The sequence below is a fragment of the Aquibium oceanicum genome, from assembly GCF_001889605.1.
In the GTDB taxonomy this organism is placed as follows: Bacteria; Pseudomonadota; Alphaproteobacteria; order Rhizobiales; family Rhizobiaceae; genus Aquibium; species Aquibium oceanicum.
Window position 1 is genome coordinate 4,165,383 of record NZ_CP018171.1, and the last position, 453,413, is coordinate 4,618,795.

General features: G+C 65.4%; 426 protein-coding genes, 2 tRNA genes and 2 pseudogenes (1 of these 430 only partly in view). 181 read left to right on the forward strand and 249 right to left on the reverse strand.

Features of this window, described 5'->3' with window-relative positions; all coding sequences use genetic code 11:
• Positions 1–287: 287 nt before the first annotated feature.
• From BSQ44_RS20385 to BSQ44_RS20400, 4 genes are all read left to right on the forward strand, one after another.
• Positions 288–4,178 (forward strand): peptidoglycan-binding protein, encoded by a 3,891-nt coding sequence (locus BSQ44_RS20385; protein ID WP_072606928.1) that lies wholly within the window; start codon positions 288–290, stop codon positions 4,176–4,178.
• 176 nt (positions 4,179–4,354) lie between these two features.
• Positions 4,355–5,278 carry a sulfite exporter TauE/SafE family protein gene (locus BSQ44_RS20390; protein ID WP_072606929.1) on the forward strand — a complete coding sequence of 308 codons (924 nt, stop codon included), beginning with the start codon at positions 4,355–4,357 and terminating at the stop codon, positions 5,276–5,278.
• Between the two features lie 5 nt (positions 5,279–5,283).
• A complete protein-coding gene (locus BSQ44_RS20395) occupies positions 5,284–6,120 on the forward strand; it encodes a TIGR02186 family protein (protein ID WP_072606930.1) in 837 nt (278 codons plus the stop codon).
• A 4-nt stretch (positions 6,121–6,124) separates the two neighbouring features.
• On the forward strand, positions 6,125–6,592 hold the full coding sequence (locus tag BSQ44_RS20400; protein ID WP_072606931.1) for a DUF3429 domain-containing protein: 468 nt from the start codon (positions 6,125–6,127) through the stop codon (positions 6,590–6,592).
• Positions 6,593–6,597: 5 nt separating this feature from the next.
• Here the strand turns inward: BSQ44_RS20400 and pdeM are convergent, their stop codons facing one another.
• The 3 genes from pdeM to BSQ44_RS20415 form a co-directional block, all read right to left on the reverse strand.
• Positions 6,598–7,305 carry a ligase-associated DNA damage response endonuclease PdeM gene (gene pdeM / locus BSQ44_RS20405; protein WP_072606932.1) on the reverse strand — a complete coding sequence of 236 codons (708 nt, stop codon included), beginning with the start codon at positions 7,303–7,305 and terminating at the stop codon, positions 6,598–6,600.
• A gap of 13 nt (positions 7,306–7,318) precedes the next feature.
• Positions 7,319–9,841, reverse strand: a complete 2,523-nt coding sequence (locus BSQ44_RS20410) for a ligase-associated DNA damage response DEXH box helicase (RefSeq protein ID WP_072606933.1) — start codon at positions 9,839–9,841, stop codon at positions 7,319–7,321.
• 90 nt (positions 9,842–9,931) lie between these two features.
• A complete protein-coding gene (locus BSQ44_RS20415; protein WP_072606934.1) occupies positions 9,932–10,909 on the reverse strand; it encodes a class I SAM-dependent DNA methyltransferase in 978 nt (325 codons plus the stop codon).
• 368 nt (positions 10,910–11,277) lie between these two features.
• Between BSQ44_RS20415 and BSQ44_RS20420 the strand changes: the two genes are divergently transcribed.
• A complete protein-coding gene (locus BSQ44_RS20420) occupies positions 11,278–11,748 on the forward strand; it encodes a hypothetical protein (RefSeq protein ID WP_072606935.1) in 471 nt (156 codons plus the stop codon).
• A 15-nt stretch (positions 11,749–11,763) separates the two neighbouring features.
• On the opposite strand, the gene BSQ44_RS20425 is transcribed toward BSQ44_RS20420, so the two are convergent.
• From BSQ44_RS20425 to BSQ44_RS20445, 5 genes are read right to left on the reverse strand one after another with little or no spacing between them, the layout of a single operon-like run.
• On the reverse strand, positions 11,764–12,417 hold the full coding sequence (locus BSQ44_RS20425) for a PulJ/GspJ family protein (protein ID WP_072606936.1): 654 nt from the start codon (positions 12,415–12,417) through the stop codon (positions 11,764–11,766).
• A complete protein-coding gene (locus BSQ44_RS20430) occupies positions 12,414–12,791 on the reverse strand; it encodes a hypothetical protein (RefSeq protein WP_072606937.1) in 378 nt (125 codons plus the stop codon). The genes BSQ44_RS20425 and BSQ44_RS20430 overlap by 4 nt, the downstream gene beginning before the upstream one ends.
• A complete protein-coding gene (locus tag BSQ44_RS20435; protein WP_072606938.1) occupies positions 12,788–13,243 on the reverse strand; it encodes a pilus assembly FimT family protein in 456 nt (151 codons plus the stop codon). Before BSQ44_RS20435 ends, BSQ44_RS20430 begins: the two co-directional genes overlap by 4 nt.
• Before the next feature lies 1 nt (position 13,244).
• Positions 13,245–13,688 carry a type II secretion system major pseudopilin GspG gene (gene gspG / locus BSQ44_RS20440; protein WP_235633278.1) on the reverse strand — a complete coding sequence of 148 codons (444 nt, stop codon included), beginning with the start codon at positions 13,686–13,688 and terminating at the stop codon, positions 13,245–13,247.
• A gap of 14 nt (positions 13,689–13,702) precedes the next feature.
• Positions 13,703–14,905 carry a type II secretion system F family protein gene (locus tag BSQ44_RS20445; protein WP_072606939.1) on the reverse strand — a complete coding sequence of 401 codons (1,203 nt, stop codon included), beginning with the start codon at positions 14,903–14,905 and terminating at the stop codon, positions 13,703–13,705.
• A gap of 307 nt (positions 14,906–15,212) precedes the next feature.
• Here BSQ44_RS20445 and BSQ44_RS20450 point away from each other — a divergent pair, with 307 nt between their 5' ends.
• The gene (locus BSQ44_RS20450; RefSeq protein WP_072606940.1) at positions 15,213–15,701 is read left to right on the forward strand and encodes a hypothetical protein; all 489 of its coding nucleotides are present in this window, start codon (positions 15,213–15,215) and stop codon (positions 15,699–15,701) included.
• Between the two features lie 23 nt (positions 15,702–15,724).
• Here the strand turns inward: BSQ44_RS20450 and BSQ44_RS20455 are convergent, their stop codons facing one another.
• Genes BSQ44_RS20455 through gspD form a run of 6 tightly spaced genes read right to left on the reverse strand, consistent with a single transcriptional unit; the run spans position 15,725 to position 21,535 of the window.
• Complete coding sequence (locus BSQ44_RS20455; RefSeq protein WP_072606941.1) at positions 15,725–16,192, reverse strand: hypothetical protein; 468 nt, start codon at positions 16,190–16,192, stop codon at positions 15,725–15,727.
• Positions 16,192–16,797, reverse strand: coding sequence for a type II secretion system protein GspM (gene gspM, locus BSQ44_RS20460; RefSeq protein ID WP_072606942.1), 606 nt, complete (start codon positions 16,795–16,797; stop codon positions 16,192–16,194). Before gspM ends, BSQ44_RS20455 begins: the two co-directional genes overlap by 1 nt.
• Positions 16,794–17,855: a PilN domain-containing protein gene (locus tag BSQ44_RS20465; RefSeq protein WP_072606943.1), complete on the reverse strand. Its 1,062-nt coding sequence runs from the start codon at positions 17,853–17,855 to the stop codon at positions 16,794–16,796. The genes gspM and BSQ44_RS20465 overlap by 4 nt, the downstream gene beginning before the upstream one ends.
• Before the next feature lie 38 nt (positions 17,856–17,893).
• Positions 17,894–18,823 (reverse strand): helix-hairpin-helix domain-containing protein, encoded by a 930-nt coding sequence (locus tag BSQ44_RS20470; RefSeq protein ID WP_114580009.1) that lies wholly within the window; start codon positions 18,821–18,823, stop codon positions 17,894–17,896.
• Complete coding sequence (locus tag BSQ44_RS20475; protein WP_072606945.1) at positions 18,816–19,376, reverse strand: prepilin peptidase; 561 nt, start codon at positions 19,374–19,376, stop codon at positions 18,816–18,818. Before BSQ44_RS20475 ends, BSQ44_RS20470 begins: the two co-directional genes overlap by 8 nt.
• Positions 19,373–21,535, reverse strand: coding sequence for a type II secretion system secretin GspD (gene gspD, locus BSQ44_RS20480; protein WP_072606946.1), 2,163 nt, complete (start codon positions 21,533–21,535; stop codon positions 19,373–19,375). The genes BSQ44_RS20475 and gspD overlap by 4 nt, the downstream gene beginning before the upstream one ends.
• A 255-nt stretch (positions 21,536–21,790) precedes the next feature.
• Between gspD and BSQ44_RS20485 the strand changes: the two genes are divergently transcribed.
• A complete protein-coding gene (locus BSQ44_RS20485) occupies positions 21,791–23,482 on the forward strand; it encodes a GspE/PulE family protein (RefSeq protein ID WP_072606947.1) in 1,692 nt (563 codons plus the stop codon).
• 165 nt (positions 23,483–23,647) lie between these two features.
• Positions 23,648–24,946: a flavin-dependent oxidoreductase gene (locus BSQ44_RS20490; protein WP_072606948.1), complete on the forward strand. Its 1,299-nt coding sequence runs from the start codon at positions 23,648–23,650 to the stop codon at positions 24,944–24,946.
• Between the two features lie 116 nt (positions 24,947–25,062).
• On the opposite strand, the gene BSQ44_RS20495 is transcribed toward BSQ44_RS20490, so the two are convergent.
• From BSQ44_RS20495 to BSQ44_RS20570, 16 genes are all read right to left on the reverse strand, one after another.
• Positions 25,063–25,932, reverse strand: a complete 870-nt coding sequence (locus BSQ44_RS20495; protein WP_157894646.1) for a hypothetical protein — start codon at positions 25,930–25,932, stop codon at positions 25,063–25,065.
• Between the two features lie 19 nt (positions 25,933–25,951).
• A complete protein-coding gene (locus BSQ44_RS20500) occupies positions 25,952–27,277 on the reverse strand; it encodes a TRAP transporter large permease (protein ID WP_072606950.1) in 1,326 nt (441 codons plus the stop codon).
• 11 nt (positions 27,278–27,288) lie between these two features.
• Entirely contained in the window at positions 27,289–27,792 is a 504-nt protein-coding gene (locus BSQ44_RS20505; RefSeq protein ID WP_157894647.1) for a TRAP transporter small permease subunit, read from the reverse strand.
• 78 nt (positions 27,793–27,870) lie between these two features.
• On the reverse strand, positions 27,871–28,950 hold the full coding sequence (dctP, locus tag BSQ44_RS20510) for a TRAP transporter substrate-binding protein DctP (protein ID WP_157894648.1): 1,080 nt from the start codon (positions 28,948–28,950) through the stop codon (positions 27,871–27,873).
• 38 nt (positions 28,951–28,988) lie between these two features.
• A complete protein-coding gene (locus BSQ44_RS20515) occupies positions 28,989–29,768 on the reverse strand; it encodes a citryl-CoA lyase (protein WP_072606953.1) in 780 nt (259 codons plus the stop codon).
• On the reverse strand, positions 29,765–31,579 hold the full coding sequence (locus tag BSQ44_RS20520) for a CoA-transferase (protein WP_083534843.1): 1,815 nt from the start codon (positions 31,577–31,579) through the stop codon (positions 29,765–29,767). The genes BSQ44_RS20515 and BSQ44_RS20520 overlap by 4 nt, the downstream gene beginning before the upstream one ends.
• Entirely contained in the window at positions 31,576–32,448 is an 873-nt protein-coding gene (locus BSQ44_RS20525; protein ID WP_157894649.1) for an amidohydrolase family protein, read from the reverse strand. The genes BSQ44_RS20520 and BSQ44_RS20525 overlap by 4 nt, the downstream gene beginning before the upstream one ends.
• Positions 32,449–32,497: 49 nt before the next feature.
• Positions 32,498–32,827: a carboxymuconolactone decarboxylase family protein gene (locus tag BSQ44_RS20530; RefSeq protein ID WP_072606955.1), complete on the reverse strand. Its 330-nt coding sequence runs from the start codon at positions 32,825–32,827 to the stop codon at positions 32,498–32,500.
• Positions 32,828–32,839: 12 nt separating this feature from the next.
• Positions 32,840–33,688: a hypothetical protein gene (locus tag BSQ44_RS20535; protein ID WP_157894650.1), complete on the reverse strand. Its 849-nt coding sequence runs from the start codon at positions 33,686–33,688 to the stop codon at positions 32,840–32,842.
• Positions 33,685–35,397, reverse strand: a complete 1,713-nt coding sequence (locus BSQ44_RS20540) for an AMP-binding protein (protein WP_072606957.1) — start codon at positions 35,395–35,397, stop codon at positions 33,685–33,687. Before BSQ44_RS20540 ends, BSQ44_RS20535 begins: the two co-directional genes overlap by 4 nt.
• 20 nt (positions 35,398–35,417) lie before the next feature.
• Positions 35,418–36,704, reverse strand: a complete 1,287-nt coding sequence (locus BSQ44_RS20545; protein WP_072606958.1) for a TRAP transporter large permease — start codon at positions 36,702–36,704, stop codon at positions 35,418–35,420.
• On the reverse strand, positions 36,701–37,180 hold the full coding sequence (locus BSQ44_RS20550; protein WP_072606959.1) for a TRAP transporter small permease: 480 nt from the start codon (positions 37,178–37,180) through the stop codon (positions 36,701–36,703). Before BSQ44_RS20550 ends, BSQ44_RS20545 begins: the two co-directional genes overlap by 4 nt.
• A 49-nt stretch (positions 37,181–37,229) precedes the next feature.
• Entirely contained in the window at positions 37,230–38,246 is a 1,017-nt protein-coding gene (locus BSQ44_RS20555) for a DctP family TRAP transporter solute-binding subunit (protein ID WP_157894651.1), read from the reverse strand.
• An 80-nt stretch (positions 38,247–38,326) separates the two neighbouring features.
• The gene (locus tag BSQ44_RS20560) at positions 38,327–38,962 is read right to left on the reverse strand and encodes a TetR/AcrR family transcriptional regulator (protein ID WP_072606961.1); all 636 of its coding nucleotides are present in this window, start codon (positions 38,960–38,962) and stop codon (positions 38,327–38,329) included.
• 149 nt (positions 38,963–39,111) lie between these two features.
• Complete coding sequence (locus tag BSQ44_RS20565) at positions 39,112–39,528, reverse strand: carboxymuconolactone decarboxylase family protein (RefSeq protein WP_072606962.1); 417 nt, start codon at positions 39,526–39,528, stop codon at positions 39,112–39,114.
• A gap of 108 nt (positions 39,529–39,636) precedes the next feature.
• Positions 39,637–40,554: a LysR family transcriptional regulator gene (locus BSQ44_RS20570; protein ID WP_072606963.1), complete on the reverse strand. Its 918-nt coding sequence runs from the start codon at positions 40,552–40,554 to the stop codon at positions 39,637–39,639.
• Positions 40,555–40,742: 188 nt separating this feature from the next.
• On the opposite strand from BSQ44_RS20570, the pseudogene BSQ44_RS27570 reads away from it, so the two are divergent.
• Positions 40,743–40,976 (forward strand): annotated as a pseudogene (locus BSQ44_RS27570) (integrase); the annotation flags it as partial.
• Between the two features lie 259 nt (positions 40,977–41,235).
• Here BSQ44_RS27570 and BSQ44_RS20575 read toward each other — a convergent pair.
• From BSQ44_RS20575 to BSQ44_RS20640, 14 genes are read right to left on the reverse strand one after another with little or no spacing between them, the layout of a single operon-like run.
• Entirely contained in the window at positions 41,236–42,543 is a 1,308-nt protein-coding gene (locus tag BSQ44_RS20575; protein ID WP_072606964.1) for a TRAP transporter large permease, read from the reverse strand.
• A complete protein-coding gene (locus BSQ44_RS20580; RefSeq protein WP_072606965.1) occupies positions 42,540–43,052 on the reverse strand; it encodes a TRAP transporter small permease subunit in 513 nt (170 codons plus the stop codon). Before BSQ44_RS20580 ends, BSQ44_RS20575 begins: the two co-directional genes overlap by 4 nt.
• 6 nt (positions 43,053–43,058) lie before the next feature.
• Positions 43,059–44,078, reverse strand: a complete 1,020-nt coding sequence (gene dctP / locus BSQ44_RS20585) for a TRAP transporter substrate-binding protein DctP (RefSeq protein WP_157894652.1) — start codon at positions 44,076–44,078, stop codon at positions 43,059–43,061.
• Positions 44,079–44,106: 28 nt separating this feature from the next.
• Entirely contained in the window at positions 44,107–45,036 is a 930-nt protein-coding gene (kce, locus tag BSQ44_RS20590) for a 3,5-dioxohexanoate:acetyl-CoA acetone transferase (protein WP_072606967.1), read from the reverse strand.
• A gap of 25 nt (positions 45,037–45,061) precedes the next feature.
• Entirely contained in the window at positions 45,062–45,991 is a 930-nt protein-coding gene (locus BSQ44_RS20595; RefSeq protein WP_083534847.1) for a 3-hydroxyacyl-CoA dehydrogenase, read from the reverse strand.
• 40 nt (positions 45,992–46,031) lie between these two features.
• Complete coding sequence (locus tag BSQ44_RS20600; protein WP_072606968.1) at positions 46,032–47,081, reverse strand: branched-chain amino acid ABC transporter permease; 1,050 nt, start codon at positions 47,079–47,081, stop codon at positions 46,032–46,034.
• A complete protein-coding gene (locus BSQ44_RS20605) occupies positions 47,081–47,965 on the reverse strand; it encodes a branched-chain amino acid ABC transporter permease (RefSeq protein ID WP_072606969.1) in 885 nt (294 codons plus the stop codon). The genes BSQ44_RS20600 and BSQ44_RS20605 overlap by 1 nt, the downstream gene beginning before the upstream one ends.
• On the reverse strand, positions 47,965–48,690 hold the full coding sequence (locus tag BSQ44_RS20610; protein WP_072606970.1) for an ABC transporter ATP-binding protein: 726 nt from the start codon (positions 48,688–48,690) through the stop codon (positions 47,965–47,967). Before BSQ44_RS20610 ends, BSQ44_RS20605 begins: the two co-directional genes overlap by 1 nt.
• Positions 48,677–49,396: an ABC transporter ATP-binding protein gene (locus BSQ44_RS20615; RefSeq protein ID WP_072608191.1), complete on the reverse strand. Its 720-nt coding sequence runs from the start codon at positions 49,394–49,396 to the stop codon at positions 48,677–48,679. The genes BSQ44_RS20610 and BSQ44_RS20615 overlap by 14 nt, the downstream gene beginning before the upstream one ends.
• A 37-nt stretch (positions 49,397–49,433) precedes the next feature.
• Positions 49,434–50,609: an ABC transporter substrate-binding protein gene (locus BSQ44_RS20620; protein WP_157894653.1), complete on the reverse strand. Its 1,176-nt coding sequence runs from the start codon at positions 50,607–50,609 to the stop codon at positions 49,434–49,436.
• Between the two features lie 35 nt (positions 50,610–50,644).
• Positions 50,645–52,390, reverse strand: coding sequence for a hydantoinase B/oxoprolinase family protein (locus BSQ44_RS20625; RefSeq protein WP_210187889.1), 1,746 nt, complete (start codon positions 52,388–52,390; stop codon positions 50,645–50,647).
• A 10-nt stretch (positions 52,391–52,400) separates the two neighbouring features.
• Positions 52,401–54,470 carry a hydantoinase/oxoprolinase family protein gene (locus BSQ44_RS20630; protein ID WP_072606972.1) on the reverse strand — a complete coding sequence of 690 codons (2,070 nt, stop codon included), beginning with the start codon at positions 54,468–54,470 and terminating at the stop codon, positions 52,401–52,403.
• Between the two features lie 24 nt (positions 54,471–54,494).
• Entirely contained in the window at positions 54,495–55,802 is a 1,308-nt protein-coding gene (locus BSQ44_RS20635; protein WP_072608193.1) for an aspartate aminotransferase family protein, read from the reverse strand.
• Between the two features lie 52 nt (positions 55,803–55,854).
• Positions 55,855–56,688 (reverse strand): SDR family oxidoreductase, encoded by an 834-nt coding sequence (locus BSQ44_RS20640; protein ID WP_083534850.1) that lies wholly within the window; start codon positions 56,686–56,688, stop codon positions 55,855–55,857.
• A 154-nt stretch (positions 56,689–56,842) separates the two neighbouring features.
• Between BSQ44_RS20640 and BSQ44_RS20645 the strand changes: the two genes are divergently transcribed.
• Positions 56,843–57,547 carry a GntR family transcriptional regulator gene (locus BSQ44_RS20645; protein ID WP_072606974.1) on the forward strand — a complete coding sequence of 235 codons (705 nt, stop codon included), beginning with the start codon at positions 56,843–56,845 and terminating at the stop codon, positions 57,545–57,547.
• Positions 57,548–57,735: 188 nt separating this feature from the next.
• On the opposite strand, the gene BSQ44_RS20650 is transcribed toward BSQ44_RS20645, so the two are convergent.
• Positions 57,736–57,811: transfer RNA gene (locus BSQ44_RS20650), tRNA-Thr, on the reverse strand.
• A gap of 367 nt (positions 57,812–58,178) precedes the next feature.
• On the opposite strand from BSQ44_RS20650, the gene BSQ44_RS20655 reads away from it, so the two are divergent.
• The 6 genes from BSQ44_RS20655 (at position 58,179) to BSQ44_RS20680 (ending at position 66,113) form a co-directional block, all read left to right on the forward strand.
• Positions 58,179–58,667 carry a (2Fe-2S)-binding protein gene (locus BSQ44_RS20655; protein ID WP_072606975.1) on the forward strand — a complete coding sequence of 163 codons (489 nt, stop codon included), beginning with the start codon at positions 58,179–58,181 and terminating at the stop codon, positions 58,665–58,667.
• A gap of 141 nt (positions 58,668–58,808) precedes the next feature.
• The gene (locus BSQ44_RS20660; RefSeq protein WP_072606976.1) at positions 58,809–61,160 is read left to right on the forward strand and encodes a xanthine dehydrogenase family protein molybdopterin-binding subunit; all 2,352 of its coding nucleotides are present in this window, start codon (positions 58,809–58,811) and stop codon (positions 61,158–61,160) included.
• A gap of 24 nt (positions 61,161–61,184) precedes the next feature.
• Positions 61,185–61,988, forward strand: coding sequence for an FAD binding domain-containing protein (locus BSQ44_RS20665; protein ID WP_072606977.1), 804 nt, complete (start codon positions 61,185–61,187; stop codon positions 61,986–61,988).
• 315 nt (positions 61,989–62,303) lie between these two features.
• Complete coding sequence (locus BSQ44_RS20670) at positions 62,304–62,807, forward strand: putative pterin-binding protein (protein ID WP_072606978.1); 504 nt, start codon at positions 62,304–62,306, stop codon at positions 62,805–62,807.
• A complete protein-coding gene (locus BSQ44_RS20675) occupies positions 62,804–65,029 on the forward strand; it encodes an ATP-binding protein (protein ID WP_083534851.1) in 2,226 nt (741 codons plus the stop codon). Before BSQ44_RS20670 ends, BSQ44_RS20675 begins: the two co-directional genes overlap by 4 nt.
• A 16-nt stretch (positions 65,030–65,045) precedes the next feature.
• On the forward strand, positions 65,046–66,113 hold the full coding sequence (locus BSQ44_RS20680) for an HD domain-containing phosphohydrolase (RefSeq protein ID WP_072606979.1): 1,068 nt from the start codon (positions 65,046–65,048) through the stop codon (positions 66,111–66,113).
• A gap of 19 nt (positions 66,114–66,132) precedes the next feature.
• Here BSQ44_RS20680 and dgcN read toward each other — a convergent pair whose 3' ends face one another.
• From dgcN to BSQ44_RS27005, 4 genes are all read right to left on the reverse strand, one after another.
• Positions 66,133–67,131, reverse strand: coding sequence for an N-acetyltransferase DgcN (dgcN, locus tag BSQ44_RS20685; RefSeq protein ID WP_072606980.1), 999 nt, complete (start codon positions 67,129–67,131; stop codon positions 66,133–66,135).
• Positions 67,132–67,230: 99 nt separating this feature from the next.
• Entirely contained in the window at positions 67,231–68,118 is an 888-nt protein-coding gene (locus tag BSQ44_RS20690; RefSeq protein WP_210187891.1) for a DMT family transporter, read from the reverse strand.
• Positions 68,115–69,068 (reverse strand): NAD(P)H-dependent flavin oxidoreductase, encoded by a 954-nt coding sequence (locus tag BSQ44_RS20695; RefSeq protein WP_072606981.1) that lies wholly within the window; start codon positions 69,066–69,068, stop codon positions 68,115–68,117. The genes BSQ44_RS20690 and BSQ44_RS20695 overlap by 4 nt, the downstream gene beginning before the upstream one ends.
• Entirely contained in the window at positions 69,055–69,783 is a 729-nt protein-coding gene (locus tag BSQ44_RS27005; protein WP_157894654.1) for a hypothetical protein, read from the reverse strand. Before BSQ44_RS27005 ends, BSQ44_RS20695 begins: the two co-directional genes overlap by 14 nt.
• 24 nt (positions 69,784–69,807) lie before the next feature.
• Between BSQ44_RS27005 and BSQ44_RS27010 the strand changes: the two genes are divergently transcribed.
• Positions 69,808–70,590 carry a hypothetical protein gene (locus BSQ44_RS27010; RefSeq protein WP_157894655.1) on the forward strand — a complete coding sequence of 261 codons (783 nt, stop codon included), beginning with the start codon at positions 69,808–69,810 and terminating at the stop codon, positions 70,588–70,590.
• 9 nt (positions 70,591–70,599) lie between these two features.
• On the opposite strand, the gene BSQ44_RS20705 is transcribed toward BSQ44_RS27010, so the two are convergent.
• The 10 genes from BSQ44_RS20705 to BSQ44_RS20750 all read right to left on the reverse strand — a co-directional run bounded on the left by BSQ44_RS20705 (position 70,600) and on the right by BSQ44_RS20750 (position 80,677).
• Positions 70,600–72,201 carry a cisplatin damage response ATP-dependent DNA ligase gene (locus BSQ44_RS20705; protein ID WP_072606983.1) on the reverse strand — a complete coding sequence of 534 codons (1,602 nt, stop codon included), beginning with the start codon at positions 72,199–72,201 and terminating at the stop codon, positions 70,600–70,602.
• A 2-nt stretch (positions 72,202–72,203) separates the two neighbouring features.
• Positions 72,204–72,599 (reverse strand): YkvA family protein, encoded by a 396-nt coding sequence (locus tag BSQ44_RS20710; protein ID WP_072606984.1) that lies wholly within the window; start codon positions 72,597–72,599, stop codon positions 72,204–72,206.
• Positions 72,599–73,609, reverse strand: coding sequence for a ligase-associated DNA damage response exonuclease (locus BSQ44_RS20715; protein WP_072606985.1), 1,011 nt, complete (start codon positions 73,607–73,609; stop codon positions 72,599–72,601). Before BSQ44_RS20715 ends, BSQ44_RS20710 begins: the two co-directional genes overlap by 1 nt.
• A 147-nt stretch (positions 73,610–73,756) precedes the next feature.
• Positions 73,757–74,707, reverse strand: a complete 951-nt coding sequence (bhcB, locus tag BSQ44_RS20720; protein WP_072606986.1) for a beta-hydroxyaspartate dehydratase BhcB — start codon at positions 74,705–74,707, stop codon at positions 73,757–73,759.
• Between the two features lie 7 nt (positions 74,708–74,714).
• A complete protein-coding gene (locus tag BSQ44_RS20725; protein ID WP_072606987.1) occupies positions 74,715–75,542 on the reverse strand; it encodes a dipeptide ABC transporter ATP-binding protein in 828 nt (275 codons plus the stop codon).
• Positions 75,539–76,390 (reverse strand): ABC transporter ATP-binding protein, encoded by an 852-nt coding sequence (locus tag BSQ44_RS20730; RefSeq protein WP_072606988.1) that lies wholly within the window; start codon positions 76,388–76,390, stop codon positions 75,539–75,541. The genes BSQ44_RS20725 and BSQ44_RS20730 overlap by 4 nt, the downstream gene beginning before the upstream one ends.
• Positions 76,391–76,483: 93 nt before the next feature.
• Positions 76,484–77,047 carry a hypothetical protein gene (locus tag BSQ44_RS20735; protein ID WP_157894656.1) on the reverse strand — a complete coding sequence of 188 codons (564 nt, stop codon included), beginning with the start codon at positions 77,045–77,047 and terminating at the stop codon, positions 76,484–76,486.
• Between the two features lie 2 nt (positions 77,048–77,049).
• Complete coding sequence (locus BSQ44_RS20740) at positions 77,050–77,967, reverse strand: ABC transporter permease subunit (RefSeq protein WP_072606990.1); 918 nt, start codon at positions 77,965–77,967, stop codon at positions 77,050–77,052.
• A gap of 8 nt (positions 77,968–77,975) precedes the next feature.
• Positions 77,976–78,980: an ABC transporter permease subunit gene (locus BSQ44_RS20745; protein ID WP_072606991.1), complete on the reverse strand. Its 1,005-nt coding sequence runs from the start codon at positions 78,978–78,980 to the stop codon at positions 77,976–77,978.
• Between the two features lie 104 nt (positions 78,981–79,084).
• Complete coding sequence (locus BSQ44_RS20750; RefSeq protein ID WP_072606992.1) at positions 79,085–80,677, reverse strand: ABC transporter substrate-binding protein; 1,593 nt, start codon at positions 80,675–80,677, stop codon at positions 79,085–79,087.
• A 248-nt stretch (positions 80,678–80,925) separates the two neighbouring features.
• On the opposite strand from BSQ44_RS20750, the gene BSQ44_RS20755 reads away from it, so the two are divergent.
• The 3 genes from BSQ44_RS20755 to BSQ44_RS20765 all read left to right on the forward strand — a co-directional run bounded on the left by BSQ44_RS20755 (position 80,926) and on the right by BSQ44_RS20765 (position 83,934).
• Positions 80,926–81,474: a DUF924 family protein gene (locus tag BSQ44_RS20755; protein WP_072606993.1), complete on the forward strand. Its 549-nt coding sequence runs from the start codon at positions 80,926–80,928 to the stop codon at positions 81,472–81,474.
• A gap of 180 nt (positions 81,475–81,654) precedes the next feature.
• Positions 81,655–83,349 (forward strand): long-chain fatty acid--CoA ligase, encoded by a 1,695-nt coding sequence (locus BSQ44_RS20760; RefSeq protein ID WP_072606994.1) that lies wholly within the window; start codon positions 81,655–81,657, stop codon positions 83,347–83,349.
• 153 nt (positions 83,350–83,502) lie between these two features.
• On the forward strand, positions 83,503–83,934 hold the full coding sequence (locus tag BSQ44_RS20765) for a hypothetical protein (RefSeq protein WP_235633279.1): 432 nt from the start codon (positions 83,503–83,505) through the stop codon (positions 83,932–83,934).
• Positions 83,935–84,068: 134 nt separating this feature from the next.
• Here the strand turns inward: BSQ44_RS20765 and BSQ44_RS20770 are convergent, their stop codons facing one another.
• Both BSQ44_RS20770 and pgi read right to left on the reverse strand, forming a co-directional pair.
• Entirely contained in the window at positions 84,069–84,770 is a 702-nt protein-coding gene (locus BSQ44_RS20770; protein ID WP_072606996.1) for an HAD family hydrolase, read from the reverse strand.
• Complete coding sequence (gene pgi / locus BSQ44_RS20775) at positions 84,767–86,419, reverse strand: glucose-6-phosphate isomerase (RefSeq protein ID WP_072606997.1); 1,653 nt, start codon at positions 86,417–86,419, stop codon at positions 84,767–84,769. The genes BSQ44_RS20770 and pgi overlap by 4 nt, the downstream gene beginning before the upstream one ends.
• 198 nt (positions 86,420–86,617) lie before the next feature.
• Between pgi and BSQ44_RS20780 the strand changes: the two genes are divergently transcribed.
• The 5 genes from BSQ44_RS20780 (at position 86,618) to BSQ44_RS20800 (ending at position 93,073) form a co-directional block, all read left to right on the forward strand.
• The gene (locus BSQ44_RS20780) at positions 86,618–88,111 is read left to right on the forward strand and encodes an aminotransferase-like domain-containing protein (protein ID WP_072606998.1); all 1,494 of its coding nucleotides are present in this window, start codon (positions 86,618–86,620) and stop codon (positions 88,109–88,111) included.
• A 157-nt stretch (positions 88,112–88,268) separates the two neighbouring features.
• A complete protein-coding gene (locus BSQ44_RS20785) occupies positions 88,269–89,852 on the forward strand; it encodes a trimethylamine methyltransferase family protein (protein ID WP_072606999.1) in 1,584 nt (527 codons plus the stop codon).
• 453 nt (positions 89,853–90,305) lie between these two features.
• Positions 90,306–91,745 (forward strand): methyl-accepting chemotaxis protein, encoded by a 1,440-nt coding sequence (locus tag BSQ44_RS20790; protein ID WP_083535031.1) that lies wholly within the window; start codon positions 90,306–90,308, stop codon positions 91,743–91,745.
• A gap of 9 nt (positions 91,746–91,754) precedes the next feature.
• Complete coding sequence (locus BSQ44_RS20795; protein WP_072607001.1) at positions 91,755–92,021, forward strand: hypothetical protein; 267 nt, start codon at positions 91,755–91,757, stop codon at positions 92,019–92,021.
• Between the two features lie 161 nt (positions 92,022–92,182).
• On the forward strand, positions 92,183–93,073 hold the full coding sequence (locus BSQ44_RS20800) for a helix-turn-helix domain-containing protein (protein ID WP_072607002.1): 891 nt from the start codon (positions 92,183–92,185) through the stop codon (positions 93,071–93,073).
• A gap of 70 nt (positions 93,074–93,143) precedes the next feature.
• On the opposite strand, the gene BSQ44_RS20805 is transcribed toward BSQ44_RS20800, so the two are convergent.
• Positions 93,144–94,958 (reverse strand): IlvD/Edd family dehydratase, encoded by a 1,815-nt coding sequence (locus tag BSQ44_RS20805; RefSeq protein WP_072607003.1) that lies wholly within the window; start codon positions 94,956–94,958, stop codon positions 93,144–93,146.
• A 134-nt stretch (positions 94,959–95,092) separates the two neighbouring features.
• Here BSQ44_RS20805 and BSQ44_RS20810 point away from each other — a divergent pair, with 134 nt between their 5' ends.
• Complete coding sequence (locus BSQ44_RS20810) at positions 95,093–95,545, forward strand: CoxG family protein (protein WP_072607004.1); 453 nt, start codon at positions 95,093–95,095, stop codon at positions 95,543–95,545.
• Positions 95,546–95,569: 24 nt separating this feature from the next.
• Here the strand turns inward: BSQ44_RS20810 and paaG are convergent, their stop codons facing one another.
• Complete coding sequence (gene paaG / locus BSQ44_RS20815; RefSeq protein WP_072607005.1) at positions 95,570–96,367, reverse strand: 2-(1,2-epoxy-1,2-dihydrophenyl)acetyl-CoA isomerase PaaG; 798 nt, start codon at positions 96,365–96,367, stop codon at positions 95,570–95,572.
• 114 nt (positions 96,368–96,481) lie between these two features.
• On the opposite strand from paaG, the gene BSQ44_RS20820 reads away from it, so the two are divergent.
• Entirely contained in the window at positions 96,482–97,165 is a 684-nt protein-coding gene (locus tag BSQ44_RS20820; protein WP_072607006.1) for a Crp/Fnr family transcriptional regulator, read from the forward strand.
• A 34-nt stretch (positions 97,166–97,199) separates the two neighbouring features.
• Here the strand turns inward: BSQ44_RS20820 and BSQ44_RS20825 are convergent, their stop codons facing one another.
• From BSQ44_RS20825 to BSQ44_RS20840, 4 genes are all read right to left on the reverse strand, one after another.
• Positions 97,200–101,489, reverse strand: a complete 4,290-nt coding sequence (locus tag BSQ44_RS20825) for a cytochrome P450 (protein WP_072607007.1) — start codon at positions 101,487–101,489, stop codon at positions 97,200–97,202.
• A gap of 109 nt (positions 101,490–101,598) precedes the next feature.
• Positions 101,599–103,380, reverse strand: coding sequence for an adenylate/guanylate cyclase domain-containing protein (locus BSQ44_RS20830; protein WP_072607008.1), 1,782 nt, complete (start codon positions 103,378–103,380; stop codon positions 101,599–101,601).
• Between the two features lie 203 nt (positions 103,381–103,583).
• Positions 103,584–104,735, reverse strand: a complete 1,152-nt coding sequence (locus BSQ44_RS20835; RefSeq protein ID WP_072607009.1) for an Mrp/NBP35 family ATP-binding protein — start codon at positions 104,733–104,735, stop codon at positions 103,584–103,586.
• 70 nt (positions 104,736–104,805) lie between these two features.
• Positions 104,806–106,047: a hypothetical protein gene (locus BSQ44_RS20840; RefSeq protein ID WP_157894657.1), complete on the reverse strand. Its 1,242-nt coding sequence runs from the start codon at positions 106,045–106,047 to the stop codon at positions 104,806–104,808.
• A 26-nt stretch (positions 106,048–106,073) separates the two neighbouring features.
• Here BSQ44_RS20840 and BSQ44_RS20845 point away from each other — a divergent pair, with 26 nt between their 5' ends.
• On the forward strand, positions 106,074–106,292 hold the full coding sequence (locus tag BSQ44_RS20845; protein ID WP_072607011.1) for a hypothetical protein: 219 nt from the start codon (positions 106,074–106,076) through the stop codon (positions 106,290–106,292).
• A 501-nt stretch (positions 106,293–106,793) separates the two neighbouring features.
• Here the strand turns inward: BSQ44_RS20845 and BSQ44_RS20855 are convergent.
• The 25 genes from BSQ44_RS20855 to BSQ44_RS20970 all read right to left on the reverse strand — a co-directional run bounded on the left by BSQ44_RS20855 (position 106,794) and on the right by BSQ44_RS20970 (position 131,288).
• The gene (locus BSQ44_RS20855) at positions 106,794–108,221 is read right to left on the reverse strand and encodes a gamma-aminobutyraldehyde dehydrogenase (RefSeq protein ID WP_072607013.1); all 1,428 of its coding nucleotides are present in this window, start codon (positions 108,219–108,221) and stop codon (positions 106,794–106,796) included.
• A gap of 104 nt (positions 108,222–108,325) precedes the next feature.
• On the reverse strand, positions 108,326–109,141 hold the full coding sequence (locus BSQ44_RS20860; protein WP_072607014.1) for an ABC transporter permease: 816 nt from the start codon (positions 109,139–109,141) through the stop codon (positions 108,326–108,328).
• A complete protein-coding gene (locus BSQ44_RS20865) occupies positions 109,131–110,102 on the reverse strand; it encodes an ABC transporter permease (RefSeq protein ID WP_072607015.1) in 972 nt (323 codons plus the stop codon). Before BSQ44_RS20865 ends, BSQ44_RS20860 begins: the two co-directional genes overlap by 11 nt.
• Positions 110,099–111,097 (reverse strand): ABC transporter ATP-binding protein, encoded by a 999-nt coding sequence (locus BSQ44_RS20870; protein WP_072607016.1) that lies wholly within the window; start codon positions 111,095–111,097, stop codon positions 110,099–110,101. The genes BSQ44_RS20865 and BSQ44_RS20870 overlap by 4 nt, the downstream gene beginning before the upstream one ends.
• A gap of 246 nt (positions 111,098–111,343) precedes the next feature.
• The gene (locus BSQ44_RS20875) at positions 111,344–112,504 is read right to left on the reverse strand and encodes an ABC transporter substrate-binding protein (RefSeq protein ID WP_072607017.1); all 1,161 of its coding nucleotides are present in this window, start codon (positions 112,502–112,504) and stop codon (positions 111,344–111,346) included.
• Positions 112,505–112,647: 143 nt separating this feature from the next.
• Complete coding sequence (locus tag BSQ44_RS20880; protein ID WP_072607018.1) at positions 112,648–113,262, reverse strand: Uma2 family endonuclease; 615 nt, start codon at positions 113,260–113,262, stop codon at positions 112,648–112,650.
• A gap of 178 nt (positions 113,263–113,440) precedes the next feature.
• Complete coding sequence (locus BSQ44_RS27015) at positions 113,441–113,683, reverse strand: hypothetical protein (protein ID WP_157894658.1); 243 nt, start codon at positions 113,681–113,683, stop codon at positions 113,441–113,443.
• Positions 113,684–113,778: 95 nt separating this feature from the next.
• Positions 113,779–114,687 carry a LysR family transcriptional regulator gene (locus BSQ44_RS20885; protein WP_072607019.1) on the reverse strand — a complete coding sequence of 303 codons (909 nt, stop codon included), beginning with the start codon at positions 114,685–114,687 and terminating at the stop codon, positions 113,779–113,781.
• A gap of 540 nt (positions 114,688–115,227) precedes the next feature.
• Positions 115,228–115,590 (reverse strand): DUF1850 domain-containing protein, encoded by a 363-nt coding sequence (locus tag BSQ44_RS20890; protein WP_072607020.1) that lies wholly within the window; start codon positions 115,588–115,590, stop codon positions 115,228–115,230.
• A 3-nt stretch (positions 115,591–115,593) separates the two neighbouring features.
• Positions 115,594–117,699 carry a TRAP transporter permease gene (locus BSQ44_RS20895; protein WP_072608196.1) on the reverse strand — a complete coding sequence of 702 codons (2,106 nt, stop codon included), beginning with the start codon at positions 117,697–117,699 and terminating at the stop codon, positions 115,594–115,596.
• Between the two features lie 183 nt (positions 117,700–117,882).
• A complete protein-coding gene (locus BSQ44_RS20900) occupies positions 117,883–118,839 on the reverse strand; it encodes a TAXI family TRAP transporter solute-binding subunit (RefSeq protein WP_072607021.1) in 957 nt (318 codons plus the stop codon).
• Positions 118,840–118,992: 153 nt separating this feature from the next.
• Positions 118,993–119,382 carry a hypothetical protein gene (locus tag BSQ44_RS20905; RefSeq protein WP_072607022.1) on the reverse strand — a complete coding sequence of 130 codons (390 nt, stop codon included), beginning with the start codon at positions 119,380–119,382 and terminating at the stop codon, positions 118,993–118,995.
• A gap of 12 nt (positions 119,383–119,394) precedes the next feature.
• Entirely contained in the window at positions 119,395–119,937 is a 543-nt protein-coding gene (locus tag BSQ44_RS20910; protein WP_072607023.1) for a chemotaxis protein CheD, read from the reverse strand.
• Complete coding sequence (locus BSQ44_RS20915; protein ID WP_072607024.1) at positions 119,934–120,323, reverse strand: response regulator; 390 nt, start codon at positions 120,321–120,323, stop codon at positions 119,934–119,936. The genes BSQ44_RS20910 and BSQ44_RS20915 overlap by 4 nt, the downstream gene beginning before the upstream one ends.
• Entirely contained in the window at positions 120,311–121,336 is a 1,026-nt protein-coding gene (locus BSQ44_RS20920) for a protein-glutamate methylesterase/protein-glutamine glutaminase (protein WP_235633441.1), read from the reverse strand. Before BSQ44_RS20920 ends, BSQ44_RS20915 begins: the two co-directional genes overlap by 13 nt.
• Before the next feature lie 38 nt (positions 121,337–121,374).
• Positions 121,375–122,256 (reverse strand): CheR family methyltransferase, encoded by an 882-nt coding sequence (locus tag BSQ44_RS20925; protein ID WP_072607026.1) that lies wholly within the window; start codon positions 122,254–122,256, stop codon positions 121,375–121,377.
• The gene (locus BSQ44_RS20930) at positions 122,253–122,729 is read right to left on the reverse strand and encodes a chemotaxis protein CheW (protein ID WP_072607027.1); all 477 of its coding nucleotides are present in this window, start codon (positions 122,727–122,729) and stop codon (positions 122,253–122,255) included. The genes BSQ44_RS20925 and BSQ44_RS20930 overlap by 4 nt, the downstream gene beginning before the upstream one ends.
• Complete coding sequence (locus tag BSQ44_RS20935; protein WP_072607028.1) at positions 122,726–124,942, reverse strand: chemotaxis protein CheA; 2,217 nt, start codon at positions 124,940–124,942, stop codon at positions 122,726–122,728. Before BSQ44_RS20935 ends, BSQ44_RS20930 begins: the two co-directional genes overlap by 4 nt.
• Before the next feature lie 38 nt (positions 124,943–124,980).
• Complete coding sequence (locus tag BSQ44_RS20940) at positions 124,981–125,346, reverse strand: response regulator (RefSeq protein ID WP_072607029.1); 366 nt, start codon at positions 125,344–125,346, stop codon at positions 124,981–124,983.
• Between the two features lies 1 nt (position 125,347).
• Complete coding sequence (locus BSQ44_RS20945) at positions 125,348–125,623, reverse strand: STAS domain-containing protein (RefSeq protein WP_114580010.1); 276 nt, start codon at positions 125,621–125,623, stop codon at positions 125,348–125,350.
• Between the two features lie 21 nt (positions 125,624–125,644).
• Complete coding sequence (locus tag BSQ44_RS20950; protein WP_072607031.1) at positions 125,645–127,252, reverse strand: globin-coupled sensor protein; 1,608 nt, start codon at positions 127,250–127,252, stop codon at positions 125,645–125,647.
• A gap of 274 nt (positions 127,253–127,526) precedes the next feature.
• A complete protein-coding gene (locus BSQ44_RS20955) occupies positions 127,527–128,513 on the reverse strand; it encodes a flagellin N-terminal helical domain-containing protein (protein WP_072607032.1) in 987 nt (328 codons plus the stop codon).
• A gap of 602 nt (positions 128,514–129,115) precedes the next feature.
• On the reverse strand, positions 129,116–129,409 hold the full coding sequence (locus BSQ44_RS20960) for a DUF6074 family protein (protein ID WP_072607033.1): 294 nt from the start codon (positions 129,407–129,409) through the stop codon (positions 129,116–129,118).
• 194 nt (positions 129,410–129,603) lie between these two features.
• Complete coding sequence (locus tag BSQ44_RS20965) at positions 129,604–130,365, reverse strand: ABC transporter permease (protein WP_072607034.1); 762 nt, start codon at positions 130,363–130,365, stop codon at positions 129,604–129,606.
• Positions 130,362–131,288, reverse strand: coding sequence for an ABC transporter ATP-binding protein (locus BSQ44_RS20970; RefSeq protein ID WP_072608197.1), 927 nt, complete (start codon positions 131,286–131,288; stop codon positions 130,362–130,364). The genes BSQ44_RS20965 and BSQ44_RS20970 overlap by 4 nt, the downstream gene beginning before the upstream one ends.
• 388 nt (positions 131,289–131,676) lie before the next feature.
• Between BSQ44_RS20970 and BSQ44_RS20975 the strand changes: the two genes are divergently transcribed.
• On the forward strand, positions 131,677–132,501 hold the full coding sequence (locus BSQ44_RS20975) for a class I SAM-dependent methyltransferase (protein ID WP_072607035.1): 825 nt from the start codon (positions 131,677–131,679) through the stop codon (positions 132,499–132,501).
• A gap of 517 nt (positions 132,502–133,018) precedes the next feature.
• Here the strand turns inward: BSQ44_RS20975 and BSQ44_RS20980 are convergent.
• Complete coding sequence (locus BSQ44_RS20980; RefSeq protein WP_072607036.1) at positions 133,019–133,654, reverse strand: TetR/AcrR family transcriptional regulator; 636 nt, start codon at positions 133,652–133,654, stop codon at positions 133,019–133,021.
• 88 nt (positions 133,655–133,742) lie between these two features.
• Here BSQ44_RS20980 and BSQ44_RS20985 point away from each other — a divergent pair, with 88 nt between their 5' ends.
• Positions 133,743–134,228 carry a cupin domain-containing protein gene (locus BSQ44_RS20985; RefSeq protein WP_072607037.1) on the forward strand — a complete coding sequence of 162 codons (486 nt, stop codon included), beginning with the start codon at positions 133,743–133,745 and terminating at the stop codon, positions 134,226–134,228.
• 173 nt (positions 134,229–134,401) lie between these two features.
• Here BSQ44_RS20985 and BSQ44_RS20990 read toward each other — a convergent pair whose 3' ends face one another.
• The 3 genes from BSQ44_RS20990 to BSQ44_RS21005 all read right to left on the reverse strand — a co-directional run bounded on the left by BSQ44_RS20990 (position 134,402) and on the right by BSQ44_RS21005 (position 138,718).
• A complete protein-coding gene (locus tag BSQ44_RS20990; protein ID WP_072607038.1) occupies positions 134,402–135,856 on the reverse strand; it encodes a glutamine synthetase family protein in 1,455 nt (484 codons plus the stop codon).
• A gap of 266 nt (positions 135,857–136,122) precedes the next feature.
• Positions 136,123–137,442, reverse strand: coding sequence for an aromatic ring-hydroxylating dioxygenase subunit alpha (locus BSQ44_RS21000; RefSeq protein WP_072607040.1), 1,320 nt, complete (start codon positions 137,440–137,442; stop codon positions 136,123–136,125).
• 28 nt (positions 137,443–137,470) lie between these two features.
• Positions 137,471–138,718 carry an NAD(P)/FAD-dependent oxidoreductase gene (locus BSQ44_RS21005; protein WP_072607041.1) on the reverse strand — a complete coding sequence of 416 codons (1,248 nt, stop codon included), beginning with the start codon at positions 138,716–138,718 and terminating at the stop codon, positions 137,471–137,473.
• 283 nt (positions 138,719–139,001) lie between these two features.
• On the opposite strand from BSQ44_RS21005, the gene BSQ44_RS21010 reads away from it, so the two are divergent.
• From BSQ44_RS21010 to BSQ44_RS21080, 15 genes are all read left to right on the forward strand, one after another.
• Entirely contained in the window at positions 139,002–139,772 is a 771-nt protein-coding gene (locus BSQ44_RS21010; RefSeq protein ID WP_072607042.1) for an IclR family transcriptional regulator domain-containing protein, read from the forward strand.
• 110 nt (positions 139,773–139,882) lie between these two features.
• Positions 139,883–140,581, forward strand: a complete 699-nt coding sequence (locus BSQ44_RS21015; RefSeq protein WP_072607043.1) for a hypothetical protein — start codon at positions 139,883–139,885, stop codon at positions 140,579–140,581.
• A 203-nt stretch (positions 140,582–140,784) separates the two neighbouring features.
• Positions 140,785–141,168: a RidA family protein gene (locus BSQ44_RS21020; RefSeq protein ID WP_072607044.1), complete on the forward strand. Its 384-nt coding sequence runs from the start codon at positions 140,785–140,787 to the stop codon at positions 141,166–141,168.
• Between the two features lie 154 nt (positions 141,169–141,322).
• The gene (locus tag BSQ44_RS21025) at positions 141,323–141,643 is read left to right on the forward strand and encodes a hypothetical protein (RefSeq protein ID WP_072607045.1); all 321 of its coding nucleotides are present in this window, start codon (positions 141,323–141,325) and stop codon (positions 141,641–141,643) included.
• Between the two features lie 3 nt (positions 141,644–141,646).
• Entirely contained in the window at positions 141,647–142,471 is an 825-nt protein-coding gene (locus tag BSQ44_RS21030) for a metallophosphoesterase family protein (RefSeq protein ID WP_072607046.1), read from the forward strand.
• Positions 142,472–142,654: 183 nt separating this feature from the next.
• Positions 142,655–143,887, forward strand: coding sequence for a 3-methyl-2-oxobutanoate dehydrogenase (2-methylpropanoyl-transferring) subunit alpha (locus BSQ44_RS21035; protein ID WP_072607047.1), 1,233 nt, complete (start codon positions 142,655–142,657; stop codon positions 143,885–143,887).
• 1 nt (position 143,888) lies between these two features.
• Positions 143,889–144,902: an alpha-ketoacid dehydrogenase subunit beta gene (locus BSQ44_RS21040; protein ID WP_072607048.1), complete on the forward strand. Its 1,014-nt coding sequence runs from the start codon at positions 143,889–143,891 to the stop codon at positions 144,900–144,902.
• A gap of 1 nt (position 144,903) precedes the next feature.
• The gene (locus BSQ44_RS21045) at positions 144,904–146,229 is read left to right on the forward strand and encodes a dihydrolipoamide acetyltransferase family protein (RefSeq protein ID WP_072607049.1); all 1,326 of its coding nucleotides are present in this window, start codon (positions 144,904–144,906) and stop codon (positions 146,227–146,229) included.
• A 4-nt stretch (positions 146,230–146,233) separates the two neighbouring features.
• Positions 146,234–147,631 carry a dihydrolipoyl dehydrogenase gene (gene lpdA, locus BSQ44_RS21050; protein WP_072607050.1) on the forward strand — a complete coding sequence of 466 codons (1,398 nt, stop codon included), beginning with the start codon at positions 146,234–146,236 and terminating at the stop codon, positions 147,629–147,631.
• Positions 147,632–147,768: 137 nt separating this feature from the next.
• Positions 147,769–149,385 carry an ABC transporter substrate-binding protein gene (locus BSQ44_RS21055; RefSeq protein ID WP_072607051.1) on the forward strand — a complete coding sequence of 539 codons (1,617 nt, stop codon included), beginning with the start codon at positions 147,769–147,771 and terminating at the stop codon, positions 149,383–149,385.
• Between the two features lie 74 nt (positions 149,386–149,459).
• Positions 149,460–150,440: an ABC transporter permease gene (locus tag BSQ44_RS21060; RefSeq protein WP_072607052.1), complete on the forward strand. Its 981-nt coding sequence runs from the start codon at positions 149,460–149,462 to the stop codon at positions 150,438–150,440.
• 1 nt (position 150,441) lies between these two features.
• On the forward strand, positions 150,442–151,419 hold the full coding sequence (locus BSQ44_RS21065; protein WP_083534857.1) for an ABC transporter permease: 978 nt from the start codon (positions 150,442–150,444) through the stop codon (positions 151,417–151,419).
• Positions 151,416–152,465, forward strand: coding sequence for an ABC transporter ATP-binding protein (locus BSQ44_RS21070; RefSeq protein WP_072607053.1), 1,050 nt, complete (start codon positions 151,416–151,418; stop codon positions 152,463–152,465). The genes BSQ44_RS21065 and BSQ44_RS21070 overlap by 4 nt, the downstream gene beginning before the upstream one ends.
• The gene (locus BSQ44_RS21075) at positions 152,462–153,511 is read left to right on the forward strand and encodes an ABC transporter ATP-binding protein (protein WP_072607054.1); all 1,050 of its coding nucleotides are present in this window, start codon (positions 152,462–152,464) and stop codon (positions 153,509–153,511) included. Before BSQ44_RS21070 ends, BSQ44_RS21075 begins: the two co-directional genes overlap by 4 nt.
• A 162-nt stretch (positions 153,512–153,673) precedes the next feature.
• Positions 153,674–154,495, forward strand: coding sequence for a DUF2189 domain-containing protein (locus tag BSQ44_RS21080; RefSeq protein WP_072607055.1), 822 nt, complete (start codon positions 153,674–153,676; stop codon positions 154,493–154,495).
• A 17-nt stretch (positions 154,496–154,512) separates the two neighbouring features.
• Here the strand turns inward: BSQ44_RS21080 and BSQ44_RS21085 are convergent, their stop codons facing one another.
• Complete coding sequence (locus tag BSQ44_RS21085) at positions 154,513–155,583, reverse strand: MBL fold metallo-hydrolase (RefSeq protein WP_072607056.1); 1,071 nt, start codon at positions 155,581–155,583, stop codon at positions 154,513–154,515.
• Between the two features lie 264 nt (positions 155,584–155,847).
• On the opposite strand from BSQ44_RS21085, the gene BSQ44_RS21090 reads away from it, so the two are divergent.
• Genes BSQ44_RS21090 through BSQ44_RS21110 form a run of 5 tightly spaced genes read left to right on the forward strand, consistent with a single transcriptional unit; the run spans position 155,848 to position 161,378 of the window.
• A complete protein-coding gene (locus tag BSQ44_RS21090; protein ID WP_210187893.1) occupies positions 155,848–157,053 on the forward strand; it encodes a glycosyltransferase family protein in 1,206 nt (401 codons plus the stop codon).
• Positions 157,050–158,315 (forward strand): glycosyltransferase family 4 protein, encoded by a 1,266-nt coding sequence (locus BSQ44_RS21095; RefSeq protein ID WP_072607058.1) that lies wholly within the window; start codon positions 157,050–157,052, stop codon positions 158,313–158,315. The genes BSQ44_RS21090 and BSQ44_RS21095 overlap by 4 nt, the downstream gene beginning before the upstream one ends.
• A complete protein-coding gene (locus BSQ44_RS21100; RefSeq protein ID WP_083534858.1) occupies positions 158,312–159,463 on the forward strand; it encodes a glycosyltransferase family protein in 1,152 nt (383 codons plus the stop codon). Before BSQ44_RS21095 ends, BSQ44_RS21100 begins: the two co-directional genes overlap by 4 nt.
• A gap of 11 nt (positions 159,464–159,474) precedes the next feature.
• Positions 159,475–160,623 carry a glycosyltransferase family 4 protein gene (locus BSQ44_RS21105; protein WP_072607059.1) on the forward strand — a complete coding sequence of 383 codons (1,149 nt, stop codon included), beginning with the start codon at positions 159,475–159,477 and terminating at the stop codon, positions 160,621–160,623.
• On the forward strand, positions 160,620–161,378 hold the full coding sequence (locus tag BSQ44_RS21110) for a polysaccharide deacetylase family protein (RefSeq protein WP_072607060.1): 759 nt from the start codon (positions 160,620–160,622) through the stop codon (positions 161,376–161,378). The genes BSQ44_RS21105 and BSQ44_RS21110 overlap by 4 nt, the downstream gene beginning before the upstream one ends.
• Here the strand turns inward: BSQ44_RS21110 and BSQ44_RS21115 are convergent.
• The 5 genes from BSQ44_RS21115 to BSQ44_RS21135 form a co-directional block, all read right to left on the reverse strand.
• A complete protein-coding gene (locus tag BSQ44_RS21115; protein WP_072607061.1) occupies positions 161,372–162,547 on the reverse strand; it encodes an ABC transporter permease in 1,176 nt (391 codons plus the stop codon). The genes BSQ44_RS21110 and BSQ44_RS21115 overlap by 7 nt on opposite strands.
• Entirely contained in the window at positions 162,544–163,542 is a 999-nt protein-coding gene (locus BSQ44_RS27290; protein ID WP_072607062.1) for an ABC transporter permease, read from the reverse strand. Before BSQ44_RS27290 ends, BSQ44_RS21115 begins: the two co-directional genes overlap by 4 nt.
• A gap of 6 nt (positions 163,543–163,548) precedes the next feature.
• Complete coding sequence (locus BSQ44_RS21125; protein ID WP_072608200.1) at positions 163,549–165,444, reverse strand: ABC transporter substrate-binding protein; 1,896 nt, start codon at positions 165,442–165,444, stop codon at positions 163,549–163,551.
• Between the two features lie 8 nt (positions 165,445–165,452).
• A complete protein-coding gene (locus tag BSQ44_RS21130; protein ID WP_072607063.1) occupies positions 165,453–167,363 on the reverse strand; it encodes an ABC transporter ATP-binding protein in 1,911 nt (636 codons plus the stop codon).
• 175 nt (positions 167,364–167,538) lie between these two features.
• Positions 167,539–168,141, reverse strand: a complete 603-nt coding sequence (locus BSQ44_RS21135) for a histidine phosphatase family protein (RefSeq protein ID WP_072607064.1) — start codon at positions 168,139–168,141, stop codon at positions 167,539–167,541.
• A 45-nt stretch (positions 168,142–168,186) separates the two neighbouring features.
• Here BSQ44_RS21135 and BSQ44_RS21140 point away from each other — a divergent pair, with 45 nt between their 5' ends.
• Positions 168,187–170,691 carry a mechanosensitive ion channel domain-containing protein gene (locus BSQ44_RS21140; protein WP_083534859.1) on the forward strand — a complete coding sequence of 835 codons (2,505 nt, stop codon included), beginning with the start codon at positions 168,187–168,189 and terminating at the stop codon, positions 170,689–170,691.
• A gap of 25 nt (positions 170,692–170,716) precedes the next feature.
• Positions 170,717–171,574 carry an FkbM family methyltransferase gene (locus BSQ44_RS21145; protein ID WP_072607066.1) on the forward strand — a complete coding sequence of 286 codons (858 nt, stop codon included), beginning with the start codon at positions 170,717–170,719 and terminating at the stop codon, positions 171,572–171,574.
• Between the two features lie 357 nt (positions 171,575–171,931).
• Here BSQ44_RS21145 and BSQ44_RS21150 read toward each other — a convergent pair whose 3' ends face one another.
• The 10 genes from BSQ44_RS21150 to BSQ44_RS21200 all read right to left on the reverse strand — a co-directional run bounded on the left by BSQ44_RS21150 (position 171,932) and on the right by BSQ44_RS21200 (position 185,132).
• Entirely contained in the window at positions 171,932–173,491 is a 1,560-nt protein-coding gene (locus BSQ44_RS21150; RefSeq protein ID WP_072607067.1) for a carbamoyltransferase C-terminal domain-containing protein, read from the reverse strand.
• Positions 173,492–173,856: 365 nt separating this feature from the next.
• Complete coding sequence (gene metH / locus BSQ44_RS21160) at positions 173,857–177,645, reverse strand: methionine synthase (protein WP_072607069.1); 3,789 nt, start codon at positions 177,643–177,645, stop codon at positions 173,857–173,859.
• Positions 177,646–177,790: 145 nt separating this feature from the next.
• The gene (locus BSQ44_RS21165) at positions 177,791–178,336 is read right to left on the reverse strand and encodes a copper chaperone PCu(A)C (RefSeq protein WP_072607070.1); all 546 of its coding nucleotides are present in this window, start codon (positions 178,334–178,336) and stop codon (positions 177,791–177,793) included.
• 87 nt (positions 178,337–178,423) lie between these two features.
• Positions 178,424–178,801 (reverse strand): hypothetical protein, encoded by a 378-nt coding sequence (locus BSQ44_RS21170; RefSeq protein WP_072607071.1) that lies wholly within the window; start codon positions 178,799–178,801, stop codon positions 178,424–178,426.
• Between the two features lie 136 nt (positions 178,802–178,937).
• Positions 178,938–180,101 (reverse strand): Gfo/Idh/MocA family protein, encoded by a 1,164-nt coding sequence (locus tag BSQ44_RS21175; RefSeq protein ID WP_072607072.1) that lies wholly within the window; start codon positions 180,099–180,101, stop codon positions 178,938–178,940.
• 6 nt (positions 180,102–180,107) lie between these two features.
• Positions 180,108–180,860: a sugar phosphate isomerase/epimerase family protein gene (locus BSQ44_RS21180; protein WP_072607073.1), complete on the reverse strand. Its 753-nt coding sequence runs from the start codon at positions 180,858–180,860 to the stop codon at positions 180,108–180,110.
• Positions 180,861–180,894: 34 nt separating this feature from the next.
• On the reverse strand, positions 180,895–181,980 hold the full coding sequence (locus tag BSQ44_RS21185; protein WP_072607074.1) for an ABC transporter ATP-binding protein: 1,086 nt from the start codon (positions 181,978–181,980) through the stop codon (positions 180,895–180,897).
• A gap of 4 nt (positions 181,981–181,984) precedes the next feature.
• Entirely contained in the window at positions 181,985–182,926 is a 942-nt protein-coding gene (locus tag BSQ44_RS21190) for a carbohydrate ABC transporter permease (protein ID WP_072607075.1), read from the reverse strand.
• Positions 182,919–183,812 (reverse strand): carbohydrate ABC transporter permease, encoded by an 894-nt coding sequence (locus BSQ44_RS21195; RefSeq protein ID WP_072607076.1) that lies wholly within the window; start codon positions 183,810–183,812, stop codon positions 182,919–182,921. The genes BSQ44_RS21190 and BSQ44_RS21195 overlap by 8 nt, the downstream gene beginning before the upstream one ends.
• A gap of 84 nt (positions 183,813–183,896) precedes the next feature.
• Positions 183,897–185,132: an ABC transporter substrate-binding protein gene (locus BSQ44_RS21200; RefSeq protein WP_072607077.1), complete on the reverse strand. Its 1,236-nt coding sequence runs from the start codon at positions 185,130–185,132 to the stop codon at positions 183,897–183,899.
• A gap of 505 nt (positions 185,133–185,637) precedes the next feature.
• Between BSQ44_RS21200 and BSQ44_RS21205 the strand changes: the two genes are divergently transcribed.
• The 3 genes from BSQ44_RS21205 (at position 185,638) to BSQ44_RS27815 (ending at position 188,375) form a co-directional block, all read left to right on the forward strand.
• Entirely contained in the window at positions 185,638–186,690 is a 1,053-nt protein-coding gene (locus BSQ44_RS21205; protein WP_072607078.1) for a LacI family transcriptional regulator, read from the forward strand.
• A 207-nt stretch (positions 186,691–186,897) separates the two neighbouring features.
• The gene (locus tag BSQ44_RS21210; RefSeq protein ID WP_072607079.1) at positions 186,898–187,614 is read left to right on the forward strand and encodes a helix-turn-helix transcriptional regulator; all 717 of its coding nucleotides are present in this window, start codon (positions 186,898–186,900) and stop codon (positions 187,612–187,614) included.
• Positions 187,615–187,619: 5 nt separating this feature from the next.
• Entirely contained in the window at positions 187,620–188,375 is a 756-nt protein-coding gene (locus BSQ44_RS27815) for a response regulator transcription factor (protein WP_210187894.1), read from the forward strand.
• A gap of 32 nt (positions 188,376–188,407) precedes the next feature.
• On the opposite strand, the gene BSQ44_RS21220 is transcribed toward BSQ44_RS27815, so the two are convergent.
• Genes BSQ44_RS21220 through motA form a run of 6 tightly spaced genes read right to left on the reverse strand, consistent with a single transcriptional unit; the run spans position 188,408 to position 193,306 of the window.
• A complete protein-coding gene (locus BSQ44_RS21220) occupies positions 188,408–188,842 on the reverse strand; it encodes a hypothetical protein (protein ID WP_072607080.1) in 435 nt (144 codons plus the stop codon).
• On the reverse strand, positions 188,839–189,930 hold the full coding sequence (gene flhB, locus BSQ44_RS21225; protein WP_072607081.1) for a flagellar biosynthesis protein FlhB: 1,092 nt from the start codon (positions 189,928–189,930) through the stop codon (positions 188,839–188,841). Before flhB ends, BSQ44_RS21220 begins: the two co-directional genes overlap by 4 nt.
• A 52-nt stretch (positions 189,931–189,982) precedes the next feature.
• Entirely contained in the window at positions 189,983–191,029 is a 1,047-nt protein-coding gene (locus BSQ44_RS21230; protein WP_072607082.1) for a flagellar motor switch protein FliG, read from the reverse strand.
• A 7-nt stretch (positions 191,030–191,036) separates the two neighbouring features.
• Entirely contained in the window at positions 191,037–191,450 is a 414-nt protein-coding gene (gene fliN / locus BSQ44_RS21235; RefSeq protein ID WP_072607083.1) for a flagellar motor switch protein FliN, read from the reverse strand.
• A gap of 37 nt (positions 191,451–191,487) precedes the next feature.
• Positions 191,488–192,432, reverse strand: coding sequence for a FliM/FliN family flagellar motor switch protein (locus BSQ44_RS21240; RefSeq protein ID WP_072607084.1), 945 nt, complete (start codon positions 192,430–192,432; stop codon positions 191,488–191,490).
• Position 192,433: 1 nt separating this feature from the next.
• Positions 192,434–193,306: a flagellar motor stator protein MotA gene (motA, locus tag BSQ44_RS21245; protein ID WP_072607085.1), complete on the reverse strand. Its 873-nt coding sequence runs from the start codon at positions 193,304–193,306 to the stop codon at positions 192,434–192,436.
• Between the two features lie 157 nt (positions 193,307–193,463).
• On the opposite strand from motA, the gene BSQ44_RS21250 reads away from it, so the two are divergent.
• The 36 genes from BSQ44_RS21250 (at position 193,464) to BSQ44_RS21425 (ending at position 223,557) form a co-directional block, all read left to right on the forward strand.
• Positions 193,464–194,240 (forward strand): DUF1217 domain-containing protein, encoded by a 777-nt coding sequence (locus BSQ44_RS21250; RefSeq protein WP_072607086.1) that lies wholly within the window; start codon positions 193,464–193,466, stop codon positions 194,238–194,240.
• Positions 194,241–194,250: 10 nt separating this feature from the next.
• The gene (gene flgF, locus BSQ44_RS21255) at positions 194,251–194,970 is read left to right on the forward strand and encodes a flagellar basal-body rod protein FlgF (RefSeq protein ID WP_072607087.1); all 720 of its coding nucleotides are present in this window, start codon (positions 194,251–194,253) and stop codon (positions 194,968–194,970) included.
• A 96-nt stretch (positions 194,971–195,066) separates the two neighbouring features.
• Positions 195,067–196,410, forward strand: coding sequence for a flagellar protein export ATPase FliI (fliI, locus tag BSQ44_RS21260; RefSeq protein WP_072607088.1), 1,344 nt, complete (start codon positions 195,067–195,069; stop codon positions 196,408–196,410).
• On the forward strand, positions 196,403–197,017 hold the full coding sequence (locus BSQ44_RS21265; RefSeq protein ID WP_157894659.1) for a hypothetical protein: 615 nt from the start codon (positions 196,403–196,405) through the stop codon (positions 197,015–197,017). Before fliI ends, BSQ44_RS21265 begins: the two co-directional genes overlap by 8 nt.
• Positions 197,018–197,101: 84 nt before the next feature.
• Positions 197,102–197,476, forward strand: a complete 375-nt coding sequence (flgB, locus tag BSQ44_RS21270; RefSeq protein WP_072607090.1) for a flagellar basal body rod protein FlgB — start codon at positions 197,102–197,104, stop codon at positions 197,474–197,476.
• A 5-nt stretch (positions 197,477–197,481) separates the two neighbouring features.
• The gene (gene flgC, locus BSQ44_RS21275) at positions 197,482–197,898 is read left to right on the forward strand and encodes a flagellar basal body rod protein FlgC (protein ID WP_072607091.1); all 417 of its coding nucleotides are present in this window, start codon (positions 197,482–197,484) and stop codon (positions 197,896–197,898) included.
• Complete coding sequence (fliE, locus tag BSQ44_RS21280) at positions 197,895–198,215, forward strand: flagellar hook-basal body complex protein FliE (protein ID WP_072607092.1); 321 nt, start codon at positions 197,895–197,897, stop codon at positions 198,213–198,215. The genes flgC and fliE overlap by 4 nt, the downstream gene beginning before the upstream one ends.
• Positions 198,216–198,225: 10 nt before the next feature.
• Positions 198,226–199,014, forward strand: coding sequence for a flagellar basal-body rod protein FlgG (flgG, locus tag BSQ44_RS21285; protein WP_072607093.1), 789 nt, complete (start codon positions 198,226–198,228; stop codon positions 199,012–199,014).
• Between the two features lie 19 nt (positions 199,015–199,033).
• Entirely contained in the window at positions 199,034–199,489 is a 456-nt protein-coding gene (gene flgA / locus BSQ44_RS21290) for a flagellar basal body P-ring formation chaperone FlgA (protein ID WP_235633280.1), read from the forward strand.
• Entirely contained in the window at positions 199,486–200,688 is a 1,203-nt protein-coding gene (locus BSQ44_RS21295; RefSeq protein ID WP_072607095.1) for a flagellar basal body P-ring protein FlgI, read from the forward strand. The genes flgA and BSQ44_RS21295 overlap by 4 nt, the downstream gene beginning before the upstream one ends.
• 10 nt (positions 200,689–200,698) lie before the next feature.
• Complete coding sequence (locus BSQ44_RS21300; RefSeq protein ID WP_072607096.1) at positions 200,699–201,232, forward strand: MotE family protein; 534 nt, start codon at positions 200,699–200,701, stop codon at positions 201,230–201,232.
• Positions 201,229–201,933 (forward strand): flagellar basal body L-ring protein FlgH, encoded by a 705-nt coding sequence (gene flgH / locus BSQ44_RS21305; RefSeq protein WP_072607097.1) that lies wholly within the window; start codon positions 201,229–201,231, stop codon positions 201,931–201,933. Before BSQ44_RS21300 ends, flgH begins: the two co-directional genes overlap by 4 nt.
• Positions 201,934–201,943: 10 nt before the next feature.
• Positions 201,944–202,498, forward strand: coding sequence for a flagellar basal body-associated FliL family protein (locus BSQ44_RS21310; protein ID WP_072607098.1), 555 nt, complete (start codon positions 201,944–201,946; stop codon positions 202,496–202,498).
• Positions 202,495–203,232 (forward strand): flagellar type III secretion system pore protein FliP, encoded by a 738-nt coding sequence (fliP, locus tag BSQ44_RS21315; protein ID WP_072607099.1) that lies wholly within the window; start codon positions 202,495–202,497, stop codon positions 203,230–203,232. The genes BSQ44_RS21310 and fliP overlap by 4 nt, the downstream gene beginning before the upstream one ends.
• 201 nt (positions 203,233–203,433) lie before the next feature.
• Positions 203,434–204,363: a flagellin N-terminal helical domain-containing protein gene (locus BSQ44_RS21320; protein WP_072607100.1), complete on the forward strand. Its 930-nt coding sequence runs from the start codon at positions 203,434–203,436 to the stop codon at positions 204,361–204,363.
• A 182-nt stretch (positions 204,364–204,545) separates the two neighbouring features.
• Positions 204,546–205,472 (forward strand): flagellin N-terminal helical domain-containing protein, encoded by a 927-nt coding sequence (locus tag BSQ44_RS21325; protein WP_072607101.1) that lies wholly within the window; start codon positions 204,546–204,548, stop codon positions 205,470–205,472.
• A gap of 131 nt (positions 205,473–205,603) precedes the next feature.
• A complete protein-coding gene (gene fliF, locus BSQ44_RS21330) occupies positions 205,604–207,280 on the forward strand; it encodes a flagellar basal-body MS-ring/collar protein FliF (protein WP_072607102.1) in 1,677 nt (558 codons plus the stop codon).
• The gene (locus BSQ44_RS21335) at positions 207,280–207,936 is read left to right on the forward strand and encodes a hypothetical protein (protein ID WP_072607103.1); all 657 of its coding nucleotides are present in this window, start codon (positions 207,280–207,282) and stop codon (positions 207,934–207,936) included. Before fliF ends, BSQ44_RS21335 begins: the two co-directional genes overlap by 1 nt.
• Positions 207,933–209,195, forward strand: a complete 1,263-nt coding sequence (locus BSQ44_RS21340) for a MotB family protein (RefSeq protein ID WP_072607104.1) — start codon at positions 207,933–207,935, stop codon at positions 209,193–209,195. Before BSQ44_RS21335 ends, BSQ44_RS21340 begins: the two co-directional genes overlap by 4 nt.
• Positions 209,192–210,487: a hypothetical protein gene (locus tag BSQ44_RS21345; RefSeq protein WP_072607105.1), complete on the forward strand. Its 1,296-nt coding sequence runs from the start codon at positions 209,192–209,194 to the stop codon at positions 210,485–210,487. Before BSQ44_RS21340 ends, BSQ44_RS21345 begins: the two co-directional genes overlap by 4 nt.
• A 281-nt stretch (positions 210,488–210,768) precedes the next feature.
• A complete protein-coding gene (gene fliK / locus BSQ44_RS21350) occupies positions 210,769–211,812 on the forward strand; it encodes a flagellar hook-length control protein FliK (protein WP_157894660.1) in 1,044 nt (347 codons plus the stop codon).
• Positions 211,763–212,323, forward strand: coding sequence for a lytic transglycosylase domain-containing protein (locus tag BSQ44_RS21355; protein WP_072607107.1), 561 nt, complete (start codon positions 211,763–211,765; stop codon positions 212,321–212,323). Before fliK ends, BSQ44_RS21355 begins: the two co-directional genes overlap by 50 nt.
• Before the next feature lie 189 nt (positions 212,324–212,512).
• Entirely contained in the window at positions 212,513–213,181 is a 669-nt protein-coding gene (locus BSQ44_RS21360) for a response regulator transcription factor (protein WP_072607108.1), read from the forward strand.
• Positions 213,182–213,322: 141 nt separating this feature from the next.
• On the forward strand, positions 213,323–214,585 hold the full coding sequence (locus tag BSQ44_RS21365) for a flagellar hook protein FlgE (protein ID WP_072607109.1): 1,263 nt from the start codon (positions 213,323–213,325) through the stop codon (positions 214,583–214,585).
• Positions 214,586–214,619: 34 nt separating this feature from the next.
• Positions 214,620–216,074 carry a flagellar hook-associated protein FlgK gene (flgK, locus tag BSQ44_RS21370; RefSeq protein ID WP_072607110.1) on the forward strand — a complete coding sequence of 485 codons (1,455 nt, stop codon included), beginning with the start codon at positions 214,620–214,622 and terminating at the stop codon, positions 216,072–216,074.
• 7 nt (positions 216,075–216,081) lie between these two features.
• Positions 216,082–217,131, forward strand: a complete 1,050-nt coding sequence (locus BSQ44_RS21375; protein WP_072607111.1) for a flagellar hook-associated family protein — start codon at positions 216,082–216,084, stop codon at positions 217,129–217,131.
• Positions 217,132–217,171: 40 nt separating this feature from the next.
• A complete protein-coding gene (gene flaF, locus BSQ44_RS21380) occupies positions 217,172–217,519 on the forward strand; it encodes a flagellar biosynthesis regulator FlaF (RefSeq protein ID WP_072607112.1) in 348 nt (115 codons plus the stop codon).
• Entirely contained in the window at positions 217,516–217,962 is a 447-nt protein-coding gene (flbT, locus tag BSQ44_RS21385; protein ID WP_072607113.1) for a flagellar biosynthesis repressor FlbT, read from the forward strand. The genes flaF and flbT overlap by 4 nt, the downstream gene beginning before the upstream one ends.
• The gene (gene flgD, locus BSQ44_RS21390; protein ID WP_072607114.1) at positions 217,959–218,351 is read left to right on the forward strand and encodes a flagellar hook assembly protein FlgD; all 393 of its coding nucleotides are present in this window, start codon (positions 217,959–217,961) and stop codon (positions 218,349–218,351) included. Before flbT ends, flgD begins: the two co-directional genes overlap by 4 nt.
• Positions 218,352–218,367: 16 nt before the next feature.
• Entirely contained in the window at positions 218,368–218,634 is a 267-nt protein-coding gene (gene fliQ, locus BSQ44_RS21395; RefSeq protein WP_072607115.1) for a flagellar biosynthesis protein FliQ, read from the forward strand.
• A 92-nt stretch (positions 218,635–218,726) separates the two neighbouring features.
• Positions 218,727–220,820: a flagellar biosynthesis protein FlhA gene (gene flhA, locus BSQ44_RS21400; protein WP_072608201.1), complete on the forward strand. Its 2,094-nt coding sequence runs from the start codon at positions 218,727–218,729 to the stop codon at positions 220,818–220,820.
• The gene (gene fliR / locus BSQ44_RS21405; RefSeq protein ID WP_072607116.1) at positions 220,817–221,569 is read left to right on the forward strand and encodes a flagellar biosynthetic protein FliR; all 753 of its coding nucleotides are present in this window, start codon (positions 220,817–220,819) and stop codon (positions 221,567–221,569) included. Before flhA ends, fliR begins: the two co-directional genes overlap by 4 nt.
• A gap of 3 nt (positions 221,570–221,572) precedes the next feature.
• On the forward strand, positions 221,573–221,962 hold the full coding sequence (locus BSQ44_RS21410) for a hypothetical protein (protein ID WP_072607117.1): 390 nt from the start codon (positions 221,573–221,575) through the stop codon (positions 221,960–221,962).
• A gap of 77 nt (positions 221,963–222,039) precedes the next feature.
• A complete protein-coding gene (locus BSQ44_RS21415) occupies positions 222,040–222,603 on the forward strand; it encodes a rod-binding protein (RefSeq protein WP_072607118.1) in 564 nt (187 codons plus the stop codon).
• Positions 222,604–222,622: 19 nt separating this feature from the next.
• Positions 222,623–223,048 carry a hypothetical protein gene (locus tag BSQ44_RS21420; RefSeq protein WP_072607119.1) on the forward strand — a complete coding sequence of 142 codons (426 nt, stop codon included), beginning with the start codon at positions 222,623–222,625 and terminating at the stop codon, positions 223,046–223,048.
• The gene (locus BSQ44_RS21425; RefSeq protein WP_072607120.1) at positions 223,045–223,557 is read left to right on the forward strand and encodes a hypothetical protein; all 513 of its coding nucleotides are present in this window, start codon (positions 223,045–223,047) and stop codon (positions 223,555–223,557) included. The genes BSQ44_RS21420 and BSQ44_RS21425 overlap by 4 nt, the downstream gene beginning before the upstream one ends.
• A gap of 42 nt (positions 223,558–223,599) precedes the next feature.
• Here BSQ44_RS21425 and BSQ44_RS21430 read toward each other — a convergent pair whose 3' ends face one another.
• Positions 223,600–224,400, reverse strand: coding sequence for a crotonase/enoyl-CoA hydratase family protein (locus BSQ44_RS21430; protein WP_072607121.1), 801 nt, complete (start codon positions 224,398–224,400; stop codon positions 223,600–223,602).
• Positions 224,401–224,558: 158 nt separating this feature from the next.
• Here BSQ44_RS21430 and BSQ44_RS21435 point away from each other — a divergent pair, with 158 nt between their 5' ends.
• Genes BSQ44_RS21435 through BSQ44_RS21455 form a run of 5 tightly spaced genes read left to right on the forward strand, consistent with a single transcriptional unit; the run spans position 224,559 to position 228,412 of the window.
• Complete coding sequence (locus tag BSQ44_RS21435) at positions 224,559–225,581, forward strand: TRAP transporter substrate-binding protein (RefSeq protein WP_072607122.1); 1,023 nt, start codon at positions 224,559–224,561, stop codon at positions 225,579–225,581.
• 55 nt (positions 225,582–225,636) lie between these two features.
• Positions 225,637–226,182 (forward strand): TRAP transporter small permease, encoded by a 546-nt coding sequence (locus BSQ44_RS21440; RefSeq protein ID WP_072607123.1) that lies wholly within the window; start codon positions 225,637–225,639, stop codon positions 226,180–226,182.
• The gene (locus BSQ44_RS21445; protein ID WP_072607124.1) at positions 226,169–227,464 is read left to right on the forward strand and encodes a TRAP transporter large permease; all 1,296 of its coding nucleotides are present in this window, start codon (positions 226,169–226,171) and stop codon (positions 227,462–227,464) included. The genes BSQ44_RS21440 and BSQ44_RS21445 overlap by 14 nt, the downstream gene beginning before the upstream one ends.
• A 10-nt stretch (positions 227,465–227,474) precedes the next feature.
• Entirely contained in the window at positions 227,475–227,936 is a 462-nt protein-coding gene (locus tag BSQ44_RS21450; protein WP_072607125.1) for a DUF3237 domain-containing protein, read from the forward strand.
• On the forward strand, positions 227,933–228,412 hold the full coding sequence (locus BSQ44_RS21455) for a MarR family winged helix-turn-helix transcriptional regulator (RefSeq protein WP_235633281.1): 480 nt from the start codon (positions 227,933–227,935) through the stop codon (positions 228,410–228,412). The genes BSQ44_RS21450 and BSQ44_RS21455 overlap by 4 nt, the downstream gene beginning before the upstream one ends.
• A 15-nt stretch (positions 228,413–228,427) precedes the next feature.
• Here BSQ44_RS21455 and BSQ44_RS21460 read toward each other — a convergent pair whose 3' ends face one another.
• From BSQ44_RS21460 to BSQ44_RS21485, 5 genes are all read right to left on the reverse strand, one after another.
• The gene (locus tag BSQ44_RS21460) at positions 228,428–228,850 is read right to left on the reverse strand and encodes an acyl-CoA thioesterase (protein WP_072607126.1); all 423 of its coding nucleotides are present in this window, start codon (positions 228,848–228,850) and stop codon (positions 228,428–228,430) included.
• Positions 228,851–228,853: 3 nt separating this feature from the next.
• Positions 228,854–230,713 (reverse strand): feruloyl-CoA synthase, encoded by a 1,860-nt coding sequence (locus BSQ44_RS21465; protein WP_072607127.1) that lies wholly within the window; start codon positions 230,711–230,713, stop codon positions 228,854–228,856.
• 129 nt (positions 230,714–230,842) lie between these two features.
• The gene (locus BSQ44_RS21470) at positions 230,843–231,292 is read right to left on the reverse strand and encodes a hypothetical protein (protein ID WP_072607128.1); all 450 of its coding nucleotides are present in this window, start codon (positions 231,290–231,292) and stop codon (positions 230,843–230,845) included.
• 478 nt (positions 231,293–231,770) lie between these two features.
• A protein-coding gene (locus BSQ44_RS21475; protein WP_114579923.1) for an IS3 family transposase occupies positions 231,771–232,960 on the reverse strand; the annotation gives its coding sequence in 2 pieces (ribosomal slippage) (positions 231,771–232,708 and positions 232,708–232,960; 1,191 coding nt in all).
• A gap of 52 nt (positions 232,961–233,012) precedes the next feature.
• A complete protein-coding gene (locus BSQ44_RS21485) occupies positions 233,013–233,327 on the reverse strand; it encodes a hypothetical protein (RefSeq protein WP_072607129.1) in 315 nt (104 codons plus the stop codon).
• 443 nt (positions 233,328–233,770) lie between these two features.
• Here BSQ44_RS21485 and BSQ44_RS21490 point away from each other — a divergent pair, with 443 nt between their 5' ends.
• Entirely contained in the window at positions 233,771–234,910 is a 1,140-nt protein-coding gene (locus BSQ44_RS21490; RefSeq protein ID WP_210187895.1) for an extracellular catalytic domain type 1 short-chain-length polyhydroxyalkanoate depolymerase, read from the forward strand.
• Between the two features lie 85 nt (positions 234,911–234,995).
• Here BSQ44_RS21490 and katE read toward each other — a convergent pair whose 3' ends face one another.
• Both katE and BSQ44_RS21500 read right to left on the reverse strand, forming a co-directional pair.
• On the reverse strand, positions 234,996–237,110 hold the full coding sequence (gene katE, locus BSQ44_RS21495; RefSeq protein WP_072607130.1) for a catalase: 2,115 nt from the start codon (positions 237,108–237,110) through the stop codon (positions 234,996–234,998).
• Between the two features lie 113 nt (positions 237,111–237,223).
• Positions 237,224–238,396 carry an acyl-CoA dehydrogenase family protein gene (locus BSQ44_RS21500; RefSeq protein WP_072608204.1) on the reverse strand — a complete coding sequence of 391 codons (1,173 nt, stop codon included), beginning with the start codon at positions 238,394–238,396 and terminating at the stop codon, positions 237,224–237,226.
• A 243-nt stretch (positions 238,397–238,639) separates the two neighbouring features.
• Here BSQ44_RS21500 and BSQ44_RS21505 point away from each other — a divergent pair, with 243 nt between their 5' ends.
• Both BSQ44_RS21505 and BSQ44_RS21510 read left to right on the forward strand, forming a co-directional pair.
• Positions 238,640–238,921 (forward strand): SCP2 sterol-binding domain-containing protein, encoded by a 282-nt coding sequence (locus tag BSQ44_RS21505; RefSeq protein ID WP_072607131.1) that lies wholly within the window; start codon positions 238,640–238,642, stop codon positions 238,919–238,921.
• A 115-nt stretch (positions 238,922–239,036) separates the two neighbouring features.
• Positions 239,037–239,588 (forward strand): NADAR family protein, encoded by a 552-nt coding sequence (locus tag BSQ44_RS21510; RefSeq protein WP_072607132.1) that lies wholly within the window; start codon positions 239,037–239,039, stop codon positions 239,586–239,588.
• A 75-nt stretch (positions 239,589–239,663) separates the two neighbouring features.
• On the opposite strand, the gene BSQ44_RS21515 is transcribed toward BSQ44_RS21510, so the two are convergent.
• Both BSQ44_RS21515 and odc2 read right to left on the reverse strand, forming a co-directional pair.
• A complete protein-coding gene (locus tag BSQ44_RS21515; RefSeq protein ID WP_072607133.1) occupies positions 239,664–240,248 on the reverse strand; it encodes a GNAT family N-acetyltransferase in 585 nt (194 codons plus the stop codon).
• Positions 240,249–240,377: 129 nt separating this feature from the next.
• Positions 240,378–241,511 carry an ornithine/lysine decarboxylase gene (gene odc2, locus BSQ44_RS21520; RefSeq protein WP_072607134.1) on the reverse strand — a complete coding sequence of 378 codons (1,134 nt, stop codon included), beginning with the start codon at positions 241,509–241,511 and terminating at the stop codon, positions 240,378–240,380.
• A 602-nt stretch (positions 241,512–242,113) separates the two neighbouring features.
• On the opposite strand from odc2, the gene BSQ44_RS21525 reads away from it, so the two are divergent.
• From BSQ44_RS21525 to BSQ44_RS21545, 5 genes are all read left to right on the forward strand, one after another.
• On the forward strand, positions 242,114–242,569 hold the full coding sequence (locus BSQ44_RS21525) for a DUF2231 domain-containing protein (RefSeq protein WP_072608205.1): 456 nt from the start codon (positions 242,114–242,116) through the stop codon (positions 242,567–242,569).
• Complete coding sequence (locus tag BSQ44_RS21530; RefSeq protein WP_072607135.1) at positions 242,562–244,157, forward strand: PQQ-dependent sugar dehydrogenase; 1,596 nt, start codon at positions 242,562–242,564, stop codon at positions 244,155–244,157. Before BSQ44_RS21525 ends, BSQ44_RS21530 begins: the two co-directional genes overlap by 8 nt.
• 100 nt (positions 244,158–244,257) lie before the next feature.
• Positions 244,258–244,566, forward strand: coding sequence for a type II toxin-antitoxin system TacA family antitoxin (locus tag BSQ44_RS21535; RefSeq protein ID WP_072607136.1), 309 nt, complete (start codon positions 244,258–244,260; stop codon positions 244,564–244,566).
• The gene (locus BSQ44_RS21540; protein WP_072607137.1) at positions 244,566–245,147 is read left to right on the forward strand and encodes an N-acetyltransferase; all 582 of its coding nucleotides are present in this window, start codon (positions 244,566–244,568) and stop codon (positions 245,145–245,147) included. Before BSQ44_RS21535 ends, BSQ44_RS21540 begins: the two co-directional genes overlap by 1 nt.
• Positions 245,148–245,237: 90 nt before the next feature.
• The gene (locus BSQ44_RS21545) at positions 245,238–246,419 is read left to right on the forward strand and encodes an amidase (RefSeq protein WP_072607138.1); all 1,182 of its coding nucleotides are present in this window, start codon (positions 245,238–245,240) and stop codon (positions 246,417–246,419) included.
• A gap of 23 nt (positions 246,420–246,442) precedes the next feature.
• Here the strand turns inward: BSQ44_RS21545 and BSQ44_RS21550 are convergent, their stop codons facing one another.
• Together BSQ44_RS21550 and BSQ44_RS21555 are read right to left on the reverse strand one after the other, a co-directional pair.
• Positions 246,443–246,640, reverse strand: coding sequence for a type II toxin-antitoxin system HicA family toxin (locus BSQ44_RS21550; RefSeq protein ID WP_072607139.1), 198 nt, complete (start codon positions 246,638–246,640; stop codon positions 246,443–246,445).
• Positions 246,641–246,877, reverse strand: coding sequence for a DUF1902 domain-containing protein (locus tag BSQ44_RS21555; protein WP_072608206.1), 237 nt, complete (start codon positions 246,875–246,877; stop codon positions 246,641–246,643).
• A 128-nt stretch (positions 246,878–247,005) separates the two neighbouring features.
• Between BSQ44_RS21555 and BSQ44_RS21560 the strand changes: the two genes are divergently transcribed.
• The 5 genes from BSQ44_RS21560 (at position 247,006) to BSQ44_RS21580 (ending at position 250,690) form a co-directional block, all read left to right on the forward strand.
• Positions 247,006–247,905, forward strand: a complete 900-nt coding sequence (locus BSQ44_RS21560; RefSeq protein ID WP_072607140.1) for a LysR family transcriptional regulator — start codon at positions 247,006–247,008, stop codon at positions 247,903–247,905.
• Between the two features lie 78 nt (positions 247,906–247,983).
• Complete coding sequence (locus BSQ44_RS21565) at positions 247,984–248,649, forward strand: DUF1007 family protein (RefSeq protein WP_072607141.1); 666 nt, start codon at positions 247,984–247,986, stop codon at positions 248,647–248,649.
• 4 nt (positions 248,650–248,653) lie between these two features.
• Entirely contained in the window at positions 248,654–249,745 is a 1,092-nt protein-coding gene (locus tag BSQ44_RS21570) for a nickel/cobalt transporter (RefSeq protein WP_072607142.1), read from the forward strand.
• A gap of 109 nt (positions 249,746–249,854) precedes the next feature.
• Positions 249,855–250,175 carry a type II toxin-antitoxin system PrlF family antitoxin gene (locus tag BSQ44_RS21575; RefSeq protein WP_072607143.1) on the forward strand — a complete coding sequence of 107 codons (321 nt, stop codon included), beginning with the start codon at positions 249,855–249,857 and terminating at the stop codon, positions 250,173–250,175.
• Positions 250,172–250,690, forward strand: a complete 519-nt coding sequence (locus BSQ44_RS21580; protein ID WP_072607144.1) for a type II toxin-antitoxin system YhaV family toxin — start codon at positions 250,172–250,174, stop codon at positions 250,688–250,690. The genes BSQ44_RS21575 and BSQ44_RS21580 overlap by 4 nt, the downstream gene beginning before the upstream one ends.
• Positions 250,691–250,705: 15 nt before the next feature.
• Here BSQ44_RS21580 and denD read toward each other — a convergent pair whose 3' ends face one another.
• From denD to BSQ44_RS21605, 5 genes are all read right to left on the reverse strand, one after another.
• A complete protein-coding gene (denD, locus tag BSQ44_RS21585; protein ID WP_072607145.1) occupies positions 250,706–251,668 on the reverse strand; it encodes a D-erythronate dehydrogenase in 963 nt (320 codons plus the stop codon).
• A gap of 3 nt (positions 251,669–251,671) precedes the next feature.
• On the reverse strand, positions 251,672–251,872 hold the full coding sequence (locus tag BSQ44_RS21590; protein ID WP_072607146.1) for a hypothetical protein: 201 nt from the start codon (positions 251,870–251,872) through the stop codon (positions 251,672–251,674).
• Complete coding sequence (locus tag BSQ44_RS21595; protein WP_072607147.1) at positions 251,872–252,630, reverse strand: SDR family oxidoreductase; 759 nt, start codon at positions 252,628–252,630, stop codon at positions 251,872–251,874. Before BSQ44_RS21595 ends, BSQ44_RS21590 begins: the two co-directional genes overlap by 1 nt.
• Before the next feature lie 90 nt (positions 252,631–252,720).
• Positions 252,721–253,659, reverse strand: a complete 939-nt coding sequence (locus BSQ44_RS21600; RefSeq protein ID WP_072607148.1) for a cation diffusion facilitator family transporter — start codon at positions 253,657–253,659, stop codon at positions 252,721–252,723.
• 50 nt (positions 253,660–253,709) lie between these two features.
• Positions 253,710–254,393, reverse strand: a complete 684-nt coding sequence (locus tag BSQ44_RS21605; RefSeq protein ID WP_072607149.1) for a GNAT family N-acetyltransferase — start codon at positions 254,391–254,393, stop codon at positions 253,710–253,712.
• Between the two features lie 98 nt (positions 254,394–254,491).
• Here BSQ44_RS21605 and BSQ44_RS21610 point away from each other — a divergent pair, with 98 nt between their 5' ends.
• Genes BSQ44_RS21610 through BSQ44_RS21620 form a run of 3 tightly spaced genes read left to right on the forward strand, consistent with a single transcriptional unit; the run spans position 254,492 to position 256,356 of the window.
• Positions 254,492–254,758, forward strand: coding sequence for a type II toxin-antitoxin system VapB family antitoxin (locus tag BSQ44_RS21610; RefSeq protein WP_072607150.1), 267 nt, complete (start codon positions 254,492–254,494; stop codon positions 254,756–254,758).
• Between the two features lie 33 nt (positions 254,759–254,791).
• Positions 254,792–255,166 carry a type II toxin-antitoxin system VapC family toxin gene (locus BSQ44_RS21615; protein ID WP_235633282.1) on the forward strand — a complete coding sequence of 125 codons (375 nt, stop codon included), beginning with the start codon at positions 254,792–254,794 and terminating at the stop codon, positions 255,164–255,166.
• Positions 255,167–255,168: 2 nt separating this feature from the next.
• Entirely contained in the window at positions 255,169–256,356 is a 1,188-nt protein-coding gene (locus BSQ44_RS21620; protein ID WP_072607152.1) for a pyridoxal phosphate-dependent aminotransferase, read from the forward strand.
• Here the strand turns inward: BSQ44_RS21620 and BSQ44_RS21625 are convergent.
• The 4 genes from BSQ44_RS21625 to BSQ44_RS21640 all read right to left on the reverse strand — a co-directional run bounded on the left by BSQ44_RS21625 (position 256,344) and on the right by BSQ44_RS21640 (position 260,565).
• Positions 256,344–258,122 (reverse strand): SLC13 family permease, encoded by a 1,779-nt coding sequence (locus BSQ44_RS21625; protein WP_072607153.1) that lies wholly within the window; start codon positions 258,120–258,122, stop codon positions 256,344–256,346. The genes BSQ44_RS21620 and BSQ44_RS21625 overlap by 13 nt on opposite strands.
• Positions 258,123–258,289: 167 nt before the next feature.
• The gene (locus BSQ44_RS21630; RefSeq protein ID WP_072607154.1) at positions 258,290–259,045 is read right to left on the reverse strand and encodes an SDR family oxidoreductase; all 756 of its coding nucleotides are present in this window, start codon (positions 259,043–259,045) and stop codon (positions 258,290–258,292) included.
• 211 nt (positions 259,046–259,256) lie between these two features.
• Complete coding sequence (locus BSQ44_RS21635) at positions 259,257–260,093, reverse strand: hypothetical protein (protein WP_072607155.1); 837 nt, start codon at positions 260,091–260,093, stop codon at positions 259,257–259,259.
• Between the two features lie 34 nt (positions 260,094–260,127).
• On the reverse strand, positions 260,128–260,565 hold the full coding sequence (locus tag BSQ44_RS21640) for an ABA4-like family protein (protein ID WP_072607156.1): 438 nt from the start codon (positions 260,563–260,565) through the stop codon (positions 260,128–260,130).
• 152 nt (positions 260,566–260,717) lie between these two features.
• Between BSQ44_RS21640 and BSQ44_RS21645 the strand changes: the two genes are divergently transcribed.
• A complete protein-coding gene (locus tag BSQ44_RS21645; RefSeq protein ID WP_210187896.1) occupies positions 260,718–261,350 on the forward strand; it encodes a TetR/AcrR family transcriptional regulator in 633 nt (210 codons plus the stop codon).
• A gap of 27 nt (positions 261,351–261,377) precedes the next feature.
• Here the strand turns inward: BSQ44_RS21645 and BSQ44_RS21650 are convergent, their stop codons facing one another.
• From BSQ44_RS21650 to trhO, 3 genes are read right to left on the reverse strand one after another with little or no spacing between them, the layout of a single operon-like run.
• Positions 261,378–262,121, reverse strand: a complete 744-nt coding sequence (locus BSQ44_RS21650) for a tellurite resistance TerB family protein (protein WP_072607157.1) — start codon at positions 262,119–262,121, stop codon at positions 261,378–261,380.
• Between the two features lie 53 nt (positions 262,122–262,174).
• Positions 262,175–262,378: a hypothetical protein gene (locus BSQ44_RS21655; protein ID WP_072607158.1), complete on the reverse strand. Its 204-nt coding sequence runs from the start codon at positions 262,376–262,378 to the stop codon at positions 262,175–262,177.
• A 40-nt stretch (positions 262,379–262,418) separates the two neighbouring features.
• Complete coding sequence (gene trhO / locus BSQ44_RS21660) at positions 262,419–263,390, reverse strand: oxygen-dependent tRNA uridine(34) hydroxylase TrhO (RefSeq protein WP_072607159.1); 972 nt, start codon at positions 263,388–263,390, stop codon at positions 262,419–262,421.
• 122 nt (positions 263,391–263,512) lie between these two features.
• Between trhO and BSQ44_RS21665 the strand changes: the two genes are divergently transcribed.
• Both BSQ44_RS21665 and BSQ44_RS21670 read left to right on the forward strand, forming a co-directional pair.
• Positions 263,513–264,427 carry an N-acetylmuramidase domain-containing protein gene (locus BSQ44_RS21665; protein WP_072607160.1) on the forward strand — a complete coding sequence of 305 codons (915 nt, stop codon included), beginning with the start codon at positions 263,513–263,515 and terminating at the stop codon, positions 264,425–264,427.
• A gap of 85 nt (positions 264,428–264,512) precedes the next feature.
• Positions 264,513–265,154, forward strand: coding sequence for a 2-dehydro-3-deoxy-phosphogluconate aldolase (locus tag BSQ44_RS21670; protein ID WP_072607161.1), 642 nt, complete (start codon positions 264,513–264,515; stop codon positions 265,152–265,154).
• A 57-nt stretch (positions 265,155–265,211) separates the two neighbouring features.
• On the opposite strand, the gene BSQ44_RS21675 is transcribed toward BSQ44_RS21670, so the two are convergent.
• Together BSQ44_RS21675 and BSQ44_RS21680 are read right to left on the reverse strand one after the other, a co-directional pair.
• Positions 265,212–267,062 carry a peptidoglycan L,D-endopeptidase MepK gene (locus BSQ44_RS21675; RefSeq protein WP_072607162.1) on the reverse strand — a complete coding sequence of 617 codons (1,851 nt, stop codon included), beginning with the start codon at positions 267,060–267,062 and terminating at the stop codon, positions 265,212–265,214.
• 296 nt (positions 267,063–267,358) lie between these two features.
• The gene (locus BSQ44_RS21680; RefSeq protein WP_072607163.1) at positions 267,359–268,882 is read right to left on the reverse strand and encodes a sigma-54-dependent transcriptional regulator; all 1,524 of its coding nucleotides are present in this window, start codon (positions 268,880–268,882) and stop codon (positions 267,359–267,361) included.
• A 149-nt stretch (positions 268,883–269,031) separates the two neighbouring features.
• On the opposite strand from BSQ44_RS21680, the gene BSQ44_RS21685 reads away from it, so the two are divergent.
• The 4 genes from BSQ44_RS21685 to BSQ44_RS21700 are packed head-to-tail and all read left to right on the forward strand — an operon-like array spanning position 269,032 to position 272,428.
• Positions 269,032–270,894 (forward strand): M3 family oligoendopeptidase, encoded by a 1,863-nt coding sequence (locus BSQ44_RS21685; RefSeq protein WP_072607164.1) that lies wholly within the window; start codon positions 269,032–269,034, stop codon positions 270,892–270,894.
• A gap of 51 nt (positions 270,895–270,945) precedes the next feature.
• Entirely contained in the window at positions 270,946–271,206 is a 261-nt protein-coding gene (locus BSQ44_RS21690) for a ribbon-helix-helix domain-containing protein (RefSeq protein WP_072607165.1), read from the forward strand.
• Positions 271,203–271,502, forward strand: a complete 300-nt coding sequence (locus BSQ44_RS21695; RefSeq protein WP_072607166.1) for a type II toxin-antitoxin system RelE/ParE family toxin — start codon at positions 271,203–271,205, stop codon at positions 271,500–271,502. Before BSQ44_RS21690 ends, BSQ44_RS21695 begins: the two co-directional genes overlap by 4 nt.
• On the forward strand, positions 271,499–272,428 hold the full coding sequence (locus BSQ44_RS21700; protein ID WP_072607167.1) for a heme-dependent oxidative N-demethylase family protein: 930 nt from the start codon (positions 271,499–271,501) through the stop codon (positions 272,426–272,428). The genes BSQ44_RS21695 and BSQ44_RS21700 overlap by 4 nt, the downstream gene beginning before the upstream one ends.
• 25 nt (positions 272,429–272,453) lie before the next feature.
• Here BSQ44_RS21700 and BSQ44_RS21705 read toward each other — a convergent pair whose 3' ends face one another.
• The gene (locus BSQ44_RS21705; protein ID WP_072607168.1) at positions 272,454–272,750 is read right to left on the reverse strand and encodes a hypothetical protein; all 297 of its coding nucleotides are present in this window, start codon (positions 272,748–272,750) and stop codon (positions 272,454–272,456) included.
• An 81-nt stretch (positions 272,751–272,831) separates the two neighbouring features.
• Complete coding sequence (ilvD, locus tag BSQ44_RS21710) at positions 272,832–274,667, reverse strand: dihydroxy-acid dehydratase (protein WP_072607169.1); 1,836 nt, start codon at positions 274,665–274,667, stop codon at positions 272,832–272,834.
• Between the two features lie 430 nt (positions 274,668–275,097).
• Here ilvD and BSQ44_RS21715 point away from each other — a divergent pair, with 430 nt between their 5' ends.
• The 7 genes from BSQ44_RS21715 to BSQ44_RS21750 all read left to right on the forward strand — a co-directional run bounded on the left by BSQ44_RS21715 (position 275,098) and on the right by BSQ44_RS21750 (position 284,042).
• A complete protein-coding gene (locus BSQ44_RS21715) occupies positions 275,098–276,543 on the forward strand; it encodes a homospermidine synthase (RefSeq protein ID WP_072607170.1) in 1,446 nt (481 codons plus the stop codon).
• Between the two features lie 89 nt (positions 276,544–276,632).
• Entirely contained in the window at positions 276,633–277,007 is a 375-nt protein-coding gene (omp10, locus tag BSQ44_RS21720) for an outer membrane lipoprotein Omp10 (protein ID WP_072607171.1), read from the forward strand.
• Positions 277,008–277,049: 42 nt separating this feature from the next.
• Entirely contained in the window at positions 277,050–277,727 is a 678-nt protein-coding gene (locus BSQ44_RS21725) for a zinc metallopeptidase (RefSeq protein WP_072607172.1), read from the forward strand.
• A gap of 21 nt (positions 277,728–277,748) precedes the next feature.
• The gene (locus BSQ44_RS21730; RefSeq protein ID WP_072607173.1) at positions 277,749–279,002 is read left to right on the forward strand and encodes a phenylacetate--CoA ligase family protein; all 1,254 of its coding nucleotides are present in this window, start codon (positions 277,749–277,751) and stop codon (positions 279,000–279,002) included.
• Between the two features lie 165 nt (positions 279,003–279,167).
• Positions 279,168–281,567, forward strand: a complete 2,400-nt coding sequence (locus tag BSQ44_RS21735; RefSeq protein ID WP_083534863.1) for a 5'-nucleotidase C-terminal domain-containing protein — start codon at positions 279,168–279,170, stop codon at positions 281,565–281,567.
• 136 nt (positions 281,568–281,703) lie between these two features.
• A complete protein-coding gene (gene hemH / locus BSQ44_RS21745; RefSeq protein ID WP_072607174.1) occupies positions 281,704–282,768 on the forward strand; it encodes a ferrochelatase in 1,065 nt (354 codons plus the stop codon).
• 59 nt (positions 282,769–282,827) lie between these two features.
• Positions 282,828–284,042: an NAD(P)/FAD-dependent oxidoreductase gene (locus BSQ44_RS21750; RefSeq protein ID WP_072607175.1), complete on the forward strand. Its 1,215-nt coding sequence runs from the start codon at positions 282,828–282,830 to the stop codon at positions 284,040–284,042.
• Between the two features lie 14 nt (positions 284,043–284,056).
• On the opposite strand, the gene BSQ44_RS21755 is transcribed toward BSQ44_RS21750, so the two are convergent.
• Positions 284,057–285,754 carry a methyl-accepting chemotaxis protein gene (locus BSQ44_RS21755; protein WP_072607176.1) on the reverse strand — a complete coding sequence of 566 codons (1,698 nt, stop codon included), beginning with the start codon at positions 285,752–285,754 and terminating at the stop codon, positions 284,057–284,059.
• Between the two features lie 196 nt (positions 285,755–285,950).
• Here BSQ44_RS21755 and BSQ44_RS21760 point away from each other — a divergent pair, with 196 nt between their 5' ends.
• The 3 genes from BSQ44_RS21760 (at position 285,951) to BSQ44_RS21770 (ending at position 288,511) form a co-directional block, all read left to right on the forward strand.
• Positions 285,951–286,970, forward strand: coding sequence for an alpha/beta hydrolase (locus BSQ44_RS21760; protein WP_083534865.1), 1,020 nt, complete (start codon positions 285,951–285,953; stop codon positions 286,968–286,970).
• A gap of 109 nt (positions 286,971–287,079) precedes the next feature.
• A complete protein-coding gene (locus tag BSQ44_RS21765) occupies positions 287,080–288,030 on the forward strand; it encodes an SPFH domain-containing protein (RefSeq protein ID WP_072607177.1) in 951 nt (316 codons plus the stop codon).
• A 22-nt stretch (positions 288,031–288,052) separates the two neighbouring features.
• Positions 288,053–288,511 (forward strand): NfeD family protein, encoded by a 459-nt coding sequence (locus BSQ44_RS21770; protein ID WP_072607178.1) that lies wholly within the window; start codon positions 288,053–288,055, stop codon positions 288,509–288,511.
• Between the two features lie 13 nt (positions 288,512–288,524).
• On the opposite strand, the gene BSQ44_RS21775 is transcribed toward BSQ44_RS21770, so the two are convergent.
• Entirely contained in the window at positions 288,525–289,523 is a 999-nt protein-coding gene (locus BSQ44_RS21775) for a KpsF/GutQ family sugar-phosphate isomerase (RefSeq protein ID WP_072607179.1), read from the reverse strand.
• Between the two features lie 147 nt (positions 289,524–289,670).
• Between BSQ44_RS21775 and BSQ44_RS21780 the strand changes: the two genes are divergently transcribed.
• Positions 289,671–291,371: an outer membrane beta-barrel protein gene (locus BSQ44_RS21780; protein WP_072607180.1), complete on the forward strand. Its 1,701-nt coding sequence runs from the start codon at positions 289,671–289,673 to the stop codon at positions 291,369–291,371.
• A 28-nt stretch (positions 291,372–291,399) separates the two neighbouring features.
• On the opposite strand, the gene galU is transcribed toward BSQ44_RS21780, so the two are convergent.
• On the reverse strand, positions 291,400–292,305 hold the full coding sequence (gene galU / locus BSQ44_RS21785; RefSeq protein WP_072608209.1) for a UTP--glucose-1-phosphate uridylyltransferase GalU: 906 nt from the start codon (positions 292,303–292,305) through the stop codon (positions 291,400–291,402).
• A 210-nt stretch (positions 292,306–292,515) separates the two neighbouring features.
• On the opposite strand from galU, the gene BSQ44_RS21790 reads away from it, so the two are divergent.
• The gene (locus tag BSQ44_RS21790) at positions 292,516–293,724 is read left to right on the forward strand and encodes a lytic murein transglycosylase (RefSeq protein ID WP_378215733.1); all 1,209 of its coding nucleotides are present in this window, start codon (positions 292,516–292,518) and stop codon (positions 293,722–293,724) included.
• 17 nt (positions 293,725–293,741) lie between these two features.
• A complete protein-coding gene (locus BSQ44_RS21795) occupies positions 293,742–295,049 on the forward strand; it encodes an SGNH/GDSL hydrolase family protein (protein WP_083534866.1) in 1,308 nt (435 codons plus the stop codon).
• On the opposite strand, the gene BSQ44_RS21800 is transcribed toward BSQ44_RS21795, so the two are convergent.
• The 5 genes from BSQ44_RS21800 to gltB form a co-directional block, all read right to left on the reverse strand.
• A complete protein-coding gene (locus BSQ44_RS21800; RefSeq protein ID WP_072607182.1) occupies positions 295,021–295,212 on the reverse strand; it encodes a hypothetical protein in 192 nt (63 codons plus the stop codon). The genes BSQ44_RS21795 and BSQ44_RS21800 overlap by 29 nt on opposite strands.
• Positions 295,213–295,371: 159 nt before the next feature.
• The gene (locus BSQ44_RS21805; protein WP_072607183.1) at positions 295,372–296,826 is read right to left on the reverse strand and encodes a glutamate synthase subunit beta; all 1,455 of its coding nucleotides are present in this window, start codon (positions 296,824–296,826) and stop codon (positions 295,372–295,374) included.
• Between the two features lie 8 nt (positions 296,827–296,834).
• Positions 296,835–297,251 carry a type II toxin-antitoxin system VapC family toxin gene (locus tag BSQ44_RS21810; protein ID WP_072607184.1) on the reverse strand — a complete coding sequence of 139 codons (417 nt, stop codon included), beginning with the start codon at positions 297,249–297,251 and terminating at the stop codon, positions 296,835–296,837.
• Positions 297,251–297,517, reverse strand: a complete 267-nt coding sequence (locus BSQ44_RS21815) for an antitoxin (protein WP_072608211.1) — start codon at positions 297,515–297,517, stop codon at positions 297,251–297,253. The genes BSQ44_RS21810 and BSQ44_RS21815 overlap by 1 nt, the downstream gene beginning before the upstream one ends.
• 117 nt (positions 297,518–297,634) lie before the next feature.
• Positions 297,635–302,362, reverse strand: a complete 4,728-nt coding sequence (gltB, locus tag BSQ44_RS21820) for a glutamate synthase large subunit (RefSeq protein ID WP_072607185.1) — start codon at positions 302,360–302,362, stop codon at positions 297,635–297,637.
• Between the two features lie 486 nt (positions 302,363–302,848).
• Between gltB and BSQ44_RS21825 the strand changes: the two genes are divergently transcribed.
• From BSQ44_RS21825 to BSQ44_RS21845, 5 genes are all read left to right on the forward strand, one after another.
• Positions 302,849–303,898 (forward strand): threonine aldolase family protein, encoded by a 1,050-nt coding sequence (locus tag BSQ44_RS21825; protein ID WP_072607186.1) that lies wholly within the window; start codon positions 302,849–302,851, stop codon positions 303,896–303,898.
• 149 nt (positions 303,899–304,047) lie between these two features.
• The gene (locus BSQ44_RS21830) at positions 304,048–304,353 is read left to right on the forward strand and encodes a BufA1 family periplasmic bufferin-type metallophore (RefSeq protein ID WP_072608212.1); all 306 of its coding nucleotides are present in this window, start codon (positions 304,048–304,050) and stop codon (positions 304,351–304,353) included.
• 27 nt (positions 304,354–304,380) lie between these two features.
• Positions 304,381–305,295 (forward strand): MNIO family bufferin maturase, encoded by a 915-nt coding sequence (gene bufB / locus BSQ44_RS21835; protein ID WP_072607187.1) that lies wholly within the window; start codon positions 304,381–304,383, stop codon positions 305,293–305,295.
• Positions 305,279–306,130, forward strand: coding sequence for an HvfC/BufC N-terminal domain-containing protein (locus BSQ44_RS21840; protein WP_083534869.1), 852 nt, complete (start codon positions 305,279–305,281; stop codon positions 306,128–306,130). Before bufB ends, BSQ44_RS21840 begins: the two co-directional genes overlap by 17 nt.
• Before the next feature lie 2 nt (positions 306,131–306,132).
• A complete protein-coding gene (locus BSQ44_RS21845) occupies positions 306,133–306,732 on the forward strand; it encodes a DoxX family protein (RefSeq protein ID WP_072607188.1) in 600 nt (199 codons plus the stop codon).
• A 90-nt stretch (positions 306,733–306,822) separates the two neighbouring features.
• Here BSQ44_RS21845 and BSQ44_RS21850 read toward each other — a convergent pair whose 3' ends face one another.
• The 3 genes from BSQ44_RS21850 to BSQ44_RS21860 all read right to left on the reverse strand — a co-directional run bounded on the left by BSQ44_RS21850 (position 306,823) and on the right by BSQ44_RS21860 (position 308,496).
• Positions 306,823–307,290, reverse strand: a complete 468-nt coding sequence (locus tag BSQ44_RS21850; RefSeq protein ID WP_072607189.1) for an Hsp20 family protein — start codon at positions 307,288–307,290, stop codon at positions 306,823–306,825.
• 580 nt (positions 307,291–307,870) lie between these two features.
• Complete coding sequence (locus BSQ44_RS21855; RefSeq protein ID WP_072607190.1) at positions 307,871–308,197, reverse strand: HigA family addiction module antitoxin; 327 nt, start codon at positions 308,195–308,197, stop codon at positions 307,871–307,873.
• Positions 308,198–308,205: 8 nt separating this feature from the next.
• Complete coding sequence (locus tag BSQ44_RS21860; RefSeq protein WP_072607191.1) at positions 308,206–308,496, reverse strand: type II toxin-antitoxin system RelE/ParE family toxin; 291 nt, start codon at positions 308,494–308,496, stop codon at positions 308,206–308,208.
• A gap of 138 nt (positions 308,497–308,634) precedes the next feature.
• On the opposite strand from BSQ44_RS21860, the gene BSQ44_RS21865 reads away from it, so the two are divergent.
• Positions 308,635–309,627: an alpha/beta fold hydrolase gene (locus tag BSQ44_RS21865; RefSeq protein ID WP_083535036.1), complete on the forward strand. Its 993-nt coding sequence runs from the start codon at positions 308,635–308,637 to the stop codon at positions 309,625–309,627.
• A 2-nt stretch (positions 309,628–309,629) separates the two neighbouring features.
• Here BSQ44_RS21865 and hisN read toward each other — a convergent pair whose 3' ends face one another.
• Positions 309,630–310,400, reverse strand: coding sequence for a histidinol-phosphatase (gene hisN, locus BSQ44_RS21870; protein ID WP_072607192.1), 771 nt, complete (start codon positions 310,398–310,400; stop codon positions 309,630–309,632).
• Positions 310,401–310,653: 253 nt separating this feature from the next.
• Positions 310,654–311,541: an N-formylglutamate amidohydrolase gene (locus BSQ44_RS21875; RefSeq protein WP_072608215.1), complete on the reverse strand. Its 888-nt coding sequence runs from the start codon at positions 311,539–311,541 to the stop codon at positions 310,654–310,656.
• Positions 311,542–311,739: 198 nt separating this feature from the next.
• On the opposite strand from BSQ44_RS21875, the gene cpdR reads away from it, so the two are divergent.
• Positions 311,740–312,102 carry a cell cycle two-component system response regulator CpdR gene (gene cpdR / locus BSQ44_RS21880; protein WP_008835384.1) on the forward strand — a complete coding sequence of 121 codons (363 nt, stop codon included), beginning with the start codon at positions 311,740–311,742 and terminating at the stop codon, positions 312,100–312,102.
• A 128-nt stretch (positions 312,103–312,230) separates the two neighbouring features.
• Positions 312,231–312,305 (forward strand) — tRNA-Val (locus BSQ44_RS21885).
• Positions 312,306–312,963: 658 nt separating this feature from the next.
• Here the strand turns inward: BSQ44_RS21885 and BSQ44_RS21890 are convergent.
• The 6 genes from BSQ44_RS21890 to BSQ44_RS21915 form a co-directional block, all read right to left on the reverse strand.
• Positions 312,964–314,658, reverse strand: coding sequence for a thiamine pyrophosphate-requiring protein (locus BSQ44_RS21890; protein WP_157894661.1), 1,695 nt, complete (start codon positions 314,656–314,658; stop codon positions 312,964–312,966).
• 147 nt (positions 314,659–314,805) lie between these two features.
• Complete coding sequence (locus BSQ44_RS21895; protein ID WP_072607194.1) at positions 314,806–315,195, reverse strand: Zn-ribbon domain-containing OB-fold protein; 390 nt, start codon at positions 315,193–315,195, stop codon at positions 314,806–314,808.
• A 1-nt stretch (position 315,196) separates the two neighbouring features.
• Positions 315,197–316,366, reverse strand: a complete 1,170-nt coding sequence (locus BSQ44_RS21900; RefSeq protein ID WP_072607195.1) for a thiolase domain-containing protein — start codon at positions 316,364–316,366, stop codon at positions 315,197–315,199.
• An 86-nt stretch (positions 316,367–316,452) separates the two neighbouring features.
• On the reverse strand, positions 316,453–317,457 hold the full coding sequence (locus tag BSQ44_RS21905; protein WP_072607196.1) for an ABC transporter ATP-binding protein: 1,005 nt from the start codon (positions 317,455–317,457) through the stop codon (positions 316,453–316,455).
• The gene (locus tag BSQ44_RS21910; protein WP_072607197.1) at positions 317,450–318,445 is read right to left on the reverse strand and encodes an ABC transporter ATP-binding protein; all 996 of its coding nucleotides are present in this window, start codon (positions 318,443–318,445) and stop codon (positions 317,450–317,452) included. Before BSQ44_RS21910 ends, BSQ44_RS21905 begins: the two co-directional genes overlap by 8 nt.
• Positions 318,446–318,526: 81 nt before the next feature.
• Positions 318,527–319,153 (reverse strand): GNAT family N-acetyltransferase, encoded by a 627-nt coding sequence (locus tag BSQ44_RS21915; protein ID WP_235633283.1) that lies wholly within the window; start codon positions 319,151–319,153, stop codon positions 318,527–318,529.
• 186 nt (positions 319,154–319,339) lie between these two features.
• Between BSQ44_RS21915 and BSQ44_RS21920 the strand changes: the two genes are divergently transcribed.
• Entirely contained in the window at positions 319,340–320,437 is a 1,098-nt protein-coding gene (locus tag BSQ44_RS21920; RefSeq protein ID WP_083534870.1) for a LacI family DNA-binding transcriptional regulator, read from the forward strand.
• A gap of 18 nt (positions 320,438–320,455) precedes the next feature.
• On the opposite strand, the gene BSQ44_RS21925 is transcribed toward BSQ44_RS21920, so the two are convergent.
• The 20 genes from BSQ44_RS21925 to BSQ44_RS22020 form a co-directional block, all read right to left on the reverse strand.
• On the reverse strand, positions 320,456–321,901 hold the full coding sequence (locus BSQ44_RS21925; RefSeq protein WP_072607199.1) for an NAD-dependent succinate-semialdehyde dehydrogenase: 1,446 nt from the start codon (positions 321,899–321,901) through the stop codon (positions 320,456–320,458).
• Between the two features lie 28 nt (positions 321,902–321,929).
• Positions 321,930–323,324 carry an aspartate aminotransferase family protein gene (locus tag BSQ44_RS21930; protein ID WP_072607200.1) on the reverse strand — a complete coding sequence of 465 codons (1,395 nt, stop codon included), beginning with the start codon at positions 323,322–323,324 and terminating at the stop codon, positions 321,930–321,932.
• Positions 323,325–323,454: 130 nt separating this feature from the next.
• A complete protein-coding gene (locus BSQ44_RS21935) occupies positions 323,455–324,201 on the reverse strand; it encodes a FadR/GntR family transcriptional regulator (protein ID WP_210187897.1) in 747 nt (248 codons plus the stop codon).
• 117 nt (positions 324,202–324,318) lie between these two features.
• Positions 324,319–325,431: a class II histone deacetylase gene (locus tag BSQ44_RS21940; RefSeq protein WP_072607201.1), complete on the reverse strand. Its 1,113-nt coding sequence runs from the start codon at positions 325,429–325,431 to the stop codon at positions 324,319–324,321.
• A 75-nt stretch (positions 325,432–325,506) separates the two neighbouring features.
• Positions 325,507–326,418 carry a hydroxymethylglutaryl-CoA lyase gene (locus BSQ44_RS21945; RefSeq protein WP_072607202.1) on the reverse strand — a complete coding sequence of 304 codons (912 nt, stop codon included), beginning with the start codon at positions 326,416–326,418 and terminating at the stop codon, positions 325,507–325,509.
• Between the two features lie 8 nt (positions 326,419–326,426).
• Entirely contained in the window at positions 326,427–327,221 is a 795-nt protein-coding gene (locus BSQ44_RS21950; protein WP_072607203.1) for an enoyl-CoA hydratase/isomerase family protein, read from the reverse strand.
• Positions 327,221–328,279 (reverse strand): Ldh family oxidoreductase, encoded by a 1,059-nt coding sequence (locus BSQ44_RS21955; RefSeq protein WP_072607204.1) that lies wholly within the window; start codon positions 328,277–328,279, stop codon positions 327,221–327,223. Before BSQ44_RS21955 ends, BSQ44_RS21950 begins: the two co-directional genes overlap by 1 nt.
• A 52-nt stretch (positions 328,280–328,331) precedes the next feature.
• Positions 328,332–329,513 carry an acyl-CoA dehydrogenase family protein gene (locus BSQ44_RS21960; RefSeq protein ID WP_072607205.1) on the reverse strand — a complete coding sequence of 394 codons (1,182 nt, stop codon included), beginning with the start codon at positions 329,511–329,513 and terminating at the stop codon, positions 328,332–328,334.
• 29 nt (positions 329,514–329,542) lie between these two features.
• The gene (locus BSQ44_RS21965) at positions 329,543–330,721 is read right to left on the reverse strand and encodes a CaiB/BaiF CoA transferase family protein (RefSeq protein ID WP_072607206.1); all 1,179 of its coding nucleotides are present in this window, start codon (positions 330,719–330,721) and stop codon (positions 329,543–329,545) included.
• A gap of 137 nt (positions 330,722–330,858) precedes the next feature.
• On the reverse strand, positions 330,859–331,644 hold the full coding sequence (locus BSQ44_RS21970) for an enoyl-CoA hydratase/isomerase family protein (protein ID WP_072607207.1): 786 nt from the start codon (positions 331,642–331,644) through the stop codon (positions 330,859–330,861).
• An 11-nt stretch (positions 331,645–331,655) separates the two neighbouring features.
• Positions 331,656–332,684, reverse strand: coding sequence for an alcohol dehydrogenase catalytic domain-containing protein (locus tag BSQ44_RS21975; protein WP_072607208.1), 1,029 nt, complete (start codon positions 332,682–332,684; stop codon positions 331,656–331,658).
• The gene (locus tag BSQ44_RS21980; protein WP_157894662.1) at positions 332,681–333,151 is read right to left on the reverse strand and encodes a MaoC family dehydratase; all 471 of its coding nucleotides are present in this window, start codon (positions 333,149–333,151) and stop codon (positions 332,681–332,683) included. Before BSQ44_RS21980 ends, BSQ44_RS21975 begins: the two co-directional genes overlap by 4 nt.
• On the reverse strand, positions 333,148–333,633 hold the full coding sequence (locus BSQ44_RS21985; protein ID WP_072607210.1) for an FAS1-like dehydratase domain-containing protein: 486 nt from the start codon (positions 333,631–333,633) through the stop codon (positions 333,148–333,150). Before BSQ44_RS21985 ends, BSQ44_RS21980 begins: the two co-directional genes overlap by 4 nt.
• Entirely contained in the window at positions 333,630–334,586 is a 957-nt protein-coding gene (locus tag BSQ44_RS21990; protein ID WP_072607211.1) for a Rid family hydrolase, read from the reverse strand. The genes BSQ44_RS21985 and BSQ44_RS21990 overlap by 4 nt, the downstream gene beginning before the upstream one ends.
• 2 nt (positions 334,587–334,588) lie before the next feature.
• Positions 334,589–335,404: an enoyl-CoA hydratase/isomerase family protein gene (locus BSQ44_RS21995; RefSeq protein WP_072607212.1), complete on the reverse strand. Its 816-nt coding sequence runs from the start codon at positions 335,402–335,404 to the stop codon at positions 334,589–334,591.
• Entirely contained in the window at positions 335,340–336,692 is a 1,353-nt protein-coding gene (locus BSQ44_RS22000) for a CaiB/BaiF CoA transferase family protein (protein WP_072607213.1), read from the reverse strand. Before BSQ44_RS22000 ends, BSQ44_RS21995 begins: the two co-directional genes overlap by 65 nt.
• Positions 336,689–337,927: a CaiB/BaiF CoA transferase family protein gene (locus tag BSQ44_RS22005; protein WP_083534873.1), complete on the reverse strand. Its 1,239-nt coding sequence runs from the start codon at positions 337,925–337,927 to the stop codon at positions 336,689–336,691. The genes BSQ44_RS22000 and BSQ44_RS22005 overlap by 4 nt, the downstream gene beginning before the upstream one ends.
• A gap of 31 nt (positions 337,928–337,958) precedes the next feature.
• Positions 337,959–338,789, reverse strand: coding sequence for an ABC transporter permease (locus BSQ44_RS22010; RefSeq protein ID WP_162276747.1), 831 nt, complete (start codon positions 338,787–338,789; stop codon positions 337,959–337,961).
• Positions 338,790–338,866: 77 nt separating this feature from the next.
• Positions 338,867–339,832: an ABC transporter permease gene (locus BSQ44_RS22015; RefSeq protein WP_072607216.1), complete on the reverse strand. Its 966-nt coding sequence runs from the start codon at positions 339,830–339,832 to the stop codon at positions 338,867–338,869.
• Between the two features lie 19 nt (positions 339,833–339,851).
• On the reverse strand, positions 339,852–341,261 hold the full coding sequence (locus BSQ44_RS22020) for an ABC transporter substrate-binding protein (protein ID WP_072607217.1): 1,410 nt from the start codon (positions 341,259–341,261) through the stop codon (positions 339,852–339,854).
• An 869-nt stretch (positions 341,262–342,130) separates the two neighbouring features.
• Between BSQ44_RS22020 and BSQ44_RS22030 the strand changes: the two genes are divergently transcribed.
• Together BSQ44_RS22030 and BSQ44_RS22035 are read left to right on the forward strand one after the other, a co-directional pair.
• Positions 342,131–343,165, forward strand: coding sequence for a TAXI family TRAP transporter solute-binding subunit (locus BSQ44_RS22030; protein ID WP_114580014.1), 1,035 nt, complete (start codon positions 342,131–342,133; stop codon positions 343,163–343,165).
• Positions 343,166–343,220: 55 nt separating this feature from the next.
• The gene (locus tag BSQ44_RS22035; protein WP_072607220.1) at positions 343,221–345,299 is read left to right on the forward strand and encodes a TRAP transporter permease; all 2,079 of its coding nucleotides are present in this window, start codon (positions 343,221–343,223) and stop codon (positions 345,297–345,299) included.
• A 32-nt stretch (positions 345,300–345,331) separates the two neighbouring features.
• On the opposite strand, the gene BSQ44_RS22040 is transcribed toward BSQ44_RS22035, so the two are convergent.
• On the reverse strand, positions 345,332–346,102 hold the full coding sequence (locus BSQ44_RS22040) for an SDR family NAD(P)-dependent oxidoreductase (protein ID WP_072607221.1): 771 nt from the start codon (positions 346,100–346,102) through the stop codon (positions 345,332–345,334).
• Positions 346,103–346,310: 208 nt separating this feature from the next.
• Between BSQ44_RS22040 and BSQ44_RS22045 the strand changes: the two genes are divergently transcribed.
• From BSQ44_RS22045 to BSQ44_RS22080, 8 genes are all read left to right on the forward strand, one after another.
• Positions 346,311–347,876, forward strand: coding sequence for an ABC transporter substrate-binding protein (locus BSQ44_RS22045; RefSeq protein ID WP_072607222.1), 1,566 nt, complete (start codon positions 346,311–346,313; stop codon positions 347,874–347,876).
• A 149-nt stretch (positions 347,877–348,025) separates the two neighbouring features.
• Positions 348,026–349,048 (forward strand): ABC transporter permease, encoded by a 1,023-nt coding sequence (locus BSQ44_RS22050; RefSeq protein ID WP_072607223.1) that lies wholly within the window; start codon positions 348,026–348,028, stop codon positions 349,046–349,048.
• Positions 349,048–349,944 carry an ABC transporter permease gene (locus BSQ44_RS22055; protein ID WP_072607224.1) on the forward strand — a complete coding sequence of 299 codons (897 nt, stop codon included), beginning with the start codon at positions 349,048–349,050 and terminating at the stop codon, positions 349,942–349,944. Before BSQ44_RS22050 ends, BSQ44_RS22055 begins: the two co-directional genes overlap by 1 nt.
• The gene (locus tag BSQ44_RS27580) at positions 349,941–350,789 is read left to right on the forward strand and encodes an ABC transporter ATP-binding protein (RefSeq protein ID WP_072607225.1); all 849 of its coding nucleotides are present in this window, start codon (positions 349,941–349,943) and stop codon (positions 350,787–350,789) included. Before BSQ44_RS22055 ends, BSQ44_RS27580 begins: the two co-directional genes overlap by 4 nt.
• On the forward strand, positions 350,786–351,694 hold the full coding sequence (locus tag BSQ44_RS27585) for an ATP-binding cassette domain-containing protein (RefSeq protein WP_072607226.1): 909 nt from the start codon (positions 350,786–350,788) through the stop codon (positions 351,692–351,694). Before BSQ44_RS27580 ends, BSQ44_RS27585 begins: the two co-directional genes overlap by 4 nt.
• 86 nt (positions 351,695–351,780) lie before the next feature.
• On the forward strand, positions 351,781–352,395 hold the full coding sequence (locus tag BSQ44_RS22070; RefSeq protein WP_072607227.1) for a pyridoxamine 5'-phosphate oxidase family protein: 615 nt from the start codon (positions 351,781–351,783) through the stop codon (positions 352,393–352,395).
• A gap of 88 nt (positions 352,396–352,483) precedes the next feature.
• Complete coding sequence (locus BSQ44_RS22075) at positions 352,484–354,031, forward strand: hydantoinase/oxoprolinase N-terminal domain-containing protein (protein WP_072607228.1); 1,548 nt, start codon at positions 352,484–352,486, stop codon at positions 354,029–354,031.
• The gene (locus BSQ44_RS22080) at positions 354,021–355,121 is read left to right on the forward strand and encodes a DUF917 domain-containing protein (RefSeq protein WP_072607229.1); all 1,101 of its coding nucleotides are present in this window, start codon (positions 354,021–354,023) and stop codon (positions 355,119–355,121) included. The genes BSQ44_RS22075 and BSQ44_RS22080 overlap by 11 nt, the downstream gene beginning before the upstream one ends.
• A 75-nt stretch (positions 355,122–355,196) precedes the next feature.
• Here BSQ44_RS22080 and BSQ44_RS22085 read toward each other — a convergent pair whose 3' ends face one another.
• The 3 genes from BSQ44_RS22085 to BSQ44_RS22095 form a co-directional block, all read right to left on the reverse strand.
• Positions 355,197–356,366 carry a CaiB/BaiF CoA transferase family protein gene (locus tag BSQ44_RS22085; RefSeq protein WP_072607230.1) on the reverse strand — a complete coding sequence of 390 codons (1,170 nt, stop codon included), beginning with the start codon at positions 356,364–356,366 and terminating at the stop codon, positions 355,197–355,199.
• Positions 356,367–356,454: 88 nt separating this feature from the next.
• The gene (locus tag BSQ44_RS22090; protein WP_072607231.1) at positions 356,455–357,627 is read right to left on the reverse strand and encodes an amidohydrolase; all 1,173 of its coding nucleotides are present in this window, start codon (positions 357,625–357,627) and stop codon (positions 356,455–356,457) included.
• A 1-nt stretch (position 357,628) separates the two neighbouring features.
• Entirely contained in the window at positions 357,629–358,681 is a 1,053-nt protein-coding gene (locus BSQ44_RS22095; RefSeq protein WP_072608218.1) for an ornithine cyclodeaminase, read from the reverse strand.
• 351 nt (positions 358,682–359,032) lie between these two features.
• Here BSQ44_RS22095 and BSQ44_RS22100 point away from each other — a divergent pair, with 351 nt between their 5' ends.
• The 3 genes from BSQ44_RS22100 to BSQ44_RS27020 all read left to right on the forward strand — a co-directional run bounded on the left by BSQ44_RS22100 (position 359,033) and on the right by BSQ44_RS27020 (position 361,749).
• Positions 359,033–360,574, forward strand: a complete 1,542-nt coding sequence (locus BSQ44_RS22100) for an amidase (protein ID WP_083535037.1) — start codon at positions 359,033–359,035, stop codon at positions 360,572–360,574.
• Positions 360,561–361,535, forward strand: coding sequence for a LysR family transcriptional regulator (locus BSQ44_RS22105; RefSeq protein WP_072607232.1), 975 nt, complete (start codon positions 360,561–360,563; stop codon positions 361,533–361,535). Before BSQ44_RS22100 ends, BSQ44_RS22105 begins: the two co-directional genes overlap by 14 nt.
• 61 nt (positions 361,536–361,596) lie before the next feature.
• Entirely contained in the window at positions 361,597–361,749 is a 153-nt protein-coding gene (locus BSQ44_RS27020) for a hypothetical protein (RefSeq protein WP_157894663.1), read from the forward strand.
• Between the two features lie 231 nt (positions 361,750–361,980).
• Here BSQ44_RS27020 and gph read toward each other — a convergent pair whose 3' ends face one another.
• The 15 genes from gph to BSQ44_RS22180 all read right to left on the reverse strand — a co-directional run bounded on the left by gph (position 361,981) and on the right by BSQ44_RS22180 (position 376,068).
• Entirely contained in the window at positions 361,981–362,691 is a 711-nt protein-coding gene (gene gph, locus BSQ44_RS22110) for a phosphoglycolate phosphatase (protein ID WP_072608220.1), read from the reverse strand.
• On the reverse strand, positions 362,688–363,371 hold the full coding sequence (gene rpe, locus BSQ44_RS22115; protein WP_072607233.1) for a ribulose-phosphate 3-epimerase: 684 nt from the start codon (positions 363,369–363,371) through the stop codon (positions 362,688–362,690). Before rpe ends, gph begins: the two co-directional genes overlap by 4 nt.
• 127 nt (positions 363,372–363,498) lie before the next feature.
• Positions 363,499–364,566: an ABC transporter ATP-binding protein gene (locus tag BSQ44_RS22120; protein WP_072607234.1), complete on the reverse strand. Its 1,068-nt coding sequence runs from the start codon at positions 364,564–364,566 to the stop codon at positions 363,499–363,501.
• 21 nt (positions 364,567–364,587) lie between these two features.
• Positions 364,588–365,379, reverse strand: coding sequence for an ABC transporter permease (locus BSQ44_RS22125; protein WP_072607235.1), 792 nt, complete (start codon positions 365,377–365,379; stop codon positions 364,588–364,590).
• Positions 365,376–366,272 carry an ABC transporter permease gene (locus BSQ44_RS22130; RefSeq protein WP_072607236.1) on the reverse strand — a complete coding sequence of 299 codons (897 nt, stop codon included), beginning with the start codon at positions 366,270–366,272 and terminating at the stop codon, positions 365,376–365,378. The genes BSQ44_RS22125 and BSQ44_RS22130 overlap by 4 nt, the downstream gene beginning before the upstream one ends.
• A gap of 84 nt (positions 366,273–366,356) precedes the next feature.
• Entirely contained in the window at positions 366,357–367,463 is a 1,107-nt protein-coding gene (locus BSQ44_RS22135) for an ABC transporter substrate-binding protein (protein ID WP_072607237.1), read from the reverse strand.
• Between the two features lie 210 nt (positions 367,464–367,673).
• On the reverse strand, positions 367,674–368,840 hold the full coding sequence (locus tag BSQ44_RS22140; protein WP_072607238.1) for an iron-containing alcohol dehydrogenase: 1,167 nt from the start codon (positions 368,838–368,840) through the stop codon (positions 367,674–367,676).
• A gap of 8 nt (positions 368,841–368,848) precedes the next feature.
• The gene (locus BSQ44_RS22145) at positions 368,849–369,346 is read right to left on the reverse strand and encodes a DUF2569 domain-containing protein (protein ID WP_072607239.1); all 498 of its coding nucleotides are present in this window, start codon (positions 369,344–369,346) and stop codon (positions 368,849–368,851) included.
• On the reverse strand, positions 369,346–370,725 hold the full coding sequence (locus BSQ44_RS22150) for an aldehyde dehydrogenase family protein (protein ID WP_072607240.1): 1,380 nt from the start codon (positions 370,723–370,725) through the stop codon (positions 369,346–369,348). The genes BSQ44_RS22145 and BSQ44_RS22150 overlap by 1 nt, the downstream gene beginning before the upstream one ends.
• Before the next feature lie 21 nt (positions 370,726–370,746).
• A complete protein-coding gene (locus BSQ44_RS22155; protein ID WP_072607241.1) occupies positions 370,747–371,163 on the reverse strand; it encodes a type II toxin-antitoxin system VapC family toxin in 417 nt (138 codons plus the stop codon).
• On the reverse strand, positions 371,160–371,609 hold the full coding sequence (locus BSQ44_RS22160; RefSeq protein WP_072607242.1) for a DUF7662 domain-containing protein: 450 nt from the start codon (positions 371,607–371,609) through the stop codon (positions 371,160–371,162). Before BSQ44_RS22160 ends, BSQ44_RS22155 begins: the two co-directional genes overlap by 4 nt.
• A gap of 50 nt (positions 371,610–371,659) precedes the next feature.
• Positions 371,660–373,030, reverse strand: a complete 1,371-nt coding sequence (locus BSQ44_RS22165; RefSeq protein WP_072607243.1) for a glutamine synthetase family protein — start codon at positions 373,028–373,030, stop codon at positions 371,660–371,662.
• Positions 373,031–373,137: 107 nt separating this feature from the next.
• Positions 373,138–374,172, reverse strand: coding sequence for a TRAP transporter substrate-binding protein (locus BSQ44_RS22170; protein WP_072607244.1), 1,035 nt, complete (start codon positions 374,170–374,172; stop codon positions 373,138–373,140).
• A gap of 46 nt (positions 374,173–374,218) precedes the next feature.
• Positions 374,219–375,562, reverse strand: coding sequence for a TRAP transporter large permease (locus tag BSQ44_RS22175; protein ID WP_072607245.1), 1,344 nt, complete (start codon positions 375,560–375,562; stop codon positions 374,219–374,221).
• Positions 375,562–376,068, reverse strand: coding sequence for a TRAP transporter small permease subunit (locus BSQ44_RS22180; RefSeq protein ID WP_072607246.1), 507 nt, complete (start codon positions 376,066–376,068; stop codon positions 375,562–375,564). The genes BSQ44_RS22175 and BSQ44_RS22180 overlap by 1 nt, the downstream gene beginning before the upstream one ends.
• Positions 376,069–376,483: 415 nt before the next feature.
• On the opposite strand from BSQ44_RS22180, the gene BSQ44_RS22185 reads away from it, so the two are divergent.
• Both BSQ44_RS22185 and BSQ44_RS22190 read left to right on the forward strand, forming a co-directional pair.
• Entirely contained in the window at positions 376,484–377,659 is a 1,176-nt protein-coding gene (locus BSQ44_RS22185; protein WP_072607247.1) for an efflux RND transporter periplasmic adaptor subunit, read from the forward strand.
• Positions 377,660–377,679: 20 nt separating this feature from the next.
• Positions 377,680–380,802 carry an efflux RND transporter permease subunit gene (locus BSQ44_RS22190; RefSeq protein WP_072607248.1) on the forward strand — a complete coding sequence of 1,041 codons (3,123 nt, stop codon included), beginning with the start codon at positions 377,680–377,682 and terminating at the stop codon, positions 380,800–380,802.
• Positions 380,803–380,821: 19 nt separating this feature from the next.
• Here the strand turns inward: BSQ44_RS22190 and BSQ44_RS22195 are convergent, their stop codons facing one another.
• From BSQ44_RS22195 to BSQ44_RS22245, 11 genes are all read right to left on the reverse strand, one after another.
• Positions 380,822–382,444 carry an ABC-F family ATP-binding cassette domain-containing protein gene (locus BSQ44_RS22195; RefSeq protein WP_072607249.1) on the reverse strand — a complete coding sequence of 541 codons (1,623 nt, stop codon included), beginning with the start codon at positions 382,442–382,444 and terminating at the stop codon, positions 380,822–380,824.
• 182 nt (positions 382,445–382,626) lie between these two features.
• On the reverse strand, positions 382,627–383,802 hold the full coding sequence (locus tag BSQ44_RS22200; RefSeq protein WP_114580015.1) for an ABC transporter substrate-binding protein: 1,176 nt from the start codon (positions 383,800–383,802) through the stop codon (positions 382,627–382,629).
• A 20-nt stretch (positions 383,803–383,822) separates the two neighbouring features.
• Positions 383,823–385,760: an AMP-dependent synthetase/ligase gene (locus BSQ44_RS22205; RefSeq protein ID WP_083534874.1), complete on the reverse strand. Its 1,938-nt coding sequence runs from the start codon at positions 385,758–385,760 to the stop codon at positions 383,823–383,825.
• The gene (locus tag BSQ44_RS22210) at positions 385,757–386,578 is read right to left on the reverse strand and encodes an ABC transporter ATP-binding protein (RefSeq protein ID WP_072607251.1); all 822 of its coding nucleotides are present in this window, start codon (positions 386,576–386,578) and stop codon (positions 385,757–385,759) included. The genes BSQ44_RS22205 and BSQ44_RS22210 overlap by 4 nt, the downstream gene beginning before the upstream one ends.
• Entirely contained in the window at positions 386,575–387,360 is a 786-nt protein-coding gene (locus BSQ44_RS22215) for an ABC transporter ATP-binding protein (RefSeq protein WP_072607252.1), read from the reverse strand. Before BSQ44_RS22215 ends, BSQ44_RS22210 begins: the two co-directional genes overlap by 4 nt.
• Entirely contained in the window at positions 387,357–388,457 is a 1,101-nt protein-coding gene (locus BSQ44_RS22220) for a branched-chain amino acid ABC transporter permease (RefSeq protein WP_072607253.1), read from the reverse strand. Before BSQ44_RS22220 ends, BSQ44_RS22215 begins: the two co-directional genes overlap by 4 nt.
• Positions 388,458–388,461: 4 nt before the next feature.
• The gene (locus tag BSQ44_RS22225) at positions 388,462–389,337 is read right to left on the reverse strand and encodes a branched-chain amino acid ABC transporter permease (RefSeq protein ID WP_072607254.1); all 876 of its coding nucleotides are present in this window, start codon (positions 389,335–389,337) and stop codon (positions 388,462–388,464) included.
• Positions 389,338–389,438: 101 nt separating this feature from the next.
• Positions 389,439–390,479: an alcohol dehydrogenase catalytic domain-containing protein gene (locus tag BSQ44_RS22230; RefSeq protein ID WP_072607255.1), complete on the reverse strand. Its 1,041-nt coding sequence runs from the start codon at positions 390,477–390,479 to the stop codon at positions 389,439–389,441.
• A gap of 13 nt (positions 390,480–390,492) precedes the next feature.
• Entirely contained in the window at positions 390,493–391,461 is a 969-nt protein-coding gene (locus BSQ44_RS22235) for an NADPH:quinone oxidoreductase family protein (protein WP_072607256.1), read from the reverse strand.
• Positions 391,462–391,468: 7 nt separating this feature from the next.
• Positions 391,469–392,710: an acyl-CoA dehydrogenase family protein gene (locus BSQ44_RS22240; RefSeq protein ID WP_072607257.1), complete on the reverse strand. Its 1,242-nt coding sequence runs from the start codon at positions 392,708–392,710 to the stop codon at positions 391,469–391,471.
• Positions 392,707–393,351 (reverse strand): TetR/AcrR family transcriptional regulator, encoded by a 645-nt coding sequence (locus BSQ44_RS22245; RefSeq protein WP_072607258.1) that lies wholly within the window; start codon positions 393,349–393,351, stop codon positions 392,707–392,709. Before BSQ44_RS22245 ends, BSQ44_RS22240 begins: the two co-directional genes overlap by 4 nt.
• A gap of 141 nt (positions 393,352–393,492) precedes the next feature.
• Between BSQ44_RS22245 and BSQ44_RS22250 the strand changes: the two genes are divergently transcribed.
• Genes BSQ44_RS22250 through BSQ44_RS22265 form a run of 4 tightly spaced genes read left to right on the forward strand, consistent with a single transcriptional unit; the run spans position 393,493 to position 396,628 of the window.
• Entirely contained in the window at positions 393,493–394,314 is an 822-nt protein-coding gene (locus BSQ44_RS22250) for an SDR family oxidoreductase (RefSeq protein ID WP_072607259.1), read from the forward strand.
• A gap of 9 nt (positions 394,315–394,323) precedes the next feature.
• The gene (locus BSQ44_RS22255; protein WP_114580016.1) at positions 394,324–394,818 is read left to right on the forward strand and encodes a MaoC family dehydratase; all 495 of its coding nucleotides are present in this window, start codon (positions 394,324–394,326) and stop codon (positions 394,816–394,818) included.
• Complete coding sequence (locus BSQ44_RS22260; RefSeq protein WP_072607260.1) at positions 394,815–395,849, forward strand: phosphotransferase family protein; 1,035 nt, start codon at positions 394,815–394,817, stop codon at positions 395,847–395,849. Before BSQ44_RS22255 ends, BSQ44_RS22260 begins: the two co-directional genes overlap by 4 nt.
• Before the next feature lie 2 nt (positions 395,850–395,851).
• Positions 395,852–396,628, forward strand: a complete 777-nt coding sequence (locus tag BSQ44_RS22265) for an SDR family NAD(P)-dependent oxidoreductase (protein ID WP_072607261.1) — start codon at positions 395,852–395,854, stop codon at positions 396,626–396,628.
• Positions 396,629–396,663: 35 nt separating this feature from the next.
• On the opposite strand, the gene BSQ44_RS22270 is transcribed toward BSQ44_RS22265, so the two are convergent.
• The 5 genes and pseudogenes from BSQ44_RS22270 to BSQ44_RS22290 all read right to left on the reverse strand — a co-directional run bounded on the left by BSQ44_RS22270 (position 396,664) and on the right by BSQ44_RS22290 (position 402,529).
• Complete coding sequence (locus tag BSQ44_RS22270) at positions 396,664–397,233, reverse strand: sarcosine oxidase subunit gamma (RefSeq protein WP_072607262.1); 570 nt, start codon at positions 397,231–397,233, stop codon at positions 396,664–396,666.
• A complete protein-coding gene (locus tag BSQ44_RS22275) occupies positions 397,226–400,222 on the reverse strand; it encodes a sarcosine oxidase subunit alpha (RefSeq protein ID WP_072607263.1) in 2,997 nt (998 codons plus the stop codon). The genes BSQ44_RS22270 and BSQ44_RS22275 overlap by 8 nt, the downstream gene beginning before the upstream one ends.
• A gap of 368 nt (positions 400,223–400,590) precedes the next feature.
• Positions 400,591–400,911 (reverse strand): annotated as a pseudogene (locus BSQ44_RS27590) (sarcosine oxidase subunit delta); the annotation flags it as partial.
• 2 nt (positions 400,912–400,913) lie between these two features.
• The gene (locus tag BSQ44_RS22285; protein WP_072607264.1) at positions 400,914–401,267 is read right to left on the reverse strand and encodes a cupin domain-containing protein; all 354 of its coding nucleotides are present in this window, start codon (positions 401,265–401,267) and stop codon (positions 400,914–400,916) included.
• 8 nt (positions 401,268–401,275) lie between these two features.
• The gene (locus BSQ44_RS22290; RefSeq protein WP_072607265.1) at positions 401,276–402,529 is read right to left on the reverse strand and encodes a sarcosine oxidase subunit beta; all 1,254 of its coding nucleotides are present in this window, start codon (positions 402,527–402,529) and stop codon (positions 401,276–401,278) included.
• A gap of 221 nt (positions 402,530–402,750) precedes the next feature.
• Between BSQ44_RS22290 and BSQ44_RS22295 the strand changes: the two genes are divergently transcribed.
• The 8 genes from BSQ44_RS22295 to BSQ44_RS27030 all read left to right on the forward strand — a co-directional run bounded on the left by BSQ44_RS22295 (position 402,751) and on the right by BSQ44_RS27030 (position 408,447).
• Positions 402,751–403,146, forward strand: a complete 396-nt coding sequence (locus tag BSQ44_RS22295; RefSeq protein ID WP_072607266.1) for an SET domain-containing protein — start codon at positions 402,751–402,753, stop codon at positions 403,144–403,146.
• Between the two features lie 174 nt (positions 403,147–403,320).
• Positions 403,321–404,832, forward strand: coding sequence for a helicase HerA domain-containing protein (locus tag BSQ44_RS22300; protein ID WP_072607267.1), 1,512 nt, complete (start codon positions 403,321–403,323; stop codon positions 404,830–404,832).
• Positions 404,833–405,046: 214 nt separating this feature from the next.
• Complete coding sequence (rpsU, locus tag BSQ44_RS22305; RefSeq protein ID WP_072607268.1) at positions 405,047–405,268, forward strand: 30S ribosomal protein S21; 222 nt, start codon at positions 405,047–405,049, stop codon at positions 405,266–405,268.
• A gap of 146 nt (positions 405,269–405,414) precedes the next feature.
• Positions 405,415–406,266 (forward strand): tetratricopeptide repeat protein, encoded by an 852-nt coding sequence (locus tag BSQ44_RS22310; RefSeq protein ID WP_072607269.1) that lies wholly within the window; start codon positions 405,415–405,417, stop codon positions 406,264–406,266.
• Between the two features lie 76 nt (positions 406,267–406,342).
• On the forward strand, positions 406,343–406,819 hold the full coding sequence (locus tag BSQ44_RS22315; protein ID WP_072607270.1) for a DUF992 domain-containing protein: 477 nt from the start codon (positions 406,343–406,345) through the stop codon (positions 406,817–406,819).
• 63 nt (positions 406,820–406,882) lie between these two features.
• Positions 406,883–407,089 carry a hypothetical protein gene (locus BSQ44_RS22320; RefSeq protein ID WP_072607271.1) on the forward strand — a complete coding sequence of 69 codons (207 nt, stop codon included), beginning with the start codon at positions 406,883–406,885 and terminating at the stop codon, positions 407,087–407,089.
• A 541-nt stretch (positions 407,090–407,630) separates the two neighbouring features.
• Complete coding sequence (locus BSQ44_RS27025; RefSeq protein WP_157894664.1) at positions 407,631–407,855, forward strand: hypothetical protein; 225 nt, start codon at positions 407,631–407,633, stop codon at positions 407,853–407,855.
• A gap of 130 nt (positions 407,856–407,985) precedes the next feature.
• On the forward strand, positions 407,986–408,447 hold the full coding sequence (locus BSQ44_RS27030; protein WP_157894665.1) for a hypothetical protein: 462 nt from the start codon (positions 407,986–407,988) through the stop codon (positions 408,445–408,447).
• A gap of 36 nt (positions 408,448–408,483) precedes the next feature.
• Here BSQ44_RS27030 and BSQ44_RS22325 read toward each other — a convergent pair whose 3' ends face one another.
• Genes BSQ44_RS22325 through BSQ44_RS22340 form a run of 4 tightly spaced genes read right to left on the reverse strand, consistent with a single transcriptional unit; the run spans position 408,484 to position 412,042 of the window.
• Positions 408,484–409,884 (reverse strand): NAD(P)(+) transhydrogenase (Re/Si-specific) subunit beta, encoded by a 1,401-nt coding sequence (locus BSQ44_RS22325; protein WP_072607272.1) that lies wholly within the window; start codon positions 409,882–409,884, stop codon positions 408,484–408,486.
• A gap of 10 nt (positions 409,885–409,894) precedes the next feature.
• Positions 409,895–410,311, reverse strand: a complete 417-nt coding sequence (locus tag BSQ44_RS22330; RefSeq protein ID WP_072607273.1) for a proton-translocating transhydrogenase family protein — start codon at positions 410,309–410,311, stop codon at positions 409,895–409,897.
• Positions 410,311–411,762, reverse strand: coding sequence for a Re/Si-specific NAD(P)(+) transhydrogenase subunit alpha (locus BSQ44_RS22335; protein ID WP_083534876.1), 1,452 nt, complete (start codon positions 411,760–411,762; stop codon positions 410,311–410,313). The genes BSQ44_RS22330 and BSQ44_RS22335 overlap by 1 nt, the downstream gene beginning before the upstream one ends.
• A 52-nt stretch (positions 411,763–411,814) precedes the next feature.
• Positions 411,815–412,042, reverse strand: a complete 228-nt coding sequence (locus tag BSQ44_RS22340) for an aa3-type cytochrome c oxidase subunit IV (protein ID WP_072607274.1) — start codon at positions 412,040–412,042, stop codon at positions 411,815–411,817.
• 156 nt (positions 412,043–412,198) lie between these two features.
• Between BSQ44_RS22340 and BSQ44_RS22345 the strand changes: the two genes are divergently transcribed.
• Positions 412,199–412,780 carry a Uma2 family endonuclease gene (locus BSQ44_RS22345; protein WP_072607275.1) on the forward strand — a complete coding sequence of 194 codons (582 nt, stop codon included), beginning with the start codon at positions 412,199–412,201 and terminating at the stop codon, positions 412,778–412,780.
• A 22-nt stretch (positions 412,781–412,802) separates the two neighbouring features.
• On the opposite strand, the gene BSQ44_RS22350 is transcribed toward BSQ44_RS22345, so the two are convergent.
• The 11 genes from BSQ44_RS22350 to BSQ44_RS22400 form a co-directional block, all read right to left on the reverse strand.
• Positions 412,803–413,651 (reverse strand): ABC transporter ATP-binding protein, encoded by an 849-nt coding sequence (locus tag BSQ44_RS22350; protein ID WP_072607276.1) that lies wholly within the window; start codon positions 413,649–413,651, stop codon positions 412,803–412,805.
• Between the two features lie 68 nt (positions 413,652–413,719).
• A complete protein-coding gene (locus tag BSQ44_RS22355; protein ID WP_072607277.1) occupies positions 413,720–415,042 on the reverse strand; it encodes an ABC transporter substrate-binding protein in 1,323 nt (440 codons plus the stop codon).
• 130 nt (positions 415,043–415,172) lie between these two features.
• Positions 415,173–416,252, reverse strand: coding sequence for a branched-chain amino acid ABC transporter permease (locus BSQ44_RS22360; RefSeq protein ID WP_072607278.1), 1,080 nt, complete (start codon positions 416,250–416,252; stop codon positions 415,173–415,175).
• Between the two features lie 9 nt (positions 416,253–416,261).
• Positions 416,262–417,215, reverse strand: coding sequence for a branched-chain amino acid ABC transporter permease (locus BSQ44_RS22365; RefSeq protein ID WP_072608223.1), 954 nt, complete (start codon positions 417,213–417,215; stop codon positions 416,262–416,264).
• On the reverse strand, positions 417,215–418,057 hold the full coding sequence (locus BSQ44_RS22370) for an ABC transporter ATP-binding protein (protein WP_072607279.1): 843 nt from the start codon (positions 418,055–418,057) through the stop codon (positions 417,215–417,217). The genes BSQ44_RS22365 and BSQ44_RS22370 overlap by 1 nt, the downstream gene beginning before the upstream one ends.
• Entirely contained in the window at positions 418,054–420,039 is a 1,986-nt protein-coding gene (locus BSQ44_RS22375) for an AMP-dependent synthetase/ligase (RefSeq protein ID WP_072607280.1), read from the reverse strand. Before BSQ44_RS22375 ends, BSQ44_RS22370 begins: the two co-directional genes overlap by 4 nt.
• A 250-nt stretch (positions 420,040–420,289) precedes the next feature.
• The gene (locus BSQ44_RS22380; RefSeq protein ID WP_072607281.1) at positions 420,290–420,964 is read right to left on the reverse strand and encodes a Crp/Fnr family transcriptional regulator; all 675 of its coding nucleotides are present in this window, start codon (positions 420,962–420,964) and stop codon (positions 420,290–420,292) included.
• 78 nt (positions 420,965–421,042) lie between these two features.
• Positions 421,043–421,756, reverse strand: a complete 714-nt coding sequence (locus tag BSQ44_RS22385) for an N-acyl amino acid synthase FeeM domain-containing protein (protein WP_235633284.1) — start codon at positions 421,754–421,756, stop codon at positions 421,043–421,045.
• 270 nt (positions 421,757–422,026) lie between these two features.
• Entirely contained in the window at positions 422,027–424,339 is a 2,313-nt protein-coding gene (locus BSQ44_RS22390; protein WP_072607283.1) for a putative bifunctional diguanylate cyclase/phosphodiesterase, read from the reverse strand.
• Positions 424,340–424,418: 79 nt separating this feature from the next.
• Positions 424,419–427,886, reverse strand: a complete 3,468-nt coding sequence (locus BSQ44_RS22395; RefSeq protein WP_072607284.1) for an indolepyruvate ferredoxin oxidoreductase family protein — start codon at positions 427,884–427,886, stop codon at positions 424,419–424,421.
• A gap of 156 nt (positions 427,887–428,042) precedes the next feature.
• Entirely contained in the window at positions 428,043–428,666 is a 624-nt protein-coding gene (locus tag BSQ44_RS22400; protein WP_072607285.1) for a DUF998 domain-containing protein, read from the reverse strand.
• Between the two features lie 291 nt (positions 428,667–428,957).
• Here BSQ44_RS22400 and BSQ44_RS22405 point away from each other — a divergent pair, with 291 nt between their 5' ends.
• Complete coding sequence (locus tag BSQ44_RS22405; protein WP_072607286.1) at positions 428,958–429,539, forward strand: TRAP transporter small permease subunit; 582 nt, start codon at positions 428,958–428,960, stop codon at positions 429,537–429,539.
• Positions 429,532–431,421, forward strand: a complete 1,890-nt coding sequence (locus BSQ44_RS22410; RefSeq protein WP_072607287.1) for a TRAP transporter large permease — start codon at positions 429,532–429,534, stop codon at positions 431,419–431,421. The genes BSQ44_RS22405 and BSQ44_RS22410 overlap by 8 nt, the downstream gene beginning before the upstream one ends.
• 78 nt (positions 431,422–431,499) lie before the next feature.
• Here the strand turns inward: BSQ44_RS22410 and BSQ44_RS22415 are convergent, their stop codons facing one another.
• Both BSQ44_RS22415 and BSQ44_RS22420 read right to left on the reverse strand, forming a co-directional pair.
• Positions 431,500–432,606, reverse strand: coding sequence for a TRAP transporter substrate-binding protein (locus BSQ44_RS22415; RefSeq protein ID WP_072607288.1), 1,107 nt, complete (start codon positions 432,604–432,606; stop codon positions 431,500–431,502).
• A gap of 275 nt (positions 432,607–432,881) precedes the next feature.
• Positions 432,882–433,988: a TRAP transporter substrate-binding protein gene (locus BSQ44_RS22420; RefSeq protein ID WP_072607289.1), complete on the reverse strand. Its 1,107-nt coding sequence runs from the start codon at positions 433,986–433,988 to the stop codon at positions 432,882–432,884.
• Between the two features lie 302 nt (positions 433,989–434,290).
• On the opposite strand from BSQ44_RS22420, the gene BSQ44_RS22425 reads away from it, so the two are divergent.
• Positions 434,291–435,064, forward strand: a complete 774-nt coding sequence (locus BSQ44_RS22425; protein WP_072607290.1) for a gamma-glutamyl-gamma-aminobutyrate hydrolase family protein — start codon at positions 434,291–434,293, stop codon at positions 435,062–435,064.
• Between the two features lie 8 nt (positions 435,065–435,072).
• Here BSQ44_RS22425 and BSQ44_RS22430 read toward each other — a convergent pair whose 3' ends face one another.
• Together BSQ44_RS22430 and BSQ44_RS22435 are read right to left on the reverse strand one after the other, a co-directional pair.
• Positions 435,073–435,465, reverse strand: a complete 393-nt coding sequence (locus BSQ44_RS22430) for a hypothetical protein (protein WP_157894666.1) — start codon at positions 435,463–435,465, stop codon at positions 435,073–435,075.
• Positions 435,466–435,525: 60 nt separating this feature from the next.
• Positions 435,526–436,503 (reverse strand): 2-hydroxyacid dehydrogenase, encoded by a 978-nt coding sequence (locus BSQ44_RS22435; protein WP_235633285.1) that lies wholly within the window; start codon positions 436,501–436,503, stop codon positions 435,526–435,528.
• A 55-nt stretch (positions 436,504–436,558) separates the two neighbouring features.
• On the opposite strand from BSQ44_RS22435, the gene BSQ44_RS27035 reads away from it, so the two are divergent.
• On the forward strand, positions 436,559–436,750 hold the full coding sequence (locus tag BSQ44_RS27035) for a hypothetical protein (RefSeq protein ID WP_157894667.1): 192 nt from the start codon (positions 436,559–436,561) through the stop codon (positions 436,748–436,750).
• Complete coding sequence (locus BSQ44_RS22440) at positions 436,747–437,100, forward strand: hypothetical protein (RefSeq protein WP_072607292.1); 354 nt, start codon at positions 436,747–436,749, stop codon at positions 437,098–437,100. The genes BSQ44_RS27035 and BSQ44_RS22440 overlap by 4 nt, the downstream gene beginning before the upstream one ends.
• A gap of 61 nt (positions 437,101–437,161) precedes the next feature.
• Here the strand turns inward: BSQ44_RS22440 and BSQ44_RS22445 are convergent, their stop codons facing one another.
• The 3 genes from BSQ44_RS22445 to BSQ44_RS22455 form a co-directional block, all read right to left on the reverse strand.
• Entirely contained in the window at positions 437,162–438,184 is a 1,023-nt protein-coding gene (locus BSQ44_RS22445; RefSeq protein ID WP_072608225.1) for a LacI family DNA-binding transcriptional regulator, read from the reverse strand.
• 93 nt (positions 438,185–438,277) lie between these two features.
• Entirely contained in the window at positions 438,278–439,198 is a 921-nt protein-coding gene (locus BSQ44_RS22450; protein WP_235633286.1) for a DMT family transporter, read from the reverse strand.
• Between the two features lie 104 nt (positions 439,199–439,302).
• Complete coding sequence (locus BSQ44_RS22455) at positions 439,303–439,773, reverse strand: MarR family winged helix-turn-helix transcriptional regulator (RefSeq protein ID WP_072607293.1); 471 nt, start codon at positions 439,771–439,773, stop codon at positions 439,303–439,305.
• A gap of 264 nt (positions 439,774–440,037) precedes the next feature.
• Between BSQ44_RS22455 and BSQ44_RS22460 the strand changes: the two genes are divergently transcribed.
• Both BSQ44_RS22460 and BSQ44_RS22465 read left to right on the forward strand, forming a co-directional pair.
• Positions 440,038–441,072, forward strand: a complete 1,035-nt coding sequence (locus BSQ44_RS22460) for a CobW family GTP-binding protein (RefSeq protein WP_072607294.1) — start codon at positions 440,038–440,040, stop codon at positions 441,070–441,072.
• 8 nt (positions 441,073–441,080) lie between these two features.
• On the forward strand, positions 441,081–442,055 hold the full coding sequence (locus BSQ44_RS22465; RefSeq protein WP_072607295.1) for a WD40 repeat domain-containing protein: 975 nt from the start codon (positions 441,081–441,083) through the stop codon (positions 442,053–442,055).
• A 54-nt stretch (positions 442,056–442,109) separates the two neighbouring features.
• On the opposite strand, the gene BSQ44_RS22470 is transcribed toward BSQ44_RS22465, so the two are convergent.
• Entirely contained in the window at positions 442,110–442,622 is a 513-nt protein-coding gene (locus BSQ44_RS22470) for a GNAT family N-acetyltransferase (RefSeq protein ID WP_072607296.1), read from the reverse strand.
• 113 nt (positions 442,623–442,735) lie between these two features.
• Here BSQ44_RS22470 and BSQ44_RS22475 point away from each other — a divergent pair, with 113 nt between their 5' ends.
• Complete coding sequence (locus BSQ44_RS22475; protein WP_072607297.1) at positions 442,736–443,971, forward strand: putative DNA modification/repair radical SAM protein; 1,236 nt, start codon at positions 442,736–442,738, stop codon at positions 443,969–443,971.
• A gap of 2 nt (positions 443,972–443,973) precedes the next feature.
• Entirely contained in the window at positions 443,974–445,467 is a 1,494-nt protein-coding gene (locus BSQ44_RS22480; RefSeq protein WP_072607298.1) for a UdgX family uracil-DNA binding protein, read from the forward strand.
• 224 nt (positions 445,468–445,691) lie between these two features.
• On the opposite strand, the gene BSQ44_RS22485 is transcribed toward BSQ44_RS22480, so the two are convergent.
• The 6 genes from BSQ44_RS22485 to BSQ44_RS22510 form a co-directional block, all read right to left on the reverse strand.
• Positions 445,692–446,957 (reverse strand): glycerate kinase type-2 family protein, encoded by a 1,266-nt coding sequence (locus tag BSQ44_RS22485; RefSeq protein ID WP_072607299.1) that lies wholly within the window; start codon positions 446,955–446,957, stop codon positions 445,692–445,694.
• On the reverse strand, positions 446,954–447,745 hold the full coding sequence (otnI, locus tag BSQ44_RS22490) for a 2-oxo-tetronate isomerase (RefSeq protein ID WP_072607300.1): 792 nt from the start codon (positions 447,743–447,745) through the stop codon (positions 446,954–446,956). The genes BSQ44_RS22485 and otnI overlap by 4 nt, the downstream gene beginning before the upstream one ends.
• A 51-nt stretch (positions 447,746–447,796) precedes the next feature.
• A complete protein-coding gene (locus tag BSQ44_RS22495) occupies positions 447,797–448,294 on the reverse strand; it encodes a heme-degrading domain-containing protein (protein WP_072607301.1) in 498 nt (165 codons plus the stop codon).
• 91 nt (positions 448,295–448,385) lie between these two features.
• On the reverse strand, positions 448,386–449,087 hold the full coding sequence (locus BSQ44_RS22500) for an MOSC domain-containing protein (protein WP_235633287.1): 702 nt from the start codon (positions 449,085–449,087) through the stop codon (positions 448,386–448,388).
• Positions 449,080–450,387: a guanine deaminase gene (gene guaD, locus BSQ44_RS22505; RefSeq protein WP_072607303.1), complete on the reverse strand. Its 1,308-nt coding sequence runs from the start codon at positions 450,385–450,387 to the stop codon at positions 449,080–449,082. The genes BSQ44_RS22500 and guaD overlap by 8 nt, the downstream gene beginning before the upstream one ends.
• 40 nt (positions 450,388–450,427) lie before the next feature.
• Positions 450,428–451,648, reverse strand: a complete 1,221-nt coding sequence (locus tag BSQ44_RS22510) for a urate hydroxylase PuuD (protein ID WP_072607304.1) — start codon at positions 451,646–451,648, stop codon at positions 450,428–450,430.
• Positions 451,649–451,800: 152 nt separating this feature from the next.
• On the opposite strand from BSQ44_RS22510, the gene BSQ44_RS22515 reads away from it, so the two are divergent.
• The 3 genes from BSQ44_RS22515 to BSQ44_RS22525 all read left to right on the forward strand — a co-directional run.
• The gene (locus tag BSQ44_RS22515; RefSeq protein ID WP_072607305.1) at positions 451,801–452,715 is read left to right on the forward strand and encodes a LysR family transcriptional regulator; all 915 of its coding nucleotides are present in this window, start codon (positions 451,801–451,803) and stop codon (positions 452,713–452,715) included.
• A gap of 1 nt (position 452,716) precedes the next feature.
• Complete coding sequence (locus tag BSQ44_RS22520) at positions 452,717–453,067, forward strand: hypothetical protein (protein ID WP_072607306.1); 351 nt, start codon at positions 452,717–452,719, stop codon at positions 453,065–453,067.
• A 104-nt stretch (positions 453,068–453,171) separates the two neighbouring features.
• On the forward strand, positions 453,172–453,413 hold the 5' end (the start) of the coding sequence (locus BSQ44_RS22525; RefSeq protein ID WP_235633288.1) for an Acg family FMN-binding oxidoreductase. 760 nt of this gene lie beyond the right edge of the window; 242 of the gene's 1,002 nt are visible here — the first part of the coding sequence; the start codon lies at positions 453,172–453,174; its stop codon lies beyond the right edge, outside the window.

A 453,413-nucleotide genomic window follows, 5' to 3' on the forward strand; every position in this document is an offset into this window, starting at 1 on the left:
AATCTTCGACAACGTCGATGCCGTAGGCCGCGCCAGGGGAGATCGCGCCAGATTTGGTAAGCTTGGTTAACGCCTTGTTTACCACGTCTGGAGAATTGTGCGTCTGTCGATTTCCCGTGGTTATCCTGTCTCGTGTTCCTCAGGGCTGTCTGCATGCAGGAGAGGAAGGGCGCAATGGCCGCCACCGCGACAAAGAGCATCACCCCCGGACCGACATCCGTTTCCCACGGGTCATTCCGCGCGACGTTTGACCGCAGCACGCGCAGCTTTTCCAGACAGGCGTTCCCATGAGCAGCAACTGGTCGTATCTCGATAATCTGAACCAGGGCAGGCAACGCCGCCCGCGTACCTCGCTCGAGGACCTGAACCGCACGCTTGACGACCTCGAATCCAGAATTGGAGGCGACCGGCCCGGCCAGGGCGCGTCGCGCGAGCAGGACCGGCGGACGCGCCGCCTGACCGGCGAATACGAGAGCGGTCTCTTCCACGATAAGGCCGCACACGCTCCCAGGGAAAGCGCGCGCTCGTCCGACCTCGAACACTCTCTGGCCGAACTCCGCCAGGAATTGCAGCGCTCGCGCCAGCATTCCGGCGGATCGCCGCTCGCCCTGTCCGACGTCTCGGGGGAACTGAAAGCCTTGCGGGAGGAGATGCGCACCCAGATGGCATCCGGCATGCGCAAGGAATTTGACGTGCTGCGCAAGGATATCGAGCGCGCGTACGGCAATTCCGGTCCCGACGGGCATGAACTCGCCGCAGAGATGGAGCGGCTCTCGAACACCATCCATTCCATGGCAGAGCGCAGCGACGAGCGCGGGCTCGACCTTCTGCGAACCGAGATGGAACAGGTGCGCCAGACGCTGGCCGAACTCGCCCGCGAGGAAACGGTCCGCTCGATGGACAGCCGCTGGGAGCGGCTGGAACAGCGCTCCTTCGGCCGCGAGGGACCCGATCCGGAAGTCGCGGCGCTGAGGGAACGGCTCGAACAGATCGGCGAAGCCGTCGGGAATCTGCCTGATTCGCGTTCGCTGCTGTCGCTGGAAGAAAAGGTCCGCACGCTGGCGACGGCGATCGATCATTTCTCTCGCAACAACGACCGCAACTCGCCCGCTTCGATCAAGAACGTGGAGAGCCGCCTCGACGAGATCTCGCGCGCCATCGCGTCGTCTTCGGCCAGTGCCCAGGCCTATCGGACCGAACCGTTCGAACGCATCGAGGCCCGTATTTCGGCACTCGCCCATCAACTCGACCAGCTTGCCGAAGAGGCCTCCGCCTCCGACGTGTCCGAACGGCTGAACAACCTCACCCACCGTGTCGAGGACATCGCCCATATGGCGGCGCGTCCCGACGAATCCATCGAACTGCTTCACCGCCAAATCGCCACGATCGCGGAACGCCTTGAAACCAACTCCAGCGAGGTCGAGCGCGAGCAGATCGTCGACAGCCTCGAGCGGCGATTTGCCGAGATCGCGACGCTGTTCGAGGAGCGCCACGACCGTGCCACCACGCTCGGTCAGGCGATGTTCCGCGACATGGAACAGCGCATCGACGGACTGGCCGAAAGGCTGGAGAACCGCCGCGAGCCCGAACTCGGCATCGACGTGGCGCTCCTCCAGGCGCTCGACGAGAAGTTCGCCGACCTCTCCGAACGCATCGATTCGCGGCATCGCGAAGGCGTAGATCCGCGCCTCCTCGAAGAGTTCGACCGGCGGCTGGAAAGCATGGCCGACCGTCTCGATTCGACCTTCCGCAACGCCGCCGACCTCGATCCCTCGCTCCTCCAGGCGCTCGACCGCAAGTTCGCCGACCTGTCCGAGCAGATCGAATCCGGCCGCGGTACCGAGCCCGACGCGAAATCCATCGTGACGCTCGAGCGCCGTCTCCAGGAAATCGCCGAGAAGCTCGACAATTCCACCAGCCACACGGCGGACGCGGACCCGCAGCTCATCGCCAATCTGGAGCGGCAGATCGCGGGCCTCGCCGAGCACCTGTCGAAACCCTCCCGCCAGACCGAACAGCAAGCGGAACTAGCGCCGCGGCTGGACAACATCGAGCGTTCGCTCGTCGACCAGCGCGACGCCATTGTCGCCGCCGCGCAGGAAGCAGCCGAGAACGCGGTGCGTTCGATGCGCGACGGCGGACTGGACGACGAAGACATCGCCGCCCTGGCAAGCGAACTGAAGACGCTCGAAATCCTGGCGCGGAAGTCCGACGAGCGGAACTCCCGCACCTTCGAAGCGATCCACGATACGCTGCTGAAGGTCGTCGAACGCCTCGGTTCCCTGGAGGTGCGCAACGGAGATTTCGCCTCTTCCTACCGCAGCCGCATTCCCGACGCGGACGTGCCGCCAATGGCCCCCGTCTCGCCGGAGCCGCAGATGCCGCCCCCGGCAAACGTGACCCCGGCCGCGCTGTCCGCCTCGACGGCCATGCCGCCCCGCGCCCCCCTGCCCGCCAAGAAGTCACCGGCGCAGGCCGCGGCGGAAGCCGCGGTCGCCGCCGGTGCGAGCGACGTCGCGATAGAGGAAGAGGAAGAGCCCGTCCGCAAGTCGATGCTCGGCGGCCTTGCCCGAGCCTTTTCCGGCAAGAAGCAGGCGCGCCCGGTCCGCCAGCAGCCCGATCCGGTCATGCCCGGCATGGAGCAGGTCCAACTCGACGCGCCTCTGGACGGCCCTGTAGCCGACAAGCCCCTGGAGCCCGGCTCGGGTGCGCCGGACCTGAACGCCATCATCAAGCGCGTCCGTGACGAACGCGGTACCCCCGGCCAGGTGGCGGACCCCGCCGCGGGCAAGGCCGACTTCATCGCGGCGGCACGGCGCGCGGCACAGGCCGCCGCCGCCGAGGCCCAGACCTTCAAGCAAGGCGGATCTCCGGCTGGCCCGAAGGGGAAGCTCAGCGCGACGGATTTCCTCCGCGCCAAGCGCAAACCCATCCTCATGGCGGCGGCCGCGATCATGATCGCTCTCGCCAGCCTGCAACTGGGCAAGGCATTCTTCGGCGACGAAGCGCAGATGGCCGAGATCGAGCCGCTCCCGGCGAAGAACGCTCTCGTGGCAAGCGCCACCGATACCGCGTCGATCGACGGACAGGACGATGCCGCTGGAACCGTGCGCATGGTCGACGGAACCGCGGGCACCCCCGCCGCCGCTGACGACGGCATGGAGCCCGCGCAGGAGGTCGACGTCCTTCCCGCCGCGGACGAAGCGGATGTTGGCGATGACGGACTGGCGGCACTGCCCGAGGACGAGATCGGACCGGACGAAGCAACGGAAGTCGCCGCGCTGCCGGAAATCGACGGCGGCGGAACCACGTCCGAAACCACCTTCGAGGCGCCGCCCGTCGAGGCCGGGCCGATCGCCCTGCGCGAAGCGGCCGAAGCCGGCGATCCGAAGGCCATGTTCGAGATCGGCAACCGCTACGACACCGGCCGCGGCGTGGACTCCGACCGCGCGGTCGCCGCGAAGTGGTACGAACGCGCCGCGGAACAGGGCTTTGCGCCCGCGCAGTACCGGATCGGCAGCTTCTACGAGAAGGGCATCGGCGTCGAGCGAGACATCGCCCGCGCCAAGACCTGGTACCAGCTGGCCGCCAACCAGGGGAATGCCAGCGCCATGCACAATCTGGCGGTGCTCTTCGCCATGGGCAGCGACGGCGCGGTCGACAATGACTCCGCCGCGCGCTGGTTCCAGAAGGCGGCCGAACTCGGCGTGAAGGACAGCCAGTACAATCTGGGCATCCTGGCGGCGAAGGGCCTCGGCGTCCCGCAGAGCCTGGAAGAGTCCTACAAGTGGTTCGCGCTGGTGGCCAAGACGGGCGACAAGGATGCCGCCGCCAAGCGCGATGAGGTCGCCAACTCGCTGCGGCCTGAACAGCTCGCCAAGGCCCGCGCGACCACCGAACTGTGGAAGCCGAAGCCGGTCGTGGAAGAAGCCAACGTCGTCGAGATCCCGGAGTCCTGGCAGGAGAGCGAAGGAACGACGGCCAGCATCGACATGAAGAAGGCCGTCCAGAACATCCAGCTGATCCTGAACAAGAACGGCTACAACGCGGGCTCCCCGGACGGAATCATGGGCCAGAACACCCGCAACGCCATCATGGCCTTCCAGAAGGACAACGGATTGCCGGCCGATGGCGAGGTCAGCGACGAACTGGTGAAGGTTCTTCTGAGCCGGAAGTGACCCCGGCTTTCTTCGGCCCCGGACACGGAACACTCATGTCGCAATTGCGACCGGCGGCGGCGTCATAGGACTTTGACTCCGCCGCAATGTCGGCGCAAGAACCCCTTAAGCACCCGTGTGTTACATACATCGCGGGACGGGGTGTTTGTCTCAGGCAAGATGGTCTGGTTGGTCGCGTGGGTATTTATCTCCCCATCGCTGAGATGTCTGTCAATCTGTTCGTTCTGCTCGCAATGGGCGCGGCGGTCGGATTTCTGTCGGGCCTCTTCGGGGTGGGCGGTGGTTTCCTTATCACGCCGCTCCTGATCTTCTACAACATCCCGCCGGCCATTGCCGTCGCGACGGGCGCCAACCAGGTCATAGCGTCCTCCTTTTCCGGCGCTCTGGCCCACTTCAAGCGTGGTACGATCGACTTCAAGCTCGGCAGCGTGCTGCTGGTCGGCGGCGTCTTCGGCTCTTCGATCGGCATTTACGTCTTCAAGCTGCTGCGCCAGATCGGCCAGCTCGATCTCTTCGTCTCGCTGCTCTACGTGGGCCTGCTCGGCACCGTCGGTGCGCTGATGCTCATCGAGAGCGTGAACTCGCTGCGCGCCGCGCGCGGCGGCGGCTCGGCGAGCCTGCGCCGCCCCGGTCAGCACAACTGGATCCACAAGCTTCCCCTCAAGATGCGCTTCCGGGCATCGAAACTCTTCGTCAGCGTCATTCCGGTTCTGGGTCTGGGCGCGGCGATCGGCTTCCTGGCCTCGATCATGGGCGTCGGCGGCGGTTTCATCATGGTCCCCGCCATGATCTACCTGCTGAAGGTCCCGACCAACGTCGTCATCGGCACCTCGCTATTCCAGATCATCTTCGTGTCCGCCTACACCACCATCGTTCATGCCACGACCAACAAGACCGTGGACATCGTCCTGGCGCTGGCGCTGATGGTGGGCGGCGTCGCGGGAGCCCAGTACGGAGCGAAGGCGGGGCAGAAGCTGCGCGGCGAACAGCTGCGCGCGCTGCTTGCCGTCCTGGTACTCGCGGTGGCGATCAGGCTGGCCTTCGACCTCTTCGTGCGGCCGGCCAATCTCTATTCGCTTTCACCGCTCGAGGTGTTCTGACCGCCATGCGGCGCCAGCTCCTCCATCTCGCGACCGCAGCCGCGCTCCTGGCCACGGGTTCGATCGCGACAGCGCAGGATGCGGCGCCTGGCGGCCAGCAGGAGGCGCAGCCCCTGCAGTTGCCCGCGCCAATCACGGAAAGCATCCAGATCGGGCTGTCGACCGATCGTATCTCGATCACGTCGGATTTCTCGGGCGCGGACCTGACGATCTTCGGCGCCCTCGACAATGCCGATCCGCTCATCAACCGCCAAGGCCGCTACGACGTGATCGTCGTCCTCGAGGGGCCTGCACGCCCCGTGGTCGTGCGCAAGAAGGACCGGATACTGGGCGTATGGATCAACATCCATTCGCAGACCTTCGTGAACGTCCCGGCCTCCTACTCGGTCGCCACCACGCGGGCGATGCAGGACATCACCGACCAGGTGAATTTCCGTCAGCTCGCGCTGGGCAGTGAAAACATCTACATGCAGCCGCTCGACCGCACCGAGGATCCCGTGACGATCAAGGACTTCGAGACCGCGCTGCGCGGGCTGAAGAAGCTGAGGGGGCTCTACACCGAGAACATCGGCGGCGTGCAGTTCCTGACGCAGAGCCTTTTCCGCGCAACCGTGCGACTGGCGCCCAATGTCCCGGTCGGCACCCACAAGGCGCGCGCCTTCCTGTTCCGTAACGGCGTCTTCATCAAGGAGAACTCCGCCAACCTGGCGATCCTCAAGGCCGGCTTCGAACAGTCGATCTTCCGGTTCGCCAATGACAACGGCTTTTTCTACGGTCTGCTTGCCGTCCTGCTGGCGATGGTGACGGGTTGGCTGGGCCGTGTCATCTTCCGGCGGGACTGAAACCTTGCACTCTCCGGCGCACGAGACCGGCACGGGCGCGATAAGCCGCACCGCGCGTCTTCTGGCACTACTCGGATTCATCCCCTTCGCCGCTCTGTCGCTCTGGTTGTTCGGCATCGCGCAGGACCATCCCTGGCGCCCGGTGACGATCCTTCTCCTGAAGTCCTACTCGGTCGTGATCCTGTCGTTCCTGGGTGGAATCCGGTGGGGCTTGGGCATGAAGACGGAGCCCCGCGACGGCCGCCGCGATCTCGTGGCGAGCTGCGCGCCTGCGCTCGCAGGCTGGGCCGGGTTCTTCGTCCCTGTTCCCTTTGCCTTCGCCCTGTTCGCGGTCGCCTTCGCCGCGCAGGGAGCCTGGGACGCCTTCGCCGTCCACCACGACGTTGCGCCGCGCTGGTTCGGATCGACACGCATATTGCTGACGGTGCTCGTCGTGTCGGCGATGATCCTGTCCTTCGCCGCGACCGCCTGAAGCTCTCAGCCCGGATGGAGCATCGAGCCGGCGATGGGATAGACCCGCGTGCGCCCGAGCATCAGCGCCCTGAACAGGCCCCAGTCGAAGAGTTTCGAAAAGGCCCGGTCGCGTACGTTGAGCGCTCCGGTATAAGCTCCGAAGGCGGGCATCACGAGGCGCCGCCCGTCGGTGGCGAAACAGGGCCGGCGGACGGACCTGCCGCGCCGCACGATCCTTGCGCCGGGGTGGAGGTGTCCGGCGATCTCGCCGTCGCACGCGGCTCCCGTCGGCTCGTGGCGCATCACGATGCCGCCGACCGCCAGTTCGCGCACCGTCTCGCCCGGCAGCCCGGCAGGAGGTTCGGGATCATGATTGCCAGCCACCCAGAACCAGTCGCGGCCCGTCATCATGGCCAGCAGTTCGTCGCGGAAGATGTCGGGCATGCGCTCCGCGCCCCAGCCATCGTGAAAACTGTCGCCGAGGCTGACCACGATCGAGGGACGGAAGGTGCAGATGGACGCCGCCAGCTTCGACAGCGTCGCGGCGGTGTCGTAGGGCGGCATCATGGCGCCGCGCCGCGCGAACGCCGAACCCTTCTCCAGGTGCAGGTCTGACACGACGAGCAGGCCGAGCGCGGGGAAGAACAACGCCCCGCTGCGGTCGCAGACGGCATGCTCCCCGGCTATCGATATCGTTTCGGCGCCTTCGGTGGCGATGTCTGCTGCCTGCATGTCTTCCCGGTGCTCAGTCGAGGCCCATGGCCTCCTCGATCAGTTCGTCCGCCGCTTCGCCGAGCAACGCGTCGCTGGCGTCGCCATTTACCGATTCCTTCCCGATCTCCAGCATGATCGGGACCGCGAGCGGCGAAATCCGCTCCAGGTTCTTATGCACGATTCGCCCCTTGATCCGCGACAGCATTTCGCCGAGCCGGGCGACGTCCAGCAGACCGGTCGCCGCATCGGCCCGCGTCGCCTGCAGGAGGATGTGGTCGGGCTCGTGCTCGCGCAGAACGTCGTAGATCAGGTCGGACGAGACGGTGACCTGGCGGCCGGTCTTCTCCTGCCCCGGATGGCGCCGCTCGATCAACCCGGCAATGACGGCGCAATTGCGGAAGGTGCGCTTGAGCAGCCAGCTCTCGGCGAGCCATGCCTCGAGATCGTCGCCCAGCATGTCCTCGTCGAACAGCTGCCCGAGCGACAGTCCCGGCGTCTTGAACATCGCGCCCAGGTCTCGTAGTCCCCAGATGGCCAGCGCGTAGTCCGTGGCGACGAAACCGAGCGGCTGCGCCCCGGCGCGTTCCAGCCGGCGCGTCAGGAGCATGCCGAGCGTCTGGTGCGCTAGCCGCCCCTCGAAGGGATAGGCGATCATGTAGAAGCGCCTGCCGCGCGGAAACGTCTCGATGAGCAGGTCCCCGTGCTTCGGCAACACGGACTTGTCGCGCTGGATACGCAGCCAGTCGGCGACCTGGTCCGGCAGGGCCTGCCACCGGTCGGGATCGGCAAGCATGCCGCGCACCTGGTCGGCGAGATAAGTGGAAAGCGGAAACTTGCCGCCGGCGTATGAGGGCACCATCGCATCGTTTCCGGCGGCGTTGGAGACGAAGGCCTCGTTCTCGCGGATGCCTTCGAAGCGGAGCACCTTGCCGGAGAACATGAACGTGTCGCCGGGCGCGAGCGATTCGAGAAAGTACTCCTCGACCTTGCCAAGCAACGGGCCGCCGCGCGAGGCGGTGCCGCGCCCGCCGCGGACGTAGCGCACGTTGAGCATCGGCGCCTCGATGATCGTGCCGACGTTCAATCGATACTGCTGCGCGAGGCGGGGATGGCTGACCCGCCACAGTCCCTCCTTCGTCTGCCTGATCCGCGCATATCGCTCGTAGGTGCGAAGCGCGTATCCGCCGGTCGCCACGAAGTCGACGATCCGGTCGAACGTCCGGCGGTCGAGGTCCGCATAGGGTGCGGCCGACCTCACCTCAGCGAAGAGTTCGTCGGCTGAGAAGGGTTCGGCGCAGGCACAGCCCATCACGTGCTGGGCCAGCACGTCGAGCGCGCCGATCACCAGCGGCGGCGTATCCTGCGCGCCGAGATAGTTCGCCTCGATCGCGGCGCGGCATTCCATCACCTCGAAGCGGTTGGCCGGCACCAGGATCGCCTTTGACGGCTCGTCCATGCGGTGGTTCGAGCGTCCGATGCGCTGGGCGAGCCGGCTCGCGCCCTTTGGCGCCCCGACATGCACCACGAGATCGACGTCGCCCCAGTCGATGCCGAGGTCGAGCGTGGACGTGGCGACGATGGCGCGCAGGGCGTTCGTCTCCATCGCCTTCTCGACCTTGCGCCGCTGCCCCACGTCGAGCGAACCGTGGTGCAGCGCGATCGGCAGAACGTCCTCGTTCACCCGCCACAGTTCCTGGAACAGCATCTCGGCCTGGCTGCGGGTGTTGACGAACAGAAGCGTCGTACGGTGCCGTCGGATCTCCTCGTAGACCTCCGGAATGGCATAGCGGGCCGAGTGCCCCGACCACGGCACGCGCTCGCGCGATTCGAGGATGGTGATCTGAGGCTTGGCGCCCCCACCGACGGTGACCACATCGGCCATGTCACCGCGCGTCTCCTGTGAGACGAGCCATCGGCGCAATTCCTCCGGCTCCGCGACGGTCGCCGAGAGCCCGATCGCCTGAAATCCCGGCACGAGCGCGCGCAGCCGCGCCAGCCCCAGGGCCAGCAGATGTCCGCGCTTGGAGATCACCAGCGAATGCAATTCGTCGAGCACGACGTAGCGCAGCCCGGAGAAGAACCGCGCCGCGTCCTTCGAGGCGATCAGGAGCGCAAGCTGCTCGGGCGTGGTGAGCAGGATGTCGGGCGGCGATACCTTCTGCCGCTGCCGCTTGTGCGAGGGCGTGTCGCCGGTTCGCGTCTCCATCGTTACCGGCAGGCCGATTTCCGCCACAGGCTTGGCGAGGTTGCGCTCGATGTCGACCGCCAAGGCCTTGAGCGGCGAAATGTAGAGCGTATGCACGCCCCGGAACGCTTCGCCAGGCTTGCGCTTCGGCCGTTCCGCCAGATCGACCAGGCTCGGCAGGAAGCCGGCCAGCGTCTTGCCGGCGCCGGTCGGCGCGATCAGCAGCGCCGATCTGCCATTCTGGGCCTTGGCCAGAAGATCGATCTGGTGCGCGCGTGGCGACCATCCCTTTTCCGCGAACCACCGGATGAAGGGCTGCGGCAGACGGGCGGATGAGATCTCTGTTCCGAGGTCGGGCTGATCGGTCACGAAGTTAGAACTAAACCAGAACAACGAACGCGCCAAGCCGGTAGTCGCGTCCCGAGCGACTGCCGCCGATCTGCGGGCCGCCGACCAGACTCAGTTGAGCGCTTCGAGTACGACGGGAAGCGGCACGGTCGTGGTCTCCACCGCGCCTTCCCGGACATCCTGCCCGCGCCGCGCGATCACGATCAGCCCCTCGATCGGCTCGCCGCGATCCATGCGGATCGCCGCTGGTTCTATAGAGACGACCTGGTATCCGCTCGCGGCCAGGAGATCGCGCAGATAGCGTTCCGAATGCGCGTAGCGTCGGGACGCACGCAACACGAGGGGCTCGGGCCCGGCGTGGTGTTCGACGGAGAAAGCGAGAAAGCCCCCTTGGGTGCAGACCACCGCCGTCGCGGCAAGCAGGCGCTCCAGTGCGCCGACATAGAGGAACACGTCCGCAGCCACCACTAGGTCGGCGCGCAGTTCCCCCGGCGCGAACGTCTGGAGATCCTGAAGGGTCAGCCTGTCGTAGACGCCCTTGGCCTGCGCCCTCTTCAGCATCTGCGCGGAGAGGTCGTAGCCCTCGATGAAGCTCGCGACATGACGCAGGCGCTCGCCCATAAGTCCGGTGCCGCAGCCAAGATCGACCACGTGCGCAAAGCTGCCGGCACCGGCCTGCACGAGCGCCTGTGCGATCAATTCGGGCACACGGTATGCCAGCTTCTCGACCAGCGACTGGTCGAAGCGCTCGGCATACTGATCGAACAGCGCTGCCACGAAGGCGCTCGGCGGCGCGTCGATCTGATGCGCGGCGCCGATAAGACCGAGTTTCATGCTGGCGCCGAGCCGGTCGTTCGGGTCCTGGCGCAGGGCCTCGGTCCAGGCATCGGCCGCACCGGCCAAGTCACCAGCCGTCTCCCGCATCTCGCCGAGGCGGTACCAACCCGCGGCCCAGCCGGGTACCAGCTGCAGCGTCTCAGCCAGTAGATCGGCTGCCGCCGCTTGTTCGCCGCTTGCGAAAAGCATCTCGGCGTAGTCCGCACGCCGGTCCGCGACGAGGTCGCCCGAGGAAAGCTGCATCGATGTCATGAAAGATCGGTCCGGGAACCCGGATATTCCGGGCGGCGGCTTATTGCCCAGTCCGGGAGAACTTGCAAGCGGCATTCCACTGCTTCGAGCGGGCTTCTCCGACGAAGGATCGAACGTCAGTCATCTTGAAGTAATTATTGTGGGTGTTCTTATATTATAGTTTATGATATTTGATCACTTCTTACATATTAGAACGTTTTGAAGCTTGCGCGAAGCTTGCGCCGACACTTTGCCCAAGATTGAATTCCGAAGCCCCTCGATATACTCTTTCACGACGAATTCTCGCGAAGGAGGCACTGATGACCTTGACGACGGTGATTTCACAGCCGAGGCCCGTGGGCAGCGCGACGTCTCAAGCCAGGAGAGAAATGGCGGACCCGAACGCTTTCTCCGACGCCATGGGTGCGCAGTCGAATCAGGCGGCGAACGACGACGGCGGGTCCGAAGGTACCTCGCCGACCGTCACCGCGACCTGGTCCGTCCCCACTGCCGGACTTGGTCCCGAGGATGTCGGCGGTCTGCCGGTCGAACCCGAGGATCAGTTGAGCGGTCTGCCCTTCGAGGAAAGCGACGAACTCAGCGGCCTGCCCGTGGAGCCGAAGGATGAGATCAGCGGATTACCCTTCGAACCGGAGGATGGACTCAGCGGATTGCCGGTAGAGGCGGAAGCGCCTGTCGCAGAAGGTCCGGTCGTGAGGGACAGATGGGTCAGCGAGGCGACCGCTGCATCCTCCGGTCAGGGCGTGTTCACGGGCGACATGGCATTCGAGACGATGTCGAGCCTGTTGGGCCGCTACGCGGCATCTCCGGCGGTACCCTATCAGGCAGCCACCAAGTAGCCGCGTCTCAAAGGGTCAGCGCGGTTCTGCGAAGCGTTCCATGCACGCCTGGAACGCTTCAGTCGTTCCGCAATTGGCCGGCATGTCGACCCTGAGGCGTGCGACGGCGAATTCCTTCCACGGTCGCGGCTCCGTACCCGAAATCTCGACATTGATGAGTCCCGGCAGGGTCGAGCGGTTGTGCCATTCCCCATAGGTCTCGCCGTTCGCGGCGGTATAGGTGAAGGCAAGCTTGATCGGGCCGCGGATCAGCGGCAGGTCCTCGCCGCCGGAGCGCTGGTCGCCATGGTCGCGCCGCGACCGCACGATCGCCTGATCTCCGCCGACGTTTGTGCGCAGATAGGTGACGCGGTCGATGCCTGCCCGCGCGTTGAAGCCCAGCGCCGGACGCAGGAAGGTGATCGTGTTCGCTCCGCCTTCGAAGAGCACCGCGGTACTCTTGTCGTCCTTGGCGAAGGGTTGCGCGGCTTCGAGATCCTCGACCAGCCGATCGAGGATGATGGCGGCCATGTCCGTACGGCTTCCCGACGCGATGAGATCCTGCCAGCGCTGCAGCCAGCTTCCCGTGTAGAGGGAAATGCCGCCGAACAGGATGCTTGCCAGCAGCAGCGCCACGATGGCCTCCAGCAGCGAGAACCCGCTGCGCGAGCGGCGCAGGCGCCTCCTCATGGCCGCCCGATCCGCACCGTCTCGAACAGTGGCTCGGAACCCAGGCCCAAGCCGCTGTTCGCGGTGAGAACCGAAACCAGGTACAGTCGCCATCCCGCGACATCAAGATCGTCTTCGCGGCCCCAGTCGTACGGTTCGACGCGAACCAGGAAGTCGCCGACCGTGCGTTCCCCTTCGCGCAGCGGTTCCAGCCCCATAGCCACTGTGGCGGCGTCCTGCTGCTCCTGGCGCCGTTCTGCCGAGCGTTCCAACCCCCCGAACGATCCGGCGACGCCCCCGATGATCGCTGTAACCGGTCCCATCATCAGCAGCGCTATGACGAAGGCGGCCAGCACCTCGATCAGCATGAAGCCGCGCTTCGGACGGAGCGTCATATGGAGGCCATCTCCACGCGTCCGGTCAGCCAGTCGACGCGCAGTTCCATGGATCGTCCGCCACCTGTAAGCGTCAGCACACCGCCACACGAGCGGCCGTCTGAGAGGTAGCGCAACGCCCGCTGCCCCGCGATGAGGGGGCAAAGGTTCGAGGTGACCCATCGCAGGCCGATGCCGTTGCGGATGGTGAGCGGCTCGCCTCCGGCGACGCTGATGCGTCCGCGCTGCGCGTCCACCTCGATGTCCACCGCGCCCTGCTGCCGGACGGCCAGCGAACGGCCTTCCCGGAACGACGCGGCCACCTTTACGGCCTCCGCCTCCAGATCGGCGGCCGATACGCCCGCCCGCGGTCGCGGCATCAGGACCAGCGCGGCAAGCGACATGACGGCGATCGCCAGCACGATGTCGAGCAGCACGATGCCGCGTCTGGACGCTTTGCGGCGGGCGCGCATCCTATCGCGGCGGGAGCGCGCTGGCTCCGTTTCCGTCCGGACCCGCCGTCGCGATGCGGAAGGTATGGCCGTCGCTGGAGTAGATGTAGTCCCGGCCCCAGGGATCAGTCGGAAGGTTGTCGCCGCGTATGTACGGCCCGTTCCACGTCTGCAGGCTGGATGGCTGCTTGACCAGGGCGCTCAGACCTTCCGACTGGCTGGGATACCGGCCGACGTCGATGAAGAAGATGTCGAGCGCGCTGGAGAACGCCTCGATCTGCAGCTTGGCCGCGCGTTCGCGCGAATCGGAGAGCTGCGCCAGAACGCGCGGCCCGACCAGTGCCGAAATGAGCCCGATGATGGCCAAGACGACCAGCATCTCGATGAGCGTGAAACCCGCCTGCCGCCTGCGCCGGCGCGAAGGGCGGGTCCGGAACGGGTGATTCCTCATCAATCGTTCAAACATGGGTTCAAGCTCCGCTAACGAACCAGATCGTTGAAAGACATTAGCGTCGACATGATCGATACTATCATGCCGCCGATCAAGACACTTATCGTGGCCACGGCCGCAGGTCCCACGAACCCGACCGTGCGCGCCAGTGAGCGCTCCAGTCGCGCCTCGTAGAAGTCGGCGACCTTGTAGGCGAGAGACGCCATCTCGCCGCTCTGTTCCCCGATGCGCAGCATACGCATGGCGAGCGGCGGCAGGTCGAGGATCTCGATCGCCTGGCTGAGCCGCTGGCCCTGGCGTACTGCGTCCGAGGCTCTCTGCGCCCTCTCCCGCGCGACCTCCCCGTGATCCACCGTCTCGCTGATCAGCTTGATGGCGGTCGGGGCGGCAACGCCGGTCTCGCTCATCATGCCGAGCATGCGGGTGAAGCGCGCGGTCCGGTAGCTGTGGGCGATGTCGGACAGGATCGGAAGCTTCCCGCCGATGCTCCAAAGAACCGTCCGCAGCGTACCGCGCCGAGCCGCGATGAACAGTCCGAGGAGCACGGCCGCCAGGAGCGCGAGCAGCCACTCGCCCTGCTCGCGCAGGAAGCGGGACACAACGAGCATGGTGTTTAGGAGCGCATCCGGTTCCCGCGTCTGGGCAAGCATCGGCTCGAATTGCGGCAGGACGCCGATCATGAAGAAGACCAGCACCGCGATCGTGCCCAGCATCAGCACCGCCGGATAGCGCAACGCCTCCGAAACGCGCGCGGCGAGCGCTTCGAAGCGCTGGCGTTCGTCGGCCGTCCGCGCGAGCAGGCTCGGCAGCATGCCGGTCGATTCGGCGACCTTGATCATCGCGATCTGGAAGGGCGGAAAGAGTTGCGGCCAGTCTTCCAGCGCCTGTGAGAACGAGCGCCCGCCCGAAAGGGCGGTGTGGAGCCCGGCGACGACCGGTTTCAGACGGCCATTGTCGAATTCCTTGCCCATGATGGCGAGCGCTTCGTCGATCCGGATCCCGGCGTTGAGCATGATCGACAGGTCCGACAGGAAACGCGTCACCTGCTGAGTGGGTATCTTCCCGCCTGACGATGACGACGCGGTCGCGCCGACACGCTGCTCCTGGACGCTGACGGGGATCAGCCCGCGCCGGTCGAGGAGGCGCGCGGCATCGTCTGCGTCGCCGGCCTCGATACGGCCCTGCTCCAGACTGCCCTGCGCATTGAGAGCCTTGTAGGCGAAAGCGGTCATGGCGAACCGGCTGTACTTTACCCTGCTCCGACTCGCGCCGATCGATCGATCCTCGGTCGCGCTATTTCCCACCCTGCTCGCGGCTCGTCTGGCGCGACGAGTTCTCCAAAGCCGGCGGCTGGATTAGTATACCAAGCCGCTATCTTCCGCAACGGAGGCCAAAGACCCACATCGGGACACCCGCCGTGCTAGCCCAGGCCGCCGGTCATGTCTTTGCGTTCATTGTGGGTTCAGCCGCCCCATGAAAGGATGCTCGCAACGTCAGGGCCCTTGATGGCACTGCACGAAACACAGAAGGAGCGAGCAAATGGCGCATCTGCACTTCGGTCACGACCCGCACAAGCCGGCATCGGCATCTGCGAACGGAGCTTCCCGCTCCCTCGGGCGGTCCCCACTCGCCGTGCGGCTCGCGGCGCCCTTCATGGCATTGGGTGTCTTCCTCGCGGTCGTTCCGGCGTCTACGATGGAAGCTGCCGCGTTCGATTTCAGCCGGGGCCACTCCGGCCCTTCGCCGTTCGTGCGCGCACCGGGCAAGCAGGGACCCGGCTTCAAGCTTCGGCATCAGATACAGGCGAGCCCCATGGAGCGCGTGATCGTCCAGTTCGATCCTTCGAAGGATCGTGGATCCGAGATCCGCCGCATCCTCGACGCGCTCGACGGACTGCCCCACAAAGTGGCCTCCACGTTCGAGGTCACGCCGGCCATCGTGCTGGAGGTGAACGCAAAGGGCATGGAACGCCTGCGCGCCCTGCCCGGCGTGATGGTTCAAATGGATTCGCTCGCCAAGCCTAACTGATTTCGGGCGCGGAGCCGGTCGGGCTACTGGAGCGATCGGAAGCGGATCAGCGCCTGGCCGCCCTCGCCGTCGAGAACGACTTCCGATCCCCTGACGTCGGCGAGCGTCCAGCCGTCCCTGCTCTCGCCCTGGCGCAGGCTGAATGCGCCCTCCGCTCCCTCCGCCCGGAACGTCGCGATGACGAGCCGGGTGGATCGCACGACCCCGACCAGTTCCCATTCCGGCGGCGTGAACTCGACTTCGGGTTCGGCGGCGATTTCGATCTCGGCGGGCGGTTCCACCACGACCGGCGCCGGAATCTCCACGGGCTCGAATTTCTTTGGCGCGCGCCGGTCCGGGGCGAACAGCGGAAGCTCGCGAAGAGAGAGATAGTCCGCCGGCGTGCGTTCGCTCACCGCGAGCGGCGTCGGCAACTGCGCTACCGCCGATCCGCCGAGCGCGGCCGCGCCGAGGATACCCCAGAGGAGCAACCGGGACTGGAAACGGTCCATCAGCTTTCCTCCCCGATTCGGAAGGCCGACAGCGTCATGCGCAGGGACAGCGGGCGATCGCCCGTTGACGCCCCGCTGCTGACGTCGCCGATGCTGCGCTGCGGACGCAGCACGATGGAGTCGATGACAATCACCGGAAGCGAAACCTCGATCGCGTGCAGGAATTCCGGCAGCGACTGTTCCATCACCTCCACGTCTGCATTGAGGCGCACCCGCACCAGCGGCTTGCCGGTCTCGTCCGTGACGTCCCCGACCGCCTCGACCTGAGGCGCGTCGACGGCTCGCACTACCGCGCCCGTGCCGGCGGCGAGGTCGGACACCTCGCGCTGGAACTGCGCCGAGGCGAGCCCCTGCGTTCGCCCGCCCATGAGAAGCTGGATGCCGTCCAGGCTGTTCCCGTCCGCCGCATCGCCGGTACCGGCCATCGACGCGGCACGCTCCTCCATCTGGGCGAGCCGCCGTTCTAGAACCGCGAGCGCCTCCTGTTCGGCCTGCCACGACATCCAGGCATCGCCCGCGAGGATGCCCGCCCCCGCCACGAGAGCGATGACGACGAACAGCGAGGACAGTCGCCCGTCGAACCAGGATCTGCGAGCGGCGCTCAATCCAGCCCCCCGCCGGTGCGGATGAGTGGTAGCGTCTCGAGCACGAAATCCGACGTCGTCCCATCCTCCGAGCGGGTCGCGGGGCCGACGAGCCGGCTCTGCACGAACCGCCCGGACGATTCCAAAGCGGTGAGCACGTCGGGCACGTTGCTGGTCTTGCCGGACAGGCGCACGGTCCCGTCGACGAAGGTGATCTCCGTCGCATAGGCATGGATCGGCAGCGCCGCCGCCAGGTCGTCGAGCGCGCCGACGACGCTCACTGCCTGGTTCTTGATGTCGAGAGCGGCCTGTTCCGGCGCAGTGGCGACTTCTTCGGGATTGCTGGCCTTGACGATGGCGTCGCGGGCTTTCTCCATGCGCGCCTCCAGATTTGCCCGGCGCTCGGCGTTCTCACCGGCGGTCAGGTTGCGCCACAGCAAGGAACCACCCGCCACGACCGCCGCCAGGACGAGGATCGCGGCCAGCGACCGCCTGACCACGCGCCGCGCGTTCCCGACGCCGGCGCGCCCAGTGAGCTGGATGGCGCCTCCCGATCCCGCCGCGGGCGCTTCGACGGTGATGCCCCGCGGCTGTGCGCGTTCGATCTGTTCCAGCACCGGTGCCAGACGCGACCGCCCAACGATGGCGATCGAGGCGACCAGCCGCTTCGCCACGCGATCGATTTCGGCGATCCGGTGTCCTGAATAGGCTTCGGCCGGCGGCAGCGGAGACAGCGAACTCATCCGCGAGGCGACGATCCCGTCCATGTGATCCGCGGCTTCGAGCGGCAGTTCGATCCTGCGCCGGATCAGCCATTGTTCCGGAACGCCAAGCACGACGTTGCGGCCCTTGACGGCGTTGGCGAGGGTGTCGGCACCGCCGGCTTCGCCGAGCTGCACGGCAACGGCCGCGCTGCGCGCGGTGGCTCCGTGCACCGTCAGGGTCTTGCCGTCGGGTGCGATCTCGACGCGCGTACGTTTGCCGCGCATCCCCGATCCCATTGAATCGCTGATCAGCGAGGCGGGACCATCCAGCCAGTCGTCGAACGCCCTGACAACGCCACCCAACGTCATCTGCATGTCAGCCTCGGTGCCTCCCGGTCATCAAGATGGCTGCTTCATTTAGCGTCATCCGCCAGCCGGCGCCAGTCGAGGACCCGGTAGGGTAACTCGTCCTCCGTCGCCACCATGATCGTCGCCTCGTATGCTTCGCGATGCCCCGAAGGCAGCTCGACCGAGAGATCCACCCGCCAGCTCGGCGCCAGGTCCGCGGTGTTGTACTCGATGTCGGAGAGGAATTGCCGGAGTTCGGTCCCGTCGATGCGACCTTCGCGATACCGCGCGATCGCCTGCACGACCGATCGCGGCAGGCCGGGTATCTTTTCCAGCAGTGCGGGGTCGGCATTCTCGATGCGCATTCCTTCCAGCCCCGAGGAAACGGTCACGAAGCGGTCCATGCCCACCGCCACATCTTCGGGCATGTCGCGCACGAGAGCGATTTCATGCACCGAGCGGAACGGATGCGCTTCCTTCGGCTGTCGCGGCGCGGTTGGGCTCGGGTTCTCGCCTTCTTTCGGGTCCGTGTCGTCCGGGCGGCGCTCCAGTATCTCGTCCGAGAGCTTGTCCGAAAGTCCGTTGCTCGCGCCCGCCGCCCGCAACACGCCGGTGATGAGCGGCTTCTGCGCGGTGTTCAGGTCCACCCGCATGGCTTCGTTCTTGAGGATCAGGGACACCGACCCCGAACGCGTCTCCAGGGATCCTGTGAGCGTGTCGGGCATGGTCGTGTTTTCGTCCGACGCCCCTGCCCGGACCAGCCCGGCCGCCAGGGCAAGCCCCGCATCAGCCAGCATGCGCGCGGCCGCCTTGTCTTCGGTGACGCGCACGTTGATGACGACGCTGCTCATGTGAAGCCGCAGCACCACCGCGAGGAACGCGACGAAGACCATCACCCACAGCACGCCGACGAGGATCGCGCCCCGCCGCGACGCAGAACGCGAGCGTGGCAACCAAGCCCTGTGCCGTTCCTCCGTGCGCAGCTGCCTATCCATGGACGGGAAACCACGCCCAGACGAGCACGGCGGAGGGTGCCAAGAAAGTGCCGAAGGGAACCCGAGACACCGCGCGCAACGGCCGGCGTTTCCGCCATGACCGGATGATCACGAAGAGCACGGCTGCCGTCGAGGCAAGCAGGAGTTGCAGGCCGGTACCCCACACGCCCACCAGCATCGCCGAGGCCCCGAGAAGCTTGACGTCGCCGAACCCGATGCCGGAGCGGCCGCGAAGCTGGACATATGCGAACGATATCGCCGCCATCGCCATTCCAACCGCCAGGCCTTCCGCAAAGCTGCCGCCGACCGCCCATGGGTCGGCGGTGGCTTCAAGGCGGAGCAGGAGTGCGACGACAGCGATCATGATCGTGTATCGATCCGGAATGATCATCCTTGTCAGATCTTCGACCGCAATCGCGGCGGCGACAAGGCAGAGGACGAGCCCGGCGATCAGGACCCACCAGGATTGCGCGGCCAGCCGCGGCAGGACGGCGATCGCGAGCAACCCGGCACCGATCAGCGCGCCGCGGCGGCGCGCGGCACTCGGGGTCATTCGATTACGGTCTTGACCGGACGGGGGAGCGGAACGTTGCGGCTCGGCTCCTGCATGATCCGCAACTGCGAACGCATCTGCTCCGCTACCATCTGCGCGTCGAGGCTGTCCTTGATGACCTGCGGGCGGATGAGGATGATCAGTTCGGTGCGGGTCGCGTTGTTCTGGTTGGAACGGAACGCCTCGCCGATGACCGGCAGGTCCCCGAGGACCGGAACGCCGTCGCGCCCGCGCTGCTGCTGTTCCGATATGAGTCCGCCAAGAAGCACGGTCTGGCCGCTGGTCACCGAGACGGACGACTGAATCTTGCGCTGCGAAATCGTCGGCGTCAAAGATTGCGACGAACCCCGCGCGACCGACGATATCTCCTGCTCGATCGACAGGTTGATCGTGCCGTTCGCCGTGATGCGCGGCAGGACCTTGAGGATCACGCCCGTTTCGCGGAACTCAACGTTGTTGACGATCGGCGCCTCGGGGTCGGTCACCGACTGCGCGGTGCGCGTCACGATTGGAATCTCGTCGCCGACCTGGAGAACCGCCGGCTTGTTGTCGAGAACGACCACGTTGGGCGACGAAAGGACCTTGACCTCTGTCACTCCCCTTAGGGCGTCGATGACCACACGAGGATCGGACTCCGGCCCAAGCAAAAGGTTGAAGCCCGGAAGAACCCTCGAGATCGCCGCGTCGGCGACGTCCTTGAACAGCCCGACAGACCCGTCGTTGCCCTGCAGGAAGAACTGGACGCCGTATCTCAGGTCGTTGCTCAGGGTGACCTCGGCGATCGTGGCCTCGATCGCCACCTGCGCCGCCGGGCGGTCCAGTGCCAGGATCGCCTCCTCGATGAGGCGCTGCTGGTCCGGCCTCGCCAGGATCAGCAGCGAGTTGTTCTCGGGATTGGCCGTGACGCGTATCCCGCCGGAGTAGCCGCCGCCCTGGTCGCCGCCGCCCGATTCGATGCCCGTCGACGTATCGTTCTCCAGCGGAAGCGCGTCGGCCATCCGGTCGGAAGGTGTCGCCGGAGCGGCCGGATCGCCGGAACCGCTTCTGCCCGAGCGATCGACAGTCTGCGAATCCGGCGGAAACTGCGCCGCAGGATCCTCCGTTACGGCGGAGGCGCCGTTGAAGATCTGGTTGACCATCGAAGCCAGCCGCGTCGCTTCGAGATGCTGGACGCGATAGACCTGGAGGTACGAAGCCGAGGCTTCGAGCTTGTCGAGCCTCTCGATCCACGCTGCCGCGCGCTGCAGCATCTTCCGTGATCGAGCAACGACCAGAAGCGAGTTGTTCCGCTCGATCGGCTGGATACGGATGGTGTTGCTGCCGCGCCCGCCCTCACCGAGGTCGAGCACCTTGGTGAGTTCGGGGAGCATGCTCTTCGCCGTTCCGTTCTGGATCGGAAAGATGCCGACAGATTCGTTCGCCAGCCAGTCCTGGTCGAACGACATGGCGGCGTCGATGCCGGCGCGCCGTTCGGCCGCGGTTCCCTGGAACAGGAGCGCATTGCCGTTGGGGTCGACCCGCACCATGCCCTGGCGGGAAACGAAGTTCTCGAGCAGCGGCAATATCGTGCTCGCCGAGACATGGCGCAGGGGATAGGCGGTGACGCCGTATCCGGGCTGCACAGTCACGCCCGGGTCGAGTTCCGCGATGCCGATGGCGTCGGATGCCGGCAGCAGCCGCAGCCTGTCTCCCTCCCGCACCATCGCCACACCATTGCTGCGCAAGGCGGATTCGAAGGCGGTTAGGATCTCGCGGGCCGGCAGCGGGCGCGACGTCACGATGGATACGTTCCCGGTCACCCGCTCGTCGAGCGAATAGGTGATCCCGAGCATGTCTCCGAGAACCGTGCGCGCGGCCACCGCGATGTCGGCGTTCTCGAGACTGATATTGAACTCTTCATCGCCGAGCCGCTCGACCGACCTGCGTTCGGAGCTGGTCAGCCTCCCGTCGGTGCCGTAGTAGATGGCTCCCTGGCGGTTGTCGTTCCTGGCCCGCCTGAAGCCCGAAAGGAAACCTCCGCCTTTCGGGGCCCTCGCTCCGAGATTTGCGTGCGTGACGGTGCTCAGGGGATCGGGACGGCCAGAGACGTCGTCGGCGGCATCCTGAAGAAACGGACCGGTCGTGCACCCGGATGTGGAGAACGCAAGGAGGACAGCCAACCCCCAGCCCAGGAAACGCGCTGTGGCCGGATTCCGCCGTCCGGACCTGGAAAAACTCACCGACCTACCCCCAACATTCAAGCGACGGCGCTGGGACGAACCGTACCCACCCGGCTCCGCCTTGACAACTGGCAAGGCCTGTTTTCTCTTCGTCACTTGGCCTTAAGCTGAACAGAGTTGCTAAACCGCCACCGCAACCGGAAGTAAAGACATGTTCAAAGTCATCATACGGTCGGCGGCTGGACCAAGCTGCACATGAACATTCACCATCCTGTGACCGGGGGCGAAGGCCTGCTGGAAGCACTGGCCGGAACGGGAATGATCGGCCGCGCAGAGTTGCATAATCTGTTCGGCGAACTCGTCGAGCCGGGCACCGCTGACATCTACAGGCTCGTGGAAGGCCAGCTCGTCGATCCGGACGCGCTCGCGGCTTTTCTTGCGACATATTACGAGCTCCCCCTGGCAGAACGCGAGGAACTCGCACAGATCGAGCCGATTGCCCAGCATCTTTCGCACAGGTTCCTGATCGACAACTGGCTTCTTCCGCACAGAACTTCCGACGGACGCCTGCGGATCGGGGTCTTCTTCCCGGGCGACAGCGAACCGATCGACGCGTTGCTGGCAGCGTTCGGAGAACCCGCCGAACTGTGGGTGATGTCGGCGCCCGACCTCGAATCCGGCCTGCTCCGGCTCACCGGCAGCGAGAGCGGCGCGTCCGCCTCGACCGACGTGACGCCCTCCGACGACGCGATTGCCGGCCTTCGCGACCTGGCGAGCGGCGCGCCCGTGGTCGTGGCGGTAGACGACATGTTCAGGCGCGCCCTCGACCTGCGCGCCACCGACATCCACCTCGAGCCGATGCGCGGCCGACTGATCCTGCGCTTCCGCATCGACGGCGTCCTGCGCATCATGCCCTCGCCTCCCCCGGAGATGGCGGAGGCGATGGTGTCCCGCATAAAAGTGCTCGCCGGGATGGACATTGCCGAGCGGCGCAAGCCGCAGGACGGAGGCATGCGCATCAGGGTGGGCGAACGCGACATCGAGTTCCGCGTGGCGACGCTAGCCTCGATTCACGGCGAGACGGTCGCGCTCCGCATCCTGCAGCGCGAGAGCGCACTGCTCGATCTCGGCAGCGTCGGCCTCGGCACCCGCGACCGCCGCGCGCTCGAACGGCTGCTCGATCACACGCACGGCATGATCGCGGTCGCCGGTCCTACCGGCAGCGGCAAGACGACCACGCTCGCCGCGGCCCTGTCGAAGCTCAACGATCCCGGCCGCAAGATCGTCACCATCGAGGACCCGGTCGAGTACCAGATCCCCGGCGTTGTCCAGGCACAGATCCAGCCCGCCATCGGCGTCACCTTCGAAGCCGCGATCCGCTCCTTCGTGCGCCAGGATCCCGACGTCATCCTTGTCGGCGAAATCCGCGACCGCGACACCGCGCGGGTCGCCGTGCAGGCGGCTTTGACCGGCCACCTCGTGCTGACGACCGTGCACGCCAACACCGCGACCGCCGCCTTCACGCGACTGCGCGATCTCGGCGTCGAAACCTATCTCCTCGTCGGCGCCATGCGTGGCGTGCTTTCCCAGCGACTGGTGCGCAAGCTCTGCGACCACTGCAAGCAGGAAGCAATCATGTCGGAAGAGGAGATCGTCGCCGAACCCCGCTACGCGGCCGTCGGCTTCAAGCCCGGCGACCGCGTCCACAATGCGGTCGGCTGCTCGCGCTGCGCCGGCGCCGGCTACAGGGGGCGCATCGCCGTCTTCGAGGTGCTGACGCTCTCCGATGAGATCAGCCGTCTCGCCTCCAATGGCGCCGACAACCTGGAAATCGAGGCCGCGGCAATCGCCGCCGGCATGACCACCATGTCACAGGACGCCGCCGCCAAGGCGCAGACCGGTCTGACCTCGCCCGCCGAAGTCATCCGCGTGACCGGCTTCCGCTGACGACTTTTTCCCCCGGCGAGTCCTGAGCGTCGCCGGGCGAAACCCCTCCCGTCCTCTCGCAGATCGCCGCGCGCTCCAAGCGCGTGATCTCCACTCCTTCCGCCGGCATTGAGAATTCGGCCCGGTCTGATAAGAACCCCTGCTCCCGGGAGGAAGAAAAGAAGTATGTCCGAACTACCTGTCCTGATCGCCGGCGGCGGCATCGGCGGTCTCGCCATGGCGCTGACGCTGCACCAGATCGGCGTGCCGTGCGTCGTGTTCGAATCCGTCCGCGAACTTCGCCCGCTCGGCGTCGGCATCAACCTCCAGCCGAATGCTGTGCGCGAATTCCAGGATCTCGGCATCGGCGAGGGCGACCTCGACCGGATCGGCCTGCCGGCGCGCGAATGGGCACTCGTCGGCCTGAACGGCAACGACATCTATTCCGAACCGCGCGGGCTGCTCGCAGGCTACGGCTGGCCGCAATACGCCGTGCATCGCGGCCTTCTTCAGATGATGCTCTACGACAAGGTGATCGAGCGCCTCGGGCCCGGCGCGGTGCGGCTCGGGAGCCGCGTGACCGGCTACCGCAACGAGCCCGACGGGACGGTGACGGCCCTGATCGAGACGTCCGGCGGTGGCGTCGAAGAGCAGAAGTGCGCTCTGGTTGTCGGCGCCGACGGCCTGCATTCGGCGGTGCGGGCACAGATGCATCCCGGCCAGCCCCCGATACGCTGGGGCGGCGCGGTGATGTGGCGCGGCACCAGCCCAGGCGTACCCATCCGCTCCGGCGCTTCCTTCGTCGGCCTCGGCACCCACCGCCACCGGCTGGTCTTCTACCCGATCTCCCCGCCCGACGCGCGGACCGGCCTCGCCACCATCAACTGGATCGCCGAGGTGACGGTCGACAATTCCGACGGATGGAAAGAGACCGGCTGGTTCAAGCCCGTCGAGATCGACGATTTCGTCCACCATTTCGAGGGCTGGACCTACGACTGGCTGGACGTGCCGGCGCTGCTGCGCGGCGCCGAGATGGCATACGAGAACCCGATGATCGACCGCGACCCGATCCCCACATGGCAGGACGGCCGCGTCATCCTGATCGGCGACGCCGCCCATCCGATGTATCCAACCGGCTCCAACGGCGCGAGCCAGGCCATCATGGATGCGCGGCTCCTGGGCGCTTCCTTCGTGGAGCACGGTCTCACGCCGCAGGCACTGCGCGCCTATGACGAGCGCCATTGCGGCCCGGTCTCGCAGATCGTGCTGCGCAACCGCGGCGCAGGCCCCTTCGGCCTCCTCAACATGGTGGACGAGCGCTGCGGCGGCAAATTCGAGAGTATCGACGACGTCATCCCGGCCGAGGAACGCGCCGCCTTCATGGCCGGCTACAAATCCGCCGCCGGCTTCGCGATCGAAAAACTCAACGCCGCCCCCCCGACCATTCCTCCCGGCGCGCGCGTCGAGGCAAAGGTCGACGCATAGGGCGGATTTGGGGACGACTCTTGGTCTGCCGGATGTGGCAGCGAGCGCTTGCACCCATGTGCGAACAGGAAATGCTGCTCTCACCAAATGTGGGAGACACGCCCCCCGGTCGCTGATTATCCGGTTACGTCCCCTGTCCGGCCATTGCGGTATCTGAGCATTAGTATCGCCGCATCCTTTGCCATCATCCCGACTTCAATGCCGATTGAGCTCGCCTTTGAATTGACGGCTGAAAGGATGCCGTCCCGGTAGGTGCTCATCCCGTCGCCGATCATGGCGCTGTCGGTGGAGACTGCCGCTCCGGGTATGTCCTTCGCATCGAGAACCGCGAGGCCGGAGATGCCGGAGCCCTCCTTGCAGCCACCGGCATCGCTGCACATCACGCCGGCGAGATCGAAGCGCGAGGAGTACGCCGCCGAGGTCCGGCCGAAATGCGAGCCGGCGCACACCACGTCACCCGCGTTGGCGGTGGTAATGAACGTCACCGATCCCATGGCCATGACGCGGCCGATGTCGCCCTGCCAGGCCACTTCGACGGGCCGATGAACGTCGCCGATGTCGCGCCTGCGCTCCAGCATGCGGCGCGCCGCTTCGCGGATCGTCATGCCTTTCTCGATGCCGAGCTTTGCCGCGCTGTCGTTCAGATAGCCGACGACACCATTGTCGTACATGTCCCGTCCGTCCGCGATGCGGCAGGACATCGTGGCGGCCGCCGCACCGGGTATCTCCAGCGCCTCCAGCGCATAAAGCCCGTTCACGCCGGCCGCGTCCTTGCCGGGTCCCGCCGCGTGGCAGATGACGCCTTTCGGATTCACGCGCAGCGGCCAGCGGATCGAAAGCATCCCGCAGAACGAAGCGCCGATCAGGACGTCGCCAGAATTGTTGCGCGCATCGGCGAAGGTGATGGAATCCATGACGATGATGCGCCCATCCGGCGTCTGTTCCACGATCTCCTGCGTGGAGGGTACTTCGGGTACTTCTGTCATGGAGTGGTCCTTGGAGTTGTCAGCGCACGCTGGCCGGGAGCCAGGTGACCAGCACGGGAAAGGCGAAAAGAATCGCGAAGATGATCAGGTCGAGCACGATGAAGGTGGTGATGCTGCGAAAGACCTTCTCCAGTTCCGCGCCCTTCGCCATGTTCGCAACGATGAAGACGTTCACCCCTACCGGCGGCGTGATCAACCCCAGTTCGATCATCTTGACCGTCAGCACCGCGTACCACAGCCCGTCATAGCCGAGCCCCGTCACCACCACCGGATAGTAGAGCGGCACGGTGATGAGGAGGATCGACACGCCGTCCAGGAACATCCCGAGCGGAATGAGCGACAGGAGCAGCAGCAGCACGAGAAGCCGCGGCGGCAGGTCGATGCCGAGGATCCACTCGGCGAAGGCGTTCGGTACGCCGGCCGAGACGATGAAGTACGAAAAGATGCTGGCCCCGACGATGATGGCGAAGACCATACTCGTGATCGAGGCGCTGTCCCGCAGCGAGGCGAACAATCGCGACACCACGCCGGTGCCGCTCCACATCGCCGAGACGAGCATGATGAGGAACGCCGCGAAGGCGCCGATCGCCGCGGCTTCCGTAGCCGTGATGAGGCCCGAGTAGATGCCTCCCACGATGATCACGAAGAGCAGCAGGAGCTTGAACACGCCGCCGTGCCGACTGCCATGCCCGGTGTCGGTCTCTTCGACGGGAACGGCCGTCTTGCGGTCGAAGCCGATGCCGAGGCGCGCGCAGACGAGGATGCCGACGCCCATCACGATCGCCGAGAGGATGCCCGGCACGATGCCGGCGATCAGCAGCCGGCCGATGGACTCGTTGGTGATCACGCCGAAGAGCACTAGCGCGATGCTCGGCGGAATCAGCACGCCCAGCGTACCGGCGGACGCGACGATGGCGGCGGCGAAGGCGGGGTTGAAGCCGTAACGGATCATCTCGCCGATGGTCAGGCGGCCGACAGTAGCTGCGGTCGCGACGCTCGATCCGCAGACGGCCGCGAAGCCGGCGCAGGTGACCACGGTCGCCACCGCCACACCGCCGCGAACCCCGCGCATCAGGCGGTTGGTGAGACGGAACAGATCGTCGGCGATGTTTCCGTGCATGGCGAAAATGCCCATCAGGATGAACATCGGCACGACGATCAGGGTGAAGGAGGACGAGGATTGGAAGGGAACGCTTCCGAGCGTCGCGCCGGCCACCGAGGTCCCGCGCAGCAGGATGAGACCGAAGGCACCGCTGGCCGCCAGCGAAAACGCCACCGGCACCTCGATGAGGAGGAGCACGATCAGCGCGACGAAGACCAGCAGGACTATGAGGGATACATCCATGGTCTGCCCGCTCAGAAAGCCTGGTTTTCAGCCGGCACGGCGGGACCGTCCTCGCCGGTGCGTACCTGCCGGAACTGGTCGGCGGCACTGGGCAGAGCCTGCAGGATCAGTGCCGCCAGACCGAGCGGGATCGCGAACCGCGCGGGCCAGACCGGGACCTGCAGCAGCCCGAAACGGACCTCGCCGGTGAGGAAGGAACGCCACGCAGTCTGGCCCGTGCGCCAGGTCATCCAGGCGACGATGCCGATCATGATGGCGATACCGATCAGGCGCAGGACCGCCGCCGCGCGGACGGGAAGGGCGGAGGTGAAGATCTTCACCGAGACATGCTCCCCCCGCCGCAGCGCATAGGCCATCCCCAGGAACACGATCGCCACCATCAGCTGCTCGACAATCTCCTGCACGCCCGCGACCGAGCGTCCGGTGAACCAGCGCATCCCCGAATCCAGGCACGTCAGCACCATCATGGACATGACGCAGGCGGACGCCAGCACGGCGAACGCGGCGGAGATCATTTCGATCGGTTTCCTCATCGGCATCCAGTGAGAAACGGGGCCGCGGCGGCCCCGCCTCCCGTTCCTGCTTTGCTACATCTAGTTCGCGTCGGCGCAGCGTTTCACGCCCGAGACGTAGGTCGCCTCGGCTTCGTGCTTGGCCAGCGTGGCCTTGTAGTCTTCGAGGAATTCGGCCGCGGGCGCGCCGCGCGCGGACGCCTCCTCGATCCACTTCTTCTCGATGCTGTCGCCGACCGCCTCACGAATGGTTTCGGTTTCTTCCGGCGAGAGCACGGAGACGGACCCGCCCGACTCCTTGATCGTCCGGCACACCTCGTCCTCGGTCTGCGTCAGGATCTCGATCACCTTGGAGGTGTATTCCGCGTTCACTTCGTTGATGATCGATTTCAGGTCGTCCGGCATCCCGTCCCAGAGCGACTTGGTGATTGGCGTCGCCGCGAAGACGTAGTTGCCGGTCCCGGTGGCGAACGTGTACGGCGCCACCTCGTGCAGTTTCAGGGCCGGAACGACCTCGAAGGCGAAGCCGGAATAGCCGTCCAGCGTGCCGCGCAGCAGCGCCTCGTAGATCTCGGGCGCGGCGATCGCCACCGGGTTGGCGCCGATCGCCTGGAGAACCTGGTTGACGTAGCCGAGGCCGCGGATCGACTTGCCCTTCATGCCTTCCAGCGTGGTATCGTTCTCGCGCATGCCGACGATGTTCTCCGACAGCGGATTGAAGAACATCACGTGGACGCCCTTGCTCTCCCACTCGTCGCGGAATGCCTCGTTGCGCTCGTAGAGTTCGGTGAACGTCAGCATCTGGGCTTCGGCGTTCGACGTCATGAACGGCACGCCGACGACGCTCGAGAGCGGCAGTTCGGCGGGGTGGTAGGCGTTGGCGACGTAGCCGAGGCTGGCGCGGCCGTCGGCGACCCCCTGCAGGATGTCGGTCGCCGGCAGCAGGGAGCCTTGGTAGAAGAACTCGACGTGGACACGGCCGTCTGTGCGCTTTTCGACCTCCTGCGCCCACCATTCCTGTGCACGGCTCTGCGCCGCACCCTTGCCGATGTAGCTCGCGAACTGGAGATCGTATTCCGCCGCCAGAGCTGGAGCGGCAAACGTCATCGTCGCCGCGGTTCCGGCAAGCAGGCCGGCGAACAACATCTTCATTTTGGTCATCATATCCTCCCTTTCTTCGTTGACGGCGCTGCGTAGCATCACGCGCCCTGTGGATCGGAATAGTCCGAATTCTCCTCGACGAGGTTCCAGATCGCCTGTGCGGACGGTCGGTTCAGTTCCTCGAAGACATGGCCGATCAGGCCGATGGTGCGGGCGACCAGCCCGATGCCGCGCACCGCGCGCCAGTCGATGCCGATGTCGGACGCGATGGCCCCCACCGCGGCGACCGCGTTGAAGGTCAGGTGCTTGCCGCGCCGGTCGCAAGCGGCCTTGTGGATGGCGAGCATCAGGTCGGTATGAGCGCGCGGCGCGCCGAGTTCGCGCTGCATGGCGAGCAGCTTCTCCGAACGCGGGTCGACGGGATGGTGCGGATGCCCCAGCCCCGGGATACGCCTGCCCTGTTGCTGGTACTTGTCGACGATCTTTTCGGCCTTTTCGGCGGGGCTGCCTTCGAACTCCGCGGCTTCGACCTGAAGGATACGGGCGACGTTGCTGGTCGGCCCGACGAAGACGTCCCCGGCGCCCAGAAGCCCGCTCGCGACCGCGCCCTGAAAGGATTCCGGCGCGCCGAAGATCGTCAGCCGGGCGGCGATGACGCTGGGCATCATGCCGTGCTCGGCGATGGCGACGATCATGGCGTTGAGCAGCTTGTTCTCGGCCTCTTCCGGGAGACGACCGGTGACTTCGAGGAAGAACAGCGACGCGGCGTCGATATTGCCCATCAGGTCGTCGACCAGGTTTCGACCCCGGACGGTGATCGTGTCGACCGTCAGAGTGCCCATGCTGGTTTCGATGCGGGGCTGCGGCCTGGGGCTCATCGGGTGGCTCCTTCCGCGCGCTCGGCGCTGTAGTCGAGAAAATCGTTGCGGATGTCGAAGAGACGAAGCTTCAGAAGGTCCTCCCTCCGCGGCGGCTCGGCCGCCGTCAGGCGGTCGCTGACCACCAGATCCCAGCCGCATTCCGAACGGATGTGTTCGATCGTCTCGTCCTTCGTCTGGCCAGCGACGGGGATGTAGCGGGTGAGCGCGAAGCGACCCGCTTCCTTCTCGTAAACGCCGAGGTCGGTGACGAGCGTGGAGACGTTCTTTCCGGGACTGGTGACATAAGGGAGCTTGTCGACCAGCCGGTGGCGCGACTGCTGCGTGACCGCGATCGTGTCGGCCGCGCCGGAGGTGATGTCGTTGGCGCCGCCCGAACCGAGGAGGAAGCGCCCGTCGCCCGTCTGGGTCGAGTTGATGTTGCCGGCATTGTCGATCTGCCCGGCGCCGATGATGGCGATGCAGTTGTTGTGGCGGCCGGCGATATAGAGCCCGAGCACGGCCTCCACACCGGTCATGCTCTTGCACGTGGGCAGGTTTCGGTTCGAGAAGATGAAGGGCTCGCCGGCCTTCGGCATATACCCGTAGAGACCGATCTCGGCCACGAGTTCGGCCGGTATGCCGTCTTCGTGCTGGAGCTTGGTGACCGCTAGCCAGGCGGCGAGATTGGCGAGCCCGACGCCCGCCTCCACGATCGTGCGTCCTTCGTCGCGAACCTTCGCCTCGACAGCGCGCGCCGCCTCCACGACCATCAGTTCGCGGCTGTCATGGCCCTCGATTTCGGTCAGGCGCTTCAGGGTCGCGGGCGAGACGTCGTCCATCCAGGCATCTGCTGACGCCCTGCCCCGCAGAGCGTCGAGACGGTCTACGCCGAGCTTGGCGACGTAGTCCTCGTGGCTGTCGACGCCGAGTATCCACTCCCTCACCCACTGGTCGAAGAGCTCGGGTTTCTTTGAGGCCGCGCGGATTTCGGCGAACGCCTGGAAATCCTCGACATAGGCCGGCACGCCCAGCCCAGCGGGCGAGTAGATCGCAAAGGGGTGACAGCCGAACGGCGCCTCGGAGACGCTGAGCACGCGGTAGGCAGGGATCTTCACCAGGTGCGCGTGGCGCCGCACGACATCCGTCGACACGATCCGCTCCACGGTCGCCACCACGCCCTTGCTTGCCGCGAATGCGGAGATGTCGCCCTCGCCGAAAGGCGGCGACAGGATGATGTTGCCATCGGTATCGGCTGCCAGCCCGTGGACGAAGGTGACGTCGGGGATGAGTGGCTTGACGACGCCGATCTTCTGGCCCGTGCCGAAAGGATCGTCGATCTCGGCATAGCAGTCGTTTTCGGCCAGAGAGCTTCCGCCCCACGAGCGGGTGGGGGCGAAGGGAAAGCCATAGGCGCCGGCGGCGAGCCGTTGCGACAGGACCAGCAGTGAGTGGTTCTCGACCTCGACGTCGCCGCTGTCGATCGCCTTCTGGAACAGGCGGTTCGGACCCGGCGTGGGATAGTTCTCGCCGACGAAGGACACGATCAGGCGCTTGGCGATCCGCTCCGTGACCAGCGAGGCCTGGTTGGCGACGAGGCCGGCGCTGACGATCGTAAAGCCGGGATCGCGCCCCGCGAAGACGCGGACCAACGCGTTGCTGGCCGCCATCGGCCGGCCTTCCGAATAGGCGAAATGCAGCATCATGCCGGGCTCGACATGCGCTCGGATGGCGTCGTCGAGCGGCATGACCTTGGAGCGGCCGAAATGGCCGTCCGCCGGCTCGGCGAACATCGCCCTCAGCGCCTCGCGATCCATGGGGCGGGCGCTCATTTCGCGGCCCCCGGCTTGAGGGACTTGAAGACCTTCTCCGCCGCGCCGCGCATCAGCAGCGCGCGGCTTTCCGGCTTCAGGTCGATCGCGGCGACCTGCTCCATGCTGTCCTTGTGACGCACGACGGGGAAATCGGTACCCCACAGGACCTTTCCCTTGCCCCGGCTGTCGAGGAAGCGGACGAGCTTCGGATCCCAGTATTTGGGCGCGTGTGCGCCGCAGCCTATGTAAAGATTGGGGTGCTTCCAGGCCATCGCGATCAGTTCCTCCACCCAGGGCCAGCCGGTGTGCGAGGCGACGATGCGCAGGTCCTCGAAGTAGAGCGCTACATCGTCGAGGTGGATCGGCCGAGTCATCTCCGAGGGCATTTTCTCGGCCGAGTGGCCGCTCTGTACGATGACGGGAATGTCGAGTTCCACGCACTTGGCGTAGATCGGATAAAGCTCGCGATGGTTCAGCGGGATGCCCCACCCGTTGCAGTGGATGTGGGCGCCTTCGAAGCCCCATTCGCGCACGGCGATCTCGAGTTGCCGCACGGCCCCCATCCCGAGCGAAATGTCGATGCCGAAGAGCCCCCCGACTCGACCCGGGCAGGCCGCCATCAACGCGCGGACGTCGTCCGCCTCGACCGACAGGATCGGCGCGCGACGCTTGTAGCTCTGCATCTTGAAGCTCGGAACGTAGACCTTCTCGATCCGGCACTCGTCGAGCAGCCGGACGAATGCGTCGGGTTCGTAACCCTTGATGCGTTCGTCCATGCTCCACCACTTGACGACGGGGGCGAGTTCCTCGTTCTCCGTGTACATCTTGCGCAGCCCGTCGGGCGTGAAGATGTTGGTCCAGTAGTCGATGGCCATTGGCTGGGTCATGCGATGCGGTCTCGGCGTCCTGTCTTCGTTCGGTTCGGCACGACGCCGGTCACTTCTTCTCGTCCACGGTGAGCTGGTCCCCGAGCGCTTCGATGCCGTCGATGAAGGCGGTGAAGCCGGCGGTGAGCGATGCGAGCGCGAGCGCCTCCACGACCTCCTTGTCGGTGGCGCCGTGGTACATCGCCTCGCTGCCATGCGTACGGGTGGAGGAGCCGTAGCGAATGGCCGCCGAGCAGGCCATCAGGATCAACTCCTTGTACTTGCGCGGGATTTCCGACTCCGTCCCGAGCGCATAGCCGGTGTAGCCGCTGATTCGCGTTTCGAGTTCGGGGTCGATCGTCTTGATGACCTCGCGCCAGTTGTGCTTGCGTTCGTACATTCGAAAACCTCCCTAACCGTTCTTGCCCGACGCGTGCCGAAGCATCAGCCGCGCGGCCTCCGTCGCCGGCTGGTCCTTTTCGATGCCGATCGAGGCCGCCGTTTCGTTGAGAGCCGAGATTCGGCCCTGGAAATAGGTGCTGCGGGCGTCGCCGACGCGCGCCGTGGCGCAGCCGACCGCCGCCGCGGGCATGCCGATCCCGTCTAGTCGCGCCAGTCCGGCGATCCCGGACTGGTCCTTCGACGGTCCAGCATCGTTGGTGATGACGCCGGCCAGCCGGTAGTCCATGTCCTCGACATAATCGGCCATGGCGCGGGCGGCGTGGGAGCCCATGCACAGGACCCCGCCGGCTATGCGGGAATCCGCGTACTTCACGGTATCGAGAGCATAGACGCTTCCCAATTCGTCCGCGTGCACCCTGATCTGCCGTCGAGCAGGCGCCCGGAAGGCGGGGTTGCGGTCGAGCAGCATCTGCGCAGCCTCGCGCACCGGCATGCCTTCGGAAATCCCCATCAACATGGCGGCCTGGTTGGCGCGCGAGACCGTGCCGTTCTCGTACATGTCTCTGCCATCGGAAATGCGGGCGGAGTTGCCGTCCACCGTGGCGCCGGGAATAAGGTAGGCATCGAGAAGTTTGAGGCCGCTCATGCCGCCTTCCCCTAGGCCGACGCCGGCGTCGTGCACGAAGACGCCGCGCGGTCGGCACCAGACCATCAGCTGGGTGGCGCATGGGGCGCCGTGCGAGCCACAGATCAGGACGTCGCTGACGTCATTGCGTTCGTCCACGTGGCCGACCGAATCCATCGCGACGATCCTGCCGCGCGGACCCTCGACCATTACGTGCTGGGGCCAGTCCGTCATTGCTGCGTCTCCGGTTGCAGGACGAGCCCGGCGCCGGCGTCGGCCTCCACGAGGGCGGCGGTGCGGGCGGTCAGGTCCTTCTTCTTCAGTTTTCCGGCCGGCGTCATCGGCAGGTCGCCAGGCTTGTAGAAGAACACCCGGCGCGGCGCCTTCTGCGAGGTCATGGTCCGCCGGCAGAACTCCACGATCTCGCCCGGATCGATCCTGGTGCCCTCCGCGCGGGCGATCCAGGCCGCCGGAACGTTGCCGAGGCGCCGGTCGGCCACCGGGACGATGAAGGCCTCCTTCACGCCCGGCAGCTGCTCGAGCTTGTTCTCGATCTCGGCGGGATAGATGTTGAAGCCGCCGACGGTGAACATGTCGTCCACCCGGCCGGTGATGTAGAGGAACCCCTCCTTGTCGAAGAAGCCGACGTCGCCGGTGCGGAACCAGCCGTCCTCGGTGATGGCCGCCGCCGTCTTGTCGGGCATCCCGTAGTAGCCGCGACCGACGCAGGAGCCGGGATAGAGATCGCCCAGGATGATCTCGCCCTGCGCGCCCGCGGGCATGTCCTCGAACGTGTCGGAGTTCACCACCCGCACCACGGCACTCTTCAGCGGCTTCCCCACGGATTTCAGGCGCTTGTCGCGCGGATGGTGGCGGGTGGAGACTGTCGAGAGGCCCCCGCACTCGCTCAGGCCCCAGGCTTGCATGATGTTTTCGGCGCCGAGGACCTCGAGGATCTCGCGCATGGTGGTATCGGTCAGCGGTGCGCCGGCGACGTGGCCGCCACGCACGGAGGAGAGGTCGCGCTGCGTGACGTCCGGGTGGTCGAGCATCATGCGGAACATGCTCGGCGTGCCGGGGATGTAGGTGACCTTCTGCTCCTCGATCAGCCGCAACGACTGCGCCGCGTCGAACTGCTCGGTGATCACCACCTTGGCGCCGTTGCGGATACCGAGTGCTGCGCCATAGAGGCCGCCGAAATTGGTGAACAGCGGCACGTGGCAGAGGATGACGTCGTCGGGGCCGAGTTCAGCCATCTGCGACCACTGGCCGATGGTGGTGAGGTTCGTGACGTGCATCGACATGCCGCCCTTGGGAAAGCCGGTGGTTCCCGAGGTGTACATGATGTTCATCACGTCGAAGGGCGAGACGGAGTTCTGCCGCTTGAGAAGCTCGTAGTCCGAGACCTCGCTGTCGCCACGGGCGGAGACATCGTCGAAGCTGTGGCGGCCCGGCAGGTCCTCGCCCTCACCGGACAGGATCACCCGCTTCAACGCAGGAAATTTGGCGCTGGCGAAGGCGCCGCGGTCGGCGGTTCGCAATTCGGGGATGGTCTCCTCCGCGATTGCCAGCGCGTCGATCTTGCCGAGGAACCTGTCGGCCATGATCAGCGTCGAAACGTGCGCCTGGTCGAGCGCGTATTCCAGTTCCGACTTGCGGTAGTAGCTGTAGAGCGGCAGGAGCGTCGCACCGACCTTGTAGATGGCGAACTGGCAGACGACCCAGTCGATGCTGTTGGTCATCCAGATCGCAGCCACGTCGTCCTTGCGCACGCCCAGCGCCATCAGCCCCTTGGCGAAGCGGTCCACCGCGGCGCCGAACTCGGCATAGGTCATCGTCCGGTCTTCGAAGACGAACAGCGTCTTCTCGCCGTGGCGCTCGACCTGGCGATCGAGCACATCGGCCCAGGTCGTGAGGGCATCGACGTACCATTGATCTCTCATTGGTCGGTCTCCCAGTCTGGTCATTTCGGCATGGTGGACGGCAACCAAAGCGTGATCGCCGGAAAGAGATAGAGGAGCACGAGGGCAAACATCGACACTGCCACGAAGGGCAGGATCTCGCGGAGAATCTCTTCGACCCGGACGTCCAGCACGCGCGCGGCCACGAAGAGGTTCACCCCGACCGGCGGCGTGAACTGCCCGATCGCCACTGCGACCGCGACGAAGACGCCGAACCATGTCAGGTCGATCCCCTGCGCGCGCACCGCCGGGATCAGGAGCGGCACGAGGATCAGGTAGATCGAGGCGCCGTCGATGAAGAGCCCGGCGATGAGGAGCACGATCGCGGCGAGCAGGAAGACCTGCCATTCGGCACTCACCGACGAGGAGAAATCCGCCACCCAGCGCACCACGGTTCCATCGATCGTGATGACCCAGGAGAAGAGCGAGGCGCAGGCGACAATGAAAAGCACCACGGCAGTGTCGATCATCGTCACGCGGGCGATCTCGGGCAGGTGCCGGAAACCGATCTCGCGGTAGATGAAGATGCCGACCAGCAGACCGTAGACGACAGCGACACCCGCCGCCTCGGTCGGCGTGAATATGCCCAGATAGATCCCGCCGATGATGACCAGCGGCGCCAGGAGGCCGAATACGCTCTGCGCGAACGCGCCCTTCACGGCCGAGAACGAGAAGCGGTCGCGCGGCGGATCATAAGAGCGGCGCACGCAGATGACCCAGGCGCAGATCGCGATCAGCACGCCCATAAGCATACCCGGCAGGATGCCGGCCACGAACATGCGGCCGATCGAGACGCCTGGAACGGCGACCCCATAGAGGATGAAGGCGATGCTCGGCGGTACCACCAGGCCAAGCGCTCCGCCGGCCGAGATGACGGACGCAGCAAAACCCCTCGAGTAGCCACGCTCCCGCATGATCGGCCCAAGCGTCGCGCCGAGCGCGGCGGTGTCCGCCGGTCCGCTCCCCGACAGCCCGCCGAGAAGCACCGAGACGCCGCTGGTCACGATCGCGGTCTTGCCGCGTACCCGGCCGACCAGCGAATCGACCAGACCGAAAAGGCGCCGCATGATGCCGGACCGGTCGAAGACGTTGCCGGCGAGGATGAAGAAGGGAATGGCGAGCAGTTCGATCTTCTGCAGCGACGAGAACAGGATCGAGGCGACGAAGCCCAGGTTTCCCTGGATCAGGAAGCCGACCACCAGCGCCGAGGCGCCGAGCGCGATGGCGACGGGAACGTTGATGGCGATGAAGGCAGCCAGCAGGACGATGAGCAAGACCGTGTCGTTCATTGCCGCCCGCCTGCGAAATGGCCGCGCAGGACGCGCCAGAGCATGAGCGCGGCTCCCGCCGGCATGAAGACGGAGAACAGCCACAGCGGCATGTCGAGCAGCCCCGAGGTCAATCCCAACCGCAGCTGGCCCGCAACGAGAAGGCAGCCGCTGTAGACGACACCGAGTAGGAAGCCCGCGATGACGATGAGCCGCAACAGCTCGCAGGCGCTGCGCAGGCTGGACGGCAGCAGCGGTACGAAGACCGACACGCCGAGATGCGCCTTGGCGCGTTCGGCGGTCGCGATGCCGAGCCAGTAGAAGGCGACGCTTCCCAGGATCATGAGTTCGAAGAGTTCGCCGATGGCGTGATTGAAGACATAGCGTGCGGCGATGCTGATCGTGTTGAGGGCGAGCAGGACCAGCAGCGCGGCTTCGAGCACCCTGTGCTCGAAGACCACTGCGATCGGGACGCGCGGCTGTTGTTGCTCTGCCATGACGATCTCGCGGGAGGTATGGCGCGGCCGGAGCCGCGCCGGTTCCGCCCTAGTTTCCCATCGCCGATTTCAGGAGATCCGCGCCGATGACCGGCTCCCACTCCGCATAGATCGGCGCCATCTTCTCGCGGAAGGCGGCGATCTGTTCGGGTGTCAGCGTGACGACCTCCAGCGACGTCCCGATTTCCTCGAGAAGCTTCGTGTCGGCCGCCGACTGCTCAGCGCGATGCCAGGAGGCGGCATCCTTCGCCGCGATCGTGAAGATCTCCTGCTCCTGAGGGCTCAGGTCGTCCCACAGCGCCTGGTTCGTCAGGATGCCGATCGCGTCCGCCGAATAGTTCCAGATCGTCATGTAGTCCTGGACCTCGTGGAAATTGGACACGTAGATCAGGCTGATCGGATTCTCCTGGCCGTCGACGACACCCTGCTGGAGAGCGCCGTAGAGCTCGCCGAAACTCGTCGGCACGGGATTGACCCCCATGGCCTTGAAGACGTCCTGGTAGAGCTTGAGACCGGGGACACGTAGCGTCAGCCCATCGAGGTCCTCAGGCTTGGTGACGGGGCGCTCGTTGTTAGTGAGCTGGCGGAAGCCGCTGGTCGAGAACCCGCCGAGCGGCTTCACACCCTTTTCCGACAATCCGTCCCAAACCTCTTGTCCAGGACCGTCGATGAGCGCGAACAGCTCCTCTCCGGAGGGTGCGATCCACGGCATCGAGAAGAGGCTGAAGCGCGGATCCACGATGCTCAGGATGATGCTGGAGTGGAAGGTGAAGTCGACGGTGCCGTTCTGCAGCAGCTCGAATTCGGCGACCTGGTTGCCGTTCGAAAGCTGGCCGTCGGGATAGACGGTGATCTCGATCTTGCCGCCGCTCGCCTCCTCGACATTGTCCGCGAAGCGCTGGGCGGCCTGGGTCCACGGAGAGTTAACCCCCACGGACATCGCGAAACGCAAGCTGCGTTCCTCGATCCCGTCCTGCGTCATCGCCGAACCCACGCCGAGCGCGAGAACGCCGGCCGCGACAAGGATCTTCATTGCGGCTGCCGCCGCGTGCAATCGTCCAGTCATCTGTGTTTCCTCCGCTTTCGTGTTTGTCGTTTTCGTCGTGAGCAAACGCCGGTCCCGAGCTCCACAGGGACCGGCGCCGCTCATCTCCCGGTCTCTGGACCGGGAATTCCCAGTCCGGCCAGGATGAAGTCGAAAATCGCCTGCTCCGCCTCCTGCCGATCGCTGTGAAGCGACAGGTCCCACCAGCGCAGGGCGACGATGGCCGGGACGAACGAGAGAAGGTTGGCCGATATGCGCGTGTTGGCGAACCTCAACCGGCCGCCATCGGCCACATAGTCGTCGAGCAATTGCTGGAACTGCCGTATGAAGCGGGCCACCGCCTTCAGGACGAGCTTGCGGTCGGGTTTCTGGAGCGCGTGGACCTCGTTGTAGAGGAGCACCAGCTCGTCGCGGTGTTCGAACATCACCGCCATGATGCCTCTCAGCGCATTGATCAGGCGGTCGTATGGGTCCGCGTGGTCGCGCATGACGCGGTCGACGCTCGCCGAATAAAGCCCCACCAGATGCTCGCAGACCAGATAGAGGATGTCGTCCTTGGAGCGCACGTAGTTGTAGATGTTGCTCTGGGTAACGCCCGCTTCCTCGGCCATGCAGCGCGTTGTCGCGCCATGGAAGCCCTTACGCCGGAACACCGCTATCGCTGCGCGGATAATGCGCTCGCGGGTCTCGCTGACCCGCGTCGTATCCTGAACCTGCGCGTTGATCGCCCTCTGCACCTAAGCTTCTCCACCCTGATCCAGTGATCAGTATGTGCTGATCCAATGATCAGAAACGCTATCTGATCAAGTGATCAGAGTCAAAGCGATGGCGCCTTCCCTGCGTTCGTCGTTGCTGAATGGAGGATGCGGCCCGCGCGAACGGGCAGCTAGAGAAGCCCGCGATGCCCCTCGTAATCCGGGCTTTCGTCGAGGCCGCGCGCCTTGATTACTGCGTTGGCCGAAGCCAGCGCCGTCGCCACGGCCGGAAACCCGACATAGGGCAAGGTCTGGACGATGACTTCCTCGATCTCGGCGAGTGTCAGGCCGTTGTTGAGCGCGATGTTCATGTGAATGCCGAACTCGTTCGGCTGCTTCAGTGCGATCATCACCGCCATCGAGACGAGGCTGCGCTGCTTCCGATCGAGGCCCTCGCGCGTCCAGATCTCGCCGAAGGCCTGGTCGATCGCATAGCCCGCGACATCGGCGCCGAACGTCTTCGATTCGGCCGAGGCGATGAGCCGCTCGGCCATCTCGTCTCCCATCATCTGTCTGATGACGGCGGTTCCGTCTTTCCTGCGTTGCATGTCGTCCTCACCTGTCGGGTTGCTGAGAAGGACAGCCTAGCCCATCCCGCGGATGGCGACGTTCGGATTCGCGGAAGCTTGCCTGCGGCGCGCCTGAACGAACCGCGGTCAGGCATTGCCGGGCGAAGACTGCGCGATCAGGTGGTCGACGAGCTCGCGGGCGAAGGACGGCAGGTCGTCGAGCGACTGTACGCAGATTTTCAACTCACGCACCGCCCAGGGATTGGAAAGCGCCACCACGGCGATGTCGTGGCTTTCCTTCAGCCGGTGCGCGACGGAGCCGGGCAGGATCCCGACGCCGACACCGGCCTCGACCATCCGGCACAACGACCCGAACCCGGCCACTTTGATGCGGATGTCCTGCTCCATTCCCATCTCCGCGGCGATGTTCTCCATGAAGCCGTGGATCGCACTTCCCCTTTGCAGCGAAACGAAGCTGAGTGCCGATGCCTCGGCGAAATCGATCTCCCCCTGCGCCGCGAGCGGATGCCCGCTGGGGACGGCGAGGACGAGGCTGTCCTTCTGGTAGGGGAGAACCTGGAGTTCGTCCGTCCGGATGTTTCCGGCCAGGATGCCGATGTCGGCCGACCCGTCCGCGACCGCGCGCGCGATCTCGGGACTGAGCCGCTCCTCCAGTTCCACGTCGACGTAAGGATGGGATATCAGGTAGGAGCCGAGTGCTCTGGGGAGGATCTCCGTGATCGCGGTGGTGTTCGCAAAGACCCGGATCCGCCCTTTGAGACCACGGGAAAAGGACTGCAGATCGCCGTGCAGCCGTTCCAGGTCTCGAAACACCCGTCGAGCATGCGTCAGCAGCGAGTCCCCCGCCGGCGTGAGAGTGACGCCCTTGCTGCGGCGCATGAACAGCGGAGTGCCCAGAGCCTCTTCCAGATTCTTGATCCGCATGGAAGCCGCGCCGACCGACAGATGCGCCCGCTCGGCTCCCCGCGTCAGATTCCCTGCCTCTGCGATGCTGATGAAGAGGCGAAGGTCCACGAGATCGTAGCGAATGCTGGTCGTCGACATGCTCCTGCCGTTGCGGCCTTCATATTCGCTGGATACATGATTTCCAACACCACCTGGATCGGCGACACCGCCAACCGGATGCCGGTGTTCCGACCCGCAGGCAGCGGAGTCGAGCGCCTACTATCACGATGAAGCTGAACAAGCCGCGACACAAGCGAGCGAAAAAATTCTCGCCCTGACTGGACTCGCCCGCGTTCTATCAAAGTCTATATGATGAGACCGTGACTCATCCGGCACTGCGCCTCTTGATCCTTACTGGTGCTCGCTCCGTGCCGCCGCGCTTTTTCCACGAGGATCAGCTCGACGGCGAATTTTGGACCGCCCCGGCGAGTCGATGAAAGGTCGAAGGGACGCCGCGCCCGACTTCCGCGTCCCAATGAGCAGTGAAGCGTTGCAGTCATGCTCTAGCTCGTCGTCATGCCTGGTGATCGCCGCCTGGGAGCTGACCTTTCCGAGTACTCCGGATCGTCGTGTTCGCGCCATCACATCACCATTTGCTTCACAGAGTATCGATCGTCAGTGTCCCGTGTCAGAGCGCGCCTCGTATGGTTGCAGAGGCAACTGGATCCGAGAAATCTCGTACCGGTATCTCACGGAGCGATATGCGTGCCAGCAGGATCGAATTCGTATCACACCCGGATTTCGCCCATCCAGTTCCGCGCATCGCGCACAACCCGCGGGCTAGTCGAACAGCATGCTCGGCAGCCATGTCGCGATCGGCGGGAACAGCATGACGATGAGCAGGAGCAACACCTTCAGCGCCACGAAGGGAGCGACTGATCGATAGATGTCGGCCATGGACACGTCCGGTGGCGCCACCGCCTTCAGGTAGAACAGCGCAAAGCCGTAGGGCGGCGTTTGTACCGCGATGCTCATGTTGATGATCATGAGGATACCGAACCAGATCGGATCGTAGCCGAGCGCAACCGCGATCGGGGTGTAGAGCGGCGCACACACGATGACGATGATCATCTCGTCGATGATCATGCCCAGCAGGATCATCGAAAGCTGCATCATCAGGATGATGGCGATAGGCGGCAGACCGGAATCGGCAGAGAAGCGGTTGAGCAGGCGCCCCGCGCCCATCAGGAGGTGGAAGTTGGAGAAGACGGCGGCACCGAGCACGATCCATGCCACGACCGATGCGAGCTGGCCCGCTTCGATGCTGGCACTGCGCAGGACACCGAGATTGAATCGTCCATAGAGGACCGCGACGAGCGTCGCGCCGACCGCACCCAATGCACCGGCCTCGGTCGGCGTTGCGAGGCCGCCGAGGATGGTGCCGAGCACGGCGAGGATCAGCAGAAAGGCCACGCCGCCGTCGCGCGCCGCAAGGGCCTTGTCGCGTCGCGTCGGCCGGAATTCGATGGCCGGGCCGGCTCCGGGCTTCAGCCAGCACAGCGTAACCACGTAGATGGCGAAGAACAGCACGAGCAGCAGGGCCGGCAGCAGGGCCGCGGCAAACAGCTTGCCGATCGAGGTGCTCGTAGCCGCACCGAAGATGATCATCGGCACGCTCGGGGGTATCAGGATGCCGAGGCTTCCCGCGGCCATGACCACACCGAGCGCCAGCCGCCGGTCGTAGCCGCGCGCCAGCATCGGCGGCAGGGCGACCGAGCCGGCGGTCATGATGCCGGCACCGATGATGCCGACCATGGCTCCGATCAGGCTGCAGACGCCAATGACGCCCAGCGCGAGCCCGCCGCGCAAACGGCCTGCGAGCACGTAGGCGGCCTGGAACATTGCCTCCCCCAAGCCCGAGCGGACCAGCATCTGCCCCATGAAGAGGAACAGCGGAATCGCCAGCAGGATGAAACTCGTTACCGAGTTGAGTGCCGTGGTCGGGATCACCTTGTAGGCCTGGGGGCCCCAGGAAAAGGTGGCGATCGCCATCGAGACCGCTCCGAGGCCGAAGCTTACCGGGATCCCCAGCGCGAAGACCAGGAGAACGGCACCGAAGAGCACGAGGGTGAGGAGTTCGACGCTCATCGGGAAGCGCCACCATGCATCAGAACGTCCAGCGCCTTGATGACTTGGGACACGAGTTGCAGGAGCAGGAAGGCAGCCCCGAGAGGCGCGGCAGCCAGAAACAAAACGAGCGGGGGCGCCCATTCGGTGGGGCGGCGGCTCCCGGTTTGCCAAGCGTCGAGTGCAGCGTTGCCCACCTGCCAGACCACCAGGCAGAGGAAGAACGCGACGAGCGGCGCTCCGATCAGTTCGAGGATTGCCTGGCCGCGCGGGGACAGTCGATCCCTGAACAGGTCCACCCGGATGTGAGCCCCGCGCTTCATGGCGAATGCGCCGCCAAGAAGTCCGAGCCAGGCGTACAGCATGAGAGCGCTGTCATACGCCCAGATCGTGGGCGCGGCGAAGAGGTAGCGTGCCACAACCTCTAATGCGATCACCAGCACCATCGCAGGCATCAGCCAGCTGAGCGCGCGGCCGGTCCGCTCGCTCAGCTGATCGATGACCGCCGCGATGTTGCGCAGGCGCTCCATGGATCGTCAGGCACCGATCTTGGCCAGGAAGCTTCCCTGCGCCTCGACGAGCCGCTTCGACGCGGGATCTGCAGCGGCATATTCCTGCCAAACCTTCTCGGCGGCCTCCCGCCATTTCTGACGGTCCTCCTCCGACGGCGCCGCCGTGAATTCGGCCCCACCCGCCTTCATCTCCTCGACCGCCTCGCCTACCGTCATGATGGAAAGGCCGACATGTTCCCAGCAATGGTCGACCTGCGCCGTCAGCAGAGCTGCCTGGAGGTCGGCCGGCAGCGTATCCCAAGCCGCCTTGTTGACGATGATGGGGCTGGTCTGGGCGCCCGAGAGAGGCAGCGGGTAGAGGTACTTTGCCTGCTCGTACCATTTGCCGTCACGGTAATCGACGAGGTTGGAACTGGCGCAGCCGTCGATCACGCCGGTGGCGAGGCTGGTGTATACCTCCGCGAAGGCCATGGTGACCGGCGCCACGCCCAGCTCACGCATGTGACTGCCATAGGCACCGGGTGCCCGCAGCTTCATCCCGGCGAGATCGGCGAGAGAATTGATCGGCTTCTTGGTCAGCAGGTACACCCCCGGCTGCATGATGTCGCCGATGTGGACCATGCCCTGGCTGCCATAGGTTTCTTTGAGGATTTCGCCCCAACCTCCCTTGGAGATCATCGTGTAGATCTGGTCGAAGCGCTCGGGGCCGCCTGGCAGGCCGAGTTCCACCACGCCGGCCGGCAGTTCGCCGGCATGAAGCGCCATATAGGGCGAGCCCATCTCGACCAGTCCGCTCTTGACCGCCGAAAAGACTTCGGTGGCGCCGACCCCTTCGCCGTCATAGACGTTTTCAATCACCAGGCGGCCGCCGGTCATAGCCTCGACCTTCTTGGTGAAGGCCTCGTACGCGATCCCGAAGGACACGCCGCGCGGATAGAGGTTTGCCATCCGCCAGCGGAACGTTTCCTGCGCGACGGCCGGCGCTGCCAGTGCGACGGTGCCCGCGCCGGCGGCCGCGGCAGCCAGGAATTCACGACGTTTCATGATCATTTCCCATTCTCCTTTGTTGAAGTCAGAATCCGACCTTGTCGCCGCCTTTCAGGCCCAGAACTTCTCGCGCCTCTGCGGGCGTCGCGATTTCCATTCCGAGTTCCTCGATGATCCGCCGTATCTTCGTCACCTGTTCGGCGTTCGACTTGGCGAGCTTGCCGCGGCCGATGTAGAGTGAGTCCTCGAGACCCACCCGCACATTTCCGCCCATCAGCGCGGTCATCGTCAGGAATCCCATCTGGGCCTTTCCGATGCCGAAGGAGGACAGACGGTAGTCCGACCCGAAAAGCCGGTCCGCCGTCTGCTTGAAGAACATCAGGTTGTCGAGTTCCGCACCCATCCCGCCCGCGATGCCGAATACGCCCTGGATGAAGAAGGGAGGCTCGACCAGGCCGCGGTCGACAAACTGCTTCAGGTTGTAGAGGTGGCCCAGATCGTAGCATTCGAACTCGAACCGGGTGCCGTAAGCCTGGCCGACCTCCACCATGATGCGCTCGATCATGTCGAAGCTGTTGGGATAGATCGTACTCCAGGAGTTCTCGACGTAGGACTTCTCCCAGTCGAACTTCCATTCGGTGAACTTGCGCGCCAGCTGTGCGACGGAGAAGTTCATGGAGCCCATGTTGAGGCTGGTGACCTCCGGCTTCGCGCGATGGGCCGGCGCGAGGCGCTCGTCGAGCGTCATGCCGAGCCCGCCGCCGGTCGTCAGGTTCAGCACGGCATCGGTCGATTGCTTGATGCGCGGCAGGAACTGCATGAACAGGTCCGGATCCTGCCGCGGCCGCCCTGTTTCAGGGTCGCGCGCGTGCAGGTGGATGATCGCGGCGCCCGCCTCCGCCGCCTCGATCGCCGAAGTTGCGATCTCCTGCGGCGTGATAGGAAGGTGCGGGGACATGGTCGGTGTGTGAATTCCGCCCGTGATTGCACAGGTGATGATGACTTTTCCCGACATGGGTTGGATACCCCTCCGCTGATGACTAGAGTTTGTCTTTCAATGACATCAGGCGCATGAGCGCCCTGTCGCGCCAGCGCATCCGCTCGCCCACCTCCGCGCGGGGAGTTTCCTGCCGCCGGCTGTCTTCGATGGTCCGCAAGGCGTCGTCCGGCCATGCTTCCCCCACATGCAGGTCGCGTCCCATCGACTGGTAGAGGTGACCGTAGCGGGTGGCGTAGTCGAGGAAGCCGTTCGGAGCGTTCAGGTCCATGGTCTCGAAGGGTCCCATGAGGGCCCAGCGCAATCCGAGGCTGTGTTTCATCACCGCGTCGAGATCCGCTGGATCGATGACGCCTCTGGCGACGAGCGCCACGGCTTCGTTCACCACCGCCGTCTGCAGGCGATTCATGACGAAGCCTTCGATCTCCTTGCGCACGACCACCGGCACCTGGCCGATCGATGCCAGCAGGCCGCACACCTCCGCTACGAACGCCTCGTCGTGCCAGAGTGATGGCGCCACCTCTACGACCGGCATGAGGTGGGGCGGATTTGCCGGATGGGCGACGATGCAACGGTCGCGGCCTGGGATTTCAGAAAGGAACCGGCTCCCGACGATCGAACTGGAGGAGCTCCCGATCGGCACGCCTGCGGGCGCATAGCGATCGAGAAGCTCGAACACGCCACGTTTTATCTCTGCGTCTTCCGGAACGCTTTCCTGAACGTAGTCCGTATCCTGCAAGGCATCGGGAAGCGTATCGGACACTCGGATGCGCGCGGCCGCCGCGGACGGATCGGCGACCAGTCCGACCGACGCCATGTCGTCGAGCGCCATCTTGACCGAGGACAGGGCCAAGGCCGCAGCGCCCGGCGCATGATCCCAGAGGCTGACGCTCCAGCCTGCCCTGGCAAAAGCCGTTGCCCAACCGCGACCGATCAGACCGGTCCCGATGATCCCTGCACGCATGATCCGCATTCCTTCTGATATCGCAGTTAAGCGCGATATCGGCGCGCCGTCAATCTGATATAGCAGTATCTGCCTGTGCTTCTCGCCGCCGTGTCCCGCGCCGCAGAAGGTTCGCAAACGTCAATTCGCGATTTCCTGTGATGCCGCTCGGTCTGAGGATGAGAACGACGAGCATGAGGATCGCCAGACCAACCTCGCGCAGCCCCGGCATGGCGGGAATCGTCAACCCGGCGATCGCGAACCCGCCGGCTAGGTTGCGAAGCACCTCACCCACGAAGGCGATCGCGATCGCGCCGACCACCGCCCCTGAAAGGCTGTGCTGGCCACCGATGACGAGCATCGCCAGGGTGAGGAATGTCAGTTCGAGATAGAACTGGCTGACGGAGAGAATGCCGATCGCGTGGCCTTGCAGGACCCCGCTAGCCCCCACGAGCGCCGCCGACAGGACGAAGGCGGCAAGCCGCAGCCGGCGAACCGCGATTCCCGATGCGAGCGCGGCCACCTCGTCCTCGCGCGAAGCCCGAAGCATCAGGCCGGCCCGCGAACCGGCGAAGACGCTCGCCACCAGCAGAGAGGCGAGGACGACGGCGGTGGCGACCGGCAGATTGACCGAGAGCGGCAGGCCGATCAGCGAGGCGGTTCCCTTGGTCAGGCCGGTCGCGTGGGACATGGTGGTGTTGACGATGGCGAGGAACGCCAGCGTCGCGATGCTGGCGCCGATGCCCGCCAGCCGAACCACCGCGACACCGAAGATGGCGGCGACGATGGCGGCAAGCAGCATCCCTAGGGCCATGCCGCCCCAGAGCCCCAGGTCGGTCGACAGCACGAAGGCCGGCAGGTCGGGCAGGAACACCTTCTTGGTTATCACGGGGATGGTGAACCATGCCGACGTATAGGCCGCGATCCCGGCGAAGGCCGCATGCCCGAACGAAAGGATGCCGGTGTTCGAGACGAAGATGGAGAGGCCGATCACGAACGCCAGTTTGACCATCATGTCGACCGCGAAGCGCGCCGTCGCCGCGGACCCGAGATAGCCGGGAAGCGTCGCCAGCAAAATCAGCCCGGCGAGGAGAACGTATGTCTGGACCCGCGCACCCATCAGACGCGCTCCCGGGCGGAGGCTGGGCGGAACAGCCCCTGCGGCCGCAGGACAAGGACCATGATGACCGCCATGTAGACGAAGGCTTCGCGGAACGGACGCAGGTCGGCCGGCAGCAGCACCTGCAGGAAGACCGTGACCATGCCGACCGCCAGGCCTCCGAGGACCGCGCCCGGCAGGCTGCCCATGCCCCCGACGACGGTCGCAACGAAGCCGATCAGCGCCAGGTGGAGCCCGAGGCGTGGTTCGACGACCCCCGTCTGGGCGACGTAGAGCACCGCCGCCGACGAGGCCAGGATGCCGCTCAGTCCGAACGCCACCGCGATGACCCGGTTGGCGCGGATGCCCAACAGCCGCGCCATCTGGAAGTCCACTGCCGCCGCCCGCATCTCGATGCCGATCCGGGTCTTACGCAGGAAGGCACCCGTGCCCAGTAGCAGCAGGATCGTCACGGCGATCGTGACGACCTGGATCATGGGCACGCGCACGTCGCCGATCAGCAGCGGCTGCGAAAGCGAAGGCAGGATGTTTAGCCCCATCGGGCGGGCTCCGAAGATCAGCACCAGGGTGTTCTGCAGCAGGTAGCTGAGCGCGAAGCTGGTGATCAGAAGGGTCGAGGGATTGGCCCCCCGCACCGGACGGAACGCCAGCCGCTCCGAAAGCAGCGCCAGCACCAGCGCGCCACCCGCCGCGAAGAAAAGCGCGACGGGAAAGCCCAGCCCGATCGCCAGCACGAGGATGTAGACCGTCACGGTGATGAACTCGGCATGGGCGAAGTTGATCAGCCGCATGATGCCGAAAATCAGGCCGATCCCGAGCGCCGTGAGCGCATAGATCGAGCCGATGCTCAGGGCGTCGATCAGGGCCTGGACGATCCAGCTCATCAGGCATGCTCCCCGCCGGAGAGGTAGGCGTTCTCCAGCCGGGCATCCCCGAGCAGGTCGGCTGCCAGACCTTCCAGGCGTACCTCACCGCCAGAGAGCACCATGACGCGATCGGCCACGGCGCCGATCCGCATCGGATTCTGCTCGACCAGGAGGATGCTGAGACCGCTGGCGCGCAATTCCCGAAGGACGTCGTACACGCGGTCGACCAGAAGAGGTGCAAGACCGAGTGACGGCTCGTCGAGGATCAGGAGACGGGGGCGCGAGAGCAACGCCCGCGCGATTGCAAGCTGCTGCTGCTCGCCGCCGGAGAGCCGGGTTGCCATGCCGTTGCGGCGCTCGGCGAGAATCGGGAACATGGCGTGGATTTCGGCCAGCGCCCTGTTTCGTGCAGCACGGTCGCCGAGCCGCCGCGACATTCCCATGAGCAGATTCTCGTGGACGGTCAGTCCGTCGAAGATGCGCCGTCCCTCCGGCACGAGGGCAATGCCCATCAGCGCGACGTCCTCGGTGCGCAGCCCGCCGATCGGCTTCCCGTCGAGCCGCAGTGTACCTGCGGCGGCCGGCAGAGCACCGGCGATGGCGAGCGTGAGCGTGGTCTTGCCGGCGCCGTTCGGCCCCACGACCGCAAGCGTCTCCCCTTCTTCGAGTGAAAGCGACACGTCCCGCAGCGCCGGGACGGGGCCGTAGCTCACCCAAAGGCGGTCCAGTTCAAGCAGTGCCATGTGGCACCCCGCCGAGATAAGCCGCCCTGACCTTCGGATCGGCGCGCACGGTAGCGGACGGCCCGGTGGCGATGACGCGGCCGACGTCGAGGACGACCAGCCGCGGACAGACGGACATGACGAGATCCATGTTGTGCTCGACCAGCAGCAGCCCGATGCCCCTGCGCTCGACGAGTTCCTTGAGCGCGACGCCCAGTTGTTCGGCCTCCTGCGGCGACATTCCCGCGGCGGGCTCGTCGAGCAGCAGAAAGCCAGGCTCCAGGGCAAGCGCGCGGGCGATCGCCAGCTTCCTCTGATCCGAATAGCTCAGCGTCGCGGCTTTCCGGTCGAAGTCGCCCGAAAGCCCGACTGCTGCGAGGAGTTCCTTCGTGGCAAACCCCGGACTCCCCATCACCGCAGCCACCGCGGCCACGTTCTCGGCTATGGTGAGTTCCCCAAACAGCCGCACGCCCTGGAACGTTCGAACCACGCCTGCCCGCGCGACCATGTGAGGGGAGAGTTTCAGCAACGCCCGGTCGCCCAGCCAGACGCCCCCGGTCGTCGGCCGCTGAAAGCCCGACATGACGTTGATGAGCGTGCTTTTGCCCGCACCGTTGGCGCCGATCAGGCCGACGATTTCGCCGGGCCTGATCTCGAGGGAGACGTCGTGGAGTGCCACGACGCCGCCGAACCGGACACCGATGTCTTCGGCACGAAGCGCGTTCACGTTCACCGCCCGGTTGTCTTTTATTACCCCCCAGGCCTCAGAAGGTGATCTCGGGGGTTTTCTCGGCATCGAACACGCCGGTCGCCGAGGCCTTGCCTCCTTCGATCTCGATGATCGTCATGGGTCGGGCGTTGCTGATGTGAAGGTCGCTGGTGAAGGAGGTCTTGCCGACCAGCAGATCCTCTTCCGAGAAGCTATCCAGCTGTGCGCGCACGGCTTCGGTTTCGAATGTGCCGGCACGTTCGACTGCCAACGCCCACGCTTCGATCACACTGTAGCCGGTGAGCGCGTGACCGGTTACCGGCGCTTCGCCGTATGCCTTTGTGAAGGCCTCGACGAACTCGTTGACGCGCGGCTCGGGGTCGTCGCCGTGGATGCTGCCGTAGGTGAGGTTGTAGAAGGTGCTCAGGTCCGGAACCGCTTCCAGCCAGTAGGTGCCGTCCATGGATTCACCGGTGATCATCGGCAGGTCGATGCCGGCGGCGCGGATCTGGCGGATGTAGGAGCCGCCGTTGATCGCTCCGCAGAACATGATCACGTCCGACTTCGCCTCGGCATCCTTCATGCGGCTGACCTGCGCGGCGATGACGGTGTCGTTTCCGGCATTGTACTCGTCATAACCGGCAACGCCTTCGCCTCCGGCGAGTTCGCGCCAGCGCTTCTCGAAGTTGGAGCACAGCGACTTGTTGTACTCGACCTGGAGGTCGTTGAGGATGTAGACGTTCCGCTTGCCCAGGGTCTTCCAGGCGAACTCCGCCAGGATGGCGCCCTGGTGGTTCGTGGCGGTCGCCATCGTGTAGGCGTTCGGGCCAATGCCCTGCACGCCGAACTTGGCGTCGGCGGCGCAGGACGAGAAGGCGATCTTGTCCTGCGACTGGGCGACGAGAGCGGCGGGTGCGCCGAAATCGAAGTCGCAGGTGACCATGACGAGTTCGGCGTTCTTGGACAGAACGTCCGTGGCCGCCGTGGCACCCTGTGCGGGATCGGACGCGGTATCGGCCGAAACCTCTACGATCTTGCGCCCGAGCAGCCCGCCCTTGGCATTGATCTCCTCGATCGCGAGCTTCGCGGCCTTGTAGGGTCCGTCGTCATAGGGCGCGACGAAGCCCGACAGCGCAATGGCGAAGCCGACCGTCACGTCCTCCTGCGCGGTCGCCGCGAATGGCGTTGCCGCGATCAGGGTCGTAAGAAAGATGCGTGTTCCCATTTTCATTTTTTGGTCCTCCTTGACCAGTTCGTTGATCTCTTTCATGCGGCCGCGCGAAGTCGCGCGGTTTCTTCAGGATCGATCGAACCGTCTTTGCCCAGCACCACGCCATAGACGGCCCGGGCCCTTTCGGCGGTGATCCGCCCAAGACCCACATCGCGGGCGACCTTCTCCGCCGGCCGCGATTTCGGGTTTCCGTAGCCCCCACCTCCGGCCGAGATGGACAGGACGAGTTGGCGGTCGGCGACGTCGACCTGGGCGCATGACGGCAAGGGTTCGCGGCTGCCGTTCTCTTCGATCAGATACTGGTTGGCCGGGCCGCCTTCCCCACCGCCACGCGTTCCCAGCGCGGCGTTGACGACGCCGTCGCTGACGTAGCCGACGGAGATGTCGCAACCGACCGGCCCGAACTCGACCGCGATAGACGGTGCCCCGACATGCTCGCCGGCGCCCTCCGTATCCGGCAGCAGCCGGCGCGACGCGACGTAGAGCGGCTGGCGCAACTCGTCGAGTTCGACAGAATCGAGGTTGCACATGCCGGCGTTGCCGACGTGGCCGATCGTGAGCCATGCGTCGGCGCTCGGGCTGCCAGCGCCGCCGGTCATGCCCAGGAACACCTGATTGATGAAGGGTTTGCCGTCGCGCGGGTGGATGCCCGAGATCACCGCGACCGAGGGCGGGATGACGGCGCCGCACTCGGCCATTCCCCTGCCCTCCGCGATCTCCGCGATGGCGCACTGAACCGGGTTCGCGACACGGTCCGCCACGTTGGTGGTGGCCACGGAGCAGGAGGTCGGATGACGGGGCACGCCGACCACGCAGTTGTCCTTGAGGCGCAGATCGATGCGGCGAAAGCTGCCGGCGTTCTTTGGCACGGTGTGATCGATGGAGTTGAAGATGCCGACCATGGCGGCGGTACGCGTGCACGCCTCCGATAGGTTGAGGCCGCAAGGCAGGCAATCCATGTTCTCGGTGAGATCGACGGAGATCCGCGCCGCTTCGGCGTCGATGCCGACATGCACCGTGACCGGTATGCCGTCCTCCGGCGTGCCCGGGAACGGATCGTGCCGGCTGAGACGCGTCGCGCGACCACTCGGCAGGGCGCGCACCGCTTCGATCATACGCTTCTCGGAATAGTCGAGCCATTCGCGGCTGAAAGCCTCGAGCGCGTCCCAGCCGACTTCGGCCGCCATCGTCCTAATTTCCTGCTCGCCGATGCGCGCAGCCCCCAGCGCCGCCAGAAAATCGCCCCACCATTGGTCCGGGACGCGGATCCGCATACGGCACATGCGCACGAAGTCTTGGTTGGTCTGATAGTTCTCCTGTACCCGCACCGACGGGAAGATCAGCGCGCCTTCCTCGTACACGTCGCGCGCCGCGCCGTGATAGGTCGTGGGGATCGAGTTGCCGATGTCGGCCTGATGGGCCTTTGCCAGCACCGTGAACCTATGACGCCCCTCGTCATCGACGATCGGTACCAGGATGGTGTGATCGGCCGCGTGGCTGCAGCCATGATAGGGCGAATTGTTGATGAAGGCGTCCCCGGCTTTGAGGTCGGGACAATATTCCTTCATGTATCTGGCCATGATGTCTGGGCCGGACAGCACGTGGATGGGCAGGCCCTCATTGGCGACCAGAAGCTCCGCGTCGGCGGTTACGATGCAGCAGGAAAAGTCGCGCGCGATGTTGAGCACACCGGAGCGTCCGGTCCTGAGCAGCGTGTTCGCCATCTTGCGGGCCACGCCTTCGAAGCGGTTGTTCAAGAGTGCGAGTGTAACGAGATCCATGGCCATCTCCTCACTGCTGGCCGACGTCGACGACGAGACTGCCGGACGGCCGCCTCTCGGCGCTCGCGCCGGGATCGACGATGACCGTGGTATAGTCGTTCTCCACGATGGCCGGACCGTCGATCCTTTCTCCTGCCTTCAATGTCTCGAAGCGATAGACGTCGGTCTCAGCCCATCCGATGCCCGCGAACCAGGCATTGCGGACCCACTTTTCCTTGATGCCGGCCGGCGAGGCGAGACGCAGGTCCTTCCTTTCAGAAAGCCGGCACGTCACGGATGCCGACCACCCGACAATCTCTATGAAGGAGCCTTCGTCGCGGAACGAGAACAACGTCTCGTGCGTGCGGTGAAAATCCTCGACGAACTCCGACAGCGCGCCAGCATCCGATACCGAACCTTCGCGAAGCGGAACCTCGATCTCCCACACCTCGGTCGCGTAGCGCGCGTCGGCCTTGAAGGTGATCGTGGTCTCCAGCGCGCCGGCCCCCGGCCCGGCGGCGAAGTCCCTCGCCTTCCGCGCCAGCGCGGACAGTGTGGCGTTGACCGCGTCGTGGTCGAAACTGTCGGTATGGGCGACCTGGGCGGCATGGTACTCAGCCTTCAGTTCCGACATCAACGCGCCCGCCGCCGAAAGGGCCGGGCCGGTTTCCGGGATGATCAGCGTCCGGCAACCGAGGCGCCGAGCGATGCGCACAGAATTGAGGCCAGCCGCGCCGCCACCGCCGATGAGCACCGCTTCGCGCGGGTCGATCCCCTGCTTGACGGTGATGTCCAGGATGGCCTGCACCATGTTCTCGGTCGCGATGGTCAGGATCGCGTCCGCCGCCTCGGCGACCGGGAGCTTGCCTGGTCCGGCGACGTCGCGCTCGACCGCCGCGCGCGCCGCTTCCGGGTCGAGCGTCATCGCGCCGCCGAGGAAGTATGCCGGATCGATGTGACCGAGAGCGACGGCCGCGTCGGTCACCGTGGCATGCGTGCCGCCGCGGCCGTACGCGGCGGGCCCGGGGACGGCGCCGGCGCTCGCCGGGCCGACCCGCAGCAGGCCGCCACTGTCGATCGAGGCTATCGATCCGCCGCCGGCACCCACGCTCTTGACGTCCACCCAGGGGAACCCGAGCATGATGCCGCGATATTGCGGTCCGATCCAAGTTTCGCGCGTGGTCGGGATGTTGCCCTTGCGCACGATCGACACGTCGTAGGTTGTGCCGCCGGTATCCGCGATGATCGCGTCCTCGGCCGCACTGTCGATGGCGGCGTAATAGCGGCCCGCGATCGGCGCCATGGATGGGCCGGAGTTCACGATATGGATCGGCGCCTCCGCCGCGTCCGCGGCATCGATGACGCCCGCCTGCGAGGTGACGATCAGGACGCGACCGCGGAAGCCCGCCTCGCGCAGCCGCCGCTCCAGGTCGCTCATGTAGCGTGCGATCATCGGCTTGAGCGACGCGTCGACCGCGGCGGACGACGCACGGCGGAATTCGCGGATGGCCGGGTTGAGCTTGTGTGACAACGTGAAGGGGACGCCCGGAAGATGCTCGGCGAGGAGTTCGCCGATCCGCAATTCATGCGCGGGGTTGACGATCGACCACAGGAGGCAGACGGCGACCGCCTCGACCGCATTTTCCTTCAGCCGTTCGATGTGCTCGAGCACAGCCTCTTCGTCCAACGTCAGGCGGACGGACCCGTCGGCCATCACCCGTTCGGGTACCTCGAAGGTCAGGCTCCGCGGTATATAGGGTTCCGGAAACTCGTGCGTGAAATTGAACGTCTCGGCGCGACCGCCCTCCCGCAGCACCAGGATGTCGCCATGTCCGGAAGTGGTGAGCAGGGCGGTGCGGGCGGTCCGTCCTGTGATTATCGCATTGATGGCATGGGTCGTACCGTGCAGCAGCGTATTGCCGCCCGCAAGAAATTCGGCGAGCGATCGGCCGTCCGCGTCGGCTGCAACGGAAAGAGCGTCGAGCATGCCGGCCACCGGATCGTGCGGGGTCGTCGCGGCCTTGTAGAGCCGGCAGAGGCCGCTGTCGTCCTCGACGACCAGGTCCGTGAACGTCCCCCCCGTATCAACCGCAAAACGCATGTCGCCCCCGTAGCCGTTGCCTCGTCAGTCTTTTCCCAGAAATGCCGCCCAGCGCGGCGCGCGCCGCGCCACCGCGGCGACCAGTGCATCGCATTCCGCGTCCCCGATCGGCAGGCTGAGCGCCAGCAATCCTCGCCGCGCGGTATAGAAACCGTCTTCCAGCAGGTCGAAGAAGATGAGGTCGCGCATCCGCTGGTCGGCTCCGGCGAGGTCCGCCGGCCGCTTCGGTTCGGTTCTCATCGGGTGGATGTTCATCAGCGAGCCGATTCCGGTGACGATTATTCCGGCACCCGCCCCGGCCAGGACCGCGTTGATCCGCCGCCGCAGCGAATCGCCGCGCGCGTTGAGGTCATGCACGGCTGCCGGAGTCAGTCGCTTGGTCAGTCCGGCGAGACCCGCCGCCATTGTTAGAACATTGTTGTTGAAGGTGCCGGCATGCGGAAGCGAGCCGGTCTTCGAGGGATCGAAGTTCGACATCACCTCGGCACGGCCGCCGAAGGCGCCGAAGGACATGCCGCCGCCGATGTACTTGCCGAGCGTGGTGAGGTCGGGCCGTATCCCGAGTTCGGACTGCAACCCGCCAGGGCTGAGCCGGGACGTCATCACCTCGTCGAACACGAGCAGCGCGCCCGCGGCCTCGGTCTCCTCACGCAGCATCTGCAAAAAGGCGGGGTCGCCTGGAATACAGCCACCGCTGCCCATCATCGGCTCGACGATGACGCAGGCGAGGTCGGAACCGGTTTCGCGTATCGCCTGACGCGTCGCCTCGATCTCGTTGAAACGGGAGAAGACATACTCGTGCGGCACGTTCACGGGTACCTCGGAGGCGGGAAACGTCAGGGTACCGCCGTGATACGCGCCCTCGAACACCATCACCTTGCCGCGCCCGGTCGCGTGCTTGGCAAGTGCCAGCGCCAACATGTTCGCCTCGGTGCCCGAATTCGTGAAGCGCAGCAGTTCCATCGACGGAAAGCGGTCCTTGATAGCCTCCGCGAAGGCCGCTTCCTGCGGCCCGTGGCTTCCGAGGTTCACGCCGTTTGCGACTGCCTTGGCGATGGCCTCCGCGATCAATGGATCGGAATGGCCATAGAGACCCGCGGTGAACTCGCCGAGGAAGTCGACATAGGTATGGCCATCCGCGTCCTCGAGGCGGCAGCCGGAGCCCGAGACCATGGTGAGGGGGAACGGGGTGTAGTAGAGCACGGTGCGCGTGTTGCCGCCCGGCATCACCTGGCTCGCCCGTTCGTGCAGGGCCTGGCTCTCGGGATTGGCGGCGCTATAGGCCTCGACCGCATCCGCGAGCACGGCTGGCAATGCGTTGTGCCCCTGCATCGTCATTGCGCCGACCCCGGACCCGCGATCTTCCACCTGGGGTGATCCATCTTCATTCTTCCCACTCGACGTTTCCGTCGACGCCGATCATCTGCCCAGATATGCGGGCGCCCGCCGGCGAGGCGAGAAACGCGATCATAGCGGCGATGTCTTCCGGTTCCACCATGGTGCGCAGCGAGACATATCGCAGAAGCTGCCGCTCGTACTCGTTCCGGTCGACCCCGAGTGCGGACGCCTTGGCATCGATAACGCGATTGATGCGGTCGCCACGAATGGCTCCGGGAAGGATGGCATTGACCCTGATGCCGTGCGGTCCCAGTTCACGCGCGAGGTTCTTCGTCAGGCTGAGCACAGCACCCTTGGTCACCACGTATGGCAGTCGCAGGGGAAGACCGACTTTGGCACTGCCGGAGGAGATGTTGAGGATGAGGCCGCTGCGTTGCGACTTCATGCCCGGTATCACGGCGCGGGCGAACAGGAAGTGACTCGTCAGGTTGACCCGGATGGACTCGTTCCAGTCCTGAAGCGTGATGTCCTCGGCATTCGCGGTCGGCCCGGCGATGCCTACATTGTTGACGAGAAGGTCGATACGCCCGCCGGCGCGGCGAACGATGTCCTCTATCGCGGCTTCATCTCCCACGTCGGCGGGAATGGTGTGGATGGCAGGATTGCGTGATGCCAGAACGTCCAGACCCTGCGCATTCACATCGCAGGCGAAGACCTGCGCCCCTGCCCCGGCCAAGGTAGCCGCGATAACCGCACCGGCACCGCCGCCGGCTGCCGTTACAATCACGATCTGGCCCTGGAGGAGCAATTCAGGCACTTGTTCAGCGCTTTCCCGTCCCGCCTCTATCTGATATAGCAAAAACAGCAGAAAAGCAGCCATGTGTCAATTTGCTATCGCAGAAAAGTCGCTATTGTCCTGTGGTGGGAGGCAGGAACGCGATGCTTCCGATCCCAGGCCGCGCTTGCGGCTGCACGGTATCGAAAACGCATAGTGGCGCTGCATAGCCGTGGTATCGAGGGTCAGTGGAGGTGCGATGTCGGAAGTGAACAGGCGGCCGGGTCCCGGTCGGCAACAGTCGCAGGCGCCCGAACTCGACGCGATCGATGCGACGCTTGCCGAAACGGTCGAGAGGCAAGTCTACCGTAGCATCCGCCAGGCCATGATGAGCGGCCGCGTCGCGCCTGGTACATCCCTTACCAGCCGCTCGCTCGCCCAGGTACTCAGAGTCAGCGCGCAACCGGTGCGCGACGCATTGAAGCGTCTCGAAGCGGACGGCGTGCTGGAGGGGCGTCCGCAGAGCGGCTTCTTACTTCGGCACGTTTCGCAACAGGAATATCGTCATATCATCGAAATCCGGCAGCGCCTGGAAGGGCTTGCCGCGCGGGTCGCGTTGGGCAGCATGGATACCGATACCCTCGGAAAGCTCGAGCGGATCAACGAACGAATGTCACGCCTCGAAACCGCAAAGGAAGCGCTTGCCGAGAACTACCGCTTCCACTTCACCATCTATCGCATGGCCGACAGGCCTGCGCTCCTGACCCTCATCGAAAATCTCTGGGTCCGCATGGGACCCGCTCTCCATCATCATCCCTACAAGATCAGCAGCGAAGAGACGATGGAGCGACACAACCAGATCATCCATGCTCTCAAGAAACGCGATGCGAACGCCGTCGAGATAGCGATAGCGGAGGACCTGGGCGCCGCTGCCAATCTCGTCGTACCGCGATTGCCGCAGTAGGTAGAGCGCGTCCCGCGATCGATGAATCGTATGGGATGTGAGGCCGGCTTTCGTGAGTGGTTCAACATCCACCTCGATCGAGGTGGATCGCGGGGAGAGCACTGAGCGGGACGTAGAGCACGACGACGGTCCTCGGATACTGGGGACCGCCGGTCATCTGCGCAATTTGATGTCGTCAAACTGGGAAGTGGTGCCGCTTGCGTGACTCGAACACGCGACCCCATCATTACGAATGATGTGCTCTACCAACTGAGCTAAAGCGGCCCGGCCCGGGGCGGTTTGCGCCTCGGGCGAAGGTGAGCGCGTGATACCGGCATCGGGCGCCGAATTCAAGCGGCAAGCCGCGACAAATCACCGTCGGCCTGCGACGCGCCGATCGACCGGGAACGGAGCCGTCGCCGGGAGCCCGCGAGGTGCCCCGCCGCAGCGGCTTGCCGGCCTCGCGATCGCAGGCCGCAACACCCAACCTACCGCCGCCGGGCGGCCCTACCGGAAAGCCGTTATGTTCCGGTGCGGCAGAAAATCCTCCCTGTGCCAATGGACTCTTCCTTCCGCTGGAGTAATCTCCCCGGCGAACCTGGGGCGCATGGGCATGCGCCACCCACCCAGAAGGCAGGTCAGGAGGAAACTGATGTCCGAAATCGAAATGGTCGTGAATGGCCGCACCGTCACCGGGAACGTCGAGGACAGGACGCTTCTCGTGCATTTCCTGCGCGAAAACCTCGGCCTGACCGGCACGCATGTGGGCTGCGACACCTCGCAGTGCGGCGCCTGCGTGGTGCATCTCGACGGCAAGGCGGTGAAGAGCTGCTCCATGCTCGCGGCCCAGGCGTCCGGCTCGACGGTCGTCACGATCGAGGGGCTGGCCGACGGCGCCGATCTCCATCCCGTCCAGGCGGCGTTCCGCGAGCATCACGGGCTGCAGTGCGGCTTCTGTACCCCGGGCATGATCATGGCGGCCACCGACATGATCGCCCGCCATCCCGAAGGCCTGGACGAGAAGACCGTGCGCTCGGAGCTCGAGGGCAACATCTGCCGCTGCACCGGCTATCACAATATCGTCAAGGCGATCCTGGCGGCGTCGGAGACCATGTCGAAGGGCGCCGCCCGCGCGGCCTGAAACCGCGACGGGGAGGAGGAGCGGCCGGGATGTTGAAGGCGCACCCCGAGGAACGGCGCAGGGTCGCGACGCGGGTCTGAACCCGCCCGACCGCCGCCGCAGGCCGCAACGGACACGAGAATTCCGGAGGAGGAGTTTCTAATGGGCATCGAAGGCATCGGCGCGAGGGTCGCGCGCAAGGAAGACAAGCGGTTCATCACCGGCGCGGGGCGCTACGTCGACGACATGGTCGTGCCTGGCATGAAGCACGCCGCGTTCGTCAGGAGCCCTCACGCGCATGCCGAGATCGAGAGCATCGACGTCGCGGCCGCTAAGAAGATGCCCGGCGTCATCGGCGTCCTCACCGGCAAGGAGATCAAGGCCGACGGCATCGGCAACCTGATCTGCGGCTGGATGATCCATTCCAAGGACGGCACGCCGATGAAGATGGGCGCCTGGTCGCCGATGGCGACCGACCGCGTGCGCTTCGTCGGCGAGGCGGTGGCCATCGTCGTGGCCGAGACCAAGGGCCAGGCGCGCGACGCGGCCGAGGCGGTCGTGGTCAACTACAAGGAACTGCCGGCCGTCATCGATGCGGTGGCGGCGCTTGAGGAAGGCGCTCCCCAGCTTCACCCCGAGGCGGAAGGCAACCTGATCTACGACTGGGAGATCGGCGACGCCGCCGCCGCCGACAAGGCGATCGCATCGGCCGCGCACGTGACGAAACTGAAGCTCGTCAACAACCGCCTCGTGCCGAACGCCATGGAGCCGCGTGCCGCGCTCGGCCACTACGACAAGGCCGAGGACCACTACACCTGCTGGACCACCTCGCAGAACCCGCACGTCGCCCGCGTGGTGATGAGCGCTTTCTACAACGTCGCGCCGGAGAACAAGCTGCGCGTCATCGCGCCCGACGTCGGCGGCGGCTTCGGTTCCAAGATCTTCATCTATCCGGAAGAGATCGTCTGCTTGTGGGCTTCCAAGAAGACCGGCGTGCCGGTCAAATGGGTCGCCGACCGCACGGAGAGCTTCCTGACCGATGCCCACGGTCGCGACCACGTCACCGAGGTACAGATGGCCTTCGATGCCGACAATCGCATGACGGGGCTGAAGGTCGACACCATCGCCAATCTCGGCGGCTACATGTCGCTGTTTTCGTCATCGGTGCCCACCTACCTCTACGCGACGCTGCTGTCGGGCCAGTACGCGATCCCGGCGATCCACTGCAACGTGCGCACCGCCTACACCAACACCGCGCCGGTCGATGCATATCGCGGCGCGGGCCGGCCGGAAGCGACGTACGTCATGGAACGCGTGGTGGAGACCGCGGCGCGCGAACTGGGCGTCAGCCCCGCCGAACTGCGCCGCAAGAACTTCATCACCGAGTTCCCCTACCAGACGCCCGTCATCATGGCCTACGACGCGGGCGACTACGCCGCCTCGCTCGATGCCGCGATGAAGGCGGCCGACTACGCCGGCTTCGAGGCGCGCCGCGCCGAGGCCAAGTCCCGCGGCAAACTGCGCGGCATCGGCATGAGTTGCTACATCGAGGCCTGCGGCATCGCGCCCAGCCAGGCGGTGGGTTCGCTCGGCGCCGGCGTGGGCCTGTGGGAATCGGCCGAGGTGCGGGTCAACATGGCCGGCACCATCGAAGTGCTGACCGGCTCTCACAGCCACGGCCAGGGCCACGAGACGACCTTCGCCCAGCTCGTCAACCAGCGCTTCGGCGTGCCGATCGAGCAGGTCTCGATCGTCCACGGAGACACCGACAAGGTGCAGATGGGCATGGGCACCTACGGCTCGCGCTCGGGCGCCGTCGGCATGTCGGCCATCGTCAAGGCGCTCGACAAGGTCGAGGCCAAGGCGAAGAAGATCGCCGCCCACCTGCTGGAAGCCGACGAGGCCGACATCGTGATCGAGAACGGCGAATTGAAGGTCGCGGGTACCGACAAGACCCTTCCGTGGTTCCAGATGGCGCTCGCCGCCTACGCCGCTCACAATCTGCCGGCGGGCATGGAGCCGGGACTGAAGGAGGGCGCCTTCTACGATCCGTCGAACTTCACCTTCCCGGCCGGCTGCTACATCTGCGAGGTCGAGGTCGATCCCGACACAGGCACGACCGAGATCGTCCAGTTCGTGGCCGCCGACGATTTCGGCAACATCATCAACCCGATGATCGTCGAGGGCCAGGTGCATGGCGGCATCGCCCAGGGCGTCGGCCAGGCGCTGCTGGAAGGATGCCGGTACGACCAGTCGGGCCAGCTGATCACCGCGAGCTACATGGACTACACCATGCCGCGCGCCGGCGACCTGCCGTCGTTCACCGTGTCGACTTCGAACACCCCCTGCCCCGGCAATCCGCTCGGGATCAAGGGCTGCGGCGAGGCTGGCGCGATCGGCTCCCCGCCGGCCGTCATCAACGCGGTCACCGATGCGATCGGCAACAATGATCTGACCATGCCCGCGACGCCGCTGACGGTCTGGGCGGCGTTGAAGGCGGCCACGCGGCACTGAGCGAAGCGATCGGAGACGAAGAAGATGTATTCCACAAATTACCATCGTGCGTCCTCGCTGGAGGATGCGGTCAAGCTCCTGGGCGAGGCCGAGGACGGCAAGGTCGTTTCCGGCGGCATGACGCTGATCCCGGCCATGAAGACGAGGCTCGCGGCACCCAGCGACCTGATCGACCTGCGCCATATCGCGGACCTGAAGGGCATCAAGGTCTCGAGCCGCGACGTCACCATCGGCGCCGGCACCACCCATGCCGAGGTCGCCGACAGCAAGGAACTGGCGGCCGTGTGCCACTCCTTCTGCCACATGGCGAGCCAGATCGGCGATCCGCACGTGAGGCATCTCGGCACGCTCGGCGGCTCGATCGCGAACAACGATCCGGCCGCCGACTATCCGGCCGCGCTCCTGGCGCTCGGCGCCACCGTGGTGACGAACACCCGCGAGATCGCGGCGGAGGAATTCTTCACCGGCCTGTTCGAGACCGCGCTGGAGGACGGCGAGATCGTCACCGCGGTCAAGTTCACCGCGCCCACCAAATGCGGCTACCAGAAGTTCCGCAATCCTGCGTCGCGCTACGCGATGACCGGCGTCTTCGTCGCCCAGGGCGACGGTGGCGTTAAGGTGGGCGTCACCGGAGCGGGCGACGACGGCGTCTTCCGCTCCTCCGAGATCGAGGCGGCACTCTCGTCGAACTTCGACGCCTCGGCCTTGGATGGACTTACCGTCCCCTCGGGCAACCTGATGTCGGACATCCACGCCTCGGCCGAATACCGGGCAAACCTGATCGTCGTCATGGCCAAGCGCGCCGTGAAAATGGCCAACGGCGCCTAGGCGCAGGCAAGAATCACTTCGAAGTCGAGAAGGCCCCCATGCGGGGCCTTTATCGTTTTCCCCACCCGCGCCGTATGAATTCAGGGCAAATCGTTAGATTTGCAACTATCGTCTTCATCGAGATTCAAGGGCCGACTGCTAACGCTGGGGCAACGGTGGGGATCGAGGGCCTGATGGCCACGAAGGCATGATGCCGCTTCCCGCCGGCCGGCGCCGCCGGCATGCAAACCTCCCGTGATTTTAGCCGTTCCGCGGAACGATAGGCCTCGCCCGTCGCGATGAGCGGCATTGCCGAACCCGAAAGGTCTCCCTCGTATGAGAGCCCTCCTGATTTCCTGTGCGCTCGCAATGCTCGGCGCCACGTCCACGCTCGCAGCCGAACTCGGCCAGCCGAAGGGCACCGTCATCCTTTCCGTCACCGGCGCCATCGAGCGCACCAACAGCGGCGAGGCCGCCGAGTTCGACCTCGCGATGCTGGAAGAGATCGCCGGCCGCAGCGCCTCCATGCGCACGCCCTGGACGGATAGCGTCACCGAATTCGAGGGCCCCTATCTCGACGCGCTGCTGGAGGCGGTCGGGGCGCACGGCCACAAACTGGTGGTTAAGGCGCTGAACGACTACTCCGCCGAACTGCCCCTCGAGGACGCGCGCGATTTCGAGACGATCCTGGCGCTTCGCATGAACGGCGAGACCATGTCCGTCCGCGAGAAGGGTCCGCTGTTCCTCATCTACCCGTTCGACAAGAACCCCGAACTCTACAACGAAAAGTATTTCTCCCGATCGGTGTGGCAGATCCGCGAGATCGAGGTCGTCGATTGAACACGCAGCTCACAGCCAGCCAGGATGCCGTCCGCAAGGCGCGCGTAGCGACGAGATATCTGATCGCGCTCTCGCTCGGCCTCATGGTGGCGCTCGGCGGCATGTTCGCACATTTGTCGAACCGGCAGAACACCTTGCGCGACAGCATTCGCGAGGACGCGCTGTGGGCCGTCTACCAGCTCGACCGGGAAGCGCGGACCCTGTCGGAATCCCTCCACAAGCTTTCCGGGGCCCAAGACGACGACGCCCGGCAGACGCTGGCGCTGCGCTACGACATCCTCTATTCGCGCCTGTCCATCCTCGACAACAGCCAGTACGCCGCCTTCTTCGAGGACAATGACAGCATCGTCCGCAACCGGGCGCTCATCCGCGAGATGGTCCTGTGGATGGAGCCGCCCTTCAACGCGCTCGGCGCCGGGCAGGCGCACTCACCGTCCCTGCTGGCCCCGGTGGTCGAGACCCTGCCGCACCTTTTGCAGGTGACCAACGATCTGCTGACCTACACCAACTCGTCGGTCTCCTCCGACCGGGCGGAAGCGCGCGAAGAGGTCATGCGCCTACAGCGGATGTCGGCAATGATCGTGGTGGCCCTCACCCTTTCGATCGGACTTCTGGTGCTCAACCTCCGGCAGCAGGTCGCACACGTCAAGAAGGCCAGCGTGGAGCTGGAGAACATCGCCGCGAAGCTGTCCGATGCCTACAGCGCCGCGGAAGCCGGCAATCGTGCGAAGTCGCAGTTCATGGCGACGATCGGCCACGAGATCCGCACGCCGCTCAACGCCATCCTCGGCATGGCCGAACTGCTCGGCCATGCGCGTCTCGAGGAGGAGGACAAGGCAAACGTGCGCGTCATCACCAGTTCGGGAACCGCGCTGCTGGAGATCATCAACGAAATCCTCGATTTCGCCAAGCTGGAGCATGGCGACACGCCGCCCGAAAGCGTCCCCTTCGACGCGAGGGAACTCGTAAAGGACGCCATGCGGGTCATGGACGGCCGCGCACGCGAACAGGGAAACGAACTTTCGTGCGCCTGCGCGACACTCGGCGGCGACGGATGGTACCTCGGCGATCCCGCCAGGCTGCGGCGGGTCGTGCTGAACCTGCTCAGCAACGCGGTGAAGTTCACCGATCAGGGCAAGGTCGTAGCGCGAGTCGAGGAAAAACGTGACGGCGCGGGCGGATTGCGCCTGCGCTTCAGCGTTTCGGACACCGGCATCGGCATCCCCGAGGACGCCCGCCACCGGCTCTTCAATGCCTTCAGCCAGGTCGACGGCACGATCAGCCGCCGATACGGGGGGACGGGCCTCGGGCTCGCCATCTGCAAGCGCATCGTGGAGGAGATGTCCGGAGAAATCGGCGTCGACAGCACGCCTGGGAGGGGAAGCACCTTCTGGTTCGAGGTTCCGGCGGTGGCGACCGTCGCATCGCCCGCGGCGCCGGTCGCGACATCGGAACGATCCGACCCGCTGCCGATCCTGCGTATCCTCCTGGTCGAGGACAACCTCGTGAACCGGCAGGTGGCGGTGAAATTCCTGGAGATGCTGAACCAGTCGGTCGAGATCGCCGTCGACGGCGAGCAGGCCGTCCGCATGTGTTCGCGGGACAGGTTCGATCTTATCCTGATGGACATGCAGATGCCCCTCATGGACGGCATCGCGGCGACCCGTGCGATCCGCGCGGCGGGCGACTGGCGCGCGCTCGTCCCCATCATTGCGATGACGGCCAGCGCTTCCGAGACGGATCGCTCTCTGTGCCGCGACGCCGGGATGAGCGGTTTCGAAGCCAAGCCGATTTCCTCGGCGAAGCTCGCAGCCCTCATCCGCGCCTACGGGGCGTCAGGTTCGTCCGCGCTGCCGGCGCATGGAACCGCCGGCGCGGGCGCGCCGCCGAATGCAGCGTCTACGCCCGATCGCGACCAAGCGCGGGTCGACGAACTTGTCGAGGCGGTCGGCCGCGAGGCCTTCGACGCCTTGGTCGAAGTCTTCTTCGCCGATACCTCCGCTCTCCTTGCTGATCTCGCCCGCGCGATGAAGACGCACGATCTCGAGCTCTTCGACCGGTCACTTCACTCCCTCAAGGGCTCGGCGTCCAATCTCGGCTTCGTCAAATGCGCCGACCTCGCCGAAGAACTGCGGTCGGCACGGCTGAGCGAGGTCGCCGTCTCTCGGATGGCGGCGGAGATCGCCCGGCTGAGCGAGGAACGTTCCGCATGTGCCGCATGATCAGGAAGGTAGTGTAATGGGTGAACTCAAGGTCCTCATTGTCGAGGACAGCCATGCCAATCTGATGCTCATGGAGATGCTGGTGCGGCAGACACCGGGCTGCACGGCGATCACCTATGCCGATCCGCTGAAAGTGATTGCGGAAATGGACCGGCTCGAGTTCGACATCGCGCTGGTCGATTTCCGGCTGCCGGGCATGGACGGCATCGAGCTGCTGACCGCCTTGCGAAACGTGCCGCGGTTCGAGGAAAAGCCGATCGTCATGGTGACAGCCGACCGGGAGGCGCATATCAGGCTGCGCGCCATCAAGGCCGGCGCGGTGGAGTTCCTGCACAAGCCGATCGAGCCGATCGAGTTCAAGGCGCGCCTCGGCAACCTCGTGCGCCTCTGCGAGGTCCAGCGCAAGCTGGCCGACCAGGCGGCGTGGCTGCGCACCGAGGTCGACAAGGCGACGAAGGAGCTTCGCGAGCGGGAGGAGGAGATCATCAGCCGCCTCACCCTGGCCGCCGGCTACAAGGACCGCGAGACGGCCGCCCATACGAAGCGCATGGCGATCTATTCGGCCATGATCGCCAGGGAACTCGGCTTGAAGGAAGAACTCTGCCGCGACATCCAGCTCGCCGCGCCGATGCACGACATCGGCAAGGTCGGCATCCGCGACGATGTCCTCCTCAAGGATTCCGGCCTGGATGAAGGTGAGCGCACCCACATCAACGAGCATGCCGAGATCGGCGCCTCCATCCTGCACGGCTCCAAATGCGGATTGCTCAAGCTGGCCGCCGAAATCGCGCTTGCGCATCACGAGCGCTGGGACGGCGCCGGTTATCCGCTGCAACTCGCGGGAAAGTCGATTCCGCTCGTCGCCCGCATCGCGTCGGTGGCCGACGTATTCGACGCGCTGACCTCGGACCGGCCCTACAAGGCCGCCTGGAGCGTCGACCGCGCCTTCGCTTTCCTGCGTCAGGAGGCGGGCGCCCAGTTCGATCCCGATTGCGTGGCGGCATTCGAGCGCTGCCGCAAGCAGGTGCTGGAGGTCATGCAGCAGAACCCCGACGACGAACTGCCGAATTCCGCCGTCGCGTGACCGCAGTCTTCTGACCGGATCAGGCCTGAAGCGCGTCCACGAGGCGGGCGGCGCCGTCGCGGAACGGATCGACGGTCGCAAGCCCCATGCGCGCCTCGATCTTCTCCAGGCACTGGCGCGCCTCTTCGTCCCCGAGCGCGGCGGTGTTCACCGCGATGCCGGCGACTGTCACATCCGGATTGACGATCCGCGCCGTCGCGAGCGCGAGATCGCGCAGCGCCTCCAGCGAAGGCAACTGGTAGTGTGGCAGGCCGCGCATGTGGGTGCGGGTGGGCTCGTGGCAGAGAACCAGCGCATCCGGCCGCCCGCCATGCACCAGCGCCATCGTCACCCCGGAATACGACGGATGGAATAGGCTCCCCTGCCCCTCGATCAGGTCCCAGTGGTCCGCATCGTTGTCCGGCGTCAGCCATTCGACGCTGCCTGCCATGAAGTCGGCCACCACTGCGTCGAGCGGGACGCCCGAGCCGGTGATGAGGATGCCGGTCTGGCCGGTGGCGCGGAAGGTCGCCTTCATGCCGCGTCCGCGCATCTCGCGCTCCATGGCAAGCGCGGTGTACATCTTGCCCACCGAACAGTCCGTGCCGACGGCCAGGCATCGCTTGCCGGTGCGCGGCTTCCCGTCGGCGATCGGATAGCTCACGGTCGGAAGACGCACGTCGAAGAGCTGCGTCCCGGCCCGCTCGGCCGCGGCCACGAGTTCGGGGATGTCGGAAAGCCGGTTGTGCAGCCCCGATGCGATGTCCATGCCTGCTTCGGCCGCTTCGACCAGCGTCCTCACCCAGTCCTTCGAAATCACCCCGCCCCGGTTCGCGGCGCCCACGACCAGCGTCGCCGCACCAGCGTCCCGCGCTTCGGCGATCGTCATGTCCGGCAGCTTCATGTCCGCCTTGCAGGCCTCCAGCCTCAGCTGGCCGAGCGCGAATTCCGGCCGCCAGTCGCGAATGCCCTGCGCCACCTTGGCCGCGAGCTGGTCAGGAGCGTCTCCGAGGAAGAGCAGGTATGGGGTCTTGAGCATGTCGAAATCCGCGCGCTGTTTCGCACCGATAGGAGCGGTGTCGGTCCGCCGGTGTCAAGGCCGTGCGGAAGGCTCAACGCGAAACCACGGCGTATGCCTTCATTCGCGCGATCGTTCCCGCCAGGCGATGACGAGGGAGCCGCCAATGATCATCATCGCCCCGATGACGGTGTTGATGCCGGGCCGCTCGCCGAAGACCGCGTAGTCGTAGAGGCCGGCGAAGACCAGCGCCGAGTAGAACAGCGGTATCACGAAACTGGCGTCGCCCCGCTTCAGCGCCTGCAGGAGCAGCGCCTGTGCCGCGACCATGGCGAAACCGATTCCCGCCAGCAGCATCCACTGCATGGGCGTCGGCCAGATCCACACGAAACTTGCGGCGCCGATTGCCAGGACGCCTCCGATCATGTTGCCGATGGCAAGAATCCTGAGCGGCGTCTCGATGTTGGTCAGCCGCTTGACGAGCACGACTTCCAGCCCGACGAGCAGGGCCGCGAGCAACGCGATCATCGCGGCCGGCTGGAAAGCGTCCGTGCCCGGCCGGACGAGGACCACCGCTCCGACGAAGGCTACGAAGGCCGCGCCCCAGCGCCATTTCCCCACCGTCTCGCCGAGGATCGGGATCGCCAGAACCATGGCGACGATCGGATTGAGAAAGCCGATGGCGGTGGCGTCGGCAAGCCGCATGAAAGCGGCCGCGGCGAAGAGACAGGTGACGCCCGACCAGCCCGCCGCCACGCGCAGCACGTGATTGCCCCACGCAGCGCCCCGCAGCGGCGGCCGGTACCAAGCGATTACCGGCGCCAACGCCACCAGCGCGAAGATGTACCGGCCGGCCGTCACCTGCAGCGGGTGGATCGGCGGACCTTCGACGGCGCGGCCGAGCATCTTGGCAAAGAGCATCGTGGCCGCGACCAGCGCACAGGCGAGGATCATCATCGCCACCGGCAACAGGACCTCGCGGGACCGCTTGCCGGCTTCTTCGGTCACGCGGCGAGCTTCCGCCTGGCAGCCTCGTATTCGCCCACCAGCCTGTCGACCAGTTCGGCGGCCGTCGTCACGGCCTCGACCGCGCCGATCCCCTGCCCGCAGCCCCAGATGTGTTTCCAGGCCTTGGTCTTGTCGCTGCCGAAGTTCATCTTCGAAGGATCGGAAGCCGGCAGATCGTCGGGGTCGAGCCCCTGAGCGCGGATCGACCCCTTGAGGTAGTTGCCGTGCACGCCTGTGAAGAGGTTCGAATAGACGATGTCGGCCGCCTTCGAGTCGACGATCATTTGCTTATAGGCGTCCTCGGCGCGCGCCTCCCGCGTGGCGATGAAGGGCGAGCCGATATAGGCCATATCGGCGCCCATGGCTTGCGCCGCGAGGATCGCGCCGCCATTGGCGATGGCGCCCGAAAGCAGAAGCGGCCCGTCGAACCACTGCCGGATTTCCTGGACCAGCGCGAAAGGCGACAGCGTGCCGGCATGGCCGCCCGCGCCCGCCGCCACCGCGATCAGCCCGTCCGCGCCCTTCTCGATCGCCTTGCGCGCATGGCGGTCGTGGATGATGTCATGCAGCACGATACCGCCATAGGAGTGGACCGCCTGGTTCACTTCCTCGACCGCGCCGAGCGACGTGATGACGACGGGCACCTTGTACTTCACGCACATCTGGAGATCGTGCTGAAGGCGGGTGTTGGACTTGTGGACGATCTGGTTCACCGCGAAGGGTGCCGCCGGCTGAGCCGGGTTCGCCCGGTCATGCGCGGCGAGTTCCTCGGTGATCTGCGCCAGCCATTCGTCGAGTTGCGCCTCGGGCCGAGCGTTGAGCGCGGGGAACGAACCGACGATGCCTGCCTTGCACTGCGCGAGCACGAGCGGCGGATGCGAAATGATGAAGAGCGGCGAGCCGACCACCGGGATGCGCAGGTTCTTCTTCAGGATTTCAGGCAAGGCCATGCACGCTCTCTCCCGGCGGATTGTTGACGTTTCCGTAAAGGTCGCTTCTAGCAGAATGCGGCTTTGCGGCAACCGCGTCGCGACGTTCCATACACCCCCGCGCAACCGGGCCGCGGCCCGCGCGTTGCGCCGAGAACACAGCGCCGCTGTTGATTGCGCCGACCCGTCCGGCTAACCATGTCGGCGGGGATGCGAGGAACCTGAATTGAATCCGATCGAAAAGACGATCAGGAGCGCGCTCGAAAAGGGCGATGCGGGCGATCGCAGCTTCCGCGAGAAAGTCTATCGTTCCGTGCACGCCGCGCTGGAACGAAGCATCGCCAACAATCCGCAGCTCGACGACGAGACCATAGGGCAGCGGCGCCAGATGCTGAAGGCGAGCATCAGCACGGTCGAATCCGAGTTCGTCGTTGCGACCCTTCCCATCGACGATGCCGAAACGCCCTCGCGCGCAGAGCCCGAACCGGCGGAAGAACCCGCCGAGCCCGAGGCGCCCGCGGACACCGACGATGGATCGGCGGACGAGACGAATCTTCCCGGGGAGCCGCCCGTCGAGCAGGAACCCGTCGCCGTTGACACCGTCGAGCCGCCGGATGACCGGCCATATCGCCGGGCGCCACAGGTCGCTGCCGAGGATACCGGTCAGGATGAGCCCGCCGATATCGCGATGCCCGTCATCGAGCCCCGCGTAGATGGTGAGGACCGGCAACTGCATTCGCGTGGCACCCGCGGCGGCCCGTTGCGCAGGGCACGGACCGAACGCAGCGAACCCGGTTTCGAAGACGACGTCCTCGCCGCGGTGCCTTCCGCCTCCGTCGATCCCTATTCGCCGGACCTGCAGGGCGAGTATCGCGCGGCGCCGAAACGGCGGCGCGGACGCGCCTATGCCATCGCCTTCCTGGTTCTGACGCTCCTGGCGGCGGTCGCCATGGGTGCTTGGTGGACCATCGACCAGGGCCTCTTCATGTCGGCCGAGGAGCGCGACACCAGCGTGCCGAATCCCCCGCTCGCTCTCCAAGAAGAGGAATTCGCGCCGGAAGGCAACGATCCTTCGCCACCGCTCGCGAGCGTCTCCGACGACGAGGCCGACTGGATCACGATCTTCGATCCGACGGATCCGACGCGCGTCTCGACCCCGCCCGGCGCCGAGGCCGCGGTGGTGGATTCGGACGGCGGACAGGTGCTGCGCATCCGCACCGCCTCTCCCGACGAGCCGGTGATATTCGACGTCGGCCAGGGCATTCTCGATCGCATTGCCGGGCGGCGCACCGTGTTCAACGTCGTCGCCGCCGCGGAAGAGGGAGAACCGACACAGATCTCCGTCACCTGCGACTTCGGTGCCCTGGGCGATTGCGGCCGCAACCGTTACGACGTGACCGTGGAGCAGACCGATCTCCTCTTCGACCTCGACGTTCCGGCCGGAGAACCTGTCGCCGGAGGCACGATCTCGATCGTCTCCGACGTGGAGAACCAGGGCCGCGCGGTGGATATTCGCGACATCCGCGTCTCAGTCCAGGATTAGCCCTCCCGGTCAGTCGAGCATCGCCTGCAGGGTCTCCAGCCGGTCCGCCTCCGCCGCCGGCTTGTCCCAGCGCAGCCGCGAGATGCGCGGAAAACGCATCGCCACGCCCGATTTGTGCCGCTGCGAGCGGTTCAGCCCTTCGAAGGCGATCTCCAGCACGAGCCCGTGCGTGGTGTCCGCCCTCACCGACCGCACCGGTCCGAAGCGCTCCACCGTATTGTCGCGCACGAACTTGTCGATCTGCCGAAGTTCCTCGTCGGTAAATCCGAAATAGGCTTTTCCGACCGGCACCAGTTCCGGCTTCTCCTCGGGCCCGGTCCATACGCCGAACGTATAGTCGGAATAGAAACTCGACCGCTTGCCGTGGCCGCGCTGGGCATACATCAGAACGGCGTCGACGGTGTGCGGATCGCGCTTCCACTTGAACCACGGCCCCTTCGGTCGGCCCGGCACATAGGCCGAATCCCAGCGCTTCAGCATCACCCCCTCGATTATGGGATGCGGCGGGTTGCAGCGCTTCTCCTCCAGTTCTTGCCAGCCTTCGAACGCCACGAAGGGCGACAGGTCGAACCTTTCACTGGGCAGGCCCGCGGCGAAGGCCTCCAGCCGCTGCCGCCGCTCGCGGAACGGCAACGGCCGCAGGTCTTCGCCTCCGACCTGGAGCAGGTCGTAGCACCGGACGAAAACCGGAAACTTCTCCCGCATCTTCGCCGACACCGTCTTGCGGTTCAACCTCTGCTGGAGATCGGAGAAGGTGCCCGTGTGCTGCCCGGCGACCCCGACCAGCAGTTCGCCATCTATGGCAGCGTCGAATTCGATCGCCTCCATGAGGTCGGGAAACGCGCCCGAGATGTCGTCGCCCGTGCGCGAATAAAGCCGCACCACGCCGCCCTCGGCTACAGTCTGTACCCGGATGCCGTCCCACTTCCATTCGGCAGCGTAGTCGGCAGGTTCGAGCTTTTCGAGATCGCCTTCGGCGACCGCGTTGGAAAGCATGACAGGCCGGAACAGCGCGTAGGCCGCTGCCACCGGCTTTTCGACGCGTCCTTCCAGCCAGGCGAACAATTCTTCGTAAGGGGCATCGAGCCCGTGCCAGAGTTCCTCGATCTCGGAAACGTCCACCTGCCCGACATCGGCAAGCGCCTGTTTGGCCATGCGCGCGGAGACGCCGATCCGCATGCCGCCGGTCACCAGCTTGATAAGCGCGAAGCGGGAGGACGCTTCCAGCCGGTCGAGCAGTCCGGCGAATACGGCAGGCCCCTGAACCCGCCCTGCATTGAGCAGGGCCTCGACCGCATCCGACAGCGACAGTTCGGAATTGCGTCGCTCGACGTCGGGCGCGGCGGGCCACACGAGCGATACCGTCTCCGCGAGGTCGCCGACATAGTCGTAGGAATAGGCAAACAGCACCGCGTCCATCCGCTCCATCACCAGCGCGCGCAGCATGGCCGGCTTGACGCCCGGAATGTCCAGGTCCCCCGTGATCGCAGCAAGCGCGATGCCGCGATCCGGGTCGGGCGTGGAGCGGAAGTAATCGGAAAGCAGCTTCAGCTTCGCATTGCGCGACGGCGTCAGGACGAGACGATCTAGGAGTTCGGCGAAGCGGCGCACGTCTACCTCCCGGCCCCCTGATCGGGCCAAAACAACCATGCCAGCAGCACGGCGACGGCGATCCAGACAACGATAACGATCGCCGCGCCGGCCGCGCTACGCGGCCGCTGCAATTGCTGAACGGCGTCGCGCCGGAATTCCGCCATAAGCGCATCCGGGATCAGCCTGACAGCCAGGGCGATGCCGAGCGGAAGCAGGATCAGGTCGTCGAGGTAGCCGATGATAGGGATGAAATCTGGGACGAGATCGATCGGGCTCAGCGCATAGGCCGCCGCCGTAGCCGCGACCAGCTTGGCGGCGACAGGCGTGCGGCTGTCGCGCGCGGCAAACCAGAGCGCAACCACGTCCCGCTCGATCTCGCGCGCCCGGTCTTTCAGGCGCGAAAAAGCCCCCGTCATCAATCCTCCTCGTCCTCGTAGCCGACGAGATGCAGCGGGCGGGCGGCGATGCCGTTGATCTGGCACCAGCGCACGATCGCCTCCTCGCGCCCGTGCGTGACCCAGACCTCCCCTGCTCCGGTCTCGGTAATGGTGGCGACCAGTTCGTCCCAGTCGGCGTGGTCGGAAAGGATCAGCGGCAGTTCCACCCCGCGCTGCTTCGCCCGTTGGCGGATGCGCATCCAGCCCGACGCAAAGGCAGACACCGGATCGGCGAAACGGCGCGCCCAGCGGTCGGAAAACGCCGATGGCGGCCCGACCACGATCCGGCCGGCGAAGTCCGTCTTGCCGCCCTTGTCGACGGTCGCCGGCTCCAGCGCTCCGAGCTCGACCCCCTGCGTGGCATAATAGTCGCAGAGCCGTTGCAGCGCCCCGTGGACGAAGATCGGCTCCGAGTATCCCGCGTCGCGCAAAAGGCGGATGACGCGCTGCGCCTTGCCCAGCGAATAGGCTCCGACCAGGTGCGTGCGCTCCGGGAACTGTGCCACCGATTTCAGCAACGTCGCGATCTCCTCGCGATCGTCGGGATGGCGGAAGACCGGGAGGCCGAAGGTCGCCTCGGTGATGAAGACGTCGCACGACACCGGCTCGAAGCCGCGGCAGGTCGGGTCGGCCCGTCGCTTGTAGTCGCCCGACGCGACGATGCACTGCCCGCTATGCGCCACCCGTATCTGCGCCGAACCCAGCACATGCCCTGCCGGGTAGAACGTGACGGATACGCCGTTGATGGAGATCTCCTCGCCGAGGGCGGCCGCCTGCGTGGAACCGGCAAAATCCTCTCCGCAGCGGATCGCCATGATGTCCAGCGTCTCGCGCGTCGCCAGCACCGCGCCATGGCCCGGCCGCGCGTGATCGGAATGCCCGTGCGTGATCAGCGCCTTGTCGACCGGCTTCACCGGATCGATGAAGAAGTCGCCGGGCGGACAGTAGAGGCCTTCGGGTCTGGGCTGCAGCAGGTCTGACGGACGCATCCAGCCAAGATAGTGTTTTCGCGGCACGGGAGAAGATGCCTTGCGGGAGGGAGCGTACGGCTGCTGCCAATCCAGCCCCTTAAGCGGTCATGCTCGGGACGAGCCCTAGCATGACGGCATCGGCAACGGCAGAACCGATGCGGCCGATTACCCCGCCCAGGGCAGCCGGTCGAGATCGACGTTGCCGCCCGTGAGGATGATCCCCACCCTCTGGCCCGCGAACAGTTCCCGGTTCTTCAGCACCGCCGCTACCGCCACCGCACTCGACGGCTCGATGACGATCTTCATGCGCTCCCAGACGAGGCGCATGGCATCGACGATTTCCTTTTCCGACACCGTCAGCACCTCGCTGACGTGGTTCGCCACGAAATGGAAGGTGAGCGGCTTCAGCGAGGCCTTCAGCCCGTCGGCGATCGTCTGCGGCGCATCGTCCTCGACGATATGGCCAGCGCGCTTCGAGCGACAGGCATCGTCGGCCTGCTCGGGCTCCGCCGCATAGACCTTCGTCGCGGGGGAGAAGCCCGAAGCCGCGAGGCACGTCCCGCTGATCAGCCCGCCGCCGCCGACCGGAGCGACGATCGCATCGAGGTGTCCGGCGTCCTGCAGCAGTTCCAGCCCGCAGGTGCCCTGCCCCGCGATCACGTGGGCATCGTCGAACGGATGGATAAAGTTCGCGCCGGTCCGCTCCAGGACCGCGGCGACCGCCTCTTCGCGGGACCTGGTCCCCGGCGGACAGGTCACCACTTCGCCGCCATAGCCGCGCACGCCGTCAAACTTCGGCTTCGCCGCAGTCTTGGGCATGACGATCGTCGAATGGATGCCGCGCCGCCCAGCGGCATAGGCGATGGCCTGTCCGTGATTGCCGGAGGAATGCGTGGCGACGCCGCGCTTCGCCTCCTCGTCCGTCAGGCTGAAGACCGCGTTGCAGGCGCCGCGCGCCTTGAAGGCGCCGACCTTCTGGAAATTCTCGCACTTGAAGAACAGGCTGGCACCGGCGAGATCGCCGAGCTGGCCGTTGGTCAGGACCGGTGTGCGGTGAACGTGTGGTCCGATGCGATCCTGAGCGGCAAGAACGTCGTCGAATGTCGGGATGTCCATGGGACGCTCAGGCCGCCTTCTTCGCCAGCCGCTGCCGGATGCTCTCGACATCGGCGCGCGGCGTCGCCGCGAACAGCGTCCTGGTGTATTCGTGCTTCGGGTCGGCGAACACCGCGTCGCGCGAGCCGTACTCCACCGCCTCGCCGAAATACATGACCATCACCTCGTCGGCGATGTACTTCACCACCGACAGATCGTGGCTGATGAAGACGTAGGTGAGCTCGAACTCGTCCTGCAGGTCGGCGAGCAGGTTCAAGACCTGCGCCTGCACCGAAAGGTCGAGCGCCGAGACCGGCTCGTCGAGCACCAGCAGGCGCGGATTGAGCATCAGCGCGCGCGCGATGGCGATGCGCTGCCTCTGGCCGCCGGAGAACATGTGCGGATAGCGGTTGAAGTGCTCCGGCGCGAGGCCGACCTTGAGCAGCATCTGCATGGCCTTGTCGCGCCGTTCGGAGGCGGGCATGCCGGTATTGACCAACAGCGGCTCGCCCAGCACGTCGCCGATCTTCTGGCGCGGATTGAGCGATCCGTAGGGGTTCTGGAAGACGATCTGCACCTTGCGGCGCATCTCCGGCGTCATCGACTGCGTGCGGATGTCGACCGGCACGCCATCGATGAAGAGCTCGCCGTCGGTCTGGGCGTCGATCATGGTGATGATGCGCGCCAACGTGGACTTGCCGCAGCCGGATTCGCCCACGATCGCCAGGGTCTTTCCCTTCTCCACCTTGAACGAGACGCCCTTGACCGCGTGTACCACGCGCTCCTGCGAGAACAGCCCGCCGCCCATGCGATAGTCGCGAACAATGTTGCGGCCTTCGACGACGATCTCGCTCATCGGGCGTCTCCCGCCGCTTCAAAACCTTCCATGAAGCTGGCAATGGTCGGCAGCCTGTCGCCAGTCGCGCGCTCGGGCAGCGCCGAAAGCAGCGCCTTGGTGTAGTTGCTCTTCGGGTTCTCGAACAGCGACAGCACGTCGGCCTCCTCCATCTTGCGCCCCTTGTACTGGACGATCACGCGGTCGGCGGTCTCGGCCACCACGCCCATGTTGTGGGTGATCATGATCAGGCCCATGCCGTGTTCCACCTGCAGCGACATCAGGAGATCGAGGATCTGCTTCTGAATGGTGACGTCGAGCGCCGTGGTCGGTTCGTCGGCGATCAGGAGCTTCGGGTTGCAGGCGAGCGCCATGGCGATCATCACGCGCTGGCACTGGCCGCCCGACATCTGGTGCGGGAAGGAGGACAGCCGCTGTTCGGGATCGGGAATGCCGACGTCGCGCAGCAGTTCGGCCGCGCGGGCGCGCCGCGCCTTGCGGTCGAGCCCGAGATGGAAGCGTAGCACCTCCTCGATCTGGAACCCGACCGTGAAGCAGGGGTTCAGGCTCGACATCGGCTCCTGGAAGATCATGGCGATGTCCTTGCCGATCAGCTTGCGGCGGTCCGCCTCGCTCATGTTCAGGATGTCGCGGCCTTCGAACTCCATCCGGTCGGCCGTCACCTTCGCCGTCCACGGCAGGAGCCCCATGACGGCGAGCATCGACACCGACTTGCCCGATCCGGATTCGCCCACGATCGCCAGCACCTCCCGCTCGTCGACCGAGAGCGAAATGCCGTCGACCGCCCGGAACGGCCCGCTTGCGGTGGCGAATTCGACGACGAGGTTTTCGATGGTCAGAAGGGGCATGGTCGAATCCCGATTGGATTTTTGCTTCGAAGACGCCTATGTTGATGGCGAACAGGTGAGATCTCTACGTTGTCCAAGCCGCGCCCCCTACCTTCAGTTCCGCCTATCAGCGGGCAAACCGGCCCGCGTCCCGGATATTGACGCACTGCCGCTCAGCGCAGCTTCGGCAGTAACGGCGAACTCACGCCAAGCGTCCCACATTCGCAGATAATCCTCGTACATCGATATCTGCTGCTCACGCGATAGAGCTACGAAGCTTGGTGCACGCATGTCCTCAACGATCGAGTCGATGGCATTCCGTTGTCTCGCATAAAGCACGACCGGATCGATCACAGCCTCCGGCAGCACGTGGATCTCGTTTACCAGCGCCTCAAACACAGACTGACGAACCGGCCGCGGGACTGAAACAGAATAGGCCGGGTCGCGCTCGTAGCGCGACTTCACCAGTACGAGTTGCTCGGCCACATCGTGTTGAACCAGGTTTCTCAATTCGCTTCTGATTTCCGCGCGAATCGCAATCTGGAAATCCCTGACCTTCTCATCCCGCCTCGCCTGCTCCAGTTTTCGCCCTTGCCGGAAGTTCAGTTGGACGACAGCAAGACTGATAAGACCCGAGATGATCGCTGCGACGATGGCAGGTCCAACCCAGGCCTCCACCCTCAACTCCTCTTCAACTTCGGGTCCAGCGCATCCCGCAATCCGTCGCCCATGAGGTTGATGGCCAGCACGGTGACAAGGATCGCGATGCCGGGGAGCGTGACCACCCACCAGGCGCGCAGGATGAACTCGCGCGCCTCGGCAAGCATGGTCCCCCATTCGGGCGTCGGTGGTTGCGCGCCCATGCCCAGGAAGCCGAGCGCGGCGGCGTCGAGGATCGCAGTCGAGAAGGACAGCGTCGCCTGCACGATCAATGGCGCCATGCAGTTGGGCAGGATGGTCAGGAACATCAGCCGGAGCGGCTTGGCCCCGGCGACCCTTGCGGCCACCACGTAATCCTTGCCCTTCTCGGACATCACCGCCGCGCGCGTCAGGCGCACGAAATGCGGCTGCAGCACGAGCGCGATGGCTATCATCGCGTTCATCAGGCCGGGGCCGAGCACGGCGACCAGCACCAGCGCCAGGAGCAGTGACGGGAAGGCAAGGATGATATCCATCAGCCGCATGATGACCGTGTCCACCCAGCCGCGGAAATAGCCGGCGATCACGCCGACGAAGATGCCGCCGGTGAGCGCCAGCGTCGTCACCACCACGCCGATGAACAGCGAGTACTGCGCGCCGAAAAGAAGCCTCGAGAGGATATCGCGGCCGACCTGGTCAGTCCCCAAGAGGAATGCCGTGCTTCCGCCGTCCTGCCAGAACGGAGGAACGAGGATAGCGTCACGGAACTGGGCGTTGGGATCGTAGGGCGCGATGACATAAGCCAGCAGCGCCAGCACGACGAGGAGGACGAAAACGACGAGGCCGATCACCGCGCCCTTGTTTTCGGAGAAGTAGAACCAGAACTCGGTCAGCATCTGCCGCCGGGAGGCAGCGCCCGCCTTGGCCTGGTCCATTGCCGTGGTTGTCGCCTGAGCCATAGCCGACCTCAGTGCCTGATGCGCGGATTGATGAGGCCGTACAGGATGTCGACCATGAGATTGACCAGCATGATAATGGCGGCGATCAGAAGCAGTCCGCCCTGGATGACCGGATAGTCCCGCCGGAACACCGAATCCACCATCCACTTGCCGATACCGGGCCACGAAAAGATCGTCTCGGTGAGGATGGCGCCGGCGAGCATCACGCCCACCTGCAGCCCGATCGTGGTGACCACCGGGATCATGGCATTGCGCAGAGAATGGACGGCGATGACGCGGAACGGCGGCATGCCCTTGGCGCGCGCCGTGCGCACGTAGTCCTCGCCCAGCACCTCCAGCATGGCCGAGCGCGTCTGGCGCGCGATGACCGCGAGCGGGATGGTGCCGAGCACGATCGTAGGCAGGATCAGATGGCTCGCGGCCGAGCGGAAGGCTCCCGCCTGTCCCGACAAGAGCGAATCGATCAGCATGAAACCGGTTGTCTGCGGGAAGTAGTAGAGCAGCGATATCCGGCCCGAGACCGGCGTCCATTGCAGGATGCCCGAAAACAGGATGATGAGCAGCAGCCCCCACCAGAAGATCGGCATGGAATAGCCGACAAGGGCGGTGCCCATGATCGTCTGGTCGAAGAACGAGCCGCGCTTGATGGCCGCGAAGACCCCGGCCGGGATGCCGATCAGCACCGCGAAGATGATGGCGCACAGCGACAGTTCCAGCGTCGCCGGAAAGAGCTCGCCAAACTGGTAGAGCACCGGCTGCTTGGTGACGATCGAGGTACCGAAATCGCCGGAAAGGATGCCGCCAAGATAGTCGACATACTGCACGACCAGCGGCCGGTCGTAGCCGAGTTCGCGCGAGATCTGCTCGTAGCGATCCTGCGACATCACCCGTTCGCCCGACATCAGCATGACGGGGTCGCCGGGAAGCAGCCGGATGAAGGAGAACGCGATGATCGAGACCCCGATGAAGGTCGGGATCAAGACGGCCAGTCGGCCGACGAGGAACCTGAGCATCTGATACCCTTGTTGCCGGAGATCAGCGACACCCGGCTGAGTAGCACAAAAGCAGCGGGGGCGCTCGCGTCGCGATCGCCCCCGCAGCCCGTTTCACCTACAGCTTATTCGGCGAGGTCGACGCCGGAGAAGCTGTGCTGGCCGAGCGGGCTCATCACATAGCCCTGCACTTCCTTGCGCATCGGCATCACGACCAGGCTGTGATCGATCGTGGCCCACGGCGCCTCGCGCTTGAAGACCTCCTGCGCCTGTTCGTAGAGCTTGGTGCGCTCGTCCTTGTCGGTCGTGGTCTTGGCCTTGTTGACGAGGTCGTCGAACTCCTCGTTGCACCACTGCGCGCGGTTGTTGCCGCCGACGGCGTCGCAGCCGAGCAGGGTGTGGAGGAAGTTGTCCGGGTCGCCGTTGTCGCCGGTCCAGCCGAGCATCACGGCGCCGTCGCGGTCCTTCTCCTTGGAGCGCGAGAGATACTCCGCCCATTCGTAGGAGACGACCTCGGCTTCGACGCCGACCGCCGCCAGATCAGACTGGATGAGTTCGGCTGCGCGGCGCGCGTTGAGCATGTAGGGGCGCGCCACCGGCATCGCCCATACCTTCATCTTGAGGTCCGTGACGCCGGCTTCCTCGAGCATCTTCTTGGCCGCTTCCGGATCGTACGGATCGTCCTGGATGGCATCGTTGTAGGACCACATCGTCGGCGGGATCGGGTTCTTGGCCGGCGTGGCCGCGCCCTGGAACACGGCGTCGACGATCGCTTCCTTGTTGATCGCCATGTTCAGCGCCTTGCGCACCTCGGTCTTGTCGAAGGGCGCCTGGGTGGTGTTGTAGGCGAGATAGGCGACGTTGAGGCCTTCCTGCTCCATCACCGTCAGGTCCGGATTGGACTTCATGGACTCGACGTCCGCGGCATTCGGATACGGGAAGATGTGGCACTCGCCGGCTTGCAGCTTCTGCAGGCGCACCGCCGCGTCGGTCGTGATGGCGAAGACGAGATCGTCGATCGCCTCCTTGCCCTTCCAGTAGTCCTCGTTGGCGCGATAGCGGATCACCGCGTCCTGCTGGTAGTTCACGAACTCGAAGGGACCGGTGCCCAGCGGCATCTGGTTGAGCTGGTCCATCTTGCCGTCGGCTTCCAGCTTGTCGGCGTATTCCTTCGACATGATGGAGGCGAAGTCCATGCCGAGATTGGCCAGGAACGGCGCTTCAGGCTTGTTGAGGGTGAACTTCACCGTCATGTCGTCGACCTTCTCGATCGACTTGATCAGGTCGGGCATGCCCATGCCGTTGAAGTATTCCCAGGCGGCGCCGGCAACGTACTGGTTCCACGGGTTGTCGGCGTTCAGCTGGCGCTCGAACGAGTAGATGACGTCATCGGCGTTCATGTCGCGCGAGGGCGAGAAGAAGTCGGTGGACTGGAACTTGACCCCCGGGCGAAGCTTGAAGGTGTATTCCAGCCCGTCGTCGGAGACTTCCCAGCTCTCGGCCAGACCAGGTTCGATCTGGGTCGTGCCCGGCGTGAACTCGACGAGACGGTTGTAGACCGGGCGTGAGGAGGCGTCGAAGGTGGTACCGGCCGTGTAGAGCGCGGGGTCGAAGCCTTCCGGCGAACCTTCCGAGCAATAGACCAGGGTCTTCGCGCTTGCCGCGCCGCTCAACACCGTCGCGGCCAGCAGAGCGGCCGCGAAACTGAACCTTTTCATATGTTTGATACTCCCGTGTCTTTTTGGCCGGAACCGTTGTGCCCCGGCCCGTGGAAGGCGGCATATAAGCACCGTTTGATCGCCAAGAAAACTCCCCTGCGGCGCTGTCGCTACGGAAGGTCGCCCTGGTCGCCGGCATACGCACGGCCCGCATCCGCCCCTCCCGAGGAAGTGCTCCGTGCTTTGCAATTGCGGCATGCGTATCCTAACTGGATCGATTGGACGACAAACGAGATCGGATCGCTTGCATGCAATGGACGCCTGAGGAAATCCTGACATTCTGGTTCGTCGAGCACGGGAAGGAGGACTGGTTCGCCGGCAGCGACGAATTCGACGCGGAGATCCGCTCCCGTTTCCTCCCGCTCTGCACGAACCTGCTCGGCACCCGGGCCGAGGACCATCTCGGCGACCCCCGTACAGCGCTCGCCGCGGTCATCGCTCTCGACCAGTTCCCGCGCCAGATCCACCGGGGAACCCCCGAGGCTTTCCTTGGAGACCCGGTCGCGATCGCGATCACCCAGGGGGCCATCTCGCGGGAATACGATTCCGGGTTCGGGCCGGACGAGAAGCAGTTCCTCTACATGCCGCTGATGCATTCGGAGGTGCTGTCGGACCAGGAACTCTGCGTGAAGCTGTTCCACGATCTCGGCAACGAAAACAGCCTGAAGTTCGCCATCGAGCACCGCGACATCATTGCAAGATACGGCCGGTTCCCGCACCGGAACCGGATACTTGGACGCGACAGCACGCCGGAAGAGCTGGAATTCCTCTCGAACCACGAGGGGTTCGGCCAATAGCGCCCCTTGAAGCAGCTTCGGGCAGGAAAAGGCTTACGCTTACGTTAGGGTAAGACTTGCGCGGCCTTCGGCATTGCTCCTAGATACGGTGAGATACGCCGGCAAGAGGATCGGTGGAAGAATGGCGTGCGCCCAGACAGTGACTGGCTGCATCGCCGGCAATCGCTCGGGAGGCAAGGAATGGCCACGAACAACGGGGCGGCGCAGGTCGTCCATCGCCCTTGGCTGAAAAGCTATCCGCAGGGCATCCCCGCCGACATCGCCGGGCTCCCGGCGAATTCGATCGGCGAGCTTCTCGTCCAGTCCTGCCGAAAGTATCCGGATCGCCCCGCCTTCACCTGCATGGACAAATCCATCTCCTATTCGGAGGTGGAAAAAGCTTCCGCCGATTTCGGCGCCTTCCTCCAGTCCAAGGGTCTCGCCAAGGGCGCGCGCGTGGCGCTGATGATGCCGAACGTGCTGCAGTATCCGGTCGCGATGATGGGCACGTTGCGTGCCGGCTGCACCGTGGTGAACGTCAACCCGCTCTACACGGCCCGCGAACTCGAACACCAGCTCAACGATTCCGGCGCCGAGGCGATCGTGATCCTGGAGAATTTCGCCTCCGTCCTTCAGGCGGTCGTCGCACGCACGAAAGTCAAGCACGTCATCGTCGCCTCGATGGGCGACATGCTCGGCCTCAAGGGGTTGATCGTCAATCTCGTCGTCCGCCGCGTCAAGAAGATGGTGCCGGCCTGGTCACTGCCGGGGCACGTGAAGTTCAACGAAGCCATGAAGGCTGGCGCTGCCGCGAGCCTGAAGCCGGTCGAAGTGGGCCCCGACGATGTCGCCTTCCTGCAATATACCGGCGGCACGACCGGCGTCTCGAAAGGCGCGACGCTGCTGCATCGCAACGTTCTGGCGAACGTCGCCCAGAACGCGCTCTGGGTCGAGGCGGCCTACGCCAAGAGGCCGCGGCCGGACCGGCCTGTCTACCTCTGCGCCCTGCCGCTCTACCACATCTACGCGCTCACGGTGAACGCGCTGATGGGCATGGAACAGGGCGCGCAGAACATCCTGGTGCCCAACCCGCGCGACATCCCGGCGCTGGTCAAGGAGTTCCAGAAGTACAAGATCAACATCTTCCCGGGCCTGAACACGCTCTTCAACGCCCTCCTGAACAACGAGGATTTCCAGAAGCTCGACTTCTCGTCGATGGTGCTGACCTTCGGTGGCGGCATGGCCGTGCAGCGTCCGGTGGCCGAGCGCTGGAAGAAGCTGACGGGGCTGGTGATCGCCGAGGGCTACGGCCTGTCCGAGACCTCGCCGGTCGCCACGGGCAACCGCTTCGATGCGGACGAATTCACCGGAACGATCGGCCTGCCGATCCCCTCGACCGAGATCGTCATCCGCGACGAGGACGGCGCCGACCTGCCACTCGGCGAGGTTGGTGAGATCTGCATCCGCGGGCCGCAGGTGATGGCCGGTTACTGGAACCGCCCCGACGAGACCGCAAAGGTCATGGCTCCCGACGGCTTCTTCAAGTCCGGCGACATGGGCTTCATGAACGAGGACGGCTTCGTCAAGATCGTAGACCGCAAGAAGGACATGATCCTGGTCTCCGGTTTCAACGTCTATCCCAACGAGATCGAGGACGTCATCGCCGGCCATCCCGGCGTGCTCGAGGTCGCTGCCGTCGGCGTGCCGGACGAGCACTCGGGCGAAGTGCCGAAGGTCTTCATCGTCAAGAAGGACCCGGCGCTCACCGCCGACGACATCCGCGCCTGGTGCAAGGACAAGCTGACGGGCTACAAGCGGCCGAAGCAGATCGAGTTCCGTACGGAACTGCCCAAGACGAACGTGGGGAAGATACTGCGGCGTGAGTTGCGGGGCTGAGCGGGATATCGGTCGTGTCCACAGAACGGCGGTGCTCGATCGCCGGGCTATGAAAGGTGGGTTACCCCCGTGCTCTCGCTTGAAGACCACAGATGGGGGTACCTGCAACACGCATACGGGTGCGCGGAGAACGTTCCACGGCTGCTGAGAGAATTGCGCGCAACGACTGGTCCGAAGAAAAACTATCAGGACGAGCCGTGGTATAGCCTCTGGTCGTGCCTCTGCCACCAAGGTGACGTTCTTACAGCCTCTTATGCAGCTGTTCCGCACATAGTGGAAATCGCAGCCGAAACGCGAACGCCCATCGACTTTTCGTTCTTCGAGCTACCTGCGGCAATTGAAGTCGCGCGGAGAGCGGGTCGAGGGCCCGATATCCCAGCCGAATGCGCCGACGACTATCACCGCGCTCTGGCAGGACTGGGCGAGATCGTGAGCCTCCATCGAAATGATGCTTGGGATCAAGCTACGCTATTGTCGGCAATGTCAGCTCTGGCCATCGCTAAAGGACATGTGGATGTCGCGGAAGCCATGCTGAATTTGGACAGCGATTTGATCGGAAGAATCAACACGCTTGAGTTCAAGTAGACTCTCCTTCGACCGCCCATGCCGATACGCCGTCGGTATGAGCCGAGCATGATTCCACCGCCTTCAGGTGGCGCAGAGGTCGGCCTGCCGCGAACGGCGGCCCCTCCGCGGAAAATCCAGCCCGCCAAGACCTCTCACCCCGCAAGATACGCCGGCAAATCCACCACCGAGTTCAGCACGGCGTCGGCCATCGGTTCCAGTCTCTCTCGCGTGCCCGTGCCCGACAGCACCGCTACCGCCAGCCCGGCCCCGGCGGCGCGCGCCATCTCCAGGTCGTGCCGGTTGTCGCCGACCATCGCGACCTCTCGCGGCTTCAGGCCGGTAAGGTCGCAGAAGGCCTGGACGGTGTCCGGCGCCGGCTTCGGCCGCGCGACAGCGTCGTATCCGTAAGCGGCGACGAACATGTGTGAGATGCCAAGCATCAGCAGCGTCTGCGAGGCGCCGGCGGTGGAATCGTTGGTCGCGACCGCCATCCTGTAGCCCTTGCCGTGCAGGGCCGCGAGCGCATCCAGCACGCCTTCCAGAGGCACGGCGCGCAGGGCGCCTTCGTTGGCGGTGAAGCTGTCGAACCGCTCGACCAGCCCCTTGCGCAGGCGGGGTGCGATGTCGGGATACCACAGCGCCACGATGTCGGCGTTGGTGCCTGCCGCGAAGACGGAGTCCGGGCGGAACCGGCGGGTCGAAAAGTCGTAGCCGGCCAGATCCATGAGATTGTCGGCCTTGTCGCGGTCGCCGCCCGCCGCCTCGAGCGCGAGCTGATCGCCGATGGCGTGCCAGGTCCTGTTGAAGTCGACGAGCGTGCCGTCCTTGTCGAAGAGGATACCCTTGATGGTCACGCGCGTCCGGTCTCCGCCAGTCCGCGCAGATGCTCCACCAGCCCGGCGGTCGATGCGTCGCTGGCCGCGGCATCCTTCTTCCCCTGAACGACGGGCAACAGGGCGGTGGCGAGTTCCTTGCCCAGTTCCACGCCCCACTGGTCGAAGGCGTTGATGCCGAAAAGCTGCGCCTCGACAAAGACGCGGTGCTCGTAGAGCGCGATCAGCCGGCCGAGCGCGAATGGGTCGAGCAGACGATGGAGGATGGTGATCGACGGCCGATTGCCGGGAAAGACGCGGTGCGGCGCGATCGCGTCCACCTTGGCGGCGTCCGTTCCTTTGGCGAGCATCTGCTCGCGCGCTTCATCGAGTGAGCGACCCTTCATCAGCGCTTCCGATTGCGCCAGGCAGTTTGCGAGCAGGAGTTCGTGCTGGTGGCGCAGGTCCGGCTCGTGGCCGAGCGCGGCCGCGATGAACTCGACCGGAATGACGTCGCTGCCCTGGTGCAGCAGCTGGAAGAAGGCGTGCTGCCCGTTCGTGCCCGGCTCGCCCCACACCAGCGGCCCGGTCGGGCCGCGCACGTTCTCGCCGCCGATCGTCACCGACTTGCCGTTGGATTCCATGTCGAGCTGCTGCAGATAGGCCGGCAGACGCGCGAGCCGCTGGTCGTATGGGATCACCGCGCGTGCCGGATAGCGGCGCACCACGCGGTGCCAGAAGCCGACCAGCCCCAGCACGACCGGGATGTTCTCGAGAAGCGGCGCCGAACGGAAATGCTCGTCCATGGCGTGCGCGCCGGAGAGGAAGTCGCGGAAGCGCTCCGGCCCCACCGCCAGCATGATCGGCAGGCCGATCGCCGACCAGAGCGAATAGCGCCCCCCGACCCAGTCCCAGAAACCGAAGACGCGCTCCTGCGCGATGCCGAATTCGCCGACCTTGTCGAGCGCCGTCGACACGGCGGCGAAATGCGCGCCGACCGCCTCACCGCCGAGCGCCTGCTCGATCCACCGGCGCGCCGTCGCGGCGTTGGTCATGGTCTCGACGGTCGTGAAGGTCTTCGATGCGACGATGACCAGCGTCGTCGCCGGATCGAGGCCCTTCAGCACGTCGTGGACATGCGCGCCGTCGACGTTCGAGACGAAATGCGCGCGCGGACCGTCGTGGTAGGGCGCGAGCGCCAGCGTCGCCATTGCCGGCCCGAGATCGGAACCGCCGATGCCGATATTGACGACGTCAGCAATCGGCTTGCCCGTCGCGCCCCTGGCCTCGCCGGACCGCACGGCCTGTGCGAACGCCGCCATGCGGTCGAGCACCTCGTGCACGTCGGGAACCACGTTGCGGCCGTCCACCTCGAACTTCGCCTCGCGCGGCGCGCGCAGCGCCACGTGCAGCACGGCGCGGCCTTCGGTGGAATTGATGGGATCGCCGGCAAACATCGCGTCCCGGCGGGCTTCCACGTCCGCCGCCTCCGCGAGACGCGCGAGCAGATCCATCGCGCGGTCGTCGACCGACGTCTTCGACCAGTCGAGAAGCAGGTCGTCGAGCCGTAGCGAGAACCGTCCGAAGCGGCCCGGGTCCGTCTCGAACGCCGAGCGCAGATCCTCCGGCGCGAGATGGGCGGCGTGCGTATCGAGCTCAGCAAGCACGCGGGAGAAGGCGGTCCTGTTCACGGCGGTTCCTCTCGGCTGGTCGGTCACGGATAGAGCAATCCGCGCCCGAAAAGAAGCCTGCCCTTCGGCGCTCCTGACCCAGCGGTCATACCGCCGTGGCATAATTGCCATGGAGACAAGAATCCGTGGCGCAACGGGTTGGACCAGCCTTGTCGCAGACGGTTCACATGTTTAGTGTTCGACACAAGGAGCGACAAAATGCCCGCAAGAAGCGATTCAGCCATCTGGTCCGGCCTGTTCACCATCTCGCCGGATTCCGGCCAGACCCTTCAGGCACAGATCAGGCAGGCCATCGTGGCGGCGATCCTCGACCGGCAGATCGCCGCATCCATGCCCCTGCCCTCCTGCCGTATCCTCGCCGAAAAGCTCGGCGTCGCGCGCGGCACTGTGGTTCTCGCCTTCCAGCAACTCGTCGACCAGGGCTTTCTGATCGCGCGCGAGCGGCGCGGCCACTTCGTCAACCCGGACGTCCTGACCTCCCCCTCCAAGCCGGCGCCGAAGCAGGACAACAACGCGCCTGGCCTGAACTGGAAGGCGCGCCGCCGGATTGCAGCGAGCGACATGCCACCGCCGATGAAGATGGAGAACTGGATCAAGTCCTCCTATCCCTTCGTCTACGGGCAATTCGATCCGGGCTTGTTTCCCACGGCCGAATGGCGCGAGTGCAACCGCATGGCGCTGGCGGTTCTGGAAATCCGCAACTGGGCGGCCGACATGGTCGACCGCGACGACCCGCTGCTGATCGAGCAGATCCAGGCGCGGCTGCTGCCCCGCCGCGGCATCTTCGCCAATCCCGACGAGATCATCGTGACGCTGGGCGCCCAGAACGCAATCTACATGCTCGCCATGCTCCTGATGGCCAAGGGCTCGCGCGTGGCAATGGAGGATCCCGGCTATCCCGACGCCCGCTCGATCTTCCGGCTGGCCGGTGCCGACATCGATCCCGTCCGCGTCGACCAGCACGGCATCGTCGCCCGTGAGATCCCAGCCGAAAGCGGCTTCGTCTTCGTCACGCCGAGCCACCATTGCCCCACAATGGTGCCGTTGTCGGAGGATCGTCGCCGCGAACTCCTGTCGCTCGCCGCCCGCAACGACCAGATCATCATCGAGGACGGCTACGACAGCCAGTTGATCGACGAAGCGCCGCAGCAGGCCCTGAAGAGCCTCGATCGCGCCGGTCGTGTCATCCATGTCGGCTCCATGTCGAAGACCCTCGCGCCGGGCCTGCGGCTCGGCTACATCGTCGCCTCGGCCGATCTCATCGCGGAACTCAGGGCGCTGCGGCGCTTCATGCTGCGCCATCCGCCGGCCAACAACCAGCGCGCGGTGGCGCTCTTCCTGTCGCTCGGCCACCACGACGCGCTGGTGCGCAAGCTGTCGAACGCCTTCGCCGAAAGGCGCAAACGATTGGTCCAGGCGATCTCGGCCTTCCTGCCCGAGTGGCGCGCGGCGGATTCGGCCGGCGGCACGTCCGTTTGGCTCGAGGGGCCGCAGGGCACCGACGCCGGCAAGCTTGCCGAGCACGCCGCCACCCGCAGCGTGCTGGTCGAGCCCGGCGCGCGCTTCTTCGACGCGGGCGACGCACCGCGCCGATTCATGCGGCTCGGCATCTCTTCTATCGCACTCCAGCACATCGAGCCGGGCATCCGCGAACTCGCGACCGCGGCGGGCCGTCGTCCCGCGGCCGCCTGATCGTCCGCGCCTCCCAAATCTGGCATAATTGGACCAGAGCCCGGCATTCCGTGGCCCAACCGCGCGTCCGCAGGCAACAGCATAGTTTGCCTTGCACCGATGTGACCGGAACAAGAGATTCCGGCTTCGGTTGGACGGGGATTGCGGGAGTAGCGGAATGCCTGTGCTGGCTGAAGACAGCGGTTCGATCGAGCAGCGTTCGCGCCGCTCAGGTGGACGCGAGGCGCGTCGCGCCATGCGGGCGGCTCCTCTTGCCGCCGATGTGAGGCCGATACGCCCCGGCATGGAGGGCGGAAAGCTCGGCGTCCTGTCCCGCAACGATCTCGAGCGCATCCACGAGGCGGTCCTGACCGTCCTGGAGACGGTCGGCTTTGCCAACGCCATTCCCTCCTGCATCGAGGCGCTGACTAGGGTCGGTGCCGAATACGGTACGGACGGACGCATCCGCTTCCCGCGCAACCTGGTGCTGGAGACGATCCGCAACGCCCCCCGCCAGTTCACGCTCTATGGGCAGGATCCGAAACACGACATGCTCGTGCAGGGCAAGAAGGTGCACTACGGCACCGCCGGCGCCGCGGTGCATGTCGTGGACGTCGAGAAGCGCGAATATCGCGAATCCCTGCTCCAGGACATCTACGACGCCGCGCGCATCGTCGACCTGATGGACAACATCCACTTCTTCCAGCGGCCGATGGTGCCGCGGGACGTGGTCGATCCGCTCGACATGGATTTCAATACGCTCTACGCCTGCGTGACCGGCACGACCAAGCATGTCGGCACGTCCTTCACCGTGCGCGAGAATGTCGCCCCCGCGCTGGAAATGCTCTACGCCATCGCCGGGGGCGAGGAGAATTTCCGCGCCCGTCCCTTCGTCTCCAATTCCAACTGCTTCGTCGTTCCGCCGATGAAATTCGCCGAGGACGCCTGCGGCGTGCTTGAAGCCTGCGTCGAGGGCGGCATTCCGATCCTGCTCCTGTCGGCGGGCCAGGCCGGGGCCACCGCACCGGCGGCCATCGCCGGCGCCGTCGTGCAGGCCGTGGCGGAGGTCCTCGCCGGGCTGGTCTACGTGAATGCGCTCAAGCCGGGGCACCCGGCGATCTTCGGCACATGGCCCTTCGTTTCGGATCTTCGGACCGGCGCCATGTCGGGCGGGTCGGGCGAACAGGCGCTCTTGACCGCCGCCTGTGCCCAGATGGCGCAGTTCTACGATCTTCCCGGCGGGTCAGCGGCAGGGATGGCGGATTCCAAGATGCCGGACATCCAGGCCGGCTACGAAAAGGGCATCACCAACGTGATGGCCGGACTGTCCGGGCTCAACCTGGTCTACGAGTCGGCCGGCATGCACGCCTCTCTGCTCGGGTTCTGCCTCGAAAGCCTGATCATCGACAACGACATGCTCGGCCAGTGCCTGCGCTGCGTGCGCGGCATCGAGGTCAGCGACGCGGCGCTCTCCGTCGACAGCATCGCCGACGTCTGTCTGAACGGGCCGGGGCACTATCTCGGCCATGCCCAGACCCTGAAACTCATGCAGACCGAGTACTTCTACCCTGCCGTCGCCGACCGCTTCTCGCCCAAGGAGTGGGTCGAGAAGGGCCGCCCGGATATCCTGGAGCGCGCCATCGCGGAGAAGCGCCGCATCCTGTCGACCCACTTTCCCCGCCACGTGATCAAGGCCCTCGACGACCGTCTGCGCGCGCGCTTCGAGAACATCCAGCTCTCCCGCGCAGCGATGGGACACTGAATTCCAGCCCCTCAGACTTCGACTGCGGTTCTCGTCGAAACCGTGATGTCCGAAGAGCGGGATACGGGGCGGGCCTTGTCGATGAATCGGGAGTGATCCGGCGAAACCTCCGCTACGTAGATGGAATCGAAAGCAGGGGATTCTAGCTCCGAACTGCCTCCGCGGCTGACTTTTTTCTAATTTCTTGCGAAAGCGGTCATTGCGAGCAATTTATCGGAATTCGTTAACTCCCCACGATTATCTTCCGTGCATAGGACCACGCAATCATACTTGACCGGATCGATATCGGCCCGGCAAGCGCCGGCGGCTTTCTATCGTCGGAAGTGTGTCTTCACCGCAACCGGACCAAAGCGACCATAGGGGGTTAGATTGGCGAATTTCTTCGGAGGCCTTGGACGTTCCAAGGCCGGCAACGATCACGTGGCTGAGCTTGAGGCAAAAGTCGCCGCAATCATGCGTTCTCAAGCTGTGATCGAGTTCGACCTCGACGGAACGATCCTCGCCGCGAACCAGAACTTCCTTTCGGCCATGGGCTATGCGGAAGCGGAGATCGTCGGCAAGCATCACTCCATGTTCGTCGACCAGGCCTATGCCAACAGCGGCGAGTACCGTCAGTTCTGGGAGCGGCTGAATCGCGGCGAGTTCATCGCCCAGAAGTTCCAGCGCTTCGGCAAGGGCGGCAAGGAAGTGTGGATCGAGGCCTCGTACAACCCGCTGCTCAAGCCGGACGGCAAGCCGTTCAAGGTGGTCAAGTTCGCCTCCGACGTCAGCGCCGTCGAGTTCGAGCGCAAGCGCAACGAGGAAGAACGGGCCGCCCGCGCGGCGGAGCAGACCCACGTCGTGGAAGCGCTCGCCGCCGGACTGAAGAACCTCGCCGCCGGTAACCTGACGCACGACATTTCCGAACGCTTCCCCACCGAATACGATGCCTTGCGGGTCGACTTCAACCGCACCATCGACGCCCTTCGCAGCGCTTTGTCGTCGATCGCCAGCGGCGCCGATGCCGTGCGCGACGGCACGTCCGAGATTACCCGCGCCTCCGACGATCTGTCGAAGCGCACGGAGCAGACGGCGGCAAGCCTGGAGCAGACGGCGGCTGCGCTCAACGAACTGACCGACATGGTCAAGAAGACTGCCGAAGGCGCTCGCTCGGCTAATGCGACCGTTTCCACCACCCGTGGCGAGGCGGAAAAGAGCGGCCAGATCGTCCAGCAAGCGATCGCGGCGATGGAGCAGATCGAGAAGTCCTCCGACCAGATCAGCCAGATCATCGGCGTCATCGACGAGATCGCCTTCCAGACCAATCTTCTGGCGCTGAATGCCGGCGTCGAGGCGGCGCGCGCCGGCGAGGCCGGTCGTGGCTTCGCGGTGGTCGCGCAGGAGGTCCGCGCGCTGGCGCAGCGTTCTGCCGAGGCGGCCAAGGAGATCAAGACGCTGATCTCGACCTCGACCGAGCATGTCGAGAACGGCGTCTCGCTGGTTGGTACCACGGGTGAGGCGCTGATGCGCATCGTCTCGTCCTTCGGCGGCATCAGCCAGCTGGTCGGCGAGATGGCGGCTTCCGCCGAGAACCAGGCGACGGGCATCGCCCAGATCAACGTCGCCGTCGGCCAGATGGACCAGACGACCCAGCAGAACGCGGCCATGGTCGAGGAATCGACCGCCGCCGCCCATTCGCTGGCCCGGGAGGCCGACGGCATGGCCGCGCTGGTCGCGAAGTTCGAACTCGGCGAGGGATCGTCCGCGCCGACCGCACCCCGCCGCACTCCGCCGAGGCATGACGGAAACGTCCGCGGCCAGCAGGCGAAGGTCGCCTCCTTCGCCGCGCATCGCTCCGCCACGGCCCGCAAGCTCCAGCCGGCGGAGGACATCGACGGCTGGCAGGAATTCTAGAGACGGGGCATGACATCCACGCCTTCAGACGGTGGCGAGGAGAACGAAATATCAGAAGCGGAATGGCTCGACCGGATTGCCGATATGGCGGAAGCCTTTGTCGGCAACACGCTGGAGACCATCAGCAGTATCGAATCCCTCACCCCCGAGGCGCCGGCGAACGACCTGCGCCAGAAGCAACTGGCCGAATTGAAGAATCGGATCGAGACACTCGACGCCCTCCTGATCGAAGCCCGTGAGCTTTCGGCCAAGGTATCGGAGCGGAATGGCGGATAGAACGCCGGAAGCGCGGACCTGTGTGCCGCGCTTCTCCGTTCCACCCTCTTCGTCTCTTTCTTGCAAACGGACGGTCGACGCGCAGTGTACCGGACAACCGCAGCGTGTTAAGCGTTGTCATTGATTCGAACTGATCCGCCTTCTGAAACGCTCCGACCTGGATGGAAGAGAATCCCGTACTTCAACTCAAGTTCGAGATCCCGGGGACGTCGCCGGAGGCGAAGCGGCGACTGAGCTGGCGCGGCTTTTCGGTCGAACACACGCGCATATCCGATCCCACCCCTTATTCCTTCGAAGTCAGCGGTGAACTCCACTATCTGGCGCTTCACGACCTCATCCTGGATGAAGGCGAGATGAAGGTCGATGGTCTGCCCCCGATCGAGGGAAGGGACCTGCGGAACCGCCTCACCTACATGCCGCGGCATTGCCGAGCGACCGGCTTCGCCACTCCGAAGGCCCGCGAGAACAGCTTCACGACGCTTTACTTCGACCCGGAAATCATCTCGGCCGAAACGCAACGGTTGTATGGCGGCGACGGCGTCCCGATGATCTATTTCGACGATCGGCGGCTGCGGTCCACGCTGGAGAAGCTGCGATCGATCGCGACGGCCGCTGGAAGCACGGCAAACGATCTCGACGACCTCTACGCCGAGACCTTGGGCGTTCTGGCGGTCGTCGAGCTCGCACGGCTCCAGGTCAGGGATGGTCGCTACGACGGGCTGCCCAGGCCGGGGCTCTCGGACACGCAGCGCAACCGCGTCCTCGACTACATCGATGCCAACCTGGTCTCGGATCTCAAACTCGATGCTCTCGCCGCTGTGGTGAATCTCAGCCGCTTCCACTTCGCCCGGGAATTCAAGGCCAGGGTCGGCGTTCCGCCTTATGCCTACGTCCTGCAGCGCAGGATCGAGCTGGCCAAGCGGCTCCTGAAGACGACGCGCCTCCCGGTCGGCGAGATCGCCTCCGCGACCGGCTTCAAGTCGGCGAGCCATTTCGTCGGCGCCTTCCACAAGGCGACGGGAGCGACCCCGACCGACTTCCGGCGCTCCTGACGCGCCGGCCTTCCGCGGCGCGCTATCGCTATCCGCCGATGATCACACCGGCGGGGGAACGCTCGCGCCTTCAATGGTTATTGCGCGGAATGCCCATTTCCTGCGCGATACGGTGATACTTCACCGCCGGCTTCAGCACCATTCCCTCGGAAAGCTGGTCGACCATCCCGCGCTGGATTTCCTGCCAGGGGGTCTGGTGCGCGGGGAAGCGGTATCCCCCCTCCTCCGAAAGCGCGGACCTGCGTCTTGCCAGTTCATCCTCGTCGACCAGGATGTCGGCACGTCCCTTGTTGAGGTCGATCCTCACCCGGTCGCCGTCGCGCAGCAGCGAAAGCCCGCCGCCGGCGGCTGCCTCCGGGGAGGCGTTCAGGATCGAGGGCGAGCCCGACGTTCCCGATTGCCGCCCGTCGCCGATGCAGGGCAGCGCGTGGATCCCCTTCTTCAGGAGGTAGGCCGGCGGCTGCATGTTCACGACCTCGGCTCCTCCCGGATAGCCGATCGGACCCGTCCCGCGCATGAACAGGATCGTGTTCTCGTCGATGCCGAGCGCGGGGTCCTCGATGCGGGCATGGTAGTCCTCCGGCCCGTCGAACACGGCGGCCTTGCCCTCGAAAGCTTCCGGATCGGCCGGGTTCGAGAGGTAGCGCTCGCGGAACTCCTTCGAGATCACGGATGTCTTCATGATCGCGGATTCGAAGAGATTGCCCTTCAGATTGATGAAGCCCGCATGTTCCTTCATCGGCGAGGCGACCGTGCGAATGACCTTCTCATCGAGGTTTTCCGCCCCGCGGCAATTGTCTCCGAGCGATTTGCCGTTCACCGTCAGCGCGTCGGAATGCGGCAGGAGACCCGCCTTCATGAGTTCGGCCACGACCGCCGGAACCCCGCCGGCGTGGTGATAGTCCTCACCCAGATACTCGCCGGCCGGCTGCAGATTGACGAGCAGCGGCACGTGGTGGCCGACCCGTTGCCAGTCGTCATTGTCGAGCGAGACGCCGAGGTGGCGGGCGATGGCGTTGAGATGGATCGGCGCGTTGGTCGATCCGCCGATGGCGGAGTTGACCACGATCGCGTTCTCGAACGCCTGACGCGTCATGATGTCGGAGGGCTTCAGGTCCTCGTGCACCATCTCCACGATGCGCTTTCCCGTGTGATAGGCCATCTGCCCGCGCTCGCGATAGGGCGCGGGAATGGCGGCCGATCCCGGCAGCTGCATTCCCAGCGCCTCGGCGAGCGAATTCATGGTCGTGGCCGTTCCCATCGTGTTGCAGTAGCCGACGGACGGCGCGGAAGAAGCGACCATGTCCATGAACTGGCCGACGTCGATATGACCTTCGGCCAGCATCTCGCGTGCCTTCCACACGATGGTTCCGGACCCGGTCCGCTCGCCCTTGTACCAGCCGTTGAGCATCGGCCCGACAGACAGCGCGATCGCCGGGATGTTGACCGTGGCGGCCGCCATCAAAAGGGCCGGCGTGGTCTTGTCGCAGCCGATGGTGAGCACGACGCCGTCGAGCGGGTAGCCGTAGAGCACTTCCACCAGGGAGAGGTATGCCAGGTTGCGGTCCAGCGCCGCCGTCGGCCGCTTGCCCGTTTCCTGAATTGGATGGACGGGGAACTCGAGCGGAATACCGCCCGCCGCTTCGATGCCGGCACGGACCCGCTTTGCGAGTTCGAGGTGATGGCGGTTGCAGGGCGACAGGTCCGAACCCGTCTGCGCGATGCCGATGATTGGCTTGCCAGACTGAAGTTCCTCGCGCGTCAGTCCGTAGTTGAGGTAGCGCTCGAGATAGAGCGCCGTCATACCGGGATCGGCCGGATTGTCGAACCATTGCTGCGAACGCAGCTTGGTGCCCTGTTTTTTTGAACCGTCCGAACCGCTCATAATTTCCTCCATGCCTGGCGCACTAGCGATAGTGCACGGGCGTGCCATGGGCAAGCCGAGGCGCCGCCGCCGCGCTGGACAACCCCCAACGCCTGCGCTACTCCCGCCGCTAACCGAACGCGGAGGCAGGCACGATGGCGATGAATCTCGGGGGCGAGGAGAAGATCAGCGCGCCGATCGGCAAGGTCTGGGAGGCTCTCAACGATCCGGAAATCCTGAAGCAGTGCATCCCCGGCTGCGAGTCCCTGGAGAAGAAGTCCGATACGGAACTGACGGCCGTTGTGTCGCTCAAGATCGGGCCGATCAAGGCGCGCTTCAACGGGGAGGTCCAGCTCATCAACCTGAACCCGCCGCATTCCTATACGATCCAGGGCGAGGGCAAGGGCGGCGTCGCCGGCTTCGCCAAGGGCGGCGCCGACGTGGAACTGAAGGAAGCCGGTCCCAACGAGACCCTTTTGACCTACACGGCCAAGGCGGACGTCGGCGGCAAGATGGCCCAGCTCGGCGGGCGCCTGATCGAATCGACGTCCAAGAAGCTGGCTGGCCAGTTCTTCTCGAAGTTCAACGCAATCGTCAGCGGCGCCTGACGCCCGCCTTCAGACAAGCCGGCGTCAGCCAGACCTTTTGCGATAATTCGGCGCCCGCTTCTGCAGGAATGCCGAGACGCCTTCCTTGTAGTCGTCCGACATGCCGGCCTCGCGCTGCAGCTGGCGCTCCAGGTCGAGCTGTTCGTCGAGCGAATTGGTCGAGGCGGCGTGGATCGCCTTTTTGGTGAGCGCGTAGGCGTTCGTGGGTCCCGCCGCGAAGGTCTCGGCCAGCGCCATAGCCTCGTCCATGAGCTTGTCGTCGTCGACCGCCTTCCAGATCAGGCCCCAGTCGGCGGCATCCTGCGCCGGCAGGGGATGCGCCGTCAGCGCCAGCGCCTTGGCCCGCGCCTCGCCGAGCAGCCGCGTCAGCCAGTAGGTGCCACCGGCATCGGGAACCAGGGCGATCTTCGAGAAAGCCTGGATGAACTTCGCCGACCGCGCCGCCAGCACCACGTCGCAGGCGAAGGCGACGTTGGCGCCCGCCCCCGCGGCCACCCCGTTGACCGCGCAGATCACCGGTTTCGGCATGCCCCGGATCATCCGGACCAGCGGGTTGTAGTAGGTCTCGAGCGTCTTGCCGAGGTCCGGCCTTTCGCCGCTGACCGATGGGTCGCGGTCGGAAAGATCCTGCCCGGCGCAGAAGCCGCGACCCGAACCGGTCAGCACGATGGCGCGGCAGTCGTCGTCCTGCGCGCACGCCTCCAGTGCCGCGCGCAGCTGGCGATGCTGCAATTCATTAAATGCGTTGAGACGTTCGGGGCGGTTCAGCGAAAGGATGCTGTAGCCGTCCCGCCGATCGTGCAGTACTGTTTCTTCGCTCATGCGCCTGATCCTCCTTGCGCCGGCGGAGACGCTGGACTCGGCCGACAAGTCGGGTCATGAGCGGCAGAAAGCATTCATCCGGGGCAGGATGGCGGATACCGGTTGGAGCGGGTCATGGCAAGTCAAATGCTGGAAATGGAAGAGCGGCCGCAACCGCGGGCGAGGCTCACGGAAGACATCTTCGATGCGCTGTTCGCCGGCTGCACGCACGAGCACTATCGCGCCGGACACTACCTGTTCATGCAGGACGACGTCGCCGAGCGTGTCTACGGGGTGATCGAGGGCGCGGTGGAGATCGCGCTCTATTCGGAAGGCGGCCGCAAGCTCGTCGCCAATCTCGAGACGGAAAAGTGTGTCTTCGGGGAGATCGCCACGCTCGACGGCGGCACCCGCACCGCGACCGCGACCTGTATGACCGACGCCACGCTGGTCTCCCTCTCGCGCCGCCAGCTCTTCGACCGCATCGAGCAGCACCCGAAGCTGGCGACGACGATGATTGGCCTGTTGTGCGCGCGGCTGCGCTACGTCAGCGCCGAACTCGGCGACCAGGCCCTCCTCAAGATCGAGGCGCGGCTCGCCAAACGCCTCTCGTTCCTGTCGGGCCTCATCAAGGACGAGGGCGGATGGATCCACATTTCGCAGTCGGACCTGGCGGAGTTCCTCGGCGCGACGCGGGAATCCGTCAACAAGACGCTGACCGACCTGCGCAAGTCCAAGCTCATCGACGTCAAGCGCGGGGCCATCAAGATCCTCAACGGCCGCGGCCTCGAACGGATCGGCGCCGCCTCCGGCGACTGAGCCGCGGCGGCGGGCGCCCGGACTCCTGAGGCCCCTACGCGTCCACCAGTTCCCCTTCCACGGCCATCGCCTCCGCGGCTGGTCCGAGCGTCGACGGGTCGACGGCATTCGCCTCGCCGGCCAGCGCGCGCAGGTAGCGCAGCGAGCGCTTGCCGGGCATGAAGAAGTAGCCCCCGCCCTTCACCGTCACGAAAGCCGTCAGCCCCCGCAGCGTCAGCGGCCCGTCCGGCGTGGGGATGGTGTAGTTGCCCGGCGCCGACTGGTTGCCCACCAGCGGGTCCTGCTCGGCGCGCAGGCCGTTGAAGTTGGGGTTCATCACCCAGGTCTGCTGCACGAATTCGAACTGCCGTTCGATGTCGGCATTGAGGCACATGAACAGGATGCCCTTCTCGGTCTCGCTCTCCCAGGCGCGGCTGATCCGCAGGATCCGGTGGCGCTTGGAAAGGGCGATCTGGGTGTCCGTGTCGGTGCCGAGCGAATCGCGCGGGTTGGAGCGGCGCACATGCGAACCGAAGGGGCACCGCAGGCCTTGCGGATCCTCCTTGGCGAACAGGAAGCCGTTGTCGGCCACGCTCCTCCTGCGGTTGGCGCCGGGCTGATCGGATGCGGAGGGATCGTCCTTGCGGGCGCTGCCGGTCGGATTGCGCACCAGCGACGAACCGTCCTTCCAGCGACCGAACATCTTGGCCCCGACCCACTCCTCCGTGGGCTTTCCGTCGATTTCGGGAGACCCGAGCGCCTCGGCGGCATCGCGGCAGAAATGCTCGAACCGGTCGACGTGCTGCGCCAGATGACGCACGACGAGGAACGATCCGTTGCGCCCGAAGTCCCGGCGCGTCGCATCCTCGGCGGGCGTCGTGGCCGAAGGCAGCCCCGCGAGATACCCGTCCGGATCGGTGGCGCCGTCCACGGTGAGCGACGTCGGCACGTAGCCGCTCTGGTCGGCATAGCCGAGCACGAACTCGCCCGCGGCGACCCGGTGCTGCCGGTCGCCCGCCGACCGCGCGCGCGGCGTGCCGTCGATGATCGGCTGCGAGATGCCGTCGCGGAAGCCGAAATGCTCGATCGGGTTGTCGTCGGCATCCTTCTTGATGATGAGCGGCTGGCGCGCGACCGCCACCATCCTCGAGGCCTTCGCGACCCGCGCGATCGCGGCGGTCTTCTTCCGCAGCCCGGCCTTCGTCCTGGCGTAGCACACGGCGACGGCATCGGCGGCGCTGTCGGGCGCGCCCCACAGCCAGTTCTCAGCCGCACTTTCGCCGACGTCGCCCAGCACGCGAGCCTGGTTGGGAGCGGCCATGCCGCGCACGAACGCGGTCGGAAGTCCCGCGACGGCGCCGTCTCCGCCCAGGCCGAGCTTCCGCAGCCCCCCGGCGGCGAGGGCGACCACCATGGCGTCTTCCTCGGGCACGCGGTCGCCGAAGGTGGCGTTCGCCAGCACATGGTCGAGGAAGCGCCGCTTCTCGGTGTCGGTCAGATCCTCCGGCATGGAGAGCGCGATCATCTCCGCTTCACCGAGCTTGCCCATGCCGCCGAAGAAGATCGACTGGATCTCTTCGTTCTCGAGTTTCTGCGCGGGCAGCGGCGCCGAGCCGAACTCGGCGAAGAGCGCGGCGGCCTCGCTGTCGGAATCGGCCGAGGCGAAGGCAGTGCGGATTGCAGCGTTCTTGCGGATGTGGAAGGTCGTGAGCTTGGGATAGGCCGAATACCAGAACAGCGTCGGGATCTGCTGCTCGCGGGCCCAGAGCTTGAACAGGTCGCCGTTCTCCGCCCCTCTCTGGAACAGGTTGCTGGTCTTCGGGTAGCCGAGCGTGTTGCTCCACACGCCCGTCAGGCCCTCGCTGGCCTTGGTGATGAAGTCTTCGAGGTAGCTTCCCCAGCTGCCGCCGTAGTTGCTGAAGAAGAGCAGTTTGTTGGTTCCCGGCAGAAGCACCCAGCGCGCATAGTGGATCGAGCCGATGTCGGAGAGCCGCCCGGGCGGGAAGGCGTGCGTGGCTGCCCCCTTGATCACCGCGAATGCCAGCCGCAGAGTGAGCCGGCGCAAGAGCCCGGGCTTCATCACCGAGATGGCCGCCAGGTGATTGTGGGCGTGATGGTTCTCGCGATCGGCGATGGGGGCGAAACGCTCCGGCGGCAGAGGCGCGCCCTTCTCGGCGTCGCGACCTTCCTTCTGGCGCAAGGCCAGGTATGCGCCCCCGCCGATCGCCCCGACCAGGACGACGATCGACATGAACGCGAGCACGAAGCTCGCCAGCAGGATGAAGACGGCGCTCGCAACGCCGGTCACGGGTCCGAAGACGAAGCCGAAGAGCAGTGCCGTCAACCCCAGGCAGAGAACGGCTGCCGGACCCCACACCTTCCAGTTCTTCAAGGTGGCCGAGAGCGCTTCCGTCAGCGGGCGCTCCGGACCCTCCAGCCCGTGCGACGCATGCTGGAAGGCCCATTCGAAGCCGCCGGCGAAGAGCACGGTTTCCCGCAGGCGTGCCAGCCGCTGGCTGGCGCTTTCGCCCGGCCGGCGCGGGTCGGTGGCGAGGATGTTCCGCAACCTCTCCTCGAAGGCGCTCTCCGCCTTGATGCGATGCACGGAATGGCCGGGCGTGCCGGTGAAGCAGAGCCCCGCCGCTTTGTGGATGCCGGGCGCGACGTCCACCGCGTGGCCGCGCATGAACTCGGCGAGATCGGCCCCCGGACGGAGCGCGCCGGCGGCCTCGAAGATCGGCCGCAGATGGCTCCCGGCATGTTCGGCGACGGCCGCGATGGCGGCGTCGCGCTCGCCATCGGCGGAAAACTCCAGCACCAGGTCGAGACGGTCGCCGGACTTCTCGGCCGCCGGATCAGCGCTACCGATCACCGACATGCTGGCGAAGTGGACGATGCCGGTCTCGTCCAGCGCCCGGTTGATTCCTTCCATCGCCGGGTTGCCGAGCCTATCGACCGCCTCCCGCAGCATCTGCGCGTCGACACCTTCGCGCACCTTGGCAGCGATAGTGACGAAGGCATGGCCGACCGTCTTCGACGCCTCGGTCACGTCGAAATCGACATGCAGGGATTCGGGGAACGCGCCGCGACGCTTCATCTTGCCGGCCGAACCGGACGCGCGCCGCAGGTCCGGCCGCTGGAACAGCGCCCGCATGCATTCGGCGATCTGCACCTTGGCGATCGCGGAGCCGATGCACCAGTGGATGCCGTGGCCGTAAACCATGTAGTCCTTCGCCGGGCGGTCCGGGTTGAACCGCTCCGGATCGGCCACGGTCTCCTCGTCGAACATCGCCGACAGGATAGACGGCATGACAGTCATGCCCGCCTTCAGCTTCCTTTCGCGCCAGGTGCCCTGCGCGATCACGGCGTCGCTTGCGACATAGCGGAACGGGCCGATGAAGATCGGCTTGAAGCGCATCGTCTCCAGGATCGCCCGGTCGAGCGCTACGTCGTCGCCAGCCACCACCGCGTTGCGCACCGCGTGGTAGGCATCCTTGCGCGAGAGTAGGACGTCGAGGCAGTTGCCGGCCGCCAGCAGGTTAGTCGGCGCGAATCCGGAGATCATGCCCATCATCACGGACTTGATGTCGTCACGCCGGAGCGTGTCGGGCTTGGCCTGGTGGATGGCGACCAGCCGGGCCAGCGGCGTGTCCGGCGGGCAGTCGCCGGCGATGGCGCGGTCGATGGAGCGATCGATCGCCTGGCGCATGTGATGAGCGGCGACGACGGCCAGTTCGCGGGTCTTGGCGTCGCCGGCCGGGTCGGAAAAGAACAGCGCGCTGAGCGCGATCGACCAGTCGGCGAACTGCTCCTCGTCGTCCACGACCATGCCGAAATACTCGCGGCAGATGCGCACGGGAATGCGCTTCAGGAGGCCGTCGACGGCGTCGAAGCCCGGTACCGCACCGCGCATGATCGCCTGCGAATGCGCGCGAGCGATCGGGCGGACGCGGCTTTCAACCTCGTCCGGAGGAAAGGCGGAGAGCACGGACGATTTCAGCGTCCGGTAGGCGCAGCCGTCCTGCATGCCGAGGATGAAGTTGGCCCCGCCGGCCATCTCCGCCATCTCGGGCCCGAACGGGGTCTGGAACACGTCCTGCCGCTCGAACACCTCGCGCACGTCGGCCGCCTTGGTGATGAGCGCGAAATTGCCGATGCGGGCGATCGGCCGGTAGCGCCGCAGCAGCGCCAGCCACCAGCGCGGGTTGTCGACCAGCGAGCCGATCACGCGCGAGGCCAGCCCCTTGCTGCGCATCCGTTCCGGATCGAAGGGCGGCAGTTCCGCCACCGGCTTCTGGCCGGCCTGCGCGCGCTTCACGCCGTCGAAGAATTTCGTCGTGAACATCCGTGTCCCCGCGATTGGTCCCGGATGACAGCTAGAGCCCTTCGCGACCAGGTGTAAGTGAGACGCTTCACAGAACGGCGGTTCTTGTTTGAACCCGCCGGGAATACACTCAATCGCCGGTCATCAGGTATCCGTCGATCAGGAACCGGTTGAGTTCGGCCCGCGCGAAGGGAATCACCTCGGCACGTTCGACGCGGAAGTCCGGGTCGCGCGCAAGAAGCAGGGATCGTTCGCGCCGCGCCTCTTCGCGCCGGCCCATCCGGGCGAGCGCGCCGACCTTGAGGAAGCGCGCGTACCAGTAGGAGGGGGCGAGCGCGAGCGAGCGGTCGGCGGCCGCGGCCGCGGCCGGCCAATCCTCCACATGGCTGTAGGCGGAGGCGAGCTCGCCGAGATTGTGGAAGCGGTAGAGATCGAACGGGCTCAGCCGTTCCGCGTCCTGGAACAGGGGAATGGCGCGCGACGCCTCGCCGAGCAGATTGTGCGCGCTGCCCATGGCGGAGCGCGCGAAGGCGAAGCTCGGATTGATCCGCAGCGCTTCCGCCAGATGTTCCAGCGCGTTCGCCGGGCGCGTCAGCATGATGTCGGTGATGCCCAGATGCGCGTGCGGGCGCGCGTCCTGGCTGTCCATGTAGAGCGCCTTGCGGGAATAGTGGACGACCTTTTCCAGATCCTTCTGGTAGTCGCCCGAGCCGCCGAAATTCACCCAGGCGCGCCAGAAGTGCCACCAGGCGAGTTCGTCGAGCACGGTGCTCGAATTGGGGTCGCGGTCGAAGGCGGCGAGGAAGAAGTCCAGCGCCATCTGCGTGTCCTCGCGGGTGCGGCGCTGCATGTGCCAGCGGCCGCGCCGCACCAGTTGCCAGGTCTCCAGGCTCTCCCAGGGGACGCGGAAGGTCCGCGCCTGCTCCATGCGGTCGACTTCCTTTTCCAGCGTCGCGACGATCTCGGTTCCGATCTCGCTCTGCATCTCGGTCATCTCGCTGGCGTCGCGATCGTAGCGGCGCGACCAGATGTTGCGGTTGGTCGAGGCGTCGTCCAGCGCGGCGCGCAGGCGCAGCGTGCTGCCGCTGCGCGACAGGGTGCCGGTGACGACGTAGCGCGCGCCCAGCGCACGTCCGGCCGCTTCCGGCATCATGGCTTCGTCGGTGAGCTGGCGGCTGGAGTTCATGGCGATCACGGGCAGCCAGCGCGTATTGGAAAGCCCTGCGATGATGTCCTCGGCGATGCCCTCGCCCATGTAGCGGATCTCGGGATCGTCCGCATCGATCCGGAAGGGAAGGACCGCGACCGCTGGCGGACCGCCCTTTCCGTCGGCGCGGAAGAAGGAGAACGCGGGCGCCGAATCCTGGCCTTCGGGGCGCGCCGACGTTCCCCGCTCGACGCGGTAGGCGCGCACGGGCAAAAGGATGTTGTGGAACTCCCGTTCCCCCAGATCGACGAAGCTCACCGCCGCGCGTCCGCGGACGTGGTGCCAGGTGGTCTCCGAGATCACCACCCCGCCATCCGGCGCGATCTCCTGCAGCCGAGCGGAGATGTTGACGTCGTCGCCGTACCGGCTCTCGTCGCGGACGATCACCTGGCCGGTGTTGATCCCGGCACGGAACGCCATGCGCCGCTCCGGCGGCAGGCCCTCGTTTGCGGCCCGGATGTGGTCCTGGAAGTCCAGCACGGCCAGCAGCGCGTCGATCGGCGCGCCGAACTCGGCCATCATGCTGTCGCCCGCCGGGCCGAACATGCGGCCACCGAACCTGTTGCAGGTGGCGTCGATGAGGTCGCGCCGCTCCTCGAAGATCGCGACCGCCGCCTCGTCGTCGATACCCATCAGGCGCGAGAACCCGACCGCATCGATCGAAACGATCGTCGCCACGTGCCGTATGAAATCACGGCCGGCCATTTAAGCCCCATCTCAATCGAGCCGGCACGATTGCGGGATGTCCCCCCACGCGTCGTCCAGTGCGCTCGGCGTCTTAGTTTCGTTGGCGCGACGCCGCACGAGCAATCGATCAATGCACTTGCGACGCGACCGCGCACGCAAGCACTAGCAAATACAATTTAATATTTCTAACGAAAACGCCGGCGAGACGTTGTTGACGGGGACTATTCGAACACGATCGCCGGTCCGGCGTCGCTCGACTTCTCCTGTTCGAGACGCTCGATGACGCGTTGCGCGATGTCCCTGTAGATCTTCGCATGCGGACCGTCGGGCTGCGAGACCACTACGGGCGCGCCGCTGTCGGAGGTTTCGCGGATGGCCATCTCCAGCGGCACCTCGCCGAGGAAGGGCACGTCGAGCCGCTCCGCCTCCCTGCGGGCGCCTCCATGGCCGAAGATGTCGTAGCGCTTGCCGGTGTCGGGGGCGATGAAATAGCTCATGTTCTCGACGATGCCGAGCAGCGGCACGTCCACCTTGCGGAACATGTTCAGCCCCTTGCGCGCATCGATCAGCGCCAGATCCTGCGGGGTAGACACGATGACGGCGCCGGCGAGCGGCACCTGCTGCGCCATTGTCAGCTGCGCGTCGCCGGTGCCGGGAGGCATGTCGACGACGAGCACGTCGAGTTCGCCCCATTCGACCTCCCGCAGCATCTGCGTGAGGGCCGACATCACCATCGGCCCGCGCCAGATCATCGGCGTCTCCTCCTCCACGAGGAAGCCCATCGACATGACCTTGAGGCCAAACTTCTGCATCGGCTTCAGGATCTTGCCGTCGACCGTCTCCGGCCGGCCGGAGAGCCCGAGCAGCCTCGGCATGGACGGCCCGTAGATGTCGGCGTCGAGGACGCCGACCCTGAGCCCGTGCGTCTGCAGCCCGAGCGCGAGGTTGAGCGCGGTCGTCGACTTGCCCACCCCGCCCTTGCCGGAGGCGACTGCGATGATCGACGCCACGCCGGGCACCCCGCGCTTGCCCGACTGCCGCGACGCCGGGGCCGGCTGCGGAGCGGGTCTGGCCGCCTGGGGCGCCGGCCGCGGTGGCGCGGGGGCGCGTTCCATGCCGCCGCCCTTCTTTTCCGCCGTCAGTGCGACCACGGCGCCCGAGACGCCCGGCATCGCCTTCACGGCGCGCTCGGCGGCGGTTCGCAGCGGCTCCAGTTCCTGGGCGCGGGCGGCCGGGACGGTGATCGAAAAGAAGACCTTGGCGTCGGCGATGAAGATGTCGGACACCAGCCCGAGCGAAACAATGTCGCCCTCGAAGTCAGGCCCCTTGATGGTGCGCAATGTTTCGACGACGGCTTCTCGGGTGACGGGCATGGGCGGTTCCGGTTCGCTTCGCGCCCTGAGATAATGCAGTTGGCCGCATCGGCCAAGGGCGGGCCAGGAACTACTCGGCCAACGCCACGATGCTGCGCACGAATGTCGCCGGCACCGTCTCGTCGATCGACGACGTCCCGGACTGGTCGCTCGCGATCAGGTAGAGATTGCCGGAGCCGTGCCTGAAGGCCACGTAATCGCGATAGGTCTCGTAGACCTCGCCGTCCTTGCAGGCGGTGAACGCAGTCGAGATCGCCGGAGCCTCCTGCGCCGGCTTCTTGCCGGATGCAAAGGCGCCGCGGCATTTGCGGGCGTCCTCGGCGATCGCCTCCGCGATGACGCCGTCGAGTTGCGCCGAAGCCGCGTCGTAGACCTTCAGCACGCCGGGTCCGCGCGGCGAGGTCCAGGCGATGGCGGCCGAACGGTCGATCCCCGACGCATCCGCGCCAGCACCCGTGTGGTCGGTGAAGCGGTATTGCGCGAAGTCCTCCGAGCGGAAGATGCGAAACATGAACCGCACCGCGTCCAGCGTCGGCTCGGGCGCATCGAGCACCACCGGACCAATGCCGGAGGCAGCCGTGCGCTGGCCATCCGTGCCGGTGTCGGGCAGGTCGAGCGCCGCCGTTTGCGGCATCTGCGTCGTGCGGTTCGAAGCCTCCGCCGAAGCAGGCGCGGCCGGTGCCTGCGGCGCTTGCGGGCCGCTGCTCGCCTCGCGCCGCGTGGCTTCCGGCGCATGGGTCGGAATGGCGGTCGGCATCGCCCCGTCGAGGCTCATGGAGGCCGAAGGAACACCCGGCGCCCCGGGAGCCGGCCGCTCGCGGTAGTCGATGTTGCGCTCGACGCATTTGAGCGTCTGCGACAGGGCGCGCGACGTGCCCGTCAGCACGAAGGAATAGCTCTGGCTTCCCGCGTCGATCTTCAGCATCTTGCCGCGGCGGAACTGGTTGAAGACGCGATCGGTCGCGACGAGTTCGGCAAGCAGGAAGTCCGTTCCTATAACCCGCGCATCCGAGGCGGTGGCGCCGTAGCGGTCGACCTCATAGGAGATCTGGAAGCTCTCGCCCGGCGTCATCTTCCAGTCGGGATGCGACAGGCCGATCCGCCAGTGATAGGTCTTGTCGATGGCGAAATGCAGCCGGATGCCCGACTGGTAGTCGGTCGCCATGGCGCAATGGCTGAACGCGCCCTGGTCGGTATAGGCGCTGCCCGACCACTTTCCGGACCTGAAGCCGCTGCCGGCAATCTCGTCCGCCGTCGCCGGAATCGCGACCGCGATCATCAGGGCGCACGCTACTAGAATGCGTATTACCATGCCTGACCTCCCCACCGAGAGCGTTCATGTGGCAGTGGCGCGGCGCAAGTCGCCGCTCCGCCTATCGCGTCAGGTTCATCATAGCGTCAATCCGGCGGCGCGCCAATCTGCGACGGCACCGTTGCCGATTCCTGAGCGATATCGCCATCAAGATCGAGCAGATCCACCACGTCGCCTATCGCTCGAACCGCACGCCGAAGCATGCCGACTGGCAGCACATGAAAGAACCGGCCAAGGCGGGATGACGGTCAGGGACTACGCGGCGACGAGCCGCGGGGACGTGCTTGGCTTGCCATGAGGCATGCCTGTCCATCACTACGGAGGGCTTTGCATCCCCGGCAAAGATCAATCGCATCCGACACGACGGCCGACCGCGCTTACCAATAGGCGTAGTGCAGATGGACCCCCGCGCCGCTGTCTCTCAGAACCTCGAAGGATACGACGAGGGAAGAAACTTCCTCCGCTCGCGCATCCTTGACATTAAGTTCGGCTTCGACTGCGAAACCTCGGCCATCCAAAAATGCAACGATTGACGCGTCCTCTACGTGTTGACGAAGAGGCCTACAAAACTCCTGTTGGCCATAGGAATCTATGGTGGTCCAGAAGTGATTTCGGTGTTCCGGAAGCAGCGCTCCCTGTTCCGCGACAGCTCGGTGATCCCGGACGGCAATGGCCATCATCAAAGCGAGAATTTCATCGATTTCCCGATCGTTCAGGATTTCGCCCGCTTTCAGATCATGAACTCCCTACCCGTGCGCCACCATCACGTGCCGGACCGCCGTGTAGTCCTCCAGCGCGTAGAGCGACATGTCCTTGCCGTAGCCGGACTGCTTCAGCCCGCCATGCGGCATCTCGTTGGTCAGCATGAAGTGCGTGTTGATCCAGGTGCAGCCGTATTGCAGCCGCGCGGCGGTCGCCATGGCCCGGCCGACGTCCTTTGTCCAGACCGACGAGGCCAGGCCATAGTCGCTGTCGTTGGCCCAGCCGACCGCCTCGTCGACGTCGGAGAAGCGCGTGACCGACACCACGGGCCCGAAAACCTCGCGCTGAACGATCTCGTCCTTCTGCTGCGCGTTGGCCACCACGGTCGGCTGGTAGTAGAAGCCGCCGGTATCGCCCGCCTTGCCGCCGGTCGTGATCTCGATGTGCTTGAGCTCGGCCGCGCGCTCCACGAAGGAGGCGACGCGGTCGCGCTGGCGCTTCGAGATCAGCGGTCCGATCTCGTTCTGCGTGTCGTCCTCCTGGCCGTACTTGATGGTGGACACTGCCGAGGAGAGGTCCGCCACGAGCTTGTCGTAGATCTTGCCGCCGGCATAGATGCGGCAGGCGGCGGTGCAGTCCTGGCCGGCATTGTAGTAGCCGAAGGCGCGCAGCCCGTTCACGACCGCGTCGATGTCGGCGTCGTCGAAGACGATGACGGGCGCCTTGCCGCCGAGTTCCAGATGGGTGCGCTTCACCGACTTGGCCGCAGCCTGCAGCACCTTCTTGCCGGTGGCGACGTCGCCGGTGATGGAGATCATGTTGACCTTGGGATGGTTGATCAGCGCGTTGCCGACGCTCTCGCCGCGTCCGAGCACGACGTTGACGACCCCCTCAGGCAAGACATCGGCGAGGATCGTCGCGAGTTTCAGCGCCGTCAGCGGCGTCTGCTCCGACGGCTTGAAGACCACCGTGTTGCCGCCCGCGATCGCCGGCGCGAGCTTCCAGGCCATCATCATCAGCGGGTAGTTCCAGGGCGCGATGGAGGCGACGATCCCGATCGGATCGCGCCGGATCATCGAGGTGTGCCCCGGCAGGTATTCGCCCGAAACCACGCCGGGCATCGACCGCACCGCGCCCGCGAAGAAGCGGTAGCAGTCGACGATCGCCGGGATCTCGTCGTTCTTCACTGCGTTGATCGGCTTGCCGCAGTTCAGCGCTTCCAGTGCCGAAAACGCGTCGGCCTCCGCCTCGATGCGGTCGGCGATTTTCAGCAGGTAGCCCGAGCGCTGTGCCGGCGTGGTGCGCGACCATGTGGCGAAGGCCTTCTCGGCCGCGGCGACCGCCGCCTCGATCTGTCCCTGACTGGCCTCCGGCAGGTTCAGAATCGTCGCGCCCGTGCGCGGGTTGAGGATCGCTTCCTCGGTCTCGGTCCCGGCCTCGAATTTCGAGCCGATCAGCATTTGAGTGTCCATTGGTGTGTCTCCCTTGTTCAATCGGCAGTACGGCAGTAGGCAGTCGGCAGTCGGGGAAGCTCTTCGCCCCGACTGCCGACTGCCCACTGCCCACTGCCTCTGTTTCACTTCCCCGCCCCCGCGACCTGGTCGCCGTCCCTGGTCAGGTAGAAGGCCGCGAGGATGGGCAGGAAGGTGACGAGCACCACCACCATCGCCACGACGTTGGTGACCGGGCGCTGGCGCGGCCTCACCAGTTCCTCGAGCATCCAGATCGGCAGGGTCTGCTGCTGCCCGGCGGTGAAGGTGGTGACGATCACCTCGTCGAAGGACAGCGCGAAGGCGAGCATGCCGCCAGCGAGAAGCGCCGTGCCGATGTTGGGCAGGATCACGTACCGGAACGTCTGGAAACCGTCGGCGCCGAGGTCCATCGACGCCTCGATCAGCGAACCCGACGTGCGCCGGAAGCGGGCGACCGCGTTGTTATACACAACGACGACGCAGAAGGTCGCGTGGCCGAGCACGATGGTCCAGGTCGAGAACGGGATCTCGGCCAGGTTGAACGCGGAACGTAGCGCGATGCCGGTGATAATTCCGGGCAGCGCGATCGGGAGTATGACGAGCAGCGAGATCGTCTCGCGGCCGAAGAACTTCGTCCGGCTGACGGCGGCAGCGCACAAGGTGCCGAGCACCAGCGCGATCGCCGTCGAGATCGCCGCGACCTGCACCGACAGCGACAGCGCCTGCCACACGTCCGGCCGGTTCCAGGTGACTTCCAGCCAGCGCAGCGTCAGGCCCGGCGGCGGCCACTGGTAGCTCTTCTCCTCCGTCGTGAAGGCGTAGACGAAGATCAGCAGGATCGGCAGGTGCAGGAAGAGGAGCCCGGCCGCGGCGGCGAGTTTTAGCGCGAGCGGGGCAGACTGGCCGCGGTCAGAGAGCATTGAACGCCCCCAGCCGTTTGGCGCCCCACAGGTAAAAGCCCATGACGACGATCGGCACCACCGTGAAGGCGGCGGCGAGTGGGATGTTGCCGGCCGTTCCCTGGTGCACGTAGACCGCCTGCCCGAGGAACAGGTGCGACGTGCCGACGATCTGGGGGATGATGTAGTCGCCCAAGGTGAGCGAGAAGGTGAAGATCGAGCCCGCGACCATGCCGGGCAGAGCCAGCGGGAAGATCACGTTGCGGAAGGTTTGCCTCGGCGAGGCGCCGAGGTCGGAGGAAGCTTCGACCAGGTTCCCCGGCACGCGCTCGAGTGCTGCCTGGAGCGGCAGGATCATGAAGGGCAGCCAGACGTAGAGGAAGACGAGGAAGGTGCCGGTGTAGCTGAAGGACAGCGAGCTGCCGCCGACGATCGGCAGCGACAGCCAGGCCTCGAGCAGCCACGCGAGGTGCAGCTTGGCGAGCAGCCAAGTGAGAATGCCCTCCTTCGCCAGGATGAGCTTCCAGGCGTAGACCTTGACGAGGTAGCTCGACCACAGCGGCAGCATCACCGCCAGGTAGAAGAACGCCTTCCACTTGCCGCGCGCGTATCGCGCCGCGAAATAGGCGATCGGGAACGCCACGACCGCCGCGGCCAGCGTCACCATCGCGGCCATGCCGACAGTGCGGAAGATGATGTCGAGGTTCTGGGCGCGAAACAATTCGCCATAGGTCTTGAGCGTGAACTCGTAGCGGATCATTCCCGAGAATTCGTCGATCGAGAAGAAGCTCTGCGCGAGCAGGGCGAACAGCGAGCCGAGATAGACGATGCCCAGCCACAGCACCGGCGGCGTCAGCATCAGAAAGAGCAGCAGGCCGGGATGGCGCCAGAACGTGTCCGACAAGGCCCCGAACGCCCCGCCGCGTCCCGGCAGGACGGCGGGATTGCGGCTGGAACCGGAGGAGAAGACGGCGTCGGTCACCCCTCCCCCTCCATCACGTGCAGTTGCTCGCGGTTGAAGGTCAGCATGACGGCCTCGCCCTCTCCGGGCAGCCGGGCGCCGGCGGGCACGATGGCGTGGAGGCGCAGGCCTTCGGCGTCGAGGGCGACGCGGGTGGCGGCGCCGAGGTAGTTCTTCGAAACGACACGCGCGGGGACGCCATCGCCGGAGGCGGCCTGCTGGATGCGGATGGCTTCCGGCCGCAGGCTGCCCCAGGCCTTGCGGCCGTCGTAGCGCTGTACGAATTCCGGCGGCAGCACGTTGGAGGACCCGACGAAATCGGCCACGAAGCGCGAGGCGGGCCGCTGGTAGATGTCTTCCGGCGAGCCGACCTGCATGACGCGGCCGTCATTGAAGACGGCGACGCGGTCGGCCATCGACAGCGCCTCTCCCTGGTCGTGGGTGACGAAGATGAAGGTGATGCCGAGCTGGCGCTGCAGGGACTTCAGTTCCTCCTGCATCTGCTCGCGCAGCTTGAGGTCGAGCGCGCCGAGCGGCTCGTCGAGGAGCAGCACCTTGGGGCGGTTCACCAGCGCGCGGGCGAGCGCAACGCGCTGCCTCTGGCCGCCGGAGAGCTGGCCCGGGCGGCGCTGGCCGTAGCCGGGAAGCTGCACCAGCGCCAGCGCCTCCTCCGCCGCCTTCATGCGCTCGGCCTTTGCCACGCCGCGCACCATCAGGCCGTAGGCGACGTTGTCGACGACGTTCAGATGCGGGAACAGCGCGTAGTCCTGGAACACCGTGTTGACGTTGCGCCGGTAGGGCGGAACGCCTTCCGCCGTCTCGCCGAATATCTCGATGTGCCCGGCGGTCGGCTGCTCGAAGCCGGCGATAAGGCGCAGGCACGTGGTCTTGCCGGAGCCCGAGGGACCCAGCATCGCGAAGAACTCGCCCGCCGCGACGTCGAGATCGACCCGGTCGACGGCGCGAACGGGGCCGTAGTGGCGCGAGACGGTCTGAAAGGAAACGGCTGTGGTCATGGGTTGGTCGCTTCGGTTGAGATAGCACCCCCTCACCGTCTCGCTTCGCGAGCCACCTCTCCCCCTGCCCGGGGGAGAGGAAACGCCAATCGCGAGGCTACGGTGTTCGTCCAGCCGCGGTTCCTCTCCCCCGGGCAGGGGGACAGGTGGCCCGAAGGGCCGGTGAGGGGGTGATGCCTCCCGGCGTGAAACGCCGGGAGGATCGGTGCCGCAAGCGGCGTGCCGCGCCGTTGTCGTGGCGTTTCCTCAGCGCCCGCCGATCACGCCGACATAGTCCGAGACCCAGCGGTAGTACGGCACGCACTGGTCGTCCTGGCTGGCGCATTTCGAAGTCGGCGTGGTCCAGAAGCGGACCTGATCGAAATTGTCCATGCCGTTGGCCGTGCAGCCCTCCGCGGTCTGCATGCCCGAGCCGTCGGTGCAGGCGGCGGGCACGGAGGGGTTGGCGCCGAACCACACCGCGAGGTCGCTCTGCAGGTTGGAGGACAGCGTGTGCTCCATCCACTTGTAGGCGCAGTTGGGGTTCTCGGCGTCGGCATGCATCATGGTCGTGTCGGCCCACCCCGTGACGCCCTCCTTCGGGAAGACGGAGGCGACCGGCTGGTTGTCGGCCTTCAAGAGGTTGACCTGGAACGGCCAGGAACCCGACGCCACCACGCCCTCGTTCTTGAAGTCGTCGATCTGGATGAAGGCATCGTGCCAGTAGCGGCCGACCAGCTGGCGCTGCTGGCGCAACAGGTCGAGCGCCGCCTTGTACTGGTCCTCGTTGAGCTCGTAGGGGCTCTCGATGCCGAGGTCCGGCTTGTGTGTCATCAGGTAGAGCGCCGCGTCAGCGACGTGGATCGGCCCGTCATAGGCCTGCACGCGGCCCTTGTTGGACGAGCCGTCGCCGAGCGTCGTCTCCTCGAACACGACGTTCCAGGAATCCGGCGCCTCCTTAAAGACCTCGGTGTTGTACATGAGAACGTTCGGCCCCCACATGTAGGGCACGCCGTAATGGGTGCCGTCGACCGTGTGCCAGGGCGCGTCCTTCAGGCGGTCGTCGACCTTCGACCAGCTCGGGATCAGATCCACGTTGACCGGCTGGACGCGCTTGCCGGCGACGAGGCGCAGCGAGGCGTCGCCGGATGCGGTGACGAGATCGAACCCGCCTTCGTTCATCAGCGCCACCATTTCGTCGGACGTGTTGGCCGTCTTGACGTTGACCTTGCAGCCGGTGGTCTCCTCGAACTTGGTCACCCAGTCGAAGGACTTGTCGGTCTCGCCGCGCTCGATGTAGCCCGGCCAGGCGACGATGTTGACCTGGCCCTCGCTTTCGCCGACCTCGGTCATCTGCGCCAGCGCCTGGCCCGAGACGGACAGGGCGAGCGCCAGCGCGGTGCAGGAATGCAGAAGCTTCTTCGTCATGACTGATCTCCCGTTGAAAGGGCCCGCTCTCTTGTGGCGGGATGATCCCTGCGGCCACAGTGACAGGATTGCCGCCATTCGCAATTTCATTTGTCAGAAAGGCGGTATCGGTTTTTCCGATAGCGCAACTGACCTGCGCGGCGTCAGAAGCGTTCGAGCGTGGCGAGCGTGAGAGATAGCCCGCGAACGGCGGTGGAGACGATCTCCTCCGCGGCCGGAATCTGACGGATCGAGCGGTAGCCTTCCAGCCCCGGCTCGGTATGGACGTGGATCAGTTCCTTCGCCGCGTCGATGACCCAGAGTTCAGGGATGCCGAAATGGGCGTAGATCAGCGCCTTGCGCCCGAGATCCCAGCGCAGGCTGGAATCGGCGACCTCGATTGCGAGAAGCGCAGTGGAGGGTTTCAGAGCGGCAAGGCCGTCCGACTTGCGGAAGAACACGAAATCGGGCTCGACGAAACTGTCCTCGCGGAGGCGGAAGGTGGTTTCGACGGCGCACCGAAACTCCTCCGGCAAGGTTCTGGAGAAGAATCGCACCAGCGCATTTTTTAGCACCTCGTGCCGGATGCCTTTCGGGTTCATGGGCACGATCTCCCCGCCGATCAACTCGAAGCGCTCGTCCTCGTCGAGGACACCGGCTTTGACCATCGCTTCGATCTCGGCCACGGTCCACCGCCGCCGCTCCAGCCCCTCGGCGGCCCGGGTGGTGATCGGAAGGTCGGCTGAGCGAAGCTCGGGATTTCGGAAGAGCTGGTTCATGCCGATGAGAATAGCATCGTCACCGAGGTCGGCAAACGGGTTTCGAAAACGTGCGGTATAGTCCGGAAGCCGACGTTCGGTGGCGCAGAGGATTTCCTGCCGCGGGGGACGAAATATTGAAACAGAATACTATGATTCTGTATAAATTCGAACGCTGGACATGGGTAGTGAGCAAGCCTCAAAATTCGGGTACACTATCGAAGCCCAGCGGGTACCAGATACCACGCCTGAGCCAGTTTCCCATATTCGGAACGACGTGTTCTTGATCTAGATGGCTAAGGTCGTCGATAGGTGAAATCTGCAGTGGTTGTCGCTCATTACCAAACACCCTTGCAAGCAAAGCAAGCGCGTCGTCTTCAGACCGAGCCGTTATGCCAACGCCGGAAGCGTTCTCGAACTCAATCCAGTAGGGAATCAGCATGGGGACACCTGCAATTGGATCGCAAACGAATTCTGAAACAGTTCATAATTCTGTTCCATCGGTCCATCGCATCGTCACAATCGCCACCACCCCCCTCACCTTCCCCGCATCGTCCTCTGCCCCTGCGCGATGCCGATGAAGTCGCGCGCGGTCTGCGACAGGCTGGAGCCGCGGCGCCAGACCATGCCGACCTGCACCGCCGGCAGCGAGCCGGAGACGTCGCGGCTTTCGATGCGGTCGCCTTCCAGCGACCAGGGGCGGTAGACGAGGTCGGGCAGCAGGGCGATCCCCGCCCCGGTGGCGACGAGGCTGCGGACCGCCTCGACCGAGCGGGTGCGAAACGCGACGTGCGGGCGGGTGCCGAGCGCCATTAGGAGCTTGCCGGTGTTCTCCTCGATCTCGTCGATGGTGAGCATGATCAGCGGCAAGGTCGCGATGTCGGCCAGCGTGATGATGTCGGCGCCGACCAGCGGATGGCCGAGCGGCAGCCACAGCCGGTAGGGCGAGACTTCGAGGATCTCGGCCTGCAGCGCCATGCGGTCGCGCAGGTTGGAGATGACCATGACGGCGACGTCGAGCTCGCCGCCGACCAGCAGATGCTCGAGATAGTCGCCATTGTCCTCGATGGCCGAGACCTCCACGCCCGGCCAGGCGCGGCGGTAGCGGGCGAGAAGGTCGGACAGCACGTAGCCGGCGACAAGCGAGGTCACGCCGAGTTGCAGGCTACCGGTTACGGTCTCCGGATCGCCCGAGAAGGTGCGCCGCGCGTCCGACACGTCGGCCAGAATCTTGGTGGCATGGCGCAGGAACTGGTGGCCCTTGTGGGTGATGGACAGCCCACGCGGATGCCGCTCGAACAGCTCCACCCCCAGATCGCCCTCCAGTTCCTTGATGGCTTCGGTGACCGACGACTGCGAGATCGACAGATTCTGCGCGGCGCGGCTCACCGTGCCCTGCTCGGCGACGGCGACGAAATACTGGAGCTGGCGGAGCGTGAAGGCCATGGCCCATTCATAAGGGTGACGGGGCGAAAAGGAAGCGGCGTCACATGGGACCTCTCGCCGGAAAACCTGGCATGCTTCATCATCGCCACGCCCGCCGGAAGCGTCTGGCTATTGAAAAAACCCTCCGCGGAGGGAGGCGGTGCGCGCGCTGGCGGACGGTCCGACAGCGCTGTTTTTCTAAAACGATGCCCGGCAGACGCGCACCGCCGACGCTGCTGCCCCCCTCTGACTCACCCTGTGCCCGAAAGCCGTGGGTCGCCAGCACCGGAGGGGCCGGGACCGTGGGGCCTTGCCGAGGCAATCCCCGACCCCGCCAACCGGACGAGGCCAATCCCGCGCGCCGCCACGTCCCCCCGGTCGGCCCGGCAGCCACCCAAGGCCCGGCGGAAGTGACGAAGGGGAGTATGATGGAGGAGCGGAAGGCGTGGACAGATATGGGGCGGGAGTATCGACCAATCGAGCATTTCGCAACGAAATCAATGATTTGCTCTCTTCAGCCGGCCAGGTGTATCCACGAAGGCCGTACAGTCCTTGTGGAGCCTAATCCTCACAGCCCCTGATTTCGACCGGTTCGGCCGGCTCTGCGCCGATCGTCAGGCAATTGCCGTCCGCGCATAGCATCCACCCGCCAACCGTCGCGCCGGAACTGGCAAGACGCAGCGCCTCCTGCGGCGGCAGGGCCGGATGGTAGGTCCACATGCCGTCCTTCAGCACCGCTCCATCGGGGATCTCCATGCCGGCGCCGGTGCCCTCGACGCGTGCCGCGGCGAGTTCGAGGCCGGCTGGCGTGACCCGCCAGTCCTCCTCCCAACGCGTCTTTTCGACAGAGTGCGTCCAGGACAGTGTGAACGCCGCCGCCGCAAGCACCGTGGTCTTGCCGGCGGCGAGGATGCAGAGCGGCATCTTCTAACCTTCGGGAGCCGGCTCCGCCGCCCTGCCCCGCGTCCGCCACAAATGCGCGCCGATCACCACCGCGGCGAGCGCGAAGCCGATCTCGTCGGTCACCGGCAGCGCGGCGATCAGGGTAAAGGCGGCGGCGGCGGCGATGAGGCGTTCCCAGGCCGCGAGCGGCGTGCGCAGGTAGCCGATGACGGCCGCGCCCCACAGGCAGATCGCCAGCCCCGCCTTGAAGACGATGTAGGCGACGGCCGGCCAGTAGCCGATGGTTTCGGCCAGCGGTCCGCCGTCCTGCAGCATCAGCGCGGGCGTGTAGACGGCCATGTAGGGGATGACGAAACCCGCGGCGGCGACCTTCACGGCTTCCATGGAAATGCGCAGCCCGCCCTCCTTGGCGATGGGGGCCGCGGCGAAGCAGGCGAGAGCGACCGGCGGCGTCAGGTCGGCGAGGATGCCGAAATAGAAGACGAACATGTGGCTGACGATGAGCGGCACGCCGAGTTCCAGCAATGCCGGGCCGGCGATCGTCGAGGTGATGATGTAGTTCGGGATGGTCGGTATGCCCATGCCGAGCACGATGCAGGTGATCATGGTCAACACCAGCGACAGGAACAGCGAGTTCTGCCCGACCGAGACGATGTACTGGCCGAAGGTGTTGGCGACGCCGGTCAGCGTCATGGTGCCGATGATGATGCCGACGATCGCGCAGGCGATGCCGACGGGAAGCGCGGTGCGCGCGCCATCCGCAAGCGAGTCGCGACAGACCGCGAGCGTCTTGCGGCCGCCCTCGACGAAGACGTTGGCGAGGATCAGCAGCGCGACGGCAATCAGCACGACGTTGATGCCAAAACGGAAGAAGCTCGCGGCGACGAGACCAAGGCCGATCCAGAAGATGACGCGGATGACCTGGCCGGGCAGGCCGAGCGCCACCGAGCCGCCGAGGATCAGGAGCACGGTGAAGGACAGGCCGACCGTGCCGGCAAAGAGCGGCGTGTAGCCGGTGAAGAGCAGGTAGACGAGCACGCCGAGCGGCAGCAGCAGGTACCATCCCTTCGTGAGGGCGCCCCAGGCGGAGGGGAGTTCGGATTTCGGCAGGCCGTGCAGCCCGCGCTTGCCGGCTTCAAGGTGCACCATCCAGAAGGTCGAGGCGAAATAGAGGATGGCCGGCACGATGGCCGCCTTGACGACCTCGTAGTATTCGATGCCCAGCGTCTCGGCCATGATGAAGGCCACGGCGCCCATCACCGGCGGCATGATCTGCCCGCCCATCGAGGCCGTCGCCTCGACGCCGCCGGCAAAGGCCGGGCGGTAGCCGAAGCGCTTCATCAGCGGGATGGTGAACTGGCCGGTGGTGACGACATTGGCCACGCCCGAGCCGGAGATGGTGCCCATCAGTCCGGACGAGATGACCGACACCTTCGCCGCGCCGCCGCGGGCATGGCCGACGAGGCCGAGCGAAATGTCGGTGAAGAGCTTGATCATGCCGGCCTTCTCGAGGAAGGCGCCGAACAGGATGAACAGGAAGATGTAGGTCGACGAGACGTAGACCGGAATGCCGTAGATGCCTTCGGTCCCATAGGCCATGTGGTCGATGACCTGCGCGAAATCGTAGCCGCGGTGGTTGAGCGGCGCCGGCAGGTATTCGCCGAACAGGCAATAGGCAAGGAAGGTGCCCGAGATGATCGGCAGCGCCGGCCCCATGATCAGCCAGGCGGCGAGGAATATCGTGGCGAGCGCGACGACGCCGAAGACAATGTCGAGCGGCAGCGGATCGCCGGCGCGCAGGATCAGCGGCTTGTACTCGATCCACTGGTATGCGGCGACCGCCATGGCGGCGAGGCCCAAGGCCCAGGCGAGCGTCTTCCACGGCATCCGCCAGCCGGCGGCGGCCGCGACGAGCGGGAAGGCCAGCAGCAGCAGGAAACCGACGTGGAACGCGCGCACGATCTGGCTCGGCAGCGTGACGACGTGGGCGGCGGTGGCGAGCTGGAAGACGGAGAAGGCGACCGCGATCCAGAACAGGACGCGTCCCTCGCGCGACAGCGGAAAGCCGCCGCCCGTGGGATCGTGGAAGGTGGCGGAGGAACCGACGTCGCTGGCGGCCGGATTGCTCATGTCATGCCCCGGAAAATGGTGCCGGTCGCCGCCCGGCTGGCCGCGGCTTCCCGAACGGGCCATCCTGGCCGGGCGGGAAAGGCCGCGGAGCGCCCGCGGACGATCCGCCGGCACCGACATCGGAAGCGACCGCCCCGTGAGGGCGGCCGCGGTTCTTCAGGACGGATCGGGAACGGAGCCCGATCAGAGCAGGCCCTTTTCCTTGTAATAGCGCTCGGCGCCTGGGTGCAGCGGAATCGGCAGGCCAGCGGCTCCCTTTTCCGCGCTGATCGCCTTGGCGGCGGCATGCGCGGCGACCATCTCCGGCAGGTTCTCGAAGAGCTGCTTGGTCATCTGGTAGGCGGTCTCGTCCGAGACGTCCGAATGGGTGACCAGGATGTTGGTGATGGCGAGCGTCGGCACGTCTTCGGACTGGCCTTCGTAGGTGCCGGCGGGGATCGTCTCGGCCAGGAACGGCGCGCCGAGCGTCTCGGCGACCGAAGCCGGCACGGCGACCATGGTGATCGGCAGCGACGTGGCGAGATCCTTGATGGAGGCGACGCCGAGGCCGGCCGACTGCAGCGTGGCGTCGAGCTGGCGGTTCTTGATCAGTTCGACGGACTCGCCGAACGGCAGGTATTCCGTCTGGCCGAGATCCTCGTAGCTCATGCCCATCGCCTCGAAGATGCGCCGGGCGTTGAGTTCGGTGCCGGACTTCGGCGCACCGACCGAGAGGCTCTTGCCCTTCAGGTCCTCGAAGGTCGCGATGCCGCTGTCCTGTGAGGCGACGATCTGGATGAAGTTGGGATAGATGGCGGCGATGCCGCGCAGCTTGTCGAGCTTGCCGGGGAAACCGGCCTCCTCGTCGCCTTCCCACGCCGACTTGACGGAATCGCCGAGGGCGAAACCGATCTCGCCCTTGCCCTGCTGCAGGAGGTTGAGGTTCTCGACGGACGCCTTCGTCGACTGCACCTGCGTGCGCGCGCCCTCGATCTTCTCGCCGTAGATCTGGGCCAGAGCCGCGCCGAGCGGATAGTAGACGCCCGATGTACCGCCGGTGAGCACGTTGATGAATTCCTGCGCCTTCACGGACGTGGCCCCGAAGGCGAGGCTGAACGCCATGGCGCCGGCCGCTATAAGTTTCTTCTTGTGGATCGTCATGCATTCCTCCCGAGGGAACCTTTTGGATTGACGCCGACAAAGGGCGATGCCCGACCGGCTGCGAGAGGCGATCCTAATGGAAGTGGCGGGAATGCAAAGTCCCAATGTGACGGAGGTTCGCGGAATTCGGCGTTTGCGCCGCCGTCGAGGGGTTCAGAACAGGTCGCAATGACCGTGATCGACCTCGTCGTGCTGGTGCGGGACGTAGACGCTCGCACCGATCTTGCGGACGAGTTCGGTGAGCTTCAGGCTGCGCGTCGCGCCGCCGGTCTCGATCTCCCACTCCGCGGGCATGATGTCCGCCAGCGTGCGCAGGAAGCCGGCGATGCCCTCGACCTTCTGGTAGAGGAGGTCCGCCTCCTGCATGGCGCGCATGAATGCCGGCTCGCCTTTGCCGCGCTCGCCGACGGCCACCGCTATGTGCGCGTGGTTGGCGTCGATCGCATGGGCGATCGTTTCGAGTTCCGCCTCGATGCGCGCGATGACGTCGCGCACCGGCTCGTGATGCGGGTCGTGCGCGAAGGCTGGGGCTGCGGCAGGCATGCGACGACGCTCCTAGAACAACTCGAGATCGCCGCCGGCCGGAACCTTCGGCACGCGCGGTTCGGCGACCGGCAGGGGCGCGATGGCCTGCGGCAGCAGGAACTGACGGGCCCGACCCGTCGCGGGCTGGTATTCGAGCCTGCGACCCTGGTTTCCCCCCACGCTTCCGCCGTGGAAGGCGATACCCTCGTTTTCGAGGAAACGCCGGGCGAAATCGACGTTCTTGCCGCCGATGTCGGTGAAGCCCTGCACGGTGCGGGCGCCGCCGAAGAGCTTGGCCTCGATGTTCTCGCGCCGCGCGCCGCGCTTCAGCAGACCGTTGACGAGAAGCTCCATCAGGTAGACGCCGAACCGCTCCGCCTCGTTGAGGCGCGAGCGTTCGCCCTCTCCGGGCAGGAGGAAGTGGTTCATGCCGCCGATCTTGAGGACCGGATCGCGCATGCAGGCGGCAACGCAGGAACCGAGCACCGTCGTCAGCACGGTTTCGGGTTCATCCGTTACAGCGCACTCACCCTGGATGACATGGATACGCCCGGGGCGGCGGCTGTCGATCAATGCAGCCTCCCCACGATGGCCTCGAGCGCCTTCTTGAGATCCGGAGCGGTGAAAGGCTTGTTCAGGTAATTGTTGAGCCCGAGCTTGCGGCCCTCGATCAGCACGTTCTTGTCGGCATTGCCGGTGAGGATCATGAACGGCACCTTGGAGGTGGGCTTGTAGCTGCGCACGGCGTGGAGGAGCTGCAGCCCGTTCATCTTGGGCATGTTCATGTCGGAGATGATGAGATGCGAGGGCTGCGACATCATCAGCTGCATCGCCTGTTCGCCATCGGCCGCGACCGCGATGTTGCGGAAGCCGATGGTTTCGAGCGCGTCGCGCAGAAGCATCCTGCTGGTGGTGGTGTCGTCGACCACGAGTATCTTCAACTGGGCTAGGAGTGACAAAGGACGGTCCCTTCTCTAGTCGACCTCGCGCCCGAGAAGATCTCGCGCGCGATACGGTTCAATGGCAACTGTTTCTGCACGGCACCGACTTCGCTGGCGACGCGGGGCATTCCGTAGATCAGCGACGACTGTTCGTCCTGACCGATTGTCCGGGCGCCGGACTGGCGCATTTTCAAGAGACCCTGCGCACCGTCCTTCCCCATGCCCGTCAGGATCACGCCCACGGCGTCCTGTCCGACGGCCGAGGCGACCGAAGCCATCAGGACGTCGACGGAGGGACGATGGCCCGAAACGGTCTCGCCTTCGCGCAGCCGGGTTTCCATGCCGTCGCCGCGACGCACGATCTCCAGGTGGCGTTCGCCGCCGGGTGCGATGTAGATGTTGCCGCGGGCGAGTGGACGTCGGTCTTCCGCCTCCTGCACGGTCGGCCGGCACATCCGGTCGAGGCGCTCCGCGAAGGACCGCGTGAAGTTGGCCGGCATGTGCTGGGTGATCACCGTGGGCGGACAATCGGCCGGGAAATCGGACAGCATGGCGATGAGCGCCTCTACGCCACCCGTGGACGCGCCGACGGCGACGATCCTTTCGCGCGCGACGGAAAGGCCGGTGGTCGCGGGAGCCGGCATGGAAGGCTCGGGAGACGGCCTGCTCGGCCGTGCGCGATTGCGTCCCGCGCCCGCCGCGATCACCTTTTCCACCAGATCCTCGAAGGAGCGGTCGTCCTTGAGCGACGGCTTGGCGACACAGTCGAAGGCGCCGAGCGCCAGTGCCTCGATCGTCACCGCAGCGCCGTTGACCGTCAGCGTCGACACCATGATGACCGGCCGCGGCCGGTGCTTCATGACGCGGCGCAGGAAATCGATGCCGTTCATCTTCGGCATCTCGATGTCGAGCGTGATGACGTCGGGATCAAGCGAATCCACCAGCCGGAACGCCTCGGTCGGATCGGGCGCCTCGCCCACGACCTCGATGGCCGGGTTGCTCGCCAGCGCGAAGCCGATGATCTTGCGCATGGTCGCGCTGTCGTCGATGATCAGGACACGGACAGGCCTCACCGCACACTCCCCTTGATGTGGTGCCAGGTGGTGATGCCCTCGCACGTGAAGTAATCGGTCGCCGGCCCCGAAATCCGCTCCGAGTGGCCGATGTACAGCCAGCCATCGGGCTTCAGCACGGACGAGAAGCGCGTCCACAGGTCGGCTTGCTTCACCTTGTCGAAATAGATGACGACGTTGCGGCAGAAGACGATGTCGAACTTCTTCTGCATGGGCCACTTGGCGAACAGGTTGAGTTCGCGGAAGGAGACCAGGTCCTTCAGTTCGTCCGCCACCTGCCACTCGTCGCCGCCCACGGCCGCGCGGCGGAACCAGCGCTTGCGCAGCTCGGGCGGAACGTCGGTCAGGGCCTGGCCCGGATACTGTCCGATGCGGCCTTCCTGGATCATGTTGGGATCGATGTCCGAAGCGAGGATGCGCACGTCGTGCTTGCCCGCGTCCGGCATCATCGACAGGATGACCAGCGCGATCGAATAGGCCTCCTGCCCGTTGGAGCAACCGGCCGACCAGATACGCACCGGGGCTCCCCGCTTCGCAGCGCCGAGCAGATCGGGAAACACCGTCCGCTTCAGATGCTCGAAATGGTGCGCCTCGCGGTAGAACTTGGTGACGTTCGTGGTGAGAGCGGCCACCATGCGCTGGCGCTCGTCCAGTCCCTCCGACTTGACCACGTAGGAGCAATAGTCGCGGAAGTTCTCCAGCCCGAGCGCCCGCAGGCGCTTGGCCAGCCGCGCATAGACGAGCGCGGCCTTCGTCTCCGACAGCTGGATGCCAGCGTGATCGTGGAGGATGGCTGCGATCTGGCGGAAGTCGTCAGCGGTGAGCAGGTACTCACCCGGAACGATCCCACCCGTCCTTGACGCGGCAGTCTGGCTCAATTGAGCAATCCCGAGCTTTCGCGAGTGGACTGGAGAACGCTGTCGAGCCCGATGAGGCTGATCATGCGGCCTTCGATCGCCAGCACGCCCTTCATGAAAGCCCTTGCGAGTTCGGACGCGACGTCCGGCGTCGGCTGGATGGTCTCCGCGTTGATCGTCAGGATGTCGGACACCGCATCGACCAAGAGACCGACCGACTGGTTGCCGACCTGCGTCACGATGATGACATGGCGCGCCGTCGGCTCGGTGGAGCGGAAGCCCAGGCGCGCGGCCAGGTCGATGACCGGAAGCACGGAACCGCGCAGGTTGATGACCCCCTTCACGTATTCGGGCGAATGCGGCAGCGGCGTGGTCTGGGTCCAGCCGCGGATGTCGCGCACCGACATGATATCGACGCAGAACTCCTGTCCGCCGAGCCTGAAGGCGATGAGCTCGCTCGCCTTCGATACATCGTGTTCCTTGACGTGCATCATGCTGCATTCCTCTTGCGGTTGGCGCCGTCGGCCTTCGCCGTATCGGATCGGTTGCCGGCGACGATCGCGTCGACGTCCAGGATGACGGCGACCCGGCCATCGCCGAGAATGGTTGCCGCGGCGACGCCGAACACTTGCCCGTAGTTCGTCTCCAGGCTCTTAATGACGACCTGCTGCTGGCCGATGATTCCGTCGACCATCAGGGCGCTCTGCGCGCGGTTTTCCGACTCGACCATGATCGCGACGCTGTTGATGGGATCGGCTTCCTCTTCGCGGTAGCCGAGCTTGTTGCCGACATCGATGAGCGGGATGAAGGAGCCGCGGATCGCGATCACCTTCGCGCGCTCGCCCAGCCCGTGGACGTCCGAGGCTTTCGGCTGCAACGTCTCCACGATCGCCGTCAGCGGCACGACCAGCGTCTGCCCCGCCACGGTGACCACCATACCGTCGAGGACGGCCAGCGTCAGCGGCAGGCTGAGCGTGAACACCGTGCCCTTGCCGGGTTTGGACGAGATGCTGATGCGGCCGCCGAGGGCCTGGATGGAGCGCTTGACGACGTCCATTCCGACGCCACGCCCGGAAACGTCCGAGACGGTGCTGGCGGTCGAGAACCCCGGCGCGAAGATCAGGTCGTCGATCTCGCCGTCCGAAAGCTGGACGTCGGGCTCGATCACGCCCCTCTTGATCGCGATCTCCTTGACGCGGGCGCGGTTGATGCCGGCACCGTCGTCGGACACCTCGATGATGACCCGGCCGGACCGGTGGGCGGCCGACATGCGCACGACGCCCTGCTCGGGCTTGCCCGCCTTGACGCGCTCCTCCGGCTTTTCGAGACCGTGGTCGATGGCGTTGCGGATCATGTGCGTCAACGGATCGGCCAGACGCTCGATGACCGTCTTGTCGACCTCGCAGTTCTCGCCCTCCGTCACGAGGCGGACGGATTTGCCGGTCATGTCGGCGACTTCGCGCACGACGCGCGACATGCGCTGGAAGATCGGGCGGACCGGCTGGGCGCGGATCGCCATGACCGAGTCCTGGATCTCGCGGGTCAGCTGCTCGAGGTCGTCGAGGCCGACGGCGACTTCCGACAGCCGGGCGATGCCCGCTTCGGTGACGCGCTGCGAGAGCATCGACTGGTTGATGACGAGCTCGCCGACCAGATCGATCAGGCGGTCGACGCGGTCGAGATCGACGCGGATCGTGGTCTGCGCCGCCTGTGCCGGCTGCGCCTGCGAGTTCGCGGCCGTCAATGCCTTGGCGGGCTCGGCCGACGCGATCTCCGCGATCTTGGCCATGACCGCTTCGGGGATCAGCGGCCCCTCGCCCGCCTCCTCCGCCTTCTCGCCGACGGGAACGATCGGTTCGGGGACGAATTCGAAATTCGGGTCCGGTTCCGGCTCCGGCTCGACCGTCAAGTCGCAGTCGAACTCGACGAATTCGAAGACTTCGCGGATCTTGGCTTCCGGCTCGGTGGTGGCGAGCCGGATGTTCCACGAAAGATAGGCGCCTTCGGGATCGAGTTCGCTGAGCAGCGGCACCGCGGAAATGTCGCAGGCGATGTCGGCCTCGCCGAGCGCGGAGATCTCCCGCAGCAGCTTGATGGCGTCGTTCGCCTTCGCGTAGAGTTCGGGCTTCGGCTTGAACCAGACCTTGTAGACCCGCTGGCCGTCGTCCTGCGCATCGTCGCCGTCGCCGGCCAGCAGATCGTCGAAGGAGATGGTGATGGGGACGAAGTCGTCCTCGGGGGCGGTCTCCTGCTCCTCGGGCTCCGGCTCCGGCGCCTTGGCCGCCTTCTTGGGCTGCTTCTTCGCCGGCTTGGTTTCGGCGACTTCTGCGTTCGGATTGGCGGCACGCGTGAGTTCGTCGTGGAGCTGGGAAACGCGGGCGTCGTCCTTCTCGCCCCCGTCACGCGAAAAGCGAACCAGGTCAGCGAGCGTGTCGGAGGACCGCAGCATCAGCTTGATCAGCCCGGCATCGGGCTCGATCTGGCCGCTGCGGACGAGATCCAGCGTCGTCTCGAACGTGTGGGCGAAACGGACGAGGTCCTCCAGACCGAAGGCGCCGGCGCCGCCCTTGATGGAGTGCACCGCACGGAACACGGCGTTGACCGTATCCTCGTCGGTTTCTCCGCTCTCGATCGCGAGAAGTCCGGTTTCGAGTTCGGCAAGCTGTTCTTCGCATTCCTGGAAGAACGTCTGCTTGATCGCCGCCATCGTATCCACTGGCAAGGTCCCCCGGGGTCTTGAATGCGTTATGCCGCGACGCGGTTGATGGCGCTCACCAGCTTGACCGGATCGAAGGGCTTCACGATCCAACCGGTGGCGCCGAGACGGCGCGCGCGGTCCTTCTTGTCGTCCACGCTCTCGGTCGTGAGCACCAGGATCGGGATCGCCCGGTGACGCTCGCTGCCGCGCACGGCCTCGATGAAGCCGAAGCCGTCCATGCGCGGCATGTTGATGTCGGTGACGATCACGTCCGGCATCGAGCCGTCGAGCACTTCCAGCCCCTGCATGCCGTCCTCGGCCTGCAGGACATCCATGCCGGCGTCGATAAGCGCCGCCCGGAGCATTTCCCGTATGGTCCTAGAATCGTCTACCGTCAGAACTGTCTTCTTCATCTCAAGCATTCCTCGCAGAAAAATTGGCCGGCTCGAGCCCGGCGATCCCAAGTCGCTCGACCAGCACAGGAGAGGGTCGGGCCAGCTCGAATTCCATGCCGTCGTTGACCCAGGTCGCGACGGCCGACAGAAGCACCTGAATACACTGGGCGCCGATCTTCTCGACCTTCGATCCATCGACGGAGACGTCCTTGCCCCGGGCCGCCATCAGATCGGCGGCGAGCGGCGCGGCTGCCGTGATGTCGAGCACGGGCGGAAGAGAAACGGTCGCGGCCATGTCTGATTTCATCCCCATCGCTTAGAATTCTTCCCAGCCATCCTGCTCGGCGGCCGGCTTCAGCGCAGTGTTTCCGCGCACGGGAGCGGCGGCGGCAGCCTTCGGGCGCGATGCCGGTCTCGCTGCGGACGAAGGCGCGCGCGCCGGCGCCGGTCTTGCCTGCCCCGAGACGGAGAAGCTGGCGATCGCGCGGACGAGTTCCCCCGCTTCGTTGCGCAGCGAATGGACGGCCGCGGTGGTTTCCTCGACCATCGCCGCGTTCTGCTGCGTCGCCTGGTCCATGTGCGAGATGGCGGTGTTGATTTCCGCCAGACCGGTGGACTGTTCCCTGGACGAGGAGGCCATGCCGGCGACGAGCTGATCGATCTCGATGACCTGGCTGATGATGCGCTCCGACACCTTGCCGGTCTGGTCCATGAGCTTCACGCCGTTCTCGACATGGGTCGTGCTGTTCTGGATCAGCGACTTGATCTCCTTGGCGGCCTCCGCCGAGCGCTGCGCCAGCGCGCGGACTTCCTGAGCGACAACAGCGAAGCCGCGGCCGGCTTCGCCTGCACGTGCCGCCTCGACGCCGGCGTTGAGGGCGAGGAGATTGGTCTGGAACGCGATCTCGTCGATGACGCCGATGATCTGCGAAATCTCGTGCGCCGACTTCTCGATGCTAGCCATCGCGGCAACCGCGTCGGTCATGATCTTGCCCGACCTGTCGGCGTCCTGGCGAGCCGCGACCACCTTCTCGGCAGCCGCGTTGGCGCCTTCGGAAGACCGTTTGACGCTGGCGGTCAGTTCCTCGACCGCCGCGGCGGTCTCCTCGAGGCTCGCCGCCTGCTGCTCGGTGCGGCGGGAAAGATCGTCGGACGCCTGACCGATCTCGTCGCAGCTGCCGCCGATGCTGTTGGAGACCTGGGAGACGTTCGCGATCGCGGTCTCGAGCCCGTTCGCCATCAGGTTGAAATCGGCCCGCAGCGTTTCGAACTCGTCACCCAGCGGCGTGTCGATGCGCGCACGCAGGTCTCCCTTCGCCAGCGTGGAGAGTGCCAGTCTGATCGCCTGCAGGGCATTGTCCTGCCGGTCCTTCGCTTCCTGCTTTTCGGCATCCGCCTTGGCCTTCTCCTGCTCAAGCGCGAGAAGATAGGTCGAGATGGCGAGATCCATGTCGAGGAGCACCGCCTTCATGAGGCTCGAAACCGATGCCGCCATGGCAGTGTGGCCGCCGTTCCGCGCGCCGAACCGGGGCCACTGATCAGCGATGAGGGCGCCGAGCAGCTTTTCGGCGATCAGCGCATAGCCGCCGATGTACCAGCGCGGCTCGAGGCCGAGGCGTGCATGAGTGTTGCCGATCGTGGTGACCGCGTCGGCATAGGCGGAGCCGAACTGCGCGTCGGCGATGACGTTCCAGTGCTTCTCCTGCCGGTTCTTGGCGCTCGCGACGTGGGATTCGCCGGAGAAGAACTTCGACGTGGCCGGGTTGGCGCGCGCCTTGGCGTAGAAGGCATCGAGCGCCGGGCCGATCGACTTCGCGATGAGTGGTTTCAACTTCTGCAGACTCGCCCGCGCGCTCGCGTCGAGGTCCATAAATTCCAGACGCTCGGCAACATGCTGGTCGTTGCCGCGAGACAGAGCCGTCATCCGCGTGATCCTGAAGAGACTGAGATGGACATGCCGAAGGAACCGGCGGAAGAGCGCGGCTTCATGCCTTTGGCGTCAAACGTCCAAGCCCCCGCCAGAAGGTTTGACACGCAATAGTTTAACACCTGTTAACATGATCGCCGCTCCGGAAAATTGGTGGTAGACCAATGAATGGAGCCCCACGATCATTCGGACTGGGGGTTATGGCCAAAGAAAACCCCGGCGCGAAGGCCGGGGTTCAGATACGGATGAAGCGTGCAGGCTCAGTGGCTTACTAGCCCTGGAAGAGCGAGAGGATGCCCTGAACGCTGGCGTTGGCGATGGAGAGGCCCTGGATGCCGAGCTGCTGCTGGACCTGCAAGGCCTGGAGCCGGGTGGATTCCTCGTTCATGTCGGCATCCACCAGCGCACCCACGCCGCGATCGATCGCGTCCATGAGGTTGTTGACGAAGCTCACCTGGAGATCGACGCGCTTTTTTGCCGCACCGAGATCGCTGGCCGCGATGGTCATGCGCGAGATCGAGTCGTCGACGCCGGCGATGTAGTTGTCGAGGAGCGAGAGATCGGCGGCGTTGTTGGTCAGCGTCGAGATATCGAGGGTCGAGACGGTGAAGGTCGTGATCGAGGTGTTGGTGATCCTTGCACCGGTGTCTGCGTCGTAGTTGGCGTCGAGGATGCCGACGCCGGTTTCGACATCGCCCACGCCTGCCGGCGCCACATCGACCGCGGAATCGTAGAGCTTGATGGAGTCGGTGTTGATCGTGATGGTGGAGACCGAGACCGTGCCGTCCGACGCTCTCGTGAAGGAAGCCACCATGGACTTGCTGGAGTTGTAGTCCGTCGAGTCCGAATCGACCGACAGCCAGTTCTCTCCCGCGAAGGACGAGGTTGCCGCGTTTCCGACCAGCTGGCCCTGCAGCGCGGTGATTTCCGCCTGGATCTTGGAGCGGTCGACGCCGGGCTCGCGGGCAGCCACCAGCTTGGCCTTGATCTCGTCCACCACCTTGATGGTTTCGTTGACGCCGGTGTAGGCGATGTCGATCTTGGCGGCGCCGAGGCCCAGCGCGTCCTGGACGGTGAGCAGCGCCTTGTTGTCGGAGCGCATCGTGGTGGCGATGGACCAGTAGGCCGCGTTGTCGGCGGCGGAGCCGACCCGGTACCCGGTGGAGATGCGAGCCTGCGTCGTCTCCAACATCTTGTTGGTCGCCTGAAGGCTCTTCAGCGCGGTCATCGCAGCGGCGTTGGTCAGAATACTGGACACGCTAAGCCCCTCTTGTGATCGGTCCCGTCACTACCGGACCATTTCCCGTCTTCCACGCGGTTGAGGTTTTCCGATTCGCGGGCCAAACCCCTGACGCGTCTTAATCTTTGTGAATGAACGTACTTAACAAAACGTAAACCGGCTTTTGACCGGCGCGCGGCGGGGGCGGGTAAGGTATGCGGATGACGGCCGAACCTTCGAAAACGGGCGGAAAACCGGGCTCTCACCGGGGATCGGCGGTGAACGAAGGTCTATTTCGAGGCTTAACGCGCCGGCAAGCTTGGTTAACCGGGCGGGGGGTCCGCGTTACCGATAGTGTCAGGGAATTCGGTCCGTTCGCATGGCACGACGTGGCCATTCTGATTCGCGATCGCCCGGAGCGTTCGCGACATGATCGCCTGCGCTTCCTTCAGCCGACCCGTCACTGGGCAGTGTTGAGGCAGGCGCACCCCTCGCCCCGTGGTGGTGCATCGGCCGAAACGAAAACGGCGCGCTGCCTTTGAGATCGGGCAGCGCGCCGGTGGATGGTTTGAAGTCAGGTCTTGGGGCCGGGCGAATTCAGTTCGGCTGCCCGGCTTTCGGGGGCCGCGACGCCGCTACGGTCAGCCGACGGTTTCGCTGGCCTCGAGGAACATCACTTCGAGTTCGAGTTCGACCTGGTGGAAGAATGCGCCGACCAGTTCGTCCTGCTCGTCTTCGCTCAATCCGAAATCCGCCAGTTCGGCGAAGTACTGCCGTGCCAGGGCATGGCGGAAATCATCGGCATCGTCGGTGTCGGCAATGACGGCGAGCGTCGTGGCGGCGCGGCGCACCTCGGCCGTGCGGCGCCAGAGCGGGAAGACGTTTATGCGGCATTCGACGGTTTCCGTTTCGACGACGTTCAGTTCAACGCTCACGATACTTCTCTCCATACATCGACGCCGCACGAGCCGGAGGTCCGGCGGTGTGGTTCCTGCGGCCGGTCCGTCGCCTCGCGGCGACCGGCCGGGCAATCCGGTGCCGAATCGCTTTGCGACCGGCGATTGCGAGATTGCTTGGAGAATGTTGATGGAAGGTTAGCGCGGACGGCCGCGGGCGAGCGGCCGGCCGTTCAGGTCTTCAGCTTGTAGCCGGTGCGGAAGATCCAGGCGACGATGGCCAGGCAGGCGGCGAGGAAGGCCAGCGTCATGCCGAGGCTGACGACGACGTTGACGTCCGACTGGCCGTAGAAGCTCCAGCGGAAACCGCTGACCAGATAGACCACCGGATTGAACAGTGTGACCGTGCGCCAGAACGGCGGCAGCATGTCGATCGAATAGAAGCTTCCGCCCAGGAAGGTGAGCGGGGTGACGATGAGCAGCGGCACCAGCTGCAACTTTTCGAAGCCGTCGGCCCAGATGCCGATGATGAAGCCGAACAGGCTGAAGGTGAAGGCGGTGAGCACCAGGAACAGCAGCATGACAGCCGGGTGCATGATCTGCATGGGCACGAACAGGAACGCCGTCGCCAGGATGATGAGCCCGAGGATGATCGACTTGGTCGCCGCCGCGCCGACGAAGGCGATGACGATCTCGAAATAGGAGATCGGTGCCGACAGGAGCTCGTAGATCGTGCCGACGAATTTCGGGAAATAGATGCCGAAGGCGGCGTTCGAGATACTCTGGGTCAGGAGCGACAGCATGATCAGCCCCGGCACGATGAAGGCGCCGTAAGAGATGCCGTCGATCTCCTCGATGCGCGAGCCGATCGCGGCGCCGAAGACCACGAAATAGAGCGACGTGGAGATGACCGGGGAAACGATGCTCTGAAGCAGCGTCCGGCGGGTGCGGGCCATCTCCTGCCGGTAGATGGCCCAGACGGCGTGACCGTTCATTGCCGCTCCCTCACGAGGCTGACGAAAATCTGTTCCAGCGTGCTCTGCCGCGTCTCAAGATCCCGGAACCGGATGCCGGCGCCGTCGAGATCGCGGAGGAGCCGCGTGATGCCGGTGCGGTCGGCGCGCGTGTCGTAAGTGTAGGTCAGTGCCTCGCCGTCCTCCGAGAGTTCGAGATCGTAGCCCGCGAGACTTTCGGGAATGGTGGCGAGCGGCTCCTTGAGCTGCACCGTCAGTTCCTTGCCGCCGAGCTTGCGCATCAGCTCGGCCTTCTCCTCGACCAGGATGATCTCTCCCTTCGAGATGACGCCGACGCGGTCGGCCATCTCCTCGGCTTCCTCGATGTAGTGCGTGGTGAGGATGATGGTGACGCCGGAGGCTTTCAGCCCGCGCACCATCTCCCACATGTCGCGCCTGAGTTCCACGTCGACGCCGGCCGTCGGCTCGTCGAGGAAGAGGATGCGCGGCTCGTGCGACAGCGCCTTGGCGATCAGCAGCCGGCGCTTCATGCCGCCCGACAGGGCGACGATCTTATCGTCCTTCTTGTCCCACAACGAAAGCTGCCGCAGCACCTTTTCCAGATGCGCCGGGTCCGGCGGCTTGCCGAACAGGCCGCGGCTGTAGCTGATCGTCGCCCACACCGTCTCGAAGGCATCGGTGGTGAGCTCCTGCGGCACCAGCCCGATCATCGCGCGCGCCTTGCGGTACTCGGCGACGTTGTCGTGGCCAGCGACCAGGATGGTTCCCGACGACTTGTTGACGATGCCGCAGATGATGGAGATCAACGTCGTCTTGCCGGCGCCGTTCGGCCCCAGCAGCGCGAAGATCTCGCCCTCGCGGATTTCCAGGTCGACGCTCTTCAGCGCCTGGAAACCGGATGCGTAATGCTTGGAGACGTTCTGGACGGAGATGACGGGATTCATGGCGCCCATGTAGGAGACCTGCGGCGTTTTGTCAGCAGGCACGGTGTTGGGCCAGTGGAGGCTGCTGACAATTCAATGGAGCAGGCACCGATGTACCGACAGGTCGAGCGCGGCGCGCGGATTCTCACCGCCGTCCAGTCGCCGCCGGGTTGTCAGGTGGCGCCTCGAGGGGTGAGGCAGGCAGAGATTGAAACAGAATGCTATGCTTCTGTTTCAGATTGACGGTTTTCGCGGGCGAGAAGGAAGCCCGAGCCTGTGCTATTCTGCTTCCTGAAAGCGATCTTCACCGCGACGGACCCATGAACCCACCCGGACGTTTGAAGTTGAAAAAAGGTCTCTTCGAAACTCCGACTTCGCCGTGCAACGAGGAGACGAAACATTGCCCAAAATGCAGGAACCCGACACCTTCGCAGCGTTGGAAAGGCGTGAATGGGCTGATGCTAGAGTTGCGCATTCCTACGCTCGGGTCTTTGCGAAAGCGGCGGATATGGTGGTGCCGTACTTGGTTAAAGCTGTCGAGGCTAAACCCGGCATCAAAGCCCTCGACCTGTGCTGCGGACACGGCAACGTGACCTCCGGACTGGTCAAAGCCGGCGCCCAAACTACTGGCCTCGATTTCTCACCTGCCATGCTTGACATGGCACGCGTTGCTGTCCCGGAGGCCCGGTTTGTTGAAGGCGATGCCATGGCCTTGGATTTTGACAATGAGTCTTTTGATGCCATTACAATCGGCTTTGGGATGCCGCATGTGCCTGACCCTCCAAGAGTCGTGGCAGAAGCGCGCCGTGTTCTGCGGTCCGGTGGACGACTAGCGTTTTCGGTGTGGTGTGGGCCGGACGTGGATACTGCCCTTGGCTATGTTTTTGGTGCAATTGGTCGATACGGTGCCTCCGACATTGCATTGCCGCCGGGGCCCGGTGCGAATGACTATGCCGATCCAGTTCTGGCATTTGCGGTTCTGGAGGCAGCCGGATTCGCGGACTGCCGCCAATTTACGGTCGCCTCAGGGTGGCAGATAAGTGATCCCGGCGCGCCTTATGATTTCTTCCGCAATGGCACGGCAAGGGGCGGTGCGTTGTTACGACCTCAGCCCCCAGAAAACGCAGCGGCCATCCGAGCGGCGGTGATCGCCAAGGTGCTGGAAAAACACGGGGAAGGACCTTCATGGAACGTTCCGATCCCCGCTGTGGTGACTGTTGCAGTCGCGGTGTAGATGAAAACTGAAACGTGATTAGAGATTCTGCTTCAGAATCGAACGCCAGAGATAGAACCCGGCCATTCTGCCCGATTTCGGCAAACGGAAAATAGTCTCTCAATAGAGCCCGGTCCCACGGTCTTCTCGTACGCCAGCCTCGACCTCTTCTATCGCTTCGGTCATAGCCCCATGCGAAAGGAATATGTGTGCGAGGGTTGGGACGTCTGACGTATCCGGCCATGCGTCTGGCTGCCACACTTTTCCCCGAACGAAAGCCTTTGGGCAATGGCACATCACCCTCTCGACTCGTGGCAGAAGGACGAGTTCAGCCGGACGACCATTGACCGCGAAGTCCTGCGCGAGAACCGTACCCTTTCCACTCGCCCGTAGAGTGTCGCGGTGCCTAGGAATGATGAATATCAAGCCAATATTTGGGTTCTCGAAGACATTTTCAAACGTGTCCATCCGCCTGAATGAAGCAGAATTCACACTTCTGTTTCACTCTGCGCTGACAAGCCTCATCTGCTTTTTTGCATCACAATCCGCTTGGGTCGTGTTTCATCAAATCGGACCCGGGTTCAAAGTCTTCCGCGGTCCCGAGTGTGCCGACGACAAGTGTTTCCACCATATGCGCGATGGTCGCGCGCGCAGTCGCGGGATCTGCCTGAGCTACATCAAGCAGGGCAATCATGGCCTCGGTGCCGGTCGCCACTGACAATTCTCGCACGAGCCGTTCGCACGCCTCATCCCCGATCTTGTGACGCACTTCCTGCAAGGCGGAACGAAACATGGTGATGCGACGCCCGCCGCGAGTGGGCGCCTGATGGTCCAACCGCCAACTTTCCAGCCACCGTGACAGGAAACTCCGAAATTCGGCCTCGTGCTCGATGGCTTGGTCGAAAAAGAACAACGCAACGGCGCGCACCCGCGCCTGCGTGCTGAAGCAATCCCGAACGATGTCTTCGTAAGGGATGACACTAACGTCAAGTCCAGCCTCGGCGGCCAGCACGGAAGGGTCTGAGAAGTACCTGTAGGCTGTCGCCCGAGAGATGTTCGCGGCCTTCGCAACGGCAGGGATCGTCAAAGTCGCCTTTTCAGACAGGAGGCGTCGTGCGGTCGCGAGAAGCGCTTCGCGGGTGCGTGATTTTTGCGCATGGCGTTCGAATGACACGAAGGCATCTCCGGTAATGAGACTATTGTCTCGTAACGATACATGTGTATTATGAGCAGGTATTGTCAACATGTTCAAGGAGAGAACCATGGCCGATCCCGCACGAGACTCGACTGCGCGGCCCCGCCGCTACGAAGCGCTCGGCATCCTGATGACGTTCCACGCATTCCCAGCCGAGGTGTCTGACAAGTATTGCCTTGTCGAATGCGTTGTTCCTCCGGGTCTGGGCGCTCCGCCGAACAGTCACGCCGGCGAAACAGAGACTTTTTTCATTATGGATGGCGAACTGGAGTTCATGGTCGAGGGCAAAGCCATTCGAGGCAGGGCTGGCGAGAGCGTCCGGGTTCCCGACGGGGCAGTGCATGCTTTTTCGGCCGTGGGGCCGGCACCCGCTCGCGTCCTGATCGTCAACGCGCCCGGCCACATGCACGAAGGCTTCTTTACTGAGCTTGGCGCACAGGTCACCGACGACCGGACTCAGCCAGCACCGATGGACGGCCCCCCAGACGTGGCTCGCGTCGTGCAAGTGGCCGAGAAGTGGGGTATGACCATCATGACGCCGGCGGAAGCTTGACCCAGCACCCAAGGGAGGGGCGACCGATGGACGCCGCCTCTCCCCAGAGACGGGACAAGTTACCCTCGTTCACTGGCGTACCAGTCAAAAACAGAACTCTCAATTCTGCTTCATCCAGCATCCCTTCGGGTAGAGCACCAGTGGAATTGCGGATACCGGAGCGTCCGCCCCCCTCAAAACAGCGAAAAATACTCCCGCTGCTCCCATTCCGAGACCGTCATGAGATAGCGGTCCCATTCGGCGCGCTTGATGCGGGTGAGCCAGGCGACGGTGTCGGGGCCGAGCCTGTCCTTGTAGAATTCGCTCATTTCGAAGCGTTCGATGGCGGCGATCAGGCTCTTCGGCAGGAGGGCGGCGGCGCTTTCGTAGGGGCTCTCGACCGGCGGCGGGGCGGAGAGCCCGCGCTCGATGCCGTCGAGGCCGCAAAGGATCTGCGAGGCGAAGTAGAGGTAGGGGTTGGCGGCCGGCTCGGCGACGCGGTTCTCGATGCGGCTGGCGCGATCGCCCGGCTCCATCAGGCCGCGGATCATGGCGCCCTTGTTGTCGCGGCCCCACTGGATGCGGTCGGGCGCGAGCTGGAACGGCTGGTAGCGCTTGTAGCCGTTGACCGTCGGCGTGGTCAGAAGACACGTCTCGGCGGCGTGGTCGAGCAGGCCGGCAATCCAGCCGCTCGCGGTGTCCGACAGCGTGCCGTCGGCGTGCGGCATGAAGAGGTTTGCGCCGGTCGCCGCATCCACCACCGACTGGTGCAGGTGCCAACCGCTCGCCATGCCGTTGTCGACCTTCGGCCGGCACATGAAGGTGGCGTGCAAGCCTTTTCGCGCGCAGACCTGCTTCACCAGCGAACGGAACAGCATCATGGCGTCGGCATGCGCCATCGGCGCGTCCGGCTCGAAGGTGAACTCGCACTGGCTGGGGCCGAACTCGGCCTCCATGGAGCGCACGGGCGGGCCGAGCTGCTGGCAGGCGCGGCGCAGATCGTCCATCACCTCCTCCAGCGCGTCGTAGCGGGCGTCGGTGAGGAGCTGGTAGCCATGCGAAAGCAGGCTCGTCTCGGGCGGCGAAGCCGGCATGCCGCCATCGGTATGCGCGAGCCTCGGATCGGCGAGGCGGTAGACGTGGAACTCCACCTCGAGGCCGCAGACCAGGCGCCTGCCCGTGGCGGCGAGACGGTCGATCGCCTTGCGCAGGATGGCGCGGGAGGAGATGGGGATCGGCGCGCCGTCCTTGTGGAAGAGGTCGCAGAGCAGCCAACCTGAATGCGGCGACCAGGGCAGGACGCGGAAGGTCGCCGGGTCCGGCACCATGAGGATGTCGCTGGCCCCGGTGAGCATGCCGTCGCCGAACCCGATGTCGCCGCTCCAGACCGGAAAAGCGGTCCGGTGCGAGGTGTCCTTCAGGAGCAGCGTCGAGGTGACCGCCACGCCGTTGCGGAAGGCCGAGGCGAGGCCGGAGGCAACCACGGTCTTGCCACGCAGGACGCCGTGCTGATCGGCAAAGAGGATGCGGATGGTCTCGAGGTTTTCCGAGGCAACGCGGGCGATGACGTCCTCGGCGAGGCGGAGCTGGTCGTCGGAAAGAAGGGCGTGGGCGGATGTGAAGCCGCCCGTCACTTGTCCAGCGTTCATGCGCGGGGCTCCGGACGGGGATTTGCGCGAAACCGCCGTAGAATTGGGCGCTCCGAGGTCCCCCCCTCTGCCCTGTCGGGGATCTCCCCCTCCAGGGGGGAGATCAGCGGCTTCGCTGTCCAGGCCCGTTCTGCAACATCCGAGGACGGCGGAGATCGCAGCGGCAAGTGATCTCCCCCCTTGAGGGGGAGATGCCCGTCAGGGCAGAGGGGGGTGAAGCCGAACGCGTTCATGATCGAAAGATTTCCGGTACGATGCGGCTGCCGCTACAGCGCCGCCGGCCATTCGCACGCCGCGCGGCGGGTGCGGTCGGCTTGCGGCCAGAGGTCTTCCCAGGCGTCGGTCGGGCCCATGGCGTCGATGGAGACGGGGCCGCGTACCGCTTCCACCTCGGGCGCATCGCCGCGCATCGGCAAGGTGGACAGATCGCCTTCCTTCACGCTTTTGATCGCCGCCAGCAGCTTGCGGCGGTTTTTCATGATGGCGACGTCGGTGCGGCCGAGATGCTCGTCGGTGCGGTCCTGGATGCGGCCCATGGATTCCACCGCCCACTGGTCGTGCACGTTGATGTCGAGCCCCATGCCCGTATAGGTCAGGCTCTCCTGCTCGTCGGGATTGTAGCCGTAGTTGTTGCGCTTGTTCTTGAGCGGCGCGTAGTCCGGCAGGCGGTGTTCCTTCATGCGTTGCTCGCGCATCAGTGTCTTGTTCACCGGTTTGCCGAAGCTCGTGAACATGGAGTACCAGTAGCAGGTCTCGTCGTCGACGGGCACGTGCCACTGGGTGATCGTCATCTCGTTGGACATCGGGATGCAGATCGCCTCCGGAAAGATCTGGTTGGTGACGCGCACGTGGCTGCGCCCGTCCTTCATGTGGCGAAGCGAGATCAGCCGCAGCCCGAAATCGGTCTCCTCGACGCGGATGTCGGGGCGCGGATATTCGCGCAGGAGCTGCGTCATCGGCATCTCCGTGTTGCCGGCCTTGTCGCGGAACTGCTTGCCATAGCCTTCCGACGGATCCTCGTCCTGCAGGAAGCGGTGCAGGAAGGAGGCATGCGCGGGATCGATGCCGACCTCCATCGCCTGCAGCCAGTTGCACTCCCACAGGCCCTTGAAGGCGAAGACGTGGCTGTCGGGCGCGGCGAAGCAGTCGAGCGCCGGGAATGGCGGCGGGTCGCCGGGGCCCATGTAGGCGAAGACGATGCCGTTCTTCTCGACCACGGGATAGGAGACGGCGCGGATGTTCTCGTGCATGCGGCTGCCTTCCGGCTCGCCCGGTTGTTCGACGCACTGGCCGGTGCGGTCGAAGTGCCAGCCGTGGAAGGGGCAGCGCAGGCCATTGTCCTCGCGCCGCCCGTAGCAGAGATCGGCCCCGCGGTGCGGGCAGTGGCGGCCGATGAGGCCGAGCGCGCCCTCGTTGTCGCGGAAGAGAACGAGGTCTTCGCCGAGCAGCCGCACCGGCACGACGGGCCGCGCCGACATCAGCTCGTCCGAGAGCGCGGCCGGCTGCCAGTAGAGCCGCAGCACCGAGCCGGCGCCGGTTCCGGGCCCCACCCGCGTGAGAAGGTCGTTCTGTTCCTGGCTCATCATGGCTGGGGTCCTCCGGGGCTCGTGACGGCTATTGTGCCGCCGATCGCAGTTGCGGTTCGGGAGCGGCGCGCAGCAAGGGCACAGCGGGATCGGCTGCAAGGGCGAGATCGAGCGGCGCGCCGGTCGCGATGAGGCGACGCGCGGCCATGTGATCGGCGGCGCGATTGACGGAGAAGGCCGCCACGAGGCGGCGATCGCGCAGATGGAAGACGCTGTAGGCGTGGCTTTCGGGATCGCCGCGCAGCACCTGCTCGCCGTCCGCCGGGGCGATGCCGGCCATCTGCACCTTCAAATCGTACTGGTCGGTCCAGAACCAGGGCACGGCCGACAGCGGGGCGGCCATGCCGGCGGCGTGCGTGCCGGCGGCCTTGGCCTGGTCGACGGCGTTCTGCACCGATTCCAGCCGCAGCACGCCGCCGGCATAGGGATTGTCGAACGCCGCGCAGTCGCCCACCGCGTAGATGCCGGGAATGCTGGTCATGCCGTGCTCGTCGACGAGGATGCCGCCGGCAGCGGTGGCAAGCCCCAGCGGCTCGGCTAGCGACAGGTCCGCGACGCCGCCGATGCCGACCAGCACGAGATCGGCCTCGATGCGCGCGCCATCGCCGAGCCGCACCGCGCGGACGCGGCCGGCCTCTCCCTCGATGGCCTCGATCTGCTTTCCGAAGAGGATCGTCGCCCCCTTGGCGGCGTGATAGCCGGCGAGATGCTTGGCAACGGTCTCGGGCACCGAGCGCGTCAGAAGCCGTGGCAGCATTTCGATCACCGTCACGGCCTTGCCATTCTTGGCCGCCGTCGCCGCGACTTCCAGCCCGATGAAGCCGCCGCCGATCACCGTGACCGACAAGGCGGAATCCAGTGCAGGCTTGAGACGGCGCGCGTCGGCCATGTCGCGCAGGGTGAAAACGCCGTCGAGATCGGCGCCCGGCAGCGGCAGGCGCCGGGCCCGAGCGCCCGTGGCGAGGATGAGTTTGTCGAAGGCCAGTTCGCCCCGGGTGGTGAGGACCTTGCGTTCGGCCGCGTCGACGCCGAGCGCGCGGGTGCCGAGATGCAGCTCGATGCCTTGCGCGGCGTAGAAGGATTCGGCGCGCAGCTGGATCTGGTCCGCGGACTTCTCGCCGAGCAGAAACGCCTTCGACAGCGGCGGGCGGTGATACGGCAGTTCGTCCTCGGCCGAGACGAGTTGGATCGGCTCCTGCCAGCCAGCCTGGCGCATGGATACGGCCGCCTGCACGCCCGCATGCGAGGCTCCGACGATGACGGCGCCGGCGCTCACAGGACGGCTCCGCAAGCGGTCGGGCGGAAGCGGGACGAGGGACTGGTCGCCATGGGCATCATCGGTGGCTCGCTGGAGGAACGCTGGAAGGACAGGCGGTTTTGCCGCCCGTGCTCCAGATAGAGATTTCCAGCCTTCTCCACAAATCGCAACCTCGCCGAGGGAGCGGCATCGTGTGCTTGCACGCCGACTGCCGATGTGCGATTATCGCACGGATGATGTATTATCGTGCAGACGGTACGAAGCATTCCGGGTTCGTGTCAAGACGCCGGGGCGAGCCGGCATGACGGCCCATGTCGCCGTCGCCGAGCGCGACATCTCGCTGACCTTCGCCAAGGGAATGACGGTGCTCAAGGCGTTCGACGCGCAGAGCACCGAACTGACGCTGCCGCAGATCGGACGGCTGACCGGCTACGACCGCGCCACGACGCGGCGGCTGGTGCTGACGCTCGTGCATCTGGGCTACGTGCGGCAGCGGGATCGCGCCTTTTCGCTGACGCCGCGCATCCTCGTTCTGGCCGGCGGCTTCCTGCAGGGCCGGCAGTTCGGCAAGACCATCCAGCCCGTGATGCGCGCCTTCGCGCAAAGGATCGGCGAGACGATCTCCATGGCCATGCTCGACGGCATGGACGCCGTCTACGTCGCGCACTCGGGCAGCGAGGCCGGCATGGCGCGCATCGGCTTCACCATCGGCAGCCGCGTGCCTCTCCTGTCGACGGCGATCGGCCGCGTGCTGCTTGCAGCGAGCGATGCGGAGACGGCACGGGAGGCGATCGAGGGGGCGCCGCTCGAGCCCCACACGCCGCTGACGCTGATCGACCGGGAGGCGATCGCGCGAGAAGTGAAGGCCGGAGGCGAGGCCGGATACGCCTTCGTGGAGGGCGAGTTCGAGGTGGGCGTGGCGGGGCTGGCGGTGCCGATCCGGACGCAGAGCGGCACGACGGCGGGGCTGGGGCTTTCGGCGCCGCGCGAGAGGTTTGCGGACGAAGATTTCCGGCGCGAGGCAGTCGAGTGCTTGCGGGAATGCGCGGGCGCGGTGGCGGGGCTGTTGTAGGGCGGACGGCGGACGTGGGCGGTGAAGCGGAATTGAGAATTCTGTTTCAAATGGGATTAGCGCTCGGCTACTTTCGTCCTAGCGGCGGGTAGAGTGTCAGAGGCGAATGGATGGCAGAATTCGATTTTGACAAAGCGACGGCTGAGCTGCCCATCCTGCGGGGCTTCATCGACTTCGTAAACAAGCAATCGTCAGTTTACATGGACTGCCTTAATGGCTTCGAAGGGAACACGGTTCGCATCAAGCGCCAAGTGGAGCGGGTCGCATTTCCAACCCGGAAGGAGTTGCGGGACGGGCTGGAAGTCGTGGTTTGGGACAGCATGGAAGACCCGAGCCAGCCCGATATCATTCATTCCAGCATCCGCAAAAGCTCTATCTACCTCAAAGACAACAGGGAAGCCGGATTTAACGAACAACAAATTTGCTGGTCGATCATCGTTTTCATATTCGCCTATTGGGATGAGGAGGTTCGGCCTGCCATTGCAAAGGTGCGTGGGGTCGAACCAAACGACATCAAAATAGATGCGTTAGGCGACCTTCGAATCCTTCGAAAGGCGATAATACACGCCAAAGGAATTATCACGGCAACGGAGCATTCTAAACTCAAAAAGATGGCGGACTTGGTCGAACCTGGTGCGAAGTTGGTTCTTAACCATGACCAGATGCATAAAGTCTTTGTCTTGATTAAAAATGCGATTGGTCAAATCGTCCTGCACTACACTGGTGGCTCGCCGGGCGCCCCCTCTCCAGACTCGATTGTTGGCGTCGCTATTCAGGATTTCGGATCTGGCGGAAAGGAGAAATTTTAGCGGAAAGGCGAAATGAAGATGTTCCTTTTCACCCTGTCCACACGTTCGAGTTCTGAAACAGATTCATAGTATTCTGTTTCATGCTGCCCGGCAGGCAGCGGCTCGCACGGACACCTGAACCGCAGGCTTCCCCGCCCCTCCCGTCGACATCGATCCCGGCCCATGCATGAATACGCCCGATCCATCGATCCGAGAGACCGGCCATGCTGAAACATCTCACACCCGAAGGCGTGCGGGCCCCGTTCGCCGCCTACAGCCATTCCGTCGAGGTCGAGGCCGGGGCGCGGCTGGTGTTTTGTTCGGGGCAGCTCGGCATCTCGCCGGACGACGAGGTTCCCGAACACGCGCAAGCGCAGGCGGAGATCTGTTTCGGGGCGGTGGAAAAGATCCTCGCGGCGTCCGGCATGACGCTGAAAAACGTGGTGCGCATCAACGCCTTCGTGACGGCGCGCGAGCACATGAAGCCGTACATGGCCGTGCGCGACCGGCTGTTCCCGGCGCCCTCGCCCGCTTCGACGCTGATGATCGTTTCCGGCTTCACGCGCGAGGAGTTCAAGGTCGAGGTCGAGGTGATCGCGGCGGGGTGATCCGATCGTGATCTGCGTGGAGGCGCCGTTCGCCGGCTTCGACGCGCAGGCGCATGCCACGTCGCAGAGGCGCCTCGCCGCCGAACTCGGGGCGATCGGCCATCCCAACTGATGGCGACGATCGACTTCAGCCACTCCTGCCTGAAGCGCGACCATGACGGCCGGCGGGGCGATTTCCTCGACGAGATCGAGGGCCCTTGCGCCGTGGGGACGGCACCTGCATGTTCACGACAGCTTCGGACGGCAGGACGACATCTGGATGTACACGCACGGCGAGCGCATCGCCTACGGCCACGGCGATCTCCATCTGCCTGTCGGCTGGGGCGACAATCCCCGGGAGACGATCATCGCCGAGTGCGAGTTTCCCAACATCGAACTCCAGGCGCGACACTGGCATTCCGCACGGGAGACGGCGGACGCCACCAACTCGCTCGCGGAGCGGGCGCGGACGCTCAAGACGGCACGGGCGGCCTGATCGATGCTTGAGCGCGCCGTCCGGTTCGTCCATCTCACCGACATCCACGTCTCGCGCCCGACCGGCGCGACGCCGGGAGACGACGAACCGGTCGCGCGGCTCGATGCGGCGCTGGAGATGATCCGCGGCATCGACCCGGCGCCGGATTTCGTCGTCGTCAGCGGCGACATCACGGACAAGGGCGACGAGGAGAGCTACCGGATCGTCCGGCAGAGGCTCGAAGCGCTGCCGATGCCGGTCGTCCATGCGCTCGGCAATCATGACAGCCGCCCGGGCTTCTACGCCGGCATGCTCGACCGGACACAGGATGCCGAGGCGCGGTACTGCCACGAGCGGACGATCGCTGGCGTGCATGTCGTGGTGCTGGACACCAGCGTGCCCGGCCGCACCAGCGGCGAAGTCGGCGAGGCCCAGTTCACATTCCTCGAAGCCGCACTTCGCAACGAGCCGGACCTGCCGAAGATCATCGTAATGCACCACGCGCCGCGCATCGACGAGGAATCGCCCTTCGCCTGGGAGAGCCTGAGCGTGGCGGAGACGGAGCGGTTTCGGCAGATCGTGGGCGGCAGGAATGTCGCCGGTGTCCTGACCGGCCATATCCACCACGACCGCGTGTCGATCTGGCATGGCGTCCCGGTCGTCGTCGGCATGGGCCTGCAGGCCTTCATCGATCCGCTCTACCGCAAGGGCTTGCGTATTATGTCGGGCGCCTCCTTCGGGCTCTGCACGCTGCGGCCGTCGGGGCTCACCGTCTCCTTCGTGCCGCTCGCCTGCGACCGGCGGGAACTCGGTTTCCTCGACGCGAACAAGGTTCGCGCGCTGAAGTAGTCGCGCGGAAGCGCCTTCACTTTGCGAAAATTTCGCGCCGGCCGGCCCCGCCGGATCGCTTCTTGCTATCCTCGCGAGGGAACCGTTTGCCTCTTGTCCGCGCTATCGGAAGGTGAAGAATGGCGCGATCGCCCGAAGCAGCGGCATCAACCCGCGCGGGCGCTCTGGGGAGAGAGACGAGACATGGCCGAAACCGCTCCGCTTCGCCTCAACGTTCCGGAACCCGAGGTGAGGCCGGGCGGCAAGCCGGATTTCTCCAACGTGAAGATCCCCAAGGCCGGCACCGTGGACCGCCCGCCGGTCGACGTCGCGCCCGCCGACATCCGCGACATGGCCTATTCCATCATCCGCGTGCTCAACCGCAAGGGCGAGGCCGTCGGACCCTGGTCGGGCACGCTGACGCCGGAGGAAGCACTTTCGGGCCTGCGGGACATGATGCGCGTGCGCGCCTTCGACCGGCGCATGCTGATGGCGCAACGACAGGGCAAGACGTCGTTCTACATGCAGTGCCTGGGCGAGGAGGCGATCGCCTGCGCCTTCCGCAAGGCCATGGAAGACGGCGACATGAATTTTCCGACCTATCGCCAGCAGGGCCTGCTGATCGCCGGCGGCTATCCGATGGTCGACATGATGAACCAGATCTATTCCAACACGCACGACCCAATCAAAGGGCGGCAGCTGCCGGTGATGTATTCGTCGAAGAGCCACGGCTTCTTCACCATCTCGGGCAACCTCGCCACGCAGTTCGTGCAGGCGGTGGGCTGGGCGATGGCCTCGGCGATCCGCCACGACACGAAGATCGCCGCGGCCTGGATCGGCGACGGCTCGACCGCCGAGAGCGATTTTCACGCCGGCCTCGTCTTCGCCTCGACCTACAAGGCGCCGGTGGTCCTGAACATCGTCAACAACCAGTGGGCCATCTCGACCTTCCAGGGCATTGCGCGGGGCGGTTCCGGCACCTTCGCCGCGCGCGGGCACGGCTTCGGCATCCCCTCGCTCAGGGTCGACGGCAACGACTACCTCGCCGTCCACGCGGTGGCGAAATGGGCGACCGAGCGGGCGCGCAAGAACCTCGGGCCGGTACTGGTCGAATACGTCACCTACCGCGCCGCCGCGCACTCGACCTCGGACGATCCCTCCGCCTACCGGCCCAAGGAGGAGACCGACGCCTGGCCGCTGGGCGATCCCGTCGAACGGCTGAAGAACCATCTCGTCGCCGTCGGCGCATGGTCGCCGGAGCGCCACAAGCAGGCCGAGGCCGAGATCGACGCCGAGGTGCTCGCCGCGCAGAAGCAGGCGGAATCCTACGGCACGCTGCACTCCGGACCGAAGGCCTCGCCGCGCGACATTTTCGAGGATGTGTACGACACGATGCCGCCGAACCTCCGGCGTCAGCGGCAGGAAGCGGGGTACTGACATGCCGCGCATGACGATGATCGAGGCGATCCGCGACGCCCATGTGGTGGCGATGGAGCGTGACGAGAACGTGGTGGTGTTCGGAGAGGACGTCGGCTATTTCGGCGGCGTCTTCCGCTGCACCCAGGGCCTGCAGGAGAAGTTCGGCAAGGACCGCTGCTTCGACAGCCCGATCAACGAGGCCGGCATCGTCGGCACGGCGATCGGCATGGCCGCCTACGGCCTGCGGCCGTGCGTGGAAATCCAGTTCGCCGACTACGTCTACCCGGCCTACGACCAGATCGTCTCGGAAGCCGCGCGCATCCGCCACCGCTCGGCCGGCGACTTCACCTGTCCGCTGACGGTGCGCATGCCGACCGGCGGCGGCATTTTTGGGGGCCAGACGCACAGCCAGAGCCCGGAAGCGCTGTTCACGCACGTCTCGGGCCTCAAGGTGGTCATGCCGTCGAACCCGCACGACGCCAAGGGGCTCTTGATCGCCTCCATCGAGGACGAGAACCCGGTGATCTTCCTGGAGCCGAAGCGGCTCTACAACGGCCCCTTCGACGGCCACCACGACAAGCCGATCATCCCCTGGTCGAAGCACCCGCTGGGCGAGGTGCCGGCCGGGCACTACACCGTGCCGCTCGGCAAGGCGGTGGTGCGGCGCGAAGGGAGCGCGGTCACCGTGCTGGCCTACGGCACGATGGTCTACGTCGCGGAAGCGGCGGCCGAGGAGAGCGGCGTGGATGCCGAGGTGATCGATCTGCGGACCCTGCATCCTCTCGACCTCGAAACGATCGTGGCGTCGGTGAAGAAGACCGGGCGCTGCGTGATCGTGCACGAGGCGACGCTGACGTCGGGCTTCGGCGCGGAACTGGCCGCACTGGTGCAGGAGCACTGCTTCTATCATCTGGAAGCGCCGATCCGACGGGTCGCGGGCTGGGACACGCCCTACCCGCATGCGCAGGAATGGACCTATTTCCCGGGGCCGGCGCGGCTGGCGGCGGCACTCACAGACGTGATGGAGGGCTGAGATGGGAACCTTCGTCATCAAGATGCCCGACGTCGGCGAAGGCATCGCCGAGGCCGAACTGGTGGAATGGCACGTCAAGGTCGGCGATCCGGTCACCGAGGACATGGTGCTCGCCGCCGTCATGACCGACAAGGCGACGGTGGAGATCCCCTCCCCGGTCGAAGGCACGGTGGAGTGGATCGGCGGCGAGGTCGGCGAGCAGATCGCCGTCGGCGCGCCGCTGCTGAAGCTCGAAGTCTCGGGCGACGGCAATGTGTCGGCCGACAAGGGCGCGCAGCCGAAGGCCAAGCCGGCGAAGGAGGCGAAGCCCGAGGCAAGCAAGGAGAAGCCGAAAGACGAGGACTCGAGCGACGAAGAGGAGGAAGAGGCCGAGGCGTCCGCGCCCGAGCCGAAGGCACCGCCGAAAAAAGCCTCCGAGCCGAAACGCACGCTCTCCTCGCATTCGCGCAAGGAAGGCGAGAAGCCGCTGGCGGCGCCCTCGGTGCGGCTCAAGGCGCGCGAGCGCGGCATCGACCTGCGCTTCGTGCCGGGAACCGGTCCGGCGGGACGCATCACGCACGAGGATCTCGACCTCTACGTCGAACAGGGCGCCCGGCCCGGCGCGCCTTCCGGAAAGATGCCGGACAGCCGCGTCACGGAACTGAAAGTCGTGGGGCTGCGGCGCAAGATCGCCGAGAAGATGGCGCTGTCGAAGTCGCGCATTGCCCACATCACCTATGTCGAGGAGATCGACATGGACGCGCTGGAACAACTGCGCGCCAGCCTCAACGCGTCGCGCAAGGACGACCGGCCGAAGCTGACGTTGCTGCCGTTCCTGTTGATGGCCATGGTCAAGGCCCTGAAGGAACAGCCGAACCTCAACGCCCATTACGACGACGAGGCGGGCGTGGTGCGCCAGTTCGGCGGCGTGCATTGCGGCATCGCCGCGCAGACGCGCAACGGGCTGATCGTGCCGGTGGTGCGGCACGCCGAGGCGCTCGATCTCTGGGGCGCCGCGGGCGAGATCGGCCGGCTGGCGGAAGCGGCGAAGAACGGCACCGCGACGCGCGAGGAACTGTCGGGATCGACGATCACCATCACCTCCCTCGGCGCGCTCGGCGGCATCGCGACGACACCCGTCATCAACCATCCGGAGGTGGCGATCGTCGGGGTCAACAAGATGCAGGTCCGGCCGATGTGGGACGGGACGCAGTTCGTGCCGAAGAAGATGATGAACCTGTCGTCGAGCTTCGACCACCGGGTCGTCGACGGCTGGGACGCGGCGGTGTTCGTGCAGCGGGTGAAAGCGCTGCTGGAGACGCCCGCCTCGATCTTCATCGAGGAGTGAGATCATGAGAGACATGAAGTGCCAGCTCCTCGTCATCGGTGCCGGACCAGGGGGCTACGTGTGCGCCATCCGCGCCGGGCAGCTCGGGCTCGACACCGTCATCGTGGAGGCAAAGAAGCCGGGCGGCACGTGCCTCAATGTCGGCTGCATCCCGTCCAAGGCGCTGATCCATGCCGCCGACGAGTTCCACAAGCTCGGCGAGTTCTCCGGCGGGTCGTCGCCGCTCGGCATCAGCGCCGCCGATCCGGCGATCGATTTTGCCAAGACCATCGAGTGGAAGGACGGCATCGTGCGCCGGCTGACCAACGGCGTCGCCGGGCTGCTGAAGAAGGCGAACGTCAAGCATGTCGACGGCTGGGCGAAATTCCGCGACGGCAAGACGGTGGTGGTCGAGACCTCGACCGGACCGCAGACGATCGAGGCCGAGACCATCGTGATCGCCACCGGATCCGTGTCGGTCGAACTGCCCGGCCTGCCCTTCGGCGACAACGTGATCTCCTCGACCGAGGCGCTGGCGCTGGCAGAAATCCCCGAACGGCTGGCGGTGGTCGGCGCCGGGTACATCGGGCTGGAGATGGGCACGGCCTTCGCCAAGCTGGGTGCGAAGGTGACGGTGCTGGAGGCGATGGACCGCATCCTGCCGCTCTACGACGCCGAGCTGACGAAGCCGGTGGCGCGGCGGCTGGAGAAGCTCGGCGTCACGGTGATGACCGGCGCCAAGGCGGATCGTTACTCCGCCAGTTCCCGCGCCCTCGCCTACACCGACGCGGACGGCAAGGACGCGACGGTCGAGGCCGACAAGGTGCTGGTCACCGTGGGGCGCAAACCGGCGACGCAAGGATGGGGGCTCGAGGAACTCGACCTTTCGATGGACGGCCGTTCGATCGCGATCGACGAGCACTGCCGCACGTCGATGCGTGGCGTCTACGCCATCGGCGACGTGACCGGCGAGCCGATGCTGGCGCACCGCGCCATGGCGCAGGGCGAAATGGTGGCCGAGATCGTCGCAGGCCACCGACGCGCCTGGGACCGGCAATGCATCCCCTCGGTCTGCTTCACCGATCCCGAGATCGTCTCGGCCGGCCTGTCTCCCGAGGAGGCCGAGAAGGCCGGACACGACGTGCGCACCGGCATCTTCCCGTTCCAGGCCAACGGACGAGCGATGACGCTGGAGCGCGACGACGGCTTCATCCGCATCGTGGCGAGTGCCGACGACAACGTCGTGCTCGGCATCCAGGCGGTCGGAACGCAGATTTCGGAGCTCTCCTCATACTTCGCGAGCGTGATCGAGATGGGCGGTCGCCTGGAGGACGTCGCGCAGACGATCCACGCGCATCCCACCATGGGCGAGGCCTTCCAGGAGGCCGCGATGCGTACGCTGGGGCATGCGCTGCACATCTGATCCTCGCGCATCGGTCGAAATGATGGCCAATGATCGGAATGGGTTGCGCCCGGCTTTGCTTTTCTGAATAGTGCGGGTTCGAGGCGTGACGGGCCGCACAAAAAGACGGCCGATGCCCGGCAATGGGAGACCAACCGATGAACGACCGATCGCACATCAAGAACATATTTGCGCGCGGACGGCGCACCGCCATCGCGGCGGCCGCGGCCAGCCTGCTGATGGGCTCCGCCGCGCATGCCGAGACGCTGCGCTTCGCCTTCCAGGGCACGCTCAACGCGCTCGACCCCTACACGCTGAACGAGACCTTCTCGCTCGGCATGTTCGGCAACGTCTACGAAGGCCTGACCAAGCGCGACAAGGACCTCCAGATCATCCCCGGGCTCGCCGAGAGCTGGGAGGTGGTCGATCCGCTGACCTGGCGCTTCAAGCTGCGCGAAGGCGTCAAGTTCGCCAACGGCAACGACTTCAACGCCGATGACGTGATCTTTTCCGCCGAGCGCGTGCGCGCCGAGAGTTCCGACCTGAAGACCCGCATTCCGGCCGATTCGGAATGGGTGAAGGTCGACGACTACACGGTGGAAGTGAAGCTCAAGACGCCGAACCCGATCCTGCACTACGAGTGGGACACCTGGTACATGATGGACAAGGAGTGGGCCGAGGCCGAAGGCGCGGTTTCTCCCGTCTCCGCCAAGGACACGAGCCCCGGACCGGCCGCCTACAAGGCCAACGGCACCGGCCCTTTCATGTTCGAGAGCCACGAGCCGGGCGTCAAGACGGTGTTCAAGCCGAACCCGAACTGGTGGGGCACGCCGGAGCACAATCTGACCGAGGTGATCTTCACGCCGATCGCAGCCGACGGCACGCGCGTGGCCGCACTCCTGGCCGGCGACGTCGACCTGATCGACCCGGTGCCCGTGCAGGACATTCCGCGCGTCAACGCCGACCCGAACACCGAGGCGCTGACCGGACCGGAACTGCGCGTCATCCATCTCGGCTTCAACCAGATGGACGACGAACTCGCGACGTCCGACGTGAAGGGCAAGAACCCGTTCAAGGACCCGAACGTCCGCAAGGCGTTCTACCAGGCGATCGACATCGAGGCGATCAAGGCCCGCGTCATGCGCGACCTCTCGACGCCGGTGCCGCTGCTGATCGCCAACGAGCTCTATTCCGGCTCGGGCGACTTCCAGCGCTGGCCCTTCGATCCAGAAGCGGGCAAGAAGCTGCTTGCGGACGCCGGCTATCCGGACGGCTTCACGGTCGCCATGGACTGCCCGAACGACCGCTACGTCAACGACGAGGCGATCTGCCAGGCGGCCGTGTCGATGCTCGCCAAGATCGGCGTCACGGTGAACCTCAACGCACAGCCGAAGTCGCAGTATTTCGCCAAGGTTTTGGCGCCCGGCGGCTACGACACCGACTTCTTCCTGCTCGGCTGGACGCCCGGTTCGCTGGACTCGTGGAACGTGCTGACCAACCTCGCCGGCTGCCGCGACGCGACCGGCAAGGGCGGGCCGTTCAATCTCGGCGGCTACTGCAATCCCGAGGTCGATGCGCTGGCGGCCAAGATCCTCGGCGAGACCGATACGGCCAAGCGTGATGCCATGATCAACGAAGCGTACACGATCATGACCAACGAGACCTCGCACATCCCGCTGCACCAGCAGTCTCTCGCCTGGGGCAAGCGCAAGAACATCGACATCGTCCAGCGCCCGGACAACCAGGTCCTGTTCTACTGGGCAAAGGTGAACTGAACGCCTCGATAGACGACCCACGGCCCGCGCGATCACGCGCGGGCCGCAGGAATGCCAGCGAGAGGCGGTAATTCATGATTGCTTTCGCCATCCGGCGACTCGTCCAGGCGATCGGCGTCATGTTGGTCGTCGCGCTGATCTCCTTCCTCATGTTCCGCTTCGTCGGCGACCCGGTGAACCAGCTCGTCGGCGTCGACACCTCGCCCGCCGAGCGCGAGGCGCTGCGCCAGGCGCTGGGGCTGAACGATCCGGTGCTGGTGCAGTTCGGGCGCTTCATCGTGAAGGCCGCGCAGCTCGATTTCGGCATCTCCTACCAGTTCAAGCAGCCGGTGGCCTCGCTGATCGCCTCGCGCCTGCCCGCCACGCTCGAATTGTCCTTCGTCTCGGCCGTCTTCGCCCTGGCGATCGGCATCCCCATGGGCATATTCACGGGGCTCTATCCCTTTTCGTGGGTGTCGCGCGGCTTCCTTGCGATCTCGCTCATCGGGGTCTCGCTGCCGACCTTCCTGATCGGCATCCTCCTGATCTTCATCGTCTCGGTGAACCTCGGCTGGCTTCCTTCCTTCGGGCGCGGCGACACGGTGAGGATATTCGGCAACTGGACAACGGGGCTCCTGACGAAATCCGGCCTTCAGTCGCTGATCCTGCCGGCGATCACCCTCGGGCTGTTCCAGATGACGCTGATCATGCGGCTGGTGCGCGGCGAGATGCTCGAGGTGCTGCGCACGGACTACATCAAGTTCGCGCGCGCCCGTGGGCTTTCGCGGCGTGCCATCAATTTCGGCCATGCGCTGAAGAACACGCTGGTTCCGGTGATCACCATCACCGGCCTGCAGGTGGGCTCGATCATCGCCTTCGCGATCATCACCGAGACCGTTTTCCAGTGGCCGGGCATGGGGCTGATGTTCCTGCAGGCGGTGCAGAGCGTCGATATCCCGATCATGGCGGCCTATCTGCTCCTAATCGCCTTCCTGTTCGTGATGATCAACTTCATCGTCGACATGCTCTACGTCGCCGTCGATCCGCGCATCCGTCTGGGCGGGGCGCGCGGCTGAGATGGCAACGGTGGCGGATCACAAGAGCGAAACCGGACCGGCCGACGGCGACGCGCCGGAGCGCGTGCCGGGCTTCCTCGAAAGGGCGCGCGACAGCGACGTCTGGTACTCGTTCACGCGCTCGCCGCTCACCATCGTATCGGCGATCGTGGCGCTCGCGCTGGTGCTCTCGGCGTTGCTGGCGCCGCTGATCGCCCCGCACAATCCGTTCGACCCCGCGACGCTGTCGATCATGGATTCCTTCTATCCGCCGAGCTGGACGGGCGAAGGCGACCCGCGCTTCCTGCTCGGCACCGACGACCAGGGCCGCGACATCCTCTCGACCATCCTTTACGGCATGCGCATCTCGCTGGCGGTCGGCTTCGCCAGCGTCATCTTCGCGATGGTCATCGGCGTCACGCTCGGGCTGGTCGCCGGCTATGTCGGCGGCGTCACCGATTCCATCATCATGCGCATCGCCGACGTGCAGCTGACTTTCCCGGCGATCCTCACCGCGCTTCTGATCGACGGCGTGGCGCGCGGGCTCGCCGGTCCGGGCGCCTACGAGGACATCGTCTTCGGCGTGCTGGTGCTGTCGATCGGCCTGTCCTTCTGGGTCCAGTACGCCCGCACCGTGCGTGGGTCCGTGCTGGTGGAGAAGAACAAGGAATACGTGCTGGCCGCCCGGCTGATCGGGCTGAGGCCCTGGACGATCATGTTCAAGCACGTGCTGCCCAACGTGCTCGGGCCGGTGCTGGTGATCGCGACCATCAACCTGGCGCTCGCCATCATCACCGAGGCGACGCTGTCGTTCCTCGGCGTGGGCGTGCCGCCGACCCAGCCCTCGCTCGGAACGCTGATCAGGATCGGCAACGACTTCCTGTTCTCCGGCGAGTGGTGGATCACGATCTTTCCCGGAATAACCCTTGCGGTGCTGGCCTTGTCGGTGAACCTGCTCGGCGACTGGCTGCGCGACGCGCTGAACCCGAAGCTCAGATGACCCCTATCCTCTCCGTCCGGAACCTGAGGGTCGAAATCCCGACCCGCCAGGGCGTTCTCACCGCCATCGACGATTTGTCCTTCGACATCGCGCCCGGCGACGTGCTCGGCGTCGTCGGCGAATCCGGCGCCGGCAAGTCGATCACGGGATCGGCCATCATCGGCCTCCTGGAGCCTCCGGCGCGCGTCGCGGGCGGCGAGATCCTGCTCGCGGGCGAGCGGATCGACCATTTGCCGCCGGACCGGATGCGGCAGATCCGCGGCCGGCGCATCGGCATGATCTTCCAGGACCCGCTGACCAGCCTGAACCCGCTTTATCGCATCGGCGACCAGCTCGTCGAAACCATCCTGACGCATGAGCGCATCCCGCAGCGGGCGGCGCGCGACAAGGCGCAGCGGCTGCTGGAGGAGGTCGGCATCCCCGCGGCCGGCGCCCGGCTTTCGGCCTATCCGCACCAGTTCTCCGGCGGCATGCGCCAGCGCGTGGTCATCGCGCTCGCGCTGGCCGCCGACCCGGAACTCGTGATCGCCGACGAGCCGACGACGGCGCTCGACGTTTCCGTCCAGGCGCAGATCATCGCGCTGCTGAAGAAGCTCTGCGCGGAGCGGGGAGCGTCGGTGATGCTGATCACCCACGACATGGGCGTGATCGCCGAAACCGCCGACCGCGTCTGCGTGCTCTATGCCGGGCGGCTGACGGAGATCGGTCCCGTGCGCGACGTGGTGAAAAACCCGCAGCATCCCTACACAAAGGGCCTGATGGCGGCGATTCCCTCGCTCGCCGGCGATCCCGACGAGAAACTGGCGCAGATCCCCGGCTCGATGCCGAGGCTCGGCGCCATTCCGGCGGGCTGCGCCTTCAATCCGCGCTGCCCCTATGTATTCGACCGCTGCACCGGGGAGCGACCGGGCATCTACCCGGCAGGAGCGAGCGAGGCTTCGTGCTATCTCCATGACGCGTCGGGCAGCGCCCCGGCGGACGCGGCCGAGCGTGCAGCGGCGGCCGGCATCCATGTCGCCGCGCGCACGACGGAGGCGGCGCGATGAGCGTGCTCGAAAAGCAAGCCCACGGCTCGGAGGCGCGGACATCGCCGCTGGTGGAGGTGAAGGGGCTGCGGCGCGTCTTCGACCTGTCGAAGCCGCTGCTCAACCGGCTGATCGAGGGCGGCGGCCGCGTGAAGCTGACGGCGGTCGACGGCGTCGACTTTTCCATCAACGAGGGCGAGACGTACGCGCTGGTCGGCGAATCCGGCTCCGGCAAGTCGACGATCGCCAAGATGATGGTGGGGCTGCTGCCGCCATCGGCAGGGTCGATCTCGATCGAGGGCACCGACGTCTGGAGCGAACGATCGGGCGACGCGCGGCGGCGCATGCAGCGCCGCATCCAGATGATCTTCCAGGACCCGTTCGCCAGCCTCAACCCGCGCTGGCGCGTCCATGCGATTATCGAGGAGCCGATCAAGGCCTTCGACCTGATCCCGGACACCCGCGAGCGTACCGCGCGCGTGGGCGAACTTTTGTCGCTCGTCGGGCTCGATCCCCGCGACGGCCAGAAATTCCCGCACGAGTTTTCCGGCGGACAGCGGCAGCGCATCGCCATCGCCCGGGCGTTGGCCTCCAATCCGCGCTTCATCGTCTGCGACGAACCGACTTCGGCGCTGGACGTCTCGGTGCAGGCGCAGGTGTTGAATCTCCTGCGCGACCTCCAGGAACGGCTCGGACTGACCTATCTCTTCATCAGCCACAATCTCGCCGTCGTGCGCCACGTCGCGACCCGTGTCGGCGTGCTCTACCTCGGACGGCTGGTCGAGGAGGCGCCGGCGCGCGAACTCTTCGCCGATCCGAAGCATCCGTACACGCGCATGCTGCTCGACGCGGTGCCCGACATCGAGATGGAAGGCAAGGAGCGGCTGGCGATCGCCGGCGAGATCCCGAACCCGGTGACCCCGCCTCCGGGCTGCCACTTCCATCCGCGCTGCCCCTTCGTCATGCCGCATTGCAAGACCGTGGTGCCGCCGGTCTTCGAGGTGGATCGGGCGGGGGTGCGGTGCCACCTGTTCGCGCCGGACCGTCCCACAGCGGCGGCCGGATAAGCGCGCGCAAAGCCTCTCAAATCCCGCAAACGCCGATGTGAGTGGCGGAAAGTCCAAACCGCGCTATCATGCATGCCGTAACGGTCGCGGACAGGCGTGACCACTTTCGGCGACGAGCGCCTCCGGATCGCGGCCAGGACATCTTGGTCAGGAGGAACTCTGATGGCTGCATTTCATGTCTATGCCGACGCGCACGGTGCGGCGACCCGCCTCGACGTGCGCAGCATCACCAGCCGCGACGTCTTCAACGCGCTCGCGCGCGGCCTGGAGGATTTTCGCCAGAAGCCGTCACACTACGCCTTTCTCGGGCTGATCTATCCGATCATGGGTTTCGTGCTGATCACCTGGAGTTCGGGCGGCAACGCCGTGGAACTGATCTATCCGCTGATCACCGGCTTCACGCTGCTCGGACCGCTGGCGGCGATCGGGCTCTACGAGATCAGCAGGCGGCGCGAGCTCGGGCTCGACACCTCGTGGCGGCATGCGCTGGACGTGCGGTTCTCGCCGGCCATGCCTGCCATCCTGGCGGTGGCCTTGTTCCTGCTGGCGCTGTTTCTGGCATGGGTGCTGATGGCGCAGGGCATCTATTCCTCGCTCTACGGCGACGCATCGCCGGAAACTCTCGGCGGTTTCGTCGGCGACGTGTTCTCCACCGGACGCGGATGGACGCTCATCCTCGTCGGAAACGCGGTCGGGCTGGTGTTCGCGCTGGTGGTGCTTCTGACGGTGATCGCCTTCCCGCTGCTTCTCGACCGCGACGTCGGCGCCTATGCGGCGATCGAGACCTCGGCGCGCGCCGTGCTCTCCAACCCGGGTCCGATGCTGCTCTGGGGCCTCATCGTGGCGGCCGGTCTGGCGATCGGCTCGCTGCCGCTGCTGGCGGGGCTTATCGTCGTGGTGCCGATCCTCGGCCACGCGACCTGGCATCTCTATCGCAAGCTGGTGGATGCACCGGAAGCGGGCGGGCGCCAGCCGCCGACCTGACCGGCCGGCAGGTACGCTCAGGCGGCGACGTAGACGGCGCGCAGCTTCGCGGCGGACAGGTCTTCCCAGGCAAGTTCGCCCTTGCGCAGCATGTAGTTCACATGCGCGTGGACCTCGGAGAAGGCGAAGGAGAGCTGGTGCGGGTCGAGCTTGCGCGCGAAGATGAACGGGACGAGCTCCGCCACCGATTTCGGGCCTTGCGCGCAGGCGTCCGCGATCATCGCGCATCGCTCCTCGTGATGCTCGATCAGTTCCGAGCAACGCGTGTGCACGCCGTAGAACGGCAGCTGGTGGCCGGGCAGGACCAGCGCATCGGTCGGGATACGGTCGCGGATGGCGTTGAGCGAGCGGATGTAGAGGCCGAGCGGATCGCCCTCCGGCTCGGCCGCCCACACGCTAACGTTGGGCGTGATCTTGGCCAGCACCTGATCGGCGGCGAGGAACACCTTGTCCTCCGGCCGGTAGAGCATGATCTGTTCCGGTGCGTGACCGTCGCCCGAAAGGACCTCGTAGCGGCGTCCGCCGAGCTTGAGTTCGTCGCCGGCGACAAGCCGCATGAATGTCATCGGCAGCGGCGTGACCATGCGCAGGTATCCGTGACCGTGCGTGGAGACCAGCGTCGCCGTCTCCTCGGCCATGCCATGGCGCAGATAGAAGTCGCGGAAGGGCTTCGCCTCCATGGAGCCGGGGCTGAGCGAGATGGTGAGGCAGCCGAGATAAGACGTCTGGCTGGTCAGGAGAGGTACCCCGAAGCGCTCGCAGAGCCACCCGGCCAGTCCGATGTGGTCGGGATGGTAGTGGGTGACGATCAGGCGGGTGAGCTTGCGCCCCGCGAGAGGGCCGCTGAAGAGCTGCTCCCAAACGGCGCGCGTCGGCTTGTCGGAGATGCCGGTGTCGAGCACCGCCCAGCCGTCGCCGTCCTCGATCAGGTAGATGTTGACGTGGTCGAGCCTGAAGGGCAGCGGGATGCGGGTCCACAGGATGCCCGGCGCCACCTCCACGACCTCGCCGGTGGCGGGCGGATGATCGAACGGGTATTCGAGGGTCTCGGCCGGCGCCGCGCCCGCCTGCCCTGTCGTCGTCTTCAACAAATCGTTTCTCGCTCCTGGGCGGTGAATTCGCGAGGCCGGATGTCCGGACCGGCATGTTCGACCGTCGGCAATTCAGGTTCGGCTCAAGCCTTCGGTCCGGCTTAATGGCTGCGGAGACCTATGGCAAGCAAGCCGGGAGCGTCGGCGCGCGGCAGGCACAGCCCGGATCGCGGACCGTTCATTGCGCTGTCGCATGATATGGCCTACATCGTCCTTCTAGCTAGGTTTTGCCGAACGTATCAGGCGCGCATGGACCCGGTCTTGAAGTTCTCTGTACTGATGTACAGTCACGATACGTTCGGCCTGGGCCATCTGCGGCGCAGCCGCACCATCGCGCATGCGCTGGTCTCGCATTTTCCCGGCGCGACGATTTCGATCGTCTCGGGGTCCCCGGTGGTGGACGCCTTTCCCTTCGAAGACCGCGTCGAATACATCCAGATCCCGGCCGCGCAGAAACTGGCGAATGGCAACTACGTGTCCGGCAGCGGCGAGAAGTCGTTCGAGGAGACGATGGCCGCGCGCGAATCCGTGATCCGGGCCGCCGCCGAGCGCATCCGGCCGGACATGGTGATCGTCGACAAGGAACCGCTCGGGCTGGCGCGCGAGATGCTGTCGACGCTCGAATGGCTGAAAACTCAAGGCACCATCGCAGTCCTGGGCCTGCGCGACGTGCTCGACGCGCCCGAACTCCTGCGCGAGGAATGGCAGCGCAAGCACATCGTCGAGCATCTCGACCTCTACGACGAGATCTGGATCTACGGTCCCGGCAGCTTCCATAACCCGCTGGCGGGCATCGACCTGCCGGAATGGGTCCTGTCGCAGACCAGATACACAGGCTTCCTGCCGCGCTCGATCCAGGACGACGACGTCACCGAGAAATATGGCCGCGACTATGTGCTGGTGACGGCCGGCGGAGGCGGGGACGGCTACGAACTCATGTCGGCGGCACTGAACGCCGTGCGCCGCGACCGCACGCGGGGGCGCGAGTTCCTGTTCGTGCTCGGGCCGTTCATGACCGAACGCGAGCGCTTCGAGATCGCCGCCCGCGCGGCGAGCCTCGCCAACGTGCAGGTGGTGGATTTCGATACCAATCTCGAGGCGGTGGTGGCGAACGCGCGCGCCGTCATCGGCATGTGCGGCTACAACACTTTCTGCGAGGTGATCTCCTTCGACAAGCGGGCCCTCTTCGTGCCACGCACCGCGCCCCGGCGCGAACAGTCGATCCGGGCAAGACGCGCCGAGGAATTCGGCTGGGTCGACGCCATCGACATCGAGGACGCCAAGAACCCGCAGCGCTTCCTGGCCGCGATAAGCCGGGTGCTCGACCGTCCGGTTCCCTCCTCCGCCGTGTCGCGGCCCGACCTAGACGGGCTGAACCGCATCTGCGCGCTGACGGAAATCCTCTTCTACCGGCGCAGCGAAGAAGCGACTTCGAACGAAGTACGGCTGAAGACCGCGAATTCATGAAGCCCACCATCGCCGTTGTCCTCAAGTGCTACCCGCGCTTGTCGGAAACCTTCATTGCGCAGGAACTGCTGGAGCTGGAGCGCGCCGGGTACGAGCTGTGCCTCGTCTCGCTGCGACATCCCACCGACAAGAAGACGCATCCGATCAACGACGAGATCCGCGCACCGGTGATCTACCTGCCGGAATATCTCCACCAGGAGCCGATGCGCGTCTTCCGTTCATGGCTGAAGGTGCGCGCGCTGCCCGGCTACCGGACGGCATGGCGCCACTGGCTGAAGGACCTGCGCCGCGATTTCACGATGAACCGCATCCGGCGCTTCGGCCAGGCGCTGGTCTTCGCCGCCGAGTTCCCGCGGCAGGCGCGGTGGATCTACAGCCACTTCATCCACACGCCCTCCTCCGTGGCGCGCTATGCCAGTGAAATCGTCGGCGTGCCCTGGAGCGCCTCGGCACATGCCAAGGACATCTGGACTTCGCCGGACTGGGAGCTTTCCGAAAAGCTCGACGCGGCGGCCTGGACGGTGACCTGCACGGCGGGCGGAAGCCGGCACCTGAAGGACCTCGCCCCGCATCCGGACAAGGTCTCGCTCGTCTATCACGGCATCGATCTGTCGCGCTTTCCGCGGCCCGACCGGCCGGCCGGCAGCCGCGACGGCAGCGATCCCGCCGATCCGGTGCGCATCCTCTCGGTCGGCCGCGCGGTGGCGAAGAAGGGGCTCGACACGCTGGCTGACGCGCTGGCGCGATTGCCGCAGGACCTGAACTGGCGCTGGACGCATATCGGCGGCGGGGAACTGGCCGGCGCGCTGAAGGAGCAGGCCGAGCGGCTGGGCATTTCGGATCGGGTGGACCTGCACGGCTCGATGTCGCAGCGCGAGGTGCTCGATGCCTACAAGGCGTCCGACATGTTCGTGCTGCCCTGCCGGATCGCGGCGAGCGGCGACCGCGACGGCCTGCCCAACGTGCTCGTGGAAGCCCAGAGCCAGGGCGTGCTGTGCATCTCGACGCCGATCTCGGGCATTCCCGAACTGATCGAGGACGGGCGCACCGGCATCCTGGTCGAGCCGGACGATCCGGACGCGCTGTCGGCGGCGATCGGGCGAGCGGCCCGCGATCCGCACCTGCGGGCGCGCTTCGGCGAGGCCGGAATGGAGCGCGTGCATGCGAGCTTCGACCATCTCGGCACGATCGGTCGGCTGATCGCACTGTTCGAGGCCGAGGGCCTGGTGGCCGGCTCCCAACGCGAGAAGGTGGCCTCGTGAGCGCACGCGTCCTGTTCTATGTCCAGCACCTGATGGGTGTGGGCCACGTTTTCCGCGCAAGCCGCATCGTTCGTGCATTGCGGCGCGAGGGGCTGGAGGTGGACCTGGCGTTCGGCGGGATGCCCATCCCGGGCCTCGACATCGCCGACGCGCGCATCCACTACCTGCCGCCGGTTCGCGCCGGAAAAGAGGCCTTCAACAAGCTCGAGGACCCGGAAGGCAATCCGGTTTCGGACGCCTACAAGGAGGATCGGCGCGCCAGGCTGCTGGCGCTCTTCGAGGTGGTTTCTCCCGACGTCATCGTGACGGAGGCGTTTCCGTTCGGGCGCCGCCAGATGCGCTTCGAACTGCTGCCGCTGATGGAAGCGGCACACGCGCGGCCGCGCCGGCCGGTGATCGTGTCGTCGGTGCGCGACATCATCCAGAAGAACAGCAAGCCGGAGCGCGACCGCGAGGTGGTCGAGCTCCTCAACACGTGGTTCGACCGGGTGCTGGTGCATGGCGACCCGGAATTCATCCGCATCGACGAGACGTTCCCGCACGCCGACGAGATCGCCCGCAAGGTCGCCTATACCGGCATTGTGGCGCCGGCGGTTCCGGAGCGGCAGGACGGCGGGCCCGACGTGGTCGTTTCGGTGGGCGGCGGGGCGTTCGGGCACCGGCTCCTGATGGGGGCGCTGGAGGCGCGGCGGCTTTCCACGATGCGCGATGCGCGGTGGCTGGTGCTGAGCGGCCTTTTCACGACGGATGAGCAGAAGGCCGACCTGCGGCGCTTTGCCGACGAAGGAATAGAGTTCCAGTCCTTCGTGCCGGACCTCCGCGCACTTCTTGCCGGCGCGAAGCTCTCGATCTCGCGCGCCGGCTACAACACCACCGCCGACATCTTCGCCGCCGGCTGCCGCGCCGTCATCTCGCCGTTGTTCGACGGGATCGAGACGGAGCAGATCACGCGCGCCGACGTGCTGGCGCGCAAGGGGCTGGTGCAGGCCGTGCCGCCGAACGAGGAGACGCCCGAGGCGATCGCGGCGGCCATCGACCGCGCCATGGCGGGCCCGGCGCCCGACCGCTCCGCCATCGACATCGGCGGAGCCGACAAGGCCGCGCGGCTCATCGCGGAACTGGCGCGCGGCGGTCCGCCGGCCGCCTGAGGCTCGTTCCAATGAAGCCGAGGATCGCCTTCTACGCGCCGCTGAAATCGCCGAACCATCCGATTGCCTCCGGCGACCGCGAGATCGCGAGGAACCTTCTGAAGGCGCTCGACCTCGCCGGCTTCGATGCTTTTCTCGCCAGCGAGGTCATTTCCTACCAGAAGCGGCCCTCGCGGGAGCTTTTCCTGCAGCGCAAGGAGGACTGCGAGCGGGAAGCGGAGCGGCTCCTGGTGCACTGGCGCGCCGATCCCGCGAGCGCTCCGCATCTGTGGATGACCTATCATCCCTACTGCAAGTCGCCCGACTGGATCGGCCCCGCCGTTTGCGCAGCACTCGGCATCCCCTACGTCACCATCGAGGCGTGCAGGACGCGGCAGAACACGGACGCGGACTGGGCCGACGGGCGGGCGCAGGTGCAGGCGGAGGTGCGCGGTGCGGCAGCGAACTTCTGCCTGAAGCCGTCCGACCGGGCGTATCTCGAGAGTTTTCTGCCGGACACGGACCGGATCGTGCCGCTGTTGCCGTTCATCGATCTCGCCGAACTCGAAGCGACCGGGACGACGATCGAACCGTCCTTCGCGTCGCCGCATCCCTTGATCCTGTCGGTCGGCATGATGCGGCCAGGTGCCAAGATCGACTCCTACCGGTTGCTGGCCGAGGCGCTTGAAGGTCTCGACACGCCGGAATGGAACCTCGCGATCGTCGGCGACGGCCCCGGCCGGGCGGAGGTCGAGTCGATGTTCGGCTTCGCCGGCGAGCGAGTCCGTTTCACCGGCGCCCTGCCGCGGGAGGAGGTGATCGCCTGGATGCTGGCAGCGGACGTCTTTGCCTGGCCCGGCGTGCGCGAGGCGATCGGCATCGTCTATCTCGAAGCGCAGGCGGTGGGGTTGCCGGTGGCGGCTTTCGCGACGGCCGGCGTTCCGATCGTGGTGGCCGATGGCGAAAGCGGGCTGCTGGCGCCGGAGTTCGACATGACCGGCTTTCGCGAGGGCCTTCGCAGGCTCCTCGGATCACAGGCATTGCGCAAGATCATGGGCGCGGCTGGCCGAGCGCGAGGCCAGCGGTATCACGGGATTTCGGCCGCGGCAGAGACGCTGAAGACCACACTGGCACCGCTCGTCGCCGGCACCGCCGCGCGGAGACCGGGAGCGACCCAATGACCGCCGATGGCGCCCTCGAAGAGGAATTTGCACGCTGGAAGAGCGCCGGCCTCGAGCCGCGCTTCTGGCTGCGCGACGACGATGCGAGCAAGCACGGTCCCGCGCTCGACAGGCTGGTGGCGCTCTGCGAGGGGCTGGACATCCCCCTGCTGCTGGCGGTGATCCCGGAACGCGCAACAGAGGCACTCGGTAAGCGGCTCCGCGACGTACCTCTCGTCAGTCCCTGCGTGCACGGCATCGCGCACCGGGACAACGCGGGCGACGGTGAGCGCAAGATCGAACTCGGCGGCCGCATGGCCGTCGGGGATATCCTGGAGGGATTGACCGCGAGCCGGGAGAAGCTCGGCGGGATCTTCGGCGAACGGCTCTCAGGTATCCTCGTGCCGCCCTGGAACCGTATCGCGCCGGAGGTCGCCGCGCGCGTGCACGAATGCGGCTTCACGGCGCTTTCGACATGGTCGTGGGAGCCGAAGGGAACCCGCCTTCCCGAACTCAACACCCAGATCGACCTGATGGACTGGAAGACGCGGCAGGGCCGCGAGCCGGAGTGGATCAGAAGCGAACTGCTGCGCCGGCTGATGCAGGCGCGCGAGCGGGGCGGAGCGCCGATCGGCATCCTGTCCCACCATCTGGACCATGACGAACGGGCATGGCGGACGCTGGAAGGCCTGCTACGGCACCTGAAGGTCGAGCACGGGTTCGTCTTCCACCATGCCGACGATCTCGTCGCCGGCGTACAGTCTCCGTCTCAGTGATACGGATCGGCGGCGTCGCGCAGACCGTCGCCGAGGAAGTTGAATGCGAGGATGACGAGGATCACCGGCACGACCGGCAGGATCAGCCACGGATAGAGCGCCACGACGTTGATGTTCTGCGCCTCGTTCAATAGCACGCCCCAACTGGTGACGGGCGGACGCAGGCCGAGGCCGAGGAACGAGAGCGCCGTTTCGGCGAGGATCATGGTCGGGATGGTGATCGTCGCCGAGGCGATGAGATGGCTCATGAAGCCCGGTATCAGGTGCCGGAAGATGACTCGCGGCGGGCTCGCGCCCATCAGTTCGGCCGCCATCACGTACTCCTCCTCGCGCAATGAGAGGAGCTTGGAGCGCACCGCGCGCGCCAGCCCTGTCCAGTCGATGAGGCCCAGGATGATGGTGATGCCGAAATAGACGAGAATCGGGCTCCAGGTGACCGGCATGACCGCCGCCAGCGCCAGCCACAGCGGGATGCTGGGGATGCTCTGCAGGACCTCGATGACACGCTGGACGACATGGTCGATCCAGCCGCCGTAGTAGCCCGCGACGCCGCCGATGGTGATGCCGAGGACGAAGCTGACGGTGATGCCGATCAGGCCGATGGTCAGCGAAATCCGCGTTCCGTAGATGATGCGCGAGAGCACGTCGCGGCCGAAGCGGTCGGTGCCGAGCAGATGGGCCGTGCCGCCCTCGGCGGGGCAGAAGAAATGCAGGTTGGCGTCGAACAGGCCCCAGAACTCGTAGCGGTCGCCGCGGCAGAAGAAACGCAGCGGCTGGATCACGTCCGTGTTCGGCGTGTACTCGCGCTTCAGCGTGTCCATGTTGAGCTGGTAGTTCGTGCCGTAGACGAACGGCCCGACGAACGAACCCTCGTGGAAGAGATGCACCGCCTGGGGCGGCATGTAGATCGCCCGCACGTTGCGGTTTTCCAGATTATAGGGCGCCAGGAACTCGCTGATGAGGATCGACAGGTAGAGAACCAGCAGGAAGAGGCCGGAGACCACCGCCGCCTTGTGCTTGCGGAATTTCCACCACATCAGCCTGAGCTGCGAGGCGAGGTAGATCTTCTCCTGCTCGGGTGAGAGCTTCTCGATGCTCTGGGGATCGAACGGCGTCTCGGCGACGTAGTGGCCGATCACGGCGCCGTCCGGCGGCAGCGACGACTTCATCGCCTGCGCCCTCCCTGCAGCCTGATGCGGGGATCGAGCAGCGCCAGCGCGATGTCGGAGATGAGAACGCCGATGACCGTGAGCGTGGCCAGGAACATGAGGAACGAGCCGGCGAGATACATGTCCTGGCTCTGCAGTGCCCGGATCAGCAATGGCCCGGTGGTCTCCAGCGACAGCACGATGGCCACGACCTCCGCACCCGAGATGACGGCGGGCAGGATGGAGCCGATGTCGGCGATGAAGAAGTTGAGCGACATGCGCAGCGGATATTTGATCAGCGCCTTCATCGGCGGCACGCCCTTGGCGCGCGCGGTGACGACGTACTGCTTCTGCAACTCGTCGAGCAGGTTGGCACGCAGACGGCGGATCATGCCGGCCGTACCCGCGGTGCTGATCACGATCACGGGGATGATCATGTGCTCCACCATGGAGACGAACTTGGCCCAGCTCATCGGCTGGTCGATGAACTCGGCGTCCATCAGATGCCCGATCGACATGCCGAACCAGACGTTGAAAAGGTAGAGCAGGATCAACGCCAGGAGGAAGTTCGGCGTGGCGAGCCCGAGCAGGCCGAGGAAGGTCAGGCCGTAGTCGCCCCAGGAATACTGGTGGGTGGCCGAGTAGATGCCGATCGGGAAGGCGATCAGCCAGGTGAAGATGATCGTTACCGTGGATACGAGAACGGTGAGCCAGAGGCGGTTCCCCACCACCTCGCTGACGGGCAGCTCGTACTCGAAGGAATAGCCGAAATCGCCCTGGAGCATGCCGCCGACCCAGGTGAAGTAGCGTTCGATCAGCGGCTTGTCGAAACCGTATTCCTGCTTGAGGTACTCGATCTTCTGCGGATCGACCGTCTCGCCCTGAGCCTGAAGCTCGGCGACGTAGGTTTCGAAATAGTCGCCCGGCGGCAATTCAATGATGAAGAAGACCAGCGCGCTGATGAGGAGCAGCGTCGGGATGGCGGCCAGCAAGCGGTAGGCGATGTAGCGAAGCAAGGCCGGCTATTCCCTGTCGAACCAGAAGGTGTCGGGCATGTAGACGCCGAAATAGGCGACCGGCGAGAAGGCGTAGATGCCCTTGTCGGGCACGTTCCTGAGGCTGTTGCGAACCACCACCGGCTGCAGCGCGCCGTTGATGGTGCCGATGGTGAAGACCTGATCGGTGAAGATCGACAGCATCTGGTGCCAGATCGCCCTGCGTTCGGCCGTGTCCGAGGACACGCGCCACTGCTGGAAGAGATCGGCGAGCCGCTGCACTTCGGGAAGCTCGATCTTCTCGCCGGCCATCCCGCCCGTTTCCAGGAACTGGCCCCATTTCGGCCAGGAGCCCTGCACGGACGAGACCGGCGCCAGTTCCTCGGGCGGCATGTCGGGCGTGGCGTAGCCGATGTTGAGGCCGGACCAGACCGACATCATCGTATCGCCGGACAGGAAACGGCGGCGCATGTTGTCGAGCTGCATGGAGCGCGGGAAGACGCGCAGGCCGAGCTTGCCCCAGTATTCCACGACGAGCTGGGTGACGTCGGATTCCTCGTTGCCGCCGGCAAGCTCGATGATCAGCTCGGCCCGGCGCCCGTCCGGCAGATGGCGCCAGCCGTAGCGGCCGCGCTCCAGCCCGATCTCGTCGAGCAGGGCGTTGGCCCGGTCTGGATCGTAGGCGGCCCAGGCCTGCTCGTATTCGGGCTTGTAGAGCGGCGAACCCGGCAGGACGCAGTTCGCGGCCGGGTTGGCGAGGCCGAAATAGAACTGCTGGTTGATCTCCTCGCGATGGACGGCGAGCGACAGGGCGCGGCGGAACCGAACGTCGTGGAAGAGCGCCCGCCACACCGGATCGTTGACGTTTAGGTTCGGAACGTAGGCGACCTGCGAGCCGGTGCCGTCCTTCCACAGCCTGACGTCGAAATCATGCGCGGCGGCACCCTGCTTCAGGAAGGTGTAGTTGTCGAAGCGCAGATAGCGGGCCTGGAGGTCGCTGTCGCCGCTGCCGGTCTTGGCCGGAATGATGTCGGCGGAGCTGATGCCGAAATAGACCTCGTCGACATAAGGGAGCTGGCGGCCGGACGGGTCGACACGGTGGAAATACGGATTGCGCTTGAAGATGTAGCGCTCTGCCGGCGGCGGCGTGGTGTTCATCCACGGTTCGAGCGTCGGGAGATCGGGATTTTCGGGGCGGTAGGCGCGTGCCTTCACGGTGTGAAGCGCCACCCAGTCGCGCGAATTGTTCTCCGCCACGAGACGTTCGAGGTCCTCCGCCGCGGCATACTTCGCGTGGAACTGCTTCAGGTAGTGCGCCGGCTGGGCGATGTAGTTCGGGCTCGCCCCGGCGAGAGAAGGCAGGAACTGCGGGTTCGGCCTCGGCCAGGTGTAGCGCACCGTCAGGTCGTCGACGACCTCGAAGACCGGCGGCTCGCCGTCCACGAGCATGACCGCCGACACGCCGCCGCGCGACAGCGCCTCGTCGTTCTCGACGTCTTCCCAGGTGTAGCGGAAATCCTCGGCGGTGAAGGGATGTCCGTCCGACCAGCGATGGCCGGGACGCAGGCGGAAGGTGAAGATGCGCCCCTCCTCCACCTGGTAGTCGAGGAGGATGTCGGCCACGAGGTCGAGCTTCTCGTCGAAGCCGACCATGCGCGAATAGCCGTAGATGGTCATCATGCGGATGTCCTTGGCGTCGGACATCAGCATGCTCAGCCGGCCGCCGTGGCGTCCCTCGGCCTTGCCGCGCTGTTCGAAGTCGACGACGCGGGGCACCAGCGGCAGGCGATCGCGCATCGGCGGCATGTCGCCGGCCTCGACCGCGCTCTTCAGGGACGGCGGCTCGTCGGCCGGGGCGGCAACGGCGAGCCTCGGCATGGCGAGGACCCCGGCCGTGCCGAGCAACAGCGCCCGACGGGACATGCGCAGGGTCATGCAGGCACCTTTTCGCGCGCCGGCATGTCGCGGGCGAGCACGAGATGGCCCGGTCCGACCTGGATGAGGGAGAGATCGCGGCCGTCGTCGCCCGCACTGCGGAACTCGGGCGACCACAACTCGCTCGGATCGCAGTGCTCGCCCAGCTGATCGGAGAAATCGAGCTTGCGGTCGAGGCTGGCGCTCGGGACGGCACTGAGCAGCCGTTGCGTATAGGGGTGCATCGGCCGCGCGAACAGCGTCTCGCAATCGGCGATCTCGACGATGCGCCCGCGCCGCATCACCGCGATCCGGTCGGCGATGTACTTCACCACGGCCAGATTGTGCGAGATGAAGATCATGGTCAGCGACAGTTCGCTCTGCAGCGATTTCAACAAATTGAGGATCTGCGCCTGCACGGAGACGTCGAGTGCGGAGACCGGCTCGTCGCAGATCAGGAGGTCGGGCGATAGCGCGAGGGCGCGGGCGATGCCGATGCGCTGGCGCTGGCCGCCCGAGAAGCTGTGCGGATAGCGGTTCAGCTGGCTGCGGTTGAGGCCGACGAGTTCCATCAGGTCCGAAGCCATCTTGGTGATCTCGGCTGCGGACGCCTGTTTGTGTATCTCCAGAGGCTCGCGCAGCGTGTTCAGGATCGTGGAGCGGGGACTGAGCGAGCCGAACGGATCCTGGAAGACGATCTGGATGCGCTTGCGGAATTCCTTCAGCGCCCTGCCTTCCAGCGTGCGCACGTCGCAGGCGAGGTTGCCGTTGTCGAAATGGATCATGCCGCCGTCCGAGGAGGTCGCCCGCATGATCAGCTTGCTCACCGTCGACTTGCCGCAGCCGCTCTCGCCGACGATGCCGAAACATTCGCCCCGATGCACGTCGAAGGAGACGTCGTTGACGGCGTGGATCTGCCGGTGTTCGCCGCCGAACCAGCTTCCCGACTTGGTCGTGAACACCTTGGAGAGATGGCGCACGGACAGGAGCGGCTTGTCGGACGCGGTGCGGCCGCGACCCGCCTTGCGCATCGCCTCGGGGATGACTTTTTCCGCCTCGCGCAGCGCCACGAGCTTCTCGCCGCGTTTCATGTCGAGATCCGGCACCGCCTTCATCAGCGCCCTGGTGTAGGCATGGCTCGGATTGCCGAAGATGTCTTCCAGCGGTCCCGCTTCCATGATCTCGCCGTGGTAGATCACCACCACCTCGTCGGCCATGTTGGCAACGACGCCGAGATCATGGGTGATGAGCAGGAGCGACATTCCGAGCCTGGCCTGCAGCGACTTCAGGAGCCCGAGCACCTGCGCCTGCACCGTCACGTCGAGCGCGGTGGTGGGTTCATCGGCGATCAGCAGCGCCGGACGGCAGATCAGCGCCATGGCGATCATGGCACGCTGGCGCAGGCCGCCCGACAGTTCCATCGGGTACATGTCGTAGGCGCGGTGCGGCTCGGGGAAGCCGACGAGAGCAAGCATCTCTTCGGTGAGCTTGCGCGCTTCGCCCGACGCGACGTCCCGATGCAGGACGAGCGCCTCCTCGACCTGATCGCCGATCTTGTGCAGCGGCGACAGCGAGGTCATCGGTTCCTGGAAGATCATCGCGATCCGGCCGCCGCGCAGCGACCGCATCTCCGGCCTCGCAGGATCGATCGCCGCGATGTCGGTTTCCGAACCGGGGTGCAGCGGGTCGCGGAACCTGATGCGCCCGCCGGTGATGGAGGCCACGCGCGGCAGGATCCCGAGGATCGCCTGCGCGATGATGGATTTGCCAGAACCGGATTCGCCGACGAGCGCCACGGTCTTGCCGGCGGGAATGCGGAAGCTGACGCCCTTCACGACGTCGAGCTTCGAACGCTGGATGGCGATCGAGATGCACAGATCCTCGATGCGCAGCAAGTCGCGCCCCTCGTCCTGCCCGTTCTTTCCCATACCGCGCAGCGCCGTATCAGCCACCGCCCCACTCCCCCGAGTTCGCCGATTTGCAGCATAGCCGCCAGCCGCCGAATTGGAGCGGAGTTTTGCAATTCCCCACCGTCGCGGCAAGGGGCAGAAGGTGCGGATCAGACATTTGTTTCCCGGCCGTTCCGCGTCCCGCGCGCCTCTCTCAGATCGAATGGAGCCGCCCGTCGCGACAAGCGAAGACGCGATCGTGCGGCACCGCGATGCGCATGGCGTCGGCTTCGGCAAGCCCCTCTAGCATGGCGAACATGACGCGCAGATTGCCGCTGTGTGAAACCAGGATGAAGGCACGATCGCCCGGCAGGTCTTCGATCAGCGAGCGCATGTCCGCGGCCGTCTCCTGATGGCTCGTGCCGCCCTGCGGCGCGAAGCGCCAGCGGTCGACCTTGCGAAGCCTGCGTTCCGCCGGGAAGCGGTCCTTCACCTCGTGCGTGGTCAACCCCTCCCAGCGGCCGAACCCGGCCTCGACGAGCCTCGGATCAATCCTGCGCGCGCTCTCCGGAATGGCGAGTTCGTCGGCGATGATGCCCATCGTCTCGACGCAGCGCGACAGTGGCGAACTCAGGATCTCGACGCCCTTCGGAGCATCCGGGTCGGCATCGAGGTACGCGCGAAGCCGCCGCGCGTTTGCCAGCGCTTGGCGTCGCCCCTCGGCACTGAGCGGAATGTCGCTGCGGCCCTGGAAGCGCCCCTCCTCGTTCCACCGGGTCTGGCCGTGCCTCACGAGGTAGAACGTGTTTTTGATCATGATTTATCGTAGGATCGGCCCTGATCGTGCGATGGGTAGCGGCGGATGCGCACGAAGACAACGGCGGAAGTGGGGAAGCTGCGGATGTTCCTGAAGGCGATTGGGTTCGGAATGCCTCGTGCGCTGCCTCTTGCCATACTGGCGTTCGCGGCGATTGCGACGATGTCCTGGACCGGCGGCCCCGCCGCCTACGCCCAGGAGGCGGCAGCGGGCGGTCAGACCGCCGGCCTCGACGCGCTGATCGAACAGGCGCGCAAGGACGGCTCCACCGTCATTGTCGTGCAGCCGAATTCGACGGCCGCGCCCGCCGAGGAGATGCCGATGGCGATGACGCTGTCGCCCGACAGCCTGCTCCAGGCGCGCGAGAACCTGAAGCGAATGGTGGCGAACTCCATCATCTACCTGAAGTACATGCCGGAATCGCTGCGCGCGGCGAGCCCGAACGGCCAGCCGCACTGGCTTCTCATCGCTGTCGCGACCGCGGTGGCCGGCCTCGTGGCGGGACGGCTTGCCTTCAAGCTGATGACAGGCTGGGGACGCGACCATTTCCGCTACCTTTATCGTCCCGAAGACACGCGGCTGTCGGCGAAGCTCGGCTACCTTCTGGCGCGGGCCGGATGGACGCTCCTGAGTTCCGCGGTGATGTTCGTGACCGCGGTGCTGGTGGCGGTGATATTCGACACCGGCCACGAGCCGTCACGCACGACGATCTTCGTCATCATCTCGACCTACGTGGCCTATCGCATCCTGCGAACCGTCATCTTCTGGAACTTCTTCGCGCCCGGCGCATCCGCGCACAGGCTGATCAACCTGTCCGACGAAGCGGCCGAGCGGCTCTTCCGCGACTGGGCGATCATTCTGGCGGTCGGGGCCACGATCATTGGCCTGTGCCGCTGGATCCTTGTCCTGCCGCCGCCGGAAGGCGTGGTCGGCATGTCCATGGTGGCGGTCAACCACGACGCGCAGAACATGGCCTTCATCCTGGGCATGCTGATCTGTGCCCTGATGATGGCTGGCATGGCGCTCAGGCACAACAAGGAACTGAACGAGATCGTGCTCGGCCGCGACGAGACCACGCGGAAATCGCCGTTGCGCCGTGCCACGGTCTTTCTCGCGCTGCCCGCCACGCTGATCTATCTCGTGTTTGCATGGCTCGTGAGTTCAGTCAGGCTGACGCTCGGGCATCCGGGCGGATACGTCCCGGTCCTTGCACCCATCCTGGTCTTCGTCGCCGGCGTCTTCGCCTATGCTGTCGCCGCCTATCTTCTCGAGATCCTCTACGAGCGCCGCGCCGCGTCCCACCGCCGCCGCCAGCTCCTGAAGTTGCAGGCCGAACGGCGCGCCTGGCGCCGTGCCGAGGCCTCCAAGGAGATGATGGCAGAGATGAACGAGGACGTCCGCGAGATGCTGGAGGACGGCGACGAGATGACCGTCATGGCTCCCGTGTCGCGGCCCACCACGACGATCCAGCCTTACTTCCCGGCGTTCAAGGAGTTCTTCCAGAACAGCATCCAGGCGACCATCCTCGTGGTCTGCTGTGGCGAGCTCGCGCGCCTGTGGGGCGCAGATCTCGGCCGCGAGGGCGGGCACTGGTTCGCGTCGTCGCTGGACATCCTCCTGGTCATCATCGTCGCCGCCTCGCTCTATCGGGCGGTGAACCGGTTCATCGACCACAAGATCATCGAGGAAGGCGGCACGCTGGACGACAACGCCGCCAATCCCGGCGAGGGCGAGGGAGAGGGCGGCAAGGGGCAGACGCGCATCGCGACGCTGCTGCCGATCTTCCGGAACGTCATCGTGACCCTGCTGGTGGCGATCGGCGCGATGATGGTTCTGGCAAATCTGGGCGTCGACATCGGCCCGCTCTTCGCCGGCGCCGGCGTGGTCGGCATCGCGGTCGGTTTCGGCGCGCAGACGCTGATCCGCGACATCTTCTCCGGCGCATTCTTCCTGCTCGACGATGCGTTCCGAAAGGGCGAGTACATCGAGATCGGCACCGTGAAGGGCGTTGTGGAGAAGATATCCATGCGCTCCTTCCAGCTGCGCCACCATCTCGGAGCGGTTCACACGGTGCCTTTCGGCGAGATCCACCAGCTCACCAACTATTCGCGCGACTGGGTGATGATGAAGCTGCCGCTTCGCCTCACATACGACACCGACATCGAGAAGGTGCGCAAGCTGGTGAAGAAGATCGGGCAGCGGCTGCTCGACGATCCGGTGGTCGGGCACCTGTTCCTGCAGCAGCTGAAATCGCAGGGCGTCTATTCGATGGAGGATTCGGCGATGATCGTGCGGGTCAAGTTCATGACCCGTCCCGGGGACCAGTTCGTCACCCGCAAGGTCGTCTATGCCGCCATCCGCGAGGTCTTCGCGGCCGAAGGCATTCGCTTCGCGCACCGCGAGGTCACGGTGCGGCTGGCCGACGGGCATAGGTCCGACGACCTGACCGAGGAACAGAAGAAGGCGATCGCCGGCTCGGTGCGCTCCGTGGTCGACGATGCCCAGGCGGCGGCGAACGATTCGGCCAAGACGGCTGCCGCCGCGCTCTGACACCAGCCCCCCAGGACAATGCTCGATGGCGCGCCCGCTGGCTCCGCTCGACACGACCACGCAATTCGGCCTGCGGCGAGCGGGATGGCTCGTCAGGGCACTGTGGCGGCTCACCGTCACGTCGGCCTTGCCGGCGCGCTGGCGCAAGCGTCTGCGAAAGGCTCTCGCCAAGCGCCGGCCCGGACCGTTCGACGCGACCGTCGAGGGCATCGACATGCGCCTCTATCCGGCGGAAAACCGTGACGACCGGGTTCTCCTCGGACTTGGCAGGCTCCCGGAGGCGGACGAACATGGGCTCATCCGGCCTTTCGTCGGTCCCGGCAAGTTGTTCGTGGATATCGGGGCCAACGTCGGCACCTATTCGCTCTGGGTGGCGCGGACGGCCGCTCCGAACACCAGGGTCGTCGCATTCGAACCGCACCCGCGCACCTTCGCCAAACTCGCCTTCAACCTCGCGGCGAACGCCGCTGAAAACGTCGTGGCGAAGAACCTCGCCATCGCCGGCGAAGCCGGTTCGATGCAGCTGTTCAGCGACGGCGGCGGCAACATCGGCCACGCCTCGCTGCTGAAAGAGGGGGCGGGCACCGTTCGCAGCACGGAAACGGTGCAGGTCGCGCCTCTGAGCCTGGTGCTGGGGGACCTCGGGATCGAGAGGATCGATCTTCTCAAGATCGACGTCGAAGGCTTCGAGGACCGCGCGCTGCTGCCGCTGTTCGACCAGGCGCCGGCAACGCTCTGGCCGCGGGCGATCCTCATCGAGACCGTGCTGTCGCACCTGTGGGAACGCGACTGTCTCGGCGAACTGGCGGCGAAGGGCTATCGCCGACAGGCGGCGACCGCGGAGAACGTGCTTCTGGTCCGCGGTCGTACCCAAGACCCGTGAACCCGCGGCGGTTGCAGCACTCATTGCCGCCAAGATGCGGATCGACTATATTCGGAGGTGGAGAGCGAGCTTTCGCCCGCCCTCCGTTCGCCTACGAGAAAAGGCGGACTCGGACGATGACTTGCCAGCCAGTCCGGGTCCACCTGATCTCGAAGCTGACGCTCAACGGTTTTTGCCGCATGATCGTCACCTCCGTTCGAGAGCAAGGCTGTTGCCGCAGCCGGGGAAGCCCATCTTCCCCGGTTGCGCCGGCTGGCCTCGGCGCGATCTGCTTCTGCCCTCGACGGCAGCGACTTTAGCGGGTTTTACGGATTTTCTGCAACCGGATGAAAGACCTGGTTGCAAACGTGGGACCGATCAGGCGCGGCGGTAGAAGGTCTCGCCGACCACGAAGCCGTCGAGTCCCGTCTCCCGCACGTAACCTACCAGGTCGCTCATGCGGTTGATGAAGCCCTTGCCGGAGAAATTGAGCGAGGTGTTGCACAAAACGCCGTAGCCCGTGGCGCGCTTGAATTCGGTGAGAAGCGCGTGGATCTGCGGGTTCTGCTCGCGCGTCACGGTCTGCGCACGCGCGGAACCGTCGACATGGGTGACGGCCTTGATGGCATCGGTCTTCACGCGCTGGAAATAGAGCATGTGCGGGCTCGGGCCGTGGTTCTCGAACAGCCGGTCCATCTCATCCTCGAGCAGGATCGGCGCGATCGGCCGGAACCCCTCTCGCTTCTTGATGGCGTTGAGGCGCGTGTGCATCTCGCTGGTGAAGGGGGCAGCGATCAGGGAACGGTTGCCGAGCGCGCGCGGACCGATCTCGTAGCGGCCCTGGACCCAGGCGAGGACGGCGCCGTCCGCCAGCGCCTTGGCGATCTCGGCCTCCCGCATCGGCACGGCCTGGAAGCCGGAAAGGTCCGCCTCGTCGTGGACGAAGTCCTCGCCGGCATAGGCGCTCCATTCGATCTTGGCATCGCCGGTGAGGCGATACTGCGCATCGGCCGCGGTGCCGATCGCGGAGCCGGAATCGTTGGTGCAGGGCTGGACGAAGATATCGGCGAACAGGCCCGTGCCCTTCCACTCGCTGTTCCAGTCGCAGTTCAGCCCGCAGCCGCCGGAGACCAGCAGCGGCAGGCCGTCGGACATCCCGGCCTTCGCGAAATCGAGGAAGCGCTCGAAGATCGCGTCCTGGAAACGGCGGGCGAGGTTGCGGAATTCCGCAGTTTCCAGGCCGATGTCGCAGAACGGGGTATCGGTGAAATCCGCCTTGCGCAGCGGCGCGGCGACGGCGTCCCAGGAGATCAGCCTCTCGATCAGCGCGCGCTCCTCCGGCGTCTCGGCCGAGGGCTGCCCGTAGCCAGCGATTGCCATCAGTTTGCCGGCATCCTCGCGGCGGCTCTTGCGCGCATCGATCGGGTAGGTCGGGTCGGCGAGGCCGTAGAGGAAACCGTATTTGTGGCCCGGCCCGCTCATCGGCGTGCCGAGCTTCGTCACCTGCAGATTTTCGTCGATGCGGTAAAAGCTGCCGAGGACGCCTTCCCAGACGAGCGCGTAGCAGGCCTGCCCCTGGGGGAACGGCGACATGGCGTAGGTGCCGACGATGTGCGACCGCTCGTGCGAGGAAGAGAAGTAGCGGATGTCGCGACCCATGAAGCGGTGCGGCCGGTCGAAAATGTTTCCCTCGTCGTGCCCGAAATAGCCGGCGCCGATCGGGTCGCCCATCGGGCGGAACGAACCCATCCAGCCGGAGACGCCGAGGACATCCGGAACGCCGCCGCAAAGCCCGAGGCCATGCAGCAGGAGCTCGGGGGTGATCGGCGCGTAACGCGGGCCGGAATCCTTTTCCGCCTCGATCGAGAACGCGAGCCTGCCGTCCTCCAACATGGCGACATGGCCGTCATGACCGGGTTTATAGGCGAAGATCTTCATGCGGACTCCGGACTGGACTGGCTCGGCGATCCGTAGTCAGGCGTCAGGCGTCTGTCCATAGTGCCGCGCCCGATCCGTCCAGGTAGACCGTCCCAGGTGATCGCGACGAAAGATTTCGTTTCCAGACGGAATAGGTCTAGGATCGGGGAATGCAACGGATGATCATGTTCATCGCTGCGGCCTGCTTCGCTTCGATCTGGCAGCCGGCCTTCGCGGCACCGGAGAAACAGCCGGTGAGTACGCCCACGACCAAGCCGCCTGCCGCGAAGAAAAAGCCTCGCCCGAGGCCCAGCGGCCCGATCGCCGTTCCGCAAGGCCCCGCGGCACCTCCCGGAGTGCCGATCCCCTATCCGAACTGACGGAGTTTACTCCGCGGCCTCCGCGAAGGTGGTTGGCACGTAGTTGAGGATCGGTCCGAGCCAGCGCTCGACCTCTTCCACGGCCATGCCCTTGCGGCGCGCATAGTCCGCGACCTGGTCGCGCTCCACCTTGGCGACGCCGAAATAGTAGCTTTCGGGGTGCGCGAGGTAGAGGCCCGAAACGGAGGAGCCCGGCCACATGGCATAGCTTTCGGTGAGCTTCACGCCGATCTCCCGTTCCGCATCCAGCAGACGGAAGAGGGTTTCCTTCTCGGTGTGGTCCGGTTGCGCGGGATAACCGGGGGCGGGGCGGATGCCGCGGTAGGGCTCGCCGACCAGTTGGTCCGGCGCGAGCGTCTCGTCGGGCGCGTAGCCCCAGAGCTCCTTGCGCACCACCTCGTGCATGCGCTCGGCGAAAGCCTCGGCGAAGCGGTCGGCCAGCGCCTTGACCATGATCGAGGAGTAGTCGTCGTTGGCCCGCTCGAAGCGCTCGGCGATCGCGATCTCCTCGATGCCCGCTGTCACCACGAAACCGCCGACATAGTCGGGCTTGCCGCTCGCCTCCGGCGCGACGAAATCGGCCAGTGCCATGTTGGCCTTGCCATCGCGCTTCGTCAGCTGCTGGCGCAGCGTGAAGAGCGTCGCCAGTTCGGCGGAGCGTCCGTCGTCGGTGAACAGGCGCACGTCGTCTCCGACCGCGTTGGCCGGCCAGAAGCCGACGACCGCCTTCGGGGCGAACCACTTCTCGTCGATGATCTTGGCCAGCATCGCCTGCGCGTCCTCGAAGAGCTGGCGCGCGGCAGCGCCCTGCTTCTCGTCTTCGAGAATCTTCGGGTAGCGGCCCTTCATCTCCCAGGTCTGGAAGAACGGCGTCCAGTCGATGTAGCGCGAGAGCTCCTCCAGGTCCCAGCCCTCGAAGACGCGGGTGCCGAGGAAGGAGGGCTTCGGCGGCTCGTAGCCCGCCCAGTCGATGCGGTGCGCATTGGCGCGCGCCCTGGCAAGCGGTAGTCGCTGCTTTTCGGCCTCCGAGCGGGCATGGGCGTCCGCCACCTTGCGGTACTCGGCCTGAATGGTCTCGACATAGGCGGGTTTCGCATCCGCCGAAAGCAGGCTGGAGACCACGCCCACGGCGCGGCTGGCGTCGGTCACGTAGATCGCCTGGCCGCGCTCGTAGCGCGGGTGGATCTTCACCGCAGTGTGGACGCGGCTGGTGGTCGCGCCGCCGATGAGAAGCGGGATGTCGAAACCCTCGCGCTCCATCTCCGCCGCGACATGCGCCATCTCGTCGAGCGAGGGCGTGATGAGGCCGGAAAGGCCGATGATGTCGACGTTCTGCTCGCGCGCCGTCTGCAGGATCTTGGTCGACGGCACCATGACGCCGAGGTCGATGATCTCGTAGTTGTTGCAGGCCAGCACGACCCCGACGATGTTCTTGCCGATGTCGTGGACATCGCCCTTGACGGTCGCCATCAGCACCTTGCCGGCGCTCTCGCGCTCGCCACTGCCACCATTGGCGAGCTTCTCCGCCTCCATGTAGGGAAGCAGTACCGCGACGGCCTGCTTCATGACGCGGGCCGACTTCACCACCTGCGGCAGGAACATCTTGCCCGAGCCGAACAGGTCGCCGACAACGTTCATGCCCGCCATCAGCGGACCTTCGATGACGTGCAGCGGGCGCTCGGCGTTCTGCCGCGCCTCCTCGGTGTCGGCCTCGATGTATTCGGTGATGCCGTTGACCAGCGCGTGTTCCAGCCGCTTTTCGACCGGCCACTCGCGCCAGCGCAGGTCCTTTTCGCGCGCTTCCTTGCCGGCCGAGCCCTTGTAGCGTTCGGCGAGTTCCAGCAGGTTTTCCGTCGCCGTTCCGCCTGCCTTCGGCGCGCGGTTCAGCACCACGTCCTCGCAGGCCTCGCGCAGCTCCGGATCGATGGTCTCGTAGACGGCGAGCTGGCCGGCATTGACGATGCCCATGTCCATGCCCGCCTGGATGGCATGGTAGAGGAAGACCGCGTGCATGGCCTCGCGCACCGGCTCGTTGCCGCGGAAGGAGAAGGAGAGGTTCGACACGCCGCCGGAAACGTGGACGCCGGGCAGCGCGGTCGTGATCTCGCGCGCAGCCTCGACGAAGGCGAGGCCGTAGCCGTCGTGCTCCTCGATGCCCGTCGCCACCGCGAAGATGTTGGGATCGAAGATGATGTCTTCCGCCGCCATGCCGGCCTTTTCGGTCAGCAGCTTGTAGGCGCGCTTCGAGATCTCGACCTTGCGCTCCTTCGTGTCGGCCTGGCCCTTCTCGTCGAAGGCCATGACGACGACCGCGGCACCATAGGCGCGGCAGAGCTTCGCCTGCTTCAGGAAAGCCTCCTCGCCCTCCTTCATCGAAATCGAGTTGACGACCGGCTTGCCCTGGACGCATTTCAGCCCGGCCTCGATGATCTCCCACTTGGAGCTGTCGATCATCACCGGCACCTTGGCGATGTCCGGCTCGGCGGCGATCAGGTTCAGGAATTCGACCATCGCCTTCTGCGAGTCGATCAGCCCTTCGTCCATGTTGATGTCGATGATCTGGGCGCCGTTCTCGACCTGGTCGCGTGCGACGTCGAGTGCCGTGGCGTAGTCGCCGGCGGTGATCAGCTTGCGGAACTTGGCCGAGCCGGTGACGTTGGTGCGCTCCCCGACATTGACGAAGGGAATGTCGTCCGTGAGCGTGAAGGGCTCGAGACCCGACAGCCGCATCAGCGGCGCGATCTCGGGAATGGCGCGCGGCGGATACTTCGCAACCGCCTCGGCGATGGCGCGGATGTGGTCCGGCGTGGAGCCGCAGCAGCCGCCGACGATGTTGACCAGCCCCTCGCGCGCAAAGCCCTCGATCTGCTCGGCCATGAATTCCGGGCTTTCGTCGTATTCGCCGAAGGCGTTCGGCAGGCCGGCATTGGGATAGGCGCAGGTCAGCGTGTCGGCAACGCCGGAGATTTCGGCCAGATGCGGGCGCATGGCGGCGGCGCCGAGCGCACAGTTGAGACCGATGGAAACGGGACGCGCATGGCGCACGGAGTTCCAGAAGGCGGTCGGCGTCTGGCCCGACAGCGTGCGGCCGGAAAGGTCGGTGATCGTGCCGGAGATCATGACCGGCAGGTCGACGCCCTTCTCCTCGAACACCTCGCCGCAGGCGAAGATCGCCGCCTTGGCATTGAGCGTGTCGAAGATGGTCTCGATCAGGATGAGGTCGGCGCCGCCGTCGATCAGGCCGCGCAGCTGCTCGCCATAGGCGAGACGCAGATCGTCGAAGCTGACCGCGCGGTAGCCGGGGTTGTTCACGTCGGGCGAGATGGAGGCGGTGCGGTTGGTGGGACCGAGCGCACCGGCGACGAAGCGGCGCCTGCCGTCTTCCTGCTGCGCCCGGATCGCCGCGCGCTTGGCCAGCCGCGCGCCGTCGCGGTTCAGATCGTAGACGATATCCTCCATGCCGTAATCGGCTTGCGCGATGCGCGTGGAGGAGAAGGTGTTGGTCTCCAGGATGTCGGCGCCGGCAATGGCGTAGCGGTAGTGAATCTCCTCGATCGCGGCCGGCTGGCTGAGGATCAGGAGGTCGTTGTTGCCCTGCTGGTGGCAGGCGCATCCGTCGAAGCGCTGGCCGCAGAAATGGTCCTCGCCGAAACCGAGCGCCTGGATCTCCGTGCCCATGGCGCCGTCGAGCACGAGTATGCGTTCGGCCGCGGCTGCCAGCAGTGCGGAGCGGATTTCCGATCCGTCCAGCTTGTGGGCGACGGGGCCGAAGAGCGCGTCGAGGCTGGAGGCCATGGGGCAGATACTCTCATGCTGTTTCCGGAATGAGCGGATAGTCACATAAGGATATCTTTATGTCAACATGGAGCATCCTGCGGACGCGGCTAGGCGGGGCGGCGGCCCCGGGAGCGCCGCTCCACCGATCAGCAGCCGCAGCGGATCAATCCATCTTCATCTTCGATCCGTTCTCGCCGTGTTTCATTGCAGCGCCGATTGCTTCGACCTTGAATTCGATCGCGACCTCGCCGGCCTTCTCGAAGGTCAGCGTTCCCGCGAAACGCTCATCCGCCTGAGGAAGAGATTGAAGGTCCATGAACATTAGGTGGATCGAGCCCGGCTTCAGTTCGAGGGCGCCACCTGCGGGAATCTCGAGAGCGCCTCCGAGAGGGCGCATCGTCATGACCCCCTTGTCGTCTACGGACATCTCGTGAATCTCGGTCCGTCCGGCGATCTCGGCGGTAACCGCGAGCAGCCGGTCCGGCTCCGATCCATCGTTGCGGACCACGAAATAGCCCCCGGCGACCTTGGCACCGGCCGGTGCGGCGCGCGACCACGGATGCTGGATGACGAGATCGCCGGCCTTGAACTCGTGCGCGCTGGCCAATGAAACGAATGCGAACAGCGACAGGAAGGTCGCCGCGAGGAAACCGGCCGCATGGGTACGGCGCAGGAAGGAAAGCGCGGATGCGCGGATGAAAGCGGACATGATGTGTCTCCGAAACGGGCTGTAATCCCCGCTCGCGCGGGGTGATCGGTCAGGAATGGAACGCCCCGGTTCTACCGGAGCGGACGATCACACGGCCGACGGAGGTGCGCGGGGACTGCCGGGATGGGTCGCACGGCCGGGCAGCGGATGGCGGGTTTCGGCAAGAAGGATCGCGACCGGCGGCAACGGCCGCGGCGTGGGCGCTGCGGTGTCTTGTTGGGAAAGTACCGGCTCCGACGCAGCATGATTGCAGCCGAAGGTGCAGCAACCGGGCAGGCTGCCGTGGCTGCCGGTCTGCGGGTCGCCCGGCGCGCCCGAAAGGCATAGCACGTTGCCGAACGCGTCGACCTGTGGCGCGGCGGCATGGCCGGCGGCGGTGAAGCCCGTCGCAAAAAGCTGGACGAGCAAAAGCACGAGCGCGAGATGCGCCGTCCAGCCACCCGATGCCTTGCGAAGTCCCTTCACGCCTGCGACCGCTCAATGCTGAGAACGCATCGTACCTAGCAGGTCAGATGCAGCCCGCCAACAAGACCGCGCCCGGTGCGGCGATTGGGCCGACCGGGCGCGAGATGCAGTCGCGGGAGGATGGGACGCGGGATGTTCAGGCCGCCCGCGCGGCCTTCTCGGGCTTGGCCGCCAGCAGCGCGCGGGCTTCCTTCGGCGGCAGGGCTTCCGGGCGCTCGCAGGTCGTCTTCATCTCGATGAACTTGCCCGCTTCGCCCGATTTCAGGATCGACGTCATCACCTCGATGGCGTGCAGCGATGCTTCGAGGGAGCAGCGGTGCGGCCTGCCCTCGCGGATCGCGACCGCCATGTCGGCCAGACCCGAGGCCCGGTAGTTGGCGAGCGGCCCGCGCGGGCTCTCCTGATTGTGCACCGAGAAGGGATGCTCCCATTTGGGCGCCTTCTTCACCGGCTTTTCCTTGGTGGTATAGCGCACCTCGCCGCCGAAGAAGTTCGGATCGGGCACGAAGAGCGAGCCCTCCTCGCCGTACAGCTCGATCGGCGAATGATTGTGCACCCACACGTCCCAGCTGGCGTTGAGGCTGATCACGGCACCGTTCTCGAAGTGCAGCAGCGCCAGGATGGTGGTCGGCGTCTCGACCAGGATCTTCTCGCCGGCACGGGGCTGGGACGCGATGGTGCGTTCCTTGGCCGGGATGGACGACAGGGCCGCCACGCGCCGCACGGGGCCGATGAGCTGGATCAGGTTAGCTATGTAGTAGGGCCCGATATCGAGGATCGGACCACCGCCGATCTTGAAGAAGAAGTCCGGGTTCGGGTGCCAATGCTCCATGCCGTGGCTCATCACGAAGCACGTGCCGCTGGTGATGCGACCGACGGCGCCGGAATCGACCACATGGCGTGCCAACTGGTGCGCGCCGCCAAGGAAGGTGTCGGGCGCGGAACCGATGCGCAGGTTCTTCTTCGCCGCGATCTTCTTCAGGTCGAGCCCCTCGGCGACCGAAAGCACGAAGGGCTTTTCCGAATAGACGTGCTTGCCCGCCTCCAGTGCGCGGCGCGAAACCTCGTAGTGCGCAGCCGGGATGGTCAGGTTGACCACGATGTCGACGTCGTCCGCCGCGACGAGTTCGTCGACCGTCGACGCCCGCACGCCGAATTCCGTCGCGCGCGCCCGGGCCGCCGCCATGTCGATGTCGGCGCAGGCGCGCATCTCGATACCGCGGAAGAGCGGCCCGAGCCGCAAATAGGCGGCGGAGATGTTTCCGCAGCCGACGATCCCCACGCCCAGTTTCTTCGCCATGATGTCTTACTCCTGGTAGGTGCTGGCCGCTTCGATCGAACGGCGGGCGAAGCGACCGATGTCGTTGGGATTGTCATGCTCCATGACGAAGAAGCGAGCGGAGGTCTTCGCGCGCAGCTGCGCCATGAGCGCCGCCCAGTCGATCGTGCCGTGGCCGACGTCGGCCCAGCCGTCCTCGTCCTTCCCCTCCCCCGGCTTCGCGATGTCCTTTACGTGGACCGCGCTTATCCTGGACCCGTAGCGGTCGATCCATGCCGACGGATCGGCGCCGCCGCGCACCACCCAGGCGACGTCGATCTCCCAGCCGAGATCCGGCGCGGCGCAAAAGACGAGGTCCTGCGGCAGCGAGCCGTCGGGCAGCGCCTTGAACTCGAAATCGTGGTTGTGCCAGGCAAAGCCGTATCCCGCCTTGCCCGCCCTTTCACCCGCCTGCGCCAGCCGCTCGCCGAAGCCGCGCCAGCCGGCGGCATCCGCGGGCCGCTGGTCCGGCATGAGGAAGGGGCAGATCAGCGTCGTGACGCCGAGCGCATCGGCGGTGCGGCGCACGCCGTCGAAATCGCTTTCCAGCGCGTCGATCGAGAAGTGTCCGGTCGGCATGGAAAGGCCGTTCCTGTCCATTTCGGCGCGGAACGCCGGCGGATCGGAATAGACGCCGCCGAAGCCTTCGACCTGGCGGTATCCGCACTCCGCAAGCAGCTTGAGAACGCCGTCCCATGGCTGGAAATTGCGTGCGCTGTAGAGCTGAAAAGACCAGTCCATATGAATTCTTCCCGGTATCGATGATGGTGAAACGTCAGAGTCTCTCGCCCGTCTCTCGGTCGAAGAGAGAGGCGTTGAGCGGGTCGAAGCCGATCGTCACGGTCGCGCCCGTCTCGGGCGACCGCTCGGAGATGACGCGCATGGTGAAGCTTTGGCCGCCGAGCCGCGTCCAGACCAGCGTGTCGGAGCCCATCGGCTCGACCACCTCGACCTGGACCTGCGCGGAAAACGGCCAGCCTTCGCCGGTGTTCACGCCCACATGCTCCGGCCGGATGCCGAAGGAAGCCGGACCTTCCCGGAAGCCCTTGCCGTCGAACGGGTAGTTGGAGACCGGCGCACGGAAATCGCCCGAGACGAACCAGGGAGCGCCGTCCCGCGTCTCGAGCGTTCCTTCGATGAAGTTCATGCCCGGCGACCCGATGAACTCCGCCACGAAGCGATTGACCGGGCGGTTGTAGATGGTCTTGGGCGAGTCGAACTGCTGGATGATCCCGCCCTTCATCACCGCGATCCGGTCGGCGAGCGTCAGCGCCTCGATCTGGTCGTGGGTGACGTAGATCATCGTGTTGGCGAGCTTCTGGTGAAGGCGCTTGATCTCGATACGCAGTTCCGAACGCAGCTTGGCGTCGAGGTTCGACAGCGGCTCGTCGAACAGGAAGACGTCCACGTCGCGCACCAGCGCACGGCCGATCGCGACGCGCTGCCTCTGCCCCCCGGAAAGTGCCGCCGGCTTGCGTTTCAGCAACGGCTCGATCTGCAGGATCTCCGCGGCGCGGGCGATCCGCTTGCGGATCTCGTCCTTCGGTACCCGGGCGTTCTTCAGGCCGAAGGCGAGGTTTCCCTCGACCGTCATCTGCGGATAGAGCGCATAGGACTGGAACACCATGCCGATGCCGCGGTCCTTGGGCTGTTCCCAGGTGACGTTCTTGCCATTGATGAAGACCTGTCCGTCGGACACATCGAGCAGGCCGGCGATGCAGTTGAGAAGGGTCGACTTGCCGCAGCCCGACGGTCCGAGCAGGACGAGGAACTCGCCATGGTCGACCTCCAGGTTGAGGGAGCGCAGGACCTCGACCGACCCGAAGTTCAGAGACAGTTCCTTGACTTCCACACTCGGCATACGCTCACCCCTTCACGGCACCGGCAGCAATGCCGCGCACGAACAATTTGCCCGACACGAAATAGATGACGAGCGGCACCAGCCCCGTCAGCAGCGTCGCCGCCATGTTGACGTTGTATTCCTTCACGCCCTGGACGGAGTTGACGATGTTGTTGAGCTGGACCGTCATCGGATAGGTGTCGGGCTTGGCGTAGACGACACCGAACAGGAAGTCGTTCCAGATGCCGGTGACCTGGATGATCATGGCGACGACGAAGATCGGCAGGCTCATCGGCAGCATGATCTTGAAATAGATGCCCCAGAAGCCGGCGCCGTCGACGCGTGCCGCCTTGAACAGTTCCTCCGGCACCGAGGTGAAGTAGTTCCTGAACAGGAGCGTCAGGATGGGCATGCCGAAGACGGTGTGGACCAGAACCAAACCCGCGAGCGAACCGTAGAGCCCCATTTCGCGCAGGATGATGACCAGCGGGTAGAGCATCACCTGGTAGGGGATGAAGGCGCCGAAGATCAGGATGGTGAAGAACACGTTGGCGCCCTTGAACCGCCAGTTGGCGAGCGCGTAGCCGTTGAGCGAGGCGATGGCGATCGACAGGAAGACCGACGGCACCAGGATCCGCACCGAGTTCCAGAACCCGCGCGACAGCCCCTCGCAGTTGAGGCCGGTACAGGCGGTGGCCCAGGCCTTCACCCAAGGCTCGAAGGTGATCTCGACGGGTGGCGAGAAGATATTGCCGAGCCGTATCTCGGGCATTCCCTTCAGCGAGGTCACGACCATGACGTAGAGCGGCAACAGGTAGTACAGCGCCACGACGAAGAGCGTGCCGTAGATGAAGATGTTGCGCCGCGACACCATGGGGCGAGGACGCGCCCCGCGCGGGCCGCTGAGTTCGGCCGAGGCGGCATCGGCACTGGCCCCCGCCATATTGATCGCGCCGACGTTAGCCATGCTTCTTGCCCCCGAATTCGAGGTAGGCCCACGGGATGAGGACGATGAGGACCGACAGCAGCATCATGGTCGAGCCTGCGAAGCCCTGGCCGAGATTCTGCGACAGGAACATCGCGTCGTAGACGTACTTGGCCGGCACTTCGGAGGCGATGCCGGGGCCGCCGCTTGTCTGTGCGACAACGAGGTCGTAGACCCGCACGATGCCCGACGCGATCAGGACCAGCGTGGTGATGAAGACCGGGCGCATCATCGGGATGACGATGAAGAGGTAGGTCTTCCAGATCGGAATGCCGTCGACCCGCGCCGCCTTCCAGATGTCCTCGTCGATGCCGCGCAGTCCGGCCAGCATCAGGCACATGATCAGGCCCGTACCCTGCCACAGGCCGGCGATCAGGATGCCGTAGATGACGATGTCCTGACTGTAGAGCGGATCGAAGGTGAAGCTCTCCCATCCCAGATCGCGGACCACCCCCTGGATGCCGAAATTGGGATCGAGGATCCACTGCCACACCAGACCCGTGACGATGAAGGACAGCGCGAACGGATACAGGAATATCGAGCGGAACGTGTTTTCGAAACGGATCTTCTGGTCGAGCAGCGCCGCGAGGACGAAGCCGATGACCAGCGACAGGATGAGCGACAGAATTCCGTAAATGAACAGATTCTCGAGGGCGATCAGCCACTTGCGGCTAGCCCACAGCCGCTCGTATTGATCGAGCCCGACGAAGTTCAGCCGGGGCAGCAGTTTCGAATTGGTGAATGAATAGACGATGGTCCAGATCGTGCCCCCGGTGAACACCACGAGGGCCGTGGCGATCATCGGAATGGCGGCAATCTTGGCACTGAGGTTTCTGAACAACTGCGGTGGCCGCCTGGTCTGCGCCATTTGCGGTCTCCCCTCCCGGCATCGGTGCGATGACCGCCGGCCCGGGCGAAGCGGGCCGGCAGCCGTGACGGCCTTAGCGAACGGTCAGTCGGCGCTTTCGACGATGTCCGCGTAACGCTCCTGCGCCTGTTCCGGCGTGATGTCGGTATTGTTCATGAACTCGACCATCAGGTCGTTGAACTGCGTCTGCGTGTCGGCGGAGAACACCTGGTCTCCGGACGGCAGGAGATTGCCTCCGGCCAGGATTTCCAGGCCCTTCTTCATGCAGTCGTTGGCGGCGGCGAGGTCGACGTCGCCGCGGATCGGCAGGGAGCCCTTCTTCAGGTTGAAGGCGACCTGGACGTCCTTGGACACCATGAGCGAGGCCAATTGCCTCTGCGCCTCCGTCACCTCCGGATCGTCGACCTTCGGGAAGTAGAACGCATCGCCACCGGTCGACAGGTATTCGTGAACGCCAAGGCCCGGCAGGCAGGTGTAGTCCTCGCCGGCCTTCTGCTCGGCGACCTGGAATTCGCCCTGAGCCCAGTCGCCCATGATCTGTCCGCCGGCCGTACCCTGGATGACCATGTTGGTCGCTTCGTTCCAGTCCTGACCGGTCGAGCCTTCCGCCATGCTGCGGGCATCGCCCATGGCCTGGAAGACCTTGGCCATCTGCTCGCCGCGCGCGGCCTCGACGTCCTTCTCGAGATTGACCTTCTTCCACAGATCGATGCCGCCGACGCCGATCTGGACCGCGCCGAACAGGAGGTTCGACTGCCAGGGCTGCTGACCCAGCGCAAGCGGCAGGATGCCCGCCTCGCGCAGCTTCGGCGCAGCCGCCACGAACTCGTCCCAGTTCGTGGGAACGTCGAGCCCGACCTTCTCGTAGGCGGCATGCGACAGCCACAGCCACTGCGGCGAGTGGATGTTGACCGGCACGCAATAGACGCGGCCGTCGACGGTGCAGCTTTCGAGCACGGAGGGCGGATTGATGATTTCGCTCCAGTTTTCCTTTTCCGCCAGTTCGGTCAGATCGACGAACAGGCCGGCTTCGATCAGTTCCTCGGTCTGGCGACCGTGATTGAACTGCGTCGCGCACATCGGATCGCCGCCGGTGATGCGGCTGATCATGACCGGACGCGCGGTGCCGCCGCCACCTGCGATGGCGCCGTCCACCCACTTGTTCCCGGTGGCATCGAACGCCTTGGCGAATTCGGCGACCGCAGCGGCCTCGCCGCCCGAAGTCCACCAGTGCGTGACCTCGCATTCGGCGGCCATCGCGGCCCCGGAAAAGAGGGATACGGTTGCCGCAAGCGCAGCGGTCCTCAACCTGAATGTCATAGTTTCCTCCCTGAAAACTGAAACGTTACAGGAAGGCAGTCTATGGGAAGGAATCCGCCACCGCAACTGGCGCAAGCACGCTATGGCCAATTTTTTTCGCGACCCGAACTAAAGGCGCCGGATGCAGGCTGGAGGGCGCAAGTGCGAAAAATCCCTGTTGCGGCGCAACAAAATGGCGCTCTCGCCATCACGCGTCCTCTGCAGCCGCATGGTTGCCGCCGCTGCACGTTCGAGGGTGAACAGCGTTTCGGGAGCCGTCCTTACCCCGAAAGCCGGTAAATCGAATCCGCCCGAGGCTGCATTCATCAAAAAAACTGTAACGTTACAGGTATTGTTATCCTCGTAAGGCGGAGTCAAAACGGGTGCTGTGGTGTGTGGGGTTTTCGCGGTGGTCCAATCCGGCCCGCGGCGGTTCATGCTACCACGACATCGATGGAAGCGTGTGAATTCCGGGGACTGCCGGGGCACGCGATCGAAACAGGGGCACGGAGCCGGCTAGCGGGCGATGCAAAAGAGACTCGACCACGCCGAAACGATGCCATCCGGCGGGCGCCCGACGCTGAAGACCATCGCCTTCATGACGGGTCTCGGCGTCACCACTGTCTCGCGCGCCCTCAAGGACGCGCCAGAGATCGGCGAGGAGACGAAAAAGCGCGTCCGCCTGGTCGCCCGGCAGATCGGCTACCGCCCAAACCGTGCCGGGGTGCGCCTGCGCACGGGAAAGACCAACGTCATCAGCCTGGTACTCGATACCGAGGAGGACCTGACGGGTTTCGTCTCCGACATGATCTACGGCATCTCGGAGACGGTGGCAGAGACGCCCTACCATCTGATCGTAACGCCCTATTCCCGGCGCAACGACCCGATGGACCCGGTCCGCTACCTCGTCGAGACCGGATCGGCCGACGGCATCATCCTGTCGCGTACCCTGCCCGACGATCCGCGCGTTCACTACATGCTGGAGCACCACTTTCCGTTCGCCACGCATGGACGGACGAATGTCGGGGTCGAGCATGCCTGGCACGATTTCGACAACCGCGCCTTCGCACGCGAGGCGGCGCTGAAACTGGTCGAACTCGGCAGGAGCCGGCTGGCACTGCTGCCGCCGCCCGTCGGCCTGACCTACCATACCCATACGCGCGAAGGCTTTTCGGAAGGCGTGCTGGAGGCCGGCGCGACCGAAGTGGCCTGGAGCGGCGTCTCCATCGACGACCTGATCGACGACATCCGCACCAGGACCGTGCGCCTCATGCGGCGCAAGGACCGGCCCGACGGCCTGGTGGTCGCGAGCGGGGGGGCGACCTTCGCGCTCGTGGCAGGCATCGAGGAGGCAGGCCTGAAGCTCGGACGGGACGTCGACGTGATCTCCAAGCAATCCTCGAAGCTGCTGCGGCTCTTCCGGCCGGAGCTCTATGTCTGCCAGGAGGACTTTCGCCTCGCCGGTCGAGAGGTCGCCAAGGCTGTGCTGGGGCAGATCGCGGGGAAAAGCGTGGATAAGCTGCAGAGCCTCGCGGCCCCTCCGCCGATCGTTTCCTGCCGCAATCCTGCGGTCCCCTGAGGCCGCCCACTCGCACACGCGGACTCCGGCTTGCAGCGCGTGATTCGCGCGGGCGCAGCAATGCCTTGACCGGAGTCCTCCATCATGAAAATCCTTGGGCATGTTCACTGATTCGTGTCGGATCACGGGCGCGTCGAGGAGGCGCGCCGCCGCGGGAGGATTCCGCCTGTACCCTCCCCCGAGGCATAAGAGAGGGTTGAAGCGGCAATGACCGTTGCGCGGCCGACGCTTTCCCGGCAAACGCTCGCCGCGATAGCGAAGGTGGAGAGCCGCGAGCAGCTTTCCCTGTGCCTGGCGGGCATCGCCGCCGAAACCGGCGCCTCCCATTACCTCCTGCTCGCCGAACGGCATCAGCATGGCGGCAGCCAGCCCTGGGTGGTGGCGAGCAACTGGATCTACGACACCGTTCATCTCGTCGGCGAGACTGCGCTGGCGCGGCTGGCGGACCTCGAAAGCGCGGCCCTCGACTCACGTTCACCCGCGCCGGCCCGGAAGGACCTCCGCGACAACGGACACCGGGTGGACCCGCGCCAGGTGCGGGCGCTGGTGAAACGCCACGGCCATGCCGAACTCTATGCGCTGGCATTGCATGGCGGAACGCGGCGCTGGCACGTGCTGCTCTCATCCGCCGAGGCCGGGGCGATCCGGATCGGAATGCTTCCGGCCGCCCGCCTCGCCTGCTGCTATCTCGTGGGACGGCTTCCGGCCGAACTGCTCGGCGAAGCCGCCGCCGACGCGCTTTCCGAGCGGGAGCGCGAATGCCTCTTCTGGGTTTCCGAAGGCAAGACGACGGGCGAGGTCGCGGTCATCCTCGGCGTCACGTCGAACACCGTGAACAGCTATCTCGCGAACGCCATCCAGAAATTCGGAGCAAGCAATCGCGCCATGGCGATCGCCACGGCGATCCGGACCGGAGCCATCTGACGATCATGCCAGCCGCTCCCGACAGACAGACGATCGCGGACTGGTCCCAAATCGCGGCCAGGGGCCTCGACGCGACCAACGAGAACGTCGGTTTCCTGCTCGACTCGGTGCGCCAGGTGCGCCGCATGGCGGCCGACGCGGGCGCATCCTACTACGCGGTCTTCCTGCTTTCGCGCACCACGGCCCGGCCGGGCATGGCACTCTGCTTCGACCGCAAGTTCCCGCGTTCCTCCGACCTGTCGCAGTTGATCTGCGGTGAAGTGGGCGCGAAATGGCTAAGCGGCGCCGGCCGGTCCATGACGCCGTTCTGGTGGGGATGCGAGACCGCGACCGGGCGCTGCCCGGCCTTTCCGCTGCTGGCGATCGGCAGCGAGACGCAGCCGCTCACGCCCGGCCTGCCGGGGCTCGCGCTGCCGGTCTTCGCGGACGGCGGATCGCAAGGGTTCGTGGTGCTTGCCGGTGCCGAGATCGCGGTGGACGACGCCATGCTGTGCGATCTGCACATCCGGGCGCTGACCCTGTTCGGCACGGTTGCGCGCATGCTGCTCGTGCAGACGGGCGAGGTGCCGGCCATGTCGGCGCGCGAGATCCAGTGCCTCCGGTTGACCGCCGAGGGCAAGACCAGCGAGGAGATCGCGCGGCGGCTGGGACTTTCGGTGCACACCGCCAACCAGTATCTCTCCGCTACCTCGCAGAAGCTCAACGCGGTCAACCGCATGCATGCAGTGGCGAAGGCGCTGCGGCTCGGCCTGATCGATTGAGCCTTTCCGGCCGGGTGCCGAAAATCTCCGGGTCAGAGTCCCAGCGGCTCGGTCTTGCGGATGCGGGAACTTTCGAGCGACGTCGCCAGGAAGCGCGTGTTCACCGCGGGGTCCGGCGAGGGATCGTCGAAGGACACGTAGCTCACCTCGACGCTCGCCTTGAGCGCGCTGAGACGCAGCGCGAAGTAGACGGTCGCCCCGATCGGCTTCAGCTGGAGGTCCAGCGTGATCACCGGCTCGCCGCTCCAGCCGAGATTGACCTCGCCCCCATTGCCGAACAGCACGGTGCCCGGCATGAAGTAGAGTTCTGAGGCCGTCTCGACGATGTCGGCCAGGTTGGCGTGATGCTCCAGCCGGATGAACGCGACATAGTCGGCCACGTCGATCATGCGCAGTTCCGAAACGACCTCCTGGATCGCCTTGGCGACGATGATCTCCCGTGCGGAGGAATGCGGCTGGCGATTCATGAGCTCAAATTGCCTGGTTTCGGGCCTTTGGGGCCGTTCTGGATGATCCGGATGAGTTCCGCGACCGCGTGGTAGAACTGCGGTGGGATCATGTTATCGACCGAAACTTGTTTGAACATGGAGCGGGCGAGCGTGACGTCCTCGAAAATCGGGATGTTGTTCTCTTCCGCGATCTCGCGGATCTTGAGCGCGATGAGGTCCTGGCCCTTGGCGACCACGATCGGGGCCGCGGTCTCGTCGCGGACGTAGCGCAGCGCGATCGAGTAGTGGGTCGGATTGGCGATGATGAGCGTCGCGCGCGGCACGGCCGACATCATGCGCTGACGCGCCCGGTCGCGCGCCAGCGAGCGCATCCGCGACTTGAGGATCGGATCGCCTTCGGCCTGCTTCAGCTCGTCCTTGACCTCCTGCTTGGTCATCCGCAGTTCCTGCAGCCAGTGGAAGCGGCTCCACAAAAGGTCGGCGCCGGCGATCAGCGCCATGGCCAGGGCGACGGTGGTGATCAGTTCCACCGCGATGTCGCGGATCACCAGACCGAAGCTGACGGGATTGGTGACCATGCCCGCGAGCAGGCGCGCATGCACGTCGCTCATGACGAAGACCAGGAAAACGGTGGCGAAGAGCACCTTGCCGAGCGACTTGGCGAACTCCACGAAGCCCTTCACGCCGAAGATCCGTTTCCACCCTTCGAGCGGCGAAATTCGCGACAGTTTCGGCATGATGCGGTCGCCGACGAAACGCGGGATGTTCTGGAAGACGGACGCGGCGATGGCGGCGGCGACGAGCAGGAACATCACGATGAGGATCGCCCGCGCGATCTCGAAGAAGACGACCTGGTAGAGAGAGATCGCGTCGAGTTCGGTCTCGAGCCGCCACTCGTTGGGGCGCTCGAGGAACGTCGCCAGGAACGACGCCAGATGCAGGATCGTATCGTAGGCGAAGAACAGCGCGAAGGTCACGAAGGCGAGGAAGGATGCGAAGATCGGCGCTTCCCGCGAGAACGGCAGGTTGCCCTTCTCCATGGCGTCGCGGATCTTCTTTTCCGTCGCCTCTTCTGTCTTGCTGTCCTTGTCGGTGTCTTCGGCCATCGCCGCTTCTCAGCCCGGATTGCGAGGATCGGCGCGTGCAGGGCGCCTGGGATCAGGCGGCCTGCTGCGCGGACGGAAGCTGGATGCGGCCTTCCTTGCCGAGCCTGATGGCGGCCGACGCGATTTCGCGGCGTGCCCTTGTGATCGCCACCGGCTGGAGATTGCCGGGGTCGGCGGCCAGTTCGGCTTCGATCATGCGCCGCGAACGCGCACCGAGCGCGGACAGGACCGCCTCGCGGAGCGTGGCGTCCGAATTCCTCAGGGCAAGCGTCACGAGTTCCGTCGACATTCCGTCGAACAGGACGAGCCGCGCCTTCTGCTCCAGAAGCGGCAGGTCCTCGAAGGAGAAGAGCTGCGCCTTGATCGCCTTCACGTCCGAGAAGCCGGCGCTCTCCATGTCGGAGAGGATCTCGTCGAGCTGGGTCTTGTCCATTTCGTTGAGCACGGTGGCGACGCGCGCATGGCCGGCGGCCGGCGACTTGGCGGAGTTCTCTCCCAACAGCCGCGCCCGGAGCTGGTTCTCGACGATCCTGAGGGCCGCGGGCTTGACCGTGCCGATCGTCACCATGCGCTTGGCGACCTCGCCGCGCAGGTTCTTCGGCATCGTCAGGAGGATGTTGGCGGCCGCTGTCGGCGAGAGGTTCGTCAGGACGAGGGCCGCTGTCTGCGGGTGCTCGGCGCCGAGAAAGCCCCCAACTCTTTCCGCTTCCAGTTGCTCGATTGCCGGCCAGATCGGAGGCGGCTGGTCGGGACTGTCGCCGGCGCCGTCGTTCATGATTGCGCTGACTTCCTCCGGCGTGAGGGATTCGCTGAGGATGGTGTCCATCGTGTCGGCCGAATCCATCAGCCCGGCACCTTCCGCGAACTCGTCCTCGAACTCCGCGATGATCTTCTCCAACTCGGTCTGCGGGATGGTCTTGAGCTTGCGGGCGCCCTCGATCAGCGCCCTCAGTTCATCCTGCTTGAAGAACTTGAGCAGCCGCCCGGCGGCCGGTTTTCCCATCGCCACCAGGATCGCGGCGGCCTTCTGCGCCTTCGTCAGGTTGGCGGAGGCCGATCCGCGCGGTTCCAGGTCCGGAGATGAGAATTCGAAATCCATCGCGCGATCAGGACTTCTTGGCCGAGGTGACGATCTCGGTGAGCTTGATGCCGAACCGGGACGGATCGCTCTCCAGGACCGTGATTTCGCCGCGCGCGATCTTGCGCCCGTTCACGACCACGTCCACCGGCTCGCCGATACGCCGGTCGAGCGCGACGGTCGCGCCCTTTCTCAAGGCCATCAGGTCGGCCACCTGCATCTCGGTGCTTCCGAGCACGATCTGCACGTCGACCGGAATGTTCATGATGATCCCGGAGGCCGAGTCGCCGGTATCGGCGTCCTCGTCCCCGGACATGGCGAAGCCCGCCCCGCCGACAGGCGTCGCATCTTCCCGGAGGACGCCGCGCAACTCGTCGATCGCGCGGTCGAGTTCCTCCTCGTCGCCTTCGGCCAATTCCGCCTGGGCGTTGCCCTGGTTCATCGCAAATGCTCCATGCGGCGCGTCTCTGCCTCAGTCGTCATGGCAAGGGGAGTCCGCCGCCAGCGTCGTTTTCCGAATCGACAGGACCCTTGATTCGGACTGTGTAGTTTTGTTCAAGCCGGCCGAACTCGCAAACGAAGAGAAGCTTGTTCTTCGCCGAAAGCAGCGTTTCGGTCGGAGCGGTGCGGGAAAGTTCGATCACCTGGCCCGTGCGCAGAGCCGAAATGGCGCCGAGGCTCATCTTGCCGACCGGCATAGTCGCCTCCAGCTTCACCCTGGCGCGCATGACCTCGTCGTTGAAGCGGGCCTTCCATTCCGACGACTGCGCGTCGGTAGCCATGGGATCCGCCGCCTCGTCCTTGCCGCGCCGCAGGATGACGCGCTGCGGCAGGTAGAGCGAGATGCGGCCCGTCTCGGGCTCCGCGCCGACCGTGTAGTCGATCCGCACGGCCGGGCCGTCGCGCAGCGCGGTCGAACGCAGCACGTCTCCCGAGATGACCGGCGGCAGCGGCAGCTTCAACTGCTGCGCAGGCGGGCTGACCGCGTTGAACGAGGCCGCGAGAAGGCGGCACACGAGATTGGCCACCTCGACCTCGACCGGCGACAGGTCGCGCCCGAGCCGCCCGGCTCCGGTTTCGGGTTCCGCGCCGAACAGCACGTTGACGATGATGGCGACCGCCTGCTCCTCGATGCGGATCAACAGGGCGTCGGGCGACACCCCGGAGGCCGCCAGCGTCACCGCGTCGTGCGGTCCGGACGCCGCGACGATCTCCGAAATGCGATCGACCTCGACCTTCTCGAGTTCGAACGGCACGGCCTCGTTGGCAGCATCCTCCAGGCCGGCGCGCATCGGCTTCAGGAGCTGGTCGCCAAGGATCTGGCCGGATTTCGTGACCTTCTCCGGTTCTCCGGTCGCGCCTACCAGCCGCTCCATGATCGACAGGGAGGTACTTCCTTCGGCAGGGGCGGCACTGCCATGCATCTCATGCGGCCTTTGCTTCGTGGCCGGCGTTGAGCGTCTGCTGTTCGACCGCGTCGATCGTCGGACGGTCGTGCGCGGAGATGGTCTTGCGGCCGAACTCCAGGGCAACCTGGGGCAGCGCACCGTTCATGTAGGCGAGCAGCGTCTGCTTGACGATGATGTAGAGACGATTGCGCTTTTCGCGGACGGACTTGACCTTCGCCGCGATCGGACCGACCAGGCCGTAGGACAGGAAGATGCCGAGGAAGGTTCCGACCAGCGCCGCGCCGATCAGGTGGCCGAGCACCTCGGGCGACTCGTTGAGCGCGCCCATGGCCTTGATGACGCCGAGCACGGCGGCCACGATGCCGATCGCAGGCAGACCGTCACCGACCGAAACCAGCGCATGGTAGGATTTCATCTTGTCCTGCCGGATGGTCTGGATTTCCTCGTCCATCAGCGCCTCGATCTCGTGGGAGCGGGCGTTTCCGATGATGATCAGGCGGCAGTAGTCGCAGATGAAGCTCGTGAGGTCCTTGTTCTTCAGGACGATCGGATAGCTCTGAAAGACGGTCGATTCTTCGGGATTGTCGATGTGTCCCTCGACCTCGCTACGCGATTTCGTCTTCAGCTCCCGCATCAGGCTGTGCAGGACGCCGAGGGTCTCGAGGTATTCCGCTTCGGCCGGAACCGAGTTCTTGAAGGCTTCGAGGAGGGCCTTGCCCGTGTCCTTCACCGTCGGCATCGGGTTGCCGACCAGGAAGATGCCGAGCGCGGCGCCGACGATGATGACGAATTCCCAGGGCTGGACGAGAACCTCGATATGGCCGCCCATCGCCATGAACCCGCCGAGCACGCAACCCAGCGTGACCACAAGCCCGATCAGAATACCCAAGACGGCCCCTCCGTAAGTGCGCCCGCCGGAAGGATTACCGGCCGTGCCTTGTGTGAAGCTTGATCGCGGAGCGGACGCCGGAGTTGCGGGCGCCGGAAAGGTTCGCGCAAGGAATTAACCATATGATGGCGCTTCGTATCTCTGCGGAGTCCGGCCCTTGGTCAGCACCTACACCAGCTACCAGATGATCACGCGCGATCTCGATCTCTCGCTCAAGAGGGTCGAATCGCAGCCGTTCGTCCAGCGCGAGACCGAGTACTACCTGGAGAACATCGAGAACGTGAAATCCATCGACGAGTTCGTCGAGGACCGGCGCCTCTTCAACTACGCGATGAAGGCCTTCGGCCTCGAGGACATGGCCTACGCCAAGGCGTTCATGGTCAAGCTGCTCAAGGAAGGCGTCGAGGATTCGGGAAGCTTCGCCAACACGCTGAGCGACCAGCGCTACAAGGACTTTGCCGAGACGTTCGACTTCGCCCGGTACGGCGAGACCGCGACGGTCTTCGACAGGACCAGGCAGGGCACCGTCGACAAGTATCTGCGCCAGACGCTGGAGCAGGACGCCGGCGAGACGAACGAGGGGGTTCGGCTCGCGCTCTATTTCGAGCGCAAGGCGCCGGAACTCACCAGCATGTACGGCATCCTTGCCGACACCGCTCTAGCGAAGGTGGTTCGCACGTCGTTCGGGCTGCCGGAGTCCTTCGCACTGCTCGACATCGACAAGCAGGTGGAGATCCTCGGCAAGAAGCTCGACATCGAGGATCTGGCCGATCCGGAGGAGCTTTCGAAGTTCCTGACCCGCTTTACCAGCATGTGGGAAATCGAAAATCCGACCACGTCCTCCGTGTCGAACCTCAGCATCCTGTTCGGCCAGCCCACAGAGTACGGGATTTCCACCGACGTGCTCCTGACCATGCAACAGTTGAAGTTCTGAGGCCGGCGACATGCAATCAGGCCTCTACGTCGCGATTTCTGCCCAGGTGGCGCTCGAAAAGCGCCTCTCCACCATCGCCGACAACGTCGCGAACGCCGGAACGGTCGGTTTCCGCGCCACGGAGGTCAAGTTCGACGACGTGCTCTCAGGCGTGGGCAAGGACTCCGTCTCCTTCGTCTCTCCCGGCTCGACCTACCTGTCCACGAAGTCGGGCGGGCTGAAGCAGACGGGCAATCCTCTCGACTTCGCCATCCGCGGGGAAGCCTGGTTCGCCATCGACACTCCGGCAGGCTCGGTGATGACGCGCGACGGACGCTTCACCATGCTGGAGACGGGCGAACTCGTGTCGCTGGAAGGTTACCCGGTGCTCGACGCGGGCGGCGCCGCGATCCAGCTCGACCCGCTGTCGGGTCCACCGGAGGCCGGTGCCGACGGCATGCTTCGCCAGAACGGCCAGCCGGTCGGTGCGATCGGCGTCTTCGCGTTCGTCCCGGGCGACGATTTCGTCCGCTACGGCAATTCCGGTCTTGTGCCGTCGACGCCGCCGGAGGCGATCGTGGACCGCGACGACGTTGGCATCGTCCAGGGCTTCGTCGAGGAATCCAATGTCAATCCGGTGTTGGAGATGACGAACCTCATCATGGTGCAGCGTGCCTTCGAGAACGCCGCCTCGCTCATCCGGCAGAGCGACCAGTCGCTCGGCGAGGCCGTCAAGGCCATCGGCACCTGACGGGGGCATGGTTAGGTGCTCGAGGAAGAATACGCACCCGTGACCGCCTCCCATAGCGGCTTGCCGGAATTGCCGCGTCCTCCCGCGAGAGCCGGGATGGAAACGCTCCGGCTTCTGGAACGCCTGTACCGGAAGGCCTCCGAGGAAGACACGATCATCCGCCGCGGCGGCCGCATCACCGAGGTGACGGCGACCCACTATAGGGTTCGCGGCCTCTCGGCCGTCGCGCGCCTCGGCGACGTCGTGGAGCATCGCAGCCGGCACGGCGCGAAACTCGGAGAGGTCGTCCAGATCTGCGAGAAGGAGGTGCTCGTCGCGCCTTTCGAACAGACGTCGGACGCCGGCGTCTCGGACCCGGTCTACATCCGCGGCGCCTTTCGCCTGTCGCCGGACGCAAGCTGGCGGGGACGCGTCGTCGATGCGCTCGGCCGCGCGATCGACAGCGGGCCGACGCTGCATGACGGCGAGACCCCGCCCGGACGCGCGGGCGCGACGCCTGGGGCCTTGTCCCGGCAGCGGGTGGACGCGCCGTTCCGCACCGGCGTGCGTGTCATCGACATCTTCACGCCCATGTGCTTCGGGCAGCGTCTCGGCGTGTTCGCCGGGTCGGGCGTCGGCAAATCGACGCTACTCGCCATGCTCGCCGCGGCGCACGCCTTCGACACGGTCGTCGTCGCCCTGGTCGGCGAGCGCGGCCGCGAAGTGCGCGAGTTCCTCGAGGACACGATCGGCGAGGAAAGCATGAGCAAGACCGTCGCGGTCGTGGCGACCAGCGACGAAAGCGCCATGATGCGCAAGCGCGCCGCCGTCACCGCGATGGGCGTGGCCGAGTATTTTCGCGATCGCGGCGACCGGGTGCTGCTGGTGGTCGATTCCGTCACCCGCTATGCGCATGCCCTGCGCGAGGTGGCGATCGGGGCCGGGGAGCCACCGGTTGCGCGCGGATATCCCGCCTCGGTGTTCACCGACATGCCCCGGCTCCTGGAGCGCGCCGGTCCCGGCTCGGAAGGCGCGGGGTCCATCACCGCCATCATCTCGGTCTTGGTGGACGGTGACGATCACAACGATCCGGTGGCCGATTCCGTGCGCGGCATTCTCGACGGGCACATCGTTCTCGACCGCGGCATTGCCGAGCAGGGGCGCTACCCGGCGGTCAATCCCCTCGCCTCGGTGTCGCGCCTCGCCAACCGCGCCTGGAACGACGGCGAGAAGGCCCTGGTGATGCGCCTGCGCGCGATGATCTCGCGCTACGAGGAGACCCGCGACATCCGGCTGCTCGGCGGCTATCAGCCGGGCGCCGACCCGGACCTCGACAATGCCGTGCGTCAGGTGCCGCTGATCTATGAGGCACTTGTTCAGTCTCCGCAGGACGGCGCCTCGGCCGAACCGTTCAGCGATCTCGCCCAGCATCTGAAGAAACAGGAGAAGGCCGATGGCTAGGCTCGGACGGTGGCTCCGGAGGCAGCCGAAAGCCCCCGAACCGACCTTGCCGGGAATGAAGGCAGCCGGCCGCAACGAGAAGCTGGCGGGCAACGGACGGCGCAGCTACAGCCTCGGGGACGCGATCCTGATCGGTATGGGGATCGGCCTGACCGCCGCCAGCGCGACCTTTCCCTGGTACGTCTTCTACAATCAGGAGAAATTCGGACTGGGGCAGATCGCCTTCGACAACGACGCAGCGGGATCGGACCTCACCGGCCCCTTCTACACGCCGAGGGTCCAATGGACGCCCAAGCCCCTCACGAGCGACGAGATCGCGTCCCTGCCCATCGACTTCGCTCCCACGGGAACGGTCGGATCGATCAAGACGCCGCCGCCCCTCACGGACCAAGATGGCGCGACGCAGGCCTTCCCCGCAACGGTACCGAACTTCAGCCTCATCCATGTCGCCAACGGCCGGGCGATGATCCAGAGCGACAACGGCCTCTTCGTCGTGGAGCGCGGCTCGGTGCTGCCCGACAACTCGCGCGTCGTCGCGATCGAGTTCGACGGGGCCAAGTGGGTGCTCAGGACGAGCGACAACGCGGTCGTCGAGATGACCCCATGACGACCCCGCCGGGCTGACCGGGTCCGCCCGCAAGTTCCACGCAAGACTGGCTGCCTATGATTCCCTTTCAGGAGGGAATTGACGATGCAACCGGTCAACCTGTTCGACCTCGCCTCACAGCAGGCACGCTGGCTTTCGGTCCGTCAGTCGGCGGTCGCCGGCAACATCGCCAACATGAACACTCCCGGCTACGAGGCGGTCGACGTACAGCCGTTCGAGCGCGTGCTCGAAGGCAGCAAGCTGCGCATGCAGCCGACCGCGCCCGGCCACATCGCGCTCGGCGCCAGGGGCGGCGAGTTCGACGTCCGTACCGACGAGACGGCGGCGGTTTCGGCCTCCGGCAATTCGGTCACGATCGAGCAGGAACTGGTGAAGGCTGGCGAGGTGCGCCGGGGCTTCGAGATGAACACGGCCATCGTGAAGGCCTTCCACCGCATGATGATGATGACGGTGAGGTAGAGGCCATGGACCCGCTTTCCCTTTCGGTCAACGTGGCTGCATCCGGCCTAAACGCGCAGTCGCACCGCCTGCGGGTCGCCTCCGAGAACATCGCCAATGCCCAGTCGACCGGGGATGCGCCCGGCTCGGATCCGTATCAGCGCAAGACGATCACCTTCGCCTCGGCGGTCGATTCGGCGACCGGAGGCTCGTTCGTGCGGGTACAGTCGGTCGACCTCGACAAGTCCGGTTTCCGCGTCGAATACGAGCCGGGCCACCAGGCGGCGGACGAGAACGGCTTCGTCAAGCTCCCCAACGTGAACGCGCTGGTGGAAATGGCCGACATGTCGGAGGCGAACCGCTCCTATGAGGCCAACCTCCAGGTCATCAAGCAGGCACGCGAGCTGATCTCGATGACGATCGACCTGATGAGGTCGACATGATTTCGGGAATCGGCCTCCTCGACGGCCTGACGACGAACCGTCTCGGCGGCAGCGCCACGGGCGGCGTCACCCCGCCTGTCTCGCCGGCCAGCACCGCGACGTCCTTCGCGGCCGCCCTCAACGAAGCGGCGCTTCGCACGGTGGGCAGCCTGGAAAAGGCCGAGTCCGCTTCCCTCCAGGCCCTGCAAGGCGGCGAGATCCAGACGCGCGAGGTCGTCGACGCTGTCATGAGCGCGGAACAATCCCTCCAGGCGGCCATCTCGATCCGCGACAAGATCGTGACCGCCTATCTCGAAATCAGCCGCATGGCGATCTGAGGACATTACGATGAAGGCCCTGGCCATCGCAGCGACCGGCATGAACGCCCAGCAACTGAACCTGGAAGTCATCGCCAACAACATCGCCAACATCAACACGACCGGCTTCAAGCGCGCCCGCGCCGAATTCTCCGACCTGCTCTACCAGACCGAGCGACTGCAGGGCGTGCCGAACCGTGCCGACCAGAGCATCATACCCGAAGGGGCCAATATCGGCCTGGGCGTGAAGACCTCCGCGATCCGCAACGTGCACATGCAAGGAGCGCTCGCCAGCACCGGCAACAAGTTCGACCTGGCGCTGACCGGGCCCGGCTGGTTCCAGATCGAGGCCGCCGACGGCTCGACCCTCTACACCCGCTCGGGCGCCTTCAACACCAACGCGAACGGCGAACTGGTCACCGTCGACGGTTTCCGCGTCGTTCCGGCGATCGTGGTGCCGGCGCAGACCGTCGAGGTCATCGTCAACAAGTCCGGACAGGTGTTCGCCCGCATCGACGGCCAGGCGGACCTCCAGGATCTCGGGCAGATCACGCTTGCGACCTTCGCCAACGAGGCCGGTCTCGCCCCGATGGGCGACAACCTTTTCCGCGAGACCACGGCTTCGGGCGGCGCCACGGTCGGTGTGCCCGGCGATCCGGGCTATGCGGCGATCGAGCAGGGTTACCTGGAGAGCTCGAACGTCGATCCGGTCAAGGAAATCACCGAGCTGATTTCCGCGCAGCGCGCCTACGAGATGAACTCCAAGGTGATCAAGGCGGCCGACGAAATGGCCTCCGTGGTCTCGCAAAGCATACGGTAGGACGATGCCGAACCCGCTCATGGCTCTTTTGCGCTCGGCGCTCGCAGCGTTCGTGCTCAGCACCGTCGCCGGGCACGCCGCTGCGCAGGAGATGGCCGTCATTCCCAAGCGCGTCATCTATCCGGGCGAGACGATCGAGGTCGCCGCGCTGTCGGAGGTGCCGCTTCGCCGCTCGAGCCGCATCACCACCTCGATCGCCATGTATGTCGACCAGATCGACGGAATGGTCGCCAAGCGCACGCTGCTGCCCGGCAAGCTGATCCCGCTGAGCTCGGTTCGCGAGGCCTACCTGGTGGAGGCTGGAGCGCCGGTGCGGGTGAACTACGTCGAAGGCTCCCTGCAGATCTCGACGGTCGGCGTGCCGTTGCAGCCGGGTGCCGCGGGCGACGTCGTGCGCGTGCGCAATTCCGAGAGCGGCGCGGTGCTGACCGGCACCGTCATGGTCGACGGAACGATAAGGGTCGGCGGACTATGATCGCCAGATGGACTTCGACCATCCTCGCGGCGGCCTGTCTGCTCGCCGCCCCGGTGCTGGCCGCCGACTTGCGGCCCGGCACCGCCGGCGAGGGCAATTTTCGCGTCAATGTCGCGGCATCCGGCGGTCCGTCGGAGCTGCCGGACCGGATCGGTCCCGTTTCGCGCATCAAGGATATCGCGACCCTTCTGACGGCGCGTGACAACCAGCTGATCGGCTACGGCCTGGTGATCGGGCTGCAAGGCTCCGGCGACGGGCTGCGCAACTCGCCCTTCACCGAGCAGTCCATCCGCGCCATGCTTCAGAACCTCGGCATCGCCATGGAAGGCGGGCAGGCGCGGGCCAAGAACGTCGCCGCCGTCATCGTCACCGCGAACCTGCCGCCCTTCGTGCAGTCCGGGGCGCGCATAGACGTTTCCGTGTCGTCACTGGGCGACGCATCGTCGCTGCAGGGCGGGACGCTGGTGATGACGCCGCTGCGCGCGCCCGACGGCGAGATCTACGCGGTCGCGCAGGGTCCCGTCTTCGTGTCGGGGTTCAGCGTGCAGGGACAGGCGGAGACGCTGACGAAGGGCGTTCCGACCTCCGGCCGCATCCCGAGCGGCGCGATCGTGGAGCGGCAGGTCGACGCGCGCTTCAACGACGACACCGTCCTGACCATGCAGCTGCGCAATCCGGATTTCTCGACCACGATCCGCGTGACCGACACGATCAACGCCTACACGCAGAGCCGTTTCGGCAAGCGCACGGCCGCCGAGCAGGACTCGCGCACCATCCTGATCAACCGGCCAACGGAAGTCTCCGCCGCGCGCTTCGTCGCCGAACTCGAAAACCTGCTGGTCGAGACCGACACCCCCGCCCGCGTCGTCGTCGACGAGCGGACCGGGACGATCGTCATCGGCCAGGACGTGAAGATATCGCAGGTCGCGGTGAGCCACGGCCAGCTGACGGTGAGGATCACCGAGCAGCCGCAGATCGTGCAGCCGGCCCCGTTCTCCGACGGCGTCACCGCCGAGGAACCCTCCACCACCATCGACGCCCAGCAGGCCGGCGGACAGGTCGCCATGCTGGAAGGCCCCGACCTGCAGACCCTGGTCTCGGGGCTGAACCGCATCGGCGTGAAGCCGGACGGGATCATCGCGATCCTCCAGGGCATCAAGTCGGCGGGCGCACTCCAGGCCGAACTCGTCCTCCAGTAGAGCCGCCTCGATGACAGCCCTCCCTTCCCCGCCGAAATCCCGAACCGCCAGGGCCGCGTCCATCGCCGCCCTGGCCTTCGGTACGGGCTTGGCCGTTTTAGCCGTCACCGGCAACATGGCCGGCGCGCAGGATCTTCCGGGCAAGATGACGGACGAGGTGCGCGAGTTCTGCGCCAACATCGTCGATGCGGCGCGCGACCGGCGCTATGCGGTGCAGACCAAGGAGCTGGAAGACCTGCGCGGCGAGATCGACGAGCGAATCGCCGCGCTCGAGGCCAAGCGCGCCGAATACGAGGACTGGCTCGAAAGGCGCAAGGAAGTGATCGAGGCCGCCGAGGACAGCGTCGTCGGCATCTATTCGCGCATGCGCCCCGACGCGGCCGCCGAACGCATGGAAAAGCTGGACGCCAGCCTCGCCGCCGCGATCCTGCTGAAGCTCAATCATCGCCAGGCCGGCATCATACTGAACGAGATGGACAGCCGGGCGGCGGCGCAGCTCACCAGCATCATCGCCGACGTCGCCAAATCCGAGGACCCCTCATGAACCGCATCGCTATTCTCGGCATCGCCTGCCTGACTCTCGGGGGTTGTGCCGGAGAACTGCGCGACATCGGCCGCCCGCCGGCGCTTTCGGCCGTAGGGTCGGGGCTGGAACCGGCGTCGGCGACCGCCTACGCCTATCCGGAGCCGCCCGCGGCACCCGTCAAGCGCTTTTCGCTGTGGGACGACGAGCAGAGCCAGCTCTTCAAGGACGCCCGCGCCCTGTCGGTCGGCGACATCCTGACGGTCTTCATATCGATCAACGACAAGGCAACCCTCAACAACGAGTCCGACAGGTCGCGCACCTCGAAGCGCACCTTCGGCATCGGCGGCGGCTACGACTGGGACGGCGTCGGCTCCAGCGGGGCGGCCGATTTCGACCTGAACTCGAAGTCCGATTCCACCGGTTCCGGCGCCACCGCGCGATCGGAGAACATCCGGTTGTCGGTCGCCGCGGTGGTGACCGAGGTGCTGCCGAACGGCAACCTTATCATCCGCGGCTCGCAGGAGGTGCGGGTCAATGCCGAGCTCCGGATTCTCACCATCGCCGGCATCGTGCGTCCCGCCGACATCGGTGCGCAGAACTCCATACCCTACGAGCGCATTGCCGAAGCGCGCATATCCTATGGCGGCCGCGGACGTCTGACCGAAGTCCAGCAACCGGCCTACGGCCAGCAGATCCTCGACATCATCTCTCCGTTCTGAGCCTTCACCCATGTCGCTCGACGCAGCCGAAGCCGCCAACCAGAAGAAGGGACCATCCATGATGGTCCAGGCAGCGGTTCTCGTCGTGCTGACGCTCGTGGCCGTCGGCGGCGGATGGTTCGCCGGCATGAACCTGCGGAGCGGCGAGCCGGTCGAACCCGAACCGATCAAGATCGCCGTGGACCCGCTACCCGGCGAAGCAGCCGAAGGCGGGGACGAGGGTCACGGCGAGGAGAGCGGCGGGGAAGCGCACGAAGGCGAGGACGGGGAGATCAAGCTCATCCCGCGGCTGGTGCCCATGGAGCCGATCACGACCAATCTCGCGGCACCGGCCGACATCTGGGTCCGCATGGAAATCTCGATCGTCTTTTCGGCGCCGCCGCCATCCGACCTGGTGCGCACCATCCATCAGGATCTGCTCGCCTACATGCGCACCGTCTCGCTCCAGCAGGTCCAGGGTGCCAGCGGCTTCCAGCATCTCAAGACCGACCTCGAGGAACGGGCGCAGATCCGCAGCGACGGCCTCGCGACCCAGCTCATGATCCGGACCCTTCTGTTCGAATGAGAAAGCTCCTGCTCGCCGGCGGCGCACTGCTTCTCCTGACCGGCGGGGCGCTGGCGCAGCAGCTCGACCTCGGACAGCTGACCGACGGGCTGCAAGGCCAGACTGTCGGCACCATCATCCAGCTCTTCGCACTGCTGACGGTCCTGTCGATCGCGCCGGGCCTGCTCATCATGGTGACGAGCTTCACGCGCTTCGTCATCGCGTTCTCGATCCTGCGCGCGGGCATCGGCCTCCAGACCACGCCGGCGAACCTGATCCTGATCAGCCTCGCCCTCTTCATGACCTTCTACGTCATGGCTCCGACCTTCGACCAGGCCTGGAACAACGGCGTGAGGCCGCTGGTGAACAATGAGATCAGCGAAGCGGAAGCGTTCGAACGCATCTCCGATCCCTTCCGATCCTTCATGCTCGACAACGTGCGCCAGGAGGACTTCAACCTCTTCGCCGACCTCGCCCGCGAGCGCGGCCAGACGGTCGTCACCGGCGAGGCGGTCGACCTGCGGATCCTGGTGCCCGCCTTCATGATTTCGGAGATCAGGCGCGGCTTCGAGATCGGGTTCCTGATCGTCCTACCGTTCCTCGTGATCGATCTCGTCGTGGCGACCGTGACCATGGCGATGGGCATGATGATGCTGCCGCCCACGGTCATCTCCCTGCCGTTCAAGATCCTCTTCTTCGTCCTGATCGACGGATGGAATCTGCTCGTCGGCAGTCTGGTGCGGTCGTTCAACTGACGCCGGCAAGGTTTCGTTAATCTCTTCGGCAGATTCCTTCCGAACATTATCGGTTTGGTAAATTTTCCCTGTCACAACGTCTTCATTCAAGGCGGATCGGTAACCATAGTATTGAGTTTCCGAGTGGCATGATGCCGAGCCGTCTTACCGGTCAAGTCCGGTATGTCCCTGTAGCGTTAGTTCAGTTAGGGACAGTTCCCAATGTCGAGTATCATGACCAACGCGTCGGCTATGACGGCGCTCAAGACCCTCCAGTCCACCAACCAGCAGCTCGAAACCACCCAGGCCCGCATTTCCACCGGCTACCGCGTTTCCGAAGCTTCCGACAATGCCGCCTACTGGTCGATCGCCACCACGATGCGTTCGGACAACAAGGCACTCTCCACCGTCCAGGACGCTCTCGGTCTCGGCGCCGCAAAGGTCGACACGGCCTATACCGGCATCAAGGCGGCGATCGAGGTCGTCGACGAGATCAAGACGAAACTCGTCGCCGCCCGCGAACCGGGCGTCGACCGCGCGAAGATCCAGGCGGAGATCACCGCTCTCCAGGGTCAGCTGGTCAGCAACGCGGCCGCTTCCAGCTTCTCCGGCGAGAACTGGCTCTCGGTCGATTCCAGCGTCGCCGACTACAACTCCACCCGCTCGATCGTCGCATCCTTCACCCGTGCCGGCGACGGCACGGTCTCGGTCGGGACGATCAGCATCGAGGTCGACAGCGCCAAGCTGTTCGACGCCAACGACCAGTCGGGCATCCTCGACACGGTATCCACCACCACCAACGGTGCCGTGGATTACTCGGTCTCCGACCTCGATATCTCCGCCCTGACCAACTCCGACGCGGATCTCGCCGACCTCGATGAGATGATCAGCACGGTCGACACTGCGCTGGCCTCCATGACCACCGCGGCGTCCGACCTGGGCGCCACCAAGAAGCGCGTGGATCTTCAGAGCACCTTCGTCTCCAACCTCATGGATACGATCGACCGCGGCGTGGGTGCGCTGGTCGATGCCGACATGAACAAGGAATCGACCCGCCTCCAGGCGCTTCAGGTTCAGCAGCAGCTTGGCATCCAGGCGCTGACGATCGCCAATGGCAACTCGCAGACCATCCTGTCGCTCTTCCGCGGGTAACCGTTCGTTAAACACGGCACTTAACGGAAGCAAAATGTCCCGGCTGTATAAGGTCGGGACATTTTGCGTTTCAGGACGGATCGACGCCCCCTTTGTACGGGTCCTCGACAGGCATGACGCCGCGCCGTCTTACCGGATCAGCCCGGTATGTCGAGTAATTGCGTTTAGTACAGGGGACCACCATGTCGAGTATCATGACGAACGCGTCGGCTATGACCGCGCTCAAGACCCTCCAGTCCACCAACAAGAACCTCGAGACCACCCAGGCCCGCATCTCCACCGGCTACCGCGTTTCCGAAGCTTCCGACAACGCCGCCTACTGGTCGATCGCCACCACGATGCGTTCCGACAACAAGGCGCTTTCGACCGTCAAGGACGCGCTCGGACTGGGCGCCGCCAAGATCGACACCGCCTATACCGGTACCAAGGCCGCGATCGAAGTCGTCGACGAGATCAAGTCCAAGCTGGTCGCCGCTCGTGAGCCTGGTGTCGACCGGGCGAAGATCCAGTCGGAAATCACCGCTCTCCAGGGCCAGCTGACCAGCAACGCCGCTGCGTCGAGCTTCTCCGGCGAAAACTGGCTGTCGGTCGACTCCAGCGCCGCCGACTACAACGCCACGAAGTCGATCGTGTCGTCGTTCACCCGAGCCGCCGACAGCTCCGTCTCGATCGGTACGATTGCCATCGACGTCAGTTCCGTGAAGCTGTTCGACGCCAACGACCAGTCGGGCATCCTCGACGCCGTATCCACCACCACCAACGGCGCCGTCGACTACTCGGTCTCCGACCTCGACATCTCCGCCCTGACCAACTCCGACGCGGATCTCGCCGATCTCGACGAGATGATCAGCACGGTCGATACGGCTCTGGCCTCCATGACGACGGCCGCTTCGGACCTCGGTGCCGCCAAGAAGCGCATCGACATGCAGACGGAGTTCACCACCAACCTCATGGACACAATCGACCGTGGCGTGGGTTCGCTGGTCGATGCCGACATGAACAAGGAATCGACCCGCCTGCAGGCGCTCCAGGTGCAGCAGCAGCTGGGCATCCAGGCGCTGTCGATCGCCAACGGCAACTCGCAGACGATCCTGTCGCTCTTCCGCTAAGGGTTCTAACGGCGTCCGGTCCGCCGGACGCCACCTCCAGTCGGGCCGCTTCCCTGGAAGCGGCCCGATATCATTTTCGCACAAGGTTCAGCCACTAGTCTCCCGAAGCCTGTCATTCGGGAATCCGACCTGTGCCTGACCAATTCCAGAAGATCATCGACAACCTCGCCGCGTTCGGTCCCAAGCGCACCGCGATCGGCGGCGGGATTCTCGCCTTCGTGTTCGCCGTCGTCATCGGCGGCGCGATCTTCCTCAACCGGCCGGCCAACGAGACGCTCTATGTCGGTCTCGACCGCAGCGACGTGGCCAAGATTGGCGTCGTCCTCGGCGAGGCGGGTCTCTCCTACGACGTCGGCGCGGACGGAACGACGGTGATGGTCGCCACCGGCCAGACCGGACGGGCGCGGATGATCCTGGCCGAGAAGGGGCTGCCGAGCAGCTCCAACGCCGGCTACGAACTCTTCGACAATGTCGGGTCCCTGGGTCTCACCTCCTTCATGCAGGAAGTCACGCGGGTGCGCGCGCTGGAAGGCGAAATCGCGCGCACCATTCAGTCGATCTCCGGCGTGAAGTCGGCCCGCGTGCACATCGTGATGTCGCAACAGGCGAATTTTCGCCGTGAGGAGCAGCAGCCCACCGCCTCCGTGGTCATCCGGTCCGGCGGCATCGACGAGATCAAGACGGCCAACGCGATCCGGCACATGGTCGCCGCGGCGGTTCCCGGGCTCACCTCCGACAACGTCACGGTCCTCGATACCGACGGTTCGCTGCTCGCCAGCGGCGACGACCCGGCGAGCAGTTCCCTCAACCGCTCGATGAGCATCGAACGGACGGTCGAGAGCCAGGTCGCCGACAACATCTACAAGGCCCTGTCGCCCTTCCTCGGCCGCGACAACTTCCGCGCCAGCGTGAAGGCGGTGGTGAACACCGACAGCCGCCAGATCGAGGAGACGATCTTCGATCCCGATTCCAAGGTCGAGCGTTCGATCCAGACGATCCGCTCGAACGACAATTCGAACGAGAGCGGTGCCACGGCGCCGACGGGCGTGGAGCAGAACCTGCCGGACGAGGCTGTCGCCGCCGCGCCGGGACCGACCTCGAACGAAACAAGCGAACGCCGCGAGGAAATCACCAACTACGAGCTGAACTCGAAGCGGATCGCCACCACCAGCAACGGCTACTCGATCTCCAAGCTCTCGATCGCGGTCGTGGTGAACCGCGACCAGGTGACGGCGACGCTGGGCGAGAACCCGACGGCCGAGCAGATCGACGCGCGGATAGCCGAGATCGAGACCGTGGTTTCGACGGCCGCCGGGCTGGACTCCGAACGCGGCGACAAGGTCTCGGTCACGGCACTCTCGTTCGTCGAGGAGATGACGGCCGACACCATTGCCGAGCCGGGCTACCTGGAGATGGCCGGCCGCTACACCGGCTCGATGATCAACGCCCTGGCGTTCGTCATCGTCGTGTTCCTCGTCACCTGGTTCGGGCTCCGCCCGCTGACCAGGGCGCTGACGAAGACGGAGAGCGTGGAGGGACCGGATTTCGGCGACCTGCAGCTTCCCTTCGATTCTCCGCTCAACAACATGGCGCTTCCCGACCCGCTTGCCGAAATGGACGGCGGCGGGGGCATGGGCGGCTTCGCCGGCATGGGCGGCGCACCCACCGAGAGCGACGTCATGGAAGAGCTCAAGATGCGCCTGCGCCCGGCGCCGCAGGAGCGCCTCGCACACATGGTGGACATCAACGAGGAGCGCACCGCCGCCATCCTGCGCAAGTGGGTTAACGCCGAGGCGGCCGCGGCCTGATGCGAACCGTCGCCGACCTTCTCGTCGATTTCGGCAAGCCGGCGCCTTCCGACACGGCTTTCGCCGACGCGCCGCCTTTCGACTTCGGCCAACCGGATTTCGGCGAGCCACCGGACGAGATCACCCTCCCCGCGCCCGAAGAGGTGCCAGACGTCGCAGCGCTCGTCGAGGAGGCGGTGGAGAAGGCGCAGGCCGAACTGCGGGACCGGCTGGACGGCGAATTCCAGGCAGCGCTGGAAGCCGAGAGGACCGCGCATGCGGAAGCCATGGAAAGGCTGCGGGAGGAATGCGGCCGCCAGGTCGGGTCGGCGCTAAAGGAGCAGCTGACCGTGCTGGAGGAGAAGCTGACCAGCACCACCTCGTCGGTGACCTCGCAGCTGCTCGGTCCTTTGCTGACGGCGAGCCTGCAAGAGAAGTCGGTCGCGAGCCTCGGCGCAATCATCAAGGACGCCATCCACGATTCGGGCGCGGTCCGCATCAAGGTTCGCGGACCGCTGTCGCTCTTCGAGGCACTGGAGGCGGCCGTCGGCGAGCATTCCGGCCGCATCGAATTCACCGAAACAGACGGTTTCGACCTGGAGGTCGGAATCGACGAAAGCCTCTACGAGACGCGGCTGTCTGAGTGGTCGCAAGCGCTGTCGGAGACGTTGCAATGAGTGGTCACGACGCGGAACACCCCCACGAGATCATCATCGTCAAGCATGGCCATGGCGACGACCACGACGCCCATCACGGAGGTGTCTGGAAGATCGCCTTCGCCGACTTCATGACCGCCATGATGTGCTTCTTCCTGGTGATGTGGCTGATCAACGCGGCGAACGAGGAGACCAAGGTCTCCGTCGCCAGCTACTTCAACCCGATCAAGCTCGTGGACCGCAATTCCAGCCGCCGCGGCCTGGACGACGTCGGCGCCGGTCCCCAGGAAGAGCAGGGCTCCACCGAGACGCCGTCCGAGGAGAGCACGTCGTCGAAATCGACCGGCCCTTCCTCCTCCGGGGTCGGAGAGCAGATGAATTCGAAGGAAGGTGAAAAGGCGGAGCTCCAGTCCGACGAACATCTCTTTTCCGATCCCTATGCCGTGCTTGCCGAGATTGCCGCCGAATCCGGCGAGTTGCAGAACCTGAGCGCCAAGGGCGACGGCGGCGCGCAGTCCGCGGGTGCCGCGACGGGTGCGGCGGGCGGGGAGTCCTTCCGCGACCCCTTCGCACCGGACTTCTGGTCCAAGCAGGTCGAGCAGGACGAGCCCGGCGAGCCCGACCTCTTCGAACATCCACAGGTTTCCGAAGCGAGCAGTGGCGCCGATCCCCGCAGCGGCATCGGCCCGGCCGCCTCGGAAGGCGATCCCTTCGCCAACGACGCCTTCAACCAGCCGGCCGAGGCGAAACCCGCGGAAGAGGCCAAGAGCGAGGAAGCGGACGGCGAAGAGAAAGCGGAACCCGGCATCGATCCCGCCGCGATCGAGGCCGCGAAGGAGATCAAGGCCGAACTGGCGAAGGCGTTCGGCCGCGGCGAGAAGATCGCCGAGGGCATCTCCGTCACGCCGACCGAGCGCGGCGTCATCATCTCGCTCACCGATCAGCTCGACTACGGCATGTTCGAGATCGGTTCGGCCGTGCCTCAACGCGAGCTCGTGCTGGCGATGGAGAAGGTCGCCGCGATCCTGAACGGACGTAAGGGCAAGATCACGATCAACGGCCATACGGACGGGCGTCCGTTCAAGAACAAGACCTATGACAACTGGCGCTTGTCTTCCGCCCGTGCCCAGTCGGCCTACTACATGCTGGTGCGCGGCGGTCTCGAGGAACGGCGCGTCGAGGAAGTCGCAGGCTTCGCCGACCGTCAGCTGAAGGTGCCGGACGATCCCTATGCGGACCAGAACCGCAGGATCGAGATTCTTCTGGAAACCCGTGGATGAGATGGACGGCCGCAGCGCTTGCCTTCGCGTTCCTCGCCGTCGGCGGGGCGAACGCGCATGCGGCCGGTACGCTCGAACTCTACAAGATGGTGCGTTCATTGCAGCTCGTGCAGGATCAGCTGGCGCGCGGCGATCACGCGGCAATGCCGATGCAGCAGAAAATGCTGGCGATGATCGACGAGCGTTTCCGCACGGCCGGCACCGAGGAATTCGAGGACCGGCGGAACCTCACCGCGCTCCTGGTCTATGCCATGAGCGGCGGCAATCCCACGACCATCGAGGTGGTCCTGTCGAAGCTCCGTCTCGAGGGCGAGGACGCGGTGCTGGGCAAGGGCGTACTCGCCTACATGACCGGCCAGATGGCCAAGGCAGGCGAGATCCTCGCACCGATCGACCCGATGGCGAGGGGAAGCGAAACCGGCGCGTTCGTGGCGCTCGTCAAAGGCTCCATCATGGGCATCAAGCGCCCCGAAGCGGCGCTCAAGCTTATGGATCAGGCGAGGCTGCTTGCGCCGGGCACTCTGGTGGAGGAAGCGGCGCTCCGGCGCTCGCTGCCTCTGGTACTCGCCCTCGAACGGCCCGACCGCTTCCTCGTGCTGGCGGAACAGTACACGCGCCGCTTCCTGCGCTCGCCATATGCCAGCGAGTTCGCCGACGCTTTCGTGGAAGGCATGGTGACCTTCCACGATGCGATCACCGAAAAACAGATCGAGACGATCGTGTCGCTGATGAACCCCGCGCAGCAGGAGGCGATCTATCTCCGCCTCGCCAGACGCAGCACGATCAAGGGGCAAGTGGACCGCTCGGCATTCGCGTCGAGCCGTGCCACCGCGATTTCCCGCCAGGTCGATGGCGAAGGCGACCCGCGCGCGACCCTCTACCAGGCGATCTCCTCCATCACGTCCGAGAACGTCGAGGAAGTGCTGGAGAACCTCGAAAAGGTCGACCCGGACCAGCTTTCGCCGCGCGACCGCCGGCTGCTGCTTGCCGCAAGAGCGATCGCAGCGGAGGTTCTTGCGCTTCCCACGGGGGTGGAACCGTCGGTTGAGGAGGCTTCGCAGCCCGCCGTTTCCAAAACGGTGGCGTCTCACGCGTCGGAAGCAGCGGGCGAAGAGACACTTGCGCATACGCCAACCGGTTCCGAAGAACACCCGGCCCCGGCGATATCAGCCGAAGCGGCCTTATCGGAAAAACCCTCGGAAGAAGTCGATACCGTTTCGCAGGAACTCGTCAGTTCGGTTCGCGAGAAACTGGATGCGGTGGATCGCCTATTGGGAGAAGTGGAAAAATGACACCCGTCGCAGCAATGCCCATGCCGGCGGCCCCTTCGACGCGGCCCGCGGGCGCACGCACGGCGAGAGAAGGCGATCCCTTCTCCAACCTGCTGGAAGGCGCGGGCGGCAAGGCCCCCTCCCCGGTGCGCGACCCGAAAAGCGCGGTGTCGGGCGATACTTCCGGACAGCCCGAGGAGATGGACGGGGAAGCGACCGCGAAGGCCAAGGATGCCCGCGCCGTCGGTACGGACGACGAGGCTTCGCCCCGGATCGTCGACGCCGACAGCGAGTTCTCGCCCTTGCAGCGGCTGTCGAAGATGTTCGGCATCCTTAACCCGCGCGTCGACGACAGGAATGCCGCGCCCGATTCCGACAAGAATGGAATCGAGGACGAGGAGATCGACCCTGAGGATCCGGACAAGGGCGAGACGGAGGAGATCGAGATGCCGGCAGGCGCCGCGATCGCTCTCGTCGCGCAGGCGCCCGTCCTGCAGCGCGAAACAGGCAGCCGCGTCGCCGAGGGCACAACACGGGTGGCCGACCCGAGGCTCGCGAACGCAGTCGCAAACGAGGGATCCGCCGAGGATGGCGAGAGCGCCGATCCACAATCCGGCGACGACCGCGGCTCCCGCCCGAATGGTGCGGCAAGGACGGTCGCCGACTTATCAACGACAGCGGCGATCACCGCCGCGGCGGATGGCGAGGCGGCGGGCGAAAACGATACCGAGAGTGGGCCGAAAGCGGATCCGGGCAAGGTATCCGAACAGGGCGATCTTCGCGTCAAGGTAGTCGGCGACACGCTCAACGTCGCTCCCGCGCCCCAGAACATGCGCACCGTGGCCGGCCTTGCCGCGGCAATCGCGGGCGACGGGGAATGGCGTAGCGCGATCGAGCAGATGAACACGCTCGAAACGGACGTTACGCGGAGTCAACAGGCTCCCCTGCGCGACCTGAAGATTCAACTCAATCCGGCCAATCTCGGCGAGGTCAATGCTCGCCTGCGGTTGACGGGTGAACAACTATCGGTTGAAATTCAGGTTGACACTCCGGAAGCCTATCACCGGCTTTCAAGCGAGCGCGACGCGATCGTATCGTCGCTGCGGGGGCTCGGTTTTCGCGTCGACGACGTGACGATTCAGCAGCAGCCCCAAGCCACCGGCGCCCAGCCGCAAACGGGCTCGGGCGGCCGTTCCGGCGAGGCGTCCGCGGGCCTGTCGCAAGGGTCCGGGAGAGACCAGGGGCAGCCGGGCGGCAACCAGAACCGAAGCAACAATTCCATCCCCTCGGAGAGCGATGCAAACCCATCTCGCATTCGGCCTTCTGCTGACGGTATTTACATCTAGCCTGGCAGCCGCGGCCCCATCCAATCCCTGCGAAGGCGAAATCCTGCGCGCGTCCCACAAGTACGGCGTGCCGGCCGGGATACTATATGCAGTAGGTTTGACCGAAACCGGCCACAAGGGAAGCCTCCAGCCCTATGCGCTCAACATCGAGGGAAAGGCTTCGTTCGCGCGCTCCCCGGCGGAGGCGGAGAGCATCTTCGCCGCCGCGCGCCGGGAGGGGAAGAAGCTGATCGACGTCGGCTGCATGCAGATCAACCACCATTACCATTCGACCGAGTTCGGCAGCCTCTCCGACATGTTCGATCCGCACAAGAACGTCGACTACGCGGCCCGTTTCCTGTCCAACCTGAAGCGCCGCCATGCCACCTGGTCGATGGCGGTCGCGCGCTATCATGCGGGTCCCGACAACGACCCCGCGCAGAAGCGTTACGTCTGTCGGGTCATCGCCAACATGGTCGCGACGGGCTTCGGAAGCTGGACCGAGAACGCCCGAGCCTTCTGCAACCAGTAAGCGATTTCAGCCGCCAACGTAGGCTTGAGTCGGCATTGCCGCGCCTGTGGATATGCTGTGGATGAATGCGGGGATTACCTGAAGGGAATCCCGTATTTCAACATACAAGATCTTACAGTTGTCGGCGATTCCCGCCAGCGGTTACGCCTTTTTTCGGCGGACCATGGAACTGATTCGGAGGGCGGGCCGATGATTGTCATTGTGGATGAGCGTGCACGCGTAAAAGAAGGGTATTCTTCGCTTTTCGGTAGGGAGGGCGTTCCAAGCGCGGGGTTCGGTGCTACCGAATTCGGCGAGTGGGTTTCGAGCGCGGCCGACGAGGATCTCCAGGCCATCGGCGCCTTCCTGATCGGCGAATGCGATACGCATCCGATTTCACCCCGGATGCTGCGCGAGAGGACCGGCGCGCCGGTCATCGCGCTGAGCGAACAGCACTCGCTGGAGAACACGCTCAGGCTGTTCGAATCGGGTGTCGACGACGTCATCCGCAAGCCGGTGCATATTCGCGAGATCATGGCGCGGATCGCAGCGATCCGGCGGCGCGCTTCAGATGATGGCGCGTCCACCGACATCGGGAGCCTGCGCATCTTCATGAACGGCAAGGATCCCGAGATCAATGGCGAGCCACTGCCGTTGCCGCGTCGCGAACGGCGCATCCTGGAGTTCCTGGCGAGCAACCGGGGACGCCGGGTCACGAAGACCCAGGTCTTCAACGCGATCTACGGCATCTTCGACGAGGACGTCGAGGAGAACGTCGTGGAAAGCCACGTCAGCAAGCTGCGCAAGAAGCTTCGCGAACGCCTCGGTTACGACCCGATCGATTCCAAGCGTTTCCTGGGGTACTGCCTGAACGTCTGACCGGGACCCGGACGGCCGCCTTGGCCGTCCATGATCCCTGGCAACGGACGCAAGAGGCAACTCCCCGGTCGAGTACAGTTTCGCACAAGTCAGGTGCGCTAGCCTCAGGATCAGCGGCGCTGAACACGAGGGAAGGTTGCAATGAGCCTCTACGGAATGATGCGGACCGGCGTGTCCGGCATGCAGGGCCAGTCGAACAGGCTCGGAACGGTTGCCGACAACATAGCCAACTCCGGCACGAATGGCTACAAGAAGGCTTCGGCCGAATTCTCGACGCTGATGATCAGCGGTGGCGGGACGAGCACATATTCGTCCGGCGGCGTGGTGACGGACATCCGAGCCGCGGTCGCGCGCCAGGGCGTCATCCAGTACACGACGTCCGCGACCGACCTCGCGATCGACGGAAACGGCTTCTTCGTCGTCCAGGACTCCTCGGGCCAGCCTTTCCTGACGCGGGCGGGATCCTTCGTTCCGGACGACCAAGGTCGACTGGTCAATGCGGCAGGGTTCTATCTGCTCGGCTACAGCTATGCCAATGGCGACCCGAGCACCACCGCGAACGGTTTCGCAGGGCTCGAGCCCGTCAAGATTTCGCAGCAGGCGATGAAGGCGGTCCCGTCCACCTTCGGCACCTATTCGGCGAACCTGCCGGCAAAGGCCGACATCGTCGACGCCGCGAAGCTCCCGTCGGAGAACGTCGCCGGCGCCCAGTACACCAACAAGATATCGCTCGTTTCCTACGACAAGCTCGGCGACGAAGTCCTGCTGGACGTCTACTTCACCAAGAAGGCCAACAACGAATGGGAAGTCGCCGTATACTCGCGGGCAGACGGCACCGCGACCACCGGGTTCCCCTATTCCTCCGATGCGCTGGCCGTCCAGACCCTGACGTTCGACCCCGACAACGGCAAGCTCACCACGGGTAGCGCGAACAGCATCGACATCCCGATCCCCGGCGGCGAGACCATGGAGCTCGACCTGTCGAAGATGACCCAGCTCGCAACCGGCTTCGTTCCGGGCGAAGCGGAGGTGAACGGCAGCGCGGCCAGCCCGATGAAAGGCGTGAAGTTCGGCGACGACGGGACGATTTACGCGCAATACGGCAATGGCAGCCTGGAAGCGCTCTACAAGATCCCCCTGGCGAACGTCCGCAGCCCCGATCGGCTCACGGTCGAAAGCGGCAACGTCTTCAGCCAGAGCGCAGATTCGGGCGACGTCTTCTTCGGTTTCGCGGGCAAGGGCGGGTTCGGCAACATCAGTTCCGGCGCCATCGAGGCGTCCAATGTCGACATCGGCGAAGAGCTGACGTCCATGATCGAAGCACAGCGCAGCTACACCGCCAACTCCAAGGTGTTCCAGACCGGTTCGGAACTCATGGACATCCTGGTCAATCTCAAGAGGTAGCGTTTCGAATGTTCGGGTCGGGGGACCATAGGGAATGTCGCTGAGCACCGCGCTGAGCATCGCTCAAAACGCGCTACTGGCGACTTCGCGCCGCACCAGCGTCGTCTCGCAGAACATCACGAATGCGGACAACGCCGACTACTCGCGCCGGTCGGCGGTGCTTACCAGCACCGACACCGGCGTGCGCGTTTCCACCATCCAGCGTGCCGCGAACGCTGCCCTGGAGAAGCAGAACCTGTCGGCGCTTTCGCAGTGGGAGGGCCAGCAAAGCCTGCTGTCGAAGCTCAACGACCTGGCCCTCGGCGTCAACGGCAGCGACAACGCCTCTTCGGCGGCAACCGCGCTGGGCGATCTTCAGGAAGCCCTGCAGCTCTATGCGACGACCCCATCGAGCGCCAACCTCGCCGAAGGGGCGCTCAATGCCGCCCGCCAGGTGGTCCGTTCGCTGAACGAGGGTAGCGCCCAGATCCAGTCCTTCCGAGCCGCCGCCGATGCCGAAATCGGCGCGGCGGTGGACGATCTCAACAAGCTGCTCGCCGACTTCGAAACGGCGAACAAGGCGGTCATCGCCGCGACGTCGACAGGTCGCGACGCCAATACCGCGATGGACCAGCGCAACGCGCTGCTGCGGCAGATCGCCCAGTACGTGCCGATTTCGACCTTCACCCGCGCGAACTCCGACATGGTGATCACGACCGCGGACGGGTCGACCCTGTTCGAGACGGTCGCCCGTGAGGTCTCGTTCGAACCGACCACCGTCTACGGCGCCGGCATCGAGGGCAACGCGGTCTACATCGACAGCGTCCCGCTGTCTTCCGCCGATTCCATGTCGGCAATCTCCGGCAAGCTCGGCAGCCTGGTCAAGCTTCGCGACGATGTGGCTGTGACCTTCCAGTCTCAACTGGACGAGATTGCGCGCGGCACCATCCAGGCATTCGCCGAAACCGACCAGAGCGGCGGCGGGGCATCCGCTCTCGCCGGTCTTTTTACCTGGAGCGGCGGTCCCGCACTGCCGGCTGCGGGTTCGGCCAGCACCGGCCTTGCCGCAGACATCTCCGTGAACGCGGCCTTCGATTCCGATCGTGGCGGCGACCCGACCCTGTTGCGCGACGGCGGCGCGAACGGCGCGGCCTACCGCGCGAATTCTGCGGGCGCCTCCTATTCTGCGCTGCTCATCAGATATGGCGACGCGGTCGACCAGGACATGAATTTCGATGCCGGGGCCGGCATCGCGACGAGCGTGAGCCTCAGCGAATTCACCGCGAACTCCGTCGGCTGGATCGAGGGCTTGCGCCAGAACGCGTCGCGCGCCGAACTGACGAGCAGCGCCATGCTGACGCGCACGCAGGAAGCGCTGTCGAGCGAGACGGGCGTCAACGTCGACATCGAGATGACCCTGCTCCTCGATCTCGAACATGCCTACGAGGCGTCGGCGCGCATTTTGCGGACCGTCGACGAAATGCTCGGCACCCTCCTGGACATGGCGTGACCCTGCGATGAAACTTTCCTACGTCTCGACAAGCTCGATCCGGGAGGCGCTGCGGTACTCGATGGCCCGCATGCAGGCGGACCTCGTCGACGGCCAGAAGGAAGTCCAGTCCGGAAAGGTCGCCGACACCGGCCTTGCGCTCGGTGTGCGCACGGGCAAGACCGTGTCGCTGTCGCGCGACATCGATCGCCTTAAGGCGATCATCGATTCGAACACGCTGGTCGCCTCGCGCCTCACGACGACGCAGGACTCGCTGTCCCAGATCTCCGACGCCGCATCGACCTTCCTGACCGCGATGACGTCCGCCTCTTCCGGAAACGCCACGCCGGAGACGACGCGGCAAGCGGCCGTTTCGATGCTCGAGGCATTGACCGGGATCGTCAACTCCAGCTTCAACGGCGAACACATCTTCGCCGGCGTGAATACGGACGTCGTCCCGCTTGCCGACTACTTCGCTTCCGGCTCACCCGCCAAGGCCGCCTTCGACGCCGCGTTCGAGGCCAAGTTCGGGTTTGCCCAGAGCGACGCCGCCGCGGCCGACATCACGCCCGAGGAGATGACGGCGTTCATGGAAGGCGCTGCAAGCGACCTGTTCCTCGGCGACGGATGGTCGACGGTCTGGTCCGAAGCGACGGATCAGGGGATAACCACCCGCATCGCGCTCAACGAGACGGCGGAGACCTCCGTCAGCGCCAACAACGAGGGTATCCGCAAGCTGGTCATGGCGGCCACCATGGTCGCCAACCTCTTCGAGGCGCCGCTGAACGACCAGGCGCTCGGTACGATCGCCAAGAAGGCCACGCTGCTGGTCGGAGAGGCCATGGGCGACATCGCCCAGACGCAGGCCAAGACCGGCTTCGTCGAACAGCGCATCACCCAGGCGAGCGAACGCATCACCATGCAGTCCGACATCTTCAAGGACTTCCTGCACGACCTCGAAGGCGTCGATCCCTATGAAGCGTCCACACGAGTCAACGCGTTGATATCACAGATTGAAACCTCCTACGCTCTGACTGCCCGCATACAGCAGCTGAGCCTGACGAGGCTGTTGTCTTAATCCGCCGCCGGCAACGGTGCGCAATGAATACGGAAGCGAGATGTATCAGTTTTCATACGCCGAGATCCAAACCGATTCCCTTGTCGACGCCAAGGACCGCGAGCGGCAATTGCTCTCACGCTCGATCGACCTGCTCGTCGCGGCGCGCGACGGCGGGACCAGTTCCATGCAGGCCGTCGAGGCCGTCCATTTCCTGAACCGGGTCTGGACCTCGTTCATCGAGGACCTCGGCAGCCCGGAAAACCAGCTTCCCAACGAGCTGCGCGCAAACCTGATCTCCATCGGCCTGTGGCTCTTGCGGGAAGCGGAAGCGGTCCGCCGGGGAGATTCGGATAATTTCGACGGCCTGATCGAGGTGTCCCAGATCATCCGGGATGGAATTCAATGAAGAACACGCTGAAGATATCGCTCAAGGCCAACGAGAAGATCTACATCAACGGCGCCGTCGTGAAGGTGGACCGCAAGACGTCGATCGAGTTCCTCAACGACGTGCAGTTCCTGCTCGAAAATCATGTCATGCTGCCGGAGAACGCATCGACGCCTCTGCGCCAGCTATACTTCATCGTCCAGGTCATCCTCATGAACCCGGTGGATGCGAAGGAAGCGCGCGACATGTTCCGGAAGTCGCTGCCGATGCTGCTCGCGAGCTTCAGCAACGACCAGATCCTCGCCTCCCTGAAGCAGGTCGACCGCATGGTCGCCGAGGGCCATATCTACGACGCCCTGAAGCTGATCCGCACCCTGTTTCCCATCGAGGCGGTCATCATCGCCGAGCAGAAGAACACGCCGCGGATCCCCGATGACACTTCCATGGAGGCACGCGCATCATGACGTTGGACGCCATCGCATCCCTGTCCGGCACCACGGCCTCCCAGCAGAAGGCCGCGACGACCGTCGACTACGAATCGTTCCTCCGGCTGCTCGTCACGCAGATGAAGAACCAGGACCCGACGAAGCCGATGGATTCGACCGACTACGTCGCCCAGCTCGCGACGTTCTCCCAGGTCGAGCAGTCCGTCCAGACGAACACCAAGCTCGACCAGCTTCTCCAGTTCTCGATCCTCACGCAGGCGACCAGCATCATCGGCCGCACAGCAACCTCCGCGGACGGCGAGGTTTCCGGCAAGGTCGTCGAGGCGCGGATCACCGATTCGGGCGTGGTCGCCGTGCTCGAGGACGGGTCGGAACTCCTCATCGGCTCTGGCGTCACCATCAAGTGACGGCTACGATCCACCCATGAACGAAGCCGACGCTCTCGAGATCGTCCAGTACGCGATCTGGACGGTCCTTCTGGCCTCCGGCCCCGCGGTCGTGGTGGCCATGCTCGTGGGCGTTTCCATCGCGCTCGTCCAGGCGCTGACGCAGGTGCAGGAAATCACCTTGACCTTCGTGCCCAAGATCGTCGCGATCCTGCTCGCCGTCGCATTCTCCGGACCGTTTGTCGGCGCGCAGATATCGAGCTTCACCAACGTCATCTTCCAGCGGATCCAGAACGGCTTCTGATCCCGCCGGCTGCCGCCACGCCTCTCACCCCTCGCGCAAGCTTGAGCTTCTAGTATCCCCTGCCTGAGAGCAGGATGGAGTTCCGCGCGACTATGGCGGTATCAGTCACCACCACACCCGTACCGGCCGCGGCCGCCCGCAACAGCCGCGACATCTTCTTCGCGATGGGCATCGTCACCATCCTGGCGGTGCTGTTCCTGCCGATCCCGTCGTTCATGATCGACATCGGGCTCGCTTTCTCGATCGCGCTGGCGGTGCTGATCCTGATGGTGTCGCTGTGGATCCAGCGGCCGCTCGACTTTTCCTCGTTCCCCACGATCCTCCTGATCGCCACGATGCTGCGGCTGGCGCTCAACATCGCGACCACGCGCGTCATCCTCTCGCACGGCAACGAGGGTACGAACGCGGCCGGCTACGTGATCGGCGGCTTCTCGAACCTGGTCATGAGCGGCGATTTCGTCATCGGCCTCATCGTCTTCCTGATCCTGATCATCGTCAATTTCATCGTCATCACGAAAGGTTCGACCCGTATCGCCGAGGTCGGCGCCCGCTTCACCCTCGACGCCATCCCCGGCAAGCAGATGTCGATCGACGCCGACCTTTCCGCAGGCATGATCGACGACAAGCAGGCTCAGGCGCGCAGGCGCGAACTGGAGGAGGAAAGCTCCTTCTTCGGCTCGATGGATGGCGCCTCGAAATTCGTGCGCGGCGACGCCATCGCCGGCCTCATCATCACCGGCGTCAACATCGTCGGCGGCATCGCCATCGGCTACGGCCGGCACGGCATGGGTCTCGGCGAGGCGGCCGACGTGTTCGTGAAGCTCTCGGTGGGCGACGGTCTGGTGACGCAGATCCCCGCTCTCATCGTTTCGCTCGCCGCCGGCCTGCTCGTCTCCAAGGGCGGCACGCGCGGCTCGGCGAACCAAGCCGTCTTCGGCCAGCTCTCCGCCTATCCGCGCGCGCTCTACGTCGCCGCCGGCCTGCTTCTCCTGCTCGCCGTCCTGCCGGGGCTGCCACTGTTCCCCTTCCTCGTGCTGGCGTTCTCGATGGCGGCGGTCGGCTACGTGATCCCGCTGCGCGAGAGCCGCCGCGTCGCGGCCGAAGTCGAGGAGGAGCGCAAGAAGCAGGTGGTCAAGGAGGAAGAGGACAAGAACTCGGTCAAATCCTCCCTGAAGACCGCCGAGATCGAGCTCCTGATTGGAAAGCAGCTGTCGACCCGGCTGCTCGCATCGCATCAGGAACTCGCGTTCCGCATGGGCAAGATGCGCAAGAAGTTCGCGCTGGAATATGGCTTCGTCGTCCCCGAGGTCAGGCTGACGGACGATTTCTCGATTCCGCCCAAGAGCTACCAGATCAAGGTCCACGGCACGGTCGTGGTGGAATACCAGATGCGCGTCGGCGAAGTCATGATCCTCCTCGGCAACCAGGAGCCGCCGGACATGCCCGGTGAAGAGGTTCGCGAGCCTGCCTTCGGCATGCGCGCCTATTCGGTTCCCGAGACCTTCGCCGAGGACCTGAAGCGCGACAACTACGCCTTCGCCGACAATCTCTCGGTGCTGCTCACGCATCTGTCGGAGGTGATCCGCAACAACCTTCCGCAGCTTCTCTCCTACAAGGACATGAAGGCGCTGCTGGAGCGGCAGGATCCCGAATACCGCAAGCTCGCCGACGAGATCTGCACGTCGAGCATCTCGTATCCCGGCCTTCAGGCCGTGCTGAAGCTGCTTCTCGCCGAGCGCGTCTCGATCCGCAACCTCCACCTCATCATCGAGGCCATCGCCGAGATCGCGCCGCACGTGCGCCGCACCGAGCAGATCGTCGAGCACGTCCGCATCCGGATGTCGCAGCAGATCTGCGGCGACCTCTCGCATGGCGGCGTCATGAAGGTGCTGCGCCTCGGCAACCGCTGGGACTTGGTCTTCCACCAGTCCCTCAAGCGGGACGCCAAGGGCGAGGTGCGCGAGTTCGACATCGATCCGCGGCTCCTGGAAGAGTTCGGCCAGGAAGCCGCGAAGGTGATCCGCAAGCATTTCGATACGGGCGAACGCTTCGTCATCGTCACCGCGCCCGACGCGCGGCCCTATGTCCGCATGATCATCGAACGGCTCTTCCCCACCCTTCCGGTGCTGTCGCATGTCGAGATCGCGAAGGGCGCGGAGATCCGGGTGCTGGGCTCGCTTTCTTGAGCCTGCTGACGAACCAGCTCGTCATCGCGGCCTTCCTGGCCTTCTGCCGCATCGGCGCCTGCTTCATGCTGATGCCCGGCCTCTCCAGCGTGCGCGTGCCCGTGCAGGTGAGGCTCTTCGTTGCGGTCGCGGCGACCTTCGCGCTGCTCATGCATCTGTGGGACAGCCTCGTCCCCTTCGCCAGCCGCGAACCCGTCGTGCTCGCCGGCCTGATCATCTCCGAGATACTGATCGGCGCGCTGATCGGCATCATGACCCGGATCTATGTCCTGGCATTGCAGTTCATCGGCAGCGCGATGGCGATGATGATGGGCTTCGGCGGCATGGTGGCGCCCACGATCGAAGAGGCCGAAGCGCAGGCCCCGATCGCCAACCTCGTCACCTTCTCGGCGCTGATGCTGCTGTTCGTCATGAATTTCCACCACGAGATCATCAAGGGGCTGGTCGCGTCCTACCGCATCGCGCCGCCGAACCTGCTGTTCAGCCCCAGCTCGGCGCTGACCGACATCACGGACACCCTGTCGGAATCCTTCCTGGTGATGCTGCAACTCGGCAGCCCCTTCATCGCCTACGGCATCCTCGTGAACCTGGCGATCGGCTTCGTGAACAAGATGACGCCGCAGATACCGATCTACTTCATATCGCTGCCCTTCGTGCTGGCGGGCGGGTTGCTGCTGGTCTACCTCGGGATCGGGCCCATGCTCCGCCTGTTCGCCGAGGGTTTCGTGCCGGTCACGATCGGGAGATAAACCATGACGCAGCGCACCGAGCGCCTCAGGCGCCTCCTTCGGGTTCAGAACAAGCTCACCGCCATGCACGAGATGCGCCGCGCCGGGCTGTTGAACCAGGCAAACGCGGCCGATGCCGAAGCCGCCGAAATCGCGGCGCGGAAAGATGACGCCGGCTCGCTGTCGGGGCTCTTTCCCGATCTCTACGAGCGCGGCATCACCCGCGCGATGGAAAAGCGCGACGGCTTCGTCGAGGCCGCGGCCGCCGAGGCGGGGAAGATCGCACGCGAGAATGTCCGCAAGGACCGGATCGAGCAGGATTTCCATGCCTCCCGGCGCATCGACGATCGAAAGGCGGAAGAAGTGAGCGGGCTTGAGGCGGTGGAGCGGCTGATCTCCCCGCGCAAGGCCTGAGGCGGGACCGGGCAAGCCTGCGGCAAGCTTGTTCTGCGAAAACGGGAAGCAGTGAAGCAGAAGGCGAGGACGGCCCCTTGGCTATTTCTCCACCAAGCGACATCGTGCTCGACGTCGCCCGGGCGGCGGACCCCGCGGCCCTGGAGGCTGCGCGCGCCAGGCTGATGTCGATCGGCGGGACGAAGAACGCCGAGGCGTTCTCGCAGGCCGCTTCCGGCGCCGCGCGCGCGGTCCCGGCCGGCCGGGTACCGATGCGGACGACCGAGGCCGATTCCTACGTGAAGTTCGAGGCCATGGTGCTGCAGAACTTCATCGAGAAGATGCTGCCCTCGCAGGCCGAGAGCGTCTACGGCACCGGGATGGCCGGCGAGATGTGGAAGAGCTTCCTCGCCCAGCAGATCGGAACGCAGATGGCCGAGGCGGGCGGCATCGGCATCGCGAAACAGGTGCTCGGCGACTACTACTTGGCCGGCGACGAGCGCGTCGCGGTGCAGGGCGTCAACGGCAATCCGCAGGAAGCCCGCAACGCCGACGCGCAATCGCTCCTGTCCTCGGCGATGGTCGACGAGATCCAGCGCTCCATCATGCGCAGCGTCACCGATATCGCGTCCACCGCCACCGGCGTCACCGCCGACGAGTAGAATTCCCGAGGGAAATCCGATGAGCGAGCAGGACATGTATTTTCCCCAGCCGGTGCAGCAGCCCCGCAGGCCGGCGCGTCCCGCGACGCCGGCGCAGGGAACCAACCTCGCCGCCGTGGTCTCCCGCATCGAGGAGGCGATCGACCTCGAGACGACCTCGATCCGCACCGACGTCAATTTCGACATCAAGGCCTCGAACGCGCGCAAGAGCCGCTACCTCTACGAACTGAACAAGGCCGTGAAGGACGTGCGCAGCGAGACGCTGCAGGCCAATCGCGACGGCATCGTCCGCCTGCGTCAGAAGCTCGTCGAGAACGAAGCGGCGCTGGCCGCGCATCTCGCCGCCGTCACGGAAGTGGCGGGCTTGCTGCAGGAAGCGATCGAGCGATCCGAAGGTGACGGCACCTACAGCTCGACGAACTTCCGCCGGAGCCATGCCGTATGATCAAGTTCATCGCGGCCGCCCTGTGGATCCTCGGGGTGACTATCGGAACGATCTTCTTTTCCTATTCCGCGAGCGGCGAGAAGCACGATTCCGTGGCGGAATCCCCCTTCCTCGGTGAACTGGAATACATGAAGACCGACATGCTCTCGGTGCCTGTCGTCAAGGGCGGCGAGGTGGTGGGCTATTTCCTGTCGCGCTTCGTCTATGCGATCGAACCGGAGAAGCTGAAGAAGCTGAGTCTTCCGGCCGATACGCTGCTCGTCGACCAGCTCTATACCTATCTGTTCTCCAATCCGCAGATCGACTTCGCCGACCCAGCGGGGCTGGACGTCGCCGCCATGCGCACGGAACTGCGCGACAGCATCAACGAGCGCGTCGGCGCCGATCTCGTCCACGAGGTGCTGATCGAGCAGATCGACTATCTCACCAAGGAACAGATCCGCGACAACGCCCTGCGCCGCCGCGACAGCAATGGCGGCGACAACCGCCCTGTCTTCAAGGCGCATTGAGGGGCGGGCCGCACCGCGGTCCGCGGACTGGTCGAAGGAGTTCTACCGAAAGCTCGGCTTGCGCTTTTCCAGGAAGGCCTTCAGCCCTTCCTGCGCGTCGGTGCCCGATTGCGACAGCGCCGCGGACAGGCTTTCCGTGAAGAGGCCGTCGGCGCGCGACATGTCGTCGATGCGCGAGATGGCGTGGACGATGAGGTAGTTTACCAGCGGCGCATTGCTCGCGATCTCGCCCGCCAGCTGCAACGCCCGGGCCAGCCCCTCCCCTTCGCCGACCAGATAATGCGACAGGCCGAGGTTGAGGCTTTCTTCAGCCCCGTACCGCCGGCCTGTCAGCATCATCTCGGTCATCCGGTCGGCGCCAAGAATGCGACCGACCCTGACCGTGGCGCCCCCGCCAACAAAAATCCCGCGCTTGCCCTCCGGCAACTGGAAAACCGCCGAAGGTTCGGCAACCCGCACATGCGTGGCCGCCGCGATCTCGAGCCCCCCGCCCATGACAGCGCCGGTCAACACGGAAACGACCGGCAGCCCGCCGAACTGGATCTGCTCCATGACGGTGTGCCAGCCGCGCGAGTGATAGAGCACTTCCTGCGGCTCGCGCTGCGACTGCTCCGAAAGATCGAGGCCTGCCGAGAAATGCCCGCCAAGCCCCTGCAGGACGACCGCCTTCACACCTTTCGGCGGGCTGTTGAAGAAGGCCCGCAGATCCTCGAGCAGCGCGTCGTTGATGGCATTGCGCTTCTCGGGACGATTGAAGGACACGACCGCGACGGCATCGTGCACCTGGACCCGAAGCGGACCGTCCGTTTCCCCCTGCGCGGCGGGTTTGCTTGCGGAACTCATCAGGCGGCACTCCCCATCGCGGCATCGCCGGCCCGCGAAGATTTGTCTTGATTAAATTGTTTCATATCATAACATTCTCGGGTCGTTCAAGTGCGCTCCGGGGGATGGTCAAGACCGGTTCTCCCGTGCCACATTGGCGGCCTCAAGGGAGGAAGTTCATGACCACGAAGACCATCGCAGCCATTGCTGTAGCACTGTCCGTTTCCGTATCGGCCTTCGCCGCCAACGCGGCGGAAGTGGAGTTGCGGCTTTCGCACTGGGTGCCCGCCACGCACCCGATCCAGTCGCTCGGCATCGAGCCCTGGGCCGAATCCATCAAGGAAGCATCCAACGGCCGCATCAACATCACCATCTTCCCGGCCCAGCAGCTGGGCGCCGCGCCCGATCACTACGACATGGCGCGCGACGGCATCGTCGACATCAGCTACACCAACCCCGGCTATCAGGCGGGCCGCTTCCCGATCTACAGCCTCGCCGAAATCCCGTTCCAGGCGACGAATGCCAAGGACGGCGCCAAGGCGCTGCACGAATGGTACGCGCCGATCGCCGAGACCGAGATGAAGGACGTGCATTTCTGCCTGATCAACCCGCATGATCCCGGCACGATGCACTCCAAGACGCCGATCAAGGTTCCGGCCGACGTGAAGGGCAAGAACATCCGACCTGCGCACGCCACGATGGCGCGTTTCGTCAGCCAGCTCGGCGGCGCCAGCGTTCAGGTGCCGGCACCCGAGGCGCGCGAGGCGATCGCCAAGGGCACCGCGGACGCCATGACCTTCCCGTGGAACTCGATCTACATCTTCGGCATCGACAGCGAGGTGAAGTATCACCTCGACATGCCGTTCTACCTGTCCTCGCAGATGCTCCTGTTCAACAAGGACACCTACGAGGGCCTCGCACCGGAGGACAAGAAGGTCATCGACGACCACTGCACCCCGGAATGGTCCAAGCAGTTCTCCACCGGCTGGGCCGATAACGAGTATTCCGGCCGCCAGAAGATGATCGATTCGCCCGATCACGAGCTCTACAAGCCGACCGACGAGGAAGTTCAGATGTGGCGCGACGCAGCCCAGCCGCTCATCGATTCCTGGAAGGAAGACGTGAAGAAGGTCGGCGGCGATCCCGACAAGATCTACGCGGATTTCGAAGCGGCGCTCGAAGCCAACGATTCGCGCTACTGATCGACACTCGGGAGCCGGCTCAGCCGGCTCCCCCTTCCTCTGGCGGGTGGAACAGATGAACGCGCTCATCCGGGCTATCGGCCGGTTCTCGCTGGCCATCGACAGGATCGCCGGTCTGTTCCTCGCCGGCATAACCCTGCTCGTGGTGGCGTCTGCCGTCGGGCGCTACGGCTTCGCATCGCCCATTCCCGAAGCCTTCGACATCTCACGGCTGATGCTCGGCGTGGCGATCATGTGGGGTTTCGCCAGCGTCGGCTATCGCGGCTCCCACATCAAGGTCGACCTTTTCGTCGAGATGATGCCGACGCGGCTGCGGCGCATCGTGGACATCATCGCTTGGAGCGTGCTGCTCGTCTTCACGATCCTGCTCAGCTGGAAGATGTATGACCGCGTCGCGAGCGCCTACCGCAGCGGCGAGGCGACCTTCGACCTCAGGCTTCCCGCCTGGCCCTTCCTGGCGCTGATCTGCGCCGGCGCGGCGGTGTCGGTCGTCACCGTCCTGGCACGCATCGTCATCATAGCCGCGGGCCGGGGATCACTCGACCATTTCGATTCCGCCGAAACGGGCGAGCAGGGCGGGGAACCCGATGGCCAACGCTGATTTCATCGCCGTCGCGGGTTTCGTCGCCCTCTTCGCCATGATGGCGCTGCGCGTGCCGATCGGCGTCGCGATGGGACTGATCGGCGTCGGCGGTTTCGCGGCGATCACCGGCATGAAACCGGCGCTGAACCTCCTGGCGCAGTCGCCGATCCGCGTCATCACCGACTTCAACCTGAGCCTGATCCCCTTCTTCGTTCTCATGGGCGTCTTCGCGACGAATTCGGGCATGTCGCGCGAACTCTTCCGCGCCGGCCATGCCTGGCTGGGCTTCCTGAAGGGCGGCATGGCGCTGTCGACTATCGCGGCCTGCGGCGGCTTCGCCGCCATCTGCGGCTCGTCGGTCGCGACCGCCGCAACGATGACCAAGATCGCGCTGCCGGAGATGCGCCGCGTCGGCTATTCCAACGACGTCTCGAGCGGCGTGATCGCGGCGGGCGGAACACTCGGCATCCTCATTCCGCCATCGGTCGTCCTGGCGGTCTACGCCTACATCACCGAGCAGGACGTCGGGAAACTCTTCATCGCCGGCATCGTGCCGGGCGGGCTGGCGGTGCTCATGTACATGGCGACCGTTCGCATCGCCTACGGCCGTTCGCTGCCCCCCGGCGAGACATTCGTGCTGCGCGAGGCAGTCGCATCGCTGCGCGACGTCTGGGCGGTGCTCATCCTCTTCATCGCGATCATCGGGTCGATGTATCTCGGCATCGCGACCGCGACGGAAGCAGCCGCCGTCGGTTCGTTCCTGACCGCCGTCATCGGTGTCGCCCGCGGCCGCCTCAACCTCGCCAGCATCATGGACAGCCTGATCGAGGCGCTGCGGACATCGGTGGCGATCTACACGATCCTGATCGGCGCAGTGCTGTTCGGCTATTTCCTGGCGATCACCCAGACGCCGCAGAAGATCACCGCCTTCCTCGTGGCGCTCGATTTCGGCGCCTACGGCACGCTGGCGCTGATCCTCGCCTTCTTCCTGATCATGGGCTGCATCCTCGATGCGATGGCGATGATCATCCTCCTGGTGCCGATCGTCTTTCCGGTGATTACCCATCTCGGCTTCGATCCGATCTGGTTCGGCGTCATCATCGTCATGACGGTGGAACTGGGACTGATCACGCCGCCGGTGGGCATGAACGTCTTCGTCATCAACACGATCGCCCGCGAGGTCAGTCTCGTCACGATCTTCCGCGGCGTGCTGCCCTTCGTGATGACGGACATTGTCCGCCTGATCCTGCTGATCGTCTTCCCGGCGATCGTGCTGTTCCTGCCGATGACCATGAAGTGAAGAAATCCGCATGATAGCCAAGCCCGAACTCGTCCATCTGTGCGACCTGACGGTGGAACTTGCCGTCCCGATGGAGCTCGGCGATTCCCCGCGCGGCCGGCGCCGCATCATCCCGATCGTCGGCGGCACGGTGACCGGGGAGCGGCTGAACGGCCGCATCCTCAACCTCGGCGCCGACTGGCAGACCATCCTTGCCGACGGCAACGCCGAACTCGACACGCGCTATTCCATGGAGACGGACGACGGCGCACTGATCGACATCCGCAACTTCGGCTACCGCAACGGCCCGCCGGAGGTGATCGCCGCGCTCGGCCGGGGCGAGCCGGTTGACCCATCGCTCTACTACATGCGCACGCACCCGCGCTTCGAGACCGGCGACAGCCGATATGCCTGGCTGAACCGGCTGATCTGCGTGGGGACCGGCGCGCGGCAGGCGGCGGCGGTCGTCATCAAGGTCTACGAGGTCCGATGAAAGCCCGGGCGGTCTCGCGCAAGTCGTCCGCCAAGGACAGCCGCGTCGAGGTGCCGCCGATGGCGACCATCATCGGCTACAAGCTGAGGCGCGCGCAGCTGTTCGTGTTCCAGGATTTTCTGGAGTCCTTCTCCAAGGTGAAGCTGCGGCCGGCCGAATTTTCGGTGCTCGCGATCATCGCCGACAGGCCGGGGCTGAAGCAGTCGGAGATCGCCGAGTCGCTCGGCATCAAGCGGGCGAACTTCGTGGCACTGATGGACAGTCTCGAACGGCGCGGGCTGGCGGAGCGGCGAAAGGCCGAGACGGACCGGCGGTCGCACTCCGTGCACCTGACGCCCGAGGGCGAGAAGTTCGTGAAGAAGATGACCGCCATCTGGGCCGAGCACGAGAACCGGCTGATCGAGCGGCTGGGCGGGGTTGCGGAGCGCGACCGGCTGATCGACCTGCTGGACCGTCTGCTGGCGCCCGGCGAATAGGTTTTCCGCCGGGGATCAATCGGCCTTGAGCGCGCGGACCACCTCCTCCGGGATGGGCATGCCCTTGATCCCGTCGGGATCGTCGGGGTCCCTGCCCGCCCACACGCGCGTCTCCTGCGCCTCGATCGCCAGCGTCTCGCTCTTCAAGACCCGGTGCTCGACGTCGAAGCTCGAGCGGCCGAGCCGCGTCGCCCGTGTCTCGATGGCGATCAGGTCGCCGTAGCGGGACGGGACGATGAACTTGGCACGGGTGTCGACCATGGGGATGCCGACGATGCCGAATTTCTTCGTCCAGGCGATCTTCTTCATGCCCGTGGCCCGCTCCAGGAGCAGCGCGGTGGAGGCGTCGAACATGGCGAAGTAGCGCGGGTAGAAGACGATGCCCGCGGGATCGCAGTCGCCCCACTCGATCTCGACCTCGCGCCGCGAAACGAGCATGGCTCAGTTCCGCTTCGCGACCAGCACGTGCGGCGGCGGCGGGTCGTTGTAGAGGTCCTCCACGAGCCCCGGCCGGGCGGCCATGACGGCGCGCTGGTTGATCGAGCCCTTGTCGGTGACCTCGTGCGCGTCGATCGCCGGCGGCCGGTCGCAGATGATGGCGCGCGCCACCAGATTGGAGCTGCCGGTGGATTTCTTCGCCAGCTCGTCCAGCCGTTCCTGGAAGATCAGCCGCACGGCGGGATGGACGGCGAAATGCTCCTCGTCTGCGACCGCGAGTTCCGGCGCGATACGGCGGGCGGCGTCGAGATCGAGGAAGAGCAGCGCGCCGATGTGGTTGCGGTCGAGGCCGGTCAGCACCGCGTCGCGCACATAAGGCGCAAAGGCGGCGATCAGGCCGGTGCGCACGCCGGCCATGTTGACCCAGGTGCCGGTCGACAGCTTGAAGTCCTCGGTGACGCGGCCGTCGAAGATGAAGCCTTTCGAGACGTCGTCGGGATCGACGAATTTCAGCGCATCGCCGATCTTATAGAACCCTTCCTCGTCGAAGCACTCGGCCGTCTTGTCCGGCTGGCGCCAGTAGCCCGGCGTGATGTTCGGCCCCTTGAGGCGAAGCTCCAGCTTGCCGATGTTCTCGACCAGCTTGACCTCGATGTCGGGCGACGGAAGGCCGACCTCGCCCGGCTGGCCGACCGGCCATGTGGTGGTGAAGGCAAACGGCGCCGTCTCGGTGGAACCGTAGCCGGTGATGATCATGATCTTTTCGCCGACCGTCTCGGTGGCCAGCCGCTCCAGCGTGTCCCACACGTGCTTGGAGAGGCTCGCGCCCGCGTACTGCAGGATCTGGACGCGGCTGAAGAAGCGTTTTCGCAGCGCCTCGTTCCGCGACAGGTGCTCGCAGAGCATCTCGTAGCCCTTGGGCACGTTGAAATAGAGCGTCGGCGCGATCTCGGTGAGGTTGCGGACGGTCTTTTCGATGCCGGCCGGCGTCGGCGCACCGTCGTCGATCCACAGCGTGCCGCCATTGAAGAGCGCGATGCCGTAATTGTGGTTGCCGCCGGCGGTGTGGTTCCAGGGCAGCCAGTCGACCAGAACCGGCGGCTCCTCTTTCAGGAACTCCATCGCGGTAGAAATCATCACCTGGTTGCAGGTCATCATGCGCTGCGTGTTGATGACCGCCTTGGGCATGCCGGTGGAACCCGACGTGAAGAGGAACTTTGCCGGCGCATCGGGATCGACCGCCGCGTCGGCCTTCTCCACGGCGTCGGTCGGGGCGGTCGCCAAGATGTCGTCGAAGCTGTCGCTGGCGAACCCGTCGGCGGGGTTGCGCGCGACGACGAGACCGATGTCGGGGGTCATGACCGACTTCAACGCCGGCTCGAAGGGTTTTCCATCGGCGGCGAAGACCAGCCCCGGCGTCAGCAGCGAGAAAATGTGCTTGAGTTTTTCGTGGTCCTTCGAGACCAGCGAATAGGCCGGCGAGACGGGCGCGAAGGGCACGCCGGCCATCATGGCGCCGAGTGCGATCAGGCCGTGCTCAACCGAGTTGCCGGAGAGCACCACGATGGGGCGCTCGGCCGAGAGGCCGCGGTCGACGATGAACTGCGCGATCGCGCGGGCCTTTTCCAGCGCCCGCGCATAGGTGACCTTGCGCCAGGCGCCGTCCGGGCCGCGATCGGCGAGGAAGACGCGGTCGGGCGTTTCCCTGGCCCAGCGGCGCAGACAGTCGGTCATCGAGCGGGGATAGTCGCCGAGGGCGAAGCGGGATTTGACGTAGAAGACGCCGTCGGCGCCGCGCGTCATCTCGACGGAATTCTCGCCCATGCGCACGGGCCGCATTCCAGGCGCGCTCACAACCGGCATCGCTTCCTCCCCGAAGTTAATGTTATCTGGTATAACAATGGGGGATCGAGATCAAGGCATCACGGATAGGCGCCGCGCGGCCATGACCAGCACGGCCGCCCGGCGCGGCGGGGCCGTCCGGCGAATTGACTACGGTGCGAGCGTGCCGGCGGATCGCCGGGTCGGGACGTGCCAGGGCGGCCGGAGCGCGGCCCTGCCTGGAACGACGAGGAGCAGGCAAACGCATGGCGCGGCGCGACGGTCCGTGCCGACGATGCGGGCGCCGTCCTCGTCCGGCCTTGCCTCCGGCCCCAGCAGGGCGCCGAGCACCGCCGCGAGCGCGCGAAAGCGCAGGCAAAGCAGCATGGCATCGGCGGCCGTGAAGCTAGTTTCCGGCTGTTCCTCGAGTTCGATGAACGACGCCTGCATGACCTCGGCGACATAGGCCAGCGCCACGGTTTGGGCATGGCGCAGCAGGACGAGCACGAACCAGCGGACGGGAAAGGACCGCCCGGCGGCGCGCTCGGCCAGCACGGCGAACGAGACGAGCAGCGCAATGATGCGCCTCTGCGTCCGATCCTCCCGTGCCCTGCCGTGCATGTCCTGGCGCTCCATGTCCGGGGGCCATTGTGGGGCGGGGCAAAGGGGGCGTGGATGAAAAGGGCGATGCAGGAGGTCGGCAGCTGGGAAAAAGGGATGTAAAATCCGTATGTTGGTGAAGTCGAGTTCGGCGTGGGCATGTAGGTTTGTCCACAGAGGGAATGTGCCGTGGCAGGCCTGTGAACCATGGCCAGACAACGACCGCCATGAAGTGGGAGGCGGACTGACGCCTTCCGGGTTGAAACTCCCAAAAGCAGACCTCTGCCTCTATAAGTCAGCGTTCATCTAAAATGAAATCCGTCCTTAGATGAGTCAGTTGCTACCGGTAACGTTGATACCTTCGAGGTAGAACCACCGCTGATCTGATTTTCGCAAGATGGACAAAGCTTCCCATGCTTCAGATTGCTCCCCACGTTCGGAGATCACTTGCTCTTGTCGGAATTGAACAGCCTTGAAGGTGTGACCTGCCACTGAACTTTCATCCAGCGGCGGTTAGAGCCTTGGCCGTTTCTGTTACGCCGTAGGGCGCGGTTCGAGCAACCGGTGGAGACGCGAAGCCCTTATCGAGCGAAGCGTCGGAGGCGGTTGCGGCGAGAGTTCCGGCGAAGGCCGCCGGGGTCTGGTATCCGAGCGAGGAATGAGGTCTCGCAGAGTTGAAGTCCTGCCGCCACTCGGCGATGGCGTTGCGGGCGTGGTCGAGGCCGAAGAACAGGCTCTCGTTCAGGAGTTCGTCGCGCATCCGGCCGTTGAAGGATTCGACGTAACCGTTTTGCATGGGCTTGCCCGGCGCGATGTAGTGCCATTCGACGCGATGATCCTTCGACCAGGCGAGGATCGCGTTCGAGGTGAACTCCGTGCCGTGGTCGGAAACGATCATGTCCGGCTTGCCGCGACGGCTGATCAGATCGGTCAGCTCACGGGCCACCCGACGACCGGAGATCGACGTGTCGGGGATGGCGCCCAGGCATTCGCGGGTCACGTCGTCGACGATGTTGAGCACGCGGAACCGCCGCCCGCAGGCAAACTGGTCGTGCACGAAGTCCAGCGACCAACGCGCGTTCGGCCTCGCCTCGACCAGGATCGGCGCCCGCGTGCCCACCGCGCGTCGCCGCGCCCGGCGCTTGCGCACTGTCAGCCCCTCCTCGCGGTAGAGCCGATAGATGCGGTTGATCCCTGATGGCTCGCCCTCGCGCCGCAGCAGGATGAACAGGCGCCGATAGCCGAAACGCCGGCGCTCGTTGGCGAGATCGCGCAGCCGGCCGCGCAGTTCGGTCTCCGGCGCCCGGCACGACTGGTAGCGGATCATCGTGCGATCGGCACCGACGATGGAACAGGCCCGACGCTCCGACAGACCCATGACGGCCTGCAGATGCGCGACGGCTTCGCGCTTGGCGGCGGGCCCTACCATTTTTTTGACAGGAGCTCGCGAAGGGCCGAGGCTTCCAGCATCTGCTCGGCGAGCAGGTTCTTCAGCCTCCCGTTCTCGTCTTCCAAAGCCCTCAGGCGCTTGGCGTCGGACACGTCCATGCCGCCATACTTCGCCTTCCAGTTATACAGCGTCGCCTCAGAGACCCCGTGCTTGCGGGCCAGGTCACCTGCCTTCGCACCCGCCTCGTGCTCGCGTAGAACCCCGATGATCTGCTCTTCCGTAAATCGCTTTCGCTTCATCTGTCCGTCCTTCGATCGAGAGCCGGACTCTAACTCCAGGTGGAGGAAAAACTCAGTGGCAGGTCAGAACGTCGAGCCATCCTTCGATTTTACGCAGTGTCTCGTCGAAGAAGTCCTTCGCCAAACCAACGGGTGTGCGCCGAAAAGATTTGTCCGTATTGAGCGACCGCCGATCAATCGCGTCAGGATTGGTGTTGCCCAGAGCGATCTTGAATTCTTCGATCAGCAGCTCGGGTCGCGGACTGCGTTCTCTTGCCTCTTTGCCGGCATATACCTTCTTCCCGTCGTAATAGAGTGTGGTCGGGACGATGTGGCTATCGTCGGCTCGCGCCAGCTTTACAGCGCTGATGAACGGAACTTTCTTCAATGCAATTCCCGACCTCTAAAAATCGTGTAACAATTGCAGCATAATCTCTGGGCTGGAACAATAGCTTCACAATGGCTATCCAAACGTTTGAATTGCGCTCAGTTTAGCGGGGAACCACACCGTCCGTATCGCCAAAATCGCGACCGTGTTGAGTACTCCTTTGACTATCACCCTCTGCAATATGATATAAGGTCGTTGTCGAGTATCTTCCCAACCCGTCATTGCGGCTGCTAGGGGATCGCTATGACGGATTAAACGACCGCAATGGCGTTGAAAAGCGAATGGCCGCTTCGTCTTTTCCGCAGCCGCTCCGAACGATGCCCGGATTTTTGCCTTCCACCCCTCGTCCCGACCCCCTATTGTGCAGTGCAGCAACGATTGCGCCGCCGGGACGTTGGAGGGACTGCCGTCCAATCCCGGACGCTTGAACGGGAACCTCTCAATTGCGAAACATATCCGATACGATCGCGCGCCTTTCGGCGATGCGGGCGCGGCAGGGCGCCGGTTTGGGCCAGGCCGGCGCGACGAGCCATCTGACGCCGCTGACGGCCTTCGGCTCCAACCCCGGCGCGCTGAAGGCGGCGTACCATGTGCCCGAGGACTTGCCGGACGGGGCGCCGCTGGTGGTGGTGCTGCACGGGTGCACGCAGGACGCCGCCGGCTACGACCGGCATTCCGGCTGGTCGACGCTTGCCGAGGAGGCGGGATTCGCGGTGCTCTATGCCGAGCAGCAGCGCGGCAACAACGCCAATCTGTGCTTCAACTGGTTCCAGCCCGCCGATGCGCGGCGCGGGGCGGGAGAGGCGCTGTCGATCCGGCAGATGGTGGAGGCGATGCTGGTCGAGCACGGCCTCGACCGCCAGCGCGTCTTCGTCACCGGGCTCTCGGCCGGCGGCGCGATGGCGGCGACCATGCTGGCGGCCTATCCGGACGTGTTTGCCGCCGGCGCGATCATCGCCGGCCTGCCGCACGGCAGCGCCACGACCGTGCCCGAGGCGTTCGACCGCATGCGCGGCCATGGCGGCGGATCGGTGGAGGAGCTTCAGAGCGCACTGCGCGGCGCCTCGAACCATCGCGGGCCGTGGCCAAGAATTTCGGTCTGGCACGGCACGGCGGACCACACCGTGGCGCCCTCCAATGCCGACGCCATCGTGGCGCAATGGCAGAGGGTGCACGGGCTCGGCGCGAACCCGAGCCGCTCGGAGACGGCGGGCCGGCTGACGCGGCAGGTCTGGTGCGACGCCGCCGGCGAGGCGGTGCTGGAGGTCAACATGATCGCCGGCATGGGCCACGGCACGCCGGTCGGCCATGACGGGCCGGGGTCGGTGGGACCCTACATGCTGGACGTCGGCATTTCGTCGACGCGGCGGATTGCCGGGTTCTGGGGCATCGCGCAAGCGGTCGTGACGGAAGGGGAAACGGATGCCGTGTCGCCCGCCTCCCGGCCCCATCGCGATGCGACCGGGCAGGATGCGACGAAGGCCGCGGCGCCGAAGCGGGATACGCATCAGCCGGCAGCGGAGGCGACCGGCGTCCAGAAGATCATCGAGGATGCCCTGCGCACGGCGGGCCTGATGCACTGACCGGCACACTTCGCGCGGGTCACCGAACAAGCACGAAGGCGCCGGCTCTGCACCGGCGCCTTCGCTTCCTACATGGTCGGGGCCGCTACAGCTTGACCGCCATCTCGCGGCTCCAGAGACGCAGTTTGCGGCAGGAGGCGATGAAACCGTCGATCGCCTTCTGGCCGTCGCCGATGTCGATCATTCCTTCGTCGGCGTCCGGCTCCACGCCTGCCTTCTGAAGCAGCGGCGCGGCGTGGGCGGTGATGCCGATGAACTTGCAGTGGGCAAAGGCGTCGGCAACGAAATCGCGCGCGGCGGCCTCGCCCGTCAGGTGCTCGGCTCCCTCCTCCGACAGGATCAGCGCCACGGCGTCGAACAGGACCGACGGCCCGCCGTCGATCATGTGCTTGGCCTCGATCCAGCTGCCGTCGGCCGCCTCGACGCCGCCGACCCTGGGCGCCACGACCTCCATCATCGCGCCTTCCTTCTGGAGCGCGGCCTGAAGCTTCTTCAGGAGCGCGGCGTCGGCGCCGGGGCTGACCAGGACGCCGACCTTGCGGCCGGCAAAGCTGTCGGGGCCGTTCTGGATGATCGAGAGCGCCGGGGACGGGTCGAGATCGGTGCGCGGCGTCACCGCAGCGTCGGCCGGCTTGGGCAGCTTCTTCATGCCGAGCTTGTCGGCAACCATCTCGGCCAGTCCCTCGTCGATGTTGAGGAGATGCGAGACCATGCGCTCGCGGATCGCCGGGGTCTCGACCTTGGAGAGTTCGAAGGTCAGGGCCATGGCGATGTGCTTCTGCTCCGGCGCGGTCTGGCTGTCGAAGAACTGCCGCGCCTGGCTGTAGTGATCGGCAAAACTCTCCGCCCGCAGGCGCACCTTCTCGCCCTCGAGCGGCTCGGCGAAGGAGCGGAAGCCGCGACGGGGCGATTCGCGCGGGCCGTCGTCGAACGAGTTCGGCTGATAGTTGGTGCGCCCGACGGGGTTGCGCATCGCCATGTGCCCGTCCTGCTGGAAGTGGTGCATCGGGCACTTCGGCGCGTTGATCGGGATATGGCTGAAGTTGGTCGAGCCCAGCCGTTTGATCTGGGTGTCGAGGTAGGAGAAGTTGCGGCCCTGCAGCAGCGGGTCGTTGGAGAAGTCGACCCCGGGCGGCACGTTCTGCGTCATGAACGCGACCTGCTCGGTCTCGGCGAAGAAGTTGTCGGGCATGCGGTCGAGCACCAGCCGGCCGACGGGGATCGGCTTCAGCAGTTCCTCGGGGATGATCTTGGTCGGGTCGAGCACGTCGAAATCGAAGCCGTCGGCGAAGGCCTGGTCGAAGAGCTGTACGCGCAGTTCCCATTCGGGGAAATCGCCCGCCTGGATCGCGTCCCACAGGTCTCGGCGGTGGAAGTCGGGATCGGCGCCATTGATCTTCACGGCCTCGTTCCACACGACGGACTGGAGCCCGGCCTTGGGCTTCCAGTGGAATTTGACGAAGGTCGACTCGTCCTTCTCGTTCAGGAAGCGGAAGGTGTGGACGCCGAACCCTTCCATGAAGCGGAAGGAGCGCGGGATGGCGCGGTCGGACATGACCCACATGATCATGTTCATGGATTCGGGGGTCAGCGAGATGAAGTCCCAGAAATTGTCGTGCGCCGACTGAGCCTGCGGGAAGCCGCGGTCCGGCTCGGCCTTCACGGAGTGGATCAAGTCGGGGAACTTGATCGCGTCCTGGATGAAGAAGACCGGGATGTTGTTGCCGACGATGTCCCAGTTGCCTTCCTTGGTGTAGAGCTTGACCGCGAAGCCGCGCACGTCGCGGGCGAGGTCGAACGAGCCCTTGGAGCCGGCGACGGTGGAAAAGCGCACGAAGGCCGGGGTCTTCTCGCCGGCGCGCTGGAAAATGTCGGCGCGGGTGTATTTGGCGAGCGACTCGTAGGTCTCGAAATAACCGTGCGCGCCGTAGCCGCGCGCATGCACCACGCGCTCGGGGATGCGTTCGTGGTCGAAATGGAAGATCTTCTCGCGGAAGTGGAAGTCCTCGATCAGGCTCGGGCCACGCGGGCCGGCCTTCAGCGTGTTCTGGTCGTCTGACACGGGCACGCCGTGCGCCGTGGTCATGACGGGCGTATCGCCCTCGGCGATCTGGTGCAGTTCGCCGCCATTGCCGCGCACGAGTTTCTGGTCGTGGATCGTCGCGGTCGTGCTGGACGACTGTTTGGTGGACTTGGCCATAGTGGTTCCTTCGAGAAGAGAGACGCGCAGCGCGCGTTTCGCTTAATGAAGCGGCAGCCTTAGGGTTCCACGGTGGTTGCAATGGAGGGTGGCGGATGGCGTGCCACCACGGCTCAGTCGGTCTTCCGCGCGCGGTTTCCCGTGCCCGGCAGGGTGCCTTCCAGCTTGCAGATGATGCCGAGCATGATCTCGTCGGCGCCGCCGCCGATCGAGACGAGGCGGGTGTCGCGGTAAGCGCGGCTGATGGGATTGTCGGCGGTGAAGCCCATGCCGCCCCAGTATTGCAGGCAGGCATCGGAGATCTCGCGCGCCAGCCGCCCGGTCTTGAGCTTGGCCATGGAGGCGAGTTTCGTCACGTCGCTGCCGGCGACGTACTGCTCCACCGCGCTCCAGGCGAGCGCACGCAGCGCCTCGACCTCGGTGCGCAGTTCCGCCAGGCGGAAATGCACCACCTGGTTGTCGAGGATCGACTTGCCGAAGGCGTTGCGCTCGGAGGTGTATTCGATGGTGAGATCGATGAGGCGGTCGAAGGCCTTGATCGAACTCGCGGTCAGATAGAGCCGCTCCTCCTGGAACTGCAGCATCTGGTAGGTGAAGCCCATGCCCTCCTGCCCGATCAGGTTGGCCGCGGGAACGCGCACCTCGTCGAAGAAGAGCTGCGCGGTGTCGGAGGAGTTCATGCCGATCTTGTGGATCTTCTGGCGCGTGATTCCCCTGGCGTCCATCGGCACGCAGATCAGCGACTTGTTCTTGTGCGGCTGGCCGTCGGAGGTGTTGGCGAGCAGGCAGCACCAGTCGGCCTTCATGCCGTTGGTGATCCACATCTTGGTGCCGGAGATGACGTAGTCGTCGCCGTCGCGGCGCGCCACCGTCTTCGTGCCCGCGACGTCGGAGCCGGCGCCCGGTTCGCTGATGCCCACGCAGCCGACGAAATCGCCGGCGATCGAGGGCGCGAGGAAGTTCTTCTTGACGTGGTCGGAGCCGAAGCGGTTCAGCGCGGGGGTGCACATGTCGGTGTGGACGCCGATCGCCATCGGCACGCCGCCGCAGGCGCACAGGCCCAGTTCCTCGGCCATGACCATGGAATAGGAGAAGTCGAGCCCGAGCCCGCCATAGTCCGGATCGTACTTGATGCCGAGCAGGCCGAGATCGCCGAGCTTCTTGAAGACCTCGTGCGAGGGAAACTCCTCCGCCGCCTCCCATTCGTCCACGTATGGATCGAGTTCGGTCTCGACGAATTTCGCCACCGTGCGGCGCAGATCCTGGTGTTCGGACGTGAACTGTATGCATCCTCCTCCTCGGCACGCCGCCTGCCTCGACAACGCGAACGGTGCGGCACCGTCGCACGCGCGAAACAAACTCCCGGCACGATGCTTTCTAGATCGAGCCGGGATTCTCCGGCGCGGATGCTAGGCAACGTTGACGTAAACGTCAATCGACTGGTATGGGAAGCGCCGAAAGACGCCACTGCGGCGCAACCGATCAACCGAGGCGTTCATTGCGTTCGCCTGCACATCAAGGAGACTGACATGACCCTCGACGAGATTGCCACCGAAATGGGCAAGCGCCTGTCCGGCTCGGGCTTCGACCGCTCCGTGAAGATCGACCTCGGCTCCGACGGCGCCCTGATGATCGACGGCGAGACGGTGTCTACCGACGGCGGCGACGCTGACTGCACCATCACCATGAGCAAGGACGATTTCGAGGCACTCGCCGCCGGCGACCTCAACCCGACCGCCGCCTTCATGCAGGGCAAGATGAAGGTCGACGGCGACATGTCGGCAGCGATGGCGCTGAGCCAGGTGCTCTGAAGCTTCGGCTATTCGTTTCCGGAGGGTGGCGGTTGCCGCCCTCTCTTTTTTTGATCCTTAGCTCCTGCGGGAGCCAAGGATTGACAACCGATCCGCTACCACGGATCGAAAGTTCATGACCTACGATCGATCCTGGCTGGAGGCAGAGTTCCGCGCGAAAAGCCGCAAGAAGTTCGTGTTCTTCTGGGGTCATCAGCCGGCGAAGGATGGCAGCATCACAGCCGCATGCTTCAGCCAGTGGTGGCCCTCGCCCTTCACATCGGCGGGACGGATCTATCCGACCGCGGAACACTGGATGATGGCTGGAAAGGCCCGGCTGTTCGGCGACGAAGAAGCCGCCGAGAAGATCCGCGCCGCATCGAGCCCGAAACAGGTGAAGGAATTCGGCAGGCAGGTCCGGGGGTTCGACGAGACACGCTGGAACGAGGCCAAGCTTTGCATCGTGGTGGAGGGCAATTTCGAGAAGTTCCGGCAGAACCCGCCGCTCGGCGAGTTCCTGCTCTCCACCGGCAACGCGGTCATCGTGGAGGCGAGCCCCGTCGACAGGATCTGGGGGATCGGCCTCGCGGCGGACAATGAGCGTGCGACGAACCCGCTGCAATGGCGCGGAGAAAACCTGCTCGGCTTTGCGCTCATGGAAGTGCGTGACCGGCTCGGACGACAATGATCGAATAAGAAAAAGGCCGCTCCCGACCGAAGGCCCCCGCTGCTCGACGCATCGGGAGCGGCCCAGAGGCCCGGCCTAGGCGGCCATGGCCCGGCGCGATGCGCCTGATCTGACGATCTTCCTCCCCGACGCCTTCAGCACGCCCTTCGTGCCGTCGAGCCAACCCTCGATCAGTTCCAGCGCCAGGAAGCGGTCCTTCTCGTAGGGGCCGGGCATGGCGAGAGCGTCGGTCTTTTCAGCCGAGAAGCCGAAGCGGGCGTAGTAGGGCGCATCGCCGACGAGCAGGATGGCGCCGTGGCCGAGGCGGCGTGCCTCGGCGATGGCGTGGTTCATCAGGGCCGTGCCGAGCCCGGCGGACTTCAGCGCGGGATCGACGGCGAGCGGGCCGAGCAGCAGAGCGGGCGCGCGGCAATCGCCGACGCTCACGTCCCACAGCCGCACGGTGCCGATCAGACGACCCTCGGGGTCCCTGGCCGAGAAGGCGAGGCCCTCCGACGGCTTGCGGCCGCGCCGCAGCTTTTCCGACGACTTGCGCTTGCGCATCGGTCCCATGGCACGGTCGAGCAGCGCCTCGCGCTGCACGACGTCGGCGGGCTGTTCGCTTGCGATCGTGACGCTGCCGATCGCCTCCCTCGAGGGGGAGAGCGCCGTCACATGCATGTCACCGGCTACTGCAGTTTCGAAGTTCATATCCGCGATCCTTCACAAGCGGAGAAAAAGTCCACGAGCGAACCCGGCGCCGGCCTTAACGACCGGCGACGGGGGTGATCTGGCGGCTCTCGCGAGCCGTCAGATCACGTAGGATCGGAGCGGCTCGAAGCCGTTGAAGGCGACCGAGGCGTAGGTGGTGGTGTAGGCACCGGTGCCCTCGATCAGCACCTCGTCGCCGATGGTGAGCGACAGCGGCAGCGGGTACGGGGTCTTTTCGTACATGACGTCGGCCGAATCGCAGGTCGGACCAGCGAGCACGCAAGGAGCGACCTCGCCGCCGTCGTGCGGGGTGACGATCGGGTAGCGGATGGCCTCGTCCATGGTCTCGGCCAGGCCGCCGAACTTGCCGATGTCGAGATAGACCCAGCGCACCTTGTCCTCTGCCGACTTCTTGGAGATCAGAACGACCTCCGACTTGATGACGCCGGCATTCCCGACCATGCCGCGGCCCGGCTCGATGATGGTCTCGGGCAACTGGTTGCCGAAGTGCTTCTTGAGCGACGAGAAGATCGCCCGGCCATAGGCTTCCGCTACCGGCACGTCGCGCAGGTAGCGGGTCGGGAAGCCGCCGCCCATGTTGACCATCTTGAGCACGATTCCCTCTTCCGCGAGCGTGGCGAAGACGCGCTTGGCATCGCCCAGCGCGCGATCCCACGCAGTCAGGTCGCACTGCTGCGAGCCGACGTGGAAGGAGACGCCGTAGGGATCGAGGCCGAGCGCCTTGGCGTGGCGCAGGACGTCGACGGCCATGGCCGGCACGCAGCCGAACTTGCGGCTGAGCGGCCATTCGGCGCCCTCGCCGTCGGTGAGCACGCGGCAGAAGACGCGAGCGCCGGGGGCGACGCGGGCGATCTTCTCGACCTCTTCGACGCAGTCCACCGCGAAGAGGCGGATGCCGAGGTCGAAGGCGCGCGCGATGTCGCGCTCCTTCTTGATGGTGTTGCCGAAGGAAATGCGGTCGGCGGTCGCGCCGGCATCGAGCGCCATCTCGACTTCGGCGACCGACGCGGTGTCGAAGGACGAGCCGAGGGTCGCGAGCAGGCGCAGGACTTCCGGTGCCGGGTTTGCCTTCACCGCGTAGAAGATGCGGCTGTCGGGCAGCGCCTTCTCGAAGGCATGGAAATTGTCGCGCACGACGTCGAGGTCGACGACGAGGCAGGGGCCGTTCGGGCGGCGGGTGGCGAGGAAGTCGAGGATACGCTGGGTGGCCATCGGGTCTCTCCAATCGCGCCTTTCGGGCGCGCGCAATCGGGCTCCGCCCCGCCGGCGCACGGCCGGTCGAAGAGCGGTTCGGACAAAGTGCGAAAAGCGAGAGTCGAGGATCCGGCCGGTGGAGACGCCGGTACCAGGAACCCGCTTTGCGCGGCGATGAGTGACGGCTGTTCAGCCGGCGCTCGCTTTGTCTGCCTCAGCTTTGGAAGGGAGCCCCGTCCGCACTGTCGGCAATGATGGTGTGCCTCTTCAGTAACCCCGGTCTTTGGACAACCGGAAGAGAACCAGAAAGGCCCGCACCGTCGTTGCTTCAAGGCGTCCTCGGATCGGCGGTTGGCCGTCGAACCGACCGGAGGGGTTAACTCCGGTTACCTTACCGATGTCCTCGCCATTCGAGGGACCGGCGGACGCCCACAGGCACGTGCGACTTTGGGCAGCCGGGATATATGCGCGAGGGCCTTCACAATCAATGAAAAAATCGAGGATCGGGCGAGAAATTTCCCAGCGGGCGGATTGCCGCAGAAAGGGCCGCGGCAGGGAACCAATCGGCAACTCGCCCGTAGTGGACGGACTCGCCTTACACGTTGAAAGAAGGTGTGATCATGGCTCCCCTCGAAACAAGAAGCACAGTCGCGGTCGGCGGACAGCCGATCTATTCGACGTTCGTGCAATTCCCCGTTGTCTGCTTCACCCTCACGCTTCTGACGGACATCGCCTACTGGCGTACGTTCAACCTGATGTGGCAGAATTTTTCCTCATGGCTGCTTTTTGCCGGCCTGGTGTTCGGCGCGCTCGCGGTGATCGTCGGCATCATCGACTTTGCCGTGCGGCCCGCGATTCGCGCCAGCCGGCCGGCCTGGCTGCACGTCATCGGCAGCGTCGTCGTCCTCGTCCTCGCCCTGCTCAACAGCCTGGTCCATGCCGGCGACGGCTGGACCGCGATCGTTCCGTGGGGCCTCACGCTTTCCGTCATAACCGTCGTCGTCATGATCATCACGGACTGGCTCGGCCGGTCGATGGTCTACCGCCACGGCGCTGGAGTGTCCCACCATGCGTAGCAGATCGTTTTTCACCCGCACCCTTCTCGCCAGCGTCTGCCTGGCATTCGCGCCGGCAAGCCTGGGCCACGCCCAGGATTTCGACGTGACGCAGCAGATGGGCCCCGATCCCGTGCTGCCCGAACCGAACCCCGGGCTGATCGCGGAGATGAAGATCGCCGAGGTGATCGGCTGGGGCGAAGGCCAGACACCGACGGTGCCCGAAGGTCTCACGGTCACCGCCTATGCCACCGGCCTGGCCAACCCGCGCAACGTGCACACCCTGCCGAACGGCGACGTTCTGGTGATCCAGTCGCGCGGCCCCTCCGGCAAACCCGTCTCGCGGCCGAAGGACGTGATTCGCGGATTCATCATGTCGATGGCGCATGGCGGCGGAGGCGAGCAGAAAGAGAGCAACAAGATCACCCTGCTGCGCGACACGGATCGCGACGGCACCGTGGACGAGACGCACGACCTCCTGACCGACCTCGCCTCGCCCTTTGGCGTCGCCTGGTACGACGGCACGCTCTATGTCGCCTCCGCCGAGGCAGTGCTCGCATACCCCTATGAACTGGGCGCCGCGAGCATCACTGCCGAACCCAAGGTGCTGACGCCGCTTCCCGGGGGCCCGATCAACCACCACTGGACCAAGGACCTGGTGCTGAGCCCGGACGGCAAGTATCTCTACGCCTCGGTCGGCTCGAACTCCAACATTGTCGAGAACGGTATCGAGGCGGAGAAGGGTCGCGCCGCGATCTGGCAGATCGACCGCGAGACCGGCGCTTCGCGTGTCTTCGCGTCGGGCCTGCGCAACCCCAACGGCCTTACCTTCAATCCCGACAGCGGCGAACTCTGGGCCGTCATCAACGAGCGGGACGAACTTGGCCCGAACCTCGTGCCCGACTACATGACATCCGTGAAGGAAGGCGCGTTCTACGGCTGGCCCTGGAGCTACTTCGGGCAGCATGTCGATCCGCGCGTGAAGCCCGAACGGCCCGACATGGTCGAGAAGGCGATATCGCCGGACTACGCGCTGTCGAGCCACGTGGCGCCGCTCGGGATGACCTTTACCTATCGATCGGTGCTGCCCGAACAGTATCGCAGCGGTGCGTTCGTCGGCGAGCACGGCAGCTGGAACCGCGACTCCTTCAACGGCTACAAGGTGGTCTACATCCCGTTCGAGAACGGCAAGCCTTCGGGCAAGGCGCAGGACGTGGTGACCGGGTTCATAAACGGCGACCAGGCGCACGGCCGGCCGGTGGGCGTGACGATCGACGGTACCGGCGCATTGCTGGTGGCGGACGACGCCGGCAACACGGTGTGGCGCGTGGCCTCCGCCGACGGCTCCATCACGCGCGAGCCGGTGGGCGAGGATCCGGTCGCCACCAGCGCGATCGGGTCGAACGATGCCGCCGAAGAGACGGCGCCGGCCGCCCTCCCCGCACCGACGAATCAGGACGCCGCCGCACCCAAGGCGACTGAACCCTCCACCGACGCAGCTGCGCCGGCCGACGAGGAGATGAACGGGCAGGAACCATCCGGCAACGCAGACGGACCGCGCCCGGCGCAGACGGAAGTCGCTCCGGCGGTGATTCCGGAGGAGGACTGAGGTTGTCGCGGGCGGCGAGGATGCGGCTCCGCACTGGTTGAACCTTGAGCTTGCCATGTACGCCGATCTGGCGTACATACGGCAATGACAGGAGAATGTCATGCTCGGGTTCGTTGATACTTCCAAACTGGTCGATGAGCGCAGCGACGCGCGGATGAACTTCCGCACCAAGCCGCGCATCAAGGAGGCCATCCAGCAGGCCGCGGCGCTGTCGGGAGTGGACGATTCCACTTTCACGATGAATGCCGCCTATCAGGCCGCGATGGAGACCATCGCGGCGCACGAACATACCATGCTGAAGCCGGCGGATTACGAGGCGTTCTTCACCGCCTTGGACTCAGCGCCGGAGCCCACGGAGACCTTGCGAGCTGCTTTCCGGCGGCATCGCGATACCATCGTTTCCAGGTGATGCCCGAGGAAGGCGCCGCGTCCTTCCTCATCGAGCCGTTCGATCCCGACAGGCACGATCGAACGGCTTTTTCGTGCGGCATCGAGCAGGTCGACAACTATTTCCGCAAGACCGCCAACAAGCTCGCCAAGGCCGGAAACGTCCGGCTATACGTAATGATCGCGCCCGACGGATTGGTGGTGGGATTCTACGCGATCAATGCCCATGCTGTGCATCACGACGAGTTGCCGAAGAGGTTTTCGCGTGCCCGACCATCCCACGGCAGCATTCCGGCAGCCTACATCTCTATGATCGGGCGGGACGGAAAGTTTCGGGGCCAAGGCTTCGGCGGCGATCTCCTGGTCGATGCGCTTAGACGAATTGCCAGAGCGGCAGATCAGGTCGGGATAGCGGTAGTGATGCTCGACGTGCTGGATTGCGGCGATCCGGCGCGGGTCGCTCGCCGAAAGGCGCTCTACGAAAGTTACGGCTTCACCGCGCTCGTTTCCAATCCCCTGAGGATGTTCCTGCCGGTCGCGACGGTGCGGGCATTGCTTTCGGAAGAAGCGGAAACCTCCGACCCGGAAGGCGGGGATGCGTGACCGGGCATCGCCTGATCGGAGGCGCCGCGCCTTGCGCATTGCGACGCATTGAACGATGTTCGTCTCATCGTTCACACTTGCGGACCACCCATGCGGCAGCGAGATTCCTACAACGCCTTTCTCGACCATGATTACCCGGAGGTGCCACACGCGCCGGAGGGGCCGCTGGCGGGGCTGACGCTGGCAATAAAGGACATATTCGACATCGCCGGCCAGAAGACCGGCGGGGGCAATCCGCAGAAGCTCGCAGAGGCGGTCGCCGCGGCAAGCACGGCTCCGGCCGTGCAGGCCCTGCTCGATGCGGGCGCGAACTTCGTCGGCCGGACGCAGACTGACGAGCTGACCTTTTCGCTGATGGGGCAGAACGCCCACTATCCGTTTCCGGTCAATCCGGCCGCGCCCGACCGCGTGACCGGCGGCTCGTCTTCGGGTTCGGCAGCGGCGGTGGCAGGAGGGCTGGCCGACATCGCGCTCGGCTCCGACACGGGCGGCTCGATCCGCGCGCCGGCGAGCTTCTGCGGACTGGTCGGACTGCGCACCACCCACGGCGCGATTTCGCTCGAAGGCACAATGCCGCTGGCGCCGAGCCTCGACACGTTCGGATGGTTCGCCAAAGACATCGGGACCTACGAGACGGTTGGCGAGGTGCTGCTGGGCGCGCCGGCGCGGCGGGAGGGAAAACTCTTCCGGCTCGCCGCGCTCGACGACCTCCTACTCGGCCCGGCGGAGGAGGCGGAATACGCGCGCATGGTGGAGAAGGTCGCGGCCACGATCGACGCGCCGGAGACGTCGCCGCCGCTTTCCCATTCTATCGACGACCTCTACTGGTGCTTTCGCAAGATCCAGTCCCACGAAGCGTGGCAGGTGCACGGCCCCTGGATCTCGGCCGCAGACCGCCGGCTCGGACCCGGAGTGAGGGAACGCTTCGAGTTCGGATCGACGATCGACGCGGCGACCTTCGCGTCCGAGACGGCCCGGCGAAACGCCTTCCGGGAGGAGTTCGCGCAGATGCTGGGCGACGACGGCATCCTGGTGATGCCGACGGTGCCGGGTGCTGCGCCGCTGAAGAACGCGACGTTTGACGATTTGCAAACCTACCGCGAGCGGGCGCTGCGGCTGCTCTGCCTGTCCGGCCTCTCCGGCTTTCCCCAGATCACGCTGCCGCTCGGCACGGTCGACGGCGCGCCGTTCGGCATCTCGCTGCTTGGTCCTGCCGGGAGCGACATGGCGCTGATCGGGATGGGGCGTGCCTTACTGGGGGAAGCGGGGTGAAGGCGCCGAGAAATTGCGTGCGGCTAGAACGCCTTCGGCAGCCCGGCCTGCCGCAGGATCGCATTCGCGGTGTGCCGGCTCGGAATGCCGACAGGCACCGCAAAGTTCTGCGCCGTGATCGGGCTGCGCCAGATCTCGTGGCTACCCTTGCCCTGGCGAACGAGCTCACAGCCTGCCTCCGACAGGAGCTTGCGGAGCGCCTTGTCGAACTGCGGCGCCATTCAAGCCGCGGAACGCTCCGCCTCGCGGAGCGCCGTGATCTGCAGGAAGACCGAAGAACGGTCCAGTTCGGGATGATTGTCCGGCAACAGGTCGAGCGCCATCGCCGACATCTTTGCCAGAAGCTCGTCGAGCGTCGCGGCATCGGCGGCGGCCGGTATGTCGTCGCAGTGTCCGCTCCAGACAGACGCCTCGTCGTCCCATACGGCCGAGATGGTGAAGATTGTTGGCTTCGACATGTCCGCTCCGATCGTGGGTGTCTTCATATCACGTCGGGCGCGCGAACTGGATACCCCCGGATTTCGCAGCGGCGCAATGCCGGTTCATGCGACCAAATCTCCATGGTCTCAAATGACGGAGCATCCGCATGGACACGCTGACCCGCATGCGCGCCTTCATCGACGTCGTCGAGGCGGAAGGGTTTTCGGCGGCGGCGCGCAAGATCGGACGGTCGAAGGCGCTGCTTTCGAAGTACGTGCGCGAGTTGGAGGACGAACTCGGGGCGCTGCTCCTGAACCGCACGACGCGGCAGTTCTCGCTGACCGAGGCGGGGCACACCTATTACAAGCGCGCCAACGAGATCATCCGCGAGATCGACAGCCTCGCCGACACGGTGCGCGAATCCTCCGGCGACGTGCGCGGACGGATCAGGCTTTCCGCGCCGCGCACCTTCGCCGATGCGCCGATCGGGCAGTCGCTGATCGACTTCGCGCTGGCGCATCCCGACATCGTGCTCGACATCAACCTCGACGATCGTTTCGTCGATCTGGTGGAGGAAGGCTTCGACCTGGCGATCCGCATTTCGAGACTCGAGAATTCCTCGCTCATCGCCCGCCGGCTGGCGCCCTTCTCCGTAAAAGTCTGCGCCTCGCCGGAGCTGATCGCGCGTACCGGCGCACCGAAGCGACCGCAGGATCTGTCGTCGCGCCCCTGCATCATCGACACCAACGGACGCTGGCTGGCGAACTGGCCCTTCAAGGGCGACAATGGCGAGATGATCTCGGTTGCGGTTTCCGGCCCGATCGAGGTGAACAGTCCACTTTCGGCCCGCGCCGCCGCTGTTTCGGGCCTGGGCTACGCCATCCTGCCCGATTTCATCGCCGCGCCCGAGATCGAGGCGGGCCGGCTCCAGACCCTGCTCGAGGACAGGATGCTGACCGGCGCCGGCATCTTCGCCGTCTATCCGCACCGGCGCTACCTGCCGGCCAAGGTCAGGGTGTTCGTGGATTTCCTCGTGCAGTGGTTCAAGGACAATGACGGCGGGTGAGCCGGCGACAGTCCCAATTTCGCCGGTTTTATGGTAGACGACCGGCGGCCAAATCAACACCTGTTCGCCGTGGAACCGATGCGACCCTTTTCGCGAACGACCGTTCCTGCTGCCGCCATGCTCGCAGGCTTCGCCCTGGCTTCTCCCGCACTTGCCCACCCGCACATCTTCGCGGAAGCACGCCTCGACGTCGTGGTGTCGCCGCAGGGCGACGTTTCCTCGCTGCGGCACCTGTGGCGGTTCGACGATCTCTTCTCCAGCACGGTGCTGCTGGAATTCGACGCCAACAGCGACCTGAAGCTCGACGACGCCGAATTGGCGGAGGTCTCCAAGACCGTCTTCGATTCCATCGGCGAGTTCGACTACTTCCAGGTCGTGCGGTCGAACGACAAGCCGGTTGCCATGAAGCCGCCGGCCAATCTGATGGCGAACTACGACGACGGCCAGTTGATCATCCTGTTCGAATCCGAGCCCGCCGACCCGCTGAAACTCGCTGGCAAGGTGGATTTCGGCGTCTACGATCCCACCTTCTACACCGCGATCGATTTCGTCGAGGACGCGAACATGTCGATCGATAATCTTCCTGACGGATGCGATCGGGCGGTGATCCGCCCCGATCCCGACGAGGCGCTCGCCCAGAACCAGTCGACGCTGACCGAGGCATTCTTCAACGACCCGGCGGGAACCGACTACGGCAACATATTCGCCACCAAGCTGGAAATCACCTGCAACGGACAGGGCTGACGCCATGAGGAACCCGAGGCTCACGCGCTCGGTCTTCGCCGTTCTGGCGCTGACCTATGTCCTGACGCATCTTCTCGGGCACGCGCATGCGCAGAGCTCGCTCGGCATCGGCACCAACGAGGCGATGCTGCCGCAGACCGGCCTCTTCGGCGGGTTTCTGAACTGGGTGAACGTACAGCAGCAGGCGTTCTACCGCGCCCTGACCGGCGCGCTGAAGGCGATGCGCGAGGACGGGTCCAGGCTCTGGGTGCTGGTCGGGCTCTCCTTCGCCTACGGCGTCTTCCACGCCGCCGGACCGGGCCACGGCAAGGCGGTGATCTCGTCCTACATGCTGGCCAACGAGGTGGCGCTGCGTCGCGGCATCCTCCTGTCCTTCGTCTCCGCTCTTCTCCAGGGCGCCAGCGCGGTCGTCATGGTCGGGCTGGTGTTCCTCGTGCTGCGCGGCACCTCGGTGTCGATGACCGACGCGACATGGTTTCTGGAGATCGCGAGCTATGCCCTGATCACGCTCTTCGGCGCCTGGCTGCTCTGGCAGAAGCTCCGGCCCCGCTTCGCGCGCCTGTCGGGCAAGGCGCCGGCGCACAGCCTTTCGGCCGCCGCCTCGCACGCGCATGATCATTCTGCCGGCCATCACCATGCGCAGGATCATCATCATGCGCATGATCATCATCACGGCCACGGCCACCATCACGATCATCACCACCATGCCGCGGGCGAGGTCTGCGAGACCTGCGGCCACAGCCACGCGCCGGACCCGGCGCTGATTTCGGGCGACCGCTTCGATTGGCGCACCGCATGGACGGCGGTCGCGGCCGTCGGCCTGCGCCCCTGCTCGGGCGCGCTGATCGTTCTAACCTTCGCCTTCCTCAACGGGCTCTGGCTCGGCGGCATCGTCTCCGTGCTCGCCATGTCGATAGGCACCGCGATCACGGTCTCTGCGCTGGCGACGCTCGCCGTCACGGCCAAGAACTGGGCCGTCGCGCTCGCCGGGGACGGGCGCACGGGCAATACGATCCACGCGGCCATCGAGATCGGCGGCGCGGCGCTTGTTTTTCTGTTGGGGCTGATGCTGCTCGCGGCGAGCTTGCAGGCGTAAGTCTTCCGGCGAGCCGGGCGCAGGGAATTGAAGCGCTTGCCTTGTCTCGGCAATGCATTTGCATTACCTTTGCCGCGATGACCAACCTTCGAAGGGCCGGGTAGAGACAATGGCGCTTGCCGAAGACACATCCAAGCTCACCGACCGCTACCAGACCACGGTGCCGAGCAGCGTGCGCAGGCAGTTGAAGCTCGCGAAGGGCGACCAGATCCGCTACCGCACCGACGAGACCGGCCGGGTGTACATCGAAGCGGTGCGGGACGAGGCCGACCCGGCGCTCGGGGCTTTTCTCGACTTCATCGAGACCGACATCAGGACCCATCCCGAGCGGCTGGAGGCTTTCGGCGGGACGCTTCGCGATCGGCTGCAGGCGCTCGTCGGTGACATCGATGTCGATCTCGACGAGCCGCTCTCCGCGGACGACGATTGAAGAAGCCCGCACCAGCGCGCCAGCCGCCGCTCAGCGTCAACGGATGGTCGATCTATGCGCATCCCTTGTTCCTGGGGCAGCTTCAGGACTTGGTCGAGGAGGTCGAGGCATACAAGGCGCGGGACCCCGCGAATTATCGGAGCAAGAACTGTACGAAGCGACTGGCGGCGATAACCCGGCTTGTCACAAGCGACATACCCGTCGACCCGGCAGCCGCGCAGTTCCGGCAGGGCGGCACGCTGGGCAGTGCCCGCAAGCACTGGTTCAGGGCGAAATTTTTCCAGCAGTACCGGCTCTTCTTCCGGTTCGACAGCGCGAGCAGGATCATCGTGGTCGCATGGGTGAACGACGACCGCACCCTGCGCGCATACGGCAGCAGGAATGACGCCTACGCAACATTCAGGAACATGCTCGACAACGGCAATCCGCCCGACGATTTCAAAGAGCTGTTGGCGGCAGCGAAGGGCTCGGCGTCACGGTTTGCCGACACCATGAAGTCGTCGCTCGACGAGTAGATCGATCCGTGCGCCCTACCCGAGTTCGTCCTCGATATGGGCGCGGACGATCTCGTCGAAGCTTTGTTCCGCCGCGAAGCCCAGCGTGCGGGCACGATCCGCGGAGAAGCGTGTTGGCCAGTTCTTCACGATCGCCCAGATCGTCGCGTCCGGTTCCTCGCGGATGAGCCTTGCCGTATCCGGCCCGGCGATGCGGGCGAGTGCTTCGATCTGCTCGCCGACGGTGACGGCGACGCCGGGCATGGTGAGATTGCGGCGCGGGCCGACGCTCTCGCCATCGAGGCCGGCGGCATGGACGAGGAAGCCGACGGCCGCGCGCGGGCTGGCATGGGTGTGCAGCACGGAGCGCGGCACGGGCAGGATCGCCGGCTGGCCCGCGAGGGGCTCGCGGATGATGCCGGAAAAGAAGCTGGAGGCGGCCTTGTTGGGCTTGCCGGGACGCACACAGATGGTGGGCAGGCGGATGCCGATGCCGTCGAAGAAGCCGCGCCGGCTATAGTCGGTCAGAAGCGCCTCCGACATCAGCTTCTGCGTGCCGTAGGAGGTGAGCGGGATCGGGTGGAACTCGTCGGGGATCACGTCAGGGAACGGCGCGCCGAACACGGCGATGGAGGAGGTGAAGACGACGCGCGGCGCGATGCCGGCATGGCGGATCGCCTCGAACAGCGCGCGCGTGCCGTCGAGATTGACGCGGTAACCCTTTTCGAAATCGGCTTCGGCCTCGCCCGAGACCACGCCGGCGAGATGAAAGACGACGTCGGGCTTGAAACCGACCAGCCGCTCCGCGGCGCCGTCGTCGGCGAGGTCGCCGGTGAGGGTGGTGATCTTCGCGCCGGGGAGATCGGGGGCTTCGGGCGCGACGATGTCGTGCAGGACGAGTTCCGCGATCGGCTTGCCGTTCAGTTCGCCCGCCGCGACCAGACGCCCGGTCAGCTTGCGGCCGATCATGCCGGCCGCGCCGGTGATCAGGATGCGCATGGTTCAGTCCTCCCGCTTGCTGCGCCCGCGCAGCCAGAACACGCCGAAGAAGGCCGCGACGAAGAGCACTGCGATGAGGCCCGCCGCGACCGGCGAGGTTTCGCCGACAGCGAGCATGATCGTCGGCATGAAGAAGGCGACGAGCCCGAAGCCGCCGAGGATGATTGCCGCGGCAATTGCCGCATTGCGGGTCTTGGTATCCATCAGAGCGTCCAGCCGCCGTCGATCGGAATCGCGGTGCCGGTGGTGAAGGCGGATTCGTCCGACGCGAGGTAGAGCGCCAGCGCCGCGATCTCGGACGCTTTGCCGACGCGACCCATCGGCTGGCGCGAGACGAAGATCTCCATCGCCTTGTCCTTGCCGCCCACGGTCTTGCCCAGATCCTCGACGCGCGTCTCCCAGGACGGCGAATGTACGGTGCCGGGGCAGATCGCGTTGCAGCGGATGCCCTGGCGGACGAAATCGGCGGCGACGGACTTGGTCAGCCCGATGACGGCCGCCTTGGTGGCGCCGTAGACGTAGCGGTTCGGCGCGCCCTTGATCGAGGAGGCGCCCGAGGACATGTTGATGATCGAGCCGGAGCTGCCCTGTTCCTTCGCCCGCGCCAGCATGCCGGGAAGGAAGCCGCGGATCATGCGGTGCATGGATTTGACGTTGAGGTCGAAGGAGAAATCCCAGTCCTTCTCCTCGCAGTCGAGCACGGTCCCGTGATGGACAAAGCCGGCCACGTTGACCAGAATGTCGATGCCGCCGATTTTTTCCGCGTAGGCTTCCACCGCTTTGGTGGATCGCACGTCGAGCTTCGCCTTCTTCGCGCGCTTCAGATCCGCGAGTTTGTCGCGGTCGAGGTCCGACGCGTGCACCGTCGCGCCTTCAGCCACGAACGCTTCCGCGATCGCGCGCCCGATCCCCTGCCCCGCGGCCGTGACGACCGCGACCTTGCCCTTGAGCCTTCCGGCCATGATTTTCCCTCCCGTGATGCTCACATCGGTTCGTTCGGACCGTGGAGATGTTCGTAAATCGCCGCGGCCCGGAAGGCAAAGCCCATCCCGCTACGAGCCATGTCTTTGCTTGTCCTTCACGCCGTGATCAGCGCAGCGGCCGAATTCGGGTTCGACGGTCGCATGGCCGATCCCGTGGTGCTCGGACAGGCGGGACTTGATGGCGCCGATGGCGGCATGGCTGTCGGTCTCCTCAACCAGGCAGGCGTGCAGCGTCGCCATGTTGCGCGTCCCGTCGAGCGACCAGACGTGCATGTGGTGGATCTCGCGCACGCCCTCGACGTTGGCCTCGATGTCGCGGGCGATGCGGTCGCGGTCCATGCTTAGCGGCGTGCCTTCCAGGAGCACGTGGCCGGCGTCGCGGACCAGCCCCCAGGCGCTGCGGAAGAGCAGGAGCGCCACCAGCACCGACAGGATGGGGTCGATCGGGTACCAGCCGGTGGCGAGGATGACGCCGGCGGCCACGAGCGCGGCGACCGACCCGAGCAGGTCGCCGATCACGTGCAACAGCGCGCCGCGCATGTTGAGATCCTCGCGGCTGCCGCCGTGGAGCACCAGGAAGGCGCCGATGTTGATGGCCAGCCCCAGAAGCGCGATAACCAGCATTGGCCGACCGAGCACCGGGCTCGGATCGCTGAAGCGGTCCCAGGCCTCCCAGACGATCCAGGCGGCGATCGCGAAGATGGTCAGCCCGTTGGTGTAGGCCACCAGCGTCTTGAGGCGGTCGTAGCCGTAGGTGAGGCGGCTGGTGGCGCTGCGCTCGGCGAGATGGAAGGCGTACCACGCGAAGGCGAGCGACACGGAATCGGTGAGCATGTGGCCGGCATCCGCCAGCAACGCCAGAGATCCGGTGAGGATGCCGCCCACGGCCTCGGCGACCATGAAGCCGCCGGTCAGGACCGCGGCGATCAGCATGCGCGTCTTGTTCGCGCCGTGAGCGTGGCCGCGGCCATGGTGGTCGTGGCCGTGGTGATCGTGACTATGTGCCATGGTTCCTGCCTTTCGTCCGGCAGGTCTTACATCAGCGATCGCGCGTTATACTATTCCCGCGCCTGCGCGCGGATGTCTTCCAGACGGCGCTTCTGCCGGCCGTCCGGGTCGAAATTCCGCGGATCGAGCCACGCCTCGAATGCGGCGCGTAGTGCCGGCCATTCGCCGTCGATGATCGAGAACCAGGCGGTGTCGCGGTTTTCGCCCTTCACGATGATGTGCTGCCGGAACACGCCCTCGAAGGTGAAGCCGAACCGGAGGGCGGCGCGCTTGGAGGGCTCGTTGCGGTCGTTGCACTTCCATTCGTAGCGGCGGTAGCCGAGATCGTCGAAGACGTGGCGGGCGAAGAGGAAGAAGGCCTCGGTCGCAAGCCGGGACCGCTGCATGCGCGGGCCCCAGTGGATGTTGCCGATCTCGATGACCCCGTGCGCCGGATCGATGCGCATCAGCGTCTGGCGCCCGACGGCCTCGCCACTCGCCTTGTCGATCACGGCGAAGAACAACGGATCCTCGCTCGACTCGACCTTCGCGAGCCAGACCTGAAAATCTGCCCGGTCGGGCGGCGTGGTCTCGAACAGCCAGCGGAAACGATCGTCCGCGTTTCCCTCGGTCGCTGCCCTGAACAGGTCGTCGCCGTGCCTATCGGCCGACAGCGGCTCGAGGCGGACATAGCGGCCGTCTATCGGCGCGCGGGCCGGCCGGGCACGCGGGGTCCACCTGGAGAGGTCGGTCATGTCGATGTCTCCTTGAAGACGGAAGCATAGCAGCATATGCTTCCACATCGCGTGCGGCCAGATCGCGCGAGCCTGCTGAGCCAGAGGAAACGGCACCGGTGGCCATCACCATCCGCAACAAGGAAACGGAAGAGCTGATCCGCAGGATCGGCCGCCGCACCGGCGAAGGGCCGAGTGCCGTGATACGTCGGCTGGCGGAGAGGGAGGCCGTGCAGCAGCCCACCAGAGTTTCCGAAGAGGAAGTGCAGCGCCGACTGGCTTTCATGGCCGATCTGAGAAAGCGTTATCCGCCGCCGGACGATGGAACGACATGGGCCGACCTCGAAGAGGAAATGGATTCCATCTTCGGCGACGATCTGAAATAGCCGATGGAACTCGTGGCAGACACGTCCGCCTTCGTGGCGATCTACCGCAATGAAGAAGCCGCGGGACCTTGTGCGCAGGCTCTCGCGCGGGCGACTCGCATTTTCATTCCTGCCAGTTGCCGGGTCGAAGCGGCACTGCTTCGCCGGCCCGGCAATGACTTTTTCGAATGGTTTCGCAGGTTCACGAGCATTCCCGCCTACGGCAGCGCCGATCTTACCGAGGGCGTGATCGATGCCGCGACCACCGCAGCGCGTTTCTACGGCAAAGGCTCCGGCCACCCCGCCCGGCTGAATTTCGGCGATTGTCTCGTCTATGCCGTCGCCAAGCAACGCGACCTGCCGCTCCTGTTCGTCGGCGACGACTTCGTCCATACCGACATCACACCCGCCCTCTCACTGGAAACCTGATCATGCTCCATACCGTCGCCGCCTTCGACCGCATCGGCGAGGAAAACGCGTTCGCCGTGCTGGCGCGCGCGACGCTGCTCGCCGCCCAGGGCAAGGACGTCATCAACCTCGGCATCGGACAGCCCGACTTCCGTACGCCGGAGCACATCGTGGAAGCCGCGATCAAGGCACTGCGCGACGGCCATCATGGGTACACGCCCGCGACCGGCCTCCTGGCGACGCGCGAGGCGGTCGTGCGGCGCACGATGACGACCACCGGCATCGAGGTCTCGCCGGAGAACGTCGTCATCCTGCCGGGCGGCAAGCCGACCATGTATGCGACGATCGTGCTGTTCGGCGAGCCGGGCGCGGAGATCCTCTATCCCGACCCGGGCTTTCCGATCTATCGCTCGATGATCGAGTTCACGGGGGCTGCGCCGGTTCCCGTGCCGATCCGCGAGGAGAACGGCTTTGCCTTCTCGGCCGAGGAGACGCTGGCGCTGATCACGCCGAAAACGCGGCTCCTGATCGTCAACTCGCCGGCCAACCCGACCGGCGGCGTGACGCCGAAATCCGAGATCGACAAGCTCGTGGCCGGGCTGGAGAAGCACCCGCACGTGGCGGTGCTGTCGGACGAGATCTACGACGTCATGACCTATGACGGAGAGACGCATCATTCGCTCCTGAACTATCCCGAGATCCGCGACCGGCTGATCGTGCTCAACGGCTGGTCCAAGACCTGGGCGATGACCGGCTGGCGCATGGGCTGGTCGATCTGGCCGGACCAACTCTACGACAAGATCCGCAAGCTCGCGGTGAACTGCTGGTCCTGCGTCAACGCGCCCTCGCAATATGCCGGCATCGCGGCAATAGACGGCCCGCAGGACGAGGTGGAGAAGATGATGCGCGCCTTCGACCGGCGCAGGAAGATCGTCGTGGAGGGTCTGAACAGCCTGCCCGGCGTCTCGTGCATCACGCCGAAGGGCGCCTTCTACGCCTTCCCGAACATCAAGGACACCGGCTGGAAGGCGAAGCCGCTCGCTTCCGCGCTTCTGGAGGACAAGAGCGTGGCGCTGATCGGCGGCCCCGATTTCGGCATCCTCGGCGAGGGCTACCTGCGGCTGTCCTATGCCAATTCCGAGGAGAGCATCCTGAGGGCGATCGACCGGATGGACGATTTCCTCCGTTCGGGCGCGACTCAGAAGTCGTAGATGAAGTAGATCGCCGCGCAGGTGGCGACGCCGATGGCGACGTTCATCGGGATGCCGATCTTGAGAAAATCCGAGAAGCGGTAGTTGCCCGCGCCGTAGACCAGCGTGTTGGTCTGGTAGCCGATCGGCGTGGCGAAGCTGGCGCTCGCGCCGATCATGACGGCGATGAGGAAGGGCCTGGGATCCACGCCCATCTGGGTGGCGAGCCCGATGGCGATCGGCGCGATCAGCACCGCCACCGCGTTGTTGGTCACGAGTTCGGTCAGGACCGACGAGATGACGTAGATCGCCACCAGGGTGGCGAGCGGCGGCAGCGTGGAAAGATAGGGTGTGATCGCATTTACCACGAGGGTGACGCCGCCGGAGCGTTCGAGCCCCGCCCCTATGATCAGCATGGAGAAGATCAGGACCAGGATCGGCCCGTCGATCGAACTCCAGGCCTCGTCGCTGTCGATGCAGCGCAGCACCAGAATGCCGGCGACGGCCAGCATGGCCAGGATGCCGATGTCCATGACGTTGAAAGCGGCGAGCAGCACGACGGCCGCGAGCGCGAAGAGCGCGATCGGCGCCTTGCCGCGCCGATAGGGCCGACCGCTCGGCCGCGACACAGAGACGAGGTCGGCGTCTTCGGTGAGCGCGTCGAAATTGTCCGGCGGGCCTTCGAGAAGCAGCTTGTCGGCCGGCCGCAGCTTGACGCTTTCGAGGTCCGTCCCGGGGATGTGCCGGTGGCGGTGGGCACCGAGCACGCGCACGCCGTAGCGGCGGCCGAGCGAGAGGTCGACGATGCGTTCGCCCGCCGTGGATCGGTGCGGGGCAACGACCGCCTCGACGGCGATGGTCTCGCCGGAGCGCTCCTGACCCCGGCGCATGCCGATGCGCAGGCCCGCCTTCTCGTTGAGGGTGAGGATTTCGGAGGTGGTGCCGACGAAGATGAGCGAATCGCCCTTCTTCATGACGCGGTCGTCGATGCCGTCGCGAATGATGTCGGCGCCGCTCCGCAGGCCGAGGATGCGCAGGCCCGAGCGCTTGAATTCGGAGAGCTGTCCGATCTTCTGCTGCGTGTAGCGGCCGTCGCTGCGCACCGTGGCTTCGGACAGGAACTCCGTTTCGGCGTTCAGCGCCGCGTCGCTCTCACCCCGCCGGTCGGGAAGCAGGAAGCGGCCGAGAACGACCATCACCAGCGTCCCGGTCAGCGCGGCGATAATGCCGATGGGCGTGATCTCGAAGATCGAGAAGGCTTCCAGTCCCGACGCGCGGGCGACGCCGTCGACGAGGATGTTGGTCGAGGTGCCGATGAGCGTGCACGTGCCGCCGAGGATCGCCGCGTAGGAAATCGGGATCAGGATGCGCGTGGCGGCGATGTCGAGCGAGCGTGCCAGCCGGAACGCGATCGGGATCAGGATGAGCACGACCGGCGTGTTGTTCATGAAGGCGGATGCCACGACAGCGCCTGACAGCAGCGCCATGACCGCGAAAGCGGGACGGCGCGTGGCGCGCTGGATGAGGGCGTCGGCAAGGCTTTCGAGGACGCCGGTGCGCACCAGCGCTCCCGACAGGACGAACATGGCCGCAATGGTGATCGGCGCCGGATTGGAGAAGGCGTCCATGGCCTGCTCGGGCGTGGTGAGACCGAGAAGCAGGAACACCGCGGCCCCGGCCGCTGCCGTTACCTCGGGCGGATAGCGCTCGAGGATGAAAGCGGCGAGCAGCCCAGCGAGGAGAGCGAGCGCGATATAGGGCTCGTATCCGGCGATGAGGGAGTACATGCGAGTCAATCTCCGGCCCGATGGCGAGGGCAGGCTAGGGAATGGTTTCGACGCACCGACGTTCCTCCCGATCCCTCACGCCGGCATGCCCCTCTAGAAGAACGCACGACGCTGGCTTTGTCGAAGAAAATCGTTCTTCGAGGATGGCGGAACGGAGCCGGCTGTTCTCAGCCGCGCCCCACGAACGGCATGGCGGAGGCCATCACGGTCATGAAGAGCACGTTGGCTTCGAGCGGCAGGCTCGCCATGTGCAGCACAGCGTCGGCGACGTGGCGCACGTCCATGGTGGCTTCCACGGCGATCTCGCCGTTCGCCTGCGGAACGCCTTTGGTCATCGGAGCGGCCATCTCGGTGAGCGCGTTGCCGATGTCGATCTGGCCGCAGGCGATGTCGAACGGCCGCCCGTCCAGCGCAAGTGTCTTGGTCAGCCCGGTGATGGCATGCTTGGTGGTGGTGTAGGGCACCGACCCCGGTCGCGGCGCATGGGCCGAGATCGACCCGTTGTTGATGATGCGCCCGCCCTGGGGCGACTGGCGTCGCATGTGGCGGAAAGCGGCGCGCGCGCACAGGAAGGAGCCGGTCAAATTGGCGTTGACGACGTCCAGCCAGACCTCGACCGGAATCTCGTCGATGGGCATGCCCTTGGCGCCCATGCCGGCATTGTTGAACAGGAGATCGATGCGGCCGAACTCGGCGGCGGCCTTGTCGAAGAGGGCATCGACCTGGTCGGGCTTGGAGACGTCGCAGGCGATGGCAAGGGCCTTGCCTGCGCCCTGCCCGGCGGCGGCCACCGCTTCTTCCAGGATGTTCAGCCTGCGTCCAGTGAAGACGGTGTTCCAGCCCTTTTCCACGAGCGCTGTCGCCGCGGCCTTGCCGATGCCGCTCCCGGCCCCGGTAACGATCGCCACCTTGCTGGTATCCATCAGTCCCTCCTCTGGCTCGGGGAGCACATTGCAGAGGGGCGGGTGAAGCGCAAGCGTGGGCGGCGTCGAAACAGGAAGGGCGGCCATTCGCGGCCGCCCCTGATCAGGACCTTGCTTGGGAGGAGGAGTAGCAGATCCGACTGCGATGAATCATGCGCCGGCATGGTTAACGAAAGGTTAAGGCGTGGCGCAACGGCGATTTCCTGCAGTGTCACCCGGGAAACGGCGACCCCATCGCAGCCTGGAACAGGACCGCGGCGACGAAGACCGCATAGGCTACCGAAAACAGCCGCACCGCGAGCAGACCCGGTTTCGGAGCAAGCAGCGTAGCGAGGAGCCCGAAGGCGGGGATGAAATGCATCGCATGGGTGGCGAAGAAGTGCGCGACGCGCAGATCGCCGCCGTTGGTTGCCCAGCCGAGCAATGGCACGCCGCGCGCGTCGGTCGCCTCGCGGCCGACCAGGTGCCCCTCGCCCGAAGCCAGATATCCGGCGGTGGCGATGGTCAGGAAAAAGGTGAGCGTCAGTCCGATCGAAACGCTGTTTCGGAAGGCCGGGGGAAGCATGGCATCCCCATCCCGCGCGATCAGCCGTCCATAGACCAGCGTCGCCGAGGTGAGCCCGACGGCGAAGACGCCCATCAGCGGATAGACGAGTTCGAGCAGTCCTCCCTCGCGGTTGAAATGCGAGGGCGCACCGACCGCCGCGGCGCCCATCAGCCACACCATCTCGAAGAAGATCATGAGGACGACGAAGGCGGAATAGACGCGGTACCATCGCTGGCCGGTCGTGCCTTTCGGGAGATATCCGGCGAACCAGGCCAGCGTCAGAAGGTAGAGGGCAAGCGACGCCTCGAACTTGAGCGGCTTGGTCCAGGCGTTCGTCTCGGCAAGGGTCCGCACATCCAGGAGACCAGCCATCGCGGTCGGAACGGCTAGAGCGACGAGAAGGAACGCCGCGGCGGTGAAGCGTGGTTCGCGCCGCCAGAATTCTCGCGCGATGTCGGGAGAGATCGATGCGCGGGGTGGAGACATCACAAGCGTGTTCATGGTCCTGCTCCGGTGCGGGAAGGGAAATTGACGATCAGGCGGCCGAGGCGGCCGACGCCATGCCTGAGCGGGCCTGGCGGATGGCAACGAAGGCGAGGAACCCCGCCGGTCCGAACAGGAAGGTCGCCGCCAGGCACGGGACGACCATCCAGAAGGGCACGTTCGCGTCCCGCGCGCTCCGCACGATCCAGCCGCCGACGAAGAGATCGAAGGCGAGGTAGTGCAGCCAGCCGGCGAGAAGCATTTCGGGGGTTTGGAATAGCGCCGCGACATTGGCGAGACTGTCGAAGCCGCCCTCGGCCGAGGTCCAGAACGCCAGCACGAGCCCGGAATAGACCGCCGCGAAAAGCAGAGGGATGCCGTAGGCCGCGACCGCGTCGGCGAGGCGGGGAACGAAGGGGCTGGCGAGGAGGAACACCCAGCCGACGAGAGCCAGGCCGTTGGCGTACTGGAAGATGGCGTCGGGGCTCATGCTCGGTTTCCTCGCGATCCGGCGAACTTTACAGCGTCAAGATTAACGCCGAACTTTTCATTGTCAAGATGCGTTCTGCAAGCGTAAGGGTCGGGGCGTGGACGAGCCAGAGCTCACGGCATTCGCGAGCACGGTTTCTGGGAGAGCACGGATTGGCTGGAGCGGAAGAACAGAAGACCAGCTACCATCACGGCGACCTGCCGCAGGCGCTGCTGAAGGCGGCGGAAGCTGAACTTCGGGAGAAGGGCGTCGAGGGGTTCACGCTTCGCGGCTGCGCCAAGCGCGCCGGCGTGTCGCATGCCGCGCCCGCGCACCATTTCGGCGATGCGAACGGTCTGCTGACCGCGCTTGCCGCGATCGGCTTCGAACGGTTCCTGTCGATGCAGAAGGCGCGGCAGGCAAAGGCGCCGGCCGAGCCGCGCGCGCAACTCGCCGCCTCGGGACTCGGCTATATCGATTTCGCACTCGAGAACCCGGAGCTCTTCAGGCTGGTGTTCTCGTCAACTCGCACCGACTTCGAGGACGCCCGCCTCGATCAGGCGGCGCGCGCCGGGTTCGATCACCTGGTGGCGGACATCTTCAAGCTTCGGGGGCTGGATCCGCACGCCGACCAACAAGCGATGCACGACGTCATGGCCGTATGGGCGACGACGCACGGCCTGGCCGACCTCCTGCTGTCGGATCGTATGAAGCCGCTGCTGGCGCTGCCGACCAAGGAGCGGGAGAGCGCGCTCGCCGAGATCATCCTGCGCGCGGTTCCGGATCATCGCTCTGGAACCGACTGAGCGGAAGATACTACCCGGAGGCGCCTGTTACCAGGGCGACTTCGGCGGGGTGGCCGGCGCGGCGGTACCGGCGGGTTCCTTGGCCGAGGAAACGGTTGCCTCGATGTGGTCGACGAGCGCGTCGGGCAGTTGGAGACGGCCGGCGAGCATGTCAAGATAGCCGCGCTCGGCGCGTGTCTCGGGCTCGATCGCCAGGCGCGAGGCGGTGTAGAGTTCCACGCGCTGCGCTTCGGTGGTGGCGGACGCGACCAGGGCGTCGAGATCGACCGGGCGCTCGAGCTCCCGGACCAGGAAGCCACCTTCCTCCTCGCCCATACCGGAGAGCTTGAGACGGTCGCCGATGCGACCGCGCTCCTCGGCGTCGATGTGACCGTCGGCGCGGGCGGCCGAGATCATGGCGCGCACGAGGGTCAGCGCAAACTCGTCCTCGCCCTGCGGCGCTTCGGCGGGATCGAAGCCAGTGTTGGCGGGAGGCGCAAGAAGCTCCGGCTTTTCCGCGGCCGTCGTCGCGGGCTCCGCGCCGCCCTTGTAGTCCTGGTAGGCCTTGTAGGCGAGGCCGGCAACGGCCGCCAGACCACCCATCTTGAGGACCGAACCGGTAACCTGGCGTCCGGCGCCGGTGCCGAGCAGGACGGCGGCAATGGCGCCGGCCGCGAGCGGGTTGTCCTTGGCGAGTTGAGTCGCCTGCCCCGCCTTGTCGCGCACGGTGCCTCCGACGCCCGGCACCTGTGAACCGAGCAGATCGTTGAGCAGCTTCTTGGGATCGAACATGGTGCCTCCGCGGGGTGATGGTCCCGGACAGATAGGCGGCGGCCGACCGCGGTTCAACGGTTTGCGGGAGCGGGCGGACCGGAGAACGGCGCGGGAACCGGAAGACCGTGCTTGCGAAACAGCTGCGCCACGCCGTCGTCGATGCCGCGGCAGCCGCAATGGCGGGCGTGCTCGGCGTGCCAGGCGATGCGATGCAACTCCGTCGGGTTCTTGGGCATCCTGTGGTCCCGATGCCAAGCGCGATTGATCTTCGACATTGATTTCTCCGCAGGCTCCCGGCTCGATGACCACAAGCTATCAGCGGCGGCCGCGCACGGCTTGATCCGGATCAACGGGCCCCTGCCCGATGTGGGGCGCCTCGCCGCGTTCGCGGGCGAGCGTCACCTGGCGGTGTCGCTCGGCATAGCGGGCGCGGTCCTCGTCGCTGCGGCGGTCGTGGCAATGCGGGCACGAGACGCCTTCCTCGAACAACAGCGAAGCCTTCTCGGCCGGCGTGAGAGGATGGCGACAGGCACGGCAGAGCTCCGCCTCGCCCAACGCGAGACCGTGCACGACCGACACCCGCTCGTCGAAAACGAAGCACTCGCCCCGCCAGCGGCTTTGCGCCGCCGGCACCTCTTCCAGATAGCGAAGGATGCCGCCCTTGAGATGATGCACGTCGGAAAACCCGAGCGACTTCATGTAGGACGTCGCCTTCTCGCAGCGGATGCCGCCGGTGCAGAACATCGCGATCCTGCGGCCCTCAAGCGACGAGCGGTTGCGTTCGATCCATTCGGGGAACTCGCGGAAGCTCGCGGTACCGGGATCGACGGCCCCGGCGAAGCTGCCGATCGCCGTCTCGTAGGCGTTGCGCGTGTCGATGACGACTGTGTCGGGGTCCTCGATCAGGCGGTTCCAGTCGCCGGGATCGACATAGGCGCCGACATCCTCCAGCGGATCGACGCCGTCGACACCCATGGTGACGATCTCGCGCTTCAGCCGCACCTTCAGCCTGTGGAACGGCATCTCGTCCGCCCGGCTGAACTTCACCTCGGCATCGCCGATGCCGGCTTCCTCGCCGAGCCATGACAGGAGTTCGTCGATCGCCGCGTCGCGGCCGGCCACCGTGCCGTTGATGCCTTCGCGAGCAAGCAGGAGCGTTCCCCTGATGCCGCGGGCGGCGCAGAACGAATTGAGCGGCTGGCGCAACGCGGCCGGATCGCCCAACCGGCAGAAACGGTAGAGCGCGGCGACCTTGAAACCGGCTGCAGGCGTGGACAGATCGGACATGGCGCATCGCCTAGATCGTTGGGCTTGTTGGCGCAAGCGAAGAAATGTCCAGGGATTCTGACCACGCCCGCCCCACATATAGGAAATTATTCCTCGATAACAATCGTTGAGGGCGCCAGAGCATGTTCGAACAGGAAACCATCGCAAGCATCGCCAGGGCGGCAGAGGACGCGGGGCTCGAACCCGCGGCGCTGCTGGCCGTCGCGGAAGTCGAGAGCGCCGGCAAGGCGTTCGCCACGATGGGCGGCAAGCGCGAGCCCCTGATTCGCTTCGAGGGCCACTATTTCGACCGGCGCCTCACCGGCGCCAGACAGGCACAGGCTCGTGCCGCCGGGCTCGCCTCCCCCAAGGCCGGCGGCGTGGCGAACCCGCGCACGCAGTCCGGCCGCTGGGCGCTGCTCGAACGCGCCTGCGACATCGACCGGAAGGCCGCTCTGGAATCGGTCTCTTGGGGCCTCGGCCAGGTGATGGGCGCGCACTGGCTCTGGCTCGGCTATGCGAACGTCGAGGCGCTGGTCGAGGAAGCGCGTAGCGGCGTGGCGGGACAGGCAAGACTGATGGTCCGCTACATCGAAAGGGCCGGGCTGCGTACGTCGCTCGAGCGGCGCGACTGGGCGGCTTTCGCGAAGGGATACAACGGCCCGGCCTACAAGAAGTACGGATACGACACCAAGATCGCCGCCGCCTATGAACGGCACCGCAAGGCCGGCGGGAAAGCCGGGAAAGACTCTTCCGGCAAGGAGAAGGCGCCGGACGACCGTCCTGTTCTCAAGACCGGCGCGCGTGGCGCCGCGGTGACCGAGCTCCAGATGCTGTTGTGCGCCGCTGGACAGGACTGTGACATCGACGGCGTCTTCGGGCCGGCGACAGCGGCGGCCGTCCGCCGCTTCCAGCAGGAGACCGGCCTCTCGCCCGACGGCTTCGCAGGTCCGAAGACGTTGACAGCGCTGCGCCGGGGCAAATCGGCGGACGATGAGCAAACCGCTTTCTGGCTGCGGCTTCGGGATTTCATGGCGCGGCTCTTCGGCGCCGCCTGATTTCCGCCGGGGCCGGTCTTCTGGTTGCCGGGGCGATGGGTTATAGGATGCGATCACAGGAAACGCGGAAGGACACGACGTCGCCATGCCCCAGAAAGCCGACAAGCTCCTTCCCATCATGACCGGCCAGCCGGTGATCCCGGTGCTGAAGATCGCGCGCGTAGCCGATGCAGCGCCGCTGGCGCGGGCGCTTGCGAGGGGCGGAATGCCGGCCGTGGAGATCACCTTGCGCACCCGCGAAGCCCTCGATGCGATCCGCATCGCGGCGGCCGAGGTGCCGGAGGCGATCGTGGGCGCCGGCACCATCCTAACGCCACGCCAGTACGACCAGGCGACTGCCGCCGGCGCCCGTTTCGTCGTCAGCCCCGGCACCACGCAGGAACTGCTGGACGCGGCACGCGGCAGCGACGTGCCGCTTCTGCCAGCCGCGATCACGCCGAGCGAGATCATGGCCGCCATAGAAGAGGGATATTCGCTCCTAAAGTTCTTCCCGGCCGAGCAGGCGGGAGGCTTGCCGTTTCTCAAAGCGCTCGCTTCGCCGCTTGCCGGTGTCCGCTTCTGCCCCACGGGCGGGATCACAGCGGCCAACGCGGGCGACTATCTGCGGCTGCCGAACGTGATCTGCGTCGGCGGCTCCTGGGTCGCGCCGGACGAACTGGTCAATGCCGGAAACTGGGACGCGATCGAGGATCTGGCGCGTCAGGCCGTCGCAGCCGCGCGCGGCTGAGCAGGATCGGCGGAACCGGGGGAAGAGCCCCGTCCGGCTGGACGAGGGACGTGACGATCAGTTCGCGTCGAAGGTGGCCACCGACAGGAAAGTGACCGCATTGCCGGAGAAGCGTGCCGGATCCGGCTCCTTCATGACCGGCACGAAGCCGCTCGTGTAGACCTGCCGCGGCGAGGTCCGGATCGCATGGTGCGCCAGCGACGGTTCCTTGGCCGAAGCGATGGCCCGCGTCAGCCGGCCTGAGCGCTCGAGCGCCCAGCGCGCCTGGACTTCCTCGACGGGAATGACCACCGGTTTGCGGTCGGCCTTCAGGTCCTGCGGGCCGGGCTTGGCCGACTTGCCGGTGGTCTTCACCTCCGAGGCGATCGCCTGCAGGGGATCGACGTTGCCGTTGCTGGCGAGCAGCACCGCGCGCTGCGAAGGAGCGGTGCTCTGGCCGGCGACGCGCGAACCCTTGCCGGGCTTCTGCCCGACCGTCCCAACGGCGTCGGACCGGACCCGGTCGCGTGCCTCGGGGCGAGGGACGGGCATGCCTGCGATCATCTCCTCGAAAGGTCCGCCCGACGGACGAAGCTGCGGCACCGGCGCGAAGGCCGCCAGCGTTATGGCGTCGTTCTCGGGTACGGTCTTCTCGGCGATGGGATCGGCGGGCCTGCGGGACGGCGTGGCCGACTGCGTGTCGGCGAGCGATGCCACGACGGAACTGCGGATCTGCCCGGCCGCATCCGCAACCGGCGTCTCCGGCGCGGGCGCGGGCTCGGCGAGCTTTGCCGCCGCCAGTTCCGGGACCTCGGCTGCCGCGGCGAGTTCCGCGGCGGGTCTCGCAGTCGGAGTGGGGACGGCCATCGCAACGACGACCTCTTCCTCGGTGGGCTGCTCGGCGGGGACGGCCAGGGGAGCCGGCGCGTCCGGCGCGGCGGCAACGAGAGCCGCGCTTTCGGGAACCGCGCGTGATGCGAAGACCGGCAGCGGAATGCTGCGGATCGGCAGCGACGCAATGATCTGTTCCGGCGTCGGCTCGGCCTTCTGGGGCTCGGGCGCCGCGGCGGGCGCGAAGGTTGCCGCGACGGCTACGCCGGGCAGTTCCTGCTTCTCGGGCGCATTGCGGGCCACGGCGGCAGCCGGGACGTTGCGGCCGGTGGCCCGCGCGATGGTTTCGAAGGATGTGCTGGATTCTTCTTCCTCGTCGGCGCCGCCACCAAACAGGGCCGCCAGGAAGCCGCGTCCGGAGCCGGAGCGCGAGGACCCGGCGTCGTCGTTCGCAACCTGGATGGTCGCGCCGCTGCGTCCGCGCGCCTTATATGACGCCAGCGCCTGATTGTATCCGGGCAAGGGCTTGCCATCGGAGGGAACGTGCAGCGTGCCGCCGTTCGGGAAGACCGCGACCAGTTCCTTGCGGCTCATGCGGGGCCAGTGGCGGACGCTGCCGACGTCGAAATGGACGAAAGGCGAGCCCGAGGTCGGATAGTATCCGACGCCGCCCGCGCCGATCTTCAGGCCGGTGGCGCGCAGCGTGCTGAGCTTCACGCCGGGAATGTAGAAGTCCATGGCCTTGCCCAGCGTGTGCTGGCTGTTCTTGGCAACGCCCTTGCTGCGGCTGCGCAGCATCGAATTGGTCGCCGGAGAGCGATAGGCCGACACGACATGGATGTAGTCACGGGCGCCGACGGTCTTGTAGGCCTCCCAGACGATGTCCAGGAGCTTCGGATCCATCTTGGTCGGTTCGTTGCGGCGCCAGTCGCGCAGGAAGCGGTTGACCTCATTGAGACCGGACTGGATGTAGCGTCCGTTCTTCTTGTAGGTGATCTCCGCCTTCTCCTTGGTATGGATGAAGTAGAGCTTCAGCGTGCGGGTCTCGGCCTGCGCGTGGGTGGCCGTTGCCGTCAGCACCGCTGTTGCGAGAAGCACTCCCGCCGCCCGAACGAGCGGAGAAAGTGCGCGCGAACGCCACCATGCGATGGAGAAGTACCGTGTATCCAAAATGATCGGCCTTGCTGGCTTCTTTTCGTCCCCGGTAGTCCGACGACGCTACCTACGTCTGCGGACTATCATCCCTAATGGTTAATCCGAGCTTATTGAAGTCGAAATACGGTGAGACGATGGCGGGAACTTGCCCGAAACCGATCCACTTTTCGCTTGGTAAATGAAAGATTTCACAGACGCAATTTCGGAGTGGATGGGTCCGGCATCCATGAACCGAAAAATCAGGTGGTGACCTTGTCGCCGCGTCCGGTTTCCGGCTCGATGCCGTATTCCTTGAGCTTGCGGTAGAGCGTGGAGCGGCCGATGCCGAGCCGCCGGGCGACTTCGCTCATCTGGCCGTCATAGTGGGCGATGGCGAACTGGATCATCTCCAGTTCGACATCGGCGAGCGAGCGCACGTTGCCCTTCTCGTCCAGCGCATCGAGAACGCCGTCGCTTTCGCGCGCGGCATAGATGCCCGGCGTCGGCAGCTGCAGCCGGCCGGTCCGTCCCTCGCCGGCGGAGCCGGGCAGCGCCGCGGGCTCGATCTCCAGATCGCTTTCGGCGCCGGTATCGACCGTGCCGACCTGGGCACAGATCTGCGGAAACTCCTCGGGCGTGAGGATGGAGCCCTCGCACAGAACGACGGCGCGGAAGATGGCATTCTCCAGCTGGCGGATGTTGCCCGGCCAGTCGTAGGCCTTCAGGATCGCCAGCGCCTCGCCGGAGATGCCATGGACCCGCCCACCCGTCTCGGCGGCGCCGATCGAGCCGATGAAGTGGCGGATAAGGCCGGCGATGTCCTCGCGCCGGTCGCGCAGCGGCGGCACGAAGACCGGAAACACGTTCAGCCGGTAGAACAGGTCCTCGCGGAAGAGGCCGTCCTTTACGCGCTGGAGGAGATCGCGGTGCGTGGCCGATATCAGCCGGATGTCGACCTTGACCGGCGTGCGCCCGCCGACCGGATCCACCTCGCCCTCCTGGACGGCGCGCAGGAGCTTGACCTGGACGTCGAGCGGCAGGTCGCCGATCTCGTCGAGGAACAGGGTGCCGTGATTGGCCTCGACGAACTTGCCCTGATGCTTCTCGGTGGCGCCGGTGAAGGAGCCCTTCTCGTGGCCGAACAGGATGCTTTCGACGAGATTGTCGGGGATGGCGCCGCAATTGACGGTGACGAAAGGCTTCGTCTTGCGGTTGCCAGACCCCTGGATGGCGCGGGCGATGACCTCCTTGCCGACGCCCGATTCGCCCTCGACGAGGATCGGGATGTTGGACGAGGCCGCCTTCTGGGCGAGCCGGATCACGCGCTCCATGGCGGGGCTGGTGGTGGCGAGGTCGCCGATCGTGAGCGTCTTCTGCTTGTCCGGCCGGGCGCGGCGGCTCGCGGCATCGTGCGTCTCGACCTTGATCGCCTTGGCGATGGAGGCCTGGAGGCGTTCGGGCGAAACCGGCTTGACGACGAAGTCGAACGCCCCGGCGCGCATGGCCGCCACGACCGTGTCGATGCCGGCCTGCGCGGTCTGCACGATGACCGGCGTGTTGATGCCGCGCTTGCGCATGGCGTCCAGGACGGCGAGGCCGTCCGTGCCGGGCATGACGAGATCGAGCACGACGACCGCGAAGCCGTCCTGCGCGGCGGCAATCTTGTCCAGCGCGGCCTCGCCGCCATCGGCGGACACGGCCTCGTGGCCGGCGCGCGTCACGGCTGCTTCGAGAAGCCGACGCTGCACCGGATCGTCATCGACGATGAGGACTGGACCCGACATTTAACCTTCGCACAGGTGATATAGTGGTCGAAATTGCTGTCTGGATCATCATGGCACGGGGGTCTAAATAGGGCCTCAAGAAAGCCGGTGAACAAACTCTTTCAGCACCGCGAGCCGGCCGCGGCATCCAGGCGGGCAAGGACCGAGCGATGAAGTTTCCGATCGAATCCATTCGTGCGGGCGCGACCCTGGCCCCTCCCGGCGCGTCGGCCACCGCCGCTGCGGCCTCGAACCTGGGCGACCTCCCCGAGTGGAACCTGGGCGACCTCTATGCCGGGATGGACGCGCCCGAATTGCAGCGCGACATCGCCCGCGCGCAGTCGGACGCGGTCGCCTTCGAGACCGAATGGAAGGGCAGGATCGCCGAGGCGACGAAGGAGCCGAAGACCGGCGGCCTGGGCGCGATGATGCATGCCTACGAGGCGCTGGAGGAACTGATCGGGCGGATCGTCTCCTATGCCAGCCTCGTCTATGCCGGCGACACCGGTGACCCGAAGCGGGCAAAGCTCTACGGCGACATCCAGGAGAAGATGACGGACGCCAGCGCGCATCTCCTTTTCTTTTCGCTGGAACTGAACAAGGTGGAGGAGGCCGACATCGCCGCCGCGCTGGACGCCGATCCGGCGTTTGGCCGCTACCGGCCCTGGGTCGAGGACCTGCGCAAGGACAAGCCCTACCAGCTCGAGGACCGTGTCGAGCAGCTGTTCCACGAGAAATCGATCACCGGGCGCGGCGCGTGGAATCGCCTGTTCGACGAGACCATGTCGGCCTTGCCCTTCTCCGTTGAGGGGGAGGAACTGTCGCTCGAACCGACGCTGAACCTCCTGCAGGATCCCGACGGCGAAAAGCGCCGCCGCGCCTCCGAGGCGCTGGCGCGGACGTTCAAGGACAATCTGCGCATCTTCACGCTGATCACCAACACGCTGGCCAAGGACAAGGAAATCTCAGACCGCTGGCGCGGGTTCGACGACATCGCCGATTCCCGGCATCTCGCCAACCGGGTCGAGCGGCCGGTGGTCGACGCGCTCGCGGCGGCGGTGAAGGACGCCTATCCCAGGCTGTCGCACCGCTACTATGCGATGAAGGCGCGCTGGCTCGGCATGGAGCGGATGAACCACTGGGACCGCAACGCGCCGCTCCCCGAGACCCCGCAGGCGATCATCGGCTGGGACGAGGCGCGCGAGACGGTGCTGTCGGCCTATCGCGGCTTCGCGCCGGAGATGGCCGAGATCGCCGGACGCTTCTTCGACCGGGACTGGATCGATGCACCGGTGCGTTCCGGCAAGGCGCCCGGCGCCTTCGCCCATCCGACCGTTCCCTCGGTGCATCCCTATGTGCTCTTGAACTACATGGGCAAGCCGCGCGACGTGATGACGCTGGCGCACGAACTGGGGCACGGCGTTCACCAGGTGCTGGCTTCGCAACAGGGTCCGCTGATGGCCTCGACGCCGCTGACGCTCGCCGAGACGGCTTCCGTCTTCGGCGAGATGCTCACCTTCCGCTCGCTGATCGAACGGACGCGCGACCGCCGCGAGCGCAAGGCGATGCTCGCCCAGAAGGTCGAGGACATGATCAACACCGTGGTGCGCCAGATCGCCTTCTACGAGTTCGAGCGCAAGGTGCACGCGCAGCGCCGCATGGGCGAACTCACCTCCGACCAGCTTGGAGAGTTCTGGCTGGAGGTGCAGGCCGAGAGCCTTGGCCCCGCCATCCGCCTTCGCGATGGCTACGAGGTGTTCTGGGCCTACATCCCGCACTTCATCCATTCGCCATTCTACGTCTACGCCTACGCTTTCGGGGACTGCCTGGTGAACTCGCTCTACGCGGTCTACCAGAACGCGGAGAAAGGCTTCCAGGAGAAGTACTTCGACATGCTGCGGGCAGGCGGCACGAAGCACCATTCGGAGCTCCTGGTCCCCTTCGGCCTGGACGCCTCCGACCCCGGCTTCTGGGCGAAGGGTCTCTCGGTGATCGAGGGGCTGATCGACGAGCTGGAGGGGATGGAGGGGTGATGCTGGCATCCGGCGGACGAGCCATGTAATCTGCCCTCGAAGGAAAGAGCCATGAACATTCCGCTAAAGAAGCATCACGCTGACTGGATTGCCGAGCAGGTCAGAGTCGGACGGTACGCCTCCGAAACTGAGGCGATCGAAGATGCGCTGGCGGCAATGATCGCGGATGACGAGGACGTCCTGCGACTGCGTGAGAAACTGCGTCGCTCCGAAGAGGACATTGCCGCAGGACGCGTAGTCCCTGCCGATGACGCCTTCTTCGATCGCTTGCACAAGAGAGTCGAAGCGATCGCGGCGGAAAAGAGGAAGTGAGCTTTCTCGTCCTGTTCTCACGGGAGTCGGAACAAGACCTCGCCAACATCGTGGACTACATCGCCCGAGACAATCCGCATCGAGCTCATACTTTCGTCGACGAACTGCGGGCGCATGTGGAAGAAAAGCTCTCGACCTACCCCGCTTCCGGCCCGCCGATCGGGATCAGACGCTATGTGGTTTTCGGAAATTACATCATCGTCTATCGGGTCGAAGAATCTGAGAAGATCGTCCACGTCCAGGTGATCGTCGAAGGGCATAGAAACTGGCGTCGCGCCTTCGAAAATCCAGCATGACACCTCCCACCCTTACGCCCTATGACGGCTCCGCGGCGCCTTTCACGATCGGCCTGAGACAGCTCGATCTCGCGAAATGGCTGGAGATCGATCAGCACTACGAGTCGTACCTCGCGCAAAAGCGGTACCTGATCGCCAAGGACGTCGATGCCGTCTTCCGTGCGGAACAGGAGACGGAGGAGGCGCAGGCGGAGGTCTTCGGGCTGGTGCGCGATCATCTGGTCGGCGGGTTTCCCTCGGTCTTTCCGGGAACGCGGCAGTGGGAAGCCGCGCTCGCCGCGCTGGATGCGGTGGCTTCGGAAGATCACCCTCCGCTGCTCGCCGCCGCCCTGCTCGTGCAGGAAGACCTCGTCCTCATGCGACGCGGCGAAGAGGGATGGCGGCTGGCAGCCGCCTCGCTCTGCTTTCCGTCTTCCTGGTCGCTCGCCGAAAAATTCGGCAAGCCGATGCACGAGATCCACGCGCCTGTTCCGGGCTTCGCCGCCGGGACGCGCAACGCCGATCTGATCGCGCGCATGTTCGACAATCTGCGGCTCGACCGGCCGGTCGAGCGCCTCAACTGGTCGCTCCAGACGGACGCAGAACTCCACAAGCCGATGTCGTCGCAGGCACTCGACGAACGGGCCAGCGCGCGCGCCTCGCGGTTCGGCACGGCGCCGGCCAAGAAAGCGTTCATCCGGGTCGAGCGGCAGACATTGCGGAAACTGCCGGTCTCGGGCGACATCCTGTTCATGATCAGGATCTTCCTCGACCCCATGCCGGTACTGGAGCGTCATCCGGAGCGCGCTTCGCTCGCCCGCTCGTTCGCGGCGCAGCTTGCGGCACTCGACGAGGCGCAACTGGACTACAAGGGTCTGACCGCGGACCGCGATGCTCTCGTGACGGCGCTGGATAAGATGGCGCAGGAACCGGCCGCAACCGATTGATCGCGGTCGCGGGCGCCTGCTGGGTTCAGATACCGGAGCCGAAGAGTTCTTCGCCCTCTTCCCAAGGGCTCGGGCGCGGCGAGGCGCCGGCCTGCGGCAGCGGCATCCAGCATTTGAGTTCGGGCTCGGCGTAACCGATGATCTGGCCCGGATGGCTGTCGGCGGAGCGCCAGCCTTCCATGCCGAACTGGTCCGCGCGGGCCCAGTGTGCGACATCCACCTGTGCCGGACCCTGTTCCGAATCGCGCACGGTCACCAGGATGCGGCTCCCGTCCTTGGGTGCGCTGTTCATGTGCCGCCAGCCAGTTCTCGCGTCGTCCATTCAGATGCCTCCGTTCGGGAGAATTCTAGGACGGCGGAAGGGCGAGGGCAATGCGAGCCCTTCCACTTCGATGCTTGCAGACTACTCGGGAAGAACCCGCACCGCGCCCTTGTCGGCGCTGGCCGCGAAGGCGGCGTAGGCCTTGAGCGCCAGGGTGACGTTGCGCTTGCGTGGTGCCTCCGGCTTCCAGCCCTTGGCATCCTGCTCGGCGCGGCGGCGGCCGAGCTCCGCGTCGTCGACCAGGAGCTTGATCGTCCGGTTGGGGATGTCGATCTCAATCATGTCGCCCTCACGCACCAGGCCGATCGCGCCGCCGCTCGCGGCCTCCGGCGAGACGTGGCCGATGGAGAGGCCAGAGGTGCCGCCGGAGAAGCGGCCGTCGGTCAGGAGCGCGCAGGCCTTCCCGAGGCCCTTCGACTTCAGGTAGCTGGTCGGATAGAGCATCTCCTGCATGCCGGGGCCGCCCTTCGGGCCCTCGTAGCGGATGACGACGACGTCGCCGGCCTTGACCTCGTTGGACAGGATTGCCTTGACCGAGGCGTCCTGGCTCTCGAACACCTTGGCGGGGCCGGTGAACTTCAAGATGGAATCGTCGACGCCGGCGGTCTTCACCACGCAGCCGTCGAGCGCGATGTTGCCCTTGAGCACGGCCAGGCCGCCATCCTTGGAGAACGGGTGCTCGGGCGAGCGGATCACGCCCGCCTTGCGGTCGAGGTCGAGCTCCGTCCAGCGGTTGGACTGGCTGAAGGCCTGCGTGGTGCGCACGCCGCCTGGAGCCGCCATGAAGAAGTCGCGGACGTTTTCGGAGTTGGTGCGGCTGATGTCCCAGCGGTCGAGCGCGTCGCCCATCGTTACGGCGTGGACGGTCGGCTCATCGCGGTTGATCAGACCCCCACGGTCGAGCTGGCCGAGGATGGCCATGATGCCGCCGGCGCGGTGGACGTCCTCCATGTGCACGTCGTTCTTGGCCGGCGCGACCTTGCACAGCACGGGCACCTTACGCGACAGCGCGTCGATGTCGTCCATGGTGAAGTCGATGCCGCCCTCGTGGGCGGCGGCCAGGATGTGCAGCACGGTGTTGGTCGAGCCGCCCATGGCGATGTCGAGGGCCATGGCGTTCTCGAAGGCGGCCTTGGTGGCGATGGAGCGCGGCAGGGCCGTCTCATCGTCCTGCTCGTAGTAGCGGCGGGCGAGATCGACGATCAGGTGCCCGGCCTCGACGAACAGGCGCTTGCGGTTGGAATGGGTGGCGAGCGTCGAGCCGTTGCCGGGCAGCGACAAGCCGAGCGCCTCGGTCAGGCAGTTCATCGAATTGGCCGTGAACATGCCAGAGCAGGAGCCGCAGGTCGGGCATGCCGCTTCCTCGACGGCCTGGACTTCGGCATCGGTGTACTTGTCGTCGGCCGCCACCACCATGGCGTCGATCAGGTCGAGCGCCTGAAGCTTGCCCTTCATCAGCGCCTTGCCGGCCTCCATCGGGCCGCCGGAGACGAAGACGACCGGGATGTTGAGCCGCATGGCCGCGTTGAGCATGCCGGGCGTGATCTTGTCGCAGTTCGAGATGCAGACCATGGCGTCCGCGCAGTGGGCGTTGACCATGTACTCGACGGAATCGGCGATGATCTCGCGCGACGGCAGCGAATAGAGCATGCCGTCGTGGCCCATGGCGATGCCGTCGTCGACCGCGATGGTGTTGAACTCCTTGGCGACGCCGCCGGCCGCCTCGATCTCGCGGGCGACCAGCTGACCGAGATCCTTCAGGTGCACGTGGCCCGGCACGAACTGGGTGAAGGAATTCACCACCGCGATGATCGGCTTGCCGAAATCGCCCTCCTTCATGCCGGTGGCGCGCCACAGTCCGCGCGCGCCGGCCATGTTGCGGCCGTGGGTGGTGGTTCTGGAGCGATAGGCGGGCATGGCTTGTTCCTCGGGGGTGGTTGCCGCGGTGCTCGGCGGCGACTGTCCCGTACCTAATACGAATCCCCATCGACGGCAACCGCAAACCGTACCGTAACGTACGGTACGATGCCTCGGAAGGTCGATTGATGGCGGCGGCCGCGATCCCGTCGCCGGGTGGAGCGGATGAACATCCGCCGGGCATGAGGAGGCGCGTTTAGCCGTCCTCATTGGCGGAGGCCGCCGGGCGGCATGAGATCGTGCGGGTGCGCCCGTCCCTCGCCATCGAACCAGGGCCAAAGGTGCCGCGACAGCGCCTATCGCCCACGCATTCGGCAATGGCGGCGGAACCCCTTTCCCGGCTTTTCGCTTTATTGTGACAAACGTTTATGGTTTAGCCGCCGATCACCGCGCCATTGCGCGCGACCCCGAACACGGAGAGCTTCCCGAAATGGCAAAACAGACATGGCCCGTCCACGGCGAGATCACCGGCCCGATCGTGATGATCGGCTTCGGCTCGATCGGCCGCGGCACGCTCCCGCTGATCGAACGCCATTTCAAATTCGACAAGTCGCGCATGGTGGTCGTCGATCCCTCGGATGCCGACAAGGCGCTGCTGGACGAGCGCGGCATCGGGTTCGTCAAGGAGCATGTGACGAAGCAGAACTACAAGGACCTGCTGACGCCACTGCTCACCAAGGGCGAAGGCCGCGGCTTCTGCGTCAACCTTTCGGTCGACACCTCTTCGCTGGACCTGATGAAGCTCTGCCGCAAGCTCGGCGTGCTTTACATCGACACGGTGGTCGAGCCCTGGCTCGGCTTTTATTTCGACAAGGACGCCGACAATGCCTCGCGTACCAACTATGCGCTGCGAGAGACCGTGCGCGAGGAGAAGCGCAAGAACCCGGGCGGCGCCACGGCCGTCTCCTGCTGCGGGGCCAATCCCGGCATGGTGTCCTGGTTCGTCAAGCAGGCGCTGCTGAACCTCGCCAGCGACACCGGTGCCAAGATACAGGAGCCCGCCGCCGACGACCGCAAGGGCTGGGCCAAGCTGATGAAAAAGCTCGGGGTCAAGGGCATCCACATCGCCGAGCGCGACACGCAGCGCACCAAGAACCCGAAGCCGATGGACGTGTTCTGGAACACCTGGTCGGTGGAGGGCTTCATCTCGGAGGGTCTTCAGCCGGCCGAGCTCGGCTGGGGCACGCACGAGGAGTGGAAGCCGAAGAACGCGAAGAAACACAAGAAGGGCTCGAAGGCCGCCATCTATCTGGAGCAGCCCGGCGCCAACACTCGCGTGCGTACCTGGTGCCCGACGCCCGGCGCCCAGTACGGCTTCCTCGTCACCCACAACGAATCCATCTCGATCGCCGACTACTTCACGGTGCGCGACAAGGACGGCGAGGCGACCTACCGGCCGACCTGCCACTACGCCTACCACCCCTGCAACGACGCGGTGCTGTCGCTGCACGAGATGTTCGGCGCTGCCGGCAAGGCGCAGCCGGTCCAACACGTGCTTGACGAGAACGAACTGGTGGACGGCAAGGACGAACTCGGCGTGCTTCTCTACGGCCACAAGAAGAACGCATACTGGTACGGTTCGCAGCTGACGCTGGAAGAGGCGCGCAAGCTCGCGCCCTACCAGAACGCGACCGGCCTGCAGGTGTCGTCGGCCGTGCTCGCGGGCATGGTCTGGGCACTGGAAAATCCCGAAGCCGGCATCGTCGAGACCGACGAGATGGATTACCGGCGTTGCCTCGAGGTCCAGATGCCCTATCTCGGACCGGTCAACGGCTATTATACCGACTGGACGCCGCTCGAAGGCCGACCGGGACTGTTCCCGGAGGACCTCGACACCAAGGACCCATGGCAGTTTCGCAACATCCTGGTGCGCTGAAGACGAAGGCGGCTCCTTGTCGTTCAGCCTGCCTTGCTTTTGCCGGGCCGGCGCGGCATGAAACGGCATCCTGAGGAGAGGAAAGCACGATGAGAACGGTTCGACTGCTTGCGGCTTCGGCCGCCCTTGCCACGCTGGCGGGATGCCAGATGGCAGGCCCGGGAAGCGGCCCGGTCGTGCGGGCCCCTTCCGGCGTCGAGGGAGACTGGGTCGGAACCGACGGCGTAGCGGTTTCCCGCTTCAGCAACGGCGCCTTCGAGACCTACGCCCGGGATACCGGAAACAAGCTCGCCCAGGGCAGCTACACGATGCGCGATTCCCGCACCATCGACATCACGCTGACCTCGCTGATCCGCCAGACGACGTCGAGCGTCGCCTGCTCGATGGCGACGCCCAGCCAGCTCAACTGCACCAGTTCAACGGGCAACCAGTTCGTTCTCGTGCGCCGCAGCGGCGTCTCCTGACACTGACTGCGCCCCGCGCCGGCAGGTTCTGACGGCCCACCGATGATCGTCTTCGCCATCCTCGTGCTGCTGGCGATCGTGGTCCTGCCGCAGCTTTGGGTCCGGCACACGATCAGCAAGCATGGAGCGGAACGGCCCGACCTGCCGGGAACGGGTGGAGAACTCGCGCGGCATCTGCTCGACCGCTTCGATCTCGGCAACGTTCCCGTCGAGATCACCGAGAAGGGCGACCACTACGATCCAGACGCCAAGGTGGTGCGGCTCCTTCGCCAGCATCATGAGGGCCGGTCGCTGTCTGCCGTCGCCATCGCGGCGCACGAGGTTTCGCATGCGATCCAGGATGCCAACGGCGAACGGAAGCTGGCGGCCCGGCAGCGGCTCGCCAAGCTCGCCCAGGTAACAGACCGCCTGGCGGGGATATTCTTCATCGCCGCCCCGATCCTGACGCTGATCGTGCGGACGCCGGCTGCCTTCGTCGCCGTGCTCGGCATCGGCATCGGGCTGCTCGCCGTCCGCGTATTGGTGAACCTCGTCACCCTGCCCGTCGAGATGGATGCAAGCTTCTCCAAGGCGCTGCCGATCCTGCGCGAGGGGCGATATCTTTCCGAGGACGACCTGCCCGCCGCGCACAGCGTGCTCAGGGCCGCCGCCTTCACCTACGTCGCCGGCGCGCTCATTTCGCTGGTGAACCTTGCACGCTGGATCAGGCTCCTGCGATAAGGACGGCGGGGAGGAGAACCCATGAGCAGCTTTTTCGACGAACTTGAAACGCGCGATCCGCGGCAGCGGGAAGCGGACTTTTTCGGGCGCCTGCCCGGCTTCCTCGCGCAGGCCGCATCCAGCGCTCCGGGTCTTGCCAAGTGGCTGGAGGGTGTGCCGTTCGAGGCGGTGAATTCTCCCGCCGCGCTGGCGAGGCTGCCGGTCCTGCGCAAGTCCGAACTGATGGAGTTGCAGGCCGGGTCTCCCCCCTTCGGAGGGTTCGCCGACGAGAGCGCGCTCAGGGGGCGCCGCGTCTTCCTCTCGCCCGGTCCGATCTGGGAGCCGGAAGCGACGGACGAGGAAGCCTTCCACAACGCGCGCGCTTTCTTCGCCGCCGGCATTCGATCCGGCGACCGCGTGCACAACGCCTTCGCCTACCACATGACGCCCGGCGGCTTCCTGCTCGACGCGGGCGCGCGGGCGCTCGGCTGCACGGTGTTTCCGGCCGGCACCGGCAACACCGACATGCAGGTGGAGGCCGCGGCGGCGCTGCGGCCGACCGTCTATTGCGGGACACCCGACTTCCTGAAGGTCATGCTGGACCGCGCCGCGCAGGCGGGCAAGGACCTCTCCTCGTTCCGCCGCGGGCTGGTCTCGGGCGGCGCGCTGTTTCCGTCGCTGCGGGCAGAATATGCCGCGCGGGGCATCAAGGTCCTGCAATGCTACGCCACGGCCGAGTTCGGCGTCATCGCCTACGAGACCGCGGGCGACGACGGTGAGCCGAATCCCGGCATGATGATCAACGAGAACCTGATCGTCGAGATCGTACGGCCGGGCACCGGCGACCCGGTGGAGGACGGCGAGGTCGGCGAGGTTGTGGTCACCGGCTTCAACCCGGTCTACCCGCTGGTGCGGCTGGGCACCGGCGACCTGTCCGCCACCATGCCGGGCGCATCCCCCTGCGGACGCACGGGCCGGCGGCTGAAGGGCTGGATGGGCCGCGCCGACCAGCGCACGAAGATCAAGGGCATGTTCGTCGACCCGAAGCAGGTCGCGGAGATCGTCAGGCGTCATCCAGAGATCGCCCGGGCGCGGCTCGTGGTGACGCGAGACGGCGAGAGCGACGCGATGGAACTGCGCGCGGAGAAGGCCGACGGGGCGTCGCCGGATGCTTCGGCCATCGCCGCGTCGCTGCGCGATCTGACCAAGCTGGGCGGCAAGGTCGAGATCGTCGCGGCCGGTGCATTGCCCAACGACGGCAAGGTGATCGCCGACGAGCGGGACTATGCGAAGTGACCCAAGGGCAAGGCGCACGAAGCTCTTGCATCCGCCGTGTGCGGGTGTGAACATGAGCGCCACGGGATGTCACGGGCCTGACAAGCAGCCGGTTCAAGACACCGACGACAAGATCTGTATCGGAGCGCCGGTCCGCCGGATCCGGAACGCCACGGGAGACTGAAGATGAAGAAGACAGCCACTCTTGCCGCGATGTCGGCATCGATGCTTGCCATGTCCACGGCGGCTTCGTTTGCCGACTACACGCTCAATATCCTGCACATCAACGACTGGCACAGCCGCATCGAATCGAACAACAAGTACGAGTCCACCTGCTCGGCCGAGGACGAGGGGAAGGGCGAGTGCTTCGGCGGCGCCGCGCGCCTCGTCACCATCATCGACGACCGTCGCGAGGCGCTGGCCAACGACAACCTTCTGGTCCTCAACGCCGGCGACAATTTTCAGGGCTCGCTCTTCTACACGACCTTCAAGGGAACCGCCGAGGCGGAGTTCCTGAACCGCATGAAGTTCGACGCCATGACCGTCGGCAACCACGAGTTCGACGACGGCGAGGACGCCCTTGTACCCTTCCTCGAGAAGGTGGAGTTCCCCGTGCTCAGCGCCAACGTGGCGCCGAGCGCGGCGTCGAAGGTCGGCGACATGATCAAACCGTCGCTCGTCGTGGAAGTCGGCGGCGAGAAGATCGGCATCGTCGGCGCGGTCACGACCGACACGCCTGAGATTGCCTCGCCGGGACCCAACATCGCCATCGAAGACGATGTCGCGACGATCACCGCCGAGGTCGAGAAGCTCCAGGCCCAGGGCATCAACAAGATCATCGCGCTGACCCACGTCGGATACGCGCGCGACATGGAGGCGATCGCCAAGATCCCCGGCGTCGACGTGGTCGTGGGCGGTCACTCGCACACGCTCCTGTCGAACACCGACGACAAGGCGGCCGGCCCCTACCCGACCATGATCGAGAATCCGGAAGGCTACGAGGTTCCTGTCACCCAGGCGGCGTCCTATTCGAAGTATCTCGGCGAGCTGAAGGTGGTCTTCAACGACGAGGGCGTCGTGACGTCGGCCACCGGCGATCCGATCCTGCTCGACAAGTCGATCGTTCCGGATGAAGCCGTGCTTGCACGCATCAAGGAACTCGGCGCGCCGATCGAGGAACTGAAGGGCCGCGAGGTCTCCGAGACCACCGCGCCGATCGACGGCAGCCGCGACACCTGCCGCGCGCAGGAATGCGAGATGGGCAATCTCATCGCCGACGCCATGCTGGACCGCACGGCCGACCAGGGCGTGACCATCGCCGTGCAGAACGGCGGCGGCATCCGCGCCTCGATCGACGAGGGCACGATCACCATGGGCGAGGTGCTCACGGTGCTGCCGTTCCAGAACACGCTGGCGACCTTCCAGATCACGGGCGCCGACCTGCGCACCTCGATCGCGGCGGGTCTGTCCGAGATCGAGGAAGGCAAGGGCAAGTTCCCGCAGGTCGCGGGTCTCAAGTACACCTTCGACAAGTCGGCCGCGCCGGACGACCGCCTGAAGTCGATCGAGACGATGGAGAACGGTGCCTGGGTGCCGCTCGACGACGGCAAGCTCTACACGGTCGCGACCAACAACTTCGTGCGCGGCGGCGGTGACGGCTACAAGCTCTTCGCCGACAATGCGCAGAACGCCTACGACTTCGGTCCGGGGCTCGAACAGGTGGTGGCGGACTATCTCGCCGAGAACCGGCCGTTCACACCCGCGCTTGACGGCCGCATCACCGAGGTGAGCAGTGCCGCTCCCGCACCGGCGGAGGAAACCCCGGCGGCAACCGAGCCCGAAAAGAGGACGGAAATGGCCCCGGCCGAGCCCGAACAGAAGGCCGAGATGGCCCCGGTCACCGAGCCGGAAGCCAAGATGCCGGAACTGCCGGCCGCATCCACCAGCCTCACGGCGACCGCGCCGACGGTGCCCGCGGACGATGCGGCCATGAAGGCGGCTGAAGAAAAGAAAATGGCCGACGAAAAGGCCGCCGCCGATGCAGCCAAGGCCGAGGAAGAGGCCAAGGCCGCCGCCATGAAGGCCAAGGAAGAGAAGAAGATGGCGGAGGAAAAGGCCGCCGCCGATGCAGCCAAGGCCGAGGAAGAGGCCAAGGCAGCCGCCATGAAGGCCGAGGAAGAAAAGAAGATGGCGGAGGAAAAGGCCGCCGCCGATGCAGCCAAGGCCGAGGAAGAGGCCAAGGCCGCCGCGATGAAGGCGGAAGAGGATGCGAAGATGGCGGCTGAGGTCAAAGTCGAGACGCCCGAACTGCCGGCCATGTCCTCGACGCTGACGTCCGAACCGCCGACGGTTCCGGCCGAGAAGCCGCAGGAGACCGCGATGGCCGCGCCGGACAAGCCGGCCGAGGGCACGATGGCCGGGGGCGAGGAAACCTATACCATCATGCGCGGCGACAATTACTGGAAGCTGGCGGTGAAGTTCTACGACGACGGCATGAAGTGGTCGATGCTGAAGGAGGCCAATCCGGACCTCGATCCGGACCACCTGCCGATCGGCGGCTCGCTGGTCGTCCCGGCCGCGAACTGACCGCCGACCGAATGGACGCGACCCGCCCTCTCCCTCGAGGGCGGGTCTTTTCGTTTCGGCCCGTCTCGCGGCAATTGGTCCGATTGTCTCGCATCCGCGCAGACCTATCTCCGGTATCGCCGATGGGGGCATCTCGATGACGATCAATCAACGAACCGACATGACGAACACCACCGCGACGGGTCCGCTGCCGCAAGGCCATCCGCCAGTCGCGCAGCCGAAGGTCGGCGTGCTGCTGGTCAATCTCGGTACGCCGGACGGGACGGACCGCGCCTCGATGCGGCGCTACCTCGCGGAGTTCCTGTCGGACCGCCGGGTGATCGAATGGCCGCGCGCCGTCTGGTATCCGGTGCTCTACGGCATCGTCCTCAACACACGGCCCAAGAAGTCGGGCGCGCTCTACGACAAGATCTGGAATCGCGAGAAGGACGAATCGCCGCTGCGCACCTACACGCGCTCGCAGGGCGAGAAACTCGCCGCCGCGCTTGCCGGCCACGACAATATCGTCGTCGATTGGGCCATGCGCTACGGCAATCCCTCGATCGAAAGCGTGCTGGAGCGCATGACGAAGGCGGGCTGCCGCCGCATCGTGATGTTCCCGCTCTATCCGCAGTATTCCGCCACCACGACGGCGACCGTGAACGACAAGTTCTTCGAGGCGCTGATGAAGATGCGATGGCAGCCGGCCGTGCGCACCGTGCCGGCCTATCACGACGAGCCCGTCTACATCGACGCGCTGGCGCGCTCGATCGAGAAGCATCTCGCCTCGCTCGACTTCGAGCCGGAGGTGGTAATCGCATCCTACCACGGCATCCCGCAGAGCTACTTCAAGGCCGGCGACCCCTATCACTGCCACTGCCAGAAGACGACGCGCCTGCTTCGCGAGCGCCTCGGCTGGGACGAGAAGAAGTTGCTCACGACATTCCAGTCCCGCTTCGGACCGGAGGAATGGCTGCAGCCCTACACCGACAAGACGGTGGAGAGGCTGGCGAAGGAGGGCGTGAAATCCGTTGCCGTGTTCAACCCCGGCTTCGTGGCGGATTGCCTGGAGACGCTGGAGGAGATCGCCGGCGAGGTCGGGGAGACCTTCCACGAAAGCGGTGGCACGAACTTCTCGCACATTCCCTGCCTCAACGACAGCGAAGAGGGCATGGCTGTGATCGAGGAGATGGTGCGGCGCGAACTGGGCGGCTGGGCCTGAGCCGAACGGAACCGATGGGCACCCCAGCCGTTGCCGGAGCGTCCTGAGGAACCTCCCCCATGTCACGAAAGCTCGACCTGCGAACCGGCAGGGCCGTCTGGACTGCGTATCGCGCAGCCGCGATCCCCGTCACGCCCCTGACCCGCGACGTCAAGACCGACGTCGCCATCGTCGGCATGGGGATCAGTGCCGCGATGATGGCGGATTCGCTGACGGACGCGGGGCTATCGGTCGTGCTGATCGACCGCCGTGGGCCGATGCTCGGTTCGACGGCGGCCACGACCGCGCTGGTGCAGTTCGAGATCGATCAGCCATTGACGACGCTGACGAAGAAGATCGGCAAGGACCGGGCCGAGCGCGCCTGGCGGCGATCGCGCCTCGCGGTGGCGAACCTTTCCGCCCGCGTGCAGGAACTCGGCATCGACTGCCGCACGACCGAGCGGCCGTCGCTCTATCTCGCCGGCAACCTTCTGGCGCCGCAGGCGCTGCGCGAGGAGGGTTTGCAGCGCAACCGCGCCGGCCTGCGCTCCGCCTACCTGACCGCTGGAGAGCTGAAGGACCGTTTCGGGCTCGACCGGAAAGGTGCGCTGCTCTCCCACGGCAACTACGCTCTCGATCCGAGGCGGCTCACGGCCGGTTTCCTGCTGGCCGCAATCGACCGCGGCGCCCGGGTCTATGCTCCAGCCGAGGCGACCGGTTTCGAAAGCCATCGCGACGGCGTGACGATCTCCACCCGCGACGGCCCGTCGATCTCCGCCGGCGCGGCGGTGATGGCGACCGGCTACGAACTCGCCGACTTCGTGCCAAAGGACCACCATTCGGTGATCTCCACCTACGCCATCGCCACGCGCCCGCAGCCGCGCGCGATCTGGCCCGAAGCCGCGCTCATCTGGGAAGCCTCGGACCCGTACCTCTATCTTCGCGCCACGCATGACGGCCGCGTCATCTGCGGCGGCGAGGACGAGGAGCTCACCGACGAGGAGCGGCGCGACTCGTTGCTTGCCGACAAGACGGCTCGCATCACCGAAAAGCTCGGACGCCTGCTGCCGGGCATCGATACGACACCGGAATTCGCCTGGGCGGGCGCCTTCGGCACGACGCCGAGCGGCTTGCCGCTGATCGGGCCCGTGCCGGGCAAGCGCGGCTTCCATGCGGTGATGGGATACGGCGGCAACGGCATCACCTTCTCGCGCATCGCCGCCGAAGTGGTGACCGCCAGCCTGACCGGGGGTGCGGACCGCGATGCAGACCTGTTCGCCCTCGACCGCGCCTGACGCTCGGAAGCGGCTCAGGCGACGCGTTTCAGCCGCGGCGTTGTCGGCGCGCGGTCGCTCCCGCTCGACCGGACGTCACCGAGCCGGAAGGCTGCGATCAGAACGCGCAACGCCTCGGCCTCGTCGGCTAAGAGCTTGCTCGCGGCGGTCGACTGCTCGACCATCGCGGCGTTCTGCTGTGTTCCCTTGTCGATCGACGTGACCGCCTGGTTCACCTCGGCCAGGCTGGTAGCCTGCTCCCTGGCGCTCGACACAATCGCGGTGACGTTGGCGCTGATCTCCTGCACCTGACTGGCGATCTCCTGAAGCACGCCGCCGGTTTCGCCCACCAGCGACACGCCGGTCTTCACGTGCTCGCTCGAGGCGTCGATCAGCTGCTTGATCTCGCGCGCCGCGCCGGCCGAACGCTGCGCCAACTCGCGTACCTCCTGGGCAACGACGGCGAAGCCCCGGCCGGCCTCGCCGGCGCGTGCCGCTTCCACACCGGCGTTGAGCGCGAGCAGGTTGGTCTGGAAGGCGATCTCGTCGATGATGCCGATGATGCTCGAGATCTTGCCGGAGGAATTCTCGATCCTCTCCATGGCCGCGACGGTCTTGTCCGCGACGATCCCCGACTTCTCCGCATTCCCGCGGGCCTGGCCAACGAGGCGCGCAGCTTCCTCGGCCCGCTCGCTGGTCTCGGCAACCGCGGACGTTACCTCTGCGATCGCGGCCGCGGTCTTCTCCAGCGAGGCGGCCTGCTGCTCCGTGCGGCGCGACAGATCGTCGGCGGCGCCGCGGATCTCGCCGGAGCCCGAGGCGATCCCCTGCGCGTTCTCCACCACGCGGCGCATGGCATCGCGAAGCCGCGCCGTCGCGCCGTTGAAGTCGTGGCGCACCTTTTCCATCGTCGGCACGAAGGGTTCGTCGAGCGTCTGCGTCAGGTCGCCTTCGGCAAGCGCGTTGAGCGCCGAGGCGAGGCAGGAGATGGCGCCCATGCGCGGCGTGACGTCGGTCGCGAACTTCACCACCTTAGACACCCTACCTTCGAGATCCAGGATCGGGTTGTAGGCCGCCTGGATCCAGATCGCGCGCCCGCCCTTCCCGATCCGCATGAACTCGCCCGCGGCGAACTCGCCGCGCTCGAGACGCACCCAGAACTCCTGGTATTCGCGGCTCCGCGCATAGGCCTCATCGCAGAACATGTGGTGATGCCTGCCGACGATTTCGGAAAGCTCGTAGCCGAGGGCGGCGAGGAAGTTCTCGTTCGCAGTGATAATTTCGCCCGTCGGCCGGAACTCGATGATCGCCTGGGAGCGGGACAGCGCGGCGAGTTTCGCCGCATCCTCGCAGGCCTTTTCCCTGAGCGCGGTGATGTCGGTCGCGATCTTGATGATCTTGTATGGCTTGCGACCCGAAAACACCGGGTTGTAGGAGGCTTCGATCCAGATGGCGCTGCCGTCCTTGCGGATGCGCTTGTACTGTTGCCGGTCGAACTCGCCGGATGCGAGCTTGGTCCAGAAGGCGCGGTAGTCGGACCCCGCCGCCTCCGCCGGTTCCACGAACATCCGGTGATGCTTGCCGACGATCTCGTCGCGGGCATAGCCGAGCGCGGCGCAGAAGTTCTCGTTGGCGTCGATGATGATGCCGTCGAGGTTGAATTCTATGACAGCCTGCGAGCGGCCGATCGCCTGGATGACTGCCCTGGAATCGGAAGAGAAGCCCGGAAACATTTTAGATATGCGCCTCGTGACCGCAGCATGCGGAAAGAACCATCTTCAACCATACGCTGCATACATCCTGGTTAAGAAGACGCTAACGCGGGTAAGCACGCCGGCGTTTTGCACCGCCGGCGCGCGGGCGATGGCTTCCGGTTTGCCGATGCGGACTGCCTGCGGTAGTCAGGGCGGCCATCGAGGGGGAGGCATCGTGGTCGTCAAGCTCATCGTCATAGTCGCGACCGGCGTGGTCGTCTATTTCGCCATCGCCCTTATCCTGATCGCATCTTCCACGCCGCCATCCGGGCCGCTGGAGGACGGTGGAAAGCAGGGGCTCGATTTCACCGGGACGCGCGGCGACTACTCCGACCTGCCGGAACAGATCACCTTTACCGCCCGCGACGGAACCGCCCTGCCCTACCGCCGCTACGAAGGAACCGCGGCGAACGGGCGCTTCGTCGTCCTGGTCCACGGGTCCGGCTGGCACGGCATGCAGTTCCACGCCATGGCGAAGAAGCTCGCCGCCGACGGGCTTGGGACGATCATCGTGCCGGACATGCGCGGCCATGGCGAAGCGCCGGCCACACGCGGGGACGTGGATCACATCGGCCAGCTCGAAGAGGACATGGCGGACCTGATCGACGAGTTGCAGCGGCAGGCCGGCGGGCCGGCACAGGTGGTTCTGGGCGGCCATTCGTCGGGTGGCGGGTTCGTGGTGCGCTTCGCCGGCGGGGCTTACGGCGACCGGGCCGACGCCTTCATCCTTATGGCACCCTTCCTGAAGTACGACGCGCCGACGACGCGGCCGAACTCCGGCGGCTGGGCGCGGCCCGCTACCCGCCGCATCATCGGACTGACGATGCTGAACGCGGTCGGCATCACCGCGCTGAACCATCTGCCGGTCATCTCTTTCGCCATGCCGCAGGAGGTGCTCGACGGACCCTACGGGCACACGGCGACCACGAGTTACACCTATGCGATGACCACCTCCTTCGCGCCGCGGCCAGACTTTGGGAGCGACCTGGCGGCGATCGACGAGCCGTTCCTGCTGGTAGGAGGCGCGGCCGACGAGGCGTTCCTTGCCGAGCGCTACGAGGAGACGATCTCGCCGCACGCGCCCGGCGGCACCTACGTCATCCTGCCGAGCGTGAGCCATCTCGGCGTCGTCAGCGATCCCGGGGCAATCGCCGCCGTCGAGGCATTCCTGTCGGAGCTGCCTGCGGCACGATGACGACGCTGCCGCCACGGAATTGTCTCCCGCCCCAAACCCCTCTACACCACTTTCGTGGTCCGCCGACCCGAGTCGCGGGGCAGAGCGGCGACGTCAAAGGGGGTGCAAGATGAACTTCACGGGTCTGGACATCATCATACCGGTGCTCGTCGTCCTGGTGCTGCTGTTCCTCTTTGCCGGCATCAAAACGGTTCCGCAGGGCAGCAACTGGACCGTGGAACGCTTCGGTCGCTACACCCGGTCGCTCTCGCCGGGGCTGAACCTGATCCTTCCCTTCATCGACCGCATCGGCGCCAAGATGAACATGATGGAGCAGGTGCTGGACGTCCCCACGCAGGAGGTCATCACCCGCGACAACGCCATCGTGGCCGTCGACGGCGTGGCCTTCTACCAGGTGCTGAACGCTGCCCAGGCGGCCTATCAGGTGGCGGGTCTCGAGAATGCCATCCTCAACCTCACCATGACCAACATCCGCTCTGTGATGGGCTCGATGGACCTCGACGAGCTCCTGTCGAACCGCGACGCGATCAACGAGCGGCTGCTCAGGATCGTCGACGAGGCCGCGAGCCCCTGGGGCATCAAGGTCACCCGCGTCGAGATCAAGGACATCAATCCGCCGGCCAACCTGGTGGACTCCATGGCGCGCCAGATGATGGCTGAGCGCAACAAGCGCGCCCAGATTCTGGAGGCCGAAGGCCTCAAGCAGGCGCAGGTGCTGGAGGCCGAGGGGCGGAAGGAAGCCGCCTTCCGCGACGCCGAGGCACGCGAGCGTGCGGCGGAAGCCGAGGCCCGGGCCACCCAGGTCGTGTCCGAGGCGATCGCGGCCGGCGACGTGCAGGCCATCAACTACTTCGTAGCGCAGAAGTACACCGAAGCGCTGGCGCGGATCGGATCGGCGACCAACAGCAAGGTCGTGCTGCTGCCGGTCGAAGCCTCCGCGCTGATCGGCTCGCTCGGCGGCATCGGCGCCATCGCCAAGGAAGTATTCGGCGGCGAATCGCCCACCCAGAACACGCGCGGCGCGAACCGCCCGCCGCTCGTTCCGCCCGGTCAGGGCTGACCCGCCGCGCCGGGAGGGCCCCATGCTGGAACGCATCTTTTCCGAACTCGGCCCGTGGAACTGGCTGGTGCTCGGTTTCGTCCTGCTCACGCTCGAGATCATCCTGCCCGGCGTCTTCCTGGTGTGGATCGGGCTTGCCGCGCTCGCGGTCGGCGTCCTGTCCATCGCCATCTGGGAGTTCTCCCTGTGGATATGGCAGGTGCAGATCCTGGTCTTCCTGGTCTTCTCGCTGCTGTCGGCCTGGCTCGGCTACCGTTTCGTGCGGCGCGACGAATCGCCGAGCGACCAGCCCCTGCTCAACCAGCGCGCCAGACAGCTCGTCGGCCGGACGGGCACGCTGGACGAGGCGATCCGCGACGGCCGCGGCAGGCTGAAGCTCGGTGACACGTGGTGGCCGGTGAACGGTCCCGACGCAGCACCCGGCACGAAGGTGCGGGTGGTCGCGGCCACGGACGGCGACCTCGTGGTGGAACCGGTCTGAGCTTTTCGGGCGGTCAGGCGGCTCCCAGCCGCAGGAGATCGTGGAAATGCACGACGCCGACCGGGACACCCTCGTCGACCACGACAAGCGCGCTGATGTGATGCTCGTTGAGCAGCGCCATCGCCTCCGCCGCCAGCGTGCGCGGCGTGACGGTTTTAGGATTGCGCGTCATCAGCTCGTCGATGGCGATCTCCGCCAGATTGAGATGCAGGCTGCGCGCCAGATCGCCGTCGGTGAAGATGCCGGCGAGACGGCCGTCCTCGCCCGTCACGCAAACGCAACCGAAGCGCTTCGCCGAAAGCATCGTGATGGCCTCCGGCATGGTAACGCCGCGCCCGACGACAGGCATCTCGTCGCCGACATGCATGATCTCGCGAACCTGCGTCAGGTTGGCGCCGAGCTGGCCGCCGGGATGGAAGGTACGGAAGTGATCCGGCGTGAAGCCGCGCGCCTCCAGAAGCGCGACGGCGAGCGCGTCGCCGATGGCGAGTTGCAGCACCGTGGAGGTGGTGGGAGCGAGCCCGTGCGGGCATGCCTCGGGCGACTTCGGAAGGCACAGCACGAGATCGGCCGCGGAAGCGAGCGTCGACGTCTCTCCGGAGGTGATGGCGATCAGCGGGATCTTGAAGCGCCGCGAATAGGCCACGATCCCCTTCATCTCGGAAGTCTCGCCCGACCACGAGATGGCGATGATCGCGTCGTCGGGGGCGATCATGCCGAGGTCGCCATGGTTGGCTTCGGCGGGATGGACGAAGAAGGCGGGCGTGCCGGTCGAGGCGAGAGTCGCCGCCATCTTGTTGCCGATATGGCCGCTCTTGCCGACGCCGGTGACGATCGCGCGACCCCCGATCCCGGCGAGCATCTCCACAGCCTTGGCGAAGGATTCGGAAAGCCCGTTGCCGAGCGCGGCGGCGAGCGCCGCCATCCCCGCCTGCTCGGTGGTGATGGTGCGGACGGCGGATTCGATCGCCGCCTTGGCGTCCACGCGCTGATTCAGGACTTTCCCGTGCATGGCGACGCTCTATCCCGTCCAAACCCGGCTGTCCAACCTTGATTTCAAACGACGAATGCCGCGCCGGCAGGGCCGCTTCAACCTCCCGTTAACCATCGGTGTTTACGGTTCGGTAAAGTTTCGCACCGGGCGGCTCGTCGGATCACCATGCTCGAATTGCCACAGAGACGATCGGCAGGATCTCGTCGCCTGCCCGCGCGACGGTTCGCTCTGCTGGCCTCGACGGCGCTTCTGTCTCTGACGCTCACCCACGCGGCCGCGCAGGAGAACCTGCTGCGGGGACAGCTGACCGAGAGCCAGATCAACGAGGAACTTCTCGCCGGGCAAGAGGGTGATGCGTCGGCCGAACCCTCGCGCGGCGGCATACCGACGCCGGGCTACGTACCCGTCAGCGAGGGCGCGCTCGATCCCGACGAGGAAACGCGCGACGACAATGCCAGCCTGTTTCCGATGGAGGAGGAGGACAACGACGCCTTTTCCGAGCGGCCGCCCGCCCCGCGACGGGCCGCCCGCGCCACGAACCAGCGGGAGGAAGCCGCAGACGCCGCAGCACCCGATCAGCCGGATGTCGGGGAGGAAACGGACGAGACCACGGTCGGCACCGTCCGCCAGGAGCGTATCGATGCCCTCGACGAGGAAGCCAACCGGCGCCTCGAGCCCGAGAACCCGCGCACGGCCGCCATCGAGACCCCGTCGTTCGAGGAGGAGGAGAACCCCTATTCGCCGCTCGGCCTGCGCGTCGGGACCTTCGACGTCTTCACCACCCTCGACCAGGGACTGACCTGGTCGACCAACCCCCGGAACGCGCCGGGCGGAACCGAGGGGGTTCTGTCGCAGACCGAGTTGCGTCTGAACGCCGTCTCCGACTGGACGCGCCACTCGGCCGCTTTCAACGCCTTCGGCATCTACAAGGAATCCGTCTCCGGAGACGACGACTACGACGAACTCCAGGGCGGCATCGACGCTTCCTTCAACGCCGATCTCGCATACGGACTGAACGCCGGCGCGACGTTCGCCTACACGGTTCGTCCGGAGTCGGCCTCTTCGCCGGTCGACATCGGCAACGTGGTCTCGGAGCCCCTGCTGCACGAGCTTTCCGGCGACCTCTCGGTCGGCAAGGAGGTCGGCAAGGCGCGCTTTTCGCTGACCGGTTCACTGGATCGGGAAATCTATTCCGACGCCGACCTGTCGTCCGGCGGAACGCTGTCGCAGAAGGACCGGAACTTCACGCTCGCCACGGTCGCGCTGCGTGCCGGCTACGAGGTCTCGCCGACGATCGTCCCCTTCGTCGAGGGAGAGATCGGTCGCCGCTACTACGATCTCGAGGTTGACTCCAGCGGTTACGCCCGTTCCGCGGACAGGCTGGCCCTGCGCGGCGGCTTCGAGCTCGATTTCGGCGAGAAGCTGTCGGGCGAAGTCTCCGCCGGCTGGCTGCGCGAGAATTTCGACGACGATCGCCTCACGCCCGTCTCCGGCCTCCTGCTGGACGCGGCTCTTGCCTGGTCGCCGACGCGCGGCACGACCGTGTCGCTGATCGGCTCGACCGAGGTGGAGGGTACGACGACGGCGAGCGAGAGCGGCTCCGTGCGTTACGCCGCGAGCATCGAGATGCTGCGGCAGGTCCGGGCCAATCTGACGCTGGGCGCCAATGCGGGCCTGGCCTGGCGCGACTACGTGAACTCTTCCGATCACGAGCTGACGTTGAGCGCGGAAACGAATGCGACCTGGTGGTTCAACCGCTACGCCGGCATCAACGGAAGGCTGCGCCACGAGCGCTTCGACAGCACGATCGCCGGCCGCGACTACGACGCCACCAGCGTCTATCTCGGCCTCAAGCTCCAACGCTGACCGCGGCGGAGCGGCATTTCGAGAACACTCAGCCGATCTTCGCCTTGGCCTCGCCCGCGGTGTACTCCTCGAGCAGGTTGGAGATCATTCGCGTCATGCGCGGGCTGAAATCCTTGCGCCAGAGCGAGAAGGCGACGTTGGCTTCGACGAACCCTTCCGGCGAGCCGCAATCGAAGGTGCGGCCCTTGTAGTGATAGCCGTAGAAGGACTGTTGCTTCTGGAGCTTCAGCATCGCGTCGGTGAGCTGGATCTCGTTGCCGGCGCCGCGCTCGTGCGCCGAGAGGATATCGAAAATCTCGGGCTGCAGGATGTAGCGGCCGTTGAGGAAGAGGTTCGATTCGGCCGTTCCCTTGGCCGGCTTCTCGACCATCGAGGTGATCTCGAAGCCGTTGGCGACGTCCTTGCCCTTGCCGACGATGCCGTATTTGTGCGCCTCTTCGGGATCGCACTCCTGCACCGCGATGACGTTGCCGCCGGCTTCCTCGTAAAGCTCCACCATCGCACGCATGCAGCCCTTCTCCGACTGCATGATCATGTCGGGAAGCAGCAGCGCGAAGGGCTCGTCGCCGACCAGATTGCGGGCGCACCACACCGCGTGGCCGAGACCCAGCGGCACCTGCTGGCGCGTGAAGCTCGTCTGCCCGGCCTCCGGCTGCATGCGCTGGAGCTTGGCCAGCTCCGCGTCCTTGCCGCGCTGGGCGAGCGTGTCGTAGAGCTCGAACTGGACGTCGAAATGGTCCTCGATGACGCCCTTGTTGCGGCCGGTCACGAAGATGAACTCCTCGATGCCCGCTTCCCTCGCCTCGTCGACGACGTACTGGATCACCGGCTTGTCCACGACCGTCAGCATCTCCTTGGGGAGCGCCTTGGTGGCCGGGAGGAACCGCGTTCCGAGACCCGCGACCGGGAAAACCGCCTTTCGGACCTTTTTCATGCTGGATGACATCCCGTTTCTCGATTGGGGTAAGGGTGCGACATCATGATGCCGAATTCAGGGGCTACGCATCGGCGGACCGAAACGATCCGGCAAGGCATTGCCCCGCAGGATGTATTGCGAATTCTTTCTATGGTAAACCCTTTGCTAACCCGCGCACGGCAGGATTCCGGACTTCGCGAAACGAATTCGGAGGCAATAATGTTCCAGATGAAGAAGAACGTCCGATCGGCGGCGCTCGGCCTACTGGGCTTTGCAGTGGTGTTCGCGGCCCAGCCGGCCGCCGCCGATGCAGGATTCCAGAAGTGGGTGGCGAGCTTCCGCGGCGTGGCGGCCAGCAACGGCGTTTCGGGTGCGACGTTCGACCGCGCCTTCCGCGGCGTGACCGCCCCGGATCCGGAAGTGCTCGAAAAAGCGCGCTACCAACCCGAGTTCACAGCCCCCGTCTGGGACTATTTCGACAACCGCGTCCACGAAGACTCCATCGCCGTCGGCCGGCAGATGGCCCGTCAGTGGAAGCCCTGGCTCGACCGCATCGAGCGCCAGTATGGCGTCGACCGCCATATCCTCCTGGCGATCTGGTCGATGGAATCGAACTACGGCGAGATTCTCAAGAACGACAAGGTGATGCGCAACGTCGTGCGGTCGCTGTCGACCCTCGCCTATGCCGACAAGAGGCGTGCGAAGTTCGCGCGCTCGCAACTCGTCGCCGCGCTCAAGATCCTGCAGAGCGGCGACATCGATGAGAGCCATCTGACCGGCTCCTGGGCGGGAGCCATGGGACACACCCAGTTCATCCCGACCAGCTACCAGGCCTATGCGGTGGACGCCGACGGCAACGGCAAGCGCGACATCTGGAACTCGGTTCCCGATGCGCTGGCCACGGCGGCCAACCTCCTGCGCAAGAACGGCTGGCAGGCAGGCAAGAGCTGGGGCTACGAGGTGACGCTGCCGCCCGGCCGGAAATTCCCCGGCGGGTCGATGTCGCTGTCGAAGTGGCAGTCGATCGGCGTGGTGCGAGCCCGCAACAAGCCCTTCCCGAGCCCGTCCGACAATGCCGAGCTGAAGGTGCTGGACGGGCGCGAGGGACCGGCCTTCCTCATGACGAAGAATTTCTTCGTCCTGAAGCGCTACAACAACGCGGACAAGTACGCGCTGGCGGTCGGGCTGCTCGCCGACGAGATCGCGGGCTATGGCGGACTGGTGCGCGACTGGAACAGGCCGTTCACGAAGCTCTCCTTCGAGGAGAAGCAGGAACTCCAGAAGCATCTCCTGACCCTCGGCTATTATGACGGCAAGATCGACGGCAAGATCGGCTCGGGTTCCCGTTCGGCGATCGTCGCCGTCCAGCAGGCGCTTGGGCTCCAGCCGGACGGACATCCCAGCAAGGAAGTCCTCAGCCGGCTGAGAGAGCGCTGAGGCGGAAAGTACTGCGTTTGAAATCGCCGCTGCTGCGCAAATGGACGGGCCTCTGCCTCGCGCTCGCGATCATCGCGAGCGCGGCTGCCGTAGTGACGTTCCTCGGGTCTGTCTCTGAGGCACAAGCGCAGGAGCGCCCGAGGACGCTGTTCCAGCTCCTGTTCCCCAACCGGCGGGAAGAAAGCCGTCCGGCGGCGAGGGAGCCGCAGCCGCGGCAGAAGAAGCGTACCCCGCCCGCCCGCGCGGAACCGCGCGAGGCCACGCCCGCACCGGCTGCAGCCAGCGCCCCTCCCCCGCCCGCCGACGTCGAGAAGGCCGGGGACGCACGCCCCCTTCTGGTGGTGGGCGACTTTCTGGCCGGAGGCCTGGCCGAGGGCCTCGAGACCGTGTTCGAGGACGACCCGACGGTGCGGATCGTCGACCGGTCGAACGGCTCGTCGGGCTTCGTCCGCAACGACTTCTACGATTGGCCGGGAAAGATCGGCGACATCCTCGACGAGGTGAAGCCCGCCGTCGCGGTCGTCATGATCGGCTCCAACGACCGACAGGTCATGGGCATCGGCAGCTCCACCGAGCCCGTCCGCTCGGACCGCTGGGCCACGGAATACGAGGCTCGCGCCACGATGTTCGCCTCGGCTTTTTCCAGCCGCGGCATCCCGCTTGTGTGGGTCGGACTGCCGTCTTTCAAGTTCAGCAAGATGTCGTCGGACATGATCGCCTTCAACGACATCCACCGGCGCGCCGCGGAAGCCGCATCCGGCGTCTTCGTCGACATCTGGGACGGTTTCGTCGACGAGAACGGCGCCTTCGTGACCAACGGGCCCGACATCAACGGGCAGCCGGTGCGGCTGCGCGCGAACGACGGCATCAACCTGACCCAGGCCGGCAGGCGCAAGATCGCCTTCTATGCAGAGAAGCCGCTCGCCCATATCCTCGAAGACGGATCGCCAGGCGTCTCGCCCGACGGCGAGATCGGGGAGATGTTCGGTCCGCCGATCCCCGGCTCCACGCCGGTGATCCAGCACACGACGCCGGTCTCGCTGACCGACCCCGAACTCGACGGGGGCGACGAACTGCTCGGGCTGGTCGTCGTGCCGAGGCGCGACAATGCGCTGACCCCTGCCCAGAAGCTGGTGATCGAGGGGCTGGCGCCGGATCCGCGCCCCGGGCGCGTCGACGATTTCGGACGTTCCAGCCTGCCGGAGGCCGCGCCGGACGAGGGCGACCGCACCTCCGCGCTGCCCGAGAGGCCCGAAACCGGCACCGCTGTGACGGAGGATCAGGCCGCCCGCGATGTCAGCGCAGGGTCGCAATCTTCCGACTGACGATCCAGGCAACCGGAATGGCGACTAGCGCCCCAGCGACGGCCGCCGCGGCGATGGTCGTCGCATCGAAGCGGTGCAGGTCCATGGTCAGAAGCGCCGTCAGGAAGACGCCCATCATGACGGGCGCGACGAGAACGTAGACGACAAGCGGAAGCTTGAGCATGTTTCCCTCCATCGGAAAACCGGCCCCGGCGGGGACCGGCGGAGGAAGGATCGTCCGTCGCGGACGCCTTGCCTTGACATGGCTCAACCGGACGCAAATCGCCGGCAGCGGCGCGTTAAACCGACCCACCTCCCACCGCCCCGCGGCTGTTCGCAGACCTCAGCGGGGCAGGAGCGTGCTGCCCATGAGCGCCTCGTCGATGGCGCGCGCAGCCTGACGGCCCTCGCGGATCGCCCAGACGACCAGCGACTGGCCGCGGCGGACGTCGCCGGCGACGTAGAGCTTTTCGATGTTCGTCCTGTAGTCGTGGTCGTTGGCGACGACGTTCTTCGATCCACGTCGATCGGTGTTGGTGGTAAGGCCATCACGCAGCTCGGCCATGATGCCGCTCTCGTTGGGACCCGAAAAGCCGATGGCAATGAAGGCGAGATCGGCGCGGATGACGAATTCGCTGCCGGCGATCGGCTTGCGCGCCTCGTCCACCTCGCAGCACTTCACGCCGGTCAGAACGCCGTCCTCGCCGACGAATTCCAGCGTCGCGACCTGGAACTCGCGCTGTGCGCCCTCGGCCTGCGAGGAGGAGGTCCGCATCTTGGTCGCCCAGTAGGGCCAGACCGTCAGCTTGTCTTCCTTCTCCGGCGGCTGGGGGCGGATGTCGAGCTGGGTCACACGCACGGCGCCCTGGCGGAACGCCGTCCCGACGCAGTCCGACGCGGTGTCGCCGCCGCCCACGACCACGACGTGCTTTCCGCCTGCCAGGATCGGGTCGGAGGGCCAGGCGACGGACTGGATGTCCTCGCCGCCGATGCGGCGGTTCTGCTGCACCAGATAGGGCATGGCATCATGGACGCCGGCGAAGTCGCGGCCGGGCAGATCGGACGGACGCGGCTTCTCCGAACCGCCGCAGTAGAGGACCGCATCGTATTCGGCGAGCAGCTCCTCGGCCTTCTTGTCGACACCGACATTGACGCCACAGTGGAAGGTGACGCCCTCGCCTTCCATCTGCTCGACGCGCCGGTCGATGTAGTGCTTCTCGATCTTGAAGTCGGGAATGCCGTAGCGCATCAGCCCGCCGGGACGGGATTCGCGCTCGTAGACGTGAACGTCGTGCCCGGCGCGGCCGAGTTGCTGCGCCGCCGCCATTCCGGCGGGACCCGAGCCGATCACCGCTACCTTCCTGCCGGTCTTGTGTTCCGGCGGGAAGGGCCGGACGAAGCCCAGCTCATAGGCCTTGTCGCCGATGGCCTGCTCGATCGTCTTGATGGCGACCGGAACGTCCTCGAGGTTCAGCGTGCAGGCCTCTTCGCAGGGCGCCGGGCAGATGCGGCCGGTCCACTCGGGGAAGTTGTTCGTGGAATGGAGATTGCGGATCGCGTTTTCCCAGTCGCCCTGGTAGACGAGCTCATTCCAGTCCGGAATCTGGTTGTGGACGGGGCAGCCCGTCGGCCCATGGCAGTACGGGATGCCGCAATCCATGCAGCGCGCGGCCTGTTTCTCGACCTCGCGGTCCGACATCGGCAGCGTGAACTCGCGGAAATGCCGGATGCGGTCGGACGCAGGCTGGTACTTGTGCACCTGCCGGTCGATCTCGAGAAAACCTGTTACCTTGCCCATTCTCGTTCCTACTCGCGGACCGCGGGAACATCCCGCAGCCAGTTTGCTACCTTCAGTCCGGGCACCTGTGAAAAGGCGCTATCGTCAGTTACCACCACCGCGTCCAACACTATCCCCTGACAGGCGATCCACAGGTCGTGCGGCCCCATCTGAACCCCCTGCCGCTCCATGGACGTTCTGAGCGTCGCGTATTGTTCTTCGGCCGGACTCTCCAAAGGCCAGACGTCGATCGTTTCCAGCAGCGCTTCGAACACCCGGCGTCCACGTTGATTGTCGTTCTTCGTCAAGCCAAACAATATCTCTGCCTTGACGATCAGACTGATGCCGATCTCGTGCTGTCGATGTTCCCGCAGCCTGCGGTCTACCGACCCGTTCGGGTTCCGGAACAGGTCCGAGACGATGTTGGTATCGAGCAGATAACGCATCACAGCTTGATGTCGTCGAGCGGCAGCAAACCTTCGTCGCCTGGATCGCCGGGGAAGTCTTCTATGGGGCCATTCTCCTTCAACCAGTCAAGCACCTCCACGAGCGAACGCTTCCGCGTCTTGGGACGAAGATGAACCGTGCCATCCTCGTCTCGTGAAATCAGAACCTTTTCGGTCTCGAACTCGAATTCTTTCGGGATCCGTACAGCCTGACTTCGCCCGTTTCGAAAGACGCTGATCTCACGCTCCTTCCGAACCTGTTCCATCGTCGCCTCCATCGTCTGGCATATGCCCAGACATATGCCAGATCGAGCTACCCATCAACCGCGCCTGCGCTTCAGCCTCACGCCTCCTCATGAGGGCCTTGCGGCCTGACCCGGCCCCTACTCCGCAGCGACCCCCATCCTCATGCGTTCCATTTCCCGCAGGGCGCGGCGGTATTCGACCGGCATCACCTTGCGAAACTTGGAGCGGTAGTTCGCCCAGTCGTCGAGTATCGCGCGGGCGCGGTTGGAGCCCGTGTAGTGCGCGTGGTTGGTGATCAGCTGCACCAGCCGCTCCTCGTCGTGGCGGGTCATGTCGCCGGAGACGTCGACGCGGCCCTTGTGCATCAGATCGCCGCCGTGGTGGTGCAGCTTCTCCAGCATGTCGTCTTCCTCGGGCACCGGCTCGAGTTCGACCATGGCCATGTTGCAGCGCTCGGCGAAATCGCCTTCCTCGTCGAGCACATAGGCGACGCCACCCGACATGCCGGCCGCGAAGTTGCGCCCGGTCTTGCCGATGACGACCACCGCGCCGCCTGTCATGTACTCGCAGCCGTGGTCGCCACAGCCTTCCACGACGGTGACGGCGCCGGAGTTGCGCACCGCGAAGCGCTCGCCCGCGACGCCACGGAAGTAGCATTCGCCTTCGATCGCGCCGTAGAGCACTGTGTTGCCCACGATGATGGACTCCTCCGCCTTGATCCGGGAGTTCTCCGCGGGGCGGATGACGATCCGGCCGCCGGAGAGACCCTTGCCGACATAGTCGTTGCCGTCGCCGATCAGCTCGAACGAGATGCCGCGCGCCAGGAAGGCGCCGAAGGACTGGCCGGCGGTCCCGGTGAGCGTCACCGAGATCGTGTCCTCCTTCAGTCCCTTGTACTTCCAGCGCTTGGCCACGGCGCCCGACAGCATGGCGCCGGTCGAGCGGTCGGTGTTGCGGATCGGAAGCTCGATCTTCACCTTCTCCTTGCGCTCCAGCGCCGGGCGGGCGAGTTCGATCAGCTTGCGGTCGAGCACGTCGTCGATCGGATGCTTCTGGAGCATGGTCCAGTAGGTCTCCTCCTTCGGCGCGTCGGGCTTGAAGAAGACGCGGCTGAAATCGAGACCGCGCGACTTCCAGTGGTCGACCATCGTCTCCTTTTCGAGCAGCTCGCTCTGGCCAATGATCTCGTCCAGCCTGCGATAACCCATGTCGGCCAGAAACTGCCGCACTTCCTCCGCCACGTAGAAGAAGTAGTTCACGACGTGCTCCGGCGCGCCCTTGAACCGTTTGCGCAGAACCGGGTCCTGCGTGGCGATGCCGACCGGACAGGTGTTGAGATGGCACTTGCGCATCATCAGGCAGCCCGCCGCGATCAGCGGCGCGGTCGAGAAGCCGAACTCGTCGGCCCCGAGCAGCGCGCCGATGATGACGTCGCGGCCGGTCCGCAAGCCGCCGTCGACTTGCAGCGCGACGCGTGAGCGCAGGCCGTTCAGGACCAGCGTCTGGTGCGTCTCGGCAAGGCCCATCTCCCAGGGCGAGCCGGCGTGCTTGAGCGAGGTCAGCGGCGAGGCGCCGGTGCCGCCGTCATAGCCGGCGATGGTGATGTGGTCCGCGCGCGCCTTGGCGACGCCGGCCGCGACGGTGCCGACACCGACCTCCGACACCAGCTTCACCGATACGGCGGCCGCCGGATTGACGTTCTTCAGGTCGAAGATCAGCTGCGCCAGATCCTCGATCGAATAGATGTCGTGATGCGGCGGCGGCGAGATGAGGCCGACGCCGGGCGTGGAGTGCCGCGTCTTTGCGATCGTCGCATCGACCTTGTGGCCGGGCAGCTGACCGCCCTCGCCCGGCTTGGCGCCCTGCGCGACTTTGATCTGCATCATGTCGGAGTTGACGAGGTATTCCGCCGTCACGCCGAAGCGGCCCGAGGCCACCTGCTTGATGGCCGAGCGCTCGGGGTTCATCGATCCGTCGGGCAGCGGCAGGTAGCGGTCCGGCTCTTCGCCGCCCTCGCCTGTGTTGGACTTGCCGCCGATGGCGTTCATGGCGCGCGCCAGCGTGGTGTGGGCTTCACGGCTGATCGAGCCGAACGACATCGCTCCGGTCGAGAACCGCTTCACCAGTTCGGTCGCGGGCTCGACCTCGTCTAGCGGCACCGGCGCGCGGCCGGTATCGGCCGCCGTGCGGATGTGGAACAGGCCGCGGATGGTCTTGGCGCGCGAGGATGAGCTGTCGATCTGGCCGGAATACTCCTTGTAGGTGTCCCAGGAGCCCTTGCGGACGGCGTGCTGCAGCGTGGCCACGGCATCCGGCGACCACATGTGCGCTTCGCCACGGATGCGGTACATGTACTCGCCGCCGATATCGAGCGCGTTGCGCAGGACCGGGTCTTCGCTGAAGGCCGCCTCGTGCCGGTCGACCGTCTCGGTCGCGACCTCCTCCAGCCCAACGCCCTCGATGGTCGTCGCCGTGCCGGTGAAATACTTCTCGACGAAGTCCGTCTTCAGCCCGACCGCGTCGAAGATCTGCGCGCCGCAATAGGACTGATAGGTCGAGATGCCCATCTTGGACATGACCTTGAGGATGCCCTTGCCGATCGACTTGATGTAGCGCGAGACGACCTCGTAGGCATCGACCTCCGGCGGGAAGTCGCCGCGGCGATGCATCTCGGTCAGCGTGTCGAAGGCGAGGTAGGGGTTGATCGCCTCGGCGCCGTAGCCGGCGAGGCAGCAGAAGTGATGCACCTCGCGCGGTTCGCCGGATTCCACGACGAGGCCGACCGAGGTCCTGAGCCCCTTACGGATCAAGTGATGGTGCACGGCAGCGGTGGCGAGCAGCATCGGGATCGCGATCCGGTCCGGCCCGATCTGTCGGTCGGACAGGATGATGATGTTGTAGCCGCCCGCGACCGCGGCCTCGGCGCGCTCGCACAGCCTCTCCAGCGCGTGCGGCATGCCTTCGGCACGCTCGCCGGCGCCATAGGTCACGTCGATCGTCTTGGTGTCGAAACGGTCCTCGGTGTGGCCGATCGAGCGGATCTTCTCCAGGTCGCCATTGGTCAGGATCGGCTGGCGAACCTCGAGCCGCTTCTTGCGCGAGGACCCGACGAGATCGAAGATGTTCGGACGCGGTCCGATGAAGGACACCAGGCTCATGACCAGCTCCTCGCGGATCGGGTCGATCGGAGGGTTGGTCACCTGGGCGAAGTTCTGCTTGAAGTAGGTGTAGAGCAGCTTCGACTTGTCCGACATGGCCGAGATCGGCGTATCGGTGCCCATGGAACCGATCGCCTCCTGGCCGGTCGTGGCCATCGGCGCCATCAGGATGCGCGTGTCTTCCTGCGTGTAGCCGAAGGCCTGCTGGCGATCGAGCAGGGTCACGTCCTTGCGCAGCGCGCGCGGCTCCACCGGCTTCAGCTCCTCGAGAATGAGCTGGGTGTTGTCGAGCCACTTGCGGAACGGATGCTTGCCGGCGATCTCGGCCTTGACCTCCTCGTCGGAAACGATGCGGCCCTGCGCGAGATCGATCAGGAGCATGCGGCCGGGCTGCAGCCGCCACTTGGTGACGATCTTCTCCTCCGGCACCGGCAGCACGCCGGCTTCTGACGCCATGATGACGCGGTCGTCGTCGGTCACGACGTAGCGGGCAGGACGCAAGCCGTTGCGGTCGAGCGTGGCGCCGATCTGCAGACCGTCGGTGAACGCGACGGCGGCCGGACCGTCCCACGGCTCCATGAGCGCGGCGTGGTACTCGTAGAAGGCCTTGCGTTCGGCATCCATGGACTTGTTGCCGGCCCAGGCTTCCGGGATCAGCATCATCATCGCATGGGTCAGCGAATAGCCGCCCTGGTAGAGGAACTCGAGCGCGTTGTCGAAGCAGGCGGTGTCCGACTGGCCTTCGTAGGAGATCGGCCACAGCTTGGAGATGTCGTTGCCGAAGAGCTCGGAATCGACCGAGGCCTGGCGCGCCGCCATCCAGTTGACGTTGCCCCGCAGCGTGTTGATCTCGCCGTTGTGCGCGACCATCCGGTACGGGTGGGCGAGCTTCCAGGAAGGGAAGGTGTTGGTCGAGAAGCGCTGGTGGACGAGGATCAGCGCGCTGTCGAAGCGCGGGTCTTTGAGGTCCTTGTAGTAGGCGCCGACCTGGTAGGCCAGGAACATGCCCTTGTAGACGATCGTGCGCGACGACAGCGAAACGATATAGAAGCCGTTGTCCTGCCCCTGCGTCTCCGAGTGGATGCGGCCCGAGATGACCTTGCGCAGGATGTAGAGCCGCCGCTCATACTCCTCGTCGCTTTCGATCGCGGGGTTGCGACCGATGAAGACCTGGCAGTGCGACGGTTCGGACGCGGCGATGTGCGGCGCCTTCGACAGCGAGGAATTGTCGACCGGAACGTCGCGGAAGCCGATCAGCGGCTGCCCTTCGGCCTTGCAGATCTCGGCGATTACGTCCGCGACATGCGAACGCTGCGCGGGATCGCGCGGCATGAAGAAATGCCCGACGGCATAGTGCCCCGCAGGCGGGAGCGTGATCCCCTGCGCTTCCATCTCTTCGCGGAAGAAGCGGTCGGGAATCTGGACGAGCACGCCCGCGCCGTCGCCCATCAGAGGATCGGCGCCGACGGCACCGCGATGGGTGAGGTTCTCGAGCATCGCGAGGCCATCCTCGACGATCTGGTGCGAGCGGACGTTCTTCATGTTCGCGATGAAGCCGACGCCGCAGGCATCGTGCTCCTTGCGGGGGTCGTAGAGACCACGAGCGTCCGGCAGACGGGAGAACGAGGGCGCACGTTTGGCGGTGCGCACGTCGAGCCTGGCGGCCGAGCTTGGCTCCGTCGTTACGGATGGCGTCAATACCGTCATCGTCCTTCCTCCGTTCCATCCCGCTGGAGGCGAACGCCTCCCGCCGGGTTTCTCATCTTAACAGCCCTGGCGAAATCCTGCACAGGCACGACGCCGCGACGGTTGGTAGCGCGCGGGACGCGCGATCCGATCGTCCTCGACCGCCAGCCTGCGGTTCTTGACTGCTTTCGGTGCCGGTACGCAAGGGCCCGGACCGGCGCGATTTCTCCGCCAGTCCCGGCTCCAGTGTCCGTCGAAAAATAAGACAGTAATGCTGTCCTAATCGCACATTGGCAGAAATGTCCGCGCGGCACAAGACCGAAGCGCAAAAAAGTGACCGTGATCCCGCAACAAACCCGACGAAAGGGCCTTTGTCGCGTAATTTTCTTGCGTTTGGACCCTTTCGACCCCTGAATCTGGAGGAATGAACCAGCGGGAAGAATGGGCTTGAAGTCACGCATCGGGGCAAGGCACTGTCGCGCGACATTTCACACTTCAGGAAAATCCATGATCTTTGCTTCAGACAATTGGGCCGGTGCCCATCCGGCCATCGCGGCGGCGCTTTCCGACCATGCCGGTGGTTTTGCCCGCGCCTACGGCAATAGCGACCTCGACCGGACGGTCACCGACAGGTTCAGCAAAATCTTCGAGCGTGAGGTCGCCGTGTTCTTCGTCTCGACCGGGACGGCGGCGAATTCGCTGTCGCTGGTCTCTGTCAACAAGCCCGGCGGGGTGGCGTTCTGTCACCGCGAGGCGCACATGACGGAGGATGAGGCTGGCGCGCCGGAATACTTTACCGGCGGCGCAAGGCTCTGCCCGGTCGACGGTCCGCTCGGCCGTATCGATCCGGCGAACCTCGATGCCGCGATCGCCCGCTATCCGGCGGAATTCATCCATTCGGGCCGCCCGATGGCGATCTCGATCACGCAGGCGACCGAGATCGGCACCGTCTACGGCCTTGACGACATCGATGCCGTGGCGGAGGTCGCCAGACGCCACAACCTGCCGCTGCACATGGACGGGGCACGCTTCGCCAACGCCCTCGTCTCGCTCGACTGCAGCCCGGCGGAGATGACGTGGAAGCGCGGCGTCGACCTCCTGTCGTTCGGCGGCACCAAGAACGGCTGCTGGTGCGCCGAGGCGGTGGTGCTCTTCGATCCCGGCATGGCGCGGGAGTTCGCCTTCATCCACAAGCGCGCAGCGCAGCTCTTCTCGAAATCGCGCTTCGTCGCCGCCCAGTTCGACGCCTATTTCGCCGGCGACCTGTGGCTGGAGACGGCGCGCTACTCGAACGCCATGGCAGCCCGGCTCGCCTCCCATCTGCGCACCTCGCCGTGCGCGCGGCTTGCCTGGGAACCGCAGGCCAACGAGGTGTTCGCCATTCTGAGCGCGGACGTCTCGGCCGCGTTGCAGCAAAAGGGCGTCGTCTTCCATCCCTGGCACGCGCCGCGAGGCTTCGCGGAGGAGATAGCGCCGGACGAGGCGGTGTGCCGCTTCGTCACCAGCTTCGCCACCACGCAGAAGGACGTGGAGTCTCTCGGCGCGTTGCTCGCCTGAGGGCTTCCAATCATCAACTTTCGGTAACGTCGGCGTCAGCACGGCGTGAAGACGGGTCGCGGCCTCTTTACTTCCAAGTGAGCGGCGGCCTGCCGATGATGTTCGTGCCGGTCGTGACCGGTGCGAAACAGAACCGAGAGGAGAATTGCATGTCGACGAGAACCGTAGTCAGCGCCGCCTATCTTGCGGGCGTCGTCGCGACCGCGCTTTCAGCGGGCGCCATCACCACCGCCGGCACCGCGCAGGCGCAGGACAAGGAAAAATGCTACGGCGTTTCCATGGCCGGCAAGAACGACTGCGCTGCGGGTCCCGGCACCACCTGCGCCGGAACCTCCAAGGTAGACTACCAGGGCAACGCCTGGACCTATGTCGAGAAAGGCACCTGCACCGAGATCGACCTGCCCGGCGAGCGCATGGGCTCGCTCGAGCCGCTCGAGCGCGACATGCCGTCGTAAGCATCGAAGGCGAACGGAGCTTCCGCGATGAACGCGCATGCGCAGATCCGAGCCCCGCACCGGCTCCGCTTTCCGGACCATCCGGTGGCGGGCAAGGCCGGGGCGAGCTTCAAGCCGGAGCACTTCGATGCGATTGCGGAAGACTCCGGCTTCGGCGGCTTCTTCGAGGTCCATGCCGAAAACTACATGGGCGCCGGCGGCCCGCCGCACCTGGCGCTTGCCGCGATCCGGCAGCGGTTTCCGGTCTCCATGCACGGCGTGTGCATGTCGATCGGCGGCCCGCAGCCGCTCGACGAAGCACATCTGGCGCGTTTCGCCGGCGTGGTGGAGCGGTACGAACCCGCGCTCGTTTCCGAGCACCTCGCATGGTCGACGCATGACGACGTCTTCTTCAGCGACCTGCTTCCCCTGCCCTACACCAGCGCGACGCTCGACCATGTCTGCGCCCATGTCGATCAGGTGCAGGAGGCGATCGGGCGCCGGATCCTGATGGAGAACCCCGCGACCTACGTCCTCTTCGCCGAATCGACGTGGTCGGAGACGGATTTCATCCGCGAGATGGCGCGGCGCACGGGGTGCGGCTTGCTGCTGGACGTCAACAACGTCTTCGTCTCCGCCACCAACCACGGCTTTTCCGCGACGGACTACCTCGACGACTTCCCGCTCGATCTCGTCGGCGAAATCCATCTGGCGGGCCATGACGAGCAGGCCGACGACGACGGCAGGCCGCTCCTGATCGATACGCACGACCGCCCGGTTCCGGACCCGGTCTGGTCGCTTTACGAGACGGTGATCGCCCACACCGGCCCGGTGCCCACGCTGGTGGAGTGGGACAGCGACATTCCCGACTGGCACGTGTTGCGCGCCGAGGCGGAAGCGGCCGGCCGTATCCTCGACCGAAACGCGAGCCTGGCGGAGGCGAGGCATGGAACGGTCGTTTGACGACGGCTTGACCGGTTCGCCGCCTTCGCCCGAAGGTGTAGAAGGCTACGCCGCCGCTTTCGCCTCCTGCCTGCTCGATCCCGCACGAGAGGCGCCGGATAGCATCGCCGCTCCCGGTGGCGGGCGCGCCGCGAAGCGTTTCGCCGTCTACCGCAACAACGTGGCGGCGAGCCTCGTGAACGCGCTGGCCGACATCTATCCCGCGGTCGCCAAAATCGTCGGCGAGGAGTTTTTCCGGGCAATGGCGCTGGTCTTCGCCCGCTCCTCCCCGCCGCGCTCGCGCGTGCTCAGCGAATACGGCCACGATTTTCCGGACTTGATCGCCGACTTCGGACCGGCCGCCCGCATGCCCTACCTTGCCGACGTGGCACGGCTGGAGCGCGCCTGGCTCGACGCTTTCCACGCAGCCGACGCGCAGCCGCTGGATGCGCGCGAACTCGGCGAACTGGCGCCCGACGAGCTCGCTTCGGCCTGCTTCGTGCCGCATCCGGCCATGCGACTTGTCCGCTCGCGCTACGCCGCGATCTCGATCATGGAGGCAAACCGCGGCAATGGCGGCAGCGCCGGCAGGATCAGGGGTGATGTCGGCGAGGATGCGCTCGTCACGCGGCCCGGCACGAACGTCGAGGTCCGGCGGCTGCCGCCCGGCTGCGCCGGGTTCCTGCAAGGGCTCGCGGCGGGCGCTTCGCTGGCCGCGGCCGTCGAGAGCGCGCTCGAAGAGCAGCCCGTCTTCGATGCCGGCGGGGCGATCGCCCTGATGATAGAGGCCGGCGCCTTCAGCGCGTTGCGTCCGAACCGGGCGATCGCAACTCAGTCCGCCGGAACGGGAGGGTAGTCATGTCGGGCATGGTGGAAAGCGTGGGAAGACTGCACGCCTCGGTGTTCGGCGCGGTGGAGCGGGCGCTGGACGGCTGGTTCCTCGGCCTCCTTGCCCGCTTCGTCTTCGCCGCCGTGCTGTGGATGTATTTCCTCAATTCGGCGCGCACAAAGGTCGGTGACGGGCTGCTGGGCTTCTTCGCCGTCAGCGACAACGCCTACTACCAGATCGCCCTTCCCGCCGTGGAAGCGGCCGGGGGCGACGTGAGCAAAGTGTCCTTCATTCCCTGGGGCGCCATGGTATGGGCCGGCACCTATGCCGAGTTCGTGCTGCCGGTCCTGATCGTGCTCGGCCTTTTCGCGCGCATCGCGGCGATCGGCATGATCGCCTTCATCCTGGTGCAGTCGATCGTGGATGTCACAGTCCACGCGGTCGGTCCCGAGACGATCGGCAGCCTGTTTGATCGCTTTCCGGATGCGGCGATCATCGACCAGCGACTGCTCTGGGTCTTTCCGCTCGTTTACATCGTGGTGAAGGGCGCGGGCGCGGTTTCGCTCGACGCCCTGCTTTGGCGCGCCCGGGCCAGACCGTACGGAGCGCTCGCGGCATCCGCCGGCTGACGTCGCTCGAGCACGACAAAAAGGGCGGCCCGTTTCCGAGCCGCCCAGCATCGGCCTTCAAGGCCGGTCAGCAAGGGTGGGGCATGCCGCTCAGGCGGCTTTCGCCTCGATCTGCTTCGAAGACTTGGCACCGCCGTTTGCGATGGCGATCTTCCGGGGCTTCATCTCTTCCGGAATGTTGCGCTTCAGGTCGATGTGAAGCAGGCCGTTCTTAAGCTCGGCGCCGTTGACCTCGACATGGTCGGCAAGCTGGAAGCGGCGCTCGAAGGCGCGCGAGGCAATGCCGCGATAGAGGACTTCGGTGCTCTCGCCGTTCTCGGTCTCCGCCTTCTCGCCCTTGATCGTCAGCACGTTGCGGTGAGCCTCGATCGAGATCTCGTCCTCGGCGAAGCCGGCGACCGCCATGGTGATGCGATAGGCATCCTCACCGGTGCGCGCGATATTGTAGGGGGGATAGGTCTGACCGCCATCGGGCTGCGAAAGCGAGTCCAGCATCGTGAAGAGCCGGTCGAAACCGACGGTCGAGCGATAGAGGGGGGAAAAATCGACGTGACGCATGGTTGTTCTCCTGTTGAGCAACATCGTGTTTGCGCTTTGACCGACGGCTGAAAATCCAGACTGGCATTCTCTGTCGGCCAGCGGCCCCGATTTCGGCGACCGCAGGCCTGATTTGGGAATTGGGATTTCGGGTTTCAAGTCCCCTGACAAAGGGGGAGCGCGCCGCATTCGTGGCCGCGGGATACCCGGTCCCTGGGCAATCATACTTTCATCCAATAGTGGCTTGGCTCGCGGGATCGACCGGGCCCGCGGGCCAACCGCTCTTCGGCCCCTGGTCCGCGCGCCCCGCCCGCTCTCCCGAGGGGGAAACCGGGGCCCCCCGACATGAACGCCACATGAACGGCCCCTTCCGCTTCCGTTCAGGTGCACCCGCCTATCTTCCACTCGAACAACAAGAAGCGGCGCGGCCGAACAAGGCCCCGCAAACGGTTCGGTCCGGGTGTAACGTCCCTTCCTCCCGGATCGGCATAGGCCGGAGGCGCCCCATCGCCTCCGGCCTTCAGTTTTTTCGCCATACTGTGCGATGTGTGGTTTCCGGCTCGCAAACGCCCCGGCGCCGATGCGCTCCGGGAAGGTCGGGCTAGGCTTGGGGTTCTGCCCCGGCTGCCGGCCTGTATCGTTCCACCTTGATCTCCCCCTCCCTGCTGCGGGCCTGCGCAATGTCGTAGCTGCCCTGCATGCGCATGAGTGTGTCCATACTCATACCGAAGGCTTTTTCGATGCGCAGCGCCATGTCGGACGAGAGGGCCGCGCGCTCATTGAGAAAGTTGGAGAGCGTCGGGCGGGCCACGCCCAGGATCCCGGCTGCGTCGGTTACGGAAAGTCCTGCCGGCTCGAGGATCTCGGCGCGCACGAAGACGCCCGGATGGGGCGGGTTCTTCATGCGGAAGCTGGTCGTCTCGGTCATGCCATCTCCTAGTGATAGTCTTCGTAGTCGAGGTCGATGATTTCGATCTCATCCCGGTCGATGCGGAACGTGATGCGCCAGTTTTTGCTGACGAAGAGGCTCCACGTTCCTTTCCGATCGCCGGTGAGCTGATGCGCCTTCCAGGCCGGCACACTCCTCAGTTCGTCCTCGCGCTCCATGTCCTGCAGGAAGGCGACGATGTTGCGGATTTTTCCCACGAATGGCGCCTGGAGCCCGCTCGCGTCATCGTAGAGGATCAAACGGCGCAAGCCTTTGTGCTTCACGGATCGAATTCTCATCCCGCGACCGAAATGACGCCTCGAAAGCAGAGTTGTCAAGTGTAACGTTACGCAATACGAGCAATTCCGACGCGTACCAGTTCGGCGGTGCGTCTCGAAGCCTTTGCTTTCCCGCCCGCTCCCTTCTATCAGAGGCCGATGGACGCCACCCAGCAGCCCGCGCCCGCCGCGGCGCCCGTGCCGGAGATCCTCTTCGGAACGGCCGACAACGAAATCCCGCCGCGCGCCCGCGCGGGCTATCTGAAGGCGCGCGACGGACGCCGGCTCCGATACGCCGTGTTCGCCGCCGGCGGGCGGCCCCGCAAGGGCACGGTGGTCATTCTCCAGGGGCGCAACGAGAGTATCGAGAAGTATTTCGAGACGATCGGCGACCTGTCGGTGCAGGGCCTCGGAACCGCCATCATGGACTGGCGCGGCCAGGGCGGATCTGACCGGCTGATCCGCGATCCCGAGCGCGGCTATGTCGACAGTTTCCGCGACTATGTCGGTGACCTCGACCGGTTCTTCGAGGAGATCGTGCTGCCGGACTGTCCCGGACCGTTCTACATCCTCGCCCATTCCACCGGAGCGCTGGTGGCGCTGATGGCGGCACCGGACCTCGTCAACCGCGTCCGCCGCATGGTGCTGACGTCGCCGCTTCTAAGCCTCGAGGGCCTTCCCGTCTCGATGCTCACCGTGCAGCGGTTGGCGACGTTTCTCTACAGCATCGGCCTGGGCTCCATGTATCTCGGCGGCGGACCGCGCTCGGCCGGAAAGACCGCCTTCGCCACCAACACGCTGACGTCGGACTTCCGCCGCTACACCCGCAACACCGGCATCTATTTGCGGCATCCCGAACTCGGCCTCGGCGGCCCCACCGTCACCTGGATCCTGGCGGCCTGCCGTGCCATCGCGCGGGTGACGGACCCGGACTTCATGGCCCGCATCCAAATCCCGACGCTCCTGATCGCCGCCGGTGCCGACGAGGTCGTTTCGACGCCGGCCATCGAGGAATACGCCATGGCGCTGAAGTCGGGCTCGCTGCTCACCATCGACGGAGCCCGCCACGAACTCCTCCAGGAGGCGGACGTCTATCGCGAGCAGTTCCTCGCAGCCTTCGACGCCTTCGTACCGGGCACGGACGTTCTCTAAGACTAGCCGTCGATCGCCTTCAGCGCGGCGGCGTGAAGCTCCGGGGACGCGGCGGCGATGATGTCGCCTCCGTTCTCGGCCGGCCCGCCCTCCCAGGTCGTGACCACGCCGCCCGCCTTCTCGATGATCGGGATCAGCGCCACGATGTCGTAGGATTGCAGCCCGGCATCCACCGCGATGTCGGCGTAGCCCGCCGCGACCATGGCAAAGCCGTAGCAGTCGGTGCCATAGCGTGTCAGCCGCGCCGCGCGCTCGAGGCGATCGTATCGCACGCGCAGATCGCCGGTGAAGAGCGCCGGCGTTGTGGTGAAGACGGTCGCCTGCGAGAGATCGGCGATGCGCCGCGTCGAAAGCCGGCGCGGCCCGCCCGGGCCTTCGTAGAAGGCGCCGTCGGCGGTGGCGAAATAGAGTTCGCCGGTGAAGGGCTGGGACATCATCCCGGACACGGCCCTGCCCGCGACGGTGAGCCCGACGAGCGTTCCCCACATCGGGATGCCGGAGATGAAGGCGCGCGTGCCGTCGATCGGATCGATCACCCAGACCCGGTCGGACCCGCCGTTCTCCGTACCATGCTCCTCGCCCAGAATGCCGTCGGCGGGAAACTCGGCCTTGATCAGTTCGCGGATCACCCGCTCGGCTTCGCGGTCCGCCTCGGTAACGGGATCGAAGCCCGAATCGAACTTGTTGGAGACGAGGCCCGCGGTGCGGAACCGGGGCAAGGTCTCCTTCGCCGCCGCGTCCGCCATCCTGCGCAGGAACTCCGCGATGTCCATCCGTCGCTTCTCCGAACTGTTGTAAATCCGTCACATTCGATGCGCGATGAAATGCACGCGCGCGCTTCCATAACTGTTTTCCAAGAGTAGCGCTTGACAATTGTGCATCGCACAATATGGTCTTTCATGAACGGTTTGTTCCGTTCTGCCCTCCTTGGGCGTTTCCTCCCTAGACTTCGACCGCGTCGTGAAAACGATGCGGTCTTTTTTTCGCCGACGGCGGGAGTTGTCCGCCGCGGAGACGATTTTTTGGCTATTCGGCAGCGAGCGGGCGTTCTTCGACGAAGGGCGCCGACCGGATCAGGAGCGTCATGAAGCGGGCGATGTCCTGCGCCAGCGGCTCGAAGCCGCTCGACTTCCGGTATGTTCGCTCGTTCATGTAGAGGCCGCGGTTCACCTCGATCTGCACCGCGTGCAGCCCGCGCGCCGGGCGGCCGTAATGCTCGGTGATGAAGCCGCCCGCATAGGGCTTGTTGTGGGCGACGGTGTAGCCGAGCGAGGTGAGGATGCCGATCGTAGCCTCGGTCATGGCGGCAGAGGCCGAAGCGCCGAACCGGTCCCCCACGATGAAATCGGGCCTGATGCCGCTGTCGCCGAGCCGGATGCTCGCAGGCATCGAGTGGCAGTCGATCAGCGCCGCAACCCCGAACCGCGCCTGCGTGGCCACGATCAGGCGCCTGAGGCTCTCGTGATAGGGCTTGTAGACGAGATTGATGCGGCCCACCGCTTCCTCGAGCGGTATCTTGCCGCCATAGATCTCCTGGCCTTCGCCGACGATCCGCGGCACCGTGCCGAGCCCGCCCGCGACCCGCGCCGAGCGGACGTTGGCGAAGGGCGGCGGCGTTTCCAGGAACATGCGCGGATCGAGTTCCCACGGCTCCCGGTTGACGTCGAGATAGGCGCGCGGGAAGTTCGCCGTCAGCATGGGCGCGCCGAGCGCCAGTGCCTCGCGGAAGAGTTCGTCGACGAAGCAGTCCTCCGAGCGCCGGATCGCATCCCGGTCGAGCCGCGCCATCGCCAGGAAGCGCTGCGGGTAGTGCCGTCCGCTGTGCGGGGAGTTGAAGACGAAGGGAACCGTCTGGCGCTCGGGCTGCCGCACCTCGAAGGGCGCGACGTCGCGGAAGTCGGTCTCGGGGCTCATGGGCGGGGAACCCGCATGCGGATAGCGATCATGGTTGGAACGTGCCACCGGGACCAACGCCTGTCCAGCCTGTCAGCGACCTTCGGGAGCCTGCGATACGGCGGAATTCACTTGATGTTTACCCTGCCTCCCTCATATATCCGCCTTGGTGAACGGGTGGGACCGCGTCTGCCCGACAAGTGATTCGGACGGGAGCACATGGCGAGGATCCTTCTTGCTGAAGACGACGACGACATGCGCCGTTTCCTGGTGAAGGCGCTCGAACGCGCAGGCTACGACGTCAGCGATTTCGACAACGGCGCCAGCGCCTACGAGCGGCTGCGCGAGGAGCCCTTCTCGCTCCTCCTGACCGACATCGTGATGCCCGAAATGGACGGCATCGAACTCGCCCGCCGCGCCACCGAGATCGACCCGGACCTCAAGGTGATGTTCATCACCGGCTTCGCCGCCGTCGCCCTCAATCCCGATTCGAAGGCCCCGAAGGACGCAAAGGTCCTGTCGAAGCCGTTCCACCTGCGCGACCTCGTCAACGAGGTCGAGAAGATGCTTCAGGCCGCCTGACGGGGCCTTAAAAAGTCGCTGGGCTGCCTTGAGAGGACCGCGCGGACGCGGGCGTGGCCGATGTTTCGGCGGACGCGTTTTTGTCATTGACGGCCCCGCGCATTGTGTGGTGTATGCGCGGCGCTGATGGGCGTGTAGCTCAGCGGGAGAGCACTACGTTGACATCGTAGGGGTCACAGGTTCAATCCCTGTCACGCCCACCATCAGTCCTCTTTGAATTTGCGATATATTGCGGATGCATCGTGGTGTCGCTGCCCGTTGTCGGGCGGCCCTGGCAACGAATTGGCGACGTTGATCCGCCTTCGTACCCCCAAGTTGCCACGATCCCTGCGTCGGAGTTCAAACCCCTCCTCCGAGCGATGGCTTGTTCGGAGCGGAGACCGCTGTAGGGAACCGACAATCTCTACAGCTTCCGTCCAAACAACTGAGTCGTCGTCACCGCCGGAGAAGTGGCGGAGGCGCCGTCGGCGATCTCGTTGCGCGTTGGAGAGCGGCTTGCGCTGCTCGCGCGTCGGCAGGATGGCGAGGTCCTTGCTCGCCACCTGGATCAGCGCGAACCATGGCTCCAGCAGAGCCGCTCGCTCGCCGCAAGGTCGACGTCAGCACCGGTATGCCTGCGGCGTTCAACACCGCTGCCGATTCCTCCCCTGGAAGATTGATATCCACCGCGGGAGTTTCTCTGGCGCTGGAATTGTCGACGGGCACCGATTGTTGCCGTCCCGCCATCGGCCGCCGATCAGCGCGTGTTTCTCCAGAAGGCCGACGCGCATGAGGTACGAGGCACCAGGGGTCTAGCCGACGTCAAGCGCGTCCCCCGACCGAAGCTACTTGTAGGCCTTCGAGAACGCCATCCACCCGCGCTCAGGACTCGCAGCGAATGTCGAGCACGGCGCATTTTCCGTTGCTCCGTATCTCCGTAAAGGCTCGGTCGACGGCAGCGGGCAGCGCGATCGGATCCGACACGATCTCGCCCCAGCAGCCGCAGGCTCGCGCGATCATGGCGAAATCCGGCGTCGGTTCCAGACTGGTCAGAGGCATGCGGTTCGCGCGCACCGCATGGCCATCGGGATACATGGCGCGCGTGGCACGCACGACGGCGCCCCATGCAGCGTTGTTGAAGATCACGATCAGGATCGGGATCTTCTCCGCAGCGGCGATCTGCTGACACACGATCGGATTCGCGAAGAGGTAGCTTCCGTCGCCGACGGTGGCGATGACTTCGCGTTGCGGCGCAGCCAGCTTGGCACCGAGCGCCGCGGGCAGTCCCCAGCCAAGGCCGCCGGCGGGCGAACTGCCGAAGAAGCTGCCTGGTTCCGTGGTCTTCACCGCGGAAAGCACCAGGGGATACTCGTTGACGAAAATGGAATCCGGTGCACGCGCCCTGTCCAGACAGGCAGAGGCCCATGCCATGGTCATCCGCTGTGGCGCCTGCGCGACCGCCGCCAGCCCCTTGTCGCGAATGGCCGCACATTTCGATCTGGCCGGCGCCGCCCGCGCTTCGAAGCGGGACTGCGCACCATCCATCTCGTCCAGCATGGCTTGCAGGAAATGGCGCGCCGAAGCGCGGATAGTCAGATCGGAGCGGAAACCGCGCATCGGATACCGCGCCTGCAGTGGATCGGTTCCCACCTGAATGACCTTGGCGCCCGGCGGCGTGCTGCCATTGCCCGGAATCCAGGGGACATCGCATTCGATCACCAACACGAGGTCGGAATCGCCAATCCATGGCGCGGCCTCATGGCCGCCGTGGAAAGCGTCCTCGCTCGAGAGGCTGAGGTGACGCCGCCGATACTCCACCACGGCAGCGCCCGCGCGCGCGGCAAAACGCGAGAGAAGCTCCGGCACCTGCCGATCCACGCCGGCACGCGATGTGATGATGAGCGGCGACCGGGCCAGGGCGAAGAGTTCCGCTGCCTTCCTCACGTCGGTCTGCTCGGGTCCGGCGATCCTGGCCGGCATCATCAACGGCTCGTCTTCCACGCTCCCGGCCGGCTCCATGGCGAGGATTTCGCGCGGCAAGGTCAGATAGACGGGGCCGGCCGGGTCCGAATGGGCTATCGCGAGGGCACGGTCGGTTGCCAGCGTCAACTGGCGCGGGTCGCGAAGCTCGTAGTCCCAGCGAACGCTTTCGCGAACCATGCCCGCCTGGTCGAACATCTCCTGCGCCCAGTGGATGTTCAGTGACCGCGAGCCGTTCTCGCCCTCCTCGAGGATCGGCGTTCGCCCGGCGGCCAGCAGAAGGGGCACGTACTCACGGTCGGCATTGATTAACCCGTTCAGTGCGTTGGCGGTGCCGACATTGACGTGCACCATCGCCGCCTGGGCGCGCCCGGAAACCATGGCATGCCCGTGCGCCATTGAGATGGCGGCGTTCTCATGCGGGCATACCACGGGGCGCGGGATCGCGACGCCCAGCTGCTCGGAGCGCGCAATGCCCTCGACGATCGACGGGAAGTCGGTGCCGGAGTTGGCGAAGAGGAAGTCGACGCCACGTCTTTTCAGAAGGCGCATCCAGGCCTCGCCCACCGACGAAGGGGCCGGCGCCTCGGCAGCCACTCCACTCGCGGAGCCTTGCAAGGCGGTGCTCGGTGTAGCCATGTCGCGAGGTTCCTTCGTGGGTCGTGGCAGTGTGAAACGTTTCACCGTGATCGGTCAATACATTCGCGAAGCCGCCGGCGGCCGAAACGGAGCCGGGTATCAGGATCAGCAGGGAGTGAACATCACCAGCTTCTGGCCCGTCTGCGACGGAACGTAGACGGCATGAACCTCCTTGCCGATCGTCAATGCGTCGAAGTCGCAGTCGACGATGTTGGTCATCATCTTCACGCCTCCCGCAACGGTGACGTAGGCAATGGCGTAACGGTCGTCTCCGGCGCCGACGACGCTGAAGGAATAGATCTCGCCGCGAGGGTCGATCGCGCGAAACTCCAGGGTCGTGGCATGACAATGCGGACAAACGGCTCGCGGAAAATGGTGCGCCCTGCCGCAGCGGAGGCATGTCGCCAGGACAAGCCGTTCGTCGTTGGCCGCATCCCAGAATCCCTTCGCCTCAGGGGAAATCTCAGGAGCGGGATAGGAGCGCGGGTTGGACACCTCAGTCCTCCCTGGACAGGATCAGCGTGGCGCAGCCATGCCGGGTACCCAGCGCGCCGCCCGTTCCGTGGCAGAGTGCAAACCTACAGTCGGGCACTTGTAGCGCGGGATGCGCTTCGCCCCGGAGTTGCCTCACCGCCTCGACGACCTTGGTCATGCCGCCGCGGTTTGCCGGGTGATTGTTGCAAAGGCCGCCGCCGTCGGTGTTGAATGGAAGCATGCCGATGCCCGAAATGAGGTTGCCGCCCTCGACGAAGCTGCCGCCTTGACCCTTCTTGCAAAAGCCGAGGTCTTCCAGCGCCAGCAGCACCGTGATGGTGAAGCTGTCGTAGATCGAGGCATACTGGATCTGCCGGTGCTCGAGGCCGGACTCGGCGAACGCGACAGGTCCGGAATGGACCGCGGCGGTATATGTGAGATCCAGTTCGCCGGCGCCTTGGTGCTTGATGCCCTCGCCGCAGCCCAGCACTCTGATCGAGGGTCTCCCAAGTGTCCTCGCGACCTCGGGCCGGGCGAGGATAAGCGCCCCGCCACCGTCGGTTACGACGCAGCAATCGAGACGGTGCAACGGCGAGGCGATCATGGGTGATGCCATCACGTCATCGACCGTCACCGCATCCTTCAGCCAGGCGTTCGGATTATGCGCGGCGTGCCGCGAAGCTGCGACCTTTATCCAGGCGAGTTGTTCGCTTGTCGTGCCGTACTCGTGCATGTGCCGTGCCGCGCACAGCGCGTAGCTTGCAGGGGTTGTCGGACCAAACGGCACTTCGAAATCGCGCTCGGGACGGTCGCCTGTGATGGCGAGCGCTGCCGCGCTGGAGGATCGATTGGCGCTGCGGGGCTTGCCTGCCAGCGTAATGAGGGCAACGTTGCACAACCCCGCATCGATGGCTCGCGCCGCGCGCCCTACATGCGCGACGTAGGATGCCCCGCCAAGCTCCGTGGCATCAGCATAGCGTGGTGTCAGGTTGAGGTAGTCCATGACCGACAGAGCGCCCAGGCCGGGCGCATCTGCGGCGCAAAAATAGCCATCGACTTCGGATAGATCGATGCCGGCATCGGTGGCTGCGCCAATCGCACATTCGGCATGAAGCTGAACAATCGACTTGTCGGGAGCGAACCGGGTCGGATGTTCGAAAGCTCCGATGATCCTTGCGTCATATCGAGCCATTCAATCATGCTCTCCCGGAGGGGCAGCTACCATCGGTTTTATGCGCCCCAAGTCGCCCGCCCACTCTCTTCCCCCAGATTGCCGCATCAGGCAGCAACCGTCGCCGGTTCGGCGGCGACCACGCCGGTCCGCTCCTGACAGGCCACCCAATGGCCCGGTGAGAGCTCCACCAGCTTCTGCTCGTTCACCGCACATGACGGCACCCGCATCGGGCATCGCGTGTGAAAGCGACAGCCGGATGGTGGATTTATGGCGGAAGGGACATCCCCTTTCAGCAGGATGCGGGTGGTGTTCTTGCGAGCCGGGTTCGGGGTCGGAACGGCAGAGAGCAGTGCTTGGGTGTAGGGATGCGAAGGCTTCGTGCACAGCTGCCTGGCAGGCGCCAACTCCATGATCCTGCCGAGATACATCACCGCGATGCGTCGGGAGATATGCTCCACCACCGACACATCATGGGCAATGAAGAGATAGGCGAGGCCATGCTCCGCCTGCAGGTCTTGAAGCAGGTTGATGATCTGCGCCTGCACCGACACGTCGAGCGCGGAAACGGCTTCGTCGCAGACAATGAGCTTCGGCTTGACCGCAAGCGCGCGCGCAATGCCGATGCGCTGGCGCTGCCCGCCCGAGAACTCATGAGGGTACCGCTTGAGATGGTCGCCAGAAAGGCCAACCTGATCGAGCAGGTGTGCCCCCCTTTCGGCCGCATCTCGTGACGACCTGGCCAGGCCATGTATGGTCATCGCCTCGGCGAGCAGCGAGCCGACGCTCATGCGCGGATCGAGCGAAGAATAGGGATCCTGAAAGATCATCTGCATGTTCTTGCGCATCCGCCGCATCTCGGCGCGCTTAAGCCTGGTAAGGTCTGTCCCCTGGAAAAGTACGGAACCCGACGTTACCTCGACGAGGTTGAGTACGGAGCGGCCGACCGTCGACTTGCCGCAGCCCGACTCGCCCACGAGGCCGAGTGTCTCGCCGTCGAACACATCGAAGCTCACGCCATCGACGGCATGCACGCGCTGGCCTCCACCGACCGGGAAGTGCGTCTTGACGTCGTCTGCGCGAAGCAGCGGGAAAGAGGCTTTGTCAGTCATAGAGGAAGCAACTCACCATGTGTCCGGGCGCGACTTCCCTTAGTTCGGGCGTGACCTCGAAATGCGACGGCTTTGCCAACTCGCAGCGCTTTGCGAACAGGCAGCCAGGCGGCACGCTGCCGCGCAGCACCGGCACCGTTCCCGGTATCTGTGTCAGCCTGGGGCGATCATCCGTTTCACGGTCAAGACGCGGAACCGAGCGCATCAGTCCCTGAGTATAAGGATGGCGCGGATTGCTGAAGAGTTCGGCGACCGGCGCCTCCTCGACGATACGCGAGCAGTAGGTGACGATCACCCGCTGCGCTGTCTCGGCCACTACGCCGATGTCATGCGTGATGAGCAGCATCGCCATCGACAGTCGCGACTTGAGTTCGGCGAGCAGGTCGAGGATCTGCGCCTGGACAGTGACGTCCAGCGCGGTGGTGGGCTCATCCGCGATCAGCAGCTTGGGATTGCACGATATTGCGATTGCGATCATCGCCCGCTGACGCATGCCACCGGACAACTGATGCGGATATTCGCCTGCCCGCTTCTCCGGCGAAGGCATCTGGACAAGGCGCAGAATCTCGATGGAGCGGTCGCGCGCGTCCTTGGCGTTCATGCGTTCATGCAGGCGGAGGGTCTCCGCTATCTGCTCGCCGATCGTGAAAAGGGGGTTAAGCGCACTCATCGGCTCCTGGAAGATCATGGCGATCTCCTTCGCGCGGATCTTTCGCATCGCGCGCTCCGGCAACGTGGCGAGATCGAGCCCGTTGTAGCGGATACTGCCCGACGATATTCGGCCGATAGGTTCGCGGATCAGGCGCATGAGGCTCAGCGCGATGGCGCTCTTGCCGCTTCCCGATTCGCCCACCACACATACGGTCTCTCCCGCCGCGATGTCGAAATCCACGCCATTGACCGCATGCACGACGTTGGCGCCGCGGCCGAAGGTGACGCTCAGGCCGGAGACCTCGAGAAGCTTCGGAGGGAGACCGTCAGACTGCAAACCGCTGCCCCTTGTATGAGCCGGAACCTGCCGGGCGCGTCAGACCATACCGGAAACTGAAGCGATCACAAAACGAAAACATCAAGACTTTTGTCTTTCTGTATCCGAAGGCTCGACCTGTGTGCGTATGGCCATGAGTATCTCGTCGACTTCACGTCCTTCGTGAAGAAATCCGCCAGGAACCATGCCTATCTGCGCGTATCCGCGCCGCTTGTAGAATTCCTGCGCCACCGGGTTTTCGACACTTACCGCCAGCTCGATTTGCCGCACGCCGATGGCCCGGGCGTGCTTCATCACGGCTTCATGAAGTGCCTTGGATACGCCAGACCCTCTTGCCGACTCCCGCAGATAGACCATTATCAGCGTCGCCCGGTGCGCCATCTTGCTTGTAGGCTGCCGCACGAGCCCCATGAAACCCACAGCCTCGCCGGCGTCGTCGAATGCGACGAAGAAGTCGATCCTAGACATGCGCGCGCGGACCTGCCGTTCGTCCATGTTCTCCCAATCGGCGGGCACTTCCGCGAACGCGCCTGGGGCTGCTTCCATGGCCTCAATCCGCATCTTCTTGAGGGTTTCCCAGTCATCTCCCGTGAGAAGCCGGATCAGCATGTTTGCGCCTTTCTCGATGAATGCGGCCGTCGCCGTGTTGCCGCCACCGTCGGCCGATACCCCGAAACTCGGACGTGCAGTACTCGGAACCGACTCCATTGAAACGTTTCCACGGCCATGTCGCAAGGGGGCACCAACGACTTTTTACGCGCCGCTGCCGTCGAGCCGCGTCAGCATAGCTGATCGAGTCTTCTCCGAAGCATATCTACACGATAGAAGCTGTTAGACGCGGCTTGGTGGCGCCGCGATCACAATCAATACACAGCGCCACAAACAGAGCCTGCCATGAAATCCAAGACAAAACGGCCAGTCCTCAGAAAGAGCGGAGAAGACGCGGTGCAGCCGCCCGCGCTCCAGCCGGCCCGCAAACCGACGATCAAGGACGTGGCCCGGGTAGCCGGTGTTTCCGTGGGCACCGTTTCACGGGTCGTTAACGGGAGCCTGACCGTCGGCAACGCCGTTCATGGCAAAGTGATGGAGGCAATCGAGGAACTCAAGTTCGTTCCAAGTGCCGCTGCGCAGAGCATGCGGCGCAAATCCAGCCTAATCGTTGGCTGCATCGTCCGCGAGATTTCGATCGCTCCTCTCGCGGAATTCGTGCGCGCCTCGCAGACGGCACTCGACGCCGCCGGCTACTCGCTGCTGCTGTCGATCTCGGATGGGGAAGAAGAGCGCGAGCGGGCGCTGCTCAAGCGACTTCAGAACCGGCAGGTCGACGGCATCATCCTCAGCCCATACACGCGCCTCAGCCAGGACTATGAGGCAATGCTGCGGGGCCTTGGCATTCCGATCGTTCTCGTCGATCGGGACAAGCCGGACTGGGCGGATGCGGTCATGGTGGACCACGCCCACGGCGTTGAGATCGCGGTCGAGCACCTGCTTAATTTAGGTCATCGCAAAATCGCGCTGCTGACGGGCCCAGAGGATACTTTTCCGGCAGCCCAACGCCTGAAGGGCTACATGGCGGCTTACAAGCGCAACAAAGTCGCGGTCGATCCCGCGATGATGCGTACGGGAAGCTATCTTGCCACCGCGGGCTTCCAGCTTGCTTCGACGATGCTGTCCGGCAAGAACCGGCCGACCGCCATCATCGCGGGCGGCCTCAGCATGCTGCCGGGCGTTCTGCGCGCGGTGCAGACCCTCAAGCTCTCGGTGCCGGAGGATGTATCGATCGTCGGAACAGGTCCTTCGGAACTCTCCGAGCTCCACGTGCCGCCGATCAGCGTCCAATACTGGGACCATGGCGAAACGGGGCGCGTCGCGGCCATGATGCTTCTGGACCGCATGCTCAAGAAGGGAGACCCGGAGCCGCAGCGCGTGCTTCTGCCAAGCACGTTCATCTCAACGCGGTCGATCGGGCCTAAACCGCGACGATCCTCCTGAGACTGGTCTTCCGGCTTCTCACCAGTCCGTGGAGATGTACTTGGCCTCGAGGAACTCGAGCATTCCGTGATGCGCGCCCTCGCGGCCGAGGCCACTCTGCTTAACCCCTCCGAAAGGTGCCGCCGGGTCGGACACCAGGCCGCGATTGAGGCCGAGCATCCCTGCTTCCAGCCGCTCGCATACGCGCAGGCCACGCGAGAGGTCGCTCGTATAGACATACGCCACCAGTCCGTACTCGGTGGCGTTGGCGAGTTGCACCGCCTCGTCTTCGGTGTCGAAAACGGAGATCGCGGCCACCGGGCCGAAAATCTCCTCGGAGGCCATCGCCGCATCTTTCGGGACGTCGAGCAGGACCGTCGGGGGAAAGAAGCATCCGCCCCGAGAGCTTGGTACTGCGCCGCACAGGACCTTCGCGCCGCGTGACACCGCATCGTCCACCAGCTCGACGATCTTCGACACCGCGGCGCTGTTGACGAGCGGCCCGCATTCTGTGGCCTCGTCCTCACCGGGGCCCACCTTGAGCGCTTCCATCCGTGCAGCGAGTCGCCGTGCGAATTCGTCCGCAACCCCGCGCTGGGCGTAGAAGCGGTTCGCGGCCGTGCATGCCTGTCCGCCATTGCGCATCTTCGCAATCAACGCGCCCTCGACCGCGCGGTCCAGGTCGGCATCGTCGAAGACCAGGAAAGGTGCGTTGCCGCCGAGCTCCATCGACGAGTGTACGACGCGGTCCGCGGCCTTGCGCAGAAGGATGCGTCCGACCTCGGTCGAACCGGTGAAAGACAGTTTGCGCACCCTGTCGTCTTCCAGCATGGAATCGACGACCTGCGAGGTCGTCGAGGAGGTGATGACGTTCACCACGCCATCCGGCACGCCTGCTTCATGGAGAAGCGCCGCGATCGCATAGGCGGTAAGCGGTGTCTCGGTCGCGGGCTTCAGCACGCAGGTGCAGCCTGCCGCCAGCGCGGGGGCGATCTTGCGCGTTGCCATTGCCGCCGGGAAATTCCAGGGTGTGATGAGCAACGAGACGCCGATCGGCTGATGCATTACCAGTATCCGATTTGACCCGGACGGCGCCGTCGACAAGTGCCCGTCGATCCGCACCGCTTCCTCGGAGAACCAGCGGAAGAACTCCGCGGCATAGGTGACCTCGCCGCGGGCATCGCGCAAAGCCTTGCCGTTCTCCAGCGAGATAAGGCGCGCCAGCGGCTCCACATCGCGGACGATCAGCTCGAATGCGCGGCGCAGGATTTCGGCGCGCTTGCGCGGCGGTGTGGCGGCCCAGGCGGCGGCTGCGCCCGAAGCGGCATCGACTGCGGCGCGCGCATCATCCACACCTGCGTCCTCGACCTGACCGAGCACGCTTCCGTCGGACGGGTTCATCACGGGGATGCGCCTGTCGCGACTGCCCTTAGTCCATGCTCCGCCAATGAACAGGCGGCCCTCGTATGAGGCTGGCTGCGTCATGATGTTCTCTCTGTCTTTATCCGATCGCTCAGGCGAAGTTCTCGCGGGACCACGTGTACGTGTCGTCGAGCGTAAGTCTGAAGCGCTTGAGCACCTCGTCGACCTGCTCCGCGTTGATGATCAGTGGCGGGCACAGTGCGATGCTGTCCTGCACGGCGCGCACGATCAGCCCATGGCCATGGCCGCGCTCGAAGAATGCAGCCCCCACCTTGCCGAGCGGATCGAACGCGCGCTTGGTCGCGGGATCTGCGACCAACTCGACGGCGGCTATGAGGCCGACGCCCCTGACTTCGCCAACCATCGGGTGGCCGCGCAGTTCGCCAAGGCCCGCCTGCAAACGCTCGCCCATGGCAGCCGCGTTCGCAACCAGCCCGTCTTCCTCGATGATGCGAATGTTCTCGAGCGCTACGGCAGTGGCGACGGGATGGCCGCTGGTGGTGAACCCGTGTCCGAAATTGCCCAGCCTGTCGCTGTTGTCGGCGATGCCTGCATAGAGCTCGTCGCTGATTACGATCGCCGATAGCGGCAGGTAAGATGAGGTGATCTGCTTGGACAGGACCAGCATGTCGGGCTTGATATCGAAAAGCTCGCAGCCAAACATCCGGCCTGTTCGTCCGAAACCTGTGATCACTTCGTCCGCGATGATCAGGATGTCGTACTTTCGGCATACGGCCTGCACCTTCTGCCAATAGGTCCGCGGCGGAACCAGGACACCACCGGCTCCCATCACAGGCTCGCCAATGAAGGCCGCTATCGTCTCGGGCCCTTCCGCCAATATGAGTTGCTCGAGCTGGCCGGCCAGCCGGCTGGCGAACTCCTCCTCGCTCTCCCCTTCCCATGCATGGCGATAATGATGCGGGCAGGCGGTGTGCAGAAAGTTGGGGAGCGGAAGGTCGAAGTCGCGGTGGTTCCAGGGCAGGCCAGTCATGCTGCCCGACGCGACGGTGATGCCGTGATAGCCGCGGATGCGCGATATGATCTTCTTCTTCTGCGGCCGCCCGCGGGCGTTGTTGAAATACCAGAGCAGCTTGACGACCGTGTCGTTCGCTTCCGACCCGGAGTTTGCGAAGAACACGCGGTTCAGTCCGGCGGGAGCGAGGCTCGCGATCTTCTCGGCCAGATCGATAGCCGGGTTGTTCGCCTTGTGCGAGAAGGAGTGATAGTAGGGAAGCCGCCGCATCTGAGCAGCCGCCGCCTCGACCAGCCGCTCCTCACCGAACCCGACAGCCACGCTCCAAAGCCCCGCCAGGCCCTCGATGTATTCGTTGCCCTGGTCGTCGCGGACGTAGATCCCCTTGCCGCTTTCGATGACCGTGGGACCCCGTCGCTCGTGGGCGCGGGCATTTGTGTAGGGGTGAAGCGCGTAGGTCTTGTCGCGCGCGTGCGGGGAATTCGGGAGCGCTGCGGGGTCTGCGGATGACATGCTGCTCTCCTCGAGGCAGGCGAAACATGAAGGGCTACATTCGCTCACCAAAAAGGAAAAATGTCAATTATTTTGTTTAATTATCAATGACGCGTCCCAGCGTACACCAGTGCCAACCGCGATTCGATGCTCACGGGTTGTCAGGCGTATGCGAGCCGACTGATTCCTCCAGCGGTGCAAGATGCGCCTCGACCACACGGACGATCTCGGCGATGTCGCGACGACGGATTGCCTCCATCGTCAGGGTGTGCATACGCGCCACGTCGTCGACGTCCTCGATATCGGCGAAATACTGCCGCATGCTGATGAACAGGTGCTCAAGGATCTGGTGCTGGTAGAGCGCTAGCGCGGCACTGCGCGCGGCCCTGCCGATCGCGTAATGGAACAGCTGGTCGAAACGCAGGCGCAGCGCGAGATCGCCGTTGCGGTTGTCCAGCAATCCGTCGATGCAAGCCTGCATCGCAGCGAAGTCCTCGGCCGTCGCGCGTTGCGCGGCGAGCAGACAGAGCTGAATCTCGATCGGTTTGCGCGCCTCGACGACATCGCGGACGCCCAAATGCTGCAGCGGCGCCGTGACTGCCAGGATGTCGTCGGGGATGCGGTTGGAGCCGACCGTCAGGCCACCGTTTATGCCGCGCTGGGTGCGGACTATGTTGGCCGACGAGAGCACCTTGAGTGCTTCGCCAACCACCGGCTTGCTGACATTCATCAGCTTCGCCAGCACATCGATATTGGGCAGCCGCTCCTCGGGCTGGAAAGCGCCAGAGAGGATGGCGTAGGTAATCTGCGTGACGACTTCCTGATGCGCGCGTGGGCCGATGATGGGGTGGAAATGCCATCTGGCCGCAGAGTCTGCAGGTTGATTTTCAGCCATCATTATCGTCGCGGCGCCAAGTGAACTATGTGCGTCAACTACACCACGGCCTGGAAAAATCAAAATCCAAGGTGATTGTCCAATAGAGCCGCTCCCCTCGCGCGGCAAAGCCGATCCAGCCTAAAGTCCGAAGAGACCGGCCATGTCGTCGATTTGTTTGCATTGATACTGGCGAAATCCGTCGTTCGGCTGCTGGTGTGTCAGGCGCGCCAGCAAGGGATCGCCTGCGTCGATGTTGGAGCCGGCAAGCGTCTGCACCACGGCATGGCCGCAGAAAGGTACATGAACCTCCGAGTAGCCTCCCTCGTGCACGAAAACGGCCTTGCCGCCGCAAAGCTTGTCAGCCACATCCAGGGCCATGGCCGCCATCCGCCGGAAGGTGTCGGACGTCGCGATCATGCGCGACAGGGGGTCCACTCCGGAGGCGTCGAAGCCGCAGGCCACGACGATCGCGTCGGGTTTGAAGCGCTCGAGAGCGGGGAGCACGATGCGATTCATCGCGTGGATGTATGCGTCGTGGCCGCTGCCGGGAAGCAAGGGTACGTTGATGTTGTAGCCCTCGCCCGCCTGAGCGCCGCACGATTCCGCGGCACCGCTGTTTGCCGGATAGTTGTTCTCCTGGTGCAGCGAGATGGTGAGAACGTCGCCTCGCCCGTAGAAGATGTGCTCGGTGCCGTTGCCGTGGTGCACGTCCCAGTCGACCACCGCGATACGAGACGCCGTCTTCTCCGCCAGCGCCGCCTCGATGGCGATCGCGATGTTGGCAAGCAGGCAGTAGCCCATCGGCTCCGAGGGCAGGCAATGGTGCCCCGGCGGGCGGCACAGCGCATAGGCGTTGCGGTACGTTCCTTTGAGGACGTCGCGCAGAGCCTGCGTCGCCATTCCCGCGGAAAGCGCGGTCATCTCGTAGCCGCCCTGGCTGAACGGCGTCCGCACTCCAAGTTCTCCGCCGCTGGCGTCGCTCAGCGCCTTAAACTTCGCGAGATAGTCGGCGGGATGGACACGCCGCAGTTCCTCTTCGGTCGCCGTCCGTCCCGTGACCATCGTGAGCTCATCGGCCAGACCCGTCCGCAGGAGCAGGTTGAGAAACCGCCGCTTGCTCTCCGGCGTTTCGGGGAGACCGCCGTTTACGACTGGCTGGACGTTGCCCTGCACCGGCAGAATGAAGGCGTAGTTGCCGCCAGAATGCCAGAAGCAGTGCTCATTCCAGTAGAACGCAGTGGACGCGGTCATTCTTCATGCCTCCAGCAATCGGCGCAAAGCGGTGGCGCCTGTCAGATGTCTGCCCGGGTCAAGGCCAACCAGCAGTCAGGCAGCCTTGCGCAGCGGCAGCCCAGCCTTTGCGACGGCTCCGGTGAAGGACTCGCCCGGAAGCCAGCTCTGAACACTGCGGCGCACGTCGATCAGCGCCTCGAGGTCGATGCCGGTCTCGAACCCCATCTCGTGGACGAGGAAGACGGTATCCTCGAGGTTGATGTTGCCAGTCGCGCCAGGCGCGAAGGGACACCCGCCAAGTCCTCCGAGCGACGCATCGAGCCGCGTGACGCCCTGGTCGATCGCGGCAGCCGCATTGGCCAGGCCGAGACCACGCGTGTCGTGGAAATGGCAAAGCAGCGGCACGTCTCCGGCGAGGCCCATGACGTCCTTGACCAGCCCCGCGACCTGCCTCGGATTGGCGTAGCCGACGGTGTCAGCAAGCGAGATCTCCTGAGCGCCTAGAGAGAGCAACTCCTCGGCGATGCGCAACACATCGCTTTCGGGAACCCTGCCGGTTATCGAACAACCGAACGATGTGGCGATTCCCACGCTAAGCTCGGTCGTTGCCCCAAGTTCGTCACGCAGGCGGACGATCTCGCCGAACTCGGCTACGGCATCTGCAGTGGAACGCCCGACGTTTGAAAGGCTGTGCGCATTGCTCGCGGAGACCACATAGTTGAGCTTCGGCGCCTTGAGCGCGAACCCTCTTTCGGCGCCCGTCCGGTTCGGAATGAGGGCCGACACCCCGAAGCCGCCCATGGCCATGGCAGCGGGAAGCACCTCCGCTGCGTCGGCGAACTGCGGGAGCAGCCGGGGCGAGGAGAACGACGTCACCTCGATGTCCGGAACGCCCGCAGCGGCGACAAGGCGGAACCACTCGATTTTCTTCTCGGTCGGGAGGAAGGCGGAAGCCGCCTGCAACCCGTCCCTCGGCCCGACATCTCTCAGCGAGATCCTGGTCATTGCCTCACCTATTCGCCCTTGAAATCCGGCCGACGGCGCTCGTTGAAGGCGCGCACGCCCTCATACCGATCCTTCGTATGGACGAGACGGTTGTATGCCTCGATCTCGAAACCCATCCCGTCCGGCAGGGACATCTCGACCCCACGCCGGATCGCCTGTTTTGCACGCTGCACAGCGAGAGGCGCGTTGCCGGCGATGCGCGCGGCGGTTTCAAGCGCTGCGTCGAGCAGTTCACCGGCGGGCAAGACCCGGTTAACGAGACCCCAGGCAAGCGCCTCCTGAGCGCTGAAAGGCGATCCAGTCATGATCAGTTCGTTGGCGCGCTTCTGCCCTACCGCGCGGGACAGCGTCTGCGTGCCGCCACAGCCTGGTATGATGCCGAGCGTGACCTCCGTCAGCGCGAAACGGGCATCTTGCGAGGCATAGATCACGTCGCACGCGGCGGCGATCTCGCACCCGCCGCCATAGGCGTGGCCGTTGACGGCGGCGATGACCGGGACCGGACATTCGAGCAAAGCGCGCATCATCTTCTCGAAGACGATATGCTGAGCCTGCCAGGCGCCGTCGTCCATGGTCGCCCGCTCCTTCAGGTCGCCGCCGACGCAGAAGGCACGGTCGCCGCTCCCCGTGAGGACGATGCATCGTATGTCGTCTCCGCCGCCCGACGCCTCGTCGAACAGCCGCAGAATGTCGTGGCCCAGCGCCGTGTTGACGGCGTTGAGAACCTCGGAGCGCTTGAGGCGCGCCAGCATGACTTTCGGCTTTGGAAACCCGATCTCGAGGATGTCGGAACCGGCAAACATCAGATCGCCTCCACGCCCAGCAGCGCGCCCCAGCGACGCAACTCGGCAAGGATGGCGGGCGCCACCGAAACCCCTTCGCGCATCTGCTGCCGACGCACGGCGAGCGCGCGGTCCCCGGGCATGCGCACCGCATCCTTGCCACTGGCGACATTGCTTGCGCGGCAGGCCTCGCCCAGCCAGCTCATCTGCCTACTAAATCCCTCCGCGCCGCCGAAATGTGCCGGATCGATGACCTGCACGAAGACAGAATTGGCCTCGCCATCCTTGGCCGAGGCGGGGGTGGCGCGACCGTAGCCAGTCAACGCCGCGGAAAGCGCCTCGATGAGGATTGCGAGCGCGTAGCCCTTGTAGCCCTGCTCGAGCCCGCCCGCGGGCAGTATGGCGCCATCCTCGTCGAAATAGCTTGCCGGGTCTGCGCTGGCCGTTCCGTCCGGCAGGACGATCCCGGCGACGTCCATCTGCTTGCCGGCCTCGTGGGCGCGATAAAGCGGACCCATGGCCGACATCGAAGCGCTCGTATCGATGAGGATCGGGTCGCCGCTTGTGGGGATACCGGCAGCAAGTGGGTTGCAGGAGAAGACGCGGTCGGTGCCGCCATGAGGGGCGACAGTGCTCTCCGACGGCGTGCTCGCCATGATGATGACCAATTGGCCCTTTGCCGTAGCCTTCATCAGATACGCCGCCAGGCACGCGATGTGCTGCGAGCGCGATATGGCGATGGTGCCGGTGCCGTGGCTGCGCGCCATGTCGCTGGCGCGCTCCACGGCCGAAGTGACAACCCACGGACCGGGCAAGAAGCCGGCATCCCAGTGCTCAACCGCGTTTCCGGCGTTCACGATCCGGATCTCGCCGTCGCGGCTGGTTTCGCCGCTCTGCAACCACTCAAGATTGCTGGACATGCGCTTCAACCCATGTGTGCGGTAGCCCAGAAGTTCGCCCTCGACGAAGACGTCCGCGACAACATTGGCACGGTCCGATGGGAGCCCCGCCGCTTCGAGGAGACGTGCGCAGCAGGCGCGAAGCGCTTCGGCATCAAAGGTGGACGCATTCTCCTTCATACCGTCTCCCTTGCACGGCGATGCCGGCCGGCGTGCATCCGCAGCGCCCTGGTCAATATGACCTCGGCAGGCCCAGCGCATGCTGCGCTACATGGCTGAGGATCAGATTGGTCGATACCGGCGCCGTCCTGTACAGGCGGGCCTCGCGCCACTTTCTCTCGACATCATAGTCGCGGGCAAAGGCGAAGCCGCCGAATGTCTGGAATGTTGTGTCGGCCGCGTCCCATGTCGCTTCCGACGCAAGCAGGACGGCCATATTGGCTTCCGCGCCGCAGGGCTGGCCCGCCTCGAACAGCGCCATCGCACGCTCAACCATGAGCGCGGCAGCTTCCAGACTGACGTGAACCTTCGCAAGCGGGAACTGGATGCCCTGATTCTGACCTATCGGACGGCCAAAGACCTTTCTTTCACTGGCATAGGAAACGCCCTTTCCCAACAGCCAGCGCCCGTCGCCGATGCACTCGGATGCGATGAGTATGCGCTCGGCATTCATGCTGTCGAGGATATAGCGGAAACCCTTGCCCTCCTCGCCGACAAGGCTGGCTGCCGGGATACGCAGATCGTCGAAGAAGATCTCGGTTGTGTTGTGGTTGACCATCGTCTTGATCGGACGGATCTCCATTCCCTTGCCGATCGCGGCGCGCATGTCGATAAGGAACACCGACAGGCCCTCGGTACGTTTCGTGACCTGATCGAGCGGCGTGGTGCGGGCAAGCAGCAGGATGTAGTCCGAAAAGAGTGCCCGCGAAGTCCACACCTTTTGCCCGCGGATCACATAGGAATCTCCCTCGCGAACGGCCATAGTCCGCAGCTGAGTGGTGTCAGAACCCGTCGTGGGCTCGCTGATGCCGAATGCCTGCAGTCGAAGTTCGCCGGCCGCGATACCAGGCAGCACAGCCCGCCGCTGCTCCTCGCTGCCATGGCGCAGCAATGTGCCCATAATGTACATCTGCGCATGCGCACAGTTTGCCGAGCAGCCGCTCAGATTGATCTCCTGGAGGATCGCCGCCGCTGCGCCGAGCGGCAAACCCGAACCGCCGAATTCCTCCGGAATCAGCACCGACAGGAAGCCAGCCTCGGTGAGAGCCTGCACGAAGGCTTCCGGATAGGCTCCACGCTCGTCGAGATCACGCCAGTAGTCCCCCGGGAACTTCTCGCAGATGCGCCGTACGGAATCGCGAATTTCCGGGTAGTCGGAGGCCATGCTTGCGGCAGCGTTGGCAGGTACGTTCATAAGGCAATCGATCCGACTTCTGTGTGTCGCTAGTCGGCAGGCACAGAAAAGCCTGCCGGCCAGTGATCGGGATTGTGCTGACCCAGGCCGGGTGCTTTCGAGTCTGAGCGGTAGCGCACGCCGTCGAAGGTGATCGGGGTGCCAACCAGCGGCAGCGTGTCCTCGGCACACGGCGTCAGCATGCCGAGAGCCTTGGTCTGCTCGCTGTCCGAAACACCCGCGACGTCGAGCAGCGGCGAGTTCGGCACCCCCGCGTCGTCAAGTGCCGCGCAGACGTCTTCCAGCGAGCGATCCGCCAAGGCCGCCATGATGGTGCCAATAACCAGATCCCTGTGCTTCACGCGTCCGGCATTCGTGCGTAGTTCGGCGTTGTCTGCGAGATCCGAAATGCCCAGTGCAGCCACGAGCTTCGCAAACAGACGGTCATTTCCCGCCGCAATCATCACAGCGCCCGTGGCAGTCGCGAAGACCTGATACGGGACGATCTCCGCGGACCCGGATCCCTGCGGCTTGCGCACTTCGCCCGTGGCGAGATACCCGGCAAGCGGAACAGTCATCCATGCGACGCCGGTTTCGTAGAGCGACGTCCCGATATTGCGACCCGCGCCATCGCCGCGCCTGCCCACCAGCGCCGCGAGCAAGCCGATGACCGCCCACAGCGCCGTACCCATGTCGACGATCGATACGCCGACCCGAACCGGCGGACGGTCAGCCTCACCTGTGATGCTCATGATGCCCGCCGACGCCTGGACAAGGGGATCGTAGCCCGGCTTCTCCTTCATCGGGCCGACCGAGCCGAACGCACCAATGTCACACCAGATGAGCGAAGGTTTCAAAGACATAAGGTCTTCTGCGGCGAGCCCGAACTTGCTCAGCAGGTTCGGGCGCAGATTCTGGATCACTGCATCGGCCTCGTCCACGATCAGCTTGCGCAGTCGGTCCGCTTCTTCGGCAACGCTGAAATCGACCGTCACGCTTTCCTTGCCGCGGTTCAGTGCCGTGAAGATGGTTGCCGCGCCGCCCCAATAGGGAGGACCCCAGCCGCGCGCATAGTCACCGGCCTGCGGGTTCTCGACCTTGATCACCCGCGCACCGAGATCGGCCAAGACCTGACCGGCATAGGGGGCGGCAACGCTGTGCCCGAGTTCGACGACCGTGATGCCGCGGAGCGGCCCCTCAGAAGACGGTGCAATGTTGAGACTAGGCATGCGTTGGCAGGTACTATGAGGCGAGATGCTTGTCAATGAAACGTTTCATGAAATCGCGACTGGCCGACCGGCGTTATGGAATTAGTCCCGCGGCGGTGGCCGTAGCGGCATCGACGCGGGCCTTGCCGACAGCCATTTCAGCGGCCTTTCCAGACTGGCTTTCGCTTCTCCAGATAGGCCTTCGCACCTTCGATGCGGTCTTCCGATGCATACGGGTTGGGCCCGACATTGAGGCGCAGTGCGGCCGACAAGGGGAGACCAAAGCTCTTGCGGGCCATTTCCTTGATGCGGCGCGTGCTGAGCGGCGCATTCGCCGCGATTGTCTCCGCCAGCTCCAAAGCGGCGGAAAGCGCTTCGCCCTGAGGCACGAGGCGACCCACGAGCCCCCATCGCTCCGCTTCCTGCGCGGTGCACAGACGGCCGGTGAACAGCAGCTCATAGGCGATCGAGGGGGGAATGGTGCGGGGCAGGACCACGCTGCCGAAAAGCGCACCCATGCCGACCTTCGCCTCCGGAAACCCAAGCCGGGCCGTTTCGACCGCCAGCAGGATGTCGCATGCCAGCGTGAGTTCCAATCCTCCGGCGACCGCCGACCCGTTGAGTGCCGCGATGACCGGCTTTCCGACCTCGGACACCACCTCGTACACCAGCCTGTCGGAGGTGCTCATCGGCCCAAGGCCGCGATCGTTCCGCGGGGCTTCGTTGAGGTCGCTTCCAGAGCAGAATGCGCGGTCGCCCATGCCGGTGATCACGATGACCCGGACCTCCGGGTCCGCATCGGCATCCAGAAATGCATCGATGAGCTGCTCGCGCATGGCGTATGTCATGGCGTTGCTGCGCTGCGGGCGGTTCATCGTGAGCAGCCTGATGTGCCCTTTCTCCGCAATCAGCAGTTCGCGATCCGCTTCGTCGGTCCCGTCCATGTGGTCCTCCCTCACGGAATGAGCACGACGCGGCCCAGCAACTCGTCGGATTCCGAAAGCCGGTGGGCTTCGGCGGCCTCCGAGAGCGGAAGCGTCTTGGCGACCAGCGGGCGGATCTGGCCGGCTGCGACCATGCGCAGCGCCATCTGCAGTTGCCTGCGCGACGTGCTGACCGCGCTGCGGATTTCCAGCCCCCGCCGGTAGATGCTGGTCATCTTGACCTCGACCGGCTTGCCGGTGACGTCGCCGACGAGGACGATGCGTCCGCCCAGAACGACGGCCCGCAGCGCCTGCTGGAAGGCAGGGCCGCCGACCGTGTCGATGACCACGTCGACACCACCTGCCCCGCTGGCTTCGCGCACCGCCTTCGCGAACTGGCCGTCGGGCGCCACCACAACGGCATCGGCCCCGAGCTCCTTGAGCATGGGGGCCTTCCGTCCGTCACGGGTCGTTGCGATCACAAAGGCACCGACCGCTTTCGCGATCTGGACAGCATGCGTGCCGACGCCGCCCATGCCGGTAACCAGCACTCGCTCGCCGATCCTTACCAGACCGGTATCGCAGACAGCGTTGTAGGCCGTCCCCACCGGGCAGCCCACGATGGAGGCGGTGACATAGTCGACGCCTTCTGGCAGCTGGCAGAGATTGTCGTCGTTGACCAGGACGAGCTCGGCATAACCGCCCATCGCCTGATTGCCGAGGAAGCGCAGATCCGCGCAAAGGGTCTCGCGATCAGTACGGCACTTGGAGCAATGACCGCAGACGTATTCGCGCTGCGTGGACACGACCCGGTCGCCGATCTGGAAACCGCGGGCGCGCGGTCCCAACCCCACGACCTCGCCGGAGATCTCGTGGCCCAGTACAAGCGGGCTGTGCAGCTCGCGCGTCGGCGGCGCGCGGCGCACAAGGAGGTCGCGACGGCAGACACCGCAAGCGTGCACCTTTACGAGCACATGCCGCCCCGTTGGCACCGGATCGTCCATCGTCTCGTAGGACAGACCGCTTGGCTCGCCGTGGTCGCGGACAATGACTGCCTTCATGAAGCGCCTCGAATGTCTTGCTGTGATAGTGCGGCCGAAGCCAGTTCGATCGTTGCGGCGGCGTCGGAGATCACGACAGTACCGTCCGTCTTTCTCGCCGTGAGCACCGCGTCCACCAGACCCGCGCCCGACTGAGCGGACTTCGACACGACGCGGCCCTCGAAGACCACGGTCTCGCCGGCAAATACCGGCTGGCGCTGGCGGTAGCCGAGGCGCCGCAGATAGGCGTCGTCGCCGCCCCACGACATCATCATGCGGGCCATGAGTGCGCCCAGCATCTGACCATCCGCCACTGGCGCCGGCATGCCGAAGCGTCGAACGAACTCCGTGTCGTAGTGGTAGGGATGAAAGTCCCAGGTGGCAGCCGCGTATCGGACAAGAGACGTCAGGCTGAACTGGAACTCGATCGGCGTTTCCGCATCGCCGATGCGGACGTCCTCGAAGCGCATTGTGCGTGAGGTGCTCACTTCAGATACACGTTGGCTTCCACGTTTGTGGCCAGCGTCTCGCCGTTCTGGTTGGTGTAGTCCGCACGCGACGTCACGAAGACAGCGGAGTCTCCGCCGCGCGTCCGACGTTCAACGATGTCCACGATCCTCCACGTCACGGAGACGCGATCTCCTGGCCTCGCCGGCTGGACGAACTCGTAGGTGTTGCCGCTGCGCATGAACCGGCGTCCCTCGAGTGGGAGATCCCACTCGACGCCGTCGGAGCCGCGACCCGGCTCGCCCCCGAGAATCTGGTTGGTCTCGCAGATCAGCGTGGGCGGCGCGATCATGCCACGGTGCTTGCTGAGACCGGCGCGCGCGGTGTCGCTGTAGAGCGGATTGGCGTCTTCGGTCGCCAGCGCGAAGTAGCGCACCGCCGCCTCGCCTAATGGCTCCGGTGCGGTGAATGTCTGCTCTCTGCCGACGTGAGCAAGCAGGCGCTCGTCGAGATCCTCGCTCATCCGGCAACTCCCGGATGCACCTGCGCCGCCACTTCCACGACGATCAGCGCACCCGGCCTCGTGAGGCCTTCGCAGACCACGCCGGTCGCAGCGGGAAACGGCTCGGAGAACATGTCCCGACGGACCTGTGCCGTGTCCCGGTAGGAGGTCAGTGCCTCCGGAGTGATGAACTCCGTCGTCTTGAGGACGTCGTCGAAGCTGCTGCCGGCCGCATCGAGCATCCGCCCGAGGCGCTCGTATGCGTCCCTGCATTGAGCGCCTATGCCATCAAGCGCGGGATCGCCGGTAACGGAAAGGAAGACCACGTTTGACGGACCTGGCCGTGCAATCGTCGTCTCGATCTGAACGCCTTCGCCGCCGTTCGAAAGGCAGGGACATATGATGGCGGCGTGACCCTCCGGCAAAGTCAGTGCCGGTGCCTTTTCGCCAGGCGCCACGAACTGCGTCTGGCGCAACACGGTGGCGCCGTCTCGCATCACATCGCCGAGCGCCCGTTCTGCATCTTCGCCCGTCGCGCCGAACACGGACGGCAAGTGCTGAAAGCCATGCACTCCCGGTACGAAGGCCTCGACTTCGAGGAGCGCGTGCTCGCGCAGCAGCCGCTTGACGACTATGTCCGTGGAAACGACCGACGGGCCGAGCAGGCTGCGCTGCAGCGCATCGAGAGCCGGAACATCCGCAAGCACGTCGGAACGGATGTAACGCACGACGCGTGTGATGTCGCCGAGCCCTTTTCGGGCCGGGTCCAGGCACAGCCTTATCTTGTCGAACACGATTTCCGCCTGCTCGACCAGGCCTCCGTCCACCACCATCTTGTTGGTGTCGGCTTCGTGGCGCACAGCCGTGCACCCCGACATCCAGATGCCGCTGTCGGCAATCACGCCCAACGAGAAGGCGAAGCGCCGATAGTCCAGATAAGGGAAGTATTCTGGCTGCAGGGTCTGCCGGGTCATCGTCAACGTCCCTTCCAAACCGGCGTACGTCTCTCGCCATACGCTCTCAGAGCTTCGTGGTGATCCTCGGTGGCGCCAACGAACTCCTGGGCCTTGGCAACCAGGCGCGCCGAATCCTCCAGCGTCTGCCCGATCGATTCACCCAGCACCAATTTGAAAGTCTGCACCGTCAGCGGCGGGCAGTTCTGGCTGATCTCCAGCGCCAGCGCGCGGCTGGTCGCCATCAGCTGTTCCGGCGCCACGACGTGGCCCACGAAGCCGATCTCCTTGGCTCGGGCGGCGTCGATCGTGCGCCCGGTAACGCCCCATTCAAAAGCATTGGCGTAGCCGATCAGCTGCTGCACGAGGGCGAGGCTCATGTCGTCGGGGACTATACCGCGGCGCACGAATACCCAGCCGAACTTGGCCTCCGACGAGGCGATCCGGATATCGCATCCGGCGGCGAGGCCGATCCCGGAGCCAACGGCGGGACCGTTTACGGCCGCGATCGCCGGCTTCGACAGACTCCGCAGGCTGTTGACCACCTTGCGGATACCCACGTCGATGGGCGACAGCTGGTCGCGCGGCGACGGCGCTTCGGCTTCGAGAACCTTGCCCTTCTCGATCATCTTCTTGATGTTGCCGCCTGAGCAGAAGATGCGCCCCGAGCCGGTGAGGATCATCACGCGCGCGGACGGGTCGCGGTCGATGCGCTCGACCTCCGCGACGATCTCCTCGTTCATTTCCGGGCTGACGGCGTTCTTGGCCTCGGGATCATTCAACGTCACCGTTACGATGCCGTGCTCGTCCTGTTCCGTGATGATGTATCGATAGCCCATGTAGTCCCCGTCTATTCCGAAACGCAGCTGGAGGGCCTGGTGGCGTCCCAGCGCGCAAAGGAAGCCATGTGAGTATTCGGTCGCGTTCCATCTGCTCGTATTCGGCCTCGGTTCGCCCGAGCAATCCGATGATGATTTCCCGACTGTGCTCGCCTAGCAGCGGTGCGCGGGTTGACCGCGTACCCAGGCTGTCCATGGTCCACGGAAGACCGAGGTGGCGATGGCGGTTCGCTACGGGATGGTCGATGCTGACAACCATGCCCCGCGCATCGAGCTGGGGATTATCCAACAGCTCGTCGGAGCGAAGCACAGGGCCTGCCATCACGCCCGCAGTCTGGAGCTGGACCACCATCTCGTAGAGATCGTGTGCCGACGTGCAGGACGCGACTTCGGCATCCAGCGCCTCGACATTCTTCAGACGCGCCGGCGCATTGGCGAAGCGTGCATCGGAAGCGAGGTCGGTGCGTCCCACAACGTTGCAGAACGCCTGCCATGACTGGTCGTCCGCAATGCTCAATGCCAGCCAACGATCCTCGCCAGCCGCCGGATAAATACCGTGCGGGGCCTTTTGCCTGTCGCGGTTTCCGACGCGGCGCGGCTCCACGCCGTTCATCGTGAGGTCGATGACAGCTTCGGGTATCAGCGTGAGCATCGCCTCGTACATGGCGACGTCGACATACTGGCCGAGCCCCGTATGTGTACGATGTTCCAGAGCGGCCAGTATGGCAAAGGCGGCGTAGATACCGCTCAGCGGGTCGGGCAGCACGCTGCCCATGATCCGCGGCCCGCTATCGACATAGCCGGTGACATCCGCAACGCCGCTGAACAGGTTGACCGTCGAATGCAGGCCGCGCCCATCCTTCATCGGTCCCGTTCTGCCGAATGCGCCGTTGGAGATCATCACGATTCCGGGATTGATGCGCGCCAGCACATCGTAGCCGAAGCCGAGCTTTTCGATCACTCCCGTGGCGAAATTCTCGACGACGACGTCGCACACCGCGACGAGTTCGTGAACGATCCGCTTCCCCTCTTGTGTCGCGAGGTCCAGCGTGAGGCTCTTCTTGGTGGCGTAAAGGCTGTTGAAGTAGCCGCTTGCGTTGCGGTTGCCTTCCTGCCCCTCCTCGAACGGCGGTGCGCCGCGCGCCGTGAGACGCGAGCTCGACTCTATCGAAATGATCTCCGCGCCCAGCTGACCGAGCCAGAGCGTACAGAAGGGGATCGCCACGAACTGCCCGAAATCGAGCACGCGAATGCCTTCGAGCGGCAGTGGCTTGGGGGAGGTGCTCATGCGACTTCCCCGATCGGCGCAATGCCTGCATCGTCTTCAGGCGAAAAGCGTGGCGCCGGGCGACGAAGGCTCCACGGTGTCGCCGCCATTTTGAACGGCGCGCCAGGCATCTGCGCCGGCCTGTTTCCGACCGAAAAATCGACGAGGCTCGCCCTGTCTCGGGCATGATCGGATTCGGCCATCTGGCGGATCGAGTGGAACGGGAACATCATGAGCCCGTACCGCTCTCCGATGCTCTGCAACTGAGCACGCGTACAGCCCATTGCCCACGTAGCCAGCCTTTCCCTCAACTCGATCCAGTTCCTGGCCCTTGCCGGCTCGGTAGCGAAATCGGCGCTACGCGCCCATTCGGGATTACCCATCGCCTCTGCGAGGCGGTTCCAGTGTATGTCCATCGGTGCCGCGATCGTGACGTAGCCGTCCTGGCACGAAAGGTAGAAGTTCGGCATGCGCCCAATGGAAGTCGGATTGAGGAGCCGGTTGTAGACCGCGCTGCCGTACGAAGCCGGCATGAGATCCCTGATCTGCACAGCCGCGGACGCAGCCTGAAAGCTGAGGTCGAGATGGCAGCCCTCACCGGTATGTCGCCGGCCCGTCACGGCCGTCATCACGGCAACGGCCGCGGAGGCCCCGGCGATCGTCTCGCTTGCAAAGCAGGAGGGGTGCAGCGGCGGCTCACCGTCGAGGTCTTCGGCAGCATCCGGAATGCCGGGCGTACCATAAGCCATGCCGCTCGCGGCATAGGCGATCAGCTCGTCGCCCCTCCAGTCGCTCCAGGGACCGCCACGTCCGAAAGGCGAAAGCGTGGCCACGATCAGTCGGGGATGGCGTCTGCGCAACGCCTCCGGGTCGCAGCCTGCCGCTCGCAGAACGTTAGGCGCGACGTCGGTGACGAAAATGTCGACCGACTTGAGAAGCCGGTCCAGCGCTTCGGCGCCTTCGCCCGCCTCCACGTCGAGCACAACGCCGCGCTTGTTGGCATTGAGATACATGAAGAGGCCGCTTGCATCCGGATCGGGCTTGCCGTCCGGGAACGGTCCACGCCTGCGTGTCGGGTCTCCTTGCGGCCTCTCGACCTTCACCACGTCCGCTCCGAAATCGGCAAGAAGCTTGGCGGTGTAGGCGGCAGCGGTGCCTTCTCCGAACTCCACGACGGACAGGGCGCCCAATGCCCCCCGCCCCAGTTGCGCGGCGTGTGTCTCGGGACGGGAGTTGTGTTCAGACGCGATAGTCATGGGCTGTCCGTTGCATTCGGGGCTGCGGTACTCAGAGGTTGCGCGACATCTTCGGATCGAATTCGTCGCGCACCGCGTCGCCCAGAAGGTTCGAGGCGAGGACCGTGAGGAGTATGGCAAGGCCGGGGAAGATGACGACCCACGGCGCCACGAGCGCCAGGGTCGTCGCCGATCCCGACATCATCAGGCCCCACGACGATTGCGGCTCCTGGATTCCGGCGCCGAGGTAGTCCAGCGCCGCCTCCTGGACGATGACAAGGCCCAGATAGGCGGTCGCTATGACGAGCAGGGATCCCAGTATGTTGGGCAGGATGTGACGGAAGATGATGCGCGAGTCGGTGCATCCCGTGGCGCGAGCTGCCTCGATGAAGGTCGTGTGCCTGAGCGACAGCGTGCCCGCTCGCGCAATCCGCGCGGTCCGCGGGATGATGGGGATGCCCAGCGCGATGATAACGTTGATCGTCGAGGGTCCGAGCACGGCGCTGATGGCAAGCGCCAGGAGCAGGAGCGGGAATGCCAGCAACGCATCCATGATGCGCTGGCTGACGGCATCGAACCAGCCGCCGAAATAGCCTCCCAGAATGCCCACCGCGGTGCCGAGCACAACACCGAGCATGCTGGAGCCGAAACCGATGATGAGCGAAGTACGTGCGCCGTAGAGCAAGCGGGAGAGCGTGTCGCGCCCGAACGCATCCGTACCGAGCAGATATGTTGCGCTCGGCGGGTGGTAGAGCGCCGTAGCGTCGCCGACCGTCGGATCGTAGGGTGCAAGCCATGGAGCAAAAACCCCGCCGAACGTCATGATCGCCAGCACCACTGCGCCGAAGGTCCCCAACGGGTGGCGCCGTATCAAGGCGCTCAACTTCTGCAGGGTTCCCCGCTCTGCCTCGAGGGAGGCCGTGGCAGTGGACTGTGCCGCGGGTTGCATAGCCATACCGCTCATTTCGACCTGCCTGCGAGCCGAACGCGCGGATCGAGCCAGCCATAGGCGAAGTCGACGAGGATGTTGCCCAGCACCACGATGCTGGCCAGGATCAAGACGATCGCTTGGAGTGCCGGATAGTCGCGGTTGGCAATTGACGTGACGACGTACTGGCCGAGGCCGGGCACGTTGAACACCGTCTCTGTTACAATCAGCGCGCCGAACAGGGCGGCGAACTCGAAGCCGATCAGGGTCACGAGCGGCAGCAGGCCGTTCCGAAGTCCGTGGCGGAAGATGACGTTGGCTTCAGACAGGCCCTTCGAGCGCGCGGTGCGAATGTAGTCCTCGTTCAGCACATCGAGCATGATCGAACGCGTCATGCGGGAGATCAGGCTCACCTGACGCAGGCCGACCGCAAGCGCCGGCCAGATCGTCTGCGCGATGCTGGCGGCTGGGTCCGACCAGAACGGCTCCCAGAACAGCGGTGCGCTCCAGTTGAAGACCGTGACCAGCGCGAGGATAATCAGGATGCCCACCCAGAAGGACGGGGCTGCGAGTGCGAGCACGCATAACGTCTGCAGCAGCCGGTCGCCCCAGGAGCCGACATAGCGCGCTGCCATCACGCCGGCCGGCACGCCCAGGACGACCGCGATTACCATCGCCATGAGGACGATCTGAAGCGTGAACGGGAACCGTTGCGCGATGTCCTGCATCACGGGATTGCCCGTGCGCAGGGACGTTCCGAGGTCGTACGCCGCGACATCGCCGAGCCAGATGAAGAATTGCACGGGGATCGGCAGGTTCAGGCCCAGCCGTTCCCGCACCAGTTCGAGATCTTCCGCGCTCCCCGCAACGGAGTCGCCCCCGGAGAGGATGATCGCCGCATCGCCCGGAATGATCCGGGCGATGACGAAGACGATCGCGGCAACCAGGAGCAGGGTCACCAATCCTGAGAGAAGCCGAAAGAGTCCGTATCTGAGCATCGAACGGGGCTAGCTCCGCCTAGCTTTCAAGCCAGACCTTATCCATCTGCATATTACTGAAGCCATCGTTGGACGGCGTCCAACCCTTCAGCCGGTCGGTATGGGCGAACCCAAAGCCGACCCATGCCATATTGATGTGATAGTACGTCCCGAGGAAGGCGAGCTGCTGCTGCCGGATCAACTCCTTACGCTTCTCCGGATCGGCTTCGCCCGACTGGGCGCGGAACAGGGCGTCGATGGAATCGTCCTTCCACTTCCCGTAGTTGCGGTAGCCGAAGCTCGTATATGCGTCGCCGAGGATGATGTCGGGCAGCGCACCGGCTACCGCGATCGAATGGACGAGGACTTCGAACTCGCCGGCGAGTTCGCGGGCCACGAAGGCACCGACGTCCATGATCTCCACGGATGCATCGAAGCCGATCGTGTTGAGCTGCGCGGCAACATTGATCGAAGAGTCGCGGAACACTGGAAGGTCGCCGCGCGTCGGCAGCTTGAGTTGGTAGCCGGGCTCTACCCCGGCCTCCTTCAGGAGTTCACGTGCACGGGCCCGGTTCGCCTCGATGTCGCCGCCGAGTCCGGGGATGGTGTCGTAGCCGGCGAACTGCTTCACCTCTTCTTCGGTCAACGCATAGGGGCTGCCGGGCGGCAACAGGCCGAGGCTGTGGAAGTTCGCGCCGGACAACGGGCCGACCGTGTTGATGAAGGCCGTGCGGTCGATCGCGAGCGAGAGTGCCTCGCGGACCCTCGGGTCATCGAACGGCTTCTTGAGCACGTTTGAAATCAGGTTGACGAAGGTCGGCGTCAGCGCATCGCCCACGACCAGCCCCTCTGCCTTCTTCAGGTCGCTGATGACCGCCTGGCTGGAGAAGAGGAAACAGGCATCGACGCGGTCGCCGCGGAGGGCGACGCTACGCTCGATTTCGCCCGGTATCGGGAAGAACTGGATTCCGTCGAGGTTGGGCGCGCCGCCGAAGTAGTCGTCGTTGCGCACGAGTTCATAGAGCTGTCCGTCAACCGCGCGGGCCAGCTTGAACGCGCCTGTCCCGACGATCTGCCGCTTCATGCCCACGCCTTCCGCGTCGAGCGGCTCCGCGATGCGCTTCGGGTAGATGGCATTGAACGGGTTGCTCACCAGGTACGGGAAGTCCGCCTGCGGCTGCTTCAGGGTCACCTTCAAAGTGTTGGCATCGGCAGCCTCGACCTCCGCGATATTGGAGAAGGTGTTCTTGCGGGGACTGTTGATCCCCGTGGGAGGATTCCGGATGCGGTTGATGCTGAAGACGACGTCGTCGATCACAAGATCGCCGCCGTCGTGAAACTTCACGCCCGACTTGATCTTGTACGTAACGGTGAGTCCGTCCTCGGAGACTTCATAGCTTTCGGCGAGATCGGGGACGAGCTTGGTCGTGTCGCTGGGATCGATCCGCATCAGCGTCGAGTAGCATGGCGCGCAGGATTCTGTGTGAGGTAAGTGCCGGACTGGTGGACGTCGAAGTCAGGCGGGGTACCACCTATGGTCACGCGAAGCGTGCCGCCCTTCTCCTGTGCAGACGCCCAGTTGAAGGGCATCAATGCCGACGCTGCGACCGTCCCGCCCAGCCCCAGCAGCACGCCCCTGCGATTAGGAGCCAATTTGTCGACGCCATCCCATTTCATAGCTCAGACCTTTCCGGATCTCTGCAGAAGCACTGCATTACGCACTGCGTCGGGGCCGATGATCCGAGCGTTTTTCTTCAGATCTTAACGGGATCGCCGAGAAAGAGCGTTGCCGAAGCTCCTAGGTGTGAATTGCATGGGAAGCGTAGCACCGCCATTTAGGAATGTAAATGAAACGTTTCATGATTTCTGGTCAGACCTCTGTGGCGCGTCGTTGCAGGTTCCGGAAAGTCGTTGCGCTGGTCCTTTCCGAGCGGGCTCTTCTCTTCACAAGCGGCGTCCGCATTGCGCGATCGTCTCGCCCACCACTGCTACTTTCGAAACAGGAATCGACTGCTCGTCGTGCTCGGCCGTTGCGCGCATGCTGGCCAGGCAAGCCTGCCAACGGGGCGCGAGATCGTCCCAGCCAACGAACTCCTTTCTTCTGACATTGTGCGCCGGGCTTCGGCAGAAGCTGTCGAGCCGATCGAGAGCACCATCGTTTGTTCAGACCGGGCGTGGATACCCTTTGGCCGGTCGGGAATATCGCCTCCAGCGGCACCCCTGTCGCCGCCCATCGCCGGCATTGCCGCCGAACTTACTCGAACAGGCGAGTTGAGGCTCTCGGCGAAATGGTGTTAGCTGCCCCCACCAAAAGCCACAATGGAGGCAATTCGAATGAAATCGCTCATTTTTTCAGCGCTGGTGGCCATGGGCCTGGTGGCCGGCTCTTCCGTGCAGGCACAGGAACCGCAGTTTTTCCGCATCGGCACCGGCGGCACCGCCGGCACCTATTATCCGATCGGCGGCCTGATCGCCAACGCGATCTCCAACCCGCCGGGCTCCAGGCCCTGCGAGGACGGCGGCTCGTGCGGCGTTCCGGGGCTGATCGCCACGGCCCTGTCGGCCAACGGTTCCGTGGCCAACGTCAACGCCATTGCGGGTGGCACGCTCGAATCCGGCTTTTCTCAGTCCGACGTCGCAACCTGGGCACAGACGGGCACCGGCATCTGGCAGGATCGCGAGGCGGTCACGAAGCTGCGCGCCATCGCCAACCTCTATCCCGAAACGATTCACCTGGTCGCGAGCGCCGAGAGCGGCATTAAGAGTGTCGCGGATCTCGCCGGCAAGCGCGTTTCCCTGGACGAGCCGGGTTCCGGCACCTTGGTGGATGCGCGCATCATCCTCGAGGCCTACGGCCTGAGCGAGGACGACGTCGAAGCGGCCTTCCTGAAGCCCGACCAGGCCGCGGAGCGGATGCGCGACGGCGCCATGGACGCGTTCTTCTTCGTCGGCGGCTTTCCCGCCGGCGCGATTGCCGAACTGGCGAGCCAGGAGGACATCACGCTGGTTCCGATCTCGGGCAGTGAGGCCGAGGGCGTGATCGGCAAGTACACCTTCTTCGCCGAAAACACCGTGCCCGGCGGCACTTACGAGGGCGTCGACGAAGACACGACGACGCTGTCGGTCGGCGCGCAGTGGATCACCTCGGCCGACCAGCCGGACGACCTGATCTACAACGTCACGGCGGCTCTGTGGAACGACAACACCCGCAAGCTGCTGGATGCCGGCCACCAGAAGGGCAAGCAGATCACGCTCGAGACGGCTCTCGACGGCGTGGGCATTCCGCTGCACCCGGGTGCGGCCCGCTTCTACGAGGAAAAAGGCATGGACGTCAGCGGCATGACCGCCGAATAAGTCCTCAGATGCGTGGGGCCGGTTCGCCGGCCCCACTTTGCAAGCGGAGCGCAGCATGACCGAGGCCGACCGCCAGGAGGCGCTCACCGAAGCCGAGATGAAGGCGCTGGAGGAGCGCTACGATCCGGAGGTTCGGTTCCGGCCGCTGGCTTTTCCCCTGGACTGGCTGGTCGCGACGGCGCTGTTCGTCCTTTCCTGCTACCACTTCTATACCGCCGGATACGGCATCCCCCAGGCGGTCACGCATCGCGGGACGCACCTCGCCTTCACGCTGGGCCTGATCTTCTTTTCCTTCGTGGCATGGGGCAAGGCGCCGGAGCCGCGGAGCACCTGGCTGCGGCCGCTCGGCGTTTCCCTGTCCGACTGGGTGCTCGCCGCAGCAGGCGTCGTGGCTGCCCTCTACGTCCCGTGGATATTCGACGACCTCGCCTTCCGCGTCGGCGATCCGCTGCCGATCGACGTCGTCATGGGAACGATCCTGATCGTCGTGCTGCTGGAGGCGACGCGTCGCGCCATGGGCTGGCCGCTGCCGGTCATCGCCCTCCTGTTCCTCGCCTACGCCTATTTCGGCCGGTCGATGCCGGGCATCCTCACGCATCCGGGCGCGAGCTGGAGCAACATCGTCAATCACCTCTATCTCACCAGCCAGGGCATCTACGGCACGGCGCTGGGGGTCATCTCCACCTACGTCTTCCACTTCGTACTGTTCGGCGTCCTGGCGACGCGCATCGGGCTGGGGCAGCTTTTCATCGATCTCGCCTCGGCGCTCGCGGGGCGTTTCGCGGGCGGTCCAGCCAAGGTGTCGGTCATCTCGTCGGCCATGCTCGGCTCGATCTCCGGCTCTTCGATCGCCAACACGGTGACGACCGGATCGCTGACCATCCCGGCGATGATCCGCGTCGGGTATCCCCGCCACTTCGCTGCGGCCGTCGAGGCCGCAAGCTCTACCGGCGGCCAGATCACGCCGCCGGTGATGGGCGCGGTCGCGTTCCTGATGATCGAGTATCTGGGCGTTCCGCTGACCACCATTCTCACCGCCGCGCTGGTGCCGGCCTTCATGCATTTCTTCGGTGTTCTGGTGCAGGTTCACCTCGAAGCGCGCCGCCGCGGCCTTCGCGGCCTGACGAAAGAGGAACTCCCCGTCGCCTGGACCGTGTTCAAGGCCGGCTGGCTGACGACACTGCCGCTCTTCGTGCTGGTCGCGGTCCTGCTCTCGGGCAAGACGCCTTATCTCGCCGCCTTCTGGGGCATCTCGTCGTGCCTGCTCGTGCTGGTGATCCAGAACCTGATCCGCCACGACGTGGGGACCGCCATACGCGAGACCGTGCGCGAGACATGGGACGGCTTCGTCGTCGGGGCGAAATACTCGCTGTCCGTGACCGCCGCCGCCGCGCTGGTCGGCATCGTCATCGGCGTCGTCACGCTGACGGGCGTGGGTTTCAAGATCGCCTACATGGTGACCTCGGTTGCCGCCGAATGGGCACAGAACGTCAGCGGCTTCCTTTCGGTCCTGCCGTTCGAGGTGATGAGCGTCGCGAACCTGACGCTGCTGTTCACGCTCATCATGACGGCGGTCGTATGCGTGCTCATGGGCTGCGGCATACCGACGACGGCGAACTACCTGATCATGATCGCCGTCGCAGCCCCCATCCTCGGACTGCTGGGCGTACAGCCGCTCGTGGCGCACTTCTTCGTCTTCTATTACGGAGTGCTGGCCGACATCACTCCGCCGGTGGCGCTGGCCGCCTATGCGGCCGCGGGCATCGCCGACGCCAATGCATTCAAGGCTGGCAACACCGCTTTCCGTCTCGGCATGGGCAAGGCGCTGGTACCGTTCGTCTTCGCCTTTTCCCCGTCGCTGCTCCTGGTGACCGACGGCTTCACCTGGACGGAATTCTTCCTCGCGGCCGGGGGAGCGATGCTGGGCATATGGGCCTTGTCGGCAGCGTTCTCGAGCTGGCTCTTCGCGCCGTTGCGGGTGTACGAGCGGATACTTCTGGGCCTGGCGGCGATCTTCCTCGTCGCGCCGGACCTCGTCGCCACGATCATCGGCCTTGTTCTCATCGCCCCGGCGTTTCTGCGCCAGACGATCTTCCGCAGCGACAACGACGCTTTGCGCCAGGGCGCGGACTGAGGCCACCGGGCCGCCGTCGAATGCCTTCTGCGCTACTTGCAGGTGAAGCCGCCGTCCACGGGCAGTTCGATGCCGGTCACGAAGGATGCGTCGTCGGATGCGAGCCACAGCGCGGCGTGCGCCACTTCCATCGGCTTCACGAGTCGCCCCAGCGGGATCATGGTCATCATCTTCGCTTCGGCCGCCGCCGCGGCCTCGGCGCTGACGCCGCGGCCCGTGAAACCGACCTTCATCGGTGTATCGGCGAGCCCAGGGCACACGACGTTGACGCGCACATTGTCGGGCGCGAAGGTCTGGGCGAGCGACTTCGTCAGGCCGACGACCGCGAACTTGCAGCTCGAATAGACCGGCGACCACATCGAGCCGACCATTCCGGACACGGAAGCGGTGAAGATGATGGAGCCCTTGCCGCGCTTGCGCATGTGGCCGATCACCTCCCCTGCGGCGAGCGTCGCCGACCGGACGTTCAGCGCGAAGGCCTTCTGGTATTCGCCGACGTCCAGATGCTCGATTCCGCCGGGCCCCGGTATGCCCGCATGCGCCCACAGAACGTCGATGCCGCCGAGCTTTCCGGCGGCGTCGTGGATCGACCCCCGTGCGCCATCGGGCGATCCGAGATCGGCCTCTACGGTCGAAAGTCGCTCTCCCGAAGGGTCGAGGTCGCGCCGTAACGCATCCAGGCCCGCCGCGTTGACGTCGACGGCACAGACGCGCGCGCCTTGTTCGAGGAAGAGTTCGACGCCCGCACGTCCCATTCCGGACGCCGCGGCGGTGATCACCGCGAGTTTGCCTTCGAGCCTCATCGTCCATTCCCTCCCGTTCGACCCAATCTGTCGCGACAAGGGTAGTTCTCGGGCGCGCGGATCGCGATACCGAATTGACGAATAAGCCATAATCCGTGGTTATCGGAAAAGCTTCAATATCGTATTGTAGCGATGTCTCGTTGTGCCCTTAACTCGCAATCTCGGCGACAGATGCGGCGCTCGGGACCACAATGAAAGGATTACTGCAATGAGAAGGGGAACCTCATTTGCGACGACCGCCCTGGCGGTCATCATGCTGGCCGCTGCCGGCACCGCTCCGGCCTCCGCGGAAGCCGTGGTGACGATCAGCACGGGGCAGATCTTCCGTACGCTCGATCCCGCCAAGATATCCGACCAGACGGACTACATGGCCGCGGTCAACCTCTACGACGCGCTCGTCACGGTGGTCGAAGGCGGCAACCTCGCCCCGGAACTCGCGGAGAGCTGGGAGGTTTCCGAGGACGCCAGGGAGATCACCTTCAAGATACGCGACGACGCGAACTTCACCGACGGCTCTCCCGTCGAGGCGAACGACGTCATCTATTCGCTGGAAAGACTGCTGCGCATCAACCAGGGGCCGGCAAACCTGTTCTCGAGCGTGCTGGAGCCCGGCTCGGTGACCGCTGTCGACGACAAGACGGTCAAGTTCACGCTTTCGAAGACCTATTCACCCTTCCTCGCGACCATCCCCTCACTCTTCATCGTCAACGAGGAAGTCGCCAAGGCCAATGAAGGTTCGGACGACGCGCAGACCTATCTCGCCACCAACGTCGCGGGCTCGGGCGCCTACCTGCTGAAGTCGTACGACCGCGGCACGGGCCTGACCATCGAGCGCAACAAGGACTACTTCGGCAGCTTCGGCGACAAGCCGATCGAGGAGGTCCGCTGGATCGTCACCAGCGACGAGGCGACGGTCCGCTCGCTCGCCGCGTCGGGCGAACTGACGGTCAGTAGCCCGTTCCAGGCGCCGGAGACTTACACCGCGCTCGAGGAGATGGGGCGCTTCGAAATCCTGAAGTTCGACACGGCCACCGCCTTCATGATGAAGCTGAACACGCAGGTCGCGCCGACCGACGACGTCCACATCCGCCGCGCGCTGGCGCTCGCGACTGACTACGACACGATCCGCGACGTCATCTACCCCGGTGGCGTGCTGTCGACGCCGCTTCCGAAGGCCTTCGCCGAGTTTCATGCCGACGACATTCCCGAGCCGAAGTTCGACATGGAGGCCGCGAAGGCGGAGATCGCCAAGTCGAAATATGCGGGCCAGGAAATCCCCATCACGCTGGGCTACGTCGCCAACACCAAGTTCGAGGAAGAGATCAGCCTGCTCATGCAGTCCAATCTCGAGCAGCTCGGATTCAAGGTCACCCAGCAGGCCGATCCATGGAACCGCCTCACCGAACTGGCCACCAAGCCGGAGACGACGCCGGCCTTGACCCAGATCTTCTTCGGCCCGACCTATCCGTCGCCGGATTCGATGTTCTTCACCCAATATCACTCCAAGGCCGCTGGCACCTGGGCCTCGACCGAATGGGTGCAGGACCCCGAGATCGACGCGCTGATCGACGAGGCACGCGGCACGGCCGACGTTGCCGAACAGGCGGAGATCTACAAGACGCTCCAGCACAAGCTGGTCGACATGCAGCCCGACGTGTTCCTGCTGACGCTCAGGGCGCAGATCGCGATGGACAAATGCCTGACGGGCTACGTCTACGTGCCCATGCAGTCGGTGCCCTACGACTTCACGCGCTACAACTGGCTCTGCGACTGACGAGCCCGCATTGCCTGCGAGCCTTCCCCTCCCGGGCTCGCAGGCAGACACTCCGCGTCAGAAGGATCGGTCGACTCGGAACGATCGGCGGCGACGCGCGCGGCGCTTTCCCGTAGCATCCATCCGTACTCACCGGAGGCAACGGATCGTTGGAATTCCTCCTCTTCCTCATCCGCCGGATCCTGTGGTCGGTTCTGGTCCTGATCGGCCTATCCATCGTGATCTTCGGCATCGCGCGGGGGATGCCCGGAGACCCGGCGCGGCTGGCGCTCGGTCCGACCGCCAGCCAGGAGCAGGTCGCCGACCTGCGAAGCGATCTCGGGCTGGATCGTCCGCTGCTGGAGCAGTACGGGCTCTTCGTCACCGGCCTGGCGCGCGGTGACCTCGGAAAGTCCCTGCTGACGCAGCGTCCCGTCAACGACGACATCCGCGACACCTTCGCGGCATCCTTCGAACTCGTCCTCTACACCATCACCATCGTCTTCCTGTTCGGCATACCGCTCGGCGTGGTGGCGGCGCGATGGAAGGACCGGTGGCCAGACAACGTGGTGCGGATCTTCGCGCTGGTGATCGCGGTCACCCCGACATTTCTGCTGGCGCTGCTGCTCCAGGTTCTGGCGGGCTATGTGCTGCACGCCCTCCCCGTCACCGGTCGGCTGCCTGCCGGAATGCCGTTTTCGGCCGACACGACCGGACTGGTCACCATCGACGCGCTGCTGCGCGGCCGCATGGACGTCTTCGCCGAAGCGCTGCGGCATCTGCTGCTACCCTGCCTGGCGCTTGCCTCGACGGCACTCGGGCAGATCGCACTGACGACGCGGGCATCGATGATCGACGTCGCCAGCCAGGACTACATGGAGGCCAGCCGCGCCTTCGGCGTGCCTGAGCCCGTGCGGGTAATGAAATACATGCTGCGTCCGGCCTTCGTGCCGCCGCTGACCATCCTGGGCCTCTCCTTCGCCGCGATGGTCGGCAACGCCTTCGTGGTCGAACTCATCTTCTCGTGGCCCGGCATGGCCTCCTACGGCATCCGGACGATCCTGCAGAAGGACCTGAACGCGGTTATGGGCGTGGTCATGGTGTCGGGCGTCTTCTTCGTGGTCGTCAATCTGGTGATCGACATCCTGGTCGGCATCGTCGATCCGCGGGTGCGGATCCAGGGAAGCCGATGATGGCGGATGGAGCGGTCGTGGCTGATCTCGAAACGGGTCCGGAACGGATCTCCAACGCCTACCAGAACTGGTACCGCTTCTCGCGCAATCCGACGGCCGTGATCGGCGCCGCGATCGTGATCCTGTGCGTGCTGGCCGCCATCCTGGCGCCGCTGATCACGCCCTATCCCGACCACGTCGGCGCCGTCGTCAACTTCCGCGCCAGGCACCAGCCGCCTTCGCTGGACTACTGGTTCGGCACCGACAATGTGGGCCGCGACATCCTCACGCGCGTGGTCTTCGGCATGCGCATTTCGCTCCTGATGGCGGTCGTGGTGCTGGGCGTCGCCGTGCCGGTGGGCACCGCGCTGGGCCTCGCCGCCGGCTACTTCGGCGGATGGACCGAGACGATCATCCTGCGCCTGACCGACATCGCGCTCGCCATCCCGGGCCTGGTCCTCGTGCTGGCGGTGGCGGCGGTGCTGTCGCCCGACCTCCTCACCTCGATGCTGTCGCTGGCCGCGCTCTGGTGGACCTGGCACGCGCGCCTGATCTACTCGATCACCAAGCAGCTGCGCGGCCAGGAGTTCGTGGAAGCGGCGGAGGTGCTCGGCGCGAGCAAGTTCCACATCCTATTCCGCGAGATCCTCCCCAACTGCGTGTCGGCGCTGGCGATCAAGACTTCGCTCGACTGCGGTTTCGTCATCCTCGTCGGCGCGTCCCTGTCCTTCCTGGGCCTCGGGATCCAGCCGCCGACGCCCGACCTCGGCACGATGGTTTCGGCCGGCGCTTCCTACCTCCCCGACTTCTGGTGGGAATCCCTGATCCCCGGCTCTGCGATCCTGTTCGTGGCGCTCGGCTTCAACCTGCTCGGCGACGGACTGCGCGATCTCTTCGACGTGCAGGAGATCCGATGACCCGGCCTCTTCTAAGCGTCCGCGACCTTTCGGTCGAGTTCACCAACTACGGCCGCACGAACCGCGTCCTGCACGGGGTCTCGCTCGACGTGCCCGAGCGGGCGCAAATCGCACTGGTTGGCGAGAGCGGATCGGGCAAGACCGTGACCATGAAGGCCATCATGGGCCTGCTCAGCGATCCGCCGGCCCGTATCACCGGCGGATCGATCACGTATAACGGGCGCGACCTCTTCACCATGCCGGCATCCGAGCGCATGAAGCTGCGCGGCACTGCCATGTCGATGATCTTCCAGGATCCGATGACCTCGCTCAACCCCGTCTACACGATCGGCGACCAGCTCGGCACGATCCTCAAATATGCCGACCGCCGACTGGGCCGGGCGCGCGGGCGGGCCGGCCGAAGGGCGCGCATCGTCGAGGTACTGTCGCAGGTGCGCATGCGCGAGCCGGAACGGGTCGCCGCCTCCTATCCGGTGATGCTGTCGGGCGGCATGCGCCAGCGCGTGCTGATCGCCATGGCGCTGCTCAGCCAGCCGCGGCTGCTGATCGCCGACGAGCCGGGATCCGCGCTCGACGTGACGACGCAGGCGCAGACGCTGAAGCTCCTGAAGGACCTCGTGGAGGCCGAAGGCCTGTCGCTCCTGATGATCACCCACAATCTCGGCGTCGTGCGCGAGACCTCCAACTACGTCTATGTCATGAGCAAGGGCGTGGTGGTGGAGCATCGACCGGCGGCCGAACTCTTCGCCGATCCCCACCACGAATACACGAAGTCGCTGATCGCCGCCGTGCCACGCCTATCGGGCGGAGGCATGAGATCGGAACCCGCGGGGTCGGCGGCATGACGCGGCCGATGCTTCAGATCGACGGGCTGTCGAAGAGCTTCCCGATCCGCAACGCGCTCGGCTTCCGGAAGGGCCAGGTCGATGCCGTTAGGGACGTCAGTTTCTCGGTGCGCAAGGGAGAGGTCTACGGCCTCGCCGGCGAAAGTGGCTCTGGCAAATCCACCATCGCCCGCATGGTGGTGGGCCTTTCCACCCCGACCGGCGGACGCATCCTTGTCGACGGCAATGACATTTCCGAACACGCCCGCACGCGCGAGCACAGGCGCACGGTGCAGATGGTGTTCCAGAACCCCGGCTCGTCGCTCAACCCGCGCCGCACCATCGGGCAGTCGGTGTCCGTGCCGCTCGTTTCCTTCGGCTATCCGCGCGTACAGAGACAGCGCCGCATCGCCGAACTGCTGGAGATGGTGCACCTGCCCGCCGAGTTCGCGCAGCGCTATCCCAACGAACTTTCCGGCGGCCAGAAGCAGCGTGTCGCCATCGCGCGGGCGCTCGCGGTCGAGCCCAAGCTGATCGTGCTCGACGAGCCGACCTCCGCACTCGACGTCTCGGTGCAGGCGCGGGTCATCGAGCTCCTGGAAGACCTGTGCCGCCGGTTCGAGCTGACCTTCCTGTTCATCTCGCACGACCTCAGCCTGATGCGGAACTTCGCCCAGCGGGTCGGCATCCTCTATCGCGGCGAGATGGTCGAGAGCGGACCCACCGCGGCGGTCTTCGATGACCCCCGGCACGACTATACGCGGCTCCTGCTCGCCTCGGTTCCGGTGATCTCGGAGGAGGATGCACGCATGCGGCCCGTCGTGCCGCTGATCGACGGAGAGATACCGACGGCCGAGCAGCTCCTCGAACTGAGGCGCGCCGGTTCGCCGACGGGAGCCGGCGCGCCCGCCGACCGGTCGGGCTGAGAGAATGGAGCAATCCATCGGGAACATAGCCGCCGTAGCAATCCGGCACGCCACATTCCGGTGACCAGCGGATAGGGCATCGAGACATGAAGTTCATAGAGACACACGACGAACTGCGCGAGATCTACCGCGAGCCGAGCGAAGGCGCGGTGCGGAAGGAACTTCGGCTGCTCGAGGAGCATTCGAAACGCTTCCTGTCGAAGTCACCCTTCGTGCTCATCGGCTCGCAGGACGATGCGGGCAACGCCGACGTGACCCCGCGCGGCGACAGGCCGGGCTTCGTCGTCCCGCTCGACGACCAGACCATCGCGATCCCCGATCGTCCCGGCAACAACCGCCTGGACACCTGGGAGAACGTCGTGCGCAATCCTTCCGTCGGGCTGATCTTCCTCATTCCCGGCATGAACGAGACCTTGCGCATCAATGGCGAGGCGCGTCTGACCGCCGATGCGGACCTGCGGGAACGCTTCGCGGTCGACGGACGGCCGGCGCTCGCGGTTCTCGTTGTGAAGATCCGCGCCCTCTACATGCACTGCGCCAAGGCATTCATGCGCTCGCAGCTCTGGCAGCCGGAAACCTGGCCGGACCGGTCCGAGATGCCCACGCTCGGGCAGATCGTCCGCGACCAGCTCGCGCTGTCCGTCAGCAGCGAGGAACTGGATGCGGGGCTGGCCGAGGGCTACCGCAAGTCCTTGTGGTGATCCCGTCCATTCGCGAAAATTCCGCTCCCAGACATCCGGCGGGCGGAAGAGATGACTTCGACCGTTTTCGAGAAGGAATGTTGGCAGGATGATACGCATCGGGATCGACGTCGGCGGCACCAATACGGACGCCGTGATCGTCGAGGGTGACCGCGTGCTGGCCGGCGTCAAGTCGCCGACCACGCAGGACGTGATGGGCGGGGTGGTCGGCGCCCTCACCGCCGTGCTCGAAACCTCGGGCATCGAGGCCGGGGCAATCGACGTCGTCATGATCGGAACGACGCATTTCACCAATGCCGTCGTTCAGCGCCGCGACCTCGCTCCCACCGCGGCAATCCGCCTCGGACTTCCGGCGACCGCCTCGCTGCCGCCGATGATCGACTGGCCCGACGACCTGAAGCGGACGCTCGGCGGGCACGTCTATCTCGCACACGGCGGCAACGAGTTCGACGGACGTCCCATCTCGCCGCTCGACGAAGCCGAACTCTTGGGCATCGCCGAGGAGATCAGGACGAAGGGCGTCCGCTCGGTGGCGATCGCCTCGGTCTTTTCGCCCGTCAGCGCCGACGTGGAACGGCGTGCCGGCGAGATCGTCGGGAACGCTCTGCCCGGCGTCCACGTCACGCTCTCCCACGAGATCGGCCGGCTCGGGCTGCTCGAACGGGAGAACGCCGCGATCATGAACGCCTGCCTGCGCGACCTCTCCAGCGACGTCATCGCGGCTTTCCGCAACGCCATCGCACAGGCCGGCATCACCGCGCCTTTCTACCTGACCCAGAACGACGGGACCCTGATGGACGCGGCCACGGCGGAACGATTCCCGGTGCTGACCTTCGCTTCGGGTCCGACCAATTCCATGCGCGGCGCGGCATTCCTGTCCGGCGTCTCGGAGGCGATCGTCATCGACATCGGCGGCACGACCGCGGATGTCGGTTCGCTGCAGAAGGGCTTTCCGCGCCAGGCGCCGATGGCGGTGGAGGTCGGCGGCGTGCGCACCAACTTCCGCATGCCCGACGTCTTCTCGATCGGCCTCGGCGGCGGCTCGCTCGTCGTCGACATGGACGACGCGGTGGCGGTGGGTCCCTCCTCGGTCGGCTATCGCCTGACGCGCGAGGCGCTGATCTTCGGAGGCGACACGCTGACCGCTTCCGACATCGCGGTGGCGGCAGGCAAGGCGGAGCTCGGCGACGCGTCGAAGGTCGCGCATCTCTCGCCGGACCTGATCGCCCGGGCGCGAAGGAAGATGATGGAGATGCTCGAGGACTGTGTCGACCGCGCCAGGGTCACGCCCGATCCGCTTCCGGTGATCGTCGTCGGCGGCGGCTCGATCCTGGTCGATGAGCCGATCGGCGGTCTGGAGATCGTGAAGCCGGAGCACTTCGCAGTCGCCAACGCCGTCGGCGCGGCGATCGCGCAGATTTCCGGCGAAGTGGACAGCGTCTACTCGCTCGCCGAGACGAGCCGCGAGAAGGCGCTGGAAGACGCCACCGGAAAGGCGAAGGACGCCGCGGTGGCGGCGGGCGCGCAACGCGACAGTATCGAGATCGTCGACGTGGAAGACGTGCCTCTGGCCTACCTGCCGGGCAACGCGACGCGCATCCGGGTGAAGGCCGTAGGAGAACTCAATGTCGGGTGAAAAAGGATTTCTGCTGACCGAGGGCGACCTGCCGGCGCTTTCGATCGGCGCGGCGCTGCTGGGAACCGGCGGCGGCGGCAACCCCTATGTCGGAATGCTGCGGACGCGGGAGCTGCTACGCAAGGGCGCGCAGGTGCGGATCATCCCGCTGGATGCCTTGCCAGACGACGCCTGGGTCGGCCGTGTCGGAAGCATCGGCGCGCCGATCATCGGCATCGAGAAGATCTCCGAGGGCGGCGAATGCCATCGCGCGATGCTGGCGGTCGAGGAAGCCTCCGGGATCAGGATGGCGGCGCTGATCGCGGCCGAGATCGGCGGCGCCAATGCCATGGTGCCCGTCATCACCGCCGCGATGGCGGGACTGCCGGTGATCGACGGCGACGGCATGGGCCGCGCCTTTCCCGAGATCCAGATGACGACCTTCTCGATCTACGGCGAGGCGTCCCTGCTTTCGGCCCTGGCCGACGACAAGGGCAATGTCGTGGTCTTCCGCAAGGTGACAAGCGCCCTGATGCTCGAGCGTCTCATGCGCACGGCGACCGTCGCCATGGGTGCCGGCGCGGGCGCGGCCGGGGCGCCGCTTTCGATGGAGTTCATCCGCCGCACGGCAATTCCAGGCACGGTCACGCAGGCGATCGAGATTGGCGCCACCGTCCTTCAGGCCCGAGCCAAACGGCAGGACGTGGTGGAGAAAGTGGTCGAGAAGACCGGCGGAGGACTTTTCTTCACCGGCAAGCTCGTCGACGTTCGCCGCGAACTGACCGGCGGGTTCATGCGCGGCCACGCGCTGTTGAGCGGCATGGGCGACTGGGCGGGATCGGAGGCGCGCATCGCGATCCAGAACGAGAACCTCGTTCTGTGGGTCGACGGCGAGCCGAAGGTCATGGTGCCGGACCTGATCATGAACCTGGAACAGGAAACCGGCGAGCCGATCACGACCGAGATGTTGCGCTTCGGCCAGCGCGTCTCCGTCATCGGCCTGCCGGCGCATTCCCTGATGAAGACGCCGCGGGCGCTGGAGGTCGTCGGGCCGAAGGCGTTCGGCTATCCGGAGATTCTCTTCACGCCTCTCGCGGACGCGGCGGCCTGACCGCGCTCACGACGCGGACGGAAGGTCGGCGATTTCGTCGCCGGCCTTCAACCACATCGTTTTCCAGGCAGCGTCTCAGGCTTCGATGAGATCGTCGATCTCTTCTTCGGTCAGGCCGAACTCCGCGAGGATTTCACGCGTATCGGCTCCCTTGAGCGGCGCGGCACGGTTGGCGGAGGTTTCGCTGAGCGAGAAGGACACCGGCTCCGGCACCGAGCGGACACGCCCTTCGAAGCCGTCCACCGGGCGGAAGAAATCCTTGGCCTTGAGATGCGGATGCTCCAGCAGGCTCTCCAGAGAGTTGACCCCGGAATAGGGGATGTCCAGCCTGTCCAGGCATTCGGCCCAGTCTGCGGTGGTTCGCGATTTCAGCCCCTCGGCGAGCACCTGATAGAGCCGGGCGGAATTGCCGTTGCGGCCCGCCGCGCTGGCGAACCAGTCGGCTTCCAACACGTCCGAGCGGCCGAATTCCACCAGCAGCCGGCGCCAGTCCTTCTCGGAATAGGGCATCACCGCCAGCCAGCCGTCCGCGGTGGCGTAGGGCTTCCGGTGCGGGTTGAGGAGCCGCGCGTATCCCGGCGCCACATCCGCGCCGAAGGTCGCCGCGTCGAGATGCTCGTTGAACAGGAATGCGACGAGGCATTCGAACATCGGCACCTCGATGGCGCAGCCCCTGCCGGTGCGCTCGCGGTACATCAGGGCCGCGAGTATCGCCTGCACGGCTTTCAGGCCCGCCACCTTGTCGGCGACAATGCTCGCCACGAAGGCCGGCTGCTCGCCGAATTCGCCCGGCAGGGACGCCAGCCCGGCCGCCGCCTGAACGATGTCGTCATAGGCCGGGCGGTCGGCGAAGGGCCCGTCCGATCCGAAGCCGACGGCGGCGCAGTGGATCAGGTCCGGCCTCAGCGCCATCAGGCGGGCCGCGGAAATCCCCAGCCGCTCGGCCGCGCGTGGGCGCATGTTGTGCAGGAGGATGTCGGCCCGCCCGAGCAGCCGGTCCAATACCGCGCGGCCGCGATCCGACTTGAGGTCGAGCACGATCGAGCGTTTGTTGCGGTTGTTGTTGGCAAACAGCGCACCGGTCCCGTCCGGTCCCGGCGTTCCCGAGGCACGCGCGAGGTCGCCCTCAGGCGGCTCCACCTTGATCACCGTGGCCCCGTAGTCGCCGAGCGTCTGCGCTGCCATCGGCCCCATGACGATCGAACTCAGGTCCAGGACCGTGATGCCTTCCAGGAGTGGCAGCATAGCCGTCTACCCGCCCCGGCTCTCTGTGGCGCCGGCAGGCACCCTTTCACCGACCGGAGCGTCAGCGCGTGCTAGGTCCCGCATCTCCTCAGCCCCGCTCCATGCAGGCCGAAAGCGTCTCGGAAAACAGCCTTATCCCCGGCCCGATGAGTTCATCGGGAAAGTCGTAGGTCGGTGTGTGCACCTGCGGCAGATTTTCTCCTGCGCCGAGGAAGAGCATCGCCGAACGGGCTCCGTGCCCGAACCGGCCGAAATCCTCCGACCCACGCTGCGGCATGGGAAGGGACGCGAACGGCAGGCCGGCGCGCGCGACGCCGGCGCTGAGATACTCCGTGGCGAGCGGGTCGTTGGTGCATGCCAGGAAGATGTCGGCGTATTCGATGTCGAAGCAGAGCAAATGCGCTTGCGCCGTCTCCGCGATCAGCGCCTCGACCCTCTCGCACAGCGCCGCCATCGCGTCGTCGGTCACCGTGCGAAGCGTCGCGAGGATGCGGGCTTCTCCCGGCGCCACGCCGTACACTGCGGCGCCCATCGACGAATGGGTCACCGTCACCATGGCGAAATCCGGCCCCAGCGGGCCGCGGCCGCCGCATTCCTCCAGCGCTGGCATCAGCCGCGCCACTGCCCGCATCGGCGATCGGCCGGTCTCCGGCTGCGCGGCGTGCGCCGTGCTTCCGCGCAGACGGATCGAAATACCGCGCGAGGCGCAGTTCGCGGGGCCGGGCGACAGCACCGCCGAGCCGAGCGGCGCGCCGGGCTTGTTGTGCAGGGAGAAAGCATAGTCCGGGCGGATCTCCCCGTAACGAGGATCGTCGATGACCGCCGCCGCGCCGGAACCGTCCTCTTCCGCTGGCTGGAACATCAGGACGACCTTGCCGTCCGGCGGACGCGCACGTCCCAGGAGGCGAGCCAGCCCAAGCAGGATGGTCGAATGCCCGTCATGGCCGCACAGATGCGCCTTGCCCGGCACCAGCGAGCGGTGCGAAACGTCGCCCAGTTCCTCGATCGGCAGCGCGTCCAGTTCCGAGCGGAACATCACCGTAAGGCCGGGCTTGCCACTGTCGTAGATGGCGGCGACGCCGTGGCCTCCGAGACCGGTGAGCACGCGGTCGGGACTGGTCGGCTCGAGCATGGCGACGACGCGGCGGGCGGTCTCGGCTTCTTCTCCCGAAAGTTCGGGATGACGGTGGAGTTCGCGGCGGAAGTCGGCGAGTTCTGCGATGTCCGAATTGGTCGGCCGGGGGAGGACATAGGTGCTCATATCAGGCCGCCGCCCTGCGCAACATGCCGTAAAGGTCGCGCGGCTCGTCGGGGTCGGCGAGCAGGTCGAGCGCCTGGAAATGGGTGGTGCCGGCAATCCTGTCGCGGATGTAGCGGAGGGCCGAGAAATCCTCGGTGGCGAAGCCGACGCTGTCGAACAGGGTCACCTGGGTCGCGTCGCGCCGGCCGGGCGCGCTTCCTTCGATCACTTTCCACAACTCCGTCACGTGATGATCGGGATCCAGTTGCTGGATCTCGCCCTCGATCCTCGTCTGCGGCGTGTACTCCACGAAGATGTCCGACCGCAGCAGGATGTCGCGATGCAGCTCGGTCTTGCCTGGGCAATCGCCGCCGACCGCGTTGAGATGGACGCCGGATCCGACCATGTTGTCGGTCAGGATCGTGGCGTACTGCTTGTCGGCGGTGCAGGTCGTGATGATCTCCGCCGTCTCGACCGCCTCTTCCGCACTCCGGCAGGCCACGACCGACAGGCCGCTGTCCGAGAGATTGGCCGCCGCCTTGCGCGTCGCGGCGGGGTCGATGTCGTAGAGACGAATGGTATCGACCCCGCAGATCGCCTGGAACGCGAGCGCCTGGAATTCGCATTGCGCGCCGTTGCCGATGATCGCCATGGTGCGAGGGTTCGGCGGCGCGAGATGGCGCGCGGCGAGCGCCGACGTCGCCGCGGTGCGAAGCGCGGTCAGAAGCGTCATCTCGGAAAGCAGCAGCGGGTAGCCGTTGCCGACATTGGCCAGCACGCCGAACGCGGTCACGGTCTGGCGCCCCTCGCGTATGTTCTTCGGATGGCCGTTGACGTATTTGAAGCCGTAGGTGACCCCGTCGCTGGTCGGCATGAGCTCGATGACACCCTCGGCCGAATGCGCCGCGACGCGCGGCGTCTTGTCAAAGGCCTTCCAGCGGCGAAAATCCTCCTCGATGTAGGAAGCCATCTCGGCCAGCAGACGCGGAATCCCGATTTCGAGGACGAGCTGCATCATGTGCTGGACGCTGACGAAGGGGACGAGGCTCAGGGGACCCGGCGCCGTGATGGGCATTCGAAGCTCCAGTTGCGTTCCATACCCGAGTGCATTCGCCGGCCAGGAACCTCCCGCGGCAACGACGCCCGTATCGATGGGCGAAATCGCGTTCATGACAAACACGAGCCCGCCGATGCTGCGCCCAGGGCACACAGGAAACGCAGAAGCGGAGGGTGCACGGGCCACTTTGCCGTGGCTGCCCTCACCCCAGAGCTTCCTTCTCGCGAAGCACTCTCCACCCTGCGTCTCCGATGCGCCGATCGCGGCTCCTACCGACTGATGGGAGCATGTTGGACAAGCCGAGCCATCAGTTCCATTATGCTGTCTGCCCCATTACGATAATTCTGACCTATGGATTGCGAGGCCTGGATGACGTCCAAACCGACGGCGAGGAAGCAGGATCGGCAAGAGTTCGCCGCCGGGGGAAAGGGCGGAGACGCCGTCGAGCAGCGATCACCCCTGTCGCTCGATTTGCGCGAACTGGCGACCGCCATCAGGAATCGCGAGTGGACCGCCACCGAGGTGACGGAAGTCGCGCTGCGACGCATTCGGGAGGTCGATGGCGGCATAAATGCGTTCTGTACGCTTGACGACACGGCGCTGGCGCAGGCCGAGGAGATCGATGCGCGTCTCGCCGCAGGTACCGAGGTCGGACAGCTGGCCGGCGTTCCCGTCGGCGTAAAGGACTTGCTCTGGACGAAGGGCCTGAAGACGACCTTCGGCTCCCGCCTCTATGCCGATTTCGTCCCCGACCGCGACGACGTGGCGGTGGAGTGCCTGAGGGCGGCCGGCGCCATCGTGATCGGCAAGACCAATGCGGCCGAGTTCGGTTATGGCGGCATCGGTCGGAACGATCTCTTCGCCCCGACGTGCAACCCGTGGAACACGGAGCTGTCGCCGGGAGGCTCGAGCGCTGGCTCGGCGGCAGCGGTCGCGGCGCGCATGGTTCCGCTGGCGCTCGGCAGCGACGGCGGCGGCTCGGTCCGGATACCCGCAGCGCTCTGCGGCATCTTCGGAATGAAGCCGTCCTTCGGACTGGTTCCGGTCTATCCCGGCTGCCGCGACGAGCGCTATCCGGGCCAGTCCGGCTGGGAAGGGCTGGAGCACATCGGGCCGATGACCCGCAACGCAGCCGATGCCGCGCTGGCGCTGTCGGTCCTTGCGGGACCTTCACAGTACGACCGCCATTCGCTCCCTCCCCTCGGCGCCGACTGGAGCGACCTCGACGCCGGACGGCTGCTAGGCGCCCGCATCGCCTTCAGCACCGATCTCGGCTTCGCCGTGGTCGATCCGGAAATTCGCGCCGCCGTGGAACACGCAGTCGCACGGCTGGGCTCCTCGTTCGAGGCGATCGAGGAGGCCCATCCGGCGGTGGGTAACACCGAAACGCTGCTCGACACGCTCGTCGCGCTCGATACCGATCGCGCCGGCCTGCGGGCGATGGCCGAGCGGCAGGGCGTGGAGCTTGGCGGCTGGCTGGGCAGCATTCTCGAACGGACATGGACCGGCGACCAGTTCAGCGCAGCCCTGATGGAGCGCAAGCGGGTCGTCAACGTGACGGCCCGCTTCATGCAGGATTTCGATTTCCTCATCACGCCGTCGACCGCCGCCACTGCCTTTCCCGGCGACGGGTTCGGGCCCGAGCGTATCGACGGCCAGGCGGTGGCGCCGTCCGCCTGGGTGCCGTTCTCCGCGCTGGCGAACTTCACCGGCCAGCCCGCCGCTTCGGTCCCGATCGGTTTCACGTCGGACGGGCGGCCGATCGGACTTCAGGTGATGGGGCGTCGGCTGGACGATCGCGGCGTGCTGGCGCTTTGCGCCGTCGTCGAGCGGCTGTTCCCGCGCGTTTCCTGGCCCGGCCCGCCGCTCAAAAATCTCCAGGTGGCAGGATCGACAAATGGACAAGGCTGAAACGAAGCGGCCGACGAACCTCGGCAACATCGAACTGCGCCACATCCGGTACTTCCTCGCCATCGCCGACGAGATGAACTTCGGCCGCGCAGCCGAGCGGCTGAACATCGCCCAGCCCGGTCTCAGCCAGCAGATCAAGATCCTCGAACACATCCTCGAAGCCACCCTCTTCGACCGCTCGCGCCGCCGGCTGCGCTTCACGCTGGCCGGGGAGATGTTCGCCGCCGAGGCGCGCAAGGTGATGGCGCAGGCGGAGGTTGCGGTGCAGACTGCGCGGCGCGCGGCGCGCGGCGAGGTGGGACGGCTCGCGATCGGTTATGTCGGGTCGGCCGCCTATGTCGGCATGCTGACGCACCTGGTCGGCGAATTCCGCGAGACCCATCCGCAGGTCGAGCTGGAAATATCGGAAATGGAGATGCTGCCGCAGCTGGAGGCAATCAGCGACGGGCGGCTCGACCTGGGCTTCATCCGCCCGCCCGTTCCGCTGCCCATCGGGCTCTCCTTCATACCGATCCTCCAGGAGGAACTCTTCGTGGCGCTTCCGACGAGCCACCCTCTGGCGTCGCAGGAGGCCGTCCCGCTGCGCGCACTGAGCGACGAGGTCTTCATCACGCCGAGGCATCCACCGCGCGTCAGCTTCAGCCAGCACACGAGAGCGGCCTGCCACGAAGTGGGCTTCGAACCGAGGATGGGCCCTCAGGGACGCGACTTCGTGACCATCGCCAGCATGGTGTCGGTCGGGCTTGGCGTCGCCCTTGTGCCGCAGTCACTGCAGTGCATACAGCTCCCCAGCATCTGCTATCGGCCCCTGTCCGACGTGCGTCCCCGCTCGGAGCTGGCAGTGGCGTTCCGGCGCAGCGACGCGTCGGTGGTCGTGCGCGACTTCATCGCAGCGACCCGCCGCCGCGCGAGGTCCCTTTCGACCGAATCCAGGCCCGCAGTCTCCGGTAATGGAGAATGAGGGCATTTCCACCGGAACATGCCCGCCTCCCGTTCGTTCGGAACGTCACGAGGAGGACGCCATGTTGCGCAGGCTGCTGATGCTGTTGGCAATAGCCATCCGCCCCAGGCGCAAGCCGGTCACGCCCGAGGAGAGGCTGCGGCGCGCCGGACTGGCGCCGGAATTCTTCGGCGCCACGAGCGCGCGGAAATCGGGTCCGAAGTCGAAGGTCTGACCGGGATGGACCATCACGCGTCCAGTTGGCAGCGGTCAGGCGTAGGCCAGCCAGATGGCCAGAACGAGCAACGCAATGCCGCCCCTAGCCAGAACCGGATGCCGCCGCCGAGCACTCAGTGTCGAAGCCCGCGAGCCAGTCTCCCGTGCGGCCCTTCCGGAAATCGCCCCAGTCGCGGATTTCCGATCCAAGGCAGCAGCCCGACAATGGTCCTGGAACGGAACCGCCGGCTCAGGTCTGCGCCGGCAAGGTTCCGAGCGCGGTGGGAAGGTCTTGCAGGCTGACGAGCACGTGGTCGGCTCCGAGAGCATCCGGCGCCTCCGGCGTATAGCCACCGCGTACCAGGGCGACCGCAATGCCCGCCGCCCTGGCGGAGCGGGCGTCCGCCGCGCTGTCTCCGACCATCAGCGCTTGGCCGGCCGCGACATCCATCCTCGCCAGCGCGGCGAACAGCATGTCGGGCGCGGGCTTCTTGGCGATGCCGGGCTCCGCGCCCTGCACCGCCGCGAGGAACGGTGAAAAGCCGTAGTGGTCGACCACGGCGCGCGTGAACGGCATCGGCTTGTTGGAGACGACGGCGAGCTTCAAGCCCGCTGCCGAAAGGGCGGCGAGGCTTTCGCGGGCACCGGGCAGCACGGTCGTGAGGCGGGTCAGGTGCCGACCGTAGATCGGCATCATTTCGGCCACGGCATCGTCGAGCGCGCCGCCTTCGAGCGGCCGTCCACGTGCCGCGAAAGCCCGTTCGACGAGCTTGGCCACCCCGTTGCCGATCATCGCCCGCACGTCCGCCAGCAAATGCGCCGGCAACCCGTGCTGCGCCATCAGTTCGTTGGTCGCGGCTGCGATGTCGGGCGCGGAATCGACCAGCGTGCCGTCGAGGTCGAAGAGGACCGCCTTCGGCCAGCCGTCAGGTCGTCCGACGAGGAGCGGCGCGTCGCTCACGCCGCGCACCGCATCGCGCCATCCGACGCCCGCCGGATCGCGGCGATATTTTCCGCATAGGCCTGTTCGGTTCCGCCCTTGAACACCGCCGAACCTGCCACGAGGACGTTTGCCCCCGCCGCCGCGACCAGCGGCGCCGTCTCAGGCGTGACGCCGCCGTCGATCTCGATGTCGATCGGCCGCGACCCGATCATCGCCTTCACCCGCGCCACCTTCTCGACCACCGACGGTATGAAAGCCTGGCCGCCGAAGCCGGGGTTGACCGTCATGAGGAGCACGAGGTCGAGCCGGTCGAGCACGTATTCGATGACGCTCTCCGGCGTCGCGGGGTTCAGCGAAACGCCGGCCTTCTTGCCGAGGTCGCGGATCGCCTGTAGCGAACGATCGAGATGCTTCGTCGCTTCGGCGTGGACCGTAATGATGTCGCAGCCGGCATCGGCGAAGGCGGCGAGATACGGATCGGCTGGTTCGATCATCAGGTGGCAGTCGAAGACCTTCCTGGACCGACCACGCACCGCCTTGATGACGGGTGCGCCGAAGGTGATGTTGGGCACGAAATGCCCGTCCATCACGTCGAGGTGGATCCAGTCGGCTCCCGCGCGGTCCACCGCCTCGATCTCTTCGCCCAGCCGCGAGAAATCGGCCGAGAGGATTGAAGGGGCGATGATGGTGCTGGTCATGTCGAGCTTCCCTGGCTCATGCCGGTCGCAGCCGGCTTCGCGTCAGGCGCTGACATGGCTTGCGCGACGCCGGATGGCAAGGGTGGTGGCGTGCGGCCTGTGAAAAACGCGGTTGCGGCGCGGAAGCCTACGCGTCGAGCAGCAACACATCGTCGGGCGAGAAGCTGATCGAGGCTTTTTCACCGGCGACGGGCGGCGGGCTCGCCGGGTTGTTGAAGGTGTCGAGCGACACCAAATCGTCGCCGAGCGCGACGCGCACGCGGATGACGGAGCCAAGGAAGGAAACCTCGCGGATCACGCCGGTCGCGGTCGCCACGCGGCCCTGGCCATGGCCGAGCGAGATAGCCTCCGGCCGCAGCGCCAGCGATATCTGCTCTCCCGCCTTGCGGCCGGTGAGCGGGCGGCCGGTGAGAACCTCTTCCGAGCCGATCCGCACGATGCCCTTTTCGGCGTCGGCGACCTTGCCCTCCAGCACGTTGAGCGTGCCGACAAACCCCGCCACGAAGCGTGTCGCCGGCTTGTTGTAGATCTCGAACGGTGTGCCGACCTGTTCGGCGCGGCCGTTGTACATCACCACGATCCGGTCGGACATCGACAGCGCCTCTTCCTGGTCGTGCGTGACGAAGATGGTCGTGATTCCGAGTTCCTTCTGGATGGCGCGGATTTCCTCGCGCAGCGACACGCGCACCTTGGCGTCGAGGGCGGAGAGCGGCTCGTCGAGGAGAAGCACCTGCGGCTTGCCCGCCATCGCGCGGGCGAGCGCCACGCGCTGCTGCTGGCCGCCCGAAAGCTGGTAGGGATAGCGTCCGCCGAACTCCTGCAGCTTGATCAGTTCCAGCATCTCGCCGACGCGCGCCTGCATCTGCGCCTTGGGCATGCCGGCCACCTTGAGGCCGAAGCCGATGTTCTGCGCCACCGTCATGTTCGGAAACAGTGCATAGGCCTGGAACACCATGCCGATGTTGCGCTGGTTGGGCTTCAGGCGGGTGACGTCCTTGCCGCCGATGAACACCGAGCCGGAGCTGGGCTCCTCGAAGCCGGCGACGATCCGGAGCATCGTGGTCTTGCCGCAGCCCGAGGGGCCGAGGAAGGAGACGAATTCGCCCTGGCGGACGTCGAGGTTGAACTCCTGTACGACCACGGTCGTGCCGAAGGCCTTGTGCACCTGACGGATGGAGAGGAACGTGTCTGACATGGCGGTACGTCTCTCCGGAAATCAGTGCGGCTGGGCCGGCGGCCGCGGCGCGAAGCGCGACACCACCTGGATCAAGGCCATGCAGCTCCAGGTGATGCCGAAGGCGATGACGGCGAGCGCGGCCGGCTCGTAGGCGCGGTTGGCGCCGATCAATTGCAGGTAGGGCCCGAAGGCCGGGCGGTTGAGAAGCGCGGCCATGACGAACTCGCCGATCACGATGGCGAAGGTCAGGAACGCGCCCGAGAGCACCGCCACCAGCACGTTGGGCAGGATGACACGCCACATGATCGTCGCCCAGCCGGCGCCGAGGCTCTGCGCCGCCTCCGTCAGGGTGCGCACGTCGATGGCCCGAAGACCCGTGTCGACCGCGCGGTACATGTAGGGCAGCGCCAGCACGACATAGCCGAACATCAGGAGGATGTTGGTGCCCATGGCCGTGCCGGTGAGCGGCAGCCAGGAGGAAGTGTTGTAGAGCCGGATGTAGCCGAAGACGATGACGATGGGCGGGATGACCAGCGGCAGCAGCGTCACGAACTCCAGCACAGGGCGCCAAGCCGGCAGCTTCAGGCGTACCCAGTAGGCCGTCGGCACGACTAGAAGCACGCCGACGACGATCGTGGCCAGCGCCATCATCACCGAATAGGTGAAGGTCTCCTGGAAGCGGGGATCGAAGATCACCGCCTCGTAGGCGTCGAGGCTGTAGACGCCGCGCCGCATCTTCATGGAGAACTCGAAGGTGCCGACCAGCGGCAGGGCGAAATAGAGAACGCCGAGGACGAGGAAGATCCAGGACCAGAAGCGGTTGACCGTCATTTGATCCACCGTTCGCTGCGGGTGCGCAGCCAGATGTAGACGAAGTTGGCGATGCCGGTGATGACGATCATGCCGAAGGCGAGCGCGTATCCGAGATGCGGGTCCTGCAGCACGTCGCCGCGGATCTGGGCGAAGAGCAGGATCGGCACGATCGACAGCGACGAGCCCGTGAGCGCGTAGGCGGTGGCCACCGCGCCGAAGGAATTGGCGAAGAGCAGCGCGAAGGTTCCGAGCAGCGTCGGCCACAGGATCGGCAGCGCCACCATGCGCCAGTACTGGAACCCGGTGGCGCCGAGGATCGACGCGGCCTCGCGCCATTCGCGCCGCATGCCGTCGAGCGCGGGCGTGACGATCAGGATCATCAGCGGGATCTGGAAGAACAGGTATGTGAGCGTCAGCCCGCCGAAGGACAGGATGTTGAAGCCGTAGGCGTAGATGTTGATGCCGAACCAGTCGCGCAGGATGAGCGTGACCAGGCCGAGCCGTCCGAAAGTGGCGAGGAAGGCGAAGGCGAGCGGTACGCCGGCAAAGTTCGACGCGACGCCGGAGAAGGTGAGCAGCGGGGAGCGGACGCCTTTCGGCAGTCCGCCGAGGACCATGGCCCAGGCGAGAAGGAAGCCTATCAGGCAGCCGAGGAAGGCGGACGCTACGGAAATGCGGATCGAGATCCAGTAGGCCGCCATGATCGACGGCGTGAACAGGTTCGCGATGTTGTCGAGCGTGAATCCACCCGACGTGTTGCGGAAGGCGCCTGTGACGATCTGCAGCGTCGGCAGGACGAGGAAGAGCAGCGCGAAGACGACGAACGGGACGATGCCGACCCACGCCAGAGAGAGCCGCGGCCGGCGGGATGCGGGCGGCGCGGCGGATATCACGGCATCAGCTTCAGTCATCCCCTGCCCGCCCGACGGTCGCTGCATTTCAAGGAAGCGGCTCCCGCCGAAGCGGGAACCGCGTGTTCTTTGGAACGGCGGACGCTACTGGACGTTGGCGCCGACGGTGCTGTCCCACTTGCCGGTGATGACCTGCTTGGCGGCGTCCTGCTCCTCGAGCGTCGGGAACACGGCCTTCTCGTAGGCAGCGGCCGGCGGCAGCGCGTCCATCATCTCCTGCGGGATCACGCCCTTGGCGGCGAGATCGTTGAAGCGGATCGGATGGCAGTAGCCCTTGAGCCAGCCGAGCTGTCCTTCGTCCGAGTAGAGATATTCCATCCACAGCTTGGCGGCGTTCGGGTGCGGCGCGTAGGCGCTGATCGCCTGGACGTAGACGCCGGCGACGACGCCCGAAGCCGGAACGATGACCTCGACCGGCGGGTTGCCGTTGAGCGCGTCGCGGCCCGACAGCGCGTTGTAGTCCCACCAGATCACGATCGGGGTGGCGCCCTGCGCGAGCGTGCCGGACTTGCCGATGGTCGGTACGAAGTTGCCGGCCTTGTTGAGTTCAGAGAAGAAGTTCAGCCCCGCCTCGCCGGCGGCTTCACCGGCAGCGGCGCCCGAAGCAAGGCCAGCGGCATGCACACCGAAGATCGCCTGGTTGGAAGCGCGCGGATCGCCTGCCAGAGCGACGCTGTTGGCGTATTCCGGCTTCAGAAGGTCCGACCAGTCGGCCGGAAGGTTCTGGACGATGTCGGTGTTCACGGCGAAGGAAAGCACGCCGTAGTAGTCGCCGTACCAGTGGCCGTCGGCATCCTTGGCGCTGTCGGGGATCGAGTCCCAGGTCGAGACCTTGTAGGGCATCAGGAGCCCTTCGGCCTGTGCCTGCGGGCCGAAGGCGAGGCCCACGTCGAGCACGTCCGGCGCCTGCGGGCCCTTGTTGTCCTTGTTGGCGCGGACGGCTTCGAGTTCGTCCGCCGAACCGGCATCCGGGTTCAGCTCGTTCACGGTGATTTCGGGATACTTCGCCTTGAAGCCGGCGATGACGTCGCCGTAGCCGCACCAGTCGTGGGGCAGCGCGATGGTGGTCAGCATGCCTTCCGCCTTGGCGGCGGCCTCGAGTTCGGCCATGTCCTGGGCCGACGAGATCGCCGTCGACACCATCAATAGCGCGGCTGTCACGGACAGCGCTGTTCCCGTGCGTTTCAACATGTTCTCTCTCCGTAGGAATGACGCCGAAGGGCGCCTGCGACGCGGTTACCTTTGTCCCGTGACAATTGGATGAACGCCGCCGTCATCTGTCGCACGAGCCGGAAAAAGTTAACAACAGTTAGCCGGTCGCGGCAATGAGATTCGGTCTTTCTCCGGCTAATTGTCGCCAAAGGCTGCTGTCTTCTCCCGATCGCAGCCGCCGCACAGCGCTCACCCGGCGATCGCCTGCTCCAGAAGCGTGAGCGCCGCCTTCTTCGTCAGCTTGACGGGATTGCCGCCTGCAGTGGGATCGACGACCGCCATGTCGGCGATGAGTTGCTTGCGGGCCTTGTCCATATCGAGGCCTTCGATGAGGCCGCCCAGCGTGTGCGGCACCTTCAGCTCCTTGCGCAGTTTCACGATGTCCTTCGCGAGACCGTCGTAGCCTCCCTTGATGCCGCAATAGGCGGCCAGGCGATCGATCCGCTCCTCCACCGCCTCGCGGTTGAAGGCCAGCACGTAAGGCATGAAGACGGCGTTGGTCATGCCGTGATGGGTGTCGTAGAGCGCGCCGACGGGGTGCGACAGCGCGTGGATGGCGCCGAGCCCTTTTTGGAAGGCGGTCGCGCCCATCGCCGCCGCGCTCATCATGTGGGCGCGGGCGGTCAGGTCCTTGCCGTTGGCGAAGGCTTTCGGCAGGTTGTCCAGCACCAGCCGCACGCCCTCCACCGCAATGCCGTCGGCCATCGGGTGGTATCCCGGCGCGCAGTAGGCCTCCAGGCAGTGCGCCAGCGCGTCCATACCTGTCCCGGCCGTTATGAAGGGCGGCATCCCGACCGTCAGCTCCGGATCGGCGATGACGATCGCCGGCAGCATCTTCGGATGGAAGATCACCTTCTTGGTGTGGCTCTCCTCGTGCGTGATGACGCCGGCGCGCCCAACCTCCGAACCAGTACCGGCGGTGGTGGGCACCGCGACGATCGGTACGATCTTCGAGGCATCGGCCCGCGTCCACCAGTCGCCGATGTCCTCGAAGTCCCAGACGGGCCGTGTCTGGCCGGCCTGGAAGGCTATCAGCTTGCCGAGGTCGAGCGCCGAGCCGCCGCCGAAGGCGATGACACCGTCATGGCCGGCCGATTTGAATGCCTCGATACCGGCGGTCAGGTTCGATTCCACCGGGTTCGGCTTGACCTCGGAAAAGACCCTGTAGGGCATCTTGGCGTCGTCCAACACCTTGAGCGCCTTCGCAGTCACCGGCAGCTTGAGCAGGCCGGGATCGGTGACAAAGAGCGGATGCGAGATGCCGCACGAATGCAGCGCGTCGTGCAGTTCGGAAATGCGGCCGGCGCCGAAGCGGACGGTGGTGGGGAAGTTCCATTTGGAGACGAGAGTGGTCATCGGGCTGCCTATTTGAAGAAAGTGTTTTCGACGCGCTTCGATCGCATCATATAGGGTATCCAGATCGCTGCGCTCCAGATCGACCGGCCGAGCGAACGAATCGTCTCCCGGTCGAACATCTCTTCACCGCTATCCGCGAAGAGGTCTCGGAAGACCTGATACGCTATGACTGCGTCGAGAAGAACGAGGATCGGTACTGCTCCCGCCCAGATTACATAAAGGCCTGGAAACATTTCACTATGACGGAATGCAAGTATGAGTAACAAGATTGGCGCGACGAAAAACGCCGCAATACTTGCCAACAAATCGATCATCACAAACAACTTTTGAGACGGCTGAAGAAATTTCCAAACTTCAAGAAATTCAATTAACGATACAAATTGGATAAGACATACAACAGGCGTCAGTCCAAGACCGAGCAATGGCCATATCAGCCACCCTCCGAGCCCTCGTGGACTGCCGTTCTCGGAACGATTCGCTACAGGTTCGACCCGGTCAACGCCCATCACACTTCCCGCAGATGAAAACTTTTGGGCCGCGTCAGGTTCCCGTAGCCGACCACGCCCATGGCTCCGCCCTTGCCGGTATCCTTGACGCCGGTCCACACCAGCCCCGGATCGACATAGTCGCAACGGTTTATGAAGACGGTGCCGGTCTCGATGCGGTCGCCGATCGCGGCGGCATGGTCGGCGTCGGTGGTCCAGATCGATGCCGTCAGCCCGTAGGGGCTGTCGTTCATCAACTGGATCGCCTCCTCGTCGTCGCGCACCTTCATGATGCCGACGATCGGCCCGAAGCTTTCCTCTCGCATGACGCTCATCTGGTGGTTCACGTCCGTCAGCACCTCCGGCGCGAGATAAGGCGAGCCTTCCCGGTCGGTCTCGACTTTCATGCCGATATGGGCCTTGGCGCCCTTGCGCAGCGCCTCGGCCTTCTGCTCGCGGATAAAGTCGGCGAAACGCGCCTGCGCCATCGGCCCCATCGTGGTCGTCTCGTCGAGCGGATTACCGACGACATAGTTCTTCGTCTCGGCGACGAAGCCCTCGACGAACTCGTCGTAGATCGTCTCGTGCACATAGACGCGCTCGATGCCGCAGCAGCACTGGCCAGTATTGTAGAACGCGCCATCGACGAGATTGGCGATCGCGTGGTCGAGTTTCGCGTCGGGCAGCACGTAGGCGGGATCTTTGCCGCCGAGCTCTAGCCCGAGCGTCATGAAGGTGCCCGCAGCCGCCTTCTCGATCGCGCGCCCGCCGGCGACGGAGCCGGTGAAGTTGCAGTGGTCGACCTTGCCGGAGCCGAGCAGTTTCTCGGTCTGCGCGTGGCTCATCACGAGGTTCTGGAACAGGCCCTTCGGCAGGTTCGCCTTGTCGAATGCCTGTTGAAAACGTTCGCCGACAAGCAGCGTCTGCGCGGCATGTTTCAGGATCACGGCGTTCCCAGCCATCAGCGCCGGCACGATCGAGTTCACCGCCGTCAGATAGGGATAGTTCCACGGCGCGATGGTGAAGACGATGCCGAGCGGCTCGCGCTTCAGGTAGCGCCGGAAGCCTGGCCGCTCTTCCGGCACGAAGGGCGCCAGCGCCTTTTCCGCCAGCGCCACCATGTAGCGCGTGCGCTCCTCCACTCCGCCCTTCTCGCCGCCGTAGCGCACCGGCCGCCCCATCTGCCAGGCGAGTTCCGGCACGATCTCGTCGTTCATGGACAATAGCGCTTCGAGGAAGGCGAGCAGATATTCGCCACGCCGGGCGATCGACACCTGCGCCCATTCGGCCTGCGCCGCCCTGGCGCGCGACACCGCAGCGTCGATGGCCTGGTCGGCGGCAACCGGACGCTCGACGTAGATCGAGCCGTCGACGGGGGATTTCAGCTTGACGGTTTCCACGGGTCGTTTCCTCAATTCTCTTCAGCAGGCGACAGCTTTTACATGGCCCTGGCCGGCGTAGTCCAGAATGATGCGGTCGCGTGTCACGATGGCAAGATCATGGGCTCGCGCGGTTGCGATGAGAATGCGGTCCGCCGGGTCCCGATGAAGCGTGCCGGGCAGGAAAGACGAGGCGATCAGAACCTCCGGCGACAGCGCCTCCACCCTCACGCCATCCGCCATGGCCACATCCCGGAACAGGGACGACGGCGGCAAGGCGGTCGGCATGCGACCCTTTGCGCTGAGCAGCCCCAGTTCCCACGCCGATATCGGCGACACCCGGACCTTGTCGTCGCCACTCACGGCCGCGTCGATCGCGGACTTCGCCTCCGGCCTGATCGGCTCGTTAGTGGCTATCCAGATGATCGCACAGGTGTCGAGCAGCAGTTTGCCAGTCAAGAAGCATCGTCCATGTCGAATGCCGGTTGGGTGTAGTCGACCTCGGGCAGGAGCGTCACCTTGCCGGCCCATATGCCGAACAGGGGATGACTTTTCGACGCGCCGTACTCTCTCTGCCCGGACTCACCAAGACCTGCCGAAGCGTCGTCCTTTCCCGCCGGCGGCCATTCGACCTTCGCATATCCGTCGGGCCAGCCTTCCAGCCGGAAAGAGACCGTCTCCCGTGCCAGGTCGACGCGCGCGGTCTTGTAGTACGCGCGCATCCAGGCGCGCGCCTGGCTGTGCCCGCTGGGGCTGTTACTCCACCATTCCTCGCGACGGCGCGCCGACGGCGGCAACCGTGCATGGATGATGCTTTCGATTTCCGCAAAGGTCATCGTCATCTCGCCCTGCCCGGAAAACAGCAGGTGCTCGAACAAAGGATGATACTTGGTTCCTTCGGTCATGGCGTACTCCAACGACCCGCTGAGAACCTAGCATAGTATATTACTACCTCCTAGTATCTCTCGAATCCCCGGTGAAGCTCCCAGTCGGTGATCCGCCGGTCGTATTCGAACTGCTCCCACCGCGCCGTGTGGAGGTAGTGATCGACGACGTCCTCGCCGAAAGCCGCCTTCAGCATCTTCGATTTCGCCATCGTCTCGGTCGCTTCCCGCAGGGTCTTGGGGATCTCCGGGAGGCGCGAAGCCTGGTAGGCGTCGCCGATGAAAGGCTTCTGGAGCGAAAGCTTCTCTTCGATGCCGGCCATCCCCGCGGCGATCAACGCCGCGAAGGCGAGATAGGGGTTCAGGTCCGCGCCGCCGATGCGGCACTCCATGCGGATGCCCTTAGTCCCCTCCCCGCAGAGCCGGAAGCCGGCGGTGCGGTTGTCTTGTGACCACATGATCTTGGTCGGCGCGAAGGTGCCGGCCTGGAAGCGCTTGTAGGAATTGACGTAGGGCGCCAGGAACCAGGTGAACTCCTTGGCGTATTTCAGCTGCCCGGCAGCCCATTGCTGGCCGAGTTCCGAGAGCGTCCAGTCGGCGTCCTTGTCGAAGAACAGCGGCGTCTTGCCGTCCGCGCTCCACAGCGAGTTGTGGATGTGGCTCGAATTGCCGGCGAGATCGAAATTGTACTTGGCCATGAAGGAGACGGCCTTGCCCATCTGGTGGGCGATCTCCTTGGCGCCGTTCTTCAGGATGACGTGCCGGTCAGCCATCTCCAGCGCCTCGGCGTATCGCACGTTGATCTCCTCCTGGCCGGGACCCCATTCGCCCTTGGAGTTCTCGATCGGGATGCCCGCCGCGTGCATCTCGTTGCGCAGGCGGCGCATGTAGCCTTCTTCCTTGGAGGTGATGCCGATCAGGTAGTCACCAATGTAGGGCGAGGCGGACGTCAGATTCCGCCACTGCTTTTCACGCGCGGAATCGTAGGTCTCGTCGAGCAGGTAGAATTCCAGTTCCGAAGCGAAGTAGCCGATCCAGCCGCGCTCCTCCAGCCGCCGGATCTGCTTGCGCAGGATGGCGCGGGGCGAATGCGGCAGGTCGTCATGGGTATGGTGGTCCTGCACGTCGCACAGCACCAGCGCAGTCTTTTCCAGCCACGGGATGCGGCGCAGGGTCGACATGTCGGGTTTCATGACGAAATCGCCGTAGCCTTTGCTCCAGTTCGCCGCCTTGTAGCCGGGCACCGGCTCCATATCGATGTCGTTGGCGAGCAGGTAGTTGCAGCCGTGCGTCTCGCCATGCGCAGATTCCACGAAGAAGCTCGCCAGGAAGCGCTTGCCGACCAGCCTGCCCTGCATGTCGACGGCGCAGGCCAGAACGGTATCGATCCCGCCGGACGCGACCTCGGTCGTCAGTTCGTCGAAGCTCATGTTGCCTGGCATATGGTTCTCCGTCGGCCCCGCCGTGATGTATCGGCCCCGCCGTGATGTGAAGTTCAATCAGCAAACCCGGCCGCGCGGACGGCCGGGTTCATTTCGTGTGTGCCGGCTCAGCTGTAGCGGTAGGGCTTGCCGGCCTTGACCATCGTCTCGTTGTAGGCCTTGAAGATGCCGACGATCTTGGCCTTCAACTCGCTTTCGGCGGCGATCTCGTCCCAGAATTTGTGAGCCTCGTCCTCGACCGTCTGCCACTCGCTGTCAGGGATGGTGGTCGATTCCAGCTTGGTCTCGTTGACCCGCAGGCTGGCCTCGCCGTTCCAGTACCAGTGCTGGCGGTGGTAGTGGGACGAGTTGAAGCAGACCTCCATCAGCGTCTTGAGGTGATCCGGCACCTCGTTCCAACGGTCCAAGTTGGCAAAGAAATGGCCGATCCAGGCGCCCGAGATGTTGTTGGTCAGGAAGTAGTTCGTCACGTTGGCCCAGCCCGAGGTGTAGTCCTCGGTGATTCCCGACCAGGCGATACCGTCGAGCTCACCCGTCTGCAGCGCGACCTCGACATCCTCCCACGGCAGGGTGACCGGCACTACGCCGAAGCGCGACAGGAAGCGCCCTGCGGTCGGGAAGGTGAAGACGCGCAGGCCCTTGAGGTCTTCGAGCGACTTGATCGGGGTCTTGGTAGCGAAGTTGCAGGGGTCCCAGGACCCGGCCGAGATATGCCTGACCCCAACCTTGGCATATTCTTCCTTCCAGATCTCGTCGAGACCCCAGTGGTTGAACAGCGCCGGCACGTCGAGCGAATAGCGCAGGCCAAGCGGGAAGTAGCCGCCGAACACGGTCACCTCGGTCGGGCTCGCCATCGAGTCGTCGTCCGACTGCACCGCGTCGATCGTGCCCTTCTGCAGCGCGCGGAAGAGTTCGCCGGTCGGAACCAACTGGTCGGCGTGGTAGAGTTCGATCTCCATCTGGCCCTGGGCGATCTCGTTGAACTGCCTGATGCAGGTGTCGACGACCTCGACCGCCAGCGCGGGGCCGGCATAAGTCTGCATGCGCCACTTGATCGGCGCCTGGGCCAGGACGGCGGGTGCGGCCAGGGTCGCCGGTACCGAAGCGGCGGCAGTGGTGAGGAACTTGCGTCTCGTCGTCATAAGTCTCTCCTTGCTGGTTGGGGCTGCGCCCGTTGCCGGGTTCTTGTCATCTTGCGTTGATCTGCTGCGGAAGCCACAGGGCGATCTGCGGGAAGGCGAGCACGAGGATCAGCGCCAGGATCATCACGCCGACGAACGGCACGATGGAACGGTAGATGTCGATGATGTTGATTTCCGGCGGCGCCATCGCGCGCATCAGGAAGAGGTTGTAGCCGAAGGGTGGGGTCATGTAGGCGATCTGGCAGGTGATCGTGTAGAGCACGCCGTACCAGATCAGCACGTACTGCTTGTCGATGCCGAGATCGAGCGTCACGACGAGCGGCACGTAGAGCGGCGCCACGATCACCAGCATCGCCGTGTCGTCCAGGAACGTGCCCATCACCAGATAGCTCAGTTGCATCAGGATCAGGATGGTCCAGGGCGAGAGCCCCAGCCTGTCGATGAAGAAGCCCTCGATGGCCTTTACCGCGCCGAGCCCGTCGAACACCGCGCCGAAGGCAAGCGCGGCGAGAATTATCCACATGAACATGCACGAGATGGCGAGCGTCTCGCGGGTGCACGTCTCGAACACGGCGCGCGTGAAGCGGCCCTTGATGACGGCGGCGATGACCGCGGCCAGCGCGCCGACCACCGAGGCCTCCACCAGCGAGGTGTAGCCGGTGACGAAGGGCACCATCATCACCAGGAAGATCACCAGGGGCAGTACGCCGGCGGTCAGCAGGCGCAGCTTCTCGGAACGCGGGATGGCCGCGCGCTCCTCGGCGTCGAGGACGGGGCCGAATTCCGGATTCAGTCGGCAGCGCAGCCAGATGTAGAAAATGAACATCGCCGCCATCATCAGCCCCGGCAGCACCCCCGCCAGCCATAGGAGGCTCACGGGCTGGCGCGCGATCATGGCGTAGAGCACCAGGACGACGGACGGCGGAATGAGGATTCCGAGCGACGATCCCGCCTGGATCACGCCCGTCACCATGCGCTTGTCGTATTTGCGCTTCAGCAGTTCCGGCAGCGCGATGGTCGCACCGATGGCCATGCCGGCGACCGAAAGGCCGTTCATCGCCGAGATGATGACCATCAGAAAGATCGTCCCGATGGCGAGCCCTCCCGGAATGGGGCCGAACCAGACGTGGAACATGCGGTAGAGGTCGTCGGCGAGCCGGCTTTCCGACAGGACGTAGCCCATGAAGATGAACATCGGCAGGGTGAGCAGCGGATACCACTTCATGAGCTTCATGGCCGCCGAGAAACCCATGTCCGAACCGCCCACGCCCCACAGCGGCAGGGCCGCCGCCACCGCGACGAAGCCGATGGCGCCGAAAACGCGTTGGCCGGTCGCCATCATCAGCATCATGGTGGCGAACATCAGGATGGCGATCACCTCGTAGGACATCAGATTTCCTCCCCGCGGATCTTCGCCAAGTCACGGAAGAAGAAGGCGATCGCCTGCAAGAGCATCAGCAGCACGGCGACGCACATGATGACCTTGATCGGCCAGAGATAGGGCCGCCAGGCCGTCGGGCTGCGCTCTGCATATTCGATGGAATAGACGGTCGATTCGACCGCGCCGTAGAGGAGGACGCCGAGATAGAACAGCAGCGCGAAGATCGAGAAGGCGTCGACCCAGGCGCGGGTGCGCGGGCTCCATCGATGGTAGAGGAGGTCCATCCGCACGTTGGAGTCGAGTTGCAGCGAATAGGGTCCGCCCAGCATGAAATAGGCGACCATCGCGAACTGCGCCATTTCCAGGGTCCAGATCGACGGCCAGGGCGTGATCTTCGAGATGGTCGACCAAGCCAGGATCGCCATCATCACGTACAGGATATACATCGCGAAGCGGCCGACACCGCGGTTCACCGTCTCTACGACGCGGACATATGTCTTCACCGCCTCAGGCACGCGCCGTCCCCTTCCACGAAGCGCTATGCGCCTTCAGTGCAGACCTTCCCAAAATCCCGCCTCCGGCACCTCGAGCGCCATGTCCTGCCGCGCCCTTTCGACGCTGCGTCCGGGCATGGAGGCCCCACTCCCCTGCCCTTGGGGAATGATCTTCGTCCGGCGCGTGGAGGTTTGTCAAACCCTTGGCGCAATGCCTTTTTTCGCCGCGCCGTCGTGCCCGCGGCAGAATGTGCCCGGCGAATGGTCCATCGCGCGAATGTTATCGTATTAAACATTCGTAATGATAATATGCGTGCAGTCGTGCCGGATAAACGTCATATTAGCTGAGCATCTTGCGATCGTGCCTGCTGCGGAACCGGCTTGGGCGCCTTGATCCGGTAATGCCTTCCACGAACTCTGGGAACTGGAGTAGCTGATGTCGATCTGGAAGCAGGCTGCGCTCACCATCGTGGTGCTGCTGATCGCGGCGGTCTGCTGGGTTCGGTTCTACCCGGGCGCCGGCGAGGTCCTGAACAGGGCCGGCATCGACTGGGTTCCTTTCGTTCCCGAGGCGCCGAGCGAGACGGCAGGCGGCGAAGGACGCAGGGGCGGCCCCGGTGGGGGCGGTCCGCCGCAGTCGGCCGTGGTGACCTCGCCGGTGCTGGAACTGACGATCAACGACCGCCTTTCGGCGATCGGCACGGGCCGCGCGGTGCGCTCGGTCACCGTAACCCCGTACACCAGCGGCCGCCTGACCGAGGTGCTGACGGGATCGGGCGCCACCGTCAGCCAGGGCGACGCGATCGCCAAGCTGGATTCGGAAGCCGAACAGATCGCCTACGACCGCGCCCAGATTTCCGTCGCCGACGCGCAGGCCCGCGTCGAGCGCATCGAGGCGCTGCGCAGTTCCAACACGGCGAGCGCGGTCCAGCTCACGGATGCCGAACTTGCCCTGGAGAACGCGCGGCTGGAGCTTCGCGACGCCGAGCTGGAACTCGAACGTCGCTCCATCGAGGCGCCGATCGGTGGTGTCGTCGGCATCCTGCCGATTACGGCGGGCAACTACGTGACCACATCGACCGAGATCGCCACCATCGACGACCGATCCAGGATCCTGGTCGACTTCTGGGTCGCCGAGCGCTTCGCCGGCATGATCACCGTCGGTTCGGCACTCACCGCGACCTCGATCGCCCGTCCGGGCGAAATCTTCGAAGGCACGGTCAGCGCCATCGACAACCGCGTCGATGCCGACAGCCGAACGCTGCGGGTGCAGGCGACGCTCGCCAACGAGGACGACAGGCTGAGAGCCGGCATGTCCTTCCAGGTCGTCATGCACTTCCCGGGCGACAAGTTCCCCGCGGTCGATCCGCTCGCGGTCCAGTGGGGCACGGACGGCGCCTATGTCTGGGCAATCCGCGCCGGGCGCGCCGAACGCGTCCCGGTCAAGGTAATCCAGCGCAACACCGACAGTGTCCTGGTGGATGCCTCGCTCAGCCTTCAGGACAGCGTCGTCACGGAAGGGCTCCACATCGTGCGCGAGGGTGCCGAGGTGCGCATCGCCAGCCGCGACCGCGGCGCCAACGAGGTGCCGCAGCCGGCCGGCGGCTCGTGAGCGGAGCCCAAGGCAACGATATGGATTACGAGACCCAACGCCAGGAACACGGCATCACCGCCCTCTTCGTGAGGCGGCCCGTGCTGGCGTTCGTCTTGAACACGCTGATCGTGGTCGCCGGCCTCGCGGCCTTCTTCGGCGTCGAGATCCGCGAACTGCCGGACGTCGACCGTCCGGTGATCACCATCCGCACCGACTTCTCGGGCGCGGCCGCCGAGACGATCGACCGGGAACTGACCGGCGTCATCGAAGGCGCGGTGTCGCGCGTGGCGGGGGTCAAGTCGATCTCCTCGTCCTCGTCCTTCGGCGAGAGCCGCGTCACCGTCGAATTCGGCGACGACGTCGATCTCGACACCGCCGCATCCGACCTGCGCGACGCGCTGGGGCGCGTGACCAACGACCTGCCCGAGGATGCCGACGCTGCCCGCATCATCAAGGCGGACGCCAATGCCCAGGCCGTGGTGCGGCTCGGCGTGACCTCCGACACGATCTCCGTCGAGGACATGACGGTTCTGGTCGAGGACGAGATCGTCGATACGCTGTCGTCCGTTCCGGGCGTCGCCGACGTGCAGGTCTATGGCGACCGCCAGAAGATTTTCCGCATCGACATCGACCAGAACAAGATGGCGAGCCTCAATCTGACGGTGGGGGACGTCTCCAGCGCGCTCTCCTCGATCGCCTTCGATACGCCAGCGGGATCGCTGACGAGCAACAGCCAGGACCTGATCGTGCGCGCGACTGCGTCGGTCAACACGCCGGAAGCCTTCGAGAACCTGATCGTCAACCGCCGCGCCCGACTTGGCGACTTCGCGACGGTCACCCTCGGACCAGACATCGGCCAGTCGCAGCTTCGCGCCAACGGCAAGAGCGGCATCGGACTCGGCATCATCCGCGCCGCCCAGTCCAATACCCTTGAGATTTCGCAAGGCGTGCGCGAGGCGGCGGCGCGTCTGCAGGAGAATCTGCCCGAGGGCATGTCGATCGAGGTCACGAGCGACGACGCGACGTTCATCAACGGCGCCATCCACGAGGTCGAGATCGCGCTCGGCATCTCGGTCTCCGTCGTGCTGATGATCATCTTCCTGTTCCTGTGGGACTGGCGCGCGACGATCATTCCCGGCCTCGCCATGCCCGTCGCACTCATCGGCACACTCGCCGCGATCTATCTCGCCGGCTTCTCCGTCAACATCCTGACCCTTCTGGCACTGGTGCTGGCGACCGGCCTCGTCGTGGACGATGCGATCGTGGTGCTGGAAAACATCGTGCGCCGGCGCAACGAGGGCATGGGCCCGCGCGCCGCCGCGGTCCTCGGCACCGACGAGGTGTTCTTCGCCGTCATCGCCACGACGGCGACGCTGATCGCAGTCTTCGTTCCGCTCTCCTTCCTGCCCGGCCAGACCGGCGGTCTGTTCCGCGAGTTCGGATTCGTGCTGGCGATCGCGGTGTTCCTGTCGTCGCTCGTCGCGCTGTCGCTTTGCCCGATGCTCGCCTCGCGCATCCTGAAGGACACGAGCCATCATGAAACCAAAAGCAGCGGCGGCGGCGTGGGCGGCGCGCTATCCGGCATCTACCGCCGCTGCCTGGCGGCGTGCCTCAATGCCCCAATGGTCGTCGTGGCCGTCTCACTCCTCTTCGCCGCGCTCGCCGCCAGCCTCTACCCGACCATCAAGTCGGAACTGACGCCGACCGAGGACCGGTCGATGGCCTTCCTGCGCGTTTCGGCGCCGCAGGGCGTCAGCCTGGATTACCTCTCGCAGCAGATCCGCGCGATCGAACAGGCCATCCAGCCTTTCCGCGATTCCGGCGAGATCACAAGCACCTTCTCGCTCGCCGGTTCGGGCGGTTCGTCCAACAGCGGCTTCGTGGTGATGCGCCTGGCGGACTGGGACCAGCGGGAACGGTCGCAGCAGCAGATCCTCGACGAGGTGAACCGGCTCGTGCGGGACGTTCCCGGCGTCCGCGCCTTCGCCTTCCAGCCCAACAGCCTCGGCATCCGCGGGGCCGGCAGCGGCCTTCAGTTCGCCGTGGCCGGCAACAATTACGCCGAACTCGGCGCGGCGGCGCAGAAGATGGTGGCGGAACTGGAGAAGGATCCGCGCTTCCAGCAGGCGCGGCTGTCGACCGAGGCGACGCAACCGCAGCTTTCGGTGGCCATCGACCGCGAGCGCGCGTCCGATCTCGGCATCGAGATCAACGGCCTCGGCCCCGCCATGCAGGCGATGCTCGACGGGCGCAAGATCGGCCAGGTCTTCATCGACGACCGCAGCTTCGACGTGAAGCTGGTCTCCACGACCAACCCGGTGAACGACCCGACCGACCTCGAAAACATCTTCATCCGCACCGGTGACGGCCGCTTCGTGCCGGTCTCGACCATCGCCAGCCTGCGCGAACTGGCGGTGCCGCCCGGCCTCGATCGCGAGCAGCAACTGCGCTCCGTCGCCATCACCTCGGCGCTTGCCGGGGATTTCGCGCTGGGCGACGCCTGGGCCGAGGCGCAGCGCGTCGCCGAGCCGCTGCTGCCGCCCGGATCCCGGTTGATCCCGCTCGCCGAGACGGCCACGCTCGGGGAACAGTCCTCGTCCATGGCGCGCACCTTCGGCTTCGCCATCGTCATCATCCTCCTTGTGCTCGCTGCCCAGTTCGAGAGCTTCGTCAGCGCGCTCATCATCATGGCGACCGTGCCGCTCGGGCTCGCATGCGCCATCTTCGCCATGCTCCTGACGGGGACCTCCCTCAACGTCTACAGCCAGATCGGACTCGTCCTCCTGGTCGGCATCATGGCCAAGAACGGTATCCTGATCGTCGAATTCGCCAACCAGCTGCGCGACCGAGGCCAGGGCGTGCGCGAGGCGATCGAGAACGCCGCCAACATCCGGCTGCGGCCGGTGATGATGACCATGATCTGCACCATCGTCGGCGGCCTGCCGCTGATCCTCGCCAGCGGCGCGGGAGCCGAGGCGCGCATCGCGCTCGGCTGGGTCATCGTCGGCGGGCTGGCGCTCGCCACGCTCTCGACGATGTTTCTGACCCCGGTCGCCTACCTTCTGCTCGGCCGCTTCGTGACGCCCAAGGCGCACGAGGAAGCGCGGCTGCAAAAGGAGATCGAGGCCGCGCGGCAGCCGAAGCCGGTGCCGGGAGAGTAGGCGAGACCGGGAGCTGCGATCAGTTCCTGAGCCCGGGCGCCTCCTGCCCGGTGCGCTCAACGTATTCGACGTAGCCGCCGCCATAGGCCTGCATCCCCTCGGGAGTCAGCTCCAGCACGCGGTTCGACAGCGCGGCGAGGAAATGCCGATCGTGGCTGACGAAGAGCATGGCGCCTTCATAGCGCGACAGCGCTTCGATCAGCATCTGCTTCGTGGCGATGTCGAGGTGGTTGGTAGGCTCGTCGAGCACCAAAAAGTTCGGCGGGTCGAACAGCATCCTGGCCATGACCAGCCGCACCTTCTCGCCGCCCGAGAGCACCCGGCACTTCTTCTCGATGTCGTCGCCGGTGAAGCCGAAGCAGCCGGCCAAGGCCCGCAACGGCGCCTGGCCTGCCTGCGGAAAGGCGTCTTCCAGCCATTGCAGGATGGTGCTTTCGCCGTCGAGCAATTCCATCGCGTGCTGGGGGAAGTAGCCCATCCTGACACTCGGGCCGCGCGCGACCGAACCGTCGTCGGGCTCGGATGCGCCGGCGACCAGCTTGAGCAGGGTCGACTTGCCGGCGCCGTTGACTCCCATGACGCACCAGCGCTCGCCGCGGCGCACCTGGAAGTCGAGGCCCTCGTATATGCGGCGCGCGCCGTAGCTCTTGTGGACGTTCCTCAGCGTCGCGACGTCCTCGCCGGAACGCGGCGCGGGCTGGAACTCGAAGCGCACCGTCTGCTGGCGCTTGGGCGGCTCGACGCGGTCGATCTTGTCGAGCTTCTTGACCCGGCTTTGCACCTGTGCGGCATGGCTGGCGCGCGCCTTGAACCGCTCGATGAATGCGATCTCCTTGGCGAGCATCGCCTGCTGGCGTTCGAACTGCGCCTGCTGCTGCACTTCGGCCAATGCCCGTTGCTGGCGGTAGAACTCGTAGTCGCCAGAATAGGAGGTCAGCGTCCCGCCATCGATCTCGATGATCTTGCCGACGATGCGGTTCATGAACTCGCGGTCGTGAGAGGTCATCAGAATCGCGCCCTCGAAACCGTTCAGGAAGGATTCGAGCCAGATCAGGCTCTCGATATCGAGGTGGTTAGACGGCTCGTCGAGGAGAAGCATGTCGGGCCGCATGAGCAGGATACGGGCGAGCGCTACGCGCATCTTCCAGCCGCCGGACAGCTTGCTGACGTCACCGTCCATCATCTCGGCGCTGAAGCCGAGCCCCGCCAGCACCTCGCGCGCGCGCCCGTCCAGCGCGTAGCCGTCGAGCTCGTCGAACTTGCCCTGCACCTCGCCGTAGCGCTCGATAATGGCGTCCATCTCGTCGGCCCGCTCGGGATCGCCCATGGCGGCTTCCAGCTCGGACATTTCGGCGGCAAGCGCGCTCACTGGGCCGACCCCGTCCATCACCTCGGCCACCGCGCTGCGGCCGGCCATGTCGCCAATGTCCTGGCTGAAATAGCCGATGCTTACGCCGCGATCGACCGAGACCTGGCCCTCGTCGGGCTGCTCCTCGCCGTTGATCATCCGGAACAACGTCGTCTTGCCGGCACCATTGGGACCGACGAGACCGACCTTCTCGCCGCGCTGGATGGCGGCCGACGCCTCGATGAAGACGATCTGCCTGCCGTTCTGCTTGCCGATGCTCTCGAGACGGATCATGCGGGATGGACCTGGGTTCTGCGGATAGAATGGAATGGGCGGCTGCGCCGCTACGTGCGCTTTTCGCACATGCGAAGGGACGCGTCCCTAAACCATCGCCGCCGCTTCCGCGCAAGGTCCGCCCGGAACGAAAGAAGCCGGCGGATCGCTCCGCCGGCCTCTCTTAGTCCGGGATCGCTCGATCAGTTGGACTCGGACGGATCCACCCGGCCGACCTCGACCCACTTTCCGCCGTCGATCTTGGAGATGATGATCAGATTGCCGCCCTGGTGGTCGGCACCGACGTCGATCGGCACGTCATTGACGACGTCGTCGTACTTCAGCTCTTCCATCGCGGTGCGGAAGCTCTCGGACGTCAGGTCCTCGCCGGCCGCCTCCAGCGCCATCACCAGCGTCTTGGCGGCGCTGTAGCCGAGCTGCGCGGCCGTGTCGGCCGGCTGGCCGGCGAATGCCTGGTACTTGTCGGCCCATTCCTTCACTTCCGGTACGTCTAGCCTGTCCTCGAAGTCGACCCAGCCGGCGGCCGCGTAGTAGCCTTCCGTGACGCCTTCCGGAACCTTGGCAACAGCGGTGTTGAAGCCGGCAGACGAGCCGATGAAGGAGACATCGGTCCAGCCGAGCTTCTTGGCCGTGCCGAAAGCAACGATCGTCTGGCGCACGCCGAGCGCGGTGGCGACGATGTCGCAGCCCGCGTCACGCAGCTTCTGGATCGATCCGACGAAGTCCTGCTCGTCCGGCTTGTGGGTGGTCTCGGCCGCCCAGGTCAGGCCGAGTTCCTCGGCCTCTTCCTTCGCGCCTTGCTGGATCTCGAGGCCGAAGTCGGAAGGAATGTACATTGCGCACACCTCCTTCGCGCCCGTCTCGCCGGCGAGATACTCCACGCCGGCGCGCAGCTGGTCGTAGTAGGAGGAGAAGCCGGCATACTTGAAGGCGATGTCGCCTTCCAGCATCTGGCGCGCCGCCGTGAGCGGACCGACATTGGCGACTTCCTTCGACGCCATGATCGGGAAGCCGGCGATGTTGTGCGGGGTGCCGAGGTTCAGGATCATCGCGAAGACCTGGTCGGAATTGACCAGCTTGTTGAAGTTCTGCACCGCCTTGGGCACCTGGTAGCCGTGGTCCTCCACCACGAAGCGGATCTTGCGGCCGTGGATGCCGCCGGCTTCGTTGACTTCCTCGAACACCTGCTGCGCGGCCTTGATGGCGCCGACGTTGAAGGCGGCGAAGATGCCCGAAAGGTCGCCGTTGGAGCCGATGACGATTTCCTCGTCCGTTACGCCTTGCGTGGCCTGGGCGGCCGAAGCCATCCCAGCCGCGATGCCCATCGCGAGGATGGACCTACCTATGGACCTGATCATGAGACTTCCTCCTTGTCTGTTCAGTTTCCAGCATGGCCGGGCTGGCCATACATCTCGTCGATCAGCTTCTTGTGCTTCTGTTCGACGAAGCTCCGTTTCAGCTTCATCGTGGCCGTGAGCTCCTCGTCCTCGGCGGTGAGCAGCACGTCGATCAAGCGGAAATCCTTTATCTGTTCCACGCGCGCGAACTCCGCGTTCGTCTCCGCGACGACGCCGGCGATCAGGTCGCGCACCTCCTGCGCCGCGCACAGCGAGCGGAAGTCGTTGAACGGCACCCGGCGTTCCTGCGCGAACTTCTCCACGTTCTCCTGGTCGATCATGATCAGGCAGGAGAGGAACTTGCGCTTGTCGCCGATCACCACGGCGTCGGAAACGTAGGGCGAGAATTTGAGACGGTTCTCGATCTCGGCCGGCGTGATGTTCTTGCCGCCCGCCGTAATGATGATGTCCTTCAGACGCCCGGTGACGAAGAGGAAGCCCTCGTTGTCGAGCCGGCCGACGTCGCCGGTCCCGAGCCAGCCATCCTCCGAAATGGATTCGGCGGTCTTTTCCGGCTTGTTCCAGTAGCCCTTGAAGACGTTGGCGCCCTTGTACTGGATCTCGCCCTCCGGCGAGATGCGCAGATGCCCGCCGGGCACCACCTTGCCGACGCTGCCGGTCTTGTTTTCCTCGATGAGGTTGACCGAGATGACACCGGAGCTTTCGGTCATGCCGTAGCCTTCCAGCACCTTGATGCCGACGGCCTGGTACCACTTGAGGAGATCGGGCGAGATCGGCGCAGCACCCGTCGTGCCCCGCCGCAGCCGGTCGAAACCCAGCATGCGGCGCAGGTTCTTCAGCACCATGAAGTCCCAGAACGCGTAAGCGAGGCGCGTTCCCGTGGGCACGGGATCGCCGTTCTCCAGCGCGCGCGCCCGCGCCATGCCGGTCGCGATCGCCTGCCTGTAGGCCCACCGGCCGAGCGGCGCCGCGTCGTTGGCCATGATCGTGACGCGCGAATAGACCTTCTCCCAGACCCGCGGCACCGCGGTGAAGACATGCGGCGAGACCTCGCGCACGTTGTCGAACACCGTCTCGGGGCTCTCGGCGAAGTTCACCGTCGAGCACAGGCCGATCGGCGTGAAGACGCTGATCAGTCGCTCCAGGATATGGCAGAGCGGCAGGAAGCAGAGCTGCTCGTCGCTGTCGTCCACCGGCAGGGTCAGCACCGATCCGATGATCGACACGATGATGTTCTCGTGGCTGATCATGGCGCCCTTGGGCGGACCGGTGGTGCCAGAGGTGTAGACCAGGATCGCCGTCTCCTTCGGGTCGGACCGGGCGATCTCCTCGTCGAAGCGGTTCGGGTTCGCCTTCAGGAAATCGCGCCCGATCCGGTAGAGGTCGTCAAGGAAGATCACCTTGTCGTCGACGAAGTCGTGCAGCCCCTCGCGATCGTAGACGATGACCTTGGCGAGGCCCGGCATCTCGTCCCGCGCCGAGAGATACTTGTCCAGCTGCTCGTCGTTCTCCAGGAAGAGGAAGCGGCTGTCGGAATCGTTGACCAGGTACTGGAGCTGCTTGGCCGAGTCCGTCGTGTAGACACCCGACGAGATGCCGCCGACCGACTGGACGGCGAGATCGGTGTAGATCCATTCCTTGTTGTCTTCCGAGAGGATCGACACGACTTCGCCGCGCTTCAGCCCCAGGGCGACCAGGCCGAGGCCGATCAGCCGCGCATGCTCGTAGAAATCGCTCCAGGTGTAGGACAGCCAGATGCCGAAATCCTTCTCCCGGTGAGCCACCTTGGAGCCGAGTTCCCGGCAGCGCTGTCGGAACAGCTTCGCCAGCGTGTCGCATCCGTCGAAGTAGAACGGGCCGGCGCTTTCCAGCTCCGCGTTGAATGAATGTCCGCGGACGGTCTGCATCGGCGGCAGCTTCTCGGCGACGGTCATCCTCTCCTCCCGAATGGTGCTCATCTCCAGGTCTTCTTCTGCTTCCAGCGCTTCTGGCCGCGCTGGCTCTCTTCGGTCTGGACGCCGAGATAGAACTCCTGGACGTCCTTCGATTGCAGCAGCCGGCGGGCGTCGTCGGCCATGACGATGCGGCCGAGTTCCATGACGTAGCCGTAGTCGGCCACCTCCAGCGCCACCTTGGCGTTCTGCTCCACCAGCATCATGGTGACGCCCTGCTCGCGGTTCAGCCGCTTGATGATCTGGAAGATCTCCTTGACCAGCAGCGGCGACAGCCCGAGGCTCGGCTCGTCGAGCAGCATGAGCTTCGGCCGCGCCATCAGCCCGCGCCCGATCGCCAGCATCTGCTGCTGGCCGCCCGACAGCGTGCCGGCGGCCTGGCGCCGGCGCTCCTTCAGGATCGGGAAATAGGAGAACACCATCTCCTCGTCGCGCCGGATGCCGTCGCCGTCGCTGCGCACGAAGGCGCCCATCCGGAGGTTCTCCTCCACGGTCAGCAGCGGGAAGACCTCGCGCCCTTCCGGCACGTGCACGATGCCCATCCGCACAACCTTGTCGGGCGCAGCACCTGCGATGTTTTCACCGCCGTAGAAGATCTGGCCCTTCTCCGGGTCCATGACGCCAGAGATCGTCTTCATCAGCGTCGTCTTGCCCGCACCGTTGGCGCCGAGCACGGTGACGATCTGCCCTTCGCGGACCTCGAGGCTGCAGCCGCGGATCGCCATGATCGGCCCGTAATAGCTTTCGAGGTTGCGCACCGAAAGCACGACCTTCTTCTCCGAGGCCGGCGCCGCATTGCCGAGAACGTTCTGCGCCACGTTCATGCCACCGCCCTTTCCTCGTCGTCCGAGGTTCCGATATATGCCTCGATGACCTTGGGGTCGTTCTGAACCTCGTGCGCGGTTCCGATCGACAGCATCTGCCCGTCGGCCAGCGCCAGCACGCGGTCCGAGACGGCGGAGACCAGGTGCATGTCGTGCTCGACCATCAGCACGGTGATGCCCATCTGCTTCTTGATGTCCTCGACCCAGTAGGCCACGTCCTGCGTTTCCTCGACCGAGAGGCCCGAGGCCGGCTCGTCGAGCAGCAGCAGTTTCGGCTCCAGCGCCAGCGCGCGGCCCATTTCGACCACCTTGCGGACCCCGTAAGGCAGCCCGGCGATGTACTTTTCGCGGTAGGCCTGCAGGTCGAGGAAATCGATCACCTTCTCCACCGCCTCGCGGTGCCGGCGTTCCTCGCTTCGGACGGAGGGCGTGAACAGGAGTTCGGTCACGAAACTGCTGCGGCGGTGGCGGTGGCGCCCGACCAGCAGGTTCTGCAGCACCGTCGCCTGCTCGAACAGTTCGATGTTCTGGAAGGTGCGGGCGATGCCGAGCGCTGCGATCTCGTGCGGCTGGCGCGACAGGATGCTCTTGCCATCGAAGCGGATGTCGCCCTCGGCCGGATCGTAGATGCGGCTGATCAGGTTGAAGATGGTCGACTTGCCGGCGCCGTTCGGACCGACCAGCGCGAAGACCTCGCCTTCCTCGACGGAGAACGAAACCTTGTTGACGGCGACGACGCCGCCGAAGCGCAGCGTCACATTGTCGAGTTCGAGCAGGCTCATCGCATGCGCTCCGTCTTGAGGTAGCTCTTCTGGCGGCGGAACATGTCCTTCCGGTAGAAGGGGAACAGCTCGAAATAGGTGCGGATCTTGATCCAGCGTCCGTAGATCCCCATTGGCTCGAACAGGATGAACAGGATGAGGATGGTGCCGAAGATCGCCGATTCCAGGCCGGGGATCGCCACGGTGCCGCCGCCGAACAGCCCGCCGATCCAGTCGCGCGAAATCGCGATGGCCTGCGGCATCAGCGCCACGACGATGGCGCCGAAGAAGGCGCCGTGGATCGAGCCCAGCCCGCCGATAACGATCATCAGGAGCAGTTGGATCGAGATGATGACGTTGAAGGTCTCGTTGTTGAAGATGCCGGCATAGTGCCCCATCAGCGCTCCGGCGAGGCCGGTGATCGCGGTGGAGATGCCGAAGGAGGTCGCCTTGGTGCGCGCAACGTTGACGCCCATCGCCTGGGCCGAGACCTCCGAATCGCGCACGGCCGCGAAGGCGCGGCCGAGCGGCGAGCGCAGCATGTTGCGGTAGACCAGCACGACCAGCACCGTCACCGCGAGCACCAGCCAGTAGAACCCGTCCGGATTGGCGTAGCGGTCGAACTTGAAGCCGAAGATGTCGATCGTCGGGGCAAACAGGCCGATGACGCCGTTGGTCAGCGGCTCGGCCAGAACGATGATGTCGTCGGCGAGGATCGATACCGCGAGCGTCGCGATGGCGAGATAGATGCCGTGCAGCCGCGTCGTCGGTAGCGCAACCAGCACGCCGGCAAGCCCCGCGATGATGCCCGCGAGCGGGAAGGAGATGAGGAATGGAAACCCCAGCTTTTCCTGCAGCAGCACGTTGGCATAGCAGCCGACGGCCAGGAATGCGGCGTGCCCGAGGCTCGCCTGCCCGGTCTGGCCGACAAGCACCATCAGCCCCATGCCGGCGATCGCCCAGATCAGCATGTTGGTCATCTCGCCGATGGCGAAGGTGCCCATCAGGAACGGAAGCACGACCGCCAAGAGCAGCAGCAGCATGTACCAGGTGGCTTGGACCCCGTGCCGGAAGTAGTTGATGTCGGCGTCGTAGGAAGTCTTGAAGACTGTCCGCATCGGTTCAGACCTTCTTCCTGTGGACCTGGGCAAGGATGCCGTGCGGCCGGAACACGAGGATCAGGAAGAGCAGCAGGTAGGGCATGACCTGCGAGTACCCCGCCGCGATGTAGTAGGAGGCGAAGGGTTCGATCAGCCCCACGATGATGCCTCCCAGCAGCGCGCCCGGCAGGCTGCCGAATCCGCCGATGACCGCCGCCGCAAAGGCCTTGATGCCCAACAGGCCGATCGACGGGTCGATCGATCCCTTGGAGGCGAACAGGATGCCCGCCACGGCCGCCACCGCGCCCGCCAGCGCCCAGATCAGCGAATGCACGCGCTTCACGGGAATGCCCATGTAGTAGGCTGCGAGCTGGTTCTGCGAGGCCGCCTGCATGGCGACGCCGAGCTTGGTGTTGTTGAAGTAGAAATAGAGCGCCACCGTCAGGAGCACGGTGACGATGATGATGGACACCTCGTCGAGCCCCAGCACGAGCCCGCCGAAGCGGACGTCCTGGCCGGCGATCGGCGATTCCAGCGAGATCGGCTGGTGGCCCCAGATCAGGCCGGCGATGAAGCGCAGCACGAAGCCGAGCGCGATCGTCAGGATCACCACCGCAACCTGGCTCTGGCCGAACATGCGCCGCAGGACGATCATGTCGAGCAGGTAGCCGAAGATGCCCATCAGGACGATCGCGATCGGCACCGACACCCAGAACGGCAGCCCCCAGAACTGCTCGTTGGTCAGCCCGAGCGTGATGAAGGCCCCGAGCATCATGAAGTCGCCCTGGGCGAAGTTCACGGCCTCGGTCGCTTTGTAGATCAGCACGAAGCCGAGCGCGATCAGGCCGTAGACACAGCCGTTCGCCAGACCACTGACGAATAATTGCAAAACGTCCAAGACGTCCGTTCCTCCCGTATCGACGCGATCTGTGGGCGCGTTCTTTTTGTTTCACCCTACAGACTGCCCGCCATCGCTCGCAAGCGTGGCTGTTGTTCCTCCTAGGGCGCGATGAACACTTTTCCGTTGGGCCGCGCCAATTCCTCCGGCACCTTGTCGATCGCATCGGCCAGCGGCACGACCGCATTGACGTCCGTCGACCAGCGCCCGTCCTTGAAGCGCATCTGCGCCTCGCGGATGGTCGCGATCTTCTGTTCAGGCGGCGTGTTGCGCATCCATTCGCTGAGCCAGAAGCCCTCGATGCGCTTGTGCATGAAGATCAGCTGCCCCGGTTCCGGGATCGGCGTCGCGTCGGTATCGAGCCGGCCATAGACGATCCAGCGCGCCCGCTTCGGCATCGCAGCGAAGATCTCGCCGGCGAGCGGGCCCGTGACGGCATCGAGGAAGATGCGCGGCTGCTCGGCCTTGAGCACGCCCTTCAATTCTTCGGCGAAGCCGGACGAGGACGCGTTGAGGACATGCGCCGCGCCTGCCTTCGCAAGCAGTTCCTTCTGGTCGTCGCGGCGCACGATGGCGATCGGTCGGTAGCCTTCGTCCCGGGCGACACCCATCATCAGCTTGCACAGCTGGCTCGCGCCGGCGGTCAGGATGAAGGATTTCTCGCCCTCCTCCTTGACGATGCCGAACATCGCCAGCGCCGTCAGCGGATTGACGATCATCGCCGCCGCGTCCTCGTCGCGTACGCCCTCGATGATCGGGATGCAGGACCCGCCTTCCGCCACGGCATAGTCCGCCCATGACCCCCAGCCGCTCAGGCCGGTCGCGAAAGCGACGCGCTGGCCGACCTTAAGATGCGCGCCGGCATTCTCGCCCGCCACCGCGATGACCCCGACGCCCTCGAACCCGGCGGGCTGCCCCTGTCGGCGCGGCTGGCCGTAGAGGCCCTTCAGGAACATGACGTCGGACGGATTGATCGAGGCGAGGCTGACCTTGATCAGCACCTGCGAGGGTCCGGGAGACGGAACTTCGATCTCGCTCGCTCGCACATAGGGCGCCATCGCCTCCAGCCGGGCGTCCGCTCGCTCGCTCGCGTAGCCGTCGTTGACCAGGAGCAGGGCCTTCATGTGTGCCGGTATGCTCATCGCGTTGCTCTCCTCACGGCTTCAGGATGATCTTGCCCGACGCACCGCGGCCGAGCACGCGTTTCAGCACCGACGGCGCATCGGCCAGCGGATATTCGCCCTCGATGACGGGCTTGACCTTGCCGGCCAGATACCAGCCGATCAGTTCCTTCATGTTGTCGGCATAGACGGCCGGCTCGCGGCGGGTAAAATCGCCCCAGAAGACGCCGACCACGCTGAAACCCTTCACCAGGGCCAGGTTGACCGGGAACTTCGGGATCGTGCCGGATGCGAAGCCGATGACCAGCAGCCGTCCGCCCCAGCCCATGGAGCGCGACAGCGCGTCGAAGCTTTCGCCGCCGACCGGATCGTAGCCGACGTCGACGCCCTTGCCGCCGGTCGCCTCCTTCAACGCATCCTTGAGGTTGTCGTAGCCGAGCACGACGTCCGCGCCGGCCTGCTTGGCGATCGCCTGCTTCTCGGGGCTAGACGCGACGCCGATGACGCGCGCGCCCATCGCCTTGCCGATCTGGATGGCTGCGGTGCCGGTCAGCCCCGCCGCGCCGAGCACGCAGAGCGTCTCGCCGGCCTTCAGCTGTGCCCGCTGCTTCAGGGCGTAGTGTGACGTGCCGTAACCGCACAGTAGCGCGCAGGCGTCGGCACTGCCGATCCCATCGGGCAGCTTCATCACCGTGGCTTCGGGCGCGCCGACAATCTGCGCGTAGCTGCCCATCGACGACAGCGATGCCACGCGGTCTCCGACCTTGATGCCCTTCACATCGGGGCCGACCGCCGTCACGGTGCCGGCGACCTCCATGCCCGGCACGAAAGGCGTCGGCGGCTTCATCTGATAGAGCCCCTGCACCAAGAGCCCGTCGGGAAAGTTCACGCCGATGGCCTCGCTTTTAATGACCACGGTCTTTCCCGTGGCCTCCGGCTCGGGCCAGTCGGCATATTCGAGGCTTTCGAGCGGCCCGTAATCTTTGGCGACGATCGCTTTCATGCCGGGATCAGACCTTTTCCTGGGTGTACTTCTTGAGCTCGACGCGCGCGACCTGGCGGCGGTGGACGGCGTCGGGTCCGTCGGCAAAGCGCAGCGTGCGCAGATGCGTCCAGCTGCGCGCCAGCGGCGTGTCCTGGCTGATGCCCTGTGCTCCGAACATCTGCACCGCCTCGTCGGTGACCTTGAGCGCCACCTGGGGTGCGATCACCTTGATCTGGCTGATCCACGGCGCGGCGGCGCGCGGGTCGCCCTGGTCCATCATCCACGCCGCCTTGAGGCAGAGAAGGCGCGCCATCTCGATCTCCATGCGGCAGTTGGCGATGATGTCGTAGTTGGCGCCGAGCTTGGCCAGCGGCTGCCCGAAGGCCTCGCGGCGCATCGCCCGCGTGCACATCATCTCCAGCGCCCGCTCGGCCTGGCCGATGGCGCGCATGCAGTGGTGGATGCGGCCGGGCCCAAGCCGCCCCTGCGCGATCTCGAACCCCGCCCCTTCCCTGAGCACGATGTTCTCGACCGGCACGCGCACGTCTGTGAAGCGCACGTGCATGTGGCCGTGCGGCGCGTCGTCATGGCCATAGATCTGCATGGCGCGCAGGATCTCTATCCCCGGCGTGCCGGCGGGCACCAGCACCTGGGAATGGCGGCGGTGCTTCGGATCGTCGTCGCCGCCCGTCTTCACCATCACGATGTAGATCTTGCAACGCGGATCACCCACGCCGGAGGACCACCACTTCTCGCCGTTCAGCACGTATTCGTCGCCGTCGCGCACGCAGCTCATCGAGATGTTGGTGGCGTCCGACGAGGCGACGTCAGGTTCCGTCATCAGGAAGGCCGAGCGGATCTCACCCTTGAGAAGAGGTGCCAGCCACTTGTCCTTCTGTGCCTGCGTGCCGTAGCGCTCGAACACCTCCATGTTGCCGGTGTCCGGCGCCGCGCAGTTGAAAACCTCCGCCGCTAGGTGCGACTTCCCCATCTCTTCCGCGAGATAGGCATATTCCACCGTCGTCAGACCGTATCCGCGCTCGGAATCGGTAAGCCAGAAGTTCCAGAGATTGTTCTCGCGTGCCTTCGCCTTCAGCCCTTCGAGGATCTCCGTCTGGCGCGGGGTGTAGGTCCAGCGGTCGCCGTTCTTCCCCACCTCGCCGAGGAACTCCTCGTCGAGCGGGATGATGTCTTCCCGCACCATGCGGGCGACCTTTTCCAGGATCGGCTTCAGCCGCTCCGTCATCCCCAGGTTCATGTCCGTCATACGCCTTCCTCTCGTCTCTTCGACAGCCCGCCAAGGGCGTATTCCACGACCTTTTTCGCCACGCCCTCGACGTCGGACCGCGTTTCGCCGACGCGCGGCGTGTACCAGAAGATCGGCGAGTTCAGGGTCATGAACATCAGCTGGTTGGTGATGCTGAGATCGTCGAACCGGAACACGCCTTCCTCGCGCCCCTGCAGGAGCGTGTTGCGGAACAGCATGCCGTAATTGTGCCGGTACTCGATCAGTTCGTTGAAGACCGAGCGCTGCTCGGGCGTGGTGGCGCCGCGCAGATGCATCTCGACGCCGATCCACACGGCACGCTGGAACGGCTTCGTGTCGATCATCAGGAGGACGTGCGACATCGCCATCCTGCGCCAGCGCGGCAGCGCCGATCCCGGCAGGTCGATGAACGGCCGTACCGCTTCGTAGTTCAGGTCCATCCCGTGCCGGAACACGGCGGCGAACAGGTCGGCCTTGGACGGGAAATGATGATAGATGCGGCCCTTCGTGGCCCCCAGGCTGCGCGCAACTTCGTCGATCGAGGCCGCCGCGTAGCCGCGGTCCATGAAACACCGAGCCGCCGCGCTCAGGATGTCGATGCGCGAATTGTCGGCAATCTGCTCCCTGACGCTCAGCGCCATACCGTGTTACGACCTCCCGTTCGCGGAGCCTCTTGTTTTTCCGGCGCATGGCCGGTCGGCTCTTTACTCGCAGCTCAAGGATGAACATACTACCGGGTATGTTGTCAACGCGGTATCGTCATCAACCGCGAGGGAGGAAGAATGTCGTACCTGGAAGACCTGTTTTCCGTGTCGGGAAAGACCGCGCTCATCACGGGTGCCGCGAGCGGCATCGGCCGCATGGCGGCGACCGCGCTGGTCCAGGGCGGCGCACACGTGATGATCGCCTCGCGCCGGGCGGCCGAGTGCGAAAAAGTCGCCGAGGAGCTGAACGCGATGGGTGCATCTGGCACCGCCGAGGGGTTCGGCGGCGACGTCGGCTCCGAAGCCGGCGTCATGGAGCTTGTCGAAGCGGTCAAGGCACGCACCGACAGCCTGCACATCCTGATCAACAATGCCGGGCTGAGCTGGGGCGACAGCCTTGATTCGTTTCCCTACCACGCCTGGGCGAGGGTGATGAACGTCAACGTCACCGGGCTCTTCCACCTTACGCGCGAGATGCTGCCGCTTCTCGAAAAGGCGGCGTCGCACGAGGATCCTGCCCGCGTCATAAACCTCGGATCCGTGATGGGGACGCAGCCGATCGCGGACGGCGCCTATTCCTACACGGCCTCGAAAGCGGCCGTGCACCACCTCACCCGGACGCTCGCCGGCGAGCTCGCCGGACGCTGGATCACCGTGAACGCCTTCGCGCCCGGCCCCTTCCAGAGCCGCATGACGGCATTCGCGACCGGAACGGACGAGAAGGCCGCCAAGGTCGGCAGTCGCGTGCCGCTGGCGCGCATCGGCAATCCGGATGACATAGCCGGCGCGACTCTGTATCTGTGCAGCCGTGCCGGAAGCTACACGACGGGCGCCATCCTTCCAATGGATGGCGGACAGTCGGTGCAGCACGGCATGTCGCTGTTCAAGGACGTGGATTGACGCCACCGCATGCAGGATACCCAACTGAAGCCCGTAAGCACGGATGACCTGATCGCCGCGATCGGCTCCGAGGTCGGCGTGTCGTCCTGGCGGACGGTCAGCCAGACCATGATCGACCTTTTTGCCGAGGCGACCGACGACCACCAGTTCATTCATGTCGATCCCGAAAGAGCAGCGAAGGAAACGCCGTTCGGCGGCACCATCGCGCACGGTTTCCTGTCGCTGTCGCTGCTCTCCACGCTGGCCTACGAAACCCTGCCGCCGCTGGAAGGCAGCACGGTCGGCATCAACTACGGTTTTGACGAGGTGCGCTTCAAGTCGCCGGTGAAATCGGGCGCGCGCATCCGCGGACGGTTCGTGCTCGCGCACGCCAACGTGCGCCTGTCGGGCTGGGTCGAGGCCAACTACGACGTCACCATCGAGATCGAGGGCCTGCGCAAGCCGGCTCTAACCGCGCGCTGGCTGACGCTGACGCAGCTTCCGCGGGAGGAGCCTGCGACATGAGCGATCCCAACGCCCTCGACGCCGCCACCCTTGCTCCGTACCTGGAAAAGAACGTGCCGGGTTTCTCCGACCTCCAGGCGATCGAGAAGTTCAAGGCCGGTCAGTCCAATCCCACCTACATGCTGCGCGCGTCGAGCGGCAGCTACGTGCTGCGGGCCAAGCCCCCTGGTGAGCTCCTGAAATCGGCTCATCAGGTCGACCGCGAGTACCGCGTCATGAAGGCGCTGCACGGGATCGGCTTCCCGGTTCCCGAAGTCCTGCACCTGTCGCAGGAGGATTCGCCGATCGGCCGGATGTTCTTCGTCATGGGTTTCGTCGAGGGACGCATCTTCTGGAACCCGGCGTTGCCGGAGGCGCGCGATAACGCGGAACGAACCGCCATCTTCGATGCCATGAACGCCACGCTTGCGGCCCTGCACGACGTCGATTTCGCCGCGATCGGCCTTGCCGACTACGGTCGCCCGGGCAGCTACTTCGAACGCCAGCTCGGCCGCTGGACGAGCCAGTACCGCGCGTCCGAGACAGAGCGCGTCGAGGACATGGAAAGCCTCATCGCCTGGCTCGAGACACACCGGCCACCGGACGACGGGCTCGTCTCGCTCGTCCATGGCGACTACCGCCACGACAACATGATGTTCGCACCGAACGAACCGCGGGTCATTGCGGTGCTGGATTGGGAATTGTCGACGCTGGGACATCCCTACGCCGATCTTTCGTATCAATGCATGCAGTGGCGGCTGCCGCACGAGTCCGGTTTCCGCGGCCTCGGCGGTATCGACCGCAAGAGCCTCGGGTTGCCCAGCGAGGAGGAATATGTCGAAGCCTATTGCCGCAGGCGGGGCATCGGGTCGATACCGGACTGGACTTTCTGCCTGGCATTCTCGTTCTTCCGGCTGGCCGCCATCTGCCAAGGTGTCTATAAGCGGGCGCTCGACGGAAATGCATCCAATCCCGAGAGGGCGCGGACCTATGGCCAGGCGGTGAAGCTGCTGGCCGGCCTCGCGGTGGAGCGGATCGAGAAGGGGAATTGAGGATGGGGCGTTTCTCCGATCACGTTGTTCTCGTGACTGGCGCATGCGGCGGTTTCGGCCGGCGCACGGCAGAGCGCCTGGCCGACGAAGGCGCGAAGCTCGTCCTGTCCGACATGGATGAAGGCGAACTCCAAAAGCTGGCGGAGGCGCTGCCCTGCGAGTGCGCGGTTCTCGCCGGTGACGTCACGCAGGAGACGCTGTTCGAGGAACTGGTCGCGCTGGCGGTCAGCAGCTTCGGCAGTCTCGACATCGCGATCAACAATGCCGGCGTCGCCCAAAGCTTCGTCAAGCTCCCGCAGGTGCCTTCCGAGGAAGCGCGACGCATCCTCGATATCGACCTTCTCGGTGTCTTCTACGCCATGAAGCATCAGTTACCGCAGATGGAAAAGCAGCAGCGCAAGACCGGCCGGGGCGGCACGATCGTCAACATCGCCTCCGTCGCCGGGCTTTCGGGCGCCGCGCGCCTGTCGGTCTATTCGGCCGCCAAGCACGGCGTTATCGGCCTGACGCGCTCCGCCGCGGTCGAGTATGCCTCGAAGGGCATCCGGGTGAACGCCGTCTGCCCGTCCTATGCCCGCACAGCGATGGTGGGCGAGTTCGTCAAGCTCTCCGGCCGCGGCGAGAACGAGGCCATCCTGGAACTGACCCGCGGCGTGCCGATGAAGCGCGTTGCCGAGGTCGATGAGGTCATCGAGGTGGTGCTGTTCGCCGCCGACCCGAAGAACTCGTTCATGACCGGCCACGCGCTTTCGGTCGATGGCGGCATCAACGCCGTCTGAGCCCGGGCGGCCACCGGCCGTCCCTTCCGGAACGCTCAGGCGTCCCTGGCCGCCTCGCTGAGAAAATCCCAGGCATAGACTGAGAAGGACCGCCACACTTCCACGCGGAAGGCGGTCTCGGACGTGCGCAGGAGCACCACCTCGATCTTGCCCAGAACCGTGCGGCTGCAGGCGCCGACCGGAAAGGCCACGAGCGATAGGTCCTGCGGACAGCCTGCGTTGAGGCAGGCCGCCGCGCCATCACCTTCGACCAGGATCGCCACGTTGCGGTGGGAAACCTCGACCGCCGCGTGAAGAGCTTTCGCCTTGGCGGCGTCCGCGATCAGGTCGGCGCCATCCTCGTCGATGACCAGCCATTCGTCGGGGCCGAGCCACAGTGCGGTGCGGTTGCCGGACTTCGCCTTTGCGGACGTCTTCGGCGTCTGCGGCAGCGTCACGCCGAGGGCCCGCGAGACCGAGTTTACCGACAGCTCAGGCGCTCGCAGCGACAGCCTCGTCGCGGGCGGCGCAGGCGTGAGGCGAACATTGTCCGCCTCGAGCGACAGGCCGGCCAGCTTCTCGCGGCGCTCGGCGGCGACTTTCGTTTTCGTGGCAGCCCTAGCCATGCAGGCGCTCCCCTTTCTCGTCGTAGAAGACGGTCCCGCCGACTTCGACCTCGATGACGCCCGACGGCATCGGCACGTAGAGCGTCTGCCCCATCCGGTCGCGGCCGCCCTCCACCACAGCCAGCGCGATCGATCGGCCGCAATTTTCCGACCAGTAGGACGAGGTCACGTGGCCGATCATCTTCATGGGGATCGGCTGGTTCGGGTCGGCGACGATCTGCGCCCCCTCTTCCAGCACGACCTTCGGGTCCTTCGTACGCAGTCCGACAAGCTGCCGCCGGCCCGGCGCGACGAGGTCGGGCCGCATCAGCCCCCTGATGCCGACGAAATCGGTCTTCTTCTTGCCTACCGCCCAGTCGAGGCCGGCATCGTTCGGCGTCACCGTGCCGTCCGTGTCCTGGCCGACGATGATGTAGCCCTTCTCGGCGCGCAGCACGTGCATGGCCTCGGTGCCGTAGGCACAGGCGCCGTGCTTTTCGCCTTCGGCCCACAGCGCCTCCCACACCGCCTCGCCATAGTCGGCGGGTACGTTGACCTCGAACCCCCGGTCGCCGGTGAACGACATGCGGAAGAGCCGCGTCGGCACGCCGCAGATCGTGCCCTCGCGCACGGACATGTGCGGCATGGCCTCGTCGGACAGGTCGATGCCCTCGACCAGCGGCGCGATGATCTCGCGCGACTTCGGCCCCTGGACGGCGATCACCGCCCATTGCTCCGAGACCGACGTCAGCCAGACGCTGAGGTTCGGGAACTCGGTCTGGAGATAGTCCTCCATGTGGTGCAGCACCCGCGCCGCGCCGCCCGTCGTGGTGGTGACGTGGAACCGGTCCTGGGCGAGACGCCCGACCACGCCGTCGTCGTAGATGAAGCCGTCTTCCCTGAGCATGATGCCGTAGCGGCAGCGCCCGGCGTCGAGCTTCTGCCACGGGTTGGTGTAGAGCAGTTCCATGAAGGTCGCGGCATCTGGGCCGACCACCTCGATCTTGCCGAGCGTGGAGGCATCGAACAGGCCGGCGCTCTGACGCACCGTGCGGCATTCGCGGTTGACTGCGGCATGCATGTCCTCGCCCGGCTTCGGGTAGTACCAGGCGCGCTTCCACTGCCCGACATCCTCGAAGACCGCGCCGTGGCGCTCTTCCCAGCCATGCATCGGCGTCTTGCGGGTCGGATCGAACAGCTTGCCACGCGAGTGATTGACGATGGCGCCATAGGTGACCGGCGTGAAGGGCGGACGGAAGGTCGTCAGGCCGACCTCGGGGATCTCCTTGCCGAGCATCTCCGCCGCGATGGCGAGGCCGTGCAGGTTTGACGTCTTGCCCTGGTCCGTCGCCATGCCGTTGGTGGTGAAGCGCTTCACGTGCTCGATGGAGCGCATGCCCTCCTTCACCGCCTGGCGGATGTCCTTGGCGGTGACGTCGTTCTGGAAGTCGACGAAAGCCTTCACGGTGGTGTCGCGGCCCGCGCCCGGCGCGGCTCCGACCATGCCGGGCGACCAGCCTTCCGAGGCGTCGACCTTGATGGAGGTGCGCGTCTCCGGCCGGGCGCCGGCCGCCGCCCGCGCCGCGCGCTCGCCCGCCGCCACGGCTTCCTTCACCGCCGAAGCGAGGTCGTCCGTGCCGTTGCACGAGCCCACGCAGGCGCAATCCTGGGCATAGGTGCCCGGAAGAAACCGCTGCGTGGCGGCATCGAAGGCCACCTTGCCGCGCGACTGCGAGAAGAGATGGACGGACGGCGTCCAGCCCGCCGACATCAGGAGCGCGTCGACCGGGATGTTGCGGCCCGTCCCCTCGCCCGTCTTGGGCGTCACGGTGACCGACGCGATGCGCAGCCGGCCGCCGACGGCGGTCACGGCGCGGCTCGGCAGGACCTCGATCCCCAGCGAACGCGCCTGCTCGACCGCCGGCCCCGTCGGGTTGTCGCGCAGATCGATGATCGTGCGCACCCCGACGCCGGCGTTCTTGAGGTCGATCGCGGCCCAGTAGGCGGATTCGTTCGCGGTGTAGACGGCGACGTTCTGGCCGACCGCCACGCCGTACTGGTTGAGATAGGTGCGGGCGGCGGAGGCGAGCATGATGCCCGGCCGGTCGTTGCCCGAAAACACCATGTGCCGCTCGATCGAGCCGGTTGCCAGCACCACGCGCTTCGCCCGCACCTGCCAGAGCCTCTCGCGGGGCAACTCGCCGGGCTCGGACAGGTGGTCGGTGACGCGCTCGGTCAGTGCCACGATGTTCTGGGCATAGTAGCCGAACGCCGTGGTGCGCGGCAGGAGCCGGACGTTCTCCATTCCGGCGAGCCGGCGCGCCGTTTCCTGCGCCCAGGTCCAGCCGTCCTGGCCCTCGATGCGGGCGCCGCTCTCGTAGCGCATCGCGCCGCCGAAACCCGCCTGCTCGTCGCACAGGATCACCCGCACGCCGGTCTCGGCCGCCGCGAGCGCTGCCGCCAGGCCGGCCGCGCCGCCGCCGACCACCAGCACGTCGCAATGGGCGTAGCGCGAGGAGTAATGGTCGGGATCCGGAAGGTCCGGCGCGACGCCGAGACCGGCCGCCGCGCGGATGTTCGGCTCGTAGAAGGATTTCCACGCCGACTTCGGCCACATGAACGTCTTGTAGTAGAAGCCGGCCGAGAAGAACGGCGAGGCGAGGTCGTTCACCGCGCCGACGTCCATGGCGAGCGAGGGCCAGCGGTTCTGCGAGACCGCGGTCAGCCCGTCATAGAGTTCCTGCACCGTGGCGCGGACGTTCGGCGTCTTGCGCGCGTCGTCGCGGTGGATGCCGACCAGCGCGTTGGGCTCCTCCGCGCCCGCCGACAGGATGCCGCGCGGGCGGTGGTACTTGAACGAGCGGCCGACGAGGTGCACGCCGTTGGCCAGCAGCGCGGAAGCGAGCGTGTCGCCCTCGCGGCCGGAATAGCGGTGGCCGTCGAACTTGAACTGCACCGGCTTGCCGCCTGACAGACGGCCGGTGCCTGCGATGCGATGCGCTTCGGCCATCAGGCCTCACCCTCGTCGTTCCTGGGTTTGCGGGGCCGCCTGGGCGCCTGCGGGGCCGCCCCTTCGGAGCCATCGGTGGACGGCGCCGCCGCCTTGCGGCTGCGGCTCGCCTTCGGCTTTTCGGCAGCGGCGGGTTCGTCCTCGGCCGGAGCGGCCGCTGCCCTCGTGCGGCGCGGTCTCGGCTCGGCGGCAGGGGCATCCGAGTTCGATGGAGGGGAGAACCGCTTTCCGCCGCGTGCCGGCTTGCGTTCGTCCGGGGGAGCGTCGACCGGCGACGGCTCCGCCGCGGCAGCCGTTCCCTGCTTGCGCACCGGCCTGGCCGGAGCGGCCTGGCTCTTCCTGGCCTCCACCACCGGGATGCTTGCGTCCGCGGTCAGCGGCTCGACCGCCGCCGCGGCCTTGGCGAAACGGTCGGGGTTCGGCTTCGGCTGGCCTGCCTTGTAAGTCGTGAAGAAACGGTCGGTCACCGTGTCGCGCACCGCGTTGAAGAACCGCCCGCAGCCGTGCACGTGCCGCCAGCGCTCGTAGACGATGCCCTTCGGGTTGGCGCGCAGATAGAGGAAGGCCTCGAAATCCCCGTCCTCCACCTCTGTGATGTTAGTCGGACGCGCGATGTGGGCTTCGCCGGCATTGCGGAACTCCAGTTCCGGCCGTTCCTCGCCGCAGTAGGGGCAGTTGATCAGGAGCATGGTCAGATCTCGGTCTTGGTCGCGGCGGTCGCGGCATCGCCGGTGTTGGGCGTTCCTGCCGGCTCGATCAGGAGAAGATGCGTCTCGACGTCCGCCTTCGGGCAGTGCTCGACGCCCTTGGGCACCACGTAGACCTCGCCCGGCTCTAGCACTACGTCGCCGTCGCGCATCTGGATCGTCAGGCGTCCCGACAGCACCATGAAGAAATCGTCCGTGTCGGGATGCGAATGCCAGTTGAACGCGCCCATGACCTTGACCACCATCAGGTCGTGCCCGTTGAACGCGCCGACGATCTTCGGCGACCAGTGCTCCGAAAACAGGCCGAGCTTGGCCGCGAGGTTGACCGGCTGCCGCATCGCCGACCTCAGTGCGCCACGGCGGCCGCGGCCGCCTCGTCGATCAGCCGTCCGGTTCGGAAGCGCTCCAGCGTGAACGGCGCATTTATGCGGTGCGGTTCGTCGCGCGCGATCGTGTGGGCGAAGACATGGCCAGAGCCCGGCGTCGCCTTGAAACCGCCGGTGCCCCAGCCGCAGTTGACGTAGAGCCCCTTGACCGGCGTCTTGGCCAGGATCGGCGAGCGGTCCGGCGTCACGTCGACGATGCCGCCCCAGGAGCGCAGCATCTTCATGCGCGTGAACATGGGAAACATCTCGCAGATGGCATCGAGCGTGTGGTTGATGATGTGCAGCCCCCCGGACTGCGAATAGGAGATGTACTGGTCTGTGCCCGCGCCGATCACCAGTTCGCCCTTGTCGGACTGGGAGATGTAGGCATGCACCGTGTTCGACATGACGACGCAGGGGAAGCACGGCTTTACCGGCTCCGACACCAGCGCCTGCAAAGGATAGCTCTCGAGCGGCATGCGTACGCCCGCCATCTCCATCAGCACCGAGGTGTGCCCGGCCGCGACGACGCCGATCTTCTTCGCGCCGATCGGCCCGCGCGTGGTCTCGACGCCCGTTACCCTGCCGTCCGGCCCGCGATTGATGCCGGTCACCTCGCAATTCTGGATGATGTGCACGCCGCGCGCCGATGCCCCGCGGGCATAACCCCAGGCCACCGCGTCATGGCGGGCCGTGCCGCCCCTGCGCTGCAGCGCCGCGCCGACGACCGGGTAGCGCGCGTCCTTGGAGATGTTGAGCGGCGGGCAGAACTCCTTCGCCTGTTCGGGCGTCAGCCATTCATTGTCGACGCCGTTCAGACGATTGGCATGCACGTGCCGCTTCAGCACCTGGATGTCGTGCACGTTGTGCGCCAGCATCATGACGCCGCGCGGCGAGTACATGACGTTGTAGTTCAGCTCCTGGGACAGCCCCTCCCAGAGCTTCACGGCATGATCATACATCCCGGCGGATTCGTCGTAGAGGTAGTTCGAGCGGATGATGGTGGTGTTGCGGCCGGTGTTGCCACCGCCGAGCCAGCCCTTCTCCAGCACCGCCACGTTGGTGATGCCATGCTCCTTGGCGAGGTAGTAGGCCGTCGCCAGCCCGTGCCCGCCGGCGCCGACGATGATGACGTCGTACTCCTTGCGCGGCTCGGGAAAGGACCACTGCTCCTCCCAGCCCTTGTGGCCGCGAATAGCTTCGCGGGCGATGGCGAAAGCGGAATATCTGCGCATCAGCGGGAAAGCCTCGCGTGCCCTTGCACTCAATGTCCATCCAGGTCGGCGGGTGTATCACTAGCCAAAAGCCGATGCCACCCTTGCGCTGAATGCGACGGCGGATGGCGAATTGCGACGCGGACGGAACGGGCAGCGCCGTCAGCGAAATCTCCTATTGCAACCGCAAGGGGGTTGGAGAATTTCACATGCGCCGATTCGGGCCCAGTGGAGAAAACTCGATGCTTCTCGTGAATACGTTCGTCGGTGCCAGTCCGATCGAGGGGGTGGGCGTATTCGCCTCCGACCCGATCCCCAGGGGCACGCTGATCTGGCGGCTGGAGCCGGATTTCGACCGCCTCATCCCGGTCGAGAAGTACGAGACCGCCGAGCCTCGGCTGAAGGACTTCCTCAACCGCTACGCCTATCCCAGCCCCGACAAGCCGGGTTTCCTGGTATACGAGGTCGACAACGGCCGCTTCATGAACCATTCGGACGATCCCAATACGGACTTCTCCGATTCGGGCGGCGCGACCACCGTGCGCGACATCGCCGCGGGCGAGGAGATCACCTGCGACTATTCCGACTTCTATCCGGATTTCGAACTGGTGCCGACCGCCGAGGCGGCGAAACGCTGAGCGCCGCGTCCCGGCGACGTCGCAGGCGCCGGGGCAATTGCCTGTGAATCGTCGCGATCCGCCGACGCATCATGTGTCCGGCGATGATAATCAGCGTCTTCGCTTGGCGTGCCCGACGCGCCGGGCATCGAGCGAGCAGGGACGCGCACGCAGGGGTTCACCCGGAAGAACGGTATGAAGATCGGCATCGACATGGGGCTGGACGGCGGCGGCAAGCTGGCCACGCTCGACCTCGAGGAACTGCTTGCCACGCGTCTTCTGGTGCAGGGCAATTCCGGTTCCGGCAAATCGCACCTCTTGCGGCGCCTGCTCGAGCAGAGCGCGCCCTGGGTGCAGCAGTGCGTCGTCGATCCGGAAGGCGATTTCGTCACGCTGGCCGAAAAGTCCGGCCACCTCGTGGTCGAGGCGACGCGCAGCGAGGCCGAGTTGACACGCATCGCCGCGCGCGTGCGCCAGCACCGTGTGTCGGTCGTGCTGAACCTCGAAGGCCTCGACGTCGACCAGCAGATGCGCGCCGCCGCCGCGTTCCTGGGTGGCATGTTCGATGCGGAGCGCGACCACTGGTACCCGGTGCTGGTGGTGGTCGACGAGGCGCAGCTCTTCGCGCCCGCCGCGGCGGGCGAGGTCGCAGACGACGCGCGCAAGGTGTCGCTCGGCGCCATGACCAACCTGATGTGTCGGGGGCGCAAGCGCGGGCTGGCGGGCGTCATCGCCACCCAGCGGCTGGCAAAGCTCGCCAAGAACGTCGCCGCCGAGGCGTCGAACTTCCTCATGGGCCGCACCTTCCTCGACATCGACATGGCGCGAGCCGCCGACCTGCTGGGCATGGACCGCCGTCAGGCGGAAATGTTCCGCGACCTGGCGCGCGGCCATTTCGTCGCGCTCGGCCCGGCGCTGTCGCGACGCCCGCTGCCGATTCGCATCGGGGAGGTCGAGACCGCCGCGCGGTCGACCAGCCCGCGGCTGATGCCGCTTCCCGAAACGGCGCCGGAAGACGCGGCGGACCTGATCTTCGCGCCAGGTCCGGAAGAGGCGCGCATCGTGCCGCGCCGCCATACACCGCCTCCGCCTACCCCGACGGCCGACATCCTGGCGCAGCTCGCCGCCTCGCGGACCCAGCCGCAGGGCCAGGCCGACGTGCCGCAGCCCGCGATAGACCCGGCCGAGCGCCGGCGCCTGCTCGACGCGGTGATGAACGAAATCCTCGAGGATCCGGACGCCGCCTTCCGCTCCGACGCGGTGCTCTACCAGGACTTCCTCGTGCGCTGCCGGATCCGCCGCGTGCCCGGTGATCCCCTGGCCCTGCCGGCGTTCCGCCGCTCCCTGGCCGTGGCACGCGCCGGCGTGGACGGCGAACCGGCGGACGGGACCGCGTGGCAATCGGCGCTCGAACTCTCCGCCTCGCTGCCCGACGATCTCCAGGGCGTCTTCCTGCTCGTCGCGCGCGCCGCGGTCGACGCGGCCCCCTGCCCGTCTGACGCGGTCCTGGCACGCGCCTATGGTACGCATTCGGCACGGCGGGCGCGGCGCCTGCTCGCCTTCTTCGAGGAGCGCGGCCTGGTGGTCCTGCGCACCGACATGCGCGGATGGCGCATCGCCGCCTTCCCGGATCTGGCCTGCGAAACCGCGCCAGGAAACCCCGATGCCGCCGACCTGGAATCCACCCTGCGTCACGCCGCGGAGTGACGTCGCGTAAGGCTTGGCGGCAAAGACGCCCGGAAGCCACCTCCCGCGCGGCTTTGCGGGCAGTTGGCGCCATGCAAATCCCGATGGACAAGGACCACTGATTCTGCTATTGGCCGCGCACTTCGCGGTGAACCTCGCCGCGTGGCGTCGCCCCTTTTGTCGGGCGCCGGCAAAAGTGTGATCGACCCGCCAACTAGGAACGACAGGAACGCCCGTGCAGGTACTCGTCCGTGACAACAACGTAGATCAGGCGCTCCGCGCCCTGAAGAAGAAGATGCAGCGCGAAGGCATCTTCCGCGAAATGAAGATGCGTGGCCACTACGAGAAGCCCTCGGAGAAGCGCGCCCGCGAGAAGGCCGAAGCCGTTCGCCGCGCCCGCAAGCGCGCCCAGCGCGAAGGACTGATCGCCGGCCCGAAGCCTGCGCCCGCGCGCTGACGCCTGCCCATCTTTCGTCTCTTTGTGACGCTACCAGAGTGGCGCGATGAGAATCGCCGCCACTTTTTTGTTGAGGCGGCGAGCGCATGTCGAGCGATCGCGGTGATCGTCGCAAAAGAGGCGGACAGCTCGGAAAACGGGATCGAATGAACCTTACCTCAGGCAACACCCATGCTGCGCGTCGCGGCATTTCCGCAGCAGCGCTCCTGGCTTGTGCGGTGGCGCTTGCCGCGTGCCAGACCTCGTCCGGCCCCGCCGCGCAGATCGCCGCGATCGACACCGCGCAGGGTTCGGCCGAGAACATCGCCTCGCTGACCTCGGTGATCGAGCGCAGTCCGAACGACGCTCAGGCCTACAATGTCCGCGGTTCCGCCTTCGGCCGGGCCGGCCGATACGAGGATGCGCTGAAGGACTTCGACACCGCAGTCCGGCTCAACCCGCAGTACTACCAGGCCTACGCCAACCGGGCGCTGATCTGGCGCTATGTGGGCGACGACGCCAAGGCGGTGGCCGACTACAACCGCGCCCTGCAGATCAATCCGAGCTACGATGCCGCCTATATCGGTCGCGGCAATCTCTACCGCCTTTCGGGCCGCACGCAGGAAGCCTTCAGCGACTTCCAGCGCGCCATCCAGCTCGATACCACGGACCCGCGCGCCTACCACAACCGCGGCCTGCTCTATCAGGCGCAGGGCCAGCAGAACTTCGCACTCGAGGATTTCTCCACCGCCATCTCGCTCGCGCCGGATGCGGCCGAGCCCTACAACGGGCGCGGCGTCTCCTACCTGGCGCTCGGCGACGAGGACAACGCCTTCGCCGACTTCAACACCGCCATCAAGCTCGACGAGGACAGCGCCGAAGGCTGGGCCAACCAGGCGCTGGTCTACGAGCGGCGCGGCGACAAGGCGCGCGCGCGCAAGTCGTTCCAGCAGGCCGTGAAGCTCGACCCGAACTACGGCCCCGCCGTCGCCGGGCTGAACCGCACCAAGGGCGGCTGACCTTCTTTTCCCACTCCGGCGGAACCGATGCGGGCGGCAGGACATTCCCGCCCCAGTTCCAACGGAGATCACCACGATGAACATTCGCGCACTTACGGCCGCCGCCATCCTGACGCTGGCACCGGCCACCGTCCACGCTCAGGAAGGCGTGAAACTCGGTCTACTCGACTGCGTCGTCGAGGGCGGCGCCGGCTTCATCATCGGCTCGACCAAGGATGTGAGCTGCACCTACGCGCCCGCCGACGAGGCGATGCCGGCAGAGCAGTATTTCGGCGTGATCAGCAAGTTCGGCCTCGACATCGGCGTGACCGGCGCGACCATCATGCAGTGGCTCGTGCTCGCGCCGGCTCCCGACGTCTACGAGCCGGGCGCCCTGGCCGGTGACTACGTCGGGGCAAGCGCCGAGGCTTCCGCCGGTGTCGGCGTCGGCGCCAACCTGCTCGTCGGCGGCTCGGACGAGAGCTTCACCCTCCAGCCCGTCAGCGTGCAGACTCAGACCGGCGTGAACCTGGCACTGGGCGTGACGAGCTTCGAGCTGCGCTCGGCGCAGTAAGTATTACAGGCGAAATCGCGAAAGTGATACCGGGCCGGTCATGCGGGAGAGAAACTCCTTCGCATGGTCGGCCTTCGCTCTTCCGCGAGCGAAGTGGCCCGGGAAGCGTTACGCCTGCTGCGCCATGAAAGGGCGCAGGAAGCGGAAAAGCTAGCGATCCTACGGCGCGAGATCGGCGTCGGCGTGGAAGCCGTAAACTCGGGCCGCGTGTCGAAGAAAAGCGTTCGAGACCTGCTCGAGGAAGTGATGCTCGACTCCTCGAAGGGATGAGACACGAGCTTTCCGAGCCTGTGGAACACGATATCCGAGACATCTTGCACAACACAATGGGATCTTCGGTCCCCGGCAAGTGCAGGCCTATGCCCGCATCATCGAAAGAGGGATCGAACTCGTTGCGGAGGACCCCGACCGAGCCAGGTCCAATAAGCGTCCGGAACTCGCGCCGGGGCTTCGGTACCTGCACCTGGAAACCGCAGGGTGACGTCGCGGAGGAGCCGCACACTGCCTCTACTACATGAAGGCACCACTCTCGGACGGGGCGTCAGGACTCTCAACAAGATCGCGGGGAAGGATTGAAACAAGCGCAAGATTACTGCCCCTTCCACAGTCGCAAAGATAAATGTGTGGAAGACTGCTGGCGAGCATTCCCGCTGTACAAGCAAGTAGCGGGATTCGTGGAGATGTTCAGCTCGGATGGGTCGCGGCAGCAGGGGAGATCGGGATTGTGTCCTGGTCGGCAGCGCGGATAGTAAGTCGTACGTATTTACCGTGCTGGCTTTAAAGTGTACCCTTACATTATCGGGAGGGGAGCATGAAAAGAATTATGTGCGTCACCATAGTGACGGTACTTGCTACAAGCGCGATAGCTCAAGACAAGGGCGTCCAATCCGGAGGCTGGATGTATTTTGACTTTGATGGGGAAGAGCGCGGATGGCAAAATAGCATTCCAGACGGAGAGAACTTAGCAATTATTGATTGTGAATTTATAGAAAACAAAGACTATTACCGATTTTTTTACTGTTGGTTTTCTAGATGAGTATTCAACAGAAAAAATTCCCGGATACTGGGTAAATGCGGACAGCGGAAACAATCACTACGGAGAAGTATATAAATCTATTTCTGGCGGATATTATGATTATATTTATAGTTTTCCTGTAGATACTAAGATGGTCACACGCGAAGAACCGATCAAAATTTGTATTCAAGCAATCAATGATAGCTCATCCAGCAGATGCTTTACCTTTCCCGGAACGAACTTGAGAAAGGTGGTCGCAGATCTTTGCGTCCCTAATGCTTCTGCTCCCGCATCAGATCCCTACGAAGACGCAGTACGGGCATTCTATCTCGCACTGGAAGCCGGGGACGGCGCCGCAGCTTCAGCACTTGTCGTTCCTGAGAAGCGAGTGAAAGGACCATTCTCAGCCTCTGAACTGTCCCGCTTTTACGGCAACATGAAAAAGCCGCTGAGGCTGATAGGAGTCAATGCGGCAGCCGAACATCATTTTCGGGTGCGCTATACTTTCGAAACCAACGACGGTCGAGTTTGTGACGGCCTATCATTCGTTACGGTCATCGCTTCCAACGGTGGCCACCTTATCTCGAAGATACGTGCGGAGTCGGGCTGCTAATCCAGCTGAGCCGAGGGGTCTCGGACTGCCGCCTCCTCAGTGCTCCATCGCCTTGACGATTTCCTCGGTCATCTTCTTCGCGTCGCCGAGCAGCATCATCGTGCCGTCCTTGTAGAACAGCGTGTTGTCGATGCCGGCATAGCCGGAACCTAGCGAGCGCTTGACGAAGAGGCAGGTGCGGGCCTTGTCTACGTCGAGGATCGGCATGCCGTAGATCGGCGAGGACTTGTCGTCGCGCGCCGAGGGGTTGGTCACGTCGTTGGCGCCTATGACGTAGGCGATGTCGGCCTGCGCGAACTCCGAGTTGATGTCCTCGAGTTCGAAGACCTCGTCGTAGGGCACGTTCGCCTCCGCGAGCAGAACGTTCATGTGCCCCGGCATGCGGCCCGCGACCGGGTGGATCGCGTACTTAACCTCGACGCCATGCGCCTTCAGCTTGTCGGCCATCTCGCGCAGCGCATGCTGCGCCTGCGCCACCGCCATGCCGTAGCCCGGCACGATGATGACCTTCTGCGCGTTCATCATCAGGTATGCCGCGTCGTCGGCCGAGCCCTGCTTGACCGTGCGGTCGATGCCGTCGTCGCCGCCGCTCGCTGCCGTCTCGCCGCCGAAGCCGCCCAGGATGACCGAGATGAAGCTCCGGTTCATGCCCTTGCACATGATGTAGGACAGGATCGCGCCCGACGAGCCGACCAGCGCGCCGGTGATGATCAGCGCCAGGTTGCCCAGTGTGAAGCCGATGCCCGCCGCAGCCCAGCCCGAATAGGAATTGAGCATCGACACGACCACCGGCATGTCGGCGCCGCCAATCGGGATGATGATCAGCACGCCGAGAGCCAAGGAGACGAGCACGATCAGCCAGAACACCGCCGTGCTTTCGGTGGTCACCAGCATCACGATGAGGACCACCAGCGCGATCGCCAAAGCGGCGTTGATGACGTGCCGGCCGCCGATCATGATAGGCTTGCCGGACATGCGCCCGTCGAGCTTCAGGAAGGCGATGATCGATCCGGTAAAGGTGATGGCGCCGATCGCCACGCCGATCGACATCTCCACGAGCGCCTGGCTGTGGATGTCGCCGATGATGCCGATGCCGAAACTCTCGGGCGCATACATGGCCGCCGCCGCAACCATGACCGCGGCGAGGCCGACGAGGCTATGGAACGCCGCGACGAGCTGCGGCATGGACGTCATCGGGATCGAGCGCGCGATATAGGCGCCCGCGCCGCCCCCGACGGCGAGGCCGACGACGATCAGCAACAGCCCGCCGAAGCTTGGCGTTGCCAGCGCCAGCGTGGTGAGGATGGCGATAGCCATGCCCGCCATCCCGTAGGTGTTGCCCTGCCGGCTGGTCGTGGGATGCGACAGTCCGCGCAGCGCCATGATGAACAGCACGCCGGAGACGAGATAGAGAAAGGAGGCGAAGTTCTCGTTCATCGTTCGGCGCTCACTTCTCTTTCTTCTTGTACATCGCCAGCATGCGCTGGGTGACAAGGAAACCGCCGAAGATGTTCACGGATGCAAGGACGAGCGCGATGAAGCCGAAGCCGGTCGCCAGGCCCGAAGCCGAGATGCCCACGGCCAGAAGCGCACCCACCACGATCACCGAGGAGATGGCGTTGGTCACCGACATCAGCGGCGTGTGCAGCGCCGGCGTCACCGACCAGACGACGTAGTAACCAACGAAGATCGCCAGAACGAAGATGGCGAGCCGAAAGACGAAGGGGTCGATTGCCCCGCCGGTGACGCTCGTGCCGAGAGCCGCCGCGGCCTCTGCGGTACTGTGATCCTGCAGGGCCATGCGCACCGAGGCCGCCGCCTGATCGAGCTGGTCGAGCGCGTTTTCGAGAGCGGTTTTTTCCATCAGACGCCTCCCTCGGGCTTCGGCGTATCGCCGGTGCTGCCCGCCTTGTCCGGATTGTCCGCAGCAGTCGCGTCGTCGGAGCGCTTGCCGGCGGGTCCCTTCACGGGAGCCGCGGCTTTCGCCTTCGCGCCGGCCGGCTTCGCGGACTCGGCCTTCGGTGCGGACTTCTTGGCCGCCGTCTTCCTCTTGGGCTTCGGCGATGCATCCAGACCCGGCTCGGTTCCCTTCGCCGCCTTCAGCATGTCCGGATCCGCCGGAGCGTCGTCCGCCTTGGCGGCGGGCTTCTCGGCCTTCGCGGGCTTTGCTTCGGGTTTGTCCGCCGGGGCTGAGGCGAAGTTCGCATGCACGACTTCGCCGCCATGCGTGAGCATGGTCGCCTTGACCAGTTCGTCGTCGCGGTTGATCGACAGCGACTTGTCATTCTTGTCGATCAGTGTCTCCAGGAAGGCGAAGAGATTGCGCGCGTAAAGCAGCGACGCGGAGGCCGCGATTCGACCCGGAACGTTGAGATGGCCGATGATCTTCACGTCGTTGTCGGTCGTGATCACCTTGCCGGCCACCGCGCCCTCGACGTTTCCGCCGCGCTCGACCGCCAGGTCGACGATTACCGAGCCCGGCTTCATTGACTTCACCATGTCGGCCGTCACCAGCCGCGGCGCCGGACGGCCCGGGATCAGGGCCGTCGTGATGACGATGTCCTGCTTGGCGATATGGTCGGCCACCAGCGCCGACTGGGCCTTCTTCTCGTCCTCGGTGAGTTCACGCGCATAGCCCCCCTCGCCCGAGGCGTCCTTCAGCGCGTCGGTCATGATGAACTTGGCGCCGAGCGAGGCGACCTGTTCGCCGGCAGCCGCGCGCACGTCGGTGGCGGTCACCACGGCTCCGAGCCGGCGCGCCGTGGCGATGGCCTGCAGGCCGGCCACGCCGGCGCCCATGACGAAGACCTTCGCGGCGGGCACCGTGCCGGCCGCCGTCATCATCATCGGGAATGCGCGGTCATAGGAATCCGCCGCGTCGATCACCGCCTGGTAGCCCGCGAGGTTCGCCTGGCTCGAAAGGACGTCCATCGACTGCGCACGGGTGATACGCGGCATGAACTCCATCGCGAAGGCCGTGACGCCCGCTTTGCCCATCGCGGCGACCGCGGCCTCGTGGCCGTAGGGGTCCATCGTGGCGATTACGGCCGCGCCTTTCTTGAAGGATTTCAGCTCGGCCTCGCCGGGCCGGCGGACCTTCAGGACGATGTCGGCCTTGGCCGCGTCGGACGATTTTCCGATCGAGGCGCCGACTTTCGAGAATTCCTCGTCGGGAATGCGGGAAGTTTTGCCGGCTCCGGTCTCGACGATAACGTCGAGACCCAGCGCCACCATGCGCTTTACGGTATCTGGCGAGGCCGCGACGCGCGGCTCGCCGGCGCCGGACTCGTTCGGCACGAAAACAGTCAGTCCCACCGTTCACTCCCTCCGGTTGGAACCTCTCCCCTATCGTGGGGGGAGCGGTGCATCAGCGCAGTATGTATGACGCCAGCGCCACCACGAGGACGAACACGATCAGGGACGAGAAGAAACCGCCACCGGCGAAGAACCCGAACGCCATGGCGATCATCAGGGCCGAGCAGACGATGATCCCGTACTTCGTCATGAAAAGGAAGATCGAGTAGGTCTTCTCGTGTTCTGCGTAGTCCATGTCGGCGCCCATTTCGACCGGCCCGGTCGGCGTCTCTTCAGCCATCGGTATGCCCCGTTGAAAATTCCTGTTGCGCACATACCGAAAAGCCGATGCGAGGGCAATGGCGCGTTGGAGATGCATATGGACGCATTCCGCAGCGCTTCATGGCCGCCGGTCGCTCTGGTATGATCGCTGGAAAAGGTCGCGGGACCCTTGCCGATGTCCGAGCACCAGCCGAAGAAAATGACTGTCGAGGAATTCTTCGAATGGCAGCAGCGCCAGGACAGGAACTACGAACTGGTGGATGGCGTGCCGGTGCTGCACGTCAAGGCGATGACGGGTGCCAGCCGGCGGCATGACTGGGTGGCCGTCAACGCGCTCGCCACCCTGTTCAACGCGCTCCGCGGCAAGCCGTGCCGGCCCATGACGAGCGACCAGTCCGTGGAAACGGATCGCGGTACACGTCGGCCCGATGTCACCATCGACTGCGGAAAGGCGGAAGGCCGTTCGATGTCGGCCGCCGATCCTCGCCTGGTCATCGAAGTGCTCTCGCCATCCACCATCCGCTTCGACCGGTTCCAGAAGATCGAGGAATACAAGCGTCATCCCTCGATCCGGGTGATTCTCCTCATCGATTCGGAAGCGCCACAGGTCACCGTCTGGCGTCGCATCGAAGGCGAATGGACCTACTCTGAACTCAGGGGCCTCGAAGCCGTCATCCCGCTTCCAGAAATCGACGCCGCGCTGCCGCTCGCCGAACTCTACGCCGATCTCACCTTCGAGCAGCCGGGAGAGTTCTGACGGCTCCGGCGGCGATTCGCGCTCATGCCAGCCAGCGCTTCCTTCGCTTGTAATGCTTGACGTTCTTGAACGACCGCCGCCCCTCGCCGCCGACGCCGAGGTAGAATTCCTTGACGTCCTCGTTCTCGCGCAGTGCCTTCGCCTCGCCGTCGAGCACGATGCGGCCGGATTCGAGAATGTAGCCGTGGCGCGCGTAGCGCAGCGCGATGTTGGTGTTCTGCTCTGCCAGCAGGAAGGACACCCCCTGCTCCTCGTTGAGCTTCTTGACGATCTCGAAGATCTCTTCGACCAGTTGCGGGGCGAGCCCCATCGAGGGTTCGTCGAGCAGGATCATTTTGGGCTTCGACATCAGGGCCCGGCCGATCGCCGTCATCTGTTGCTCGCCGCCGGAGGTGTACCCGGCCTGTGATCCGCGCCGCTCCCTCAACCGCGGGAAATAATCGTAGACCATCTCGAGGTCGCGCTTGATCCCCGCCGCGCCGTCGCGCCGGGTGAAGGCGCCGGTGAGCAGGTTCTCCTCGACCGTCAGGTGGCCGAAGCAGTGCCGGCCCTCCATCACCTGGATGCAGCCGCGCCGCACGAGATCGTTGGGCGACAGTGCCTCCACCCGTTCGCCTTCGAAGTGGATGCTGCCCTTGGTGACCTCGCCGCGTTCGGCCCGCAGGAGGTTGGAGATCGCTTTCAGCGTCGTCGTCTTTCCCGCGCCGTTGGCGCCGAGCAGGGCCACGATGCCGCCGCGCTGCACGGTCAGCGAAACGCCTTTCAGCACGAGGATGACGTGATTGTAGATCACCTCGATGTTGTTGACCGCCAGGATGGCGTCGGCGGCGGCTTCGGTCTTGCCGTCCCGGTCGATGTCGACAGCCGTCATTGAGCCTCGTCCTCCTCCGATGTGGTCCGGCCCGCCCATGGGCGAGCCGGTCCGGCTTGTTCGAACCGTCAGTTCGAGAGGCAGGCTTCCTCGCGCTCCGGCCAAGGCGCATTGGCGGTGGTGTACTCCTCCGCGGCCTTTTCGAGCATCGGGCGCACGACGTCGGTCATCGGAGAGTACCACTCGCCCGCCTTTTGCCAGTCCTTGCCGTCCCATTCGACGACGTAGACCTGATGATGGCCGGAGTGGTCGGAGCACGACAGCTTCACCGGCTTGGCGAAGCCTTCCATGCCGATCTCCTTGAGGCGCGCCTCGTCGACGTTGAGGTTTTCGAGGCCGGCGCGCATGTCGGCGGCGTCGATCACCTTCTTGCCGGTGATCTCCTGCGCCTGACGGATGCCTTCGGCGATCAGCATCGAGTTGTAGACGCCGCGGTTGTAGAGATTGTCCGCGAACTTCGCCGGATCGACCTGGCTCTTGCCGGCATCCACGACATACTTCTTGATGTCCTGAATGACCGGATAGTCGCTACCCACACCGTGGAAGTTCATGGTGCGATAGCCCTTGGCGTCCTCGCCGCCGGCGCCCGCGTCGTCGTTACCACCCGACCACCAGATGCCGTAGAACTTGTCCATCGGATAGCGGATCTTGACCGCTTCCTTGACCGCGGTTGGGTTCATCGCGCCCCAGCCCCACATGATCATGTAGTCGGGACGGTCGCGGCGCACGTTGAGCCACTGCGACGACTGGTTCTGCATCTCCTTGCCGGGAACCGGGTAGAGGGTGAGCTCGAAGCCGTACTTCTTGGAGAAGTCCTCCAAAAGCGGGATCGGCTCCTTGCCGTAGCCGGCATCGAGATAGATGTAGCCGATCTTCTTGCCCTTCAGGCCCTCCATGCCGCCTTCGCGATTGGCGATGTCGGTGATGATGGCCGAGGCGCCGTCCCAGTAGGTCGCGGGCGGATTGAACACCCAGGGGGAGGATTCGCCCACCGCCGCCGCCGAAAGCCCGTAGGCCATCGAGAGCACCGGGATCTTGTCGACGCCTGCCTTCGGGATCACCTGCAGCGTGATGCCGGTCGAATAGGGCGAGATCACCAGCGGGTTCTTCGCCTTGACCTGCTCGTAGCATTCGACGCCCTTCTGGGTGTCGTAGCCGGTCTCGCACTCCTCGATGTTGATCTTTACGCCGTTGATACCGCCGTCGCGCTCGTTGAGCATGGTAAGATAGTCGCTCATACCGTTGGCGATCGGGATGCCGGAGCCGGCATAGGGTCCGGTACGGTAGCTGAACAGCGGCACGTAGACGCTGTCCTGCGCGAAGGCGGGCAATGCCGCCGTCGACGCCATGGCGGCGAGAATGCCGCCGACAATCAGCGATTTCAGTCTCATGTCATTCCTCCCGTTGCACTGGCCGCAAGGCCGTGTGTGAGCCTTTTTCTCCAGCAGGATCCGGTCAAGGCTCGAAGCCCGGATCGTAGGCTGTCGTCCTGCACGCGCAGGCATTCTTCGGCATGGCCCGTCATGCGTAAGGGAAGGGCCACACCCTGAGCTTCTCCTTTCCGATCTGCCACAGCCGGGCCAGACCGTGCGGCTCGAGGATCAGGAACGCCACGATCAGGGCGCCGATGATCATCGAGGTGACGTGGGTCGCCGTCTCGGCCGCGATCGGAATGCCGATCATCGGCGGCCCGGCGCGAAGCAGGATCGGCAGGATCCAGATGAAGGCGGCGCCGAAAAAACACCCGACCAGCGAGCCCAGCCCTCCCAGGATGGCCATGAACAGCACCTGGAAGGAGAGCGTGATCGAGAATGCCGACGGCTCCGCCGCACCGAGATAGAAGAACACGAACATCGCCCCCGCCACCCCGCACAAGTAGGACGAGACGGCGAATGCCGAGAGCTTGGCGTAGAGCGGCCGTACGCCCATCAGTTCGGCGGCGATGTCCATGTCGCGGATCATCATCCACTGCCGGCCGATGCGGCCGCGCAGAAGGTTCTTCACCAGCACCGTCAGAAGGATCACGATGGCGAGCACCATGTAGTAGCGCGGGATGCTGCCGGCGGCCGGCCCCGTCACGATGACGCCGAAGACCTTCAGTCCCGGCACCTCGATCGCGCCCGATGCGTTGTTGTTGTAGAGCCAGGGAATGCGGATGAAGCACCACTCGAAGAAGAACTGCGCCGCGAGCGTGGTCACCGCGAGGTAGAGCCCCTTGATGCGCAGAGACGGCAGGCCGAAGACGACGCCGGCCGCCGCGGCGAACACGCCCGACAGCAGGATGTGCGCCACGATCGGCACGTCGGGGAAGATCGTCGCCAGCTTGTAGCAGGCATAGGCGCCGACCCCCATGAAGCCGCCGGTTCCGAGCGACAGCTGCCCGGCATAGCCCGTCAGCACGTTGAGGCCGATCGTGGCCAGCGCCAGGATCAGGAAGGGGATGGCGATTGCGGACATGAAGAAGTCGTTCGCCACGAAGGGGACGACGGCGATCGCGATGAAGAGGATGACGGCCACGCCGATCCGGTCCTGCAGGATCGGGAAGACCTGCTGGTCGGCCGCGTATGTCGTCTTGAACTGTCCGGCTTCGCGATAGAACACGGCTTGCCCTCACACCCGCTCGATGATGCGTTCGCCGAACAGGCCCTGCGGCCTGAACAGCAGGAAGACCAGCGCGATCATGTAGGCGAGCCAGCTTTCGATGCCGCCGCCGACAAGCGGCCCCCAGTAGATCTCGCCTATCTTCTCGCCGATGCCGATGATCAGCCCGCCGACGATGGCGCCCGGGATCGAGGTGAAGCCGCCGAGGATCAGCACCGGCAGCGCCTTCAGCGCCACGATCTCCAGCGCGAAGGAGACATCGGAGCGCGCGCCCCACATGATGCCGGTCGCGAGCGCCACGATGCCGGCCGCGAACCACACGATCGCCCAGATCTGGTTGAGCGAAATACCCACCGACTGGGCTGCCTGGTGATCGTCAGCCACGGCGCGCAGCGCCCGCCCGATCCGCGTCTTGTTGAAGAACAGCGCCAGCGAGGCCACCATGATGATGGCGATCACGGCGGCGGCGATGTCGATGTGCTGGAGGATCACCAGCCCCTGCTCGCCGATCTCGAAGGCGGTCGAACCCGTCGGCAGGCCGAGCTCCTCGGTGATCATCTGCTTGGGTTCGCCGCCGAACACGAACTCGCCGAAGCCGATCAGGAAATAGGTCATCCCGATGGTCGACATCAAAAGGATGATCTCGGGCTGGTTGACCAGCGGGCGCATGACGAAGCGCTCCACCGCGACCGCCAGCAGCGCCATAACGCCGATCGCGAGGATCAGAGCCAGGAAGGCCGGCACGCCCGCCTCGTGCAGTCCGACCAGCGTCAGGCCGGCGAAGACGACCATGATGCCCTGGGCGAAGTTGAACACGCCGGAGGCCTTGAAGATGAGGACGAAGCCGAGCGCGATCAGCGCATAGAGGATCCCGGCCACGAAGCCTTCCCAGACGACCTGGATGAGGAAGTCGGGCATGTCCACCATTTGCGCGAAGGGGTCTATGAATATCTGGTAGAGCATCATCCCTCCCCTTCGTCCTGGTGCGAGACGCCGAGATAGGCGTCGATCACGTCCTGGTTCGCCTTCACCTCATCCGGCGTCCCGTCGCCGATCTTGCGGCCGTAATCGAGCACCACCACGCGGTCGGAGATGTCCATGACCACGCCCATGTCGTGCTCGATCAGCGCGATCGTGGTGCCGAACTGGCTGTTCACGTCGAGGATGAAGCGGCTCATGTCCTCCTTCTCCTCGAGGTTCATGCCCGCCATCGGTTCGTCGAGCAGGAGCAGCGACGGTTCCGCCGCGAGCGCCCGGCCCAGTTCCACCCGCTTCTGCAATCCGTAGGGCAGCCGGCCGACCGGCACCTTGCGGATGTGTTGGATCTCCAGGAAGTCGATGATCTCCTCCACCTTGCGGCGGTTGGCGATCTCCTCGTTCAGCGCCGGGCCGAAATAGACGAGCTGCCACAGGAAGTTTCTGTGCATGGCAAGCGTCCGGCCAGCCATGATGTTGTCCAGCGTCGTCATGCCCTTGAACAACGCCACGTTCTGGAAGGTGCGCGCGATCCCGGACGCGGCGGCCTGGTAGGGCGCGATCTTCTTGCGCTCCTCGCCGCGGAAGGTGATCGTGCCTTCCTGCGGCGTGTAGAACCCGTTGATGACGTTGAGCATCGAGGTCTTGCCGGCACCGTTGGGGCCGATGATGGCGCGGATCTCGCCCTTGCGAATGTCGAACGAGATGTCGGTGATCGCCTTCACCCCGCCGAAGCGCAACGAGACGTTCTTGACCGACAGGAGCACGTCTCCCTTGGCCAGTCCGTCCGCGTCCATCGCCAGCTGCCTCGGGTCGACCGCGCGGTTCATTCGGCGGCCTCCTTCATGCGGGTCTCCGCGGCGCCGCAGACGGGCGCGTCGAAGATGCGGACTGTGGCGCTGACGCGGCCCTTGCGGCCGTCTTCGAAGGTCATCTCGGTCTCGACGTACTTCTCCGTCGAGCCGTCGTAGAGCGCCTCGATCAGCTCTCCGTAGCGCTCCGAGATGAACGAGCGGCGCACCTTCTGCGTGCGCGTCAGTTCGCCGTCGTCCGCGTCGAGTTCCTTGTGCAGAATCAGGAAGCGCCTGATCTGCGAGGCCGCCATCATCGGCTCTTCGGAGAGCTTCCGGTTCGCCGCTTCGACGTGCGCGCCCACGATGCGGCAGACTTCCGGATGCTGGGCCAGTTCCTGGTAGGACCCGTAGGACAGGTTGTTGCGCTCGGCCCAGCTTCCGACCGATTGCAGGTCGATGTTGACGAAGGCGGCGCAGAAGTCGCGGTCGTCGCCGAACGCGACCGCTTCCTTGATGTCGGGGAAGAACTTCAGCGTGTTCTCGATGTACTTCGGCGCGAACAGCGCGCCGGACCGCAGCTTGCCCACGTCCTTGGCGCGATCGATGATCTTGAGATGGCCCTCGTTGTCGATGAAGCCAGCGTCGCCGGTATGGACCCAGCCGTCGGGCGTCTTGGTGGCCCGCGTCGCCTCGTCGTTCTTGTAGTAACCTTCAAAGACGCCTTCGGAGCGATAGAGAACCTCGCCGCTCTCGGCGATCCTGATCTCGACGCCCGGCGAAGGGACACCGACCGTGTCGGCGCGTATGTTCCCGTCCGGCTGCGCGGTGATGTAGACGCAGGCTTCCGTCTGGCCGTAGAGCTGCTTCAGATTCAGCCCGATCGAGCGGTAGAAGCGGAAGAGTTCCGGCCCGATCGCCTCGCCGGCCGTGTAGCCGACCCTGAGGCGGGACATGCCCATGCGGTTCTTCAGTGGCGCGTAGACCAGGAGGTCGCCGGCAAGATACTTCAGACGATCCCAGAAGCCGACTTTTTCGCCGTTGAGGATCGGTTCGCCGACCTTGCGTGCGTGGGCGAGGAAATGGTCGAAAATGCGCTTCTTCAGCCGGCTGGCATCTTCCATCCGGACCATGACGGCCGTCAGCAGTCCCTCGAAAACGCGCGGCGGCGCAAAGAAGTAGGTCGGCGCGATCTCGCGGCGGTCCTCCGTCACCGTTTCGGGGCTCTCCGGGCAGGAGACGCAGAAGCCGGCTGTATAGGACTGCGCGTAGGAGAAGACGTGGTCTCCAACCCAGGCGAGCGGCAGGTAGGCAATGATGTTCTCGTCGGGTCCGAGATGATCGAAGGCGTTGCCGTGCAGCGCCGACTTCACGAGGTTGTCGTTGGACAGCATCACGCCCTTGGGACGGCCCGTCGTGCCGGACGTGTAGAGGATGATGCCGAGATCGCTTCCCTGTCCGGCGGCGACCGACGCCTCCCATCTGGAAACCTCCTGCGGATCGGCGGCGATCAGGGCGAGGCCCTTCTCGCGAACCTCGTCATAGGCATGCAGATGCGTGTGATCGTAGCCGCGCAGGCCCCGCGTCTCGTCGTAGATGATCTGCTTGAGCGAGGCGACCTTGTCGGCGATCGACAGCAGCTTGTCGACCTGCTCCTGATCCTCGACCACGGCGAAGCGGACCTCCGCGTGGTCGAGCACGTAGGCCATCTCTTCGGCGACCGAGTCGGCATAGACCGGCACCGGAACGCCGCCGATCGACTGGACCGCCGCGAAGGTCCAGTACAGGCGCGGTCGGTTCGATCCGACCACCGCGACCTTGTCGCCGCGCTTGAGCCCGAGCGCCGAGAGCCCGATGGCGAAGGCGCGAACCTCCTCCATCTGCTCCTTCCAGGACCAGCCCTGCCAGATGCCGAGGTCCTTATGGCGCATGGCGGGGCGGTCCGCAAAGCGCTCCGCGTTCGAAAGCAGATACTTCGGAAAGGTGTCGAGCGTCGTTCCGGCTTTGGCCGTCGCAAGCATCTCCGGTTTCCTCCCAGACCCCGCCTTGTTCCTGCGGTTGGTCTATTCTTATGAACCGGCTCCCCCCGCCATGCAAGTTGGACATGCATCGGTTTGATGGCCAGTCTGTCCACCCGTGATCCTCTGCGGGATCGTTCGTGTCGAACATCCCACGATCGCAGATGATCGGCAACTTCGCGATTGACAGACAAGGGGCCGTTTGGTCTGGTAGTGAGGCGAACATCCTATCCGCCCAGAGAGATGCCGCCGGTCAGGGTTCGTAGCGACGCAGTGCTTCGAGATCGACCACGCGGATGCGGCCATGGTCGTTAGCCAGCAGCCCTTCCTGCTCCAGTTCCTGCAACGACCGGTTGGCCACGGCGCGCGACACCCCCGCGAGAAGGCCCAGCTCTTCCTGCGATATCTCTATGTCCGTCCTCACCTGTGGATAGAGCACCGGATTGAAGAACCACGACAGATGACGCGCGACGCGGGCCCTGGGGCTCAGGATCCGGTCATGCTCGATGGTCGCGATGAACTGGCCGACGCGCTCGTTGAGCTGGCGGACGAGGAAGCGATTGAAGCCCTTGGAGTTCTCGTAGAGCCAGGCGAAGGTGGCCCGGTTCATCATGGCGAGCCGGGTTTCGCGGATCGCCACGACGTCGTACTGGCGCGGCTCGTCCTTGAGCACCGATCCTTCGCCGAACCAGCTGCCGTTTGCCACGCCGGCGAAGGTCATCGCCTTGCCGCTGCGGGAGATCGCGCTGATCTTGACCAGTCCCTCGACCACGCCGGTCCAGTGATCCAGCCGGTCGCCGCGGTGGCAGATGTAGGCGTTCTTGGGGAACGCCCTGTCCACGATCCCGCGCAATGCGCGCTCGATTTCGTCCTCGTCCAGTTCGCGAGCCCAAATCGCGCCCCTGACGAACTCATACCTTGATGTCATCATTCTCGCCGGTATCGGCCCTGAAGAGCCCGTTATGGCGGCGACGAGCGATCAAGACAAGCGCGGCATTTGCGCCGCTCAGGCGGCCTTGCGCATGTATTTTGCCGTCGGCAGGACGGTCAGCGGCGCCGGATCGCCCTTGCGGGTTGTCCCGAACAGCAGCCGCTGCTCCATTGGGCTCGAACGGAAGAACGGAAAACGCTGGAACGAACGTTCCTGGATCGCGTGCACATTGGCCTGGAAGAGCACGACCGGATAATTCAGCCCCGGATAATCCCTCTTCGGACCGATCTGTTCGGACATGTAGATGCGCCGGTAGAAGCCGGTGTGTTCTTCCTTGATGGTGGACAGGCAGTACGGCGCATCGAAGTGGAAGCAGGCCATGCCGGCAAGGCGCAGGGTCAGGTACGGAATCTGGGGATAGACCTGCGACCAGTCGGGATCGGCGGCGAACCGGCTCGGGTCGATGAACGTGTCGCCCGCGTTGATACGCGGCATCAGAAGGTCGCCATAGACGGTGACCGAAGGCGAGATCGGGTTTGCCTTGTCGACGTGGTGAATGCGGATGGTGGAAACGAGGTCGCCATCGATGAAGACGCCGAACCGGTGGCAGTTCACCTGCTCGTCCAGATCGTCGTAGACCATCTGGTCGGGCTTGTCGCAGACCATGTCCGCCGCGCGGTAGGACTTGTAGCGAAGCCGGTAGATACTCTCAAGGTCCTCGCCGCTTTCGATCCGCCGGTATTCGGTGCGTTCCAGAATCGCGAATACGTTACGCGCAAATACATTCATGGTTTCAGGCGCTCGCCTCAAATCGAAGCGTTTCGTCTCGCTCCGTACGATCGGATGCGCATTCATGACTCAAATCCCCGTACCGCTTACGCAACGCTAACCCAGCCCGACCTTAAGTAAAGACGAAACTTCTAGATGTGCCGTTTACCCGTTGTTAACGTTAACAAGGAGTTAACCGTATTACGCGATCGCACCATGACGCAGCGTACGATACGGGGAAATGTCCGGTATGGGGGCGAGAAGCGGCCGCGGGGGCTGCGGCGGGGTGGATCAGCTGGCCGCAGCGAGCCGGGCGCGCTTCAGGTCTTCGGCGAATGGCCAGCCGCTGGAGGCCATGGTCTCGATCCCGGAGGCGCTCAGCGCGGACCCGAACAGGAAGCCCTGCAACAGGTCGGGATGGACGGAGACGGCCAGGATCTTGAGCTGCTCGAACGTCTCGACGCCCTCGATCGTGACCGTAAGCCCGAGCTGCCGCGAAAGGCTGACCACGCCCTTCAGGAGTTCCAGCGAACGCTCGTTGGTGGTGATGTCCTGAAGGAAGCTGCGGTCGATCTTGACCTTGTCGAGGGGCAGCGTGTGCAGGTAGCTGAGGCCGGAATAGCCGGTGCCGAAATCGTCCAGAGCGATCCGCACGCCGAGCGACCTGATCTCCTCGAGGTAGTCGCGCGTCGAGGACTTGTCGTCCAGAACCGCGGTTTCCGTGACCTCGATCTCCAGGCGGCTCGGTTCCAGACCGGTCTCTTCGAGCGCGTGCCGCACGGTGTCCACGATGTCTGCGTCGCGGAAATCACGCGCGGACAGGTTGACCGAGACGCCGATCGGCGCGGGCCATTTGCGGCATTCCCGGCAGGCCGCAATCAGAACCTGGCGGCTGATTTCGGTGATGATGCCCATCTCTTCGGCAAGCGGGATGAAGACGGCCGGCGAGACGTTGCCGAGTTCGGGGTGATGCCAGCGGCACAGCGCCTCGCAGCTGGCGATCCGCATCGTCTCCATGCCGACGATCGGCTGGTAGACCACGCGCAGTTCGGCGGCCGCCACGGCGTTGCGCAGGTCGGACTTGAGCATCTGCCGCTCGCGGAACGCCGCATCCATGGTGGATTCGAATAGCCGCCAGCCGTTCTTGCCGAACTCCTTGGCCTTGTAGAGGGCGAGATCGGCCTTGACGACCATGTCGTCGAAATCGGAGATCGCGATCGGCCGAAGCACGGCACCCGCGCTGACCTGGATGCGCAGCACGTGACCGGCGACGTCCACTTCCTCCTTGAGACCCTCGAACAGGCCGTCGAGAATCCGGCCGAGGCTCAACTCGTCTTCCACGCGGTCGAAGTAGATGACGAATTCGTCTCCCCCGAACCGGCTGACGCGTGTGTTTTCGTCCGCGAAGAAGGAGAGCCGCTCGGAGATCGCATAGATCAGGCCGTCCCCCACCGGATGGCCAAGCGTGTCGTTGATGCTCTTGAAATCGTCGATGTCGAAAATCGCCAGCGCGCAGAGCCGGTCGCGGTCGCCACCGCTCATCTGCTCGGTCACGAGTTCGTGGAAATAGGCGCGGTTGGCCAGCCCGGTAAGGCTGTCGAAGCGGGCCATGGTGCGGATCTTCTCCTCGGAATGCACGCGCTGCGTGACATCCTCGAAGGTGATGACGCCGAGATCGTCGCTTCCCTCGCGGGCCGAGAATTCGAGATGCCGCCCATCCGTCAGGTCGACGAGGAGCTTGCGGCCGCAGCCGTCACGCAATGCGCGCGAGAGCTGGGCTTCGACGAAGCTGCAGTCCTTCCGGTCGATGAGACCGCCCGCGGCGCCCCGAAGCAGGAGTGCCTTCAGGCTGCGACCGATGAGCTTTTCCGGATTGTCCACCCGCATCAGCTCGGCGGCCTCGGCATTGGCCACGATGACGCGACCTTCCCCGCCCAGCATGATGAGGCCGTGCGACATGGTGTTCAGCGCGCGGTTGAAACGCTGCGCCAGGCGGTTCGCCTTCTTCTCTTCCGAAAGCGCCGCGAACAGCACCTCGCGAACCAGGTCGGCGAAGCGCCGTATCGCGAAGAAGAACGGAAACGCCATGCAGCCGAGGATGAGATGATACCAATCCCCGCGAAGGATGAATCCGAGCGAGATCGGCCAGGTCATCGTCATGATGAAGATCATGACCATGCGCGGCGAACCGTAGTTGCGCCCGGCGATGGCCGTCGCCGACGCCAGGGTCACCGATACCGCCGCGATTTCCGCGAAGGGATCGTGAGCGAGATAGATTCCGACGAAGCAGAACAGGCCCAGCATGAACCCATGCATCGACCCGTAGAGGACGTAGTCCTTCTCGCGCGTCCAGGCCTCGTCCCCCGTCTGCGCCTTGCCCATGTTTCGGTAGCGGCGAATGTTGCGCAGCCGCATCACGCCGACTGCCGCCATGCCAACGGCAACGAGGAGATAGAGGGGGTCGCTCGTTTTCCAGTAGCAAAGGATGACGAGCAGCGTCTGCGCGACGAGTCCCACCGACAGCGTAAACCCGTCCCGGAACAGCGATTCCACGAACGGGATGTAGATGTCGACCGGGATATCGTCCTTCTTGATTTTGCGCATGCTCGAGCCCGATGTAAGCCGGACTCTTGCCACATTTCCCTTAATAAAACGCTTCGCAGGGGCTGAGCTGCGCGCCGAGTTACTCTGCGGCTTCCAGTACCCGCGGATCTTTCTCCAGCCTCTCCAGCAGCCTTAGCCGCTCCGCTTCGGCCTTCTCCGCGTTCGCCGCCTCCACATGGCCGAAACCCTTGATCAGCGATGGCACGGACGCCAGCGCGCTGGCTGCATCGAGCTTGTCGCGGGAGAGTTTCCGACCGATGAGCGCGAGATCCTCCTCGTACTGCTTCAGCAGCCGCCGCTCCATGCGCCGCTCCGCCGAACGGCCGAACGGGTCGAGCACCGTCCCGCGCAACCCCTTCAGCCGCGACAGCAGTCGGAACCCGCTCATCATCCAGGGTCCGAAGGACGACTTGCGCGGCTTCCCGTCGCTCCCCGTGCGTCCCATGATCGGCGGCGCGAGGTGGAATTCGAGCCGGTCGTAGCTCTGGAACTGTGCGTCGAGCTGCTTGCGGAAGCTCCCATCCGTGTAGAGCCGTGCCACCTCGTACTCGTCCTTGATGGCCATCAGCTTGAAGAGATTGCGCGCCACCGCCTCCGAAAGCTGCTCCGAGTCGGGGGCCACGCGGGCCTCGGCCGCGCGGATGGCGGCGACCTGCCTCTCGTAGCGCTCGGCATAGGTGCGGTTCTGGTAGGCCGCAAGGAACTCGAAGCGCCGGGCGACGATCTCGTCGAAACTCGACGACAGCGTCCGGTCGGCCGGACCGTTCCGCGCATCCGCGGCGAGGCCGCGAACGAAATCCGGATCGTGCGCGGCGCGGCGACCCCAGCGGAAGGCGGCGTGGTTCATCGCCACGGCCTGCCCGTTGAGTTCGATGGCCTTTTCGATCGCTTCGGCCGAGAGCGGGACGCCGCCATGCTGCCAGGCGAAGCCGAGCATGAACATGTTGGCCCCGAGCGAATTGCCGAACAACGCCGTGGCCGTACGCGTGGCATCGAAGAAATGCGCGTTGTCCTCGCCCGCCGCCGTCCGGATCGCCCGTTTGAGGCGCTCGGTAGGCAGCGAGAAATCGGCGGAGCGGGCGAAATCGCCGGGCATGACCTCCGCCGTGTTGGCGACGAAAACGGTCCGGTTCTCCCGCACCGCGCCCAGCACCTTCTTCGACCCCGACACGACGAGGTCGCAGCCGAGCACCAGGTCGGCCTTGCCGGCAGACACCCGGATGGCGTGGATGTCCTCGGGCGTCCGGGCGATCCGAACGTGGCTGTAGACAGCGCCACCCTTCTGGGCGAGGCCGGCCATGTCGATCATGCCGCAGCCCTTGTCTTCCAGATGCGCGGCCATGCCGAGCACCGCCCCGATGGTGACGACGCCGGTTCCGCCGATGCCGTCGATGATCCCCGACCAGCCGTGCTCCAGGCCGGCGATGCGCGGCTCCGGCACGCCCGTCAGCGGGTCCGCGTTGCCGGCGACGCCATCCGCCTTGCGGATCTTTGCCCCATGGACCGTCACGAAGGACGGGCAGAAGCCGTTGACGCAGGAGAAATCCTTGTTGCAGGAGGACTGGTCTATGCGGCGCTTGCGGCCGAATTCTGTCTCCAGCGGCTGGATCGACACGCAGTTCGACTGCACGCCGCAATCGCCGCAGCCTTCGCAGACCAGCTCGTTGATGATCACCCGCTTGTCCGGATCGGGGAAGGTGCCGCGCTTGCGGCGGCGCCTCTTTTCGGCGGCGCACGTCTGGTCGTAGAGCAGGACCGAGACGCCCTTCACCTCGCGCAAGTCGCGTTGCACCTGGTCGAGATCGTCGCGGTGGTGAACGGTCGCGCCCGACGGGATGGCGACGCCGTCGTACTTCTGCGGCTCGTCGGTGACGACGGCGATGCGCGATACGCCTTCCGCCCTCACCTGCTCCGCGATCATGGTCGCCGAAAGCCCGCCCTCGTGGGGCTGACCGCCGGTCATGGCGACGGCGTCGTTGTAGAGGATCTTGTAAGTGATGTTGGCGCCCGAGGCGACCGCGAAGCGGATCGCCAGAGACCCGGAATGGTTGTAGGTGCCGTCGCCGATGTTCTGGAAGATGTGGCCGCGTGTCGAGAACGGCGCCTGCCCGACCCATTGCGCGCCCTCGCCGCCCATGGCGGTGAAACCGACGGTGTTGCGGTCCATCCACAACGACATGAAATGGCAGCCGATGCCGGCGCCGGCGAGCGACCCTTCCGGTACCTTGGTCGAAGAATTGTGCGGGCAGCCGGAACAGAAATAGGGCGTGCGGTTGCCCACGTCCTGCGTGTCGGCCAGCATCGCCTGGAACTGCTTCAGCTGGTTGACCCGGGCCGCGACCTCCTCGGAATGGCCGATGACCTTCAGTATGCGCTCGCCGAGCGAGATCGCGATGTCGTTGGGATCGAGCGCGCCCTTGGCCGGAAACAGCCAGTCGCCGCGCTCGTCCTTCTTGCCGATCACCATCGGCTGCTGGTCGGTCCCGTAGAGGTGCTCCTTCACCTGCACTTCGATCAGCGATCGCTTCTCCTCGACGACGATCACCATCTCCAGGCCCGCGACGAACTCGCGGATGTGCTCCAGGTCGAGCGGCCACGGACAGGCGACCTTGAACAGCCTGACCCCGAGCTGGTTGGCACGGGCCTCGTCGATGCCGATGTCCTCGAGCGCCTGGCGCACGTCGAGATAGCTCTTGCCGACGGTGATGATGCCGATCCTGGCGTTCGATCCACCGGAATAGACGACGCGGTTCAGCCCGTTGGCGCGGATGAAGGCCGCCGCTGCCGCACGCTTGTATTCATGCAGGCGCGCCTCCTGGCCCATCTGGTCCAGTTCGTGGCGGATGTTCAGCCCGCCGGGCGGCATGTCGAACTCCGGCAGGACGATGTTCAGCCGGTCGAGCGACACGTCCACCGAAGCGGTCGATTCGATGTTGTCCTTGACGCACTTCATCGCCGCCCACGTCCCGGCGAAGCGCGACATGGCAAATCCGTAGAGCCCGTAGTCGACGATCTCCTGGACACCGGCAGGGTTGAGGATCGGGATCATCGCGTCGACGAAATGAAACTCGGTCGCATGCGCGTTGGTCGACGATTCGGCCGTATGGTCGTCGCCCATCAGCGCCAGCACGCCGCCGTTCTTCGAGGTGCCCGCGAGATTGGCGTGACGGAAGACGTCGCCCGAGCGGTCGACGCCCGGTCCCTTGCCGTACCAGACCGCGAAAACACCGTCGTGCTTGCCTTCGCCCAGAAGCTCCGTCTGCTGCGAGCCCCAGCAGGCGGTCGCGGCGAGTTCCTCGTTGAGCCCGGGCTGGAAGACGATGCTCGACTGTGCGAGCTCCTGCCGCGCCTTCCACAGCTGTTGGTCGAGCCCGCCGAGCGGCGAACCGCGGTAGCCGGAAACGAAGCCTGCCGTGTCCAGCCCGCTGCGCCGGTCGCGCTCGCGCTGCATGAGGAGCATGCGCACGATCGCCTGGGCGCCTGAGATGAATATCCGCTCCTTGCCGAGATCGTACTTGTCGGCGAGCGATACGTCGTGAAGCGTCATGGAGCCAATGTCCTCGAGTGTTCGCCATCTTCGGGCGATTGCCACTTGGGATGGAGTCTTCCTCTCCGCCGCCGCCACGTCAAACGAATTCGGGAGACGGCTACGAAGGCCCCGCCGCTTGCTCGGCCGCTCGACCGTGGCAGGCGCGTGTGTTTTCTAGGCAATGTCACGGGCCCGCGCATAAAACACGTAGCTGAGGGTCAGGACGATCCCGCAGGCCACGACGCCGAGACCGCGCTCGTAGATCCCGTCGATCCCGGTCGGCATGAAGAAGAAGAGCGGCGCGGTGAGTGCCCAGACGATCGCGAGGCCGATGATGATGCGCCGCGCGCCCGGATGCGCGCTCCTGAGACCCGCAGTCATGGACAGCGGACCGCCGAGAAACAGCGCCCCCAGGCCATAGACGAGATAGGAATGGATGACGATACCGCCCTGGTCGCCGTCGCCATATTCGTTGCGGGCGGCGACGATGACAACCACAACCGAAAGCACCGCGAAGGACATCGTGCCGATCGACCAGCCGGTCTTGCCGAGATGGGCATGCGCGGCGGCGATCGAGACCGCCAGCAGGCCGGCGGCAAAGCCGTAGAGCGCGACGTCCATCAGGATTTCGTCCGAGCCGGCCGCGAGATCGCTGATCGTGTCGGAGACCCAGTCGTAGTCGGGCACGAACCACGGCGCGATCATGGTTCCGGCAGCAAGCGACAAGCAGCCCATGAGGCCGAGTGTCGCAAGCACCAGGAGAAGTGCTGGCCGCTCGTGCTGGAAGCGATGGTTCATACCTCGATCTCCGGCAGCCCGTGACGGGCAGCGTTGCGGTCATGTGGTGCGGCGACGGTCCGCACCCCTTGTCTGGCCCAGCCGCATGTCCGCTAGGTGAAAATACCATGTACGAAATACCGCACCCGTTTGAACTCCAATCTCCTTTGAATGCATCTGCAAAGCTGGTAATCACCCGGGTCGCGCGAGGAATCCTCGCGGCAGAATCGACAATGCGTCCGGCGAAACTATCGAAAAACAGACACCGGACGACGGGGAAATTCTAGAGCAGGACGCATCGGGAGGAATCGCATGGCGGGGCTTCTGGCTCTCTCGCGGGTCATCGATCGCATCAACGGGTTCATCGGCAGGAACGTTTCCTGGCTGATTCTGGTTGCCGTGCTGATCAGCGCTGTCAACGCCAGCATGCGCAAGGCGTTCGACATGTCCTCGAATGCCTGGCTGGAAATGCAGTGGTATCTCTACGGTGCCGTCTTCATGCTGGCCGCCGCATACACGCTCCAGCAGAACGAACACATCCGCATCGACATCCTGTCGAACAAGCTCTCCAAGCGCACCCGAGACTGGATCGACCTGTTCTGCCACGTCTTCTTCCTGCTTCCCTTCGCCGCCCTCCTGGTACGGCTGTGCTGGCCGTGGTTCTGGCTCTCCTACAGCAGCGGAGAGGTGTCGACGAATGCGGGTGGCCTTATCATCTGGCCGGCAAAGGCGATGGTGCTGATCGGCTTCATCCTGCTCTTGGCGCAAACGATCTCCGAGATCATCAAGCGTTTCGCGGTCATTATCGGCGTCATCGATGATCCGTCACCGCAGCACGACCTGCCTCCGGCGGCGGAAGCCGCGGTCGAGATGGAGGCTGACCGCCGTGATTGATTTCGTCGCCCACAATCTCGCGCCGATCATGTTCGTCGTCGTCATGGCGATGCTGCTCATCGGCTACCCCGTCGCCTTCACGCTGGCGGCCGGCGGGCTGATCTTCTTCGTCGTCGGCGTCGAGGTTTCACACATCTCGAGCGAGATCCGCCTGTTCTGGCCGCTGCTTCAGTCGCATCCCGAGCGCATCTACGGGATCATGTACAACGACACGCTTCTGGCGATCCCGTTCTTCACCTTCATGGGGTTGATCCTGGAACGGTCGCGCATGGCGGAAGACCTGCTCGACACCATCGGGCAGCTGTTCGGGCCGATCCGCGGCGGCCTGGCTTTCGCGGCCGTCCTCGTCGGCGCGCTGCTCGCGGCGACGACGGGCGTGGTCGCCGCTTCCGTCATCGCCATGGGCCTCATCTCGCTGCCCATTATGATGCGCTACGGCTACGACCGCTCCGTCGCGACGGGAACGATCGCGGCGTCCGGCACGCTCGCACAGATCGTTCCGCCTTCCCTCGTCCTGATAGTCATGGCCGACCAGCTCGGCCGCTCGGTCGGCGACATGTATGTGGGCGCCTTCGTGCCGGCGCTCATCATCATCTGTGTCTACTGCCTCTACATTTTCGCTGTCAGCATCCTCAAGCCGCAGTGGGTCCCGGCCCTGCCGATCGAGGCGCGGACGCTGGGCGGCGGCGTATGGTCTCTCGTGGCCATCCTCGCAGCCGCTGTCCTCATCTATCTGATCACCTACCACACCATCTTCGCCGACATGCGCTACGAGGTGCGGCTGGTCTGGGCCGCGACGGTGGCCACGCTGGCAGCCTATATCTTCAGCCTTGCCAACCGGCAGTTCAATCTCGGCATCCTGTCGCGGCTGGCCGAGCAGGTGGTGATCGTGCTGATCCCGCCGCTGGCGCTGATCTTCCTCGTGCTCGGCACCATCTTCCTCGGCATCGCCACGCCGACAGAAGGCGGCGCGATGGGAGCGACCGGGGCGCTGTTCCTCGCCTTCGTGAAGGGCCGACTGAGCTTCCGGGTCCTGAAGCAGGCGCTGGATTCGACGACGAAGCTCTCCGCCTTCGTCATGTTCATCCTGATAGGCGCGCGCGTCTTCGGCCTCACCTTCTACGGCATCAACGGCAATGTCTGGATCGAAGAACTGCTGCTGGCGCTGCCTGGCGGCGAGTACGGGTTCCTGATCGTCGTCACGATCATCATCTTCATTCTCGGCTGCTTTCTCGATTTCTTCGAGATCGCCTTCATCGCGGTGCCGCTGCTGGCGCCGGTGGCCGAGAAGCTCGGGATCGACCTGATCTGGTTCGGCGTCATCCTCGGCATCAACCTGCAGACGTCGTTCCTGACCCCGCCTTTCGGCTTCTCCCTGTTCTACCTGCGCTCCGTCGCCCCGATGCGGGAATGGACCGACACGGTTTCTGGCCGCGTCCTGCCGGGCATCCGCACGGGCGAAATTTACAAGGGCGCCCTGCCCTACATCGTCATCCAGTTCCTGATGATCCTGCTCGTCATCGCCTTCCCAGGCCTGGTGACGCACTACAAATCGGCGCCGCCAACCACCGACATCCAGATCCAGCTGCCGCCCATGGGCGGGGCCGGCGGCGGCATGAGCCTGCCGCCATTGGGGGGCGGCACCAACGATGGCGGCGGCGGTCTCGGGCTTCCGCCGCTCGGCCTGCCTCCCGCTGGCGGCCAGGGTGCCGGAGGACAGGGTGCCGGCGGTGGTACGGACAGTGGAGGCGGTCTCGGCCTGCCCCCGCTGGGACTGCCGCCCCTGGGCGCTCCGGAGACGCCGCCGGCCCAGCCCGCGCCGGCCGAAACCGCGCCGGCACCGGCCACGAACGATCTCAGCCAGCCGCCGAGTTTCAACTGAGCGGCGGACCAAACGAAAGAACCCCGGGATGTCGCCATCCCGGGGTTCTTTGCTTTCAGGCGATCGGGTCGATGTGCGTCAGAGGTTTCCGGCGCGCTGCTGGATCATCATGAACGTGTCGAAATTGTACTCGGTCAGCTGCGCCCACAGATAGGCGTCCTTCTTGAACGCCTGCTGGTCCTCGTAGATCTTCTTGAACGTCGCGTTCTGCGCGTTGATCTCCGCGTAGGTCTCCAGCGCCGCCTTGTAGCAGGCGTCCAGGATCTCCTGGCTGAACGGCCGCAGCTGCGCGCCGCCCTGCACGAGCCGCTTGATCGCGGAAGGATTCTTGTAGTCGTAGTTCGCCATCATGTCGGCATTGGCCGCGCGGCAGGCGGTCTGCAGGATCGCCTGATAGTTCTTCGGCAGCTCGTTCCACTTGGCGAGGTTGGCGAGCGTATGCAGTACGGGACCGCCTTCCCACCAGCCGGGATAGTAGTAGTACTGCGCCACCTTCTGGAAGCCGAGCTTCTCGTCGTCATAGGGACCGACCCACTCCGTGGCGTCGATTGTGCCCTTCTCCAGTGCCGGATAGATGTCGCCGCCGGCGATCTGCTGCGGCACGACGCCGAGCTTCTCGATGATCTTGCCGCCCATGCCGCCGATGCGCATCTTGAGGCCTTGGAGATCCGAGACGGTGTTGATCTCCTTGCGGAACCAGCCGCCCATCTGCGCGCCCGTGTTGCCGCAGATCATGCCGTAGAGGCCCTGCGTGGCATAAAACTCGTTCATCAGCGTGTTGCCGTTGCCGTAGTAGTACCAGGCGTTCTGCTGACGGTAATTGAGGCCGAAGGGGATGGCGGTGCCGAAAGCATAGACCGGATCCTTGCCCCAGTAGTAGTAGGATGCCGTGTGCGCCAGTTCGACGGTTCCCGCCGATGCCGCGTCGGCGGCCTGCAGGCCCGGCACGATCTCGCCGGCCGCGAAGACCTGGATCTCGAAATTGCCGTCGGTCGCTTCCTTGACGAACGTCGCCATCGTCTCGGCCGCGCCGTAGATCGTGTCGAGCGCCTTGGGGAACGATGACGTGCAACGCCAGGTGATCTTGGGCGACGATTGCGCGATGGCCGGCGCCGCTAGCGCCGATGCGGCCGCGGCGCCCGCGCCCGCAAGTCCTGCCTTCTTGATGAATGAACGGCGATCCATGCTGTTTCCTCCCGATTGAATGCGGATCAAAGCCGGTCGCCAGTGCAGTTCCTACTTCTGGCAAGCCAACTGTTGGCAATCAATGCATAGCCTCGGGATCGAGTCCAGCGCTGCGGCGACACTGCGTTGAATCTTCACGGCGAAACGGCCGCGACGATCCCCTACCGGTCCGGGAGACCGGCATGATGCGCGCGCTGCCCGGCTCCATATCGCCAAAAAAGAAAGGCCCCGGAGCGTCGCCGCTCCAGGGCCTTTCGATTCGCTGCGTGCTGGCGTCAGAGCTTGCCGGCGCGCTGCTGCACCATCATGAAGGTGTCGTAATTGTACTCGGCCACCTGCTGATAGAGGAAGTGCTTGCCGCGGAACTCGGTGATGGAGTCCCAGATCTTCTTGAAGGTCGGGTTCGAGCCGGTGAGCTCGTCGTAGATGCCGAGCGAGGCGTCGAAGCAGGCCGACAGGATCTCCTGGCTGAACGGACGCAGCTGCGTGCCGTTGGCGACCAGGCGCTTGAGCGCGTCCGGGTTCAGGTAGTCGTACTTCTGCAGCATGTTCGAATTCTCGGCCTGGGCGGCCGTGCGCAGCAGCGACTGGTAGTTCGCCGGAAGTTCGTCGAACTTCTCCTTGTTGAACATGAGATGGACGGTCGGACCGCCTTCCCACCAGCCGGGATAGTAGTAGAACGGCGCGACCTTGTAGAAGCCGAGCTTCTCGTCGTCATAGGGGCCGACCCACTCGGCGGCGTCGATGGTGCCCTTTTCCAGCGACGGGTAGATGTCGCCGCCGGCGATCTGCTGCGGCACGGCGCCGAGCTTCTCCATGATGCGGCCGGCGAAGCCGCCGATGCGCATCTTGAGGCCCTGGAGGTCGGCGACCGTGTTGATCTCCTTGCGGAACCAGCCGCCCATCTGGACGCCGGTGTTGCCGCCGGGGAAGCCTACGATGTTATGCTGGGCATAGAACTCGTTCATGAGGTCGATGCCGCCGCCCTGGTAGTGCCAGGCGTTCATGCCGCGCGCGTTGAGCGCGAACGGAACGGCTGCGCCGAGCGCCCAGACCGGGTCCTTGCCCCAGTAGTAGTAGGAGACGGTGTGGCAGGCCTCGACCGTGCCGGCCGTGACGGCGTCGGCGGCCTGAAGGCCGGGGACGATTTCGCCGGCCGCGAAGACCTGGATCTCGAAGTTGCCGTCGGTGGCTTCCGAGACCATCTTCGAGAAGACCTCGGCACCGCCATAGATGGTGTCGAGCGACTTCGGAAACGACGACGTCAGGCGCCAGGTGATCTTGGGGCTGGACTGGGCGATCGCCGGTGCGGCGAGCGTGGTTGCGGCGGCTGCGCCGGCGCCGGCGAAGCCGGCTTTCTTTATGAATGAACGACGATCCATGATTTCTCCTCCGATCGTATCGATTTGGCCCGGAATCGAGAGCGGCCCGGGCAAGCCGCGGCGGATGCTGGTAGCGTCCTTTGCATAGAGGCCGGAAGCCGTCCAGCGTCTGGCCCAAAAAATGCTCTCGCTACCGTATTTTTACCTAAGCCATTGCAACTTCGGTATAAAATTGTTTTAGCACCTACTGTTTTATTTCCCTCCGCAGACGGCTCTTGATCGAAACGCCCCTGCAATGCGATGAGAGGGCTGGTAATCGAACGTCATGCCTGCGGGCATGAACAGCCGGAACAGAACGTGTCATGATCCAGCCCCTCGTCGCCGTCTCCTCGGACGTGCGCAGCTTCGACGCCTACACCTGGCACGCCGCCCCCCGCCAATATGTCGAGGCGGCGATCACGGGCGCTGGTGTGCTGCCGATGCTCTTGCCCTGCTTGGGCGAACGGATCGATTTCGACGGGCTATTGTCGTCTGTCGACGGCGTCATGATCACCGGATCGAAGACGAACGTGCATCCGGACCTTTATGGCGGCGAAGCTACCGAAGCGAACGGTCCCTACGATGACGCGCGCGATGCGACGACGCTTCCCCTGATCCGCAAGGCGATCGAGCGCGGCGTGCCGCTGCTGGCGATCTGCCGCGGCATCCAGGAACTCAACGTGGCGCTGGGCGGAACGCTGGCCACCGAGATCCAGGAGAAGGAAGGCATCATGGATCATCGTGCGCCGGCCGGCGAGGATCACGACGTCCGGTTCTCGATTCGCCAGAACGTCCGCATTGCCCCCGGCACGTGCCTCGCGGGCATTTTCGGCGCCGGCGACATCCGGGTGAACTCGGTGCATCGGCAGGCGATCGACCGGCTGGGCGACCGCCTCGACGTCGAGGCGGTGGCCGAGGACGGAACGGTGGAAGCAGTGTCGGTGCGCGGCGCCAAGGCTTTTGCGGTCGGCGTCCAGTGGCATCCCGAGTACTGGGTGCGAACGGACGACGCTTCAGCGCGTATCTTCAAGGCCTTCGGCGGCGCCGTTCGCGGGCATGCGAGCGCCCGCACCGGCCTGCCCCAGGCGGCCGAGTGATATCCGTCTCAGTCCGCTGATTTGAGCGTGATGATCGGGCTCGCCGGTTCGATCGATTCGAAATCGAGGCCGTCCGCCACCGCGAACACCACCACCGGCTCGCCGCTCGCCGACGCCAGCGAGACGCCGCCGTCCGCCCGGTCGTGCCAGGTGCTGGCCTGCGCCAGCGCCGGATAGAGGGCGGCGCAGCGCGGATCGAGCAGAAGGTCGTGCGAGCCGCTCGCCTCCACCGCGCCTCTTTCGATGCGGCATTCCCCGTCGACACCGACGAGTTGCAGCTCGAAGCGATCCGGATCGGCAACCGCTGCTGTTTCGGGCGCCGCGGCCGGGCTTTCAGGCGCGGAGAGCTGCGTGCCGGCCAACCCGGCAACCACCAGCCCGATCCCTACGAGGGTCCTCATGACGCACCTCTTGCGGCGAAAAACGTATGAGGAAGATCGGCTTCGCAGGTTAACGGATGGTTAACGCCGGGCGCGCGTGATGCCGGCCGTCTCCGGCACCGGCGTCAACGCCTTGTCATTCGAGAACCAAGAGATGAGATTGTCGACCACGAGATCCGCCATCGCCTCCCGCGTGTGGATCGACGCGGAGCCGACATGCGGGAGCAGCGTCGCATTGTCGAGTTCGAGCAGGTCTTCGGGAACGTTCGGCTCGTCCGCGAAGACGTCGAGCCCCGCCGCGCGGATCGTGCGATCCTTCAGCGCCTTCGCCAGCGCCGGTTCGTCGACCGTCGTGCCCCGGCCGACATTGATGAGGACGCCATCCGGGCCGAGCGCTTCCAGCACCTGCGCGTTGACCGCCTTTTCGGTCGCCGCGCCGCCGGGCGCGACACAGATCAGCGTATCGACGGCCGCGGCGAGTTCCACCAGCGACGGGTGATAGGCATACGGGACGTCGTCGACCCGGTTGCGGTTGTGGTAAGACACGGGCAATCCGAACGCCTCGATGCGGCGGGCGATCGCCCGCCCGATCCGCCCCAGCCCGAAGATCCCTACCGTGCGGCCGCGCAGGGTCATTTCGGTGAGCGGATAATTCCCGTCCTTCACCCAGCGGCCCGCCCGAAGATAGTTCTCGGCCTTCGCGAACTCCCGCACCGTGTTGAGAAGCAAGCCGATCGTCGTGTCGGCGACCTCCTCGGTCAGCACGTCCGGAGTATTGGTCACGACCACACCCCGCTTCGCCGCGTGCCCGGCATCGACGGCATCGTAGCCGACGCCGAAGCTGGCAATGATTTCGAGAGCCGGAAAGGCGTCGATGAAGGCTGCGTCGATGCGCGTCGAGACTGCCAGCCCCCGAACCTTCGCGGCCAGAACCGCGTCGACGAGGGACGAATCGGACCGGTCGATGGTCACGAGATCGAATTCGCCCTTCAGCCGCGTCACCGCATGCGGATGCAGCTTTCCGGGGACGAGCACCACGTTGCTTCCAAGTTCACCCACCGATCGGTCTCCTGCTGAAATCGTCGCGACGAATGCCGCGCCGGGCGAACCTAGCATGAGGATCGGCGATGCCAAGCACCACTGCCCCGTGCATTCCATCGCCCGATTTTTTCCGGAACACATGGCGGAAGCGAGCGTTGGTCGGATGATTGCGCAGATGAAAACATTCATGCGCATTCGTGGAAAAGCAAATTCCAACGATGACAAGGTGCACACTGCACCCCAACAAAGGAGAGAATTCGCATGACCCGCAAATTGCTCACAGCAGCCGCTATCGTCGCCATGACCGCTGGTTCGGCCTTCGCGCAGACGACGTCGGCCACCGGCAGCAAGAACAACCCGTATGCATCCACTGACGAACAGATGTGGTACCAGGGCGAAAATCGCGCCCGCTACGAGGGTTTCTTCGCTGATCCGGACATGATGGAACTTCGTTCCGAAGATGAGATCACCAGCGCGTTCGACGCGATGGGCCAGGAAGACCGTGATTCCATCATCGCCCAGTGCGAGCGCGCCTACGACCTGCGCGGTTCCTACGGCACCGTGACCACCGGTCTCTGCAACGCCGTTGGCGTGGAACGCCCGACCGGCGGCTGATCAGATACGCAGATTGCATGGAAAGGCCCCGTTCGCGGGGCCTTTCTCTTTTGGGCGGTGACTACTTCCGCTCCACCGGCTTGCCGGTCGACTGCCGAACATGCAGTTCCGGCTTTATCAGTTCCGGAGATGTTTTCACCGCCACCCCGTTCAGACGGTCGAGCAAGGCGCGCGCCGCGCGGCGGCCGACGTCGCTCTGGCCGTTCCAGACGGTGGTTAACGCAGGTGTGGCGATCGCCGCCTCCTCCAGATCGTCATAGCCGGTGACCGAAACGTCGACGCCCGGCACGAGACCGGCGCGGGCGATCCCGTTCATCAGGCCGATGGCGACAAGGTCGTTCCAGCATACAGCAGCAGTCGGCTTGTCGGGTAGCGCGAGAAACTGACCCGAAACCTCGAACCCCGCCTGCTTGGTGCGCGGACCGGGAATGCGCCAGTCGGGCTGGGTCTTCAGTCCGGCCTTCTCCATCGCCAGCACGTAGCCCTGGTAGCGGTGGCGGCCCGTCGACGTCTGGTCGGTGCCGCCGATCATGGCTATCCGCCGGTGGCCGAGCGAGATCAGATGATTGGTCGCGAGACCGATCCCGTAGGAATCGTCGCCGCGGAACACCGGCACGCCGGCCCCTTCCACGGAGCGGGCAACCAGCACCGCCGGAAGCCCGTTCTCTTCCAGCATCTGGATGTCCTCGCGCGGCGTGCCGATCGCCGGCGACATGATGACGCCGTCGGCGCCGAGTTGCAGCAGCGTGTCGATGAAGTTGCGCTGCTTTTCGAGCTGATCGTAGTGGTTGGACAGCAGGAAGGTCTGGCGGCTGCGATCCAGTTCGCTTTCGATCGACTTCAGAATCTCGGCGAAGAACGGGTTCATGATGTCGTGCACGACGACGCCCACGATCCCCGACCGCGAGGTCCGCAGGCTCGCGGCGCGGCGGTTGTAGATGTAGCCGATGGTCCGGGCGTGGTCCTTGATGCGTTCCCGGGTCGTATCGGCGACCAGCGGACTGTCGCGCAGCGCGAGCGACACCGTGGCCGTCGAGACGCCGAGCGCGTCCGCGATGGTCGAAAGCTTTATCTTCTGCGCCAGAGCGCCCTCCCGCCTGAGCCGTGGCAATCTTTAAACTGTTTAAGTCAGCTATAGGCGAAGGACTTTGCCCTGTTCAATGCTTTTCGTGCGGGATCACTTCGGCGGCAGCGGCGCCGCGGTGGCCTTGAGCCGCAACTGCCGCTCGCGATGAACGATGTAGAGGCCGCTCGCCACGATGATGAGCGTGCCGCCAAGCGTCCAGAGATCGGGCAGGTCGCCGAAGACGACGTAGCCGAGCGTCACCATCCAGACGATCTGCAGATAGGCGTAGGGTGCCAGCGCGGTGGTCGTGGCGACGCGATAGGCCAGGATCAGAAGGTAGTGGCCGAAGGCGCCATAGAAGCCGAGCGACAGCAGGATGGCCCAATGGAGCCATTCGTGGGGCATGGATCCGTAGATTGGCACGGCAGGCACCATCAGCACGACCGGCGCGAGGGCCGAGTAGAAGATCAGGCTTTCGGCGGTTTCCCGCGCGCCCATGTGCCGGGTCATGATGACGTAGAAGCAGTAGCTCAGCATCGATCCGAGCGCGTAGAGGTGACCTATCCCGAACACGCCCAGCCCCGGACGCGTGATGACGAGGACGCCGCCGAAACCGACGAAGACGGCGAGCCAGCGCCGCCACCCGGCCCACTCCCCGAGCAGGGGCCCCGCCAGGGCGGTGATCACCATCGGTGCGAAGAATGCGATCGACACCGTCTCCGCCAGCTGCAGCGTCTGGAGCGCCAGGAAATTGAACAGGGTAGACCCAAACAGGAACATCCCGCGCAACAGCTGCAGCGGCAGGCTCGCGGTGGCGAATAGCCCCAGCGACCGCCAGGGCCGCAGGAACAGGAAGGCGAGGACGGCGTGGCCGGCGAACCGTATCCAGGCGATGAAAGGCGGAGCGAACCCCTCGCTTGCGAGAAACTTCGCGCTGGAATCGAGGAAGGAGAAGGTCAAGCCGGCGCTGAACACCAGGAGGATCGCAACCACCGGCGTCGCCGCCTCCTGATGCCCGGAGCTGATTTTCACCAAGGATTCGCCGTTGTCCGCCTGCTCGATCCTGTTTCAGGGATCGCAAATGGAAGAGCAAGCAAAAAAAAGCCGGCGCCCGGCCAAGCGTCGGGCGCCGCGGGTCAGTCCTCGTCGTCGGCGTCTTCGGGCATTTCGGAGTGGGAATTGCCCGCGAGATTGCTTTCTATACGGGCGAGCAGCTTCGCCAGTGCCTTCTGCTCCTTCTTGTCGAGCCCCTTCAGCGCCTGCTTCTCCGTCTTGCGGACCGACTTCTCGATCGAGCGGATGGCATCCCTTCCCGCTTCCGTCAGGAAGATGTGCGACTGGCGCGCATCGTTTTCCGAAGCCCGCTTTTCCAGGAAAGCCTGCGCCTGAAGCCGGTTGATAGTCTTGGTCACCGTCGGCGGCCGAACGCCGAGCCGCGTGGCGAGCTGGCCCGGCGTCTGGCCGTCCTCGTGCGCCAGCGCCAGCATGATCTGGTCCTGCCCGGCATAGAATCCATGGTCGAGCAGCTTTGCCGCGAGCGCGGTGCGCGACAGGCGCGCGGCCGATTGCAACCGCGTGATCGCCGCGCCCTTTTCAGCCTTTGCCATGCCCCCTCCATCCTCTCGGACCGTTCGCCCGAGCATAGATGACCGTCCCCGGAACTCCAATGCCGGGACCGCCCGCCTGGTGACCGTTTCCCGGCCAGCCGGCTAATTCGTCGGCGAACCCTTGGCAGACCTCTGTATCAGACAGATGACACTTTTCCGCCGGTCTCCCGATGAAGGCGCGACCTCCCGCTTGGCCGCGTGCAATCTCGCCGCGGCCGTCCTATATGGCGGCAACACCCATCCTCCTCCGATCGAGGGCAAGACATGTCCGACCTTCAGACCCAGATCCCCGTCACCGTACTCACCGGCTATCTCGGCTCCGGTAAGACCACGCTGCTCAACCGCATCCTCTCCGAAAACCATGGCCGGCGCTACGCCGTCATCGTCAACGAATTCGGCGAGATCGGCATTGACAACGACCTGATCGTGGAATCCGACGAGGAAATCTACGAGATGAACAATGGCTGCGTGTGCTGCACGGTGCGCGGCGACCTGATCCGGGTCGTCGAGGGCCTGATGCGCCGGCCCGGCCGCTTCGACGCCATCGTGGTGGAGACCACGGGGCTCGCCGATCCCGCGCCGGTCGCCCAGACCTTCTTCATGGACGACGACGTCCGCTCCAAGACGAAGCTCGATGCCGTGGTGGCGCTGGTCGATGCCAAGCACCTCCCCTTGAGGCTGAAGGACAGCCGCGAGGCCGAGGACCAGATCGCCTTCGCCGACGTCGTGGTCGTCAACAAGACCGACCTGGTCAGCGAGGAGGAACTCGCCGCCGTCGAGGCGACCATCCGCGCGATCAATCCTTCCGCGAAAATCCACCGCACCCAGCGCGCCGGCCTCGACCTGGAAAACGTGCTCGACCGCGGCGCCTTCGACCTTAAGCGCGCGCTCGACAACGACCCGCATTTCCTCGAGCACGAGGACGAGGATCACGGCCACGAGCATCATGATCACGATCATGACCATGCGCACCACCACCATGCGGCGCCCTCCCCGCTGCACGACGTGACGGTGCAGTCCGTTTCCATGCGCGCTGGCGAACTGGACCCGAAGAAGTTCTTCCCCTGGATCGAGAAGATCACCCAAATGGAGGGACCCAACATCCTGCGCCTGAAAGGCATCATCGCCTTCAAGGACGACGCGGAGCGCTACGTGGTGCAGGGCGTGCACATGATCATCGAAGGCGACCACCAGCGCCCGTGGAAGGACGGAGAGGCCCGCGAGAGCCGGCTCGTCTTCATCGGTCGCGAACTGGACCGGGAACGGCTGGAGCGAACGTTCCAGGCATGCCAGGCGTGATCTGAACCATGCCCACCGTCGCTCCGCTCGACCTCGACGGCCACTGCATCGCCGCCGTCTTCCTGTCAGACATCCCGCATTTCGCGCTTGCCGACGGCACGGTGCACCGGCTCGACAACGGCCACAAGCAGGTGACCGCGCATGATGGGCTGCTTTGCGCCACCGTCACCGAAAAGGGCGACAAAATGATCACGGGCGGCGAAGACGGCAAGGTCGTCGCCGTATCGCCCGCCGGAGCGATCGAGGTCCTGGCCGAGATCGGCCGCAAATGGGTGTCGAGCGTCGCATCCGGCCCGCAAGGCGCCGTCGCCTTCGCCTCGGGGCGCACCGCCTTCGTCCGCTTCGCTGACGGCAAGACCAAGGAATTGCAGCATCCGCGCACGGTCGAGGGCGTCGCCTTCTCGCCGAAAGGCATGCGGATCGGCGCAGCCCGCTACAACGGCGCGACGCTGCATTTTCCCGCCGCCGACGGCAAGCCGGTCGAACTCGAATGGGCCGGCGCGCATACCGGCATCACCTTCTCGCCCGACGGAAACTTCGTCGTCACCACCATGCAGGAAAACGCGCTGCACGGCTGGAAGATCACCGATGGCAAGCACATGCGCATGACCGGCTATCCGGGCAAGGTGAAGAGCCTGTCCTGGAGCGCGAAGGGGCGCTGGCTCGCAAGTTCCGGCGCGCCGGCCGCGATCGTCTGGCCATTCCAGGGCAAGGACGGCCCCATGGGCAAGGCGCCGCTGGAACTCGGTACGCGCGGCAACACGATGGTCACCGCCGTCTCGTGCCACCCGGCCGACGAGTTCGTCGCGATCGGTTATGCCGACGGCATGGTGATGGCCGCCCGCTTCGCGGACCAGAAGGAAGTGCTGCTGCGCCGTCAGGGCAAGGGCGCGATAACCTCGCTGGCCTGGGACCGCGCCGGCCGGCGCGTCGTCTTCGGCTCCGAAACCGGCGATTGCGGCGTCATCGACATATCGGGCTGACGCCCCCTTGTGTGGCGTCGTCACGACGCCGGGATGGACAAAGGGACGGTCGGATCAGGCTGTCAGGTCCTTGGCAAAGTACCGGACACGCCTCTCGCCGCCGTAGATCTCCGCCTCTCCGACCACCTCGAAGCCCAATGCGGCATGGAAGGCGTCCGAGGCCGGGTTCGGCGGATCGGAATTCACCTCCGCGGTCACGACCGTGTGGCCGGCTTGCTGCGCCTTTTCGAAGAAATGCTCGTAGAGCTGCCGCGCATGCCCGCGTCCGCGCGCGAAGGAGGCGACCGCGATCCGGTCGACATAGGCAAACCGCGGGTAGCGCTCGCGGAACCAGAGAAAGTTCGGACTGTCGTAGGGCGCGTCCTGATCGAAGCCGATCATGAACGCGTCCAGGTCGCCGATCCGGAAGGCCGCGAAGCACTGCGCCAGGAGATGCGACAGCCGCCCGGCGTCCAGCAGCGACAATTCCGCCGCATGCTCGTTGTTCAGCGCCAGCACCGCGGGCTCGAAGGCCGCGGTGATCGGCTCGATGGCGGGCGGTTTCCTGAGGTCGTCGGCTGCTTTCATGATGGGCGCACCATAGCGGCGGCCCGACGCGCCGCAAGACGATGCGCGCACGAATTCCAGTCGGCATGTCAAATTTCATAGCGCCGCCGCAATTCGGAACATATCATGAACTCATGGCAACGCTTCCCCTCCGCGAGAAACTCGCGATCCTGTCAGACGCCGCCAAGTACGACGCGTCCTGTGCCTCCTCGGGCGCGGCGAAGCGCAATTCGCTGAAGAGCGGCGGCATCGGCTCCACCGAAAGCACAGGCATCTGCCATTCCTACGCGCCGGACGGGCGCTGCATCTCGCTCCTGAAGATCCTGCTCACCAACTTCTGCATCTACGACTGCACCTACTGCATCAACCGTTCGTCGTCGAACGTGCGCCGTGCCCGCTTCACGGTCGACGAGGTGGTGAAGCTGACGCTCGACTTCTACAAGCGCAACTACATCGAGGGCCTGTTCCTCTCCTCCGGTGTCATCCGCTCGCCGGACGACACGATGGGCGAGATGGTCGAGATCGCGCGCCGCCTGCGCATCGAGCATCGCTTCGCCGGCTACATCCATCTGAAGACGATTCCCGAATGCTCGCAGGAGCTGATCGAGAAGGCCGGGCTCTATGCCGATCGCCTGTCGATCAACGTCGAACTGCCGACCGACGAGGGGGTGAAGAAGCTCGCGCCCGAGAAGCGCCCCGAGACCATCCGCGTCTCCATGGCGAGGCTGCGCTCGAAGATCGACGAGAAGTCCGAACCGACCCTGCGCACGAAGACGCGCGAGCGCTTCGCGCCCGGCGGCCAGTCGACCCAGATGATCATCGGCGCGGACGCCACGCCCGACGCGACGATCTTGAAGACCAGTTCCCGGCTCTACGCCAGCTACCGCCTGCGCCGCGTCTACTATTCCGCCTTCAGCCCGATCCCGGATTCCTCCGCCGCTCTGCCGCTGATGAAGCCGCCGCTGATGCGCGAGCACCGACTCTACCAAGCGGACTGGCTGATGCGCTTCTACGGTTTCGGCGAAAGCGAGATCCTCTCTGCCCGGCCGGACGGCATGCTCGACCTCGCCATCGACCCGAAGCTCTCCTGGGCGCTCGCCAACCGCGCCATGTTCCCGCTCGATATCAACCGCGCCGACCGCGAGGCCTTGCTGAGAGTTCCCGGCCTCGGCACCAAGGTTGTCAAGCGGATCCTGGAGACGCGAAAACATCGCCGGCTGCGGCTGGAGGACGTCGGCCGCCTCTGCCAGTCGATCGCCAAGGTGCGGCCCTTCATCGTCGCCGAAGGCTGGTCGCCCGGCGGCCTCACCGATTCCGCCACCCTGCAGGCCAGGGTCGCTCCCGAACCCCGCCAGCTTTCGCTGTTCTGACCATGAGCGCACTTCCGAAACCCCTTCCCCGCATCACCATCCGGCTCGCCGGCCAGACCGATTTCGACGGCTGGCGGAAGGCTGCCCGCGCGCTGGCGATGCGCGAGATCCCCGCCGATCAGGTAGGCTGGGCGGTGTCAGGCGCCGCGAGCGCCGATCTCTTCGACGGCGCCGCGCCATCGCGCGACGCGGCTCCGGACGGCGGGACGGCATTCACCGTGCCGCGCTCTTTCGTGGAGGCGGCCGAAGCGGTGATCTGCCACTCGGATGCCGAGCGTTTTTCACTGCTCTACCGCATTCTGCTGCGGCTGCGCCGAGAACCGGACCTTTTGAAGATCGCCTCCGATCCCGACGTGCGGCGTCTGGAGGCGATGGCGAAGGCCGTGCGCCGGGACATCCACAAGATGCGCGCCTTCGTGCGCTTCCGGCGCATCGGCTCGGGGGCAGACGAGCGCCACGTCGCCTGGTTCGAGTCGCTGCATTTCATCGTCGAGCGCAACGCGCCCTTCTTCGTGCGCCGCTTCACCGGCATGCGCTGGACGATCCTCACGCCCTATGCCTCGGCCGACTGGGACGGCGAGCGCCTGGCGATCGGCCCCGGCGCCACCCGCGCCGACGCGCCGTCCGAGGACGATGCCGAAGCGCTGTGGCGCACCTATTTTTCCTCGATCTTCAATCCCGCGCGGCTGAAGGTGAAGGCCATGCAGGCCGAGATGCCGAAGAAGTACTGGCGGAACCTTCCCGAAGCCTCGCTCATTCCGGACCTGATCCGCGGTGCCGAAGACAAGGCCAGGGACATGATCCAGAAACTGCCGACCGAACCCGCCCCGCACCATGCCAAGGTGAAGGCGCGCCACTGGCCGGAACCGGATGTCGAGCCGGGTCCCGACGACGAAGGCGCGAACGCCAGCACAATCCCCGAACTGCGCGCCGCGGCGGAAGGCTGCCGCCGCTGCCCGCTCTGGCGCGATGCCACCCAGACCGTGTTCGGCGAAGGACCGGAAAAAGCGAAGGTCGTGTTTGTCGGCGAGCAGCCGGGCGACCAGGAGGACCTTGCCGGAAAGCCCTTCGTCGGCCCGGCGGGGAAAATGCTGGACGCCGTGCTAGCGGAAGCCGAGGTGGACCGCTCGGAAGTCTATGTCACGAATGGCGTTAAACACTTCAAATTCGAGCCGCGCGGCAAGCGCCGAATCCACGCCAAGCCGAACGCCGGGGAGGTGAAGGCCTGCCGCTGGTGGGTCGACAAGGAACTGGCGATCCTGAAGCCCACCCTCGCCGTGGCGCTCGGCGCAACCGCCGCGCAGTCGCTGCTCGGCAAGACGGTCCCCATCACGAAGATGCGCGGCCAGGTGGTCGAACGCGAAGACGGCCTGCGCGTCTTCCTCACCATCCACCCCTCCTACATCCTGCGCATCCCGGAACCGGCCGACAAGGAGGCGGAGCGCGGAAGATTCTTGGCGGACATGAGGGCGGTCAGGGAACTGATGGCGGCGTAGCCGCGAGGTCACCGGCCGATCCCGGCGCCTGCCCTTCATCTACCTGTCGGCATTTTCTCCCCGCAAGCGCGGAGAAAAGCGCGAACCCGCCACGATCCGCCGATGTTGCAAGTCGGGCCAAACACGGTCGACGCGGCTCCTTCTCCCCGCTCGCGGGGAGAAGTGCCCGAGAGGGCGATGAGGGGCGGCGGGATGTGCGCGAGTCCGCGCCAAAAGCGCCACGACTAACGCACCAGCACCGCCCGAAGATCGTTGACGTTTGTCCCACTCGGCCCCGGCACGAACAGGTCGCCGATCGCCCCGAACGCCGTCCATGCGTCGTTCTCGCCGAGCATCGCACGCGGGTCGAGGCCTGCCGACCGTAGGCGCGACACCGTGGCGAAATCGGCGAAGGCGCCGGCATTGTCCTCGGAACCATCAATGCCGTCCGTGTCGGCGGCGAAGGCGTGGATGCCGTCGACGCCGTCGATGCCGAGCGCCAGGGACAGCAGGAACTCGGTGTTTCGCCCGCCCTTGCCCTTTCCGCGCAGCGTCACCGTCGTCTCGCCCCCCGACAGGATCACCACCGGCTTGCGAAACGGCCGGTCCCTCAACGCCACCTCGCGCGCGATCGCGGCATGCACGGAACCGACCTCGCGCGCCTCGCCCTCGATCGCATCCGACAGGATGACGGCCTCGATCCCCTGCGCCCGCGCGGCCTCGGCCGCCGCCTCCAGCGACACGGCGGCCGAGGCGATGATGTGCGCCTCGTTGCGGATGAACCGCGCATCGTCGGGATGCGGTGCGTCGGCCTCGGGCGAACGCAGATGGTCCATCACCGCCTCGGGCAGCGCGATCCGCCATGTCTCGACCAGCCGCAGCGCGTCCTGTCTCGTGGAAGCATCGGGCACTGTCGGCCCCGAAGACACCAACGACGGCCGGTCGCCGGGAATGTCGGAGACGAGCAGCGTCACCACCTTCGCCGGCCAGGCCGCGGCGGCGAGCCGTCCGCCCTTGATCGCAGAGACGTGCTTGCGGATCGTGTTCATCGCCGAGATCGGCGCGCCGGAGGCAAGCAGCGCCTGGTTGACGGCGATCTCGTCGTCGAGCGTCAGGCTTCCCGCCGGCGCGGGCAAGAGAGCCGAGCCTCCTCCCGAGACGAGTGCCACGACGAGATCGTCCTCCGACAGGTCCGAGACCGTCTCCAGAAGCCGCCGCGCGCCCTCCAGCCCCGCCGCGTCGGGCACGGGATGCGCCGCCTCGACGACCTCGATCGACCGGCAGGGCACGGCATAGCCGTAGCGGGTGACCACCAGGCCCTCCAGCGGCCCGTCCCAGACATCCTCGAACGCCCTTGCCATTTGTGCGGAGCCTTTGCCGGCGCCGACGATGACGGTACGCCCGGCCGGCTTCGGCGGCAGATGGCTGCCGATCACGCGCGCCGGATCGGCCGCCGCGACGGCGGCGTCATAGAGCGAGACGAAGAATGCCCTCGGATCGATCTCGCTCATGATGCTCCCGCTTCCAGCCATTCGCGTGCCCAGCCGAGCCCTTCCTCCGTGGTGCCGGCCGGCACATACTCGCAGCCGACGAAGCCGTCGTAGCCCCTGGCGTCCAGCGCCTCCAGCACGAAGCGGTAGTCGATCTCGCCCGCGTCCGGCTCGTGCCGGCCGGGATTGCCGGCGATCTGGATATGCGCGATCAGCTCGCGATGGCGATCGAAGGTCGCCAGCAGTTCCCCGCGCGTGCGGCTCTGGTGGTAGAGATCGTACTGGATCCGCACCTGATCCGATCCCACCCGCCGCACGATCCGGGCCGCGTGGTCAACCGAAGTCAGAAGATAGCTCGGCGTGTCGTAGGGGTTGAGCGGCTCGATCAGCGCGCGGATGCCATGGGGCGCGAAGACACGCGCGGCATAAGCGAGGTTTTCCACGAGGGTCTCTTCACGCTCGTCCATCGACGCGTCGCCCGACAGCACGCCGGCCATGCAATGCAATTGCCGGCAACCGATCGTCCGCGCGTAGTCGAGCGCGATCCCCACGCTTTCGGCAAACCGCTCCCGCGCCTCCGGAAGGCTTGCCAGGCCCCGCTCGCCGGCAGCGAGATCGCCGGGCGGCATGTTGAACAGCACGACCTCCAGCCGGTTGCCCTTCAGTTCGGCAGCGATATCCGCAGCGGCGAACGCGTAGGGAAACTGGAACTCGACCGCCGAAAAGCCTGCCCAGGCCGCCCGTTCGAAGCGTTCGAGGAACGGGACCTCGCAGAACATGGTCGACAGATTAGCGGCTAACTTCGGCATCGGCACCTCAGGCGACGATCATGACGGAATCGGCCGGCGAGGCAATGCCGTTCACGCCGCGGGCAGCGCCAGCGCCGCATGATCGAGTCCCAAATGCGCGCAAAGCGCCTCCACCACCAGCGCATGGTCCTCGCGCTGCGGGAGGCCCGATACCGTCACGCAACCGACGATGCCAGCATTCTTCAGCCGGATCGGGAAGCCGCCGCCGGCCAGCACGAAATCCTTCGGGTCGAGGCCGTGGCGCGGCGCGAAGAGTTCATCGTCGCGGTTCTGCTCCAGCGCGACACGGTAGGTGCTCCTGCCGAAGCGGCGCAGCACGTTCACCTTGCGGCGCACCCAGTCGGCGTTCGCGTCGGTCGATCCCGGCATGGCGCAGAAGAAGAGCTGCCGGTCCCAGGTGCGGATATCGATCACGATCGGCAGGTTCCCCGCGACCGCCCGCTCGCGCAGCACGAGCCCGAGGCGGAACGCCTCCTCCTCGTCGAAACGCTCGAAGACGATCGCCGCCTCCTGATCCTTTATGCGGGCGATGTCGGATTCTCGGCTCATGACGATCCTTCGGGCGGAAGCAGCGGGTGTTGGCGTTCCCCGACCGGGTAGCATGCCGTGACAGCCTGTCAAACCGCCAGCCTAGCCGGACTCAGTTCCCCTGCAGCCGGGCCGCCGTATCCTCGCGATCGTTCCCGCCCGCCATGCGCCCGAACGCCTCGCGCCACCCGGCATAAAGCTCCGGCATCGCGGCAAGGATCGCGGCATCCGCCGCGCCGATACGGCGGGTGAGCCGGGCCTGCGTCACGCGCTTCACCGTCCAGCCGGGATTGCGCCGCTCTTCCAGCACCATCCGGTCTCCGGAGCGGGCATGCCCCGGCTCCAGCACGCGATAGTACCAGCCGGTCCTGAGCGTCTTCTGGAACAGGAAGGCCATGCGCTCGTCACCCGTGTGGGCGCTGAGCTTCCAGCACGGCTGCCGCCCCTGGCTGACCTGCACGGTGGCCGTGCCAAAGGACAGGATGTCGCCAATGCAGAGGTTCTCCTCGGTCAGGCCCGAGGTGGAGACGTTCTCGCCGAAGCTGCCCGGCACGAGATCTTCGCGCCCAAACTCCTTCCGCCATGCCGGATAGTGGTCGCCCGGATAGTGATGGATCGCCTTCTCGGGCCCGCCATGCACCTCGAGGTCCGCCTGCGCGTCGCGGACGAAGCCCGTGGGCGTGATCTCCAACCTGTCGGACGTGGCACGCTTGCCGATCGCCGACGCCGGCCTGCCCGGCCAGCGCTCCTCGACCGCGCCGATGAAAAGCCCGTCGATCGTGGCGGAGAGCGGCGGCTCGGGTATGTCAGTCACGACCCTTCCCCGCCTTCCCCGCCACATACACCTCCCTCACTGCGCGATCGTCCCCCAGCGTCTGCAGCAGGAAAAGCTCCTGCGCCAGCGTCGTCACCGTCTCCATTCGCACCTTCATTGCCGGCGTGGCGGAAGCATCGAGCACGACGATGTCGGCGTCGGTCCCGACCTCCAGCGTGCCGGCCCGATCGGCGATCGACAAAGCCTCGGCGTTGCCGCGCGTCAGCTGCCAGAAGCTTTGCAGCGGGTTCAGCTTTTCGCCCTGCAGCGCGATCACCTTGTAGGCCTCGTCCATGGTGCGCAGCATGGAATAGTTCGTGCCGCCGCCGACGTCGGTGGCCGAGGCGACCCGGAGCGGCTTCCCGCGCCGCCGGTAGCGGTGATAGTCGAACAGGCCCGAGCCGAGGAAGAGGTTCGAAGTCGGGCAGAACACCGCGACCGAGCCGCTATCCGACATCGCGTCCGCCTCGCGCTCGGACAGATGAATGCAGTGGCCGAACAGGCTCTTGGCGCCCAAAAGCCCGTATCGCGCATAGATGTCGGTATAGTCCTTCGCCTGTGGGTAGAGCTCCTCCGCCCAGCGGATCTCGGCATGGTTTTCCGAAAGGTGCGTCTGCACGTGGCAGTCGGGATGCTCGGCGGCCAGCGCGCCGGCCATCTCCATTTGCTCGGGCGTCGAGGTGATCGCAAAGCGCGGCGTGATGGCATAGAGCTGCCGGCCCCTGCCGTGCCACTCGGCGATCAGCGCCTTGGTGTCGTCGTAGCCCTTCTGCGGCGTGTCGGTGAGCGCCTCGGGCGCGTTGCGGTCCATCATCACCTTGCCGGCGATGTTGAGCATGTTGCGGGCGTGGCTCTCCTCGAAGAAGGCTTCTGCCGAGGCTTTGTGCACCGAGCAGTAGGCGGAGACCGTGGTGGTGCCCTGGCGGATCGCCTCGTCGAGGAACAGCCGCGCGATCCGCCGCCCGTGCTGCGCGTCGGCGAATTTCGACTCCTCGGGAAAGGTGTAGTCGTTCAGCCAGTCGAGCAGTTCGGCGCCGTAGGAGGCGATCACCTGCATCTGCGGGAAATGGACATGGGCGTCGATGAAGCCCGGCAGGACCAGATGCGGCCGGTGGTCGGCGATCTCCACTTCCGCGCCGGGCTCGCCGCGCACCGTCGCGAAGTCTCCGACCGCCGCGATCCTGCCGTCGCGCACCAGCACCGCCCCGTCCTCCTCGTAGAGGAACGAGGCGAGGTCGTCGAAAGACGCCGGTTCGCGGTGGAACGAGAGTGCGCGTCCGCGGATGAGAAGCGAGGTCATCGGGGCATTGCCTCGCGATACCCGGGCGAACGGCACGCGATCAATTCCCCCGCGCCTCCTCGAACCACGCCACGATCAGGGCCCGCTCGTCTGGCGTCACGCCGGTGAGATTTCCCGGAGGCATGGCGTGGCTGCGGCCAGCCTGCAGGTAGATCTCGCGCGCGTGGGCGGCGATTGTCTCGTCCGTGTCGAGCCGCACGCTCTTCGGCGCCATGTGGATGCCTTCCCAGGCGGGCTCGGCGGCGTGGCACATGGAGCAGCGCCCCATCACCGTGTCGCGCACGGCTTCGAAATGCGCCGAGGCGAGGAACGGTTCGGCACCGGCCGCAGCGCGATCCTCGCCGGTCAGCACCTTCGGCACGGTCGAGAGCCACATGATCACGACGAACAGGATCGCCGCGATGAGCCAAGTCCAGGTCGGGTTTCCCTTGCGCGCATGCACGGTGTTGAAATAGTGCCGGATCACCACCCCCATCAGGAACACCAGCACCGCGATCACCCAGTTGAACTGGGTGGCGAAAGCCAGCGGGTAGTGGTTCGACAGCATCAGGAACAGCACCGGCAGCGTCAGGTAGTTGTTGTGCAGCGAGCGCGTCTTGGCGATGCGGCCATATTTCGGGTCGGGCTTGCGCCCCGCGATCAGGTCGGCGACGACGACCTTCTGGTTCGGGATGATGATCATGAAGACGTTGGCCGACATGATCGTCGCCGTGAAGGCGCCGAGATGCAGCAGCGCGGCACGGCCGGTGAAGAGCTGTGTGTAGCCCCACGACATGAAAACGAGCACCACGAAAAGCACGAGCATTAGCCGCGTGTCGTTCATGCCGAGCGGCGACCGGCACAACAGGTCGTAGACGATCCAGCCGACGGCGAGCGAGGCGATGGAGATGCCGATCGCCACGGGCGCGGAAACGTCGAGCACGTTCGGGTCGATCAGGAAAAGCTCCGCGCCGGCATAGTAGACGATGGCCAGCATGGCGAAGCCGGTCATCCAGGTCGTATAGGCCTCCCATTTGAACCATGTGAGATGCTCCGGCATGTGTGCCGGTGCGACAAGATATTTCTGCACGTGGTAGAAACCGCCGCCGTGGACCTGCCATTCCTCGCCGTATGCGCCTTCGGGCAGTCCGGGGCGTTTGTGCAGCCCCAGGTCGAGCGCGACGAAATAGAAGGACGAGCCGATCCACGCGATGGCCGTGACGACGTGCAGCCAGCGCATGCCGAAGCTCAGCCACTCCCAGAAAAGCGCGAAATCGTTCATGCCCGTGTCCCCTCGTCGAACCCTCGGACATTACGTTTTGCAGTGCAAACGAAAAGCGGGGCGAGGTCCCGACACTTTCAAAAAAATCTAGACAATATAGGCTGGCGCAAACGCACGGAGTCACGCGCGCCCCGAACCGGATTGCCGACAGGATGGCCTACCTCGACAACGTCGCCGTTTTCGTACGCGTGGTGGAACTGGGAAACCTCTCCGCGGCCGGTCGCGACATGCGCATTTCGCCGGCCGTTGCGTCGAACCGCATCAAGGAGCTGGAAAAGCATCTGGGCGTCCGGCTCTTCAACCGCACGACGCGGCAGCTGATGCCGACCGAGCAGGGCCGCGTCTTCTACGACGGCGCCCGCAAGGTGCTGGAGGCGGTGGCCGATGCGGAAGCCGCGGTCAGCGCCCTGTCGGGCCAGCCGCGCGGCACCATCCGCGTCACCGCCCCGCTCGGGCTCGGGCGGAGAATGATCGCCTCGGGCATTCCCGAATTCCGAGCCCGCTATCCCGACATCGAGGTGCGGCTCAGGCTCTCCGACCACGAGGTCGACATCATGAAGGAAGGCATCGACGTTGCCTTCCGTCTCGGCCTGCTCGAGGATTCCAGTCTCAGGATGCGCGGCGTCATGGATTGCGAGCGCGTGCTGGTCGCCGCTCCGCGCTATCTGGAGGAACACGGGGAGCCGGAAACGCCCGAGGACCTGCTGAAGCACGACTGCCTGATGCTGCGCTATCCCGGTGCGCGCGAACACTTCTGGACGCTCCAGACTCCCTCCGGCCCGCGTAAGCTCGACGTGCGCGGCCCCTACGATTCCGACGACGGCGACGTGTTGACCGGCTGGGCCATCGCCGGCCACGGCATCGTCCTCAAGCCGCGTTTCGAGGTCGAACCCTTCATCCGCGACCTGCGACTGAAGGTGATCCTGCCCGATGTTCCGCCGCAGCCGGTGCAACTCGCCGCCGTCTACCCGCACCGGCAGTACCAGGACACCAAGGTGCGGCTGCTGCTCGACTTCATGGCCGACCGCTGCCAGCGCATGATCCGCGACATCCTGGCGGGCCGCTGACATGGCGAAGCGGACCGGCGTCGGCTGGCTTCTCCTGAAGTCGGCGCTTTACGGCCTCACCGGTTTCGTCCTGGTCCCCGCCGTTCTGTTTCTCCTCGTGCTCGGCCTCGCCTATGCCTTCGATCCGCGCTGTGGCTCGCCGGATGCTTCCGGCTGCGGGTCCGGCGCCGGCGCGATCGCGCTTGCCTCCGCCGTGCCGGCCTTCGCGCTATGCTTCCTGGTCTCCGTCGCGGTGGCCTTCGCCAGGCAGAGGCGCGGCGAGCCGGACTTCGCGGCCGTCCTCGATCGAACCGTGCCGGCCGAGACATCCGGGTTGACCCAGCGCAACGACGGAACCGCCCCACCCGCGTAGGTTCTCGGCATTGGAGTGACCCGATGCCGACACGACGCTCAGTGCTGAAAGGTGCCGCCGCGAGTGCTGCCTTGCCGGTCGCCGGATGCGGAGGCAGTTCCACCATGGCAAGCTATACAGCCCTCACCGAGGAAATCCGCGAACCGCTCGCCGCCGATGCGGATCTGATGGAATGCGTTCGATTTGCAACACTCGCAGCCAACAGCCACAACACGCAGCCCTGGCGGTTCGACCTCTCCGCGAACAAGGTCGCGATCCTGCCCGACCTGGCCCGGCGCACGCCGGCAGTCGATCCCGACGACCACCACCTCCATGCGAGCCTCGGCTGCGCCGCCGAGAATCTTCT

Excerpts from the sequence above, each read along its gene's own strand:
- BSQ44_RS21815 (WP_072608211.1), bottom strand. The coding sequence starts at position 297,517 with ATGGAACAGGTTCGGAAGGAGCGTGAGATCAGCGTCTTTCGAAACGGG.
- BSQ44_RS27015 (WP_157894658.1), bottom strand. The coding sequence starts at position 113,683 with ATGCTGATTCCCTACTGGATTGAGTTCGAGAACGCTTCCGGCGTTGGC.
- BSQ44_RS22195 (WP_072607249.1), bottom strand. The coding sequence starts at position 382,444 with ATGATCCGTCTCGAGAGCATCGGCAAGCAGAACGGCAGGCAGATCGTC.
- BSQ44_RS20790 (WP_083535031.1), top strand. The coding sequence starts at position 90,306 with ATGCGTTCTCAAGCTGTGATCGAGTTCGACCTCGACGGAACGATCCTC.
- BSQ44_RS21595 (WP_072607147.1), bottom strand. The coding sequence starts at position 252,630 with ATGGCCGGAAGGCTCAAGGGCAAGGTCGCGGTCGTCACGGCCGCGGGG.
- BSQ44_RS21455 (WP_235633281.1), top strand. The coding sequence starts at position 227,933 with ATGAAAGCCCGGGCGGTCTCGCGCAAGTCGTCCGCCAAGGACAGCCGC.
- BSQ44_RS20970 (WP_072608197.1), bottom strand. The coding sequence starts at position 131,288 with ATGAATCCCGTCATCTCCGTCCAGAACGTCTCCAAGCATTACGCATCC.
- BSQ44_RS21310 (WP_072607098.1), top strand. The coding sequence starts at position 201,944 with ATGTCGCTCGACGCAGCCGAAGCCGCCAACCAGAAGAAGGGACCATCC.
- BSQ44_RS21145 (WP_072607066.1), top strand. The coding sequence starts at position 170,717 with ATGGCGCGCCCGCTGGCTCCGCTCGACACGACCACGCAATTCGGCCTG.
- cpdR (WP_008835384.1), top strand. The coding sequence starts at position 311,740 with ATGGCGAGGATCCTTCTTGCTGAAGACGACGACGACATGCGCCGTTTC.
- BSQ44_RS22250 (WP_072607259.1), top strand. The coding sequence starts at position 393,493 with ATGTCGTACCTGGAAGACCTGTTTTCCGTGTCGGGAAAGACCGCGCTC.
- BSQ44_RS21535 (WP_072607136.1), top strand. The coding sequence starts at position 244,258 with ATGCTCGGGTTCGTTGATACTTCCAAACTGGTCGATGAGCGCAGCGAC.
- BSQ44_RS21135 (WP_072607064.1), bottom strand. The coding sequence starts at position 168,141 with ATGATCAAAAACACGTTCTACCTCGTGAGGCACGGCCAGACCCGGTGG.
- BSQ44_RS21265 (WP_157894659.1), top strand. The coding sequence starts at position 196,403 with ATGGCTAGGCTCGGACGGTGGCTCCGGAGGCAGCCGAAAGCCCCCGAA.
- BSQ44_RS22235 (WP_072607256.1), bottom strand. The coding sequence starts at position 391,461 with ATGAAAGCGATCGTCGCCAAAGATTACGGGCCGCTCGAAAGCCTCGAA.
- BSQ44_RS20385 (WP_072606928.1), top strand. The coding sequence starts at position 288 with ATGAGCAGCAACTGGTCGTATCTCGATAATCTGAACCAGGGCAGGCAA.
- BSQ44_RS21975 (WP_072607208.1), bottom strand. The coding sequence starts at position 332,684 with ATGAAGGCAGTCATTGTCCGCGACCACGGCGAGCCAAGCGGTCTGTCC.
- BSQ44_RS20835 (WP_072607009.1), bottom strand. The coding sequence starts at position 104,735 with ATGCCCGTCACCCGAGAAGCCGTCGTCGAAACATTGCGCACCATCAAG.
- BSQ44_RS21860 (WP_072607191.1), bottom strand. The coding sequence starts at position 308,496 with ATGAGAATTCGATCCGTGAAGCACAAAGGCTTGCGCCGTTTGATCCTC.
- BSQ44_RS20655 (WP_072606975.1), top strand. The coding sequence starts at position 58,179 with ATGTCCGAAATCGAAATGGTCGTGAATGGCCGCACCGTCACCGGGAAC.
- BSQ44_RS22460 (WP_072607294.1), top strand. The coding sequence starts at position 440,038 with ATGTCCGACCTTCAGACCCAGATCCCCGTCACCGTACTCACCGGCTAT.
- BSQ44_RS22030 (WP_114580014.1), top strand. The coding sequence starts at position 342,131 with ATGGAGGCAATTCGAATGAAATCGCTCATTTTTTCAGCGCTGGTGGCC.
- BSQ44_RS21810 (WP_072607184.1), bottom strand. The coding sequence starts at position 297,251 with ATGCGTTATCTGCTCGATACCAACATCGTCTCGGACCTGTTCCGGAAC.
- BSQ44_RS20935 (WP_072607028.1), bottom strand. The coding sequence starts at position 124,942 with ATGGCGGCGATCAAGCAGACGTTCTTCCAGGAATGCGAAGAACAGCTT.
- BSQ44_RS22510 (WP_072607304.1), bottom strand. The coding sequence starts at position 451,648 with ATGAACGATTTCGCGCTTTTCTGGGAGTGGCTGAGCTTCGGCATGCGC.
- BSQ44_RS22315 (WP_072607270.1), top strand. The coding sequence starts at position 406,343 with ATGAACATTCGCGCACTTACGGCCGCCGCCATCCTGACGCTGGCACCG.
- BSQ44_RS20745 (WP_072606991.1), bottom strand. The coding sequence starts at position 78,980 with ATGCTCAGGTTCCTCGTCGGCCGACTGGCCGTCTTGATCCCGACCTTC.
- BSQ44_RS21530 (WP_072607135.1), top strand. The coding sequence starts at position 242,562 with ATGCGTAGCAGATCGTTTTTCACCCGCACCCTTCTCGCCAGCGTCTGC.
- BSQ44_RS20430 (WP_072606937.1), bottom strand. The coding sequence starts at position 12,791 with ATGACGCTCCGTCCGAAGCGCGGCTTCATGCTGATCGAGGTGCTGGCC.
- metH (WP_072607069.1), bottom strand. The coding sequence starts at position 177,645 with ATGGCCTCCAGCCTCGACGCGCTCTTCGGCCCCGTCGCCCACAAGCTG.
- BSQ44_RS21410 (WP_072607117.1), top strand. The coding sequence starts at position 221,573 with ATGACGCAGCGCACCGAGCGCCTCAGGCGCCTCCTTCGGGTTCAGAAC.
- BSQ44_RS20530 (WP_072606955.1), bottom strand. The coding sequence starts at position 32,827 with ATGTACGAACGCAAGCACAACTGGCGCGAGGTCATCAAGACGATCGAC.
- BSQ44_RS22220 (WP_072607253.1), bottom strand. The coding sequence starts at position 388,457 with ATGCGGACAGTCTTCAAGACTTCCTACGACGCCGACATCAACTACTTC.
- lpdA (WP_072607050.1), top strand. The coding sequence starts at position 146,234 with ATGAGAGACATGAAGTGCCAGCTCCTCGTCATCGGTGCCGGACCAGGG.
- BSQ44_RS21755 (WP_072607176.1), bottom strand. The coding sequence starts at position 285,754 with ATGTTTCCGGGCTTCTCTTCCGATTCCAGGGCAGTCATCCAGGCGATC.
- BSQ44_RS22415 (WP_072607288.1), bottom strand. The coding sequence starts at position 432,606 with ATGGATCGCCGTTCATTCATCAAGAAGGCAGGACTTGCGGGCGCGGGC.
- dctP (WP_157894652.1), bottom strand. The coding sequence starts at position 44,078 with ATGAAACGTCGTGAATTCCTGGCTGCCGCGGCCGCCGGCGCGGGCACC.
- flhA (WP_072608201.1), top strand. The coding sequence starts at position 218,727 with ATGGCGGTATCAGTCACCACCACACCCGTACCGGCCGCGGCCGCCCGC.
- galU (WP_072608209.1), bottom strand. The coding sequence starts at position 292,305 with ATGAAAAAGGTCCGAAAGGCGGTTTTCCCGGTCGCGGGTCTCGGAACG.
- BSQ44_RS21970 (WP_072607207.1), bottom strand. The coding sequence starts at position 331,644 with ATGGACGGGACCGACGAAGCGGATCGCGAACTGCTGATTGCGGAGAAA.
- BSQ44_RS21630 (WP_072607154.1), bottom strand. The coding sequence starts at position 259,045 with ATGGATACCAGCAAGGTGGCGATCGTTACCGGGGCCGGGAGCGGCATC.
- BSQ44_RS20575 (WP_072606964.1), bottom strand. The coding sequence starts at position 42,543 with ATGAGCGTCGAACTCCTCACCCTCGTGCTCTTCGGTGCCGTTCTCCTG.
- BSQ44_RS21440 (WP_072607123.1), top strand. The coding sequence starts at position 225,637 with ATGAACGCGCTCATCCGGGCTATCGGCCGGTTCTCGCTGGCCATCGAC.
- BSQ44_RS21095 (WP_072607058.1), top strand. The coding sequence starts at position 157,050 with ATGAAGCCCACCATCGCCGTTGTCCTCAAGTGCTACCCGCGCTTGTCG.
- BSQ44_RS20890 (WP_072607020.1), bottom strand. The coding sequence starts at position 115,590 with ATGCCGCTCTGCATCCTCGCCGCCGGCAAGACCACGGTGCTTGCGGCG.
- BSQ44_RS22190 (WP_072607248.1), top strand. The coding sequence starts at position 377,680 with ATGGATTACGAGACCCAACGCCAGGAACACGGCATCACCGCCCTCTTC.
- BSQ44_RS21965 (WP_072607206.1), bottom strand. The coding sequence starts at position 330,721 with ATGCCTAGTCTCAACATTGCACCGTCTTCTGAGGGGCCGCTCCGCGGC.
- BSQ44_RS22035 (WP_072607220.1), top strand. The coding sequence starts at position 343,221 with ATGACCGAGGCCGACCGCCAGGAGGCGCTCACCGAAGCCGAGATGAAG.
- BSQ44_RS22205 (WP_083534874.1), bottom strand. The coding sequence starts at position 385,760 with ATGAGCACCATTCGGGAGGAGAGGATGACCGTCGCCGAGAAGCTGCCG.
- BSQ44_RS22485 (WP_072607299.1), bottom strand. The coding sequence starts at position 446,957 with ATGAGCGAGATCGATCCGAGGGCATTCTTCGTCTCGCTCTATGACGCC.
- flgA (WP_235633280.1), top strand. The coding sequence starts at position 199,034 with ATGGCTCTTTTGCGCTCGGCGCTCGCAGCGTTCGTGCTCAGCACCGTC.
- BSQ44_RS21140 (WP_083534859.1), top strand. The coding sequence starts at position 168,187 with ATGCGCACGAAGACAACGGCGGAAGTGGGGAAGCTGCGGATGTTCCTG.
- BSQ44_RS22005 (WP_083534873.1), bottom strand. The coding sequence starts at position 337,927 with ATGACTATCGCGTCTGAACACAACTCCCGTCCCGAGACACACGCCGCG.
- BSQ44_RS22520 (WP_072607306.1), top strand. The coding sequence starts at position 452,717 with ATGGCGAAGCGGACCGGCGTCGGCTGGCTTCTCCTGAAGTCGGCGCTT.
- BSQ44_RS22040 (WP_072607221.1), bottom strand. The coding sequence starts at position 346,102 with ATGAGGCTCGAAGGCAAACTCGCGGTGATCACCGCCGCGGCGTCCGGA.
- BSQ44_RS20820 (WP_072607006.1), top strand. The coding sequence starts at position 96,482 with ATGGCAAGTCAAATGCTGGAAATGGAAGAGCGGCCGCAACCGCGGGCG.
- BSQ44_RS21240 (WP_072607084.1), bottom strand. The coding sequence starts at position 192,432 with ATGCATGGCAGTGCCGCCCCTGCCGAAGGAAGTACCTCCCTGTCGATC.
- BSQ44_RS21450 (WP_072607125.1), top strand. The coding sequence starts at position 227,475 with ATGATAGCCAAGCCCGAACTCGTCCATCTGTGCGACCTGACGGTGGAA.
- BSQ44_RS21790 (WP_378215733.1), top strand. The coding sequence starts at position 292,516 with ATGAAGAAGAACGTCCGATCGGCGGCGCTCGGCCTACTGGGCTTTGCA.
- BSQ44_RS22135 (WP_072607237.1), bottom strand. The coding sequence starts at position 367,463 with ATGTTGAAACGCACGGGAACAGCGCTGTCCGTGACAGCCGCGCTATTG.
- bhcB (WP_072606986.1), bottom strand. The coding sequence starts at position 74,707 with ATGGACATCCCGACATTCGACGACGTTCTTGCCGCTCAGGATCGCATC.
- BSQ44_RS21945 (WP_072607202.1), bottom strand. The coding sequence starts at position 326,418 with ATGACCAGGATCTCGCTGAGAGATGTCGGGCCGAGGGACGGGTTGCAG.
- BSQ44_RS21685 (WP_072607164.1), top strand. The coding sequence starts at position 269,032 with ATGAAGTTTCCGATCGAATCCATTCGTGCGGGCGCGACCCTGGCCCCT.
- BSQ44_RS21205 (WP_072607078.1), top strand. The coding sequence starts at position 185,638 with ATGCAAAAGAGACTCGACCACGCCGAAACGATGCCATCCGGCGGGCGC.
- otnI (WP_072607300.1), bottom strand. The coding sequence starts at position 447,745 with ATGCCGAAGTTAGCCGCTAATCTGTCGACCATGTTCTGCGAGGTCCCG.
- BSQ44_RS21110 (WP_072607060.1), top strand. The coding sequence starts at position 160,620 with ATGACCGCCGATGGCGCCCTCGAAGAGGAATTTGCACGCTGGAAGAGC.
- BSQ44_RS20780 (WP_072606998.1), top strand. The coding sequence starts at position 86,618 with ATGCCCGCAAGAAGCGATTCAGCCATCTGGTCCGGCCTGTTCACCATC.
- kce (WP_072606967.1), bottom strand. The coding sequence starts at position 45,036 with ATGTCGGGAAAAGTCATCATCACCTGTGCAATCACGGGCGGAATTCAC.
- BSQ44_RS20830 (WP_072607008.1), bottom strand. The coding sequence starts at position 103,380 with ATGGCCGGCCGTGATTTCATACGGCACGTGGCGACGATCGTTTCGATC.
- BSQ44_RS21180 (WP_072607073.1), bottom strand. The coding sequence starts at position 180,860 with ATGGACTGGTCTTTTCAGCTCTACAGCGCACGCAATTTCCAGCCATGG.
- BSQ44_RS22100 (WP_083535037.1), top strand. The coding sequence starts at position 359,033 with ATGACGTCCAAACCGACGGCGAGGAAGCAGGATCGGCAAGAGTTCGCC.
- BSQ44_RS20550 (WP_072606959.1), bottom strand. The coding sequence starts at position 37,180 with ATGGCAGAGCAACAACAGCCGCGCGTCCCGATCGCAGTGGTCTTCGAG.
- BSQ44_RS21575 (WP_072607143.1), top strand. The coding sequence starts at position 249,855 with ATGGCGCTTGCCGAAGACACATCCAAGCTCACCGACCGCTACCAGACC.
- BSQ44_RS21590 (WP_072607146.1), bottom strand. The coding sequence starts at position 251,872 with ATGGATACCAAGACCCGCAATGCGGCAATTGCCGCGGCAATCATCCTC.
- BSQ44_RS21165 (WP_072607070.1), bottom strand. The coding sequence starts at position 178,336 with ATGTCCGCTTTCATCCGCGCATCCGCGCTTTCCTTCCTGCGCCGTACC.
- BSQ44_RS20645 (WP_072606974.1), top strand. The coding sequence starts at position 56,843 with ATGTCGGAAGTGAACAGGCGGCCGGGTCCCGGTCGGCAACAGTCGCAG.
- BSQ44_RS22000 (WP_072607213.1), bottom strand. The coding sequence starts at position 336,692 with ATGAGCACCTCCCCCAAGCCACTGCCGCTCGAAGGCATTCGCGTGCTC.
- flgD (WP_072607114.1), top strand. The coding sequence starts at position 217,959 with ATGACGTTGGACGCCATCGCATCCCTGTCCGGCACCACGGCCTCCCAG.
- BSQ44_RS21295 (WP_072607095.1), top strand. The coding sequence starts at position 199,486 with ATGATCGCCAGATGGACTTCGACCATCCTCGCGGCGGCCTGTCTGCTC.
- flhB (WP_072607081.1), bottom strand. The coding sequence starts at position 189,930 with ATGGCCGAAGACACCGACAAGGACAGCAAGACAGAAGAGGCGACGGAA.
- BSQ44_RS22390 (WP_072607283.1), bottom strand. The coding sequence starts at position 424,339 with ATGCGCAAAATCAAGAAGGACGATATCCCGGTCGACATCTACATCCCG.
- BSQ44_RS20895 (WP_072608196.1), bottom strand. The coding sequence starts at position 117,699 with ATGAGCAATCCGGCCGCCAGCGACGTCGGTTCCTCCGCCACCTTCCAC.
- BSQ44_RS20620 (WP_157894653.1), bottom strand. The coding sequence starts at position 50,609 with ATGAAAATGGGAACACGCATCTTTCTTACGACCCTGATCGCGGCAACG.
- BSQ44_RS21080 (WP_072607055.1), top strand. The coding sequence starts at position 153,674 with ATGGCTGCATTTCATGTCTATGCCGACGCGCACGGTGCGGCGACCCGC.
- BSQ44_RS20610 (WP_072606970.1), bottom strand. The coding sequence starts at position 48,690 with ATGGCACTGCTTGAACTGGACCGCCTTTGGGTGAGCTACGGCCCCGTC.
- BSQ44_RS21340 (WP_072607104.1), top strand. The coding sequence starts at position 207,933 with ATGAGTGGTCACGACGCGGAACACCCCCACGAGATCATCATCGTCAAG.
- BSQ44_RS21025 (WP_072607045.1), top strand. The coding sequence starts at position 141,323 with ATGACGGCCGGCGGGGCGATTTCCTCGACGAGATCGAGGGCCCTTGCG.
- BSQ44_RS22455 (WP_072607293.1), bottom strand. The coding sequence starts at position 439,773 with ATGGCAAAGGCTGAAAAGGGCGCGGCGATCACGCGGTTGCAATCGGCC.
- BSQ44_RS21525 (WP_072608205.1), top strand. The coding sequence starts at position 242,114 with ATGGCTCCCCTCGAAACAAGAAGCACAGTCGCGGTCGGCGGACAGCCG.
- hemH (WP_072607174.1), top strand. The coding sequence starts at position 281,704 with ATGACGATCAATCAACGAACCGACATGACGAACACCACCGCGACGGGT.
- BSQ44_RS20660 (WP_072606976.1), top strand. The coding sequence starts at position 58,809 with ATGGGCATCGAAGGCATCGGCGCGAGGGTCGCGCGCAAGGAAGACAAG.
- BSQ44_RS22170 (WP_072607244.1), bottom strand. The coding sequence starts at position 374,172 with ATGACGACGAGACGCAAGTTCCTCACCACTGCCGCCGCTTCGGTACCG.
- BSQ44_RS21320 (WP_072607100.1), top strand. The coding sequence starts at position 203,434 with ATGTCGAGTATCATGACCAACGCGTCGGCTATGACGGCGCTCAAGACC.
- BSQ44_RS20680 (WP_072606979.1), top strand. The coding sequence starts at position 65,046 with ATGGGTGAACTCAAGGTCCTCATTGTCGAGGACAGCCATGCCAATCTG.
- BSQ44_RS21985 (WP_072607210.1), bottom strand. The coding sequence starts at position 333,633 with ATGAGCGAGGATCTCGACGAGCGCCTGCTTGCTCACGTCGGCAGAGAG.
- fliE (WP_072607092.1), top strand. The coding sequence starts at position 197,895 with ATGATTTCGGGAATCGGCCTCCTCGACGGCCTGACGACGAACCGTCTC.
- BSQ44_RS20600 (WP_072606968.1), bottom strand. The coding sequence starts at position 47,081 with ATGGGTGCGCGGGTCCAGACATACGTTCTCCTCGCCGGGCTGATTTTG.
- BSQ44_RS21850 (WP_072607189.1), bottom strand. The coding sequence starts at position 307,290 with ATGCGTCACGTCGATTTTTCCCCCCTCTATCGCTCGACCGTCGGTTTC.
- BSQ44_RS20425 (WP_072606936.1), bottom strand. The coding sequence starts at position 12,417 with ATGAGGAGGCGCCTGCGCCGCTCGCGCAGCGGGTTCTCGCTGCTGGAG.
- BSQ44_RS21150 (WP_072607067.1), bottom strand. The coding sequence starts at position 173,491 with ATGAAGATCTTCGCCTATAAACCCGGTCATGACGGCCATGTCGCCATG.
- BSQ44_RS22020 (WP_072607217.1), bottom strand. The coding sequence starts at position 341,261 with ATGCGGATCGATCCCAGCGACACGACCAAGCTCGTCCCCGATCTCGCC.
- guaD (WP_072607303.1), bottom strand. The coding sequence starts at position 450,387 with ATGACCTCGCTTCTCATCCGCGGACGCGCACTCTCGTTCCACCGCGAA.
- BSQ44_RS20975 (WP_072607035.1), top strand. The coding sequence starts at position 131,677 with ATGCAGGAACCCGACACCTTCGCAGCGTTGGAAAGGCGTGAATGGGCT.
- BSQ44_RS21325 (WP_072607101.1), top strand. The coding sequence starts at position 204,546 with ATGTCGAGTATCATGACGAACGCGTCGGCTATGACCGCGCTCAAGACC.
- BSQ44_RS20930 (WP_072607027.1), bottom strand. The coding sequence starts at position 122,729 with ATGATGCACGTCAAGGAACACGATGTATCGAAGGCGAGCGAGCTCATC.
- BSQ44_RS21780 (WP_072607180.1), top strand. The coding sequence starts at position 289,671 with ATGCTCGAATTGCCACAGAGACGATCGGCAGGATCTCGTCGCCTGCCC.
- BSQ44_RS21555 (WP_072608206.1), bottom strand. The coding sequence starts at position 246,877 with ATGTCGAAGCCAACAATCTTCACCATCTCGGCCGTATGGGACGACGAG.
- BSQ44_RS21750 (WP_072607175.1), top strand. The coding sequence starts at position 282,828 with ATGTCACGAAAGCTCGACCTGCGAACCGGCAGGGCCGTCTGGACTGCG.
- BSQ44_RS20545 (WP_072606958.1), bottom strand. The coding sequence starts at position 36,704 with ATGAACGACACGGTCTTGCTCATCGTCCTGCTGGCTGCCTTCATCGCC.
- BSQ44_RS21635 (WP_072607155.1), bottom strand. The coding sequence starts at position 260,093 with ATGAACACGCTTGTGATGTCTCCACCCCGCGCATCGATCTCTCCCGAC.
- BSQ44_RS20825 (WP_072607007.1), bottom strand. The coding sequence starts at position 101,489 with ATGTTCACGACGAAATTCTTCGACGGCGTGAAGCGCGCGCAGGCCGGC.
- BSQ44_RS21125 (WP_072608200.1), bottom strand. The coding sequence starts at position 165,444 with ATGTCCCGTCGGGCGCTGTTGCTCGGCACGGCCGGGGTCCTCGCCATG.
- BSQ44_RS21680 (WP_072607163.1), bottom strand. The coding sequence starts at position 268,882 with ATGTCGGGTCCAGTCCTCATCGTCGATGACGATCCGGTGCAGCGTCGG.
- BSQ44_RS21055 (WP_072607051.1), top strand. The coding sequence starts at position 147,769 with ATGAACGACCGATCGCACATCAAGAACATATTTGCGCGCGGACGGCGC.
- BSQ44_RS20965 (WP_072607034.1), bottom strand. The coding sequence starts at position 130,365 with ATGAACGGTCACGCCGTCTGGGCCATCTACCGGCAGGAGATGGCCCGC.
- BSQ44_RS21015 (WP_072607043.1), top strand. The coding sequence starts at position 139,883 with ATGGCAGAATTCGATTTTGACAAAGCGACGGCTGAGCTGCCCATCCTG.
- hisN (WP_072607192.1), bottom strand. The coding sequence starts at position 310,400 with ATGGACATCGCGGAGTTCCTGCGCAGGATGGCGGACGCGGCGGCGAAG.
- BSQ44_RS20500 (WP_072606950.1), bottom strand. The coding sequence starts at position 27,277 with ATGGATGTATCCCTCATAGTCCTGCTGGTCTTCGTCGCGCTGATCGTG.
- flgC (WP_072607091.1), top strand. The coding sequence starts at position 197,482 with ATGGACCCGCTTTCCCTTTCGGTCAACGTGGCTGCATCCGGCCTAAAC.
- BSQ44_RS20805 (WP_072607003.1), bottom strand. The coding sequence starts at position 94,958 with ATGAGCGGTTCGGACGGTTCAAAAAAACAGGGCACCAAGCTGCGTTCG.
- BSQ44_RS21875 (WP_072608215.1), bottom strand. The coding sequence starts at position 311,541 with ATGAGCCCCGAGACCGACTTCCGCGACGTCGCGCCCTTCGAGGTGCGG.
- BSQ44_RS22080 (WP_072607229.1), top strand. The coding sequence starts at position 354,021 with ATGTCGGGTGAAAAAGGATTTCTGCTGACCGAGGGCGACCTGCCGGCG.
- dctP (WP_157894648.1), bottom strand. The coding sequence starts at position 28,950 with ATGACCAAAATGAAGATGTTGTTCGCCGGCCTGCTTGCCGGAACCGCG.
- BSQ44_RS22285 (WP_072607264.1), bottom strand. The coding sequence starts at position 401,267 with ATGCGGCAGCCGGTCAACCTCGCGGCCAAGCTCGGCCTGTTTTCGGAG.
- BSQ44_RS27035 (WP_157894667.1), top strand. The coding sequence starts at position 436,559 with ATGAGGATCGGCGATGCCAAGCACCACTGCCCCGTGCATTCCATCGCC.
- BSQ44_RS20485 (WP_072606947.1), top strand. The coding sequence starts at position 21,791 with ATGAACATTCACCATCCTGTGACCGGGGGCGAAGGCCTGCTGGAAGCA.
- BSQ44_RS20525 (WP_157894649.1), bottom strand. The coding sequence starts at position 32,448 with ATGACCCAGCCAATGGCCATCGACTACTGGACCAACATCTTCACGCCC.
- BSQ44_RS22270 (WP_072607262.1), bottom strand. The coding sequence starts at position 397,233 with ATGGCTAGGGCTGCCACGAAAACGAAAGTCGCCGCCGAGCGCCGCGAG.
- BSQ44_RS22175 (WP_072607245.1), bottom strand. The coding sequence starts at position 375,562 with ATGTCCTACGAGGTGATCGCCATCCTGATGTTCGCCACCATGATGCTG.
- BSQ44_RS20750 (WP_072606992.1), bottom strand. The coding sequence starts at position 80,677 with ATGAAAAGGTTCAGTTTCGCGGCCGCTCTGCTGGCCGCGACGGTGTTG.
- flgF (WP_072607087.1), top strand. The coding sequence starts at position 194,251 with ATGCAATCAGGCCTCTACGTCGCGATTTCTGCCCAGGTGGCGCTCGAA.
- BSQ44_RS22465 (WP_072607295.1), top strand. The coding sequence starts at position 441,081 with ATGCCCACCGTCGCTCCGCTCGACCTCGACGGCCACTGCATCGCCGCC.
- BSQ44_RS21570 (WP_072607142.1), top strand. The coding sequence starts at position 248,654 with ATGAGGAACCCGAGGCTCACGCGCTCGGTCTTCGCCGTTCTGGCGCTG.
- BSQ44_RS20710 (WP_072606984.1), bottom strand. The coding sequence starts at position 72,599 with ATGACGGGGGCTTTTTCGCGCCTGAAAGACCGGGCGCGCGAGATCGAG.
- BSQ44_RS21670 (WP_072607161.1), top strand. The coding sequence starts at position 264,513 with ATGCCCCAGAAAGCCGACAAGCTCCTTCCCATCATGACCGGCCAGCCG.
- BSQ44_RS20725 (WP_072606987.1), bottom strand. The coding sequence starts at position 75,542 with ATGAGCGAGATCGTCGTCGAAGGCCGCAACATTGTTCGCGACTATCGC.
- BSQ44_RS20415 (WP_072606934.1), bottom strand. The coding sequence starts at position 10,909 with ATGACATCGATGCAGCTTTCCTCGGGCGACCTCGTCGCGGACCGGCGT.
- BSQ44_RS22245 (WP_072607258.1), bottom strand. The coding sequence starts at position 393,351 with ATGGCGCTGAGCGTCAGGGAGCAGATTGCCGACAATTCGCGCATCGAC.
- BSQ44_RS27005 (WP_157894654.1), bottom strand. The coding sequence starts at position 69,783 with ATGCAGTTGCCGGTCCTCACCATCTACGCGGGGCTCGATGACGGGCAT.
- BSQ44_RS20555 (WP_157894651.1), bottom strand. The coding sequence starts at position 38,246 with ATGACTGGACGATTGCACGCGGCGGCAGCCGCAATGAAGATCCTTGTC.
- BSQ44_RS22365 (WP_072608223.1), bottom strand. The coding sequence starts at position 417,215 with ATGCTCTACCAGATATTCATAGACCCCTTCGCGCAAATGGTGGACATG.
- BSQ44_RS20625 (WP_210187889.1), bottom strand. The coding sequence starts at position 52,390 with ATGGATCTCGTTACACTCGCACTCTTGAACAACCGCTTCGAAGGCGTG.
- BSQ44_RS20990 (WP_072607038.1), bottom strand. The coding sequence starts at position 135,856 with ATGAACGCTGGACAAGTGACGGGCGGCTTCACATCCGCCCACGCCCTT.
- BSQ44_RS21425 (WP_072607120.1), top strand. The coding sequence starts at position 223,045 with ATGATCAAGTTCATCGCGGCCGCCCTGTGGATCCTCGGGGTGACTATC.
- BSQ44_RS20730 (WP_072606988.1), bottom strand. The coding sequence starts at position 76,390 with ATGCCCCTTCTGACCATCGAAAACCTCGTCGTCGAATTCGCCACCGCA.
- BSQ44_RS21925 (WP_072607199.1), bottom strand. The coding sequence starts at position 321,901 with ATGACGCAGCCAGCCTCATACGAGGGCCGCCTGTTCATTGGCGGAGCA.
- BSQ44_RS20905 (WP_072607022.1), bottom strand. The coding sequence starts at position 119,382 with ATGCCTGCCGCAGCCCCAGCCTTCGCGCACGACCCGCATCACGAGCCG.
- BSQ44_RS22320 (WP_072607271.1), top strand. The coding sequence starts at position 406,883 with ATGGTCGGCCTTCGCTCTTCCGCGAGCGAAGTGGCCCGGGAAGCGTTA.
- BSQ44_RS20455 (WP_072606941.1), bottom strand. The coding sequence starts at position 16,192 with ATGGACCGTTTCCAGTCCCGGTTGCTCCTCTGGGGTATCCTCGGCGCG.
- BSQ44_RS20860 (WP_072607014.1), bottom strand. The coding sequence starts at position 109,141 with ATGCTCTCTGACCGCGGCCAGTCTGCCCCGCTCGCGCTAAAACTCGCC.
- BSQ44_RS22130 (WP_072607236.1), bottom strand. The coding sequence starts at position 366,272 with ATGACTGAAGCTGATGCCGTGATATCCGCCGCGCCGCCCGCATCCCGC.
- BSQ44_RS22345 (WP_072607275.1), top strand. The coding sequence starts at position 412,199 with ATGTCCGAGCACCAGCCGAAGAAAATGACTGTCGAGGAATTCTTCGAA.
- BSQ44_RS21200 (WP_072607077.1), bottom strand. The coding sequence starts at position 185,132 with ATGACATTCAGGTTGAGGACCGCTGCGCTTGCGGCAACCGTATCCCTC.
- BSQ44_RS21345 (WP_072607105.1), top strand. The coding sequence starts at position 209,192 with ATGAGATGGACGGCCGCAGCGCTTGCCTTCGCGTTCCTCGCCGTCGGC.
- BSQ44_RS21620 (WP_072607152.1), top strand. The coding sequence starts at position 255,169 with ATGCTCCATACCGTCGCCGCCTTCGACCGCATCGGCGAGGAAAACGCG.
- BSQ44_RS21210 (WP_072607079.1), top strand. The coding sequence starts at position 186,898 with ATGACCGTTGCGCGGCCGACGCTTTCCCGGCAAACGCTCGCCGCGATA.
- BSQ44_RS22160 (WP_072607242.1), bottom strand. The coding sequence starts at position 371,609 with ATGACCGAAGGAACCAAGTATCATCCTTTGTTCGAGCACCTGCTGTTT.
- BSQ44_RS21640 (WP_072607156.1), bottom strand. The coding sequence starts at position 260,565 with ATGAGCCCCGACGCCATCTTCCAGTACGCCAACGGCCTGGCTCTCGTC.
- BSQ44_RS22370 (WP_072607279.1), bottom strand. The coding sequence starts at position 418,057 with ATGAACCGCGCGGTCGACCCGAGGCAGCTGGCGATGGACGCGGACGGA.
- BSQ44_RS20435 (WP_072606938.1), bottom strand. The coding sequence starts at position 13,243 with ATGCGCGCCCGCCGCAAAGCGTCCAGACGCGGCATCGTGCTGCTCGAC.
- BSQ44_RS21625 (WP_072607153.1), bottom strand. The coding sequence starts at position 258,122 with ATGTACTCCCTCATCGCCGGATACGAGCCCTATATCGCGCTCGCTCTC.
- BSQ44_RS20520 (WP_083534843.1), bottom strand. The coding sequence starts at position 31,579 with ATGAGCGCCCGCCCCATGGATCGCGAGGCGCTGAGGGCGATGTTCGCC.
- BSQ44_RS21420 (WP_072607119.1), top strand. The coding sequence starts at position 222,623 with ATGAGCGAGCAGGACATGTATTTTCCCCAGCCGGTGCAGCAGCCCCGC.
- BSQ44_RS21035 (WP_072607047.1), top strand. The coding sequence starts at position 142,655 with ATGGCCGAAACCGCTCCGCTTCGCCTCAACGTTCCGGAACCCGAGGTG.
- BSQ44_RS21805 (WP_072607183.1), bottom strand. The coding sequence starts at position 296,826 with ATGGGCAAGGTAACAGGTTTTCTCGAGATCGACCGGCAGGTGCACAAG.
- BSQ44_RS21650 (WP_072607157.1), bottom strand. The coding sequence starts at position 262,121 with ATGTTCGATCCCAAGAAGCTGCTCAACGATCTGCTCGGTTCACAGGTG.
- BSQ44_RS21935 (WP_210187897.1), bottom strand. The coding sequence starts at position 324,201 with ATGATGGCTGAAAATCAACCTGCAGACTCTGCGGCCAGATGGCATTTC.
- BSQ44_RS22070 (WP_072607227.1), top strand. The coding sequence starts at position 351,781 with ATGAAGTTCATAGAGACACACGACGAACTGCGCGAGATCTACCGCGAG.
- BSQ44_RS21505 (WP_072607131.1), top strand. The coding sequence starts at position 238,640 with ATGACCCTCGACGAGATTGCCACCGAAATGGGCAAGCGCCTGTCCGGC.
- BSQ44_RS21930 (WP_072607200.1), bottom strand. The coding sequence starts at position 323,324 with ATGTCATCCGCAGACCCCGCAGCGCTCCCGAATTCCCCGCACGCGCGC.
- BSQ44_RS20785 (WP_072606999.1), top strand. The coding sequence starts at position 88,269 with ATGCCTGTGCTGGCTGAAGACAGCGGTTCGATCGAGCAGCGTTCGCGC.
- flgB (WP_072607090.1), top strand. The coding sequence starts at position 197,102 with ATGCAACCGGTCAACCTGTTCGACCTCGCCTCACAGCAGGCACGCTGG.
- BSQ44_RS20580 (WP_072606965.1), bottom strand. The coding sequence starts at position 43,052 with ATGGAGCGCCTGCGCAACATCGCGGCGGTCATCGATCAGCTGAGCGAG.
- fliP (WP_072607099.1), top strand. The coding sequence starts at position 202,495 with ATGAGAAAGCTCCTGCTCGCCGGCGGCGCACTGCTTCTCCTGACCGGC.
- BSQ44_RS21665 (WP_072607160.1), top strand. The coding sequence starts at position 263,513 with ATGTTCGAACAGGAAACCATCGCAAGCATCGCCAGGGCGGCAGAGGAC.
- BSQ44_RS21605 (WP_072607149.1), bottom strand. The coding sequence starts at position 254,393 with ATGACCGACCTCTCCAGGTGGACCCCGCGTGCCCGGCCGGCCCGCGCG.
- BSQ44_RS21905 (WP_072607196.1), bottom strand. The coding sequence starts at position 317,457 with ATGACTGACAAAGCCTCTTTCCCGCTGCTTCGCGCAGACGACGTCAAG.
- BSQ44_RS20420 (WP_072606935.1), top strand. The coding sequence starts at position 11,278 with ATGGCGGACCCGAACGCTTTCTCCGACGCCATGGGTGCGCAGTCGAAT.
- BSQ44_RS21915 (WP_235633283.1), bottom strand. The coding sequence starts at position 319,153 with ATGGAGTCGGTTCCGAGTACTGCACGTCCGAGTTTCGGGGTATCGGCC.
- bufB (WP_072607187.1), top strand. The coding sequence starts at position 304,381 with ATGAACGCGCATGCGCAGATCCGAGCCCCGCACCGGCTCCGCTTTCCG.
- BSQ44_RS21010 (WP_072607042.1), top strand. The coding sequence starts at position 139,002 with ATGACGGCCCATGTCGCCGTCGCCGAGCGCGACATCTCGCTGACCTTC.
- BSQ44_RS20505 (WP_157894647.1), bottom strand. The coding sequence starts at position 27,792 with ATGATCTCCGCCGCGTTCGCCGTGCTGGCGTCCGCCTGCGTCATGTCC.
- BSQ44_RS21300 (WP_072607096.1), top strand. The coding sequence starts at position 200,699 with ATGACAGCCCTCCCTTCCCCGCCGAAATCCCGAACCGCCAGGGCCGCG.
- BSQ44_RS22095 (WP_072608218.1), bottom strand. The coding sequence starts at position 358,681 with ATGCCCATCACGGCGCCGGGTCCCCTGAGCCTCGTCCCCTTCGTCAGC.
- ilvD (WP_072607169.1), bottom strand. The coding sequence starts at position 274,667 with ATGCCCGCCTATCGCTCCAGAACCACCACCCACGGCCGCAACATGGCC.
- BSQ44_RS22185 (WP_072607247.1), top strand. The coding sequence starts at position 376,484 with ATGTCGATCTGGAAGCAGGCTGCGCTCACCATCGTGGTGCTGCTGATC.
- BSQ44_RS20595 (WP_083534847.1), bottom strand. The coding sequence starts at position 45,991 with ATGCGGATCATGCGTGCAGGGATCATCGGGACCGGTCTGATCGGTCGC.
- BSQ44_RS21855 (WP_072607190.1), bottom strand. The coding sequence starts at position 308,197 with ATGACCGAGACGACCAGCTTCCGCATGAAGAACCCGCCCCATCCGGGC.
- BSQ44_RS21540 (WP_072607137.1), top strand. The coding sequence starts at position 244,566 with ATGCCCGAGGAAGGCGCCGCGTCCTTCCTCATCGAGCCGTTCGATCCC.
- BSQ44_RS27020 (WP_157894663.1), top strand. The coding sequence starts at position 361,597 with ATGTTGCGCAGGCTGCTGATGCTGTTGGCAATAGCCATCCGCCCCAGG.
- dgcN (WP_072606980.1), bottom strand. The coding sequence starts at position 67,131 with ATGCTCAAGACCCCATACCTGCTCTTCCTCGGAGACGCTCCTGACCAG.
- BSQ44_RS22440 (WP_072607292.1), top strand. The coding sequence starts at position 436,747 with ATGACCCGCAAATTGCTCACAGCAGCCGCTATCGTCGCCATGACCGCT.
- BSQ44_RS21995 (WP_072607212.1), bottom strand. The coding sequence starts at position 335,404 with ATGGGCTATCGATACATCATCACGGAACAGGACGAGCACGGCATCGTA.
- BSQ44_RS20465 (WP_072606943.1), bottom strand. The coding sequence starts at position 17,855 with ATGCAGATGACGTTGGGTGGCGTTGTCAGGGCGTTCGACGACTGGCTG.
- BSQ44_RS22470 (WP_072607296.1), bottom strand. The coding sequence starts at position 442,622 with ATGAAAGCAGCCGACGACCTCAGGAAACCGCCCGCCATCGAGCCGATC.
- BSQ44_RS21355 (WP_072607107.1), top strand. The coding sequence starts at position 211,763 with ATGCAAACCCATCTCGCATTCGGCCTTCTGCTGACGGTATTTACATCT.
- BSQ44_RS21560 (WP_072607140.1), top strand. The coding sequence starts at position 247,006 with ATGGACACGCTGACCCGCATGCGCGCCTTCATCGACGTCGTCGAGGCG.
- BSQ44_RS27030 (WP_157894665.1), top strand. The coding sequence starts at position 407,986 with ATGGTCACACGCGAAGAACCGATCAAAATTTGTATTCAAGCAATCAAT.
- BSQ44_RS21470 (WP_072607128.1), bottom strand. The coding sequence starts at position 231,292 with ATGCACGGCAGGGCACGGGAGGATCGGACGCAGAGGCGCATCATTGCG.
- omp10 (WP_072607171.1), top strand. The coding sequence starts at position 276,633 with ATGAGAACGGTTCGACTGCTTGCGGCTTCGGCCGCCCTTGCCACGCTG.
- BSQ44_RS21065 (WP_083534857.1), top strand. The coding sequence starts at position 150,442 with ATGGCAACGGTGGCGGATCACAAGAGCGAAACCGGACCGGCCGACGGC.
- BSQ44_RS20635 (WP_072608193.1), bottom strand. The coding sequence starts at position 55,802 with ATGCAGGGGCACAACGCATTGCCAGCCGTGCTCGCGGATGCGGTCGAG.
- BSQ44_RS21465 (WP_072607127.1), bottom strand. The coding sequence starts at position 230,713 with ATGCCGGTTGTGAGCGCGCCTGGAATGCGGCCCGTGCGCATGGGCGAG.
- BSQ44_RS20475 (WP_072606945.1), bottom strand. The coding sequence starts at position 19,376 with ATGACCCCGAGTGCCGCGCGCCGCCGCGGCGCGCTGATCGGTGCCGGG.
- gspG (WP_235633278.1), bottom strand. The coding sequence starts at position 13,688 with ATGTTTGAACGATTGATGAGGAATCACCCGTTCCGGACCCGCCCTTCG.
- BSQ44_RS22260 (WP_072607260.1), top strand. The coding sequence starts at position 394,815 with ATGAGCGATCCCAACGCCCTCGACGCCGCCACCCTTGCTCCGTACCTG.
- BSQ44_RS21070 (WP_072607053.1), top strand. The coding sequence starts at position 151,416 with ATGACCCCTATCCTCTCCGTCCGGAACCTGAGGGTCGAAATCCCGACC.
- flaF (WP_072607112.1), top strand. The coding sequence starts at position 217,172 with ATGTATCAGTTTTCATACGCCGAGATCCAAACCGATTCCCTTGTCGAC.
- BSQ44_RS21730 (WP_072607173.1), top strand. The coding sequence starts at position 277,749 with ATGAGCAGCTTTTTCGACGAACTTGAAACGCGCGATCCGCGGCAGCGG.
- BSQ44_RS21950 (WP_072607203.1), bottom strand. The coding sequence starts at position 327,221 with ATGTTTGCCGGTTCCGACATCCTCGAGATCGGGTTTCCAAAGCCGAAA.
- BSQ44_RS20495 (WP_157894646.1), bottom strand. The coding sequence starts at position 25,932 with ATGACAGAAGTACCCGAAGTACCCTCCACGCAGGAGATCGTGGAACAG.
- BSQ44_RS20800 (WP_072607002.1), top strand. The coding sequence starts at position 92,183 with ATGGAAGAGAATCCCGTACTTCAACTCAAGTTCGAGATCCCGGGGACG.
- rpe (WP_072607233.1), bottom strand. The coding sequence starts at position 363,371 with ATGACCAGCACCATCATCGCCCCTTCAATCCTCTCGGCCGATTTCTCG.
- BSQ44_RS21990 (WP_072607211.1), bottom strand. The coding sequence starts at position 334,586 with ATGACCCGGCAGACCCTGCAGCCAGAATACTTCCCTTATCTGGACTAT.
- BSQ44_RS21375 (WP_072607111.1), top strand. The coding sequence starts at position 216,082 with ATGAAACTTTCCTACGTCTCGACAAGCTCGATCCGGGAGGCGCTGCGG.
- BSQ44_RS21230 (WP_072607082.1), bottom strand. The coding sequence starts at position 191,029 with ATGGATTTCGAATTCTCATCTCCGGACCTGGAACCGCGCGGATCGGCC.
- flgH (WP_072607097.1), top strand. The coding sequence starts at position 201,229 with ATGAACCGCATCGCTATTCTCGGCATCGCCTGCCTGACTCTCGGGGGT.
- BSQ44_RS21840 (WP_083534869.1), top strand. The coding sequence starts at position 305,279 with ATGGAACGGTCGTTTGACGACGGCTTGACCGGTTCGCCGCCTTCGCCC.
- BSQ44_RS21830 (WP_072608212.1), top strand. The coding sequence starts at position 304,048 with ATGTCGACGAGAACCGTAGTCAGCGCCGCCTATCTTGCGGGCGTCGTC.
- BSQ44_RS21715 (WP_072607170.1), top strand. The coding sequence starts at position 275,098 with ATGGCAAAACAGACATGGCCCGTCCACGGCGAGATCACCGGCCCGATC.
- BSQ44_RS21600 (WP_072607148.1), bottom strand. The coding sequence starts at position 253,659 with ATGGCACATAGTCACGATCACCACGGCCACGACCACCATGGCCGCGGC.
- BSQ44_RS22430 (WP_157894666.1), bottom strand. The coding sequence starts at position 435,465 with ATGAGGACCCTCGTAGGGATCGGGCTGGTGGTTGCCGGGTTGGCCGGC.
- BSQ44_RS20470 (WP_114580009.1), bottom strand. The coding sequence starts at position 18,823 with ATGGATAGGCAGCTGCGCACGGAGGAACGGCACAGGGCTTGGTTGCCA.
- BSQ44_RS21845 (WP_072607188.1), top strand. The coding sequence starts at position 306,133 with ATGTCGGGCATGGTGGAAAGCGTGGGAAGACTGCACGCCTCGGTGTTC.
- BSQ44_RS21220 (WP_072607080.1), bottom strand. The coding sequence starts at position 188,842 with ATGAATCGCCAGCCGCATTCCTCCGCACGGGAGATCATCGTCGCCAAG.
- BSQ44_RS20940 (WP_072607029.1), bottom strand. The coding sequence starts at position 125,346 with ATGAAGAAGACAGTTCTGACGGTAGACGATTCTAGGACCATACGGGAA.
- BSQ44_RS20640 (WP_083534850.1), bottom strand. The coding sequence starts at position 56,688 with ATGGCTGCTTTTCTGCTGTTTTTGCTATATCAGATAGAGGCGGGACGG.
- BSQ44_RS21800 (WP_072607182.1), bottom strand. The coding sequence starts at position 295,212 with ATGCTCAAGCTTCCGCTTGTCGTCTACGTTCTCGTCGCGCCCGTCATG.
- flbT (WP_072607113.1), top strand. The coding sequence starts at position 217,516 with ATGAAGAACACGCTGAAGATATCGCTCAAGGCCAACGAGAAGATCTAC.
- BSQ44_RS21765 (WP_072607177.1), top strand. The coding sequence starts at position 287,080 with ATGAACTTCACGGGTCTGGACATCATCATACCGGTGCTCGTCGTCCTG.
- BSQ44_RS20845 (WP_072607011.1), top strand. The coding sequence starts at position 106,074 with ATGTGGCAGTGGCGCGGCGCAAGTCGCCGCTCCGCCTATCGCGTCAGG.
- BSQ44_RS22090 (WP_072607231.1), bottom strand. The coding sequence starts at position 357,627 with ATGAGCACCTATGTCCTCCCCCGGCCGACCAATTCGGACATCGCAGAA.
- BSQ44_RS22075 (WP_072607228.1), top strand. The coding sequence starts at position 352,484 with ATGATACGCATCGGGATCGACGTCGGCGGCACCAATACGGACGCCGTG.
- BSQ44_RS20605 (WP_072606969.1), bottom strand. The coding sequence starts at position 47,965 with ATGAGCTGGATCGTCCAGGCCCTGATCGACGCCCTGAGCATCGGCTCG.
- BSQ44_RS22385 (WP_235633284.1), bottom strand. The coding sequence starts at position 421,756 with ATGAATGTATTTGCGCGTAACGTATTCGCGATTCTGGAACGCACCGAA.
- BSQ44_RS22350 (WP_072607276.1), bottom strand. The coding sequence starts at position 413,651 with ATGACGGCTGTCGACATCGACCGGGACGGCAAGACCGAAGCCGCCGCC.
- BSQ44_RS21825 (WP_072607186.1), top strand. The coding sequence starts at position 302,849 with ATGATCTTTGCTTCAGACAATTGGGCCGGTGCCCATCCGGCCATCGCG.
- BSQ44_RS22295 (WP_072607266.1), top strand. The coding sequence starts at position 402,751 with ATGCTTCTCGTGAATACGTTCGTCGGTGCCAGTCCGATCGAGGGGGTG.
- BSQ44_RS21515 (WP_072607133.1), bottom strand. The coding sequence starts at position 240,248 with ATGCATGTGACGGCGCTCTCCCCCTCGAGGGAGGCGATCGGCAGCGTC.
- BSQ44_RS22420 (WP_072607289.1), bottom strand. The coding sequence starts at position 433,988 with ATGGATCGTCGTTCATTCATAAAGAAAGCCGGCTTCGCCGGCGCCGGC.
- BSQ44_RS20565 (WP_072606962.1), bottom strand. The coding sequence starts at position 39,528 with ATGCAACGCAGGAAAGACGGAACCGCCGTCATCAGACAGATGATGGGA.
- BSQ44_RS21940 (WP_072607201.1), bottom strand. The coding sequence starts at position 325,431 with ATGACCGCGTCCACTGCGTTCTACTGGAATGAGCACTGCTTCTGGCAT.
- BSQ44_RS22125 (WP_072607235.1), bottom strand. The coding sequence starts at position 365,379 with ATGACGGTCAACCGCTTCTGGTCCTGGATCTTCCTCGTCCTCGGCGTT.
- BSQ44_RS22480 (WP_072607298.1), top strand. The coding sequence starts at position 443,974 with ATGAGCGCACTTCCGAAACCCCTTCCCCGCATCACCATCCGGCTCGCC.
- BSQ44_RS20875 (WP_072607017.1), bottom strand. The coding sequence starts at position 112,504 with ATGACGAAGAAGCTTCTGCATTCCTGCACCGCGCTGGCGCTCGCCCTG.
- BSQ44_RS21365 (WP_072607109.1), top strand. The coding sequence starts at position 213,323 with ATGAGCCTCTACGGAATGATGCGGACCGGCGTGTCCGGCATGCAGGGC.
- BSQ44_RS22340 (WP_072607274.1), bottom strand. The coding sequence starts at position 412,042 with ATGGCTGAAGAGACGCCGACCGGGCCGGTCGAAATGGGCGCCGACATG.
- BSQ44_RS22055 (WP_072607224.1), top strand. The coding sequence starts at position 349,048 with ATGGCGGATGGAGCGGTCGTGGCTGATCTCGAAACGGGTCCGGAACGG.
- BSQ44_RS20540 (WP_072606957.1), bottom strand. The coding sequence starts at position 35,397 with ATGAGAGATCAATGGTACGTCGATGCCCTCACGACCTGGGCCGATGTG.
- BSQ44_RS22375 (WP_072607280.1), bottom strand. The coding sequence starts at position 420,039 with ATGCTTGCGACGGCCAAAGCCGGAACGACGCTCGACACCTTTCCGAAG.
- BSQ44_RS21190 (WP_072607075.1), bottom strand. The coding sequence starts at position 182,926 with ATGGCTAACGTCGGCGCGATCAATATGGCGGGGGCCAGTGCCGATGCC.
- BSQ44_RS20880 (WP_072607018.1), bottom strand. The coding sequence starts at position 113,262 with ATGAACCAGCTCTTCCGAAATCCCGAGCTTCGCTCAGCCGACCTTCCG.
- BSQ44_RS22380 (WP_072607281.1), bottom strand. The coding sequence starts at position 420,964 with ATGACATCAAGGTATGAGTTCGTCAGGGGCGCGATTTGGGCTCGCGAA.
- BSQ44_RS20515 (WP_072606953.1), bottom strand. The coding sequence starts at position 29,768 with ATGAGCCCCAGGCCGCAGCCCCGCATCGAAACCAGCATGGGCACTCTG.
- BSQ44_RS22165 (WP_072607243.1), bottom strand. The coding sequence starts at position 373,030 with ATGCCAGGCAACATGAGCTTCGACGAACTGACGACCGAGGTCGCGTCC.
- BSQ44_RS22085 (WP_072607230.1), bottom strand. The coding sequence starts at position 356,366 with ATGCTGCCACTCCTGGAAGGCATCACGGTCCTGGACCTGAGTTCGATC.
- BSQ44_RS20630 (WP_072606972.1), bottom strand. The coding sequence starts at position 54,470 with ATGCGTTTTGCGGTTGATACGGGGGGGACGTTCACGGACCTGGTCGTC.
- BSQ44_RS20445 (WP_072606939.1), bottom strand. The coding sequence starts at position 14,905 with ATGACCGCTTTCGCCTACAAGGCTCTCAATGCGCAGGGCAGTCTGGAG.
- BSQ44_RS20490 (WP_072606948.1), top strand. The coding sequence starts at position 23,648 with ATGTCCGAACTACCTGTCCTGATCGCCGGCGGCGGCATCGGCGGTCTC.
- BSQ44_RS21105 (WP_072607059.1), top strand. The coding sequence starts at position 159,475 with ATGAAGCCGAGGATCGCCTTCTACGCGCCGCTGAAATCGCCGAACCAT.
- BSQ44_RS20740 (WP_072606990.1), bottom strand. The coding sequence starts at position 77,967 with ATGGCTCAGGCGACAACCACGGCAATGGACCAGGCCAAGGCGGGCGCT.
- BSQ44_RS21175 (WP_072607072.1), bottom strand. The coding sequence starts at position 180,101 with ATGGCGAAGAAACTGGGCGTGGGGATCGTCGGCTGCGGAAACATCTCC.
- BSQ44_RS21735 (WP_083534863.1), top strand. The coding sequence starts at position 279,168 with ATGAAGAAGACAGCCACTCTTGCCGCGATGTCGGCATCGATGCTTGCC.
- BSQ44_RS22300 (WP_072607267.1), top strand. The coding sequence starts at position 403,321 with ATGAAGATCGGCATCGACATGGGGCTGGACGGCGGCGGCAAGCTGGCC.
- BSQ44_RS22215 (WP_072607252.1), bottom strand. The coding sequence starts at position 387,360 with ATGAGCCTGCTCGAACTCGACAATGTGACGCTGCGCTTCGGCGGCGTC.
- fliQ (WP_072607115.1), top strand. The coding sequence starts at position 218,368 with ATGAACGAAGCCGACGCTCTCGAGATCGTCCAGTACGCGATCTGGACG.
- BSQ44_RS20840 (WP_157894657.1), bottom strand. The coding sequence starts at position 106,047 with ATGGTAATACGCATTCTAGTAGCGTGCGCCCTGATGATCGCGGTCGCG.
- BSQ44_RS20795 (WP_072607001.1), top strand. The coding sequence starts at position 91,755 with ATGACATCCACGCCTTCAGACGGTGGCGAGGAGAACGAAATATCAGAA.
- BSQ44_RS22325 (WP_072607272.1), bottom strand. The coding sequence starts at position 409,884 with ATGAACGAGAACTTCGCCTCCTTTCTCTATCTCGTCTCCGGCGTGCTG.
- BSQ44_RS22275 (WP_072607263.1), bottom strand. The coding sequence starts at position 400,222 with ATGGCCGAAGCGCATCGCATCGCAGGCACCGGCCGTCTGTCAGGCGGC.
- flgK (WP_072607110.1), top strand. The coding sequence starts at position 214,620 with ATGTCGCTGAGCACCGCGCTGAGCATCGCTCAAAACGCGCTACTGGCG.
- BSQ44_RS22145 (WP_072607239.1), bottom strand. The coding sequence starts at position 369,346 with ATGGGCGTTGACCGGGTCGAACCTGTAGCGAATCGTTCCGAGAACGGC.
- BSQ44_RS27585 (WP_072607226.1), top strand. The coding sequence starts at position 350,786 with ATGACGCGGCCGATGCTTCAGATCGACGGGCTGTCGAAGAGCTTCCCG.
- BSQ44_RS20985 (WP_072607037.1), top strand. The coding sequence starts at position 133,743 with ATGGCCGATCCCGCACGAGACTCGACTGCGCGGCCCCGCCGCTACGAA.
- BSQ44_RS22310 (WP_072607269.1), top strand. The coding sequence starts at position 405,415 with ATGAACCTTACCTCAGGCAACACCCATGCTGCGCGTCGCGGCATTTCC.
- BSQ44_RS22475 (WP_072607297.1), top strand. The coding sequence starts at position 442,736 with ATGGCAACGCTTCCCCTCCGCGAGAAACTCGCGATCCTGTCAGACGCC.
- BSQ44_RS22255 (WP_114580016.1), top strand. The coding sequence starts at position 394,324 with ATGCAGGATACCCAACTGAAGCCCGTAAGCACGGATGACCTGATCGCC.
- BSQ44_RS20450 (WP_072606940.1), top strand. The coding sequence starts at position 15,213 with ATGGCGCATCTGCACTTCGGTCACGACCCGCACAAGCCGGCATCGGCA.
- BSQ44_RS21075 (WP_072607054.1), top strand. The coding sequence starts at position 152,462 with ATGAGCGTGCTCGAAAAGCAAGCCCACGGCTCGGAGGCGCGGACATCG.
- BSQ44_RS21920 (WP_083534870.1), top strand. The coding sequence starts at position 319,340 with ATGAAATCCAAGACAAAACGGCCAGTCCTCAGAAAGAGCGGAGAAGAC.
- BSQ44_RS20870 (WP_072607016.1), bottom strand. The coding sequence starts at position 111,097 with ATGACCACAGCCGTTTCCTTTCAGACCGTCTCGCGCCACTACGGCCCC.
- BSQ44_RS21435 (WP_072607122.1), top strand. The coding sequence starts at position 224,559 with ATGACCACGAAGACCATCGCAGCCATTGCTGTAGCACTGTCCGTTTCC.
- trhO (WP_072607159.1), bottom strand. The coding sequence starts at position 263,390 with ATGTCCGATCTGTCCACGCCTGCAGCCGGTTTCAAGGTCGCCGCGCTC.
- BSQ44_RS21335 (WP_072607103.1), top strand. The coding sequence starts at position 207,280 with ATGCGAACCGTCGCCGACCTTCTCGTCGATTTCGGCAAGCCGGCGCCT.
- flgG (WP_072607093.1), top strand. The coding sequence starts at position 198,226 with ATGAAGGCCCTGGCCATCGCAGCGACCGGCATGAACGCCCAGCAACTG.
- BSQ44_RS22355 (WP_072607277.1), bottom strand. The coding sequence starts at position 415,042 with ATGAGACTGAAATCGCTGATTGTCGGCGGCATTCTCGCCGCCATGGCG.
- BSQ44_RS20665 (WP_072606977.1), top strand. The coding sequence starts at position 61,185 with ATGTATTCCACAAATTACCATCGTGCGTCCTCGCTGGAGGATGCGGTC.
- BSQ44_RS27815 (WP_210187894.1), top strand. The coding sequence starts at position 187,620 with ATGCCAGCCGCTCCCGACAGACAGACGATCGCGGACTGGTCCCAAATC.
- BSQ44_RS21700 (WP_072607167.1), top strand. The coding sequence starts at position 271,499 with ATGACACCTCCCACCCTTACGCCCTATGACGGCTCCGCGGCGCCTTTC.
- BSQ44_RS20760 (WP_072606994.1), top strand. The coding sequence starts at position 81,655 with ATGGCCACGAACAACGGGGCGGCGCAGGTCGTCCATCGCCCTTGGCTG.
- BSQ44_RS22140 (WP_072607238.1), bottom strand. The coding sequence starts at position 368,840 with ATGACCACTCTCGTCTCCAAATGGAACTTCCCCACCACCGTCCGCTTC.
- BSQ44_RS21510 (WP_072607132.1), top strand. The coding sequence starts at position 239,037 with ATGACCTACGATCGATCCTGGCTGGAGGCAGAGTTCCGCGCGAAAAGC.
- BSQ44_RS21770 (WP_072607178.1), top strand. The coding sequence starts at position 288,053 with ATGCTGGAACGCATCTTTTCCGAACTCGGCCCGTGGAACTGGCTGGTG.
- BSQ44_RS22425 (WP_072607290.1), top strand. The coding sequence starts at position 434,291 with ATGATCCAGCCCCTCGTCGCCGTCTCCTCGGACGTGCGCAGCTTCGAC.
- BSQ44_RS20535 (WP_157894650.1), bottom strand. The coding sequence starts at position 33,688 with ATGACGGACTGGCCCCAGCACGTAATGGTCGAGGGTCCGCGCGGCAGG.
- BSQ44_RS22495 (WP_072607301.1), bottom strand. The coding sequence starts at position 448,294 with ATGAGCCGAGAATCCGACATCGCCCGCATAAAGGATCAGGAGGCGGCG.
- BSQ44_RS20755 (WP_072606993.1), top strand. The coding sequence starts at position 80,926 with ATGCAATGGACGCCTGAGGAAATCCTGACATTCTGGTTCGTCGAGCAC.
- BSQ44_RS20900 (WP_072607021.1), bottom strand. The coding sequence starts at position 118,839 with ATGACGATCCACAAGAAGAAACTTATAGCGGCCGGCGCCATGGCGTTC.
- BSQ44_RS21900 (WP_072607195.1), bottom strand. The coding sequence starts at position 316,366 with ATGGCTCGATATGACGCAAGGATCATCGGAGCTTTCGAACATCCGACC.
- BSQ44_RS22330 (WP_072607273.1), bottom strand. The coding sequence starts at position 410,311 with ATGGAAAAAACCGCTCTCGAAAACGCGCTCGACCAGCTCGATCAGGCG.
- BSQ44_RS22045 (WP_072607222.1), top strand. The coding sequence starts at position 346,311 with ATGAGAAGGGGAACCTCATTTGCGACGACCGCCCTGGCGGTCATCATG.
- BSQ44_RS21565 (WP_072607141.1), top strand. The coding sequence starts at position 247,984 with ATGCGACCCTTTTCGCGAACGACCGTTCCTGCTGCCGCCATGCTCGCA.
- BSQ44_RS21045 (WP_072607049.1), top strand. The coding sequence starts at position 144,904 with ATGGGAACCTTCGTCATCAAGATGCCCGACGTCGGCGAAGGCATCGCC.
- katE (WP_072607130.1), bottom strand. The coding sequence starts at position 237,110 with ATGGCCAAGTCCACCAAACAGTCGTCCAGCACGACCGCGACGATCCAC.
- BSQ44_RS20950 (WP_072607031.1), bottom strand. The coding sequence starts at position 127,252 with ATGACGGCTCTGTCTCGCGGCAACGACCAGCATGTTGCCGAGCGTCTG.
- BSQ44_RS22120 (WP_072607234.1), bottom strand. The coding sequence starts at position 364,566 with ATGTCAGACACGTTCCTCTCCATCCGTCAGGTGCACAAGGCCTTCGGC.
- BSQ44_RS20920 (WP_235633441.1), bottom strand. The coding sequence starts at position 121,336 with ATGCGCAAGATCATCGGCTTCGCGCTGGCGAGCAACCCGGCCATCGAG.
- BSQ44_RS27025 (WP_157894664.1), top strand. The coding sequence starts at position 407,631 with ATGAAAAGAATTATGTGCGTCACCATAGTGACGGTACTTGCTACAAGC.
- BSQ44_RS21360 (WP_072607108.1), top strand. The coding sequence starts at position 212,513 with ATGATTGTCATTGTGGATGAGCGTGCACGCGTAAAAGAAGGGTATTCT.
- BSQ44_RS22210 (WP_072607251.1), bottom strand. The coding sequence starts at position 386,578 with ATGAACGTGGCGCAGAACGTTCTCGGCAATGCGGCGCCGGCCTCGGAG.
- BSQ44_RS21725 (WP_072607172.1), top strand. The coding sequence starts at position 277,050 with ATGATCGTCTTCGCCATCCTCGTGCTGCTGGCGATCGTGGTCCTGCCG.
- BSQ44_RS20715 (WP_072606985.1), bottom strand. The coding sequence starts at position 73,609 with ATGCGTCCGTCAGACCTGCTGCAGCCCAGACCCGAAGGCCTCTACTGT.
- paaG (WP_072607005.1), bottom strand. The coding sequence starts at position 96,367 with ATGAGCGAAGAAACAGTACTGCACGATCGGCGGGACGGCTACAGCATC.
- BSQ44_RS21020 (WP_072607044.1), top strand. The coding sequence starts at position 140,785 with ATGCTGAAACATCTCACACCCGAAGGCGTGCGGGCCCCGTTCGCCGCC.
- BSQ44_RS22200 (WP_114580015.1), bottom strand. The coding sequence starts at position 383,802 with ATGATCAGGTCCATAGGTAGGTCCATCCTCGCGATGGGCATCGCGGCT.
- BSQ44_RS21865 (WP_083535036.1), top strand. The coding sequence starts at position 308,635 with ATGGACGCCACCCAGCAGCCCGCGCCCGCCGCGGCGCCCGTGCCGGAG.
- BSQ44_RS21000 (WP_072607040.1), bottom strand. The coding sequence starts at position 137,442 with ATGATGAGCCAGGAACAGAACGACCTTCTCACGCGGGTGGGGCCCGGA.
- BSQ44_RS20695 (WP_072606981.1), bottom strand. The coding sequence starts at position 69,068 with ATGGCCTTGCCTGAAATCCTGAAGAAGAACCTGCGCATCCCGGTGGTC.
- BSQ44_RS21185 (WP_072607074.1), bottom strand. The coding sequence starts at position 181,980 with ATGCCGAGTGTGGAAGTCAAGGAACTGTCTCTGAACTTCGGGTCGGTC.
- BSQ44_RS22515 (WP_072607305.1), top strand. The coding sequence starts at position 451,801 with ATGGCCTACCTCGACAACGTCGCCGTTTTCGTACGCGTGGTGGAACTG.
- BSQ44_RS20670 (WP_072606978.1), top strand. The coding sequence starts at position 62,304 with ATGAGAGCCCTCCTGATTTCCTGTGCGCTCGCAATGCTCGGCGCCACG.
- BSQ44_RS21040 (WP_072607048.1), top strand. The coding sequence starts at position 143,889 with ATGCCGCGCATGACGATGATCGAGGCGATCCGCGACGCCCATGTGGTG.
- BSQ44_RS21030 (WP_072607046.1), top strand. The coding sequence starts at position 141,647 with ATGCTTGAGCGCGCCGTCCGGTTCGTCCATCTCACCGACATCCACGTC.
- BSQ44_RS21115 (WP_072607061.1), bottom strand. The coding sequence starts at position 162,547 with ATGAAGTCGTCGCTGCCGCCGGACGGCGCCGTGATCGGCCACTACGTC.
- BSQ44_RS20810 (WP_072607004.1), top strand. The coding sequence starts at position 95,093 with ATGGCGATGAATCTCGGGGGCGAGGAGAAGATCAGCGCGCCGATCGGC.
- BSQ44_RS21960 (WP_072607205.1), bottom strand. The coding sequence starts at position 329,513 with ATGAACGTACCTGCCAACGCTGCCGCAAGCATGGCCTCCGACTACCCG.
- fliN (WP_072607083.1), bottom strand. The coding sequence starts at position 191,450 with ATGAACCAGGGCAACGCCCAGGCGGAATTGGCCGAAGGCGACGAGGAG.
- BSQ44_RS22015 (WP_072607216.1), bottom strand. The coding sequence starts at position 339,832 with ATGCTCAGATACGGACTCTTTCGGCTTCTCTCAGGATTGGTGACCCTG.
- BSQ44_RS21060 (WP_072607052.1), top strand. The coding sequence starts at position 149,460 with ATGATTGCTTTCGCCATCCGGCGACTCGTCCAGGCGATCGGCGTCATG.
- BSQ44_RS22405 (WP_072607286.1), top strand. The coding sequence starts at position 428,958 with ATGGCGGGGCTTCTGGCTCTCTCGCGGGTCATCGATCGCATCAACGGG.
- BSQ44_RS22395 (WP_072607284.1), bottom strand. The coding sequence starts at position 427,886 with ATGACGCTTCACGACGTATCGCTCGCCGACAAGTACGATCTCGGCAAG.
- BSQ44_RS21195 (WP_072607076.1), bottom strand. The coding sequence starts at position 183,812 with ATGGCGCAGACCAGGCGGCCACCGCAGTTGTTCAGAAACCTCAGTGCC.
- BSQ44_RS27580 (WP_072607225.1), top strand. The coding sequence starts at position 349,941 with ATGACCCGGCCTCTTCTAAGCGTCCGCGACCTTTCGGTCGAGTTCACC.
- BSQ44_RS22265 (WP_072607261.1), top strand. The coding sequence starts at position 395,852 with ATGGGGCGTTTCTCCGATCACGTTGTTCTCGTGACTGGCGCATGCGGC.
- odc2 (WP_072607134.1), bottom strand. The coding sequence starts at position 241,511 with ATGGCCACCCAGCGTATCCTCGACTTCCTCGCCACCCGCCGCCCGAAC.
- BSQ44_RS20570 (WP_072606963.1), bottom strand. The coding sequence starts at position 40,554 with ATGTCGACGACCAGCATTCGCTACGATCTCGTGGACCTTCGCCTCTTC.
- BSQ44_RS21545 (WP_072607138.1), top strand. The coding sequence starts at position 245,238 with ATGCGGCAGCGAGATTCCTACAACGCCTTTCTCGACCATGATTACCCG.
- fliI (WP_072607088.1), top strand. The coding sequence starts at position 195,067 with ATGGAAACGCTCCGGCTTCTGGAACGCCTGTACCGGAAGGCCTCCGAG.
- pdeM (WP_072606932.1), bottom strand. The coding sequence starts at position 7,305 with ATGCAGGCAGCAGACATCGCCACCGAAGGCGCCGAAACGATATCGATA.
- denD (WP_072607145.1), bottom strand. The coding sequence starts at position 251,668 with ATGCGCATCCTGATCACCGGCGCGGCCGGCATGATCGGCCGCAAGCTG.
- BSQ44_RS21460 (WP_072607126.1), bottom strand. The coding sequence starts at position 228,850 with ATGCTCGTTTCGCGGCGCGAGGTCGAGATCGAGTGGGGCGACTGCGAT.
- BSQ44_RS21705 (WP_072607168.1), bottom strand. The coding sequence starts at position 272,750 with ATGGACGACGCGAGAACTGGCTGGCGGCACATGAACAGCGCACCCAAG.
- BSQ44_RS21655 (WP_072607158.1), bottom strand. The coding sequence starts at position 262,378 with ATGTCGAAGATCAATCGCGCTTGGCATCGGGACCACAGGATGCCCAAG.
- BSQ44_RS21955 (WP_072607204.1), bottom strand. The coding sequence starts at position 328,279 with ATGAAGGAGAATGCGTCCACCTTTGATGCCGAAGCGCTTCGCGCCTGC.
- BSQ44_RS21445 (WP_072607124.1), top strand. The coding sequence starts at position 226,169 with ATGGCCAACGCTGATTTCATCGCCGTCGCGGGTTTCGTCGCCCTCTTC.
- gltB (WP_072607185.1), bottom strand. The coding sequence starts at position 302,362 with ATGACGGTATTGACGCCATCCGTAACGACGGAGCCAAGCTCGGCCGCC.
- BSQ44_RS21775 (WP_072607179.1), bottom strand. The coding sequence starts at position 289,523 with ATGCACGGGAAAGTCCTGAATCAGCGCGTGGACGCCAAGGCGGCGATC.
- BSQ44_RS22240 (WP_072607257.1), bottom strand. The coding sequence starts at position 392,710 with ATGACGGACATGAACCTGGGGATGACGGAGCGGCTGAAGCCGATCCTG.
- BSQ44_RS22105 (WP_072607232.1), top strand. The coding sequence starts at position 360,561 with ATGGACAAGGCTGAAACGAAGCGGCCGACGAACCTCGGCAACATCGAA.
- BSQ44_RS20945 (WP_114580010.1), bottom strand. The coding sequence starts at position 125,623 with ATGGCCGCGACCGTTTCTCTTCCGCCCGTGCTCGACATCACGGCAGCC.
- BSQ44_RS22400 (WP_072607285.1), bottom strand. The coding sequence starts at position 428,666 with ATGAACCATCGCTTCCAGCACGAGCGGCCAGCACTTCTCCTGGTGCTT.
- BSQ44_RS22290 (WP_072607265.1), bottom strand. The coding sequence starts at position 402,529 with ATGCGCAGATATTCCGCTTTCGCCATCGCCCGCGAAGCTATTCGCGGC.
- BSQ44_RS21430 (WP_072607121.1), bottom strand. The coding sequence starts at position 224,400 with ATGAGTTCCGCAAGCAAACCCGCCGCGCAGGGGGAAACGGACGGTCCG.
- BSQ44_RS20885 (WP_072607019.1), bottom strand. The coding sequence starts at position 114,687 with ATGGCCTTCACGCTCCGCCAGCTCCAGTATTTCGTCGCCGTCGCCGAG.
- BSQ44_RS22230 (WP_072607255.1), bottom strand. The coding sequence starts at position 390,479 with ATGAGCATACCGGCACACATGAAGGCCCTGCTCCTGGTCAACGACGGC.
- BSQ44_RS21130 (WP_072607063.1), bottom strand. The coding sequence starts at position 167,363 with ATGGGAAAGAACGGGCAGGACGAGGGGCGCGACTTGCTGCGCATCGAG.
- BSQ44_RS21690 (WP_072607165.1), top strand. The coding sequence starts at position 270,946 with ATGAACATTCCGCTAAAGAAGCATCACGCTGACTGGATTGCCGAGCAG.
- BSQ44_RS21550 (WP_072607139.1), bottom strand. The coding sequence starts at position 246,640 with ATGGCGCCGCAGTTCGACAAGGCGCTCCGCAAGCTCCTGTCGGAGGCA.
- BSQ44_RS20855 (WP_072607013.1), bottom strand. The coding sequence starts at position 108,221 with ATGGACACTCAAATGCTGATCGGCTCGAAATTCGAGGCCGGGACCGAG.
- BSQ44_RS20395 (WP_072606930.1), top strand. The coding sequence starts at position 5,284 with ATGCGGCGCCAGCTCCTCCATCTCGCGACCGCAGCCGCGCTCCTGGCC.